This window comes from Sphingorhabdus profundilacus (genome assembly GCF_009769755.1).
Classification (GTDB): domain Bacteria; phylum Pseudomonadota; class Alphaproteobacteria; order Sphingomonadales; family Sphingomonadaceae; genus Sphingorhabdus_B; species Sphingorhabdus_B profundilacus.
Window position 1 is genome coordinate 114,830 of the sequence record NZ_SDWJ01000001.1, and the last position, 461,373, is coordinate 576,202.

Below are 461,373 nucleotides of genomic sequence, written 5' to 3' on the forward strand. Positions count from 1 at the left end.
TGCGGGCTTCCCAAACGATATAGGCCCCCATCGCAGCGGTGACGACATCGCCCAATACCGGGACCAGACCGATTACCATATCAAGGCCAAAAGGAATTTTTGTGCCGGGGATATGAAAAGACCGCTCAAGTATTTTTTCCATCGCTTCCACCCGGGCGCGCACTGAATGCGGGTCACTACCCATGCCCGGTAAATCCTTGGCTATTTGACTAAACTGTTCCTGCGAAAGTGGCATCAAGCGCGCTCCTTTCCTGTTATGTCGGGTCGCGTCCCAGATATTGCAACAGGTGCCAACCCCGCCCGTTGGTAACATGGCCCAACAATCCAGGCCGGGCGACCGACCAGCGTAAGGGATTGGCGATGGGTATGAAGTTTCGCGTATTTTGCAATTCGGCCTCTGCCTGAGCCAATGATTGTGCTCGGGCTTCTATACTGCCTGCCATGCGGGCCTCGTATACCAGTCGGTCTGCATCCCTGCTGCAGATGGTGCTGACGGTGCAGGACATTTGGTCCATATACCAAGCTGGGCTGGATTGATCGGCTGTCCGGTCAATCAACCGTAGGTCGTGCGGTCGGTCGATTGTGACCCGTTCAACATCAAGCCCGATAGATGCCATATCGGCCCGTAACCGCGCAAAGAATATGCGCCCGCCATAGCCACGCGGCAACGCAACCCGCAATGGGCGCACCTGACCATTGCTGCTTTTCCATCGACCGATGATTGCCTTTGCCATTGCCTTGCGAACATCAATCTGCTGCGAAGCCCAGCCGGGACGAGGTGCAGGCAATCGGTTGGGCAAGCTTTCGGGTACCAGCGTTAATGTTTCGCGCCACGCGACAATGTCAAATGCAGTCAGCAGTTTGGGCCGATCAATGGCCATGGCAATGGCATCGCGATTTTCGCGGGATGATAAGAAAGGACCACCTTCTACAAACAACAAACCAAATAGCCCGGGCACGGGGTCGAATTGGATTTCACTCGCATTGATCTTTGCGGCGACCAACAAGGGATAATCTTCAAAACGCCCGCCTTCGACAAGGTCGCTCTGTTCTTCGATATAACGGGCAAGAGCAAGCGATGCAGGACTGTTTCTGACAGTAACCGTTTCGGGCTCAAGTATGTTTTCGCCCTTGTCATTGATGCTGCGTAACCGCAACTGCATGGCATTACCGAGCTTTTCGGCCTGCATCGGCCCTGATCCGAACCCCCTGCGCGCCAGCCCAAATTCTGGTTGTGCCATCATTTCCAAAAGATAGGGCATGGGTGCCTTCAGCCTGATTTCGACGACTTTGCCCGTCATAGAAACGACGCGTTCGATAACTGCTAGCTCGGAATTGAACCGGCCTTTTCGCATTTCGCGGATGCGCGCTGACAACAGGCTTGCTACTTCCGCTGACGTTACCTCGCGACCGTCATTCCACCTTGTTTTGTTAAGGCGGAAAATATAGCTCAGGCCGTCATCGGTCACAATCCAACGGTTGGCAAGGCCAGGTGCAACCCGGCCCTTATTGTCAAAAGTAACCAGGCCCTGAGCTGTAGCGGCGCGCAAATAGGCAGATGCAGGTGGTAAGGGAATTGCCGCGATATTGAATGCGCGAGGACGTGCTTCGATGATGTCGACACGAACACGGCTATTGTCGACCCCCTGGGAACAACCCGCCACAAACAGGGCCGTCATAAAAAAGAATATCAACCGGATCATGCACGCACCATAGCCGGAACCGCGACTGGTACAATCCATCTGTTATCTGTCAGAACAGGCAAACACCAGAATTTCATTGGGTGCTGACGGCAATATCTCGCGCACTGCTTTGTTCATATTGTCGATTTTTCCGGTAGTTTCAGCGTCGGTTCGACACTGCGCCACATCGTACCGCCTGCGCGCTTCGCGTGCTTTTTCCATAGCGTCCAGTCCCAGTAAATAGCGTTCGATGCGATAGACATTGCTTTCGGGTTCATAACTGACAAGCGAGACCTGCGCGTCGCTATTGGGCACAAAGCTGCGGGACCATAGGCCTGCATTATCCGCATATTGCGTGCGGTCATTAATGCACCCTTGTTTTGACCATGTGAAGACTACGTCTGATGTGTCGGAAACCGTAACACGGCTGCGCTCTGGCTGAAAAACGCAGCGCCGTTCGGTGGAGTTTCCAGATATTCTGGTAGTGGATCCGGTCGCGATTTTTTCGGTCATTGCCGCCCTAACGCGCTCGTCCACTTCATCAAATGACGGACGAGCGATGAACACCAGAAATGCTGAAACAAACGCAACTCCGCCGATGCTGGCGGCAATTTTGAAACGGTCGACCTGTTCCCTTTCGCTAAACTGCCAGGCCGCTCCGCCCGCAACTGCACTGATGATCAATAATAAAGTGGCAAAGGCAATATGATTTTCGCGTTCCCCGATCACGGCATGCTCGGCATCACTGCGAACCTTGCCTTCCTGGCTGCGTTTCAATTCGCTCGCAATTCGGGTCTCTGCTTCGATCTTTCCGCGCGTCACCGCTTCGCGTTCAGCCTCCGCGCGGCTAAGTTCTGCGACAGAGCGGCATTCATTGATGACCATGTTCAAATCGATATTCAGATCTTGCAAGAAAGTTGCAACCTCACGGACCGAAATCGCAAAGTAAAATTCCGCGCCACCCCCATCTGCCGTCGAACCAAAGCTGTTGATACCAATGACCCGCCCGCATGCATCCACAAGAGGTCCGCCGCTGTTACCCGGTGCGATTGGTGCGGTGTGCAAAAGCGACTCAACCGATTTGGATGAGCGCCCGGACGAGATGTTACCGCGGGTTTTAACCGGAACAGAGGGGCGCAATACATCGTCTTCATTTTGTTCAAGCGCTATATCAACATTTGCGGGGTAGCCGATTGCGAAAACGTCGATACCATCGCCGATAACGCCAGAGAAGAAACTGGCGGGAATTAGTCGGCCGGTCTGGGTCAACTGCAGCGCCGCCAAATCCTTGCCCGGCGAAACGGCAATTAACCGCGCGCTGTAGGTTGCATTCCCTTCGGACGGGATGACGGTAAAGGTGACGCTTTCGTCAAGCCGTGCAGGATCGGCAACATGGGCGTTGGTGATAACTTTATCGGCGGACACCGCAACGCCAGACCCATGTCCGATTAGCGTGCGTTGTCCATCCGCCGAACTGAACACAGCAATGCGGACAACGCTACGGGTGGCTGCGGCGATATCGCTGGGTTCGCCGCGCGACTGCGAGAGAGCAAAAGGAGAAAATAAGAGCAGAAGCGCAAGAAGATATCGCATAGGGCAATCGACCATAAAAGCGTGCCCCAATCAACAGGGCATCATCGCCTTTGTTCATTTTCCGGTTGTCCGGGCTGTATATTGACGCCTTCGCGACCCACTTTGATGTCCAGAGGTACGCCACCTACTTCTGTATTTACGGTAACACCTTCCTTTTCATCAAAACGCACATCACTTTTTTCGAGATCAATGGGCAGTTCGGGCAGATCCAGCGGCGCAATTGGTCCTTCCGGATCGGGCTTTACGATCGGCTTTGGTTTTGATTTCGGGGCAGCGCCTCTTATCGCCTGACTCATGAAGTCGCGCCAGATACGGGCTGGTAATCCGCCGCCGTTTACACCGCGCAGCGGACTGTTGTCGTCATTGCCAATCCACACACCAACCACAAGATCACCGGCGAAGCCGACAAAAAGGGCGTCACGATTATCCTGACTGGTTCCGGTTTTTCCGAAGGCGGGAATGGATAAACGAGCGGCGCGTCCGGTGCCTTCGGTTACCGTGGCGCCCAGTAAATCCAGCAGCATCTGGTGCGTGCGCCCGGTAAAACTGCGCGGACCAGAAAACAGCCATTCGATCCAGCCCTGTTCTTCCTGTTTAAAAGCGTGCGGTTCCACAGGCCAGGCATTTCCTGCGACACCGGCATAGGCCGAAGTCAATTCGATCAGCGTTATGCCCGAACTACCAAGCGCAAGGCTTGGATCAAGATTAAGCTTGCTCATCACGCCCAAGTCTTCAGCCGCTTTGGCGACGGATTCCCCGCCCACTTGTTGGTATAGCCGTACCGAGGCGACATTGCTTGACCGGGCGAACGCTTCTTTCAAGCTGATATCGCCGCGATAATTGTCGCCCGAATTTTTTGGTCGATACAGGCCTTCATTGATCGGCGTATCCGCGATCAGTGAATTCGGTGTCATTCCGGCCCGTAATGCGGCCAGATAAACGAATAGCTTAAATGTTGATCCGGGTTGGCGTTTGGCCTGAGTTACCCGATTGAACGGGGAATCTTTATAACTTCGTCCTCCTACCATCGCCACAACTTCGCCATTGGGCCGCATCGCAACAAGCGCAACTTGCGCTTTGCCAAGCCCTACATTTCCAGTCACGCGACGTGCGATATTTTGCAACCGAGCATCCAATGTCGTGGTAATGCGGACATCGGCATAGCCGCTTTCGGTCAGAAGCCGGGCTTGGGGAACCGCCCAATCGGCAAAATAGGTGCCGGTAGGAAGGCTGTCGCGCACGCGAACATCAAGCCGTGCCACGGGTGTGCTGTCGGCCTTCGCCTGAGTAATCGCGCCATTGGCAACCATTGCGCGCAACACCAGTTTGGAACGTTTGGCCGCCCGGTCTGGATTTTTTGTAGGGGCCAGTCGCGACGGTGCCTGTACCAACCCGGCCAACATTGAAGCCTGCGAAAGGGTCAACCGTTCGGGCTGGCGGTAAAAATAGTGCAGCGACGCCGCCCGCAATCCGTAAACATTGTCGCCAAAATAGACGTTTGACAGGTAGCGCTCAAGAATTTCGTCTTTGGTCAGTCGTCCTTCCAGCCAGAATGCAATCAGCATTTCGCGCGCTTTTCGGGTCAGGCTGCGTTCCGGCGTCAAAAAGGTGAATTTGGCGAGCTGCTGCGTGATGGTGCTACCCCCTTGGGTAATGCCGCTGCCGAATGCATTTGACCATGCGGCGCGCGCCAAGCCGCGCGGGTCGATACCCCAATGCGAATAGAAACGGCGATCCTCAATCGACAAAAAGGCCTGCACAACATGGGGGGGCAGGGTGCTAACATCGACCGGTTTGTCGACAATGGCGCCATTTCGGGCGATGGGTGTGCCGTCCGATGCGAGCAATGTGATACGGGGCGGGGCAATGGGCTGAAGCGACTTTGAAAGCGGCGCGGTAATTGCCAGCCATAATATGAGTAGCATGAACAGGAAAAGAAATCCCGCAAAAATGCGTGAGAACCACCACCATCGCGTTTTACCCAAAAACGGTTTTTTGGGCGGAGATGACGGCGATTCGCCTTCCCATGGCTTGGGGTTTTCTGGAAATAATCCCGCATAGGCTTGATCGAACGCCGCAAGACGACTGTCAATATCGGGTGCCGCAGGGGGTGGATTGTCGCGTTTGAAGAACATCAATTGGCTGTATTATCTACCTAAGACGCTAAAGGCGAGGACAAAAACCGCATTACAAAAAGCTGTAGGGGTCTACATCGACACCCACGCGGACGCCACGGGGAAATTGCAATCCGCCAAGCCATTCGCGGATAATCGCCTGCATTTCCACAGACCGCTGCGCGTGGACCAAAAGCCTTTGCCGGTAACGGCCCCGCAGCATGGCAAGCGGTGCCGGTGCGGGGCCATAAACATACATGCCATCCGCCTGAGGGGCCGCCCCGCCGATGGCCCGCGCCGCTTCGATTGCTTCGCGTTCGTCTTCGGAAGAAATGATGATAGCCGCAAATCGTCCAAAGGGCGGTGCACCTGCCGACTTACGCTGCTCCGTTTCGGCATCGTAAAACGCGTCCCGGTCGCCCGCAACCAGCGCGGCGATAACAGGGTGGTTCGGATTGCGAGTCTGAATATAGACTTCGCCCGGTTTTTCACCGCGACCGGCGCGCCCCGCGGCTTGCGCGATCTGCTGAAAGGTCCGTTCGGCTGCTCGCAGATCACCGCCTTCCAGTCCCAGATCGGCGTCAATGACCCCCACAAGCGTCAGTTCGGGAAAGTGATAGCCTTTCGTCACCAATTGCGTTCCGATAATGATATCAACGGCTTTGCTCTCCACGCGGGCAACGAATTCCGCTGCTTTTTCGGGGGACCAGAGCGTGTCCGATGTCGCGATAATAGTTCGCGCATCTGGCAACAGGCGGTTCACTTCGTCCGATATCCGCTCGACGCCGGGGCCACAGGCAACCAATGAATCCGCCTCGCCGCATTCCGGGCATTCTTCGGGTGGGGGCATCACATGGCCGCAATGGTGGCAAGCCAAACGGCGCACCAGCCGGTGTTCGACCATCCAGCTTGTGCAATTGGGGCATTGGAAACGATGTCCGCAGGTCCGGCACAAGGTCAGAGGTGCAAAGCCACGACGGTTGAGAAACAGCAGGCTTTGCTCTCCGCGTTCGAGCCGTTCTTCCAGCGCTTTTAACAAGGTCGGCGCGATCCAATGCTGACGTTCGGGGGCGTCGAGCGTTAGGTCAATAGCCTTGATCTCCGGCATTTTGGCTGCGCCGAACCGTGAAGGAATTTCCAGACCTTTATACCGGCCAATGGCGACCATATGGCGCGACTCGAGCGCAGGCGTGGCCGATGCGAGAACGACTGGGAAGCCTTCAAACCGCCCGCGCATGACCGCCACATCTCGGGCATGATACCGAACGCCATCTTCCTGCTTGAAACTGGTTTCGTGCGCCTCATCAACGATGATCAGGCCGGGATTTGCAAAGGGCAAGAAAAGGGCCGAACGCGCACCGACCAATACTTTGGCACTTCCGTCGGAAATGGCGCGCCACACGCGCCGTCTTTGTGTCGAGCGCATATTGGAATGCCATGTCGCAGGTTCGACTCCGAAGCGTTCCTCAAAGCGTTTCAAAAATGGCTGGGTTAGCGCGATTTCCGGGAGCAGGACCAATATCTGTTTTTCCTGCCGCAACGCTTCGGCGACAGCCTCAAAATAGGTTTCGGTCTTGCCCGATCCGGTTACGCCATCAAGGACAAAGGTTTCGAATCCGCTATTTCGAACAGCAGATGTCATGACGTCTGCCGCAGCCTGTTGTGCTTCGTTCAATTCAGGAATCGCGAAATCGGGTATCGGTTCGAGAAACGGGGTGTCGACACTGATTGTAACAGGTTCAAACGCACCAGCCTTGATCAATCCTCGGATGATATTGTCGCTTACCCCTGCTTCAGCGGCAAGCTCTCGCACCAGACCCTGCGCGCCTTCCAACGCATCCAATGCCGCAGCCCGTTGTGGCGTTAGCCGCGCCGGTTCCAACCCTGTGCGACGATATTCGGTAATCGTACCTGAAGTGCTGAATGCCGCAGATGATGCCAGCACCATGCGTAACACCGCAGCATGCTGCGTCAGATAATAATCTGCCACCCAGTCTACCAGCCGGCGCAATCCTTTTCCAATGGGTGGGCACTCGACCAGTTCGAGCACATTGCGTAATTTTTTGGCATCTACGGGCGCGTCGCCAAATATGTCGCCATCCCAAATGACACCGGGCAGTTTTCGCGGTCCAAGCGGCACTATTACAACGCATCCCGGACCCGCTTTCATACCGTCGGGAAGACGATAGTCGAGGGGGCCGATCGCCTGCGTCAGCAGGACTACTCGAACACGATTAGGGGGAAGACTCATGATAGCGATATAGGCACGCAAATCCGAAGCGTCACCATTTTGCACAATGCGTTCATGGAATTGGCAGGTAATTGCTGGTACCGCAGTTGTGGAGGAGACCAACATATGACCGTTCACACCAGCCGTCGCCATATTCTGCTTTCGGGAGCAGCCCTCGCCACTATCATGTTGCCAGGTTGCCAAAGCATGCCGGCATTCAGCCTTACCGAAGCGATTCGACGGTTGCTGACATTGGCGTCGCAAAATGCATTCGCTCTTTTGCTGCAACCTGGCGGTTTTTATGAAAATTCGGTCGCGCGTATTGCCTTGCCGGACCGGCTCGGTGGAGAACGGGGCACAGGAATATTGTCCGCTGTTCTGCAAAGCCGCCAGTTTCGCGACCGTTTGCAACGCCAGTTGAACAGGGCTGCTGAAATAGGCGCCGAACGGGCAGCGCCGATGGTAGCCGAGGCAGTGCGGAACATCAGTATTGAAGATGCCACGTCGCTGGTGCGGGGCGGCCCGCAAGCGGCTACGGCTTTTTTGCGTGGAAAAATGGGTCCCGCGCTGCTCGAATCGATGTTACCCGGCATTTCCGAAGGGCTAAGGCTTTTTGACGATCAGATAATCAGTGAGGCTGTTCGTTCGGTAACAGGTTTCGATATTGCCGCCTTGGCGCAGGACATCACCCGCAAGGCGGATGACAGCATCTGGGCCGCGATCGGGTTGGAGGAGTCCGCAATTCGCGCTGATCCGCAAAAGACTAATGATCCACTGTTGATCGGGGTGTTCGGTCTGGCCCGGTAATTTGACCGTGAACGGACTTGGATTCCCACTGCTTTGTTACTAGGCAAAGAAAACGATTCCAAACTGATTGAAAGCAACCCTGATTATGAAATTCTTTGCCGACACAGCCGAAATTGCCGAAATCAAGGAACTGGCGGCTACAGGTTTGCTGGATGGGGTGACGACCAACCCGTCTTTGATCGCCAAGTCGGGCCGCGACTTTATCGAGGTAACACGCGAGATCTGCGCGCTGACCGATGGGCCTGTGTCGGCCGAGGTTGTGGCGCTGGACCATGCCACGATGATGAAAGAGGCTGAAATATTACGCAAGATTGCGGACAATGTCTGCATCAAAGTGCCGTTGACGATAGACGGGCTCAAGACGTGCAAGACTCTGACAGGTGACGGGACGATGGTCAATGTGACCTTGTGTTTTTCGGCCAATCAGGCGCTTCTGGCTGCCAAGGCAGGCGCGACTTTTGTCTCGCCTTTCGTCGGGCGCCATGACGATAACGGTTTTGACGGGATGCAGTTGATTGGCGACATTCGATTGATTTACGACAATTATGATTTTGGGACCGAGATATTGGTGGCAAGTGTTCGCCATGGCATCCATGTGCTGGACGCGGCAAAAATCGGCGCTGATGTCATGACTGCGCCGCCAGCGGTCATAAAGGGACTGTTCAAGCACATCCTTACAGACAAGGGCATTGAAGGCTTTCTTGCGGATTGGGCGAAGACGGGTCAGGCGATTGGGTAATAAATTGTCGAGGGAGAACGGAACGGGTCGCAAATATTCCGTTCTCCCCCAACGCCCCCGTAAAACGAGGAACTGTAGAACGACTCAAAATTAGCATCTCTTGCAGGACATCGCTTGTACGTTTCCGACATCAATGATGATTCTTCTTAACGCGCGGACAAATAGCTATGGGCTATTGTCTGTATAGGATTGAAAGGCGGGCAGGAATATCATCAGGCCATCGCGAACGGTCGGTTTGCGGGAGCCTGAATATGAACAAGCCCGAAATGGTGTTTCCCATCGCACATATACATTATAATGACGAAATTGACGATAATGGTAAGGTTATCGTTCCCGAAGATGTGCAGGACGCGATCCGCACGTTGATCCGCTGGTCCGGCGATGATCCCAGCCGTGAAGGCCTGCTGGATACGCCCGCGCGCGTCGGACGCGCCTGGCGGGAATATTGCGGCGGTTACGCAGAGGACCCGGCAGCGCATCTGTCGCGTACATTTCAGGAAGTCGGCGGTTATCACGAACTGGTGTTGCTGAAGGATATCCCCTTCCAGTCCCATTGCGAACACCATATGGCTCCGATCATAGGCAAGGCGTCGATTGCCTATATGCCTACTGACCGGGTGGTCGGCATATCCAAACTTGCACGCGTGCTGCATGGCTTTGCACAACGGTTGCAGGTGCAGGAACGGCTGACCGCTGAAGTGGCCAATTGCATCTGGGATAATCTGAAACCCCATGGCGTGGCGGTGGTAATCGAGGCGCAACATGGTTGTATGACGGGCCGGGGGGTTAAAGTGCACGGCGTTGGTATGGTGACGTCCAAACTTATTGGCTGTTTCCTTGATGACCAATCCAGCCGCAAGGAAGTCATGAGCCTGATGGGATATTGAATCCCGACATATCTGTGCTGCAAATGTCCAATCGACTTTACATTTAGCTTTCGACGGCGCACCCTCCTCTTCACAGGAGAGCGATATGTTGAAACAAGCTTTGATGGCACTGGGCTGCGGAGGGGCGGTAGTGAGTGGGCCGGCAGCATTTGCAGCTATGCCGGCATCGGTATCGACCGTGGCGGCACAGAAAGAGGCCGCCAATCACCTGCCGGCCGAAGATGGTCGGGACGCCGATTTTTCCGGCAGGGGCTTTATCGCCACTCTGGCCGATCCAGTGATCAAGACCAAGGATGGCAAGCCAGTGTGGGATGTTGATGCCTATGCCTGGATGAACGGCGCTTCGCCTGACACAGTCAACCCCAGCCTGTGGCGGCATATGGGTTTGTTGCGAAAGCATGGCCTGTTCGCGCTTTCCGAGGGAATGTGGCAAGTGCGCGGTCTTGACGTTTCGAATATGACGGTCATCAAAGGTCAGACAGGCTGGATATTGATCGACCCACTGACCACGCGCGATACAGCGGCGGCGGCTCTTCGTCTGGTGAACGAAACGCTCGGTCCACGACCGGTTCGCGCGGTCATTTATAGCCACAGCCATGCGGATCATTTTGGCGGAGTGCGCGGCGTTGTCGACGAAAACGACGTAAAGGCAGGCATGGTCCAGATCATCGCTCCTGCACATTTCATGGATGAAACGGCGTCGGAAAATGTCATGGCCGGTTTGGCTATGGGGCGGCGGGCAAATTACCAATTCGGGGGCAGCCTGACCCCTGGCCCCCAGGGGCAGATGGGCAGCGGCATTGGTAAGGGGGTTGCCGGCGGCGATATCACCCTGATCGCGCCGACAATAGACATTAGTAAAACCGGAGAAACCCGTGTTGTCGACGGCATTACCCTCGAATTCCAGATGGTTCCTGACACCGAGGCACCGGCCGAAATGAATATCTATGTTCCTGCAGCCAGAACCTTTTTGGCAGCAGAGATTGCGACCTGTTCGTTGCACAATATACTGACACCACGCGGGGCGAAGGTGCGTGACGCGCACGCATGGGCGGGGTATCTTAATGAAGCCGTCAACCTTTTTGGTGATCGCAGTGATACCATTGCTTCAAGCCACTGCTGGCCAAGGTTCGGTAGGGAGGAGGTCAAAGGCTGGCTGTCGGGTCAGCGCGACAATTACCGCTATTTGCATGATCAGACCGTAAGATTGATGAATAAGGGCATGACTCAGGTCGAGATCGCAGAAAAGCTGAGGCCGCCCCCCGCCATTGCCAACCAGTGGTTCAACAAAGGTTATTATGGGACATATAGTCACAATAGCAAAGCCATCTACCAATATTATCTCGGATGGTATGATGCGGTTCCGGCCAATCTTAACCCTCATCCGCCGGAAATTCGGGCCACAAAATTGGTGGCAGCTATAGGTGGTGCATCCAAAGTGCTTGCTAAAGCGAAAAAGGCGATGGCGGCGGGGGACTATCGCTGGTCGTCCGATTTGTTGAATAGTCTTGTTTTTGCAGATCCAAAAAATTCTAAAGGACGCGCCTTACTGGCTGATAGCTATGAACAGCAGGGCTATCAGGCCGAGTCGGCCATTTGGCGCAATATGTTTCTTTCCGCCGCCCGTGACCTTCGCGAGGGCGTGAAAGCCAGCATTACGACCCAGAGCATAGATTTGATATCGGCCGTGCCAACCGAGCTATTGCTGGATTCAGTGGCGACCCGGCTCGACCCGCTGGCGCTCGGTGACCGGTCTCTGGAACTGAACTTCAACTTCACCGACCGGAACGAACAAGCGAAAATCAGCGTTGGCAACGCCGTGATGTTTAGTGAAATGGGTAAGGCACATACCGCACCCGGAGCGACGGTCAGCGGGCCTCGACAACTATTCCTCGCCCTTATGTTCCTGAAAATACCGCTCACTCAGTTGGAAGCGGCGGGATTGAGGGTGGAGGGCGATCGCAGCCAAGTCGAGATATTGCAAGCCGCGCTCGATCCGATGCCGGGTCCGTTCAATATCGCGGAACCATGACTAGGCCGTGCACCCATAAATCTAGACGTCTCGAAAGGATTTGACCCATTTTGCCCATGGCTGCGTCAGAAAGCCTTGAGATATATCTGTATCCCGGCAGTTTCCTTCCTTGCCCAGTGCAAAATGGCCTCAAACCTCGCAAGTGTATTTAATAGGTACCCATGCTAGTCACAAAGTCCGCCTACATTTCTCCGCGCTGACGCCTGATCGCGTACCATTTTTCTACATTGGCATTATGTTCTTGCAGAGTATCAGCAAACACATGGCCACCTTTGCCATCGGCCACAAAAAAAAGTGACTTTGTTTCCTGCGGATTCAATACAGCCTCAATAGCGGCGCGGGACGGATTGGCTATTGGCCCCTTCGGCAACCCGACCATCGCATAAGTATTATAGTCGTTTACATCGGCAATTTCCGATTGCCGGATACGGCGACCCAGCGGCTTTCCCTTAGTTATCGGGTAAATGATGGTCGGGTCAGCTTGCAACATCATACCTTGCCGGATACGGTTGGAATAAACGCCCGCGACCATCCGCAATTCAGACTTCAGCGCGGTTTCCTTTTCGACAATAGATGCCAAAGTGACGGCTTCTTCAGGTGATTTAACGACCGTAGTGGTGCTTCGATTTGGCCATAATTCGTCAATGGTTTTCGACATGGCGTCCTGCATCCGCTTAAGGACGGCGGCGCGGCTCTCGTTTCTTTCGAAGGCATAGCTGTCGGGCAGCACTGACCCTTCGTCCGGGACGGTAACTTCGCCGGACAATTGTTCGTTGGCCATAAGCCGTTCGTACACCATGATCGATGGCCAACCTTCTGGAATTGTCACCATGCGCTGCACAGTTTTCCCGCCAGTCAGGATATCTAAAATCGCGGCATTGGATGCGCGGGCCGGAATAATGAATTCCCCTGCTTTGATCGTACTGGTTACCCCGAAAATCTTGGCGCGATTGACAAAAGCGTCTGCGGATTTGACGACGCCTTCCTTTTCCAGCAATTCGGCAGCCGAGGTGATACTGGATCCGGATTTGATAACAATCGAGGTTTCACGTTCCAATGGACCCGGCGCTGTCCAGCCATAAACGAAATTACCCGCGATAATCACGAGCAGCAACATCGCTGCTATAATCACCCATCTCGCGGCACGTCGCACCGGTTAAACGGCTTTCATAATCAGGCTGGCATTTGTTCCGCCAAAACCAAAGCTGTTGTTAAGTACAGCCTTTACCGACCGCTTTTTGGCAAAATGGGGAACAAGATCGACCCCCTCGGTTCCTTCATCCGGATTATCCAGGTTTAATGTTGGGGGAACAATTTGATCCCGCAACGCCAGAATGCAGAAGATGCTCTCCACTGCACCGGCGCCGCCCAGCAAATGTCCGATTGCCGATTTGGTCGAACTCATCGATACGGTTGATATGGCGTCGCCAAACAGCCGTTTAACAGCACCCAGTTCGATCGTATCCGCCATGGTCGAGGTACCATGGGCATTGATGTAATCGATATCGGAAGGCGTCATACCTGCTTTTTTCAGCGCCATCTGCATGGACCGATAGGCACCGTCGCCCTCTGGATGTGGTGCGGTTACATGATAGGCATCACCCGACAAACCATAGCCTACGACTTCGGCATAGATTTTCGCCCCGCGTGCCTTGGCATGTTCATATTCTTCCAGAACAACGATGCCCGCGCCTTCGCCCATGACAAACCCGTCGCGGTCCTTGTCATAAGGGCGGCTGGCTTGTTCGGGGCGATCATTATAGGTCATGTTCAATGCCCGCGCCTGAGCAAAACCGGCAATGCCCAAAGGATTGATCGTGCCTTCCGCACCGCCAGCCAACATGATGTCAGCATCATCGTCGCGGATCATACGCGCGGCGTCACCAATAGAATGCGCGCCGGTTGAACACGCCGTGACCACCGCGTGATTTGGGCCTTTCAGGCCATATTTGATGCTGACTTGTCCAGAAATCAAGTTGATGAGACGTCCGTGCACAAAATGCGGACTCACACGGCCGGGACCTTTTTCGGCCAAGAGCAATGCTTCGCTTTCAATGCCGGGGAGTCCGCCGATACCTGATCCGATCGAGCACCCTGCACGCAGTTTTTGTTCTTCAGTCAGATCGGTAAGTCCGGCATCTTCCAATGCCTGACCCGCAGCGTCGATGCCGTAAATAATGAAAGGGTCGACTTGCCGCTGCACTTTGTGATCAACGCGTTTGTCAGGATCAAAGCCCCATGGGTGATCCTTGGGCTTTACTTCACATGCAATATGACATTTCTGGTCACTGGTATCGAAGCGAGTGATAACACCTGCACCCGATTTACCCGCGATCAGATTGGCCCAAGCGGTTTCAACATCCGCGCCCAAAGGCGTAACCAGCCCCAGTCCGGTAACCACAACACGACGCATGTTCTATCTCCTGGTGGGTAATTCCGTTGCCCAATAAAAACAAGTGGAACCAAAATGCAAACGGCTTTCCGGTAATTACCGGAAAGCCGCGCTATCCTTAAGATGTGCAACGCAAAAGCGCTACTTCACCCAATCAACCGTTGGCGTTGATAAAGTCGATTGCGTCCTTGACGGTTGCAATCTTTTCAGCCGCATCGTCGGGGATTTCTACATTGAACTCTTCTTCAAAAGCCATGACCAGTTCGACAATGTCAAGACTGTCGGCCCCTAAATCGTCAATAAAGCTGGCTGCTTCCGTTACCTTATCGGCTTCAACACCCAGATGTTCGACAACGATTTTTTTGACCCGGTCCGCGGTATCACTCATTTTTTTGCCCCTTATAGTTTGGGAGGATTAATATCAGGACTCGCCCTAATGTCCAGAATGGCTGCTGGCAAGTGGCAAGCGTCAAAGCATCGCCATCCCGCCGTTAACATGTAGTGTCTGGCCTGTGATATATCCAGCCTCCTTTGAAGCAAGATAGGCAATCGCGGCGCCAATATCGGTGCCTTCGCCCATGCGCCCCATTGGAATTCGAGTATTTAAAGCTTCCTTTTGGGCATCGGGCAGCACGTCGGTCATCGGCGTCGCGATAAAGCCGGGCGCGACGCAGTTTACCGTAATTCCGCGGCTGGCAAGCTCTTGCGCTATGGATTTCGACATTCCCACGAGTCCCGCCTTTGATGCGGCATAATTGGCCTGGCCGGGGTTGCCAGTTGCGCCCACGACACTTGTAACCGAGATCATGCGTCCAAAACGCGCTTTCATCATGGGGCGGCTGGCTGCGCGCATCAGGCGAAACGCGCTTTCCAGATTGATCTGGATCACTTCGGCCCATTCTTCGTCTTTCATCCGCATAGTAAGGTTGTCGCGGGTCACGCCTGCGTTGTTCACCAGAATGTCGATCTGGCCCAATTTCTCGAGCGCTGCCGGAACAAGCGCCTCAACGCTTTCCGCGTCACCCAGATTGCACGGTATCGCGTCATGATCGCCGCCCAGAGAGGCGCGAAACGCCTCCAATTTGTCGACATTGGACCCGGAAACTGCCAGACGCGCTCCTTGGGCAGCCAGAGCATGGCAAATCGCGCTCCCAATCCCGCCCGATGCTCCTGTTACAAGGGCGGTCATGCCGGTAAGATCAAACATCAATTCATTCCTTTTGATTGGTTCACGTTGATTGGTTCACGCGGAGGCGCGGAGACGCGGAGGGTTTGTAGTCGTTTACCACGCGCTTAAAGCCATCAATAAGTTTAACGCCGCCAAAATTTATCAGGAGACCAACAGACTGCTTAGTAAGCCTCAGATATGTATGAAGTTGTTTGTGATGGGCAGCATTTAAGGCGTCAACCGATTTGATTTCTATAATAAGCCAGCCGTCGACGAGCATATCGATGCGAAACGCTTCTTTGAAACACTGATCTTCAAATATGATATCTATTGGCTTTTGCCTTTCCACACGATATCCCATGTCCGCTAGCTTTCCCGCCAGTACAATCTCGTAGACACGCTCCATTAAGCCGGGGCCAAGCTCACGGTGCAATCGAATTGCAGTATCCAGCACGTCGCCCGTTACTTTCTCGCTATCGCGCGTCTCATTCTCTCCGCGCCTCCGCGTCTCCGCGTGAACCATCTCACTCTCCTGTAAACTTCGGCGTGCGTTTTTCCATAAACGCGTTGATGGCTTCGTCATTGTCGGCGGTGGAGTGGGCAAGGGCTTGCATCGCAGCTGACATTTCGAGGATATTTTTCAACTCTGCGGTTTGCCCTTCGCGCAAGAGACGCTTGGTCATACGGACAGCGTGGGATGGGTTGGCGGCGATTTTGTCCGCGATCCGGCGCGCGGCGCCCATCAAATCTTCTGGTGCAACTACTTCGGAAACAAGGCCGATACGCAACGCCTCCGCCGCATCAATCATTTCACCGGTGAGCGCCAGTTCAGTTGCTTTGGAAAATCCGACAATGCGCGGAAGCAGCCAAGCGCCGCCATCACCCGGTATGATGCCGAGCTTGACGAAGCTCTCCGCAAATTTGGCGTTGTCGGATGCAACACGGATATCGCACATGCACGCAAGGTCGCAGCCCGCGCCGATGGCATGACCGTTGACAGCGGCCACGACCGGAACTTCCAGTGCCTGGAATAAAAGGGGCAGGCGTTGAATGCCATATTTGTAATTCCGGCGCGTCTGGACAGACTTTGCTGAGCGGAGGCTACCGACGTCGGGCGCCATTTGCTTCAAATCTCCGCCCGAAGAAAAGGCGCTGCCTGCACCCGTCAAGATAACGCAGCCGATGGTGATGTCCTTATCCGCAGCCTCCATCGCGGCGCATAGGGCATCCACCACATCATTGTCGGAGATGGGATTGCGCTTTTCGGGCAGGTTCAATGTTACGGTAAGGACAGCGCCATCGCGTTCTTGCAGGAGCATGGTTTTAAAGTTCCTTCAAAAGAGCTTCGATGTCGTCCATCGAAATGATGTTGGCTGTGGAGACATCTTCGCCAGCGCTGCGCTTCACCATGGGGCTCAGGACTTTGCCGCCAAACTCGACGAAATGGGTGACGCCTGCTCCTGCCATTGCGATTGCAGACTCTCGCCAACGCACTCGGCCGGTCACCTGTTGGACCAACTGCGCGCGGATGGTATCGGGGTCGACAACCGCATCTGCCGTTACATTGGCGTAGAGAGGCACGATCGGTGTTTGCAGTTCGGTTTTGCTTAGGGCTTCGGCCATGGCGTCGGCGGCTGGCTGCATCAATGGGCAATGAAAGGGTGCCGATACCGGCAGGAGAATGCCGCGTTTAATGCCGTGCTCTCTCACCAGTTCCACTGCACGATCAATCGCGCTTTTGTGGCCCGATATGACAACCTGCGAAGGATCATTGTCGTTCGCCACGGTACAGGTTTCGCCCTCGGCAGCGGCCTTTGCCAAGGCCTCAGCTTTTTCGATGTCCGCCCCCAGCAAAGCTGCCATCGCGCCGATTCCGACAGGAACTGCCGCCTGCATGGCGCGGCCGCGCAATTTGAGGAGCCGTGCGGTCGTCGCGAGATCGAACGTCCCTGCCGCGCATAATGCCGAATATTCACCCAGTGAATGGCCAGCGACAAAGCTGCACTTGCTCCCGAGGGAGACGCCACCTTCAACCTCCAGCACCCGCAAGGTTGCAATGGCGTTGGCCATGATGGCGGGCTGCGCATTCTCGGTCAGCGTCAGGTCACTTTCGGGGCCTTCGCACATCAATTTGAACAGGTGCTGGCCCAAGGCGTCATCGACTTCCTGAAACACGGCCTTCGCGGTGGGGCTGGCCGCCGCAAGGGCCTGACCCATGCCAACGGCCTGACTGCCTTGGCCCGGAAAGATGAATGCGCGCATGAATGCTCCCTTTCAGATATGTTTGCAGCCGCCTAGAAAGTGGCGCTGGATGTTGCAAGCCCGAACGGCACGATCTTGTTATCCGCGTCGTGGCCAATATCAGCGGCGCCCAGGAAGGTGATGCCGCTGTTTCGGCACCAGCGCTTGGCAATTTCGATTGCGCCTTCGCCAAAGGGGCGGTCATTGTCGGGCACATCGCTGACCCGGCCGAGCCGCAAACCGGAAAGCCCAGCGTCTTTCAAATGGCTGCTCACATGAAAGAAAGCGCGGTCAAAGGCATAGAGATATTCGCTAACTTCTTCGATCATGAGAACATGGCCCTTAAGGTCCGGCATCAACGGCGTCCCGACCATCATGGCCAACGTCATCAGATTGAAGGCCGCATAGCGTTCGCCTGCCTGTATATGCGGCTCCAGCGATTGCGGGTTGCGGTCGGCGATCCAGTCGAGCGCGCGGATGACGGCTGCCTCGCCACCTGTCCGCCGGATATCTGCCGGCATCGGGCCGTGGGCAAGGTGCAGAAAACCGTGGCGCTTAAGGCAGCCGAGCAGATTGCCCTGATCGCTATAGCCCATGTAGAGTTTGCGGCGCGCCACGTCCTTCAAGCTGGCAACCGCGCTTTCGGCGATCCGGCATGCGCCATATCCGCCCCGCACAAACCATATGGCGTCAACGCCGGGGTCGTTGGCGAGATCGACGAAAGCGGACAGACGCTCCAAATCCGTCCCTGCAAAATGGCCATTCTCGGTGAAGCATTGCGGGTCGAACAATAACTCCGCATCGGGATGATGCGTGGCCGCCAACGCAGTCACGCGATTGGCGTCTTCGCGGGTAAAGACGGTTGAGGGGGCGCAAATCCCGATCTTCATGTCTGCCGTTCCTTCCGCCCGTCAATGTTCAACCACGCTTTAACATCGTGCATGTTGCCAAAGCCAGCGCCACGCAATAGCGGGGATGGATGAGCAATACCAAATCCTATTTCTTCTGTGGCATTGGCGGTTCAGGTATGCTGCCGCTCGCCACTATATTGGCGGAGCAGGGCGCAGAAGTCGCCGGGTCCGACCGTGCGCTGGACCAAGGGCGTCTGGGGGCAAAGTTCGAATATCTGCAAGCGCGGGGCATGGACCTGTTCGCGCAGGATGGAAGCGGCCTGACATGCGGGGGGCAGATTTTGGTAGCTTCCGCTGCGGTCGAAGACAGCGTGCCCGATGTCGCCAAGGCCAAGGCGCTGGGTTGCGCGCGCATGACGCGGGCCCAGTTGCTTGCAGAATTGTTCAACGCATCCCCGCGGTCGGTTGCCGTGGGCGGAACGAGCGGCAAATCGACGGTAACGGGTATGATCGGCTGGATCGCCAGCGAACTGTCCTGCGACCCTACGATAATGAACGGCGCCGTCATGCGTAACTTTGCAGATGCCGACGCACCCTTTGCCAGCAGCCGGGTGGGCAAGGGCGGACTGTTCATCAGCGAAGTGGATGAAAGCGATGGTTCTATCGCGCTGTTCCAGCCGGAAATTGCGGTGCTGAACAACATCACACTTGACCACAAAAGCCTTGCTGAATTGCGGCAGTTGTTCGGCGATTTTGCTGCGCGGGCGAAGTGCACGGTTTGGAACGCCGATGATCCCGAAAGTGTCGCGCTCATGGCGGGAAAATCCAAGGCGGTTTCCTTTGGCTTTGCGGAGAAGGCCGAATATCGGGCTGTCGATCTGGTGGAGGCCCCCCTGTCGGTCGAATTTCGGCTGCTGGTGAAAGGGGCGGAATATGCGGTAAAGCTGGCGGTGCCGGGACGACATAATGCGGCCAATGCGCTGGCGGCGCTTGCCGCAAGCGGGGCGCTGGGACTTGATCTGGAAAAGGCCGTTGCGGCCATCGGCCGGTATAAAGGGCTGGCGCGCCGTTTCGAGATTATCGGCACCACGCGCGGCATTACCGTCATCGACGACTTCGGCCACAACCCGGACAAGATATCGGCGACTCTCGATACGTTGAAAGCGTTCCCGGGCCGGGTCATTGCCTTTTTTCAACCGCATGGTTTTGGACCCTTGCGGGTGATGGGAAAGGAACTTGCCGAGGTGTTCGCGGCAAAGCTGGTTAGCAGCGATCTCCTCTATCTTTGTGATCCTGTCTATTTTGGCGGCACCGTGGACAAAACTATCGGTGCGGACAACATCGTTGCACTTGTTAATAGTGCAGGGACGGTGCGCGCCGAACATATTGTTGATAGGGTCGATTGTGCAAAGCAGATAACCGCCGTTGCACGACCGGGCGACCGGATTGTAATCATGGGCGCGCGGGATGACACGCTGAGCGCTTTTGCCGCAGAAATGTTGGACAATATTCGCGGCTAAGTGCCCGCAAAAAAATATGGTAAAGAAAATACGTGGGCGTCCGTTTCTTGGCTCATGAACAATTTATCTCTCGATATGGGTGGCAGCACCGACGCTGCCGGTGGCCTCTTAAAGTGGCTTTGGGGACGTAAACCCGAGGTCCGCAATCCGAATGTCCGCGAAGAATTATCGCGTGATGACCGGTTTATGATGCGACATGGTGCCATGGTCGAAGATATCTGTGAATTTCTGGCGCGCGCCGGACTGGACCCGATCCCCGACCATTATGAGTTAGCTTGGCTCTATTTGGCCGGGGCTTCGAGTACCCAGAGGCACATGATTGAAGCCCATATGCTGGAACATGGCGGCATTGCCCCTGTTCACGCTACCGGCCTGCTTGATGTCATGCGGAATGCCATTAGCGAGCGTGAATTGGCCCAAATGGTCGAGAAGGCCAAAAGTGATATCAATGAAGCGCAATTGACGGCGGATCGATCAGGTCAGGAAGTTGCGAACTTCGGGGTGGCGCTGGGAATTTCAGCCGACTCTCTGGCCGATCCCGATGCGGCGCGTGAGGCCGTCATTAAGCTACAAAATCTGACCAAGAATATGATGGAACGGGCCGCCAAGGCCGAAGCGGAATTGAAAGAACGCTCCAAAGCCATGTCTCAGTTGAAAAGCCGGTTGGTGCAAAGCCAGAAGCAGGCGCTCAGCGATGCGCTAACTGGACTTCCCAATCGCAGGGCGTTCGATCTTCAGTTAGACGAGGCTATCGAAAACGCACATGAAACCAAGCAACCCTTGTCAGTGGCTTTTTGTGACATTGACCATTTCAAAAGGGTCAATGATACCCACGGCCACGCCGTTGGCGACCGGGTCATCAAACATGTCGCACAGGTGCTGAAAAGCTGCGCCGGGGCAAAAGCCCATGTCGCGCGGCACGGTGGTGAAGAATATGCCCTGTTGTTCGAAAATATGAACGCATCGTTCGCATGCGATCTCCTCAACAGCGCTCGCGCCCGACTGGATGCCAAAAGGCTTGTAGCCAAGGACACCAATTCAACGATCGGCGAAGTCACCATTTCCTGCGGTGTTGCCACCTTACAGATAGGCGAAACCGGCGCATCCATGCTCACCCGCGCCGATCAGGCGTTATATGAAGCCAAAAACACCGGCCGCAACCGTATCTGCATCGCGCCTTGACTTGCCTCGACTTGGTGATCTGAACTTATCTCAGGAACCATTGTGGAGCGAAGCCTTTTTGACCGAAGTAAAATGCACCCGTGCAGATATGGCCGAATCGCTTGCATTCCCTGAAAAAGCCACCTAAGCGCCCCACTTCGCTCAGGCCCGCCTGACCGAAACGAAGAAAGCCGGAGGGGCGTTCGCATGGTGCGGCGTCAGCGATCGGTAGGAACAAGGAAACGCCCATGCCGCTGTACGAGCATGTATTTTTGGCGCGTCAGGACCTGTCACAGGCTCAAGTCGACGCGCTGGCTGAAAATGCCACCAAGATTGTGGAAGACAATGAAGGTAAAGTCATCAAGACCGAAACCTGGGGTCTTCGCACATTGACCTATAAAATCCAGAAAAACCGCAAGGCACATTTTGTCATGCTGGACATCGAAGCTTCCGGCGCAACCATTGCCGAGCTTGAACGCCAGACCCGCATGAACGAAGACGTGATCCGTTACATGACCGTCCGCGTTGACGAACATGAAAAGGGACCGTCGGTCATGATGCGTAAGAGCGACCGTCCAGAGCGCAGCGAACGCGGCGGCTTTGGTGGTGATCGCGATCGCGGTGACCGTGGCGACCGTGGCGCCCCGCGTGGTGACCGTCCCGACCGCGCACCCCGTGCAGAGCAGGAGGCTTAAATCATGGCACGTCCGTTTTTCCGTCGTCGCAAGTCCTGCCCGTTTCAGGGTAAAGATGCGCCAAAGATTGATTACAAAGATGTACGCCTGCTTCAGGGCTACATTTCCGAGCGCGGCAAGATTGTCCCGTCGCGCATCACCGCCGTTTCGGCAAAGAAGCAGCGTGAGCTGGGCCAGGCTATCAAGCGCGCCCGTCACATCGGCCTTCTGCCGTACATTGTGAAGTAAGGAGCCGGAATATGGATATCATACTTCTCGAACGCGTTGAAAAGCTGGGTGCTATTGGTGATGTTGTCACTGTGAAGGATGGCTATGCCCGTAACTTCCTGTTGCCGAACAAGAAAGCCCTGCGCGCAAATGATGCAAATCGCAAGGTTTTCGAAGCCAACCGCGCCCGCATCGAAAGCGATAACGCGACTCGCCGCGACGAAGCGCAAGCAGCTTCGGGCAATGTCGAAGGCAAGCAGATCGTTCTGATCCGCGCTGCATCGCAAACCGGCCAGCTTTATGGTTCGGTTTCGGTTAAAGACATCGTCGATGGCCTGAACGCACAGGACGCCAAGGTCGCCAAGTCAATGATCGTGCTCGAACGCCCGATCAAAACACTTGGCCTGTTCGACGTGCGCGTTGTTTTGCACCCCGAAGTTTCGGTGATGGTCAAGGTCAACGTTGCCCGTTCGGATGACGAAGCCGAACTGCAAAAAGACGGTGTCAATGTTCTCGACCAGATGTTCGAAGCCGAACAAGCCGAGATCGCTGCCGAAGCCATTGAAGCCCAGGTCGAAGCTGAAGTGGCTGCCGATGCTGCTGATGCAGCCGAAGCTGCCGCAAATGCAAAGCGCCGCGAAGAACAGGCAGCCGCCAAGGCTGCTGCTGAAGCTGAAGGCGGTTTGTCGGCGGATGCCGGCGACGCATAAGTTTTTCGTCACGAAGCAAATGAGCCGCTCGATCAACAGGTCGGGCGGCTTTTTTGTGTCTGCTTTTCCTGTTGTCTCGTCATCCTGAACTTGTTTCAGGATCTTAATTTTATGTCGCCCGGAAAGTGAGATGCTGAAACAAGTTCAGCATGACGAATGGTTGGTGTTGGCCGTGCGCGCCAATGTGCTAAGTCTGCGCGATGACCGCGCCGATCATTATCACTGCCGAAATGGGCAAAGCGGATCAGGCATGGTCCAACGCATTGCGCCGGGCGCACTTCCCGGCGGAGCGCAACTTTCTGGACGCGCATATAACCCTGTTTCACCATTTGCCGCCCAGTCATTTGGCGGAAATTAAATCCCGACTGTCGGCACTGGCGAAAGAATGCCCTGCGCCAGTCGCGACACTGTCCGATGTGATGATGTTGGGACGCGGCGTCGCCTATCGGGTGGAAAGCCCCGAATTGCTTGCGCTTCGTGATGAGTTGGCGGCGGAGTTCCAGGGGCTTCTCATTCCGCAGGATCAATCGCGCCCACGCTTGCACATCACGGTCCAGAACAAGGTCGAACCCGCCATTGCCAAGGCCCTGCATGCCGCGCTGGTGCAAGATTTCAGGCCGCGTCCGCTTGCGATTGCGGGACTTGGTGCCCATTATTACAGGGGCGGTCCTTGGGACCTAATTGGTCGTTGGTCATTTCGCGGCTGACAGCCCTTGACCCGCCCGAACCCCCCGCTTATAGCGCCGCGTGCTTCCCCGCCGATGCAGGGATTCACGCTTGGTATGGCGAAGTAGCTCAGCTGGTTAGAGCGGTGGAATCATAATCCATAGGTCGGGGGTTCAAGTCCCTCCTTCGCTACCATTCACCTTTACGCAGGTGCCGGACAATATTGCTTCAAATAGGCGTCGTGCGTCGGCATTTGCTGGACGAGGTAGCGGATGGATTGCTCCATTTCGTTGATTTCCTTGACCGTCTCCGGTTTGCCGATCACATTGGCCATCGGGTTATGGCCAGTCATTGCGATACCCTGACCCATCATCACCGCCGCCCAACTGGTCTCGGTGAACAACTCGTCCTCTTCGCGGAAGATCTGCCCATTCATCTGGAACAATTCGGTCTTTTCCGTCAAGCTGTCGGGCACCGCCATGTTGCGGCAATAGTTCCAGAATTCGGAGTCATCGCGGCTGGTTGCGTTATAATGCAGAATCAAAAAGTCACGGATGCGGATATATTCTTTGGTGGTCAGCCGGTTGAATGCATCTTCCTGAGTCTGGGTAATGCCGTCCAGCGACAAGAGGGCGATCAGCTTATTGATGCCGGTGTTCACAAGGTGGATTGAGGTTGATTCCAACGGTTCCATGAAGCCGGCCGCCAATCCCAAAGCCACCACATTCTTGTTCCAGAATTTCTTGCGCCGGCCTGTGGTAAAGCGCAGGAAATTGGGTTCGGCACCCGGCTTGCCGGCGATGTTGCCCACTAATATCGAATGCGCCTCGTCATCGGACATATATTCGCTGCAATAGACATGACCATTGCCGTTGCGGTGTTGCAGGGGGACTTGCCATTGCCAGCCTGCCTTGTGTGCGGTTGCGCGGGTGTAGGGCAGGGGGCCGCTGCCATCTTCGCGAACGCAGGGCAGGGCCACGGCCCGGTTACAGGGCAGATAGTTGGACCAGTCTTCATATCCGGTCTTCAACGCCTGTTCGATCAACAGTCCGCGAAAACCGGAGCAGTCGATAAACAAATCGCCTTTAACAGTGTCACCATTGTCCATGGTCAGCGAGGTGACATACCCGGTTTCACTATCTAATATGACATCAGCAACCTTGCCTTCGCGCCGCACGACACCTCTTGTTTCGGCGTAGTTCCGCAAAAAGCGCGCATAGCGGCCCGCATCAAGATGATAGGCATAATTGACAGGCGGCAAATCTTCGCGCTGGAAATCCGCTGTGCGGGCAAAGCGGCCGAAATAGGCGGCCATGGTTTCCACGTTAAACGCTTGTATGGGGCGCTTATCGCCTAATTGGCGCATTTTGTGCCAGACCTGATGAAATGAAACGCCTTCAATCTGATATCCATACGCACCGAATGGATGGATGTAGCTGTCGCCCAATTTACCCCAATTGACGAACTGGATGCCCAGTTTGAAACTGCCTTGTGCAGCGGCAAGCATTTCCTGTTCGCTGACGCCCAGCAACTGATTGAATTCGACAAAGGGCGGTATCGTCGCCTCGCCCACCCCTACTGTGCCGATTTCTTCCGATTCAATCAGGGTGATTTCCACCTGTTTTCCGGTGCAAAGGCGCGACAGGGCGGCGCCCGCCATCCAGCCAGCCGTTCCCCCACCTACGATTATGATATGTTCAATGGCCATATTCTCTTGCCCTTCATGAAACGCATCGACCTTGAGCGCAAGTATCGAAATTGTGAACGTTCATATTGCCTCTTGTGAACGCTCTCAATTGCCGTTACAACAGCTATTAACATGTGGGAACTATACCCGCAGAGCAAGCATCAGGGAGGATCAATTGGCTCAAACATCTAAAATTATCGCGTGGCGTTCGCAGCGTTTTGCAGCGCTTACCACGGCATCCACCCTCGCGCTGTGTGCGTTTTCGGTACAACCTGCATTTGCCCAAGCGACCGAAACACCGGAAGAAGTCGTGGAAACGGCGGACACCGAAGATGCAATTGTTGTTACCGGCTTCAAAAAATCACTCGAAAGCGCGCAAAATGTAAAGCGTGATGCAGATACTTTCGTCGACGCCATTACGGCAGAAGACATCGGCGCATTGCCCGACCGTTCAGTCGCCGAAGCGCTGCAACGCGTACCTGGGGTCAATATCGGACGCTTCGAAAAGACCACCGACCCTGATCGCTTCTCGGTTGAAGGTACCGGCGTCATTATCCGCGGCCTTCCTTATGTTCGCTCAGAATTGAACGGACGCGAGATTTTCTCGGCAACCGGTGGACGCGAACTCAGTTTTAACGACATTTCGCCCGAACTGCTTGGTCGGGTTGAAGTCTTCAAAAACGTAACTGCGGATTTGGTTGAAGGTGCGATTGCCGGAACAGTCAATCTGGTCACGCGCAAGCCGCTCGATTCGAAGGGTTTGAAAATCGGCGCGACCATCGGCGCAAATTACGGCGATTTGCGTAAAGAATGGTCTCCCGAATTTTCCGGTCTGATTTCCAACCGTTGGGATACAGAAGCAGGGTCGTTCGGCCTCCAATTCGGCTATGCCTATTCCGAATTGAAAAGCCGCACGGACGCGTCTCAAGTGGCTGACCCTTGTTACCGCGCGCCTACCTTTGACGGACCGTGTCTGCGTGCCGTATCGGTTGGTTCAGGCGGATTTGTCGGTGATCCCAATTTTAACGCATCCAACTTCCCGCCACCCGGCGCGCTGGTTGTGCCAAAGGGCGCGGGTGTTCGTACAACCGATCTTGACCGGACGCGCGAAGCATTTTCCGCTGTTGGTCAATATGAAAGCTCGGATGGCCGGTTCATGGCTACGGTCGAATGGCTCCGGTCAGAAACAAGCTTTGATACTGAAGAATTTGCGCTGATTTCCCGGGTTGACGACGAAGGTTTGTTCCCCGTTCCTGCTGCTGGTAGCACTTGGACATTTGACGAAAACGGGGTTTTTCAAAGCGGCATTTTAACCCAACGCCCCGGCGATGCCTATGCCACGCCATTTGGCCGGGGCGGCATTCCGATCGACTCGCTGCGCTTCTTGCGCGGCACCGAAGGCGTGACCGAGGACATATCGCTCGACTTGAAATTTGAAGCCACCGACCGTTTGCGGTTCAGTCTTGAGGCGCAAAAAATCAACTCAACGCTCAGCCGGGACTCGGTCTTCGGCGCGCTCAGTACATTTGCGAATGTGGCACTCGACCTGTCGGGCAAGACACCGCAAGTCGAATTCCTGGCGCCTCCCGGTGCGCCTGCCGACTATTTTAGCGCGGGCCTGAATACTTATTACTGGTTTGGCCTTGATAGCCGCGAGAAGAATGAAGGTGACCTGAAAACGTTAAGCTTCGATGCCGAATATGACATCAGCGATGAGGGCTTTTTCAAACGTGCTCGTTTTGGCGCGCGTTGGGGCGATCGCGACCGCACTACGCGTAATACGAACTTCAGCACATGGGGCAATCTGTCTGCGCCTTGGGCCGGTCGTGCAGGCTGCGCCCCTTGGAACGACGGGCCCGGATGTGCTGCGACAGGCGGGTTCGTTCCAGGTCGTTGGTTTACCGGACTTCAAGGTCAGGAATTCGCCATTGCTGGGGGCGCGTTTACCGACGATTTTCCAAATTATTCGCAATATCGCGCTCCGTTTGCCAACGGATTCCAACGCGGCAGCGCGCCCGTTCCAATCCAAAATGGCTCCGGCTGGTTTTTTGGCGGAGACGACTTCCTCGGTGAATATCTGAGCGGCCTTACCGATCAGCAATTCGAAGAAATCCAGACATTCGGTCAATCGCCACAACGATTCAGTTACGGCGTGAACGGACGTACCCGTACCGATCCATTGACACTCTTGGCCGTCCCTTGCGATATCGAAGGCGTATATTGCCCCGACGAAGTATCGACGGTCGCAGAAGAAACCAAAGCGGCTTATGCCCGTGTTGATTTCGGACGTGAATTTGACGGTGGAATAAAGCTTTCGGGCAACTTTGGCCTGCGTTATGTTGAAACCACGGTTACCAGCGGCGGCCGGGTCGGCTTGCCTTCTCCAGTCCGGTTCGACGCAGTCGCCAATGGTTTTGGCAATGGTGACGGTGTCGTCCAACTTTCAGAAATAGCGGCCAGTTGTGCCGGGCCCGTGATTCCAGGAATCCCGCGTGGATATTGTAGTCTTTCGGCTGCCCGCCAGGCGGAATTTGCAGCTGCCCATACCGGCGAGATTATTATCGATGACCGGAAAATTAGGTTCGAAAACTGGCTGCCCAGTTTTAATGCCAAACTTGATGTGGGTGATGGATTGCTGTTCCGTGCGGCGGTGTCGAAAGGCATTTCACGACCTGACTTGCAGCTTTTCCGCGCCGGTGGCGGCATTGGAGATAACACCAACGCGCTCTTGATTGCCCAAACGCTTGAGACTGGGCCGTTGTTTGCCTTGCAAACCGGTAACCGTAATTTGCGGCCGGTTACTTCATGGAACTATGATCTGTCGGCTGAATGGTATTTCAATACGGTCGGTTCGCTGACATTATCGTTATTCTTGAAAGACATACAGGGTATCGTGAATGATGGTTTTGAAATCGTCAATTACACCAGCGGCAGCGGTGTTTCGACCGATGTGCAGGTTAGCGGCCCCATCAACGACCAGAAAGGCAAGCTCAAGGGTTTCGAACTTGCTTATCAACAAACCTATGACTTCCTGCCAGGACTTCTGAGTGGTTTGGGTTCGCAACTAACGTACACTTATGTCGATGGAACTGACTTTTCCAACCCCAACCTCGCCGGCGCCGGTCAGTCATCGGTTACGTCAGCTGTAAACCGGTTGAATTCGGGTGCATTTACCGGGCTTCAACCGCTTGCGGGCTTGTCGAAGCATACAGTAAACGCAACTGTGTTTTACGAAAAGGGGCCCATCGCATTGCGGGCTGCTTATAACTGGCGCTCTGCCTTCCTTATAACCGTTCGCGATGACATTTTCCCCTTCTCGCCAATTTGGCAGGAATCAACCGGACAGCTGGACGCGTCGATATTCTATTCGATTACCGACCAGATCAAAGTGGGTATCCAAGGTGTCAACCTGCTTGACGAAGTTACAAGGACTTCGCAGGTAGTCGATTTTGACGGTACGCGGGTGACCCGTTCTGCATTCCGGAATGACCGTCGCTATACATTCCTGGCTCGTTTCCAGTTTTAGGACCTTTCTAGGTGTCGCAATGGACGGGCTCTGGTCATATGACCGGGGCCCGTTCTGTTTTTGGATAGTGGGCGTGGCATATCCCACTCGTTAAGGAGCGTTGAAATGCAACCGAGAATATTGGGCATGATATTGCTCGCAGCATTGACGCAGAGTGCCTGCGCGAAAGCTGACGCACCTGCCAAATCTGGCGGATGGGAGATGGTCTGGTCCGACGAGTTTGAGGGGACGGAACTGGATCGTACAAAATGGAAACCGGAAATATCCTGCTGGGGCGGTGGCAATGATGAACGGCAATGCTACACGGACCGTCCGAAAAACATAAAGGTCGCAGACGGTCTGTTGCACCTGATGGCCCATAAGGAACGCTTCACCGGCCCCGAACGGCCGCCCGAAATTGCCGAAAAACCGAACCCAAAAAAAACGCAGGGTTTTACATCGGGTAAGGTCCGCACATTGGGCCTTGCAAGCTGGAAATATGGAAAAATCGAATTTCGTGCCAAGCCGCCCAAAGGGCAGGGAACATGGCCTGCGATTTGGATGATGCCGAGCGGAAACACATATGGTGGTTGGCCCCGTTCGGGCGAAATCGACATATTGGAAGGCGTCAACCTTGGTGCAGCCTGCCCGACCTGTGATGGAAATGTCGGCGAAAACCGGATGATCAGCGCGCTGCATTTTGGCGATTTTGCCCCCGCCAATAAATTTGTAGACACCCGCGTGGCGTTGCCGTCCAAAATGCTTCCTTCCGATGATTTTCACATCTGGACTTTGGAATGGGGCGAAGGGGTTATGCGTTTCTATCTCGATGGCCGCTTTTATTGGGAGGTGACGGCAGATAAATGGGATAGCGCGTCGCCGCTGGCCAAATCAAATGACGTTGCACCTTTTGATCAACCCTTTTACATCATGGCCAATCTGGCCATTGGGGGTAGGCTTTCGGAAAACAATAATGATAAAGGCGTGGCAGCAACGGTTACTCCGACGGAGTTTTTGATCGATTGGGTCCGGATTTACCAATGTTCGGAAGACCCGCAAAAGGGATTAGCCTGTATGCAAAAGGCCAAGAGGGACGAATAATATATGGCAAGACGCCGTCAGGCCGTCACCATCAAACATGTAGCTGCCGATGCAGGGGTGTCCCTGCAAACGGTCAGTCGCGTCATCAATAATGAACCTAATGTCCGACCGGTGATGAAAGACCGGGTGCAGGCATCCATCGACAAGCTTGGCTATGTGCCCTCCATCGCGGCGCAACGCATGAGTGGCTCGCGATCTTATCTGATCCTTGCTATAAATGATCGAGAACGCACAATCGCCGACTGGCAAACAAGACAGGGCACCGACTGGGTCGACCAGATGTTGTTCGGCGGCATGCTGAAATGCGCCGAACATGGCTATCGGATGATATTTGAACTGGTCGATACCCATAATGACCATGTCGAACGCGAATTGGGCGCGACGATCGCGGCGCTTCAGCCCGATGGAGTCATTTTGACACCACCGCACTCTGAAAATCCGTTGATAACCGGTTTTCTGGCGAAACGGAAAATTCCTTTCGCGCGCATCGGATCGATTACCGCCGGACCGGGTATCGCAATGACGATGGATGACGAAGGTTCCGCGCGCCGTGCCACCGATTATCTGATCGCCACGGGGCATCGTCATATCGGCTTCATTGCCGGTTCGAACGAATATGACCTTTCAAACTGGCGTATCGATGGATGGCGCAAAGCGATGGCGGCGGCCGGACTGGCCACTGATGACCTGTGTGTTCGCGGGGACTTTAGCTATGATAGCGGGGTTGCGGCGACCCATGCCTTGCTCGACCTTCAAACACCGCCGACGGCGATCATTGCCAGCAATGACCAAATGACGCTTGCGGCGCTTGATACACTGGGAAAGCGTGGCTTGAATGTTCCCGACGATGTCTCGCTTATCAGTTTCGACAATACCCCTGTCGTGCGATTTACCGACCCGCAACTCACTGCCGTCGATCAACCCATTGCCGCGACTTTTTCAAAAGCGGTCGAACTGTTGATTACCAACGGAAGCGCACATGAACTGCAACAACCCGTTGTAATTGTCGGAAGTCTGGTGGAACGTGGCAGCACTGCCCCGCCGCGTTGCGATGCCGCCAACTGAGCTGCATAACGCGCAAAGGCAATCGACGACCTTCATGTATCTATACGCGCTCGCAGTGTCGGGCGGCGCAGTGGCCTATATGCCATTTCTGACCATCTTGCTGCCCCTTCGGGTTACGGTCTTGGCGCCGGATACGATCTTGGCGACTTTGGCTGTGGCGGCATTTGCCGGTGCATTTTCGGCCAGCATATCCAACATTGCATTTGGTTGGGCCAGTGATGTCACGCGCCAGCGGCGCGGCTGGATATTGGCAGGATTGATCTTCTCGACCGCGTTACTGCTGGTCATGCCCTATGTGGCAGGCAGTTCCCTGTTGATTGTGATGATTGTTCTTTGGCAATTCGCGTTGAACATGATGCTTGCCCCACTTGCGGCATGGGCAGGCGATTGCATACCGGACGCGCAAAAGGGAATGCTGGGCGGCTTACTGGCCCTTGCCCCGGCGCTCGGCGCTCTGGCGGGGGCCATAGTTACGCTGGATTTTTTCGCGGTATTTCCGCAGCGAGAATTGCTGGTGGCATGTCTGGTCATCCTCATGGTCGGTCCGGTCCTGCTTTTTGGTCGCCCGCTGCCGATGCCCTGTTTGATGGAACGAAAGGGTAATGAGGCCGGCACATCAGAAACAGTCGAGCCTCAAGCGCATCCGGTTGCCAGAATGTGGCTGGCCCGTTTGCTGGTTCAGATCGCGGAGGCGTCGCTTTTCGCATTTCTCCTGCTCTGGTTCCGAAGTCTCGATCCGCAATTTGGCGAAAATGATGCAGCCGGTATTTTTGCTTTGGTGCTTGGAATGGCTGTTTTCCTGTCGCTGGCGGTTGGCTATTGGTCAGACCGTGAAAATCGTCCGATCCTCCCGCTGATATGGAGCGCGGGTGCCGCCGCGGTGGGATTATTGATGATGGCCCTGGCAGATGGCTTGTTGTTCGCCATTCTGGGGTATGTCGCCTTTGGCATTGCCAGCAGCATATTCCTCGCGCTGCATTCCAGCCAGACGTTGCGGGTCCTGCCCCGTCCACAACGGCGGGGCAGGGACCTTGGTATTTTCAACCTGACAAACACCGTGCCGTCGCTGATCATGCCTTGGCTGACTTTATTATTGGTACCAAAATACGGCTTTGACGCGCTGTTCCTTTTGCTCGCTGCATTGGCGATCATTGCTTGCCTTCTGTTGCTGACGATGCCGCGCGGGCGTCAGGCGGGTCTGCGGGCGTAAATACCGAAAGCGGCAATCACGGCATAACAGGCCATCGGTAAAATGAAGGCGAGCGCCAGGCTGGAGGTCAAATCGGCGATGATGCCCGTCAGCAAGGGAATGACCGCACCGCCAACGATGGCGACGTTGATGATCCCCGATCCGTCGGCTGCGCGCGAACCTAGCTTTTCACAGGCCAGCGTAAAAATGGTCGGAAACATAATAGCATTGGTCAATCCGACGGCCAGCAGGGCATAGCCCGAAATATGGCCATTGGTCTGGGTCGACAGGGTAATCAGCAGGATAGCGCCGAACGCCACGGTGGCCAAAAGCTTGCCGGGGCTAACCATACGCAATAGGGCAGAGCCGATGAAGCGGCCGACCATAGCGCCCCCCCAATAGAACGCGATCAGCTTACCTGCTGCCTGTTCCTGCAACCCCATGACATGGTCCTGCATCAGATAGTTGACGATCAGCGACCCGATGGAAACTTCGGCACCAACATAAAGGAAGATGCACAATGCACCGAAACCGAAACGGGGGCGCTTAAGCAAATCCAGCCCTGCAAGCCCCTCGCTCGCCTCATGCTTTTCGCCTTTCAGCGCGTTGCGGAACATCCATACGACGCCGGCAACCAGCGCGAGGGCAACGGCAATCCCCAAATAGCCATTAACAATTGCCTGGCTCTCGGCCGTCCGATAAGCGTCCAATTCAACCCCCGACAATTGATCGGCAGTCACGGTCGCCAAGCCGCCCAATATCAGGATTGAGCCGAAAAAGGGGAACACAGTCGTGCCGAGCGAATTAAATGCTTGGGCAAATGTCAGGCGGCTATGCGCGGTGGCAGGCTTGCCGAGTAGCGAGATGAGTGGGTTTGAAACCACCTGCACAATGACCACGCCGCTTGCGAGGACGAACAAAGCAAGCAGAAACACGCCATAGGTTGCGGTCTGGCTGGCTGGAATGAACAGCAGGCATCCAGCCATCATCGTCAGCAGTCCGGCAACGGCACCGCGCATATAGCCAATTTTTTTGACCAGCCGGGCGCCCGGAATGCCAATCACGGCGTAGGCCGTAAAGAAACAGAATTGCACAAGCATCGCTTGCGTATAATTGAGTGTGAACAATTCTTTCAATTTGGGGATAATGACATCGTTCAGGCTGGTGATTCCGCCGAAAATGAAAAAAAGGCCCATGACGAACAGTTGAAGCTGTGGGGCGTCAATGTGGGAATCGGTCGATTCCGGGGACGCGACCGCGCCAGGTTGCAAGGCCATATTTTCTCTCCCTATTTAGCGCGCCTTGCCGGGGCAGGTAACGCTTTCTTTTGTTTCTTCAATATGAACGGTGCGAATGGTGGCAACAAGCCCTTTTGGCGCCTGCATACGTATGGGGGAGCCAACAGAAGCGAATTTCGCACCTGCATCCGCAAAACAGCGAAGCGGGATGCGCGTCTGGATACGTGTTCCTGGGGTAGAGGCGGTAATTATGCCCTGAAGATTGAGTGAACCTCCGCTAACGCTCAATATGACGGGGCCTTTCACCTGTGTATCTATGCGCCAGTCTATCGCGAGCACCCAACCCTTGGCGAGTTGTGAAGAAAGATTGATCGCAGGGCCATTGATTGCAAATTCGCTCTTGGCATTCCAAGTGAACTGTCGCGCATCCTCCTGCGCGGTCAAGTCGACGGCGCGGGTGCTGACCGAACCGTTAATGTCGAGATGCCAAGGCGCGGGAATCTTGCCGCGCAGGATATAATTCGTTGTCTGGCTCATCATTGACAGGTCGACGCGTGGGTCTTCATTGGCAGGCACGAATTTCGCAGTGCTGCTGTAATCCAGCCCATAACCGACCGGGAAAAGCGGCTTTTCGAGCGAAGCACGTGCATCATCTGGCCACGCAAAAGGCAAACGTCCGGTAAAGTCGCGCGGCGATTTTCCGTTCGGTCCCGCAATCAGGACATCGGCAATGCCGCGGCCTTGGGTTCCGGGCAACCAAGCGGCCACAAATGCGTCAGCTTGATTGAGCAATTTTCCTGTAAACATCGGGCGACCAGACAGGAAAAGAACCACAACCGGAATATTCTGGGATTTCAGGCGAGCAATCAGCGCCTGTTCGTTAGCGGAAGTCCGATACGCCAGATCGGGCACGTCGCCCTCAAATTCTGCATAGGGCTTTTCGCCCAGAACAATTACGGCGACATCGGGTTTGGTGTCAAATACACCCGGCGCAGAAATGGTCGCTGATCCGCCACCGCTGGCAATTGCCTCGGACAATGCACGGCCAATGGTTTGGCCATTGGTGAAATCCGCTGCCTTTGTGTCAGTGCCTTGCCAGCTGATGGTCCAGCCACCCGCTTGCATGGCCATATTGTCCGCGCCGGATCCCGCGATCAAGACGCGTGAACCGTTGCGGACAGGCAATATGGCATTGTCATTTTTCAGGAGGACAAGCGATTTGGATACCGCCTCGCGTGCCAGTTCCAGATGCGCTGCCGATCCTATCATCGAGGTATCGCCGCGCTTGGTCAATGTGTCGCCCATAAGGCCGAGTTTAAATTTCACCCGTAAAATGCGACGGACGGCGTCGTCGATCCTCGACATCGGAATACGACCGTCACGCGCTGCTTTTAGCGTATTTTTGTATAGGCCGCGCCAACTGTCGGGGGCCATGAACAGATCAAGTCCGGCATTGATGGCATCTGGACAATCGGTTGGTGAACATCCCGCAACCTGGCCATGGCCGTTCCAGTCACCGACGACCAACCCTGAAAAACCCATCCGTTCCTTCAGCACATCGGTTAAAAGTGAACGATTGCCGTGGTGCTTAATCCCGTTCCAACTGGAAAAGCTGGCCATCACGGTCAGCGCGCCCGCGTCAATGGCGGCGGGATAACCTTGTGCGTGCTTCGCGATCAGTTCCGCTTCGCCAATTTGTGCATCCCCTTGATCGCGTCCGTCGGCGGTACCGCCATCAGCCAGAAAATGCTTGGCCGTTGCTGCAACATTTTGTGCAGCAAGCGGCTGTCCGGCGACCAGAGTACCTTGCAACCCGATTGTCATCGCCTTTGCATATTGCGCGACGAGCGCCGGGTCAGATGAATATCCTTCATAAGTGCGGCCCCAACGCAGATCCTGAGGCACAGCCAATGTCGGGGCAAAGGTCCATTCAATGCCGCTACCTGAAATTTCTGCGGCTGTTGCCGTGCCAATCCGTTGCAACAAATCTACGTCGCGTGCTGCACCAAGACCGATATTGTGCGGAAAAATTGTGGCATTGGGTAAATTTGAGTGGCCGTGTACGGCATCCACACCAAATAAAATAGGAATGGCCGCACCTGTTTTACGCGAAGCATTTCGAAATTGTGCAACCAGCTTGGCCCATTTCGCCGCACTCGCCCGTTCATTGCCATAAGGCCCGGAATTTCCGCCTGCCAACACCGAACCGAGTGGATAACGGGAAAAGTCGGATGGCTTGACCGCACTGATATCGGCTTGAATCAACTGGCCGACCTTTTGGGCATCAGTCATACGCGCAATAAGTGCATCAATTTCGGCTTCGACTTTTGCATCACGCATCTGCGCTGGGCTGGCTGCCGATGGCCAAGCGGCAGGATTCGCCGTCGATTCCGCTGCCATCAGGGCAGGCGCTGAAATCAGTGACAAAAGGGCAAAAGCGGCCATTGATTTCGGTCGGGGCATTGGTTGGATTTCCATCATTCTTGTGAACGTTATCATTATGCATCTGACTACATCAACCTGAATGGAAATCAAGGGCCAACGCACGGCCGTCCCATAATTGCGGGTTGTGTCAGTTTATTTGGCAGGAGGAATATGGAAAAAGGAAAAAGAAAGTCACCCAATACTTTACCGTCGCGGGCCTTATTTCATCATTCGTTTTGCATGGAAACTTCTCTACATCGGGTTTCGATCTGTCCGAACAGCCATCTTCGGGAGGCGTTATCCGCAAAGCTGTGGGATGCGCTGTCATACTGTTTCAGGCAAATATCTGACCTCGCCTTTGCCAAGGTAAACAGGGTGCTTTGCCATACACCCATAAACGCCATTGCTGTCCTATCTTTCCGCGCAATAAATATGCTTGCCGGGACCTCGGACCGTGCCAAAGCCTTCGCCAAATCTGCGGCCAATTTGGAAGGCTGCTGCTTTTGTGCGGCCGATGCCAAGCCACTGGCCAGTTTACGCAAATCAATTTTTCCAGTCAGCAAATCCATCATGCTGCGTGGATTTTTTAGTCTTGCCCAGTAACGGGCGCGAATGGCGTCCGCATTAGGGGAGGGTGGTTGTTCGGTGTCGCCGGACGGAGCATCAATAGTCCATGGGTTTGCAAGAATCAGGGCATCAATTGGAAATTTATGGTGGAATAGAACCAAAGCGCTCGCCGCATCACAATTGCCAAAAGCAATGATCCGCTCGATCTGGGGTGCGGCTGTGCGGAACGCAGCGACGGCCGCCGCAATGTCATCGGCGCTGTTTTCAAAACCGGTGTTCACGCCCTCGCTTTCGCCTATACCGCGTCGGTCAAAGCGAAAGACTGGATATCCCAGTGCAGCAAAATGTGCCGCCATTGCCGCTTGCCCGCCAAAGGTACCGCTGCGAATTTCATTACCGCCGCTGATGATGATGATGCCGGTTTGCAGGTCGCCCTGGTCGAGCGTGCCGACGAGCAAGTCGTCGCCGCATGCGAATGAAGTCATTTGGCGCATGTGGCACTCCACACATCCAGTCTGTGCGCCAATGCCAGGGACATTCGCGCGTCATCTTGCGGTTCAGTCCGCAACCACAAGGGCGACCCATCGATTTCGGCGTGCATAATCTGCTGAAACCGGCAGTGTTCGGACGGGATGGCGTCTTGCAAAGATTGCACCATCTCAAGGCTGAGATTATATCCCGAAAGCTCCAGAAAACCTGATTTTGCAGATGCCATCAAACTGTCGATTGTTGCGGTGATGCCAGCTTCCTTTTCGGCTACCAATCGGCTCCGCAGCATCGTTTTTAACAAGCTCGCGCCTTTGACAGGGGCAAGCCGCAATATCGGTATGTCTGCGACATCATCGATCAAGGTGCCGCCGCGGACAGATGCGATGTGGGTTGGCTTTAACTGGGTAGTGGCGTCGTTAACGGCAAGTCGCCAATCGCTGATGCATTGTTTCGAAATATCGGCCAAGCTTTCATTGCATCCCGGCAGATCGGGCAGCAGTGACCCTATGCCTAGGTCCGCCAATGCCCGCATTGTTTCAACCAACATCCGGCGCGTGCGATTCATCTCGTCAAATAGCGGCGGTATGATGATGATCGTCCGGGCAGCGTCACGTGTACCAAAGCGCAGGCAATGTTCGTGCTGTCCGTTAACGTCATAAGTCAGATATTCAGTCCGGGTCACTCTTCGACCTTGGACGATGCGAATGCGATAAGGCTACCCAAAGTTGCAAAGATATCGCCATCGACGTCGCCATCATCGATCATGATATCCAGCCGGTCTTCCATTTCGGTCAATAGACCGGCAACAGCCATGGAATCCAGCTCCGGCAACGCGCCAAATAACTCGGTGTCGTCATCCATCGCTGCAACCTGCCGCGCTGATAGGCCGAGTACATCAGTTAAAATTGCACGGACGGTCTCTTGCGTGTTTATGGACATTCCATTCTCCATTTATGCGGCATTGCGGCGCATTTGGCGCAAATGCAGGCGGGCAATCAATGGCCAGTTGGCAAGTGATCTGGGCCAGTACATGTCCAGCCTGTATCGCGGACGAACCGCATCCATCCAGTCCTGTTTATAGGCGTCGCTGCCAGTGCCAAAATCAATTTCATCCACTTTGTCGCGCTCAATCACATGCCGGAACAAGGCGGCCGAAAGCAAGGTTCCCGGCGAGGCGTCCAGATGTCTTTCGTCATGGGCAAGTTTATGGATCAACGCGATGCCATTTTCGACCGTCCAGAACTGGGCAGCAACGGGCTGGCCATCAATATATGCAAGTCCCAGCCGTAGAGTCCCCGATCCACTTTCATGCTGCGCCAATTGCTTTAGAAATTCGGGGCTGCCTTCCTGCGGCTTCCAGCTGCGGACGTAGACTTTTTCATAATCCTGCCAGCCTGTTTCAGAAAATTCGGTTTCGATCCGGATCGAAACGGTATTTTTCTTGGCCTTTCGCTTTACGGTGTTTTTCAATTGCCCGGGTCGGCTATCCCAATATTGTGCGAATGTCCGGCCATGAAGACGTAAATAGTGGTTCTCGTCGCATGCGGTCACATCCACGACCCAGCCTGCGTCTTTGAATGCCGCTGCAATCTTGCTGGCGGATCCATCTTCGTCCGGGACCGGGGCCAAGGTCAGGCGGCGGGTGCGCTGGCGTGCGGTATCGGCCAGTTGTCGCAACAATGACTGGCGTTGTTCTTCGCTATGAATGCTGCTGTAAATCGGGCGCCATGTAAAATTATACCAATTGGCGAGCGCTACATGATGGCCGCTTGCCTGACGCATCAACGGCAGCCATGCGTCGGCATCGCCAATCTGCGCCCTTAACAAAAGGGGCGGCTTATCGTGCAGCGCGATACGGTGCAACGGGCCGATCCAGGCCAGCCGGTCGAACAGGCAAGCCTGCCGTTCCCGGTCCATCCCTCCGCGTGCCGCCGCCTGCACGGTCAGGAAATTATCGTGATATTCACCTTTTACCGGCAAATATGTTACCCCTGACATGCTCCATAAACTCCAATCGAATATGACCCCATGATAACCGACCTGCCAGCGTTCCCGCTCGACCACTTGCCCTTATTTGGCCAAGCAGATGCGCCTGCGCTCGTCATCCGTGACAGGGTGTATAGTTATAAGGAGTTAAATCTCCGTATCGGTCGGCTGGCGGCCTGGTTAATGAGGGCAGGGCTAGCACCGGGTGATCGGGTGGCAAGTTGGCTCGGTAAAAACGAGATTGCCTGTCTGATGCCCCTTGCGTCGGTGCGCGCGTCGCTGGTTCATGTGCCGGTGAATCCACTTTTGAAAGCGGCACAGGTTTCTCATATCCTGACCGACAGCGGCGCGCAGCTATTGGTCACTAACGCAGGGCGGGGCGCGACATTAGAACCGCTGGCGCAAAACAAGTCGGGCTTAATTGGCTTTACAGACGAAAAAGAGGTTCAGGCCATCATCGATGACCCGAACGCCCCAGTTTTGCAGCCGCTGCCGGCCGAAACGGATCTCGATAGCCTGGCAGCTATCTTGTATACCAGCGGCTCGACCGGCCACCCCAAAGGCGTGATGCTTTCACACGCAAACCTTGCATTGGGTGCCGTCAGTGTGGCGCAGTATCTCAAGCTCTTACCTGATGACAAAACCCTCGCGGTTTTGCCTCTAAGTTTCGATTATGGCCAGAACCAGTTGTTGTCGACATGGCGCGCGGGGGGGTGTGTCGTACCTCTGGACTATTTGACCGCGCGTGACGTCATAAAGGCGTGCGCGAAACATCGCGTCACCACCCTTGCAGCAGTACCGCCGCTTTGGGTGCAATTGATCGAACAGAATTGGCCGGAGGACGCCGTCCGGAATATGCGCCGCGTCACAAATTCCGGCGGCGCTCTGACACCCAGCCTTGTAAAAATGCTGCGCAGCATTTTTCGCGGCGGGACAGATATTATTGCGATGTATGGCCTGACCGAGGCGTTTCGCTCCACCTATCTTGACCCTGAACTGATCGATGAAAATCCGACAAGCATGGGCAAAGCCATTCCGTTTGCTGAGATCATGGTGGTGACCGCAGAGGGATTGGACGCCGCGCCGGGGGAAGCCGGTGAGTTGGTCCATGCGGGTCCGTTGGTTGCCAGGGGATATTGGCAGGACAGTGCCCGGACCGCCGAACGATTCAAAGCTGCACCGGCCTTTTCCGATTATGGCGGCTTGGCGGTCTGGTCAGGTGATACTGTCACGCGGGACACGGATGGGCTGCTTTATTTTGTCGGGCGTGACGATGCGATGATTAAAACAAACGGCAACCGCGTGTCGCCCACCGAGATTGAGGAAGCGGCGGTCGAGAGCGGACTGGTCGCCGAAGCCTGCGCTCTTGGCCGCAAGGATGACTGGCTCGGTGCAGCGATTATCTTGTTTGTGCGCGGCAGCGGTGACGATGCCGGGCTAAAAGCGTATTTGAAGACGAAGCTCCCCAACTTCATGCAACCGGCTGAAGTGGTGTGGCTGGAGTCATTTCCGAAAAATGCCAATGGCAAACTGGACCGGACGACTTTGGCCCAAAATTTTTAGCGCGCGGTATGCACCGCATCCTAGCGCGGCATTTATCGAAACTTTACGCCTGATATTTATATCCGACAACGATGAAAGCGACGGGACCCATTCCAGCGGGCTATGACAGCATCGATGGTGAACTTGCGATTGGCGGGGTGCCTGCGTCTGCCCTGGCTTCTAAAGTGGGCGACACGCCGTTATTTGTTTATTCGTCGGACCATATTCAGGCGCGGATTACGGAGTTGCGCGCCGCGATGCCGAAGCGTTTGGCGTTGCATTATGCCATGAAGGGAAACCCCTATCCGCCCATACTTGCCCTAATGAATGGGCTTGTCGACGGGTTCGATGTTGCTTCAGGCGGGGAGCTTGAACTGGCTGTTGCGGCAGGTGTCGATCCGGCGCGGATTAGTTTTGCCGGCCCTGGCAAGCGCGACCGGGAGCTTGAACGCGCGATTTTGCTGGGCATCACACTTAATTGCGAAAGTGAAGGCGAAGTGACGCGTGCGCTCACAATCGGCGCAAGGCTCGCAAAAACACCGCAGCTTGCCGTTCGTGTAAACCCCAGCTTCGACCTCAAAGGTTCGGGCATGAAAATGGGGGGTGGGGCAAAGCAGTTTGGCGTCGATGCAGAGCGCGTACCTGCTCTTGTCAAACGCATCATCGCCGCTGGTGCAAAATGGCAGGGTTTTCACATCTACGCAGGCAGTCAGGCTCTTTCAGCCGATGCCATCATCGCCATGCAGGCGCAGACGCTGGCTCTTGTAGCCGAGCTTACTGAAGCTATCGGTACGTCACCGCCTAAGGTCAATTTGGGCGGCGGCTTTGGTATTCCCTATTTTCCCGGTGATGCGCCCCTCGACATTCATGCTGTTGGATTGGCACTCAACGCAAGCTTAAATGCCTTGCCCGACGCTCTTGCCGGATCAGATTTCTGCATAGAGCTAGGTCGCTTTCTGGTAGGCGAAGCAGGCGTGTATCTGACTCGCATCATTGATCGAAAAATCAGCCATGGCGAAACTTTCCTCGTCACCGATGGCGGGTTACACCACCAGTTGGCAGCGAGCGGCAATTTCGGCACGGTCATCCGGCGCAATTATCCGGTGGCCATTGCAACCCGCTATGGTGCCGAACCGACGGAGGTTGCGACCATCGTTGGATGCCTTTGCACCCCGCTGGATAAACTATCCGACAGCGCCCATCTGCCGCGCGCCGAAGTCGGCGATCTGGTCGCTATTTTTTGCGCGGGAGCCTATGGGGCGAGCGCGAGCCCGGCAAATTTCCTGGGCCAAGGGCCAGCGACGGAATTACTGGTTTAGACCGTTATCCGCCGGTCCGCCGATCAGGACATAATGTCGGTCGCAATAGCCGCAATCGACATAGCCTTTGTCGTCGATTTGTAACCAGACACGGGGATGGCCGAGTGCGGCTGGAATATCGCCGCTGCCATCGCATGCTATGCGGGTTTCACGGACGCGGATGGTTTCGGGCTGAAAATTGCTCATTCGCGGCGCTTAGCAAAAGCGCGCTACGGCTGCAACGGCTCAGAAATAGTTGAGTGTAATTGACCAGTTGCCGGTATATTTGCCCGGTGCCTGATTAGCACCCACTTCCAATGTCGCGCCGATCGGGAAGGTGAAGATGCCATTTGCTGCGGCGATCCGGAATCGAAGCGGTGCAGTTGTCAGGACGGCGGTCGGTGTGCTGCCGATCACAAAAGTCCGTACCCGCATCGGCGCGCCGGGACCCGTAATCAGGATGCTATTGGCACCCAGAGATATGTCGACGCGCTGGTTAAAATTACCCTGTCCGGAAAAAGTGGCTGTGCTTTGGCCGCCACCGACTAGCACGATGCCATTGTTGGCGGTCCGCGTTCCGGTAGGTGCCATGACGACCGTGCCCGCTAATGTGCCGGGAATGAGGGAGCCAAAATCCAGATTATCATCGATGACAAAAGATAACGGGCGGACAACGGTAATTTCCGCATTGGCCGGTTCTGTTTCGGCCAATGCGGGGCTAGCGCCCGAAATCGCACAGACGGCAGCGACCGCCATGCCCAGTTTGGCCGGATATTTATAAGATGCCCCACACATGTTGCTCGGCATAAGGCAACAACAGTAAAGATATTCTAAAAAATCAGGTCTTGATCCACGGCTTTTTCAGAGGAAATTGACCGTAACGGTAAAATTGCCTTGATACGCCCCGCCTATGGCCAAAAACCGGCCGAAACAATCGATCCACCCCTTCGATATAATCCGCCGCTATACTGATTTGGTATGCAAAATGGGTGAATGGACCCTTATCCATGTTTCGCACGATTGCACCCGTGTCACGGCTTCGCTATCGCTGGTGCATGTCTGATAAAGCAATAACCATTCAAAACCTCTCCAAAAAATATGCAGGCGGCAAGCAGGCGCTGGAAGATGTCAGTTTTGACGTAGCTCAGGGGTCCATTTTCGGGCTGCTCGGGCCGAACGGTGCGGGCAAATCGACGCTGATCAATATCTTGGCTGGTCTTGTGATGAAGACATCCGGATCGGCATCGATCTGGGGATTCGATATTGACGTTAACCCCCGTAACGCAAAAGCCTCGATCGGGATCGTACCACAGGAGATCATGTTCGATCCCTTCTTCACGCCCAAAGAGGCGCTGGAATTGCAGGCAGGGCTTTATGGCGTGCCAAAGGCAAAGCGCAAGACCATGGAATTGCTGCGCGCTGTCCGGCTAGAGGATAAGGCAGATGCCTACGCCCGCACGCTTTCGGGCGGCATGAAGCGGCGGTTGTTGGTAGCCAAGGCAATGGTGCATGCCCCGCCCGTGATCGTACTGGATGAGCCCACCGCCGGCGTCGACATCGAATTGCGGCAGCAACTATGGGATTATGTGGTCAAGTTGAACCGCGAAGGCGTGACGGTTGTTCTGACCACCCACTATCTGGAAGAAGCCGAACAGCTGTGCGACCGGATTGCGATCATCAACCATGGCAAGCTGATTGCCAACAAACCGACCAGGGAACTGGTCGGGATGGCGCGGGAAAAAGCGGTTGTCCTGACCCTTGACCGGGATGTGACCGAGGCGCCAAAGCATGCGGCCTTCGAAAAATCGGAACTGGTTGCCGACCGGACCGTGGAAATCACCTATAACAAGGATCGCATGAACGCAGGCGAGGTCCTGGCCGCCATGCAGGGGCTTGGCCTTGGCATTGTGGATGTGACCACGAAGGAAGCAGATCTGGAAGATGTGTTCCTGCGGTTGACCAGTAGCACGTGATGGAAGCCGATGTCCTCATCATTGGGTCCGGCGCGGCGGGTTTGACCGCGGCGTTGCAGCTGGCGCAGAAATACAAGGTTGTGGTGCTGGCTAAAGGCGCGCTGTCCGACGGCGCGACGGCCTGGGCGCAGGGCGGCATTGCGGCGGTGCTGGAACCCGGCGATACGTTCGAAAGTCATATCGAAGATACGATGATTGCAGGCGGAGGCTTGAATAATCGGGCCACCGTCGAATTTGTCGTCGAAAATGCACCCGAGGCCATCGAACGGCTGGCGAAACTGGGTGTGCCCTTCAACCTTGATGGCAATGACTGGCATTTGACGCGGGAGGGCGGGCACAGCCACCGGCGCATCGTCCATGTCGATGATGCCACCGGATGGGCCGTGCAGCAGGCATTGGAGGCGGCGGCAAAGGCGAACCCAAGTATCAAGTTGGTCCCCGATATGGTCGCCATCGACCTGATCATGGGCCGGCATCAGGAACGCTTTTCAACTTCCGGACGTATTCACGGCGTTTATGCGCTGAACCGCAAGACTGGCAAGGTCGAAACCTTTACCGCGCGCGCGACCATATTGGCGTGCGGCGGTGCGGGGCGGACCTATCTTTATTCCACCGCCCCGCGCGGTGCGACCGGCGACGGGATTGCCATGGCGTGGCGGGCGGGATGCCGTATTTCCAACATGGAATTCATGCAATTCCACCCCACATGCCTCTATAATCTGGAGGTCAAGAATTTCCTGATTACCGAAGCTGTGCGCGGCGAGGGCGGGATATTGAAAAACCCGAAGACCGGGCATCGCTATATGCCCGACTATGACGAGCGCGCCGAACTGGCCCCGCGCGATATCGTCGCCCGTGCCAATGACGCCGAGATCAAGCGCGATGGTCTGGACTTTGTGCATCTGGATATCAGCCATAAGCCTGCGGAATTTGTGAAAGAGCATTTTCCGAACATTTATGAAAAGCTGATCGGTCTTGGCATCGATATCACCAAGGAACCCATTCCGGTTGTCCCGGCGCAGCATTATACCTGTGGCGGCGTCTTGGTCGATCTCGACGGCCGGACCGATGCCCCGGGACTTTATGCGGCGGGTGAAGTGACTCAGTCGGGGCTGCACGGCGCAAACCGGTTGGCATCCAATTCGCTGCTGGAATGTTTCGTATTCGGAGATGCCTGCGCGCGGCATATCGACGCCCATTGGGATCGGTTGCCATTGCCACCGTCAATTCGGCCATGGGACGAAAGCCGGGTCACCGACAGTGATGAAGAGGTTGTGATTGCCCAGTGCTGGCGTGAAATTCGCCAGTTCATGTGGAACTTCGTGGGAATCGTCCGCACGACAAAACGGCTGGAGCGCGCGCAGCATCGCATCGATCTGCTGCGCCGTGAAATCGAGGATTATTACAGCCATTTCCGTGTTACACCGGACCTGATCGAACTGCGTAATCTGGTCGAGGTCGCCGACCTCATCATCCGGTCTGCTTTGTCCCGTCATGAAAGCCGCGGGTTGCATTTCACCCTTGATTATCCGGCTTTGTCGAAACAGGCTATCGATACGATATTGGTACCTTGAGCCGATGAAAAGCATTTCTGGAGACCCCATAATCGGGCATGAACAGCTCTCGATTTCAGGAGATATCCCATGGCAGGTCGGAACAGCGTGATGACTTTGAACTTACGGCGGATTGTGACCGTTTCAGCTCTCGCATTGATCGCAGCCGCTGTCCCGGCAAGCGCTGCAACTCCTGAAGAGACGGCGCGCGAGGTGCTTTCCAAAACGCCCGTGATTGACGGGCATAATGACACGCCGCACCAGATTGCCGAGCTGTTTGATCGCGACTTTTCGAAATTCGACCTGAAGGGCCTGTCACCCGACATATTGGCCAAGACGCACACGGATATCCCTACCTTACGCGCTGGTTTTCTGGGCGGGCAGTTTTGGTCCGTCTATGTCGACGCAGCATTGCCGAAGCATGAGGCGGTGACCCGCACCGTCGAACAGATCGACGTCGTGCGCCAGATGATCGCCCGCTACCCCGATGTCTTCGTCTATGCCGACACGGCGGCGACCGCAGAGGCGGCCATGAAGAAAGGAAAGATTGCTTCGCTCATCGGGATGGAAGGCGGGCACTCCATTGGCAGTTCGCTGGAGATTTTGCGCCAGATGCATGCCCTTGGCGCGCGTTATATGACGATTACCCACAGCCTGACGACCGATTGGGCGGACAGCGCCACGGACGCGCCTAAACATGACGGCCTGTCGCCTTTTGGCTTTGAAGTGATCGCCGAGATGAACCGTCTGGGGATGATTGTCGACCTCAGCCATGTGTCCGAGGCTACGATGCATGACGTGCTCGACAAAACACGTGCGCCTGTTCTGTTCACGCATAGCAATGCGCGTGCCGTAACACCGCATCCGCGCAATGTGCCGGATTCGGTGCTGAAGCGTCTGCCGCAAAATGGCGGCGTGGTGATGGTGACCTTCGTCCCCGGCTTTACGTCGCCCGAACGCCGCCAATGGGAATATGACCGCTCGGCAGTCGCAGGCCGGGCCAAACTGGAGTTTACGGGAAATCCGGAAGGTGAAAAAGCCGCCGTCGCCACGTGGATTGCCGCACATCCCCAACCCAAGGCGACACTGGCGCAGGTCGCCGACCATATCGACCATATCCGCAAAGTGGCTGGTATCGACCATATCGGAATCGGTGGCGATTTTGGCGGTGTGGACGAGCTACCCGTTGGTTTGGAAAATGTATCGACCTACCCGGCGCTTTTCGCCGAGTTGGTGCGGCGTGGATATTCCAAAACCGATCTGGCGAAAATTGCCCAGGGCAATGCGTTGCGGGTAATGCGCGGTGTCGAGGCGGCGGCTGAAAAATAATCTCACACGAAGACACTAAGGCACAAAGAAGAGATTAAGTCAGTTTTGACAGGTCGCCATTGGCGATCCGTCGCACTCCTTCTTTAAACGGTGCTCCACCGAAATTCATCTGAAGCCCAAGCGGCAAATCGAGCAATCTTAGATAGGTTAATACTTGTCGGCCATGAACGGGTGCTAATCGTTCACAAGACTTTAGTTCGATGAGCAGCTTTCCTTGGACCAGTATGTCCGCTCGAAATCCTTCGTCGAATACACGTCCATTGAAATGGATCGAAATGGGTTTTTGCCTTTCCACAGACAGCCCTCGCTCGGCGAGGCTGTCTGCCAAAACCACTTCGTAAACGCTCTCTAATAATCCTGGCCCGAGGGCGTTATGAATTTTAAAACCGCAGTCAACAGCGACGGTTGCCAGTCTCTCTAACTCTTTCAAATTTGTATCTTCTTTGTGCCTTTGTGTCTTTGTGTGAGACCAGAATTACTCAAACCCATCCGTCAAAAACCGCTCCGCGATCGCTGCATGTAACGCCGCGCCGCGGGCCATGACGCTGTCATCGAGGACCATGCGGTTTGAATGGAGGCCGCAGCAGGAACGCCAGTCGTCGCCTTCGTGGCTGGCACCCAGGAAGAACATCGCGCCGGGGACTTTTTCGAGGACATAGGCGAAATCTTCGGCGCCCATGATCGGCGTGTCGAGTGTGATCCAGCTTTCTTCGCCGAACATATCTTCAACGACCGATTTTCCGAACTGGACCGCGCGCGCATCGCATAAGGTAACGGGAAATCCTGGCTCGATATGCACGTCGGCAGTGCAGCCATGGGCGGCCGCGATGTTCGGGGCGAGCCGGTGCAGATGTTCGGCCACCAGTGCCCGCTGACGGGGTGACAGAGTCCGGATCGTGCCCAGCATATGCGCGGTTTCGGGAATGATATTGTTGGTCGTCCCCGCCGTGATCTTGGCAATGGTCACGACGGCTGGGTCGAACACAGACACGGTGCGGGTCACCATCGCCTGGATTGCGGACACTATTTCGCAGGCCACCGGGATTGGGTCGGTCGCATCATGCGGCATCGATGCATGGCCGCCTGCACCCTTGACCGTGATACTCAGCACGTCGGAGGAGGCCAGCAAAGCACCCGCTCTGCCCGTGAAAACACCGCGCGGTGCGTTCGGCATGATGTGCAGGGCAAAGGCCGCGTCGGGCAGCGGATCGATCAGGCCGTCGTCCAGCATGAAGCGCGCGCCATGATGGCCTTCCTCGCCGGGCTGGAACATGAACTGTACGGTGCCCGCCAGTTCGTCACGTCGCGCACATAGCATCTTGGCGGCTCCCACCAGCATGGCGACATGGGTATCATGCCCGCAGGCGTGCATCGCCCCGTCGGTTGTCGAGCTATAATCCAGCCCGGTATCTTCATGAAGCGGAAGGGCGTCCATATCGCCCCGCAATAGAACCGTGCGGCCATTGGCTGGACCCTTCAACGTGGCGATCAAGCCCGTTGTTGACGGACCCTCGCGCAGTTCCAGCGGCAGACCCGCAAGCGCGGCCTTTATTTTTGCAAGGGTTTTAGGGTTTTGCAGGCCAAGTTCAGGCTCTGCATGAATAGCCCGTCGCAGTTCGACAAGATCGGGCAGTATGGCTTGGGCATCATCGTGCCAGCAGGTGTCGGTCAGGTTCATGGAAGCTGACTAACACCCGCTGGCGCTGATGAACAAGAGAGGATTATTCCTCGATACGGACCGTTGCATATTGCGTGGTTCCGCCGCGTCGTTTGACACCCAGCAGGATCGCGCTACGACCCGCTGTCTTTGCAGTACGGATGGCGGCGGCGAGTGCGGCAGGAGATGTTACTGGCTGATAGGTTGCTGACACGATGACGTCACCGCGACGCAAACCTGCCTGAGCACCATTCCCTTGACCGGCAATGTCGATCACAACGCCTTTGGTATCACTACCCATGCCCAACTGCCGTGCAATTTCAGCATCCAGCGGGATGACGCTCAGGCCAATGGAATCTCGGATGACCTTGGCGTCCGGGCCGTCGGTATCCTTGTCAAAATCCTTATTTTCTTCAGGATTGAAATTGCTTTGCGCCAGCTTTTCTTCAGGCGGGCGGGTGCCGACCATGGCGTTAAGGCGCATGGGTTTGCCTTCACGCAAGATGTCAAGCGGGATGCGGGTGCCCGGTTTGATGTTGGCGACAATGTAAGACAGCGTTGCTTCGGGCGATACTTCACGGCCGTCGACTTTCAGGACGATGTCGCCTTCTTTCAAGCCAGCTTTCTCTCCGCCTTCGCCTGCAACAACGCGTGCTACGAATTCGCCGCGGTTCTTTTCCAGGCCAAGCGCATCGGCAAGATCTTCGCCCACGGGCGTAATACTGATGCCCAGATAGCCGCGTTCAGGCCGGACGCCCTTTTTCAGGGATTCAATGACCGGCGTGGCTTCTTCGGCTGGAATAGCAAAGCCGACCCCGATATTCGCACCAATAGGGGAAATCAGACGGTTGTTGATCCCGACGACTTCACCCTTCAGATTGAAAAGCGGTCCGCCAGAGTTGCCGGGGTTGATTGCCGTATCGGTCTGGATAAACCGATCATAAGCCCCGCCTGCGCCAATGTTACGCTGCAATGCAGAGATGATTCCGGCGGTGACGGTACTGCTAAGGCCGAGCGGGTTACCAATCGCAATTACCCAATCACCCACACGACTCTTTTTCGAATCGCCCATCGCCACAAATGGCAAATTACTGGCCTTGATCTTGAGCAACGCGATGTCCGATTGTGGATCGCGGCCTACGATGTCGGCGGTATATTCTTTTCCGTCAAATAAAGTGACAGTTACTTTGTCAACGGCATCGCCCGCAGGGCCCCCTGCGACGACATGGTTGTTCGTCACGATATACCCGTCGGCGGAGATCAAAAAGCCCGAGCCACCGCTCGCCTGTTCCTGGGTTACAGGACGCCGTTCGCCAGTAAAGGGGTTAAAGCTGGTTGCGACCTGCACCTTTTGCTTGGTCGAAATATTGACCACCGCGGGCTGAAGCTGAGCGACTAAGTCCGCGAAACTGGCGGGCGCCCCTGCAGGCGCAAGATTGGCCTGGGCTGAAACTGGCAGGGCGGTTTGCGCCGTGACGGGCGATCCATTGACCAGCGCAAAAGCACTGCCGGTGAGCAAAAGAGCGGTGGTAGCTGCATAAGCGTAACGCACGAATTTCATTCCTCTCGTCTATCTAACTAAGGCAATATGCCCGAAATCATGTTTCCGATGGCGTCACGAAGCTGAACGCCAATTGAATAGCCACCGGCCCAACCGGCAAATGTCCTTTGCCGTTCGACTAACGACCATTGCGGAACTTTTCCAGATAGGCATTTTGCGGAGACAATATAACATTGGTTGAACCTTCGCCATTCTGGAAAGTCTGCCGGTAACTTTGCATCGCGCGATAGAAATCGTAAAATTCAGGGTCCTTGCCATAGCTGATGGCATAGATGCGGGCGGCTTCTGCCTCTGCTTCGGCGCGGATGATCTGCGCTTCTTTCTGGCCTTCGGCATCGATGGCAATGGCTTCCTGGTTTCGGGCGGACCGCATCCTGTTATAGGCCGATTGCAATGTGGCAGCCGGTAAATCGGCGCGTTTGATTCGGACGTCGATAACTTCTGCGCCATATTTGCTCGCTTCGCGATTGAGCGCGGTCTGGATATTTTCCATGACTTCGCCGCGCTCTGCACTCAGCAATGTCGCGAATGTGCGCTTGCCAAGTTCGTTCCGTAACGATGAACCCAATATGGTACGCAACTGGTCACGTAACCTGTCTTCGGTGCGTATGGTGCGATACATCCGGTCCGGTTTGGTAACCCGGAAACGGGCAAAGGCATCGACTTGCAGCCGGAGCTGGTCGGTGGACAGTACTTCCTGTTGCTCCATTTCAACGCTTAACACGCGCTTGTCGATCAATTGTATCTGTTCAACTAACGGTATCCGGAAAGTCAGCCCTGCCCGTGTTTCGCCAAATACCTCGCCTTTACGATAAGGGTTCACAACCCGGTCAACCTTACCATAGCTGCTGATGATGGCTTGCTGGGTTTCGGGCACGATTGTGATCGACATGCTGAGCAGGATCAGCGCGGCCAGTGCGGCCAGACCCATATATAGCGGATTACGCATTATTTCTTCCCCGTCACTGTAACGGTTTCATTTTTGGCGGCTGCCTTTTTCTGGAATTCGGGCAACGGCAAATAAGGGGTTACCCCGCCGGTTTCGACAATTGTCTTGTCGACCTTGCCCAAAATCTGTTCCATCGTTTCATAATAAAGCCGCCTTTTGGTGACTTCGGGCGCTTCGCGATATTGAACATAGATTTTATCGAATTCGGTGGTTTCACCAATGGCCAGTTCGGTCACGCGGCTGGCATAAGCGCGGGCGTCATTCATATAGCTTTCACGCCGTTGCTGGGCCGCATTGACTTCGCGGAAGGCATCATTGACCTCCGCGGGCGGGTCGGATTGCCGGATCGAAATGCTCTGCACCAATACGCCAGAGCGATATTCGTCGAGCACCTGTTGCATGCGCCTGCGAACCTCCAATTCTATCGCGCCACGACCGGGGCCGATCGCCTGCGTCAGATCATAATTGGCGACGGCGGCGCGCATCGCGCTTTCGGCCACTTCCTTGACGGTCGAATCCGCATTTTCAAGCTGGTACAGGTAAAGTTCGGGATCCTTGATCGACCAGCGGACATCATAAGCCATGTCGATGATGCTCTGGTCTTTTGTCAGAACAAGATTTTCGCTGCTCGCCTTGGGGGAACCGACGGCAGTTGTCTGAATTTGTTTGGTGTCCACTTTCTCGATATTCTCTATCGGTGCAGGAAGGGTGAACTGGATGCCTGGCTGCACCGTGCGCGAATATTTGCCGAGGAATGTCACGACGCCCTCTTGCTCGGGCCCGATACGGTGGAAACTGGTCCATACCAGCCACAATGCGATAAAGCCGATGGCAAAAATCGGCCACCAGCTTTTCCCGTCGCCGCGTGAAGGCAGGCCACTAAAGCCGCCGCCTTTGCCTCCGCTTGCGCGGCGCAGCAAATCTTCGAGAGAAGGGCCGCGCTGGCGACCCGTTTGTCCGCCGCGAATGGGCACCGGATCCCAAGGATTGGATGGCTCAGATTTTGAGCCGCCATCACTGGAACCATCGGACTTGCCGCCCTTTGCGGTATCACCCGAAGCTGGAGAATCCCAAGGACCCTTGCCATCTACTGCCAATATAATGCTGCCCTGCTGGTCGATTTTTTTGCTCATATTGTCTTTATAGGAACGGTTTTTCAGAAAAACAGTGTCAATCCCGCAATTCTGATTCTATTCGGCTTTGGATGACCGATTTCGAAAGTTTTTCACGCCTTGTTTTCGCCATCGCCGGGCCGCGTGCAGCCGGGTTGAAAGTGGATGCAGGCGCCGTGTCTTTGATGCTTGATGTGTCTGAAATGACCACGGACGAGCGTGAACAGATTGAATCCAGGCTGCGCGATGAATGCGAACAGGCCGGCGCGCAAAGCGTTCGAATCATGTTGACGGCAGAACGTGTCGCGCCGCGCCTCATCGCTGTGGCCAGTGGCAAGGGTGGGGTTGGAAAATCCACGCTTTCGACCAATTTGGCGGTTGCCATGGCGATGGCCGGACGTTCCGTCGGACTGGTCGATGCCGATATTTATGGCCCTTCGCAGCCGCGCCTGATGGGGGCAGAAGACAGCAAACCAGAAGCGGACGGGAAAAAGCTGATCCCGGTAAAGGGTGCTGGCGGGGTCCCATTTTTATCGATGGGCCAATTGGCAAAGCCGGGACAGGCTATTGCATGGCGTGGACCAATGGCGGGCAATGCATTGTCGCAATTGGTCGACGCTCACTGGGGCAAAGTGCGTGATATCATCGTCGATATGCCGCCGGGTACGGGCGATATCCAATTGTCCATGATTCAAAAACATAAACCGATAGGCGCGGTCATCATTTCCACACCGCAGGACCTCGCCTTGATGGACGCGACCCGGGCGATTGCATTTTTCGATACGGCCAAGGTTCCGATTATCGGATTGGTCGAAAATATGGCCGGATATCTATGTCCGCATTGTGGAGAGATGAGCGACCCTTTTGGTTCCGGTGGCGCCGAAGCTGCGGCGGCCGAACTGGGCATATCATTTCTGGGTCGTATCCCGCTGGATATCGATATCAGATTGGCGAGTGATGCCGGCACGCCTCCGGCGCTGGGGGACAGTCCGATTGCACGTGCCTATGCCGAAATCGCACGGCAAGTGGGCCATTGGATCGACAATCCCAAGGCCCCTGCCGCATGACCATGCGCGCTGATGGCGAAAGCGGTTTGACCCGTCGAAAGCTTTTGGTCGGCGGCGGCATTGGCGTTGGATTATTGTTGGCATGGGGTGTTTGGCCCCGCCGTTACCAACCAAATTTAAGGCCCGCGCAGGGGGAACATTTATTTGGCCCCTGGTTGAAAATTGCCGAGGATGGAAAGGTTATCATCGGCGTTCCACAAAGCGAATCCGGACAGGGGGTCTATACCGCACTGGCCCAGATTGTTGCAGGCGAACTGGGCGCTGACTGGCGTTCTGTCGCGGTGCAGCCTGTGCCGCCCAATCCGGTTTTTGCAAATTCCGTGCTTGCCCGCGAATGGGCCACTGCATTTTTGCCTGAAAAACTTGGGCTGGATGCACAACAGGGCCCGGTCGCCAGCATTGTGAACGAGGTCGCGCAGCGCGAAATGTTCGTAATCACCGGCGGATCCTCCTCAATCCGCCAATTTGAAAAGCCATGTCGCGAAGCGGGCGCAACGGCTCGCTCTCTGCTGTGTCAGGCCGCCGCTGCGCGTTGGGACATTGATTGGGAACAATGTCAGGTCGACAAAGGCTTCGTCACATTCGGGAAAAAGCGTATCGCCTTTGCCGATCTGGTGGTGGATGCCGCCGGGCTGACACCGCCATCGCCGATTCCCCTAAATCCGTCACCACGCAATCGCCTTTCAGGACGCGATGCCCCGCGTCTTGACCTGTCGTCAAAAGTTGACGGCAGTGTCAGTTTTGCAGGCGATATCCGTCTGCCTGACATGCTCTATGCCGCAGTTAAAGGTGGTCCTGTTGGCCAGACGATTTTGAAATCGGTAAACAGCAAGGCAGCAACCAAAGTTCGGGGCGTGGTGAATCTGGTCAGAACCGACCACTGGGTTGCCGTGGTCGCAACCAACTGGTGGGCGGCCAACAAGGCGCTTGACGTCAGTGCCCCGGTTTTTTCGATCAAGGGCCGCGTCGCCGATAGCGGGAATATGGGCGACAACCTGTCTTCTGCCATCGCCAATGGTCCAGGTACGCGGATGGTGCGCTTGGGCGATGTTGATGCGGCTTTGGCAAAGGAAGCGGAAACCCGCATATTTAATGCAGACTATACTATTTCTGCCGCGGTACATGCGCCGATCGAAACGCGCGCAGCCACAGCGGAGTATCGCAATGGGCGGCTGCAATTATGGCTTGCAAGTCAGGCCCCGCAGTCGGCGCGGCTGGCAGCGGCAAATGCCATCGGGATCGACGCCGATGATGTAACGCTTTATCCGGTTATTGCAGGCGGCAGCTTTGACCGGAATTTCGACAATTTGATTGCCGCGCAGATTGCGGTGATCGCCAAAGAGGTTGGCCGCCCGGTCCAGCTGACCTGGTCACGCGCAGAAGACATAGTGCGCGACCATGTCCGCACACCAGCACTCGGACGATTGACAGCAGCTCTAGATAGGGACGGACGGGTGGCCGGGCTGTCCGTGCGCGTTGCAGCGGCATCGACGATGCGCGAACTTGCCAACCGGATCGACGGCCAAAGCCCTGTCAAAGCGCGCAAGTCCGCCGTCGGCGAATTTGATGCCTTGGCGCTTGACGGCGCAGTTCCGCCCTATGCCATCACCAACATGACGGTTGATCATTTCCCAGTCGATCTGCCGATTATCACCGGACCGTGGCGTTCATTGGCGCATAGTTATACCTGTTTCTTCATCGAATCCTTTATCGATGAACTCGCGCAAAAGGCGGGGATCGAGCCTTTGTCTTTCCGTATGCAAATGCTTGTTGACCAGACGCGGCTGGCCCGATGTCTCACCGGAGTTGCCTCAATGGCAGGGTGGGATGGCGGTTCGTCAGGCAGCAGTAAAGGCCTTGCCTGCCATTCCATGCGCGGTAGCCATATTGCAATTGTCGCCAATGCGCGGACCAGCGAAACAGGTGTCAGGGTCGAACGCATTTCGGCCATGGTCGATTGCGGTCGTTTGATAAACCCCGATCTGGCCCGGCAGCAGATTGAAGGCGGAATTATTTTCGGGCTGGCACAAGCGGTTGGCGCATCCACCGATTTTGCGAATGGATGGCCCACGGTTCGGCGTTTGCGCGAAATCGATTTGCCTGTTCTTGCCGATATCCCTGAAATCATTGTCGAATTTATTCGCAGCGATGAAGAGCCTGGTGGTGTATCGGAATTGGGTGTGCCTGCCGTAGCGCCCGCGATTGCCAATGCATTATTTTCTGCCGCCGGGGTCCGCTTGCGTGAACTGCCCTTATTGTCGAGAGGGTTATAATGGATAAACCTGCCGATCATCCCGATATCCCTCAGCCTAAAGTGGGCATTTTAGTGGTCAATCTTGGTACCCCGGATGCGCCGACCACGCAGGCGGTTAAACGATATCTGAAGCAATTTTTGTCCGACCGCCGGGTGGTGGAAATTCCACCGCTCATCTGGCAGCCGATTTTGCGCGGGATTATCTTGAACACGCGTCCGCAAAAATCGGCCAAAGCCTATGCCAAGGTGTGGACCGGTGACGGATCGCCTTTGGCATCTTTCACGATCGCGCAAAGCAAGTCACTGGGGCGCCGGATGCAGGCTGTGGCCGATGTCCGCCATGCGATGCGTTATGGCAATCCGTCGGTTCCCGATCAGTTGGCTGCCATGAAAGCCGCCGGGTGCAACAAAATCCTGATAGCGCCGCTCTATCCGCAATATTCGGGGGCGACGACAGGTACGGTTCTGGACGAGGCATATGCTGCGCTGACCAGGATGCGCTGGCACCCTGCGATCCGCACGCTACCCCCCTATCATGACGATCCCGCCTATATTACCGCACTTAAAATGTCGGTCGAAGCGTCACTGGCGCAGTTAGATTTTACGCCTGATGCGCTGGTCATCAGTTTTCACGGCATGCCCGAACGCACCTTGCATCTGGGTGACCCCTATCATTGCCACTGCCAGAAAACGGCGCGGCTTTTGTCTGAAGCCATGGGGCGCGAACTGGTGGTCAGTTTTCAATCGCGTTTTGGCCGTGCCAAATGGCTGGAACCTGCGACCGATGCTACGCTGATGCAACTGGCCCGCGACGGCCGGAAAAAAGTGGCCATATTCGCGCCCGGATTTTCGGTCGATTGCCTTGAAACGCTCGAAGAGCTGGCCATTCAGGGACATGAACAATTTGAAGAGGCAGGTGGTACGCACTTTGCCTATCTGCCCTGTCTGAACGACAGCGACATTGGCATGGACATGTTGGAAACCCTCATCCGCCGGGAAGTTTCGGGCTGGGTCTGAATAGCTATACACTAACGCTAGCGTCAACTTGCACTTGTTTGCCGTCTGGCTATTCTTTTGTCGAAAAAGGGAAAAACAGGAGAGAGATATATGTCACGTATTGCGGTCGTCACGGGGGGAACTCGCGGCATTGGAGAGGCTATAAGCCTGAAATTAAAAGAGAAAGGTCGTATAGTTGTGGCCAATTATGGTGGCAATGATGCGGCTGCCAAAGCATTTTCCGACCACACCGGGATAGCGGTCCGCAAATGGGATGTTGGCAATCATGATGCGTGCATCGAATCTTGCGCTGCAATCGAGGCGGAATTTGGTCCCATTGAAATCATGGTCAACAATGCCGGCATCACCCGCGATGCAACAATGGTGAAAATGACATTCGAACAATGGGATGAGGTAATCCGCGTCGACCTGACCGGATGCTTCAACATGGCCAAGGCGGTTTTTGCCGGTATGCGAGAGCGCAAATGGGGGCGCATCGTCAACATCGGGTCTGTCAATGGGCAGGGCGGCCAGATCGGGCAGGTCAATTATGCTGCCGCAAAGTCGGGAATCCACGGCTTTACCAAATCATTGGCGATGGAAGGCGCGCGCTACGGAGTAACTGCCAATGCTATTGCGCCCGGCTATATCGGCACTGAAATGCTGGCGACGATTCCTGAAAATGTGATGGAAAAGATCGTCGCGCAAATTCCGGTCGGGCGGTTGGGCAATGCCGACGAAATCGCGCGCGGTGTCGAATTTCTGACCAGCGAAAATGCAGGCTTCATTACCGGATCAACATTATCGATCAATGGCGGGCAGCATATGTATTGACCGCATCCGGTTTTGGTGGCGGGTGATCGGAGTATTTGTGACACATAATTCAATCTATCACCCGCCGGTCAAGCGCAGCATGACGATTGCCGGGCACCAAACTTCCATCAGTCTGGAGCCGCTATTCTGGGACGCGCTCAAATCGGCAGCAGACAGCAAAAAATTGCCCGTCAACGCCCTTGTGGCGCAGATTGATGTAGAACGGCTGGAATCCCAAACCCCCTGTGGCTTGGCCAGCGCCATTCGTTTATGGTTGGTGGCACGGCAAAAAAGTACCGCCGATAGCTAGGCTATGGCGGTACAATTGCGACCCGGGTATTGCGTGCAATTTCCGGATGATGCGTTTGGTAAAAGGTTACAGGCGGACGGCAAATGTCTGAGATCATCAGCAGCGGAGGGTTGCTGCATTCTGACCACAACGCCCTCCATGTCTAAGGAGGGATAAGACCGGGCGTGGATTAGACCAAATTGCCGTTCACCTGTTATAAAGCGTTTTGCGCCGCCAGCGTAGAAAACAAAATACCGGATTTGGCCTATACAGGTGAACGTCTGTAAAAGCCGACGTCGCGACCCTAAAGCCCTGCTTCTACCGCGATGCGGACGGCATCGGCGGCGTTCGATGTCGATAATTTTTTAAACATCAACATGCGGTGCATCTGCACCGTTTTTTCGCTTAACGACAGGCGGAATGCGATTTGCTTGGTGCGAAAACCCTGGGCCATTTGCTGCAAAATCTCGCGCTGACGCGGGGACAGACGGTCAACGATTTCGGCGGCCTGCTGTTGCCTGACCACGGCGATACTCTCTTCTTCGGGCAAGACTTCGATCTGTGACCCGACGAATAGTTCAAGCACGCCTTCGTCGCTGAACAGCGGTGCGATCATGACCGCGTTGCGAAAGGGTGTTCCATCCTTGCGATAATTGATGAGTTCCGCCAGCGCGGGCCGCCGCGCATGAATGGATTCGCGCAACTTTTCCGTCTGCGAATTTTCGGTGTCGGGGCCACGCAAAAAACGGCAATTGCGACCGATTGATTCTTCCTCGGTATAGCCCGTCATTGTACAAAAAGCGGCGTTCACGGCGATCAGGGGGTTGTCGGCCTGCAATGGGTCGCTGACGACGGTCGCAATCGGGCTGTGGCGTATTGATTCCAGAACCGGATGGCGCATTCGCTTTGGCAAAGGGGTCTGGATGGTCATAGGGTCATATCTCGACGTGAAAATGACGCAAAAATCTCGCTTTGGCAAGGGGCGTGATGTGTCCGGTCAATCTGACCCGACCCGTTCCACATCTGCCCCGACAAGCTGTAACTTCTCTTCCAGCCGTTCATAGCCCCGATCAAGATGGTATAGTCGGCTGACATGTGTTTCACCCTCGGCAACCAGTCCTGCGATCACCAGGCTCATGGAAGCGCGAAGGTCTGTTGCCATAACGGGCGCACCCGTCAGGCCTTTGACGCCATGGACAATCGCAGTCCGGCCCTTGGTTTCAATATGCGCGCCCATGCGATTCAGCTCAGGCACATGCATATAACGGTTTTCAAAGATTGTTTCGGTCAATACGCTGGCGCCGTCGGCCATGCACAACATCGCCATGAATTGCGCCTGCATATCGGTGGCAAATCCGGGGTAGGGGGCGGTTGATATGGTCAGCGGTTTCAACTTGCCGTCCGATGTAACCCTGATACCGGTTTTGGTTTCTTCAACGGTGACACCGGCCTGACGCAAGGCGTTGACGGTTGCATCCATCTCGTCGGCTTTGGCACCGATCAGTTCGACATCTCCGCCGGTAATCGCTGCTGCACAGGCATAGCTGCCCGCTTCGATCCGGTCACTCATCACCCGATAGGTTGCGCCGTGCAGCCGGTCCTTGCCGTGGATGACTAGGTCTGACGTGCCAATACCTTCAATCTCAGCGCCCATATCGACCAGCAAATTGCATAAATCGACAATTTCAGGTTCACGCGCCGCATTGTGCAAAACACAGGTTCCCTTGGCGAGGCTGGCCGCCATTAACGCGTTTTCCGTCGCACCCACCGACACCACTGGAAATGTATAGGTGCCACCCGGAATACCGTCAGGTGCCATGGCCTTCACATAGCCTGCGGCCAGTTCAATTTCGACGCCAAATGCCTCAAGAGCTTTCAGGTGCAGATCGATCGGCCGGTTACCGATAGCGCATCCACCTGGCAGTGAAACTGTCGCTTCGCCCGCACGTGCCACCATTGGCCCCAATACGAGAATAGACGCGCGCATCTTTCGGACCAATTCATAGGGCGCCACGGTCGTTGTCAGGCGTGTCGCTTGCAACGTCATGACTCGGCCGAAATCTTCCGGGCGCGAACCTGCGATGGCGGTCGATATGCCAAACTGGTTCAGCAAATGCTGGAACCCGTCAATGTCGGCGAGTCTCGGCAAATTCCGCAATGTGAGCGGTTCATCAGTCAACAAGGCACAGGGCAGCAGCGTCAGCGCGCTATTCTTGGCCCCTGAAATCGGAATTTTCCCCTTAAGCGCGTTGCCGCCGCGTACTATTATCTTGTCCATCGCCGGTATTTAGCGTGAAACGGTTTTCAGGCAAGCAGGTTCCTTTATGCCTTTTCCAATGTGCATTGCAGTGGGTGCTGGTTTTTTGCGGCGAAATCCATCACTTGGGTGACTTTGGTTTCAGCAACTTCGTAGGTAAAGATGCCACACACTCCGACACCTTTCTGGTGGACATGCAACATCACGCGGGTGGCCTGATCGGTATCCATCGAAAAAAAGGCCTTCAGAACATGGACGACGAATTCCATCGGGGTGTAATCATCGTTCAGCAACAGCACCTTATACTGGCTGGGTTTCTGGGTCTTGGGCCGCGTGCGTGTGGCGAGGCCTACTCCGGGGCGTCCAGAGCCGCCCTTGTCGTCGCCATCTTCATCTTCGATCATGTGTATCTGCATTGCCCTAAAATAGGATAGGGCAGGGGCAGAGCGCAAGGGGCGAATTTGCATTTCGTCGCCTGTCCCATGGTGACAGGCAAAAAGAAACCGCCCTGTCCGCATGGGACAGGGCGGTTTTCTATTTCATTGCGCCGGTTCGCCTTTGGCTTTCCCACCGCCATTGGGAGGAGGAGAGAGGGCAGCAGGTGCACGTTAGCGCACCGGCACAATATTCAAGCGGTGCTTACGCAGCCTTCTTGAAAAACTCGGTCGTTGCCGCAATGCGGTTCGAAATTGGCTGGAACATGTCGCTTACCAATTTAACCATGGCTTCGGTGTTCTTCGAACCCTGTGCAACCGCAGTGTCAAAGCCCTTGCGAGCCAACTCGCCTTGCAGCTTGACGAAATCGGTTGGCGACTTGACTGCGGTCATTTCCTTGACAGCAACCTGAACTTCTTCGAAATTCTTCTTGGCATAGTCCATGTTGGTCTTGCCCATGTCTTGCGCGCCCTTGGCAACGATCTTGCCGGCTTCGATCATGGCTTCAACATTTGCCTTGTTGAATTCAACAGCATCAGCAGCCATCTTCTTGCCTTTTTCAGCAGCTTCGGTTGCCTTGACGCGGATGTCTGCGAAAAATTCAGTGGCCTTTTCGGTGGTGGCTTTAACGGTATCGGTCATTTTTGTTACTCCTTGAGCAATCGGGGTTGTTTCAACAGAGACGATTTTTGTAACCAAAGTTTCAGACTGCGCTGCGGCAACAGGCGCAGGCTTTTCAGCTTGAACCTTTTCAGCAACCGGAGCCGCCTTGGCAGGCGCAGCTTTCGGCGCTGCGGGTTTCGCAGGTTTGGAAGTTACGGTTGTAGTTGCCTTGCTTGCCATATCGAGCACCATTTCTGTTGTGTTGCACTGCACAATAATGAGTCGTGCAAGCTATGTCAATAAAAAATGTTGCACTGCACAATAATTGGGAATGGGGGCCTACGATATGTTCCTCCCCATCGACTTGCGATGGGGAGGTGGCGCGCTGGAGCGTAGCGGAAGCGTGACGGAGGGGACTTCAACGTTGCATGCCCCTCCGTCAGTCAAAGCAGCCGCTTTGCCTGCCACCTCCCCATCGCAAGTCGATGGGGAGGAGATACAGTGCGTCAAGCTAATTCACTCCGCCAAGGTCAACTTTTCAAACCGGTCAAAATGATGATCGGCTGAACCGAACTGGCCTTCAATCATCGTCGCGCGTTTGAAATAATGGCCGATGGCCAGTTCCTGCGTGATGCCGATACCGCCATGGGTCTGGATCGCGTTCTGGCCAACAAATTTGGCGGCCCGCGATACCTTTGCCTTGCACGCCGATACGGCCGCCATGCGTTCTGCGGCAGGTAGGTCGAGCTTCAATGTCGCCATGGTCGTCATGGATTTGCTCTGTTCAACTTCCATGAACATATCGACCATGCGGTGCTGCAGCACCTGGAAGCGCGAAATAGGCTGGCCGAACTGATTACGCTGCCGCGCATATTCCAATGTGCCCTGATGCAGCTTGAATGTAACGCCGCAGGCTTCGGCGCACACGGCCACAGTGGCTTCGTCGACAATCTGTTCGATCAGCGGCAGGCCAGCGCCTTCGCCACCGAGCAACGCATCACCGGGGATGGCGACATTTTCGAAATAGATTTCGGATGCCTGAAACCCGTCCACCGTCGGATAATCGCGGCGCACGATACCGGGCAGATTGGCGTCGATCAGGAACAGCGAAACGCCAGCGGCTTCGCTGCCCGATCCGCCGGTGCGGGCGGTCACGAGCAGGTGGCTTGCCCAAGGTGCAGCATAAACCACGCCCTTATGGCCGTTCAGCACATATCCTGCGCCATCCTTCTTGGCGGTGGTCCGCAAATTGGCGAGATTATAACGGCCCTGCGGTTCGGCATAGGCAAAGGCAATCACGACATTGCCGCCGATGATTTCAGGAATAACTGCATCCGCAATGGCACCGCCAACAGCCTTCAGGGCGCCGCCGCCCAGAACCACGGTCTGCAAATAGGGCTCGATTGCGATGACCTTGCCCAGTTCTTCCATGATCAATGCGTTTTCGAGATGTCCGCCACCAAGACCGCCATGTTCTTCGCTAAAAGACGCGCCCAGCATGCCCAGATCCTGCGCCAGTGCTTTCCAGATACCGGCATCGCGTCCGGTGGCGCTGGCAATCATCTTGCCGCGGCTGTCGAAATCATAGGTGTCGGCGAGAAACCGGCTGAGTGTCTCGCGGATCATGTCCTGCGTTTCGGTGTAGCTGAAATCCATGTGGCTGTTCTCTCTTCGTTGTCGTTGTTCGGCGGCTTTGCTCCCCTCCCGCTTGCGGGAGGGGCTGGGGGAGGGTCGGTTGAAGCAATAATCGCTTTCACCCTACCCTAACCCCTCCCGCATGCGGGAGGGGGACCGTCGGATCGCTTAAATCCCCAGCACCATCTTGGCGATGATGTTCCGCTGGATCTCGTTCGATCCACCGTAAATCGTCGTCTTGCGGGTGTTGAAATAGGTCGGCGCTGCGCGGTGGGCGTAATCGGGACCAATGGGATGTTCATTGTCGCCTTCGCCGAAGCCGCGGAAATAAGGCGCGCCATAATGGCCCACCGCTTCCAGCGCGAGTTCGGTGATGCGCTGCTGGATTTCAGATCCCTTGATCTTCAACAGGCTCGATTCAGGACCCGGGCCTTTGCCCGCTGCTTCACCGGCGAGGCTACGCAGTTCGGTGAATTCCAGCGCGGTCAGGTCGATTTCCAGCTCCGAAATCTTGCGCTTGAAAAAGGCATTGGCGAGCAAAGGCTTGTCGCCGTCCATTTCGGTGCGGGCGATCTGCTTGATCTTTTCCACGCCGCGCTTCGAACGGGCAACCGCTGCAATGCCGGTGCGTTCGTGGGCGAGCAGGAATTTGGCGCAGGTCCAACCCTTGTTTTCTTCGTAAATGCGCTGATCGACCGGAACGCGGACCTCTTCGAGCCAGACTTCGTTGACTTCATGTTCGCCACCCAAAGTGATGATCGGGCGGACCGTGACGCCCGGCGATTTCATGTCGATCAATAGAAAGCTGATGCCTTCCTGCTGCTTGGCATCCGGATCGGTGCGAACAAGGAAAAAGCCCCAGTCGGCATGTTGCGCCATCGTCGTCCATGTTTTCTGGCCGTTGACAATATAATCGTCACCATCGCGAACAGCTTTGGTACGCAGCGAAGCAAGGTCGGAACCGGAACCGGGTTCGGAATAACCCTGACACCACCAGTCATCGCCCGACAGGATGCCGGGAAGGAAGCGAGCCTTTTGCTCCGGCGTGCCAAAGGTATAAATAACCGGACCGACCATCGACAGGCCGAAGGGCATGGTGCCGACGCAATCCGCCGCGGCAAGTTCTTCCGACCAGATGAAACGCTGCGTCGCGGTCCAGCCGGTGCCGCCATATTCGACCGGCCATGCAGGGGCGATCCAGCCTTTTTTCGCGAGAATGCGGTGCCAGGACAGGAAATCTTCTTTCGAAAGATCATGGCCTTCATCCTGCACAGAGCGCAGGTTTTCGGGGTAATTTTCGGCGATGAAGCTACGTACTTCCTGCTGGAAGGCGATTTCTTCGGGACTGAATTCCAATTGCATGGCGACTCTCCTCTGAAGCGTTTGGACAGTGTTACCGAACGTTTACGTAAACGTCAACTCGCGCTTGTCGACATTTCGGCTTTTTTGAATGATTTCGTGCTTTGCGCTTGGCAATCGGGAAAACAGAGGGATATAAAAGTCGCAACGGGTCGCACCATAACATCTGTTTTAGGCAAACCAAGGTTTTGTCATCACCGGAGGGACTGCGATGCGACGGATTATTTCCACATTATTGGCAGGTGCGTTACTAAGTGCCGGGGCACCTGCCTTTGCGAAGGAAGACAAGTCTTCTGCCAAGAAAGCGCAAGACAAGAATATGACCGAAATCCCGGTCTGCACCCGTAAATTGGGCACCGTGGCGATTACCGAGCCCGAAACCCAATGGTGGAGTGAACTCGGGCTTTCCAACCCCGAAGCGGTCATCAAATTTTTCGTGCAGAAATCGGGCTGCTTCTCGCTTGTCGATCGCGGCGGCGGCCTTGCTGCACGTGCGGTTGAGCGTGCTCTCGGCGATTCCGGCGAGTTGCAACGCGGGTCGAACATCGGCAAACGGCAGGTGAAGGCCGCCGACTATGTGATCGTGCCCGACATCATCAGCCGCAACAGCAATTCGGGCGGAAGCGGGATCGCGGGCGGCTTGGCAGGCGCGTTGGGCGGCCGGTTTATCGGCGGGCTGGTCGGCGGACTGAAGGTTTCCAAAAAGGAAGCCAGCGTATCGCTGTCGGTCGTCAATGTGAGAACCACCGAAATTGAAGCGCTGTCAGAAGGCTATTACCGCAAGTCCGATCTCAGCTGGGGTGCAGGCGGCGGTGCATGGTGGGGTGGCGGTCTCGCCGGAGCCGGGGGTGGCAGCTATCAGAATAGCGACATCGGCCAGGTTATCGTGCTCGCTTACCTTGATGCGTACAAGAAAATGGTCACTGAACTGGGTGGCCTGCCGGAAAATGCAAGCGCGGCAGCGCCAAAGGCGGAGTAGTTTTGTGGGGGTAATTTGAAGGCCTTACTCCTCTCCTGAAAGCGGGAGAGGACAGGGCTATTTTTTCTCTCACTCCGTCACCCTGAACTCTCTCACTCCGTCACCCTGAACTTGGTTCAGGGTCCATCGTGCAACTGAGGCCAAAAGGTATAAAAACGAACAACCGTGCGTCATGGCGTGGCTTGTCACGGAAACGGCGTGACAGGCTGATGAATGGACCCTGAAACGAGTTCAGGGTGACGGTACAGGGTAATTTGACGATTTTTACACACGCTGTCCCCGAAAGCGGGAGAAGGGGTCGCCTCAATTAACTCATCGCGCTTTCACATAGCTGCCCGGCGCAGATTCCAGCGCCTTTAGCTTGCCTTCACCGGGTATGCGCGCACCTTTTACGGCAACCATTTTGTCGCTTTGGTGCGTGATCCAGCTCAGCCAGTCGGGCCACCAACTGCCTTTCGTCTCGGTTGCGCCGGCGATAAATTCCTCCAGCGACGCCACCTTGCCATTGTTGGTCCAATATTGATATTTTTCCAGCACAGGCGGATTGACAACCCCTGCAATATGCCCGCTTCCGGCGAGCAGGAATTTGATCGGTCCGGTAAAATGATCCTGCAATTTCCAGACACTTTCCACCGGTGCAATATGGTCATCGCGGCCAGCCTGAATATAGGTTGGCGTTTTGACTTTGGTCAGGTCGATCGGCGTACCCAGTGCGGATAGCGCACCGGGAATGACCAACTTGTTGTCGCGGTATAGGTCGCACAAATAGTCGCGGTGCCATTGGGCAGGCAGGTTCGTGACATCGCCGTTCCAGTGCAGCAGGTCGAACGCCGGATATTCCTCACCCAGCAGATAGTTTTTGACCACGGTTGACCAGATCAGATCCTTGCCCCGCAACAGATTGAAACTGAGCGCCAGATAGCGGCCATCCAGATAACCCTGCGGTGCGGCGAGGGCCTCGATCATCTTGAGCTGATGTTCATCAATGAAATTGAGCAATTCGCCGCTTTGGCTGAAATCCACCTGCGCGGTGAAGAAAGTCGCGCTTTTTACCTTTTCGGCTTCACCCTTGGCCGACAAAATGGCCAGAGTGGCCGCCAAAGTGGTGCCTGCAACGCAATAGCCGATGGCATGGACGTCATCGACCTTCAACCCGGCACGAACCGTGTCGATGGCATCAATTTGGGCTGCGATATAATCGTCCCAAACAACGTCCTTCATCGAACTGTCGGCGGATTTCCAGGACACGACGAATACCGTAATGCCTTGGTCAACGCACCATTTGATAAAGCTTTTCTCCGCCGTCAGGTCGAGGATGTAGAAGCGGTTGATCCACGGTGGAAATATGATGAGCGGCGTTTCCAAGACCTTTTCGGTCGTTGGTTCATATTGCAGCAATTGGTATAACGGGGTCTGATGTACGACTTTGCCCGGCGTTGCCGCAATATTTTCACCGAGTCGGAACGCATTGGGATCGGTATGGGTCAGTTGGCCGCGTTGCATATCGTTCAGCAAATGCTGCATTCCCGACATCAGGCTAGCGCCTTTTGTCTCAACGGCCTTTTCAAGCGCAACGGGGTTGGTGAACGGCGAATTGGCCGGGCTCATCGCCTCGACCACCGTGCGGATCGCAAAGCCGATTTTTGCTTTTTCCGCTTCGGGAATGTTATCAAGCTGTTCGGCGGCGCCCAGCATATAGTCGGACATCACCTGGTAGCCCTGGCGAACCAAGTCAAATACCGGATGTTCCCATTGCGCCGAGGAAAAGCGCCGGTCTTTGGGATCAACCTTGTCCCGGCCTGCCTTGGCGAGCGGGGCAAGAACCTGACCCCATGCATCGAGCGCTTTCTGATATGCGGTCAACGGATCGGTCGAAACCGCACCGGTGCCGTCGATCATCTTGGCAAATTGTTCAGGGTCCATGAAGGGCGGAAAATTTTGTGAATCGGCCATGTGACTTGCATAACCCAAGCAACGCATTTGTCTAAGCATCGTTTTATTGTGCGGCGCAGCATGGACATTGCAACAAAAAGAGCGCATTGGGCGCGATATATGACATTTGAAAATATCCCCCCGCTTCTCGACGAAGCGCTTACCGCGCGTGGCTATACCGCGCTGACCCCTGTGCAAACCGCTGTAATCGCGGCTGAAGCTGAAGGGCGCGACCTTGTTGTTTCGGCGCAGACCGGATCGGGCAAGACAGTTGCCTTTGGTCTGGCGATGGCCCCGCAGATCCTGGACGGCGGCATCGTCAGCCTCGCCCGTGAGCCTGCAGCTCTTATTATTGCGCCTACGCGCGAGCTTGCATTGCAGGTTAGCCGCGAATTGATGTGGCTCTTTGGCAAGGCCGGGGTGCGGATCGCAACCTGCGTCGGTGGCATGGATGCCTCCAAGGAACGGCGCAACCTGTCGCAAGGCGCACAAATCGTGGTCGGAACGCCGGGCCGTCTGCGCGACCATCTCGAGCGCGGCGCGCTCGACCTGTCCGCGCTTAAGGTCGCGGTTCTGGATGAGGCCGACGAAATGCTCGACATGGGATTCCGTGAAGAGCTTGAAGAAATATTGAACGCCACGCCGGAAGGCCGCCGGACGCTGCTGTTTTCGGCGACGATGCCAAAGCCGATCGTATCGCTGGCCAAGCGGTATCAGCGCGATGCCCTGCGTATTTCGACGGTCGGCGAAGATCGCGGGCATGGCGATATCAGTTATCAGGTTGTTACGGTCGCCCCGCCGGACATTGAAAATGCCGTGGTCAATTTGCTCCGCCTGCACGAAGCGGAAACGGCGATTCTGTTTTGCGCGACGCGCGAAAATGTGCGGCATCTGCACGCCAATCTGACCGAGCGTGGCTTCAATGTGGTCGCGCTTTCTGGTGAGCATAGCCAGAGCGAACGGAACCAGGCGCTTCAGGCGCTGCGTGACCGTCGTGCGCGGGTGTGTGTTGCAACCGATGTGGCTGCACGCGGGATCGATCTGCCTAACCTGTCGTTGGTGGTTCATGTCGAACTGCCCCGCGATGCCGAAGGATTGCAGCATCGTTCAGGCCGTACGGGACGTGCCGGACGCAAAGGTACAGCGGTTCTTATCGTGCCCTATCAACGTCGCAAGCGGGTCGAATCGATGCTGCGCGGCGCGAAGATCGAGGCAGACTGGATCAAGGTTCCGACCGCCGCCGATATCCGCGCAAAGGATCATGACCGTCTGCTGGAAACGCTTCTGACCCCGGTCGAGGTCGAGGACGAAGACCGCACGCTGGGTGCCCGGTTGCTGGAAACCATGTCGGCGGAAGATATTGCCGCCGCTTTGGTCCGCGTGCACCGTGCCCGTATGCCGCAAGCCGCCGATATGCTTGATGACGGCAGCCGCGAACAGCCGCGCGACAACCAGCGCGCCGGTTTTGATGACTCGGTCTGGTTCACCCTCAACATCGGTCGCCGCAACAATGCCGATCCCAAATGGATTTTGCCTTTGCTGTGCCGCCGTGGCGGCGTGACCAAAAACGACATTGGCGCAATTCGCATCGCTGCCAATGAAACGCATGTCGGAATTGCCGCCGCTGCCGTTGCAAAATTCGCCAAGGCAATCGCGCAACCGGGTCATGATGAAGACAATGATGTCGAAATCATGCAGGCCAGCGGCCCACCCCGCGAGGCTGCGCGCGAAAACAAGCGCCGTGGCCGTGACGGTGACCGTCCGCAACGCGCCCAGTTGGGCGTCAACCCGCGCGGTGACAAGCCCCGCGGCGACCGTCCCTTTGGCGATAAACCGCGTGGCGATCGTCCGCGCGGCGATGGCCCGCGTGGTGGTCCGGCCCCGCGTGATGGTGCCCGTCCGTTTCGCAAGGACGGTCCTGCGCCTTCGAAACATGGGGTAAAGCACAAGGCAAAGGGCAACCGTCCGCGATAACCGGCATAGTTTTTCTGGAAATGGGGGAAAAGTTCGACCATGAAGGTCGGACTTGAAACCTCAAACCGGAAACGGGAGCCAATGTCCGAAGAATTCTACCGCATCAAGCGTTTGCCGCCTTATGTCATCGCCGAAGTCAATGCGATGCGCGCGACCGCCCGTGCGGCGGGTGAGGATATTATCGACCTTGGCATGGGCAATCCCGATCTGCCGCCGCCACCCCATGTGATCGAGAAACTGTGCGAAGTGGCGCAGAAGCCCGATGCCCACGGCTACTCCGCGTCCAAAGGCATACCGGGCCTCAGAAAAGCGCAGGCCAATTATTATGGCCGCCGCTTTGGCGTGGATGTCGATCCGGAACATGAAGTCGTCGTGACTATGGGTTCAAAAGAAGGTCTGGCGAGCCTTGCCACCGCCATCACCGCCCCGGGAGACGTCGTGCTCGCCCCGAACCCTAGCTATCCCATTCACACCTTCGGCTTCATTATTGCAGGCGCCACGATCCGCTCTGTGCCGACGACGCCGGATGAGAATTACTTCCGTTCCCTGGAGCGGGCCATGGCCTTTACCGTGCCGCGCCCGTCTATTCTTGTCGTGAACTATCCGTCCAACCCGACGGCCGAGACCGTTGATCTGGCCTTTTACGAGCGACTGGTCGCATGGGCGAAAGAGAATAAGGTCTGGATCCTGTCCGACCTTGCCTATTCGGAACTTTATTTTGACGGCAACCCCACACCCTCCATCTTGCAGGTGAAGGGTGGCAAGGATGTCGCGGTGGAATTTACATCGCTGTCCAAAACCTATTCCATGGCCGGATGGCGGGTGGGTTTTGCCGTGGGTAACCGGCAGTTGATTGCCGCGATGACGCGGGTCAAAAGCTATCTGGATTATGGTGCCTTTACCCCGATACAGGCCGCTGCCTGCGCGGCGCTCAACGGACCACAGGACATTGTCGAGCAGAATCGGCAGCTTTACCTCAAGCGCCGCGACATCTTGGTCGAGGCATTTGGACGCGCAGGCTGGGACATTCCGCCGCCACGTGCATCTATGTTTGCATGGGCCCCATTGCCGCCCGCGCTCGCGCATCTCGGCAGTCTCGAATTTTCGAAGCAGATGCTGACCCATGCCAAGGTCGCGGTCGCGCCCGGCGTTGGCTATGGTGAGGATGGCGAAGGCTATGTGCGGATCGCCATGGTTGAAAATGAACATCGGCTGCGTCAAGCGGCGCGCAATGTGAAGCGGTATCTGCAATCCATGGGCGTCAACACCCCCGGCCAAGCCAAGGCGATCTGACAATGGCCCGCGCTGAATTCGCCTTTCGCCACCGGTTTCGCGTGCGATGGTCAGAAACAGATGCCCAAGGTGTCGTGTTTAACGCCCGCTATCTGGACTATGCCGATGTCGCGATTACCGAATATTGGCGCGAAACAAAATTACGCGAACGTGCCGATGGGGCGCCTTTGGAATTTCATGTGAAGAAAGCCACAGTGACGTGGTTTGCGCCGATATTGCCCGATGAAATGATTGACGTCATGGCGCGGACGATTGCGACTGGGCGGACGAGCATGACGCAAACCGTCGAAATTCACGGCGCGCGGGATGACGGGTCAGAAGATTTGCGCGCAACGGTTGATCTGGTCAGCGTCCATGTCGATCTTGAAACCCACCGGCCAATATCTTTGCCCGATTGGATAGCACCTGCTTTTGCTGAATTTGATGCAAAGGCAAAATTATTGGCACCGTTATGAGCTTGGGTCGTGGGCATATAATTGCTGCCATGCTCATTTTGGGCAGCAGTGGATTGGCATCTTGCAACCAATCATTGCCTTCAAATGATCGAACAGAATCATCCGCTGGATTCCCGAGTCCATATCGCCCCGTTTCTGAAGCTGGAGATACCCAGTTTTCCAACGAAGCCGCGCGTGACGAGGCGGGCGAAGCGCAGTTTGTGATGGACTGGGCTGGCATAAAGCTCGGTACCACAGTCGCCGATATTGGGGCGGGCGAGGGCTATTATACCATTCGTCTGGCCGAGCGTGTCGGACCAAAAGGCCGGGTGTTGGCGCAAGACATCAATCGGGGTGCGCTAGACCGCTTGGGCGAACGTGTGACGCGTGAGCAACTGGATAATGTGGCGATCAAGGAAGGCGCTGTTGACGACCCCCGCCTGCCCGAAAACAGTTTTGACCGTATCTTCATGGTGCACATGTATCATGAAGTAGATGAGCCATATGCATTTCTCTGGCGCATGCGGCCCGCGATCGCAAAAAGTGGCGAGGTGATCGTGGTCGACAGGGACCGACCAACCGACCAGCATGGCATTCCGCCGAAATTATTGTTCTGCGAATTCGCAGCTGTCGGATACCGTTTGACCGGATTTAGCGAAGAGCTGAAATTGGGGGGCTATATTGCCCGTTTCACGCCGACAGGGCGTCGACCCGACCCTAAAGAAATCAAAACCTGCGGCACGCCGCCTCTGCGCTGAACTCAAAAAATGACCCCCAACCCCTTTCGGGGTAGAGGGTCAGAAGGGGATTGCCTGTTCGGGGTTTCGGGGGGATGGCAATCCGAAAGGCTCACTCTCAAACTGAACGATGGGGAGAGGCTAGGGGTCATTCGTTCGATTTTCGAGTTGAAACAAAGTAACACTTTCGTTTGACAATTTTGCGTCAGAAGGAAGAAGAAAAGAAGGTATCAGGGGCGGGGCTACCTCCACCTTTCGTTTGAGATAACCGCGACCCCAGTTGTCATTCCGATCTGCGCGGGAACGACAAAGGGAGGACGGGAATGACAATGATGAGTTGAGGTTGGCAAAGACGAGCGAGTGAAACCGTTACGAATGCGCCGCCTAAATGCGAGGGGCCGTCAATCGCCTTCGAAATCTATCAGGCAGTCAACCTTGATACCCTTTGCGCGGAGTTTTGCGGCGCCGCCCAGGTCGGGCAGGTCGACGATGAACAATGCCTGTTCGACAATACCTCCACCCCTTGTGATCAGATCGACTCCGGCCAAAGCGGTGCCGCCGGTGGCGATCAAATCATCGACCAGCAACACTTTTTGTCCGTCACGCACATGGCCGACATGCATTTCTATCCGGTCGGTGCCATATTCAAGGGCATAGTCCGTGCCGATCTTCTCACCGGGCAACTTGCCGGGTTTGCGAAGCATCAATTTACCCAGCCCCAGCGCGTAAGAAAGACCAGCCGCAACGACAAAACCGCGCGCTTCAATTCCGGCGATCAATGTCGTGTCCGGGGCGACCATCGCCGCCATCCGGTCGATTGTTGCGCGAAATCCGGGACCGTCGAGCAACAATGTCGAAACATCCCGAAATAATATCCCCGGTTTGGGATAATCGGGGATCGTGCGAATCAGCGCGGCAAGGTCGGCATTGTCAGTCATGAAGATTGAGTGCCTTGTCGTCCCGGAAGTTTCAAAGGAAAAGCGTAGCAAAGCCCATGTTTATCGAAAAACAATAATGTTCTTGACGTTATTCGAATCATGACATATTGATAATCAATAATACCAATATTGGAGATCGATATGACTGAAATTACCGACAACCGTATTTTAAGGGTAACCAGATGGCTGGTGTATCTCATTATGGGCCTTGTCGCTGCGGTAGGAGTTTTTCTCGCGGTGATGAGCGTCATATTGCCATTCCACTGGACCGACGCGATGGCACAGCTCGCCAAATCCTATCCCAATCTCGACCCGTCGACATTGTTACCGCATCTGCTTTCGATTTTTGCTTTGGGCATCATGGTGCTTGGAATGTTGTGGACGATCATGCGGAAACTTCTGGCGATAATCGCCAGTGTTGAGCTGGGCGATCCCTTTGTGCGGGCCAACGCCGTCCGGTTGAAAGCGATCGGCTGGCTGATGGTCGGCTTGCAGATCGTCGGAATGCCACTGGCCTTTGCGGCTGGCGAGCTGGCGGACTTATTCGGGGAATCCGATACCGGTCTGGACCTTTCGCTGAACGGTATCTTGTCCATCCTGCTGGTGTTCATCCTTGCCGGAATTTTCGAACGCGGCGCAGAAATGCGTGAAGAGCTGGAAGGAACCGTCTGATGCCCGTGACTGTCAAACTGGACGATCTGCTTTATGCCAAGCGGATGACTCTGACCGAATTGGCCGAACGGGTGGACATCACGCTGGCTAATCTGTCGATCTTGAAAACCGGCAAGGCCAAGGCGATCCGTTTTTCCACATTGGAAGCGATCTGCAAGGTTCTGGAATGCCAACCCGGTGATTTGCTGGGATTTGAAGAGGGAAACAACTGATGCACATCGCATTCAAAATTTCGGTACCGCCGCGTCTGCTGATGATGCTGGCTCTGGTTTCCGCAGCTGCTCTCATTCTCGGCTAAGCCTGAAACACCCCTCCGCCAAAATGAAAAAGGGCGGCCTATCGCTAGGCCGCCCCTTTTTTGTCCCGTTAAGGAAAACCGAATTACTTCAGTTCGACGGTACCACCAGCAGCAGTGATCTTCGCCTTGATTTCTTCGGCTTCGGCCTTGTTCACGCCTTCCTTGATCGCCTTTGGCGCGGACTCGACAAGAGCCTTTGCTTCGGTCAGACCAAGTGCAGTGATCGCACGGACTTCCTTGATGACAGCAATCTTGTTGCCGCCGTCGCCGGTCAGGATTACGTCAAATTCTGTCTGCTCTTCAGCAGCAGGTGCAGCAGCGGCAGCAGGGCCGGCAACAGCAACAGCAGCAGCGGCGCTAACGCCCCATTTTTCTTCCAGAGCCTTTGCAAGGTCAGCCGCTTCAAGAACGGTCAACGACGAGAGCTGCTCAACGAGCTTTTCAATATCAGCCATAAAAATAACACTCCGATTTTCTTAAATATCTGTAGGGCTCGCCCATAAGGACGCAGCCGGTTAATCCAAAAATATTACGCCGCCTTCTGGTCGGCATAGGCACCAAATACCCGCGCCAATTTCGCAGCCGGTGCAGTTGTGAGCTGGGCGATCTTCGTTGCCGGTGCTTGTACAAGACCGATAATCGTAGCGCGCAGTTCGTCGAGCGATGGCAGCGAAGCCAGCGCCTTCACACCGTTTACATCGAGGAATGTGTCACCCATCGCACCGCCGACAATTTCAAGTTTGTCATTGGTCTTGGCGAACTCGACCGCAATCTTTGCAGCGGCGACCGGGTCCGACGATGTGGCGAGCGCTGTAGGTCCAGTGAGCAATTCTGCTACCGCACCATATTGCGTTCCCTCAAGGGCGATTTTGGCAAGACGGTTCTTGGCAACCTTGTAGCTTGCGCCCGCATCGCGCATCTTCAAACGAAGGTCGGTCGATTGTGCAACCGTCAACCCGAGGTTCCGGGTAACGACAACAACCGCCGCTTCGTTAAAAGTGGCGTTCAGCGATGCAACTGTTTCGGTCTTTTCAGAACGGTTCATGCATTACTCCTTTTTCGGGTTTTTCCGGCGAACCGGACAAACCCAACACGACATTCGAACCACGCAAATGCGTGACCCGTAACTTAGTCCGTGGGGAAGTTTCATGCCGAACTCGCGACAATGAACGTCGGGAGTGGTTGGCGAAGGCAGGCGCAAGGGCCAGACCTGAAATCTCTATCCCCGTCTAGGCTGGACATTAAGATGGGCAAATTCCCATCACCAACTGTCTCGGACGGTTGTCCGGAAAGGCCGTCGCCTCACCGAACGTCGCCGCCACTAGCAGGGTTGGGGGGAGAGTCAAGGCCGTTGCGGATTTCCGCGCTCTGCGAGGCAGTGGAAATCCCGAAATCTTGTGCAGCTTTGGACAATTTATCTTACTGGACAAGCTTTGTCGCGCTGACCTAATCCGGTCACGTTGAATAGCCAAGGCAAGATAGGAGTAAATATGCCGGATGTCCGTGAAACCACTATGGCCCTGATCGAACATTATTATGCCGCGTTCAACGCCATGGACATTGAAGGCATTTTGGCCTGCCTTACCGATGATGTTGCTCATGACATCAATCAGGGCGATCGCGAAAGCGGCAAGGATGCATTCCGCGCCTTTCTGGGCCGGATGGACCATGCCTATAGCGAGCAGTTAAAGGACATCATCATCATGACCAGCCCGGATGGCGCGCGCGCGGCGGCCGAATTCATGGTACATGGCATCTACAAGGTTGCCGACGAAGGTTTCCCGGCGGCGCACGGCCAAAGCTATACCTTGCCTGCTGGCGGCTTCTTCGAAATTCGCGACGGAAAGATTGCGCGTGTTTCGGTCTATTATAATCTTGCCGACTGGATCGCCCAGGTTTCATGACCGTCGACGTCCGCACGTTGACGGATGCAGAGGAACGGCATGCCGCCATTCCGGCGTTGTCCGATCTGCGTATCCGTATTTTTCGGGGCTGGCCCTATCTCTATGACGGGACGGCGGATTATGAGGCGGAATATCTCGCCGAATTCATCCGCGAACCTGGTTCGGCGTTGGTCGTGGCGCAGGATGGCGACGCGATTGTCGGTGCGGCAACAGCATCCCCGATGGCGGGACAAAAGCCGGAGTTTCAGGAACCGTTGCGGCGACATGGACTGGATGTGGCGCGCATTTTCTATTTCGGGGAATCGGTCTTGCTCCCCGCCTATCAAGGGCAAGGTATCGGCCACCGCTTTTTCGACGCGCGCGAAGCTGCAGCCCGCGCGGCTGGGGCGGTCCAGACGGCTTTCTGCGCTGTGATCCGCCCTGACGATCATCCGATGCGGCCCGCTAGCCCCCGCGATCTGCATCCATTCTGGCGGGCGAGGGGCTATGTGCCGGTCGACGGCCTGACCGGCATTTTGCACTGGCAGGATGTGGGTGATGCGTCCGAAATCGCGCACCAGATGCAATTTTGGATGCGCGACCTGTGACCGCTTTGGTCCGCATTGCCGCCGCCCAATATCCCGTCGGGCAACCCGACAGCTTTGTCGTCTGGCAGGCCAAATTGGCGCAATGGGTGGCCGACGCGGTGAGGCAGGGCGCGCAGCTTTTGGTATTTCCGGAATATGCAGCGATGGAACTGGCCGCGATCGACAGCGCGACCGCAGGCGACCTGCACGCGTCGTTGCGCGCGGTCGTGGCGCTGGGGCCACAGATCGACGCGCATTATACCGATCTTGCTCGGCGCTTTGGCGTCACACTGCTCGGCGGGACGCGGCCGCATGGGGTGGACGACGGGCGGATCGTCAACCGGGCGACGCTCTATCTTCCCGACGGGCAAAGCGGGCATCAGGACAAGATCATGATGACGCGCTTCGAACGGGAATCATGGGACATCAAGGGCGGTACCCGTCTGCGTGTTTTCCGCACGCCTCTGGGGATGCTGGGCATTTCGACCTGCTATGATGTCGAATTCCCGATGATAGCGCGCACGCAAGCCACAGCAGGCGCGCAGGTCATCCTTTGTCCATCCTGCACCGACAGTTTGCAGGGCTATTACCGCGTCCGGATCGGGGCGCAGGCGCGGGCGCTGGAGAACCAGATTTTCGTGGTGCAGGCACCGACGGTCGGCATGGCGCCCTGGTCGCCTGCGCTTGATGAAAATTACGGTGCGGCAGGTGTTTTCGTTCCGCCTGACGGCGATAGCCCCGACGATGGTGTGGTGGCGATCGGCACCGAAGGGCAAGGGGCGTGGGTTTTTGCCGATGCCGACCTTGGGCGGGTCGAGCGGTGGCGGACCCAAGGCGCGGTCCGTCCCTTCGCGCATTGGCCCGAACAATATTGCGAGGCGCAGACCGACGATCTGCCGGTGGAGATTGTGTCGCTGGATTAAGCGACCATGAAAAAGGGCCGGAAGTTTCCCTCCAGCCCCCTATTCTAATCTATATGTGCAGGCTTATGCGCCGGCAACGTCGGCCAGATCGACCTTCAGGCCGGGGCCCATGGACGAGCTGATGGCGACCTTGCGGACATATTTGCCCTTGGAACCGCTTGGCTTGCTCTTGATAACCGCATCGACCAGCGCATCGAAATTCTTGCGAAGATCAGCGTCGGAGAAGCTCTTCTTGCCGATGCCGCTGTGGATGATGCCCTGCTTTTCAACGCGGAACTCAACCTGGCCAGCCTTGGCAGCCTTGACGGCTTCGGCAACGTCCATGGTAACAGTGCCCAGCTTCGGGTTTGGCATCAGGCCCTTGGGACCCAGCGTCTTGCCGAGACGGCCAACGATACCCATCATGTCCGGCGTTGCGATAACGCGGTCATAATCAAGGTTACCGGCCAGCATGTCTTCCATCAGGTCTTCGGCACCCACCTTGTCGGCACCAGCAGCGGTCGCGGCTGCGGCCTTGTCGGCGCGTGCGAACACGGCAACCTTCATATCCTTGCCGGTTCCTGCAGGAAGCGAAACCATGCCACGGACCATCTGGTCAGCATGACGCGGGTCGACGCCCAGATTCAGCGCAACTTCGATGGTTTCGTCAAACTTGGCGGTCGCCAGTTCCTTGATGGTTTTCAGCGCTTCATCAACGCCATACAGCTTGTCGGCATCAAGATGCGCGAGCGATTTTGCTTTTTTGGTCAGCTTTGCCATCAGTTCAGCCCTCCACAATTTCGAGGCCCATGGCGGTCGCCGAGCCTGCGATGATTTTTACAGCCGCGTCCATGTCGTTCGCGTTGAGGTCAGCCATTTTCTGGGTGGCGACTTCTTCGAGCTGCTTGCGGGTGATCTTTCCTGCCGAAACCTTGCCGGGTTCTTTCGAACCGGATTTCAGGCCTAGAACCTTCTTGATCAGGTAGGTTGCTGGCGGCGACTTCATCACGAAGGTGAAGCTCTTGTCCGCAAAGACGGTGATCTTGGTTGGAATCGGCGTGCCCTTTTCCATGTCGCCGGTGGCGGCATTGAACTGCTTGCAGAATTCCATAATGTTCACGCCGCGCTGACCCAATGCAGGGCCGATCGGCGGAGAGGGGGTGGCAGAACCTGCAGGAACCTGCAGGCCGATATAGCCGTCAATCTTCTTGGCCATGAGTGGCCTCCTTTCATTCTTTCTCCGCCGTTGCGCGCGCGCATTGACGGATCAAATTAAGCGGTCAAACGGCAATCCGAAGAGAGCCTCCCGCACGGTTTTTCCCTGATTCTTATCGGGGAAGGGGCGCGCATAGTCTAACACGACGCTTAAATCAACAAACTCGTCACCCTGAACTTGTTTCAGGGTCTATCGTGCCAAACAGATCGAAGAGCAGAGAGGAGAAATGGACCCTGAAACAAGTTCAGGGTGACGGTTCCCCGCGCCCGTCACTTCATCAGTTCAACTTCTTCGAAGTCCAGTTCGACCGGTGTGGCGCGGCCGAAGATCGATACCGAAACCTTGACGCGGTTCTTGTCGAAATCGAGTTCCTCGACCAAGCCGTTGAAGCTGGCGAACGGTCCGCCCAATACCTTGACCTGATCGCCGATTTCATAGTCGACCGAAACACGCTTTTTCGGTGCGGATTCGAGTTCCTGCTTGGTGTTCAGAATGCGGGCGGCTTCGGCTTCGCTGATCGGCTGCGGCTTGTTGCCCGCGCCCAAAAATCCGGTGACCTTGGGTGTGTTTTTGACAAGGTGATAGACATCGTCATTCATGTTCAGCTTGGCGAGAACATAGCCCGGGAAGAATTTGCGTTCCGCCTTGATCTTCTTGCCACGGCGCACTTCGGTGACCTGTTCGGTCGGAACCTCGACGGCTTCGACCAGTTGCGAGAGGCCAATGCGCTCTGCTTCGGCGAGTATCTGGTCACGGACCTTGTTTTCAAAACCCGAATAAGCGTGAATGATGTACCAGCGTGCCATATCTTCTATTCTTTTCTCTTGCCGCGCTTAGCCTTGGGCCAGCGACAGCAGCCCCTTCACAATCGCGGCAAAGACCGCGTCGACACCCAGGAAGAAGAAGGCAAGTATGATCGTCATGATCAGCACCATGATCGCGGTCTGCACAGTTTCCTGCCTTGTGGGCCATACTACCTTGCCGATTTCGGTCCGCACCTGACGGATGAATTCACCGGGGCTTGTCTTTGCCATATTCTGTCTTCCTGTTTCACTTCCGAGGGTAGCCGCCAGCGCTCCGACCGGCGGGGTCGAGAGCGATATAGGTTCCGATTTCGGAAAGACTAGGCCTTTAGCCACAGATTCGCGTCGAGGCAAGGGGATTTGGTTTTCGGAACAGCCTTGAACTATCGGTGCGTTTGGCTATCTCCGGCTGCGTACATCCCAACAGGAATTTCTTGCCCATGCCCTCCGGTCTTGCTGCCTTACTCGATGATATTGCCACCATTACCAAAGTTGCCGCGGCCTCTGTGGACGATGTCGCCGCCGCCGCTGGCAAGGCGAGCAGCAAGGCGGCCGGCGTGGTGATCGACGATACCGCCGTTACCCCTCAATATGTGACAGGCTTTACCCCGGACCGAGAATTGCCCATCATCTGGCGCATTGCGAAGGGGTCGCTGTTTAACAAATTGGTGATTATCCTGCCGGTGGCATTGCTGCTCAGCCTCTTTCTGCCGTGGGCGATTACGCCGTTGCTGATGCTGGGCGGGGCCTATCTATGTTTTGAAGGGGCGGAAAAGGTTCTGGAGAAGCTGAGTCCACATGAAGAGGAAAGCCTGGCCGAAGAAGTGGCCGAGCTGACCAGTGCGGAGCATGAGCAAATCATGGTCAAAGGCGCGGTGCGTACCGACTTCATTCTTTCCGCCGAAATCATGGCCATCGCCCTTAACGAAGTGAAGCAATTGGCCGAAACCTCGGTCTGGCTGGAGGCGGCGACCCTGGCGGTGGTGGCTGTGGCGATTACGATCGCGGTTTATGGCGTCGTCGGCCTGATCGTAAAAATGGATGATATCGGCCTTAATATGGCAAAACGCAGACTTGGCGTGACCCGCGCAATCGGCCGCGCGCTGGTCCGCGGTATGCCCAAATTGCTGGCGGTGCTTTCCACCGTGGGTACGGCGGCGATGTTGTGGGTCGGCGGGCAGATTGTTATCCACGGCTTTGGCGTCCACCCGGCCGAATATGCCGGACTGCACAAAGGCGCGCTGGCTTGGTTCGTCGATGCAGCGTTATGCGGTGTGTTCGGCCTTGCGCTGGGTGCCATTATCGTATGGGTGCACCACAAGGTTTCGGGTGCGAAAGGGAATTGAGACCCGACCATTATCCATGAGAGGAAATGGCAGGAGTTGGGGGACTCGAACCCACGACCCTCGGTTTTGGAGACCGATGCTCTACCAACTGAGCTAAACTCCTGCACTTCACCCATTGACTGAACAATGCCGCGAAGAGATGCGCCCTTAACGCTGTTGGCGTGGCGGGGCAAGTATCAATGTGCCGCTTGCGACCTATGTGTTGGGGACAGTCCCTAAGGGACAGCCCCCAACCCCTAATCAGAATTTGATCGACGCTTCCAAGCCGTAGATCCGCGGTTCGTTGACGAAACCGGTCAGGTTGTTGAAGTCGATACCGCCGACGGCTGATGTGTCGTTGGTGATGTTGCGGACAAAGCCTGCGACATCGAAACGGTCGGTGCGATAGCCGACACGCAGGCCGCCTTCCAACATGCTGTCATCATTAAATTCTTCCGAGGTGTAGAGGAAGAAATTGACTTTGGAGCGATAGGCCCAGTCCGTGAAGGCATAAATTTCGCCATTTCCGACAGGAACACCATAGCCAGCGGTCCAGTTGATCGACCATTTGGGCGCCTGCGGCAACTGGTTGCCGTCGATCGAGAAAATGCCGGGGCTCGCCGGACGGGCCGGATCGGTTACGGTGCATCCGCCACCGCATCCCGTAATGAACGCATTCGTGTCGTCGATTTCGGCGCTGTTATAGCTGATACCTGCGGTCAGGCTGAGATTATCGATGGGGCGTGCTTCCAGTTCCGCTTCAAATCCGTAACCGGCAACATTGTCCACATTGATCAGGCGCGCCGCGTTGCTTGCCCCGCCAACTGCGGTCAATTGGGCATTGTTCAGATCATATTTGAACGCCGACAGGTTGAAGCGGACGCGGTTGGAAAACTGCGTCTTGATTCCGGCTTCGTAAGACATGATGGTTTCGGAATCAGCGGTGCTGATCGCGTCCTGAACCGTGGTGAACACGAACAGCGCACGGCCCTGGATCGACGGTGCGCGATAGCCCTTGGCCACGCGGGCATAAAGGTTCACCGCATCCGACGCTTCATAGGTGGCGCTGATATCCCAGGTCAGGTTGTTGTCCTGCACCTTGGCAAGGCCAGTGCCGATGGCGCCGAAGAAACCGCCCCGACCAACGTCAAGACGACGCTTGTCGTCATTATACCGCAGACCGGCCGTCAGCGAGAGCTGCTCGGTCAGTGGATAGGTCAACGAACCAAATATGCCCCAGGCCTTTGAATCCTGCTGCTGCAATGCAGTTACGCTTGGGCTTGTGCCGGTGGGTGTGCTGAAGTTGAACGAAGCGATGGCGAGGCTTTCGTCAAAGTAGAACACCCCGGCTTGATATTTCAGGCCTTCGTCATTGTTCGACGAGATGCGTACTTCTTGTGTTAGCTGGTCAAGATCAGGAACATCATCCTGCGAGTTTGCCGAAAAGGGAATAAATCCGGGACCAGCAGGGACGCCACCGTCGATATCGCCACGGCTGGAATATTTACCGCTCCACCAGGATGTCACCGATGTCAGTGTCGCAGGGCCGAAATCATATTCAAACGTGCTGGCGATGCTGTACAATTTCAGCTTCTGGAAATTCAGGCCATCGGCGCGAACTTGATCACGACGGAACGGGGTGTTCACGCCGCCCAATCCGACCAGATTGTTGGTACCTGGGGCAAACACATTGGCACGGAATACGCGGGCTGTACCATCAAAGTCCCGATATTGGCCAGTTACGCGCAGTTTAATGGCGTCGGTCGGCGCATATTGAAGCTGCAAGCGCAGTGCGAGGTCTTCATAGCCTTCGAGATTATTTTCACCGGGGGCATCGATATTGTCGACCCAGTCGCTGCGCCGCTGATAGGTGCCTGAAAGACGGGCCGAAAATGCATCCGACAATTTCCCGCCTGCTGCGCCTTCGAGCGACAGCGAGTTGAACCGGCCATAGCTTGCTTTGGCATAGCCGCCATCCTTGTCGGGACGCACGCTATCGAACTTCACGATACCAGCCGGTGTGTTGCGACCGAATAATGTGCCCTGAGGACCGCGCAAGACTTCGACCCGTTCTATATCGAAAACGGGAAAGCCTTTCAGGATCGGGTTTTCAAGAACGACATCGTCATACACCAGACTGACTGGTTGCGAGGCGTTCAGGTCAAAATCGGTATTGCCAAGGCCGCGAATATAAAAACGCGGGAAAGTACGTCCGAACGAGCTTTCGATATTCAGGCTAGGGACGCGACCTGCAAAGGCGCGAATGTCGCCGCCACCTGCGTTTATCGCGTCAAGCTTCTCACCTGAAACCACATCGACCGACAAGGGCACATCCTGCAAATTTTCTTCACGGCGCTGCGCGGTGACGACGATTTCGCTGAGTCCGCCTTCTTCGGCGGCTTCATTCTGGCCATAAGCCGGCGCGATAAGAAAACTGGTCGAGGCAATTGCAATGGCAACGCCAGATGTAAGGGTTGAACGGAAAGTACGCATGGAAACTCCCTGAATGTCAGTGGGTCGATAGAGAATCGGGGCACTTTTGGTCCCGTTATCGCCGCCATCATTCTTCCCGGCAAAAGGGTCAACTCTGCATTGCAAATCTGTGACGTTTTTGCGTCGCCTGTGGCAGTTTTGCACCGAAACAAGTTCAGGATGGCGGTTATTCATGAGACGGACTTGATCTCCCCCTCCCGCCTGCGGGAGGGGCTAGGGGAGGGGGCGCGCCGCGGGCGCGCCTTGCAACCTCTCCGACTCACCCTCCCCCAACCCCTCCCGCCTGCGGGAGGGGAGTAGGGTGACGGGGAGGAGAGCGGAGTTTCCTAAAAGCTCATCTCGTCATAAATCCGGCGGATATCGCCGCCCCATTCGCCGTGGTAGCGGTCTAGCAGCTGCTCTGACATGGTTTTGCCCGATGCCACAATTTCGCGCAGGGGATCGAGAAAACCGGTTTCATTGTCGCCGCTGCTGTTCAGGCAATTGCGCGCGGCGAGCCCTGCGGAAGAAATGTCGAGAATACGCCCGGCCAGGTCGAGCAATTTGCCTCCGCCGGGAAGCGCGGCATTCAGGCCCTGTGCGGGAACGGCAGAGCGCAAGGCTTCGCGTTCATCCATCGACCAGTGCTTGACCTCATCCCACGCCGCGTCGAGCGCACCTTGATCGTACAACAGGCCAACCCAGAAGGCGGGCAGCGCGCAGATGCGGTTCCATGGGCCACCGTCGGCCCCGCGCATTTCGAGAAAGCTTTTCAACCGGACCTCGGGGAAAGCGGTCGACATATGGTCTTCCCAATCGCTGACGGTCGGTTTTTCACCCGGTAGAACGGCCAATTCGCCTTTCAGGAAATCTTTGAAATCGAGGCCCGATGCATCGATATATTTGCCGTCACGATAGACGAAATACATCGGTACATTCAGCATATAATCGACATAGCGTTCATAGCCGAAACTGTCGTCAAATACGAACGGTAACATGCCGGTGCGATGCGGGTCGGTGTCGGACCAGATATGGCTGCGATAGGAAAGGAAACCGTTGGGCTTTCCTTCCAGAAAAGGGGAATTTGCAAACAATGCGGTCGCCAGTGGTTGCAGCGCCAAAGAGGTGCGGAATTTATGCGCCATGTCAGCCTCGCTCGAAAAGTCGAGATTGACCTGAATGGTGCAGGTTCGCAGCATCATATCAAGACCCATGCTGCCGACACGCGGCATATGGCGCAGCATGATTTCATAACGGCCCTTGGGCATGATGGGTAACTCGGCCCGCGTCTTGTCTGGCCAAAGGCCCATGCCCAAAAAGCCTTTGCCGGTTTTCTCGCCAATGGCCTTGACCTGTTTGAGATGCCGTCCGGTTTCCGCGCAGGTCTGGTGCAGATTTTCAAGCGGCGCCCCGGACAGTTCCAATTGTCCTGCAGGTTCAAGGCTGACGGCTCCATCCGGGCCGGTCAGGGCAATGACATTTCCGCCCTCCATCACCGGGGTCCAGCCATATTCGGTCAACGCCATCAACAAGTCACGAATGCCGCCGGGTTCGTCATAGGTAGGGGCGTTGAAATTTTTGCGGCAATAAACGAATTTCTCATGCTCGGTCCCGATGCGCCAGCGGTCCTTGGGTTTTTCCCCCTTGGCGATCGCTGCAACGAGTTGATCGCGGCTCTCGATGACGGGTTCGTTGCGATTCGAAACTGTTTTTGTGCTCATGACGCGGGTTTAGAAATGTCGCGGCTGTATTGCCAGTAATTTCATCGCGTCAGTTGACGGTGACAAGAAAGGCCAGAGCAAAGCTGGCGGCGTTCGCCATTGTCGGAGCCGAAAGCGAAAGTACGGATCCGGAGACCGAGGCACCCATCGGGTCGGATTCGTCGGCACCCACGGCGTCATCATCTTCTGCAGTTAACGTACTGGCGCAGTCGGTACCCGAGCGTAATGAATTCGGTACATAGCTTGTGTTGGGCGGGATGATGTCGGTCCCTGAGATCGTCGTTGCCAGACCCGGGCCATCGTTGGAAATAGTGATGCAATAACGGACGCGCGCGCCTGGAACGGATTTCGGGTTCGTGGCACTTACAAAGTCAAATTGCGCCACACTAATTTTTGTGACGCTGAGCGTAGCGCGCAACGGAATGATCGATAAAGTGGATTGGAAGAATGTCCCGGTGTTTGCGGCCACATTATCGCAAATACTCAATGTCCAATTGCCGTTCGCATTTTCGCCATTAAACGTGTTCAAGCTTTGGACAGGCGAAAAGCTGCGTTGAAACGGAGGCGCTACCGTCCCTGCCGCCGCCGTATCGTTCGCGGCGGAATGCGTGTTCACCGAAGTCGGAATTGCACTGTCGAAAAGTACATTGAGATTACTGCGTGTCCCACCGGTATTGCGAAACAAGGTTACACTGGTTCCGGCAGGCGACGTCAGCGTTATGATCAAATTGTTCCGCCGCGCATGCCCGATCAATACCCCGATATTGATGTCGGCAATTGTATAGATTTCGGGTACATTGATTATGCGGTTTAGCGGGTTCGCACATGGGGTCAAAGTTTCGGAAATATTACCGTCTACGCTATTGGTATAACTGATCACAGTCTGTGCAAAGCCGGGGCTGGACCAACCCGCCCACAAGGCCATGGCAAAAAAAACCGTGCGAAGCCATCGCCAGATTATCCTGTCGCCATATATAACCATAGTTATATATTAGCAGACATTTGACTGGTTTTTCCACGACTTTTTTTAACGGCGTTAGGAAGGAAGAATGGCTAAATCTTTCAAGGCCATGGAGCCCGCCATTGCCATGCAGGCGCTCTCCTTCTTCTTCCTTTTTCCCTTTTTACTTTCGACGAAAACAAGGACACGGCCATTCAACGCGAACGGAAGTATTTGGCGCAACTTAATTGACCGTCGCGTTGAACACCATCGCAAAACTTGCCGCAGGCCCAAGCGATGCGGCCCGGCCGGTCACGACATTCCCGGCAAAATCCATACCGAACGGGTCGGTTTCATCCCCGCCGCTATTATTGTCATCCTCTGCCGTCGCTGCTGCCGCGCAGGATGTGCCAGAGAGCAAGCTGCCGGGAACGAACGTCAGGTTGGCCGGAATGCTGTCGGTGGCCACGACGTTGCTGCTGGTGGCACTGCCCGAATTGGAAACGAGCACGCAATAGCGAACAATGGCACCGGGAACGGACTTGGGATTGCTGCCGCTGACACCGTCGCCCACCACGTTGCTGAGCTTCGTGACACTTAGCGCGGTCTGCGGGTTGCAAAAGGTGAAATCGTTGATGGCGATGGCTTGCCCGTCGGGATCGGCTGGGGCCGTCGTGTGGTTGCCATAGACAATGGTGATCGTATCGACCGGCGATGAAAATGTCGCCACGACCGTGCCCTGATTGGTCGTGTCTGACGCCGTCACATCGCCGATGGCGACATTACCGAAGACGTAGTTGGTTATGCCATTTGTTAGCGTTGGAGTAACCGACGCGCCGTTGTAACTGCCGGTAATCGTCATCTTGTCGGCAAAGTCATTGGGTGCGTAGTCGACGTCAAAGATCGTAAACTGTGTACCGGGGACAGCGGTCGGCAGAGTGACCACCGTTGTCGTCGTTTGCGTCCGGCTTGTATATTCAACATTCTGGTACAGCGAATTCTGGCCTGTCGTCCCGCCCGTGATCGTCGCGTTGAGTTGCAAGGGGATGGTGAACGTACCTTGCGTGGTGACATTAAATCCGATGGTGCCGATATTGGCCACATTGGCGGTTCCGGTCGGACTGCCGCTGGTCCAGCTTTGCGCGTTCCAGTCAAGCAATGTCGTGCCATTGGGACAGAATAGTGTAGGCGGCGTTCCGGCGGTTCGCGTTCCGGTCGTGGTAAAACTGACCTCCGCGTCGTCATCTTCATTTGTGGAGTTGTTTCCCGGTATGGAATCGAGATCGGTGATCGACGACGCGCTGATCTCCGCGTCATTCTGGATGGTGGTGCCGAGACCGGCGGTGATCGTAACGTTGATGGTCAGCGTTCGGGTGGTGCCGACCGGAATGCTGCCGACTGTCCAGATACCGGTTGAGCTGTTGTAACTACCAAATCCAGTCGCACTTACAAAAGTAACACCGAAAGGTAAAACGTCCCGAACGGTTACGCCTGACGCCGCAGAAGGCGAACTGGCTGAATTGGTTGCGGATAATGTGTAAGAAATGGCATTGCCACTGGCAGGCGTTGCATTGCTGACTGTTTTTGCGAGCGATAAATCTGCATAATTGGCCGGAGCTTGTGTGAGATACAGGTCCGCGCGCATGAACGTGCCGATATCGGCTGCGATCGAATCGCATATTACCATCGTCCAGTTGCCAAGCGCATTCTGTCCATCAAATGCGTTCAATATCGACGTCGGGCGGAAAGTCCGTTGATAGGGCGGGACCGCCCCTGTGGTATCGTTGCTCGTATGGCTGCTGATCGCAGCCGCTGCTTCATCGTCATATAGAACATTAAGGTTGTCCGCAGCAGCACCTGTATTGGTCATAATCTGGACGGTCGTTCCGGCAGGTGACGTCAATGTTATGCGAAGGTCGGACCGATATGTGTGGCTGAGCAACACGCCCAAATCGACATCGGATAATGTGAAACTGGTGCCAACACTGAACGTCCGCGTGACTGTGGTCGAACAATTGGTGGAATCGACGATATTGCCGGTAATGGTGTTGCTGTACTGGGTAACCGTCTGGGCAAGTGCCAATGTCGGCAACAAAAATACCGCAAAGATCACCGCCGCAAAAGGTGCGATAATCCGCAGCAAAGCTGCCTTTACAAATGAAAGCGACCCCATTTTCAATTTCGCTTTGGTCCCAAAGTCATCGGGAAGGGGTAATGGAAAGAATTTAATTAATGATAAATAGCAGCGGAATTGCGCGCTTCTAATTTGTAAAATTCTATAAATTTTGGGTGGCGGTTAACATTATTACCGATCGTTAACCTCATCGCGGTAAAAATGGTCGCACGCGTTACGACCAGGACCGCAATTGCATAAAGCTACAATCAACCGGCTTCGGCTTTTATTGGCGATGATGTTCGCCGCGTTTATCGGGTTGGGATCTACGTCCGCCCAGGCGCAGAGCTGTGCGCCTGCGACGTCGCAAGGCACCGCGCCGCAGGGTTGGGAAACCTACTGCTGGCTGGATTTTTCGACCTATAATGATGCAACGGCGCGTTCGGCAGCGGGGCAGAATTTTTCCTTCAACCTGAACGATGGCTCGACGCTTTCTTTCAACTTGAAGGTAACACCAACAACCGCCACGGCGTTCGGCTCGATCGCCGCGCCATCATGGACAGGGGCCGCCGTCGGTAACACGGCCTTTCTGGGCATACCGGGGCGGCCCGTGCTCTATACTTCTTCGGCAGGAAACAAGTCGATCACCTTTTCGGGGATCACGATTACCCCGCCGCCCGGAGCGCCTGCGGTTACCGCCTATTCCTTTGTGGCAGCCGATGCGGAATCCACCAATGATGGCGAGAATTTGCAGTTCATAACCAATGGCTCGGGGTGGCAGATACTGGATCAGGTCAACCCGATCAGCGGCAGCACCTATCCGCTTATCTCGGGTACCGGCACGTCAACCTTTACCGAAACAGGTGTGTCCGGAACGGTCGGGGGATATATTGTCGGATCAAACAGCCCGACCACGGTCACCACCAACATGGCGGCTGGCGGTCTGCAAGGCGCGATGTTTGCGGTCCGTTTTGCCTCTATCCGCCTACGCAAAACCATTACCGGCGCGCGCGTCAACGCGGCGGACCAGTTCACCTTTCGCGTGTCGGCAACATCGTCGGGCACCACATTGGCAACCGGCACCACGACCGGGACCGGAAACGGCCCCTTCTCCGCGACGCCCCTCTCGCTGGCGTCGGGCATTCCGTTGACCCTGTCCGAGGCAATGGCACCGGGCAGTGTCAGCACATTGGCGAAATATGCAAGTCTGCTGACCTGCACAAATACGACGACAAGTTCGACAACACCGCTGCCCAATAATCTGCTGACCACCAGTTATAATTTCGGCGCGTTGCAGTTCGGCGATGCCGTGATTTGCGTGTTCAATAACGCTGCCTTTCCGCATATCCAGATCAGCAAGGCGCTCGGGACCGGTGGGCGGCGGTTCAGCACCGACCAGTTTACCGTTCGCATCAACCAGGCATCGACCGTTGTGGCTTCCGCAACGACTACGGGCACAGGTACGACGGTGACTGGCGGGAATACCGGCTTGGTTCAGGTCACGCCGGGGACAACCTATACATTGGATGAAATCATGTCGGGACCGGGCAGCCTGACACAATATACGTCCACACTTGCGTGTACAAACGCGACGAACGGAGTGACGACAACTTTCCCGACGACCGTTCCTGCCAATATCACGCCGGTCTTGGGTGACATCATCAGTTGCGTTGTAACCAACACGCGACTGTCAGGAAACGCCACATTGATCGTGTCGAAAACATCGACGATCGTGTCTGACGGTGTCAGCACCGCGAACCCCAAATCAGTTCCGGGCGCAATTGTGCGCTACACCATCACCGTCCAGAATACCGGCAATTTGTCGGTGGACGCGAACAGCATTGTCATTGTTGATGCCTTTCCGCCGAATTTCACGCTCGATGCATCGACGCCCTTTACCTTCACCGAAGGCACGCGCGTCAGCAACCTCAATGCGTTTAACCAGAGCACTATGGTGAGCTATTCCAATACGGGAAGCGCGCCCTTTACGGCGTCATTGGGCAGCGGCTATAACGCCGCCGTCCGCGCATTCCGCTTCGCGCCCGTCGGGTCGATGCAAGGTGCCGGAACGACCGGCCCGTCAAGCTTCTCAATCTCATTCGTCGGGCGCCTGAACTAACCCCAATCGCCCTGCGCCGCCATCCAGACCGATAGCGCCGCCACCGCCGCCGTATCGGCGCGCAAAATCCGCGGGCCAAGCGACACGGCGACTGCCGCCGGATGCCCGCGAATGGCGCTATTCTCCGCGTCGGTAAAGCCACCCTCCGGCCCGATCAGCAGCGCGGCTGGCCCGGCCTTGATGGCTGATCCGAACGGCACGCCCCCGCGCTCGTCACAGAAATAGAGCGCGCGTTCCGCCGACCAGCCGCGCAGCAGGGCATCGAGTTTTGCCAGCGGCGCAATCTCAGGCAGGGCCGTCCGCTCGCACTGTTCGGCCGCCTCGATCATATGCGCGCGCAGGCGGTCTTCCTTGACCTTGTCCACGACGCATCGCGCCGTCAGCAAGGGCACAAAGCGCGCCGCGCCCAGCTCGCAGGCTTTCTCCGCGATCCAGTCAAACCGGTCCTTTTTGACCAGCGCCTGGCACAGCCAGATATCGGGCACCGCCTCGCGCAGGCGCAAGCGTTGCGCCACGTGCAGGGTCAGGTCGCGCTTCCCCGCGCTCGCTACATGGGCGAGATATTCGCCAGTTTGATCATCGAACAGGACGACAGGCGCGTCCACTTTCAACCGCATCACCCCGATCAGATAATGCGCCGCGCCGCCGGACACGGCGACATCCTGCCCTTCGGCAAGCGGCTGTTCGACAAACAGGCGCGGGGTGGATTTCGGGGGCCAGGCGGGGGTTGCGGGCATGACGGTTCCCTAACCCCAAATAGACCGCGCGTCATCCTGCTTTTGGAACAAGTTCGGCGTGACGACGGGCGGATTTTTGTGCAGAGCGGTGCCATGGCGATTCAAACGGTTCCGGACAGTGAATATAGCGGCTTCATGGGCCTGTTGCCTCCATGGCTTCGCGCCTTTGCCTTGCTGGCCCGTTTTGACCGGCCGATTGGCTGGTGGCTGCTGTTCTGGCCTTGCGTTTATGGACTGGCGCTATCGGGCGGATTGATTGCCCAGTGGGATTTGGCCCTATGGATGCTGCTCGGCGCTATTGCGATGCGTGGCGCCGGGTGCGTGTATAACGACATTGTCGACCGCGACCTCGACGCGCAGGTCGCGCGCACCGCGCTGCGGCCTTTGCCGAGCGGCGCGGTCAGCGTGAAGGCGGCATGGGCGTGGTTGCTCACCCTGTGCCTTGTCGGTCTCGCCGTGCTCATGCAGATCCGGTGGGAGGCGCAACTTGTTGCCCTGGCCAGTCTCGCGCTTGTCGCGGCCTATCCTTTCATGAAGCGGATAACATGGTGGCCGCAACTTTGGCTCGGACTGGTGTTCAGTTGGGGCGCGCCGGTCGGCTGGGTTGCGATCACCGGGCAGGCCGACGCTGCGATGGGCTGGCTGTATGCCGGAACGATCTGCTGGGTCATCGGCTACGACACCGTCTATGCCATACAGGATCGTGAAGATGACGCGCTGGTCGGCATCAAGTCGAGCGCCTTGCGTCTGGGCGGATATATCCGCAGCGGCGTCGCGTTCTTCTACACGCTGGCGCTCACCGGTTGGGGCTTGGCGATCTGGAGCATCCGTCCGGAAAAACAGGCGCTGGTTGCTTTAGCACCTGTTGCTATTCACTTGATGCTGCAAGTTTTTTCACTCAAGAATGATGGCAGCAATGCGCTCGACCATTTTAGGTCGAACCGGATGGCCGGGCTGTTCGCGGCTTTGGCCTTTCTGGTCGTAGGGGCCGCAGGGACTTTTTAGGAGAGTAATATGGAACATCGTCGTTTGGGAAAAAGCGCCGTTGTTGTTTCCGACATCTGCATGGGAACAATGACCTTCGGATCGCAAACCGAAGAGGCAGAGGCGCACCGCATATTGGACAAATGCCTCGATGCCGGAATCAACTTTTTTGACACCGCAGAGGGCTATCCTGTTCCACCCGACATCAAATGGGTCGGCCGAACCGAGGAAATTGTCGGGCGCTGGATGAAGGGCAAGAATCGCGACGCGATCATCATGGCGACCAAGGTGTCCGGCCCCAGCCATGTGTGGTTCAAATCCCCCAAGCGCGGCGGCATGACGGCGCTGGACCGGCATAACATCACCGTCGCTGTCGAAGACAGTCTGCGCCGGTTGCAGACCGACTATATCGACCTCTACCAAACCCATTGGCCCGACCATGACACCGCCTATGACGAAACCATGGAAACGCTCGACGAGTTGGTCCGCGCCGGAAAAGTGCGCGTGCTGGGGTGCTCGAATGAAACCAGCTATGGCCTGATGAAGTCGCTGGCGACGTCGGAACGGCTGGGCACGGCGCGGTACCACACGATCCAGAATAATTATTCGATCAACAACCGCCGTTTCGAAGATGAACTGAAGCAGGTCTGCCGTCAGGAAGGCGTGTCGTTGCTGCCCTATTCCCCCTTGGGTGGCGGTGTTTTGTCAGGAAAATATCTCGACAACCAGCGTCCTGAAGGCGCGCGTTTTTCCCGCTATCTGGAAATGCAAGGGGAACGCCAGTTTGAAATGGCGCAACGGTTTGCAGGGCCAAGGGCGCTGGAATCTACGGCGCGGATCGTCGCCATCGCGAAAGAAGCGGGCATGTCGCCCATCACCTTGGCGACGGCTTGGTCAAAGCAGAATGACTTTGTTGCCTCGACCATCGTGGGGGTCAGCCGCGAGGATCAACTCGACGAGATTTTCGCAGCGATTGACCTGAAGTTGAGCAAGGAAGTGATGTCGGCGGTGCACAAGGTTACGAAGGAAATTTTGTACCCAATGGGGTAGTGGTTGGGAGCGTCCCGATCGGGACGCTTACCAAGCGGATACTCCCTTTACCTTACGCGCTTCGTCACCCTGAACTTGTTTCAGGGTCTATTCCTCAGCCTGTTCCTACGCCCTCGGTGACAAGCCAGACGGCAACGCACGGTTGCGTTCTCTTTCACAGAAGGTTTGCCGCTTAAAGATGGACCCTGAAACAAGTTCAGGGTGACGGTGTGTATTATTTCGATGGCAACGACGGCTTCTCATTCAGTGGTATCAGCCCGATCAGCCCGTCACAATCTCCGAACGACCATAGCCCAAGGCTTCGGCCAATGCCTGCAACCGGCGCTGGACCGAGTTGGAGCGCAGCCGTGTTGCCTGACCGCTCAGCCGCAGGCGTAATATGGCGTCGTCGCCTTCGATCCGACTGTCCGACAAGGCGCGTCCGGTACCACCGTCGAGCCGCTGCGCCAGACGGATCGCCAAGCCCCAGATCACCGCCTGCGCCAGCGCGCCGGGCTTGGCGAGATTGGCCAGCATTTCCGGCAGCGTCCGCTTGCCTGCATGGACCGTCCAGAGGGCGGCGGCGATGATGGCACGGTCGCTGGCGACGACACCCGGCCAATTTCCGTCGAGCGCCAGATCAAGCGCGTGGTCGGCGCGATATTCGGGGTTCACATTCCACACGCTGTCCGACAGCAGGCAGGCGGCACGGCACAGCCGGGCGTCGCCATCGCTCTGTCCGGCGAACACGGGGGCAATCCAGTCGGCCAGCGCATCGCCATGAAAGGGGAAGCGGGCGAGGCGTTCGCCTTCAAAGCGGGTCGCGGCAATCAGCGGGTCCTCCCGCCGCTCGGCATCGGAAAGCTGGTCGAACAGCAATCCCTCACGCAAGCCGTAAATACTGGTGACCAACTCGCTTGGTTCCAACAGGCGGACAACGCCAGACAAAAGCGCCGTCGCCCCCGGTAATGCAGCGATACGCGCCGAAGCAACGACTTTGGTCTGGGCCAACGCCGTCGCATCATTAACCAGCGGCATTAACCGCATCGGCGCGTCGGATGGCATTTGGTAATTGGACAGGATGGTCAGCGGATATCCGACATCGTGCATGTGCAGGCGTGCAAATGAACGCCATGATCCTCCGATCATGTAAAAGGGCAAACCGCTCTCGATTGGAAAGCCGTCTTCGCCTTTTATCGCCGCGATATCGTCGCGCAGCATCTGGGTTATCTGCTTGGTGGTTTTGCCTTTCAGCACCGCATGGCGCAACGTACCCAGCGGCAATGATATGCGATCACCCAATTTGCCATCCGCCACGCGGATCAGTTCAAGGCTGCCCCCGCCCAGATCTCCGACATAGCCGTTGGCATGCGGATTATCGCTGACCACACCAAGGCCGGCAGCCGTTGCCTCGGTTTCGCCGTCGAGCACCTCGACCCGGATGCCCAGTGCCGCCGCGCTTTCGACCAGTTGCGCTCCGTTCTTTGCTTCGCGTGTTGCTGCGGTCGCCACCACGCGCAACGTGTCGACTTTCATGGACCGTGCGAGTGTTTCAAACCGCGCCAAGGCGGCCAGCGCCTTTTTCATTGTTGCTGCGTTTATGATCCCGTCGCCAGCAAGGCATGCACCCAGAGCGACACGGCTTTTTTCGTTATAGATCGGCATCGGCGCACGCGGCAGACCGGCATAGACGACAAGGCGAACTGTATTGGAGCCGATATCGATCACGGCCTGACGGACCGATTTCATCTCCGCCGGACAAGGTTTAACGTCGGCACCTTTTTGTCATCGGCCAAAGCGCCGCCGCGACCCGACAGCGATGCGTTGGTCATGAAATAATGGTGCAGATTGAACGGCATATCGCCTGCCTTGACCCTTTCGTACCGGCCATCCGACCGCAGCATCCAGCTTTGCTGATTGTCGAGCAGGTTTGCAACCATAACCTGATCTAAAATCTGGTCATGGACTGTCGGGTTTTCAATCGGCAGCATATATTCGACGCGCCGGTCAAAGTTGCGCGACATCCAGTCAGCGGACGAAATAAAGACCTTTGCCTTGGGATTGGGCAAGTCGGCACCATTGCCCATCGCCCAGATACGGCTATGTTCCAAAAAGCGTCCGACCACGGATTTTACACGGATGCGCGACGACATGCCTTTGACGCCAGGGCGAAGGCAGCAAATGCCGCGCACGACCAGATCGATTTCCACTCCGGCTTCGCTGGCTTCGTACAATTTGTCTATGACCGCCTTGTCGACCAGTGAATTCAGTTTTGCCCACACTGCGCCGGGTTTCCCCGCCTGCACATTGGCAATTTCCTGATCGATCAACGCCATTACCTTTTCGCGCAAACCCAGCGGGCTCATGGTCAGTAATTTCAGGTCGCTCGGCGGAATATAGCCGGTGATATAGTTGAAGATCTGGCCCGCATCATGGCCGACACGAGGGTCGGCGGTGAAGAAACTGATGTCGGTATAAATCTTGGCGGTGATCGGGTGGTAATTGCCCGTGCCCAAATGGCAATAGGTGCGAAAACCATCGGCTTCACGGCGAACAACCAGCGAGATTTTGGCATGCGTTTTCATGTCGACAAAGCCATAGACGACCTGAACCCCGCTATTTTCCAGTTGCGAGGCCCAGTGGAGATTCTGCTCCTCGTCAAAGCGTGCTTTCAGCTCGACAATGGCCGTCACTGACTTGCCGGCTTCCGCAGCTTCGCACAAAGCGCGAATGACGGCTGATTGCTTGCCTGCGCGGTACAGCGTCTGTTTGATGGCGACCACATCGGGGTCGAGCGCCGCCTGCTGTAAAAAGGCCAGAACGACGTCGAAGCTCTCATAAGGGTGGTGGATGACGATATCTTTTTGACGGATCGCGGCAAAGCAATCGCCATCATGTTCCAATATGCGTTCGGGAAAGCGCGGCGAATAGGGCGGGAATTTGAGCGAGGGGCGGTCTTCGTCCACCAGTTGGGCAAGGTCCCCGATGCCAAGGAAGCCAACGGTTTCAGCGACCAGTGATGACCCTGCACCCAATTCGTTGCGAATCAACGTCGACAGTTCCAGCGGCAAGCCTTTTTCCAGTTTCAGCCGGATAATCTTTCCCCGACGCCGCCTTTTGATCGCGCTGCGGAAATAGCGGACGAGATCTTCGGCCTCTTCCTCCACCTCTATATCGCTGTCGCGGATCACGCGGAATGCACCTGCCGCGATCAACAGATAGTCGGGGAACATCTGCCCTACAAAATGGCGGATCAAATCTTCGATCGTAACAAAGCGGGTTCCGGCACCCGGCAGACGGACGAAGCGGCGCAGCGATGATGGTATCATCACCAGTTGCCGGACAACTTCGCCATCATCCTTGCGGCGCATGTCGAAAATCAGGCTGATGCCCTGATTGGGAATGAAGGGAAAGGGATGGGCCGGGTCCAGCGCCTGCGGCGTTAGCACCGGCAATATCTGTTCGCGGAAATAGCGTTCGACTTCGGCCTGATGGGTTTTACCGATGGCGGCGGGTTCGACGACCTTTATGCCTTCGGCCGACAATTCCTTGATCAGTTTCTTCCACAATTTCTGTTGCTGGGCCATCAACGCATCGGCAGCGGCAACGGTTTCGGAAAGCTGTTCCGACGGGGTGCGGCCATCGATGGAGAGTTCCTCGATCCGCCGTTGCTGCTGCCCCCGCAAACCGGCCACACGGACCATGAAAAATTCATCGAGGTTGGTGCCGGAAATCGAAAGGAAACGCAGCCTCTCCAAAAGCGGGTGGGCGGGATTGGCGGCTTCTTCAAGGACGCGCTCGTTAAATTTCAGCCAGGAAAGCTCACGATTGAAATAGCGGCTGGAGGCCAGGTTTTTCTGTTGCTCGATCATGCTTAAACCTGGGGCGGGATTCACAAAATTTGTCCTTCCAAATACTTTGCTGCGCGGTGCCACGGAAACATTACGTTTTTACGGCGTTTATGCACCAAAATTGTAATTTTAGTGGCATTTAATTGTCATTGAAGCCACGCAAGCATGTCACACACCTTGCCTAATGCACCCTTGAGAAACATGATTTTACCAGGGGCTATCCAATGCAAAAGCGTTCAAATACATCAACAAATTTGTTCAAATTGTCCATGCTTAGCGGGGCCGCCTTGCTGACGATTTTACCGTCGGCTGTTATGGCGCAGGCCGCCCCTGCGGACGATGATCAGTCGCGAGACGGTGAAATTTCGACCTCGAACGAAATTGTGGTCCAAGGTCAGATTACCTATCGCAACCGCAGCGAAGCCGTCGAACCCGTTCTGGTGTATGACGCCGACTATTTCCAACGCTTTGAACCTTTGACAGCCGGTGATGCACTCAAACGCGTTCCCTCGGTAACCTTTCTGTCCGATGTGATCGAAAGCGACGGCGCACGGTTGCGCGGGCTGGAGCCGGGCTATACCCAGATACTCATCAACGGCGAAAAAGTCCCCGGTTCAAATGCAGACCGCAGCTTTTTCCTCGACCGCATTCCGGCCGAACTCATCAAACAGGTAGAAATCATCCGTTCGTCGTCGGCACGTCGCACGGGCGATGCTGTTGCAGGCACGTTGAACATCGTTCTGCGCGATGGTTATCAACTTGAAGGCGGCTATGTCCGCATGGGCGTGCTGCGCTTTGACGATGGCGAAGTGAAACCAAGCCTTGGTCTGGTTTACGGCGGTGCGCTTGGACCGGGCCGTATTCTCATCGGCGGGAATATTCAGGGGCGGTATAACCCGAAGCTGAAAAAGAGCCTGCGTTTCGGCGATTCGCCAGAAAATAATCCGAATTTTGAAACCGATGATTTTGACAATCGCGAAGACCAGACCGATACCCGCGATGGCACCGATTACGCGTTCAACGCCACCTATGACATTGACGGCGAAACCACCGATTTTGAACTGAGCGGCTATTATGTCCGCACTGACCGTATCGAGGATGAACGCTCGTTTGAATATGACGACCCGACGGCGCTCACTGGTCCTGTGCGGACCACGCCGGTCGCCGGAAATCTGCTGACCGACAATGCCAACTTCAACAGCATCAAGCAGGAAAGCTACAGCATTGCCAGCAAGCTGGAGCAGGAATGGTCGGCAGGCGTTACCAAGTTGAAAGTCGGCTATTCACGCTTTTCCGACAAGCAGGACGAAACCGAATTCGAAATTGACTTTGACCGGTCAACACCGCGCTTTACCGGCGATTTGACTGATCTTGATATTGTCGACAAGGAATTGTCGGTCGGCCTGGAACATGTGTTCAAACTGGGCGCGGATATTGAACTTGCCATCGGCGGATTTGCCCAGAACAAGGATCGCGACACCAGCATCCTGTCCATCCGTGACCGCTTCAACCTGACAGCGGCTGATCGCGCATATGACCAGTTTGGCCGCAACCCCGAAGAATTCGCCCGTCCCTTTGGTGTGCCGCTATTCACGCCCGGCAGCCTGAATACAATCGAAGAAGACCGGCGTGACCTGTTCGCGGAAGTCGAAGGAAAATCGGGTAGCCTGAGCTGGGTCGCCGGTGTGCGCTATGAAACCACCGACTTTGCTATCAATGACCTCACAGTTCCGGCCGCTTCTGCGGTTCAGGAAAATGACTATTCGTTCCTGTTGCCGTCGGCTTCGGTAAAGATCGAGGTTGGCAGCGGTGGCCGCATCACGGCTTCGGCGGCACGTACCAATCGTCGCCCGCGCCTTGATTTCCTATCGCCTGCACTGCTTGAGGCGGAATTGGGAGACAATGATTTGCTCGGTAATCCCGCGCTTCGTCCCGAAACATCATGGGGCGGCGATCTTGGTTATGAACAGCGTCTTGGCCGCACCGGTGTGATCGGCGTCAACCTGTTCTATCGCAAGATCAAAGACCTGATCGAGGTCGCAAATACCGGTGTGGAGGGGTCGGAAGGGCCAGGTACTTTTGTGCTACAGCCACGAAACACCGGCGATGGCGAGGTGTACGGGATTGAATTTGACCTGTCGACCGACCTCGGCTTTCTGGGCTTGCCCGACACGGGCGTGTTCGGCAACCTGTCGTTCCTTGACAGCGACATCACCGATTTTGGCGGAACCCGCCGTTTCAACGGCCAATCCAAATATGTTTACAATGCTGGCTTCATTCAGGACATTCCATCGGCTGGCGTCGCATTCGGCGCAACCTATCGCAAACAGGGTGGCGCGTTTGACCGGATTGTCGGCGAAGAAATCACCACAACCTATGGTGCCGATCTGGAAATCTTCATTGAAAAGCGTTTCGGCAACAGGCTGACTATTCGCGCGGTGGGGTCAAACCTGCTCAACGGGTCAAAGGATGAGGTGTTTAACAAGTTCAACACGATTGATGAACAGCTAGACCGCGATTTCGATGAATTTGAACTGGAAACCGAAGAAGCAGGCCCGGTCTTCCAGATCATGGCGCGGTACGCATTCTGATGCGTCAGGTCATTTGGGCATTGCCATTGCTCGTCGCCGGTTGCGCCACCCCGCAACCGGTTATGAGCCCGCTCACAACCGCGACCGTTTCGGCCAAGGTTGAAACCCAGCCGGTTGCGTCGATGGACGATGCCGCCGATGATCCGGCGATCTGGCGCAATGCGGCCAATCCGGCGGAAAGCCTGATCGTCGCCACCGACAAGCGGGCGGCGATCCATGTCTATGACCTGAAAGGGTCAAAGCTTCACTCCGCGCCGTCACCCCGGCTGAACAACGTCGATCTACGTGATCTGGGCGGGGCCAGTGGTGTATTGGTCGCGGCCAGTGACCGGCAGGATATCGCCAATGCCAAAATGGCGCTGTTCCGGCTGGATACGGTTGCAAAACAACTGGTGCCGCTGGGCAGCATAGCGGTCGGACCGGGCGAAGCCTATGGCATGTGCCTGTGGCGACGTGCATCGGACAAGGCACTGTTCGGTTTTGTCGTGATGAAAGATGGCCGCATCGACCAGGTCGCGATGGATCTGACCGGCCCGGTCCCCGCCGGTAAAGTCGTTCGCAGCATGAAATTGGGGACCCAGTCCGAAGGATGCGTCGCCGATGACCGCACCGGCGTTTTGTATGTCGCCGAAGAAGATGTCGGCCTGTGGAAATTTGATGCATCGCCCGACGGGCCAGTCACCGCGACGGCTTTGGCCAAGGCGGATGGCAAGGAAATTGTCATGGATGCCGAAGGCGTGGCGCTGTCGCCTGCTGGAGTAGACGGCGGCTATGTCATCGTGTCCAGTCAGGGTGACAATGCTTATGCGGTCTATAAATTGCCGCAAGCCAGCTATGTCGGTCGCTTTCGCATCACCGACGGGGCCATTGACGGCGTTCAGGAAACCGATGGCATCGAATTGATGCTGGGCGATTTCGGACCTGATTTTCCGGGCGGGCTTTTTGTGGTGCAAGATGGCGACAATCTGCCGCAGACCCAGAATTTCAAGCTGGTCAACTGGGCCGATGTGGTTGCCGCATTGGGCTTGTGAAAAGACCGGGTTGCAATAGCGGGCCTGCGGGTTAATTGCAGCGAATGACAAAAATCTGGTTCAATGATACGCTCGACCTGAAATCCCTCACCGCAAATGGTGATAAATCTATGCCGGGCTATCTCGGCATCGAATTTATCGACTTTGGCGATGACTGGATCAAGGCGCGGATGCCGGTCGATGAACGCACCAAGCAGCCTTATGGACGGTTGCACGGCGGGGCGTCGGTCGTTCTGGCCGAAACCATCGGCTCGGTCGGCGCGGCAATGACCATTGACCAAAGCAAATTTGCCGTGGTCGGCATGGAGATAAATGCCAACCATATCCGTCCGGTCAAGGACGGCTATGTGTATGCGGTCGCACGGGCGGAATCGATGGGGCGGACAACGCAGATCTGGTCGATCCGTATCGAGGATGAAGCAGGAAAACTGGTCTGCATTTCGCGCATCACGATGGCGGTGATTTCGACCGACCGGGCGTGATTGAAAAGCCGACCTGAGGCAATTGCCGTTGCGGCGGCAGGCTGCTATCACCAAGATGACACCGCTGGACAATATTGGGAAAATAGACAGATGACGATGAGATATGTCCGTGAATTCAAAGGATTTGCCGGCATCCGCCTCGAATCGGACGATATCGGCACTGCGGATGATCCTTCGATTATTTTATTGCACGGTTTCGGCCAGACCCGCAAAATCTGGGAAGATGTCGCAGTCGGGCTGGAACAAGCCGGACGCCATGTCATTAACGTCGATTTGCGCGGACATGGCGGCAGCGACTGGCCTTCTGACGCCCGCTATGATTTCGACGCCTATGTCGAAGATTTGCGGGCGGTGTTGGGCCAGATGCGAACACGGCCGGTGGTGGTGGCGGCGATGCACAGCGGTTGGATTGCGACCGCTGCGCTGGCCGAAGATGCCGCAACGCTGGCGTCAGGGCTGATTCTGGTCGATCCGCAATCGGAGTCCGGCGCCCAATCGGTCCGCGCATGTGCCGAAGAGCTGTCGGCATCGGTTGGACAGGGCCTTGCAAAGCCCGACTATGACGAACGTCTGCTGGACATTTTCGACGTTGACGGGTCGGGGGCACGCCTTTTGGATAGCGCCCCGCACATCAATATTCCCGTGCTGGTTGTGCGCGGTGCATTGGGGTCGGGCCATAGGGCGGAAAATAGCACCGGCTATGCCGATGCCTTCCCCAATGCCGAAGCGATCAATGTCGACGGCGGTGGATTGCTGGTCAATGCCGAACGGACCGAGGCATTTAACGGCTTGCTGATCGATTTTCTCGAACGCAAACAGCCGCGCTTCATCCCCGAATATCGGTCAGGTTCCGATGCCCGCACGTTGCGCGACGCCATGGGGTGCTTTGCCACCGGCATCACGATCATCACGGCGCATGACGCCGATGGGAAACCGATCGGCCTTACCGCCAACAGCTTCACCAGCGTATCGCTCGACCCGCCATTGTTGCTGGTATGCATCGCCAATAATGCGGGGAGTGCGGAAACATTACGATCGGCACAAAGTTTTGCGGTCAATGTCCTGCAAATCGGCCAGCAACCGGTGTCGAACCTGTTCGCAGGCAAGGGCGAGGATCGCTTTGCCGGCACACGCTGGGAAGTTGGCGAATATGGCGCGCCGATATTGCCCAGTTCGCTAGGAATCTTCGAATGCACCCGCAATGCCTTGCACGAGGCGGGCGACCATTTCCTGCTGGTCGGCAAGGTGGAAAAGGCGAGCTTTGAACCAAGGCGCGATCCATTGCTCTATTTCCGGGGAAAATACCGGCGGTTGCATTTCACCTAAAATCTACCAATCGGGCTGAAATATTTCAGCTAGCCTATTCTTGCCTGTACTATGAGTTTGGCCCAAAGGCGGAGAATATATTCTGTCAGGAGAGTCGAGATGCGGCAAATAGATCATTTCATCAATGGTGGCGCTGGTTCGCCCGGGTCGCGCTTCGCCGACATCATGGACCCCAATAATGGTGGGGTTCAGGCCCGGGTTGTATTGGGTGACCGCAATGTTCTGGATGCTGCCGTTGCCGCTGCCCAGGCCGCGCAACCGGCATGGGCCGCCATGAACCCGCAGCGCCGCGCCCGCGTGATGTTTGATTTCAAGGCGCTGATCGAAAAGCATATGGACGAACTGGCGCATATGCTGAGCGCCGAACATGGCAAGGTGATCGCCGACAGCAAGGGCGATATCCAGCGCGGGCTTGAGGTTGTGGAATTCTGCTGCGGCCTGCCGCATGTGATGAAGGGCGAATATACACAAGGCGCTGGCCCCGGCATCGATGTCTGGTCAATGCGTCAGCCTTTGGGCATTGGCGCAGGGATTACGCCGTTCAACTTTCCCGCGATGATCCCGCTGTGGATGGGCGCGGTGGCGACCAGCGTCGGCAATGCCTTCATCCTGAAGCCTTCGGAACGTGACCCGAGCGTGCCGAACCGTCTGGCGGAACTCTTTTTGGAAGCAGGCATGCCTGCGGGCATTTTTCAGGTCGTGCATGGCGACAAGGAAATGGTCGACGCGATCCTCGACCATCCGGCCATTAGCGCGGTCAGCTTTGTCGGCTCTTCGGACATCGCCCATTATGTCTACAATCGCGGTGTTGCGGCTGGCAAGCGCATACAGGCCATGGGCGGCGCGAAGAACCACGGCATCGTCATGCCCGACGCCGATCTCGATCAGGTGGTCAACGACCTGACGGGCGCTGCCTTTGGTTCGGCTGGCGAACGCTGCATGGCGTTGCCTGTGGTCGTACCGGTGGGCGACGATACAGCCGAGCGGCTGAAGGCCAAGCTGATCCCCGCGATTGCCGCGTTGCGCGTGGGAATCTCGACCGATGCCGACGCGCATTATGGCCCGGTTGTCACCGCGCAGCACAAGGCCAAGGTTGAAGGCTGGATCCAGACCGCCATTGATGAAGGTTCGGAACTCGTGGTCGATGGCCGGGGCTTCAAGCTGCAAGGCCATGAGGAAGGCTATTTCATCGGACCTACCTTGCTCGATCATGTCACCACCGACATGGAAAGCTATAAAGAAGAAATCTTCGGCCCCGTCCTCCAGATGGTGCGCGCCGCGAATTTTGAAGAAGCTCTCGCGCTGCCCAGCAAGCATCAATATGGCAATGGCGTTGCGATCTTTACCCGTAACGGCCACGCGGCGCGCGAATTTGCGGCGCGGGTGAATGTCGGCATGGTCGGCATCAACGTGCCGATCCCCGTGCCCGTGGCCTATCACAGCTTCGGCGGGTGGAAACGCTCGGGCTTTGGCGACACCGACCAATATGGCATGGAGGGCATCAAATTCTGGACCAAGGTCAAGAAGATCACCGCCCGCTGGCCTGACGGTTCGCCGGACGGCACCAACGCCTTCATCATTCCGACAATGGGCTAGGTCGCATGAAAATAGCCTTTATCGGACTGGGCAATATGGGCGGTGGCATGGCCGCAAACCTTGTGAAAGCAGGGCATGAGGTCAGCGCGTTCGACCTGTCGCCCGAGGCGCTTGCCCGGGCGAAGGAAAATGGCTGTGCTGCTTTTGATAATGTGCAGGATGCGGTTTCCGGCGTCGATGCCGTGGTGTCGATGTTGCCCAATGGGGCGATTGTCGATGTTGTCTATCGCACGGATGTCATCGGCCACGCGCCGCAAGGGGCGCTGTTCCTCGATTGCTCCACCATCGATGTGGACACCGCACGCACGGTAACGGCGGCGGCGGTAGGCGCTGGCTATGCGATGGTCGATGCCCCTGTGTCCGGCGGCATCGCGGCGGCCAATGGCGGCACGTTGACCTTCATGGTCGGCGGCACCGATGACGCCTTTGCCCGCGCTGAACCAATCCTGTCGGCGATGGGCAAGGCGGTCATCCACGCGGGAACCAGCGGCGCGGGGCAGGCGGCCAAAATCTGCAACAACATGCTGCTGGGCGCATCGATGATTGCGACTTGCGAGACATTCAGACTGGCGGAAAAACTCGGCCTTGACCTGCAAACTTTTTACGACATTTCGTCGAAGGCATCGGGCCAGAACTGGTCGATGACCAGCTATTGCCCCGTCCCCGGCGTCGGCCCGCAAAGCCCGGCCGATAATGACTATCAGGGCGGCTTTGCCACGGCGCTGATGCTGAAGGACCTGAAACTGGCGATGGCGGCGGCACAGTCTGTTGATGCCGATGTCCCCATGGGCGAAAAAGCCGCTGCGCTTTATGAAGCCTATGCCGACAGCGGTGCAGGCGGCCTGGATTTTTCGGCGATTATCAAGACGCTGTAAATTTGGAACCGCACAACTTATTCACGGCGAAGAAACATGTTCGTCTTGATACCGCGTTGGTTGCGCCACCGTTGAATTGTAGGATTTGTTCTGCCAATTCCGGCACGTCCTTTCCTTTTGGGGAAGCGGCTATTCTTTGAAATTGGGAATATAGGGAAATTTGTAGGATATTTTCTCACGCAGCGGCGTGAAGATATCAGCGTTTTCGGGGCTTTTGGTGTATGGGCCAGGTTGGAAAAGGGTCGTTTTCCACTTTTGATAAAACGCCCCCCAAGCTTCAGCCGAATTAACAAACGCCAAATCGCCACGGCTAATGCGTGGGTTATCGGACCCGACGGGAATTGGGGGCGATTGGAAAGTTTGAAGTCAAGAAAGGAGAAATGGTAGACGCTGAGGGGTTCGAACCCACGACCCGCTGATTAAGAGTCAGCTGCTCTACCAACTGAGCTAAGCGTCCCCATTTCGATGCGGCCAAATTGCCGGGCATCGTTTGGAGCGCCGCCTTTGATGGGATTCGGTGGCTTTGTCAAGCTTCGGCTTGTTGAGTCAGGTAAATTGACCACGCTTTGCACCCGGGTGACGTTCGATCGACATGATGATGCCGACGCAGATCATCATGGTCAGCATCGATGACCCACCATGGCTGACAAAGGGCAGGGGAATGCCCGCGACCGGCGCGAGACCGACGACCATCAGCAGGTTGATCATGATATAAAAGAAAATAGTGCAGGTCAGGCCCGCCGCAACGAGTTGGCCATAACGGGTCTTGCTTTGCATCGCGACGCGCAAGCCCCAGCGCATCAGGAGGACATATAATCCCAAAATGAAAAAGCCCCCGACAATGCCCCATTCTTCGGCCATGGTGGCAAAGACGAAATCGGTATGGCCTTCGGGCAAGTAATCGAGGTGGCTTTGGGTGCCATTGCCGAATCCTTTGCCAAAAATGCCGCCTGAACCAATGGCGATTTTCGATTGGGTGATGTGATATCCGGCACCCAATGGGTCATTTTCAGGATTAAGGAAAATCAGAACGCGGTCCTGTTGATAGGGCTTCATTCCGAAAAAATAGATGAGGGGCGCGATGACGGCCAATGCGCCGCCGGCACTTATGAAATAAATCAAAGGCAGGCCGGCCAGAAATGCGACAACACCCAACCCAAAGGCATATGCAATCGCTGCATCAAAATCCGGTTGAATGACAACTAGCGCGCTGGGCAGGACGAGCAAGGCAATAATGGGCCAGATTGCATCGATACCGTTAATGCGATTGGGAGGTAATCTGTCAAAAAACCACGCTGCGGCCAATACCATTACCGGCTTCATAAGTTCCGACGGCTGCAGCGTGATGATGCCAAGATTGATCCATCTCTGACTTCCGCCGCCGACAAAGCCCATGAGTTCGACGACAACGAGTAATATAAGAAGTATGAGATATAAGGGGAATGTAATCGATTTCCAGAATTCCATCTTGAGCCGGGACATGACAATGGCCATCGCCAGCAATACCAGAAACCGGGCGACATGCTTTCCGGCCCAAGGCTCCAAATGGCCACCTGCAGCGGAATATAACACTGTCGCGCCAAAGCCGACCAAGGCCATCAATATAAAAATGACGCGCCAAGGCAGGCTTGCAATGGGGGCCGGTACAATACCAGTCATGCGGTCGGGTCCAATGGCGGCGGTTCGGCAGGCTGCCCCTGGAATGCGGCATATTTTGCGGCCAGGCGCTGCTCGATATTTCCGCCCCAGCCCGCTTCAAGCGCCTCGAGCGATTTCATGGCCAATTCGCGATCATAGATGAAAGTCAAAACATCTTTCGCAATTGGCGCGGCGGCGCGCGCACCGCCCATGCCGTGTTCTATGACGACCGCTGCGCCATAACGCGGGTTGTCGACGGGTGCGAAGCATATGAAAAGACCATGGTCCCGATATTTCCATGCACCGGATTGACCGCGTTGCGCCCCGGCAATCCGCCGGACCTGCGCGGTTCCGGTTTTGCCGGCCATCATGATGTTTTCTAGCGGAAGCCGGCTGCGAACCGCGGTGCCGGCCCCATTGACGACCAGGTTCATACCATTGCGGACGATATCCAGATGCTCAGTCGGGAAAGAAAGGAGTGAAGGCGCGGCACGATTGCTCTTAAGGATTTGTGGATGAATATTTAGCCCTGACGCGATGCGAGCCGCCATCAGGCCCAATTGGAACGGACTTGCGATAATATAGCCTTGACCAATAACCGCGTTCAATGTGTCGGATTCAGTCCACGCTTGGCCCAATTTGCGTTGTTTCCATTCGCTGTCGGGAACCGTTCCATAGCGTTGCGAAGGGAAAGGAAGCGGAAATTCCTGACCCAGACCAAGTTCGCGGGCAATGGGTGCGATCTTGTCATAACCGATGCGCCTGCCCATCGAATAGAAATAGGTGTTGCAGCTTTTCATGATTGCGCTGGTCATATTCATCGTGCCATGTCGGCCCAGGCATTTGAAAACGCGATTGCCCAGCCGGTACCCGCCAGCACAGAAAACAGTTTCGTCCGGGTCGACTCCATTTTTCAATAAGGCGAGCGCTGCCATCGGCTTCAACGTAGAACCCGGCGGATAAAGACCTTGAAGCGCTTTGTTGAGCATCGGAATATGATCGTCCGAATTCAGCATCTTCCATTCAATGCGGCCAATACCATCGGAAAAGCTGTTCGGGTCATAACAGGGCATCGACGCCATCGTCAGTATGTCCCCGGTCAGACAGTCGAACACGACAACCGATCCGGATTCAAGTCCAAGGCGGCGCGCTGCGAAATTGTGCAAGTCGATGTCGATGGTAAGCTGGACCGACTTTCCGGGCGTGTCGGGCCGCGTGGTCAATTCCCTGATAATCTTGCCGCGCGCCGTCACTTCGCTCCTTTTGGCACCAGGTTCGCCTTGAAGCTTTGCTTCGAGCGTTTTTTCCAGACCATCTTTTCCAACTTTAAAGCCGGGGGTAATGAGCAGGGGGTTTTTGTTCTTTTGATATTCTTCGGCCGAAACCGTACCGACATAGCCAACGAGATGGCCAACCGCGGCACCGCTGGGATAAAATCGCGAATATCCTTGGCGCGGGCTGACCCCGGGGAGGTCGGGTAAACGAACACTGACGGCGGCGAAGCGTTCATAATCGAGTCCGTCAGCCACCTGTACTGGCTGGAACCCTTGGGCAAGCTGGAGTTCCCGGTGAATACGGTCCACATCGTCACTCGACAAGGCAAGCAAATTGGCCAGCGTCGCAATCGTCTCGTCCTTGCGGACGAGGCGATCCGGTATGATATCGACGCGAAAATCGGCTCGATTTGTGGCAATCGGCTTGCCATTGCGATCAATGAACCAGCCCCTGCGCGGCGGAATGATTGTCAGGTTGACCCGGTTGCTTTCAGCCAGAAGTTTGTACTTTTCATTATCGGCAACCGCAATATATGACATTCGCGCAGCGACCGTCGCGCCGATTGCAGCTTGGACACCGCCGACGAAAATAGCACGTCGGGAAAATGTGAAATCCAGTTGTCCCGATGTTACCTGCTTTTCGATTTTCATGTTGCCAATCGCCAGCTATCCAGTCGCGCACAAATTCGCACGACCAGCGGATATAACAATATCGACAGAATGATCTGGGGCAATAATATAGACGGGTGGCTTGCGGCATGCGCCATAGCAGTGATCCACAGACCGCCCAAGAGCGTGGCGATCGTCAACAATGCTGCGATCAGCCAATCTTGAATATGGTCGCGCCAGATCGCCCTGGAATCGATGATCTCAATAGTTAGCATGGCCAATGACCATAGAAGGCCTGCACTTCCAAAGGGTTGTCCACTGAAAATATCATCTGTTAAACCAAAGGGTACGCCTGACCAAACCGGTAAAAGCCCAGGTCGCATAAGCCGCCATGCCAGAAACATCAAAAACCCGAATGGTGGAAGGATGGGCAGCGGCGCATAAATTGGCAAAGTAGTAATCATTGAAGCCATGACCACCGATGCTATCGGTATTGCCAGCATTTTGAGCGTCGATTGTTCGCGGTCGAACCGGCTTTCATATTCGCGACCGGGTCGCAATGGCAAACGGATCGCGGTAACTGGGTTTTTCACTCGGTCACCTCTTTGACCATGCCATCTGGTGCGACCGCCTGTTGCGCTTTACGCGCCTCGGCCTGATAAGCGCGCATCACTACGGCATAAGGTGAATTTGAAGGATCGGCCAAAGGGCGGGCAAGAGCGCCATCATTCGTCTTTCGAATGACGCGGGCAAATGGAATATTGGGCTGATAGAGACCGCCATTGCCGGACGTTACGATGATGTCACCAACCTTGAACGGACTCTCACCAAGATTGAGGGGTTTAATCACGACCAGTCCATTGCCAAGCCCGGCTGAAAATGCAGGGAGTCCGTCTTTTACCCGCATGACCGGGACGAAGTTTTCTGCATCGGTGATTAGTAATATTCGGGCTGTGGTTGGTCCGGTCTCGATTACGCGCCCGATTAGTCCGGCGGGCCCGCGAACAGGTTGCGCTCGTTCAACGCCATAATTTGTCCCGATGGAAAGCGTAGCGACGCGCCGGGTGCTTGATGCGGTTGAGCTGATGATTCGGCCAACAGCAATCTGCTCCGACATTTCCTCTTTCAATTTCAAGATGCCTCGCAGACGTGCATTTTCGACTTTCAACGCCCGGGCTTCGATCAACTTTGTCCGGCTTGCCGCTACTTCTTTGGTGAGGGCCGCATTTTTGGACGCCGCATCCAGATAAGCCGACATATTGCTGCCAATTTCGTTGCTGCTCCGGCGAATATTATTGAAAAACCGTGCAATCGGGGCAGTGATTTCTGCACCGACAGTTCGCAATGCTGCGAACCCCGTCGGATCAGCCACCGATATAATTAGCAACAAAGCAGCCACCACCGTTCCTGCAATCGCGATTACATAAGTCGCGAACAGGCCATATTGCGCCTTCCGGGAAAATCCGGGGCGCCGATGGGGTGGCGGCGCCATGCTGAAATCCTAAATCAGGCTGTCAGCAGGACGCCGCGGAAGATCGGATCTTCCATTGCTCTGCCTGTCCCGATTGCCACACAGGTGAGCGGATCTTCGGCGACCGTAACCGGCAGGCCGGTTTCATCACGCAGATATTCATCCAGGCCCTGCATCAACGCCCCGCCGCCTGTGAGGACAATGCCCTGGTCGACGATATCAGCGGCCAGTTCGGGGGCGGTGTTTTCCAACGCGATACGCACGCCTTCCAAAATTGTGCCGATAGGTTCGGAAAGCGCCTCTGCAATCTGGCCTTGGTTGATGGAGATTTCCTTTGGCACACCATTCACCAGATCGCGGCCCTTGATGTGCAAAGTGTGGCCAATGCCGTCTGCGGGCGGACGGGCGGTCCCGAAGTCTTTCTTGATCCGTTCCGCCGTTGCTTCGCCAATCAACAGATTATGGTGTCGTCGCACATAGGAGACAATTGATTCGTCCATCTTGTCACCCCCTGTGCGAACCGAAGTGGTGTAAGCAAGGCCACGAAGCGACAGCACCGCAACTTCGGTTGTACCGCCTCCAATATCGACGACCATTGAACCGATGGGTTCAGTCACGGGCATATCAGCGCCTATTGCGGCCGCCATCGGTTCTTCGATCAGGAACACTTCCGATGCGCCGGCATTTGACGCTGCATCGCGTATGGCGCGGCGCTCCACAGAGGTCGAACCTGAAGGAACGCAAATAACGATTTCGGGGTAGCTGAACATCCGGCGTTTGCCGTGCACTTTATGGATGAAGTGCTTGATCATCTGTTCTGCAACATCGATGTCCGCAATCACACCATCGCGCAACGGGCGGATCGCTTCAATGCTGTCGGGCGTTTTGCCCATCATCAACTTGGCATCATCACCCACCGCTTTGACACGTTTGATACCATTTATTGTTTCGATGGCAACCACCGAAGGTTCATTCAAAACAATACCCTGACCACGCACATAAACAACGGTATTCGCTGTGCCGAGGTCGATTGCCATATCCTGTGATGCGAAACGGAAAAACTTGCCAAAAACCATTTAATGTCCACCCAATCCAAGTCTGGTCAGAATCCTTTTGAGCGCGCCCAAAACAATCGCGCGGTCCTAGCGGAATTTGCTGTTTTTAAAAACAGGTATTTGGCTGGAATGCGAACGATTAAGGAGTCGCCTGCACGGGCCGCTTGGGCTAGGAATGTCGACATGTCAATAAGAAGACTTCCGGAAAATCTGGTCAATCGCATTGCTGCCGGTGAAGTGGTAGAAAGACCGGCCAGTGCGTTGAAGGAACTGGTTGAAAATGCCATCGATTCCGGTGCGCGAAATATCGCCGTCCGCCTCGCTTCGGGTGGCATTGATCTGATCGAGGTTGCCGACGATGGTTGCGGTATGTCGCCGGATGATATGGCATTGGCGTTGGAACGTCACGCCACGTCTAAATTACCGGGCGAGGATATTGATCTGGTTGCTACACTGGGCTTTCGCGGCGAAGCATTGCCTTCGATTGCGAGTGTGTCGACCTTGGCTATGGACAGCAGAGTAAGCGGCCGGGAAGGATGGCGGCGCGTTGTCGACCACGGCGTGTTGACGCACGAAGGTCCTACCGCATTGCCACCCGGAACCCGGGTGCGGGTCGAAAATCTATTTGGCAAAGTACCCGCTCGACGCAAATTCCTGCGTAGTCCGCGTGCAGAATATGCGGCTGCACTTGACACCATAAAACGGCTGGCAATGGCGCGTCCCGATATCGGGTTCACGGTCGAGCATGATGGTCGCCGCGTTCTTGCGGTCCAGCCGGATATGCAGCGTCCCGAAAGGGTGGCAGCGTTGACCAACGCGGAGTTGATCGACAATAGCGTGGGCCTCGACTTCGAACGCGAAGGAGTGCGTTTGGGCGGTATTGCCAGCCTGCCGACTTACAATCGCGGCATATCCGACCATCAATTTCTGTTTGTGAACGGGCGACCTGTTAAGGACAAGCTGTTGATCGGGGCGGTACGCGGCGCTTATGCCGAAATGCTGGCGAGAGACCGTCATGCCGTCGTGGCGCTGTTTCTCGACCTTCCGTTCACCGAGGTTGATGTGAACGTCCATCCTGCCAAAACCGAAGTTCGCTTTCGGGAACCTGCGCTCATTCGTGGCATGATCGTTTCCGGTCTGCGCCACGCACTGGACCAGTCGGGATTTCGCGCCGTGCAACGCCCCGCTGCCGATGCGCTTTCTGCCTGGCAACAAGAACCGGTGCGGACGGCGCAGGGTGATATTTTTGCCGCACCACGCACATTTTATCAGGGCAACTACGCCCCCTCTTTTTCGTCGCTGGCCGAAAAGCGGACCAGTTTTGGGGATATGCGCGGTATCGTCGGCGAGGATCTTGCACCGCTGATGGGCCGCGCTGCCGAAGCAACCGACCCTGTCCCGGAAAGCCGCAGCCATCCGCTCGGCGTCGCACGCGGGCAGGTGGCGAACACTTACATCGTGGCCGAAGCCGAAGATGGCCTGGTCATTGTGGATCAACACGCCGCGCATGAAAGGCTCGTGCTTGAACGGATGCGCGGGGCAATGGCGCAGGCAGGCGGTGCCGTCCCATCGCAGGCGTTGTTGCTTCCGCAAGTTGTTGAGCTGGACGAATCCGCCTGCGACCGGCTAGAGGCGCGTTTGGAAGAGCTGTCTGCCTTTGGCCTCGAACTTGAACGCTTTGGTCCGGGCGCAATACTGGTCCGCGCAACGCCCGCAATGCTCCGCGGCGGTGATGCCAAAGGATTGATCGAGGATCTGGCCGACGACCTTGCGGCCTATGATCAGGCCCTGTCGCTGAAAGAACGCATCGACCATGTCGCAGCCACCATGGCGTGCCACGGGTCAGTGCGGGCGGGGCGCGTGCTGTCAGTCCCCGAGATGAACGCGCTGCTCCGCGAAATGGAAGTGACGCCGCGTTCGGGGCAGTGCAATCATGGGCGTCCGACTTGGGTGAAGCTGGCGCTCGGCGATGTTGAAAAGCTGTTCGGCCGAAAATAATTTTCTCGCAATCGACGAAAGGGCAATGACGATGCAACATAACTTCTGGTGGTTACGCGCTTCCCAGCATCCATCCTATGACTAGCCCGATAGCCGTACCCATTATCGTAAGCGTAACTCCGAAAATGGCATTCATCCTCACAAGTGGCGATGTGTGTGTCCACAAAAATTTAGGTTGATTTAACATCTGATTTACAGGCTCGATAGAAATTCGATTGGTTGCCGGTAATCTAGGTACTCCAAGCCTGCGCCTATCTTCATATTGCAGTGCTATCTGCCCCTTAGTTAAGCAGTCTTTGCCCGTAGAAGCGCGAACGATTCGAATGATGGAATTGGAAATCCCCTCTCCAGAATGGCATGATATCCTTACCAAAGCATCGCGTCCGCCAAGTTGCTTTAATGTGTCACCAGTTACCCTGATAACTCCCACATCTAAATCCTGATTTTGTGTATGAATGCTCGTAAAAGAGCGTATTTCAAACATACCTGAAATGGGCTTATTCGACATAGATGTTGTTCCGAGTTTGCGAAAAAAATCACGACTACGTATATTTCTATGTTTTAGATATCTGATTCACAAAGAAAATCTGGTCCGAAATGATGTTAACTTAATAGATTTTCAAATCCCCACCGCTGAACTTGTTTCGGTTGCTCAGTCTTTTGAAGTTTGAATCTCAGACCATGAAACAAGTTCCTGCCGAAGGAGGAGAAACAACTTAAGGGAGGGGCAAATGGCCAATTTCGGCTAACGCAGTAAGAACACAAAGCCTTTACGTTCATTGCGGCGCCGAAAGGTTCAAGCGAAGGAACATATTTCGCTTGGAAAAAATAGGAAGATCTCAATTAACTGAGCTAAGGCATTGATACCTGAGACAACAAAAAACTCTAGCTTCAATGACCTATGGATAATTTTGCGAACAGAGTGAAACCCAACGGGCTTTTGCCATATGCTGCATCCAGCGCATTGGGCTTGGCGAAGGCCGACGCCGAGCCGCCCAGCGCCAGGTTTAGCGGGCCGGTTAAAGGCAGGCGATAGGCGTAGCCCGCCTGAAATTTGCTCACACGAAATGGCACTTCGTGTAGAGGGCTGAGGTCGTCCGGAAACAGCTCGTCATTCTTCACATTTTCGAAGCGGCCAAAGACGCTGTGATGATCATCAATATCCCAATTGGCCTCTAACAGATAGGCCGTCAGCGTCGGACCCGGATCACGGTTCTTGGCCGAGAAAGCGGCGGTCGCTGTCAGACCATTGCCGTTTGCATAATGCGCGCTGGCGGTGGTGCGATGTTCATTCTCGTCGGGGTGGATGGTGAATTCCGGCTGCTTCAGAAATCCGTGGCTGACCTGAATGGCCCAATCTGGCGATGGGGTGAAGGCTGCACGGAGCGACCAACTGTCGAACCTCGGTTTTTCAATGTTCCAGCGGTCTTCATCTGGTTCGCGACCTGTGAACAGTGATGCTTCTACTTGGAATTTCTCGGACGAAAAACCAAGCGTGGCAACGCCATAAGTGATGTGGCTGCTGTCGAACCAGTGGTGGGTGATCGGCGCTTCGGGGTTCAGTTTGGCCGATCCGCGGTGCATGAACGCCGATGGTCCGAGTGCAGGTTCGCCTACCGGTCCACCATAAAGGTACAGGCTGCTGCCTGAGGCAACATCGATATCGATCCGGGCGGCGAGTTCCATGAACAGGTCATGGGGATGTTGGCGATCGACCAAAGGTTCGCCTCCCGCTGTTTCGCCGATGGCAAATAAACTGGGATAACCGCGATTGGACATTAGCGGTTCAAGGCTGAACATTGATTTGAACTGGAACCGACCGCCCTCAAAGGACCGTTCTGCAGTCAACATCGCCATCGATTGCACATAAGTCTTGTCGTCACCGCGCGGGCCGGACTGGTCAGTGTAAACACCCCATACATAACCATGTGTCATAACCATCCAGTCATGGGCAATTTCGAGATGCAGCCCATGCATGCCACCTTCATTCCCGGGCAGCCGCGAAGTGCCGGAGCCTTCTGCAGAAACTGAAATCCGGCGGTCTGCAATTACGACCTCACCTTCCGGTTCAGTTACGGCATGCCCCATTTGCGAATGGTCCATCTGGCCATGATCCTGAGCCGCTGCGGGTACCGACAGGCAGCCCAAAGACGGGGCGAACAATGCCCAAAAGACTGTTCTGCCCCGATCTGAAAACGCCATTACTTTGCCTTAGACATTGAAACGGAACAACATGATATCACCGTCTTTGACGAGATATTCCTTGCCTTCTGAACGCCATTTACCAGCTTCTTTCGCACCTGCTTCGCCATTATACTGGACATAATCTTCAAAGGCCATGGTTTCGGCGCGGATGAAGCCTTTTTCGAAATCGCTGTGGATTGCCCCGGCGGCATTAGGGGCAGTCGCCCCTTTCGTCACGGTCCATGCCCGAGCCTCTTTGGGGCCGACTGTGAAGAAAGTGATTAGGTGCAAAAGTTCATAGCCCGATCGGATAACCCGCGCCAGACCCGTTTCAGTCAGCCCGAGATCCTCCAGAAAAACCTCTCGATCTTCGGCGGGCATGGTTGAAATCTCCGCTTCGATAGCGGCAGATACGACAACCGCTTCAGCGCCTTCCGCCGTCGCCTTATCAAAAACCTTTGCCGATAAAGCGTTACCGTTCGCCGCGCTCGCCTCTTCGACGTTACAGACATAGAGCACCGGTTTGGCCGTCAGCAATTGGGCCATCTGGAAATGGCGCTCTTCTTCGGCATCGTCGCGTTTGGTCAGTCGCGCCGGCTTGCCATCCCGCAACAGGTCGAGTGTGCGACTTAACACTGTGGCGCTGATTTTAGCTTCCTTGTCGCCTTGCGTGCCTTTTTTGACCAGGTTTGGAACCCGCTTTTCCAGCGATTCCAGATCTGACAGCATCAATTCGGTTTCCACCGTTTCGGCATCCGAGATTGGGTCTATCTTGTTGTCGACATGCTGAATATCGTCATTTTCAAAGCAACGCAAAACATGGACGATGGCATCCACTTCACGGATGTTGCCCAGAAACTGATTTCCCAGGCCTTCGCCTTTAGAGGCACCACGCACCAGGCCTGCAATGTCAACAAAGCCAAGTTGCGTTTCGATAATCTTCTGGCTGCCACCAATTTTGGCAATGCTTTCCAAACGCGGGTCGGGCACGGCCACATTACCGATATTTGGTTCAATCGTGCAAAACGGATAGTTGGCAGCTTGCGCGGCGGCAGTTTGCGTCAGTGCGTTGAACAGGGTGGACTTGCCCACATTGGGGAGCCCCACAATACCGCATTTGAAACCCATGATAACCTACTCTTGACTTGGACTGGAGGAGCGCCTTTAGCGCCTGAATTCGAAAAAGGGGAGCAAAATGGAACAGCTTTGGTCAGGCCTTGGAATCTTTCTGGATTTTGCGACAATCATCGCATCGGCTTTGGCGGCATGGTTCTGGTATCTGGCCAGTATCCAGACCGTGCACAGGGTCCACGCATCCGAAACTTTCGACTATCATGACCTGAACCGGATTATCGTAGTCATCAATCGCAATTCCATGCGAAGCCGCAGGGGCGCATTGGCGAGTGCGGTAGCGGCGGCACTTTTGGCAATTGACCTGGGTTTTTATCATCTGATGGCGCTGTGATGGCATCAGCCCTGAGAAAATCGCCTGCGGTCTTCGAGCGTTCTTCGTTTTAGATCGAGCCCAACCAGAGTTGCAGATCTAGCGGACTGCGGAGGCGGATGACCTTTGCATCATGGCCCCGCAACCGCGCTTCGGTGCGTAAGCGAGGCCCGCTGTTCCAGCGAATCAGATAGATAAGAAAACCGATATCAAGACGCTCAGGGCATCCCTCGGTCATGTCGGGGCGGCTTCGTCCGCGATATGTCCAAATGCGTTTGAGCAATCGTGTGACGCACAGGGCAATCGGATAGTCCAGATAGATGACGGTGTCTGCCCGCGATAAGCGCGCTGCCAATGTACCGCCATAAGTGCCATCTATCAGCCAGCGCTCGGTTGCAACAATGACGGCCAGCTTGTCGTGCAATTCTTCCTTGCTACTTTCCACCCAGCCGGGTTTCCAATTCAACTGGTCCATATGATAAACAGGCAAGCCCAGCTTTGTCGCCAATGTGGTAGATAGCGTCGATTTCCCCGCACCGCAGGGACCAATAACGAGCACACGTTCCACTGGTCTATTCCTGCAACCGAAGCGCCACGTCATTCATGAAGCGCACATCATCGCCCTTGGCGAGCCAGTCAGCTTCGGCTGCCAAGGCGCCCAGCAGGTCAGCCAGGTCGTCGATTTCGCTTTTATGGAAGTTTCCAAGCACATAACCCGTGACGCGGTCCTTGTGGCCGGGATGACCGATGCCCAGGCGCACCCGGCGAAAATCTGCACCGATATGGTCAATTGCTGACCGGATACCGTTATGCCCGGCTGCCCCGCCGCCAGACTTCACCTTCACCTTGAACGGCGCGAGATCGAGTTCGTCGTAGAATATGGTAACTTGCGCCGGCTCCAGCTTATAAAAATCCATGGCGGCACGTATGCTGCGGCCGCTTTCATTCATGAAAGTGGCGGGTTTCAGCAATATGATTTTTTCGGAACCAAGCCGTAATTCCTGCACCCAGCCCTGAAATTTCTTGGCGGGCAATGGCAGGTCGTGGATTTCGGCAAGGGCATCAATCGCCATGTAGCCTATATTATGCCGGTGCATAGCATAGGTGGGTCCGGGATTACCAAGGCCTACCCATAGCTGCATCGCGGTGTTTCCTCGCGGGAATATCCGGGGCGGACCGAAGTCCGCCCACAGGAAAAAACATTAAGCTTCAGCGCCACCGTCAACGGTGGTGTCACCATCACTCGATTTGAGTGCGGAAGGAGCAACGATCGTCGCAATCGTGAAGTCACGATCGGTGATCTTGCTTTCCGAACCAGCGGGAAGCTTCACATGGCTGATGTGGATCGAATCACCCACGTCGAATCCGGTGACGTCGATCTGGATGTCGTCAGGAATCTTGTCATTTTCGCACACGAGCTCCAGCTCATGACGAACAATGTTCAAAACGCCACCACGCTTCAGGCCGGGCGATGCATCTTCGTTGACGAAAACAACTGGTACTTCGACTTCTACCTTTGCACCTTTGACGATACGAAGAAAGTCAACATGGGTCGGACGATCTGAAACCGGATGGAACGCAACATCCTTCGGGATGGTGATCTGTTTCTTTCCACCAAGGTCGATCTCGACCACGCTGTTCGAAAAGTGGCCGGTCATCAACAATTTGACGAGTGCCTTTTCCTCAACATGGATGAGTTCGGGGTCTTGTTTGTTGCCGTAAATTACAGCGGGTATCCGGTTTTGACGACGCAAATCGCGGGAGGCTCCCTTGCCAGCCCGTTCGCGCGTCTCGGCCGACAAAGTCAGCTGATCGCTCATGATAAATCTCCAATAAAGTTTCGCTTGCCGTCACGCCTCCAGGGATGACCACGAACGGCAAGCGCGCGCCTATATGCCGGCTTTACGCCAAATGCAAGCTTTGTCCTCGGTTCAGGACAGCGCCTTGTACAGGCTGAACATACTCGTGGCGATCAGAACAATGCTGACAGCGAAAAGAAGCCTGCGGGGTTGAATTCGCTTGGCCACCAACGCGCCCAGCGGCGCAGCCAACAATCCACCGATCAGCAATCCGCCGGTCACAACCGTAAAGGCCTGAAGTCCTATCGTCATGATAAATGTGATAGAAATAGAGAGAGTCAGACAGAATTCTGCGGTGTTGACGGTGCCAATGGTTTTGCGGGGGTCGCTACCCTGAATGAGCAGGTTGGACGTCACAACAGGCCCCCAACCGCCACCACCCGATGCGTCTAAAAAGCCACCGACCAGTCCTAAAGGAATTGTCACCTTAGGATCGCGGGTTTTGTGGTCGTGCGAAAATGTAATGGCTTTGTATAACAGGTAAAAGCCGATCAATGTCAGGTACAGCATCACAAGCGGTCGGGCGGCTTCGGTATGAACGCTGGCTAGAAGATAAGCGCCGGCACAGCCGCCAATGATGCCAGGAATTGCAATGCGGCTGAACAATCGCCAGTCTACATTTTTGTGGAGAATATGACTGATGCCTGATGCGCCTGTCGTGAACATCTCCACAAAATGTACACCAGCTGACGCCCGCGACGGGGCGACGCCCATGACGCTAACCAATAATGTGCTGCAAATTACGCCGAATGCCATACCCAGCGCACCGTCGATTAGCTGGGCCAGAAAACCAACTGCTATATAGGGTGCGATTGCTCCCCAATCCAAATTCACCACGAAATCGAGCATTTAGTCATCCCTTGCCTTGCGGGTCTATTGGCGGGTTATCACTCCGGCCGCATAATCATTGCCAAATCGATTTGCTACCGCATTAACCCTAATAGTCTCACTTTTACCATATTTGCCTACCGCGTCAGAACCGGTAGGTTTAAGGTCTTTCAATAATATTGCAGTCGGCTCCCCCCGACACGCTGTCCTTAATCTCAACTAATTTAATAGACAATAAGATTCGGACGTTTTCCTTGAATTAAGCGCTTAACGGTTCTCTTTGTACGGTATTGGGACGAAAGGAGTTATTCAGCCGCCTGCAAAAAGGCATCTGCCTCCACACTGTCGGACAGGTTGATTGAATCGAGCAAATTGGCGGTTTTGTCCCGCACTTGCAGCATCAAGGCGCGGGTTCGGCAATTTTCTTCTTCGACGCAATTTCGGCACCGCTCATGCGCGTACCTGCTGGCGCAAGGCACGAGAGCGAGCGAACCACGCATGATCCGTATCAAGTCACCGTAGCTGATATCGATCGGTGGAACACCTAACCAGTAACCGCCATCCTTGCCACGTTGGGAAGCCACCAGACCGGACCGGGTCAATTCGGAAAGGATGACAGTCAGAAATTTAGGAGGAATCTTCTGCGCTTCTGCAATGTCGGCCAACTGCACGGGACCTTTGCCATGAAAATCAGCCAGATGCTGCATGGCGCGGATGGCATAGCGTGTTTTTTGCGACAGCATGGGATATCTCTGCGCCTTGTGCGTCGGTTTTTCAACCCCGTTAGTAGACAAATAGTGAATGGGTTTTGAAAGCTACTTGCAAGGTGCAACGCGGTTGCATTTCGGAAAACCCCGGAATAGCGTTCCATATGATTTGCAAACTTAAGACGGCCGGAGAATGACATGAATACGAACCGGCGAGAGATACTGGCGGGGTTGGCGGCGATATTGTCTGCTGCCCCGACCTTGGCAATGCAGGGCGGGCCTCGGCCTGGTTCAATTCATCGAAAACCTGCGCGGTTGCGGGCGGGCGATACGGTCGGCCTTATTGAACCTGCGTCGGCCAGTGATGAACCATTCCAGATAGAATTGGTCGAAGAAGCAATCGTGGCAATGGGGCTTAAGCCCAAACGTGCCGCGCACATTCTTGACCGTTACGGCTATCTGGCCGGTCGGGACAAGGACCGGGCAGCGGATGTTAATGCCATGTTTGCCGATAAGGACGTCAAAGCAATTTTCGCCGTGCGTGGTGGATGGGGAAGCGCGAGATTATTGCCCTTTTTGGATTGGGACGTCATTCGCGCCAACCCGAAATTGCTAACGGGATTTAGCGATATCACTGCGCTACATATGGCGATTGCGGCCAAGGCGGGTTTTACTACATTGCACGGCCCCAACGCAGGAAGCGCATGGGGCAAAGCGTCTTGGGACGCATTTTACCCCATCGCCTTTGATGCCGCGACGCCCATTTTGGCGAATCCCGAAGGTGGCGAGGACCGGCTGGTGCAGCGCCGTTGGCGGACGCAGACCATAACATCTGGCAAAGCAAAAGGCCGATTGCTCGGTGGTAATTTAACCGTGCTGACAGCTCTTGTGGGCAGTGGTTATCTCCCGGATTTCAACGGCGCGATCCTGTTTCTCGAAGATGTTGAAGAGGCCGAATATCGTATCGACCGGATGCTGACACAGCTTGGACTTGCAGGTATCTTGAAAAATCTGGCGGCTGTGGTCTTTGGACAATGTACGAGTTGCACCGGCAGCAGCAGTGGCGTCTATGGCGGATTTACCTTGAATGATGTGCTGCGCCAGCATTTGGGCGGGTTGGGCATTCCGGTCTATTCCGGTGCATGGTTCGGCCATATCACTGACCAGTTTACGCTGGCACAAGGCGTAATGACCGAAATTGATGCCGATGCAGGAACTTTGCGGATGTTGGAACCTGCGGTTTCCTAAACCACGGCTTGTGTCAGAAGAAGCGCGGCTGTGTTGTTGAGAATATGCAGCAGGATGTTGGTACGCAGCGACCCTGTGCGGTGGTACAGATATCCAAAGGCTATGCTAAGCGACATCAGGCCCGGAATGGCATAGGGCTGTAAATGCACCAGTGCGAAAGCGAATGACGAAAGCAGGATAGCCGCCCAGACCGGCACAAAGCGGGTCAGCGCATTTTGCAAAAACCCGCGAAACAGCAATTCTTCCACCAACGGCGCTGCAATGGCGAAGGCAAAGAAACCCGCGATGATGTTGACCGGCGTGCGTGGAATGCTCGCCAGCATCTTGGCCATTTCTTCCTGCATACCAATGCCGGGAATGACATAATGGGCATATAAAAAATTGAACAGCATCGCGCCAACAACCAAAATGAACGCCAGTCCGAAGGTTCTTGCGAGCGGCATCGTGCCGAAGCTGTCGAGGCCAATTTTTTTGAAGCGGTTGTCTTTTCGAAGGTACAAAAACATCAGGGACAGCTGAATGATGGCGGAAGCCACAATGCCCCATAACACCGCCAGTCCTTTATGTGCGCCTGCATCGGCAATCTGTGTTCCTCCACTGACCGCATCGACCGCTATAAAGATGGCGGTACAAATTAGTTGCAGAACGAAATACAAGACGATCCAGCCAATTGTCGGAAAAATACCGGGAAAAATGCTTGGCTTTTGGGCAAGCGAAGGATCGGAAATTTCCTGCATTTTAACCTGCGATCTGGTTTCGGGCACTATCACCATCCCTCAAAATAAATAAGGGCCCGCATCATGCGAGCCCTTATCCCGTGGCAGATTAGCGCTTAATATGCCACTCTTTCCGCGGTCAATCCATAGGCGGGGAGCAGGGACTGAACGCTTGTAGGACCGGCCAGATGTCCGGTGCCGACCGCCATGAAAATAACGCCGGGTTTGTCCATTTCGGCCTTGATCCATTTGGCCCAATTGGCATTTCTTTTGGTAAGCAGCGCATCATAAATCAGGCGGCTGCTTAGGCCTTCATTCATCAATTGACCCAGGCCGTCAGGGTCCGGCGCGCCCCATAATTCTACCATTTTGCCCATCATCTGTTCGGCATCACCAATGGCTTTGGCCGAAGTCATAAGAAAACGGATCTGCTCTTCTTCCGGCATATTGTCGAAAATGCCGAGTTGATATTCCATGGTTTCAACGCCGCTGATAGGCTTTTTAACCGCATTTGCCGCAATGCTTAGCTGCTTTTCAACGCCGCTATTGATGTCGAAGCCCAGCTTTTGAATCGCAAGAACGGACATGGTCACCGCCGCCGCCCAAGGATCGAACGGGTCGAGCGCCTGCGTCGGCAATCCGATCTTCGTCAGCGCCGCTTCATAGACGGCACGGTCGGCGTCATTCATTTTGGACCGCAGCGTTTTTCCGGTCTGGTCGATGGCCAGCTTGCCAAAAAGTGCCTGTGTTTCAGCCGCAGGCGGTTCCACCATTTCAAGGACTAACCTGTCGGATTTATCAAAGGCGGCTTTGACCCCATCGTCAAACCAGTTGAGGCCGGGCTTCAAGATGTGAACAGTGCCGAACAGATAGATCGTAGTGTCTTCGTCTTTGACAACCCACAGCGCCGGGTCGACGTCCTTTGGTGTCGGTGGAACGGCTTTGACGGGGTCCAGCGCTTCGACGGCCGCAGGCGCTTCGGTTTGCGCTATGGCTGATGGTGCAAACAAAATCGCCGTTGAAATTAAAAGGGTCTTTATAATTGATGACATGACTTTCTCCTGTGAAACGCACTTTGAGGAAATGAACGATAATTTTCGGAATGTCAGTGGTATTTCTTCCAATACCAAACAGCGGACCATAAAAGCGCAAATATCATGAAAATAGCGGGTCCATTGGGTTCGGGCGCGATTCCGCCACGCCATAACATCCACCAGGTCGGTGCTCCGATAAGATAAGTGTACGCGGCATAATAGCCACCGTCACGATAGGCGCTGGCTTCTTGTTCATCGATGGCTCGCTTGTGCCAGAACCATGCAACGACGGGCATGATGACCGCCCAGAAGAACGCCAGCAGGATTGCGATAGCGGGCGCAATCGGGCTGTCCGAAAAAACTGCCAATGCGGAAGGTTCTGAGCCCACGATGTTGATGTCGTAAAAGGCCAGCAACAAACCGATGACACCACCGCTAAAGCAGCAGCCCAAAATAATGTTTCGATTGAGCTTTTCCCGGTTGGTGAGCATGTCACCGCTTGCCCGGAACTTTTTGCTGTTGATCCAGACAAAATAGGAAAGGCCGGCAATAATCGCCGAGAAAACGGACATTGCGACAATGCCGGACATACCCAAAGGTCCGCCACCTTGGGCGTTATGCTGTGCCATATACCCTGCGATCGCACCCGCAGTCATGACGATGCCGAGTGCGGACAGGATTATCCACATAAGGGGGCGGCCGTTGGATTCGGCCATGTCATCACTATCGGTCATCTTTGCCTCCGCTGAATTCATCATCGAAAATCTCCTCAATGGGTCGCCCGAACAGACGCGCTATTTTGAATGCCAGCGGCAAGGACGGGTCATATTTGCCTGTTTCAATTGCGTTCACTGCCTGACGGGATACGTCGAGACGTTCACCTAGGTCCGCCTGACTCCAGTCACGCATTGCCCGCAAAACTTTCAATTGGTTTTTCATGTCAGGTTAGGCTGTCGTTCTGTCATGTTTACCTTACTAAACTGATTCGCGGATAATGTCAACAAGACCTTACATAATGCTATGCGAGGCTGACAAAATGCCGTCACGCCGTCCAGAACCTTGATTTAGCGCCTTATCTCGGCCAAGGGGCTGGCCATGTCTGAGGTGGCACCATTAAGTTTTCAGGACCTGATCCTGACTCTCCATGATTATTGGGGTAAGCAGGGCTGCATCATTTTGCAGCCTTATGACATGCGCGTCGGGGCAGGGACTTTCCATCCCGCAACGACCTTGCGGGCGCTCGGCCCCGACAGTTGGAACGCCGCCTATGTGCAGCCTAGCCGCCGCCCCACCGACGGGCGTTATGGCGAGAACCCCAACCGGTTGCAGCATTATTACCAATATCAGGTCATCATGAAGCCCAGCCCCGCCAATTTGCAGGAGCTGTATCTGGGTTCGCTCGACGCCATCGGCATTGACCCGTTGAAGCATGATATCCGTTTTGTCGAGGACGACTGGGAAAGCCCGACTTTGGGGGCATGGGGTCTGGGCTGGGAAGTGTGGTGCGACGGTATGGAGGTGACGCAGTTCACCTATTTCCAGCAAATGGGCGGCTTTGATTGCAAGCCTGTCGCGGGCGAGCTCACCTACGGTCTTGAGCGTCTCGCCATGTATATCCAGGGTGTCGACAGCGTCTATGACCTGAAATTCAACGATCATGGCGTCACCTACGGCGATGTCTTCCACAAGAATGAAGTCGAGTTTTCGACCTATAATTTCGAAGTCGCCGACACCGCCGCGCTGTTCGACGGCTTTGCCAAGGCCGAGGCGGAATGTCAGCGGTGCATTGCGGCGAGTATCCCGCTCGCGGCCTATGACCAGGCGATTGAGGCCAGCCATTTGTTCAACCTGCTGCAGGCCCGGGGCGTTATTTCCGTGCAGGAACGTGCATCTTATATGGGCCGTGTCCGCGATCTCGCCAAAGGCAGTTGTCAGGCGTGGATGGAAAAGAATGGATGGACGGAATAATGGCCGACTTCCTTCTCGAACTTCTTTCCGAAGAAATCCCTGCGCGGATGCAGGTCAAGGCCAAGGAAGACCTTGCGCGGCTTTTTAACGAGGCGCTGGCCAAGGCTGGTCTTGCCGCGCAGTCGGTCGAAACCTTTGCCACGCCGCGCCGTCTGGCGCTGATTGCCAAAGGTTTGCCGTTGGCAACCGAGGCGGTGTCCGAAGAAACCAAGGGTCCGAAGGTCGGCGCGCCTCCACAGGCGATGGAAGGCTTTTTGCGAAAAACCGGTCTGACACAGGACCAGTTGGTGGAGCGCGATGGCATCTATTTCGCTGTCGTCGAAAAGCCCGGGCGCAACACGGCCGACGTGCTCGGTGACGCGATACCCGCAATCATCCGCGCATTCCCTTGGCCCAAGTCGCAACGCTGGGGCGCGGCGTCGATTTCGACCGAAAGCCTGCGTTGGGTTCGCCCGTTACAGGGCATTATTGCTCTGCTCGGCAATGATATCGTGCCCTGCGCCATTGATGGCATCGAAAGCGGACGCCACAGCATGGGGCACCGGTTCCATTCGCGCGGCCCCATCGAAATCGCCAATGCCGACGCCTATGTCGAGGCGTTGCGCGCGGCGCATGTGATCGTCCACTTCTCCGAACGCTGCACGCTGATCCGTGATGGGGCAAAGGCCGCGGCTGAGGCTGCCGGTCTGGTGCTGGTGGATGATGAAGGCCTCGTTGCCGAAAATGCCGGACTGACAGAATGGCCGGTGCCGATGCTCGGCCGGTTCGATCCTGCCTTTCTGGAGGTTCCGCAAGAGGTCATCCAGCTAACTGCCCGGGTGAACCAGAAATATTTCGTCTGCCAAACTCCCCACCCGCTTGCGGGAGGGGCCGGGGACGGATCAAGTTCGGAAGCGGCGTTACCCTCCCCTAACCCCTCCCGTAAACGGGAGGGGGATCTTGCCAATGCCTTTGTCTGCACCGCGAACATCGTCGCGAACGATGGCGGGGCCGCGATTGTTGCGGGTAACGAAAAGGTATTGGCCGCACGGTTGAGCGATGCGAAATTCTTCTGGGAACAGGATCTGAAGGTTCCGCTCGATGAACAGGCCAAAAAATTGGCGCAGATTACCTTCCATGAAAAGCTGGGGACGGTTGCCGACAAGGTAGAGCGCGTCGCCAAACTGGCGCGCTGGTTGGTTGAAGAGGGTGTCGTCAAAGGAGCGAATGCCGACGAAGCCGAGCGCGCAGCGCGGCTTTGCAAAGCCGACCTCGTCACCGGAATGGTTGGCGAATTCCCCGAACTGCAGGGCATCATGGGCGGCTATTATGCCCGCGCACAGGGTGAAAGCAACGCCGTCGCCGATGCTGTACGCGATCATTACAAACCGGTCGGGCAGGGCGACGATGTGCCGACCGCGCCGGTCACGGTGGCGGTGAGTTTGGCGGATAAGCTGGATACGTTGCTTTCGTTCTTTGATATTAAAGAATTTCCAACAGGTTCGAAAGATCCATTTGCTTTACGGCGCGCTTCAATCGCTATTATAAGATTGATAATTAATAATAATCTTAAATTACACACAGACGCACCAATAGAGTTTTGGTTAGGTCAATCTGATCCGAAAGCCCAACTAAGCGACCATGATATGGAACGCAGGGGGTTGTTGACCATAGTTCAAGATTTTCTCGCAGACAGATTGGCGGTGCAGCAACGTGAAGCGGGGATTCGTCACGATTTCGTTTCTGCGTCTAGCGATTGGCTCGGGCGAGGTGATGGGCGATTAGATAGAATCGTGATTCGTGCCGAGGCGCTGCGAGGCTTCGTGACAACCGACGAAGGCGCAAATCTTCTGGCCGGTTACAAACGTGCGGCGAATATCCTGAAGCAATCGGGTGATGACAAAAACAACCGTCACCCTGAACTTGTTTCAGGGTCTTATTCTGCAGACGGCGAAAATACTAAGATGCTGAAACAAGTTCAGCATGACGGTTTGAGTGATGTTGAAATTGTGCTTAAATCAGCCCTCGACACCGCTGAACCCAAGGCTGCGGCTGCCGTTGATACCGAGGATTTTGAAGGTGCAATGGCCGTTTTGGCTAGTTTACGTGCTCCCATCGATGCGTTCTTCGACGCCGTGATGATAAATGACCCTGACCCCTCAATCCGCGCCTTCCGGCTGGGCTTACTCGCGCGGTTCCGCGATGCGGTGCACAGGGTTGCGGATTTTTCGAAAATAGAGGGATAATTTGCAAATATCCTTTTGATGCCAAATCGAACCTTTATTGCCTTTGCCAATTCCGGAGCGTTTTGGCACGGGCAACATAGAAGACAAGTTTTTGGAGGCAGTATGACCCAATATGTGTTTCGGTTCGGCGGGGACGTATCTGACGGCGACGAAACCGTTCGTGGCAACAAAAACCTGTTGGGGGGAAAGGGCGCGAACCTCGACGGCATGGCATCGATTGGCCTGCCAGTCCCTCCCGGTTTCACCATCACCACCGAAATGTGCACGGCTTATTATGTCAATGGCCAAACCTTTCCCGACAGCGTCCGCGCGGAAGTCGCCAACGGTCTCGCGCATATCGAGAACGTAACCGGCAAGACCTTTGGCGATCCGGCAAATCCGCTGCTCGTATCAGTCCGTTCCGGCGCGCGGGTTTCTATGCCGGGCATGATGGACACGGTGCTCAATCTGGGATTGAACGACGCCACGGTGGAAGGACTTGCCGCGTCGTCGGGCGATGCGCGCTTTGCGTGGGACAGCTATCGCCGCTTCATCCAAATGTACGCCGATGTCGTTCTCGAACTCGACCATGGTGCCTTTGAAGAGGCTCTGGAGGTCGCGAAGGAAGATCAGGGCTATTATCTCGATACCGAATTAACCTCCGATGATCTGAAGGCATTGGTTGCCGCATATAAGAAGCTGGTTGAGGCCGAATGGGGCAAGCCATTTCCACAAGACGTGCATGACCAGCTTTGGGGTGCGGTCGGCGCCGTCTTTGGTTCGTGGGAATCGGACCGTGCGAAGGTCTATCGCCGCCTGAACAACATCCCCGGCGACTGGGGCACTGCGGTCAATGTGCAGGCCATGGTCTTTGGCAATATGGGTGACACATCGGCCACCGGTGTTGCCTTTACCCGCGATCCGGCCACGGGCGAAAATGCCTATTATGGCGAATATTTGATCAACGCGCAGGGTGAGGATGTCGTTGCCGGGATCCGCACGCCGCAATATCTGACCAGGGCCGCACGCGAACGTGCCGGCGCCAAGCCACTCTCGATGGAAGAAGCGATGCCCGGCGTTTATGCGGAGTTAGCGCGCGTCTTTGAAATCCTCGAAACCTATTATCGTGATATGCAGGACATCGAGTTCACCGTTGAGCGCGAAAAATTGTGGATGCTGCAAACCCGGTCGGGCAAGCGCACGGCAAAGGCCGCGCTCAAAATCGCGGTGGACATGGCCGAAGCCGGTTTGATTAGCACGGACGAGGCGGTGTTGCGGGTCGATCCGATGGCGCTCGACCAATTGCTGCACCCCACACTTGACCCCAATGCGCCGCGTGATGTGCTGACGTCCGGCTTGCCTGCGTCCCCGGGTGCGGCATCGGGCAAGATCGTGTTCGACGCCGACACGGCGGAACGCTTCAACGATATGGGCGAGGCGGTCATATTGGTCCGCATCGAAACCAGCCCCGAAGATATTCACGGCATGCATGCCGCCAAGGGCATACTGACTGCACGCGGCGGGATGACCAGCCATGCGGCGGTCGTGGCGCGCGGCATGGGACGCCCGTGCGTTTCCGGCGCGGGAAGCTTGCAGATCGATGCCGCGGCGCGCGTCCTGCGTATTGCTGGCCGCACCCTGACCGAAGGTGACATATTGACGCTCGACGGCTCGACCGGCGAAGTGATGGCTGGCGAGGTTCCGACCTTGCAGCCGGAACTGGTCGGCGACTTTGGCACTTTGATGGTGTGGGCCGATGCGGGCCGCCGGATGAAAGTGCGCGCCAACGCCGAAACGCCGCTCGACGCGCAGACAGCGCGGGATTTTGGCGCGGAAGGCATTGGCCTGTGCCGGACCGAGCATATGTTCTTCGACGCCAGCCGCATTACCGCTGTGCGCCAGATGATTTTGGCGGAGGATGAAAAAGGCCGCCGTGCCGCGCTCGACAAATTGCTGCCCGAGCAGCGCAAGGACTTTACCGCTATTTTCGAGGTTATGGCCGGGCTTCCCGTCACCATTCGCTTGCTCGATCCCCCCTTGCACGAATTCCTGCCGCATCAGGAAAGCGAATTTGCCGAAGTCGCCGAGGCTGCGGGTGTGGGCATTGAAGTGCTCAAACAGCGCGCCGCCGAACTGCACGAATTCAACCCCATGCTGGGCCATCGCGGTTGCCGGTTGGGCGTCACTTATCCCGAAATCTACGAAATGCAGGCGCGTGCGATTTTCGAGGCGGCCTGTTCGCTTGATGTCGCGCCCGTGCCTGAAATCATGATCCCGCTGGTTGGCACCAAACGCGAACTGGAATTGATGAAGGACGTCGTGGACAAGGCTGCGGAAGAGGTTTTTGCCGAACAGGGCAAACGCATCGAATATCTGGTCGGCACGATGATCGAACTGCCGCGCGCCGCGCTGATGGCCGATGAAATCGCCGAAGTCGGCAGCTTCTTCAGCTTCGGTACCAATGACCTGACCCAGACAACGCTGGGCGTCAGCCGCGACGATGCGGCCCGCTTCCTGACGCATTATGTCGACAAAGGCATCTATGCCCGCGATCCGTTCGTCAGCCTCGATGTCGAGGGTGTGGGGCAGTTGATCGAAATCGCTGTGACCAAGGGCAAGGCCACCCGTCCCGACATCAAGCTCGGTATCTGTGGGGAACATGGCGGCGATCCGGCGTCCATTGCCTTCTGCGAAAAGGTTGGCCTCGATTATGTCAGCGCCTCGCCTTATCGCGTGCCCATCGCGCGGTTGGCGGCGGCACAGGCGGCTTTGGCAAAAGGTTAGAAAAGGGGTTGCGCCCGCTGTAATCCCCTTCTAATAGCGGCGCTCCAGTGCACCCGTAGCTCAGCTGGATAGAGCATCAGACTACGAATCTGAGGGCCGGGCGTTCGAATCGCTCCGGGTGCACCACTTTCCTCTCACTGCCAAAAACCGTTCGTCTCGAGCGCAGTCGAGAGGCCAACAGTTTATGTACGCCTAAACGGTGTCTCGACTTCGCTCGACACGAACGGCTATGGGAAAGTATGAACTCCAAAAGTAAATCTGCAATCGTCCTTTTGTCCGGTGGTCTCGACTCAATGGTCGTCGCCGGTCTGGCGAAAGAGGCTGGATACGCGCTGGTCGCGTTGACCATTGATTATAATCAGCGTCACCGTATCGAATTGGAATCGGCCGCGAAAATTGCGGCGCATCTGAATGCGATTGAGCATATCATCCTGCCGCTCGATCTCACACGCTTTGGCGGATCGGCGCTGACCGCAGATATTGATGTGCCCAAGGACGGTGTGGAGGAAAATGCCATTCCGGTCACCTATGTCCCGGCGCGCAACACCATTTTTCTCTCGCTTTGTCTTGGCCTCGCCGAAGCGCGCGGTGCGAGGGATTTGTGGATTGGCGTGAATGCGCTGGATTATTCCGGCTATCCGGATTGCCGACCTGAATTTATCCGGTCGTTCGAGGCGATGGCAAATCTTGCGACCAAAGCCGGGGTAGAAGGCGATGCATTTACGGTTCACACGCCCTTGTTGCACATGAGCAAGGCCGACATCGCCACTCAAGCGGCGCGGCTCGGGCTGGACGCGGGGATGAGCTGGTCCTGCTACGACCCGACATCTGATAACAAAGCGTGCGGAAAATGCGACAGCTGTCGCCTTCGCGCAAAGGGTTTTGCCGATGCAGGGCTGGTCGACCCGACCGAATACGTATGAGCTATGCAGTCAAAGAGATTTTCCTGACGTTGCAGGGAGAGGGCGTCCATGCGGGGCGTCGTGCGGTGTTCCTGCGCTTTACCGGGTGCAATTTGTGGACCGGGCGCGAGGAAGATCGTGCCACCGCTATCTGCCAGTTTTGCGACACGGATTTTGTCGGAATGGACGGCGAAAATGGTGGTCGATATTTGGCGCAAGATCTGGCGGCGAAGGTGGAATCTCTGTGGGGTGAAGGGAAGTCGGCCCGCTATGTCGTGCTGACAGGTGGCGAACCGATGTTGCAAGTCGATGACGCACTTGTCGATGCCTTGCACGCGCATGGGTTTACCATTGCCATTGAGAGCAACGGCACAATTGCCACACATCCCCGAATTGACTGGGTCTGCATCAGCCCCAAAGCGGGGTCCGATGTTGTGCAGCGCCGGGGAGATGAATTGAAACTTGTCTGGCCGCAACAGGGTAGTGAGCCTGATTTGATGGAACAATGGGACTTTGCCAATTTTTTGATTCAACCAATGGACTGCGGTGCTGAATCTGAGAATCGGGCAAATGTTGTTGGCGCGACGGATTTTGTGATGCGCCATCCGAAATGGCGTTTGTCTTTGCAAAATCACAAGATTTTGGGGCTGCCCTGACATATGGTAAATCTGCTTGTAACGCAGGGAATATAGTGACAATCTTCCCCAAGGAGAAAAAAGGGGAGAGTGATCATGGCAAGAGCTGAACATGCACATATGCGTGCACATAAAAGCTATTCCAAGCGCATGTCGGATCATGTTGCATTTGCATTGGTGGTTTATACATTGATGCTGATCTTTCTCGTTACCCCGGCAATGGAGAATGAGGGGACGTCGATTTTCCCTTATTTCATGCTCGTAATATTCGTCGCTCTGGTCATTCCGCCGTGCAGAGGTCTGGAACGTCGCTGGCAAACCATTCAGGCTAATGATTCAGGTGATGGTGGTTTTGATACCCAATTCAAAATGGATCGGGTCAAATTGTGGATTGGCGCCATCGGTATACCTGCGGGTATTGCCGTTCTTTTTCGTGGGATTACGTCGGTCGCCTGATTGACGCTCTTGCGCCCCGCGCCTAAGCGGGGACTATGCTAAAGCCACATGAAGCGCTCGACCGCGCAGAGAATCTTGTTTCCCAAGCTATAAAAGCAGGCGCCGATGCCGCCGATGCCGTTTATGTCTGCGATGCGTCCACAGAGGTGCAGGTGCGCCTCGGCGCTCTCGAAGATGTGGCGCGTTCGGAAGGGGAGGAAATCGGCCTGCGGGTCTTTGTCGGGCAGCGTTCGGCAACCATCTCTTCGTCCAGCCTTAATCCCTCGATCCTGGCAAATCTGGTGTCCCGCGCCATCGACATGGCAAAGGAAGCGCCCGAGGACCAATATGCAGGGCTGGCCCCGCAAGATCGTTTGCTCAAGGGCGATGTTCCCGATCTGGATGTCGATGACGGGCAAGACCCCGACCCGGCTCTGCTTCGTGTCGCGGCGCTGGAATGCGAAGATGCGGCGCGCGCCGTTGCAGGTGTCACCAACAGCGAAGGCGCAGGCGCGAGCGCCGCACGCTCCATCTTCGCCTTGGCCACGAGCCATGGTTTCGCCGGTGTAAAATCCTCGACCGGCTATGGCCTGTCCGCAAGCGTGCTTGCGGGTGAGGGGGACGCCAAGGAACGCGATTATGACTGGCGCTCGGCACGCCATCTGGCCGACCTCGACAGCGCGGCAGCGATCGGACGAAGGGCTGGCGAACGCGCGGTCAAGCGGGTAAATCCCGGATCGGTAAAGAGCGGCGCGATGCCTGTGGTATTTGATCCGCGTGTCGGCAGCTCGCTGGTGGGCCATTTGCTGGGTGCGATTTCGGGCTCTTCCATTGCACGCAAGACGAGCTTCCTGCTCGATGCGAATGGCACAGCCCTGTTTGACAGCAGCCTATCGGTCATCGACGATCCATTACGCCCACGTGGCTTGTCCAGCCGTGGTTTTGATGGCGAAGGGCTGCCGACCGCACGGCGCGCCATCATCGAAAAAGGGGTGCTGACCGGATGGCTCATGGAAAGTGCCTCGGCACGGCAGTTGGGTCTGCAACCGACAGGCCATGCAAGCCGCGGCGTTAGTGGTGCACCAGGGGTCAGCACGTCCAATCTGCATTTGGAAGGCGGGTCGGGCAGCGTTGCCGACCTGATACGCGACATCAAATATGGCGTCTATGTGCACGAACTGGTGGGACAAGGCGTCAACCTGGTCACGGGCGACTACAGCCGTGGCGCCGCTGGCTTCCTGATCCTTGATGGCGAGATCGCGGGTCCCGTCAGCGAGTTTACGATCGCGGGTAACCTGAAAGATATGTTCACCGCCATGGTCGCCGCCGTCGATCTGGAGTTCATCCGCAGCAGCAATGTGCCGACATTGCGTATCGACGGAATGATGATCGCGAGTGCCTGAGCGGCTGGTCGACCGTGCTGCGGTGATTGCCGCTGTTGAGGCAGCCGCTGCATTGGCAATGACCAGTTGGCGCGACGGCGCAGCGCCCGACACGCGGGTCTGGTCAAAAAGCAACGACAGCCCGGTCAGCGATATCGATATGGAAGTAGACGTTCTGCTGAAAGAGCGCCTCACCCGCATCCTGCCCGAAGCCGCATGGCTGTCGGAAGAAACCGCGGACGACGCGGCGCGCCTGGATTCCCGTTTACTGTGGCTTGTCGACCCAATCGACGGCACGCGCGATTATGTCCGGGGACGTAATGGCTGGTGCGTTTCGGTCGCACTTGTCGCCGATGGCCAGCCATACTTCGCTATCATGGCCGCGCCTGCACAGCAGAAATTATGGGTCGCAGCGCATGGGGAAGGGGTGACCTGCAATGGAGATCGCCTCACCGGAAGTGTGCGGCAGGAGTTTGCAGGCGCGCGTGTTCCTGCCGATGAGTTGCCGAAAATCGACCATGATCTTGTAAGGGTCGCCAAGCCCAACAGCATTGCGATGCGGATGACCATGGTCGCGTGCGACCGCGCCGATCTGGTCGCGACGCTGCGCTGGGGCCATGAATGGGACGTCGCAGCGGCGCATCTGGTGGCGCAAGAGGCGGGCGCGGTGGTATCCGATGCGCTGGGACAGCCACTGACATATAACAAGCGTGATCCAAGAGATTTTGGCCTGATCTGCTGTGCGCCGGGAATTCATGAGGCGGCGGTTCAGCGGCTTGAGGACCGGGCGCGCAAATATATGGCGCCCTAAACCCTCGGCCGCGTCCAGAGGCCGCTTCGGTCCATGGGACGGGGGTTATTGGCGACAGCATCGGCGAATGCCGTTTTGACCCAACGGAATTTCTCGGGACGGCTGGTATATATACGCTGATCCCACGCATGTTCGCCTGCGCTGCGGACTTGCCGGGCGATATCGCCATAAATGCCGGCTGCGGACAGTACCGCCCAGCGCGCGCGAAAGGGGAGTTCGACCGCCCCAATACGCGCCGAAGCTTCATATTGCTCTGCCTCATCAGCAAGCCAGCGGCCCATCAGTGCGAGCTTTTTCCGGTTATGTGGCCGCATATGCTCGCCGGGGCCGATATCCAGTGTCGCCAGCCAGTCGTCCGGCAGGTAACACCGCCCCGCAGCATCATCCTCGGCAATATCACGCGCAATATTGGCCAATTGGAAGGCAAGGCCGAGGTCGCATGCACGGTCGAGTGTTGCTTCCTCGTCCGGGGATACGCCCATCACCACCGCCATCATGACGCCGACTGCGCCTGCAACATGGTAGCAATAGCGGTAAAGATCATTTTCCCGCCGGGGGTGCCAGTCGGCGGCATCCAGCGCGAAGCCTTCGATCACATCTTCGGCCATTTTTGCGGTTAATCCGCACTCGCGCGCAACAATAGCCAAGCAATCAAATGCAGGCTCGCCAGTCGGTGTGCCTTCCAATGCCTTGGCTGTCAGATCGCGGATGATGGCAAGCCGCTCCAGCGGGTCATCGACAACCGCCATCGCCCCGCCATGGTCCTGTCCGTCGGCCATGTCATCGCATTTGCGGCACCAGGCATAGAGCAACCACACCCGTTCACGCGTCGTGCGGTCGAACAGGCGGCTGGCAAAACGGAAGGATTTGGAACCGCGCGCAATGCTTTCCTGCGCGAAAGCGACGAGCGCGGCGCGGTCTCTCACAAATCGTCCGCTTTCATCTGGAAGATCGTCTTGTGCGGGACATAGGCCGCCATTTTGCCGAGCAAACCGTCCAGCGTTTCATCGACGATCATGATCCCCGCATGTTGGGGCCGGATGAAACCGACATTGATCATCTTCGCGTTGAACGCAATCAACTCATCGTAAAAGCCCGCCACATTCAAAACACCCACGGGTTTTTGATGATAGCCCAATTGTGACCAGCTTATCGCCTCCCACAATTCATCCATTGTGCCGACGCCGCCCGGAATAGTGATGAACCCATCGGACAAATCGGTAAAGCGCGCCTTGCGTTCATGCATTCCCGATACGACGTACAATTGCGTGCAGCCCTTATGTGCGACTTCGGCACCAACCAACGCTTCCGGAATGATGCCGATCACTTCGCCGCCCGCCGCCAAGGCCGAATCCGCGACCGCACCCATCAACCCCAACCGGCCACCGCCATAGACGACACCAATTCCGCGTTCGGCGAGCAAGCGCCCGACAGTGCGGGCTGTCTCGATATAGATAGTGTCCTCAGGTGTTGCCGAACCGCAATAAACCGCAAGTCGCTTCACTATTTCAAATCCTCCAAAATCAGAGCCGCCGTTGCCTTTGCGCTGCCAACGACACCGGGTATTCCTGCACCAGGATGCGTACCAGCGCCAACAAAATACAGGTTGGGAATGGCATCGTCGCGGTTGTGCGCTCGCATATAGGCCGACTGCCATAATACCGGTTCAAGGCTAAATGCGCTGCCCAGATGCGCGGACAGGTCGCGGCCGAAATCTGCCGGTGTATAATGGAATTGGGTCATAATCCGCGAACGGATGTCGGGGATCAGGCGACGTTCCAGTTCATCCAATATCCGTTCTTTCAAGGCGTCGGCCACATCACCATCCCAATCGAGCGGTGCCTTGCCCATATGGGCAACGGGCGCGAGCACGTAGAAGGTCGAGCAACCTTCAGGCGCAAGGCTTGGGTCGGTGACGGTGGGATGATGCAGATAAAGCGAGAAATCCTTGGGCAGCACGCCATTTTTGTAAATGTCGTCGAGCAAGCCTTTATACCGCGGGCCGAACAGGATCATGTGATGGGGAATGCCCGGCCAGGTGCCTTTGATACCCAGATGCAAAACGAACAGCGACGGCGACCAGCTTTTCCGGTTCAGCGACTTTGCCGCGCGCTCGCCGCGCTTATTGCTGGTGAGCAGATCCCGATATGTATGCATCAAATCGCCGTTGGATGCAGCAACATCGCAATCCATGCGCCAACCCGATTTGGTGCGAACGCCGATGACTTTGTCGCCGCGCGTTTCGATTTCTTCCACCGGGTCACCCAGCCTTAGTGTACCGCCAAGCCGTTCAAAATGCGTAACCATCGCAGCGACCAGCCTGTTGGTACCGCCCTTGGCAAACCAGACTCCGCCTTCTTTTTCAATCGTGTGGATCAGGGCGTAAATCGCGCTGGTCGACATAGGGTTTCCGCCCACCAAAAGCGTATGGAAAGACAGGGCTTCGCGCAGCTTTTCGTCTTTGACGTAAGAGGATACGATCGAATAGACCGAGCGCCACGCCTGATATTTCATCAAGGCAGGCGCTGCCTTTATCATCGAAGCGAAGTCCAGAAACGCGACCGAACCCAGCTTTTGATAGCCTTCCTTGAATACACCCTTTGAGTATTCAAGGAATTTGCGATAGCCTTCGACATCGTCCGGGTTTAGTTTTTCTATTTCCGCCTTCAACCCCGGCGCATCATTGGAATAATCGAAATTGGTGCCGTCGGACCAGTTCAGCCGGTAAAAGGGGAAGACCGGCATCAGTTCGATGTCGTCGGCCATTTTGTGACCCGATACGCTCCATAACTCCTCAAGGCAGGGCGGGTCGGTGATGACGGTTGGTCCGCCGTCGAAGGTAAAGCCGTCCTTTTCCCAATAATAGCCGCGCCCGCCGGGCTTGTCCCGTGCTTCGATTATGGTCGTGGCGACGCCTGCGGATTGCAAACGCATGGCAAGTGCCAGTCCGCCAAATCCGGCGCCTATGATTGCTGCGGTTTTCATTTCTTTTTGCTCCGGATCGCGGTGATGGCTCTTCCGATAGGAATGGGCGGCTTGCCAGACAATATGCGCGCCTTGTCACCGCCGCTCGTCTTTCCCGCATAGAAGCGTTCGATCAATCCGGGCTTTAACCTGTAGAAGCGCTCGAGGATTTTGTAGCGTTCCGAAGCTTCTGCGCCGCGGAACAGCATCCGGTTCAACATTCGGTAGAATTTCCCGCTCTGCCAATGTTCCTGCACGCGTTGCCGCATGATCATGTTCAATTTATCGCCATCGAGATCGGGCTGTTCGGCAATGAAAATGGCGTTGCGAACCGCATCGGGAAGCGAATAGCTGGTAACGTGCTGGAAAAAAGCGCCGCGTGCACCGGCCTTGGCTGTCCGGCCGCTGCCGCTTGCCCAATAACTCTCCAGGTCGCCCCCCATGACGACGGGCAAAACGCCGTTTTCTTCGCGCAACACACGCTCTACTTTCCAACCCTTACCGTCGGCATATTCGGCCAACCGCTGTCGCAATCGGCGGGGATCGTGGTTGGGCGTATCGCTATAATATGTGTCTTCGACAAAGATCTTGTCCATGCCAAAGGGCAGCACATAGACGAACCGGTACCCGTCATATTGCTCCACGGTCGCATCCATGACGATGGGTTTGGTGAGATTATGTGGTTCGGACAATTGCATGAGCTGCCCGGTAAATTTCTGCCACCCGCAGTCCAGATGATTAAGATCACCTGCGCCGCGCACGTCGATTACACCGCCTGCATTGATTCGCTGCGCCCCGTCAAGCACGACCAGACGCGGGGACACCGCTTTTACTTCGCGGCCAAGCATCATGGCCGATGCAGGCAGATTATGCCGTAAAACCCAGTCGAGCCTCTCCGATTCTATCGTGTAATAGATATTTTCGAGCGACCGGCTATGCGCGGGAAAGCGTACTTCATATCCGGACCAGCCATAGGTCACCAATGGCGCAGTTAACCACCGATGTTCGGGCAATATGTCGCTCGCAAAATAGCTCCATATATGGTTGCCGCCAAAGCTGTCGCCCTGTTCGATGAGCACGATTTTCAATTCCGGCCGCATTTTGGCGAGCGCCAGCGCAATCAGCCCGCCAGCAAGCCCGCCGCCGACTATCGCAAAATCAACTTTTATATTATCCCGGTTCACCCTCCGGCTCTAGCGCAGGCATTTTACAAGGGAAAGCCTTGTGCCAACGAAATACACAGCTTTCTGGGTGGTTGACAATTGGAGCGGGAATGGGGACGAAAGCGATATGGTTCATACAGCTAAAGTGATCGCCATCTACAGCCTGAAAGGCGGTGTCGGTAAAACAACATTGACCGTTAACCTGGCGGCAGAGGCGGCATTGCGGCGCGAAAAGAAAACGTTGCTATGGGATCTTGATCCGCAATCGGCTTCCAGTTTCATTCTTGGCTATGACCCTGAAAAAAAATCGAAAGCACGTTCGGTTTTTGAAAGAGATGTCGAGCCGGGAAAGCTGATCGTTCCAACGGGGATTTCGGGATTGGACTTGCTTCCCGCCGATATATCACTGCGCGGGCTAGATGGATTTTTCAATTCGTTGGGCAAAAAGAAACGCTTGGCGAAGCTGGTCGAAACGATCAGTGGAAAATATGACCGGATTTTTCTGGATTGTCCGCCAGGCCTGACCGAAACCAGCGAACAGATGATGCGGGCCGCCGATATCATCATTGTGCCCGTCATCCCGTCGCCTCTATCGCAGCGTGCGTTGGAAGATGTCGTGTCGCATCTCAAAGACCATCACAAAGGGCACGCACCCTTGCTGCCGGTATTTTCGATGGTTGATCGCAGACGCAATCTGCATGTGGCGGCCCTGTCGGCCAACCCCGATTGGCCCCGCATCCCGATGGCCAGCGCCGTCGAAATGATGGCGGTGCATCGATCTCCGGTGGGTGTTTTTGCTCATCGCTCGCCTTCGGGTGAAGCTTTCCACATGCTAGCGGGAGCTATCGAACGTAAGCTTGCCAAGTTGAAAGACTAAAGGAGGGGGTATGCGGAAAAAATGGCTTTGGACGCTGCTTGGGGTAGTAGCGTTGGTGGGTGCGGTCGGCTATGTGAAGCGCGACGCCATCGCCATGAACCTTCTCAATCGCGGTGCCGATGCCGCCATGGCGCGCAATGCGCTGACAGATTTGCCCAAGGACCAACTGCACGTCGCTTTCTGCGGGACAGGCTCTCCACTTCCGAGCCGCGACCGCGCGGCGGCCTGTACAGCTGTGATCGCGGATGGACGGATTTTCATATTCGATATGGGCGAAGGATCAGGCGAAACCTTGTCGCTGATGGGCATGCCGTTAGGCAAGATCGAGGGCGTCTGGCTGACCCATTTGCACAGCGACCATTTCGAAGGCTTAGGCCCCTTCACCCTGCAACGCTGGGCAGGAAGCAGCGCCGCGACGCCGCTTGCGGTATACGGGCCTGAAGGTGTTCTGGAGATTACCGCGGGCTATAACGCAGTCTACCGCATCGATTCCACCTATCGCATTGCCCATCACGGCGCTGATGTGGTGAAGCCTTCGGGCTATGGAATGGCGGGCAAAGCCATCGCGCCGGGACCTGTTTATGATGACGGCGGCATCCGGATCACCGCCTTTGCCGTAGACCATGGCCCGATCAAGCCCGCCCTTGGTTACCGCGTTGACTGGAAAGGCCGTAGCGTGACGATCAGCGGCGATACCGCGTTCACCCCGGGACTTGCCAAAGCTGCCAAAAGGTCAGACCTGTATGTCAGCGAACTTCTGTCGCCGCGCATGGTCCAGATACTGGAAAACAGCGCGCGCAAGGCGGGCAACGCCAATAGGGCGAAAATCTTCAGCGATATCCAGAACTATCATATCAGCCCCGAACAAGCCGCCGATGTCGCAAAAAGCGCAGGTGTCGGTATGCTCGCCTTCACGCATATCGTGCCATCGGTGCCCAAGCCGCTGGAATTTGCGCTGACCGGCACGGCATCGGAGCATTTCGCAGGCCCCATAAAGGTCATGCATGATGGCGATGTCATCAGCATTTCGGGCAAGAATGAATTTAAAACTCAGAATTTGCTAAGTCGCTAAGTGCCGGAGTATGGGGGGCTATGGAATATGCTCTCACTGTGCTGTTATCCGCTTTGGCGATGACCCTGATCGTGGGTGTCCGCTATCTTGTGGTCAGCGGAGCTTTTGCGTGGGCAACGCGGGTGAAGTATCCAAAACTCTACGCGGGGCTCGAACCGCAAATGCGCCGCGAAATCGGCTGGAGTCTAGCGAGCGCCGCCATTTACGGAATTCCGGCCGGCATTGTCGCCTGGGGCTGGGACAGTCAGGGCTGGACGTTGATTTACCGGAACTGGTCGGAACATCCGCTCTGGTATGTTCCTTTGTCCATTGTTTTGTACCTGATCGCGCACGATAGCTGGTTTTATTGGACCCACCGGCTGATGCACCGCCCATGGTGGTTTAAAAAGGCGCATGCCGTCCATCACGAAAGCCGCCCGCCGACCGCGTGGGCCGCGATGTCGTTCCACCCGTGGGAGGCTCTGACCGGCGCGCTTATCATCCCTATTCTTACGTTCATTATTCCTATTCATGTTGGCGCAATTGGCGTTGTGCTCACTGTGATGACGGTTATGGGTGTAACCAATCATATGGGGTGGGAGCTGTTTCCCAGATTCATGGTTAACGGCAAATTAGGAAAATGGCTGATAACAGCAACGCACCACCAGAAACATCATGAAGCATATCGGGGGAATTATGGGCTTTATTTCAGATTTTGGGACAAGATTTGCGGCACGGACCTTGGTCTTGGCGATTGGGGTAACGGCGCTGGTACCCGGAACAGCACTTGACGCAACGTCGACTACATCGACCCTGGATTTGAGCATTTATGGTTTGCGGAGCATGAAAGGCAATGTCCTTGTCTGCGTTACCGCAAATCCCAAATTTTTTCCAGATTGTAGCAAAGACCCCAAAAGCCATCGCGCCAAGGTCGCAGCATCCAATGCGGCCAATATCAGCTTTGACGGTTTGGAGCAGGGAACTTATGCTGTTGCGCTGATCCATGATGAAAATGCGAATAGCAAAATGGATATGGCGATTTTCCTGCCTAAGGAAGGCTTTGGTTTCTCCCGTAACCCGGTCATCGTGGCGGGGCCACCCCGGTTCAAAGCAGCTGCATTTGCGATTGACGCCGCCGAAGTTAGCCAACGCGTGAAAATGAAATACATGCTTTGATAAATCGTCTATGCAATCCGCATGGAACGAATTGTCAATTTGGCTTGTTTGTGGATAAGTCGCAAACAGGAGCATGCCATGAGTTTCGCTTTCACCCTTGCCAAGATATCGGTACTTACGCTCGTCTTCTCGTCCGTGTCCTTAAATGCTCAGGCACCGGAAACTGAAAGTTCGAAGGCCGATGCCCCTGATCGGGGCGTCTTTGCCGGAGACTGGCTCACAATTGGAATCGGCGGTGGCTATGGTCCCAGCTATGAAGGCTCAGACGATTACACCCTGTTCCCCGCGCCATTAGCGCAAGGAAGCGTTAGCGGTTTTGATTTTGGCGCGCGTGGCCCGGGCCTCTACGTCGATCTGGTTCGCGACACGAACGCCAATGGAAATGTGAAATTCCTGGCCGGGCCGCTAGTCCGTGTTCGTACCGATCGCAATAACAACATCAAGGACAGCGTTGTGCGATCACTCGGCAAAAAAGATGTGGCTATCGAAATCGGCGCGACGGCAGGCGTGTCCTTTTCCAAAGTGCTCAATCGCTTTGACAGCCTAACTCTATCCACCGATATCCAGTGGGACGTAGCCGAGGCGCATCGCGGTCGCCTCATCAGCCCGAACATCAGCTATTCCACACCGCTATCCACCGCTGTTTTTACAAGCCTCAGCCTGTCGGCGACCCATGTCGATGGCAATTATGCCGATACCTATTTCAGCATTGACGCAGCGGGCAGCGCGGCAAGCGGCCTGCCGACATTTGATGCCAAGGGCGGCTGGAAAAGCTACGGCGCATCGCTGCTTGGCGGTGTCGATCTGTCGGGTGATGCGCGCGATGGCGGCTGGGGTGTGTTCGGCCTCGTCAGCTATTCAAAGCTGATTGGTGACGCGAAACGATCCCCCGTAACATCCATCCGCGGAGATGCGGACCAGTGGTTTCTAGCCGGTGGCATCAGCTATACTTTTTAGGAAAGACCGGCTTTAACCAGTTGGAAATGTTGATTGGGCTATGCAGTCTTTATAAAAAAGGGCGCGCATATGAAACATTCTTCAAGTGAAAAATCTCCGGAAGCCAGCCCGTCGGTTGGATATAGCCGTGAAAGCAGGGCAAGCTGGATCGGTTCCAAGCTTGCACAATCAACCGGTATCGGTGTGGACCAACTTGATGCGGTACATAATTATATGTGGCTGCGTATCTTACAAAGCAATGCGGCAACGCCGACTGCGGAAAATGAGGCCGACCATCTCGCGATGCACATCGTGAAACTGTCCTTGCTGGCAGAGAACGCCGCCGCCCAAGGCGGCCCGAAAGCCGCCATGGCCGCCGTAATGCAAGCGCGCGGGGACGAAGTCGACCCGTTGCTGGCCCAGAATTTCCTGAAGCTCGCCAGCTCCTCCATCTTCTGGATGGCACTGGATTCAGCGGGGGAAGCGCGGGCGTAATTTTGCCACTGGTTTAGGGTGATCGTCCCCAACCGCAATGTGCTGCATGAGCCCGCATTGCCTCAATAAAGGCGCGCGCTGACGGCAGGTTGCTTCGGCTAGCCTCGAACAGGAGGCTGACCGGAAGCCACTCAGGCTGATCGGGCTTCAAGACCTCAATCAACCGTCCCGCATCGATAGCGTCCTCAACCTGGTAATCGAGAAAATTTGCAAGGCCCACGCCTGCTTCGGCAGCAAAAACCGCAGCAGCCACAGTGTTGAGAACGATGCGTGGCTTGGCCGGTACAGTCTTTCGACCATCGAAGCGCCATTCGGTAGCAGCCCTTGGCCCCGAAGAAGCGATCAGTCGGTGAGATTGCAGAGCGCTCGCACTGGCCGGAACGCCGTGACGCGCGAGATAGGCAGGGCTAGCGACAATCATGGGTCGCACCGTCCCGATTCTGATCGTCCGCAGAGATGAATTAGCAAGCGAACCGATCCGCACCGCGACGTCGATTCCTTCTTCGATCACGCGAATGTTGCGGTCGACGAGCATCATTCGAACATCAAGTGCCGGATAACGGTCGATCAGGTCGGCGATCACGGGCAGCACGTGCATTTGCCCAAAGATAACAGAGGCAGTGATCTGAAATGTTCCCTGTGGTTCGGACAGGGTGCCCGATAGCGAGCGTTCGGCATCGGCAAGGTCCGCCAAGATCCTCTTGGCTCGGTCCACAAAGCCTGCACCTTCGTCGGTCAGTGATACCGCGCGTGTCGAACGGTGAAACAATACTGCCCCCAATCGCGCCTCGAGTTCCGAAATGCCACGCGTCACCACTGGGGGTGAAATTTGCAATGCTCGCGCAGCGCCAGCAAAGCTGCCCCGATCTGCCACCGCCAGAAACATTTCGATCGTATGCAAGCGGTCCATCGATTATTCCTGAATCAGAAATAGTGTTTCACGTAAAATGTAGATTATCATGATTTTATCAATGTTGTAGCTGTGGTCAACCAAATGTTGGAGTTCGCAAGATGGCAAGAAACTACGTCCACACATTATTCACTGACGTCGCCCGCGCGATGCAGGAAGTAGACGGGTCGCGTTCGACCTATGCACGGATGGAGGAGGGGGCCGACGGCACACCCGATCTAATGACAGATAAGGAAGCCGGATTTATCGCCGCGCGCGACAGCTTCTATATTGCCAGCGTGACGCCCGAGGGTTGGCCCTATGTCCAGCATCGCGGGGGGGCGGCGGGGTTTCTCCGCGCTTTATCTGGCAACCGGCTGGGTTTTGCTGACTATCAAGGCAACCGGCAGCATGTGAGCAATTCGAACCTTGTCACCGAACCGCGTGTTTCGCTATTCCTGATGGATTATCCAAACCGCCGCCGCCTGAAAATTTTGGGCCAGGCGCAGGTCGTAAGCGCAGCGCAAGATGCGGCGCTGATCACCTCGTTGATGCCCGATGGGTATAAGGCAATGCCGGAGCGCGCCTATATAATCGACGTTGTTGGCTTCGACTGGAATTGCCCCCAGCATATCACGCCTCGCTTTACCGAATCTGAAATTTCGGCTGTTATTCAACCGCTTAATACCGAACTCAACCATCTGCGCGCTGAAGTCGAGGCTTTGCGTGCCATATCCAAAGGAGAATGAACATGAGCAAAGCCCTTACCAACGGAGCGCATCATATTGGGCTCACCGTGCCTGACCTTGATGCGGCCACCGACTTTTTCTGTGCTGCTCTTGGTTTTAGCGAAGTTGGCGGAAATCCGGACTATCCCTCCAAGTTCGTCAGCGACGGCGGCACGTTGTTGACTTTGTGGCAGGCGGCCGAGCCAGCCAGTGCGACGCCGTTCGATCGCAAAGCGAACATCGGCCTCCACCATCTCGCCTTGGGAGTAGCTGACGATGCTGCGCTTGGGGTTATACATTCGCGGGTCAGGGCGCATCCGGGTACGACAATCGAGTTCGCGCCCGAGCCAATCCGCGAAGGGTCGGCGACGCGGCATTTTATCTGCGCGATGCCCGGTGGCATCCGCATCGAATTTGCAACGCCTTTCGCCTGACCTTAGATGGAAAAGCGCCCTCCCGTACCGCCGTTTACCCGCGAATCCGCCGCGCACAAAGTCCGTGCAGCTGAGGACGCTTGGAACGGGCGTGATCCTGCCAAGGTCGCGCTCGCCTACACGCCCGACAGCCAGTGGCGAAACCGCGATCAGTTCATTCGCAGCCGCCTCGAGATCGAGGCGTTTCTCTCGCATAAATGGGCGCGCGAGCACGAATATCGTCTCATCAAGGAGTTGTGGGCGCACGATGCCAACCGCATCGCGGTCCGCTTCGCTTATGAATGGCACGACGGAAGCGGCCAATGGTGGCGCAGCTACGGTAATGAAAATTGGGGATTCGACGAACATGGTTTTATGGCAACGCGTCATGCGAGCATTAATGATCTGGCCATCGACAAAACCGAAAGGTTGTTGCGATGGGATAGAGGGCGCGACGGAGGCCGCCGCCCGGACGATCATGCCGGGCTATCCGAATTGGGGCTTTGATTAGTTCGCTACCACCGCTATCATCTGCCCATCCCCGGGGAGTCGTGTGACTGAGAGGCAGGTGTAACGCCCTGCGACCCGCTGAACCTGATCCCGTTGACGCGGGCGTAGGGAGGGAGCGGCACCCGAAACCCGCGCTCTCCTTATCGATATTATGGAGAGTAGATATGGCAGACGTAGATTCAAAGATAGATCTGGCTTCTGATGGAAGCCAGCGGCCCGCACGCACTGAAATCGGCGTCACCACCGGCCCCATTCGCGGCAGCAAGAAAATCTACGTCGGCCCCACCCCGATTCATGGCTGCCGCGTTGCCATGCGCGAAATCTACCTCGACCCGAGCTGCGACGATGCGCCGGTGCGCGTCTATGACCCCAGCGGACCTTACACTGACTCTGACGCGCATATCGACATCAGCATGGGCCTGCCGGAAATCCGCAAGGACTGGATCCGCGAACGCGGCGACGTTGAAGAAGTTACCCAGCGCGAAGTCCGCCCGGAAGATAATGGCCAGCTCGGCCCCGACCGCAGCGGCGGCGTCGCACCGTTCCCCAATGTCCGCAAACAGGTGCTGCGCGCCAAGCCGGGCATGAATGTCAGCCAGATGCACTATGCCCGTGGCGGCATCATCACGCCCGAGATGGAATATGTGGCGGAACGTGAAAATCTGGGCCGTGCGCGCCTTGCCGAATACAAGCGCGACGGTGAGAGCTTTGGCGCGGAAATACCCGATTATGTCACCCCCGAATTCGTCCGCGACGAAATCGCGCGGGGCCGGGCGATCATCCCCAACAATATCAACCACCCCGAAAGCGAGCCGATGGCCATCGGCCGCAACTTTCTGGTCAAGATCAACGCCAATATCGGCAACAGCGCCGTCGCCTCCGACGTTGCGACCGAGGTGGACAAGATGGTCTGGTCGATCCGCTGGGGCGCGGACACCGTCATGGACCTGTCCACGGGCCGCAACATCCATGACACCCGCGAATGGATCATCCGCAACTCGCCCGTCCCCATCGGCACCGTGCCCATTTATCAGGCGCTGGAAAAGGTCGGCGGCGTCGCCGAAGACCTGACATGGGAAATCTTCCGCGACACGTTGATCGAACAGGCCGAACAGGGCGTCGATTATTTCACCATCCACGCAGGGGTGCGCCTGCCTTATGTGCCGCTCGCCGCCAAGCGCATGACCGGCATCGTGTCGCGCGGGGGCAGCATCATGGCGAAATGGTGCCTTGCCCATCACAAGGAAAGCTTCCTCTACGAACATTTCGACGACATCACCGAGATCATGAAGGCCTATGACATCGCCTACAGCCTGGGCGACGGCCTGCGTCCCGGCAGCATCGCCGACGCCAATGACGAGGCGCAATTTGCCGAGCTCTACACGCTGGGCGAACTCACCCACCGCGCGTGGAAATCCGACGTGCAGGTCATGATCGAAGGGCCGGGCCATGTGCCCATGCACAAGATCAAGGAGAATATGACCAAGCAATTGGAAGTCTGCGGCGAGGCACCCTTCTACACGCTCGGACCGCTCACCACCGATATCGCACCGGGATATGACCATATCACCAGCGGCATCGGCGCGGCGATGATCGGCTGGTACGGCACGGCCATGCTCTGCTACGTCACGCCCAAGGAGCATCTGGGCCTGCCCGACCGCGACGATGTGAAGGTCGGCGTCGTCACCTACAAGCTCGCCGCCCATGCCGCCGACCTCGCCAAGGGCCACCCCGCCGCGCAGGTCCGCGACGATGCGCTCAGCAAGGCCCGCTTCGAGTTCCGCTGGCGTGACCAGTTCAACCTCAGCCTCGACCCCGACACCGCGGAGCAATATCACGACCAGACGTTACCCGCAGAGGGTGCGAAAACCGCGCATTTCTGTTCGATGTGCGGGCCCAAATTCTGCTCGATGAAGATCAGCCAGGAGGTGCGCGAATTCGCACGGTTGCAGAACCAGGACAGCGCCGGGTTCATCGCGACGGAGGAAGCAGAGGCGGGCATGGCGGAAATGAGCAAGGTCTATGACGAGACCGGGCGGGAGTTGTATATGGGGCAGGGTGATCGGGAGCATGATTGAACACATGCTTGACATTTGCCCTGTAACCTCATATTTGTAACTACAAATAAGTAGTAACATGCTCTTTGAGTGGGACCCGTTCAAAGCGGAGGCGAACTTGAAGAAGCATAAAGTTGCTTTTGACGATGCCGTTCGCGTGTTCGCCGATCCGTCGCATATTTCGGATATCGAGCGGATCGAAGGCGGCGAGCATCGCTGGCAAACCATCGGCACGGTGGATGGCATCCGCCTTCTGTTGGTGGTGCATAATTGGCGCGATGAGGATGGAATTGATATCATCCGCATCATTTCCGCCCGAAAGGCAGAACGGCATGAAAGACGACGATACGAAAGCTAAGCTTGTCCGGTACGAATTTGACCCGACAAATCCGCCGCCGTTGACCGATGAGCAGCGCGAGCGACTGCGCGCGCTCGATGCCATGAAGGATGAAGACATCGACTTTTCCGACATCCCGCCTTTGACCGAGGATTTCTGGAAGAATGCCGTGCGCGGCAAATTCTACCGCCCGGTGAAGAAACAGGTGACCGTGCGGCTGGACGCCGATGTGTTGGAATATTTCAAGACCAAGCAAGACGGCAAGCGGGGGTACCAGACCGCGATCAACGCCGCGCTACGAAAAGTGTTTGAAGAGGAGATGCGGAAGGCGGGGTGAGTTTGTTGTATTTAGTAAACTGGCACCGTAATTCCCCAGCCGAAGGCTGAAGAAGGCATGGCCGAGATGAGCAAGGTCTATGACGAGACCGGGCGGGAGTTGTATATGGGGGCGGGGGACCGGGAGCATGATTGAGGCGTAAGTGACGTCACGGCGATCAACGTTTTTCCGTGACATAATGTTGCACAGGTTTACACTCCCGCCACTGCTTGCCTCCGACTCGCTTACTTTGTTGGGCAGAATGCGACAGGGTTAAGTGTTCCCGACTGGTTGTATGCACCGGCGTTTGGCCGTGCGCCCCGGACATCGGCCTGCAACAGGAGAGAGACATGAACAAGCTAATCAAGTTTTGTATCTTTGCGACAGCCATCACCGGCGCAAATGTCGCGCACGCCCAAAGCTATGTATTTCAGACGATACAAAAGACCAGCGAGGTCGTTGGTGGCGCAAGGCCCGATGGCACGGCTTTCGGCGGGCAGATGACGACCGGGACTGCCGAAAACACATGGCAGGATGGCAAAAAGACAACTTCGACCCACACATGCATCGGCGTCAGCATGCCACCAAATGATTCCACCTATAACTTCCGCATCGTATGCGACAGCACCGGTGCAGAAGGCTCCAGTTCGACGATCTGGGGATGCACGGAACCTGCAAAGGGCAGCGGCACCGTCCTGTGCACCGGGTGGGCATTTGGCAAGACCGGAATGTATGCCGGTAAACGCGGAACGATGACGTTCGTCGGCATCGACGGAAAAGGCAGCGGCACCGGCAACTGGGCGATGTAGCCGCAACCCGCCATAAGGTAAGGGTCGCCGCGTCCATTATGTCGCGGCGACCTTTTTATGTCGGGGGCAGGCGGCAGGGCTTTGCGAGCATATTGCCGCGATAAAGAACGAAGATATCGGCGATTCCGACATCCCGCCGCTTGGCGAAGATCGGGTAACCCGCCCAAGACGCCCGCCCGCACCTATCTTTGATAGGGGAGGCGGAAGATTATGATGCAGGGGGAATGATTAAGATTTTGGGTGGTTGGGGGTGGCTTTGGGTGGCGTGTAATAGATTTCGCCGCATCGACTGCCTAAGGTGAATCGCTTAGTCCGTCCCAGTCTAGTCGATCAGATTCTCGATATTCTCGTGCTGAAATGCTATCGTAGGTAACGATCTTGAACTCGGCGGCAGGGTAGTCATCGTGTTGTGCTTTAGTTTCGAGCGTTTTGGCTGCTTCTTCCCAATGCGCCAACTCTTCAGGCTCGGGTATATCATTTACGATTGCCAAAAATGTTAATTCAGTCGGCGTCTCCCAGTTGTCACAATGGGCACGCACTTCGTGTAGGGCCCTAACAAAATTTCCGTGCGGACTTTGTTTGCTCCGCTTGGACTCGATCCACTTACGAATGGGGGCGATTAAATCATTGAAATCGTCAGGGAACGCGAATCGTTGCCGATGACGTGCAAGACCTTTTGCTAACTTGCGAGTCTCGCCATCCGAGTTACAGCCAGACGTTCTTTGCCAGGTTGCAACTACTGTTTTGTGGACCGTTGCCGTTAAGTCAAGATCAATCAATAAACTTTTGCCGTCGAGGCTTTCGAGGTAAATTCGACTAGGAGTTTCTTGCCTTATGGCTCTCGCGACCTCTGCATCTGTAGCAGGAACTAATCCCGCAACCTGTACGTATGGCCTCACTTCAAGGTCACGGATGATGTCACACGACTGACTTATCATCGCGACGCCGTGAGGTGCTTCAATCGCTGTCCAGAAAACACCGTCATCATCGATCATCATTACTGACAACTCAAGAGGCTGCAGTGCCAAGTCCCCTTGGCGCCAAGCATCGAGAAGTGGACCGTCCTCGCTTGCCACTTGCGATTTAGCCGCGCCTTAAATTGATTTTGCCAGGCCGAGATTTAAGATGATGCGCAAAGGGCGTATTGTCGCCGACAAGTATAGGGGATTCATCGGCTACAATTGACGTTGTTTTGGTTTGATCCACAGACAATCTCAGAAGGTGGTCTCGTACCTTAAAAGGAGGTTGGTCATCAAACTCGCGAACACGCTGAAGCAGTTGCGTTACTAGTCCGGCATGCGCGACACGCACTGCAGCACCATTCGCCCACGAATGGACTGTTCGACGACTGACCTGAAAAATTTCAGCCATTTGTCCCCAAGTAAGTCCAGACCGGCGTTTGATTTCGTCAAGCGCATCTGAAGTTGATGAATTAACATCTCGTGCAACGGTACCGCCGTTTGTGCCGGCACATGTGCAATCTACACGAACAGGAGCGACAACCGCTGCTTGCGCAGAGGTAGAGCTACATGCAATTAGCGCGCTAGCGAAAATTGCTTTAAGAGGAAACATTCCACTTTCATTGGGGATTGCAACAATTACGCGGTAATTATCTGCGTTGCGAGAAGCCATTGCCAAAGTCATTTTATTTAATTGTCCTTTACCTGCATCGCCCAAAGATAAATAGCGTGCAGACGTTTTACTTGTGCCAAGATACTAGCATTGATCTTCACAGCGTCAAATTCATCCGAATCAGAATTTGTAATGTCGATATCAAGATACCAAGTCGGGTTGTCCCTAGGCATAAAAACGCTCGGATCGTAGCTAGCGCCCGAAGGCATGACACCGCTCCTGAGTAGCATGTGACCCTCATCGACAGAAAAACGCCATAGAAGATCAGCCAACTCTAAGTCCGGGTTGCCCGTGATACTTACTAGTTCCTTGGCGCATTCAAGCCTGGGATCAGCGCCGTCATTCACTACAGCCGCATTTATGTATCGGACGCCTACATATTGACGATGGCTGGGTGCGAAATGCGTTCCTACTGCATCAACAAGTGAAGATATCCGTTGCGCGAAATCGGGCCAATCCTTGTAAGTATCTCCGGTTGTTTCTAGTGCGATGCTTCGAGGTGTCAAAGAAACACGCCATGCCTGTTTGATATCAGACAGTCGCCAAACTGGCTGTGCCTCTTGTTGCGCTCCAACGCTGCCGTCAGGCTTCATCTCAATCCGCATAACCGCTTCACGCTCGAGTTCAGCCAGTGGATATTCACTTCGAATAGACTCTTGGAACTCAGCAATGCCATTTCCTGATTCTTCAGCAATCTTGAGCACTGGTGTAAACCGCACGACCACCATCGCTCGCTCGAGTAATCGTCGACCGGTGAATGGTACAGATATTGGTTCGCCTCTAAGAGGTAATTTCATCATGTAATCCCTGATAGAATCAGAGTGTGAAGTTTGTGTGAAGTTACTATCAACAATCTGCTAGCGACTTGTTTCGCTTCGCGCAACTCATTTGCGTTGAAACTCGAATGCAATGCGTAAGTCATTTCAGGTCAACAGAACGCTTCCTTGAGTCAGCAATAGAATGAGTTTTTGTTCGGTCGATCCATGCGCCAAAAACCCAATCACCATTTGCATCCGCCCCCATTCTCTCGCATAACGTCTGCGGCGTCGTCACGCGCGGCGCTGGGGTGTAGTTACCTCTCCATAAGCGGTTGATGCTGACCGTAACAGCGTCACACTCTCTTGATCTTTATGGTCGGGGAGCCTGTGGCGTATGTCCAAGGCTTGCCTAAAGGCCATAGGACCGACTTATGGCGGTAACTAACTCCCCGATCACCAGTGAGGATCAAGGGAGACACGGAAAGCGGGGGCGGACCGCTTTCTTTCTCCTTGGGACGGGAGAGTTTTCATGCCGCTTGGCACAGAACATCAGATCAGCGGCAGGGTTGAACGCGGGCCTTGGGGCTATATCCTGTGCGTGCGTGGCGGTGGGGTGTGGGAGCTGGACGGCGGCCTGTCCATCCGCCTCCGCCTCCGCGCTGCCCGCGCCCGACGGGCGGAGGTGCGGGTGGAGGGGGAGCGGGTTGGGTTCAATGCGCTGTGGGTGCGGCGGGTGGTGGTTTTGGATTGAGGTGGTGGCGCGCGCACTCCCCCTCTCCACTTCGTCTAACGGCTGAAGCCGTAAGACTGTGTACCTCTCCCCTTCAGGGGAGAGGATATGGAGCCTTGGCCGACAGGCCTAGGCGGAGTTGGTGAGGGGGGAGTTCAGGGTGATGGGGGGAGTTCGGGGTGACTGGGGTAAGGTGAAGACTGTCCCCTTGGGGACTGTCCCCAACACCGCCGCTAAACTCCAGTCCATTTTGGTTTCATCTCCGCTTGCCAACTACATCTATGCCTATAGTTTCACCTCAGCCACTACGTCTGGGGGAAGGTCGGTAGATGGAAAATCGCATTGTCGAGATTGCGCGCAAAAAAGCGCAGAAAAATACGGGCAAAAGTCGGCAGGCTGACTGGAAAGGCCGAGATACCAATCCCGCTTTCTTCGTCCGCACCGATGCCATTCGTCCCCCCACCTTTCCACCTGATATCAAGCTTGAACGACGCAATCTCATTATCGATTCCGGAAATGCCCTTATCATCCCGTTGCCGCTGCGCGCGGTGACACCGGCTGCACTGGCGCTGAAACCTGCAAAGCCTGCATCGAAACCCAAAAAGGCGCGCACGGCCGCCAAATCCAAATCCACTACCGCAAAGCCCAGGGTCGCAAAACCTGCGGACCAAAAAAAGACAGCCAGAAAGGCTGCTCCTCGGAAACCCCGCGCGAAGAAAATCGATGATGTTCGCGCGGGGGCCGGATCGTTGGCGACGGCCATCGCGCCGCCCGCCACCGTTATGGCGGCACCTGCTGTCGCTGAAATGGCGATGCCGGATGACCGGACCCCGCTGCCCCGCGCACGGGCGGTTGCGGTCTACAGGAAAAACAATGTGCTGGATATTGTCGGCTATTGGATGCGGACGCGGATGGCGGACCTTGCCAAGCTGTTCGCGCCGCGCCCCGAAACGCCCAAGCATGTGCCCAAAATGGCGGATCTGATCGCGGAGAACACCGCCCTGCGTCAGGAAATCGCCCGGCTGCGCGCGCTGCAATAAAGGCGTCAGCTTGCGCGTACGGCTTTCCCGATGGGGAAAAGCTATCCGTCCTCGATCTGCCCGCCCGCAACCGGCGGCATATGCCGCCCCATGACGTGCCAGCCAAAAAGGCTCAGCCCCAGCATGAACGCATTGGACACAAAATCCAGCGCGAGCCAGCGGTTGAAAATGGGCACCTCGAACACGAACCAGTAATTGAATGCAAAAAAGGGCAGCAGCGCGGCCGCATAGACCGCAAAGGTCCGTCGTTCCCAGCGGCTGAACCATATGAATATGCCGCCCAGCACCGCCTGCGCCCCGAAACAGCCGATCAACAGCGCGCTGGTGGCGCTCAGATGCTGAAACGCAGGTGTGATTGTCAGCCGCTCCACTTGATGCGGCGCAAACAGGCACCAAGCGCCCAGAATGAGATAGGGCAGAGCTATAAGGCGCTGTATGACCAATGCCCGGGCGGTTTGTGTCGTCATCATGATATCTTAGCGATGGTGGGAAGCGATGCAAGCCGCGCCATATTCATGGCCAAATGCTGGAATGACGATAAGAGTTCTTGACCAGAAATTGCCGGACGGGGGCGGTGTGACTTTTCACCTATCTGAAAAAATTATCCAAATTTTGCCGATAAGATATAGTTCAGTGCCTGGTTGCTGCTCAGATGAAGTCCTTTCATCGGTGAAAAGGCGATACCGCGCATATCCACCACTTCCAGACCAGCATCGTGCAGCAGTGCGGTCAATTCTTCGGGCGTCAGGAACTGGTCCCAATCATGCGTGCCGCGGGGGACTTGCCCCAGACGTTCGGCTGCCTCGACCAGAAACAGGCGCGACGCCGCCGTGCGGTTGGGGGTCGATAGCAGGAGCAAGCCATCGGGTTTCAGATGGCGTGCCAGTTCGGCGATGAAGGCCGCGGGGTCGGTGACATGTTCGATCACCTCCATCGAGGAGACGACATCAAATGCGCCCAAGCCTTGCGCGGCAATTTCACCGGCCCGATAGGCGATGCTAAGGCCCGATTGCGCCGCATGGGCCTTGGCGGCCTCGACATTTTCTGGTGCCGCGTCGACGCCGGTGACGGCCGCGCCCATGCGGGCAAGGGGTTCGCACAGCAAGCCTGCGCCACAGCCGACGTCCAGCGCGCTCTTGCCCGCCAGCGGTGTCCGTGTCTTGCCATCGCCGCCGAAATGGGCGTCGATGGCATTGCGGATAAAGCCCAGCCGCACCGGGTTCAGCTTGTGCAGCATCGCCGAACTGCCCTTCGGGTCCCACCAGTCCGCGGCCAGTGCGCCAAAATGTGCGGCTTCGGCGGCGTTTATTGTCGTTGCGGTGCTTGCCTTTGTCATATCCTGTCCCTATCAGGGCGCCCGATTGTAATATAGCGACTTTGTAAGGTTTTCATGGCGCGCATTGTAATGAAATTTGGCGGCACGTCTATGGCCGGAACCGAACGTATCCGCCGTGTTGCCCAGCTCGTCAAGCGGCAAGCCGAGCGCGGGGACGAGGTGGCTGTGGTCGTCTCGGCCATGGCGGGCGATACCGATCGCCTCGTAAACTTCTGCCGCGAAGCCAATGCGCTATACGATCCGGCCGAATATGATGTGGTGGTTGCGGCGGGCGAGCAGATTACGTCTGGCCTGCTGGCGATTACGTTGCAGGCCCTGGGCTGTAATGCGCGCAGCTGGCTGGGGTGGCAGATGCCGATCCACACCGACGACGCCCATGCCAAGGCGCGGATCGGCTCGATCGACACCGATGAATTGCTGGCGTCGATGGGCACCGGCTGCATCGCCGTCATCCCCGGCTTTCAGGGGCTGACCGACGACAATCGCGTGACCACCTTGGGGCGCGGCGGGTCGGATACGTCAGCGGTTGCGGTCGCCGCGGCGGTCAAGGCGGACCGGTGCGATATCTATACCGATGTCGACGGCGTCTACACCACCGACCCCCGTATCGTCGCCCGCGCGCGCAAGCTGAAGGCGGTGACCTATGAAGAAATGCTCGAACTGGCCTCGGTCGGGTCGAAGGTTTTGCAAACCCGTTCGGTCGGGCTCGCGATGAAAGAAGGGGTGCGCGTGCAGGTGCTGTCCTCCTTCATCGATGAAAACGCCCCCGACGCAGACAGCATCCCCGGCACGATGATCGTGACCGACGAAGAATTGGAGAATGCCCAAGTGGAACGCCAGCTGATCACCGGCATCGCCGCCGACAAGAATGAGGCGAAAATCACCCTGACCCGCGTCCCCGACCGTCCCGGCGCGGTGGCGCATATCTTCGCGCCGCTGGCCGACGCGAATATCAACGTGGACATGATCATCCAGAATGTCGGCCGCGACAAGGGCGAGACCGACGTGACCTTCACGTGTCCGCAAGCGGATCTTGCGCGCTGCACCGACATCTTGGAAAACCAGCGCGACGCCATCGGCTATAACCGCCTGATCCCCGACACCAAAGTCGCCAAGATCTCCGTGGTCGGCGTCGGTATGAAGAGCCACGCTGGCGTCGCCTCCACAATGTTCAGTTCCTTAGCCGACCGCAAGATCAACATCCAGGCGATCTCGACTTCGGAAATCAAGGTCTCCGTGCTGATCGACGAGGATGAGACCGAACTCGCCGTGCGTGTGTTGCACACGGCTTATGGGTTGGATGCCGATCGGTGAAGCGGCGAGGCAAAAAACACGCGATCAATAGAAATCCCAGGCTAAAGCAACCAGCGTTGATCGATTTGACTTAAGTCGGTATATCCGGTATATACAAAATATGAATGCCTCCACTAAAATTTGCGCTTTCAAAAGCGGGAACAGTGTTGCTGTGCGCTTACCCAAGGCTTTTGGTGTGAAGCCCGGCGATGAATTCGAATTGATCCAGCGGGGAGGTAAGCTTGAATTGCGACCGATCCTCGATCCTGAATATGAAAAAGCGCAAGTTACGGAACTGGTTCGGCGCTTACGTGCTTTAGGTCCGGTGAAAAATCCGGAGCCTCGTGAACCTATCGAGTTTCCTGATCGTCCCGGACTTTATTGAAAATTGGCTTTTTTGCTCGACACGAATATCGTCGTGCATATGCGCGAGCGAAACGAGAACATCTTGACCCGTTTCAGCGAGCTGAGCGTGCAGCCCCATATTTCTGTGTTGACGCGGGTCGAGTTGGAAAGTGGCGTATATAGCCACCCAGAATGGACAGACTCTCGCCGCGAAGCAGTGGATGAGCTCCTGGCAATGTTACCGACATTAAATTTCATGTCCTCAATGGCCGATGCATATGGCGAGATTCTGAGGCAAACCGGATTTTCCCGACGCAAAATAATCGACCGCATGATCGCAGCCACCGCTTTGGTCGCTGACCTTACTCTCATCACTAATAATGGCGATGATTTCGAAGACATTGACGGACTGAAATTGGAAATTTGGAAACCATGACCAAACTCAACCATCTCATGCTTCGCGGCACCGAATTCCTTGGCTGCCAGACCGCTATCATGTGCGGGGCGATGTCTTGGGTTTCGGAACGAAATTTGGTCTCGGCCATTTCCAATGCCGGTGGCTTCGGGGTGATTGCCTGCGGGGCGATGACGCCGGAATTGCTGGATGCCGAGATCGCCGCGACCAAGGCGCTGACGTCCAGGCCCTTTGGCGTGAACCTGATCACCATGCACCCGCAGATCATGGAGTTGATCGCGATCTGTGCCAAGCATGGGGTGACGCATGTGGTCCTCGCCGGTGGCCTGCCGCCCAAGGGCAGTATCGAGGCGATCAAGGAATTCGGCGCCAAGGTCATGTGCTTTGCCCCTGCGCTGACGCTCGCCAAGAAATTCGCGCGGTCCGGCGTCGATGCGCTGATAATCGAGGGCAGCGAGGCGGGTGGCCATATCGGTCCGGTCGCAACGTCGGTGCTGGCGCAGGAAATCCTGCCCGAATTGGGCGAGCAACTTCCGATCTTTGTCGCGGGCGGCATTGCGCGCGGCGGCTTGATCGCGAGCTATCTCGAAATGGGTGCGGCGGGCGTGCAGTTGGGCACGCGCTTTGTCTGCGCGCATGAAAGCATCGCCCATCCCAATTTCAAGGCCGCCTTCCTGCGCGCCAATGCCCGCGATGCGGTGGCGAGTGTCCAGATTGACCCGCGCCTGCCGGTCATTCCGGTCCGCGCCCTGAAAAACAAGGGCACCGAAGAATTCACGCGCAAACAGGTCGAGGTCGCCGCCAAGCTCGACGCAGGTGAAATCGATATGGAGGCAGCTCAGCTCGAGATTGAGCGCTATTGGGCTGGAGCACTCCGCCGGGCGGTGATTGACGGCGATGTCGAATATGGTTCAGTAATGGCCGGGCAGTCGGTGGGTATGGTCCATGTCGAACGGCCGGTGGTCGACATCATCGCCAAACTCGTGACGGAGGCGGAAGAAGCACTGGCGAGATAGAGCCCACTCTGCCGTCTTTGGCATCGGCGTTAAACCGTCTTGCCAACACAACACAGTCTGGCATAGCTGCGGCATGAACCACGACTCCCCGCCGGAACTCACAGCTCTCAACCCAGCCTATGTCATAACGACGCGGATTGCATCGGCCCTGGGCTATCTACCGTTCCTGATCGGCGCAGGCGCTCTGGAAGTCGCCCAGCTGTTGCCACCGGGCAGTTTTTTTGTTCCGGTTTTTCTGCTCTATCTGTTCATGGCCTTTGTCGTTCCGAAACGAAAATATGGCCATTGGGGCTATGACATGGGCAGCGACCGGCTGCGGATCGTGCACGGTTACATGTTTTACCACGATACCGTCGTGCCGTTCGGACGTATCCAGCATATTGATGTCGAGCAGGGACCGATCGACCGTCGCTATGACCTTGCGACCCTGACCGTGCACACAGCGGGCAATCACAACAGCACGGTTGCGTTGCCGGGATTACTCCATGCCGATGCACTGGCCATGCGCGAAGCCATTCGCGCGGCAATACGGGCAGACACGATTTGACCGATTTCGACTCCCAAGACACGAACGGCGAGAAGACGGGGGACGATGGAACAAAGCTGCATATTCTCGGCCTGTTCGTGGGCTTTGTTACAGGATTGCCGCAGCTCATTTTCCCGATCTTTGCCGCTTTCTTTGGTACAAGGGGAAGTGACAATCCGCTGATCTCCATCGTTGCCGTCAGCGCGGTTCTCCTGTTCAGCCTCTTTTTCCGCTGGTTGTCCTGGATGCGGTTCCAATATCATATTGGCGAGTATGATATTCGCATCGAAAGCGGTATTGTTAGCCGCAAGGCGCGCTCCATTCCGTTCGAGCGCATCCAGGATGTCAGCATTGAACAAAAGCCATTGGCGCGCCTCTTCGCGCTGGGGGAAGTTAAGTTTGAAACGGGCGGTGGTGACGGGGATGATGCGAAGCTGAGTTTCGTCAGCATCGAAGAAGCAAACCGCCTGCGCGAATTGGTGAAGGCCCACAAGAGCGGACGGGCGAGGGTCAGCCATAGCGGGCCACTTGTCCCGGACGCCGATCCAGCACCCATTTTTGCGATGGACGAAAAGCGCGTCTTTGTCTTTGGACTTTATTCTTTCTCGCTCGTCATTTTCGCGGTTCTTGGTGGCCTGGCGCAGCAATTTGATTTTCTGCTGCCATTCGAAATCTGGGATTTCCGCCACTGGATCGGCGCAGCGGAGGAGCGCGGGGTTACCGTTGATAATCTGAACGGGATAGGCTGGGCGGCCCAGATCTTCTTGGCCTTGGTGGCGCTTGGGGGTCTTGTTTTTATTGGCTTTGCCACCGGTATCATCCGCACGGTGTTGCGCGAACATGGGTTCCGACTGGAACGCACGGCCAAGGGTTTCCGGCGTCGGCGAGGACTTCTGACTTTAACCGACGCAGTCATGCCCGCGCATCGGGTGCAGGCGGCGGTTATACAGACCGGCCCGATCCGCAAGCGCCGGGGCTGGCATGGCCTGAAATTTGTCAGCCTCGCGCAGGACAGCAAGGACGAAACCAATTTCGTTGCCGCGCCTTTTGCGACGCTCTCGGAAATCTGGCCAATTGTTCATGCAGCGATGATAGATGCGCCAGACGCCCAAACCCGCTTTCAACGGGGTGCCATAAATTATTGGACAATTCAGATTTGGCTTGTTGTGCCGGTGTTATTGGGTGCGATGGTCGCCCTCATGATATGGGCTGACGCCACGGTGTTGCGGGCGATGTCATTACTGCTGATTTTGGCCGTTTTCATGCCCTATCTCTGGATAGATTGGCGCACATATAGCTATGCTTTGGACGGTAACCAAATCTATGTGAAAAGAGGATGGTGGAACGAAAAGCTGTCCATTGCATCGCAAATCAAGGTGCAGACTGTGGAAATATATCAGGGTCCGATTACCCGACGGCAGGGTTTGGCATCGGTCAACTTCGGAATTTCGGGGGGCACTTTGGAATTGATCGCCATCCCGCTGGAAACGGCCCAGACCATATGTGAGAGGGTGATGGATCAGGTGGCGGCGGTGGACTATGCACGGGTTACAGCAAGCGGTTCTCGATCACTGTAAGATTCAGGCGCAAACCGCGTTCCATGTCGGCGGCAAGGGTTGATAGCCCCTTCATCCCAATTTGATTGCGATGTTTTTTCGGGCATTTTTCATTTTTGCTATGGCGCGATTTTGCCATGAATCAAAAGCTGTTTTAACCCTTTTTCATCCGTGAAAAGCTGTGCATCGATACCATAAACAGCGGCAAGATTGGCCGACGTAATAACCGAAGACATGTCACCTTGGGCAAATATTGTGCCACGATGCAGCAGGACCACATGATTGGCATAGCGCACGGCGTGGTGCAAATCATGGAGCACAGCGACCACGCCTTTCCCTGAATCGGCCTGTTTCCTCAGGAGTGTGAGCATGTCGATCTGATATCCGGGGTCCAGATTGGCGAGCGGTTCGTCCGCCAATATCCATTGCGGTTCACCCGCCAGTACCCGAGCCATCAACACCCGTGCCCGCTCGCCGCCCGACAATTCGGTCACGGTTCGCATTGCGTATGATGATGTGCCGGTGGCATTTAGCGCATCGGTAATGGCGGAGCGATCTTGTTTGGACAGACCAAGTCCTGTGCGATGTGGATAGCGACCAAGCGCGACCAGCGCCTGTACAGAAATGGCCCAGTGCGTTTCTGCGCCTTGCGGAAGCAGGCCGATCATTTTTGCGCGATCTGCCACCGGCAGGCTGCTGACGTCCCGTCCGTCCAGACGTGCCGAGCCAGAATCAGGCTTTAGCAGGCCGGCAAGGCAAGCCAGCAATGTTGATTTACCCGCGCCATTTGGCCCTAAAATGACGCTGAACTGGCCCTGTTCGAAACAGGCGTTCACGCTGTGTAGAGCAGGTCGTTCACCATGGGCAAAATCCACATTGTCGCATTGTAATGTCATGCGGCCTGCTTTCGTTTTTTCGAAAGCAGGAACAGGAAAAAGGGTGCGCCAAGTACCGCCATAGCGATGCCCAAACGAATTTCACTAGGCCCCGGGGTTAACCGGACAAGGCTGTCCGCCGTCAACGTCAGCAGGGCACCGCCTAGCGCGGAGGGCAACAAGATCACTGAAGGCTGCTCGCCATAAAGACCCCGGATCACATGCGGGATGATCAGGCCGACAAAACCCACAACACCTGAAACCGCGACCGACGCGCCGATCGACAGGCCGACTCCGAATATAATGATCCATCGCAATCGCGCCATATCAACGCCGATGCTGCGCGCGCCATCCTCACCAATTGTCAGTGCGTCGAGCGCCTTACCGGTGGTCAGCAACAGCGCAGCGCCAATCGCCATCAAGGGCAGCGCCTTGACGGCATCTTCCATCAAACGGTCAGTGAGCGCCCCCATCAGCCAGTTGACTATCTCACTAGTGGCAAATGGATTGGGGGAGATGCTGATGAGAAAGGCTGTGAACGAAGCCGCTAGCGTTGATAGCACCATCCCGCCCAGAATGAATCCGAGCGGCCCGCCGCCTCGCGCGAGTGTTAGCAGTAAAAGGATGCTGATCCCGGCGCCCAGCATCGCACTTCCAAATAGCCCGAGCGGAATCGTGTTGAGACCAAGAAATATTGCTGTCACTCCACCCAGCGCGGCGCTGGACGACACGCCCAACACCGTCGGATCGGCAAGAGGGTTACGCAAATAGCCTTGAAGTACCGCACCCGAAAGGCCCAAAATCGCCCCGATGGCGAGGCCAAGTAATGCGCGGGGCAGGCGAAGTTCCAGGAAAATCCAGCCATTTGCATCATCTGCAAGCCAAGCAGTTGGCCATATCCAAACTTTGCCTGCCATTAACGAAAGCATGAATGCACCCGCCGTCAATAGTATAAGAGCAGGCGTAATCCAGCGCGCTGTCATTGCAACGACCTTCGTGCATTTTGGAAGATATTGGAAATTTTGATGATATTCGGTCCCCCGCAGTATAGCAGCCGGTCGTGAAATGGGACAATAAGCGTCTGGTTTCCTAGATGCTTCAACAATCGCAGGCGCGATGTCAGCTCCCGGGCTTCATTGCCCTTTGCATTGACGGGTGTGAAGATAATCCGGGGCGGATTGCGTATAAGCATTTCCAATGGCAGGACGCCCCACGCTTTCAGGCCAAAGTCAACACTCGCGTTACGAAATCCGTGGCGACGAAGCAGGTCGTCCTGAAGGGTGTCTTTGCCTGCCACAAAGCCACCATTTTGCCAGATGATGGCCGATGGTGCGTCATCGGTAACGGTGGATTGGTCGGCATCGGGTAGAGCGGCTAACATTCGTGCTACCAACGCTTCACCCGCCTTTACCCTGCCAATTGCCTTTGCAATCTGACGAACTTGAGTTACGTCTTCGTCGATGCTGGCGGCAACACCAATTGCCACAATCGGGATGCCGGCTTTGGCAAGGGCTGCATTGGTTCCCGATGAAGCCAGATTGCCCGTTAATACCAGTCGAGGCTTGGCGGCCATAACATCTTCGGCCCCTGTCCCCAAAGCAGGAAACTGCCGCGCCCATGCCAAAGGCGCGGAAGCGCTGTCTGCATCATGCGAATAGACACTGACTGCCGAGATTTGGTTGGGGGCCGCGATTTCTGCGAGGACGGAATCGATACAGGGATTATTAGATACAATCCCCCCCGGCGCAACAGCGGGCTGGCCGCTGCAACTGCCTAAAAGCAGCAGAAGCGGCCAGCACCGGACCATTAAAACTGGGCCCGGACGCCAAAATGGGCATTGCGGCCATAGGTGCTGAACCCGGCAACTTGCACATATTGGGTATCGAACAGGTTTTCGACACGTCCGAAAAGTTCGAACTGATCGCCGACCGGATAGGCCGCACGCAGATGGGCCACGCTGTATCCGTCAAGTCGCACGCTATTTGATGCGTTGTCGAAGCTGTCTCCACTAAGCAGTAAACTTGCCCCGAGTTTCAAGCGCCAAGGCGTCTGCCAATCCACGGTCAAGCTGCCTGCATGTTGCGGACGCAGCGCAAGCCGATTGCCGAAATTGGCACCCGCCGAACGGTTTATCGCATTGGTCAGGGTATAATTGGCCTGAATCGTTAGCCTATCTGTGGGTTGCAGCGCGAATCCTAATTCAAGACCGTCGGTCTTTACCTGATCAATATTTTCGGATTGAAAAGTCGCGAACGAAAACGCGATTAAATCGCTGCTTTTGCGATTGAAATAGGTCGCAAAAATACGTGCTCTACCGTCAAGTAACTGGTGTTCGACGCCAAGATCGAAATTCCGCGCCGTTTCCGGTTTCAGGCTGGGGTTGCCAAAGGGCGGCTGCCCTTCTGTCAATGTGGGCGCGCGAAAGCCTTCACCATAGGTTGCGCGCAACACGGTGTCGCCATTGTCGGGTGTATAGGCAATATTTCCCCCAAGGGTCGTCTGGCCGCCATAATCGCTATAGTCATCATGGCGAACGCCCCCGGTCAACGTCAGGCCCGTAACGGGGCGCACGATAATTTGACCAAATCCGCTGGTGACGCGATTGCGGGCAAGATCTGCCGGGGCACCTTCGAAGGATGTGCTGGCAAAAGTCCGTTCATGTTCCAGTCCGAAAACTAGTGTCACAGCGTCGACGATATCAAAAGCACCATGATATTCGAAGCGGTCGATCGTCGCCTTCACGTCAAAATTATTGAAACTGAACGCCACAGGATCGGTACCGACGCGGGATATATCGGTTCGCGCATAGGACAGGCGATTGTGAAAGCGGTCCTGCGCCAAATCGAAATTCGCACCCACATATCCGACAAACTGACGATTGCGCGCTACCGGCAACCCATTCGCGCCGACCCCGAACGGCGAGTCAAATTCGATCGTACCTCGGTTATAATAGCCACGAAGGTCGAGATAAAAATTGTCAGCCAGATTGGCTTTCAAACGGCCATTGGCGGATAGATTTTCAAAACCGTCCTTTTCCGTGCCACCCGAAAGTGCCGATATTCCATCCGTGCGATAAAAGGCACCGCCGACGCTTCCTTCAAACAGGCCGCTGGTCCCCGAAAGATTCGCATTGGTGCGGATTGTATCGGCATAGCCATATTCAGCACTGGCATTCACAGCCAGGGATTGTGTCGGGGCAAGGCTCTGGACGTTGACTACGCCGCCAATGGCCTGACTGCCCCATATGATGGAATTGGGGCCGCGTAGAACCTCTACGCGTCCGATGTTGCCAGTCAGCAATGCGCCAAAGTCAAAGGCAGCGTTGGGACTTGACGGATCATTGATCCGCACCCCGTCGATCAGCACGAGGGTCTGCGAGCTATTGCCACCACGCAGGAAAACGCTGCTCTGGCTGCCCACTGGACCGCGCGTTGCGACTGCAACGCCAGGTAGGGTCCTTAGCGCGTCGATAATGCTGGTTGCCTGCAATTCTTCAAGTCGTGTTGCGTCGATGACAGAAATAGCCTGCCCGGTTTCAGAGCGCGGTTGTTCAAAACCGCTTGCGGTTACAACAATGTCTTCACTGGCATCCTGCGCGAAAACGCAGACAGGGTACAGCGCAAGCGCTGCCGCCGAATATTTCAAAAATATCATAATCATATATCCTTCACATGACGTCCAAACAAATGTCGTCACGCGGAGGAAAACCCCGATTGCGCCAGTGTCCCGCAAGCACAAAGGACAGACCGCAAACAGGCAGGTCTCCTGGCTCCCGGGTCAAAATCCAAACCCCGCCTTCCCAGTTTCCCAGTGGCATAAGGGGCAAAACTCGCCGGTTACAGTTGCGGGAACAGCGCCGGATTTCCGCCGGCTTCCCTATTATCCACGCTCTCGCGCAGACCTGGTGCGTGTGCGGGTCGTTAGTCGGGAATAGGTTGAAGGGCAAGCATTGTGTTTCCGTGAACGTGGCAAGGGCACTTTTTCAATGCCTTGTCTTACCCGGCCTTTGCATACCCCAGAATTGCGGTCCTTCAGGGACCTGCCACATATGCTTCACCTGAAAACCAAAGCTCTGGTAAAGCGCGACATTATGTTCGTCGGCGGTTTCAAGATAAGCTGGCAGGCCGTCTTCGTCGGCGCGTTCAAGCCCTGCCCGGATTGCCGCTCCGCCAAAGCCCTTGCCCTGATGCACCGGGTCACAGCCGGCATAATGCAGATACCAGACCGGTTCTTTGGGTAGGTGCTTTTCAATGAGGTCTGCAACCTCCAGCCCGCGAAAAATCGAAAAACGCAGACGCTGGATGAAAGGAATGATCAGGCGGGCGCGATCCCACATGCTGTCATGGGCCTGACCCGGGCCACGCCACAAGGTAACCGCCTCAATCCCGTCCGTGCCGAATACTGCGCCCTTGCGATGCTCATCCTGCAAGAACAGGTGGAATGCACCGGCAAGCCGTTCGGCGCGCAGCTTCGGGTCGGGGATGACATAGCTCCAGCCCGTTTCCGTCTGGAACGCGCGTGCCAAAGTCTCAGCGATTTCCAGATTGTCGGTCGGGGCAAGAAGCCTTGCTCTGCTGTTGCTCAAGCCTTTGCCTGCGTCAATATGGGCAGATTACGGACGCGTTTTCCGGTTGCCGCAAACAGTGCGTTGGCAAGCGCCGGAGCCGCAGGTGGCACGCCTGGTTCGCCGATGCCGCCCATATACGCCCCGCTGTCGATGAAATGGATATCATGCACCAACGGCGCATCGGCAAGCTTCAGCAAGGGGTAATCGGAAAAATTGCTTTGCTGCACCGCGCCTTTTTCCAACGTGACGGCTTCACCTATCGCTGATGAAAGGCCCATGATGGTTCCGCCTTCGATCTGCGCCTTGGCGGCGTCCGGATTGACGATGCTGCCAGCGTCGACGACGGTCGTGATCTTGTGCACCTTGGGCATACCGTCTTCTTTGACCGATGCTTCGATCACATGGGCGACAATGGTCTTGAAGCTTTCGACAATCGCCACCCCGCGACCAACGCCCTCAGGCAGGGGCGCTTTCCAATTTGCAAGACGCGCGCATTCGTCAAGAACCCGCAAATGACGGGAGTCCGCCTTCAAATGGTTCCGGCGAAACTCGACGGGGTCCACACCTGCGGCATGGGCCAGTTCATCCATGAAGCTTTCATTGTAAAAGCCCTGCTGGGTCGAGTTTACCGAACGCCATGCACCGGTGATCTGGTTGGATTTATGTTCATAATTCCGGCGCGCGACCGCGGGAAGATTGTAGATGAATGTCGTTTCCGATTCCGCACTTTCGGTTTGGGCATAGTCATTGGAATAGGCTGCGATCCGCTTGTTGGCGGCGACATTCGCCTTCAAAACCGCCGCGCTTTGCGGGCGATAGGCCCCTTGCGCGATTTCTTCTTCACGGCTCCAGATCAACTTCACCGGATAGGGCAATTGCATAGCCAATTTCGTAACCTGGCTGACGATTTCCATATACATGGGCAGACGGCGGCCAAAGCTGCCGCCGATCAGCATCGGGTGGAATGTCACCTTGTCGCTGTCCAGACCGGAAACATCGACGGCCATCATTTTGGTCGCCAGCGGGTCTTGCATGCCGCCCCATATGTCCAGCTTTCCATCCTTAAAATGGGCGGTCAGGGCAAAGGGTTCCATCATGGCATGGTGCAGGAACGGGACTTGATATTTTGCTTCGACGGGTTTGGGTCCCATGGCGGCTTTGACGTCGCCTTCGCCAGCCTCACCGGCCGGTTCGCCCTTGGCAATCAGATCGTCATAGGCTTTGAAAATGGATGCTGTAGAAATTGCACCATTACCGCCATCGGTAAATTGCGGCGTCATGGCGCGCAATCCGCTAATGGCGGCCCAATAGCCTTTGGCCACGACCGCGACGGCATCGTCCAGCTTGATGACCTTTTCGACACCCTTGACGGCAAGGGCAGGGGCCTCGTCCACCGATGTCAATTTGCCCCCACGGGCAGGGGCCGCCATGATGGTTGCAACGCGCATATCAGGGACCGAGAAATCCATGCCATATTGCGCGGTTCCATCGACCTTGGCCGGGATGTCCAGCCGGGGCAACGACTGGCGCATCAGGCGATAGTTTTTGGGGTCCTTGAGCTCGGGTTCGTTATTCAGCGAAAGTGTGGCCGCCTCTGCCGCCAATTTGCCATAGGGCAGCGAACGGCTGGATTTGGCGTGAATGACGTGGCTGTCCTGTGTCGTTAGTTCCCCCGCAGGAACGCCCAGCCTTTTCGCCGCTGTTTCAATCAACGCAAGGCGGGTCGCCGCGCCGACCTTCTGGAATGTGACTTGTCCAGTGTAGCGGAGCGCAGAGGAGCCACCGGTAATTTGCAAGTTCATTTGGCGCGCAATGAAGGACAAGAATGACTGGGGAATCCCGTTTACAATTCCCGGCTGACCCGTCATTTCCCCCATAAATCCACGGCCCAGACCAACATTGGCAAAGGCTGATTCAGCGGGCGCGGACACCAGTTTGACCTGATCCCACGCCGCATCCAGTTCTTCTGCAAGCATCTGGGCAAGGCCGGTGTTCGACCCTTGCCCGATATCGGTGTGCGGGGAATAAATGGTGATCACATTGTCTTCGGCGATTTTCAGCCAAGTGGCAAAGCTATGTTCGCCTTTACCGGCAGTCAGCTTTGCTGCTGTTTTGACGGCGTTGCTGTCGAGAATCGAAATGCCGAACAGACCAGCGCCTACAACCGCGACACCGCCAATCAGGAACGCGCGGCGTTTCACGCCCTTGCGCTTTACAGGGGTGGGCTGTTCCATTTCCAATGTGGGATTATCGGCCATCATGCAGCTCCTTCGATTGCGGTGGCCGCTTGGCCAGTGGCGGCGTGGATGGCCTTGCGGATTCGGGGGTAGGTGCCGCAGCGGCAGATATTGGTCATCGCCTCGTCAATCTGTTCGTCCGATGGCTTACCTGTCTTTTCGATCAACGCGACAGCGGCCATGATTTGACCCGACTGGCAATAGCCGCATTGGGGCACCTGTGCGGATATCCATGCCTGCTGTACGGCGTGCAGTTTACCTTCCGCGCCTTTCAAACCCTCGATTGTCGTGATGGACTTTCCGGCGATGTCGCTGACAGGAACGCTGCATGACCGGGTAATTTCGCCATCGACATGCACAGAGCAGGCACCACATGCAGCAATACCGCATCCGAATTTGGTGCCGGTAAGCCCCAATTCTTCGCGAATGACCCAAAGCAGAGGGGTATCCGGTTCGGCCGTCAGGGCCACCGCCTTGCCGTTGATGGTTGTGTTAATCGCCATGATATCTACTCCGCTCTCAATTACGTTTCATATAGCAACCCGTTATTCACTTTGCTAGGCCGTTCCGCATGAAAGCAGGCGCTGCCGATCATCACCGGATTTTAACCCAGGTGCAAGCTTGGCGAGGCGCGCCTATGGCTCTGGCGACGGTCGTCGAAACCTGGAAATCAGCGCCTTGCCCTGTTGGCACCCACATGCTGGTTCACGCCGACGGGCGCTTTACCGGTTCCGTATCGGGCGGCTGTGTTGAAGGCGATGTCCTCGAAATTGCGCGTCAGGTGATGGCCGATAACAGCTTTGCCATTCGCCGCTATGGTGTCGCTGATGGGGCGGCGTGGGAAGTTGGCTTGCCATGCGGCGGAGACATTGTTGTTCTGGTGCAAAATGTGTCGGCTGACTATTTCCCCGGTACGCTGTTTGGTGCAATAATCGACGCGCAAGCATCGGGCAGGACGTTGCGGATCGGGACTGATCTGGCCACTGGGCATAGTGCGATCGTGGATGCTGACATTGAAGGGAAATTCATCAATGATTATCTGCCACCGCGCAGGTTGATCATAGTCGGCGCTGTGGAAATTGCTGCGACTTTGTCCAAAATCGCCCGTGCTATGGGGATTGGGGTGACGCTGGTCGATCCGCGCGCCCGATTCCTGACTGCGGATCGGTTTCCTGATGTCCTGCGTGATGACAGATGGCCCGATGAAGCGATCCGGGCGCTATTGCCTGACGCACGCACGGCAATTGTGATGTTGAGCCATGATCCCAAAATAGATGACGCTGCGTTATGTGCCGCGCTGGAATCTCCTGCGGCCTATATTGCCGCACTTGGTTCAAAATCCTCGCATCTAAAACGTAAGGAAAGGCTGACATTGTTGGGGGTCAGCAAAGCGCAACTGGACAGGATCGAAGGTCCCGCAGGCGTGGCAATCAATGCAATCAGCGCGGCTGAAATAGCACTTTCCATTGCAGCAGGCGTGGTACGGGCGTTCAATGACGGCCTTCGCTGATATCGCGATCGTCGTTCTTGCTGCGGGAATGAGCACGCGCTTTGGTTCGGATAAGCTGATGGTCCAATTGGAAGGCATCCCATTGGGTCTGCATATCGGTAAAACCATATCGCCCATGGGATTTGGTTGGCGCTATGTCATATGTGGGGCCGATTCCGCATTGTCAGCTCATTATGCTGCGCTGGGTTTTACGATAATTCCAAATGATCGGGCAGAGGCTGGACAGGCGCATTCATTGCATCTGGCGGTGCAGGCTGTGTCGGCAACACCGGCCAGCGCGTTGATGGTAACATTGGCCGACATGCCCTTTGTACCGGCAACCCATATTGACCGCGTCGCGCGAACGGGCGTTTTGGCCTGCTCTTACAACGGGAATGCCGTCATGCCGCCTGCATTGTTCCCACGCGATTCATGGCCGGATCTGCGAACCACATCGGGTGATCGGGGGGCCGCAGCCCTGCTTAAATCAGCGCTGAAAATTGAGACTGCTTCCAATATGTTGCGTGACATTGACACGCCGGCTGATTTGCCCGCTTCAAAATAGCGTGACCATCGCGTAGCATCATCGCATGACCTTCAATACTGCTCAGCAATCGATCGAATCTGCCCTTCGCAACCCCGAACTTATGACGGCGGCGCTGGCGCTGTATGAAAATCGCCTGCACGATGCCGAACCGATATTGAAGGCCAGGCTGAAGCGAAACCCGTTCGATGTCGCCACGATCAGGATGCTTGCCGAACTTGCCGGACGTATCGGCCGCTTTGCCGATGCTGAAAATCTGTTGCGCCGTGCAGTTGAACTGGCACCGGCGTTCGTTCCGGCAAGGTCCAATCTGGCATTGGTGCTGTATAGGCAAGGGCGACCTGAAGAAGCAATAGCCGAGCTGGACCTGCTGCTCGAAAACGACCCGGAAGATATCGGTGCCGCCAATTTGAAAGCGGCGGCTGCCGGGCGCATAGGTGAATATGCAGATGCGGTTTCGCTCTATGAACAGGTTTTGAAATCACGGCCGGAGCAGGAAAAAATCTGGCTGTCTTATGGCCATGTTTTGAAAACGGTTGGCAGGCGGGATGACAGCGTTGCCGCCTACCGCAAATCGGTCATGCTGAAGCCTGAATATGGCGAAGCATATTGGAGCCTTGCCAATTTGAAGACGGTTCGGATTTCGGATGAAGAATTGACATTGATGCGCGCGCAATTGGCGCGTGACGATATTGGCGATGAAGATCGGTTCCACCTCGATTTCGCAATGGGCAAGGCGCTGGAAGACCGGAAATCATGGGATGAATCCTTTGCCCATTATGACGACGCCAACCGCCTGCGTCGTTCGGCCCTTGATTATGACGCCCAAGAAAATCGCGCGATGATCGCCCGCCGGATCGAACTAATGACCGCAGAATTTTTCGCATCACACAGCGGCGGCCATGTGGCTGCAGACCCGATATTCATTCTGGGGATGCCGCGCGCCGGATCGACATTGATTGAGCAGATATTGTCGAGCCATTCGTGCGTCGAAGGAACCCAGGAACTGCCCGACATTGGCATGATTTCACAACGTGTCGCAGGGCAGGCGAAAGAAGCGCATGGGGGCGATTATTGTCAGGGCCTTGCCAATTTGAGTGCGACCGACCGTGAACGCATTGGTGCCGAATACATCTCGCGCACCCGCATTCACCGCAAAAGTGACAAGCCCTATTTTATCGATAAAATGCCGAATAACTGGCAAAATGTTGCATTGATCCATCTCATCCTGCCCAATGCCAAAATTATCGATGCGCGGCGTAACCCGATGGATTGTTGCTTTTCTAATTTCAAACAGCATTTTGCCCGTGGCCAGAGTTTTTCCTACAGCCTGGAAGATGTCGGCCAATTTTATGCTGACTATGTCGAATATATGCGTCAGGTCGACACCGTTTTGCCGGGCCGTGTCCATCGCGTGATCCACGAATCGCTGATTGAAAATCCGGAACGAGAAATCGGCGCGTTGCTGGAATATCTGGGGCTGCCCTTCGAAGATGCCTGTCTGCAATTCTGGCAAAATGAGCGCGCCGTTCAAACGCCCAGCGCCGAACAGGTTCGCCGCCCGATAAATCGCGACGGAATGGATCAATGGAAACCCTATGAACGGCATTTAGGGCCACTCAAATCTGCGCTTGGTGGCATTTTGGATAGCTACCCCGACGTTCGCTAGCCCAAGTCCAAAATAGAAGGGCAGGAAACAATAGTTGCATCCTTGCAACAGCGCGCAGGCTAAATGATGCCATTTTTCGACATTAACCGAAAATATATTGCGCTGCGGTAGGGAATAGGAGTCTACTTGTTTCAGGGAAACTAGGGAGGTCGCTTTATGCGCCAAATTTATAAACATTCGAATGTCCGCGCTGCAGCATCGATGCTGCTTGCTTCTACGGCATTGGGTTTTGCCATGCCCGCCATCGCGCAGGAAACTCCTGCGGATGAAGAGGCGTTGCCCGGCGAAATCGTGGTAACCGCGACCAAGCGCGAAGAAAGTCTGCAAAAGGTGCCGTTAAGCATTCAGGCGCTCGGCGAAGAAACGCTGGACCAGCAGCAAGTTGCAAGCATCGATGATTTTTCGAAGCTTTTGCCAAGCGTGAGTTTCCAGTCGTTCGGCCCCGGACAGTCGCAGATATATTTCCGTGGCGTATCGAGTGGCGGTGATGGTCTGCATATTGGACCAGCACCTGCAACCGGTCTCTATCTCGACGAAATTCCGGTGACAACCATTGCCGGTTCGGTCGACCTTCATGTCTATGACATTGCCCGTATCGAGGCGCTATCAGGTCCGCAGGGAACCTTGTTCGGCGCGAGTTCGCTATCCGGTACGTTGCGCCTGATCACCAACAAACCGTCAACGGCCGGCTTTGAAGGTGGCGCCGACGTCCAGATCAACAAATATGGCAAAGGCGAATTCGGCGGCAGTCTGGAAGGATTTCTGAACTTCCCGCTGTCCGACAATGCCGCGTTGCGTGTCGTCGGGTTTTACCGGCGCGATGGTGGCTATATCGACAATATTGCCGGCAGCCGGACTTTTACTCTGGATGATAGCGACCCTGCGACCAATCTGACTGTCAATAACGCGGCCTTGGTTGAAGATGATTTCAACGATGCCGAAACCTTTGGTGGTCGTGCCGCGCTGAAGATTGATCTTGATGACAATTGGACGGTGACGCCAACGATCATCTACCAGAATCAGGAGACTTCCGGGCCATTTCTGTTCGATCCCCGCAAAGGGGATTTGAAAGTCACCGACTTTCAGGAAACCCGTTACAAGGATCGCTGGTTCCAGGCCGCGTTGACGGTTGAAGGCAAGATCGGCAATTGGGATATGGTCTATTCCGGCGGCTATTTCGAACGCAAGGTCAATAGCGCCGCAGATTATTCCTATTATTCGGTCGCTTATGACACTTATGGTTCATACTACACAAACTTTCCCACCGGGACGGGCGGGTTTCTTGATCCGTCGCAATTTGTGTTTACCGCAGATAAGTACACAAAGCAGACACATGAGTTGCGGTTTGTTTCGCCCTCGGAAAACCGGTTTCGTGTAACTGCGGGACTGTTTTTCCAGCGTCAAACCGATGCGATTGCGGCCAATTATGACATTGCTGGGTTGAGCGGTATTCCAACGCCGCCTAACAGCAATTTGATACCCGTTGGCGCTGCATTCGGTGATACCGTGTTCCTGACCCGGATTGACCGCAAAGATCGCGACCTTGCCGCCTTTGCCGAAGCGACTTATGATATCACGGAAGAGGTCAAACTCACTGCCGGTATCCGCGGGTTTGAAGCGAAAAGTTCGCTGTTCGGTTTCTCGGGCTTTAACCGCAACGCGTTACAGGCCATCTGTTTACCGACGACTGCGACCAACCGTCCGTGCGACAATGTCGACAAAAAATATAAGGAAAGTGGCGAAACGCACAAGGTTAACTTGAGCTGGCAAGTGACGCCGGAAAAGATGATCTATGCGACTTATTCAACCGGCTTTCGCCCCGGCGGTAACAACCGTCGTCCGGGCATTTTACCTTTCAAATCCGATACCCTATCCAATTATGAAATCGGGTGGAAAACAAGCTGGCTGGATCGGAAACTGCGTCTGAACGGTGCGGTCTTTTATGAAGAGTGGAAAGATTTGCAGTTTGGCCTTGTCCCTGTTGGCAACAATGGCGTGACCAATACCTATAATGCCGGTGATGCCCGCATCTATGGCATTGAAGGCGATTTTGCTTTGTCGCTTGGCAGCTTTACCTTGTCGGGTTCGGGCACTTATATTGACGCGCAGTTGACAACCGATTTCTGTCAGGTCGATACCACGGGTAATATTGTTTGTGTAACCGGCGTTGCCCCCGCCGCGCCAAAGGGTACGCGTCTGCCGGTGCAGCCAAAATTCAAGGGCAGTTTGACCGCCCGTTATGAATTCCCGCTGGGCAGCAATGATGCGTTCCTTCAAGGCTCCATAAACCATCAAGGGGGAACCCGCTCGTTCCTGACCGACGATGATTTCGCCGCTGTAGGCCCCACGAGAGCATTTACGACTTTCGATTTTTCCGCAGGTACGAGTTTTGGAGATTGGAGCGTTGAAGCCTTTATCCAGAACGCGTTCGACAAGCGGGGTCAGTTGAGCCTCAACACCGCCTGTTCCACGACCATTTGCGGCGCATTTTCCAGGGTCTATCCAGTGAAACCGCAGCTATTCGGACTGAAGCTAGGTACAAAATTCTAATGAGTTAGTCACGACTGCGGTTGAAAACCGTGGGTGACAGGGGGAGGAGCCGGGTCTTGATCGACCCGGCTTTTTCATTGGTGGTTAGGGTCCGTCTGCCAAGACTCGCCTCTCTCCCGGAGGCGGGAGAGGGAAATCTCCCGCAAAGACGCCGATGCATAAAGAAGAATGCAAGCAAGGGCGGGCCTTCGCCCAGATACCGTCACCCTGAACTTGTTTCAGGGTCCATTTCCCAGCCCATTTCCGCCCTGTCGCGACACGCGAAACTGGACGGCACGGTTGCGCTTTCTTCACTCTAACAGGGATTTCCGCACGATAGACCCTGAAACAAGTTCAGGGTGACGATGCGGTTAAACGAAAACTACAGAATAGCCGCCAGCATGCACGTCACACGCGGCGTCTTCTTCCTTTTTGTCTTATTGCTTCTAGCGAATCCAAAACCGCACCGTCCAAGCACCGTCCACTGCTAATAGGTCCTGACCCTAGCCGAACAAACGACCCAGAAAGCTGCGGTCCGCCAATATTTCGGCGGCGCAATTATGACCCGGTGCGCCGGTCACGCCGCCGCCCGGATGCGCGCCAGCGCCGCACATATACAGCCCCTTCAATGGCCCGCGATACGCGCCATGGCCAAGGACAGGCCGTGCGCTCCACAATTGGTCGAGGCTCATATTGCCGTGCATGATGTCGCCGCCAGCAAGGCCAAATTTGCGTTCGAGTCCCTTGGGCGACAATATTTGCCGTCCCAGCACCGATGCGCGGAAACCGGGGGCATATTCCTCCACGGTGTCGATAATCAAATCGGCGGCCTTGCCTTCCTCGGCATCCCAATCCCGTCCATCGGGCAGCTCGGGTGCAAATTGCTGGCAGAATAGCGATGCAACATGCTGACCTGCCGGGGCAAGGCTGTCGTCGATCGTTGACGGGATCAGCATTTCCACGATCGGCTTTTGCGACCAACCATCGCGCTTTGCGTCGAGGAAGGCGCGATCCATATAGTCCAATGTCGGGGCAATGATGATGCCCGACTGGTGATGCTCGCCGGGTTCGGGCAAGCAGGTGAATTTCGGCAGTTCCGACAAGGCGACGTTCATGCGGAACGTGCCGCTGCCTGCCTTAAAACCTTTGATACGGCGCTTGAACTCCGGTTTCAGATCGGCGTCATCAAACATATGTTCGTACAAGATCTTCGGTCCGACGTTGGAAATGACCCGGTCGGCCACGACTTCTTCGCCGCTTTCAAGCCGCACGCCCGCAACTTTTTCGCCGTCGACCAGAACGCGCGCAACCGGTGCTTCCAGGCTGATCTCGACGCCGAGTTCGCGGCACACCTTGGCCATGATCTGCGTGATATTGCCCATCCCGCCGACGCTGTGGCCCCATGCGCCCTTGTTTCCGTTTACCTCGCCAAAGACGTGATGCAGCAGGACATAGGCGCTTCCTGGTGTATCGGGGCTGGCATAGTTGCCCACCACAGCGTCGAAGCCGAACGCGGCCTTTACGGCTTCGCTTTCGAACCAGCTGTCTAGGAAGCTACGCGCCGATTTCGTAAATAGGTCGAGCACATCGCGCTGCTGGCTGAGCGACAATTTCATCAGGCCGCGTCCCTGGCGGGCGGCGTCGATAAATGTCTTCAGGCCATCGCCAACATTGGGCGGGGATTTAAGGGCCAGATCGCGCAGGACGTCGGCGACATTTTCCAACATCTCGTAATAATCGGGAAGAACTTGCGCGTCATGTTTGGAAAAACGGGCGAATTCCGCCTGTGTGCGGTCCAGTCCGCCCCCAAGCTTCAGATAGCCGCCATCTTCTTGTGGCAGAAAATTGCTGATCGGCCGTTCGATGACGCGATAGCCATGATCGGCCAACCGCATGTCGGATATGACCTTGGGCTGAAGTAAGCTGACGGTATAGCTCGCCACTGAGTTACGGAAGCCGGGGTGGAATTCCTCGGTTACGGCTGCACCGCCAACGACGTCACGGCGTTCAACAATGCGGACTTTCAGGCCGGCACGGGCAAGGTAGAATGCACAAACAAGGCCGTTGTGGCCAGCACCGATAATCAGGGCATCATATTTTTTGGTCATGTGTGGCTCCAGCCCGGCGCGGGGCGATGTTCGAGGCAGGCTTCAGGAATAAGATGGCGCACGCGGCGGCAGAAGCTTTTCAGGCAGACTTCCTTGTCCGACAAAGGGCCCATTGAAAAGCTGCGGCTTTCCATACCCTGTTGGACGCGGGTAATCAGCTCGGTGTCTTCGGCATTGACCTGCCGGTTGATACGCCAGTTCAGGTACCGCGCCGCGCGCATTTCACGGCGGTCGTCGTCTAGCACATAGCTGATCTCGCGGATAAGGCAGCTATCAGGGCCGGTCGGTAGCCATTGCATGAAATCGACCTGATCAGGATAAATGTCGAAGGCGACCGATGGCCAAAGCTTGAAATAGAGCCAGCGCTTCTGATTGGCTTCGGGCAGATAAGGGGCGGGCGGCAATAGGTTTTGATAGGCCCGTTCTGACCAGTTGGATGATGTCCGATCCACCAGATCGCCCCACATGCGGTCCACATGGGGCTCGGCTTCGACGCCATAGCTTTTGCCGAAAAGACGGGTCAGGCCGGGATGCGCGACCGGGATGTGGAGGCCATCGGAATAATTGTCGCCGACATTTTTCCAGTTCACCGCGCGCGGACGCAAGGTAACGCGACCCAAGGCCTTCAATTCTTCGAATTTATACGGCGAGACCTGATCTTCATATGGGGCCATCATCTCGGCCACCGATGGTCCGCCACTTTCCAACCGGACAAAAATGAAGCCGCGCCAGATTTCCATATCCACCGAAACCAGCCCGGCCTTGTCTTTATTTAGAGTGGGATAGGATGCGCTGTCCGGAACACCCGTCAGTCGGCCATCAAGATCATAGGTCCACGCATGATAGGGGCATACGAGCTTCTTTGCACAGCCGCTCGATCCATCGACGAGCCGGGAACCACGGTGACGGCAGACATTGGTAAAGGCGCGCAATATTTGATCCGCGCCCCGCACGACGATAATGCTCTCGCCAACATAGTCGAGGCTGTGCCAGTCGCCCGCATTGGGAACGTCGCTGCCATGGCAAACAACCTGCCATGCGGGGCGAAAGATGCGCTCAACCTCAAGTTTTGCAAATTCGGGATCGTTGTACGTCCATGCCGGAAGACTCCAGCCTTCCAGTGCGTGCGCGTGATTTTGAGTGGTTTGAACGGACATGTTGATTCCCTTGTTATACGAGTGTATAACAACAGCATGAGCGCGCGACAAGTCTTTACCCGCGAGAGCGCCGATATCCGCAAGGAAGCGTTGATTGCGGCCTGTGCCCATTGTCTTGCTACCCAGGGAGCTCAGGGCACATCGGTACGCTCCATTTCTGTCGAGGCAGGGGTGTCGTCCGGTCTTTTGCGTCATTATTTTGATGGCATCGATGCACTTGTGGCGGCGACCTACCGGGCAACGGGCGCGCGGGTTGCCAAAGCCCTGCATGATGCGGTGGAGGGGGTGCCAGCCGATGATCCGCGTGGCCGGTTACTGGCATTTGTGACTGCGAGTTTTCGGGAGCCGATTGCCGATCCTGAATTGCTCGCGACATGGATTGCCTTTTGGAGCCTGTCGCGAACAGACTCCGTGATCGGTCAAATCCATGGCGAAATATATGCGGATAACCGGCGCGACATGGAGCAGTTGATCGCTGCCTGCCCCGGGGCGCCGGATGACGCGCGCCTGATGGCGGTGGCCTTAACGGCTTTGGTCGATGGACTCTGGTTGGAACTCAGTCTCGGCAATGCGCCTTTCAGCGTCGATGAGGCGGAGGTACTTGCGGAAAAGTGGTTGGATAGTTTGCTGGCATAGTTTCAAATGCAACGTTAATGTTGCGGCATGAGCGATGCCCCCATGACCTATGCGCGCTATCTTGCGCTCGACGAATTGCTATCCTGCCAGCATCCCCAGTCGGAACTGGATGATGAGATGCTGTTCATCATCATCCACCAGACCAAGGAACTCTGGTTAAAGCAGATGATCCGCGAACTGCAACTCGCGCAGTCGCAAATTCGTAGCGATGCGCTTATTCCAGCTTACAAGGCATTGGCAAGAGTGAGCCGTATTCAAGCAGTTATGACGCTGAGTTGGGACGTTTTGTCGACTATGACGCCGTCCGACTATACCCGCTTCCGGCATGTTTTGGGGCCAAGCTCCGGTTTCCAGTCTGACCAGTTTCGTACCGTCGAATTCATGCTGGGCCTGAAAGACAGCGCGCATTTGAAGTTTCAGGAGGATCGCCCCGAAGCGCGCGCGGCGATGATGACGGCGCTGACCGAACCGAGTATCTGGGATGACACCATCATCGCGTTGGCGCGTGCCGGGATCGATGTTCCCTTGGGGCAATTGTCGCGTGACTGGGCGCAGCCCCATGTGTTTTCGCCCGAAGTCGAAGCCGGATTTCTTCAAGTTTATCGCGATACCGAACGCTATTGGGAATTGTATCAACTGGCAGAGAAGCTGGTTGATCTGGACGATGCCATGGCGACGTGGCGGCACAAGCATGTGATTACGGTGGAACGTATCATCGGCGGCAAACGCGGCACGGGGGGAACGGCGGGTGTCAGCTATTTGAGCAGCACCCTGAGCAAGCGGGCCTTTCCCGAATTGTGGTCGTTGCGGACCCAGTTGTGAGTTTCAAGCATCTCTTCAGCCGGGCACTGTCCGCCGCGCCCGATCGCCTGCACTTTGCCGCACATAGCCATCATTTGTGGCCGGATGCGAGTCATGATGGACAGATGGCGGCATGGGCGGATGCGGCCCATCTGGCGGATCATAAATGGAGCGTCATCATGGGCAGTCTCTGGTCGGAGGCACAGGGCCATGTTGCTTCGGAACTGGCCTTGCCTGATCCATCGACGATCAGTTTTTCACCAAATACCCATGACTTCCTTGTGCGTATCGTCTCCGCGATGGACCGGCCCACGCTGCGCGTTCTTTCGACCGATGGCGAATTTCACAGCTTCCGACGGCAAATGGCGCGCTGGGTGGAAAGCGGGAAAATCATCTGGAACCAGGTGCCGCCGGATGCCTTGACCACCGAAGCCGGTAGGAACGAATATGACCTGATTTTCGCAAGCCATGTGCTTTTCAATTCTGGCCGGATTGTCGATATCGCGCCGTTGGCGGCGCTGGCAAAGCCCGAGGGGCCGTGGGTCGTCATCGACGGCTATCACGGCTTCATGGCGATTCCTACAGATCTGGCCGATGTTGCCGACCGGATATTCTATCTGTCGGGTGGGTATAAATATGCCATGGCGGGCGAGGGGGTTTGCTTCCTGCACGCCCCGCCCGGCTTTGCACCACGGCCTGAGATTACCGGCTGGTACGCCGAATTTGACGACCTGGCCTTGCCATCAGGCAGCGTCGGATACGCCCCCGATGGACGGCGTTTTTTAGGGAGTACTTTCGATCCGTCGGGCCTTTACCGGTTCTGCGCCGTTCGCACCATGTTGGATATAGAGGGGCTGACGACGGAAGTTATTTCCGCTTATGTAACATGTCTGCAACAGCAATTTCTTAGCAATTTGAATGTGTCGCAAATGCAGATTCTGAATCCGTTCAAAGATCAGCCCCATGCCCGCTTTGTCGCCATGCGTGGCGCACGCGCTGTGGAAATACATGCCCATCTGGCGCAGCATCAAGTCGTAACAGATGTGAGGGGTGACGTGCTCCGATTCGGTTTTGGCATCTATCAGGATGAAAAAGATATTGACCGGTTGCGCGCGATATTGAAGATAATAGCTTGAAAAAGAAGGAAACAGGGATGTCATTCATCATAAATCGCCGCGCGTTATTGGCAACAGCCGGTTTTGGAATTGGCGGACTGATGCTTCCGGGCGGTGCGGCGATGGCGCAGGCTCTGTTGGGATTGACCGGCTTCACGCATAATGTGGCCAGTGGTGAACCTGGGCCGGATTCGGTTCTGTTGTGGACGCGCTATGTCAATCCGACGGGCGGGCCATCCAAGGTGCGGGTCGAAATTTCCGAAAGCCGTGATTTTGCGAAAATTGCCGGTGGCGGGCAGATGGTGACGGGCCCGTGGCGTGACCATACGGTAAAGATTACCGTCGACAATCTGGCACCGGGTAAATGGCACTGGTTCCGCTTCATTGCGCCCGATGGCAGCATTTCGCCGGTCGGTCGCACCAAGACGCTGCCGGTCGGGAAGGCCAGTAACTTCAATATCGCGATATTTTCCTGCTCCAACCTCGGCTTTGGCGAATTCAACGCCTATGGTCATGCCGCAGCGCGCGAGGATATCGATCTGGTCCTGCACATGGGCGATTATATTTATGAATATGCGCGTGGCGGCTATGATGGCGGCGCTAAATTTTCGGCGCGGATATTCCCGGCAGATGAAATTCTGAACTTGGCGGATTATCGCCTGCGCTATGCAAGCTATCGGTCCGACCCGCAATTACAGGCCTTGCACGCCAATTTCCCTATGATTGCCAATACCGACGATCATGAAGGCGCCAATGACAGTTGGGAAGGTGGCGCGCAAAATCATACACCGGATGAGGGCGACTGGAGCGCGCGTCGGAACGCCGCGATGCAGGTGTGGCGGGAATGGTTGCCGGTGGGCGAACAGCCTTGGAAAGAATATCCCATTGGCGATCTTGCGACCTATTATCGTACAGACACCCGCATGGTTGCACGGTCCAAACCCTATTCGCATGGAGATTTGGCGCGGGCGGCCGATCCGGAAAAGGCGTTTGCGGAATTTCGTGATGGCGCATGGCGCGACCCGGCGATGACGATGTTCGGGACCGAACAGGAAAGCTGGCTCTTCAGCGCTATTGCGCGAAACAAGGGCACCTGGGCGGTGCTCGGAACCGGCACGAATATGGGGTATAATTTCACGCCGGAAGAGGCGATGAACTGGTTCCCCAAGGACGCGCCTGACCGCACCAAGAATTTCGTCCGCCAGGGAATAGCAGCGGCGAAGGCCGGACTTCCCTATAATCTCGACAATTGGGGTGGCTATCCCGTCGCCCGGTCCCGCGTTCTTGCCGCCGCACAGCGGGCTGATGCGAACTTGGTCGTTGTTACCGGCGACAGCCACAATGGCTGGGCTTTTGATCTTCCAGAGGGCGGCAAACCGGCTGGCGTCGAATTTGGCGGCCATAGTGTTAGTTCGCCCGGCTTTGAAAGCGCAACGGCAGGGGTCGATCCCGCGGTCATCGCCCGCAATCTGCAAGAGGCGAGCAAGCAGGAACTGCGTTGGGTCGACACATCCAACCGTGGTTATATGCATTTAGCACTGACACCGCAGGCCGCGACAAACGAGTGGGTGTTCATGCAAACCGTCAAGGATGTGTCCTTGGCAACCAAGCCAAGCCACCGCATGAAAGTGCGCCCCGGCCGCAAGGTTCTGGAATCGGCTTAGGCGCAAGCCTCACGGCACCCCATCCAAATCAAGCGCGTTTAATCGCCCGATTAAACGCGCTTGATTTCTTGCCCGGCATCGCGTCAAAGAGAATCAAACAAAAGACGGGAGAGTGCGATGCAGATGGCTGGGCTTGGATATAGCGAAGAGCAAATTGAGCTGCTGGACGTGGCGACGACATTTTGCCGCGACAAGTCCCCGATCGACAAAGTTCGCAAACTCATCGAAAGCGACCTTGGTTATGATGCCGACATCTGGGCGGAAATGGCTGCACTGGGATGGTCTGCCATCGCAATCCCGGAACCACATGGCGGGGTTGGCCTCACCTTGGCGGAGGTTGTTCCAGTTGTAGAGCAAATGGGCCGCCATCTGATGGCATCGCCGTTCGTGGCGTCCACGCTCGCCGCACAGGCTTTGATTGCGGGCGGGACGGAGTCGCAGAAGGCGGAATGGCTCCCCAAAATCGCAGAGGGCTCCATCGGCACGTTGGCGCTGTATGAAGCGCATGGTGATTGGGATCTCGGCAATATCACCGCCACTGCGCGATCCGATGGAGGCAAACTGCACCTGTCGGGGGAAAAGCTCTTTGCGCTATGGGCGGAATCGGCCGACGGCATCATAGTTTCCGTCATGCTCGACGGCAAGCCAGCGCTCCTGCTTCTGACGAGTGCACAAATCACAGGCCGTTTACGCCGCGAAGCGATCATCGACGAAACCAAGCGCAGCTTTGCGCTGTCGCTCGACGGTCTCGAAGTCGAGACGTCGGCGCTGCTGGACGTAGGCAATGCCGCGCAAACACTGGCGCATATCGAACAGGCGGCAACTTTGTTGCAGAGCGCAGAAATGTGCGGCGGGTCGCAAAGCGTGATCGACTATACGATCAGCTATCTGCAAACGCGCAAGCAGTTCGGCAAAATCATTGGCGAATATCAGGCGCTGAAACACCCGACGGTCGATGCCTATGTCGATTATGAAAAGGCGCGCTCGCATCTCTACAGCGCCGCCAGCAGCTTCAGCGATCAGGGCTTGGGCGAAATCGCGGTCCGTATGGCTAAGGCGGCGGCGGATGGTGTCTACAGTTTTGCCGCCGATCGTGCAATCCAGTTCCATGGCGGCTTCGGGTTCACGCATGATTGCGATGCGGGCCTGCATCGCCGTGCCGCCATTTTCCAGGCATCGCAATTTGGCGACGCCGCATGGCAGCGCGCCAAACTGAGTCATCTATTGCTCGGATAAGGGCGGGATAATTTCTGCCTTTACGACCGGATGAGATAATCAAAGGCGGACAGGGCCGCTTTCGTGCCTTCGCCCATGGCGACGATAATCTGCTTATAGGGCACGGTGGTCACATCGCCTGCGGCAAATACTCCGGGCAGATTTGTCGCGCCATGCGAGTCTATTTCGATTTCTCCACGCCCGGACAGGGAGAGGGGGCCTTGCAACCATTCGGTGTTGGGAACCAAACCGATCTGCACGAAAATGCCTTCCAGATCGACCCGATGCAGTTCTTCGGTTGCCCGGTCCTTATACTGCAGACCCTTCACCTTCTCTCCATCGCCAAGCACTTCGGTGGTGAGGGCGGAGGTAATGATGGTAACGTTGGGAAGGCTACGCAGCTTGGCCTGCAGCACAGCGTCGGCGCGCAACTGGGCATCATATTCAATCAAGGTGACATGCGCGACGATACCGGCAAGATCGATGGCGGCCTCCACGCCCGAGTTGCCACCGCCGATGACGGCTGTGCGCTTACCTTTGTACAGTGGACCATCGCAGTGCGGGCAATAGGCAACGCCTTTGTTGCGATACATATCTTCGCCGGGCGCACCCATTTGCCGCCAGCGGGCACCAGTGGACAAAATGATTGTTTTGGCTTTCAGGCTGGCGCCGCTTGCAAGCTTCACCTCATGCAATCCGCCCGCTTCGCCCGGTATCAAGGCGCTGGCGGTTTGCAGGTTCATGATATCGACCTCATAGTCGCGAACATGCTGTTCCAATTGCGCTGCGAGTTTCGGGCCTTCGGTGTGCGAAACGGAAATGAAGTTTTCGATGCCCATGGTATCCAGCACCTGACCACCAAAGCGTTCGGCAACGACACCGGTCCGAATTCCCTTGCGCGCGGCATAGATAGCCGCCGCGGCACCGGCTGGGCCGCCACCGATAACCAGAACATCGAAGGGGTCTTTGGCAGCAATCTTCTCGGCAGCACGCGCGACTGTGCCGCTGTCCAGTTTTGCCATGATCTGAGCAAGGTCCATCCGCCCTTGGCCAAATGGTTCGCCATTCAGATAGACAGCGGGAACAGCCATTACCTTGCGTGTTTCGACCTCTTCGCGGAACAAGGCACCATCAATTGCGACATGGCGGACATTGGGGTTAAGCGCGGCCATGATGTTGATGGCCTGCACGACATCCGGACAATTCTGGCAGGTCAGCGAATAGAAGGTCTCGAAGTGAAATTCCCCCTCCAGCGCCCGGACCGAATCCAGCAATTCGGCTTCTTCCTTGGGCGGATGACCACCCATATGGAGCAGTGCCAAAACCAGCGACGTGAATTCATGGCCGAGAGGTAATCCGGCAAACCGGGTTTCAGCCGTACCGTCGGCACGGCGGATGGCAAAAGACGGCACGCGATCTGCTTGCCCGTCAAAGCGTGCGGTCACAAGATCGGATTGCGCCGCCACGTCTTCGACCAACGAACGCATTTCTGCCGCCTTCGGGCTATCGTCCAGCGTCGCCACCAATTCGACCGGCGTGCGCAGGTTGCCAAGATAGGTTTTCAACTGGGCTGTTGTTGCAGCATCAAGCATGGCTGTGTCTCTTCAATGCAAGCGGGATCGGTCCGCGAAAACTGCGGTGCGACAAGGATGGATTTTTGGGGGTAGCGCCGCGCCACCCGAAAGCAGCGCGGCGTCTGGCAGATGTTGGTTAGATCTTGCCAACCAGGTCGATGGAAGGCGCAAGTGTTTCGCCACCTTCTTCCCACTTGGCGGGGCAAACCTGACCGGGATGTTCGCGCACGTAAATCGCAGCCTTGATCTTGCGGACCAATTCCACGGCATTACGGCCTACGCCTTCGCAGGTGATTTCAGTAACCTGGATAACGCCGTCCGGATCGACAACAAATGTCGCACGGTCGGCAAGGCCCTGACCTTCACGCAGCACGCCGAAATTGTTGCTGATCACATGATTCTGGTCGCCCAGCATGTGATAGTTGATCTTGCCAATGGCCGGCGAGCTGTCGTGCCACGCCTTGTGGCTGAAATGTGTGTCGGTAGACACAGCATAGACTTCAACGCCCATGGCTTGCAGATCGGCATATTGGTCGGCCAAATCTTCAAGTTCGGTGGGGCAGACGAAGGTAAAGTCGGCGGGATAGAAAAAGAATACGGCCCATTTTCCGGTTACATCCGTATCGGAAACTTCAACGAACTTACCTGCTTTGTAAGATTGCGTGGTGAACGGCTTAATGGTTGAACCTATGATACCCATATTCTGACCTTTCGAGAGTGAATTGATTTCGATGACAGTCCCAAAGCGGATTACGCTGTAATCGTCCAGCAACTGTTTTTGCAAAGAGTAATCGATCTGATCGATTAAAACCGATTTTCACGACATATTTTTAAATATGTACGTTCGAAGTCAATTCAAGCTCAGGCGCAGAAATTTCGGGAAAATGGTGCACCCAAGAGGATTCGAACCTCTGGCCTCTGCCTTCGGAGGGCAGCGCTCTATCCAGCTGAGCTATGGGTGCTTTACTTGTGCCGCGCGATTAGCAGGGTGCGTGGCTTTTCGCCAAGCCCTTTTTTGGTCAGCGTCATTTAGCAGCCGCCCTTTCTGCCATCGCGGGCCCTATCACTATGTAAACTAGGCTTGCTATTGGCTGGATATGTTGAATTTGCAATGCTACGGGGGCGCCATGCACAACCAATTTGACCTGACTGAAGATCAAGTGGCCATTCAGGATATGGCGCGCAAATTCACGGCAGATGCCATTACGCCCTTTGCGGCGGAATGGGACGAGAAAAGCCATTATCCGGTCGACGTCTGGAAGGCAGCCGGTCAGCTTGGCTTTGGGGCCATTTATGTCTCCGAAGAATCGGGTGGTACAGGACTTGGCCGGCTTGAAGCCGCGCTCATCATGGAAGCGATGGCCTATGGCTGTCCTTCGACGAGTGCCTTTATTTCGATCCACAATATGGCCGCCTGGATGATCGACTGTTTTGGCAGTGCCGAGCTGAAGGCCCGTTTCCTGCCCGACCTGATTGGTATGGACAAGATTGCATCCTATTGCCTGACCGAACCGGGCAGTGGATCGGATGCGGCGGCATTGAAAACGACCGCGCGGCTCGATGGCGATCATTATGTGCTGAACGGCACGAAACAGTTCATCAGCGGCGCGGGCTATAATGATGTCTATGTCGTGATGGTCCGTACCGGCGACAATGGCGCAAAAGGGATTAGCTGCCTTGTCGTTGAAAAGGACACACCGGGCCTGAGCTTTGGTGCGCCCGAGAAAAAACTGGGTTGGAATGCTTCGCCGACCGCTCAGGTGATCTTTGAAGATTGCCGTGTCCCTGTTGCGAACCGTGTCGGGGCAGAAGGCGACGGCTTTCGTTTCGCCATGATGGGTCTGGACGGCGGACGGCTTAATATCGGCGCCTGTTCGCTTGGTGGCGCGCAGCGCTGCCTTGACGAAGCGATCAGATATACCAAGGAACGCCAGCAGTTCGGGCAACCTGTTGCTGATTTCCAGAATACGCAGTTCATGCTGGCCGACATGGCGACCGACCTCGAAGCAGCGCGTGCGTTGCTATATATGGCGGCTGCGAAGGTCAGCGCTAACGCCCCCGACAAGTCGCGCTTTTCGGCGATGGCCAAGCGGCTCGCGACAGATAGCGGCAGCGAAATCGTCAACAAGGCGCTGCAGCTTTTCGGCGGCTATGGATATCTCCGCGATTACCCGATTGAGCGTTTCTGGCGCGACTTGCGGGTGCATTCGATCCTGGAAGGCACCAATCAGGTCATGCGGATGATCATCGGCCGGGACCTGTTACGCCAATGACGCAAGACATATTGACACGCATTGAGGGGCATGCCGGGATAATCAGTCTCAACCGGCCTTCGGCATTACACGCCCTTACACTGGATATGGTGCATGCCATGACGGATGTTCTTGTCAAATGGCAGACGTCGAAAAAGGTGAAATGCATCATCATCGACCATGCCGAAGGTCGCGGGTTTTGTGCAGGAGGCGATATCGCCTTTCTCCGCAACTCAGCCCTGAACGATGCGGGACAATCGGGTCGACAGTTCTTCCACGACGAATATCAACTCAACCATTTGCTCTTTACCTATCCCAAGCCTGTGGTCGCCTTCATGGACGGTATTACCATGGGCGGCGGCGTGGGCATCAGTCAGCCTGCCCGTTTTCGTGTGGCGACTGAAAATACCCGTTTTGCGATGCCGGAAACCGGTATCGGCCTGTTTCCAGATGTCGGCGGCGGCTGGTATCTGTCGCGGCTTGAGGGCAGGGTCGGCCAGTTCCTCGCATTAACCGGCGCACGGATTGCGGGACCGGGCTGCCTCGCGCTCGGTTTGGCCTCGCACTATATCCCGAGTGAAGCGTTGGCCGACGCCAAGGCACGCATTGCGGTTGAAGATGTTGACCGGATCGACGGTATATTGGGAACATTGGCGGTGACCCCGCCGCCGTCCAAAATCGTGGAAACACTTTTCCAGATAAACCGCCATTTTGCATCGGACAGGTTTGAAGATATCCTCGCCAGCCTTGATGGGGACGATAGCGACTGGGCGATGCGGGAAGCGGCGACGTTGCGGTCAAAAAGTCCGCAAACCTGCAAGGTAGCGTTGCGCCAATTGGCCAAAAGCATGAAGCTGGACGACTTTGCGGACAATATGGCGATGGAGTATCGCATCGCCAGCCGCGTCCTGACCCGGCCCGATTTTGCCGAGGGCGTGCGCGCAGTGATCGTTGACAAGGATAATGCGCCCAAATGGGATCCAGCCCAACCGGAGGATGTCACCGACGCGCTGCTCGACACCATATTTGCGGCACTGCCGGCTGATGAAGAATGGAAACCCCTATGACCTATGAGACCTTGCTCGTTGAACAACGTGGTGCAGTCACACTCATCACGCTGAACCGGCCACAGGCACTGAATGCACTGAACAGCCAGTTGCTCGCGGATCTTATAACGGCTTTCGCTGCGTTTGACGCCGATGACAGCCAGCGCTGCGCCGTGCTCACCGGCAGTGAAAAGGCTTTTGCGGCGGGCGCGGATATCAAGGAAATGGCGTCCCAGTCCTTCGCCGATATGTATGGCAGCAACTTCTTCGCCGGATATGATCGCGTGACTGCTACGCGCAAACCTTGGATCGCCGCCGTCAACGGGTTTGCACTGGGGGGTGGTTGCGAACTGGCGATGATGGCGGACTTCATCGTTGCGGGCGACAATGCCAAATTTGGTCAGCCCGAAATCAAGCTGGCGGTGACCCCCGGTATGGGCGGATCGCAACGTCTGACACGGGCAATCGGCAAGGCCAAGGCGATGGAAATGTGCCTGACCGGCCGGATGATGGACGCGGCAGAAGCCGAACGGTCCGGCTTGGCCGCTAAGGTCGTTCCCGCCGCCGATCTGGTTGACGAAGCTATGAAGACGGCGGAAGCCATTGCCGCAATGGCGCCACTTGCTGCGCTTGCCACCAAAGAAATGGTCAACGCAGCCTTTGAAACGACATTACAGCAGGGTGTCGTGTTCGAACGTCGCCTGTTTCACGGCTTGTTCGGTTCGGCAGACCAGAAGGAGGGCATGGCCGCCTTTGTTGAAAAGCGGCCCGGCAACTGGACGGGCAAATAAGCAGGTTCCTTAAGGCGCGGCGCTGATTTTCTCGACAGGCTGGAACTTTCCAAGCCCGCAACCCGCGCCTTCGGTTAGGCGGCCACCATAATCATGGAGCACGCGCACGATATCTACATTGCACAGCTGGTTTAGTGAGGTGCGGTAGGAAAAGCGGTCCTCAAACTTCAAGCCCGGGCAACTGCTGGGCAAGGAGTTCCGGTAGGTTTTTCCACCTGCCATTTTGAAATCAATGGTGCTGTTGTCGATAACCTTTGTCGACCGTATCTGGTTGAGGGACACGCAGTTTACCGCCTTGCCAACGGCGCGTACCGGAGCAGGCTCTTTCTTCGCGGACAGGCCCGCCGTTGCGCCGCCTGACAGGAGCGCAAGGGCTGTTACTCCCATGATTGATGCTCTCATCTCGATTCTCCCGAGTTTGTCTGGGCCGCAAATTTCTAGTAGCTCAATCCACCTGAATAGGGGCTGACTTGTTTTTGGGTGCTGCGGTCTTGGGTTTGAACCGGCACAAATCGGCAACCGGACAGCGCCAGCATTCCGGCGTGCGCGCTTTGCAAATATACCGACCGTGAAGGATCAACCAATGGTGCGCGCCGATCCGAAAGGGATGGGGAGTGCGCTTGTCGAGCGCTTTTTCAACCGCGAGCACGGTTTTCCCGGGTGCCAGACCCGTCCGGTTCCCGACGCGGAATATGTGCGTATCGACGGCAAAGGTTTCAGCGCCAAAGGCGGTGTTCATGACGACATTTGCCGTTTTACGCCCGACACCGGGCAATGCCTCCAACGCATCCCGATCGGCAGGAACCTCTCCGCCATGGTCGCGCACCAATATTTCTGACAATGCGATGACGTTTTTGGCCTTGCCGTTGAACAGGCCAATGGTCTTGATATGCTCCTTGAGACCCGCCTCGCCCAATTGCACCATTTGTGCGGGCGTTTTTACCTCGGCAAATAGCTGCCGTGTAGCCTTGTTGACCCCGACATCAGTCGACTGTGCCGAGCAGACGACTGCAACCAGCAATTGATAGACATTCCCATAAGCCAGCTCGGTCTCGGGCGACGGGTTGGCATCCGCGAGGCGGCGGTAAAATTCAAAGATATCGGCCTTTTTCATGTGTCGCCTTGCGGTGTTAAGGAATGCAGCGACCCATAGCCGATTTCAGGGAAATCAAAACGCCCCTATGTCCATCGCGTCGAGCCATCCGTCGCTATATTTCTCATTCCGGGTCGAGGTTTGCTGAAGCGCCGCTTCATTCAGTTCGCCATGGACAGCCATATGCTTCGCAAAAAATGCCCAGTGGCGGTAGCCGAGAAAGAAGGAGCCGATGCCAAGGGTCGCAATAATGATCAGGGCATCGACAAGAAACAGCATGAACCATTCCCCGCCTTCCGCTTCGAATGAGAAATGGAGGTCACCCCATGACAGTTGTGCAATCGCGTTGCGGAAAAAAGCCGCGTAGTAGATGACGAAGATCAACGAGATCAGCGTGTAGATCAGAAAGGTGATCAACAGGAAAAAGGCGATCCGGATAGCAGGCGGTGCGTCGATAAAAATATAGACACCCTGAACCGTCGTACCTTGCACCAGTACATAAGTGACGGTGACGATCATCAGCAGGATTGGCGTCAGATAAAGGCAAATAAAGGGCACCAGCACCGGACGCACCTTTGCCGTCGACCGGAAAGGGATATTCCCGAAACTCATCTGGTTCCACTTGTCATTCCACAATGTCGTCATGGACCATGCAACGGCGGCGCCCAGACTGAGATAATTTACCACCCATTTCCAAAGATTGGAAAATCCATAGGCCCAGCCGGGTTCGTCAGATCCGCCCCTTATCCCCTTCCAGTATGTCCGGTTAAGGCGGTAGCGCAAGGCCCGAAAACGCGCGACGCCCACCACAAAGTTAAAGAAGAGAAGCGTTATCACGCTGACGCCGATGGCGGCTGTTTCATAGCTTCGAAAAACAAGGGCTTGAATGCCGAACTGCAAAATCAGCAATGGCCCGCCGAGCAAGATCGCAGCAAAGATGAACCCGATGAGCAGCTCCTTTGCTGTGCCGGTCCATTCCAGCCATTCGTCCAAAAACCATGTGTGGCTCCAGAGATATTCGCGTTCCCGCCGGATCGCCCAGAAGCGGTAGATTCCCAAAGTGACCAATGTCAGCAATGCATTTGATAAGGCGATTGGAGCGAATTCGCGCCAGTTTCCGCTAAAGCCAAAGCGCTGCTTTGGTTCGATTTCCAAATCCACAAGACATCCCCTGAAGCCCGTAGCCATGGGTAATGTCTGAAAAACAAATGTCTATAAGCAATTGGCGTCGCTGGATTAAATCGATCAGACACCTAAAACCTCGGGCATATCATAACGCCCCGCTTTCTGCTGCACGAGCCACAGGGCCGCCTTTACTGCACCCTTGGCAAAAATGGCCCGGTTTTCGGCGCGATGGATCAGCTCAATACGTTCATTGTCCGAAGCAAAGATCACGCTGTGGTCGCCGGCAACACTTCCGCCCCGTAAGCTCGCAAAGCCTATATCCCCGGGTTTTCGTGCCCCCGTAATGCCGTCGCGACCTCTCTCGCTATGCGACTTAAGGTCGATGGCCCGACCTTTCGCAGCAGCTTGCCCTAGCAGCATCGCAGTGCCGGATGGTGCATCCACCTTGTGTCGGTGGTGCATTTCAACAATTTCAATATCCCAATCGTCACCCAATTGTGCCGCTGCTTGCCGTACCAAAGCGGCGAGCATGGTGACACCCAGCGATGTATTGCCGGTTTGTAAGACTGCGATGTCGCGCGCGGCATCATCAATCAGAAAATGATGGCGTTCGTCGAGGCCCGTTGTGCCGATCAATATGGGTTTTGCCGCCGCCACACAGGCATCCAGATTGGCTTCGAGAGCATGGGGGCTGGAAAAGTCAACGAGCACATCGGACGTGGCAACCAGTGCGGCCAGATCATCGCCCTTATCAATGCCACCCGCATAATCGTGCCCGGCCTCGGCAATCGCTGCCACCAATGCCTGTCCCATGCGTCCCGCACTGCCGATTATGCCAATTTTCATATCTCTTTTTCCCGAACCTGTTTCACCGCTGGTGATTTCACTCCAAGGTCTTACTAGATTAGTATGTTGAAACAAGTTCAGCATAAAAATGGATCATCGGGTGACAGACATTCGCAACATCGTAATCCTGACCGGCGCAGGTGTCAGCGCCGAAAGCGGTATTGATACGTTTCGCAGCGCAGGTGGATTATGGGAGCAGCATCGCGTCGAGGACGTTGCCACGCCTGAGGCGTTCGCACGCGATCCGGAACTTGTACTGCGGTTCTACGATATGCGGCGTGCCCGAATACAAGAAGTTGAGCCCAATGCCGCACATCAGGCGTTGGCGCGACTGGATAGGGAGTGGAAGGGGGGCCTTCTCATCGTCACGCAGAATGTCGATGATTTGCACGAACGAGCTGGTGCTGGACGTTTGCTGCATATGCATGGCGAACATCTGAATGCGTGGTGTCTTGCCTGCGACGGGCGACATCGCTGGTACGGGACGCTATTGGATCGACCTTCCTGTCCAACTTGCGGTACGCCCGGGCAGATGCGTCCCGACATCGTTTGGTTTGGCGAGATGCCGTACAGGATGAACGAAATCTATGCCGCATTGAACCGGGCCGACCTGTTTGTCAGTATCGGCACGTCAGGGGCAGTCTATCCCGCCGCCGGTTTTGTTCGGGAAGCACGCGAGCAGGGCGCTCGCACGCTCGAGCTCAATCTTGAGCCAAGCCAAGGAAGCCACTGGTTCGACGAAGCACGTCATGGCCCTGCAACGGAAGTAGTTCCTGAGTGGGTCGACGAGTTATTACGCCAGCAATCCGTTTAGGACGATAACGAACCGCAGCTGCTGCACGCCGGATCTTTGGGCAATTTAATGCTCCGCATCGACGGCGTCATGCCGTCAAAGATGTGCAGCTTGCCGATTTGGCTATCGCCAAAGCCTGTGAGGACACGGATAGCTTCCATCGCGGCGAAGCTACCCATCAGGCCGCACATCGCCCCCAATACACCTTGTGTGGCGCAATCGTCGCAATCGCCGGGATCATGCGCGTCGCCGACGAAACAGCGGTAACAGGGGGCATCTTCCTGCCATCCGGTAAAGGTGCCAATCTGGCCATGAAATTGCCCGATGGCGGCGCTGACGAGCGGAACGTGCGCCGACAGGCAGAGATCGTTGACGGTCAGGCGAGTGGCAAAGTTGTCACTGCCATCGATGACGACATCGACGCCGTCCAGAAAGTCCGATGTGGTGGCACGGTCAATGCGACGTTGGATCGCGTGAAAGATCACGTCCGGGTTCAGCCGTTTCACGGCAGCGGCCGCAGCCTCCACCTTGGCTTCGCCAATTTGAGTCTCGCTATACAGCACTTGCCGTTGCAGATTGGAAAGCGATATCGCGTCATCATCAACAACGCTAATGGTGCCGACACCGGCTGCGGCGAGATATTGGATCGCGGGGCTACCAATGCCGCCCGCGCCAATCAGCAGGACATGGCTATCCACTATTCTGGATTGTCCGGCACCGCCAATATCGCGCAAGACAATATGCCGGGCATAGCGGTCCAGTTGATGATCGGAAAGTTCAGCCATTATGCGGGGCTAGATATTCCCGTCGAACCGAATCCTCCGGCACCGCGAGTGGTATCGTCCAATTCCTCAACTTCCACCATCGCGGCGTGGGTGACAGGCGCGACCACGATTTGCGCGATACGGTCACCCTTTGAAATGGGGAAATCATCTTCGCCCAAATTGGCCAGAATGACTTTCACTTCCCCGCGATAATCGCTGTCGATCGTTCCGGGTGTGTTGAGGCAGGTAATGCCATGTTTAAGAGCAAGGCCAGAACGCGGGCGAACCTGAACCTCATACCCTTCGGGAATAGCGAAAGCGAAGCCGGTCGCAACGGCTTGGCGTTTGCCCACGCGCAGCGTCAGGCTTTCAGCGGCGCAAATGTCCATGCCCGCGGCACCAGCCGTGGCATAATCGGGCATCGCCAAACCGGCACCATGATTCAACCGCTTAACCTGAACTTCAACCTTGGGCGAGCGCATGGGCAACCCTTTCCATCAATTTGCGGGCGATGACGTCCTTGGGGCTATCAGGCCAGCTTTCAACTCCGTCCTTGGTTACGATATGAAAGGCGTTGTTTGCGCCCCCCATGACATCGCCGGATACGTCGTTTGCCACAATCCAGTCGCACCCTTTTTTTGCCAGTTTGGCTTGGGCATGTTCAACAATCTTTTCGGTTTCCGCAGCAAAGCCTATAAGCAGTCCTGGCCTGTTTTTATGCTGTACAAGACTTGCGAGGATGTCAGGGTTTTCGGTTAATGTCAGCGGCGGAATGCTTTTGCCATCTTTCTTTATCTTCTGGTCCGGCGCGTCCGTGGCGCGCCAGTCAGCGACGGCGGCAACCATGATGGCGACATCGCTGGGAAGGGCCTTTTCGACTTCCGACTGCATCTCTAGCGCCGTTTCGACATCAATGCGAATGACACCGGGCGGGGTGACCAAATGGACCGGACCGGCGATAAGGGTAGCCTCCGCGCCCATTTCCGCCGCCGCCGCCGCTATCGCAAAGCCTTGTCGTCCAGATGAGCGGTTGGCAATGTAACGGACGGGATCAATGGCTTCATGCGTTGGACCGGCCGTCACCAAAACGCGCTTTCCAAACAGCGGCCGGTGCGTGATGTCCGCGAAATCGGGCTGTGCTTCCAATGTTGTAGGTGCGCGTCCGGCCGTGAGGGCTGAATCGAAACTATGCCCAAGCATTGCACAAATCCGTTCGGCGATTGCGGGCGGTTCCGGCAAGCGCCCTGGTCCGAATTCACCGCACGCCATTGCGCCTGAATCCGGTTCCATGATGGTCACGCCGTCGGCGCGCAGCTGTGCGAGATTGCGCTGGGTCGCGGCGTGCTGCCACATTCGGACGTTCATCGCGGGAACGGCTAACACCGGTTTATCCGTGGCAAGCAATATCGTCGTAGCGAGATCGTCCGCGATCCCTGCTGCCATCTTGGCAAGGATATTCGCTGTCGCTGGGCAAATGACGATAAGGTCGGCCTGACGGCTGAGCTGGATATGCCCGATCTCGCGTTCTTCTTTCAGGTCGAACATGTGGCCGTAGACCTGATCTTCGGTCATCACGCCCATAGAAAGTGGCGTGACAAATTCGGTGGCGCTTTGTGTCATAACCGCGCGGACCGCAATGCCCTGCCGCTTGAGCAATCTGACCAGCTCCAGCGTCTTATAGGCCGCAATGCCGCCAGAGACGATCAGCAAGATGCGCTTGGTTTCCATCAAAATCCGCTGACCAACATATCCAGTGCGTCAATGATCCGACTATGTTGATTAGCCAGTGATGCCACAGGAGGTCCTAATTCTCGAACAGCTATTGAGGCAGAAAATTGAGGATATAAAACGTAATTTTGGCCTTCGATCAAAAATACAGGATTCAGTCTTTCGGCAATCTTTGGCTCGAGATCAGGCGGTAGGAGAGGGATTACGAAGCGTGTCTGTAAATACTCCAGGAATTCGGATTGACAGTCGACCACCAAGGCGTCGGACTTTGTTTTGATAACATCAAAACGTGCCATTAAAACATCCGGTATCGTGCAAGCGGAATGCCATGTTTTTCGACATATGCATTGGACCAATCCAAGGCATCCTTGTTTTCGCGGAGCCATTTCTCAGCCTTTGCTGAACGTACTTTTTCCGAAAGACCGGTTTCGCAGGCTTGAGAAATATTTATTCCCAGCTGCCGGGCCTCTGCAACAAGCTCGAAGTCCAGTGAGACATTAGTCGGCTTTTTAGTTTTTTCGTGGCGCACCGGAAAGTTCATAGCATTGCCCTTCTAATACGCATATTATATGTGCATATCTGATGATGTTCAACCCCAATTGCTCATTAAGGCCGCCCCGATTCCGGCCGCAACTACTGCCACTAAAACATAGCGCCACCAACGCCCGCCGTCACCGGCACGCCGTTCCCAAATCAATTCCACATGGGGCAAAGGCGGTGCCTCCGGCGCGCCACCTTTGCGCGGCAACTGTTCATCAAGTCGGCGGATGATGTCGGGGATCATCTTCAACGTATCCGCCTGTTTCTTGATGCCGTCGGCGAGCATTGCTTCGGGTCCCAGTTCGCCGCGTATCCAGTCGCGGACAAAAGGCGCAGCGACATCCCACATATTGATGCCCGGGTTCAATGACGTCGCAATGCCTTCGACCATCACCATCGTTTTTTGCAATAGTAACAAATGTGGCTGGGTTTGCATGTCGAAGTCGCGGGTTATGGCAAACAGACTATCGAGCATCTGCCCGACGGACAATTCACTGACCGGTTTCCCGCGCGTCGGTTCGCCGACCGCGCGCAACGCCGTCGCGAATTCGTCCACATTATGGTAGCTTGGCACATATTGTGCCTCAAAATGAATCTCTGCGACCCTTTTGTAATTGCCGGTGGTCAGGCCATAAAGAATTTCGGCAAGCCAGAACCGGGCTTGCCGGTTGATACGGCCCATGATCCCAAAGTCGATGGCAACAATCGTTCCATCGGCCCGGACAAATAAATTGCCCTGATGCATATCTGCGTGGAAATAGCCCTCAGAAATGGCTTGGCGCAGGAAAGTGAGCACCAGCTTTTCCGCTAGTTTCTTGAGGTCATGGCCCGCAGCTTTCAACGCATCAATATCGGCAATCTTGACGCCATCGACCCACTCCAGAGTCAAAACGCGCCCCGATGTACGGTCCCAGTCAATGGCCGGAATCGTATAGCCTTCGACGGCCACCATAGCATCCTTGAGTTCGGACGCGCTCGCCGCCTCACGACGAAGATCAAGCTCTCGCAAGGTCCAGCGCTTGAGATTGGCGATGACCAATTGCGGACGAAGTCGGGCCGCTTCCCCGCCCAATGCCTCCAGATGCGCTGCAGCCCATTCGTAAGTTTCAATGTCGCGGGCAAATTGTTCGCGAATACCTGGACGCAATATTTTGACTGCAACATCCCGTCCGTCTGTCGTTCGGGCGCGATGGACTTGTGCGATGGACGCTGCCCCAACGGCAACGGGATCGATATATTCGAATAGTTCCGCCGCCGGTTTGTTCAAACTGGTATCGATTTCGGCGAAAACAGATTCAAATGGCGCCGGCGGTAGTTGGTCCTGCAGGGTCAGTAAGTTATGCGCGGCTTCGACCCCGATAATGTCAGGTCTGGTGGCCAATGTCTGCCCCAGCTTGATCGCAGCTGGTCCGATAGCGCGAAACGCGCCCGCATAATCCGGTACCTTTGGCTGAATTGAGCCGAACCTTGCAATCCGGCACAGCCGCTTGACTTGCGGCGGGGTGTTCCTGTCGGCTTCGATGGCGCGCAACGCTCCATGTCTTGCAAGGATACGCCCCCATTTCAGAAGGCGCAATATGTGGGTCGCTGGACGGGTCATGTTCGTCGGAACCCTCCGGCACAGGGGAGGGGGGTTTTCGCAAAACGCATTCTTATACCTTCCATCCGCTATGGATGGCCACCAATCCGCCCATAATCGGTTCGACTTTGGTTTGTGCAAAGCCTGCTTCGCCAATCATGCGTTTGAAACTTTGCATATCGGGAAACCGGCGAATCGATTCGACAAGATAGCGGTAACTATCCTCATCACCGGCGATCGCTTTACCCAGCTTTGGAACCAGCCTTTCGGAATAGACATCATAGACTTGCGCCAGGCCCGGCCATTCCACCGTCGAAAATTCAAGGCAGTAAAACCGACCGCCATAGCGTAATACGCGGTGGGCTTCTTTAAGAGCAGCCGGAATATCAGTGACATTCCGAATTCCAAAAGCAATCGTATAAGCGTCGAAATGACGGTCGGGGAATGTCAGTGTCTCGGCATTTTGTGGTGACCAGATCAGCGTGTCGATGCCACGCTTCATGGCCCTGTCCATTCCGACGCCCAACATATCTTCATTGATATCGGATACCGTGACCTGGGCGCCCGACTTTTCCATGCGAAACGCGATATCGCCCGTGCCACCTGCCATATCGAGAATATCTTCATCTGGCTGCGGTTTGACCCGTCGGACAAATGTATCTTTCCACAGACGGTGCAAACCGCCCGACATCGCATCGTTCATGATGTCATATTTGCGGGCAACATTGGAAAACACGCCGCCGACACGGGCGGTTTTCTCTTCTGGGCTAACCTGTTCATAGCCAAAGGATACGGTATCTGTCATCGCTTCAGCCTCTAGCCAAGTGCTGCCCGCGTCGCTAGCGGATTCGCATGCCAGAACTACCTGAAGTTGAAACCACGGTTGCCGGACTACGCAAGGTACTTGAAGGAGACGTCATCGCAAGGGCGCAGGCCTTTCGCGCCGACCTTCGATGGCCGATGCCCGTCGATCTTCGGCAACGGTTGACCGGCGCGCGGGTCACCGGTCTTGGCCGTCGCGCCAAATACGGGCTGATCTATACAGACCGCGACGATGTGTTGATATTTCATCTGGGCATGTCTGGACGGTGGCGGGTGGATCCATCGAAAATGGAAAAGCACGACCATTTTGTTATTGAAACGCAAAGCGGGCGCTTGGCTGCCCTGAACGATCCGCGCCGTTTCGGGTCTCTCGATATCACATCATTGATTGAACTGGATAATTTTAAGGCGTTTAAAGGGATGGGACCGGAACCTCTTTCCGACGACTTCGACGCATCGGTGTTAATGGCAGCATTGCATGGCCGGACCGCACCGATCAAGGCCATGCTGTTGAACCAGAATGTCGTGGCGGGGCTGGGAAATATTTATGTGTGCGAGGCCCTGCATATGGCGGGAATTTCGCCAGCGACCGCCGCCAGGAAAATAAACAAGTCGCGGCTTGAACGGCTGGTCGCGGCAATAAAGGAGGTACTGACGGCGGCCATCGCCGTCGGTGGTTCGACATTGCGCGATTTTGCGGCCCCGGATGGTGAGTTGGGATATTTCGCAAAGGATTGGCGGGTTTATGGTCGTGAAGGACAGGCCTGTATATGTGGTGCGCCAGTTTTGCGGCAGATCGATTCGGGCCGATCCACCTTTTATTGCGGGAAATGCCAGCGATAGCTTGGCATATTTGCGGCTTTTGCAGGTTGACGAATCTGAAACCCACCGCTAAGGGCGCTCCTTCAACGGGCTGGCACTGCAAAATGTGTTCCGTCATTTAACGAAATTTGAGGACTAAAATGGCCAATACGCCGCAAGCTAAAAAGCGTATCCGTCGCAATGCGCGTCGCACCGAAGTCAATGGCGCTCGCGTCAGCCGCATTCGCACTTTTGTAAAGAAGGTAGAAGCGGCTATCGAAGCAGGCGACAAAGCAGCGGCGACCGAAGCATTGGCCGCAGCGCAGCCCGAACTGGCGCGCGGTGTTTCGAAAGGCGTTCTGCATAAGAACACGGCTTCGCGCAAATATGGTCGTTTGACAAAGGCTGTCGGGTCTATCGCCTGATTATTATCGCCTCGACCGGTTAGCCCCGGTACTGACGTTAAAACCCGCCCTGCTTGTGGCGGGTTTTTCTATTTTCATTGCACCATTGACTTAATGCATGGTTTTCCTGCGATTCGGAGGAATCGAATTCCTAATTCCATGAAAAAAACATGTAAAACAAAGCGTTAAAAATTAATTTACGCTTTTGCTTGGCTTGCACAGAGTCAACAGCATTTATTTCACTTTTTTTGCAGACCGCCCCTTGCTCGACTCGTTTGTGCGCGTCTAAGAACTTGTTTCCAGCATCGCGTGACGATAGTCGAGCAGTGCCTCACATTGAGAATTGGACACAGACAGGGCTTCATTTGGCAACGAATGGGCGATCCGGATCTGTGGCTTGATGTTTAGGCAAATAGTTCGCGGTTTCGCCATGATGGAAAGGGGTGGACAAGAGGGGTTTTCAAAAAGGTGACCGGTAACAATTTTGTATCGCTAGGCAGTTCCGGTCAAACCGAAGATCGTGGTACTGACGGTGCGTTGACGGCTCGTTTTGATGCCGATTGGCAGATTATTTCATCCGGCTTGCGACGTGATTTGGGGGCGCAAATCTATGGTCAGTGGATTCGTTCGATTGCATTGGGCGATTTTTGCGACCTGACAGGAACGCTTGAACTGCTTCTGCCTTCCGATTTTTCGGCGAGTTGGGTGTCCGATCATTATGCTGATCGCCTGCGACTTGCTTGGACGTCGACCAACAAAAATGTCAAACAACTGAAAATCCGAACCCGCCCGGGTGCGGCGCGTGTGGAAATGTTGCGCGCATCTGGCGTGACTGAACGTCCTGCGGCGCAGCATATGGCCGAAATATTGCCCGTGCGTTCGGCCCTTGACCCACGGATGACATTTGCAAATTTTGTCAAAGGCCAAACGAATGTTCTGGCGCATAGCGCGGCGGAACGTGTTGCAGCCAAAGACAAGCCTTTGTTCAATCCACTCTATCTGCAGGCAGCAACAGGGCAGGGCAAAACTCACCTGATGCATGCGATTGGTCACGCTTACGCCGAAATAAACCCCGACGCGCAGATCATCTATATGTCGGCGGAAAAGTTCATGATGGAATTTGTGACCGCGATGCGGCGCAAAGAAGTTATGGAATTCAAGGCACGGTTGCGCGCTGTTGATGTTCTGTTGATTGATGACATTCAGTTTATCATTGGCAAAGTGTCAACACAGGAAGAGTTTCTCCATACCATTGACGCCATCATAGGCGCTGGAAAGCGACTCGTCGTTGCTGCGGACCGTGCGCCGCAAGCATTGGATGGTGTAGACCAGCGGATTCTTTCGCGTCTTTCCATGGGTCTGGTTGCCGACATTCAGCCTGCCGATCTTGAACTGCGTCGACTGATATTGCAGCAGCGTCTTGCACAAATGCCTGAAGCACAGGTGGGTGAAGATGTGGTGGAGTTTCTTGCGCGCACCATAAGCCGGAACGTCCGTGAACTGGAAGGCGGCTTGAACAAACTGCTGGCTTACGCCCAATTGACGGGCAAGCCTGTGACGCGGACATTGGCCGAAGAGCAGCTGAAAGATATCCTCAGTGCCTGCCGTCGTCGTATTACAATTGATGAAATCCAGCGCGCCGTTTGCGAATATTACCGTATCGACCGCAGCGAGATGTCATCAAAGCGCCGCGCGCGCGCAGTGGTCCGTCCGCGTCAGGTGGCGATGTATCTGGCCAAGGTAATGACGCCGCGCAGCTACCCTGAAATCGGACGAAAATTTGGTGGGCGGGATCATTCGACCGTGATCCACGCGGTGCGGCTGGTTGAGGATTTGCGGAAGCAGGACAGCGACATGGATAATGACGTTCGGGCTCTGTTGCGTCAGTTGGAAGCATAGGCTCTGAACCTCGACCGGGTTTCCACCTGTTAAACATCGCTTTTCAACGGGCGCTCCACAGCTTATCCACAAACCTGTCCGGATTCGGGAGGCAGGCTTGGTAAAATTTTGCAATAATTGCGGTACAGCCAACCCTCAAGACGCCTTGTTTTGCGCCAAATGCGGGTCAGCAATAGGTTTGGTGCCTATTTCGCTGGAGCCGGATAAAGCGCTTGTGCAAAACCCACCACGGACAGACACCGGGCCGGACGATATTCTGAACCGCGATGCGATTGAAAAGGGCGAGAACATTAAAAAAACCGATGCACCCAAACGCAACTGGCTGGTTCTCGTGGCTGCATTGGGCAGCATCTTCGTCATTGGCGCCTTGTATTTCTGGCTGTTCATTATGGATGATCTGCGTGAGTCATCGGTGGATGAGGTGTCGGGCAACACTGAAGCGGGCGTCACGTTGGAAGCCAAGCAGATGTTCGCCATGACCGAAGCAAATATACGCGACCGGGCGACGACCTCCGGCAGTCAGATTTTAGGAAAACTGCCCCGAGGCAGCGCGGTAACCGGGGTGGTAAAGCTCGGGATGGATGGCACCAGCGAATGGCTGGAACTTTCCGATGGCAAAGGCTTTATTGCCGTTGTCAACCTCGCTGATACCCAGCCTCCGGAAATTGCGAAATCTTTGAACGGCAAAATCTGGGTTGCTGATAGCGCACTGGATATTTGGGCGCAGCCCGACACCGGCGCCTCGCTTCTCGACAGGGTGAGCGCTGGAACGAAACTTACGCTTTCAGGGCTAACCCTGAATGACTATATCGAAGTCCGGCTTGGCAATGGCGGATTTGGCTATCTGGCCAACGGTGCAACGATTTTGTCGCGGTTGGGAGGACGCCCAATTACAATCATTTTTAATCCGCAAAGCTGCAGTTTCGGTGGGGAATTGGGCACCGAGTTTGCCAAAATTGGTACGCGTCTGAAATCGCAATGGACCGAATTGGAAAATCGGGAGTTTGCCGATGAGGAAGCCCGTGACAAAGCCTATGCCGCGGCGGAGAGTAAAAGTAGCTATGTAAAATTACAGCGGTCTTTCGAAGGCTTGTCTTTAACCGCGATCGCGCAACATTTTGAATCCCAGTCGCTGTACTTCTCGGATCCACCCGAAAAAGTTATCGACGTATTTCGCAAGAAAGGTTTCCGCATTGGCAGTGACGGTGCATTCCCCTCGACGGAGCTTTACGCTGGGATCAGCGCAACGCGCGGCGAGGGGGCTGCTTACGGCAAAACCGAACTTGGCTGCGGTGTATAGCCCTGGCTGGGGCTTAACGCTTTTCTTCAGGTGCCACTGATATCCGCACGGTTTCGCCGCTATTTCCCGGGAATCCGGTAAACATAGCTTCGACCAGATTGGGTACAAGATAAGGCAATTTGTTGGACCGCGATTTTGCTTCTGCCTTGCCTTCGAACAAGCGTTTTCCGTCCTGGGCCCGGTCGATTTTCATGTCGATATTGGCTGTATAGACCGTAAAACTGTCAACATCATAGGGCCGGTTAAAGCCACTGAATAGGAACGGGTCATAATAGCCCACGACATAACGATGTCCAAGCCGCGTGCGAACGACATAAGGGCGATAGGATCTGCCAAAGCCCCAATAAGGGTCGTAAAAAGGGTCTTGCCGAACGATTGTCCGTTCCTTGCCCTCATCCACGCCATATCCGAGCGTGACAGTCATATCTGCGGTGGTTCCGGGCGCAGCAGGCGTATAACCTATTTCCTGTAATTCAGCTGCGACCAGCGACGCATATTGGCCAAATTCTATCCCGCCTGCGAAGGCGGGGTCAGATGCCTGAACTGAGAATGACTGCCCTTTAGGCGCGGGAAGCTCCTGGAATCGGGATACATCGGCCTTAAAGGGCGTAGCGCAAGCGCTCAACGTCATCATTGCGGCTGAAACGAATAGCAGCGACACGATCTTCTTCATTTTCATCTCCTCGACTTTAGCCCCAGTCGTTGTGGACGCATAATGTCGCTATGTCGATGAACTGTTGTTTAACAGCGGCCAACTAAAATATTATCGCAAAAGACCAAGCGCTCCATAGGCTGCCTGTAATGTCGGTGCGGCCAATTCGCGCGCCTTTGCGGCCCCTTTTGCAAGCGCGGCATCGATTTGTTCGTGGTCGTGCCGTAATTCGCTGAATCGGTTCGTTATAGGGCGGAAACTTTCAATGACCAATTCGGCCAAAGCCGGTTTGAACGATCCGAAGCCCTGGCCTGCAAAGCGGCTCAAAGTGGCGTCAACGCTTTCTTCGGCAAAAGCTGCATAAATGCCGACGAGATTGCTGGCTTCCGCCCGGCCTTCCAGTCCCGCAACTTCGGACGGAAGTGGCTCCGCATCGGTTTTTGCTTTCTTGATCTTGTTTAGGATCGTATCTGCATCGTCAACCAGATTGATCCGGCTCATATCGCTTGGATCGGATTTCGACATTTTCGCAGTGCCGTCCCGCAGCGACATGATGCGCGCGGTTGCTTTTGGAATGATCGGGTCCGGCAATGTAAAAATCTCTGTCCCATTTCCATAGTCATTGTTGAATTTTTGAGCGATGTCACGCGCAAGTTCGAGATGCTGTTTCTGGTCTTCACCCACCGGCACATGGGTGGCCTGATATAGCAGGACGTCGGCCGCTTGCAGGACGGGATAGGTGAACAGGGCAATGCTAGCGCCTTCGCGGTTCTTGCCCGACTTGTCCTTGAACTGGGTCATGCGGTTCAGCCAACCCATGCGCGCCGTCCCGTTCAACAACCATTGCAGTTCGGCATGGGCTGGCACTTGTGCTTGATTAAACAATGTCGCCTTGTTGATATCCAGCCCGCATGCCAATAATGCGGCAGCCATTTCTCGGGTATTTGCGGTCAGTTCTGCTGGATTGTGGGGCATCGACAAGGCGTGCAAATCGGCAAGAAAATACAGGCATTCCATTTCGTCCTGCATTTTTACCCAGTTGCGGATCGCTCCCAGATAATTACCCAGGTGCAAATTACCGGTCGGTTGAATGCCCGATACGACGCGCATGGCTCAATTCTCTCCCGTTGCTGGACCGTTGCGGCGCAGCAGGCGATTCACCCGATCCTTGTCTAGTGCGCCGACCAGATAGCCGATAAAGAAGTAGGCTGCCATTCCGCCGCCCACCAACACCACCAGAGAACTGATACGCGTTAAAATGTCGCTTGAAAAATTAGGCAGTAACAGGCCCATCATCCACCAGAGCAGTGCCGACATCGCAGCCGTGGCGACAAGTTGGCGCGCAATACGATTGCCCAATTGTCCTGTAAAATGAAACCAACCCCGTTTGTGCAAAACGGCATAAAGCAACAGGCAGTTTAATGTGGCCGAACAGGCAGTCGCACCTGCCAATCCGACAATACCATAGGGGCGCACTACAAACACGTTCAGGATGATATTGAATATCAAAGAAATCAACGCCGTATATACCGGAGTTTTTGTATCCGAGCGGGCAAAAAAGCCAGGATTGAGAATTTTGACAATCACATAGGCCGGCAGTCCTGCAACGAGGGCCATCGTGATGTAGGACATTATAATCCCATCCTCAGGCTTGAATTTGCCCCCGACGAAGAATGCATTTACGAACGCAGGCGCACATATTGCCAAAGCAGCAGCAGCGGGCAAGGTAAGCAATGTTGCCATTTCAAAAGCATCGGATTGCAAGCGCTGGGCCTTGATCTTATCATCGCTTTGAATATGGCGCGACAACATGGGCAGGATGGCCGTGCCAAGCGCAATTCCAACGATTCCCAAAGGCATCTGGTTTAGCCGATCTGCCATTTTCAGCAGCGTAAGCGACCCTTGTGGTAAGGAGGTCGCAAAAAAAGTGTCGACAAATTGGCTGATCTGGTAAATGCCCGCGCCGAAGGTCGCGGGCAGTATAACCATACCCAATTGCCTGACCTCAGGCGTTAACTTCGGTTTTCTAATATGCAGTTTTAACCCTGCGCGCCGAACTGCCCACCACAAATAAAGAAACTGGACAAACCCTGAAAGCGACACTGCAGCACTGAGCGCATAGACAACAAAGCGGTCATCGCCGCTGTCGCCACGCCAATAATTTCCGGTAATGATGCCGCTAATCAACACCAGATTGAACAGGACAGGCGCAATTGCCCCCGGCGCAAATCGTGACCGCGCATTCAGTAGCCCTGACAGCATCGCCACAAGGCTGATGAAAAACAGATAGGGAAATGTAACGCGGCTGAGGAAGACCGAAAGTTCGAATTTACCCGGCACCGATTGATATTCACTGGCCAGCCCGAATACGATGATAGGCATGGCAATCATCGCGAGGGCTGAAAAGCCAAGCAGCACCCAAATGAAGATGGACAGCACATCATCCGCAAAGCGCGCTGCGCCCTCTTCGCCCTCTTCGCCAGCCAGTTTTCGGGAATACATCGGGACAAATGCGACAGAAAACGCACCTTCGGCAAAAAGCCGTCGAAATGTATTGGGCAAAGTAAACGCCAATTGATAGGCGTCCCCGGCAAGCCCTGCACCAAGCACGCGCGCTAACAGGACGTCACGTACAAAGCCGAAAACACGGCTCAGCAGGGTGAATCCTGCAATTGTTGATGTGTGCTTGAGCAGGCTCAATTTACCGCTCCTACTGAATCAGCAATCAGGCTTCACCCGCAGGCGGGTTTTCCACCATTTGCTGTGCCTGAGCGATTTGCTGCATATATAGCGCATTAAAATCAATCGGTTCCAATACCAGTGGAGGATAACCCGCATCCCTAACGGCGTCGGCCACAACGCGGCGCGCAAAGGGGAACATCAAACGCGGTGCTTCACCAAAAAGGAAAGGATGGGCTTGATCATCGGGTACATTACGTAATCCGAACAGCGTACCATATTCCAGTTCGACCGAAAAATGCACGCCATTGTCGCTTTCCGCCTTCACCGAGAGTTTTAGCCCGACTTCGTGAACTTCCTCATTTATTGAAGCCACCTGAATGTTAACCTGCACATCGATTTGCGGCTGTGCATCCCATTGCAAGCTATGCGGTGCCTGCGGATTTTCAACCGACAGGTCTTTGATATATTGGTTCAACATACCCACGGCAGGGGCAGTATCTTCGCCATTGGCTTTTACATTTTCAGAAACGATAGTGCCTTCTTCTTCGGCCATGAGATGTCGTGCTTTCCTAATTGTAGAGCTAAATCCAATTTGCGAGGCGATTTTCACGCCAGCAATTGCGTGCAGCGCCTAGCAGGGGCATAAAAAAAGGGCAATCGCTGTGTTGCATTGCGGCGGATCGGAAGTTTCTTTAGGTAAAGCCCTTTGAAACTATCTCGTATAGTGCTTATATGCCGAATAGGGCGGAGCTGAAATCAAATATTATGATATCAGCGCTAATCATTCGTCCATGTTTTTCGCGCACGGAGGCGTTGTGACTTTCACCATCGTATTGCTTGCTCTTGTTGCTGCTTTTCTGGGGCTGCGTCTTTATTCTGTGCTGGGAAAACGCACAGGGCACGAACAGGAACCCGTCGCGCGTCAGCCGATTGACAACACGCCACCCATAATCCGTCAGCCTCTGGTTGCTGGTGATTCGGCTTCTGCGTTGCCAAAGGGGGACAGTGAAGCCATCGAAGTGGCCGCGCAGAGCGGCGTCCGCGCTATCGCAAATGCCGATCGCAGTTTCGACCTTGGCCTTTTCATGGAAGGTTCTAAATCAGCATATAAAATGGTGCTTGAAGCCTATTGGAAAGGTGAAAAGGAAGCACTTCGTTTTCTGTGCGATGACGACGTTTATGCAAGTTTTGCAGATGCAATCGACGGCCGGATCGCACGGGGGGAGACATTGGAAAACCGCTTGGTGCGTATCGAAGAAGTGCGCGTTGTGGATGCCAGTTTCGACCATCCAATGGCGCGGATAACAATCCGGTTCGATGCCGATATAGCCTCTCTGGTGAAGGATTCGGATGGCAATGTCATCGGCGGTTCGATGACAGATGCGGTGGAAACCCACGATATCTGGACATTTATGCGTGATGTAAAATCGGGTGACCGTAATTGGAAGCTTGACGAAACCGACTCGGTCTGATTCACCGGCGCGATGAAACGCGCTGCTTTTTTTCTCGCATTGTCTTTGACAACGCTTTCTGCATGTTCGGGAAGCATCATCCCCAATGGCGGAATGGCTCCATCGACCCCGCCGGAGCGCCCTGTAAATGAAAGGCCCGCGAAGCCGGTTCCATCCACCGCTGAGCCAACATTGCCTTCGGCGGCTGTTGCTGGCGATGGGACCATTGCGGCAACATTGGGTGTGGTGCGTGGCCCCGAAATCGGTGCGCTGGTCGTTGATCGGCGCAAAGCGAAATTGGCAATGGACAGTTTTCGCACAAGCTGTCCCGGGCTTGTGCGCCGCACAGATACGAGCGGATTAACGCAAGGCAACGACTGGGTCGCAGCCTGCGATGCGGTAAAAACATGGACGGGAGATGCGATTTCTTTTTTTGCCGCTTATATGGACGCCGTGCAGGTGGGCGATGGCAAGGCCTTTGCGACCGGCTATTATGAGCCTGAAATTGAGGGGTGCCGAACCAAACAGGCAGGGTGCGACGTTCCTGTTTATAAGCGCCCGCCGGATTTGATCGATGTGGATTTAGGGGCATTTTCCGATGACCTGAAGGGGAAAAACATCCGCGGGAAAGTTATCGGAACCAAGCTGGTACAATATGATGACCGTGCCTTGATCGAAGGCGGTTCGCTCGCTGGCCGTGGCCTCGAAATCGCCTATGCCAAGGATGTCGTCGATTTCTTCTTTTTGCAAATACAAGGGTCGGGGCGCCTGAAACTACCCGATGGTGGCGTCATGCGGATTGGGTATGAGACCCAAAATGGCCGCGGATATACCGGTATTGGACGATTGATGAAGGACCGGGGCCTGATAACCGATGGTTCGATGCAGGGCATTGTTGCCTATTTGCGCGCCAACCCGGAAGAAGGGCGCAAGATCATGCAGGAAAATAAAAGCTTTGTTTTCTTTCGCGAGCTGACCGGTGCGGGGCCCTTGGGTGCGATGGGCTACCCAGTGGTCGGAGAAGCCAGTGTGGCGGTTGATATCAAGTTCATCCCGCTGGGTGCGCCGATATGGCTTTCAATGGATCGAGCCGAGCCCAACGGCATCTGGATTGCCCAAGACACTGGCGGCGCAATTAAAGGGGCTAACCGGATTGACACTTTCTGGGGCGCGGGGGATCGTGCAAAGGCAGTCGCTGGCGGCATGGCCGCGCGCGGTGCGGCGTTAATCTTCTTGCCAAAATCTTCTTTGGCGCGGCTTGGGCTTTAGGCTGCGCTATGGCGCGGCGGCTGGACAGCAATGAAAAAATGCTTTGGGGCAGGGTGATTGAAACGGTCAGGCCGCTGCATATCATCACGCCGAATGTTGGCGCCAAAACTGTTACGCCGCCGGCAAAGCCAACTGCTAAATCACCGCAACGTCCGTCATCTACCGAGACTGTTGCCAAAATCGGGACCCCCAACATAGGAAGTGCGCCAAAAGCGCCGCCGGCCCACCACAATCTGGACGGCCATTGGGACCGCCGGATCAATCGAGGTGGCATTGTCCCTGACATCAGCATTGATTTGCATGATGCCAATCTATCGCGTGCTTATTCCCGATTGGACGGTGCGCTGGAGCAGGCAATATTACAGAAATTCAAGGTCATCCTTCTTGTCACCGGTAAACCACGCGCACATGATCGTGCTTCGGGTGAAGGGCGCGGTGCCATTGCTTCGGTGGTGCGTGACTGGCTGGCGGCATCTCGACACGCCCGCCATATCTCCGCTGTCCGCAACGCACATCCCCGGCATGGCGGAACTGGAGCGCTCTATATTGTCTTGAAGACTTAAGTGGTCCCCATCCTAGATCCTGACACTAAGCCTGCGAGCCAATTGGTCGCCCTGCCAATATTTTGAGAGCTACCCTTTTATAAATCTCGGTCAATATGTCGAGGTCGGCGATGGCAACTGCTTCATCCAGTTTGTGCATGGTCGCATTGCAAAGACCAAATTCCACAACCGGGCAAATTTTTGTTAGGAACCGGGCGTCGGATGTCCCCCCTGTCGTGGACGGTTCAGGCACAATGCCGGTAACAGCCTCAACCGCTTCGGAAATGGCCGCTGATAACTCCCCTGGCGGGGTCAAAAATGCCTCGCCGGAAATCATCGCGGTCAGGGTACCGCCGCCTGACTCGACCAGTGCACCCATATGCGCGACCAGTGACTCACCTTGCTGCAAATCGTTGAAACGGATCGACAGCCGTGCCCCGGCTTTGGCAGGGATGACATTGGTCGCCTTGTTGCCAACGCTTATGTCGGTGATTTCGATATTGCTCGGCTGGAACCAGTCCGTGCCGTCATCGAGGTGAATGGCCTCGATCTGCGCCAATATCGCCACCAGTTTCGGGATCGGATTGCTCGCAAGGTGCGGGTAGGCGACATGGCCCTGCGTCCCGGAAACCTCGATCCACATATTAACCGATCCGCGCCGCCCGATTTTCATCATATCACCTAGCCTGTGGACGCTGGTGGGCTCACCAATAAGACAGGCGTCTGGAATGACCCGGTGCGCGCGCATATGGTCAATTAGCGCGCGGGTGCCATAAATGGCCGGACCTTCTTCATCGCCGGTGATAATCAGACTGATGGTGCCGACTTCGGCCGGAATGTCATGCAGCGCGGCGACAAAGGCTGCAATACTGCCCTTCATATCGACGGCGCCACGACCGTAGAGCAAATCCCCCCTTATCTCGGGAACGAATGGGTTGCTATGCCAACCCTCACCGGGCGGGACGACATCCAGATGTCCGGCAAAAGCAAAATGGCGCCCGGGGCCTTTGCGGATAGCGAAAAGATTTTCGACAGGCGCGCCATGGGCGGGATTTTCGTCGCCTTCACCTGCGATAAATCGATGCACAGTGAAGCCAAGGGGAATTAACATTTGCTCCAGCGCATCAAATGCCGTGCCAGTGGCCGGGGTGATGCTTTCGCATGAGATCAGTTTTTTTGCATATTGCAGGGCGAGGCTGTCAGTCATTGGTCCGCAGCGTTACGAACTTATCGCACGCGAGACAAGTCAGACAGACGTTTTACGTAATGCCTTTTCGGTCAATGCTACGTCGGCCTCTACCGCTCCTATGATTGCGACCGAACCATCGGCATCGCGTCTAGCAACAAGCAGGACGAATTCCTCACCTGTCCCAGCGAATTCGCTCAGATCCCGGGTTTTTGCGGTTCGCAAGCGCAAACGAGGGTCGACGGGATCGGCGGCGACATGCTGACCGGCGGCCACTTTTTTAGCGCGGCGCTCGGCTGCGATAATGCCTTTCAGGCCACCTTCATATTGCCAAAGTATTTCCGCAAGTCCGCCCATCGGTACGGCATTGCGATCCGCAAATTGTAGAGCGGTCGCAAATTCGGTGAGGCGGGTTTTATCATAGCCTGCGCCAAAAACCAGTTTCACAATTGGCGTAAACGGTGCGCGAACCTGTGTGACAAGCCCGGCATCTGAGAGCAAATCTGCGTAATCAGAAGGGTATTTTGCTGCTATCAAGGCGAAGTCATGGGCGCGGCCGATTGCTTGGTACAAGGCTTCACGGGTACGCAGATCGGAATCGCGTGCGTTATCAGCACTTTGCCGAGCTGCATCCAGCCAATCCGCGAGCGATGAGTTCTCGTCGGGTTGCGTTTCGATAAATTCAAACTCTTCGCCCAATTCCAATGCGTCGGATTCCGGGTCTTCATCAAGATGTCCGGTAGTCGGGCCATCAGCCCAAACCGGAACATGTTCCTTTCTTGGAAGAGCTGTGGCCATCGCCTGTTCCACTTCCAGCTGAAGTGGCGCGGCGACGTCGGCGGCAACGGCTTCTTTCCAATTGATGACGCCATAGATAAAATCAATGGTGTCGTCGTCTGACGAATAGGGAAGTAAGATGCCACGGTACATGATGTTGACGCCGCGATCATTCACGAATTCCGCTTCAAATCCGATGGGTGCACGGTTGGCGATAATTTGTAGATAATGGTCTGTGATGCGCGATAGCAATGAACGGCTAGGTACTTCATCAAGATAGGTGACTTCATCGCCTAGCCCGCATTCAGATCGCAATTTTTCGCCCAAAAACTCGATTGAGGGGTTTTCGATCCCGGACGTGAAATCGAGTAATACGCTGTAATCCCGAAAATCTTCGACTGCCGATGGATCCAGCTCTTCAATCGCCGGGTAGTTTTTGTCGTGCAGTTGTGCGGTCCAGAAATTATAGGCGCGGACTTGCATGCGGCGTTCATCGTTGGAAATGACTGGCGGCGCTTCGATGGCGGCATCTTCTTCTTGTTCGAAGATGTCATAGCCGGGCAAGTCGGCATTATAGTCCGATCCAAATGGCTCAAATCCGCGCAAATTATCCATCTTTGGGTCCTGTCGATGTACGTCGCGACTTCTCAGTCCGATCTATACTGCTCCAAGGATGGTTAAGATGGCGTAAACTTTTGCTGCAACTCCTACCGTGACCGCTGGCGAACCATAGCTTTGTTTACGAAGGCGGAGCCAAGACGCGCGACAGTGCATCTCCCCAGCCTGTCAACCTTGTTTGCCGATCGGTATCGGGCATTGCCGGCTGGAACCGCGTTACACCCCCGCGCATAGCTGTTGCGGCCTCCAGCGACAGGTAAAGACCCGCCCCCACCGCAGCGAGCATCGCCGCGCCTAATGCCGTTGTTTCGATGAACGCCGGACGTTCGACATCTATATCAAGAATATCGGCCAGATCCTGCGCCATCCAGTCATTCGCAACCATGCCGCCATCGATACGCAATGCGGCCCAGTCGGCCCCGTCGGCGGCAAAGGCGGTTTTCAAATCATGGATCTGGTGCGCCATCGCCTCCAACGCCGCACGTGCAATATGCGCCTTTTTGGCGGAAAAACTAAGGCCTGCGATCATGCCACGGGCATTGGGTTGCCAATGTGGAGCGCCCAAACCAGACAATGCGGGAACCAGATAGACCCCGCCATTGTCCGGAACGCTGCGTGCCAAAGGTTCGGTCTCCGCCGCGCTACCGATTAGTCCTAAATCATCGCGCAACCATTGTACCAGACTGCCTGCGACAAAGACCGATCCTTCAAGCGCATAATGCCGTTCGCCCTTGATCTGGTATAAAACAGTCGAAAGCAGACGATGTTTCGACTGCCGCAACGTGGTGCCGGTTTGCGTCAATACAAATGCACCGGTGCCAAAAGTCGCTTTAGTTTGGCCAATGTCGAAACATCCCTGCCCAATGGTTGCGGCTTGTTGGTCTCCGGCCATTCCTGTGATCGGGATGGGACTTCCGAAAAGTTCCGCTGCCGTATTGCCTAGTTCGCCCGAACAGTCGGTGATTTCTGGCAAGATTTCGCGAGGGACCCCAAACAGGTCGGTAAGGCCATCATCCCAGCCGCCGCTGCCGATTGCCATCAATGCGGTTCGTGAAGCGTTGCTGGCATCGCTGATATGCACGCCACCCGTCAGGCGAAAGACAAGATAGCTCTCAATTGTGCCAACGCGCAAATGTGCACCGGCCTCGGCCAGTTGCGGCCAGTTGGCGAGCGCCCAACCAATTTTCGAGCCCGAAAAATAGGGGTCGAGCAACAAACCGGTTTTTGCCTGAACGACCGGTTCTTCGCCGCGCTCGCGCAGGGCCAGACACCGGTCCGCCGTGCGTCGGTCTTGCCAGACGATTGCAGGGGCAAGCGGCTTTCCGGTGCGCGCATCCCAGAACACAACGGTCTCACGCTGGTTGGTAATGCCAATGCCTGCGATCTGGTCTGCTCCACCGGCCTTTGCGACCATTTCGCGCGCACATTCTAGTGTGAGGTTCCAGATCTCCTCTGCGTCATGTTCGACGAGCCCCGGGGCGGGATAATGTTGCGTCAGCGGACGTTGGCAACTGCCGAGTGCCTCGCCACTGGCCGCGAACAGCACTGCGCGGGTTGAAGTAGTCCCCTCATCAATGACCAATATGTTTTCGCTCATGCCTCAAGCGCCGAAAGACGGCGTCCCTCCTTGCTCCAGATAAAAACAGCCCTGTTCCCGAACAGGAACCGGTTGACGGCCAGAGCCATCAAAACACATGAAACCAAAACAATGGCCATGACATCAATATAATGCAGCCAGCCAATGCCGATATGCTGATAGAATGTCTCCCCAGCATAAAGCGTGTCGGGAACATAGAGAATGAAATTGTGGAACGCATAAAGCGCTACGCCCCATATCAAACCTGCGATTGCAGCGCGGGCATCCATATTGCGAAACAAAAGTCCGGCGATGAAAGCTGACAAGATAGGCATAGAGGAAAGTCCATTGAGTTGCTGCAACAGGTTGATGATGCTCTTTGCATTTTCAAAAACGGGTACAAGCAAGATGGATGTGACCGTCAAAACCACCGAAACTATCGCTGCCAAACGCCAGTGATTGGCAACCGGACGAATGTATTTGTCGTGGAAGTCGACTGAATAAAGCGCCACAGAACTGTTCAAAATCGCGCTGGTATGGGCAATTACTGCCGCCATCATCATTGCGGCAAAGGCACCCGACATCCACCCCGGAAGGACGTGGGCAACCAGCTTGCCATAAGCCGCATCGCCCAGGCTGCCGAACAATTTATAAGCCACGACGCCTGGAATAACGACAATAGCGGGTATGATAAGAATGCGAACAATTGCCGCCGCCAATACACCTTTCTGCGCCTCTTTCACCGTGGGGGCGGTCATCGCTTTCTGGGTGATATTCTGGTTTGTCGACCAATAGAAAATCTGGATGAAGATCATGCCGGTGAACAATGTGTGAAAAGGTATCGGCGACGTTATGCTGCCGATCATCGAAGTGCGTTCGGCAGGCACCGTTGACAGATCAAAACCCACCGCTGCCAACGCGAGTATGACCACCAGAAACGCAATTGCGAGCACACCTATTCCCGAATATGTGTCCATCACTGCCACCGCCCTCAGACCACCGGTGATGGTATAAATCGCGGCAATGATAGCCATTGGCGCGGCGAACCACAGCAGCGACCAATCCACACCAAACATCGACTTGAGAAAAAGACTTCCAGAATAGAGTGCAGCAGGAAGGTAAATAAGGATATTACCGAGCAGGAATAATGCGGAAATGACGGTGCGGATACTGCCACCTTTATAGCGCCGCTCAAGCAATTCGGTGACCGTAGTACACTTGTTGCGATAATAGATTGGTACAAAAACATAGGCTAGGATCATCAGGCCAACAAAACCCGAAATTTCCCACCATGCGAGCAACAGCATCTGGTTGCCGTTCATCCCGACCAATTGTTCGGTAGACAGGTTGGTCAACGTGATTGACCCCGCGACAAAAAGCCAAGTCAGCCCGCCGCCCGCAAGGAACACTTCCTTCGTTGAACCAGAATCCTCGGTGCGGCTGGCACCTTTGCCATGCACCTTCCAATATGTCAGGATCGCGATTAGCACGGTGAGTGCGACAAATATGGCAATCTGGCCCGCACTATTCGTGGTTTCAAACATTTCCGCTCCCGTCTGACTTTTTACGCAAGTTCGGACTTGCGCTTTTTTGTAGTTTGCGAAACTAGACAAGCAGACCGAAAAGACAATCCAACAATTCAAAAATTGCTACAAACGCCCATAGAAATGCAGGAGAGTCGCTTGCAATATCTTCGCCTTGATTCCGAAGACAGCATGGTTCTGTTTTCCTGTGAAATTGGAAAGCCACCGTCGCTTCTCTATTGGGGCTCTGCGCTTTGCAAAGATGCGCCGGGCGACGAGCTTGATCGGCTTGCTTTGCGTCAGGGGATGCACGGAGTCGCAGATGTTGCGCTGCCCATATCGTTGGCGATGGAGGCGGGGCTTGGTCATCCAATGGTACAGGGCTTGGCCGCGCACCGCGGCGGCAATGACTGGGGCAGCCTGTTCCGGGTCGCCAAAGTAGAGACGCTGCCGCACGGCGCGACAATTATTTGCCGTGATGAGCAGACGCGATTGGGGCTTGAATATCGCATCGGATTTGAACCCGAAACAGGCGTTTTTCTTATCGCGTCCACACTGACGAATTATGGACCGACAACGCTCGACGTTAACGAGATGGCCACGGCTTGCCTCGAACTGCCGCAACACATGACCGATATCATCGGCTTTACGGGACGATGGACGCAGGAATTTGGCCGCGAACGGATCGCCCGGATGTCCGGTAGTTATGTGCGTGAGAACCGCAGCGGGCGGACCTCGCATTTCAGCTACCCCGCCTTGTTGCTCGCTACAGCGGACACCAACGAAAGCGCCGGGGAAGTTTTTGGCCTGCACTTGGCATGGAGCGGAAATCACCGGCTGCGTGTCGATACGCTGACCGATGGGCGCGTAATTGCGAGCTTGGGCGGGTTGCTGTTTCCCGGCGAAATCCGCTTGGCTCCGGGCGAAAGCTACGCCAGCCCCGAAATCGTCGGCGCCTATAGCGCGCAAGGTTTCAGCGCGCTTAGCCGGAAGTTCCACAACCACGTCCGCACCAAATTGCTGCGAACCGAGATGCGCGCCAAGCCAAGGCCTGTGCATTACAATACCTGGGAAGCCGTCTATTTCGATCATGATACCGACAGGCTGAAAGAGCTTGCAACCAAGGCGGCCGCATTGGGGGTCGAGCGCTTTGTACTGGATGACGGATGGTTTGGCGCACGGCGTAATGATCTTGCAGGGTTGGGTGATTGGGTTGTTTCGCATGACGTTTATCCAGACGGGCTCAGGCCGCTTGTCGACCATGTCACCGGTCTGGGCATGGAAATGGGCATCTGGTTCGAACCTGAAATGGTCAATCCGGACAGCAATCTCTTCCGAGCGCATCCGGACTGGGTTCTCGGCGCTGAGGCTGTCGATCAGGTCCCGTTCCGCACCCAATTTGTGCTCGACATTAGCAGGCCCGAAGTGGCGGATTATCTGTTCGAACGGATCGACGCGGTTTTGCGGGACCATGACATCCGCTACATCAAATGGGACATGAACCGCGATCTCAGCCACCCCGGCGGCGTGGATGGCAAGGTGCGGGCGGTGGCGCAGGTGCATGCGCTTTATGCATTGCTGGACAGGGTTCGCGCCGCCCATCCGCAGGTTGAAATCGAAAGCTGTTCGTCGGGCGGGGCGCGGGCAGATATGGGCGTGCTGGCGCATAGCGACCGTGTTTGGACTTCCGACAGCAATGACGCATTGGACCGCCAAAATATCCAGCGCGGCGCGAGCTTCTTTTTGCCGCCCGAGATTTTGGGTTGCCATGTCGGTCCGGCCCATTGCCATGTGACGGGACGTCGCATTTCGATGGCGATGCGTGCAGCGACGGCGCTGACCGGCCATATGGGGTTGGAATTGAACCTGCTGACCGAGCGGGAGGCGGATCTTGTCCAGCTCAAAGCCGCCATTGCCATGCACAAGCAGCACCGCAGTTTGATGCATGATGGCGATATCTACCGCCTCGACACGGCTCCGCAGCATCTGGCCAGCGGGGTTGTGGCGCGGGATAAATCGGAAGCTCTCTTTTCGTTCAGTTATATGACCGGTGACCGGCATGTTTTACCGGGAAGGCTGCGATTTGTGGGACTCGATCCGGCGCGCAGCTATCATCTCACTCTCATCTGGCCTGAGGGATGGCAGGCGGTGAAGGCTCCGTCCCTCATTGAGAAACTTGATCTTTCCGGTGCAGGTTCGGTGTTCAATGGCGCAGCTTTGATGCAAGCGGGGATGCAATTGCCACATGCCCAGCCGGAGACATGCCTGCTGTTCCACTTGAAGGCAGTGTAGGGCCACGTCATCATCGGTACAAACGCCTCTGCGCGCTCTCCAAGTCAGCCACAAACTGCAGCCGTTCCCGTTCTGCCGCCTTGGCATCGGGAAGGCGCAGCAGATAGCTGGGGTGGATGGTAACGAGGACCGGCACACCTTCGAGGCTTTCAAAGACCTGACCGCGGCTGGCGGTGATGGGTAAAGACCGCCCGGTCAGACTGAGTGCTGCTGTCGCGCCCAGCGCAACGATCAGTTCCGGTTTCACCAATTCGATCTCGCGTTTCAACCACCACCGGCAGTGGTTGATTTCACTGACATTTGGCCGCTCATGGATGCGCTTTTTGCCTTCGGGCCGGAATTTGAAATGTTTGACCGCGTTGGTCACATAGCTTTGGGTACGATCCACGCCGGCCTGCGCCAGCGCTGCGTCAAATATCTGCCCCGCAGGGCCAACGAAAGGACGTCCGGCGCGATCTTCCTGATCACCGGGCTGTTCGCCGACAAACATCAGCCGGGCATCGGCTGGGCCTTCGCCAAAAACCAATTGGGTGGCAGGGCCATAGAGCGGGCAGCGGCGGCAGCGGTCGGCTTCGGCGCGCAGGGTGGCGAGTGTATCGGCAACCATGGGCACAATATCCTTTTCGATCATCGCCACCTCCCGGTTGCGCGCCGACTGGATTAGCTCGGTCACCAGCGCCGTTTCCGGCATGTTGTGCCAATATTTTTTGGGCATCTCCTTCAGCATGGCGTTTACTTTGAGCCGGGCTGGATTGAAGATGGAGCTGTAATAGGTCTTCCATTGGTCCTCGACACTATCTTCGGTCGGGGCGTCGGTTTTTAACTTGGCTGAAGCTTCGAGCAGTGTTTGGCGGTCCCAGTGGATCGTCAGGCTGGGGGTCAGGATCGACCATTTCATTCCGGCAAAGCGGCGGACGAAGAAGGCGGCGTTGGTGCGGACGATGTGGTGTTCGGGTTCGAACCAGGCCACGAAATGCTCCTCGCCCCCTGTCTCCCCGCCTTCCTCCTCGACCCGGCGGAAGCGCAGAAAAGCGCGCATTTTGTGGATATCGCGTCGGACATTCTTCGCCATCATCTCCAGCTTGCGGAGCAGGGGATCGGCCTCGTCCCCCATATGTCGCTGCCGCGCCTTCAGGTCGATGAGCAACTGGTAGAGCAGGCCAAAACGTTCCGGGTCCGAATGGCAGATGACCGACCGCGCCAGCTCGGCAAAGCCCTTGGGTACGCCAATGGGTGCCGCTTCCAGACTGGCCTCTGCGCTGGCAAACAGGTCGGTGCGCTGCTCGCCCACCTGCCACACCACATCCGCCGGCCGCGCGCCCAGCCGCATCAGCCCGCGGCACTGGTTGCGCCAACCGTCAAAATCATCCTCCGCCGCAATCCGCGCGGTAATCATGCGAAAAGCTCCAACTGCTCCGTCTTGGGCGCAACGCTGGCGCGCAAATGTTCAAGATCGGTGAGCGCCCCCGGCGTCCAGCCATCGGCAATCAGGAAAGGCCGGATTTTCGCGATCGACACCGTCAACCGCCCCACATCCTCCAGCCGCAACCTGCGCCAGCGGCGCGCATTGAGGATAGCTCTCACCGCCTTGATCCCGAGCCCCGGCACCCGCCATAGCATTTCCTTGGGTGCACGGTTGACGTCGACCGGGAACTGCCCGCGATGCTTCAGCGCCCAGGCAAGCTTCGGGTCGATATCGAGCGGCAACATGCCATCGGCTTGCGCCGCATCGACCACCTCTTGCGGGGCAAAACCGTAAAAACGCATCAGCCAGTCGGATTGATACAGCCGGTGCTCGCGCATCAGGGGCGGGCGTTGCAGCGGCAGGACCGCACTCGCGTCCGGGATCGGGCTGAACGCCGAATAATAGACGCGGCGCAGGCCGAAGCGGTCGTACAACCCGTTGGCGCGGCGGACGATATCGCTGTCGGTCGCGGCGTCCGCGCCGACGATCATCTGCGTCGATTGGCCTGCGGGCGCAAAGTTCGGCGCGCTGCGGTATTTCTTCTTGGCATCACGGCCGTCAAGGATCGACGTCTTCAACCCGCCCATCGCGCTTTCGATGCGCTCCTCGGACTTTTCGGGGGCAAGGCGGTTCAGCCCTTCGCGCGTCGGCAATTCCACATTGATCGACAGACGGTCCGCATGCCGCCCCGCCGCCTCCAGCAGCTCGGGGTCGGCATCGGGAATGGTCTTCAAATGGATATAGCCGCGAAAGTCATGATCCTCCCGCAGGCTGCGCGCGACTTCGACAATTTGCTCCATCGTATAGTTGGAGCTTTTGATGATCCCCGACGAGAGAAACAGCCCCTCGATATAATTGCGCTTGTAGAAGTTGAGGGTGAGGTCGACGACTTCCTTGGGCGTAAAGCGCGCGCGGCGGACGTTGGAACTTTTGCGGTTGATGCAATAATGGCAGTCAAAGATACAGCTGTTGGTCAGCAAGATCTTCAGCAGCGATATGCACCGCCCGTCGGGCGCATAGGCATGGCAGATGCCCATCCCCTCGGTCGATCCGATCCCGCCCGATTTGGAGCTGGACCGTTTTACGGTTCCGGAAGAGGCGCAGGACGCGTCATATTTGGCGGCATCCGCCAGGATGGCGAGCTTCTCGGTCACTTGTAATTGGGTCATTTGTTCTGTATATGTTCACAATGCCGGTGCGTCTATACCGGATAATGGCCACCGCAAGATTCTCACAATCCCCCTCCCGCTTGCGGGAGGGGTTAGGGGAGGGGGCGGGCCGTAGGTCCGCCTTGCGACGTTGCCAACTCACCCTCCCCCAGCCCCTCCCGCAGGCGGGAGGGGAGTAAGGCGCACTAACTCCCACTCCCGTCACCCTGAACTTGTTTCACCTCCGGTGACTTCGTTCCAGGGTCTTAGTACTGCGACGTTGAAAACTAAGACCCTGAAACAAGTTCAGGGTGACGGATAAGTAGGATTCGACGGGGGAGTGGGATTCAAGGTGGGGGGAACTGAGGTTCCGGATGAAGTCTACTTTCTCCCCGAACTGCGCTAACTCTGCGCGAACCAATCCCCCTCCCGCTTGCGGGAGGGGTTAGGGGAGGGGGCGGGCCGTAGGTCCGCCTTGCGACGTTGCCGAGTCACCCTCCCCCAGCCCCTCCCGCAAGCGGGAGGGGAGTGAGGCGCGCTAACTCCCCCTCCCGCAAGCGGGAGGGGAGCAAGAAGGCCGAAATCTCGCTCCCGTCACCCTGAAACAAGTTCAGGGTGACGGTTGGGAAATAGGGTGACGGGGTGTGTCTGTTCAGGAGTCACAGCAAATATTTGCCGGCAACCTGATAAACGCTCTCAAAGAAACGCCTTCACATCCGCCATGAACCGATCAAACTGGTCATGATGCAGCCAATGGCCGGCATTTTCATATTCGATCACCTTCGCGGTGGGGAAATGGACGATTCGCCCGTCTTTTTCCGGGTTGGAGGCCCAGCTTTTTTCGCCATACAGCATGAGGATGGGGCAGGTGATGGACTGCCAGATGCTCAGCAATTCCTCGCGCGGCATATCGAATATGGCCCAGATGTTGAGGTAATTGTCGAACTTCCAGCTCCAGGTGCCGTCCTCGTTCCGGCTGATGCCGTGGACGGTCAGGTGGCGGGCCTGTTCATCGGTCAGATAGCTGTTCTCCGCCTTCATTCGGTCATAGGCGGCTTCGATGGTGGGGTAGCGTTTGGGGGTCCGTCCCGCCGCGTTGCGCTTATCCTCGATCCATTGGCGGAAACGCTTCTGGATGCCGATGGCGTCGCGTTCGGCCTGCATCTTGGGTGACAGGCCCAATCCTTCGATATTGACGAGCTTGCGGACATTTTCGGGGAAGATACCGGCATAGCGCGTGGCGATATTGCCGCCCATCGAATGGGCAATGATGGTCACCGGAGCCAAGCCCAACTGATGGATCAACTGGGCCAGATCATAGACAAAGGCCGACATTTCATAATTGCCGTCGAGCGACCAGCTGCTGTCGCCATGGCCGCGCAGATCGGGCGCGATGATGTGCCAGTCGTGACGCAATTCTTCGGCGACCCAGTCCCAGCTGCGCGCATGGTCGCGTCCACCGTGCACAAGCAACAAAGGCGGTGCGTCGGGATTGCCCCAGTCGACATAATTGAGTCGCAGGCGCTGGGAAATGAAGCTGTTTGTGATGGGGCCGTGTAAAGTCATTCCGCGGCCAGTAATTGCTCCGCCCCGCCAAGGTCAACCGAAACAAGCCGGCTGATGCCCTGTTCGACCATCGTCACCCCGAACAGGCGGTGCATACGGCTCATCGTCACGGCATTGTGCGTCACGATCAGATAGCGGGTGTCGGTTTCCCGCGTCATGGCGTCGAGCAGGTCGCAAAAGCGTTCGATATTGGCGTCATCAAGCGGCGCATCAACTTCGTCGAGGACGCAGATGGGGGCCGGGTTGGTCAGGAAGAGGCCGAATATCAGGGCCACGGCCGTCAACGCCTGTTCCCCACCCGATAGCAGGGTCAGAGATTGCAGCTTTTTGCCCGGCGGCTGGGCGAAGATTTCGAGGCCGGCTTCCAGCGGATCGTCGCTGTCGATCAGCGCGAGATGCGCTTGCCCGCCGTTGAACAGGGTCGAGAACAGACGCCGGAAATGGCCGTCGACCGCTTCGAATGCGTTGAGCAGACGGGCGCGGCCTTCGCGGTTCAGGCTGCCGATTGAGCCGCGCAACTGGTGGATGGCCTGCGTCAGCTCTTCGCTTTCTTTCAGGCTGGTGCCTTGCTGTTCCTCCAGCTCGGCCAATTCGTCTGCGGCGATCAGATTGACAGGGCCGATCCGTTCGCGTTCGCTTTGCAGCCGCTCCAGCCGTGTCGATTGCGTCGCGGCATCGCCGAGTTCGGTTTCGTCAAATTCCAGCTTTTCGGGCAAAACCGGCGGCGGGCATTCGAAGCGCTCGCCCGAAATGCGGCCCATCTCGATGCGGCGCTGGTCCTGATTTTCGGCGCGCGCTTCGGCGCCTGCTCGGGCTTCGCGGGCGACTGAAAGCGCTTCTGCGGCGGCGGCAAGGTCGCGTTCGAGGGCCTTGAGCGATGCTTCGCTGTTGCTTTCGGCAACCTGCAACTGCGCGAGTTTGTCGGTGATATTGTCCCGATCACCTTCCAGTGCGGCGATGTCGCGCGCCAATATTTCGGGGCGTCCGGCGTGGCTTTCCAGCTCTTGAGCGATCTCGGTCGACCGCTTGTTCATTTCCGCGATGCGGCGCTCGGCTTCGCCTGCGCGGTCCTGCCAGCCGCGAATTTCCGCCATGGCGACGGCGCGGCGTTCGCGCGTTTGCGCCAGCCGCTGGTCATGCGCCGACAGGTCGGCCTGGCTGCGGACGAGCAGTTGGCGGAGCGCTTCATTCTCGGCCGTCAGCGTGGCGACCAGTTCGCTATGGTGGTCACCCGCCGGAAGGGCGGCCCGTGCCTCTTGGGCTTCATCCCGTTCGGCCTGCGCGGTGGCAATATCCTGCCGTGCGGTGGCGATGCGTTCTTGCAGGGCGCTGCGCGCCTGCTGAAGCCGGTTCAGGGCGTCTTCGGCCTGGTCGGCCGCGCGCAGGGCGTGGCGCAGGTCGGTATCGGTCTGTTGCTGCTGTCCGGCAAGTGCGCGGTGTTTTTCCTGCGCTTGAGCGATCTGCGTGGCGATCCGCTCGGCGGTTTCGGATTGTTGGTGCAACGCGGCTTGGGCGAAAGGAATCTGTTGCTCCAATTCGTTCAGCCGGTTCCGGCGGATCAGTTGTTCGGCGGTGGTTGCGCCGTCATCGTCGGCGGCAAATCCGTCCCAGCGGCGCAGCTGGCCGTCTTTGGTGACCAGCCGCTCGCCGGGCAGCAGGGCGGCGCCGTCGTCTGTGTCGACGACGCGGATCATCGACAGACGCGCGTGCAGTTCCTGCGGGGCCTCGACATGGTCGATCAGCCGCGTTCCGGAGATTGTCGGCAGTTCGGCGCTACGCCCGAGCCAGCGTCGACCCGCTGCACCGCCAATCATCGCGTTGACATCCTCGCCCAGCGCCGCGGCGAGGGCGCGTTCATAGCCGGGCGCGGCCTTGATGCGGTCGAGCGCACGGTCGCCGTTATTTTGGCTTAACGCTCTGGACAGGGCATTTTGTTCGGACAGCAAGGCGGCCAGTTCGGCCTTGGCGGCGGCAAAGGCGCTTTGGATGATGTCGCGTTCGCCGGTCAATGTGGCCCGCTCGGCTTCTGTAGCGGCGATAGAGGCGAGACCTTCTTCGGCCTGTTGCTGGAGATGCAGAACCGACTCCGCCGCCTCTTGCTTGGCCGCAGCGAATTCGGTTTCGTCGCCCAGTCGGTCCTGTTCCCCGGCCAGCCGCGCGGCATCGCGTTCGGCCCGCTCGACCCGCGCCTCAGCGGTGGCAAGTGCGGCGTCAGCAACGCGCAGTTCGGCGTCCGCCCGCGCCTGCTCGGCCAGCGCCTTGGCCAGCGTCACCTCGCTCTCGCGTACCTGCCGCTCGGCATTTTCGGCGAGGCGGACGAGCGCCGGGCGGGCTTCATCCTGCGTCTTGATCGCCTTGTTCAACTCTCCACTTTCGCCCTGCAACCGGGCGAGGGCATCGGCGGCGTCGTGGGTCAGCCGGTCTTCGCGCGCGCCGTCATCGGCCATGCGCGCCGCTTGTGCCGTAAGGTCCGCCTGCCGTTGGATGATGCGGTCACGGTCGCTTTTCAGCTGGACGAGCCTGTTCGACAGATCACTCGCCGCATCGCGCGCAGCCATGGCGACGGCGCGTGCTTCGGCGAGTTCGCCCACCGCCTTTTGCTGCGCCGCGCTCAGGTCGCGTTGCTGCGCGCTGGCTTTATCAACCTCTGCCGTCGCCGCATTGGCTTCGGCGCGGGCGGCGTCGGCGGCGGCTTTCGCCTCTTGCCAGCGCACGTAGATCAACTGCGCCTCGGCCTGTAAAATCTCGCGGCTCAGCTTGCGGTAGCGTTCCGCCTGTTTCGCCTGCCGCCGCAATTGCCCGGCGCGCGCGTCCATATCGGCGAGGATCGTCGCCAGCCGCGACAGGTTGGTCTCGGCCGCGCGCAGCTTCTGTTCCGCATCCTTGCGGCGTACGTGCAGACCGGAAATGCCCGCCGCTTCTTCGAGCATTTGCCGCCGCTCCTGCGGCTTTGCGGAAATGATCGCGCCGATCCGGCCCTGGCTGACAAGGGCAGGGGAGTGCGCGCCCGTTGCCGCGTCGGCGAAGATCAGCGCCACATCCTTGGCCCGCACATCGCGGCCGTTGGAGCGATAGGCGGAGCCTGCGCCGCGCTCGATCCGGCGGGTGACCTCCAGCTCATGGTCTTCGTCGTTCGCTGCATCGTCAAAGCCGCGCTCTGCCGAGATGGTTACTTCGGCAAAGTCGCGGGGCGGGCGGGATGCGGTGCCGGCGAAGATGACATCTTCCATCCCTGCGCCGCGCATGGATTTCGGGCTGCTTTCGCCCATGACCCAGCGGATCGCTTCCAACAGGTTGGACTTGCCGCATCCATTGGGACCCACAATGCCGGTGAGGCCCGTTTCAATTTTCAGTTCTGCAGGCTCGACAAAGCTTTTAAAGCCAACAAGTTTCAGCCTGTTTATCCGCAACTGCTGTCTCTTGAGTAGCAAAAACCCATTCTATATCCTTGTTTTTCCTACCGCGCGCCTGCTTCGACAAGCTTGCCCTTCACCTGTACCCAGCCATTGACGTCCAGCTTGGCCCCGTTCAGCAAGAAAAACGGCGTTCCACCAACGCCGTCGTCGCGTGTCGCTTTTTCAGTGGATGCGATAAGGGCATCGATGGCCGCCTTGTCCGTCAGACAAGCCTTGGCCTGATCTTCACTGATCCCGCGGGATTTGACGAATTCGATCAGCCCCATTTTCGTGCCCAGCAGCGAGGAAATTTCAGCCGGAGTCATTTTTTGCATCGCCTGCTGGTCAGCTGGCGTCACGGTGCTTAACTTGCTCAACCAGCTTTGCTGTTCGGCGTAAAGCTGCTCGATGAGGGGGAAAAAGGCATCGGGGCCGCTGCAAGTGGCCAGTAGGAAGCCGGGAATATCCTGCACGCCATGGACGAGATAGGGCCTGTATTCCATTGCAATCACGCCGGTATTGATCAGCTTGTTCAAGTCTTCTGTCGACTGGACGGAAAACTGGGCACAGCCGGGGCAAGAGATTGCGCCATATTCCAGAAGCTGCAATTTCGCATCCGGGTTACCCATTTTATAACCACCGGCTTCGGTCTTGGTAACGACATCGGTCCATGCCTTTCCGGCGGGCGCGGCGACTTTTGCAATCGGTTCCCCCTTTGGTGCGCCGGCGGAATCTCCGCCGCTGCACGATGCCAGTGCGATCGCTGCGGTAACCGCAAATAATATCGATTTAATACGCATATAATGTCCTTCAATCTTTCGATTTAGCGTCACTTCAACTTTGATTTCAAATCATCCACGCTGTGGATATGGTCCTGTAATTCCCCGTTGACGAAAAATGTCGGCGTGCCGTTCACACCCGCCGCCGCGCCGCTTTCGGTCATCGCAAGAATGACTTTCAGCGCGTCTTTATCGGCAAGACATTTCTTCGCCTGCACCGGCGTGATTCCGCGTTGCTGCATAATTGGGGCGAGCCCGATTTCGTCGTAAACGCCGGTCATAAATCCTGCGAAATTCTGGTTTTTCAACTGGGTCTGGGTATTTTCGGAGATGTTTTTGGTCTGGCCAAGCCAGGTCGACTGGGTGGCAAAAAGATGCTTTTGATTGCCAAAAAACTTTGCTTTGCCGCCGCACCTGGCCAGCATCGCTGCGGTCAAATCGATCGGATTGAGCAGCATGTTCCGGATTTCAAGGCTGGCCTTGCCGGTCGCGACAAATTGCGCCTTGAACAACGGCGATTCCTTCAGCTCGAAATTGGCGCAATGGCTGCACGTATAGCTCAGATATTCCACAACCTTGTTGGGTGCGGACGGGTTACCGATGATATGGGCGCCCTTGTCCGTGACCGTAATGGTTGACAGCCAGCCACCTTTGGCCGGTGCAGCCATCGAACTGGCCGCCAGCGCCCCGATGCTGATCAACAGGATGGCGAGAGGTTTCATAAGGTGTGGCATCATTTTGCTTTGTCCGTAAAGATTATCCCGAACATCTGGAATTACTGGCCGTCTTTGGCAAGACTTTTTGCGAGGCTTTCGAGCACAGCAAATAATTCGGGATCGCCAATCTCCCTTAAAGAATCGCCCAGTTCGAACGGAACCGGTTTTAGCAACACCGGCGGCGCGGCCTTGGTGGCGGCAGGTTTGGCGACGCGGCCCTGCCGGACCTTCACCCGTGCGACCGCAGCATATCCGAAAAAGCGGTTTACCCGTTCGATAATTTCAGGAAGGACGTGCTGGATCATGGTCGCATGTGCGCCCTCGACCGTCAGCTCCAGCGTTCCTTCAGATTTTTTGCCAATGGGAAAGCGGATCGATTCGGGTGCCGATACGGCCGCATAACGCGCGCCGACAATTTCATCCCAGCGCGTGACCACCGAACTTTGGACAAATCCGAACCTGCGGAAGGCGGCGCGTCCGATTTCCGGCATCAACGCAGACACAGCCTTTGCTTCCCCGCCCCGGGGACGTTGATAGGGCTTGGGGGTGATTGTTTTTTTGGACCCGCCGTCGGATGTCTTGCCTTTGGTCATCGTCTGATCCATGCCATTTCCAATGACCGTCGTCCAACATTCCGTCCAGAAAACTGGGGATATCGCGGCGCTCCTGCTTGACCGTTATGACCGGCATGCGCGTGATTTGCCCTGGCGCAAACGTCCGGGGCATGGCGCGCCTGACCCATATCATGTGTGGCTGTCGGAGATTATGTTGCAACAAACCACAGTTGCCGCCGTCATACCCTATTTCCACATATTCACACAGCGTTGGCCCGACTTTACCGCATTGGCAGCCTGTGATGATGCCGATGTGATGGCTGCGTGGGCAGGGCTTGGCTATTATGCAAGGGCGCGCAATCTGCTGCGTTGTGCACGGGCTGTTGTACAGGACCATGGCGGCATGTTGCCCGATCAGGAAAAGGCATTGCTTTCTTTGCCCGGCATCGGCCCTTATACAGCGGCGGCGATTGCGGCGATTGCGTTTGACCGGCGGGCGGTTGTTGTCGATGCCAATATTGAACGCGTCGCATCGCGCCTGTTCGCCATCGCAACCCCCCTGCCACGCGCCAAGCCAGATATTTATCAGCGCGTCGACACGATCACGCCCGCTCAAAGACCCGGGGACTTTGCCCAGGCGATGATGGATCTTGGTGCAGGCATTTGTTCGGTGAAAGCGCCTTCTTGCCCGATATGTCCGCTGCAACACCATTGCATGGCATGGCAAGCGGGAAATCCCGAAGCTTATCCGGTTAAACCGGCAAAAAAGGCTAAGCCTGTCCGCACCGGCACCATATATTGGGTGCGAAAAGGGGGCAGGGTCTGGCTGGTCCGCCGTCCCGACACAGGGATGTTGGGGGCGATGCGCGCTTTACCGGATGACGGCTGGAATGCCCGTGAAAATGGCCACGGATTGCCGCCTTTTGACGCCAGTTGGACGTTCTTGCCAAAATCGGTTTCACATATCTTTACCCATTTTGCCCTGGAAATCACCATTGCCGTTACGGCATGGGGCGAGAAGGCGGATCCACCGCTTGAGGGCGAATGGTGGGACGTAAATTCTCTCGACAAGGCTGGTCTGCCAACTCTATTCAGCAAGGCAGCAAAAGAGGCATTCGCTTTAGGAGAGACGTAATGGAACATCAGGCATTGGCCCGGACGGGATTTGATCGGCGTGGCTTTTTAAGCTGGGGCGGCGGATTGACCCTGGCAGGTGCAGCGACTGCGTTCCTGCCGTCAAGGGCTTGGGCGCTTGCGGCCGAAAAATATCCGACGATCAAGGCGCAGTTTGACAGCTATGTCGCTTCAGGCAAACTGCCGGGCGTATTGGCCGCGATCGGCAAGGGTTCGATTGCGACCGATGTCATTTCGGTCGGCACCATCGCACAGGGTGACAAGACTGCGGTCGATATCGACACTTTGTGGCGCGTTTATTCCATGACCAAGCCGATTACCGGCATTGCCGCAATGATGTTGGTGGGTGACGGCAAAATGAAGCTGGATCAGCCAATCGCCGATTTCTTGCCGGAATTTTCAAAAATGTCCGTGTTGACCGATCCTGACAACAGCCTTGAATCGGTGCCTGCGAAAAACCAGATTACCGTCCGGCATTTGCTGACGCATACAGCGGGCCTTGGGTATAATATCATTACCAAGGGACCGTTGTTGAAAGTGTATAATCAACAGGGCATCAACCCTGCGATCATGAGCCGCTTTCCCCTTCCCGGATTTGAAACCCCTGCACCTACACCCGATTTGAAGACCTTTGCCGAACGGGTGGCCGCACTGCCATTGATTGCCGAGCCCGGCACGAAATGGAGCTACTCAATCGCACTCGACCTGCTCGGTCGCGTTATCGAAGTGGCCAGCGGTATGGATTTTGAGGCCTTTTTGAAAACGCGGCTATTCGAACCGTTGAAAATGACGAGCAGCTATTTCCAGGTGCCCGCCGCCGAAACAAAGCGCTTTGTTACCAATTATGCGCCCATAAACGGTGTATTGATTCCAATCGATCCTGCACCGACCAGCATTTATCTCGACAAGCCAGCATTCGCCTTTGGCGGGGCAGGGCTGGTGTGTTCGGCGCGTGATTATGACCGGTTTCTGCATATGCTGCAAAATGGCGGGGAACTGGACGGGGTTCGGGTGATGGCGTCCGAAACCGCGGCATTGGCGATGTCCGACCTGTTACCCGCAGGCATCAAAACCGAAGGTACATTCATCGCCGGCGCCGGAAATGGTGCCGGTGGCCGCGTGGGCAAAGGTGCATTTGAAGGCACTTTTGGCTGGGGTGGTGCCGCAGGGACGGTTGCTTTTGTCGATACGCGCCGCAAAGTCCGCGCGGTATGCATGGCCCAATATGTGCCCAGCAATGTCTATCCGTTCCATGAGGAATTTGCCAAATGGGTATTGGCCGATTTGGGCATTCAGGCCTGATTTGGTGATGAGCCCCGGCTTCACCGGCTCACCGCTTGATCGTGCCGACCGGGTCCGCAATGATGCCGAGGCCTATGGGGCGCTGTTGGGGGATTGGCGCGCCAGGATTCTGGGACTTGACGGACTTGATCCTGTCCTTGCCGCTGAAGGTGGGTTGGTGTGGCATTCCGCGGCCGAATTGTCGGGTTCGGAAGAACTTATCCTGCTTGGCCTGTCTGATGGCAAGCCGCATTTTGTTGCCTTGGCAGAGGCAGAAGGCGATGTTTTCCGTTCCCCTGCGATATGGCGCGCGCTTTCGATGTTACCGGCTGAAGATGCGGCGATATACGGCACCGCGCGCAGCCTGATCGAATGGCATAACGGCCATCGGTTCTGCGGCAAATGTGGGCATCTGACCACATTGTTCCGGGCAGGCTGGGGCCGCAAATGTGGCAATTGCGGCAAGGAGCATTTTCCGCGCACCGACCCTGTCGTCATCATGCTGGCCGAATATGACGGTAAGGCGCTCGTTGGACGCCAGTCGCGATTTCCACCCGGAAACTATTCGGCGCTGGCCGGGTTCCTTGAACCGGGCGAAAGCATTGAAGAGGCTGTTCGCCGTGAAATTCATGAAGAGGCTGGAATCACCTGCGGCAAAGTACGCTATGTGACCAGCCAGCCCTGGCCCTTTGGCGGCGCGCAACTGATGATCGCATGTATCGTTGATGCGGTTGACGACGCCATAACGCTCGACACCGACGAGCTTGAGGATGCCAAATGGATCAGCAAGGAAGAGGCCCAAGCCGCGCTTGAAAATGCCGAATCGCGCACGTTCAATGCACCACCACCCTTTGCCATCGCGCACAGTTTGCTGAAACATTGGGCGACCACATGACCCGGCACTCACCTCGTCACCCTTAACTTGTTTCAGGGTCCATCGCACCGCATACCCTTTGCAAGAAAGCGCACCCAACAGCGCGTCACCACTTGGGGTGCCCCGACAGGGCAGGACTGACCTGACAAATAGACCCTGAAACAAGTTCAGGGTGACGGTCATATTTAAAGCGGGGTTGAAATCCCCCGCCCGCGTGCGGGAGGGGAGTAAGGTACGCTATACCAACCCCATCTTCATCAAATCGCCCAGCATTTTGGGTGGCATATCGTCGCGGGCGTCGGCTTCGCCATCGCCCAGGTCTGGCGGGGCGTCTTTTTCTTCCAGATAGCGCCAGCCTTGATGCGCGCGTTTGGGGATGCCGCGGACAGGAATGAGGCGGGGTTCGATCCGTATCCAATGGCGGCCTGTGCCATTTTCCATGAAACCGAGTATCGGGCTGCGGCCAATCATGCTGTGGGCATGTATCCAGTAAAGCGACCCACCGGCCATTTCCGACACTCTTTTGGGCAGATAGCGGGTGGTCAGCCGTACCTCTCCCGCCTCTGCATAATGGGCAAGCCGGTCCCGCAGATCTGCGGCGCTTGCCGCACCAAAGGCAATTTTGGTCATGTTGAGGGGCATGGACGGTATTTGGGAACGGTTACGCTAGCCTGCAAGCCCGCTGAATACTGCGAGCCCGAGGAAAATGAGGAAGCCCATCGAATCGGTAATCATCGTGACGAAAATCGAGCTTGATACCGCCGGATCCTGATCAAGCCGGTCGAGCAGAACCGGTATCGCCACCCCGGAAAGCCCCGCCAATGCGATGTTGCATAAAATTGCCGTCGCGATGACACCGGCCAACAGCCAATTGCTGAAAATAAATCCTGCACCAAGCCCCGCGATAATCGCAATGGTCGCACCGATCAACAATGCGACGCGGATTTCGCGCACGATGGATCGCATGGTATTGGACTGCGTCAACTGGTTGGTGGCGAGCGCGCGCACGGTAACCGCCAATGTCTGTGTACCGGCATTGCCGCCGATGGAGGCGACTATGGGCATCAATATTGCCAGCGCCACCATCGTTTCAATAGCGGCGCCAAATTGGGCGATGATGAAACTGGCGACCATCGCGGTGCCCAGATTGGCGATCAACCAGCGTACACGCGCCTTGTAGCTGTCGGCAATCGGTTCGTTAATGTCGCCTTCGCCTGCGCCTGATAGCTGAAGGAAATCCTCATCCGCTTCTTCTTGAATGATGTGGACGATGTCATCGGCCGTGATGACCCCGACCAGACGGCCGCCATCATCCACCACTGCCGCCGAAATCAAGGCATATTTCTGGAAACGGAGCGCGACTTCTTCCTGGTCCATATCAACGGGAATAAGCGTCTGTTCATGCGCCATGATGTCGCTGACCGGCACTGTGCGCTGGCTCCGCATGATCCAGCTCAATTTGCACGTGCCGACCGGCCGGTGTTGCGGATCGACCACGAACACTTCCCAAAACTCCGTGGTCAAATCCTGATGATCGCGCAGATAGTCAATCAATTGGCCAACGGTCATATGTTCGGGCACCGCGACCAGCTCGCGCTGCATGATACGACCGGCGGATTCGTCGGGATAAGACAGCGCGTCTTCGATGACGGCGCGGTCCTCGGGGTCGAGTTCGGCAAGGACGGCCTGCTGGTCCTCCTCCTCCATATCCTCGATAATGGCGACGGCATCATCGGTATCGAGCTGCCCTGCCAGATCGGCGACCTGTGCCGCAGGTAGCGCTTCGATGATGTCATCGCGTACCCAGTCATTGATTTCGGCAAGCACCTCGGCGCTCATCAAATCGCCCATGGCCACAGCGAGCGGTCCGCGCCGTTCCGACGATGTCTGTTCCAGAAGATCGGCAATATCGGCTTCGTGTAGCGGCTCGACGAGGCGTTTGACCTCATCAACATTGCCGTCTTGCACCGCGTCGAGAACGCGGGCGACAAAGTCGCGGGTCAGGATATTGTCTTCGTCCAATGTTTCCATGACGTCGTCGTCGATGGTGACAGGATCGGCTGGTTCGCTGGTCATATGCGGCCTCCCCTTGGGACGTTGGATGCAGGTTGGCATCCTCCTAAGCGTCCAAGTTCAAAATGCAATGATTTTGGCTTGGCCACAGCGATTGCTTGCCCTAGGGCATGCGGCATTCATTCCAGAAGGAGCACGCTATGTCAGATGAAACCCTTACCCTAAACCTTGATGACGGCGATGTTGTTATCAAATTGCGTGCCGATCTGGCACCTAATCATGTCGCACGGATCAAGGAACTTGTCGGTGAAGGATTCTACGATGGCGTGAAATTCCACCGCGTCATCCCCGGTTTCATGGCGCAGGGCGGTTGCCCCAATGGCACCGGCATGGGCGGTTCGTCCAAGCCCAATCTGGCACAGGAATTCAACGCCGAACCGCATGTGCGCGGTATATGTTCGATGGCGCGGACCAATGATCCGAATACCGCCAACAGCCAGTTTTTCATCTGCTTTGACGACGCCACTTTCCTTGACCGGCAATATACCGTCTGGGGTCAGGTCATCAGCGGCATGGAACATGTCGATGCGTTGCCCAAGGGTGAGCCACCCGCAAATCCTGGCGTTATCCGCAAGGCGACCATTGGCTAAACGGTTGGGGACTGTCCCTGAAGGACTGTCCCCAACAACTATCCTTACTCAGCGTCACCCTTTGGCGGCTCTGGCGGGCGCATGGCTTCCATGGCGGTTTTAAGTTCGGCGACGGAGATTTTGCCATCCTTGTCGGAATCGATGAAATCGAAATGCTGTACCATCGGGCCTTGTGCTTCGTTTTTAGCGATAAATCCGTCTTTATCAGCGTCCAAAAAAGCGAAAATCTGTTCAGGTCCTGGCATACCGCCGGCCGGTGGCGCAGGAGGTTGCTGCGCGAATGTGGCCGTGGCGCAGAACAAAGATGCGCCGATAGCGATTGATTTCAGCATATATTTTCCTTTTTCCTAGTAAGAATTACGTCCTGTTCAACCCAAGCTGAATGTGCCCTTTACGACGGTTACGCACTTGCCGGAAAGCCAGGCCTTGTCCCCATCCAGACGGCATTTCAGATAGCCACCACGCGCCGACGCCTGATGCGCCGTGAATTCGTTGCGGCCCAGCTCGGTTGCCCAATAGGGTGTCAGGACGGCGTGCGCGCTGCCGGTGACGCTGTCTTCATCGACGCCTGCGCCGGGTACGAAAACACGGCTGACCACATCAGTATCGGTCCCGGGGGCTGTGGCGGTGAAGCTGTCATCGCCAAAGGCGGCCAACGCTTTCATATCAGGTTTCAGCGCAAGGATTTCGGCGGCGCTTTCATAGCGGAACAGATTATAATGATCGGGATTACGCCGCATCGCCAGAGGCTTGCCGCCCATAGCTGCGATCATTTCCGGAACATCGACAGCGTCGGTCGGGATCGCGGGCAGGGCGACAGCGTAGCCATCCCCTTCACGGCGAACCTCGAGGATTCCAGCCTTGCGCGTGCGGAAGGTGATGCGGTCCTTGTCCGGAAATTGCTGTAGCAAAATATGCCCGCTGGCGAGCGTCGCATGTCCGCACAGGCGGATTTCCACCGCTGGCGTAAACCAACGCAGTTCAAAGTCCGCCTCGCCGGTCGCATCGGGGATTGTGAAGGCGGTTTCAGCAAAATTATTCTCTTCGCCAATGGCCTGCAGCACTGCATCGTCCAGCCATGCGTCCAGCGGCATCACCGCCGCCTGATTTCCGGTAAAGGGCCGTTCGGCAAAGGCATCAACGTGGAAATAGGGCAAGTCAGTCATGGTCGTGATCCTGATGTTCAACTGTTTCGGACGGGACATAACCCAATTCGTCCTTATGGCCTTCGGGGTCAGGGTGGATGAGCACCTCGACACCGGGAAATTCCTGCATCAGCGCCTCTTCAACCTCATCCATGATGCGGTGCGCCTGCAATATCGTCATGTCGGGGTCGACCCAGACGTGGAACTGACAGAAATCATGAACACCGCTGGACCGGGTTCGCATATCGTGAATACCGCGCAGTTGCGGATGGCGCATCGCGACTTCGATAAACTGGGTGCGCCTTGCCTCTGGCCATTCGCGGTCAAGCAATTGGTCCAGTGCCATTTGGGCGGCACGGAACGCCCCCCATAACAACCAGAGCGCGATGACCAAACCAAATACAGGGTCGGCCCCGCGCAGATGTAAAAAGGTTTCAAGCGCAATACCGATGATAACAGCGATATTGAGCAGCAGGTCCGACTGGTAATGGACATGGTCGGCATGAATGGCGACCGAGCCTGTCTTGCGGACAATCTGCCGCTGATACGCTAGTAACGCGAGCGTTGCGACAATCGCTATCACCGAAACCCCGATACCATATTCGGGGTGCGCCGTTGTTTCTTGCGACCCCAGCCTTTCGATTGCACGCCACCCGATCAGGATCGCCGATACGATCACCAGGACGACCTGGATCAGCGCCGAAAGCGCCTCTGCCTTGCCATGTCCGAAGCGATGATTGTCATCCGCCGGACGGGCGGCATAGCGCACGCTGAACAGCGTCAGCAATGATGCAAGCACATCGAAACCGGTGTCGGCCAGCGACCCGAGCAATGCCACCGATCCTGTCTCGGCGGCGGCGAACAGCTTCAATGCCAATAGGAACAATGCCATCGACACACTGGCAATCGCCGCGCGGGTGGTCAGCGAACCATGCATTTCATGATGGTGGTTGTGGGCAAGGCTCACGGATAGAGCATTCCGCTGGTCCAGCCGTCGGTCGTGCGTTCATAGAGCCAGCGTTCGTGCAGACGGAATTCGCGATCTTGCCAGAATTCGATCCGCTTCGGGCTGACCATCCAGCCGGACCAATGCGGCGGGCGCGGTACGTTCTGACCCTCAAACCGGCTTTCAACCTCGGCAAAGCGCGCCTCGAACGTCGCGCGGTCGGCCAGCGGGCGTGATTGGTCGGACGCCCATGCACCCAGTTGCGAATTGCGCGAGCGGGTGGCGAAATAGGCGTCTGCGACGGTATTTTCGACCGGAGTAGCGGCCCCTTCGATCCGGATTTGGCGGCGCAGCGATTTCCAGTGAAACAATAGGGCAACGTTCGGATTTTCGAGCAATTGTCCCGCCTTGCGGCTTTCAAAATTGGTGTAGAAAACAAATCCGCCGTGCGAACCCAAATCTGCGCCATGCCCTTTCAGCAGCACCATACGCACCGACGGTTGTCCGTCCACCCCCGCCGTCGCCAGTGCCATTGCGTTGGAGTCGTTGATTTCGCTGGCGCGTGCTTCGGTATACCAGTCGTCGAATAGCTTGAAGGGATCGGGTCTTTCCATATCGCGGCGATAGGCTAGACTGGCATCAGTTGAAAGAGGGAAGACGAGATTATGCCTTGGGAAAACATCTTTACGTGGACAAATAGTTGGGCCTTGCTCTGCTGGCTGGTCCTCGCCTTTGCCCCGCAGCGGGACCGGGTGTTGCCTTACTTGCTCTTTTTGGGTTGCGGACTTCTGGCACTGACTTATGCGTCGCTTATCATCCCTTTGTTGGCTGGCTGGATTGATGATGGCGGGCCAGCGGGTCGACCGCCTGCTGATTTCACACAGCTTTCGGGCGTTATGTCCCTATTTGCCAGCCCCGGGGGCGCGACAATCGGATGGATTCACTATCTGGCGTTTGACTTGTTTGTCGGCATCTGGGTTGCACGCAATGCGGACCGGCACGGCTATCCCCGTATCGTCCAGATACCTGTCTTGTTTTTCGTGTTCATGCTGGGTCCGATTGGCCTGCTTTTATATCTCATTTTGCGCGCGACTCATAAGGGAAGGCCCGAAAATTCAACGGTGCCGAGTTGACTTATCGCCAACAATCCCGATTTAGAGTGGTAGAGTGCTAACACAGGGACAAGAATGGCCGATCCATATTCGATTTTGGGCGTTTCAAAAGGCGCGGACGAAAAGGCGATAAAGACCGCCTATCGTAAGCTCGCCAAGGAACTGCATCCGGACAAAAATGCCGATAATCCCAAGGCTGCCGACCGGTTCAGCGAGGTAACGCGCGCCTATGATCTTTTGTCCGACGCCAAAAAGCGGGCGCAATTTGACCGGGGCGAGATTGACGAAAATGGTCAGGCGCGTGCGCCCTTTGGTTATGGCGGCGGCGGTAACGGATTCGGAGGACCAGGACAAAATCCGGGAAGCGCGAGTTTTGACTTTGCCGGTAGCGGCATTGATCTTGGCGATATTTTCGATGGAATATTTGGCGGCGGTGGCGGGGGCGGCACAAGGCCTAATCCAGGATCTCGCCCGCAACCGCAACCTTTGGCAAAAGGTGCCAATATCGCCTATGAACATCTGGTATCGTTCACCGATGCGGCCATTTTAGCGCCGCAGCGGATAACATTGCGCGATGGAAAAACAGTCGAATTCAAACTGCCCAAGGGCGTTGTTTCAGGACAGCAAATCCGTATTCCGGGCAAAGGACAGCCCGGTCCGGCCGGGCATGGGGATGCCATGGTGACCCTGAAAATTGGCAAGCATCCCCATCTGGTCCGCGACGGCGATAACATCCGTATCGATTTGCCGATATCGCTGAAAGAGGCGGTGGCTGGTGGCAAGGTAAAGGTGCCGACCGTTGACGGGCCCATATTGCTGACCGTCCCGCCACGCACGAATTCGGGGGCGACATTACGGATCAAAGGCCGGGGTTTTACCGACAAGGCAGGTGAACGCGGCGATCAGTTAGTGAGTTTGATGATCCATTTGCCCAATGACCCGGCGGAACTGGCGAAATTGACCGAATGCCTGTCCGATCAACCTGTGCGGGTCGATATGGGTGTCTGAACATTCTCCTCTCTCTCCAGAGGCCCGGGCGCACAGCGCTTCGTTGCATGGCGAGAGTGAAGCCCGCTGGTTCTCGCATCTCGATACGCCGCAACAATTGTGGGAGGTGATGAAGCGCGTCTTCGTCGGCGTATACAGCGAAGGCTTTGTCCATGCGGGTAATTTTGCCTATCTTTCACTGGTCGTCCTGTTTTCATTTTGCATTGTGGCGGCCGCCATTGCCGGTGCATTTGGCCAGACGCAATCGGGCATCGCGCTTATCAATGCCTTTTTTCAGACGGTACCGCCCGGCGTCGCCGACGCCCTGCGCGGACCGGTCGAAAGCGCGATGGCAGCCAGATCCGGCCCACTTTTATGGTTTGGCGGCGCGGTTAGTTTATGGACGACAGCCAGCCTGATCGAAACCATCAGGGATGTGATGCACCGATCCTATGGCACACAGCCGCATCTGCATTTCTGGCAATATCGGTTAAGTTCGCTTGGAACCGTCGTGTTTTCGGTATTGCTGGCGATGGCGGCGTTCAGCGCGCAAGTTCTGGTGACCGCCGCTGAAGATCTTGTTTACCGCTTCATCCCCTCGGCGCAAAATGTCGCCGGATATTTCGCACTTGGCCGCTTTGTGCCTTTCCTTATATTATTTGCCGCTATCTATCTGATATTCAGGGGTCTGACCCCGTTTAAATATCGCGCGCGCATTTATCCCAAATGGCCAGGTGCGGCGCTGGTCAGCCTGTGGTGGCTTGGCTGTACCGCCGTGCTGCCTTGGTTTCTGTCGACCATCACCAATTATGATGTGACATATGGCAGCCTTGCCGGTGTGATGGTCGCGCTTATCTTTTTCTATCTGGTTGGCCTGGGCATGGTGACCGGCGCGCAATTGAACGCGGCACTGGCCAACGCGCATGAAAATGGATTAAGGGACAGATAACCCGAACTTTTCAAGATATGAGGATGATATGAGCGGATTGATGGCTGGTAAACGCGGGCTGATAATGGGCCTTGCCAACGACAAGTCGCTGGCCTGGGGCATTGCCCAACGATTGAAAGCCGAAGGAGCCGAACTTGCATTCAGCTATCAGGGCGAGGTTATGGAAAAGCGCGTCCGTCCGCTGGCGGAACAGTTGGGCTGCGACTTTCTGATCGACTGTGATGTTGCGGACATGGCCAATCTCGACCGTGCCTTTGCGACGCTGGCCGACACATGGCCCACGATCGATTTCGTCGTCCACGCCATCGGCTTCACCAACAAGGAAGCGCTGCGCGGCAAATATTTCGATGTCGGCCTTGATGATTTCCTGATGACCATGAACATCAGCGTCTACAGCTTCACCGCGGTCGCCAAGCGCGCCGCCGCCATGATGAAGCCACTTGATCCGGAAACGGGCGAAGGCGGCGGTTCCATGCTGACGCTCAGCTATTATGGCGCCGAAAAGGTCGTCCCGCATTATAACGTCATGGGCGTTGCAAAGGCGGCCTTGGAAACTTCGGTCAAATATCTGGCCAATGATGTGGGTCCTGACGGTATCCGCGTGAATGCGATTTCGGCTGGTCCCATCAAGACATTGGCTGCATCGGGTATCGGCGACTTCCGCTATATCCTCAAATGGAACGAGTATAACTCGCCCCTGCGCCGCAATGTGACCATCGACGATGTAGGCGCCTCCGCGCTCTATTTCCTGTCTGACCTGTCCAAGGGCGTGACCGGCGAGACGCATCATGTGGATGCAGGTTATCACACCGTCGGCATGAAGCAGGAGGATGCCCCTGATATTTCGTTGAGTTAGGTTGATTTTGAATGCCTGTCGTCTTTCGCCAAAGTGGTTGGCGCTTTCATTTTTTTGCATATGAAGGGAGCCCGCGTGAGCCCATTCACGTCCATGTTGCAAAACCTGATGCCGACGCGAAGGTTTGGCTTTATCCCGAGCCGCGTGTCGCATATAATCATGGCATAAATGCTCGTGATATGCGTATGATATTGGAAATCGTGACGCTTCACACGCAAGAAATTGAGGAGGCTTGGCATGGTTTCTTTGCCGGAACCGACTAAAATTTCATTCGATCAGGATTCCATGTGGGTTACATTGGATGATGGTCGTGTTATAGGCGTTCCATTGGCTTGGTTCCCCCGCCTTTTGAACGGATCAGAGCAAGATCGGCAGGATTTTTTCCTGTCGCCAAGTGGTATGCATTGGGAAGCGCTAGATGAAGATATCTCTGTTCGGCTGATATTGTCGGGACGGATCGAACTGCCGCCCGAGAAGCGCTATGCGGCATAATGCCAGTTTTACTCCGATATCAGAGTTTTCGTTTCTTTTTCTATTCTAGCGAAGGTGACCCGCGTGAACCGCCGCATATCCATGTTCGCAAGGATGGAGCCGAAGCGAAGTTCTGGTTAACGCCGGCAGTGCGCTGCGCTTGGACCCGGCGGTTTGACGAGCGTACTTTGAAAATGCTGGAAACAATGGTAATTGAACATAAAGTCGAGTTTGAGGAGCAGTGGCATGTATTTGTTGCCTGAGCCGGTAAGTGTCAGTTTTACCAGCGAATTGATGAGCGCGACGCTTGAGGATGGCAGGATAATTACTGTTCCCATCTCGTGGTATCCCAGGCTCCACAAGGCGACACCGGCACAACGTCAGGCATATGAACTAAGCCCGGGCGGCATCCATTGGGACGAAATCGACGAGGATGTATCGATTGAGGGTATGTTGATCGGACGGGGTCAAGGCAACGCTCCGCGTCAGGCGGCCTGAAATTTTGTTCGAGGGTCATAGTAACGAGTTAGTCCTCCTCCTCGTCGGCTGCGCGTTGCTGGTCGGCTTGCACGGATATTGGCACGCACGGCATTATTGGGAGGGTTTGCCGCCCATACTTGACGGCTTTGTGTCGATGGCCGGGTTCGGCGCGCTGATCGGCGCGTTCGTCTGGGGCGGCCGGATCGGCACCGCTTTTGGATATCCTCACGCGGCGCGCATTTTGGCCCTTGCCGTGACCTTGATTATCTACCGCGCGGTGCGGACCTGGATTGGCAAGGAACAGGTCAAGTATCGCAAGGCAAAACGGCCGGCGAATGACGATATAGTGACATAATGATCGATTTCGAAATTGACCATGTTCAGATCGCTATTCCCGAGGGCGGCGAGGCCCAAGGCCGCGTTTTTTTCGGTACATTATTGGGACTCGCAGAAATCCCGAAACCGCCTGGAAATCGGAAAAGAGGCGGTTGCTGGTTTGCTGCGGGATCGCTGCAACTGCACCTTGGCGTTGATCCCGAATTCCGGGCTGCTCAAAAAGCGCATATTGCTTTTAAGACAAATGCACTGGACGAAGCGCGCAGTCTGTTGGAACATGCGGGGTATGATATTGTGAGTGATATTGATGTTGAGGGACGTCGGCGGTTTTTCACGAATGACCCATTTGGTAATCGTATCGAATTTATGGACAGGACGACCCGCTTATGAGCTTTAACACCTTCGGCCGCGTCTTTCGCTTTACCACTTGGGGGGAAAGCCATGGGCCTGCCTTGGGCGCGGTGGTGGACGGTTGCCCTCCCGGATTGGCGCTCAGTGAAGCCGATATCCAGCCCTTTCTGGACAAGCGCCGCCCCGGCACGTCGCGCTTCACGACGCAGCGGCAGGAACCTGATGCCGTGCGTATCCTGTCAGGCGTTTTCGAAGGTCGGACGACCGGAACGCCGATTTCGCTGATGATCGAAAATGTCGACCAGCGGTCGAAAGACTATTCCGACGTCGCCAAGGCCTATCGCCCCGGCCATGCGGACTACAGCTATGACGCCAAATATGGTTTCCGCGACTATCGCGGTGGTGGCCGGTCAAGTGCGCGCGAGACAGCCGCGCGGGTTGCCGCAGGCGCAGTGGCACGGGCAGTTATTCCTGATGTCGAGATTATCGCCTATGTCGCCGAAATCGGCGGCGATGCGATCAACCGCGACAATTTCGAGATTGCACAGATCGGCAAGAACCCTTTCTTCTGCCCCGACGAGGCCGCCGCCGGCCGTTGGGAAAAGCTGGTGGACGAGGCGCGCAAGGCCGGTTCCTCGCTGGGCGCGGTGATCGAATGCGTGGCAACGGGTGTTCCCGCAGGTTGGGGCGCGCCGCTTTATGCGAAGCTCGACAGCGAACTGGCCGCCGCGATGATGAGCATAAACGCCGTCAAGGGCGTCGAAATCGGCGCGGGCTTTGAAGCCGCCCGATTGCGCGGTGAGGAAAATGCCGACCGGATGCGGCCCTCAACGGCCGGGTCCAACCAGCCTGAATTTCTCGCCAATAATGCCGGCGGCATTGCGGGCGGTATTTCTACCGGACAGCCGGTCATCGTCCGGGTGGCGTTCAAGCCGACCTCATCCATCCTCACCCCGGTCGAGACGGTGACGCGCGAAGGCGAGGCCACCGATATCGTCACCAAGGGCCGCCATGACCCTTGCGTCGGCATTCGCGGCGCGCCGGTGGTGGAGGCGATGATGGCGCTGGTGCTGGCCGACCAGAAACTGCTGCACCGGGCGCAATGCGGATAGGAGAAAGACAATGCCCAAACTGGATATCGAGAGCATCCCGCAAACCAATGCCACAGGCTATCCTGCTGTTTATGCAACTGAAGTTGAGGGCAGATTCTATCGTCGCCTTGCTCCGCCTTCAGGCCTCACCGAATTTGGCGCAAGTCATGTTGTCCTGAAACCCGGTGCATGGTCATCCCAAAGGCACTGGCATGAAGATGAGGACGAAATGGTCATCATGCTCTCCGGTGAAGCTGTATTGGTTGAAAATGACGGCCGCCACATCATGCGTTCCGGCGATGTCGCCGTGTTTCCCAAAGGTGCCGCCAATGGCCATGTACTGATCAATGAAAGCGACAGCGACTGTGTGTTTGTCGCTATCGGCCGACCATCAGCGTCCGATTGCCATTATCCGGATATCGACATGCACCTGTTCAACGGGACCGGCTTTCGCAAAAAAGACGGCAGCGAGTTTTAGCGGGCAGCATCCTCGATCCGCTGGATCGTCCAAGGTTCTTGCGCTGCCGCCGCATACCATTCTTCCATCCACGGGTGTGCCATCATGGCGTCGACATAGCTTTGGGCAAAGCCGGGCAGGGTAAAACCATAGGTCACAAAGCGGGTAACCACAGGTGCAAACATGATGTCCGCCGCGCTAAAGGTCCCGAACAGATAGGGTCCCTGCTGCCCAAAGCGGGAGCGGGCCTCGGCCCAGTTTTGCAAAATACGGACGGCATCGGTGCGGGTATCGGCGGAGACAGTGACGTCGTGAAAGCTTTTGCGAATATTCATCGGACACTCGCGGCGAAGCGCCACATAGCCGCTGTGCATTTCGGCGGAAAGCGACCGCGCCATGCCGCGCGCGACCCTGTCCTTGGGCCAATACCGGTCGCGGCCGACCTTGTCCGCCAGATAGTCGATAATCGCCAGGCTGTCCCAGACGACCGCATCGTCATCCCATAAAATGGGAACCTTGCCCGCCGACGGTGCCAAATCGTCTTCTCGCTTCCGCTGCTCCCAATTGTCATCATAGAGCGGAACGACCTGCTCATCAAAATGCAACCCTGATTGCTTTACCGCCAGCCAACCGCGCAGCGACCAGCTTGAATAGGCTTTATTCCCGATGATGATTTTCAGCGTCATGATGCCACTGCTTCTAACACCGCACCGCGCAAGTCTTCAATCCCGCCCTTTTTTTCTGCCGATGTCACGGATAATTCGGGATAAGCGGCGACATGTTTGCGAAGCTTTGTCATTGTGTCGGCTTCGACGGCTTCACGCTCGGTCGCTTTGATCTTGTCGGTTTTGGTCAGAACGATGCGGTAACTGATCGCCGCATTATCGAGCATCTTCATGATCTCATGGTCGACTTCCTTGATGCCGTGGCGGCTGTCGATAAGCACGAAGACGCGCTTGAGCACCGCACGACCGCGCAGATAATCGTTAATCAGATAGCGCCATTGCTGGACCGTTTTGACAGGTGCCTTCGCATAGCCATAGCCCGGCATATCCACGATGCGGAACAGCGCAGGGTCGCCGACATCAAAAAAGTTCAATTCCTGCGTGCGGCCCGGCGTGTTCGACGCACGGGCGAGGTTGTTGCGGTTGACCAGCGCGTTGATCAGGCTCGACTTGCCCACATTGGACCGTCCCGCAAAGGCGATTTCCGGCACCGTGGGGTCGGGCAAAAATTCCAGTTTCGGGGCCGATTTCAAAAAGGTGACCGGGCCTGAGAAAATTTTGGACGTCATGTCGTTCATATCAAAAGCCGCCACCCGGAACCAACAGACGGTCACCCTGAACCAATAGAGTGTCACCCTGAACTTGTTTCAGGGTCTTACATAAGCGGCCGAAAGTAAGATGCTGAAACAAGTTCAGCATGACAGTCTTTTTGACGCCTAAGATTCTCACGTCGCCGCCTTCGCCTTTTCCCGCGCTTTTTCTTCGGCTTCCTTCGCCATCTGTTCCTTGAGGATGGGATGGCGAGAGTAGAGCCACTTCTGCTGAGCGATCGACACAAGGTTCGACATTACCCAATAGAGCTGAAGCCCGGCTGCGAACGGTGCCATGATGAACATCAGGAACCAGGGCATGATCGAAAAGACCTGCTTCTGAACCTCATCCATCGGCTGCGGATTGAGCTTTTGCATCAGCCACATTGTCACGCCGAGCAGGATCGGCAGAACGCCGATGGCCAGAAATGTCGGTGGATCGAAAGGCAGCAGACCGAACAGGTTGACCGGGGTCAATGGATCGGGTGCCGACAGATCCTTGAGCCACAGGACAAAGGGCTGGTGCCGCATCTCGATCGACAGCAGCAAGATCTTGTATAGCGCGAAGAAGATCGGGATCTGCAGCAGTACCGGCAGACATCCGGCAAGCGGATTGACCTTCTCGTCCTTGTACAACTTCATCATTTCCTGCTGCAGGCGTGGCTTGTCGTCTTTCCACCGTTCCTGCAATATCTTCATTTTGGGTTGGACCGAACGCATTTGCGCCATCGATGCAAATTGTTTCTGCGCCACAGGGAACATGAAACCACGCACGATGATTGTCAGGCCAATGATTGCAAGGCCGAAATTGCCAAACAGGCCGAACAGCCAGTGCAAAATCCAAAAGAAGGGAATCGCGATGAACCAGAACCATCCCCAATCGATGGCATAATCGAGGTAGGGAATGCCCAGTTTCTTGGAATAGCCATTCAGCACCGCCATTTCCTTGGCGCCTGCAAACAGGCGTGCGGTGCTGTCGGTTGATGCCCCGGGCGCGACATTTGTATAGCGGGTTGGAATAAACTGGGCTTGATAGATGTTGCCACTCGCCCGGAATTTGGTCGCAACCGGTACTTTTTGATCAGGAATCAGAGCGCCGAGCCAATATTTGTCGGTAAAGCCTAACCACCCACCGGTCGTATTGAATTTGACTTCACCTCCGGCATTGTCGGCGACATTGACATAACCCCAATCATAATTGGGTTTGCTGTCGAACACGCCCATAGGGCCGATGTGGATATGGGTAAAAATTGACCCGCCAGTCGTTGCATCGGCAGGTTTGCCCGTGCGGCTGAGCAAGGCGAAGCTGGCGATTTCTACCGGTGCGGTTGCCGTATTGGTGAAACGCTGCTTGGCACTGATCATGTAATTTTCATCGATACTCAGCGCGATTTCGAAAATATGGCCTTGAGAATTGGTCCAGCGCAGGGTGACCGGTGTCGCCGGTGTCAATGCGCTTGCACTGGGTGTCCAGACACTTTTGTCGTCCGGTACTGTCACCCCGGTTCCGACCCAGCCGAAACGTGCGAAATACGCATTTTTGGTACCTGAAGGTGAAAATAACCGCTCTGGTGGCGAGTTTTTCGCCAATGCAGTCCGGTGTGTTAGCAAAAGCAGATCGTCAATCTTTGCCCCTTCAAGGTTGAGAGACCCACCCAATTTGGGCGTTTCGATCCGCACCCGGCCGGATGCTTTCAGGGCGTCGGTCAGCGAAATCGTTTTTTCCGCTGCCGCAGGTGATCCCAGCGCGGCGTCGGCGGTGGTCGCCCCATCTGATGAAGCCGGGGCCTTGGCCGGAGCCGTGACAGCAGCAGGGGTTGGGAAGAATGTGCTGGCGATATAGGGCCAGCCGAACAGGATGAGGCCTGTCAGCAAAACTGCAATTATCAGGTTACGCTTATCGTCCACGTTTAACTTTCCCCGTTATTCAAGCTGTTGGGTGGTTCATGGTACGGGATCGTGCCCGTGACCGCCCCAAGGTTGGCAGCGCAATAGCCGTTTGATGGCCAGCCAGCCACCCTTAATTGCGCCATATTTTTGAAGCGCGTTTATCGCATAGGCCGAACAGCTCGGGCTGTAGCGGCAGGTTGGCGGCAGGATGCGCGATGGGCCCAATTGCCAGCCGCGCGCCACCAGTATGAGAAGCCGCGCGATCATTGGCAGAGCTTTTCCAACGCCTTTGCCATATCGGCGCGCAAGGTGCCGAAGTCGCGTTCAATGCCGCCATCGCGTCCGATCAGGATATGGTCCGCACCCTGCTTGCCCTTTTCGGCCAGCATTTCCTGCGCCAGCGCGCGAAAGCGACGGCGCATCCGGTTGCGGACAACGGCATTGCCCACCTTTTTGGTGATGGTGATGCCAAGCCGAATGTCGGGTTGCTCGTCTTGCCGGTCCTTTACCAGCAAAACAAAACCGGGAGTTGCGTAACGCTTCCCCCGGTTGGCGGCCAGAAAATCCGACCGTTTTTTGATGACGCTGTAACCGCGCATATCGCGGCCTGCCGTTGTCTGGATCAGGCCGACAGCTTCTTGCGGCCACGCGCGCGGCGTGCGTTCAGGATGTTGCGGCCAGCGGCGGTCGACATACGCAGGCGGAAACCGTGGCGACGGGCACGCACGAGATTGCTCGGCTGGAAAGTGCGCTTCATGACTGTAATCCTTAGTTTTTAGTCGGTATGAAATGAAAAGGGCCGCCGAATCTGTCCAGCGACCGCCTTTGTTGACGTGGCCATTATGCGTGAGGCGAGTAAAAGTCAACACGCTCAGGGCAGTTTCATGCCAATATCATCGCGCCGGCAAAGGTGCATGATGTCGCGTTTGATGTCTGGAAAAGGCGGCCTGTGCCGCACTTTGTTCCGCCGCAAAGCCCAATCGGCCCAGCGGCCATATTCGGGATGACGTTTCGATAGCCGAGAATAGCGCTTTTTGGCCCAAAGCGAATGTTTGAGGATGACGCCCAAACCGATGATAAATAGCGCAAGTCCGCCGGGGCCGGGCAGCCAGCTTACCAACGGGACAGCGCAAACCAATATCCAGCCCAGAATGACCATCGCCCAACGATAGACAGGAGAATCGGTCCAACGGACTATTTTGGCTTCTTTCATTTTCATCATGTGGGTGCAGCATGTTGGTGTTGCAAGTTCATGTCTCGTGCAGCCGAAAAACCTGAAAAGCCTGCGTAAATTTACAACATCGTAAAAAATTCATGGTAGATAACCGAAAATCGCGCCGCTTGGCTCTTTTAACATCACACAAAAACCGCCATATAGGATGGTACATGACAACTGCTCTCCCCCATCTGCACCATATCGGTGTTTTGCCCGCTGATATTGATTTCATGGGGCATGTGAATAATGCCCGCTATCTGAACTGGGTTCAGGATGCGGTTTTGGCCCATTGGAACAAGCTTGCGCCGCCGGAAACCGCCGCAAAATATCTGTGGGTCGCGTTGAAGCATGAAATTACTTACCGTAAGCCGGCGTTTCTGGACGATGACGTCATCGCCACCGTCGTTCTGGAGAAAGTGCAGGGCGCCCGTTCCTTTTACGACACAGTGATCAAGCGCGGTGAGGAAGTGTTGGCCGAGGTAAAGTCGAGCTGGTGTTGCATCGACGCCGAAACCCTGCGTCCTGCGCGGATCGCAGCGGAAATTCAGGAATATTTCTTTCGCAAGGATTAAGGTGGGGTTGCCCCTCACCAACTCCGCCTAGGCCTGGCGGCCAATGTTTTTTTTGGACAACGTCACCCTGAACTTGGTTCAGGGTCCATCGCGCAGTTGCACCCATTGTATGAAGGAAAAACCAGCCGAGCGGAACGGTATGGCGTGTCACGACCGGGCGGGAATGGACTGACAAATAGACCCTGAAACAAGTTCAGGGTGACAGTGTGGGAGACGAGTGAAGAGTTGGAGTGCCTCCAGACTGGGCACCCCGCAACCACCCATCAGAAAATCGGATCGTTCGCCCCGCCATCATCCAGCGTCGACACGTCGCTGTGAATGCCGCATTCGACCTTGTCCCAGCCTTTCCAGCGACCCGACCGCGGGTCTTCGCCCGGTGCGACCTTGGTGGTGCAGGGCGAGCAGCCGATGGAGGGATAGCCTTGTTCGACCAGCGGGTGCGGCGGAAGAACATGGTCGGCCATATAGGCATCCAGACGGGCCTTGTCCCAATCTGCCAGCGGATTGACCTTCAGACGGCCTTCTTCAATCTCGAAGCGCGGCAGTGCCTTGCGGGTGGATGCCTGAAACGCCTTGCGGCCGGTAAACTGGGCATCGAAGCCTGCCAGCGCGGTCTTTAACGGCAATACCTTGCGGATTTCGCAGCAGCCATCCGGATCATAAGACCAGCGCAGGCCCGTGCCATCTTTCTCCGCGAGCAACGCAGGGTCTGGGGTCAGGTTACGCAGATCCCTAAAGCCGATCCGTTCCTGCAATTCTTCCCGATAGCTGATGGTTTCCGGAAAATGCTTGCCGGTATCAAGGAACAGGACCGGCACAGTCGGGTCAATGCTGGCGATGAGGTGCAGCAGCACGGCGCTTTCCGCGCCGAAACTCGACACGATCGCCGCATCGCCCAACATGTTTTCTTTCAGTAGAACGGTCAGCATCTCCACCGTATCGCGGCCCCGGAACATATTGTTGAGGCGAACGGCATCCGCCTCTGTGTAACGGGGGCTTGTGTCGATACGGTCGATCGCTCTGTTCCCCTCCCGCGTGCGGGAGGGGTTAGGGGGGGGTGCGTGCGACCGCGAGGGAAGTGACCCTCCCCCGACCCCTCCCGCAAGCGGGAGGGGGGTGAGATTGGGCTCATCCATGGCGCAGTTTCCAAACCGGCACGGCGGCATCGGCCGCTTTCTGGTAAAATTGGTCATAGGTCGAAAGTGCGCGTTTCACCGCTTCCGGGTTCAGCGAACCTTCCGGTGCAAAGCTGTCAAAGCCGCAGCGGCGCATGAACGCGATCTGGTCGACCAGAACGTCGCCTTGCGCGCGCAATTCGCCGGTATAGCCTGCCTCGCGCAATATGCGGGCCGAGCTGTATCCGCGTCCGTCGCGGAATTTCGGGAAGGCAACTTCGATAAGCGTTAGCCGGTCCAGAAAGGGGATCAGCTTTCGTGCATCGTCATCGGGTTCCAGCCGGACCGCGGTGGCGTTCGACTGGTCCAGAAAGGCATCAAGTGTAACCGAAGGCTGTTCGGTGACTTCATCGTCACGATAGCGGAACTCAACCATAGATCGCCTCCTTGAACGGGTCCATGCCAACGCGGCGGTAGGTATCGACAAAGCGCTCGTCGCCTTCGCGCAATTCGCGGTATTTCTCGACGGCCTTTTCGACCGCATCGACAATGCCGTCCTCGTCAAAGCCAGGGCCGGTGATCTTGCCGATCGATACATCTTCGGCGCCTGATCCGCCCAGCGTGAGCTGGTAGTTTTCAACGCCTTTCTTGTCGACGCCCAAAATGCCGATATGGCCGGCATGGTGATGGCCGCAGGCGTTGATGCAGCCCGAGATTTTGAGCTTCAACTCGCCCACGTCGCGCTGCCGTTCGGCATCGGCGAAACGGGTGGCGATTTTCTGGGCGATGGGGATCGAGCGCGCGTTGGCGAGGCTGCAATAATCAAGGCCGGGGCAGGCGATGATATCGCTGATCAGGTCGAGATTGGCATTGGCGAGATCGGCTTCGCGCAGCGCCTGCCATACCGTGTAAAGGTCGCGCTTGGCGACATGGGGCAGCACGATGTTCTGGGCATGGGTGACGCGCAGCTCGTCAAAACTGTACTTCTCCGCCAGGTCCGCCATCACATCGATCTGTGCTGAGGACGCATCGCCGGGGATGCCGCCAATAGGCTTCAGGCTGATATTGACGATGGCGTAACCAGCCTGCTTGTGCGGCTTCACATTCTGGTCGAGCCAGACAGCGAAATCGGGGTCGCTGCGGTCAGGCTCCACATCCGCCGCATCGAAGGCGGGGGCAGCGAAAAAGGCGCTGATCCGTTCCAGTTCGGCCAAAGGCGGGTCGATGCCCAGCGTTTTGACATGGGCAAATTCCTCGGCAACCTGACGGCGATATTCGTCGGCACCGATTTCGTGCACGAGGATCTTGATCCGCGCCTTATAGATATTATCGCGACGGCCATAGCGGTTATAGACGCGCAGGCAGGCCTCGATATAGCTCAGCAGGTCGTCCGCCTTGACGAAGGGATTGATCTCCGGCGCAATCATCGGCGTCCGGCCCATCCCGCCACCGACGAACACGCGGGCACCCAGTTCGCCATCCTGCTTCACCAGTTCCAGCCCGATGTCGTGCAGACGCATCGCGGCGCGGTCTTCGGGCGATGCAATCACCGCGATTTTGAACTTGCGGGGCAGATAGCTGAACTCGGGGTGGAAGGTCGACCATTGGCGCAGCAATTCGGCCCAAGGACGCGGATCGGCGACTTCGTCAGCGGCGGCGCCTGCATATTGGTCCGAACTGATGTTGCGGATGCAATTGCCGCTGGTCTGGATCGCGTGCATTTCGACGCTTGCCAATTCTTCCAGCAGGTCGGCGCATTCTTCCAGTTTGATCCAGTTATACTGGATGTTCTGGCGGGTGGTAAAATGGCCGTAATCCCGGTCATATTTGCGCGCGATATGCGCCAGCATCCGCATCTGGCGGCTGTCGAGCGTGCCATAGGGAATGGCGACGCGCAGCATATAGGCGTGCAGTTGCAGGTAGAGACCGTTCATCAGCCGCAAGGGCTTGAACTGATCTTCGGTGATTTCACCTGCCATCCGGCGGTTCACCTGATCGCGAAACTCCGCCACGCGGGCGTCAACGATGGCTTGGTCGTAATTGTCATATTTATACATATCAAATGATCCAATCGCCCGCAGCCGGGTCGGCGGGTTTGAGGGTGAGGTCGGGGCGGACCGTGGGGCCGAGAGCGCGGACGCGGTCCTTGATGTGCGCGGGGCGTGGGCCTTCGGGCGTGGGTATCGCGTCTATGATATAGGGTGCGTTCACCCGCCGCGCGCCCTCTTCGGCGTGCAGGATGGATTCGCCGCCTTCTCCGACGTCGACGGCATCCTCGACATGGATTGACCAGCCGCTGCCGGTCCACCAGGTGACGGCACCTGATCCCAATTCATTTCCGGTCAGTAATTTCACGCCAGTGCCTCCGCCTGTTGAGCAATATGGATAAGCCGGTCTTCGGCATCGGATTTCAGGACGACATCGCCCACCACGATGATCGCCGGTGAAGCGACCTTTTCGCGCGCAATCATGTCGCCCAGATCGGTCAGGATGGTCCGCACCGCCCGCGAATTGGGCCGCGTGACCCGTTCGAGCACGGCGACGGGCGTGTCGGGGGACAGGCCGTCCGAAATCAGCTTTTCGGTAATGTCCGCGGCGGTCGCGATGCCCATATAGATGACGAGCGTGCGGCCCTTGCCAGCAAGTCCCGCCCAATTCTGGTCGGTCAGGCCCTTGCACTGTCCAGCGACAAAGGTGACCGCGCTTGATGCGTCGCGGTGGGTGAGGGGCATCATTGATGCAGCGGCACCGCCCATGGCGGCAGAGATGCCGGGGACCACGTCCACGTCAATTCCGGCCTCGCGGCAGGCTTCGGCCTCTTCGCCGCCCCGCCCGAAGATGAACGGATCACCGCCCTTCAGCCGGACGACCATATGCCCCGCCTGTGCCTCGCGCACCAATATGGCGTTGATGCCGTCCTGCGGCACCGTGTGCTTCGACCGGCTTTTTGCGACCGAAATCAGCCGCGCGGCCGGGTTGATCATCGCCATGATGGCATCGTCGACAAGGCCATCGTGCACGACGACATCCGCCGTCGAAATCAGGCGCGCCGCCTTCAGTGTCAGCAATTCGGGGTCACCGGGGCCCGCACCGACCAGATAGACATGAGCTTTTTCCATGCCTGCAACATGGCGCGCAGGCCGAGGAGCATCAAATCAGGATATATTGGCTTTGCCCTAGAAGAACTTTAGCGCTCTCAACCGCAGGCTAGATAGAGCAAGCAAAATTTCTTCACGCCGTCACCCTGAACTCGTTCCAGGGTCCATTTGTCAGTTCATTCCCGAACAATTGGTGCCAAGCAACACAGTGACGCACGGTTGCTTTTTCTTTTGCCCTTCGGTCGCGGCTGCATGATGGACCCTGAAGCAAGTTCAGGGTGACGGTCTTAAAAGAGAGAGTCAGCGCGGCACGCGACTTTTTTGGGAAAAATTGCCCTTTATTCCGCAACAGGCGCTGTTTCTTCGTCTTTCATTCCGATGCCGATCATCGCCTTGGGCACTTCATTTTCCGAGGATACGACGGGGTAGGCGCAATAGTCTGCGGCATAATAGGCGCTCGGGCGATGGTTGCCTGACAGGCCGATACCGCCAAAAGGGGCGGCCGATGACGCGCCGTTGGTGGGGGCGTTCCAGTTGACGATGCCGGCGCGGCTATTGGCCCAGAATTCGTCATATTGCTGCGCGGTACCGCCAATGAGTGAGGCGGAAAGTCCAAAGCGGGTGTTGTTGGCTTCAGCGATCGCAGCCCCAAAATCGGCCACCCGGATGATCTGCAACAAGGGGCCGAAAAGCTCGATATCCGGGCGATCCTGCATATCGGTGACGTCTATTATGCCGGGGGTCAAAAATGGACGGCCCTGTATGGGCACCTGCATATGTTTGATCGGCCGTCCCCCGCGGCTCATCAATGCCAGAAAGCTCTCGATCAAATTGTCGCACACATCATTATCGATGACCGGCCCCATAAAGGGTGGCGGTTCGCCATATGGTTCGCCGATGATGAGCCGATCCGCGATTTTCTTCACCTCGCTGACCAAAAGGTCGTAAATATCGTCTTTGACGATCAGGCGGCGTGCTGCGGTACATCTTTGACCGGCGCTTAAAAAGGCGGATTGCACGACCAAAACGGCTGCACTGTGAATATCACGGGTGTCCCACACGATAATCGGATTATTTCCGCCCATTTCGAGCGCGAGTATCTTGTCGGGGCGATGCGCGAACTGGCGATTGAGCGCAATACCCGTCTGCGCCGATCCTGTGAACAATAAACCATCGATATCGGGGTGGGCCGACAAAGCCTTGCCCGTATCAGGACCGCCGTGCACGACACGCACCACATTTTCGGGAATACCGGCCTTGTGGTAATAATCGACCAGCATCTGGCCCGACGCCGGGGTTTTTTCCGATGGCTTGAAAACAATGGCGTTACCCGCAATCAAGGCCGGGATGATATGCCCATTGGGTAAATGCGCCGGAAAATTATATGGCCCCAAAACCGCAAGCACCCCATGGGGTTTATGGCGCAATGCGCTTCGGGTTCCTGCCTTGCCATCCAGCCGCCGTTGCGCGGTCCGGTCGGCATAGGCCCTGATGGAAATATCGACCTTGTTGACCACCGATTCAACCTCGGTCCGCGCCTCCCACAGCGGTTTGCCGGTTTCACGTGCGATGACATCGGCAAATTTCTCAAGGTCTGCGCGCACCCGATTGGCAAAGCCGCGCACGCGCTCAATCCGTTCGGACAGGGATGCGGCGGCCCAATTGGGCCAGGCGGATCGGGCCTTGGCCACTTCGGCATCGACATCGCTCGTCCGCCCGCGCCACAGTTCGGCGCCGGTTGCGGGTTCGAAGGATATCAGTTCGGACACATCACGCCTTTTGTTTTCATGGTTAATTTCAATTCACTATAATCTGGACGCAATCTTTTTATATCAGGTAAATCAATTCTGTAAAATTCAACGCTGTGACAGCGTCTGTCCCATGATCCGTATCGATTCTACTTTTTGGTGCAACGGTTGCCAATCATCGCGTTCGGCAATCGCGGTCCAGATCTGTTCGACTTCTTCAATCAACATGGAACAAGGGGACGATTCCGACCAATGGGCGGCCGCCTTGTTGTCCTGTGGCGGATATTCGCCGAGCAATGCTTCAAAATCCGCGCCATGCTCATGGGTCTGGGCCGACATTCCGGTACGCCCGCCGCGAAAGGCGTGGAAAAACATATCGATCGGAATCTTTCCACGCACCATGTGCCGCTCGCCGGCTTCGACCAGTTCTCGGTCGCGCTCGACCCCCTGCGACTGCACGCCCAACCGCCACAAAAATCGCGTGATTATGGCCGCCTGAAAAAGCGCCGGAAAGCGTTCAAGCGCCTCAATCAGCGGCGGCGCTTCGCATATCAGCCGTAACGATACCGCTAGCTGGCCCAGATTCCAGTGCATCGCCTCGGCCTGTCGTCCAAAGGCGTAAAGGCCGTTTTCATCAAAATAGGCGGCGGTGAAACGCGGGTCCCAGTATTCGGTGAACCGCCATGGACCATAGTCAAAGCTTTCCCCGGTAATATTGATGTTGTCAGTGTTCAAAACGCCATGCACGAACCCGGCGACCATATAAGACGCCGCCAGATCAGCGATGCGTTCCACAGCGAGGTGGAGCAGTTGCGCCGCCGGAGTATCGCCGGGGGTTTCATTGTATAAAACCGTCAAACAATAATGCACAAGCTGCGCCATCATATCGGCGTCACCTTCGGCGGCTATCCGTTGAAAAGTTCCGATACGGATATGGCTGTGGCTCAACCGCACCAGCACGGCGGAGCGTGTGGGTGAAGGTTCGTCACCGCGCATCAGTTCTTCGCCGGTTTCGATGAGCGAAAAACTTTTGGAGGTGTTGACGCCCAAAGATTCCAGCATTTCGGTTGCCAAAATTTCGCGCACGCCGCCTTTCAGGGTAAGGCGGCCATCACCGCGACGGCTATAGGGCGTTGTGCCGGATCCTTTCGTGCCCAAATCCAGCAGCCGGCCATGGCCATCGCGCATCTGGGCAAAAAGGAAACCGCGTCCATCGCCGATTTCCGGGTTGTACACGCGGAATTGATGGCCGTGATAACGCAGCGCCAACGGTTCGGGCATATTGTCAGGCAGCGGTTCAAACCGCCCGAAATGCCGCGCCCAGTCTGCGTCGCTAAGGCTATCCAGACCAATGGTTGCGGCCCATCGGTCATTTCGAAAGCGAAGGATAGTTTCAGGGAAGTCGGCAGATTTGACCGCATCGCCAATTTTTGCACCAAGGCTGGCGATTTTCGGATCAGGGCGATAGGGGGATGGCAGAGCTTCAATATGCATCGCACCTGTTTGGGCGGAGCGCAATCGAAAGGCAAGTATGGCAGCGGTTCTTATCCTGCATTTGCACAGCAGTTTCAATCTGGGCGGCCAGGAATCGCGCACGGTCCGCCTGATCAACCATTTTGGCGATCAGGCCGAACACACCATATTATCTGCGGTCCCCGATGCTTTTGGCGCGGCGGACGCAATTGACAGGCGGATTAAATTTAACCTGCCGAAGGACTCTGCGCCATCGCTGGCCGGAATGCCCGGCATGGGGCGATATCGGAAGCTGGCCGCTTATATGAAGCGGTTCCATCTGGTGCTCAGCTATAATTGGGGGGCGATGGATGGTGTGATGGCGCGCACATTGCTCGGACAGGCCATGGGTTTACCGCCGCTGATCCACCATGAAGACGGATTCAACCATGACGAAATCGACCGCCTGAAACTGCGCCGCAACTGGTTTCGCACGATTGCATTGCAACGCGCCCATTCGCTTGTAGTACCATCGAAAACGCTTGAGAAAATTGCGCGCACCGTCTGGCATCAGCCATTGGACAAGATTTGCCGTTTTCCCAACGGGATCGACACCGACCATTATAACCGCCGTCCACAACGTGGTTCTTTTCCCGGCTTTCAAAAACGCGACGGCGAAATTGTGGTTGGAACCATTGCAGGACTTCGGGCGGTCAAAAACCTGCCGCGCCTTGTCCGCGCTGTGGCGGCGGCCGGTCCCAATATCAAACTGGCCATTGCAGGCGAAGGGCCGGAACGTGAGGCCATTTTGGCCGAGGCGGAACGGTTGGGGGTCGCGAACCGTGTCATGATGCCGGGTTTCTTGAAAGACCCGGCCCGTTATATCCGCCTGTTCGATATATTCGCGCTGAGTTCGGACAGCGAACAATATCCGATCTCGCTGGTCGAGGCGATGACCAGTGCAATTCCGGCGGTTTCGACCGATGTGGGTGATGTACGCAATATGGTGGCCAAGGAAAATCGGCCCTATATTGTTCCGCGTGATGATGAAGCCGCGCTGGCGCAGGCCATTGCCGTTTTGGCGCAAGACACTATATTGAGACATAGCGTGGGCGAAGCGAACCGCTTTATCGCCTGTTCGCAATATGACGAGGCAACGATGTTTGCCCGTTATCGACAGCTTTACGGGTCTGCGATGAAGCGCGCCGATTTTGCGCGACAAGCGTGATTGTTTGGGATAGCGGCGAAATATAGGAGCAAGGGGAAGGTGCTTTCGGGCACCAATGACAATACATAGGGGTCGTGTTTGTGTTCAAGGGTCTGAAACCCATAAGCTATGGCGGTCGTGAAGTTTGGCCGCTTGTCGAAGGCGGCAAAGGCGTCGCTGCTACAAATCATGCAAGTTCTGGGGCTTGGGCTGCGGCTGGCGGTATCGGTACGGTGTCCGCTGTGAACGCGGACAGCTATGACGAAAATGGCCAGATGATACCGCAGGTATTCCACGGCAAAACCCGTGCCGAGCGCCACGAAGAATTGGTGGCTTATGGTATCAAGGGCGGCATCGCGCAGGTCAGGCTGGCGCATGAAATCGCTGGCGGCAAAGGCGCGATCAATATCAATGTGTTGTGGGAAATGGGCGGTGCCCAGCGCATCCTGCACGGTATCCTGGAAGAAACACGCGGCATGGTAACAGGGGTGACCTGCGGCGCGGGTATGCCCTACAAGCTGTCGGAAATTGCCGCACAATATGGTGTCTATTATCTTCCTATCGTCAGTTCCGCGCGTGCTTTTCGTGCGTTGTGGAAACGGGCCTATCACAAGGTGCCTGAATGGTTGGGCGCTGTGGTGTATGAAGATCCGTGGTTGGCAGGGGGCCACAACGGCCTGTCCAATGCCGAAGATCCGCGCAGCCCCGAAGACCCCTATCCCCGCGTAAAGGCCCTGCGTGACGTTATGCGCGCAGAGGGCATTTCGGACGACGTGCCCATCGTGATGGCAGGCGGCGTCTGGTATTTGCGCGACTGGGACAATTGGATCGACAATGCTGAATTGGGCCAGATTGCGTTCCAGTTTGGCACCCGGCCATTGCTGACACAAGAAAGCCCCATTCCGCAGGGATGGAAAGATGCGTTGACCAAAATCCCCGAAGATGGGGTTTTGTTGCATCAATTTTCACCAACCGGATTTTACTCAAGTGCGGTAATCAACCCGTTCCTTCTGGAATTGCAGGCGCGTTCCGACCGTCAGATATCTTATACCCAAGCTGCGGATATGGACCATACGCTGCAACTCGACGTCGGCGTCAAAGGCAAGAATTTCTGGGTCACCCCGGCTGATTTGATGAAGGCGCGCGAATGGGATGCACGCGGATACACTGTCGCCCTGAAAACGCCGGACGATAGCCTTGTGTTCGTCACGCCATCATCTGGCGAGGTGATCCGCAAGGACCAGAAAGACTGCATGGGCTGTCTGTCGCATTGCGGTTTTTCGTCTTGGAAAGACCATGACAATAACAGCACCGGCCGCCTTGCCGACCCACGCAGTTTTTGCATTCAAAAGGCGCTACAGAACATCGCGCATGGCGCGCCGATTGACGAAAATCTGATGTTTGCAGGGCATAGCGCCTATCTTTTCGGCAAGGATCCATTTTATTCCAATGGCTTCGTTCCGACGGTGAAACAGCTTGTCGATCGCATCCTGACCGGGGACTAATTGCCGCCGTCATTTACCGATTATTGACCTTATCCCGTTATTTTTTCGGGACAGGGGATGCTGATGGGTTATATGACGTCGCAATATCGGAGAGTTGAACCAGCGCGGCTTGAACAGCGCGCGGCGCATCGGCATCCTGTACTGCTCGGCCGGGCAAGCGTCCGCGACAGTGGTAAAGAGATGTTGGAAGCCAGCCTTGTCGACCTGTCCGCATATGGCTGCCGCGTATTGTTAGACGGCGGCATAAAAGTTGGGGATCGCATCTGGTTGCGATTGGCCGGAAGCAACCCGATCAGCGCCACCGCCGTGTGGGCCGAGGGCAACCGGTTAGGGTGCAAATTTGACGAAATGCTCGACCGGGCGCTGTTTCGGGAATTGACGCTTCAGGGCTGTTGACCCCGCCGATGCGCTCGTCCATGATTTAATCAAGCAATTAAATCATGGGATGTCAGCAGCATGGATTTCAGTCTCACCGAAGAGCAGCAGTTTCTCAAGGAATCCTCACGCCGATTTGCTCAAGCCGAACTGGCGCCTTTGGCCGCGAAACTTGAATCCGAAAATAGCGCGTTGCCGCACCAAATGGTCAAACGCATGGCGGAAATGGGATTTTTGGGGATCAATATTCCAGAAGAACTGGGCGGGATGGGCCTATCCAATCTCGACGCGCTCATTGTCTTGGAAGAATTGGCCAAGGTGTCGAGCGCGGTCGCATTTCCTGCTTTTGAGGCCAATGTCGGACCAGTCCACGCGATCCGCCATTTTGCACCGGAGGCGCTGAAGCAACGCATTGTCCCTGCCGTATGTCGCGGTGACATGATCGTTGCGGTATCGATGTCCGAACCCAATGCAGGAACCGCGCTGACGGATTTGACAACGCGCGGCGTGGTCGATGGCAGGTTTGTGACGCTGAACGGGTCAAAACGCTGGTGCTCGGGCGGCGGTCATAGCGACGCCTATCTCGTTTATACCCGCCTGTCGGACGCGCCGGGGGCCAAGGGCATCGGTGCGGTTCTGGTCGAAAAAGACACGCCGGGACTGAGCTTTGGCGAGGCGGAGACATTGATGGGATTTCGCGGCGTGCCGTCTGCGGATATCTATCTCGATAATGTGCGGGTGCCGGTGGACAATATCGTCGTTCCATCCGGCGGCTTTGCCAAGTTGATGGAGGCGTTCGACCTTGAACGGTGCGGCAATGCAACCATGGCACTGGCCCAGGCATCGGGCGCATTGGAAGATGTGCTGGCCTATGTTCAGGAACGCCGCCAATTCGGAAAACCGCTCGCCGATTTTCAGGCCGTCCAGTTGAAACTGGCCGAAATGCAGATGGAAGTGGAGGCCGCCCGTCTGCTGATATACCGCGCCGCAGCCAATGCGGACAAGGGCTTGCCCTCCATTCTCGACAGCAGCACCGCCAAATGTTTCGCAAACCAGATTGCGCGTAATGTCACCGGCAATGCGGTCCAGTTGATGGGCGGCTATGGCTATTCCACGGCCTATCCGATGGAACGCCGGATGCGCGACGCATGGGGCTGGGGCATCGCAGGCGGGGCGATTGATATCCAGAAAATCAATATCGCAAGCGCAATGGTCGGGCGGCGCTTTGACCAGCGCCGGTGAAATGTGCAGGTTCGCGCGAACCTAATCCAGATCCCACGCCCGTTCGCCATGGCTGGCGATATCTAGCCCGTCGCGTTCCTGATCTTCGCCCACCCGCATCGGCAGGACCATCGAGACCATATAGCCGATAATCAATGTCACCACGGCGGAATAAACCGCGACAATGGCGACGCCTTTTAGCTGGATCCACAATTGCGACGCCATGCCAGCGCCCTCGGCATAGCCGACGCCGCCAAAGCTTTCGCTGGCAAATATCGCGAGCAGCAATGAACCGAGCATTCCGCCGACGCCATGTACCGCAAATACATCAAGCGAGTCGTCGATTTTCAACGTGCCCTTGATCAGGCCCACGCACCAGAAACACACCATCCCTGCCAAAAGGCCGATGATGATCGCCCCGCCCGGCCCGACGGTTCCGGCGGCGGGGGTGATGGTCGCCAGTCCAGCAACGGCACCGGTGGCAAAACCTACCGCCGTCGATTTTCCGACCTTGAACCGTTCGATCAGCATCCAGATCAAGGCTGCAACCGATGCGGCGACATGGGTGTTGATGATCGCGCTCGCGGCCGCATCATTCGCCGCAAGCGCGGAGCCACCGTTGAAGCCGAACCAGCCGACCCATAACAGGCCTGCTCCGGCAACGGTCAACGCAGGGCTGTGTGGCAACATCAATGTTTTGGGAAAACCGATCCGCTTGCCCAGCATCAGGGCGACGACAAGTGCGGAAATTCCTGCGGTGGTGTGCACCACGATGCCGCCGGCAAAATCGATAACACCCTGTTCGGCCAGAAACCCGCCGCCCCATACCCAGCGCGTGACCGGGATATAGACGAGCAGAGACCACAGCGCGCTAAAGGCGACGACCCAGCCGAAACGTGCGCGTTCCACCCATGCGCCAACGATCAGGGCGGGCGTGATGATGGCAAAGGTCATCTGGAAAAGGGCAAAGGCCAGTTCGCCGATGGATTGGTCTTCACGCACCGAATCCAGCAATCCGCCAAACATGAAGTTTTCAGGTGATCCGATATAACTGTTGCCGTTAACCGAAAAGGCAAGGCTATAGCCAATGGCGATCCAGATCACCGAGGCTACGGCCGCAATCGCGCCGCATTGCACGAGCACCGACAGGAAATTCTTGGCGCGAACAAGGCCGCCGTAAAACAAGGCCAGTCCGGGGATCGTCATCATCAGCACGAGGGCGGACGCCGTCAAAATCCATGCGCTGTCACCGCTATTCGCCTCTGGCACAATGATTGCGGCGTCCTGAGCAAAGGCAGGTGTCGCCGCCAAGGCGCCAAATACAAGCAATGAATACAGGATTTTCGTGACCATGTCCGCTCCTTCGCCTCTTATTTTCTGAAGCGCGTCCTAAGACACAGAAAGCGGATGCTCAATGCTTTTAATAGGTCCTGACCCTAAGACCAGCCGTCCAGCACCTGATCCGAAGGGCGGTGACCGTCGGCCCACATCCGGATATTGGCGATAACCCTTTCGCCCGATGCGCCACGTCCTTCAAAAGTCGCACTGCCCAAATGCGGAAGCAGGACGACATTGGGGAGGGTGAGCAGCCGGGCGTCGACCGCAGGTTCGTGTGTGTAAACATCAAGCCCTGCGCCTGCGATCCGGCCCTCTTCCAAGGCGTCCATCAAAGCCTCTTCATCGATCAGTTCGCCGCGCGAGCTGTTGATGATATAGGCATCCGGCTTCATCAGGGCGATCCGCTGTGCGTTGATGATCCGGTCCGTCTCGCCAGTCAGCGGACAGTGCAGCGAAATAATGTCAGCGCGCGCGACCAGACGGTCAAGATCGGGTTCGAAGCCGACGCCCAATTCCTCCTCGACACTTGCGGGTAAACGGTGGCGTTTATTATAGATGATGTTCAGGCCGAAAGCCTTGGCACGGATGGCCACGGCCTCTCCGATCCGTCCGAAACCGATGATGCCCAATGTCTTTCCGCCGATCCGGTGTCCGAGCATGGCCGTCGGGCTCCATCCTTGCCAAGCCCCGCTTCGCATCATCCGGTGCCCTTCGCCCAAGCGACGCGGAACATTGAGGATAAGGGCCATGGTCAGGTCGGCCGTGTCATCGGTAAATACGCCGGGTGTGTTGGTCACCATGATGCCCTTGGCCTTGGCCGCCGCCAGATCGATATGGTTCACTCCTGCGCCATAATTGGCGATCAGTTTCAGGCGGGGCGGTGCCGCAGCGATCAGGTCGGCATCAATGCGGTCAGTCACGGTGGGTACCAAAACGTCGCAATCCGCCATCGCTTCGGCAAGTTGCTGACGCGTCATGGGGGTATCATCGCCGTTGAACGCCGCGTCAAAAAGCTCCGCCATTCTGTGTTCGACCGCTGGCAACAGCTTGCGGGTTACACGGATCTGGGGGCGTTCGATGCGGCTGAGTTCTGGCATTGACCGAGTAAAGCGCATTTCGGTCCGGCGTCAAGACAGCATGGTTGCACTGTCGGTAAAGCTTACAGTATAGAGTCTGCGTTTGGGATAAGATCATGGCAATTCAGTCGAAAAATATTTGGCAAGGCGCGGCCATTTTAAGCGCGCTATGTTGGTCCGCCACCGGACATGGTCAGGCACAGCAAAAGACACCCTATTGGGCCTCCATTGATGAGCAGGAGGCCAGAATGCGGACGGGTCCGAGTACCGAATTTCCGGTGAAATGGATCTATAAACGTCAGAATTTGCCTGTAAAAGTAGTCGCGATTCATAGTGTCTGGCGCAAGGTGGAAGATCCTGATGGTGATCAGGGCTGGGTGCATGTGCGCTTGCTGAGCCCGAAACGCACTGCCATTGTGACCGGCACCGGCAATGGCACCTTGCGCGACAGCCCGCATGAAAATGCCCGGGTTGCATGGCGTGTGGAACCCGGCGTGGTCGGCTATATTGACGATTGCGAAAAAGGCTGGTGCCGCTTTGAAAATGCCGGACGGTTCGGCTTTATCGAAGCCAACCGGCTTTGGGGAGATGAGCTGCCTTAGCGCGAAAAAGCGGGCACCGTATCTACGACGCTCTTGTCACTGCGCCCCACCACTTCGGCAAATTTCGCATGATATTTGGCATTTTCGGTGCCCATCCATTTATCCCACCATGTAAAATACAATCCATAATTGGTGTTAAACCCGCCATGATGATGCAGGTCGTGGTGCACGGTCGTGTTGATCCAGCTGGTCAGCGGGGTGGAGAGCCACCAGCGCGGGAAAAATTCAAAGCCTGCATGGCCCATCGCGTTGCGGATGATCTGGAAATTCAGCCATACAAACATCACCCAGCCCGGCGTCGGAACAAAAAACTGCCAGATGGGAACGAATAGGAACATGACCACCGCTTCAGGAATGGCGAAACTATAGGCGGCCCAAGGGGTGGGTGTAATCGACCGGTGGTGGGCATGGTGAAATGTCTTGAACAGCCGTGGATGGTGCATGAAACGATGGGCCCAATAAAAATAGGCGTCATGCGCTATGACAATGCCGGTGAGGATGAGGAGGTCGGTCGCAAGTCCGAAACTGCCGTCAAATCTTTTGAATATGCCGTACTGGCTGCCCCAAATCAGAAAGCCTGCACCGAATGTATACACCAGCGCGGACTGCACTGATTGCAAAAATTCTCGCCGCATATCGGCGCCACTTGCCTCTCGCGATTGAATTTTGCGCGCCTTGATGGCGGACCTTCGCAAGAGCCAGACAATCGCAAATGTGACCGATGCAGCGATCAGATATCGCCCGAAATCGAACGCGAAAATAAACGGTCCTTTGTCGATCAATATGTCTAGGGGAGGAATTCCGGTTGTCATTTAATCATTCCTTGGCTGTTGGTAAAAGCCGCCTGCCGGTTTCTAACCTGCACTACTCAACAAATTCCAAATCTGGCTAGCCGATTTCGAAATCAACCAGCATGTCGCAATCTATAGGCGCTGGGCGTCATGCCCTCTGCTTCCCGAAAAGCACGGTTGAAGGGGCCAAGTGAGCCAAAGCCTGCATCCAGCGCAATGGTGATGATCGGCACATCTTTTTGCGCCGGATCGGCCAAGGCGGATTTCACCTCTGCCAATCGATAGCCGTTCAAAAATGCCGCAAAGTTGCGATAGCCAAGCTGACCATTGATAGCACGGCGCAGGCGATATTCCTGCTCCCCCAGTTTCGACGCAAGCTTTGCAATAGATAAGGTTTCGTCGCGATGCGCCAATTCTGTTTCCATAAAAGCCAGCAACTTTCCGACCATCGGATCATCGCCGGTGGTTTTGGGTGCCGTCAATTTGACTTCATTGGTCAAGGTGCCAAACAGATCGGCCTGACGCATGCCAAACATCGCCGCGCAAAACAGGAATGTAATGAAGACGATACTGCTGTTTACAGTATTTACCAGCCAGCGTCCCATGCCCAGATTGTAAACGGCAATTTCGCTGATCGCGATTAGCACGACATAGGTTCCGACGGTGGCGACCAGCCTTGGTCGCAAGCGTCGCCTGCTTTCGATCAGATCACCGTCACGGCCACGCCATGCTTCCCATAATCCCGCAGCGGCAAAGGCCAGCATGCCGACTCTGAAAAACGTGCCGGTTACGATATTGACTAACGGATAGTCGAAAAAAGTCAGCTGCATGATCAAGATGTTTACCGCGGCTAACGTCACCAAAATCAAATCTCGCCGCCTGATATGGTGTTCATCGTTAAACCACGACCTTGCGAAAATCCAGAATATGCCGGGCGTCGAGCTACCAACCAAGGCGAGGATGAGTCCCAAAACGGACGGTCGATAAAACCAACCCGATGTGATCAACAGATAACATGCAATGGCGCCGTTCATCACCACGGCAACCCTTGCGGAAAACTGTCCGCGATGGTCACGGATCAACAGCCAGCTCCACAAGGCGAGCAACGCAAGCGCCCCGCCTCGCGCCATCAGATCAAATTGGCTGAAAATCGACATGGACGCTGGCTGCCAGACGAACCGGAGCGCGGCAAGAGCTTTTAATACGTCCTGGCCCTAAGCATTTTGCCATAGGCTTGCCAACTTGCCAATGCTATCGATCGCGGCATGTCCGAACAAAAACATCTCTACCTGGTTGATGGCTCTGCCTATATCTTCCGCGCCTATCACCGCCTGCCGCCACTGACCAATATTCATGGGGAACCGGTGGGGGCGGTTTACGGCTACACAACCATGCTGTGGAAGCTCGCTGACGATTTGCATCAGGCCGATGGCCCGACCCATATGGCGGTGGTTCTGGACAAAAGTTCGCAGTCGTTCCGCAACGAGATCTATGACCTGTACAAGGCCAACCGGCCCGAGCCGCCCGAAGATCTGCGCCCGCAATTCCCGATGATCCGCGACGCCACGCGCGCCTTTTCGCTGCCGATGATTGAAGAAGACAATGTCGAGGCGGACGATATGATTGCAAGCTATGCCAAGGCGGCGTGTGCAGCGGGATGGCATGTGACCATTGTGTCGTCCGACAAGGACTTGATGCAGTTGGTCGAACCGTGCGTCGACATGTTCGATACCATGAAAAATGAGCGCATCCGCGCCGAAGAGGTGATCGAGAAGTTCGGAGTCGGACCTGAAAAGGTCGGTGATGTGCTGGCGCTGATGGGCGACAGCGTGGACAATGTCCCGGGCGTTCCGGGCGTGGGCCCGAAGACCGCGACGAAATTGATACAGGAATTTGGCGACCTTGAAAGCGTGCTTGTCGCCGCGCCCGATATGAAGCCATCAAAGATGCGCGACAATCTGATCGAACATGCCGACAAGGCGCGGCTATCAAAGGTGCTGGTGACGCTGAAAGAAGATTGCCCGCTGCCGATCCCGATCGAGGACATGCAGCTGGGTGCTATTCCGCAAGAGCCCTTGGCCGCGTTCCTGCAACATCATGGCTTTAACTCGCTTCTGAAGCGCATCGGCCAGGTGGCCAATACCGCGGCGGCGAACAAAGCGATTGCAGGTAACCCCAAGGCAACGAGCAAAGGGGATGGTGCCGCAAGCGCGCCGGTTGCTGGGAAAGCCGCACTGCCGCCTGCAATGCCGCCGATTGATGTAAATGCCTATGAATGTGTGACGACGCTCGACCGGCTTGACCACTGGATTTCGCGCGCGACGGAAACGGGACTGGTGGCCTTCGACACCGAAACCGACAGTCTCGAGGCGGTGACGGCGCGGCTAGTCGGGTTCAGCCTTGCCGTGGCACCGGGGGAAGCATGCTATGTGCCGCTTGGCCATGGAGGCACCGACCTGCTTGCCGAAAATCCGGAGCAGATTCCCTTTGCCGAAGCGCTGGCGCGGTTGAAGCCGTTGCTGGTCGAACCGAGCGTTTTGAAAATTGGCCAGAACCTTAAATATGACATCAGCGTCTTGGCGCAGCATGGCCTGACTATTTCACCGTTCGACGACACGATGGTGATGAGCTTTGCACTGGATGCCGGCGATCACGGCCATGGCATGGACGAACTGGCGCGTTTGCATCTGGGGCATGAATGCATCAGCTATAAAAGCGTGACCGGCACCGGTAAAAGCCAGATAGGTTTTGCCGAAGTGCCGTTGGTCGATGCGACAAAATATGCGGCGGAGGACGCCGATGTTACGTTGCGTCTTTGGCACCATCTGAAATTGCGGCTCAGCCCGGACAGGGTCACGACGGTCTATGAACTGGTCGACCGTCCGTTGGTACCTGTCCTGTCGAAAATGGAATGCACCGGCATCAAGGTTGACCGGGCCGTGCTCGCCCGACTGTCGGGCGAATTTGCCGCGCAGATGGAAAGCCTTGAAAAGGAAATCCACGAACTGGCAGGGCAGCCGTTCACCATCGGCAGCCCGCAGCAATTGGGCAATATCCTGTTTGAAAAAATGGGACATAAGGGCGGGAAAAAGGGCAAGTCCGGTCAATATTCGACCGACGTGACCGTGCTGGAGGATCTGGCCGGACAGGGCGTGGAAATCGCGCGCAAGGTGCTCGACTGGCGGCAATTGGCGAAGCTCAAATCAACCTATACCGACAGTTTGCAGGAACAGATCAACCCTAAAACGGGTCGCGTCCACACCAGCTATTCACTGGTGGGCGCGCAGACCGGGCGGCTGTCCTCGACCGATCCCAATTTGCAGAATATTCCGATCCGCACCGAAATGGGCCGCCAGATACGCGATGCCTTTGTCGCCGAACCGGGCAATGTCATTCTGTCGGCCGACTATAGCCAGATCGAGCTGCGCCTTGCCGCGCATTTTGCCGATGTCGCGCCCTTGCGCGATGCCTTTGAAAAGGGTGAGGATATTCACGCGCGCACCGCGCAGGAAATGTTTGGCGAGGTCAATCGCGACACCCGCGGCCGCGCCAAGACCATCAACTTTTCGATCCTTTACGGCATTTCGCGCTGGGGTCTTGCCAAACGCCTGGAATCGACGCCGGATGAGGCGCAGGCCCTGATCGACGCCTATTTCAAACGCTTTCCGGGTATCTCCAACTATATTCAGGAAACGCTGGCTACGGTGCGGGAATGCGGCCATTCCACAACCTTGTTCGGTCGCAAGACATGGTTCCCGCGCATCAAGTCCGCCAATCAGGCAGAACGGCAGGGAAGCGAGCGCGCCGCGATCAACGCGCCCATTCAGGGAACCAGCGCGGACATTATCAAACGCGCCATGGTCCGGATGGGTCCGGCGCTTGCTGATGCGGGGCTGTCACATGTTAAAATGCTGTTGCAGGTGCACGACGAATTGGTTTTCGAGCTGCCCGAAGGTGACGTCGCCAAGGCGAGTGATATCATCCGGTCGGTAATGGCAGACGCATCAGAACCTTTAGTCCATCTTTCTGTCCCCCTGGGTGTTGAAATCGGCACCGGCTCCAGCTGGGGTGCGGCGCACTGACGGGAGCAGTTTTTTCTACCCTAGATTCGTTACTTCCCGGCGCGCGGGAATGGCCCTTTTGAAACTGTCCCCAAACTGTAACGCGGGTGACGTGAGTACGTAACCTAGTGCAGCTATCCGACAGTTCCAGTTGTAGCAACATCTGGAAAATCCATGACAAAAGTCGCCAAAAAAAGTGAAATCGGGGGTATTTTCGACCCCAAAATGCCGGATTGGTTCCATGAAAAGGAACCCCGCAGTTTCCAACCCAAAAAGAAATACAGGACTGTATGGATATCGGATATCCATTTGGGAACATCGGGCTGCAACGCTGAATTGCTGCTGGATTTCCTGCAAAGTATCAAATGTGAAACGCTTTATCTCGTCGGCGATATTGTCGATGGGTGGCGGCTACGCAAAGGCTGGTATTGGCCGTCGAGCCACAATGAAGTCCTGCGCCGCATTTTGAAAATGGCGCACAAGGGCACACGGGTTGTCTATGTACCGGGCAATCATGACGAAATGTTCCGCGACTATGTGGGGCTTGGCTTTGGCGGCGTCGAGCTGGCGCATGAAGCCATCCACGAAACCGCCGATGGCCGGTTGCTGCTGGTCACGCATGGCGACATGTTCGACAGTGTCGTGCTCTATGCCAAATGGTTGGCGTTCCTGGGCGACACGGCTTACACATTTTTGCTGAAGGCCAATGTGTGGCTGAACGCCGTGCGCCGTCGCCTGCATTTGCCTTATTGGTCGCTGTCATCCTATCTGAAAATGCGGGTTAAAAACGCCGTCGCGTTTATCGGCGAATATGAAGAAGCCGTCGCCCGCGCTGCAATTGAGCGCGGCGTTGATGGTGTCGTTTGTGGACATATCCACCATGCGGAAATTCGCGATTTTGATGGCGTCACTTATTATAATGATGGCGACTGGGTGGAAAGTTGCACCGCATTGGTCGAGGACAAGCATGGTAATATGTCCATTCTCGACTGGGCCGAAGAAAATCGCCAGCGCAAATATGCTGCCAAGATGGCAACCGTTTCCGCATGAGAATTGCAATCGCCACGGACGCTTGGCGGCCGCAAATCAACGGTGTTGTCCGCACCCTTGAAATGACCGTTAAATTGCTCCGCGAACGGGGGCATGAAGTGTGCGTCATCAGCCCGGACCAGTTCCGCACGGTTCCTTGTCCGGGCTATGGCGAAATAAGGCTGGCGCTTGCCCCACGATTTGGCTTGCGTAAAAAACTGGCGGAATTTGCGCCTGATATCGTCCACATCTCGACCGAAGGGCCGATAGGTTGGAGCACCCGTCGTTGGTGCATGGTCAATTCCATTCCCTTTACCACCGCCTTTCACACCCGTTTCCCGGATTATGCGTCGGTGCGTACCGGGCTTTCACCAGATTTTTTCTGGCCGGTGATGCGTATTTTCCACAAATCCTCGCGCGCGGTGTTATCGGCGACGCCTCGCTTAAGCGAGGAGCTTGCAAGCCGCGGCATTTCGCATACCCGCCCTTGGACACGCGGCATCGACACCGGCATATTCAAACCGGGTTTGGCACCGCATCCTGCATTGGCCAATTTGCCCCGCCCAATTTTGCTATCGGTCGGCCGTGTCGCCATCGAGAAAAATCTTGAGAGTTTTCTTGATGCGGACGTCCCCGGTACGAAAGTCGTGGTGGGGGATGGTCCTGCGCTGGAGGAACTGAAAGCGCGTTATCCAGACGCCATATTCACCGGCAGCCTGAGCGGTGCCGAACTGGCGCAGGCCTATTGCGCGGCGGATGTGTTTGTATTTCCCAGCAAGACCGATACATTTGGTCTTGTGATGATCGAAGCATTGGCTTGCGGTGTTCCGGTTGCAGGATATCCTGTACCCGGTCCATTGGATATCATCGGCGGACAGGGGCGAGGTCCCTATGACGACCTGTCCAAACCCGTCGGATATGTGTCGGAATCCTTACCGATTGCGATTAAAAATGCCCTGCTGTGTGACCGGCGGGACGCGGCGGCTTATGGAGCGCTGTTTACGTGGGACAATGCGCTCGATCAGTTTCTGGCGGCGCTGCATTCGGCCCGTCACCATATGTTGGAGACAGCCTAACCGCGAGACCGGGCCTGACGATATGTGCCCAAAAGCCGGACCGAGTTGCAATGGAAGCGAAGCTCCTCCAGAGCCCGGTCAACCGCAATATCGCCCGGTGCGCCTTCGATGTCGGCGAAAAATTCTGTGGCCGCAAAGCTGGCGCCGTTTTGATAGCTTTCAAGCTTTGTCATATTGACGCCATTGGTGGCAAACCCGCCCATCGCCTTGTACAGTGCGGCGGGAATATTTTTTACCTCAAAGATAAATGTCGTCATCAACGTGCCGTCCATTGCGGTGCGGTCGGCAGGTTCGCGTGACAATAGTACAAAGCGGGTCATGTTGCTCGCATCATCCTGCACGCCGTCATTGATGGCAACCAGCCCGTAAATCTCGGCGGCGATCGGTGGCGCGATGGCGCCCGCGCTGGGGTCATCACTGGCCGCGACAAAAGCAGCAGCGGCAGCGGTGTCGGCATAGGCCACCGGGATAATCCCATGCTCCCGCAAATAATGGCGGCATTGACCCAAAGCCTGCGGATGGCTCATGGCGGTAGTCAGCTTGGCATCGGCCGCTTTGGCCATCAGGCAATGGCGGATGGTCATGAAATGCTCAGCGATGATGCTCAAGCCTGATTCGGGAAGAAGAAAATGAATGTCGGCCACCCTGCCGTGCAGGGAATTTTCAATGGGAATGATGGCGCGCGCGGCCTTTCCGTCTTTGACGGCATCAATGGCATCTTCGAAGGAAAAGCAGGGCAGAGGATGGCAATTGGCGTCAAATTCAAGTGCTGCCAAATGCGAATTTGCGCCCGGCGCACCCTGAAATGCAACGGCGCGTGCAGGGTCGGCGATTGCAACGGCGGTCATCTGTTTGACCTTGGCGAGGGCGGGGGCGGGATAGCTGTCCATGTTGGTGCCGCGTTACGGGACTGAAACATATCGGGCAAGACCGGATTTCCGCTCTTGCACGGCTTCCTTTGGGCTATTAGAGGGGCGAGGGAATCCGGCGGCCGTTAAAGCCGCATGCAATGAACAGCATAACAGGGCAGACAATCAATGGATGATCGCAGTAATACAATCGCAGGTTGGGTTTTGGCCGGTGGCATCGCCGCTTTGGGACTGAGCATTGCTTCGGGAATGTATTTCCACCGCGGCGAAGTTGAAAAACCGGGCTATGCGATCGAGGCTGCGGCAGCTGATGGCGAAGCCGGTCCGGTCATTCCCCTTGCAACCTTGCTTGCCGCAGCCGATCCAGCAAAGGGTGAGGCGGTTTTCAAAAAATGCATGGCTTGTCATACCATCGCATCTGGGGGCGCAAATGGCATTGGGCCTAATTTATGGGCCGCTTTGGGGAAACCCCATGGCCATGTTGCCGGCTTTGCTTATTCAGATGCTCTAAAATCGGTGCCGGGAAATTGGGACTGGGAAGGCATGGATAAGTGGCTTGCCAACCCCAAAAAATATGCGCCCGGTACCAAGATGACCTTTGCGGGCCTTGGTAATCCGGTGGATCGCGCCAATTTGATTGTCTATTTGAACAGCCAAGGCTCAAATCTCCCGCTTCCAGCGCCTGTTGCAGCCCCTGCACCGACAGACGAAGCCGCTAAGGCCGGTGAACCCGCCACGGCCGGTGAAGCACCAAAGGCAGAAGAAGCAGTCGCAAAGTAAAAGCGTCCAGCGTCAAATCAACCGTCGCGCGCCACTTCGATCAGGCGACGAGCTGCACAGTCTCGCGCTTCTCCCTTGTGCGGACGGTGACCGGAGGCCCGCGACGAAGGTGCGTTCGCACTCTATCCCGTGCAAAAAGTGCGGGGTAGAGCGAAAGGGACATCTTCGCTCCCTAACGCACCACATCGCGGAAAAACGCCGCAAGCTGCCGTGCATTTTCATCCCATGAAAAGGCGCTGACATTGGCGGCGACCGCGTCGCGGGCGGGGGGATTGGCGAGGATGTCGCGCGCGGCATCGGCCACGGCCTGCGGCGTGCGGTCGACGATACGACCGGCGGCGGGTGTTTTTACCAATTCTCTGATACCGCCCACGTCGCTCGCGATGATCGGCGTTCCGCAGGCGAGCGCCTCGACCCATGCATTGGCCAGTCCCTCGCTGGCGGACACAAGCGCCATGATATCGGCCGCCGCGAACAGGGCAGGCAGGTCGTCATGCGGTACATTGCCCAGAAAGGCCACGCGATCGGCAACGCCCAACTCTAATGCCAGTGCGCGAAAATCACGTTCGCTCTCGCCCGCGCCCGCCAGCAGCAACTTGGCATCGGGCAGCAACGGCAGCGCCGCGATCAAAAGGTCCTGACCCTTGCGGGGAATGAGCGCCCCGACGCACAGGATCAAAGGGCCGTTGATATCCAGCTTTGCCTTTTCAACCGCACGGTCACGGGGCAGGAACCGGCTTTGATCGAGCCCGGTATAATGCACGCGGATCTTGCCTGCATCCATCCCCATTGCCACCATATCCGCCTTCAGCGCGGCGGATACGGCCAGCAATCCCGCGGCACCGTCCGCCGCCGACACTATTTGTGCGGTACATCCTGGTTGTGCGCCCCAATGATGGATATCGCCGCCCCGTGCCTTGATCGTAAAAGGAATGCCAAGTGCCTGCGACAGCCGCATGGCAGCGGGACCGTCGGGATAGAAAAACTCGGCATCGATCAGGTCGAATTTGACATCGGAATGCAGCTTTCGGGCCAGTGGTAAAATGGCCGACACGATCATTGCCGGATTCACCCTGCCACCGATCTTTGGAATGGCAGTAAAATGCGGGCGATAAACGTCCAGTTCGCCCCATTGTTCAAAGCGGGGCAGTTGACGCAGCTTAGCCTGTTCGCCCATCTGTGACAGTGGCCAGGGAGCGACGCCGACGGGGTTGATAACCGTCACGGCAACATCGCCAATGGCGGTCAATGCCGCAGTTTGCCGCTCAACAAAAATCCCGAAATTCGGGCGGATGGACGCCGGGAATAGCGTCGAGAGCGTTAATATACGCACATCGGCGCCTATAATGCCCGTACCAGCCGAACCGCTTTGGCAATCCAGGCGGGGTCAGTTACCACTTGCTGCCGGGCACCTGCTTCCAGAGGCAGGATATGCAATTTGCCGTCCTCACGGCCCAAAAGCCGCCCGAATATGAAGCGGCCACCGGGGCGGGGAACAAGCACATCAAGATTGAGCGCCGTCGCGAACGCTTCGGGTTGGAGCTGTTCCATCCACAATTCATCGCCGCGCCGATATTCGCCCGACGTTGCCGCCACCCGCATCCCGATCATCGAATCGCCAATATTGGGGACCATGATGCGTTCCTGCTTGGTGGGTGCATGGGTACCATCATCATCCAGCACCGCCGCAACCGGCAGATAGTGCTGATCGGGAAGGGCGACCAGATCGCTGGAATCCACGCCCAGCGCATCGGCGATCCGGTTGATCCAGATAAGCGACAAGACGCGCATTCCAGTTTCGAGTCGCCCGATCGTCTGCGCCGTCGTGGCGGGTTTGCACCGTGCTGCGACATCGGCCAAAGTCAGTCCCTTTGCCTTACGCACATCACGAATACGGCTTTGCATAGCAATTCCTCCGATTACCAAATAGGTTTTTTCTTTCCTACATTATTTACCACATGGCAAGATTGATTCGTACTTAACGGAGAAGTTCATGCCTAGAAGTCCAAGCGTCGCCTCGAAACATTATGATCCGCGTCCATTAACCGAACAGGCTCATCCTGACAGCATGAAGGTGGGAAAACGGGAAAATTCTCGCCGGACAGTGAAGGTCAATTTGGCTGAATCGCCGCTGTCATGGCTCTTTGCGCGCGGGTTCCTGACGGAGCGGCAGCTTTTGGCGGGTGAACAATTAAGGGCGGATTATGAATCGGCGGCCTTGTCCCCGCAAATAACGATGCGATGGGACCCCGTGCCGCGTGGTGCGCGCAAGCAAGGTCCGCCGCCCGGCCTGAACACCACCGAGCGGATGATCGCCGCCAAGGTGCGCTTTGATGCGGCGATTGCGGTGGTGGGGCCGGACCTTGCCGATATTGCATGGCGCGTGGTCTGTGCAGGCGAGGCGATGACGGTCGCCGAGCGGGCTTTGGCGTGGCCGGTGCGCTCAGGCAGGCTGGTGCTGAAAATCGCGCTCGACCGGTTGGCGGATTTCTACCGCTTGCCGCATTAGGAGGCGCTTAGCCTGCCATTTCCTCCACCAGCATCGCGAGTTCCAGCCACCGTTCCTCGGCCGCTTCTTTTTCGGCGCGCAATGCGTCGCACTTTGCCGTCAGTGCGGAAAAGCGCGCTGGATTGCGGGTGTAGAGCGCGGGGTCGGCCATCTCGGCCTCTGCCGCCACAATCTCCCCGTCTATCGCCTCGATCCGCCCCGGCAACAGGTCATAGTCGCGCTGGTCCTTATAGGATAATTTGGCGGGGCGGGCAGTGGGCTTGGGCGCGGATTGCTCCACCGGAGCCGCGGCCTTGTCGGCTTTCTTGCGGGCATCGTTGGTGTCACGCCGGTCGCGCTTGGCTTCCCAGTCGGCATAGCCGCCGGCGATGATATCAACCTTCCCCGATCCATCGAGGCCCAGCGTCAGGTTCACCGTGCGATCCAGAAAATCGCGGTCGTGACTGACGATCAGGACGGTGCCGTCATAATCGGCGATCACCTCCTGCAACAGGTCGAGCGTTTCCAGATCGAGATCGTTGGTCGGCTCGTCCAGCACCAGCAAATTCGCCTCCCGCGCAAATTCGCGGGCGAGCAATATGCGCGACTGTTCGCCGCCCGACAGCGTGCCGATGCGCGCCTCGATCAGTTCGGGGTCGAACAGAAATTCCTTGAGATAGCCCTGCACATGCTTTCGCACCCCGCGCACGTCGATCCAGTCGCTACCGTCGGCGAGCACATCGCGCACGCGCTTTTCGGGCGAAAGGAGCTTGCGTTGTTGGTCGATGACGATGCCGGTCAGTGTCGGCGAAAGCGTGATGCTGCCGGTATCAGGTTGCGTCTCGCCGGTCAGGATACGGATCAGCGTGGTCTTGCCCGTCCCGTTGGCGCCGACAATCCCGATCCGGTCCCCGCGCTGGATACGCAAGGTGAAATCCTTGATGATCGTGCGGTTGCCAAAGCTTTTGCCGACCGCTTCCGCATTAATGACGGTCTTGGTCTTGCTGTCGTCGCTCGCGGCCGCGAGCTTGGCGGTGCCCTGCGGCCCCATCATCGCCGCCCGCGCCGCGCGCATTTCATAAAGCTTGGCGAGGCGGCCCTGATTCCGCTTGCGCCGCGCCGTCACGCCGCGTTCCAGCCAGTGCGCCTCGATCTTCAGCTTCGCGTCCAGCCGGTCGGCATTGCGCGCATCTTCGGCATAGACCCGCTCGGTCCATGCATCATAGCCGCCAAAGCCGATCTCGTTACGCCGCAGCAAGCCACGATCAAGCCAGAATGTCTGCCGCGTCAACCGCGTCAAAAAGGTACGGTCATGGCTGATGACCATGAAGGCACCGCGATAGCGGGTCAGCCAGTCTTCCAGCCATTCGATCGCGGCCAGATCGAGATGGTTCGTAGGCTCGTCCAGCAGCAACAGATCAGGCTCGCTCGCCAGCGCCCGGCAAATCGCGGCGCGCCGCTTTTCCCCGCCGCTTGCGGTCTTGGCTTCCCGGTCGAGGTCGATACCCAACTGGTCGGCAATCGCACGCACCGCATATTCGGGCGGACCTTTGTCGCCATGCACCGCAAAATCCACCAGCCGGTCAAAAGAGGCGACATCGGGGTCCTGATCCAGCATCACAATGTTCGTGCCCGGCACCACCACGCGCTTGCCCTTGTCGGCCTCAACCGATCCGGCGACCAGTTTCATCAAAGTCGTCTTGCCCGCGCCATTGCGTCCGATCAGCGCCAGCCGGTCGCGCGCGCCGATGAACAGGTTGATATCTTCAAACAACCAACCGCCGCCCTGCTGCAGCGCGAGATTTTCAAAGGCAAAGATCGGGGGTTGGGACATGCCAGCGCGGATAGGGGGAGGGCGGTTGCAATGCAAGCCCGTCGCTGTGGGTTCCGCCCCTTTGCGCTGAGCCATCCAGCCGTCACCCTCGTTCAACCCCATCCCGTCACCCTGAAGAACAAAGCCCGTCACCCTGAACCCCACGCTCGTCACCCTGAACCCCACCCTCGTCACCCTGAATTTGTTTCAGGGTCCATCTGTCAGTTCATTCCCGCCTTGTCGTGAAACGCCAAACTGTTACGCGGGGTTCGGTTTTATCTCTTACCCAGGGCAACGCTGCACGATGGACCCTGAAACAAGTTCAGGGTGACGGGTGGGTAGTTCTGGGTGACGCGTGTATTGTTCAGGGTAAGGCATGGCATCTTTCCCAACTCACACATTCACCCGCCTTGTTTCTCGCTCATCCCCGCTTTAGGACCCAAGCCATCGAAAGGGCCAGCACATGCGTACCATCTACCTCAACGGCAGCTACATCCCCGAAACCGAAGGTCAGGTGTCGGTGTTCGACCGCGGCTTTCTCTTTTCGGATTCGGTGTATGAGGTCGTCTCGGTTCTGGGTGGCAAACTCGTCGATTTCGACGGCCATGTGCAGCGCCTTGCCCGTTCTTTAAGCGAACTTGGCATAGAAGGTGCCCCCGATGCCGACGCGTGGCTTTCCATCTGCCGCGACCTAGTCGCGCGCAACGCGGTGGAGGAGGGCATGATCTATTGGCAGGTCACACGCGGCGCGCCATCGGACCGGGATTTTGTCTTTCCTGCACCTGGCACCGCGCCAACGGTGCTGGCCTTTTCACAAAGCCGTATCCTTGCCGACAACCCGTCCGCCGTACGCGGCATCCACGTGGTGACCTTGCCCGATTTGCGCTGGGGCAGGGCGGATATCAAGACGACGCAATTGCTTTATGCATCGCTGATGAAGAATGAGGCGATTGCCTGCGGTGCCGACGATGCATGGATGGTGCGCGACGGGTTCATCACCGAGGGCACGGCGCAGAACGCGCATATCATCACGCAATCGGGCACATTGGTAACGCACCCGCTCAACCGCGAGATATTGCACGGCATTACCCGCGCGGCGGTTCTCCCTTTGGCGGGGCATCCCATTGAAGAGCGGCCTTTTTCTGTCACCGAGGCGGAACAAGCTGCCGAAGCGTTTGTTTCCTCTGCCTCTGGCTTTGTAATGCCGGTTGTGCGGATAAATGATCAGATAATCGGTGATGGAAAACCCGGTTCGGCAACCGTTCAGCTTCGCAAAGCCTATATCGATTGGGCACGTCGCACCGCCACATGATCGGTCCGTGCACTGTAGGAGTAAGAATATGCGTAAGTACATTTTGGCAGCGCTTTTGGCAGCGGGCAGCATGACAGCGGGGGAAGCGATGGCAACGCAGGTAAATATCACGGCAACAAATCCGGTCATTGACCTGACGATTAGCGACACCGTCGAAGCCAAGCCCGACATCGCGACATTTTCTACAGGCGTACAGACCCTGGCCCCGACCGCGAGTGAAGCGGTGCGCCAGAATAATGTGCAAATGGCCTCGGTCGTCGCACGCCTCAAGAAATTGGGCATTGCCGACAAGGACATCCAGACCACGCAAATCAGCCTGAACCAGCAGTTCGACTATCGCGATGGCCAGCAGGTATTCAAAGGCTATCAGGCATCGAATATTGTCAACGCCAAGCTGCGCGACCTGAAAAAGCTAGGCGCATTTCTGGACGCGTTGGCCGTGGATGGCGCGACCAATTTCAACGGTCCGACCTTCGGCATTGATGATGACAGCAAATATCGCGAAATGGCCCGCGACAAGGTGTGGGCAACCGCAATGGCCCGCGCAAAATCGATGGCGCAAAAGGCAGGCTACACCAATGTGCGCGTGCTGCGTGTCGAAGAAACCGAGGGCCAGGGCGGCGGTTATCAACCCATGCCCATGATGGCCCGCACGATGGACGCATCGGAAAAGTCGACGCCGATTGCGCCGGGTGAGTTGAGCGTCGGGGCAACGGTTTCGTTTACGTTTGAAATGGTAAAGTGAATTAGGATCAAAACCGCTAAGGGTCAGGATCTTTTAAATGCGCTTGCGAGGCGTCAAAATGGCGAAGTTATCAAATCCAAATGCACCTCGCCGATAATTATGTCACCGGCAATCGCATTTGGTTAAAGATGAAAGTCATTTTGACGTATTATGACCATATCGGCGATTTCGACCTGACACTAAACTTCGTAAAAGTCGCAGATGGCTTTCCACGCTTCGTCGGCGGTTTCGACGAAGCGAAACAGGTCGAGATCTGGCGGGCTGATCACGCCTTCGAGCATCAGTTCTTCAAAATTGACGACGCGGTTCCAGAATTCCTTGCCGAACAGCAGGATGGGCATTTTCTTCACTTTTCCGGTCTGTACCAGCGTCAGCAATTCGAAAAATTCATCAAAAGTCCCAAAGCCGCCGGGGAAAACCGCAACGGCACGGGCGCGCAACAGGAAGTGCATCTTTCGCAGGGCGAAATAATGGAACTGGAAACTCAACCGGGGTGTGACATATAAATTGGGTGCCTGCTCATGTGGCAAGACGATGTTGAGGCCGACAGATTCGGCGCCGACATCATGGGCACCGCGATTGGCCGCCTCCATGATGGACGGTCCGCCGCCCGAGCAGACGACGAAGTGCCGTCGACCCTCTTCATCGGTGATATGGGCCTGACTAGCCAATTGGGCGAGATGCCGCGCCTCTTCATAGAAACGCGATTTTTCCTGCATACGTTCGGCAATGGTGCGCGAACGGTCATCGGTTGCAGCGGCCAGCAGGGCGTCGGCTTTTTCCGGTTCGGGAATTCGCGCCGAACCATAAATAACCAACATCGACCCGATATTCGCCTCATCCAGAAGCATTTCGGTTTTCAGCAATTCCAGCTGGAACCGGACCGGACGCAAATCTTCGCGCAAAAGAAATTCCGCGTCCTGAAATGCCAGTCGATAGGATTTGCTGCGTGTTTGTGGGGTGGAAAGCTGTTGCTCTGCGAAATCCGCTTCCTGTTGGGCTTTATAGAAGCGGCGATCAGTAATTTTTGTGTCGTTCATTAGGACGGGTTTAGTCGCACCGACCGTCTTTTGCCACCCCTTATCGGCAATAAGCCGAACCATCTTTCGTTGATTTTGACATATCGAAATGGAAATGATTGGCGTGCTGGGCGTTGTATTCGGGGCCTAGGACGGTACCGAAGCGTTTGCAGGCCGATTGATGCAGCCGTTTCAAAAACTCGCGTTCTTCCGATTTTCCGTTCCAGCCGCTCAGAACCGAGATGCGGCGACCATCGCGCAGTACAAAGGCGGATATATCGATCGCATTGGCAAATGCGTGCTCAGACAATTTGCCCGATCGACCGCCATTTACGTTTCGGCAGCTATAGGTGCCGAAAGTTTCAATCCGCACGACGTCTGACCCCAGAAACTGCCGTGCCGCAGGCCTGACCGCAAATTTGGCCCATGCCGCAAATTTGCTTGCAAGAGGGCAGGTCATGGGTCCTAAATTGGTCGCTTCGGTTCCCAAATCCATCACCTTGATTGTATCAATTGTCCGGCAACCACCCCCCAGATTCTTGTTGGGGAGGACAGTGAACCGAACCGATTGGGCTTTCAGTTCAGACAGGCATTTGCGGGATTCAGCGGTGTTGAAACTATCATTTACCGGACGGGAAATATCACGTCCGTCGCGGCCGCCACAACCTGCCAAAGCCACTATGACAATCAGGCCAGAAGGGAAATAGATTTTGCGCCCTAACATGATGCCTGTTTTAGCGTGACATGACGCGCTGTCGAACATCAATTTGCGTTTTGACTCAACGGTCAGCGTGCATAGCGAACCTTTGGCCGCAACCTCCATGGCCAAGATTGCTTCAATTTCAGCATTGCAAGCCCAATCGACAGTCCTTATCGCCGCAACATGTTGCGAATCATTCTTAATAAGAAGCTTGTGTTTTGGCTATTCCTCTCTATTCCGGCGCTGTTGATGATGGTGCGTTTCAATTCGGGTGATGTGCTGGCCATGGATATGCTGCATCCCACAGGGGAGTGGTCGGCGCGACTGATGATCGTTGCGATGATCCTTAGCCCGCTTGTTTCGATTTTGGGACCGAAGCGCTGGTTAAACTGGCTGGTGCAGCGCCGACGCGCTTTGGGGGTTGCGTCTTTCGCTTATGCCGTGCTGCATCTGATTTTCTATCTGATCGATATGGGGAATTTAGACGATATACTTGCCGAGTTTTGGGCGCTTGGCATCTGGACAGGCTGGGCAGCGATGCTGCTATTTTTGCCTATTGCGATGACCAGCAACGATGCTTGGCAGCGTCGGTTGAAGGCGGGGTGGAAGCGGTTGCAGCGCCTTGTTTATCCTGCGGCAATTCTGGTGCTTGTCCATTGGATATTCATCCATAATAATTTAGGCCCTGCTTTGGTGCACTTCATTCCGCTGGCGCTGCTTGTCGCCGCCCGATTTTTTCTTTCCTCCAAAATTCTGCATAAAGGAATATGACAATGCGTATGATTTCTACCCTCGCACTCGCAGCGGCATCTGCGATTGCCCTGGCGTCTGTACCCGCTTCGGCAACCGGCGTCATCAAATGCAAGGCTGGCCCTGTATCCGGCTGGAAAACGCAGGACGAACTGACCAAGAAGTTGACCAAAGAAGGCTGGACCGTCCGCAAATCCAAAGTCGACGGCGGTTGCTATGAAGTCTATGGCACCACCCCTGAAGGCGACCGGGTCGAGGCCTATTTCCACCCCGTCACGCTGGAAAAACTCTATGTCGGCCGCCGTGGTGAAGTGCTGTTTCGCAAGCAGGGTTATTGAGCGCCTGCGTCGATAGTCGTTGACAAAACCGGGGCCGCGCTTAAACGCGGCTTCGGGCCACGCGGTCCCAACGCCGCGCTGCTCTCTGCAAGGAGACGCTTATATGACTATCAGTAAACCCCCCATCGAGGGTGCGCTTGCGCAGCCGACCAAACCAGCAACCAAGCCGGCGCGTCCGTACTTTTCTTCCGGTCCCTGCGCGAAGCCGCCGGGTTGGGAAGCTTCCAAATTAGCAACCGAATCACTGGGCCGCTCGCACCGCGCCAAGATCGGCAAGTCGCGTCTGCAACTTGCCATCGACCTGATGCGCGAAGTGCTGCAGGTGCCCGATACGCACCGGATCGGCATTGTGCCCGGTTCGGACACCGGCGCTATCGAAATGGCGATGTGGACTATGCTCGGCGCACGGCCGGTCACAATGCTTGCGTGGGAAAGCTTCGGTGAAGGTTGGGTGACCGATGTCAACAAACAGCTCAAGCTGAACGCCACCGTCCTGAATGCGCCCTATGGCGAAATTCCGGATCTGTCGGCGGTCGATTTCAGCAATGATGTCGTCTTCACCTGGAACGGCACCACCTCGGGTGCACGTGTTTCCAATGGCGACTGGATCGCAGATGACCGCGAAGGCCTGACCTTCAATGATGCGACCTCCGCCGTGTTTGCCTATGACATGCCTTGGGACAAGCTCGATGTAACGACCTTTTCCTGGCAGAAGGTTTTGGGCGGTGAAGGCGCGCATGGCGTGCTGATCCTCGGCCCGCGCGCCGTGGAGCGGCTCGAAACCTACACTCCAGCATGGCCTTTGCCCAAGATATTCCGCCTGATGTCGAAAGGCGCGCTGGCTGAAGGCGTGTTCAAGGGCGAAACCATCAACACCCCCTCGATGCTCGCGGTCGAAGACGTCATTTTCGCGCTGGATTGGGCGAAAAGCGTGGGCGGATTGCAAGGTCTGATGGGCCGTTCGGATGCCAATGCCGCCGCGCTTGGCAAGATTGTTGCCGACCGGACATGGCTTGGCCATCTTGCCGCCGACGAAGCAACGCGGTCGAAAACCTCGGTCTGCCTGACTGTCGAAGGCGCGGATGAGGCGTTCATCAAGAAGTTCGCCGCACTGCTCGAAGCCGAAGGTGCTGCCTATGACATTGCGGGCTACCGCGATGCACCGCCGGGTCTGCGGATCTGGTGTGGTGCGACTGTCGACACCGCCGATATCGAGGCGCTCGGACCATGGATCGACTGGGCCTATTCTCAGCTCACCTCTTAATTCCAAGCCGTCACCCTGAACTTGGTTCACCTTCGGTGACTGCGTTCCAGGGCCTTACTTTCGCCGGTAAAATAAGATGCTGAAACGAGTTCAGCATGACGGCATTTCAGAACGGAACAAAAAATGACAAAACCTCGCGTACTTATCTCCGACAAAATGGACCCCAACGCCGCCAAGATCTTCATCGAGCGCGGCTGTGACGTAGATGTAATCACCGACAAGACCCCCGAAGAACTCGCCGCCATGATCGGCGACTATGACGGTCTTGCCATCCGCAGCTCAACCAAGGTGACCAAGGCCATTTTGGATGCCGCGACAAATCTGAAGGTCATTGGCCGCGCGGGAATCGGCGTCGACAATGTCGATATCCCCGCCGCCTCGGCCAAGGGCGTGGTCGTGATGAACACGCCGTTCGGCAACTCGATCACCACCGCCGAACACGCCATCGCCCTGATGTTCGCCCTCGCGCGCCAATTGCCCGAGGCGAACGCGCAGACGCAGGCGGGCCTGTGGCCGAAAAACGGCTTCATGGGGGTTGAAGTCACGGGCAAGACGCTGGGCCTGATCGGTGCCGGCAATATCGGCAGCATCGTCGCCAGCCGCGCGCTTGGCCTGAAGATGAAGGTTGTCGCATTCGACCCGTTCCTGACCGCAGAGCGCGCCGTCGAAATGGGCGTCGAGAAAGCGGACCTCGACACATTGCTGGCAAAGGCCGATTTTATCACGCTGCACACGCCGCTGACCGACCAGACCCGCAACATCTTGTCGAAGGACAATCTCGCCAAGACAAAGAAGGGCGTCCGCATCATCAATTGTGCGCGCGGTGGATTGGTTGACGAAGCGGCGCTGAAAGAGGCGCTGGATAGTGGGCAGGTCGCAGGCGCAGCGCTTGACGTGTTCGCAACCGAACCCGCCAAGGAATCACCTTTGTTCGGCACGCCCAACTTTATCTGCACCCCGCATCTGGGCGCATCGACCAATGAAGCGCAGGTCAATGTGGCACTTCAGGTGGCTGAACAGATGGCCGATTATCTGGTCACAGGCGGCGTCACGAACGCGCTCAACATGCCCAGCCTGTCTGCCGAAGAGGCGCCGAAGCTGAAGCCTTATATGACCTTGGCGCAAAAACTGGGGTCGCTCGTCGGCCAACTCGCGCATGATGATCTCGACAATATCGCGATCGAAGTCGAAGGCGCGGCGGCGGAGTTGAATATGAAGCCGATCACAGCGGCAGTGCTTTCCGGTTTCATGCGTCGTTTTTCTGATGCCGTGAACATGGTCAACGCGCCCTATCTTGCCAAGGAGCGCGGCTTCGATATCCGCGAAGTACGCCACGACAAGACCGGCGCTTATCACACGCTAATTCGGGTGACCGTCAACACCAGCCAGGGTCCGCGCTCGGTCGCCGGAACGCTTTTCGCCAACAGTGAAGCGCGGCTGGTTGAAATCTTCGGCATCAGCCTCGAGGCGGAGCTGGAAGGCAACATGCTCTACATCGTCAATGAAGACGCGCCCGGCTTCATCGGTCGCGTCGGCACGACGTTGGGCGAGGCTGGCCTGAACATCGGCACCTTCCACCTCGGCCGCCGCAGTGCCGGTGGCGAGGCGGTATTGCTATTGTCGATGGACTCCAAGATCGAAGAGCCGGTGTTGTGGCAGTTGTGCAAGCTGCCCGGCGTAAAAACGGTAAAGGCGCTTAAATTCTGATCGGGGCTTTCCCAAAAAGCGTTTTCGCGTAAAGAGCCTGCATGACCAGCATATCGCCCGATCTTTTGCCCGAAGGTTTCCGCGACCGCCTGCCTGTGCAGGCGGAGGCCGCGGTTCGGGTGGCGCGCGCTATGCTCGACGTCATGGCGTCACACGGCTATGGCCGGGTCAGCCCGGCCATAGCCGAATTCGAAGCCAGCCTTTCGGCCCGCAGTGGCGGCGCAACGCGCAGCAGCCTGTTGCGCTTCACCGATCCTGTATCGGGACATACGCTGGCCTTGCGCGGGGATATCACCGTGCAGGTTGGCCGCATCGCCACAACCCGGATGGCCGATGCACCGCGGCCGCTACGCCTGTGCTATCACGGCCAGATTCTGCGCCTGCGCGCTCGCCAGTTGCGGCCTGAACGGGAAATCACCCAATTGGGCGCCGAACTGATCGGCAATGACGGCGTCGCTGCGGCATCGGAAATCGTGACCGTTGCGGTCGAAGCACTGGAGGCGGCGGGGGTAAAGGATATCACTGTCGATTTCACCTTGCCCGATCTGGTCGAAACGCTGGCCGCCAAGGCCCTGCCGCTGTCGCCTGACAAGATCGATGCGGTGCGGTCCGAGTTGGATATGAAAGATGCAGGCGGATTGAGCGCTTTGGGGGCGGATGCCTATCTGCCCCTGCTCGCGGCAACCGGGCCTTTTGCCGAAGCGGTGAAGAAGCTGCGCGCCATTGATGCAGGCGGGGCGTTGGCCTCGCGAATTGGCGCGCTGGAAGCTATTGCAGAATCGCTCGGCGACCGCGCCACCATCACCCTCGACCCTACCGAGCGGCATGGCTTTGAATATCAAAGCTGGTTCGGCTTCACGCTCTTTGCCAAAGGCTACACCGCTGCACTCGGGCGCGGAGGCACCTATGCCATCGCGCGAACGGACGGCGGTGTCGAAGTCGCCACCGGCTTTTCGCTCTATCCCGATCCGTTGATCGACATCATCGCCGAAAAGGATGAAAACCGCCGCCTGTTCCTGCCATTAGGAACGCTGGCGTCCAAAGCGGCGCAGATGCGGAGCGAAGGCTGGATCACGGTCGCGGCGCTGGATGAGGCGGACAATGCTGAGGCCTTGGACTGTGCTTTTATGCTGAAGAGCGGCCGGGCTGAACCGGTCTAGCGTCGAACCCACCTCCGCTGAAAAAGTGAGCGTAACTGGCTTGTCCTTTCTCTCATTCCGTCACCCTGAACTTGTTTCACCTTCGGTGACTTCGTTGCAGGGTCCATTTTTCAGTCCATTCCTGCCTTGTCGTGACAAGCCACACAGTGAAGCACGGTTGCGTGATCTTTACTTCGGCGGGAATTGTTGCCCGATGGACCCTGAAACCAGTTCAGGGTGACGGTGCTTTTGGGCGGAGAGGTGCGAAAATCCGTCCCTTAATTCCCAAACACCTCTTTCAACCAAGCATCCACGACCGCCGTGGCGGGATAATCTTCGTCCCCCAGCTTGCGGTTGATCTCCATATGACCGCGCAAGCCTTTGCCCTCATATGCTTGCAGTTTCACGGACGTGCCATATTTTCGCAGGGCGGCAGCGAGGGCGGTGGATTGGTGGGCGCCGTCTTTGCGGTCGACGTGCAAGATCAGGAAGGCGGGTGCATTGGGGGATGGGGCGTGCCAATAGGGCGAAAGCGCTCTTTGCCGCACGGGGTCGAGGCCGAAAGCCCGTTCATAAGTTTCGGCCATAAATGCCCCGCCGTCCCGCATTTGTGTGGGCACGTCATAGGCCGCGCCATCCAGCGGGATGACGCCTTTCAGCGCTGATAGACGCAAGCCCTCATTTTGCAGATACACAGGGTCAGTGCCGACCAGGGCCGACAGATGCGCGCCTGCGCTATGACCCATCAGCACGATCCGGTCAGGGTCGATGCCAAGCCGCCGTGCATTGCTGCGCAAATAGGCGATGGCAGCGGCGACGTCGCTCGCCTGTTGTTCGACGGTCGCATCGGGAACAAGCCGATAGTTGATGCTGGCAAAGGCATAGCCTTGGGCGCGATAATGCGGGGCCTTGCTTTGGCCGGTGGCGTTATTCTTGTCGCCCCGTTTCCAGCCGCCACCGTGGACGAATATGACGAGCGGAGCCTTTTCCTGCGGCCCACGCCAGAAATCGAGCTTTTGCAAGTCATGGCTTCCATAGGCCATTTCTTTGCCTCCTGTTGCGGCACGCAAGGCGATTGCGGTGCCTTCGTCGCGCTGCCCCCGTTGGGCCACGGCGCAGGTACCGACCATCGCCAATGCCACGCCACCTAAAATCCATTTACGCATCTTTTGCCTCCATCGACGCTTTTGAGTGGACGTTTTGCGTCCATAGTCATAACGGGGCGCACGGCGAATCCCTTCGCAGAAAAATCCTTCTGTGCAGAAAAAGGCCCTTCAGTCAGGGAATTTTGAATGGCGAACGTAACCGTGATCGGCGCCCAATGGGGCGACGAAGGTAAAGGCAAGATTGTTGATTGGCTGGCCGAGCGGGCCGATGCCGTGGTCCGCTTCCAAGGCGGCCATAATGCCGGACACACATTGGTAGTCGGCGAAAATGTCTATAAACTGTCGCTTCTGCCGTCGGGCATAGTCACCGGCACATTGTCGATCATCGGCAATGGCGTGGTGCTCGACCCATGGGCTTTGCGCGATGAAATGGCGAAGCTGCGGGGGCAGGGCGTGTCGATCACGACCGAGAATTTCGCGCTGGCGGATAATTGCGCGCTGATATTGCCGATCCACCGCGATCTCGACGGTTTGCGGGAGGCGGCGGCGGGATCAGGCAAGATCGGTACGACCGGACGCGGCATTGGCCCTGCTTATGAAGATAAGGTCGGCCGCCGCGCGATCCGCGTGTGTGATCTCGCGCATCTCGATGCTCTGGAATCGCAACTGGACCGGCTTTGCGCGCACCATGACGCGCTGCGCGCCGGATTTGGCGAGCCGCCTGTGGACCGGGCGCGGTTGATTGCGGACCTCAAGGAAATTGCGCCCTTCGTTCTCGAATATGCCCAGCCAGTTTGGAAACGGCTGAACAAGGTCCGCAAGGCAGGTGCACGTATCCTGTTCGAAGGCGCGCAGGGCGTCTTGCTCGACGTCGATCACGGCACCTATCCCTTTGTCACCAGTTCCAACACCGTGTCCGGTACTGCGGCGGCGGGATCGGGTCTGGGGCCGAGTGCCGCCGGATTCGTGCTGGGTATTGTAAAGGCGTATACCACCCGTGTCGGTTCGGGGCCTTTCCCGACCGAGCTGGAAGACGAAACCGGCCAGCGTCTGGGCGAACGTGGCCATGAATTTGGCACGGTTACCGGACGCAAGCGCCGCTGTGGCTGGTTTGATGCCGTTATCGTCCGGCAAAGCTGCGCCGTTTCGGGCGTGACCGGCATCGCGCTGACCAAGTTGGACGTGCTCGACGGCTTTGAAACCATCAAGATCTGCACCGGCTATCGCCTCAACGGCAAAGTCTATGACTATCTTCCCGCCCATGCGGCAGATCAGGCCTCGGTCGAGCCGATCTATGAAGAAATGCCCGGCTGGCAGGAAACCACCGCCGGTGCGCGCAGCTGGGCCGACCTTCCCGCGCAGGCGATCAAATATATCAGTCGCGTGCAGGAATTGATCGAAACGCCCGTGGCGCTGGTCAGCACCTCGCCCGAACGCGAAGACACGATTTTGGTGCGGGATCCGTTCGCGGATTAACGGTTGATCAACTCAGTGAGTTGCAGCGTTTAGAAGCTGCTTTTTGGGATCGTCACCCTGAACCAAGTTCAGGGTGACGAAGGCGCAAGGGAAGCGACCGGGCTCGGATTAACCGCTCTTCAACTCCGCTTTCAGACGCAGGCTTGCGCGCCAGAAGAAGAAGGCGGGGATGATGCCCAGCCATGCAGCGCCGAACAGCACCCAGCGGACGCTGTCCTGACCGGCTATCGGCAACAGCGCGTCTGACAAGATGCCGAACAGCAACGGGCCCATGCCCAGACCGATCAGATTCTGTCCGAACACGACCATAGATGCGGCCATGGCGCGGGCTTCGGGGCGGACGAGGCCCTGCACACAGGCATAAGCCGGGCCGTAATAAGCGGAATTGAGGATAGTTGGCACGATCAGCAACGCCACCGCCACGCGCCAGTCATCCACCCAATATCCCGCGAACAGGATGGGCGCGGCGATGGCCATGCCGACGGCGGGGAAGGTCAGCAGGTGGCGCTTGTTGTCCTTGCCGAATTTGTCGGCCATTTTGCCGCCGAGCAAGGTGCCGATGACCCCTGCGATGCCGAGCGCGACCGCCATCGACAAACCTGCCTCCGTCGTCGAAAGACCGTGGCTGCGGATGAAAAAGCTGATCGTCCACAGGCCTTTGCCATAGCTTAAAAAGGCGGTGAACGAGGCGGCGATAAAAATGAAGAGAAAGGCGCGGGAGGAGAATAGTTCCCGGAATGCTTCGCCGACACGCAGTTCGACTTTCTTCGGCCCGTTCTGCGCCGCATCGCGGACCGGGCCATCCGTGCGGCGGGGCTCACGGATGATCAGCGGCAGGATCAGCGCCAGTAGCAATCCCGGTGCGCCTACCAGAAAGAGCGCGACACGCCAGCCATAAAGATCATTGACGATGCCGCCGATTACTAGCCCGAGCAGGCTGCCTACCGGAACGCCTAGCCCGAAAAAGGCGATGGCCGAGGACCGCTTTTCTGGCGGCACGCTATCGGTAATGAGCGAGTGCGCCGCCGGTGTGCATCCTGCTTCGCCGACGCCGACACCGATTCGGGCTAGCAGCAACTGGAAAAAATTCTGGGCGACACCGCAAAGCGCGGTCATTGCGGACCATAAGGCGAGCGACACCGATATCAGCGTCACGCGGTTGGTCGAGGTGCGGTCGGCATAGCGGGCAATGGGAATACCCAGCACCGCGTAGAAAACCGCAAAAGCAGGACCTGCCAGCAATCCGAGTGCGGTGTCGCTCAGCGCTAAGTCCCGCTTGATCGGTTCAGCCAGGATGTTGAGTATCTGCCGGTCGAGAAAGTTCAATGTGTAAACGATCAGCAGCATCCACAGCATCAAGCGCGGGGTGGTTGCCATTTTGCCACGCAGCGAGGCCGTTTGGTCCATTAAAGTCTCCTACTCTCCTGTGCCGGTTATCGAGCAAATTTTGCCTTTGTCAAAGCGTGCACGCCAAAATAGTTGATGTTCGGCCGGCTTTCTCTCGACAAACCGCCTCGAACCGTTCTTTAATCGCGTTGGGGCGGAAATAGGATGTTGCCCGAACGGGCGGCGGGGCGCATGGGCGAGGAACATGACAACGCGCGAAACTACGGCATTGCTGCCGCTTGATGACATTGGGCTTGACCTCTCTTTGGGTGACCGTGCCATGGTGACCGCATATGGCGCTATTCAATGGCCATGGCTGTTACGCAGCCTGCATGGCGGGCGAAAGGCAGACAAGGCAGCTCTGCTTGAATATCTGGACCTGTCGCCTGATGCGTTGCCCAATTTGGGAAGCTGGAAAGCCGATACGCATTTCCTGTGGCACATCACCCGCGCGATCGAAGAAATGCGTCCGGCGCAGGTTGTGGAACTGGGGTGCGGGGCATCCACTTTCATCATTGCCCGTGCGTTGCAGAAATTCGGGGGTGGATCGTTGGTCAGTTATGACCAGCATGGCGAATTTGCCTCGATCACGCAGCAATGGGTGCGCGAAAACGGTCTGCCGGCGGAGATCCGGCACGCGCCCCTTGGGCCATCGCCAGCGGGTTGGCCCGGGCATTGGTATCAGTTGAGCGATGTTCCTGCGGATATTGATTTGCTGATCGTCGACGGCCCGCCTTGGGCCATCCACCCTTATGTGCGCGGCGCGGCGGCGAGTCTGTTTCCGCGCATCCGGCCCGGCGGGCGGGTGCTACTCGACGATGCCGCGCGCCCCGGCGAGCGCGTTGTTGCGCGGCGCTGGCGGCGGGAACATCACACGATGCGCTTCACGCTTGACAGCAAGGGCGCAAAAGGCACCTTGGTCGGACACAAACTTCCCGCCTAAACTCAGCTTTTGGTGCTGCGCGTATCGCTGACCATATCTTCGGCGAGGTCCAGCCCGCGCTTGCCTGCGGCAGCGGTGTGGGCAGGGGCGTGCGGCGGTTCGACAAATTCCGGCTCTTCGACCTCCAGCATGCCTTCCCATTTGGTGATGACCGAGGTCGCGACCGCGTTGCCGACGACATTGGTCGCGGTGCGGCCCATGTCGAGGAACTGGTCGATCGCAAGGATCAGGGCGACGCCCTCGACCGGCAATCCGAACATCGCCAGCGTGCCGGTAATCACGACCAGCGAGGCGCGGGGAACCGCCGCCACGCCCTTGGAGGAGATCATCAGCGTCAGCAAAATCAGGATTTGCGTCATGATCGGCAGGTCTATGCCATACGCCTGCGCGATGAAGATCGTGGCGAAGCTCATATACATCATCGAGCCGTCAAGGTTGAAGCTATAGCCCAGCGGCAGCATGAAGCCCGAGATGCGGCGCGGCACGCCAAAGCGGTCGAGCTGTTCGAACAGCTTGGGCAAGGCAGCCTCGGACGAGGCGGTCGAAAAGGCGATCAGCAGCGGTTCGCGGATATAGCGGATGAGCGTCCAGATCCGGTTGCGCAGGAATATCCAGCCGATGGAGAGCAACAGCACCCACAGGATGATAAGCGACATATAGAATTCGGCGAGCAGTTCGACATAGCTGCCCAGAATCGCGAGGCCGCTGGTGGCCACAACCTTGGCCAGCGCCCCGAACACCGCGACCGGTGCGTAGCGCATTACATAATGCGTAATCTGCAGCATCATTTCAGCCAGCGCATCGGCGGCACGGACAAGCGGTGCACCCTTTTCACCCAGCGCCGAAAGGGCAACGCCAGCAAAAAGGGAGAAGACCAGTATCTGCAAAATATTGTTCGTGGCCATCGCCTCAAAGGCGTTTTTGGGGAAGATCGACAAGATGAACTCGAACACGTCGAGTTTTTTAACCTCACCGACCGTCGCCGCTGCATCGGCCGCAGCGCCCAAGGGAACGCCAATGCCTGGTTGGAAGATGTTGACCATCAACAAGCCTAACCCGATGGAAATGAAGCTGGCGAGGATGAACCATGTGATCGCGCGGAAGCCGATGCGGCCCAGCGCGCTGCTGTCGCCCATATGCGCGATGCCGACGACAATTGTCGACAGGATCAGCGGCGCGACCAGAAGCTTGATGAGATTGAGGAAAATGTCCGACAGCAATTTGAAGGTTTTGATCAGATTTTCAAAAATACTGCTGTCTGGCGCAACGCCAATATGGACGGCATATCCGACGATGATCCCGGCGATCATCCCGATCAATATCCATAATGTCAGACGCTTATCCATAGACTTCCCTCCGGCCCCTTTGGCTGGGCTGACGCTACACAGGCAAAATGCTCCTCGCAACCAGTTACGGACGTAACTTGAATAGCCAAGCGAACGAAGGCATAAGCATTGAAATAAAATTACAATAGATTGCGTCGTATTCAGAACGACGAATCCCCAATGTCGTGGGCTTAGGAGAAACTTTCATGGCTGCTGCCAAATTGTCAAAACCATCTTCGAATATTGAAAACAGCCTGTTGAAAGCAATGGCCACCGCGTTCGCCGACAGCGCATTGCCGGGGGAAAATGAGGGGTTTGACACAAAGGCATGTGAAGAGGCGGCGCGTTTTACCCTGCAATTGGCGTATGATCGCAAGGCAGGATCAGCGGGCGTAGCACTAGACAGTTTTACTGACCCGCAAGGCCGTATGGCGATGCGGATCGCCATGAACAATGATGACATGCCGTTTCTGGTCGATTCGATTTCAGCCGCCGTGGCCGCCAAAGGCATTGGCGTCCGGCGTCTGATCCATCCGGTATTGAGCACCACCCGCGACGAATCTGGCCTGTTGAAATCGGTAAGCCGCAAACGCGACGCATCGATTACGCGCGAATCCTTCATCTACCTTGAAACCGACAGAGTCGATGCAAAGGAACGGCGCGCATTGGAAGATGATTTGCTGGCCGTATTGCGCGACGTGCGCGGTGCAGTCACGGATTGGCGCAAGATGCTGGGCGCGATGTCTGAGGATGGGGATAGCTTGCCCGATGGCGAGGGCGCGGCGCTGGTGCGCTGGTTCCTTGATAATAATATGACCATATTGGGCCATGAAAATTTATCGCGCGATGGCAAAAGCTCCAAACGCCTTGGCCTGTCGCGGGTCAGTAACGCGCCGCTTCTGTCGGAACTAAGTGTCGGGCTTGCGATCAAATGGTTTGAAGAAGGCGGCCGCGCGCCGCTGATACTCAAGGCCAATCGGGTGTCGAGTGTGCACCGCCATGTCCAGCTTGACCTTGTTGTCGTGCCGGTGCGCGACGGCAGTGCGATTACGGGTCTGTCGGTTTCTGCCGGTCTGTGGACCAGCGCGGCACTGGCCACCGCGCCGGATCGGATCCCGGTGTTACGGACCCATCTGGCAACTTTGATGGAACGGTTCGGCTTTGATCCGTCGGGACATGCCGGCAAGGCAATGACTCATGTTCTGACATCTTTGCCGCATGACCTGCTGGTTTCGTTGAAGTTGGCGGAGCTTGAGCGCGTGACGCTGACCGCCATGTCGCTGACCGACCGTCCAAGGCCCAAATTATTGGCGATACGATCTCCACTGGGTCGCCATCTGTATATTTTTGTCTGGTTGCCGCGTGACGATGTGTCGACCGGAATGCGAAAGCAGATTGAGGATATGCTGGTCGCTGCAACCGGCGGTGCGATGCTCGGCTGGACAATCAGTCTGGAAGATGGCGGCATTGCCTTGCTGCGCTACACGCTTGATTTGCCTGACCGCAATCAACAGGTTGACGAAGGGCAATTGGACGAACGGCTGGAATTGATGGTTCGTGGATGGGAACCCGCGGTGGAGGTCGCACTTGCCCGCATGACCGATGAAAAGCGCGCGGCCGCGATGCTGGTGCGGTATGGCGCATTGTTCCCCGGCAATTACCGCACCCGTTATTCTTCGGAAGAAGCCGCGCGCGATATGCTTGGTCTGTTGCAAATGGAAAGGGACCATAGCAAGATCACCCGACTATCCAGTAATGGAGAGGTGCTTCGGCTAAAGGTGTTTAGCGAGGGCGGTGCAATGCCGTTGAGCGACATGGTTCCGGCGTTGGAAAATTTCGGTTTCGACGTGTTGGAGGAATCGCCAACCGCCCTGAATGACGGCAATTATATCCATGACTTCAAACTGGGATTGCGCGGCAGCGATGCAGCCAGCGTCATGGAACGGGCACCGATATTGGAAAGCGCGCTCAGTCAGGTTTTGGACGGCGATGCAGAAAATGATGTGTTCAACCAGCTTGTCACGGTCGCGGCGCTGCAACCGCAATCGGTCATCCTGTTGCGGGCATGGTACCGCTATTTGCGCCAGACGGGCGTAACCTATGGTATGCCCACGGCCGTTGCGGCACTTGCCAAGCATGCAGTCGTCACCCGCGCGATTATCGCTCTATTCAATGCCATGCATGACCCTGCGGCAACGGGCGACAGGGATAAGGAATCTGCCAAATATAGTAAGGCGATAGATGCCGGTCTTTCCGCCGTTTCTGCGATTGATGAAGACCGGATATTGCGCCGTTATCTGGGCGTGGTGCGGGCGACTTTGCGGACCAATGCGTTTGCGCCTGCCGCTGCCGATGCGCTCGCGTTCAAGCTGGATAGCGCAAAGGTTCCCGGGCTTCCTGCGCCTTTACCCTGGCGCGAGGTTTTTGTGTATTCGCCCCGCGTCGAAGGCATCCATTTACGCGCAGGCCCCGTGGCGCGCGGCGGTTTGCGCTGGTCTGATCGCCGGGACGATTTCCGCACCGAAGTGCTTGGCCTCATGAAAGCGCAGCGCGTCAAAAACGCGGTGATCGTGCCGACAGGGGCAAAAGGCGGATTCTATCCCAAGCGCCTGCCCGATATGCGGATTGATCGCGATGCATGGTTTGCCGAAGGCACCGAAAGCTATCGTTTGTTCATCCGCACATTGTTGTCGATTACCGATAACATCATCAACGACAAGGTTGTACACCCTGAATCGGTCGTGATCCATGATGGGGAAGATCCCTATTTCGTGGTTGCGGCAGACAAGGGAACCGCCACATTTTCCGACACCGCAAATGCCATTGCGCTTGAACGCAATTTCTGGCTGGGCGATGCGTTTGCCAGCGGTGGGTCGGTTGGATACGACCATAAGGCCATGGGCATCACGGCCAAAGGCGGCTGGCTTTCGGTGCAACGCCACCTTGCCGAAATGGGGATCAATGTTCAAAAAGAACCCGTCACGGTGGCCGGTGTCGGCGACATGTCGGGTGACGTATTTGGCAATGGCATGTTATTGTCAAAAACCTTGAAAGTGGTTGCGGCATTTGACCACCGCCACATCTTTTTCGACCCCAGCCCCGATCCTGCCATCAGTTGGAAAGAACGGCAGCGATTGTTCAACCTGCCGCGATCCAGCTGGCTGGACTATGACTCCAAATTGATTTCCAAAGGTGGCGGCGTCTTTGCACGTAGTGAAAAGAGCATCAAAACGACCCCTGAAATCAGGGCTTTGCTGGGCATAGATGCCAAAGAAATTGAACCATCCGAACTGATGACCGCGATATTGAAAGCGCCGGTTCAGCTTTTGTGGTTTGGCGGTATCGGGACGTATATCAAGGACAAGAGCGAGAGCCATCTGGATGTGGGTGACCCGGGCAATGACGCGATCCGCGTGAATGGCGCGGATGTCAGGGCGCAGGTCATTGGCGAAGGCGCAAATCTTGGCGTAACGCAAGCAGGGCGTATCGGTTTTGCGCTGCGTGGCGGCCGCATCAATACCGACTTTATCGACAATAGCGCAGGCGTGGATTGTTCGGATAATGAGGTGAATATCAAAATTGCCCTGAATGCAGAAATGCGCGCGGGTAAGTTGAAAGAACCGGTGCGTAACAAATTGCTGGTCGAAATGACCGATGCCGTCGCGCATCTGGTATTGGAAGATAATCGCTTGCAAACATTGGCGCTATCCATCGCCGAAACGGGCGGACCGGGCGATTTACCAGCTTATGTTCGGCTGATCGAAACCTTTGAAAGCAACGGACGGCTTGACCGCGTGGTCGAAGGCATTGCCCCTAATGAGGAACTTTTCCGCCGAGCCAGCGAAGGCAAAGGGCTGACCCGTCCTGAACTGGCAGTCCTGTTGTCAACGGCAAAGCTGGCTGTGCAAGACGGCGTCGAACACGCTCCACTTGCCAAAGATGAATCTATGGAAGGCGAATTGCTGGCCGCTTTTCCGCAGGCCATGGTCAAAAAACACAAGTCCGCGATATTGGCGCACCGTCTGCGTAAGGAAATCATCGCGACCAAGCTTGCCAACCGGATGATAAACCGATTGGGCCTATTACATCCATTCGAACTGGCTGAAGAAGAAGGCTGCGGTCTGGGCGACGTTGCCGCCGCCTTTGCCATTGCCGAGCGGATCTATGATTTGCCATCCTTGTGGCAGGCCATCGACACCGCAGAGATGCCAGAGTCGACGCGGTTGTTGCTGTTTAATCAAACTTCTGTCGAAGTGCGGGCGCAAATGGCAGACATTATCCGAAACGCGACCGAAGGTCGCGACGTCGGCGCGACAACAGCTGTTTATAGTCCTGTGGTGCAAAAACTGTCGGAATCGCTGGGCGATCTTCTGCCCGCAGATGTCCGGCATCAGACTGAAAGCTTTGGCACCCGTCTTGTTGACAGCGGCGCGCCGCGTAAGATTGCCGACCGGCTGGTCAAAATGGCGCAGCTTGACGGTGCCATCGGCCTGGCGGCCCTGTCCGCAACGCAAAAGGCGGATGTGACCGCATTGACACAGGCATTTACCGCAATCGGTGATGCTCTGGGGATCGGTTGGGCACAAGGAACCGCGATGCAGATGGACCCGCATGATCCTTGGGAACGCCTGTTGGTTGCGGGACTGGCACGTGATTTCCAGGCAATGCGCCTCGATTTCCTCCGACGTCGCGGGGCCAAAAAATCACTGGCGGACGCCCTGACATGGCTATCGGAAAATGACGCGCGTGTTCGTGCGTTCAAGGCGATGGTCGACCGTGCGCGCATGGCCGGAATGCCAACCCCCGCCATGCTGGCGCAAATTGCCGGGCAGGCGAGGGTGTTGCTGGGACGTTAAGACGCTAGGACTTGGATGCCATCAATCCGGCGACGCTACCCTTTGTCGACGGATTGGAGGCGTTCGGTTTTTTGGGCTTTTCGGCCTTTGGTTTGCGCGCTTCGCGGTTCGTTTTCTTCTGGCTTTTTGCCATCTCTTCTCTCCTTGGTTTACGCAGCAAGTGCTGGCGTGGGGGCAAGCGGGCCGGCATTCGCAATATTGCGAAATTGGCTGGCCGCAGGCGTCAGAAGATGTGCTTCCAATAATGTAAATATATCGGCATCTTCGCTTTCGTCGAACTTGCGGGCGAAAAAGTCGGGACTTAGCGTCAGGCGCATAGCGTCAGACTTCACAAAAGTGCGCGGACGCAATTTTATGTCGCCATCCGGGACCCAGTCAATGGTACGCAGATCGTCGTTGATAATTTCACCATGCTTTCCGCTGTTCATAATCAGGGTCTGGAAAAAGGCTTCGTCCGCGATCAAACTGCGGCGATAAAAGGTGCGGAACGGCTTGACCCGTGCATCGTTGCAGGCAAATTCGCAGAAGGAACGGGTAACAACCTTCCACTGCGTTCCGATATAAGGCGTGACGCCGGTCATCGGTTCATGCTTGATTCCCGTCCGGAAAATGCGGCCAAGGGCTTCGATAAAATAATGGCTGATCCGGTTAACGGTATCGGGCCGCACCAGATGCTGGTCCACATTGCGGATATATTGCTTGCCCCGGTTCAACCGCAGATAGTCCCTTATGTAATTTTGTGACTTCAGCGGGAAATCCTGTCCGCTTAAATTGATATAATGGGTCCAGCTTTTGCTCATTTTCAAAAGCTTCGCCATGCCGCGCAGTTCGGCGTCGACCAGGCTATATCCACCCCACAACATGGGGCGCGATTCCAGGATGGCGGTGCCCTGATAGGGTTTCAGAAAGGCGGTGATGTCGGCCTGTATTTCCGGACCTGAAGTGCGGTCGATGTGGATGAGATATTGGTTGCCGGGCACATAGATGGCGCGGAACATGCGTTTGAACTGTTCGGGAAAGCGGTGGACGAGAATGAAATAGGCGATCAAAAGGCGCACTCCATGTGCGCGTACCGTACCTGCAGGGACGACACGCGGCGGGTATCACCCGTCTCGGGACGCCAAGCGAATGAAAGTTCGACCGGAAAGAGACACTGGTCAGCACGGGCGGGGCGGCTGTCAGTCCCGTCTATATAGGGATGAGGTCGCCTTTATATAAGGCCCCACCGCCGATTATTCGGCGGCTTCGGTTTCCATTGCCCGCTTGTAGATGCTGTTCAGTGGATATTTGAACAGCTTCATCACCATGGGTTCGAAAAATTCGAGCGGCAGTGTGTCATATTCGGGGTCGAAGGCCGGGCAGTCATATTTGTCGATAAATTCTTCGGTATCGGCAAACCATTCATGCCCCCGGAACTGTTCGCGCATGTCGCGGTCAAGACCGAGATGGTGGAAGAAATTATGCCCCTGGAAAATTCCATGATGCTGCACAATCCAGAGCAGCTTCTCCGATACAAAAGGTTTCAGGATCGCCGCCGCAATATCCGGATGGTTTGCCGCGCCGAGCGTGTCGCCGATATCGTGCAGCAGGGCCATGACAACATAGTCCTCATCCCGCCCGTCGCGATAGGCGCGGGTTGCGGTCTGCAACGAATGGGTCAGCCGGTCCACCGCAAAGCCGCCAAAGTCGCCGTCGAGCAGCTTCAAATGGTCCAATATCCGTTGCCCGCCATTTTGCGCGAATGGAATATTGTGTCGCATGATGATCTGCCAATCTTCCTGCGTGCTCAGCGACATGTCGTGAAAACTGGCGTGATCGTCCTGATTGTCCATATGACTCTTCCTCTCGATAGCCATGCTATCATGGCTTTTGTGTGAAACAAGGGCTTCATGCGCGCGCAAAATGCGGCTAGACCCAAAATATGGCGGTTCTAGAGCTTACTGATAAACCCTTTTTCGCGGACAAGAACCGGGCTTTCTGGAACCTGCATTCCGCCGGTTGGGCAGGGGCCGTCATTTTGCGCGCCGCGTCCGGCATCGCGCAGGGGCAGCCCGTCAGCTTTCTGGTCCCCATCCTGATCTCCGCCGTTACCGGCTATTCCATCACGCTCGTTCTGTCGGTGGTTTACCGTTTCCTCATTGACCAGCGGCCCTTCATAACGTGGAGCGTCACCTTTCTGGCGATGTCGATCGCGACCATTGGCTATGCCTATATCGATGTGTGGGTGTTGCAGACGATCCGCGATGGCGTGGACGAAACGCCCTTCGCGCAGCTTTGGCTGGCGGCCATATATATCAATTCGGTGCTGTTGGCGGCTTGGTCGGCACTCTATTACGCCATCAATTATTTTGTCCGCGCCGAAGAGCAGGCGGACCAGATGATGCGGCTGGAGGCGCAGGCGACCAGCGCGCAGCTCACCATGCTGCGCTACCAGTTAAACCCGCACTTCCTGTTCAACACGCTGAACAGTATTTCGACGCTGGTTCTGTTGAAACAGACCGAGCAGGCGAACGCCATGCTGTCGCGCCTTTCGTCCTTTTTGCGCTTCACCCTGATCAACGAGGCGGCGGCAAAGGTGCCGCTGACGCAGGAAATCGAGACGCTGAAACTCTATCTCGACATTGAAAAGATGCGCTTTGAAGAAAGGCTGCGGACCTGTTTCACGATTGATCCAGCCGTCGAAAACGCGCTGGTGCCATCGCTTCTGCTGCAACCGCTTGTCGAAAATGCCATTAAATATGCCGTGACACCGAAAGAGGAGGGGGCTGATATCACCGTCACGGCTCAACTCGTCGGCCAAAGGGTTCGCATTACCGTGTCCGACACAGGCCCGGGGTTGCAGCCCGGCCAACAAGACCACAGCCTGTCAACGGGGGTAGGCATGGCCAATACCCGCGAACGGCTGTCCCAGGCCTATGGCGAGGACCAGCGGTTTGAATTCTATGTAAAGGCGAGTGGCGGTTTTGAAGTCTTGTTGGAACTGCCGTATCAAACGCGCATTATACCAGTCGAAGAGAATCAAGCGGGGGCAAAATTACAAGGAATGATAACCGCATGAGCATTCGTACAATATTGGTCGACGATGAAAAACTCGCCATCCAGGGTTTGGAATTAAGACTTCAGGCTTTTGAAGATATTGAGATTGTCGCCACCTGCCACAATGGCCGTGAAGCGATCCGCAAAATCAAAACCCTGAAACCCGACCTTGTGTTTCTGGATATCCAGATGCCAGGTTTTGACGGCTTTTCGGTGGTGCAGGGCGTTATGGATATCGATCCGCCGCTGTTTGTCTTTGTCACTGCCTATTCCGAACATGCGATCAAGGCGTTTGAAGCGCAGGCGATTGATTATCTGATGAAACCTGTCGAGCCGGACCGGCTGGCCGATACGATGGAGCGGGTGCGGACACGCCTTGCCACCAAACGCACCACCGACGAGCTCGAACGGCTTCGCAGCGTCATCAACGAAGTCGCCCCCAATGCCGCCGATAACCTGCCTTCGATGGACGACGACCTGACATCGACGCGCTTTGAAAAGCTGATCAACGTCAAGGATCGTGGCCAGATTTTCCGCGTTGATGTGGAAAGTATCGAACGGATCGATGCGGCGGGTGACTATATGTGTATCTACACAGCAGAAACCTCCCTGATCCTGCGCGAAACCATGAAGGATCTGGAAAAGCGGCTCGACCCGCGCACGTTCCAGCGGGTGCACCGCAGCACCATCGTCAATCTGGATCAGGTGCGCCAAGTCAAGCCGCACACGAACGGCGAATGCTTCCTTGTGCTCGAATCGGGCGCGCAGGTTAAGGTAAGCCGGTCCTATCGCGACGTTGTCGCGCGTTTCGTCCATTGAACCAAGGAGAATAGGGATGGCCGAATCCGACGCCGCACCCCGTATGAAAGCCAGCGACTTTCACCCCTATATTCTCGAAATATTCGACGGCTATGTGCACGGCAAGCTGACCAAGCGCGAATTTATCAAGGAAGCCGGCAAATTCGCGGCCGCCGGTGTCACCGGATTGATGATCCTGAACCAGCTCGCGCCCGATTATGCTCTGGCGCAGCAGGTGAAGGCGGATGACCCGTCGATCATCACGAAAAAGGTGGTCGTGCCCAGCCCCGAGGGCCATGGCACCATCAACGGCTTGCTCGCACGTCCGGCCAACGCCAAGGGCAAGCTGCCTGCGGTTTTGGTGATCCACGAAAATCGTGGCTTGAACCCCTATATCGAAGATGTCGCCCGCCGTTTGGCCAAGGCCGGGTATTTGGCACTGGCCCCGGACGGGCTGACATCGGCGGGCGGATATCCCGGCAATGACGACATGGGCCGTGAATTTCAGGCAAAGCTTGATCCGGCGATGCTGTTGGAAGATTTCTTCGCCAGCTTTGAATATCTGCGCGATCATGGCGACAGCACCGGTAAAGTCGGCGCGGTCGGCTTTTGCTACGGCGGCGGCGTATGCAACGCGCTTGCCGTGGCCTATCCCGACCTTGGTGCATCGGTACCCTATTATGGCCGTCAACCCAGGGCAGAGGAAGTGGCGGCGATCAAGGCGCCGTTGCTGATCCATTATGCCGAAGCGGACGAGCGGATCAACGCAGGGTGGCTCCCCTATCAGGCGGCGTTGCTATCCGGCCAGAAACGCTATGAAGTGCATTTCTACCCGGGCACGCAGCACGGCTTCCACAATGACAGCACCCCGCGTTATGACAGGGCGGCAGCGGAGTTGAGCTGGTCACGGACCTTGGCCTTTTTCAAGGCGAATTTGACAGGCTGAGGTGGGTGCTGTCTTTTTTCGTCAGAAGGAAGAAGGGAATAAGGAGGAAGAGGGTGCTTCAATTTCGCCCTCCCCATTTAGGGAAGAGGCGGATTATGTCTGCAATTCTGAAATCTAAGTCGAAACCGGACTGTCCGGACACGACAACTTAGCTGACAGTCGTTGACACCCATTCATGGGGCAGCTGATGCCAAGGAGTACCCGGAAACCGACGGGAATATTCCTCTTTAACCTTGCGCTCGCGCCAAACGGGTCCGCCGACGTGCCATGCGGCTTCTTCTTTGCCAAAGTCGGCAGTAAGCCTCGCTGGGATGTGATACTCGGCATCCCAACTCGCAATAACTTCCATATTTTGAATTGCTGGGTTTTCAACTCTGGTATCGTATTCATGCGTGCCATCCGAGACACCAACAGTTAGCGTTCCAACTGGCCAATGAACCATCGGCCATGGTCTCTGCAGGTCGTCAACCAATTCAAATCTGCCAAGTTTGAACCATGCCCCAGAGCGCAACGCCCTCGTGATTGAGGGATATTCCACGCTCACAACTCCCATTAATGGGCGAGTGAGGATTTCGGATGGATCGGCTAGCTCATGGTCCCGGCGGTGAAAGAAACCAATCCGTTTGTCGGGCAGCACTTGTCCATAATAGATCCAATGCGCTTCGCCAGAAACGGCATAAAGTGTGCCAGACTTGAGATCCGCACGAGAAGTTGCGCTGGCTTGAAACATGCATTCTAGTGCGGCACACAAGGGCCCATTGTCAATGTCAGCTCTCCACAACACAGCCGCCAAATCGGACTGTCGGCAAACGACAACATTGTGGACATTGGTCTATTCAAGCATACCAGCCAAATGAAACTCTCTATCGCAGAACAAGCAACCGCCTGGATTGAATGCGCTCGTTTCTCGAACCCGAACGAAGTGCCCGATGACCTATGGGAACGAGGATGGAACTTAAATGAGTGCGCGTTCGATGATCCAACTTTCGCATGGGAAACAATCAAGGAAATCGTCGGCCGATATAATGATGAGGCGCTTTTCACAGACTCTACAACGGAGGCCAAACACATTCTCGGAAATCTCGGGGCCGGTCCTCTTGAAGATCTTTTGGCGCAGCACGGTGACGTGCTAATCAGCACCATGCGCGTGAAAAACATTCTTTGCGATATCAAGACCAATGGTAGTAAGTTGTGACACGGACGCCTCCTTCAGATGTTGTTCAACACCTCCATCATGGCACATAAATGCCGCCGGGGGGCGTCCACCCCATCACAACATTCCTGACATTCCGACAACTATTTTCCGACGTTGTAACTTGCCGTTCGTTAATTAGCTGAACGAAGGGCAGCTTACCTGCAATCTGCGATCAATGCGGATTGAGACGCACAGACACCGCCCAGTTCTCATGATATGGCTAGATGTTGCCACAATCATTCGGCGTAACTTCGCCCGCAACCGCTTGTCGATCCAGTCCAGCGTTTGGGTTGCACTATCGGCGGCGCTGGTGGGGTGGCCTGTGCTGTTAGCGGGTCTGCAATGAACGGCGTTCAAAAACCTCTTTTCTACAAATAACCATATCGGTTATACACTACCACATGACGAACCAATCCACCACCCCCGCCGCCGTTTCTGTCCCATCCACCCTTGCCGCCGATTCCGACATCGAAATCCTCCCCGCCTTGCCCGCAGGGAAGGAGTGGCTGGGGGTGCCGGAGGATATTACTTTGCCCAAACAGCTCGAATTTGAACCTGTCCTGCTGCGCGGGGGGCGGGGGCAGGTTACGGCTATGAAGCAGCGGGCGTTTATTCGCGTGCTCGCCGAAACCGGGCGGGTTTCGCTGGCGGCGAAGGCGACGGGGAATACGCTCGCGGCCTTTTACTATCTGCGGAACCAGCCGCAGGGGAAAAGCTTTGCCAGGGCGTGGGCGCGGGCGCTGGATTTTGGGGTGGGGCGGGTGCTCGACATTTTGGTCGACCATGCGATGAACGGTACGCCCGAATATATTTACCAGAACGGCGAACTGGTGGGCGAACGGCGGCGGTTTGACCATCGGTTGATGATGTGGCTGGTCGCGCATAACCAGCCCGAAAAATATGCCGTTTCGGGCGGCTTGATGCACGCGGTGAATGAAGGTGCGGCGGGCGCGGCGCGGATGAAGCGTTTGAAAAAAGAGTGGGAGCTGGAATATCAGGCGAAGCGTTCCAAATGGCATAAACCTGTGGATGTCGAGGCGGTGAAGGCGGAAATCATCCGCAAAGCAGAGCTTATGCAAAGGCCCGAGATGATCCAAATTGCGAACGATCCCAAAAAGCGTGCGGCGTGGGAATTGCTCAACGGGCCGCGCGACTGGAGCGAATTTGAGCGATATCAACACCGGTGAGGCGCAAATATTACGGGCAATCTGCCATGCTTGATGGGGCAGGGTTGCCCTGCTAGAGGCGCTGGCATGACTGAACTCTCCCGCATCCGTAACTTTTCTATCATTGCCCATATCGACCATGGCAAATCGACGTTGGCCGACCGGCTGATCCAGCAGACAGGCGGGCTTTCCGACCGCGAGATGTCGGGGCAGGGGCAGGTGCTCGACAATATGGAGATCGAGAAAGAGCGCGGCATCACCATCAAGGCGCAGACGGTAAGGCTCGCCTATACCGCCGCCGACGGCCTCGAATATGAGCTTAACCTGATGGACACGCCGGGCCATGTCGACTTCGCCTATGAAGTATCGCGCAGCCTTGCCGCGTGCGAAGGCGCGTTGCTGGTCGTCGACGCGGCGCAAGGGGTGGAGGCGCAGACGCTCGCCAATGTGTACCAGTCAATCGAGCATGACCATGAAATCGTGCCGGTCATCAACAAGATCGACCTGCCCGCGGCAGAGGTCGACAAGGTCAAGGCAGAGATTGAGGAAATCATCGGGCTTCCCGCCGACAACGCCGTGCTGACTTCGGCCAAATCCGGCATCGGCATTGCCGAAGTGCTGGAGGCCATCGTCACCCGCATTCCGCCGCCCAAGGGCGACCGCAGCGCGCCGTTGAAGGCGATGCTGGTCGATTCATGGTACGACCCCTATCTCGGCGTCGTCATCCTGATCCGCGTCATCGACGGCGTGATCAAAAAGGGCCAGGAAATCCAGTTCATGGCGGCGGGCACCAAGCATCTGGTCGACCGCGTCGGCTGTATGCGGCCAAAGCTCGAGATCCTGACCGAAATCGCCGCGGGCGAAGTCGGCATCATCACCGCGCAGATCAAGGAAGTCGCGCAGACCCGCGTCGGCGACACCATCACCGATGCCAAGCGCCCCGCCGCGCAGCCGCTGCCCGGGTTCAAGGAAGTGCAGCCGGTCGTCTTCTGCGGCCTGTTCCCCACCGACGCGGCGGACTTTGAAAAGCTGCGCGAAAGCATCAGCAAGCTGCGCCTTAACGACGCGTCGTTCAGTTTCGAGACCGAGAGCAGCGCCGCGCTTGGCTTCGGCTTCCGCTGCGGCTTTCTGGGGCTGCTCCATCTGGAGATCATTCAGGAACGCCTGACCCGCGAATTCGACCTCGACCTGATCACCACCGCGCCGTCGGTGGTCTACAAGCTGCAGCTATCGCGGTCTAAAACCGAGGATGCGCGCAGCATGGAGCTGCACAACCCCGCCGACATGCCCGACATCAACCGCATTGACGAGATCCAGGAGCCGTGGATCGAGGCGACCATCTATTGCCCCGACGAATATCTCGGCTCCATCCTGAAACTCTGTCAGGACCGGCGCGGGGTGCAGAAACAGCTCACCTATGTCGGCGGCCGGGCGCAGCTGGTCTATGAACTGCCGCTCAACGAAGTGGTGTTCGATTTCTACGACCGGTTAAAGAGCATTTCGCGGGGCTATGCCTCGTTCGATTACCACCAGATCGGGCACCGCGAAGGCGATCTTGTAAAGATGAGCATCCTCGTCAACGGCGACGCGGTCGACGCGCTCAGCATGATCGTCCACCGCGGCACCGCCGAAGCCCGCGGCCGCGGCATGTGCGAACGCCTAAAAGACCTGATCCCCCGTCACCTGTTCAAAATCCCCATCCAGGCAGCGATCGGCGGCAAAGTCATCGCCCGCGAAACCATCGCCGCGATGCGTAAGGACGTGACGGCCAAGTGCTACGGCGGCGATATTTCGCGCAAGAAGAAGCTGCTGGAGAAGCAGAAGAAGGGCAAGGCGCGGATGCGGGAGTATGGGAATGTGAGCATCCCGCAGGAGGCGTTTATTGCGGCGTTGAGGATGGGGGAGGAGTAGCCCCCGGCGGCGGGTGCGACATGACAGATTGTATGCAACAGGCCGTGTTTCGAAAAGCGCCCTCCACGTCAATGGAAATATACGCAACCCATAACTCGTAGGATAGGAAAAATCCTATCTATATCTTTTATTTATCAGATTCTTAGGGGAATCCTTGCTTGGCAGTCGCGTAAACATATTGACACTATGTATATCGTAAAGCTATCGCCTTCAATGCGACCTGAATACTGAAAGGTTATTAAAATGATACCCGTGAATAAGATTGAAGAATTGAACTTTGCAGAAATCGAACAAGTCGACGGTGCATTAAGCTTGCAAAATGTTGCAGTTATCGCCCAGCAAATGACGAGCAATATTACCGAATCCATAGTTTCGCCAGCAACAGGTATTCCAAAATTGATACATAATATCAACTATCTGATTAACTTCTATTCATAAAGCAACGCTTTGTTATGTATAGAATTTTGGCTTGGTGATGTGAGCTAATTTAGGTAATCATCAACCACCAAAGTCTCCATGTGAGATGGGCGGTCACTTAAATGTGGCCGCCCAATAGCTGTTATGCATGACATCTTGCGCCAAGCTATATGTTCCGTCCTGAAGCCCTGTCCTATCGCGCTGACCGTCTTTCGGGCGACGTTGCGCTTGCGGTGCCGTTGGCGTGGCAAAGCATTGGTTATCTGATCTTTGCCGGGGTGGTGGCGGCGGTCATATTTCTTTCCTTTGCCGGTTACGCCCGCGTCGAAGTGGCAACCGGCTCTATCGTTCCGGACAAGGGCGTTTCTGCCATACAGCCCACGCGCAACGGCGTCGTCGCTGCGCTTTGGGTGAAAGACGGGCAGAATGTGCCTGCCGGGGCTGAATTGGCGACGATCCGGTCTGAAGAAGAGGGCGCGGCCAACATGTCCCCCGCTGCCCAGATCGAAGCCGCCGTTGGTCATCAGGATGCCAGCCTTGTCAGCCAAATAGCCGCTTCTTCGGCTTCTGCCAATGCCCAATTGCGGCAATTGGCGGCGCAACGGATCGGGCTGATCGGCGAAATCGGTCAATTGCAGTCGCAAATCGCGCTGCAACGCAGTCTGATCGTGTCGGCGCAGAAAGATTATGACCGCGTCCGCGTCGTTGCCGAGCGCGGTTTTATCAGCCTGCGCGATTTGCAGGCGCGTGAAGAGACCTTGCTCGGCCGCCAGCAAGGCCTGTCGCAGCTCACCCAATCGCTAGCGGTCAAGCAGGCGGCTTTGACCGAAGCAGATCGTTCGGGCGCCCAGATTATCGCCCAGGCACAGGCCCAAAATGCAGGCCTATCCGCCGCGCGGGCCGAAGTGGCGCAGCAGGCCGCCAATGCGGCAGGATCGCGCGCTTATGTCTTGCGTGCGCCTGTGGCGGGGCGGGTAACGGCGTTGACCGCACGGGTAGGACAATCGGTCAATCCGCAATCACCCGTCATGACGATCGTGCCCGCGGGGTCGGTTTTGCAGGCCGAGCTCGCCATTCCCGGGACGGCCATCGGCTTTATCCGGCCTGGGCAGGTGGTCCGGTTGGCCATTGACGCCTTTCCCTTTCAGCGATTTGGTACGATAAAAGGCCGTATAAGGACCGTGGCGTCCAGCGCAGTAAGCGCAAGGACAGGTGATGGCGGAACCATCGCGGTATATCCGGTCATCATAACGCTGGACCAAAGCTATCTTATGGCGTTTGGGCGTCGGCAACCGCTGGTTCCGGGAATGTCCTTGACGGCGCGCATTGTGACCGAAAAACAGTCGTTGCTGACATGGTTGTTTGAACCCTTATTTGCCGTGCGAAACCGGTAAATGGCGATGTTGGATATCGGGTTTTTCAGCCGTTCGAAAATCAGGCTCGTTCGGCAGACCGAGGTCGCCGAATGCGGCCTTGCTTCGCTCACCATGGTTGCCAATTTCCACGGGCTTGATGTCGACCTTGGCACCATGCGTCGCCGCTTTGCCCCCAGTTTGCGTGGGGCCGCGCTTCGTTCGTTGATCGGGCTGGCAGACCGGATCGGGCTGACGCCGCGTGCGGTTAAATTGCCGCTTACCGAGCTTGCCAATCTTCACGTTCCGGCGGTGCTGCATTGGGACATGAACCATTATGTCGTGCTGGAACGGGTGAAGGGCGACAAGGCGCTGATCCACAATCCGGACGGGCGTTCGATATGGCTGCCCTTGGCCGAGGTTTCGAACCATTTCACTGGCGTTGCGCTTGAATTGCGGCCCAGCAACAATTTCGAAACCGGGAAACAGCGCGAACGACTTCGGCTGTCGCAGCTTTGGCACCGGATGACCGGAATGAAGCGGGCACTGGTGCAGATATTGGTGCTCAGCCTGGTGCTGCAGGCCTTTGTTCTTGCCTCACCTTATTATATGCAGATCGCGGTTGATAACGCACTGCCTGCGCTTGACCATGATCTGCTGACCGTGCTGGCTATCGGCTTTGGGCTGTTCACCCTCATCAATGCAGGCGCGTCGCTATTGCGGTCTTTTGTACTGATGGTGGCCGGAACATCGCTTGGCTTTGGCCTTGCGTCCAATGTGGCCCGCCGGCTTTTCCGCTTGCCGATTGACTGGTTTGAAAAGCGGCACACCGGCGACATATTGTCCCGTTTCCAATCGATAACGCCGATACAGAATATGCTTACCCAAGGGGCGGTGGCGGCGTTGGTCGATGGGGTCATGGCGCTTTTAACATTGGCATTGATGTTCTGGTACAGCCCGATGCTGGCGCTCGTCGCGGTGGTGGCGTTCCTATTGTACGGCGCGTCGCGGCTTATCTCCTTCTCCTTCGAACGCGAGGCGCAGGAGGCGGCGATTGTAACGGGCGGCAAGGAACAGTCGACCATGATCGAAACCTTGCGTGGCATGACGACATTAAGGTTATTTGGCCGCGAAACATTACGCCACGCCTTTTGGCAGACGCGCTTGACCGACGCGGTAAACGCAGATGTGCGGGTGGCGCGGATCGGCATTTGGCAATCGACCGCCAATTCTGTGATTTTTGGCATCGAAAACATCGTTACGGTCTGGCTCGCGGTCGGGTTTGTAATGGACGGCGCGGGGTTCAGCGTCGGTATGGTCTTTGCTTACACCGCGTATAAAGCGCAATTCATTCAGAAGTCGGCGGCGTTGATCGATCAGGCCATTGCGTTCAAAATGCTTGGCCTGCATCTGGAACGACTGTCTGACATTGCCCTGTCGCCCGAAGATAAAAGCTTTGGTGCAGGTGCCGATATCGAAACCGAACTTAAAGGCAAGATCGAGCTGCGCGACATATATTACCGCTATTCGCCGACCGACCCGCTCGTTCTTGACGGCGTGAACATGACGGTGGAGCCAGGTGAGCATGTCGCCATTACCGGGCCGTCGGGTGGCGGGAAATCCACCATGGTCAAATTGCTGCTCGGCTTGGTCGAACCCGAAAGCGGTCAGGTGCTGGTCGATGGTCTGCCGATGGATCGATTTGGCTATAAAAGCTTCCATGAACAAGTCGCCGCGGTGCTGCAGTCCGACAGCCTGTTTGCCGGTTCCCTGGCCGAAAATATCGCGCTGTTTGACGAAAGCGTCGATATGGAACGCGTGGTCGCCTCCGCCACGGCCGCATCGATCCACGACGATATCAAAGCTATGCCGATGCAATATGAAACTTTGGTCGGCGACATGGGGTCCACCCTATCCGGCGGGCAGAAACAGCGCGTGTTGCTCGCCCGTGCCTTGTACCGGCAGCCCAAGATCCTCATCATGGACGAAGGCACCGCCCATCTGGACGCCGCCCACGAACGCGCGGTGAATGCCGCCATCGGCGCCATGGGCATCACCCGCATCATCATCGCCCACCGCCGCGAAACCATCGAGGCGGCGGAACGGATAATGGTAATGGCAGGCGGGAAACTGATGGCGGTTGACCGGCAGGGGTCAGGTTTACCCAGCGCACCCCATAATCCTGCATGACACGCGCCGCGCGCTCTGCTAGGCGCGCGCCATCATGCTCAATTTGAACGGTATCACCGTGCGCCTTGGCGGACGCACTATCCTTGACCGCGCCACGGCAGCCTTGCCTCCTTATGGGCGCGTGGGCCTGATCGGGCGCAATGGCGCGGGGAAGTCTACCTTGATGAAGGTGATGATCGGTTCGCTGGAGGCCGATGATGGTTCGCTCGAAATGCCCAAGGGCACGCGTATCGGCTATATCGCGCAGGAGGCTCCGGCCGGGGATTCGACGCCGTTCGACACCGTGCTTGCCGCCGATACCGAACGTGCGGCGCTGATGATCGAAAGCGAGCAGGAGGGTTTGGAGCCCGACCGCATGGCCGAGGTGCATGAACGGCTGATCGCTATCGACGCCTATACCGCCCCTGCGCGCGCATCGCGCATATTGGTGGGGCTTGGCTTTGATGAAGAGATGCAGGGCCGTCCGCTCGACAGTTTTTCGGGCGGGTGGAAAATGCGCGTGGCGCTGGCGTCTCTGCTGTTTTCGCAGCCGGACCTGCTGCTGCTCGACGAACCGTCGAACCATTTGGACTTGGAAGCGACGCTGTGGCTGGAAAACTTCCTGAAGGGTTATCCCGCGATGATGGTCGTGATCAGCCATGAACGCGACCTGCTCAACAATGTGGTCGACCATATCCTGCACCTCGAAAACGGGGAGGTGACCCTCTACGCCGGGGGCTATGACAGTTTCGAACGGCAACGCGCCGAACGTGCGGCGCAGCTGGCGGCGGCAAAGGCGGCGCAGGATGCTCAGCGCGCCAAGTTGCAGGATTATATCGCGCGCAATTCCGCCCGGGCCTCTACCGCGAAACAGGCGCAGTCCAGAGCCAAGGCGCTGGCGCGGATGCAGCCGGTGCAGGCGATGGTCGATGACCCGACACTCAGCTTTGATTTTCCGAGCCCGGATGAGCTGAAGCCGCCTCTGGTCACGCTTGATCTGGCCAGTGTGGGCTACAGCGCGGGCAATCCGGTGCTGGAGCGGCTGAATTTGCGGATCGACCCCGATGACCGGATCGCGCTTCTGGGGCGGAACGGCAACGGCAAGACGACTTTGGCGCGCCTGTTGGCGGCGCAGCTGACGCCGATGGACGGTGCGATGCAGTCGTCGGGCAAGATGCGCGTCGGCTATTTCACCCAATATCAGGTGGAGGAGCTGGACGGCGACGACACCCCGCTGGAGCATATGACCCGCCAGATGAAGGGGGCGACCCCCGGCGCGGTGCGCGCGCAACTGGGGCGCTTCGGCTTTTCGGGTGCAAAGGCGACGACGAAAGTCGGCAAGCTGTCGGGCGGCGAACGCGCGCGGCTGGCGCTGGCGCTGATCACCCGCGATGCGCCGCATATGCTGATCCTCGACGAACCGACGAACCACTTGGACGTCGACGCACGCGAAGCGTTGGTGCAGGCGCTGAACGAATATGAAGGCACCGTCGTGCTGGTCAGCCATGACCGCCACATGCTGGAACTGACCGCCGACCGGCTGGTGCTGGTCGATGGCGGGACGGCGTCCGAATTTTCCGGCACGATCGAGGATTATACCGACTTCATCCTGGGCAAGGGTCCGGCGAAGGAGAAGGTGTCGAAGGCCGACCGCAAGGAAGACAAGAAAGCTGCCGCTGCGGCGCGTGAGGCGCAGGCCAAGCTGAAACGCGAGGTCAGCGACGCCGAGGCGGATCTCGCCAAGCTGGAGGTCGTCCTGTCCGCCATCGACCGCGCAATGTTCGACCCCGCATCGGCGGCGAATGAATATAAGAACCTGACCATGGGCGAACTGTCCCAGCGCCGCGGCAAGATCGTCGCCGCGCAGGAAGCCGCCGAGGCCCGCTGGGTTGCGGCGAGCGAGGCTTTGGAGAAGGCTTGAGCGGGTGCGTCATGCGACCGGAAAGCCTGCTTTGATCTGAGATCAGGGCCCCTCTGATGCCCGGTGGAGTTTCGACCAAACTTACCGATGGTGGTGCCAGAAATGCTTGGGATATACGCATAACCTTGCCGCTTTCTTTCGTGCTGTCCGCAAAATGGCTTTGAACCCCGGCATGGATGTTCATGCGTTTTGGGACCAGTCGTTTTCCCGACACTTCGCTTGCCGCGAAAAAATATCTGGGATAGTCGGGGTTAAACCCGAGCAACCGAAAGTCCCCCATGTCCGACGATAATCCGCTTCCTACCGGCTACCAGCTTTCGGCTTTGGACCCCACCTATCGCGAAACGCCGTGGGTGCCGCTCGACCGGTTACGCGCGGCGGATCCTGTGCATCATGACCAGCAATTGGGCCGCTATTTCCTGACGCGCGGCGCGGAAGTGTCCGAGCTGATCAAGAATCGCGAACTGAATGCCGACCCGCGCAAGGCCAATGACGGCAGTTTTTCCAAGACGTTGTACGGGAATAACAGCAAAGAGCTTTCGATCCTGATGCTCGATGACCCTGAGCATAAGCGGCAGCGGACGTTGGTTCTGCAGGCGTTCAACAAGCGGTCGGTCGATGCGCTGCTGCCCCGGATCGAACAGATTGCGCGTGACCTGCTTGACGACATCGCCGCAGCGGATGGCGAGTTTGATTATGTTCAGCTTTTCGGATCGCCCCTGCCGACCACGGTGATGGCGGAATTGCTGGGGATCAACCCTGCTGACCGCAAGGATTTCCGCCGCTGGTCGCTGGGTTGTATGCAGGCGCTTAATCCCTTCCGCACGCCGGAGCAGACGGCGTTGTATGAAGAGTCGACAACGGTGCTTGCCGATTATCTGGCGCGCGAGGTCGATCTGCGGCGGACCAACCCCAGCGATGACCTCATCACCCGATTGGCACAGGCCGAGGAGGCGGGCGATATGCTAACTACGCAGGATATTGTGCTGTTGATCCGCCTGCTGTTGATCGCGGGCAATTCGACCACGACCGACATGTTGGGGGCAGGGGTGGTGCAGTTGCTGAAAAACCCCGAACAGCTCGCCAAATTCCGCGCGCGCCCCGACCTGCATGACAATGCTATGGACGAAATCCTGCGTGTCGAACCGCCGGTCACGCAAGTGCTCCGCAGCGCGCATCAGGATATGCAGGTTGCCGACAAGCAGGTGAAGCAGGGCGACACCATCCACATGTCGCTCTTCGGCGTGCATTTCGACCCGGACGTCAATCCCGACCCGCTGAAATTCGACATCGAGCGGCCCAATATCCAGCATTTCGCCTTTGGCGGCGGGGCGCATTATTGTCTTGGCGCAGGGCTGGGCAAGGCGCAGGCGAAGATTGCGCTGCCGATGCTGTTTGAACGCTTCCCCGATCTCGCTTTTGCACCCGGGCGCGAGGTAAAGCACAAGATCGCGCCCGCCTTTAACGGCTATGGCGAGATTTGGCTGGTGAAGTAACCGCTACCCCTTTTTCGGGGGCAGCGGGAAGAAGCCGGATGTGCGGGCCACATATTCCGCATAGCCCGGCCGTGTTTTCTTCATGCCATATTCCAGCAACGGCTTGCCAGACCATTTGGTGAGGGTGAAGGTCAGGAATAAGGGGCCGATGATGCTGATCCAACCGGGCAGTCCGGTTTCGGCGGCAATAAGCCATATGCCCCACCAGGTGCAGGCATCGCCGAAATAATTGGGGTGGCGGGTATAGCGCCACAGGCCCGTGTCGAGCACCTTGCCCTTGTTCGCAGGGTCCTTGCGAAAGGCGTTGAGCTGCGCGTCGCCGATGGTTTCAAAGGCGATGCCGATCAGCGCGATAGCCGCGCCAACGGCGCCCAGCGGGCCGATAACGGTGCGGCCACCTTCGCTCGCCCAGATGCCGAGCTGCGCCGGAAGGCAGGTAATGAACAGCAGCGGCGCTTGTGTCAGAAACACCGCGATCAGCGACGTCTTCGCCCAGCTCCAGCCCTTTTTCTCCATCCGGCTGGCCATGATCTTGGTGTAGCGCGGGTCTTCGCCATGCGCGCGCCAGCGCAACCACAGATGGATCGTCAGCCGCATCCCCCATAGCGTCGTCAGCCCCAGAATAAGGTGCGAGCGCGCGCCGGGATTGGCCGACTGCGCCCATGTTGCCCACGCCAGCACGACCATGCCAAATGCCCAGAAAGCGTCGATAAAGGACACGTCGCGGATCCGCACCGAATAGGCCCAGAGCAGCAGGATCGCGGCCAGCAACGCCGCTGCGTTCAGGATAAGTATCGATATAATTTCCATCACTCTTCCTCTTTTGCGAATATCGCCGTCATTCCCTTCGCGGGGTGCCGGGGCGTAACTGTTGCATAAATTTCGGCGACCTTTGCCATATCCGCTCTATAATCACCCGTGGGCCAGATCGCCGGGCCAAGACCGCCGGACTTTGACGAATAGTCCATCATGCCGACGACCAACGGCACGCCTGCACCCATTGCAATATGGTAAAAGCCCGTTTTCCATGCTTTGACATTACCCCTTGTGCCTTCGGGGGCGATGGTCAGCATGAATTCCTCCCGCCGTTCAAATTCATCCACCATTTGCTGGACATAATTTTTGCTCGACGACCGGTCGACCGGCACGCCGCCCATGTCGAGCATGAAGTTTTTCCACGGCCATCGGAACAGCGATTTTTTGCCCATGAAGTGGGGCATGATGCCAAGTTCTTCGGTCAGGCCAAGAAAATAGACAAAATCCCAGTTGGACGTATGCGGTGCAGCGATCAGGACAAATTTGCGGGGTTCGGGCACTACGCCATGTGCGCGCCACCCCTGTTGCCGGTAGATTCCGACCAGTGCCCGCCGGAAAAGTCGAGAAAACCAGCTTGGCTTGCGTACCTCAAATGCCATCATGATCCTCCCCGCAACCTGTTTAACAATCTTGCCGCCACGTGCAAACGGCTTGTTTCAAAGATACGCAGGCGCTAGGCATCCGGACGCATTCAATCGATCAACGCGGGAAAATTAATGTCGCAAAGCGCACAAACTGCAATACCGGTCATATCCTCAACCGGCCTTTACACACCGGCGGACACGATCAGCAATGAAGAGCTGGTTGAAAGTTTTAATGCCTATGCGGACCGCTATAATGCCGCCAACCCTGACGCTGAACCACTGACCCACAGCTCGGTCGAATTTGTCGAAAAGGCGAGCGGCATCAAATCACGGCACGTCATCGACAAAAGCGCCATTCTCGACCCCGACATCATGGAGCCGCGGTACCGCGAACGGCCCAATGACGAAATTTCGCTCATGGCGGAAATCGGTGTGGCCGCATGTCGCGATGCTCTGGCCAAAGCCGGTCGGGATATCGCCGATGTCGACGCGGTCCTGTGCGCCGCATCCAATATGCAGCGCGGCTATCCGGCGATGGCGGTTGAAATCCAGCATGAACTGGGGATGCAACGCGGTTTCGGGTTTGACATGAATGTCGCCTGCTCGTCCGCTACCTTTGGCATCCAGACAGCGGCGGATTATATCCGCAGCGGGAATGCAAAGTCGGTATTGGTGGTCAATCCGGAAATCACCTCCGGCCATTTGAACTGGCGCGACCGGGATAGCCATTTTATCTTTGGCGATGTCGCCACCGCCATTTTGGTCGAGGCCAAGGATATTGCGCCAGCCGGCCATTGGGAAATCCTTGGCACGCGGCTGAAAACCCAGTTTTCCAATAATATCCGCAACAATTTCGGCTTCCTGAACCGCGCCCATGGCGATGGCCCTGTGGACCAGAGCGGGCCACGCAATGACAAGCTGTTCGTGCAGGAAGGGCGCAAGGTTTTCAAAGAGGTCGTGCCGATGGTCGGTCAGATGATCATGGAACATGCCGACAGTCTTGGCCTGTCCGGATCGGATTTGCGCCGCTTGTGGTTGCATCAGGCCAATGCCGGTATGAACCGGCTGATCGCGCACAAGGTGCTGGGGCATGAGGCGAGCGAGGATGAAAGTCCCACGGTGCTCGACACCTTTGCCAATACATCGAGCGCGGGGTCAATTATCGCCTTTCACAAGCATAATGAGGATTTGATGCCCGGTGACATCGGCCTGATCTGTTCATTTGGCGCTGGCTATTCAGCAGGATGTGTCTTTGTGCGGAAGGTGGCGTAACTGGGTCCTGACCCTAAAATAGGCCAAGTCCGTCAGTATTTCCCGTGCTTATGCTTTTCTTAGCATCGGATAGGTTCTTATCACATGTTCGAATACGGCTTGGTATAAGGGGCGCTTGAATTCACATCCGTAAAAATCCTCTGAGTGCCAGGCGATCCTAGCTTCCAGCGGTTCCAACCCCTGCATGGTCAGAAAAACCGTGCGATCCTGTGGGATCAGGAACATGCAGTGCATTTTGAAACCCGATTGTGACAGGTCGATCACCGCAACTTTCTGTTTGCCACCTCCGCGTTCCCGGATTTCTCCGGGAATGGTGACTTCACCGCGCGGATATTGGCGCGAGTTGAAAAGATGCCGATGCTCGGCCAATTGGCGACTCCTGAAGGACCTTGTTATATTTTCTTTTTATACGGCAACAGGCAAGGAAATTTATTAAGACAGTGACCTTAGTCCAAAATCATTGCCAATAATATGTAAATCAGGATCGGTGAACCAAAGCCAATCAAGGTGGCGACGGCAAAGATCAGGCGAACAATCATCGGATCAATTCCGGACCAGTTGGCCAACCCGGCACATACGCCGAGGATTTTCTTGTTGGGCTTATCAAGTGCCAAACGTGCCATTTTCAAAACTCCCTAAACTTCAAGATGGTCTATGTGGTGATGGGGTTCAGGCAACAATGCCGGAAACAGGAACAATTGCAGGGGCAACGCTCATGCCGATGGTGATGAAGGCGCAAAATACAGCTGCAAAAACCGAAGCGATCTGGGTGCGTGAAGATTGTGTCATGTTAATTTTCCTTTCAAAATGCCGGACCATTCCGGCGATGCAGACCATATTGCACGGGGTGTGCCAGTTTTTGAATATATAATAATATCAATATTATAGATGGATTATGAACCAATCGTCATCGTTGTAACATTTCATATATTGGCAAAATATGCTAATATTTAGGATAGGATATTGATGAAAAATCCATTGGACCATTGGCGATCATGATATAGCAGAAGCCACCAATGACCCTGTCGCTGCTTACCTTGACCAATTTTCGCAACCATGCCCGATTGACGGTGCAGCCTCAGGCGCAGTTCATCGCTCTGCATGGCCCAAATGGTGCGGGGAAGACCAATATATTGGAAGCTGTCTCGCTGCTTGTTCCCGGTCGCGGATTGCGCCGCGCGGCATTATCTGAAATGGCAAATAGCACCCATGCGGATGGCTTTACCATTTCTGCCGAACTTGACGGCATAATTATCGGCACAGGAATAGAGGCCGCAGCGCCCGAACGGCGCAAGGTTCGCATCAACGGTGCGAATGCGTCCATCAACGCGCTTGCCGAATGGCTTTCCGCAATCTGGCTCACGCCTTCTATGGATCGCCTTTTCGTCGATGGTGCGGGTTCCCGACGCCGGTTTCTTGATCGGTTGGTGCTGGCGCTGGAACCCGGTCACGCTCGCCATGCGAGCCGCTATGAAAAGGCGGTACAGCAACGCAACCGGATATTGGCAACGAACAGCGCGCCCGACGCGATTTGGCTGGACGCGACTGAGGCGCAAATGGCGGAAAGTGGAGCTTTCATTATAGACGCCCGCGCCCGGATGTTGGCGGCGCTGGATTCGCGATTGGCTGTTCTTCCCAAACAGCCATTTCCCGTTCCAGCCATCAGGTTGGCAATGGTAGGGCCGACAAAGGCCCCTGATTTGAAGGAAATCTGGCGGGCATCGCGGCGCAAGGATGCAGGAGCAGGGCGGACATTGGTTGGCCCGCATCGCGCTGATCTGGAAGTATATAACTTAGCAAATGGGCAATCGGCTGACCGGTGTTCGACCGGCGAACAAAAGGCATTGCTGTTATCACTGATATTGGCCCATGCCGCTTTGGTCACCGACCAACGCGGCGCGCCACCCATTTTGCTGCTGGACGAAGTCGCTGCCCATCTCGACCCGCTACGAAGGGCGGCATTATTCGAACGATTGACAGCAACCGGCGCGCAAGTGTGGATGACTGGCACCGAAGCCGTTTTGTTCGATGCCATTGGCCCGGCTGCCCATTTATTCGCGGTGCCGCCATTGTAAAACTGTGCTGATGTAAAGCCGGATCGATAAGATTAGCCGAAGGTGGTGTACCGAACGCAGTCACTGGTGGTCAACCAAATGCAGGACGACAGGAAATAGAAGGCGGCAAGCGCGCCATCGCTGCTTTCGGCGCTCTTACTTTGCAACCACTCCAAACAAGTCATGCTCATCGGCATCCTCGATCGCGACCGAAACGATATCGCCTTCCTTAACCGTCGCTGCGACATCGCGCAGATAGACATGGCCGTCGATTTCGGGCGCGTCTGCCTGACTGCGGCCGGTTGCGCCGATGCTGCCGTCTTCGTCGGGCTCGCCAATTTCGTCGATGATGACCGGCAAATCCCGTCCCACTTTTGCGGCCAGTTTCGCCGCGCTGATGGCGGCGGTTTTGGCCATGATTCGCTGGAAACGCTCTTCCTTCACCTCTTCAGGCACCGGATTGGGCAGCGCATTGGCCTGCGCGCCTTCGACCGGTTCAAAACGGAACGCACCGACGCGGTCCAACTGCGCTTCGTCCAGCCATTCGAGCAAATATTCAAAATCCGCCTCGGTTTCGCCGGGGAAGCCGATGACGAAGCTGGATCGGATGGCGATGTCGGGTGCGATGCTGCGCCAGTTACGGATGCGTTCGAGCACCTTGGCTTCGTTTGCGGGCCGCTTCATCGCCTTCAGCACATTGGGCGCGGCATGCTGGAACGGAATGTCGAGATAAGGTGTCAGCAAACCTTCCGCCATCAACGGGATTACATCATCGACATGCGGATAGGGATAAACATAATGCAGCCGCACCCACGGGGCGACTCCTTCGCTTGTCCGCAACCCGCCCAGCTCCCGGGCCAGATCGGTCATGTGCGCGCGCACATCGCGGCCTTTCCATTCGCGGCTTTCGTGGCGCGTATCGACGCCATAGGCTGATGTATCCTGGCTTATGACCAGCAATTCCTTGGTCCCGGCGGACACCAGCTTTTCCGCCTCCCGCAGTACGGCATCAATCCGGCGGCTGGCGAGTTTGCCGCGCAGCGACGGGATGATGCAAAAGGCGCAACTGTGGTTGCACCCTTCGGAAATCTTCAAATAGCTATAATGGCGGGGTGTCAGTTTCAGGCCACCTTCAGGCACCAGATCGACAAAGGCCCCGCGCGCAGGAGGCGCGGCAGCGTGAACGGCCGACACCACATCTTCATATTGATGCGCGCCGGTTATGGCCAAAACACCGGGAAAACGGGCGCGAATGACGTCGGCTTCATTGCCCATGCATCCGGTGACGATCACACGGCCATTTTCGGCAATCGCCTCACCAATGGCTTCCAGACTTTCCTCCTTGGCAGAATCGAGAAAGCCGCAAGTGTTCACCAGCACAACATCTGCACCCGCATAATCGGGCGACAGACCATAGCCGTCGGCACGCAGCTTCGTCAGGATGCGTTCGCTGTCGACCAGTGCCTTGGGACAGCCGAGGGAGACCATGCCCACCTTGGGCGCTGCTTTGATTTGAGTTGCCATGATGGCGGCGCGCATAGCGGGTTTATGCACGCTTGTCACGGCGCACAAACAGGCGCATGTTCGCGCGCTGTTGATTTTGAGGGAGGATCAATCATGGCGAATGCAAATTTACTGGCGATTCTGGTCGCCGCCGCAGCCGGATTTCTGGTTGGCGGGCTTTGGTACGGGCCCTTGTTTGGCAAAATCTGGATGGCCGAAAATGGCTTTACCGAAGAAGAGCTGAAAAAGGCCAATATGCTGAAGATTTACGGGCTGACCTTTGCCTTTTCAGTGCTGTCGGCGGTGTTTTTGGGGCATTTGCTGGCGTTTTTCGACACCAATATGCGGGCAACGCTGATGATTTCGGCCGGAATAGCGCTCGGCTATATCGTCCCGGCCATCGGCACCAACTATCTGTTCGCGCGCAAATCAGGCAAGCTGTTCGCGATTGATGCGGGCTATTGGGTGGTGTTCTACGCGGCGATGGGGCTGGTATTTGTTCTTTTGGGGACGTGATGCAAGCTTCGCCATAGAGGCCGCACCCCACACCCTTTTTCGTTGCGAAACCTCCGGCGCGTCGGCATAGCCTGCCGCCATGCACGACTTGAAATATATACGCGAAAATCCCGAGGCTTTTGACGCGGCGCTGAAACGGCGCGGGGCGGCTGCTGTGTCGGCGTCCTTGCTGGCGCTTGATGAAAAACGGCGGGCGGTACAGACCGAAATGCAGGCCGGGCAGGCCCGCCGGAATGAAGCATCAAAAGCCATTGGTGCGGCCATGGGTAAGGGCGATACCGCCACGGCTGAGGCGCTGAAGGCCGAAGTCGCTTCGCTGAAAGACAGCATGCCCCAGATGGAAGAGCAGGAACGCGCCCTGGCGTCCGAACTGGACGGGCTGCTCGCCGCTCTGCCAAATTTGCCGGCTGACGATACGCCGGACGGTGCCGACGAAAACGACAATATTGAAGTTTCGCGTTGGGGCGCTGTGCCCAAATTCGACTTTGAGCCCAAGGATCACGCCGATCTTGGCCCACCCCTTGGCCTTGATTTTGAGACCGGCGTCGCAATTTCAGGCACCAGATTTACGTTCATGCGGGGGCAGATGGCGCGATTGAACCGGGCAATCGGACAATTCATGCTCGATCACCACACGCAGGTGAACGGTTATAGCGAATGCAATACACCGGTTCTCGTCAATGATGCTGCCATGTACGGCACGGACAAGCTGCCCAAATTTGCCGATGATTCGTTCCGCACAACGGACGGACGCTGGCTGATTCCGACAGCCGAAGTCTCGCTGACCAGCAGCGTGGCAGGCGGGATTTTGGACGAAAACGCACTGCCCATCCGCTTGACGGCGCATACATTATGTTTCCGGTCAGAGGCCGGTGCAGCAGGCAAGGATACCAAGGGCCTCATCCGTCAGCATCAGTTCGAAAAGGTTGAACTGGTTTCGGTTGTTCGCCCGCAAGACAGTGAGGCAGAGCATGAGCGCATGACCGCCGCTGCAGAATCAATCTTGCAGGCATTGGCGCTTCCCTACCGCAAAATATTGCTGTGCACCGGTGATATGGGTTTTGGCGCCCGCAAGACCTATGATCTCGAGGTCTGGTTGCCGGGGCAGGGGCTCTATCGCGAGATTAGCAGTTGTTCCAATTGTGGCGATTTTCAAGCGCGGCGGATGAACACCCGCTATCGTCCTGCCGAAGGCAAGGGCAACTTGTTCGTCCACACGTTGAATGGCTCGGGGCTTGCGGTTGGTCGCACGCTGGTGGCGGTTCTCGAAAATTATCAACAAGCCGATGGGAGTGTCTTAATTCCTTCGGCTTTGCTGCCCTATATGGGCGGAATTTCCCGATTGGAGCCGATGGCCTGATGCGTATTTTGCTGACAAATGACGACGGCGTGAATGCGCCGGGGCTAAGGGTGCTCGAACAGATAGCCCGCAGCATCAGTGACGATGTCTGGATTGTCGCCCCGGCCGAGGAAAATTCGGGTGCGGGCCACTCGCTGACGCTGACCCGTCCGGTTCGCATCCGGCAACATGGGGACAAGCATTATTCGGTTTCGGGAACACCGACGGATTCGGTGATGCTCGGTCTGGGCGTCATCATGAAAGACGCGAAGCCGGACCTGATCCTGTCTGGCGTCAATCGCGGCGCGAATCTGGGCGATGACATTACCTATTCAGGCACCGTGTCCGCCGCCATGGAAGGCGCGCTTGCCGGCGTGCGGTCAATTGCAATGAGCCAGGTCTACAGCAAGGAAGGCATGGCCGACAGCGTGCCTTTTTCCGCGGCAGAGATATGGGGTGAACGGGTTCTTCGGCCATTACTCGATATGCCGGTCACACCGCGCACGCTGATCAACATCAACTTCCCCGCGCTGTTGCCGCAGGATGTCAGAGGCATCAAGGTCGCACGGCAGGGTTTCCATGATTATAGCCGCGGCTCGATCGTCAAGGGCACCGACCCGCGTGGTTATGATTATTACTGGTTTGGCTTGCACGGCATGGTGCACACATCAGGACATGACACCGACCTCGAAGTGGTCGAGGACGGCTATATCGCGGTTACGCCATTGCAACTCGACCTGACGCACCGCGAGTCGCTTGCGGCCTTGCATCAGGCTTATGGAAGTTAGCGGATTCGGGGTATCGCCACGCTGTTATAACGACAGTGCTTTTAACGCCGCATAAAAACGCGCATTTCCTTCGCCGCGGATCAGGGCATAGCGCACGCCGCGCCGGTCGAGTTCCGCCTTGCACAGGTCGAAAAAGCGCTGGCGCTGATCGGGGCTGGCGTAGACGCGCAGGCCGTCGTCGACAAAGGGCAGGTCGATATCAAGCAACAGATAGAGATCCGCATAGCTTGAAAAGCTGTCAAACCACGGGTCGCGCTGCCCGAACATCATCTCGGCCCATACGGCGGTAATCAACGGATCGGTGTCGAACAGCACCTGTCCGATGTCCAGCTCTGCTGCCCGTGAGGCGGCGGCGCGGTTCATGACATCCTGCTGCTGCGCGATATGGACCAGTTCGGCCATGCCGATGTCGGTGCCATGCGCCTCGCAATAGGCGCGGCCATATTCGGGCACGACCTCGCACCCCAGATGTGCCGCCAGCCGCGTGCCGAGCGTGGACTTTCCGGTGCTTTCAGGTCCGTGGAGACAGATACGCAGCGTCGTCATCAGTCCGCGACCTCCGCCTTGCGCCACGCGACCAGCCCGCCAATGGCCAACACCAGAAACACGCCATAAAGCCCGGCGGTCAGATGCAGGTTCTTGGCGATATAAAGCGGGATGGAGATCAAATTGACGACAATCCACCAGTGCCAATTTTCGACAAAGCGGCGCGCCATCAAAATCTGGCCTGCAACCGAGAGCATCGCGATCGAGGCATCCCAATAGGGATAGCTGGTCTGCGTATAGCTGCCCATGAAGCTGCCCCACGCCCAGATGGCGGCGACGGAACCGGCGATCCACAAGGCATAGCCGGTGGCGGGCAGGCGGCGCACCTCGACTGCACCATCTTTGCCCTTGCTGCGGAGCCAGTGCCACCAGCCGTAGAGATTGACGATGACGAAAAAGACTTGAAGCCCCGCATCGCTAAAGAGCCGCGCCTCGCGGAAGATGAAGAAATAGAGGCTCACCATGGCGACGGCGACCGGGAAATTCCATACCGACCGCCTGATGATCAGCACGATGTTGGCAAGGCCGAGCAGGACGGCGGCAAGTTCGATCAACGACATGGGCAGGGGTGATGGCAGCATGGCCCGGCAAAATCCAGCCCGGCTGTGTTGACAAGATGGGGACGGCAATTTATTCGATGATTCGATAAATATGGAAATATAGATTCTTCATGGATAGCAACACCACCATTCGTGCTCTCGCCGCCCTCGCGCAGGAGCATCGCCTCGCGGTGTTTCGCTTGCTGGTGCAGGCGGGCGAAGCGGGGCTCCCTGCAGGTGCCATCGCCGAAGCGGTCGGCGTGCCCGCCTCCTCCATGAGCTTCCATCTCGCGCAACTCAGCCATGCCGGTCTCATCCGGCAACGGCGGCAGAGCCGGTCGCTCATCTACAGCGCGGACTATGCCGCGATGGGCGGGCTCATGGCCTATCTCACCGAAAATTGCTGCGGCGGGCAAAGCTGCGCCCCCAAGGTCGAGGCGGCACCTCTGGGGTGTTGTTAAGCTATGGCGGACCGGGTTTATAATGTGTTGTTCCTGTGCACCGGCAATTCGGCGCGCTCGATCCTTGCGGAATCCTTGCTGAACCATGACGGGGCTGGCCGCTTCCGGGCCTTCAGCGCGGGCAGCTTTCCCAAGGGGCAGGTGCACCCGATGGCGCTGGATGTATTGAAAAGCCTCGGTTTTCCGCATGAAGGTTTCCGGTCGAAAAGCTGGGGTGAGTTTTCCGACACCGACGCACCAGTCATCGATTTCATCTTCACGGTGTGCGACAATGCGGCAGGGGAGACCTGTCCCATCTGGCCGGGGCATCCGATGACCGCGCATTGGGGGATTGAAGATCCCGCAGCGGTCGAAGGTGAAGGACAAAGGGAAGCCTTTGTGCAGGCGCTGCGATATTTGCGGCTTCGGATCGAATTGTTTCTGGCTTTGCCGCTGGCCTCTATTGATAATCTTGCCCTTAAGGCGAAGCTTGCCCGGATCGGCCGTGAAGATGGCGCGACAGCGGAGGTGACCGAGTGACTGCGGCACTGCGGCGACCGTTAGCGGCGGAGGCATTGGGGGCGTTCTTCCTGTTCGCCACAGTGGTCGGTTCAGGCATCATGGCGGAGCGGCTGTCGGGTGGCAATGTGGCGGTGGCGCTTCTGGGCAACAGCGTGGCGACCGGCGCGATGCTCTATGTGCTGATCACGATGCTCGGGCCGATATCGGGCGCGCATTTCAATCCGGCGGTGACCTTGGTCATGTGGCAACGCAACGATCTGACGGCCAAGGCGGCGTTGGCCTATATGGTGGTGCAAGTGGCAGGCGGCATAATGGGTGTGTGGATGACGCACCTGATGTTCGATGAAGCCATCTTGCAACTATCGGACAAGACGCGCACCGGGCTCGGCCAATGGACCGGCGAATGTATCGCGACTTTCGGGCTGGTCCTGACGATATTGGGTACGCTGCGGACTCGTCCGCAGGCAGTGCCCGTCAGCGTGGCTTTGTACATCGTCGCGGCCTATTGGTTCACTTCCTCCACCAGCTTTGCCAACCCCGCAATTACCATAGCACGCAGCCTGAGCGACAGTTTCGCAGGCATTTCGCCTGCCGATGTCGCGCCGTTTATCGCCGCGCAACTGCTGGGGGCAATGTCCGCACTTCTGCTGGCAAAGCAGATGCTGGAGCCTTCCGATCTGGAACAGTGATCATTTTACGCTTTCACCTCAATTGACGTCGGCCAAAGTCCGTGCAATCTCTCGTCCGGGAAGAGGAGAGAAATATGGCTGCAAAAGCGGACAAGGGCGCCGATAAAAAGTCGGGCGCGAAAAAGCCAAAGAAAGGCGCACCTTTTAGCGGCATGGCCGGGGCCTTTGATGCCGCCAATGATGCGACCATGGCGCTCGGGCCTTTGGCCGGGCTGGCGCGGGAAGATTTTATGGGTGCGATCGGCCTGATGCTGCGTCAGACCGCGACCAACCCTGACAAGGCATTCAAGGCGGTCGGCAATTTCAGCGAAGATGTGGTCAAGATAATGACCGGCAAATCAGACCTTGCACCCGACGCCAAGGATAAGCGTTTCATGGACCCGGCATGGGCGTTCAACCCCTTTTTCAAGGCGGGCGCGCAATATTATCTGGCGGTGCAGAAAGGCGTCAAAAGCTATATCGAGGATCTGGAGATGGACGCGCTGGAGCGTGACCGGGCGAACTTCATTTCGCAGATCATCATCGACGCGCTGTCGCCGACCAACAGCCTGATCGGCAACCCGACCGCGCAAAAGCGGCTGGTGGATTCAGGCGGCCTCAGCCTCGTGAAGGGTTTGAAAAACGCCTATAATGATATGGTTCACAACGACATGATGGTGAGCCAGGTCAACAAAAAGCCCTTCAAACTGGGCGAGAATGTTGCGACCGCCAAGGGTTCCGTGGTCTACCGCGACGAACGGTTCGAACTGGTCCAATATGCGCCGACCACAGACAAGGTCTATGCGATTCCGCAACTGACCATCCCGCCGCAGATCAACAAAATGTATATCAACGACCTCAGCCCTGAAAAGTCGGTGATCAAGTGGCAAACCGACCACGGTATCCAGCCCTTCATGATCTCTTGGCGCAACCCGACCGATGACATGGGCGTATGGGGGATGGCCGAATATATCGAAAGCTGCATCAAGGCGTTGGACGTCGTGTGCGACATCACCGGCAGCGACAAGGTCAATGTCTCTGGCGGCTGTTCCGGCGGGCAAACCATGTCGGTCCTGCTGTCGAAGCTCGCATCAATGGGTGACACCCGCGCCAATGCCATTACAATGATGGTCTGTGTGCTCGAACCCAAGCCCGGCGATACCGAAGCGTCGTCGATGGTCTCGCACAACGGCATCGCGCTCGCGCGGCAGCGGGCGCAGAAAAAGGGTGTGATCGAAGGATCAAGCCTGGCGCGCGGCTTTGCGTGGCTGCGGCCCAATGACCTGATCTGGAACTATGTCATCAACAATTATCTGTTGGGCGAAGATCCACCCGCGTTCGACATATTGTTCTGGAATGCCGATGCGACCAACCTGTCATCAGCGTTGATGGGCGATTTCCTCGAACTGTTCGAAGCCAATGCCTATGCCGCGCCTGGAACATTCGAAATTGCCGATCATACGCTCGACCTGACCAAGGTGACCGGCGACATGTTCATATTGGGCGGTACAACCGACCATATTACGCCATGGCGCGCCTGTTACCGTTCGACCCAGTTGTTCGGCGCGAAAAATGTCGAGTTCATTCTGAGCCAGGCCGGTCATATGCAGGCCATCCTGAACCCGCCGGGCAACCCCAAGGCGAAATATTGGAAGCATAGCAAGGGCAAGACCCCGGCCGATGTGAACGAATGGATGAAGGGGACCGAAGAAGTCGCCGGAAGCTGGTGGCCATACTGGATGGAATGGCTCCATGCGCGATCGGGCAAGGAAGTTGCGGCGCCAGCGGCGGTGGGGAGCAAGGTTTATCCGGCAATGGAGGCTGCGCCGGGGTTGTATGTATTGGAGTGAGGGGCTGTTACGCGGCGCGCCAGCTGCGAAGGCGGCTTAAGCATTACACGCACTATGACGTCAGCGTTGATTCACTATGTGGAAAATATGGGATTAAATTAAGGTGCGGCATTTGTGTCGCACCCACCAGACCCGTGTTCAAGCCAACATCTGCAATCCGTGTTTCTCGACAATTGACAGCAGCTTCAGGGCCATGCCGCTGGGTCGCTTAGCGCCGCTTTCCCACTTTTCGACCGTCGACTCGCTGGTGCCCAGATAGCGGGCAAAGACCGGCTGGCTGACTTTGTTGGCCTTGCGTAACCGCCGGATATCCTTGGGGGCGAGTTTAGGGACAGCAGAGAGGCAGGCTTCGTCAAATTCCCGCATGGTGATCGCATCGATTGCGCCAGATTCGTAAAGCCCTGCCATTGATTCATGGACGGATTCGTAGAGGTCATTTTTGAATTTACTGTTGCCCATTTTCATTTCCTTGTATCCGGATCGGTAATATCAAGTTCAAGCAGTTTTCCATTTGCAACTTGTTGATTGATCTGGACGTCAGACAAGTTGGCATATTGCTTCGAAGCCGCTCGCAAAATGTTCAATTCACTTTCATCTATATTGGCGCGATCTTGTTTCGCGAAAAGATATTGATACACCCAAAAATCACCACCACGCGCCAAGATGATCTAGCGATACTGGTTGTTCGACAGCCGCTTTTTATAAACGCCGCCGCCGAGATCATCAGCCTGTCCCGCCATCACTTGCACTATGGCTTTACATAAAACCGCATCCGAAATCTTCGCCTTACGCGCCGCTTTTGTAAACCATGCCGTTTTGAAAGCGCGCGGAAGGGTCGGCTCGAACATAAGTTTAGATAGCACCCAGTGCTACCTAACGCAAGATACGAAATTGACTTGCGCCATCTAACCGTTCGGTTAAACCAAAGCCAAGCGACCCGTATATAAGGGCAGGGGAACGAACATGACCAAGGGCCGTGCGCCGACTTTCAGTATGGAGACCGTTGACGGCCGCACGTTGCGCGTTGCTGTCTGGCGTTCCAGCAAGGCAAGCCCCAAGCTTCCCATATTGTTCTTCAACGGCATTGGCGCGAATATCGAGGCGATGGCGCCGATGGCCGAATTGCTGGTTGATCGCGATTTTATAACATTTGATATGCCCGGCATCGGCGGTTCGCCTGATCCTGTGGTGCCTTATAATGCGATCCTGATGTCGCGTATCGCCGCGTTGTTGCTAGACCGTTTCGAAATGCCGCTGGTTGATGTCATGGGCGTTAGCTGGGGCGGGGCGATGGCGCAGCAATTTGCCATCCAGAACAGCGCGCGCACCAACAAGCTTATCCTTGTTGCGACCAGTGCGGGCATGTTGATGGTGCCCGGCAACCCCGCCGCACTCGTCAAGATGGCCGACCCGCGCCGCTATATAGATCCTGAATTCATGTCGAAGCATTTCAAGACGCTCTATGGCGGCATGGTGGGCAACAAGGCAGAGCATATCAACCGTCTGAAACCACCGTCGAAAACCGGATATTTCTATCAGTTAATGGCGATGATGGGCTGGACCAGCGCGCCGTTCCTGCCCTTCTTGAAAACCGAAACGCTCATCATGATGGGCGGCGATGACCAGATTGTACCGCTGGCCAATGGAAAATTCCTGAACTTCCTGATCCCCAATAGCGAACTATTTGTGGTCGAAGATGGCGGGCATCTTTTCCTGTTAAGCCATGTCGAACAAAGCATCGCTGCAATCCGCGATTTCCTGGATAAAAGGGAAGAAGTGAAGCAAGCAGCATAATGCACTCTTCCCTTTCGCTGGTTCGTCGTTAGCGTGTCGAATCAAGGGTAAGGAGAGAGCCCATGCGGCATATCGCGATTATCGGTTCAGGTCCGGCGGGCTATTATTCCGCAGAGGCGGCGCAAAAGAAATTCGGGTCTGATGTCCGTATCGATATCATCGACCGGCTGCCCGTCCCCTTTGGCCTGATCCGATTTGGCGTCGCACCCGATCATCAGTCCATCAAGGCGGTTTCGGGCCGTTATGAAAAGGTCGCACTGTCCGATAATGTCCGCTTTGTCGGTAATGTCACCGTGGGCAAGGATGTCAGCGTCGACGAACTTCAGACGATCTATGATGCGGTTATTTTGGCCACCGGCGCGCCCAATGACCGCAAACTGGACATAGCGGGCGGCGATTTGCCCGGAGTATTTGGCAGCGCGGCCTTTGTCGGCTGGTATAATGGCCACCCTGATTTCGCCGATATCGAACCGCCGCTGGGTGGCCGGCATGTGGTCATCATTGGCAATGGTAACGTCGCCCTTGATGTGGCGCGCATCCTGTCCAAAACCCGGGCCGAATTTGGCGGGTCCGACATTGTCAGCCACGCGCTCGATATGCTCGATCATAGCAAATTGGAGGATATCACCATATTGGGTCGCCGTGGCCCGCACCAGATTGCGATGACTCCCAAGGAACTGGGCGAATTGGGGCATTTGCAACGGGCCACCCCCCGCGTTGAGCCGGACGATCTGCCCGATCTGGGCGATGACGCCCTGCTGGAACCGGGTATGCGAAAATCTGTCACCCATTTGCGCGAATTCGCCGCCATTCCAGAGGCCTATCGCGCCGATAAGGATATCAACATCAATTTTGATTTCTACGCCGCCCCGGTCCGCATTGAAGGCAATGGCGCTGTCGAGCGGATCATTGTCGAACGCACCCGTCTGGATGACCAGTATCGCAGTATCGGGACCGGTGAAATCTATACCATCGACTGCGCCATGGTTATCAGTTGCATCGGGTACCAGACACCGTCGATTGAAGGTGTGCCATATGAACATGGGCGCGGGCGGTTTGCCAATGTCGAAGGGCGTATTCTACCGGGCCTATATTGCGTCGGATGGGCAAGGCGCGGACCATCGGGAACCATTGGCACCAACCGACCCGACGGCTATTCCATCATCGACATCGTGGCCGATGATATTGGCGATGGTGCGGGCAAAGCCGGTCGGCCGGGGCTGGATACCCTGCTGGAAAAGCGCGGCGTTCAGGTCGTGAAGTTTAGCGACTGGAAAAAGATCGAAGAAGCCGAAACCGCCCGCGCCCGCGACGGTGCCCCGCGCGAAAAATTCGTGCGGATCGAAGATATGATTGCGGCTGGCGGATAAATTTTCCGTTGTCATCATAATCGCATAAATACTGCGTTAAGTCATTGCTTTAGGTGGCAGAAAGGCAGTCAGCATGATCGAGCGGATAGGCATCATTACCGGCGTGGACGCCGAAGCAGCGGCGTTGTTTTCAGGGCAAGGCGCGCATGGCGAACCTTTGCACGGATTCCTCGTGCGCCAAGTGCGCTTTGCCGGCAAGGACATCGCGATCACCTGCAGCGGTATAGGCAAGGTCAACGCGGCGATGGCGGCGATGATGCTGGTCGATCATTATGATGTGCAAATGCTGCTGGTTGTCGGGACGGCAGGCAAATTGACCGATATCGACACCGACTGTTTCCAGATTGTCGAGGCAGTGCAAGGCGATTATGGCGCGTCGCGGCACGACCATTTCGCCCATTATAGCGCAGGCGCATGGCCGATTGGTGAGGAACATATCGAGGCGTTCCGGGCCAAGGTCACGCCGGACATCGGCCTGCCAAAAGTGCGGATCATCACAAGCGATGCGTTTATCGAAAATCCCGATCTTGGCAGGCGGCTGCACGATGCCTTGGGGGGCGACATCATCGACATGGAAACCGCCGCCGTCGCGCAAGCAGCCGCACGCATGGATCTGCCCTGGGCAGCCATCAAAGCCACCAGCGACAATGCCGACGGTGCCAGCAGCGGCGATTTTCAAAGCAATCTGAAACGCGCCGCAAAACGCGCCGCAGATGCAACAGAAAAGATGATTGCGGCTTTGTAGGCGGGTTTTCGTGGCTTTGGACCAGTAAATTCGCTCCGTTCCTCAAGCTTCGTCACCCCGAAATCCCAACCCCGTCATCCTGAACTTGTTTCAGGGTCTTACTACTGCGACGTTGAAAACTAAGACCCTGAAACAAGTTCAGGGTGACGGGGAATTTGGCTCGGCGTGACGGGGAATTTGGCTCGGCGTGACGGAGATTTTGGCTCAGGGTGACGGGGAAGTTCGTGCAATGTGAAAGAGGTTTTAGTTCAATACGGTCGGTGAGGGGATGGCTCAGTTTAGACCGTCAACAAAGCGCCCTAAATCAACAACCCCACGGCATGAATGACAATACCCGCCATGCCGCCCACCAAGGTTCCGTTGATACGGATGAACTGGAGGTCGCTGCCCACCGCATTTTCGACACGGTCGGTGATGGTGGATGCGTCCCAGCCCTTGATGGTGTCGGATACGAGGGCGACGATATTGTCGCCGTAATTTTCGGTGGTGCCGACAATGGCGCGGCGCGCGAAACGGTTGATCTGGTGCTTCAGCCGGGCGTCCTCTTGCAAGGTACCGCCCAATTTGATCAGTGCATCGCCAAAGCTGCCTGCCAGGGCTGCATCCGGATTGCGCGCTGCCTTTAACAAGCCGCTGCGCCCCTGATCCCACAGGCTGTTGATCCATTTGCTCATCGCCGGATTTTCGAGCAATTGCCCTTTCCAATGGTTGACCTTCGCCTGCAACTCCTTGTCATGGCGCAGGTCGTGGGCAAGGCTGGCCAAGCCCTCTTCGCCCTTTTCGCGTAAGGGATGGTCGGGGTCTTGCGCCATATCGTGCAGCAACTTGTTCAGGCCATTGACGATGGCATTGGCCAGCCGGTCATCAAGCCCGGTCCAGCGCATGATGGTATTCGCCCGTTCCTCCACCATTTCGCGGATGAGATGTTCGTTGGCCTCAAGCGTCTTTGACGCCCATTTTATGATGCTATCGAGAACGGGAATATGCCGCCGCTCGCGGATCATCGCGGTCAGCAACTGGCCTAGCAGGGGGGCGATGTCGAGCTTGTCGAGCTGTTTGCGGATGGCACCCTTGGCGACGCCGCCAAGCCGTTCATCATCCAGCGCGGCGATGATATCGCCCATCAGTCGCGATGCGCCCATCCGCATCCGGCCTTCGCCACCCGATGGCGCGCTCAGGAATCTGCCCATCGCACCCGCGACATCCATACGCTGCACCCGGCGGGCGACGACTTTGGTCGTCAGAAAGTTAGAGCGAAGGAAGCTGGCAAGGGTGCGGCCAAGCCGTTCCTTGTTGTTCGGGATGATCGCGGTGTGGGGGATGGGAATACCGAGCGGATGCCGGAACAGCGCCGTGACGGCAAACCAGTCGGCAAGCCCGCCGACCATGCCCGCCTCGGCAAAGGCGCGCAGGAAACCCCAATGACCCTGATAACGGGTTTCCAGGTAACTGCCGCCGATGAACAATAACAGCATGAAAAACAGCAGGGCAGTGGCGATGATCCGCATCTGCCGCAACTCGGCATCGCGCTCTGCATAGCGGGTCTTTTCGGACTGCCCCAGTTGATTGGCCGACTTCACGTCAATGCCTTAGCCAAGGCGTGCCGCGCTGCCAAGGGTGGCAATTACTCGGCCGGCTGCAAACCGCCAAGGTCACCTCTGTCTTTCGGTGGCTTTTTGCCTGCGACGGCGATGTTGGGCTTACCCTCGCCATGTTTGTCGGGGTCATATGTCAACAAACGGGTCCGTAACCATGGCCCGACCCGCTTTTCAAAGCCGTCGGCGAGGCTGAAGCCGGCCGGAACGATCAGCAAGGTCAGCAGTGTGGAAACGATCAGCCCGCCGATCACGACCGTACCCATCGGCGCGCGCCACTGGCCGTCCCCGCCCAGCGACAATGCGGTCGGCACCATCCCTGCGGTCATCGCAACGGTGGTCATGACGATAGGCTGGGCGCGCTTGTGGCCCGCTTCCATAATCGCCTGAAATTTGGGAACGCCGCGTGCCATTTCCTCAATCGCAAAATCGATCAACAGGATGGAGTTTTTCGCGACGATGCCGAACAGCATCAGCACGCCGATGAACACCGGCATCGAAATCGGTTGCTGCACAATGGCGAGCGCCAGCATCCCGCCCAATGGGGCGAGCAGCAACGATCCCATGTTGACCAGCGGCGACATGAAGCGGTGATACAGCAAGACCAGCACCGCAAACACCAGCAAGGTCCCGGAAATCAGCGCCGTCAGGAAGTCACGCTGCATTTCGGCTTCCCATTCCTGACTACCGAATGGCGCGCGCGAAACCCCTGTCGGCAGGTTTTTCATCACCGGCAGATTGTTGATTTTGGCATCCGCATCCGAAGAAACAATTCCCGGCGCAAAATCAGCGCCGATGAAAATCCGGAAATTCTGGTTTCGCCGTTGAATCGAGGTGGGCCCTGCGCCGAAACTGATATCGGCCACACGCGACAGCGGGACCGACCCGCCAGTGGCAAGCGGAACCGGCAGGTTGCGGATCACATCAAGGCTTTCGCGCGATTCCTTGGCCAGCATGACACGGATCGGTATCTGGCGGTCGGACAACGAAAACTTGGCGCTGTTCTGGTCAATATCACCCAGCGTTGCGATGCGGATAGTCTGGCTGAGTGCAACAGTTGTCACGCCCAGTTGCGCGGCAAGATCGGTTCGCGGCGTAATCAGCAATTCGGGACGTTGCAGATCGGCCGAAATACGCGGTGCGCGCAATTCGGGCAACGTCTTCATCTGTTCAACCAGCGTTGCCGCCGTTGCATCAAGTGTCATAGGATCGGAACCGGACAGCATGACCGACACGTCACGCCCCGATCCGCCACCACCCGGGCCATTGGCCTGGAACGTAACGCGGGCGTCGGCGATTTTGGTCAGCTTGGGGGTCAGGTCTTCTTCAAATTGCTGGCTGGTGCGCGCCCGTTCCTTGTTGAGGGTGATGAACATATTGGCGCTGCCCTCGCGCACGCTTTGTAAAGCGGTCTTTACCTCGGGTTGCGCTTCAATGATGGCGGCGGCTTCGTTCGCCACTTCGCGCGTCCTTTCAAGCGTGGTTCCGGGTACCATTTCGATGCGGACTCGGCTGAAATCCACATCGCCATCGGGGAAGAACTGCTTGGGAAGCACGACCATAAGGGCGATGGTAGCCGCAAGGGACAGCACGCCAATGCCCATCATCCAGCGCCTGTGGCCAAGCGACCAGCGCAGGATTTTCATATATTTGTCCATCCATGCGCTTTCGCCATGTTCGGCAATGCCGCCAGACTTTAGGAAATAGGCCGCAATCATCGGCGTAATCATGCGGGCGACGGCAAGGCTCATCAGAACGGAGGCGACGACGGTGAGGCCGAAATTCTTGAAAAACTGGCCAGCGACGCCGGGCATCAGGCCGACGGGCAGGAACACCGCGACAATCGAGAATGTCGTGGCCACAACCGCAAGGCCGATTTCGTCGGCGGCATCAATCGATGCCTGATAGGCGGATTTACCCATCCGCATATGGCGCACAATATTCTCGATCTCCACAATCGCGTCATCGACCAGCACGCCGGCGACAAGGCCGAGTGCCAACAACGACATGGTGTTGAGCGTAAAGCCCAGAAGGTCGAGAAACCAGAAGGTCGGGATGGCCGACAAGGGGATGGCAATGGCTGAAATGACCGTAGCGCGCCAGTCGCGCAGGAACAGGAACACAACGACGATGGCCAGCAACGCGCCTTCGATCATGGCCGCCATCGAGCTTTTATACTGGGCTTTGGTATAATCGACACTGTTGAAAAGCGTTGTGAATTTTACACCGGGATTTTCTTTTTCAATCTCGGTTATTTTCTTCATCGCCTCATCAAACACGGTCACGTCGGATGCCCCTTTGGCACGTGACATGCCGAAAGTGACAACCTGTTTGCCGCCTTCAAAAGCCATTGACCGCTGCTCGCTGAACCCGTCAGTGACTTGGGCAACGTCCGATAATTTAATGTTGCGGCCATTGCCAAGGTTGATCTGCGCCTGGCCCAGCGCATAGGCATCTGCGGCATTTCCAAGAACGCGCACCGACTGGCGTGAACCGGCGATTTGCGACTGGCCGCCCGACGCATTGACATTTTGTTGCCGCAAAACATTGTTGATCTGGCTGGCGGTGACGCCGAATGACTGCATTTTTGCAGGGTCGAGTACGACACGAATTTCGCGGTTTACGCCGCCATTACGGCTTACCGATGCCATGCCTTCGACCGCGAGCAAGCGCCGCGCGACGGTGTCGTCGACAAACCAGCTCAGTTGTTCCAGCGTCATGTCGCTGGCCTCAACGGCGAAATAAGCAATCGGGTCGCTGGAGGTCGCGACCTTGAAAATCTGCGGTTCCAAGATGCCGTCGGGCAAATCGCTGCGGATCTGGTCGACGGCGTTTTTCACTTCGCTGACGGCGGCATTGATGTCGTCGCCAATTTCAAATTCCGCGCTGACCGTGGTGTTGCCTTCGCTTGCGGACGCATCGATATTTCGCACGCCTTGAACGCTGCGGATCGCGGATTCCACCTTTTGCGTGATTTGTGTGGTGATTTCAGACGGAGCAGCGCCTGGTTGCGAAATCGAAACAACAACAACCGGAAATTCAATGTCAGGATCATTCTGCACGTCCATATTCCGGAACGACATGATCCCCGCCAGCGTCAACGCAATGAAAAGTACGATCGGAACCACCGGGTTGCGGATCGACCATGCGGAAATATTACTGAAGTTCATGGGCTGCTGTTCCGATTATGGTTCGTGTTACTTCTTTTTCAGAAGTTTGGGGTTGATGGTTTCATCGGGGTTGAGGAAGCCACCGGCATACAGAACAACGCGTTCTGTGCCATCAAGTCCGCTGGCGATAATCAATCCGGCCGCCGTCGTATCACCGACCTTGACCGGGCGTTGCTTTACCTTGTTGTCCTTGCCGACAATGTAGACAAAGCTACCTTCGCGGCCGGTTTGAACGGCAGATTCGGGCAGGACCGGCGCGGTCATAGACCCGGCTTTGATCTCGACCGAGGCGAAGCCACCGGGCCGAAGCGCCCTGTCATAGGGCAGCGCGATGCGGGCAATGCCCTGACGGCTTTGCTCGCTTATCATCGGGGCAACTTGCCAGATTGTTCCGGTAAATTGACGATCGGTTCCAACCGGCGTCACGCTGGCCGGCACACCTTCGGACACCAGAACGAGATCATTTTCACTTAATTGCGCCTGCAATTCCATCTGGCCATCTTGCGCGATACGGAACAGGATCCCGCTGCCGGCGGAGACGGTTTGACCTGTTTCAACATTCCGTTCGAGAACAAAGCCCGATACGGGCGCACGAATATCAAGCCGGGCATTGCGGGCGCGGGTTTCGTTCAATTGCGCGTTGGCGACGTTTACCCGGGCGCGGGCGGCATCACGGGTCGCGGTTTTGCGATCTACATCCGCCTTTGAAATGAACCCGCGGCCAACCAGTTGCATGCCACGGTCCAGTTCATTCTGGGCCAGTTGCAGGTCGGCGCGGGCAACGCCAATCTGCGCCTCGAGCGCGGCGGCCTGTTGCACCTGTACGGAACGATCGACACTGACAAGAACCTGACCTTGTCGGACCCAGTCCCCGGCGTCGACATAGACACGGTTGACCTGACCACCTTCACCGACAACCCCTACGGGAACTTCCCGCCGTGCGGCCAGTGTGCCGGTTGCGTTGATAGCGCGCACCACAGTTTCGCGGCCAGGTGCAACGACCGTGACGGTCTGCGCCTGTGCGTTCTTTTCTTCAGCACTCTCGGCCGGGGCTGCGCTGCCGCCCATAAAGTAATAGGCAGCGCCAATGACCGCCAAAATAGCCACAACGACCAGCGCGATAATCAAGCGCCGACGGTTCGTACTTTGCCGCTCGTCAAGCATTCCGCTATCCATGGTACCGCTCATTGTAGTTTCGTAATTCATATCGGCTTTCCAAAATCAATTCTGGCCAAATGCGTATCTGGCCAACGCTCATCTGCTTGTATCCGCGATCTCGCCGGACAACGCAACAACTGTGTTATCTTAATAAGTCACTGCCCGCAAGGCGCAGAATTAGACATCGTGCATGACGCTATTATGTTTACGTTACTGGAAAAGGCCAGGAACAACAATACAGACCGGCGTCTTCACTATTCGACAAACGACGTCATTATGCAGGAAAGACGCGCCGTCGCGCCTTTCCTGTGTTCCTCAATCCCATTTACCGGTTTCAGCGCACGCGGCCGCGCTGCACCAGATTCAAGATACCGAGCAAGACAACGGCGCCGACAAAAGCAACGATCAATCCGGTCAGGGAAAAATCCTGAACCGTGCCCGCGATGCCAAAGCGGTTGGCAATGAAATTGCCCACCACAGACCCGACGCATCCGGTAACAACATTCCAGAAAATGCCCATCGACCTGTCGCGATTCATGACTTTACTGGCAAGCCAACCGGCAATGCCGCCCACGATTATTGCCACAATCCAATCCATGATTTGCCTCCTCTAAGGCGTCCAGATCACATCTGGACGGCCAAGGATGATAGCCGGATTGCGTCGGAATGCCACCGGCAAACCGGACATGGATGTAAATTAGACCGATTCAGGTCACTTTTGGAAAATTCAATATTTCTGCTGACGCTCATACAGGTCGCGATAATGCTGGATGCGGGTGACCCGCAAACCCGGCATTCCCGACCGGTCGACCGCCCGCTGCCAAGACGCAAATTCTTCAAGCGTCAGGCCATAACGTTCGCACGCATCATTGATGGATAGCAGGCCGCCATTGACCGCCGCCACCACTTCGGCCTTGCGGCGGACGACCCAGCGTGTCGTTCCTGCAGGGGGCAGACTTGATAGCGTCAGTGGTTCACCCAATGGTCCGATGACTTGTGCCGGGCGAATTTTCTGGTTCTCAATCATAACGTCCTCGATACTCTATGCCCCGCATGGGTTGGTTCGACCCCGGTTGCTTCGTCTTTTAATTGACTGTCTTTGATATAGCCTGAATCGGCTTGGTAAACGGCGTCTTCACCTATTTGCCCGGGCGTGTTCTGTCGCCAGAAAGCCCCGCAAACCGGTACATTTTGCGCCTTTTTCGATGCGAAATAATCAATGCGTTGTGCGGTGGCGTCGCCTTTTGCTGTGGCGTCGCCTGCAGTCCGGCGCACGGCGCGCACGGTCCGGCTATTTGCCTGACGCGCTGCTGCTGCTGCGAGCATGGCGATATGGTCGGTTCGGCCATCGACCGAATTTTGACTCGGTACCGCAGGGGGGAATGTCATTTCCATGACACCCCTTTTAGGCCCGACCCTATAACAGGCGGTAAAGGCACCATTCAGACGATGTTAGCCGAAGTTAACAACTATTATCCTTTTGTGGCACTTGCTGTTTCAAATCGAGAACAGCCAACGGAAAACTGGCATTTTCGTGAAGTTGCCCCTATGTGGCCTGTCAAATGATTGACACTATTTATCCGAATGATTTTCAACTTGGCCCTGATTTGGCAGGCAAAAGGATCGTTGTAGCCATGTCCGGCGGCGTTGATTCGTCCGTCGTCGCGGCATTGGCGGCGCGATCAGGCGCTGAAACTGTCGGGATTACGTTGCAATTATACGATCATGGCAGCGCGGTGAAGCGGGCAGGGGCCTGTTGCGCCGGGCAGGATATCCGCGATGCCCGGGCGGTCGCCGATAAATTGGGTATCGCCCATTATGTTTTCGACCATGAAAGCCGCTTTCGCGAATCGGTCATAGACCATTTTGCCGATGAATATATCGCAGGGCGAACGCCAATCCCCTGTGTCCGCTGCAATATGGGGGTGAAGTTTACCGACCTGTTCCGGTTGGCGCGGGAATTGGGGGCCGATTGCCTTGCCACCGGCCATTATGTCCGCCGCGTCGAAGGCGCACATGGGGCAGAATTGCACCGCGCTGCCGATCCAGCCCGTGACCAGAGCTATTTCCTGTTTGCCACGACGCAGGAACAGCTCGAATATTTGCGCTTTCCATTAGGCGGAATGCCCAAGCCGCATGTGCGCGCGATCGCGCAGGAACTGGGCCTCATTGTTGCTCTGAAACCGGACAGTCAGGATATCTGCTTTGTACCCGATGGCGATTATGCCAGCGTCGTCCGCAAAATCCGCCCCGAAGCCGAAACAGGCGGCGATATCGTCCATCTCGACGGGCGGGTGCTGGGGCAACATAAGGGAATGATCCACTACACCGTCGGCCAACGCAAAGGTCTGGAAGTCGGCGGCCAGCCGGTGCCGCTCTATGTCATCAGGTTAGACCCAGCGACCCAGCGCGTCATCGTCGGCCCGCGACAGGCTTTGGCCGTGGATGCAGCACGGATTACCGATGCCAATTGGCTGGCTGATGTGCAGGGCCGCAAAATCATGGCCAAGGTCCGGTCGATGGCAAAGCCTATTGCCGCGCAGATGGACGGCGACTGGCTGCGCTTCGACGCGCCTGAATATGGCGTTGCCCCCGGACAGGCGGCGGTGTTTTACGACGGCGACCATGTGCTGGGTGGCGGCTGGATCGAAGAAACCATGGCGTCTATGGATATGTGCGCTGCTTAAAGTGCATCAATCTCTGCCTGATTAAGCTGGACGCAGCCAAAATTGCCGCGTCGTTCGGCCACCGCTTCGGCCAAAAAAGGTACCGATGCATAAACGCGCTTGTTTTCCGGGTCGTCCGACAGGTTGACCATTTCCATCCCGGCTTCTTTATCGGTTTCGCAGCTCGCCATATCGCGGCCTTCGATATAGCGGCAGGAACAGGTGATATGTGCGCCATAGGCCGCGCCCAGCTTTGCCTGTCCTTTCAGGCTGGTCCAGTTCCACGCCAGCCAGCTTGCCAAAACGACGAACAATAGCAAGGCGATAAGGCGAACGACTTTTCCTGCGCCGATTGCGCCTTTGTCTTTCTGTGCCGAAGTTGCGGTTGCCATATGCCCTCCATCTGGTGCATCTACTTGCCCCATGCCTAGGAACAAAATGACCGCCGCCGCAACCGCTTTTTGTGCAATCGCTGCATTCACGCTTGGATCATGTGGTAAAGCGCCTGCTTTAAAAGCCACCCGGCCCGGAACGACAGTGATTGTCGATGACGCGGTGGTGGGCAAGGATAAGCTTGCAGCCGCTATAGCGCCCTTTTTTGAAGACCCTGCACTTTCGGAAACACGTGCGCTGGTGATTATGCAGGGTGGTCGCGTTATCGCGGAACGCTATTCCCCGGGCTATGGACCGGATACCCGCCTGATAAGCTGGTCGATGGCCAAAAGTGTGACTGGAACATTGATTGGCATGATGGTCGCCGACGGCCGCCTGGCGCTTGATGAGCCAGCACCTGTTGCCGAATGGCAGACCCCGCGCGATGGCCGGGCCGCCATCACATTGCGCCATTTGCTGCATATGTCATCGGGACTGGACCATACCGAATTGGCCGAAGGCGAAGTCGAAATATTTGATGCCGACACCCCCCGTATGCTGTTTCTCGACGGTCGCGAGAATGTTGCCCGCTATGCCGAAACCCGTCCGCTGGAGGCAACACCGGGCGAAAAATTTGAATATAGCAGCGCCACAAGCAATATCTTGGCCGACATCATGACCCGCTCTTTGACCGAAAGTAAGGACCCTGAAGTGCGGCGCGACGCGATGCTTGAATATGCGCGGGGCCGCTTGTTCGAACCATTAGGCATGACCAGCGCGATTCCGCAATTTGACCGGCATGGCACGATGCTGGGTGGCAGCATGATTCACGCCACCGCTCGGGATTGGGCAAAATTTGGCGAATTTTTGAGGAATAACGGGTCCGTCCGTGCAGCCCAATTGCTGCCGACCAGCTGGACGCGCTTCATGAAAACGCCGAGCAAGACCGACAATAGCTATGGCGCACATATCTGGTTGAACCGACCAAATAACGCCAACCGCAATCAAGTGCTTTTCCCCGGAAGGGCACCGTCAGATGTTTTTGCGGCGTTGGGGCATTTGGGGCAATTTATCATCGTGTCCCCGCAACACCGGCTGACCATTGTCCGGCTCGGCAATACGCCCGATGACCGGCTCGACCCGCTGGATGACCAGTTTGTGAAACTGATTTCGATATTCCCGAAAAGTTAAGCTGTCGCCACTGGCGCGTCGTCGCCCAAATCTTCGAACCAGGCTTCGACCGGGCCGCTCAGCTTGAGCAATAACGGGTTGCCCTTGCGGTCGCGTGCCTTTCCGGCTTGCACTTTGATCCAGCCTTCGGAAATACAATATTCCTCAACTGTGGTGCGTTGTTCACCCTTGAAGCGAATGCCCACTCCGCGCGACAGCTTGTCCGCGTCAAAATAGGGGCTGGCGGGGTTGATCGACAGATGGTCGGGCGGAGTGTCTGCAGTTTCAGTCATAAGCCGCGCCTTTGCCGGAAAGCTTCGCGCTTGGCAATATCGTGTGAGCAGTGCAGAGGCGTTGCATGGTAAAATCAGACCAATATGACGCAATAATCCTTGGCGCAGGCGGCGCAGGCCTGATGTGTGCGCTAACCGCTGGACAAGGCGGCAAACGGGTGCTGGTGATTGACCACGCCAGCGGGCCCGGGAAAAAAATTCTGATTTCGGGCGGCGGGCGGTGCAATTTCACCAACGTCAACGCCACCAGCGCAAATGCACAGGAACGCTATCTGTCCGCTAATCCGCACTTCGCCAAATCGGCACTGGGGCGCTACACCCCTAGCAATTTTATTGATCTGGTTGCGGATTATGGCATCGCGTTCCATGAAAAGACGTTGGGGCAGTTATTCTGCGACGGCAGTGCACGCCAAATTGTCGAAATGCTCATGGCGGAATGCGACAAATCCATTGCGTCGGGCGGCGACGTTGATTTTGCATTTCACGCGCCGATTTCGGATGTCCGCCATACCGATGGGCGGTTCATTGTGACATACAACGGATTGACGGCGTCGGCACCTGCATTGGTCGTCGCGACCGGTGGCCCCAGCATTCCCAAAATGGGGGCGACGGGCTTTGCCTATGATCTGGCGCGGCAATTTGGATTGAAGGTTGTTGAACCCCGCCCGGCGCTGGTGCCATTCACCTTGGGCGGTGACGACATCCTTTTTCGCGAATTATCCGGCGTATCTGCCGATGTCGTGGCGCGTTGCGGCAAAATTCGGTTTCGCGAAGCGGCGTTGCTAACGCACAAAGGGCTGTCTGGCCCCGCGATTCTCCAGATTTCATCCTATTGGCGGCATGGCGAGCCGGTGGGCATCAATTTTCTGCCGGACCAACCCCAAGGCTGGCTGCGTCAATGCAAAAGGGACAAGCCCCGCAGCACGATCAAGTCCGTTCTGGCGTCGTCATTATCCGGGCGTCTGGCCGATATACTAGCCGACCGGATCGGTGAACAATCCAACCTTGCCGATTTACAGGATCGCCGATTGGAAGAGGCGGAACATCTATTGTCCGACTGGCCATTTTTGCCGAATGGGACCGAGGGCTATGCCAAGGCCGAAGTGACTTTAGGTGGTATCAGCACCGATGGCCTGTCGCAGAAATCGATGGAAGCCAAAACAGTTCCCGGCCTCTTCTGCATCGGCGAAGCTGTCGATGTCACCGGTTGGCTTGGCGGCTATAACTTCCAATGGGCCTGGGCGAGCGGCGTTGCGGCGGGGTCGGAATTGTAGCGTTGGCGCGGACGGAACAGCAATGGACAGTCCCTCGAATGACGAGGAGACTGTCACCGGATGGCGAAATTATGCTGCTTCTTTCTTTCGCGATGCCTTTTTGCGTTCGTTGGGGTCAAGGATTGCCTTACGAATACGGATATTCTTTGGCGTGACCTCGACCATTTCGTCATCGTCGATATAGGCAATAGCCTGTTCAAGCGTCATGACTTTAGGCGGGGTCAGGCGGATGGCGTCATCCTTGCCGGTCGAACGAAAGTTTGTCAGCTGCTTTGACTTCATCGGGTTGACTTCAAGGTCATCCGGTTTGGCATTTTCGCCAATAATCATGCCTTCATAAAGCGCCTCACCGGGGGAGACGAACAATATGCCGCGCTCTTCCAACGGGCCGAGCGCATAGGCGACGGCTTCACCATTTCCGTTGGAAATCAGCACGCCATTTTTGCGACCTTCAATCGGGCCGCGATAGGGGCCATATTTTTCGAACAGGCGGTTCATGATTCCGGTGCCGCGGGTGTCCGATAGAAATTCGCCATGATAGCCGATCAGGCCGCGCGAAGGCGCGCTAAAGGTGATGCGGGTCTTTGCCCCGCCCGACGGACGCATATCGGTCATCTCGCCCTTACGAATGGCCATTTTTTCGACCACTGTGCCCGAATGTTCGTCATCAACATCGATAACGACGCTTTCATAAGGTTCAGTGCGGTTGCCCGCTTCGTCTTCACGGAAAAGCACCTTGGGGCGCGAAATACCCAATTCGAAACCTTCACGGCGCATGGTTTCGATCAAAACGCCCAATTGAAGTTCTCCGCGGCCGGCCACTTCAAAACTGTCACGGTCAGCAGACTCGGTTACGCGAATGGCGACATTGCTCTCCGCTTCACGGAACAGGCGGTCGCGGATCATGCGGCTTGTGACTTTTGTACCTTCACGGCCCGCCATCGGCGAATCATTCACGGAAAAGCGCATCGACAAGGTCGGCGGATCGATTGGTTGCGCGTGCAACGGTTCGGTCACGCTGGGTTCGGCAATGGTGTCAGCAACCGTCGCGGTGGTCAGTCCCGCGATGGAAATAATATCGCCAGCCTGCGCCTGATCTACAGGAATACGTTCAAGCCCGCGGAACGACATGATTTTCGACGCGCGGCCCGCCTCGACAATTTTGCCATCGGGGTTGAGTGCGTGGATCTGCTGATTCACTTTGACGGTACCGGACAGGACCAAGCCGGTCAGGATACGGCCCAGGAAATTGTCACGGTCCAGCAGGGTAACGAGCATTTTGAACTCGCCATCGACATCGGCCTTTGGTTCTGGAACGTGCGAAACGATGGTTTCGAACATTGGCGTCAACGTGCCTTCGCGTGCGCTCGGGTCAATGGACGCATAGCCGTTACGGCCCGACGCATAGAGAACGGGGAAGTCAAGCTGTTCATCGGAAGCATCGAGCGACACGAACAGGTCAAATACTTCGTCAAGCACTTCTTGGATACGTTCGTCGGGGCGGTCCACCTTGTTGACCACAACGATCGGGCGCAAGCCGAGTGCCAGCGCCTTGCCGGTGACGAATTTCGTTTGCGGCATGGCGCCTTCGGAGGAGTCGACCAACAGAATAACGCCGTCGACCATGCTCAAAATACGTTCTACTTCACCGCCAAAGTCGGCGTGGCCGGGGGTGTCGACGATGTTGATGCGGGTGTCGTTCCATTCAACGCTGGTGCATTTGGCAAGAATCGTAATGCCACGTTCTTTTTCCAGATCATTGGAATCCATCGCCCGTTCTTCGACGCGTTGATTGTCACGGAAGGTTCCAGACTGGCGGAAAAGCTGGTCGACTAGGGTGGTTTTGCCGTGGTCGACGTGCGCGATGATGGCGATGTTACGCTGGGACATTTGAAAAGAGCCTTTTGGGAGGTCAGTTAGGCAGCAACATGCCACCGGATTCTGGCGCGCCCTTAACGCAATATGTGTTGCGGCGCAACATTCGAACCGACGTGGAGGCCGCATAACTTGCTTTGCCCGCCAAAGTGCGAGAGATTTGCCTATGATGTTTTTGTCACAAGCCGGGTTTGGGTACCTGTTTCCATGCCGCGCGAAATTTTTTCCGGGTATATAATGAGTGACGTTCCCCCGCACGAAGGCGCGGGACGAGATTTGCGGTAAACTGTTCATGCCAAAGGGTCAGTGCGGGGTTGAACAAATCGGCATTTTGCGCCTCTGCAATATCTTGTAACTGCCTTGAACTGTCCAGCAACGCCGACCGTTCGGCCTTGAACCGAGGGGCGGAATAGCGTTCATCGATCAGACCAAGCTGATGACGCGCTGCACGCACCAAAATCAGTGCGGTCGCATTTTCACCCGATCTGTGCATGGCCAATGCGCCACCAATCGCGGCATCCACAAGTTGCAACTGGTCATCTAGGCGGCGGTCAATGATTTGCGCGCCGTCACATTTGCGGATGGCACGGACATAGGTTGCAAGCGCCGACAGGGTCGACTGGTTGGGTTCCTTCCCGGAAAATTCCTCGACAATCAATGTTCTGATAAAGCGTTCAAGGATCTGATCATCTGCCGCCCTTGATATTTTGCCCGGATTGGCCAAGTCCGGGATGACCACAGGATCTTTCACAGCATTGCCGCGCAAGATACTGAAAAAAGAGCTGGTCACATCGGCGGTTCCGGGCGTCGACGAAAGGCCTTCGACATAAAAATGGCGATTGTCACGACCATTGTCGTGGCAACTATTGCAATTCAACCCGGCTTTGGCTGCCTGTCCGCCCAGCAGGCTAGGCGTATTGAAAAGGGCCATTCCGGCCTTTACACGGTCTGCATCTTGCGGATCGAAAGCAAGGCATGTGGATGCCTTGGTGGTGGCTGCATCGGTTTCTGCGCCATCGGCGGTCCACCATATTGATTGCAGCAATGGGGCAGGTGAGGCCGCTATGGCAGCCCCACCCGCTATCCCGATCAAGATCGTGAAAATCAGCTTGCCGATGTTGCAGCTTCCTTGATCCAGCGGCGAAGTTCGTCTGCTTCGTGGCAACCATAACCGCAAATCGTTTCCAACTGTGCCAGATGCGCCTTGGCACCGACGACGTTGCCGCGCTCAAGCTTGAGTTCGCCATAATATTCAATTGCGCCACGATGCTTTGGCGCAATCGACAATGCGGCCTGATAATAGCCCTCGGCTTCTTCATAATTGTGCAGCTTACGATTGGCAAAACCCAGATAAGTCAGGATATCGGGGTGCGGACCTGCCGCCCACAATGCCTTGTCCAGTTCGGCAATCGCCTCGACATACCGCTTTTCATTAATCAACGCGACGGCCTGAACATAGGTTGCGTCCGCGGCAATCGCCTGTGCCAGAACGATGTCGGGTTGAACCGGACCCATTGCAGTCTTTCCGGCAACCAGTGCAGCCTCAAGCTTGGCAATCGCTTCCTTCAGCTGCTTCTGGTCACGGCAGCCCGAACCGCAATTTGCCTCAAGGCTTTTCAGGGCGTCCAATTGTTCATTCGCCTTGGCCGCTGCACCCAGCTTGGCATGGATGATGCCCAGATCGCGATGCGCGTCGATCATCTTGTCATCATGCTTAACGGCCAAAGTCATAGGGCCCTTGGCCTTTTTGAAATCAGACAACGCCATATAGCTTGCGCCGAGCAGATATTGTGCCTGTGCATTACGGGGCATCGCGCCAACGACTCGCTTGAACGATTTAATCGCGTCGGCATATTGCCCAGCGCGGAATGCCGTTGCGCCCTTTTGATAATCGACCGCCGGGTCATAAGCAGGTGCCGACTGGCTAGGCGTTCCGCCGCCACCGCCGCCACCGCCGCCCATAGCAAAAGCAGGTGCCATAATCGCGGCCGCAAGAGCGGTCGTCGAAATTACCAATAATTTTCCGTTCCACAATTTCATTGGACTGTTCCTTTTTGAAATACGTCCCGTTTACATAGCATGACTTTGCCGTTCGGGTAAAGTGCGCGCTTGCCGCGCCGATCAAATTGCGCCATCACATTTTAACTTCACGATTTTTGGTCCATTGTGCTCCGCAAATTCATTCCCGACCAGTTTGTTCTGCTGCTTTTTGGTACGCTTGTCGTCGCCTGGTTGTTACCGGTGCCGCATGACGCTGTACCTGTTGCACAGGGTATATCATTTGCGGGCATATTTTTCCTGTTTTTCTTGCACGGGCTACGTTTACCCCGCCGCGAAGTCGCCCGGGCTGTCATGGGCTGGCAATTGCAAGCGATGATGCTGGCATTCACCTTTGTCCTTATGCCCATATTGGGGCTCGGCATTGCATCGGTTGCGGGACACTTTCTGCCGGTCGCGCTGGCCAGCGGATTGCTGTACGCCGCAATTCTGCCGTCGACGGTTCAATCCGCCGTCAGTTACGCATCGCTCGGCCGGGGAAACATTGCGGCATCGGTCATCGGTTCGGCTTTGTCCAACCTGTCGGGAATTTTCGCAACGCCTCTCCTCTTTGCGTTGCTGTTGGGGAGTGCGTCGGGTGTGGTGATCGGCGGTGATATCGTCATCAAGATCATCACCATGCTACTGCTGCCTTTTATATTGGGGCAGGCGGTGCAGCACTGGCTTGGCGGATGGGCACTGCGTCAGAAAAAATTGCTGACCTTGTGTGACCGCGCCGTCATTTTGCTGGCGGTATATGTGGCCTTTGGCGCTGCGGTCACAAGCGGTTCGCTTGAGGTTATCAGCCTTGCCTCACTGATGCTGCTCATTTTGTTTGCGGCATTGTTTCTGGGTATTGCCTTTGCTTTTGCATGGGCAACCGGTCGCATATTCGACCTGCCGCGCGCCGACCGGATCAGCCTGTTATTTACAGGCGCGCATAAAAGCATCGCCATTGGCGCGCCGATGGCGGCATTACTATTTTCGCCCAAGATAGCAGGGCTGATGATCTTACCGACGATCCTTTATCACCAGTTGCAATTGATTGCGTCCGCACCACTGGCCAAACGATTGGCAGCGTCCGGGGAAGACGTCATCTAGGTCCTGACCCTAAGGTTACCGACCCTAAAGACTTCGCAACGCCTGTGCCGGACGCGCGGCGAGTATGGGGAGCGAGCCAGCAATCCCCAGAATGAAGGTCAACCCCACGCCGCCCAACAGGGTCAGCCCTAATATCGCAGGATCCGGCGCAAAGCTGAAATCGAAGATCTGCACCACAACATACCACGCCGCCGCCATGCCGAGTGCCAATGACAACAGGCCGAGTATGATTGCCAGAATGCCATATTCCAAAGCCTGCGCGCCAAGGATCTGGCCGCGTGAAGAACCAAGCATTTTCATGATGACACTGTCATAAATGCGTGACTGCCGGGCGGCCGCAATGGCACCGACCAGAACGGCAATTCCAGCGAGTATGGCAATCGATGCGGCCGCAGCTATGGCTTGCGCCATTTGTGTCAACAAAGTGGTGATTTGCGCCGTGACTTCGCCCACTTCGATCAGCGAAGCCGAAGGAAAGGCGGGCGGGATTGCCTTGGCCAATATGCGTTCCGCCTTTTTCGATACGGTCAAGGTCGCGACCATATTATGCGGCGCGGCATCAAGGCTGCCGGGCGAAAAAACCATCACATAGTTCAGCCCGAAATTGTCCCATTTGACCGTTCGCAGGGATGCAATTTTGGCGGGTACTTCTACCCCGAGCAGGCTGACCGTCATGCTATCACCGACTTTCAAGCCCAAGGTCGCCGCGACTTCGGCTTCCAGGCTTATCAATGGCGGTCCTTTATAATTGGCAGGCCACCATTTTCCGGCAACCAGCTCGCTGCCTTTTGGCAATGTGGCACTATAGGTCAGGCCACGATCACCGTTCAATACCCATGCGCCTTCAGGCAATTCGTCAAGCTGATCGACCCGTTGCCCGCCATATTCGATAATTGTCCCGCGCAGCGCCGGAATCATGTTTACCGTGGCGTCGGGGTCGGCAGATTTTACCATTTGCGTAAAGCGCGCCGTGCCATCGCGGGGGATATCCAGAATGAAAAAGCTGGGCGCCCGGTCAGGGATGCTGTTTTTGATCTCATTATTGATGCTGGTCTGGATCGCGGCGAGCGTCACAAATAGCGTTAGCCCAAGACCGAGCGCCACCACGAGCGCCTGCGTCTGAGCACCGGGACGATGCAGGTTCGCCAGTGCCAGTCGCAGCAAGGGCGCCTTCGGGCGCGGTAATCGTACCGCTATTGCGCGCAGCAACCAGGCAATTCCCGTCAGCAACACCAGCAATCCGAGCGCCGCCCCGACAAATGCAAGCGAAAACAAAGGTTCGCGCGCAGACATGACCGCAATGGCCACGATCGTTGCAATTGAAGCGATCACCCAGATCAGGCTCCGCCGGTCGATGCGCGCGTCGCCTTCGACAATTGCTCTGAACAGGCCGGCGGCCGGTACGGTGCGGGCGCGCGCCAGCGGCGGCAATGCAAAAGCAATAGCAATCAGCAGGCCGTATAGAGCGCTAATCGCGAGCGGAACAGGATGCAGGCGATATCCGGGCGCTAACGGTAATATGTCGCCTGCAACTGCACCGATGGCCAGCGGCATGACACTGCCTACGGCCAGACCGACAAGAATGGCGACGATGGCAACGGCAAGAATTTGGAGCATATAGATGCGGAATATCGTGCCGCTGTCCGCCCCGTTCACCTTTAACGTCGCGATGCTGGCACGTTTACCGGCAAGATAACTGCCCACACCATTGCCGACACCGATCCCTGCAATTACCAGAGCGGCCAACCCGACCAGTGTCAGAAATTGCCCCATGCGCTCGATAAAACGGCGCGTGCCGGGCGCGCCATTGGAACGGTCGGTAATCTCCCAGCCTGCAGAAGGAAACTGCGCCTCAAGCGATTTTGCAATTGCTGCGACATCCTGTTGCGGGCGTAATTTGATGCGATATTTTGCCTCATACATGCTGCCCGGCTGGATCAGCTTGGTATCGGGCAAAGACTCCATGTTGATGATGGCCACCGGCCCCAGCGTGAATCCTTCACCAAGCCTGTCGGGCTCTTCGGAAATAATACCTGCAACCCTGAACGTCGCCTCGCCAAAACGGACCGCAGCGCCCTGTTGCAGGTCGAGCCGGTCCGAAAGCGTCGGGCCAATATAGATTTCCCCTTTCGCAGGCGTTCTGGCGGTGCCGCTGCCCGCAAGTTGCAGGCTGCCATAATGGGGGTAAGCTGTATCGATCGCCTTCAATTCGGCCAGCAAGCTATCTTCGCCTATGGCCATGGCTCGCAACCGCACGGTTTGCGAAACTGCCCCTACCTTCTGCATGGCGGCCAGTTCGGCGGGGGTGGCCTGTCGCTGCGCGATGCCGATTTCGATATCGCCGCCCAATATGGTCTGGCCGCGCCGCGATAATTCTTCGCTGATTCCAGATGTCAGGCTGCCAATTGCCGCCAATGTGGCGACGCCGAGAAACAGGCAGATCGCCAGCAACCTTAGCCCGCGAATCCGCGCAGTCAGATCGCGTCGGGAGATACGCCAGTTGGCGGCAAGCGATAGGCTCACACCGCGCTTTCCACAATTTGCCCGTCATGCATGGTGATTACCCGGTCGCATTTGCGCGCCAGTTCAGGGTCGTGCGTGATAATCAACAATGCCGCACCCAACGCCGCCCGACGTTCGAATAACAGGTCGATGATTGCCGCGCCGGTTGACCCGTCAAGATTGCCCGTTGGTTCATCGGCGAAAATGATCTTTGGCGAAGCCGCCATGGCACGCGCTATAGCAACCCGTTGCTGTTCACCGCCGGAAAGCTGGGATGGATAATGCGTTGTTCGGTGACCAAGGCCGACCGCCTGCAATTCGGACGCCGCCCGGTCAAATGCGTCCTTCATGCCCGCCAGTTCCATCGGAATCGCCACATTTTCAAGCGCCGTCATGGTTGGTAACAGATGAAATGCCTGCAATACGATACCAATTCGTCCGCGCCGTGCCCGTGCCAATGCGTCTTCGTCCAGATGTGCAAAATCAAGTCCGTCGACCATGACCATACCACCGCTGGCCTGTTCCAACCCCGCCAATACTGCCATTAACGAGGATTTGCCGGAACCCGATGGACCCAAAAGGGCAACGCTGCTGTCATAAGCTATTTCGAGATCGACGCCGCGTAAAATCGACACTTGGGCGTCATTACTGCCAAGGCTGAGGGTGACATTTGATGCACGGATTGCCATATCGGATATTGTGTTACGTGGAGCGTGCAAAGGGATGTCCTTATGAACAGAAGTTTTTGGGTATATGGTGCACTATTGGTCGCAATCCAAGGGTTGGGTGCATGTGGGAATAATCCTGTAGAGGAACCTGCCGATATTGCGGTCACAGCCGAAACGGGCGCGAGCGACAAGTTGGTCGTCGCCTTTGGTGACAGCCTGTATGCAGGATATCAGCTCGCCCCAAATGAGGGTCTTGCGCCGCAGTTGCAGGCCGCTCTGATCGCCGATGGTATCAAAGCGCGCGTGCACAATGCAGGGGCTTCGGGCGATACGACCGCAGCTGGCAAAAACCGCCTCGCGTTCGTGCTCGATAATCTGGACCGTAAACCTGACCTTGTGGTTCTGGGTCTTGGCGGGAATGATATGTTGCGCGGGATCAAGCCGGAACAGACCCGTGCAAATCTTGAGGCGATGCTGGCCGAATTGAAAAGGCGCCAAATTCCCGTTGTTCTGACCGGAATGTTGTCTGCACCCAATCTGGGCGCCGATTATGCCCGCGCATTCAACCCCTTATATCCTGAACTTGCGGCCCGTTATGGCGCAAAGCTCTACCCGTTTTTCCTGGAAGGTGTGGTGATGGACAGGTCATTGATGCTGAATGATAATATTCATCCGAATGCCAAGGGCGTGACCCGCATAGTCGAAGGATTATCACCTCTTGTCGAAGGTGCATTGAAGGAGCAGTGAAGAGCTGTATTAGAAAAATAATACAGCTGGGGACGTAAGTGCTTGAAAAGGTCGGGCAGTCGTTCCATCTGTTGTGTATCTGAAAGACAGAGGAAAGAGACTATGTCGACCGAAAGCGTGACCCAGACCGTGAGCGACCTGAAACTGACACCGCCTGATCCTGTGCCCACGGTTGCCCCGCAACAGGCCATGGGTCTGGTTCCGGTGACCGATGAACAAAAAACGAAGCTTGAGGAACGGGTCGAGGCCTATGTCGCCGATCTGATCGCGCAGGATGTGAACAGCCCGGAATTTGGCAAACGCGTCGACCAGTTGACCAACATGGGCCGTAAGGAGATCATGGAAGCTTCAGCCCAGTCAAACCGCTTCCTCGACAAGCCGATCCGGCGCATGGACGAAGGATCGGGCGTTGGTGCCGATCTTGCCGAGCTGCGCCGCGTGGTTGAAGATCTGGACCCTTCGAAAAAGGGCAATCTGATGACCAAGGAAAAGCTCTTTGGCATCATTCCTTGGGGCAGCAAGTTACGCAATTATTTCGACAGTTATCAAAGTTCGCAAACCCATATCAGTTCGATCCTCGGACGGTTGGGCAATGGCAAGGACGAGTTGCTGATGGACAATGCCGCCATTGATGTGGAGCGGCAGAATCTCTGGGTTGCCATGGGCAAGCTCGAACAGATGATCGTCATGTCCAAACAGCTGGATGCCAAGCTGGAGGAAAAGGCGGCGGAACTGGAATTGTCCGATCCGGCAAAATCGCGCGCGATCAAGGAAAGCGCGCTATTCTACGTGCGCCAGCGCACGCAGGATTTGCTGACCCAGATGGCAGTGACGGTGCAAGGCTATCTGGCGCTTGATCTCGTCAAAAAGAACAATGTCGAACTGGTGAAGGGCGTGGACCGCGCCTCGACCACCACAGTCGGTGCTTTGCGGACGGCGGTGACGGTGGCGCAGGCCATGACCAACCAGAAACTCGTTCTCGACCAGATTACCGCGTTGAACACGACGACGGCGAACATCATCGATTCCACCGGCCAGTTGCTGCGCGACAATACGGCGCGCATCCATGAGCAGGCGGCAGGCGCAACCATCCCGCTCGAAACATTAAGCCGTGCGTTCCAGAATATCTATGACACCATGGATGCCATCGACACGTTCAAGCTGAAGGCGCTCGACAGCATGAAGCAGACGTCGGAGGCACTGGAGCAGGAAGTGCAGAAGTCGAAGGGCTATATTGCGCGCGCCGAAGGGCAGGCGCAGGCCCTGCAATCGACGCAGGAAAGCGGCCTGCTCGCTTCGTTGGAAAACTGAAACTTTAGGATTTGAATGACCAGCCCCGCTTCGCAATCCGACGAGATCCTTGAAAGCAGCCGCCGTGCGCTTCGCAATGTGCGTATGCCGCCCATCGGCACGAAATCGATGGCGCTCCGCCGCGCGCATTTCTGGGGCAAGGTCAGCAAGGCCGCGCTTGCTGTAGGTGCTGTTCTCGTCGGGGCTGGCATTGTCGGCGCCATCATCGACGGCATTGGATTTTGGGGCGTGATGATTACCGGGTTGGTCGGGGCGGCGGCGGCTTATGTGCTCTTGCGCTACCCCCAAATGCCGATGCCTACCACGGAAAGTCTGCGCCAAACCGATTTGGGCACATTGGCCGGGAAGACCGAGATATGGCTGGAATCGCAACGTCCGGCCCTGCCGGCACCGGCAGTTACGGTGATGCAGGATATCGGCATCCGGCTAGATCAACTGGCGCCGCAATTGCAAACTTTGGACGACAATGACCCGGCCGCACGCGAGGTCCGCAAGCTCGTGGGTGAACATTTGCCGGAGCTTATCAACGGGTACAAACGGATACCTGACAGCCTGAAGCGCAAGGAACATGGCGGCAAAACGCCTGAGCAGCAGCTTCTTGACGGGTTGAAGTTGATCGATCGCGAAATCGAAACCATGACCGGCCAGATTTCAAGGGGCGAGCTCGACAAGCTGGCAGTGCGTGGACGGTATCTCGAACTAAAATACGACACCGACGCCGCGCAATGATAACGCGGCGTCGGGGTTAGAATTACCCGATCACTTTTGTGTTATCGGTAATCAACTTTGTTGCTTCAGCAATCGCCTTGTCCTGCTTCATCTTGCCAGAGACAATGTCGTCCGCCATTTCGAGCAGCCTCGCGCTGATGATCGTGCCGGTTTCGGCCTCCTCTTGGATGCCGATACCGCCCTTGGTCGTGGCGATTTTGTCCCAAGTTGAGCGAACTGCCGCCCAATAGGCTTTGGTTGCAGCCCAGTAATCATCGGCGGCTTTGACATTATATCCGTCGAATTTGGTGTAACTGTTCAGCACATATTCCTGCACGACAGGCGATAATTTACCGTCCTTTGGCCCCATTTTCAAATTGTCCTGCCAATGGATCCAACCGTCGGGCGATGTCTGGTGCCGGTTGATCGCCAGATATCGGTCATAGACGGGGTTGCGGACGGCATCGCGGCGGGCAAGCGGACGCCACGTCCAGTTGGATCGCCAGCGCCGCACGCCACCTTGCTCTTCAAATTGGCCCCAGCCACCGTAGCGCGGGCTGTCGTCGACCTGCCATACCGTTTGTGACCAACGGCCGCGCCGCATTCTTTCCGGCACATCCTCCCATTTCCATTGGTGGCGGTCGGCATAGACCAGTACTTTTGCGGGCTCATATTCCCAATCCTGCCGCCAATGTTTGATAATCATATCTTTGCCGTCCGCGTTGATGACGAGCATATGTTGCAGCACGATTTTCCGGCCGCTGTCCTCGATAACGCGAACAACTTCGTTTCCGCCGGAAATTTTCTTGTCGATGGGCGTGTAGCTTGCATCCCAACGCGTTGATTCCTGCATATCGAAGCGAACTTTGAAATTGCCCGCCATTGCCAGAATGTCCGCACGGTCTGCTTCAAAAGCAGCTTTTTCATCGGCGACGGCCCGTTCGGCGATGGGCGGGTGCGCCAGCGCGGGGCTGGTTGCATAAGCCAAAGCAAAAAGCCCGGCATAGAATTTTGATGTACGTATTTTCATCAGCTTATCCCTCTGTATGTACTTAGAATCGGAAAGTAGCCGAAACGCTGCCGTTGCGGCCGGGGCGGGTGAAGGCGTCAGTCGCGGTTGATGTGGCCGCAAGACCGCGCACGTCGGACCAGACGGCATATTTGCTATCCAAAATGTTGAAGATGCCGGCGCGCAATGTGAGTGCATCCGTCAACCGGACATGACCGGTGAAGTCGAGCACGGTAGCTGCATCGGGGCGAAAATCGGTTGGTGCTAGCGACCGTTCTTTTTGAGCAAAATGGGTCAGCGCCAATTGCCCACCGAACCGGTTGTCACGGGCGCGATAGCCAATCGCGGCGGTCATCGTCAGCGGATCAATCGTCGATAGCGGCGCATCGGGCATTCCGGTGCGAGATGCCGTTCCGCGTGCATAAGCTGCGGCCAGTCTCGCGTTTAATCCTGACGGCAGATTAAGTTCGAACTTGCCTTCGATGCCATCAACCTTGACCGCGCCGATGTTGATGAATTGAAACAATATTGGATTGGCGATTGAACCTGCGCCGCCCACCTGTTCTTGGCTGATAAATTTGTCATAACTCGCCTTGAACGCGGTGATGCTGCCGCTGACATGACTGGCGGAAATGCGGATACCGCCCTCGAACGACTCGCTTGTTTCGGGTGCCAGATCGGGGTTGGGTAATGTTCGGTAGGCGAAAAATGGTGAGGTCGGATTTTCGAAAAACTGGTTCACCTGACTGGGGGCAGGGGCTTTGAAACCTTGGGTGTAATTTCCAAAAATACGGACAATGTCGCTCAGCCGCAGAACCGCGCCAAATTTTGGTGACAGCCTTGATCCGCTTTGTCCGGTGGTCACAAACGCAGCGGGGAGTATGGCGTCATTCGTCGGCTCCAGCGAAAATCGATCCCACCGCAAGGCCGGATATAATTTCAACAGCCCGTCCGCGATATCGATTTCATCGCCTATAAATACCCCGCCTAAAGTGAAATCAGTCACGGGAAAAGCACGGGTGGGAAAAGTTTCACCAGCCGGGGGAATAGTGCCGTCGCGCAAGCCTTTTTGCCGTGTCATACTGACATCTGCGCCAAAAACTAGGCGATGGATCAACGGTCCGGTAGCGAATGTCGCCCGTCCATCGGCGGATGCACCATAGACACGATTTTCGAATGTGTTGATCCGCGTCCGGTCGGCTGAAGGGGTCCGCAATTCTTCGGTAAACTGACGGTCAAAGGCATCCTGCCAATACAGCGCGACCCGCGCGTCTTCAAATGCTCCATCGCCGGACCAACTCCAGTCGCCGGTAACCCGTTTACGAGCGCCAGTGTCACGCGCGGTCAAACTGTCGACCACGCTTCCAAAGCCGTTGCTACCCCGGCCAGACAAAATATCCGCAGTCAATAATGTGTCGACATATTCACCGGTCAAACGAAACCTATGCCCATTCGCAGGTTCAAAGACCAAACGGCCGATCACGGCATTGGATCGACCGTCTTGCGGGTTAGGTAATGTGCGGGTTGGACCAAAGCCGAAGTTTGTGCCGATATTACCCCGATTTTCTAGCTCGTTAAAATCACGCCGGGTAAAGGCAATCATGCCGGATAACGCACCATCGCGTCCGGCGACAATCGCAGTTTCTGCAAATTCATTGTCGTCCGAGCTATAGCTGGTACGGATCAGTCCGCCGATATCGCCATCGCCGCGAATGATGTCGGATGGGTCGCTTGTAATGAAGCTGACTGCGCCTGACAGGCCGTCGCTGCCATATAGTGCCGATGCCGGGCCGCGTAAAATCTCAACCGATTTTACGAGACCGATGTCGACATAGTCACCACGCCCTGCATCTTGTGCGCCAAAAGAAAATCCGTCGGGAACGCGAACGCCATCGACCTGAATCAGAACCCGGTTGCCGCCAATTCCACGTATCGTAAATCCTTCATTCCCGCCTCGGCCCGTAGTCGCAAAAGCGGCGCTGAATCGCGCAGGTTGTCGGGTTACCGAAACGCCAGGTTCGAACCGGACCAAATCCTTGATATCCGTTGCGAGTTCGTCGGCAATATCTTCATCCGATTTTACCGTAACGGTCGCCGGCACTTCTGAAACGAGTGTCGGAGCACGGGTCGCGCTTACGGTTATCTGGTTTTTGCGCGCCAGCCAGTATTCGCCGTCATTATCCTGCGCGTTGGCAATGGATGGATAGGTCATTCCGACGAGTGCAATCGTCAACGCTAATGAACCTGTACAAAAGGAAAAACGGGCGAGGCCCGAGCGAAACTGCATAGAAAAACCTTTGTTGCTAATGAGAGTGATTCTTAATAGCAAAATCCCATGCTCATCAATGCGAGATACGTCAAGCGACTTTGCATTGCGTTGATATGAATGCTTACAAATTCACAATTGCTCATATTTACTATTAGAATATGAGATTTATATGCCCCAGCCCAGCAATCCCGTTGATGCCGGATGAGGTATTCTGACATAGCAAATCGATAAAAGGTGGGGTGGATTGCATGAAAACAACAGCACGGGCAGTGGTTATTGGCGGCGGCGTCGTGGGCGTCAGCACATTATACCATCTGGCCAAAATGGGGTGGAGCGATGTTGTCCTGCTGGAACGCAAGGAACTGACATCCGGGTCGACCTGGCACGCAGCGGGTCTGCTGCCGCTGTTCAACCTCAGCTATTCGGTCGGAAAGCTTCACCAATATTCGGTCGGGCTTTACCCCAGCCTTGAAGCAGAGACCGGCCTACATGCAGGGTTTTCGCAGGTCACCAACATCCGTCTGGCGACTACGCGCGATCGCATGGACGAATATCATTATTATGCCGGTGTTGCGCGCACCATTGGCGTGGACGTCAATTTCCTTACCCCCGATCAGGTCAAGGACATCTGGCCACTTGCCGATATGGATGGCGTGATCGGGGCGATCCAGCATCCCGACGATGGCTATATCCAGCCCGCCGACCTGACACAGGCCTTGGCCAAAGGCGCGCGGCAGCGTGGTGCGACCATTTACCGCAACACGACCGTGACCGCGATTACGGAGCAGCCCAATGGCGAGTGGCTGGTGTCGACCGATCAAGGCGACATAACATGCGAACATGTTGTTTCCTGCTCCGGCAATTTTGCGCGGGCGACAGGGGCGATGGTCGGGCTGGATATCCCGGTCATCCCGGTCGAACACCAGTATATCGTGACCGAGCAGCATCCCGATATCATGGCTCGCAAAAAGGCCGGATTGCCAGAGATGGGCGTGCTGCGTGAATCCGATGCCAGCTATTATATGCGGGAGGAAGCAGGCGGCTTGCTTCTTGGCCCCTATGAAGTCGGCGCACCGGCATGCTATGTCGACGGCCCGGCGGCGAACAGCGAATATGAACTGTTTCCCGACGCTCTCGAACGGCTTGAGCCATATATATTGGCCGCGATGAAACGTGTTCCGGCCTTTGGCGAAGTCGGAATCAAGAAAGTCTATAATGGCGCGATTGCCTATACGCCCGACGGGTCGCCCATCGTCGGTCCGGCATGGGGCCTCAAAAACTTCTGGCTCAACGAAGGCCATAGTTTTGGGGTCACCGCCGCAGGCGGCGCGGGTTGGCAACTTGCCCACTGGATTGTCGATGGTGAACCGACCATCGACATGATGGGCGTCGATCCGCGCCGCTTTGGCGACTATGCAGGTCGGGGCTTCCTGATCGAAAAGAACGAAGAAGCCTATGCCAAAGTCTTTACCGTCCACTATCCCGACGAAGAGCGGGAGGCGGGACGCGCCTTGCGTCGCACGCCTTGCTATGACCGGATGAAGGCTCTGGGCGCGGTCTTTGGCAGCGTTTTTGGCTGGGAGCGACCCAATTGGTTCGCGCCCGAGAGCTATGCCCTGACCGAGGCCGATCTGGACAAACCGGATGTGCTGTTGAACGATAATCACCCCGTTGTTGCGGGCGAAGCTGTCCGGGAGAAATGGTCCTTCCGCCGGTCCAACTATTTCACACATGTTGGCAATGAATGCCGCCATGTACATGAAAATGTTGGCATTCAGGATATGAGTGCCTTTGCCAAATGCGAAATTTCAGGGCCTGGGGCGGAGGCTTGGCTCGACCAGTTGCTGACCAACGCCGTGCCCAAAAAGGTAGGCCGGGTTACGCTATCCTATTTGCTGACCGATAAGGGCGGGGTGCGCTGCGAATTCACCGTCTACAAGATGGCGCCGCAGCGTTATTATCTGGTGTCGGCAGGCGCTTATGAACGGCACGACCATGACTATCTGAAAAAGGCGATGCCCAAGGACGGTTCGGTAAGCTTTGAACGGCTCACCACGTCGATGGGTGTGCTGGTGTTGGCGGGTCCTAAGTCGCGCGCACTTTTGCAGAAACTGACCGACGCAAATCTGTCGAACGAAGCCTTTCCCTGGCTGACCGGACAGAAGATCAGCATCGGCCTTGCACAGGTCGAGGTGCTGCGGGTCAACTTCATTGGCGAATTGGGGTGGGAAATCCACCACCCCATCGAAATGCAGAACTATATCTTTGACGAACTGATGGCTGCCGGGGCTGAATTCAACATCAAGCCGTTCGGTATCCGGGCGATGACGTCGATGGCGCTCGAAAAAAGCTACAAGCTGATCCCGCGCGAATTGTCGGTCGAATATGCCGCCTTTGAAAGCGGACTGGACCGCTTTGTCAGCCTGAAAAAGCCGGGCTTTCACGGGAAAGACGCGCTGCTTGCGTGGCAGGCCAAAGGGTTTACCAATGCGCTTGTTACGATGGAAGTGCACGGCGTGACGGATGCCGATGCACGCGGCTCCGAGGCGATCTATCAGGGTGATGAGATCGTTGGTCGTGCGACCTCCGGTGGCTATGGCTGGCGGGTCGGCAAATCGCTGGCGTTGGCGATGGTGCGGCCGGATCTGGCGGTGGCGGGAACCGAAATGGAAATCGCCATATTGGGCACGCGATACCGGGCGACTATCATCGCCGATTCCCCGTTCGACCCCGATAATGCGGCGCTCAGGAGCTAGGCCAATGGCGCGTTTTGAATCTATACAGGCACTTTTGCAGCAAGACCGGAAGGGGCATACCCTGCCGCGTGAGTTATATGTCGGCGAAGACGCTTTCCAGTTCGACACGCAGGTCATGCTGAAATCGGTCTGGCTTTACGCCTGCACTGCGGCGCACGTCAAAAATCCAGGTGACTTTTTTGTCTTCGAGGTCGGGCATAACGCGATCATCATTGTCCGGGGCCGCGACAATGAAATCCGCGCTTTCTGGAACAGTTGCCGCCACCGTGGTTCGAAAATTTGTGTGGAGCAGCGCGGACGGGTACCAAGGCTCATGTGTCCCTACCATCAATGGACCTATGGCCTTGATGGAAAGCTGCTCGCTGCGCGGAGCATGGCGGAGGATTTCGACAAGCAGGACCACGGGTTAAATCCGGTTGCGCTGGAAAATGTCGGTGGGCTAATCTTCATTTGCATGGATGATAATCCACCGTCGATTGAACGTGTTAAGGCCGATATCGAAGATCAAATCGCGATATATGACATCGAGCGGCTGAAGGTCGTCGTTCAGGACAATTATATCGAGGATGCCAACTGGAAGCTGGTGATGGAAAACAACCGCGAATGCTATCATTGCGACGCGGGGCATCCAGAACTGATCAGCGTGCTCGGCACCTATGGCTTTGGCAAAGGCCTGCCTGAAGATGGCGAGGCAGATGTTGTCGACGATGCCGCCTTTGACGCGATGGTGGAGGCCAAGCGGGCGCATTGGCAGGATCTGGGAATCTTCCGCGAGCTGATCGAATTTCCCGACGGCTGGTGGCACCGGATGGCGCGGCTCCCCTTGGCCAATGGTGCGGTGACCCAATCCATCGACGGAAAGCTGGCCTGCAAGAAGCTGATCGGACCTTTTACCGAGCCTGAAAGCTCAAGCCTGTCGGTTTGGACGCAGCCGAACAGTTGGCATCATTTCTGTTGCGACCATGTCGTCACATTCTCGCTCACGCCGGTTGCGGCCGGCAAGACGTTGTTGCGTACAAGCTGGCTGGTGCATGAAGATGCGGTTGAAGGCGTGGATTATGACCCCGATCATCTCGCCGCCCTTTGGCGCACAACCAACACACAGGATGGCCATTTTTCGATGCTGAACCATCAGGGGATAAGCTCCGACGGTTACCAGCAGGGGCCGTATGCGGTTGAGGAAAAGCTGGTTGAGGATTTCAAGGATTTTTATGTGTCACGGTCAAAAGCCGCGCTGGAGCAGGTGAAGGCATGACCCGTTTCAGTGCCTTCAGCCTGTTTGCCAAAGCTCTGGGCGCGCACAAGGATTGGCCCGAGCAATGGCCCGATGCCGCGCCTAATGCAGCCTATGATGCAATCATCGTTGGCGGCGGCGGACATGGCCTTGGCGCGGCTTATTATCTCGCCAAGAAATATGGCATCACCAATGTGGCGGTGCTGGAAAAAGGATGGATTGGCGGCGGCAATACCGGCCGCAACACGACGATCATCCGGTCCAATTATCTCTATGACGAAAGCGCGCATCTCTACGACCATGCAGTAAAGCTGTGGGACGGGCTTAGCCAGGAACTGAATTACAACACCATGTATTCCAAGCGCGGCGTGATGATGCTGGCGCATAACGTCCATGATATCCAGAGCTTCAAACGGCATATCCATGCGAACCGGCTGAACGGGGTCGATAATGAATGGCTGACGCCTGAAGAAGCCAAAGCCTATTGTCCGCCGCTCAATATCGCGGCCGATGCCCGCTATCCGGTTTTGGGCGCCGCGTTGCAGCGTCGGGGCGGAACGGCGCGGCATGATACGGTGGCGTGGGGATATGCACGGGCAGCGGCTGCGCTTGGGGTGGATATCATCCAGAACTGCGCTGTTACCGGTATCCGCCGCGGCGTCGATGGCGCGATCGAGGGCGTGGAAACGACGCGCGGTTATATCGCATCGAAGCGGGTTGGCGTGTCTGCGGCAGGCAATACGTCTGTCGTCATGCAAATGGCAGGCCTCGATTTCCCGCTCGAAAGCTATCCTCTGCAAGCGTTGGTATCCGAACCGATCAAGCCGACATTTCCCTGTGTGGTTATGTCAAACACGGTTCATGCCTATATGAGCCAGTCGGACAAGGGCGAGCTGGTAATCGGTGCTGGAACCGACCAATATGTCAGCTATTCGCAACGCGGCGCGCTGCATATTGTCGAGCATACCCTGGCTGCGATCTGCGAGATTTTTCCGATTTACCGGCGGGTGCGGATGTTGCGGACATGGGGCGGCATCGTCGATGTGACGCCCGACCGGTCACCCATATTGGGCAAGACGCCGGTCAAGGGTCTCTATGTCAATTGCGGATGGGGAACCGGCGGGTTCAAGGCGACGCCTGGGGCGGGGGACTTGCTGGCCTATACAATGGCCAAGGACGAACCGCACCGGATCAACGCGCCGTTCAATCTCGACCGGTTCCGCAACGGGCGGTTGATTGACGAAGCTGCGGCAGCAGCGGTGGCACACTGATGATCCTGATCCATTGCCCCTATTGCGACGAACAGCGTCCCGAAATCGAATTTGCCTATGCCGGCCAAGCGCATATCGCGCGCCCCGTCGATCCCGATACCTATAGCGATGAAGAATGGGAGCGTTTCCTGTTCATTCGCGCCAATCCGCGCGGACGGCATCATGAGCGCTGGCGGCATAGCCATGGCTGCGGCCGCTTTTTCAACGCGGTGCGGGATACCGTTACAGACAAGTTCGAAACAACCTACAAGGCAGGGGAGCCCCGCAAATGAGCGGCTATCGTTTACCTGCCGGTGGTCGTATCGACCGCAGCAAGCCGGTCGCGTTCCAGTTCGACGGAAAGCGCTATCAGGGTTTTGCCGGTGATACATTGGCGTCGGCCTTGCTGGCAAATGGCGTGTCGCTTTTTGGCCGGTCGTTCAAATATCACCGGCCCCGCGGGCTTTTGGCAGCGGGCAGCGAGGAGCCTAATGCGCTGGTTTCGGTCCATCGCGGGCCGGGGCGTTTTACCCCCAATTTGCGCGCGACCAATGTGGAAATTCATGACGGGCTGAATGCGAGCAGCCAGAACCGCTGGCCTTCTCTGAAGACCGATTTTGGCGCGATCAACGACCGGCTGGGGATGTTCTTTCCCGCCGGTTTCTACAATAAGACCTTCATGTGGCCGCGCTCATTCTGGGACCGGCTGTACGAGCCTGCGATCCGTAAAATGGCGGGCTTGGGCGATGCTCCAACTGAAGTTGATCCTGACAATTATGCCGCGACCTACGCACATTGCGATCTGCTGATTGTGGGAGCAGGGCCTGCGGGTCTGGACGCCGCGCTGGAGGCTTCGGGTACTGGAAAGCGCCTCATCCTGATCGACGAACAGGATGAGGCTGGCGGCGGGGCCTTGGCCGACCCGGCTTTATGGCCTTGGCTGGAACGCAGCATGAAGGCATTGAGTTCGGCGGCCAATGTGACCATCCTGACGCGGACGACGGCCTTTGGCTATTATCACGATAATTTTGTCGGGGCTGTCCAGAGGCTGACAGACCATCTGCCTGCAAATTCGGAAGCCCCGCGCGAAAAATTGTGGCGCATCCGGGCGGGTGAAGTGCTGTTGGCGCAAGGGGCGATTGAACGTCCGCTGGTGTTCGATGGCAATGATACGCCCGGCGTCATGCTGTCATCGGCGGCCAAGATATTCGCCAACCGCTATGGTGTCGCCGTCGGCAAATCGCTTGCCCTTATGGCCGTGCACGATAGCGGCTGGCATGATGTTTTCGCCCTGAAAAAGGCCGGTGTGGGCATTGCGGCGATTATCGATGCGCGCGATGTGGTGGATGAAAGCTTGCTGGCTGAGGCAGCCGCGCTGGGAGTCGCCGTCCATCTCAACCACAGTGTGATCGGTGTCAAAGGCCGGCATCAGGTAGCTTCCATCGAGATTTGCGCCAACGGCAACGATGTCCGCCGCAGCATCCCCTGTGACGCATTGTTGATGGCAGGGGGTTGGACGCCGAGCGTCCATCTGTGGTCGCACAGCAAGGGCAGCCTGAAATGGCGCGATGATCTGGGCGCTTATGTACCGGATCAGCCCAACGAAAATTGCCGCAGCATTGGGGCCTGCTCGGGTGATTGGGATTTTGGCACAGGCGCTGTGTATGACGTTCTGCCGACACCCAAGGATCAGGCGCGGATCAAGGCCTTTGTCGATTTCCAGAATGATGTGACGGCAAAAGACATCAACCTCGCGGTGCGCGAAGGCTTCCGGTCGATCGAGCATATCAAACGCTATACGACGAACGGTATGGCAACCGATCAGGGCAAGACGTCGAACCTGAACGGCCTGCAAATCGCCTCGACCGCTTTGGCAAAGGCTGTGCCCGACATAGGCCTTACGACGTTTCGTCCGCCTTACACGCCGCAGACCTTTGGGGCGTTGGCGGGCCATGCGAAAGGCGCGTTGTTTCAGGCGACGCGTACCACCAATATCGACGGTTGGGCCGAAGAAAATGGTGCGATTTTCGAACTGGTCGCGCAATGGCGCCGGGCGCGTTACTTCCCGAAATTCGGGGAAGACATGCACGCGGCGGTTAATCGCGAATGTGTGGCCGTGCGTAACAGCGTCGGCATATTCGACGCATCGACCCTGGGCAAAATCGAGGTGGTCGGCCCGGACGCGGCCGAGTTTTTGAACCGCATGTATACCAACCCGTGGAAGGCGCTTGAACCGGGGCGTTGCCGCTATGGTCTGCTGCTCAAGGAAGATGGCTTCATCACCGATGATGGCGTTTCCGCACGGCTGGCACCGGACCGGTTCCACCTGACCACGACAACGGGCGGTGCGGCGCGGGTGTTGAATATGATGGAGGATTATCTCCAGACCGAATGGCCTGACCTCAACGTCTGGCTGACGAGCACGACCGAGCAATATGCAGTTATCGCGCTGCAGGGCCCCAACGCCCGCAAGCTGCTGGAGCCGCTGGTGGAGGGCATCGACCTGTCGGCAGAAGCATTCCCGCATATGGCAATCCGCGAGGGCCTGATCTGCGGCATTCCCACGCGCCTGTTCCGCGTCAGCTTCACCGGCGAACTGGGTTTCGAGATCAACGTCCCCACCGCCTATGGCCGCGCCCTTTGGGAACGGTTGATGGCCGAAGGTGCGGACTATGGAATTACACCTTATGGCACCGAAACGATGCACGTCTTACGCGCCGAGAAAGGCTTCATCATTGTCGGGCAGGATACGGACGGCACGGTTACGCCTTATGATGCTGGTCTCGACTGGGCTGTCGGCAAGAAAAAGCCGGATTTTGTCGGGCGGCGTTCGCTGGCACGGCCTGATATTATAGCCGTTGGCCGCAGGCAGTTGGTCGGTTTGCTGACCGAAGACCCCAAGATGGTGCTGGAAGAAGGCGCGCAGATTGTGGCAGACCCCAACCAGCCTGTTCCCATGACCATGATCGGTCATGTCACCTCCTCTTACTGGAGCGAAACGCTCGGGCGTTCGATCGCCATGGCGCTGGTTGCAAATGGTCATGCGATGTTGGGCGAGACAATTTATGTTCCGATGCCAGACGGCACACACAAGGCGGCTATAAGTTCTATGGTCTTTTACGATCCGCAAGGAGCGCGTTTGCATGTCTGACACCCTCACACGCACCGAACCCGTGTCCTCCGCACCTTTTGTCGGGGAAGGCATATCCATTAGTCTTGCGGTACCCATGATGCGCTATTCACTGCGCGCGCGTCAGCCGCAGGCGCTTGAAACCCTGCTCGGGGTCAAGGTGCCCACGAAGATAGGCGCAATGGAAGAGGGAATTGCGTGCCTTGGACCCGATGAATGGTTGCTGCGCGAGCCAATAGGTTCCAAGCTAGTCAGTGGCGCAGGGTTGCCTGTGTCGATCGTCGATATCAGCGAACGGGCGATCTGTCTTGTGGTGGAGGGACCACGCAGTGCGGAAATATTGAACGCGGGCTGCCCGCTTGATCTGGATAGGTTCGCGGTCGGACGGGCGACACGGACGATATTCGAAACCGTCGAAATCGTTCTGCTGCGGTTGGCCGAGGACCGGTTCCATGTCGAAGTCTGGCGCAGTTTTGCACCATGGATGTGGACCGCACTGACAACAGCGGCGCGTCACTAACATCAAGTCGATACCAAGGGGGGGAACATATTGGCGGATTGGGATAAAGCGATTGATCTGGGGGATTACGGCAAGTCGAACCGTAACTGGCTGGGTATGCACATCAACCCCGCAGTTTTCCTGCCCACAGCCTTTATCTCGCTCGCCGTTATCCTATTCAGCCTTGTCGCCCCGCAAACATCGGCGGATCTGTTCTCCGCCTTGCGGAGCGGGGCGGTGGACCATTTCGATTGGTTCTTCATGTCTGCAGGAAATGTGCTTTTGCTGTTCTGCGTGATCGTGGCGCTCTCCCCGCTCGGCAATATAAGGCTGGGGGGCAAGGGAGCAAAGCCTGACTATTCCCGGCTGTCCTGGTTCGCGATGCTCTTTGGCGCCGGGATGGGCATTGGCCTCGTCTTCTATGGCGTGGGTGAGCCGGTGACCCACTTCACGACTTCGATGGCCGGAGGATCAGGCGCACCTTTGGGCGGCGCGACGGGAGACGCCGCGGCTGCGCGGGGGCTAGCAATGGCCGCCACGATATTCGACTGGGGGCTCCATCCTTGGGCGATCTTCACGGTCACGGGCCTTGCGCTGGCGGTGTTCAGTTTTGACTATAGAATGCCGCTATCTATGCGGTCCGCATTCTATCCCCTGTTTGGCAAAGCTGTATGGGGCAGGGCCGGGGATGTGATCGAGATATTGGCAGTGCTGGCCACCATATTCGGTCTCGCCACTTCCTTGGGTCTGGGCGCGCAACAGGCGATGGCGGGGATCAGCTATCTCTATGGTGTGTCGAGTTCCTCGACGACGATATTGATACTGATCGCCGTAATGGCTGCGGTCACTTTCCTGTCGGTTCGGGGCGGCATTGACCGGGGCATTCGCATCTTGAGCGAGGTCAATATGTGGGTCGCTTTTGCGTTGCTGGTCTTCGTCCTGTCGACGGGATCCACGCTGCAATTGGTCGGCGATCTTGGGCGCAATATTTTCACCTATCTCAGTCTTCTGCCTGCACTTTCCAACCCGGTCGGCCGGACCGATACGGGTTTCTATAATGACTGGTCGGTCTATTATTGGGCATGGTGGATCAGCTGGGCGCCCTTTGTCGGTATGTTCATGGCCCGCATTTCACTTGGCCGCACGGTCCGTGAATTCATTGCAGGCGCAATGATTGCGCCGACATTGCTCGGCATCATCTGGCTGACCATTTTCGGCGACGCCAGCATCGCGCATATTGTGGCAGGGAATGGTGCGGAATTGACGAAGGCATCACTGGATACGCAGCTGTTCGTCCTGCTCGCATCGTTGCCCTGGGCGCAATTCACGTCTGTCGTCGCGATTGCGCTGATCCTGATCTTCTTTGTCACCGGATGGGATTCAGGCACCCTTGTGATCGACACAATGACGTCGGGCGGGCGTACCGACACACCGCTGCGTCAGAAGACAATCTGGCTTTTTGCCGTTGGTGGCATTGGAATCGTCCTGCTGCTCAGCGGTGGCCTGACGTCGTTACAGGCGGGTGCCATTGCGACGGGCTTGCCGCTTGCGGGCGTGCTACTTTTGATGTGTGCCGGGACGTTGAAGGGTCTGCTCGCCTTGCACCGCCAACCTTCACATGGGAAAGTCATGGATATTATCGATGGCTGAGCGTTACGATTTCATCATTGTGGGGGCAGGATCGGCGGGATGCGTGCTGGCCGATCGGCTAAGCGCCGATGGCGAGAACCGGGTGCTGGTGCTGGAATATGGCGGGTCGGACAGGTCTGTCTTTATCCAGATGCCGAGCGCGCTTTCGATCCCGATGAACACGCGCAAATATAATTGGCGGTATGAAAGCGAGCCGGAACCCCATTTGAACGGACGCCGGATGCACGCGCCGCGTGGCAAAGGGCTTGGCGGGTCGTCGTCGATAAACGGACTCGTCTACGTCCGCGGCAATCCTCTCGATTTCGAACTTTGGCAGGACCAAGGCGCGCAGGGTTGGGGCTATGCCAATGTTCTCCCCTATTTCAAACGGGCCGAGCGACGCGATGAAGGCGGCGATAGCTACAGGGGCGGGGATGGTCCGCTCGACACACGCTATGGGCCGATGCGAAACCCGCTATATCAGGCGTGGATCGATGCCGCAGCGCAGGCCGGCTATCCCATCACATCCGACATAAATGGCGAGCAGCAGGAAGGCTTTGGCCGGATGGATATGACTGTGCGCGACGGTGCGCGGTGCAGCGCGGCCAAAGCCTATTTGCGGCCGGCGATGAAGCGCGCCAATCTGACCGTCGCCACGCACGCCATGGCCGAACAGATCGTAATGGAAGGGCGCAAGGCCGTCGGCATCCGCTATCAGCGGGCAGGGCAGACGCATGTCGCCTACGCCAGTCGCGAAGTCATTCTGTCGGGCGGTCCGATAAACTCCCCCCAATTGCTTATGCTGTCGGGAATAGGGCCATCTGCAGAATTGCGCCGTCACGGCATTGAAATCGTCGCCGACCGTCCCGGTGTCGGGGCAAATTTGCAGGATCATCTGGAATTTTATTTTCAGATCGCCTGTAAAAAGCCGGTGTCGCTTTACCCTTATATGAACTGGTTTGCCAAAGGGCTGATCGGGGCCCAATGGCTTTTGACCCGCAAGGGGCTGGGGGCAACCAACCATTTTGAAAGCTGCGGATTTATCCGGAGCCGGGCGGGTATCAAATATCCCGATATCCAATATCACTTCTTCCCGCTTGCGGTTCGCTATGATGGCAAGTCCATGGTCGAAGGGCATGGATTTCAGGCGCATGTCAGCCCCATGCGTTCCAAAAGCCGGGGCAGCATCACATTGCGTTCGGGGGATGCGAAGGACAAACCGATTATCCGCTTCAACTATATGAGCCACCCCGATGACTGGGCCGAAATGCGGGCAGGTGTCCGTTTGACGCGCGAGATTTTTGCCCAGCCCGCGTTCGACCCCTTTCGCGGTGAAGAAATCGCACCCGGCGCAGATGTTGTGTCGGATGATGATATAGATGCCTTCATTCGGGAGAAAATCGAAAGCGGCTATCACCCTTGCGGGACATGCAAGATCGGGGACGCCGCCGATCCGATGGCGGTTGTGGATAACGAATTGAGGGTCATCGGTGTTGATGGGCTGCGGGTTGTCGACAGTTCGGTTATGCCATCGATCACCACGGGAAATCTGAATGCTCCGACCATCATGATCGGCGAAAAAGGTGCAGATCACATTTTGGGCAAGCCGTTGCTGGCGCCGTCGAACGCACCCTATTATGTTGCCGACAATTGGGAAACAGCCCAGCGATGACGTCGGTCATTCATGAGCCTGCGCGCCAGGTTGACGTTATACGCGAAACGGACGTGCTGGTCGTCGGCTCAGGTCCCGGCGGACTTGCCGCGGCTTTGGCGTCGGCGCGGGCGGGTGTCGAAACGATCCTGCTTGAACGCTATGGATGTTTTGGCGGCAACATAACGCAGGTCGGTGTCGAAGGCTTCGCCTGGTACCGTCATCCGCAAACGATCGACAGCGAAGGCATCGGCCGCGAATTTGAAGAGCGCGCCAAGCAAATGGGTGCAGCGATGCCCGAACCGCAATCGATCAGCCATAGTCTGGACGCCGAAAGCTTCAAATATGTGGCTGACACGCTGGTCGAAGAAGCTGGCGTTATCCCCATGCTGCACCGCCTGTTTGTCGCCCCCATCATGGAAGGCGATACGATCAAAGGTGTGATCGTCGAGAGCAAAGCGGGGCGTGAGGCGATACTTGCCAAGCGGGTTGTGGACGCCACGGGCGATGCCGACATTGCCTATCGCGCCGGTGCCCTGACGCACAAGCATCCGGTGGACGAGATGATGTCGGTGTCCGTCATGTTTTCGATGTGCGGCGTAAACAAGACGCGCTTCATTGATGCGGTCAAATCAGATCCGCAGACCTATAGCGACTGGGCGGTAGGTGGCGAGTGGGAGGTGACGACATCGGGAAAAGAAGACGAGATGTTCTCCCCGTTCTTGCGAAAGCCCTTTCAAAAAGCGTTGGAGGCAGGACTTATTCCCGACAGCGTGAAGACCATGGCGGGGACGTGGGGGACCGTGTCGGATCAGGGGGATCTGACCTATTTGAATATGTGCCATCTCTATCTGGACGGAACCGATCCTGATGCGCTGACCCGCGGGGAAATGGAGGGGCGAAAACAGGCGATGCACGCCGTAAATGCGCTGAAGGCTTTCATGCCAGGGTGCGAGGATGCCAAGCTCCGCAACTTCGGGATGACTCTTGGTATCCGCGACACGCGCAAGATTGATGCCGCTTATAATATGAAGGCGGATGATGTGCAGGGTGAGGCGCGGTTCAGCGATAGCATCGGGATTTTTCCGGAATTTATCGATGGCTATGGATATTTGATTCTGCCGACAACGGGTCGATATTTCCACCTTCCCTATCGCGCGATGCTGCCCAAGAGGGTCAGGAATTTGATCGTAACGGGCCGTACAATCGGCGGCGACAAGATTAGTCATGCGGCGGTGCGGAACATGATGTGTTGCGCCGTTGCCGGACAAGGCGCGGGCATCGCGGCGGCCATAAGCATAATGTCGGGTGTTGAATTTGCAGAAGTCGACATCGCAATGCTGCAAAAGGAATTGCGGCGCCAAGGCGCGCGAATAGATTAGGAAACGGCCAATGCCAGATAAACACATCAAATGGATTATGTTGGCGCTGGCCGCGTTTACGATCATGGGCAGTTATTATACTTATGATTCAATCGCACCGGTGGCGGGACTTCTGCGGGATGAACGGGGATTCAGCCAATCCCAGATCGGTATGCTTAACGCAGTGTTCAATTTGCCTAATATCGCACTGGCGCTCATCGGCGGGATACTGATTGATCGAATCGGCGCGGCAAAGGCAATACTGATTGCGACCATTATTTGTACAATAGGTGCAAGTTTGACGGCCGTGGGGGAGCCGTTCGGGCTGATGCTTTTTGGGCGTCTTTTGTTCGGCTTGGGCAATGAAACGCTTTACATCGCGCTGCTTGTCGGAATCGCGCAATGGTTTCATCTGGGCGGCGGCGCTCTTGCCATTGCTTTATTTTTCTCAATGGCGCGGGTAGGTTCTTACAGTGCGGATAAGTCGACAAGCTGGTTTGCCGATGTCTATGCCGCCGGGTGGCAAGCCCCGCTTTGGCTTGCGGCCGCGCTGACGGCGACAGGCGTGTTTACGGCGCTTATCTACTATCTCGTCGACAGGAAATTGCCGCACCTTCGCGCAGTAGGTCAAAAGCCAGAACGTTTCATGCTGAAACAGCTAACCGGATTTAGCCGTTCTTTCTGGTATATATTGTGGCTTAACGTGCTTTTCGCGAGCGTCTTTTTCCCGTTCCGTTCAACCTTTTCTATCCAGTATTTTATGGATGTGAAAGATATGAATCTGGCCGATGCCGGAACTGCAAATTCCTATGTCTTTGCTGCGGCAATTTTTGCCACACCGGTTTTCGGATTGATCGCTGATCGTATCGGACGTCGGGCCAGCCTGCTCGGATTTGCAGCCGCACTCATGCCGCTTACCTTTTTCATTCTGGCAACGACCGACTATGGATTATGGGTCACAACCTTGCTGATGGGTATCAGTTTTTCCGTAATTCCTGCCGTTATCTGGCCTTCCACAGCGATGCTGGTCGAAAAACACCGGGTTGGGACCGCATTTGGCCTGATCAATATGATCCAGTCGCTCGGTCTGGCCGCTGCCAATTTTTGCGCGGGCTATTTAAATGATGTAAATCAGGCCGGACCGGAAAACCCCCAAGGCTATGACGCAATGCTGTTGATGTTTGCTGGCATGAGCCTGATTGCCTTCCTTTCCACGCTGCTGTTGATCATCCGCGAACGTCGGCAGCCCGGGAGAGGTATCGAAGCACGATTTATCGGCCAAAGTGATGCCGCGATGCAACGCCACTAAAGGAATATGTCCTTATAACGAAAATGCATGGCACTATTACTTGTTGCGTGGAATAGCCATTAGCCAAGGTAATGCTGGCCCTTCGGCCCGCACGCGCGCTTGGGAGGGCTGCTGCTTGAAACTGCCGCAGGAATTTGATTTACACGCGCTGGAAGTGTTCGTGATGACCGTCGAACTTGGCGGAATGTCCCAATGCGCGACCCATTTGCAGGTCACGCAATCCGCCGTATCCCAAACTATCGCAAAATTGGAAACGGGCATTGGCGCGCCCCTTTTCGACCGTACCATGCGGCCATTAGGTCTGACCGCCAGTGGCAAGTCCCTTTTCGCGCGCGGCCAGAAATTGATCGCGCACGCTAGGCTCGCTTATGACGAAGTTCGGGAAGGCGCGAACCTTCCGATATCAAGTGTGACTGTTGCTTTATCATTTAGCCTGGCAAACCAACTGACTGCGCCGATATTGGGAACATTGGGCAATCGGGCCGACCGGTGGAATATCCGCTCTGGGATTTCGATGGAACATCAGGGCGAGTTTCTGGCGCGCGATATTGATATGTTGGTGACTGGCAGCTTCAATCTGGAACATCGCGACACGGTTGAATTGCATCCGGTGTTTGAAGAGAGCTTCATTTTCGTGTTCCCGAGAGATTATTGTGAGCCATTGGATGTTGTAGGATTGCCATCGACCCTTCCATTCATAAGGTTTTCCCGGCTAACAGGAACAGGCCAGCAGATCGAACGGCAGATTGTGCGGATGAAGCTGAAACTGCCCCAGTCTGTCGAGGTGGAATCGTCGCACCAGCAACTCTCTCTGGTAGCTGCGGGACTTGGCTGGACAATTACAACACCGGGTTGCTTTGCTGCTGTGAAGGAGCTGTTTCCGAAATTGCGTGCCGAACCGATGAAGCGGGGGCGTTTTTCCCGTTCGGTTCAAGTCGTCGCACGTACTAATGAATTGGGGGATATACCCCGGCTGACAGCGATGCTTTGCCAGCAGGTTTTGCAGGAACAGATATTTCCGCCCGTTATCGAAGAATATCCTTGGATGGCGCAACAATTGATGTGGCCCAAAGTCGGGCTGGAGAATGAAGAATTGATGGCATGAAAAAATGGGTGGCTGCATGGATGCTTCTATTTGCCATTTTGCCACTGCATGCGCGTGTGCCGAGTGCACCAGGCGTCGACGCACCCGAACTTGCCGCTTTGGGGAAAAGCGCCGTCGGGTTCCGCACGTTTTCATTTATACAGCGCAATCAGCCCGACGTGGAGAATGCCGATCCTGAAAAGGATGTCCTGTTTCGCAAAGACCGGCATTTGCGTGTCGATATCTGGTATCCGGCGACTGTCAGCAAGGATGCAAAGCGCGTTCGTTATACAGGAAGCCTTTGGGGCGAACCACCTTTGCCTCCTGTGTCTTTTACCCAGAATGGGCTGGCCGTGGCGGATGCCAAACCTGTCGGCACCCGGCACCCGCTGATTATCGTCAGCCATGGCTATAGCAATAATCCGGCAGTGATGACGTGGCTGACTGAAAATCTTGCATCCAAGGGATATGTGGTTGCGGCCATTCATCATCGCGACCCCAATCCCTATGTGGTCTCGGCGACCAATCGTGCCGCGCCGAATTTTTATCGTCCAAAGGATATAGCGTTCATCAGTGAGCGGTTACGCGACACCTTGGGTAATCTGATCGATCCTGACACAATTGGATTGATCGGATATTCACAAGGTGGATATGGTGTGTTGACCGCAGGTGGTGCGACGCTTGATCCTGATGGCCCGAACATGAAATTGGTCGCCGGTGGGGCTTTGAAAAGCATTGCGCGAGGGGCTACCGACGAAAACCTTATAAAGGTTCGCGGTGTAAAAGCCATTATTGCGCTTGCTCCGGCCGGTGGTTTGCCAAAAAGTGCGTGGGGTGCCGAAGGGTTGGCGGCAATCAAGGCCCCGCTGCTATTGATTCAGGGCGATCAAGATCCTGTGGTCGATTATAAAAGTGGCGCGCTTGCAGTATTTGGTGGCGCGACACACGCCGAACGCTATTTACTGACATATCGTCAGGCGGGGCACTCCATCGCCCTCAATCCCGCACCGACCGAAATGCAGCGCAGTGTTTGGGATATGGATTGGTTTGAAGACCCAATTTGGCGGCAGGACCGGATAATCGGCATCAACCTGCATTTCATCACGGCATTTCTTGCCGTGCAATTGCGGAACGACAAAGCGACGCGGGCATATCTTGATGTGCCGATTGCAGATTCGGACCTGGGCGAGTGGAATGCGCCTGCCGGAACGCCTTGGGGGGCGTATAGCCCCGGCGCTCCGGATGCGACCTTGTGGAAGGGTTTCCAGCGACGCCATGCGCGGGGCATGGAATTGCGCCATGCGGAGCCTGCAAAATAGCGGGTTAATCTAAAGCCTTCGCCGCCTCTTGCCAGAAGTGGAGGATTCCTTGGGCATAGCTGAGCGGTACATAGGCAAGGCAAGCGTCTTCGCTGAGGACAAGCAGCCGGATGTTGACATGGTCTATGATGGTTGCGGCGCTGGAACCAACAGCAAACGCCGGGCTTTCAGCATCAAACACGCCGCCTTCCATCAATAAGCGCCGCCAGCCCCTGCCGGACATCAACACCCGCGTGACGCCGCCGCCTATGGCTGTCAGCGCACCGTCATTGTCCAGGATGGACGGCAATGCGGAGGCATCACCTTCCACCAGCCAGACGGTTGGCTCATAGCGGATCAGGCGCAGCGCATCGCTACCGCCGGACGTCCCCATTTCCGGCAAAGCAAAACCCGCCGCCGCCGCAAATCGCGTGGCGACTGCATCCGGATTGTTCCAAATCTCGAATGCCCAAAGGGGCGCGGAGGGGAGGGTGGAAACGGTTACATCAGTCACGATAGCGTTCCCCTGCGCTGTCATAGAAATGGGGTGCAACAACGCGCACGCGCGCCTTTTGTCCACGGGTTGGCGAGGTGGCGATGAGTTCTTCGCCATGGCGCAGGAAGCCATCTGCCAATTGTCCCAAGGCGAGTGATCCGCCATCCATTATGCGGAACGCCGATGCGGTAACATGGCCTTCAGGTGACTTTCCGTCCGCCGTGACCAGCATGGACCCTTCGGGAATGGAACCTTCAACAGCTTCAAGCCCCACAAGCTGCCGGCGTCCTGCTTCGGACAGCGCGGGGCGGGTTAGGCCTGCTGCGCCGATGAAGCCACCTCCCGTGTTCAGCATTTTGTCGAGTGCGAGATCAAGTGGCGTCATGCGTCCGTCAATTTCGCCGCCCACTACCAGATGGCCTTTTTCGATGCGTAGAAACTCCATGGCTTCGAGGCCATAGAGGCATCCACCAGTCCCGACGACGGCTGTTTCGCATTCCGCCCAAACCGGTTCTGCGTTGCGCGCATCGACATAAATTTCGAAAGCCCGCTCCCCACTGTAGCTCGCCGCGAGCACGAGGACTGCGACGCCCGCAATTTTTGCGCCGACCGTCGACATATGGCGGGGCGGTTCTTCGCCAGTCAGTGTTGCAAGGACCGATTTGGCCTTCGGACCGGCTATGGCGATTCCCGCAAGATGTTCCTGCACATTCACGACAGAAACGCGCAATTCCGGATGAAGATAATTACGCACATAGGACAGATGCGTTGCCATCCGGTCCGCTCCGCCGGTGGAACTGGTCAACAGATAGCGGTTTTCATCAATCCGCCAGACGGTGCCGTCATCAAAGACAAAGCCGTCTTCGCGTAGCATGAAGGTGTAGCGTCCACGCCCGACCGCAAGTTTTCCAACGCTCGTGGCGCAAACGGTTTCGAGCAGGGCCACCGCGTCGGGTCCGCTGATTTCAAATTTTGCCAGCGTCGATACATCGGTCATGCCCACCGCAGTCCGCACCGACCGTGCCTCCCGCATCGCAGCCTCAGCAAGGCTCTCGCCCGCCATGGGATAGGCCCGTGGTCGGAACCAATAGCCAAGCGGCTGCCAGATCGGGTTCTTGGCCGCGTGCACATCAAAAAGGGCCAAGCGGCGCTTATGTGCCCCCGCATCCTTCGCCGCTGTGCCTGCGAACAGACCCATGGTAACGGGCGTATAGGGTGGTCGGAATGTGGTCAGACCCGCCTCGGGAATTGCAACGCCTTGCTTTTCGGCGAGCCGAGCAAGCGCACCCATATTGCTGGTTTTACCCTGATCGGTTGCCATGCCCAGCGTCGTATAGCGTTTGAGATGTTCGACCGACCGGTAACCTTCGGCCCAGGCCAGATCGACATCGGCCAAGGTCACGTCATTCTGGAAATCGACAAAACTCTTTTTCGCCGGAACGACAGGCGCTGCTGAGAAGACCGGGGCGGGGCTCGCGGCACCGCCGATGGTTTTCACATTCTGGCGTGATTGCCCCGGGACAAAGGCTTGCGCCGCATCATTCCATTCCAGCGTTCCACCGGCCTGGCAATGCAAATGGACGACAGGCGTAAACCCGCCGGAGACAGCCAGCAGATCGGCATCCCAGCTTTTGGGTATGCCATCCACGATGCCCGACACACTTTTGAGGCAGTGGCGCGAACCTTTGGTTGCCAAGGGATGAGCGTTGTTGAATGTTGTAAAACCATGCTCCTGACCGGCCGGAGCAGGACGTGCGTCGAGAATGGCGACAATTTGCGCCCCGGCCTCTTTCAAGGCATGCGCGGTCAAATAGGCGTCATCATTATTCGTGGCTATCACGACACGCTGACCGGGGCATACCCCAAAGCGCCGAACATAGGTTCGCACGGCTTGTGACAGCATGACGCCGGGCCGGTCATTATGGGGAAACGCCATGGGCCGTTCGATTGACCCTGTCGCCAAGATTACCTGGCCTGCACGGACATGCCACAACCGTTGTGCAACGCCATTGGCGGGCACTTGTCCGGGCTCAGCAAGCCTTTGGGTCAGGGTGACCAGATCATGTTCCCAATAACCGGACGCCGTTGTGCGCGTAAGAATATGGCCGCCTGATGCACGAATGCGGTCCGCACTTTCTTTGGCCCATGCACTATCCAACTCTTGCGGATCGCGGATAAGCGAGGCGCCGAGGATATCATCCTGCTCGACCAAGATGACGCGCTTTCCGGCATCGGCAGCTTCCCTTGCGGCGGCGATTCCGGCAGGGCCAGCGCCTACGACCAAGACATCGCAAAAGGCCGCGCGCTGGCTGAAACGATCAGGGTCGGCATCGCGTGGTGCATTTCCCAAACCGGCAGCTTTGCGGATAAAATGTTCATAGAACATCCATCGTTTGGCCGAACCGAAGAAGGTTTTGTAATAGAACCCCGCCGAAAAAACCGGTGCTGCAAGTCCGAGGATAGCGCCGAAGTCCAGCGACAGGTTGGGCCAGCGATTTTGGCTTTGGGCCGCCAAACCGTCATAGACAAAGACGTCGGTGGCGCGCGTGTTCGGTTCGGCCCGCCCGCCTTCGCCCACCGTCACCAAGGCGTTGGGTTCTTCGACACCGGCGGTCATGATCCCGCGGGGGCGGTGGTATTTGAAACTGCGCCCGACAAGGCCGATGCCATTGGCCAACAGCGCCGCCGCTAGCGTATCGCCAGCGCGTGCCGAATAGCGCGTTCCGTCGAAGGTGAAGCTGATGTCCTGCCCGGAATTGGGGCGCGAAGGGCCGGTCATGGTAAAGCCTCCGGTCCGACCGCGCGGACCTGCGAAATCTCGTTCGTGACGCGGTGGCGGGTGACCACCATCCACGCACGACAGCCGAAGGTATGACGCCAAATCTCGTCGTCTACACCGCGCGGATTGCTTCGGGTGAAGAGTATCTGCATGGCCTCGTCATTGCTTGCACCTGCCGGTGCAACAGAATCGACCGTGCGCTCATAGACAAATTCGCTCTGCGCGCGCGGGCCGCAATGGGGGCAGTTGATCAACATCATTAGCGGCTGTTCGGCATCGGGCCGGTCCCTGTTTCGTCAATGGTCGCGCCGCGCATGAAGCGTTCGAGCGCAAATGGGGCGTTAAGAGCATGGGGTGAGCCAGTGGCAAGTGTGTGGGCATAGGTCCACCCCGACGCCGGTGTGGCTTTGAAACCACCATAGCACCAACCACCGTTGAGATAGAGATTACGGACCGGTGTTTCCCCGATGATGGGCGCTCCGTCAAAACTCATATCGGTGACGCCTGACCATGTGCGTACCATGCGTAATCGGGAGAGGGCAGGGACGAGGGCAAGCCCTTGTGCGATGGCACCTTCCATCACCATCGGGTGGCCGCGTTGCGCGTAGCTCGGCCAATTGTCAGGGTCGCCGCCAAAGACAATGCCGCCCTTGTCCGACTGGCTGATATAGCAATGCAGGGATTGCGACATGATGACGCTGTTAATCATCGGTTTGACGCCCTCGGTCACCATGGCTTGCAAGGTTTGCGATTCCACCGGCAGTTTCAGACCCGCGAGCCCTGCGACATGGCCGCTATGTCCTGCGACACAGATGCCAACCCGGCCAGCACCGATCCGGCCGCGTGTGGTTTCGACGCCAACGACCGCATCGCCGTCGCGGACAAATCCGGTAACCTCGCATTTCTGGATGATGTCGACGCCGAAGGAATCTGCCCCGCGTGCGTAACCCCACGCCACGGCGTCATGCCGGGCGGTTCCGCCGCGCCGCTGGATCAAACCGCCTTCGATGGGAAAGCGGGCGCTGCGCGACATGTCGAGCAATGGTTCGAGTTTTGCGACCTCGTCGCGGGTCATCAGGTCGGCATCAATTCCATCGCAACGCATGGCATCGCCACGCTCGGCCAGCTTGACCATATCGGCATCGCTGTGGCCCAAAAACATCGCGCCACGCGGGCTGAACATCACGTTATAATTCAGCTCGTCGCTCAGATTATGCCATAATTTCAGGCCAAATTCGAACAGGTCATGCAACGGCTTTTGCCGATAGTTGGACCGCACGATGGTCGTATTTCGGCCGGTATTGCCGCCCCCGATCCAGCCCTTTTCCAACACCGCAATGTTTTTGAGGCCGTGCACCTTTGCAAGATAATAAGCGGTCGCAAGGCCATGCCCGCCGCCACCGATAATGACGATATCATAATGCGCCTTCGGCTCCGGATCGCGCCACGCAGGCTGCCAATGCTTCTGCCCGTTCAGGGCCCCCCGCAACAATCCGAAAGCCGAGTAGCGATTCATGAAATCGGCATCCACCCGCGCTTTTCGCGCCAATCGGATTCCAGATTATCAAAGCGCGATAGCTTCAATATGTCGATATTCGCAAAGGAACAGGCACCATCGATGACGAGATCGCGGATGGCGTGACCCGATGCGGGCGATAGCCCGAACCCGACACCCGACATGGATGCAACGACGACATTGTCAGGGCTGGTCAGGCGATCAATGATCGGGCGACCATCGGGGGAGTTTTCAATAACCCCCGCCCAGCTGCGGATGATGTTCAGATGGGCCGCCTTGGGCAATAGTTCAGCCAAACGGCTGGCGAGGTTCCGCATCAGCGGCGTTGACGGCCGGTCCTTGGGGCCTGTCGCATCAACATCGATCCACTCATGCGGCCCGCCGCCATAAGCGAGATTGCCGCGCATTGTCTGGCGTCCATAGAGCTTATGCCCATCCACGCCGCCAATGGGCATCATGGGCGCTGGCTCGGTAATGATCATTTCTGCGCGGGCAGGGGCAAGCGGAATATCTATGCCGAACTGTGCCATCAATTGCGGTATCTGCGGTCCGGCCGCAACCACCACGGCATCGCAGCCATAGGTCGCCGTCGCCGTTTTGACCGCAGTGACTTTACCGCCAGCGGTTTCAAAGCTGGTGACAGGGCTATGCTGGATAATCTGTCCGCCCAGATCCTGTAGGGCCCAGGCATAGGCCTGAACGCTGCGTTGCGGGTTCGCGTGACCGCCGAATTTGTAATGGACGCCGCCGAAGCAATTGTCGCCAGCCAAAGGCACAGCCTCTTGTACTTGCTTGACATCCAGCACCTCGACCGGATGCCCCAGACGGTGATGGCGTTCGGCAACGAAGCGATATTGCTCCCACTGCCGTTCGGTCATCGCGATGATCACGCGCTCTTTCTGATGCTCAGTCGGATAGCCGAGCAATTCATCCATCTGCGGCCACATACGCTGTTCTTCATCAAACAGCGGGCTTTGATAGTGGGACGCCCCGCCGCCATTGCGGCCCGACGCTTCCCAGCCGACAATGAACTTGTCTAGCACGGTTACCTTGACGCCTGACCGCGCCAGCCACCAGCCTGCGCTCAGTCCGGTGACGCCGCCACCGACGATGACAACTTCCGACCCGCTCATTCGTACATCCCCGTATAGAGCATCTGGCGATGGTCCTCTTCATATTGCGTACCGAGATCTTCAAGCGGAACCCACTGCGTCGGGATACCGAACCAGACGTCCCAGGCCGCCGTCATGGCCTCGGGCTCATTCCAGTCCGCCATGATTTTCAAGGGCAGCGGACGAACCGGGGCGCGATGCGACGCCAAGGGAATGGTACCGAAAGGCTTCCCGGACTCGAGAGCAAGCAGCATCGCCACTTGATCGCGGCAACGGCGGCCCTGGCACACACCCATGCCTGCGCGGGTCAGACGTTTTATTTGGTCGGGATTGGCGGGGCCATCCTGCAATAATGTCTCCAGCGACCGGGCACACATCGGCGCAGGGCGCGACAGATAATTGGGCGGCTGCACGCCGATCAGGTCCGCCCGCGTCACTTCTTCACACTGGCAAATGATCGTGTCATCGGTGCTGATGGCGGTGAGGGCCTGCATCCACTCCATGCGGTACGCGACATGGTCGAAACCTGTTTCAGCTAACCCGGCGCAATCGCCGACGGCCGAAACCGTTGCTTCGCCAACGGGGACATATCCGCCGCGTGTCGCGTTCAGCGTGCGTCCACCGTGCATGGCATCGACCAGTTCAATCGACGGAACCAAGCCGATTGCGATACAGATCGTATCGCACGCAATTTCCTCGCCATTGGAAAGTACGGCGGCTTCGACGCCATCGATGCCGCCCTTGGCCGATGTGATGGTGGTACCGCAATGGATAGCGATGCCCGTTGCTTCCAGTTTTGCTTGCAAGTCGGCTGAGCCCTGCGGTTCGCCGCGCACTTCGACGAGGCCAGCGACGTCAAGGCCGCGTGTGTGCGCTACAAGCGCCGTTTCGATGGCGAGATCGTGCGATCCGAGGATCAAAATGCGGTGTCCGGCAAAGGCGTCATAACGCGCCAGCAACATCTGCAACGCCGCCGCACCCATAACGCCAGGCTGGTTCCAGCCAGGAAAGGCCATGGCAAGATCACGCGCACCGGTGGCGAGCGTGATATGATCGAAGCCGATCAGCCATGACCGTTCTGCATCGGCAAGGCCAACGACCTGCTCGGGTAGGCTGGCGACGCCGGGGCCATTCCGGTAAACACCCCAGGCAGTGGTCCCCAACAACAGTTCGACCCCGGCCTCCATGGCTATTTCCAGTTCCGGCATGCTCATGAAAATTGCTTCGAGCATTCGCTCGCTATTCTGTGTCGCTGCGGTCATCCGGCCACCGAAGTAAAGCGGCACGTCGTTACCCATCAGCGCGCCGGAGACGGGGTTTTCGTCGACGAGCAAAACCTTGCTGCCTGCCTTTGCCGCGTCGATGGCGGCGGCAACGCCGCTAGGCCCGGCGCCCACGACGACAAGCTCATAATGCGCCTCGGGCGCGCTGCGCGTGCCATTGACCGCGCAAATATCTGTTCCGGTAAATTTCAGTTCCATCACACCGCCTCCAGTGCCTGCGCCAAATCGGCGATCAGATCATCCACATGTTCAAGACCCACCGACAGACGCATCGTCCCATCGGTGATTCCGCCAGCCAATCGTTGTGCGGGCGCCACAGCATAATGCGTCGTGCTCGCCGAATGGCAGATCAACGTTTCCGAACCACCAAGGCTGACCGCTACTTTCAGCAGTTGCAGATTGTCCAGCATGCGAAATGCTTCCGCTTCGCTGCCGTGCAGATGGAAAGAGAAAGTGGACCCGGCGGCCTTGCACTGGCGGTCGTAAACGGCGCGCGGACGGCTGCCTTCTGAAAGAAAGCCCAGATAGGTGACGCCTGCCACTTTTGGGTGTTGGCGCAGAAATTCTGCGACACCTAATGCGTTGGACATAGCCCGCTCGGTGCGGACCGCAACAGATTCCAACGACCGTAACACTAACCATGATGTATAGGGGTCGAGATGATTGCCCCAGGTTGTGCGCTGCGATCTCAACTGTTCAATAAGCTCTTTGCGCCCGGTCACGCCACCTGCCAGCAAGTCGCTATGACCGCCGCAATATTTTGTGAGCGAGGTCATGCACAGATCGACGCCATGCTCGATCGGACGTTGTGCGAAGGGACCCAACAAAGTGTTGTCGACAACGACCAGCGGACGATGCCCCTGAAGCGCACCCACTTCGTCCGCCATCCGGACCATCAGATCCAGATCGACCATTGCTGCGGTCGGATTGGCAGGCGTTTCCGCTATGATCAGTTTCAGTGTGCCTTTTGCCATTGCTGCCTGCGCCGCTGCGCGCACATCGGCTTCGTCCGTGCCGTCCAGATAAGCGGCGGCGTGCGATCCGAATTGGGGCATGATGCTGTTATAGAGCATATCGACGCCGCCATAGATCGGACGGCCGTGCAAAACGCTATCGCCGGCGCGCACATGCGCGAGCGCGATACTGGAATGGGCGGCCATGCCGCTGCAATAGGCGACTGCTTCTTCGGCACCGTCAATCGCGGCGAGGCGCTTTTCCAGAAAGTCCAAACCGGGATGGCCAAGGCGCGAATAGATGTGGTTGGTTTGCCCGACTAATGGCCCGGTGCCATCGAAATAAGCTTCGTGCACATCCTTGGCATGTTGTGCCGAAGGATACACAAAGGTCGAGGTCATGAAGATAGGCGGCTTTACCGAACCCATCCCCATCTGGGCGTCATATCCATAAGCAACAGCAAGCGTTTCGGGGCGCATCCCCTTTGGTTTATCCATTGGCATGGGCCGCAATATAAGCGCGTCCCTTATCGCAATACCAGTCGGTAAAACGCTGCGCGAGCATTTCGGCTTCCTGCGAATAGGGGCCTGGAGTATAACCGGGGCTATGCACGCCGACCTGGTTATTCTCGGCCAGTTGCTTGTCTTCCGAATTCGTCGTGGTCCACAGGGAAATCAGCTTTTCAATGTCATAATCGACGCCTTCGACCGCGTCCTTGTGCACATACCATTTGCCGGTGACATGGGTTTCTTCCGGACCAACGGGCATTGCGCTGAACATGAAGGCATGATCGGCTGTGCAATGGACAAAACAGTGCGGATCGACTGCCCAGCGCATGGAGCCGATGTCGCCGCCATTGGCTTCGCACATCAGCTTCCTCGACAGATGCTGGCCGTCACTGGAAATCGAGACACATCCTTCGTTCAATGCAAAGCGTGCCACTTGCCACCAGTGGCCTTCGACCGGTGTTTGAGGGAGGTTGTGCGCCTCCATCGCGGCTTCAAAGGCGAGGACCCGTGCATCATGACCGCTGTCGAAATGTTTGGACATGCCGACGGGGAAGGTTTTGGAAAGTTCCGGATGCCCCGTGCTGCAATGGTAACATTCGCGGCCATTTTCCATTACCAATTTCCAGTTGGCATTTTCGACTAGCACGCTTTGGAAGGCGAGCTTTGCATCTTTCAGATGATGCGGCGCGGCATAAAGCTCAAGCTTTTCGCGGAAATCGTCAATCGGCGGCGGAATGTCGGCCAAGCAGATGAATATTGTGCCGGAAATGCACTCAAGCGCCACGGGTTTCAGGCCATGTTCGCTCTTTTCAAAATCATCGGGCATGCGACCCGCCGCAAAAAGGGAGCCGTCAAGATCATAGGTCCATCGGTGATAAGGGCAGACCAGCTTGGGCGTGGTGCCGCTGCCCGGCGCGCAGATCATCGATCCGCGATGGCGGCAACTGTTGTGGAAAGCGCGTATTTCACCTTGCCGGTCGCGGGTTATAAGCACCGGCCATTTCCCGACCATCATCGAAACATAGCTGCCCGCTTTGGGTAACTCGCATTCCAGACCTGCCATCAACCAACTCTGGCCATAGATTGCGGTCATGTCGAAATCGAAACTATTCTGTTCCGTGTACAAACCCTGCGGCAAGGTATGCCCCTCGCGACGCTGCCCCAACAGCGTGTCAATCCGCTTCAAATCCATGATTAGGCCTTTGTGTAATTCTCTCCAACGCTGGAATGGTCCAGATAGCATGGCTAATAAAATCGCATTTTCGCATAGCCCTATGTCAAAATGTCGGGCAAAGTCATTGGCGACGAAACGAGCACAGTCGAAAGGCCCCGATCATTTCAAACCGCAGCACTATCAACCGTCGCTGGTTGCCCCTGAATGCGCTTCGTGCGTTTGAAGCGGTGGGCCAGCATCTCAGCTTTACTGGCGGTGCATCCGCATTATCCGTTTCACAAAGTGCGATGAGCAGGCACGTCGGCGGACTTGAGGATTTGTTGGGCAAGCAATTGTTTGTTCGCGATGCATCGCGATTGTCGCTGACTCCTGCGGGTGAAGAATTGCTGCCGGTTATAAGCAAATGTCTCGACCGGCTTGAGCAGACGATGAACTCGATCCGCGATGATGAAGTAACCGGCCGGTCGTTCAGACTCCATGTCCCGCCTTCCTTGCTGCAACAATTATTCCTGCCCATGCTTCGCGATTTTCGGGCTGAGCACCCGGATATCCGGCTGGACGTATCAAGCGCGCATGTCACCGGCTTGCCGCCAACCGATTTCGATATGGCGATTGCCTATGACCGTCCAAATGTGGATGACCGGGTGACCGATCTGTTGTGGATGGTCCGCGTCGCACCATTATGCTCTGCTGAAACGGCCAAGGCCAGCATTGGTAAAAGTCTTGAACAATTTCTTTGCAGTCAGGAATTTCTGCATTTGAAGCTGGATGGAGAACCACGCGAGCTATTATGGACCGCTTATCTGCGGCAAAGTGGATTGACGATGACGACGAATGGCGGGTTGGCTTTTGACACAACCATTGCCGCCGCCCAATATGCGATGACGGCAAATGGCGTATTTCTGGGCGATGTGGACATGTTTGCGCAGGAAATTGCTGACGGGCGGCTCGTCATGCCTTATGATGCGGTCATTGAGGATGGCTATGGCTATTATCTGAAACTGCACGCCGACGATTTAGCCGATCCTGCCATTTCGATGTTCCGGAGTTGGCTGATCAATCGGTTCGGGGCATTGCGACCAGAGCGGCGTCCGGACGCGCAAGGCTAACAAGCCGTAATCCGAGCTTTTCTGCGGTTCGTATCGCAAGATCAGTTGCCGCCGAAATTGTCACCAACATCGGACATTGGGCGAGTATTGTCTTTTGCACCAATTCCAGACTGCACCGCGCGGTCACAAGGATAAAGCCCGACGAAGGTGCAATCTGGGCCGCAGCGAGCGCACCAATCAGCTTGTCGAGCGCATTGTGCCTTCCGACATCTTCGCGCGTCATTTGTATAGACCCGTCCGGCGTGCAAAAAGCCGCTGCGTGCGCTGACCCTGTCGCTGCATTCAACCGTTGGTGCTCGCGCAACGAAGTCAGGGCCGTGAATATGGCGCTGTCAGGCACATCAAGAGAAGTTTTTATAGGGGGCAGGGCGCGCATAACCTCTTGCAGATTATCCATGCCGCACAGCCCGCAACTGCTTTCCGAAACACGTTGCCTTGCGCGCTCGATTACTTTCTCGGCGTTGGCATTGGGTAGCTGTATCCGGACAATCCAGCCCAAATCGCTTTGGTGTATATCAATCGCCGGAATCTGGTCAGCGCTGCCGATCAGCCCTTCGGAAAGACTAAATCCTATTGCATAATCATGAAGGTCGAAAGGCGTTGCCATCATGACGGCATAGCCAATGCCGTTATACTCGATCGCAATCGCCGCTTCGATTATGGTGTGTCGAACCACCCGTCCATTCGCGCCGCCGTCCGATTTTATGACAGCAAAGTGCAGCGGTATCGCGCCATTTTCACGCTGAGGCATGTGCTTGCGCTAAACGTTGCACCGCAGCCGCCGCTTCAGGCGAAAGCCCTTCGCCATCGCTTTCGAGGATCATCTGTTTCATTCGCGGATCCCAGAACAGCTGGATATGTTCAGCCGTTGCGGTCACGGGGTCCGGGTCCGTCGCCAGATTGGTAGCGATCTGGTTGAGCATGTATACAAGGCGTTCAAGGCTTGTCACTCGGCTGGCACCTCGGTCGCAATCCGCCGTGCGCGTTCGGAAAGCGCCTCATATTCTTCTTGCCAATCGGTGGGTCCATTGGACGGGCTGATCTGCACCGCAGTCACCTTATATTCCGGGCAATTGGTGGCCCAGTCGCTATAGTCTGTCGTGACTACATTCGCTTGTGTCACGGCGTGGTGGAAGGTGGTGTAGACGACGCCGGGTGCGACACGGTCGGTGACCGTCGCGCGCAATGTCGTTTCGCCTGCACGGCTGGCCAGTTTGACCCAATCGCCTGATTTTATTCCGCGATCCTCGGCATCTACCGGATGTATCTCAAGCAGATCTTCGGGGTGCCATGCCACATTCTCGGTCCGCCGTGTCTGGGCACCTACATTATAGTGCGACAATATACGGCCGGTGGTCAGCAACAGCGGGAAACGTGGTCCGGTCTTTTCATCGGTGGGGACATAGTCGGTCACCACAAATTTGCCTCTACCCCGCACAAATCCATCGACATGCATAATCGGCGATCCGTCCGGTGCAGCATCGTTCACCGGCCATTGCAGCGAACCTTCTTCGTCCAGACGGGCAAAGGAAACGCCCGCAAATGTAGGGGTCAGCCGCGCAATCTCGTCCATGATTTCGGACGGATGCGTGTAATTCCAGTCCAGTCCCATGGCTTGGGCAAGGCGCTGTGTAACCTCCCAATCTTCAAGGCCATTGAGCGGTGTCATGACCTTCCGCACGGGTTGAATACGGCGTTCGGCATTTGTAAATGTGCCGTTCTTTTCAAGGAAGGTTGATCCCGGCAGAAAGATATGCGCGTAATTGGCGGTCTCGTTCAGGAAAAGATCGTGCACGATGACGCATTCCATGGCCGCAAGACCGGCGGACACATGCTTGGTGTTTGGATCGGAATGCAGAATGTCTTCACCCTGCACGTAAAGGGCCTTGAACACACCATCGACCGCCGCGTCGAGCATATTGGGGATGCGTAAACCGGGCTCAGGGTCAAGCGAAACGCCCCAGTCATTTTCAAACAACCTTCGCGCATCACCATCGCTGATATGGCGATATCCGGACAGTTCATGCGGGAAGCTGCCCATGTCGCACGCGCCCTGGACGTTATTCTGCCCGCGCAAAGGGTTCACGCCCACGCCGCGCCGTCCGATGTTACCGGTTGCCATGGCAAGGTTGGCAATGGCCATAACGGTCGAACTGCCTTGCGAATGTTCGGTGACGCCCAAACCATAATAGATGGCACCATTGCCGCCGGTTGCGTAAAGCCGCGCCGCCGCCCGCAATTCTTCGGCCTCTACCAGAGTAGCCGGTTGCAGGCTTTCGGGGCTGTTGCGGGGCTGCTTAACAAATTCCGCCCAATGGCAATATTCATCCCAGTCGCATCGTTCCTTGATAAAGGCCTCATTGGTGAGCCCCTCGCTGACAATGACATGCGCCATCGCTGTCAGCACGGCGACATTTGTACCGGGGCGAAGGGGCAGGTGATGCTCCGCTTCGATATGCGGGGACCGCACAATGTCCGTGCGGCGCGGGTCGATCACGATCAGCTTTGCGGGCGGACGTCCGTCCTGTCCCCGCAACCGCCGTTTCATCCGGCTGGCAAACACAGGATGTCCGTCTGTCGGGTTCGCGCCGATGATCAGGATGACATCGCATTCCTCAACGCTGTCGAAATCCTGTGTGCCTGCACTGGTGCCAAAGGTCGTTTTCAACCCGTATCCGGTTGGCGAATGGCAGACGCGGGCACAGGTATCGACATTGTTGTTTCCGAAACCGGCGCGGACAAGCTTCTGCACCAAGAAGGTTTCTTCATTGGTGCAGCGACTGGATGTTATCCCGCCCAAGGCATGACGGCCATAGCTTTCGCTAATCCGCCTCAGTTCGGACGCGGTGTAAGCAAATGCCTCGTCCCACTCGACCTCGCGCCACGGATCGTTGATCGATTTGCGGATCATCGGTTTCAATATGCGTTCTTGATGCTGGGCATATCCCCAAGCAAAACGCCCTTTGACGCAGCTATGTCCCCGGTTGGCTTTGCCATCCTTGTACGGCACCATACGGATCAGTTGTTCACCGCGCATCTCCGCGCGGAAGGTGCAGCCGACGCCGCAATAGGCGCATGTGGTGACCACACTGCGTTCGGGAGTGCCAATTTCGACGACTTTTTTCTCGACCAGCGTGGCGGTCGGGCAGGCTTGAACACAGGCGCCGCAGGAAACGCATTCGGACCCTAGAAAATCATCGCTCGCCAAACCGGCGGAGATTTTGGAATCCCACCCACGACCCTCCATGGTCAGGGCGAGTGTCCCCTGCACTTCATCGCAGGCGCGAATGCAGCGCGAGCAGGCGATGCACTTGCTGGGGTCAAAATCAAAATAGGGGTTTGAATGGTCCTTTTCCTGACCCAAATGGGTGCTTTGCACCTCATAGCGCACGTCGCGCAGGCCGACGGCTCCAGCCTGATCCTGCAGTTCGCAATCACCGTTTGCGGCGCAGGTCAGGCAATCGAGCGGGTGGTCGGAAATATAGAGTTCCATCACGCCTTTGCGTAGTTTTTGCAAATGCGGCGTTTGGGTGTGGACGACCATGCCGGGTTCGACAGGCGTGGTGCAACTGGCAGGAGTCCCCTTGCGGCCATCGATTTCGACAAGACACAGGCGGCATGAACCAAAGCTTTTCATATTGTCAGTGGCGCAAAGCTTGGGAATCGCGGTGCCCTGTTCCGCCGCCGCGCGCATCACGCTTGTACCCGCCGGAACGGTGACATGCCGCCCATCAATTGTGCACGTTACAAGATCACTTGATCCGCTGGCGGGTGTGCCGAAGTCTTTTTGCGGCTGATACGTCATATGGATACCTTACACAAAATAGGGTTGCGGGTCATGAATGCTTGGCCAATTTGTCAGCAGCATATATCAGATCGGACGGGCGGTTGATGTTAAAATATGTTGTTTGCGATGGCAAAGGCCGAGCGCCAATAGTTTCAATCCAGTGCCGCATCGAATAATTGGTTTGTTGTTCCAGATGCCAGTCCAACTCCGGTGCCAGTGACGCTGGCCACAAGCCGAACAGAAAATGGTCCTCAACAAAACAGGCCATGTTTGGGTCAGTCATTTTAGGCATTTGCGGAATAGGCAAGACATCGCAGCCAACGGAAAACACATAATCGAAGCCGCCATCGCGAGCAAAATGGAGGGCGGCGTTCAACCCGCCTAAAGGGCCCTTGTCGCCAACTGGCCGATCTGTAATGCACCTCATATTTGGCCATTCGCGACCGCACACGATCAACTCGTCAACCTGATTACGCAAAGCATTCGCAACATTTTCGATCAACGGCAAATTGTTCAATACCGCAGCGGCTTTGTCACTACCGAAACGCGTGGATTTGCCGCCCGCCAGGATCGCACCCAATATCTTCATCTGAAATCTTCAGGGAAATGCGTAATCGCCGACATCACTGGATAGGGAGTGAAACCGCCCAGCGCACATAGTGAACCAAACTTCATCGTTTCGGACAGATCGGCCAAAAGCGCCAAATTCGCCTCGACATTTTTGCCTGCAATTATCTGGTCCAGCGTTTCGACGCCCCGCGTACTGCCCAAGCGGCACGGAGTGCACTTGCCACAGCTTTCGACCGCGCAGAACTCCATCGCAAAGCGCGCCATTTGCGCCATATCGACGGTATCGTCAAAAACCGTAATTCCGGCATGGCCGATCAAGGCATCGGCGGCGGCAAAGGCTTCATAGTCGAAAGGCAGGTCGAAACGGGAAGGGGGAATATAGGCCCCCAAAGGCCCGCCGACCTGAACGCAACGCACCGCCCGCCCGCTGTCGGTGCCGCCCCCAATATCGTTGACCAGTTCGCCCAATGTGATGCCGAAGCCGACCTCGAACAGGCCGCCATATTTGATGTTACCCGCCAATTGGACAGGCATTGTTCCTTTGGAACGTCCCATGCCATAGGCCGCATAGGCTTCGCCGCCATGCGTCAATATCCACGGAATTGCGGCAAGCGTCAGGACATTGTTGACGACGGTCGGCTTACCGAAAAGCCCTTCAAGCGCCGGAAGGGGAGGTTTGGCCCGGACCTCGCCGCGCTTGCCTTCAAGGCTGTTCAGGAGTGAAGTTTCTTCGCCGCACACATAGGCACCGGCCCCGACGCGGACTTCAACCACAAAGGGTGCCACCAGATGCGCGGATGCGGCGATGGCGGTTTCCATTTTGGCGATGGCGTGCGGATATTCGGACCGGATATACACATATCCCTTTTGCGCCCCTACCGCCAATGCGGCGATAGCCATGCCTTCAATCAGCATGAAGGGGTCGCCCTCCATAACCATTCGGTCTGCAAATGTGGCACTGTCGCCTTCGTCGGCATTGCAGACGATATATTTAGTGTCCGCCTGAGCCGATGCGACGGTTTTCCATTTTATGCCCGCTGGAAAGCCCGCACCTCCGCGACCGCGTAGGCCCGATGCCAGCACTGTTTCAATCGTCGCTTCCGCGCCCATGGTCCGCGCTGTCGCAAGGCCGCGCCAGCCATCGCTTGAGTAATAATCGTCGAGCGATGTTGACCGGGTCTTTCCAGCCCGCGCGAAAGTCAGGCGCGATTGACGGGTGAGGAAAGGGTGTTCGGCAATCGGACCAATTGACTCAGCTTCACCTGCCAAAATCGTTTCAACCTGATCGGCTGTTACAATTGCGTAGCCGACGCCTTCGACATCAACCAGCGGTTCGAGCCAATGCATGCCCCAACTCGACACGCGCTCGACTTCGGCACCGGCGCGCATGAACGCCTGTGCGACGGTGTCGGCACCGCAAGCTATCGCAAGAGCGTCGTCAGAAATACGGATTTTCATAGACTGGCCAACAATGTTGTAAGGCGCGTGCTATCCAAACGGGCGTGTACGGTGTCACCGACCAATGCGGCGGGACCCACGGAGCATAGCCCAAGGCAATATATGGGTTCTACTTTTACGCGGCTTTGGCCCTCCGCGACTTGGACTAGCGCCTCGACACCACGCGCCTTGCACGCTTCCGCGCGGCAGAGTTTCAGCACAGGTCGCGCTTCGGCTTCTGTCCGAAAATCGTGGTAGAAACTGACCACGCCATAGACTTCCGCGCGGGTCAAATTCAGGGTTTGGGCAATTTCCCGCATTGCATCTTCGCTGACATGGCCGAACATCTTTTGCACATCATGCAAAATCGGTAGTAAGGGGCCTTCTCGCCCCGCATGTTCAGCCAAAATGCCGGCGAGCGATGACATTAAAAAACCACAACGCTTCGGATGCTCTCGCCAGCATGCATGAGGTCGAAGCCTTTGTTGATTTCGTCAAGCGTCAAGACATGGGTAATCATGGGATCAATCTGGATCGTACCGTCCATGTAAAGATCGACGATCTTGGGCACGTCGGTGCGACCCTTGGCCCCACCAAACGCCGTTCCGCGCCAATTGCGGCCAGTCACGAGCTGGAATGGGCGCGTGCTGATTTCCTTGCCAGCCTCGGCAACACCGATGATGATGCTAGTGCCCCAGCCGCGATGGCAAGCTTCGAGTGCTTGGCGCATCACGGTCGTGTTTCCTGTGCAGTCGAACGTATACTCCGCTCCGCCGTCGGTCAGCGCCACCAGATGCTGGACAATATCGCCATCGACATCCTTGGGATTGACGAAGTGAGTCATGCCGAATTTCTTGCCCCATTCTTCGCGGGCCGGATTGATGTCGACACCGACAATCATGTTCGCGCCAGCCATCTTCGCACCCTGAAGCACATTGAGACCTATGCCGCCCAAGCCGAAGACGATGACATTGTCGCCCGGTTGTACCTTGGCAGTGTTTGTTACCGCACCCACGCCCGTCGTAACACCGCAGCCGATGTAGCAGCTGGTCTGGAAGGGCGCATCGTCACGGATCTTCGCGACGGCGATCTCCGGCAAAACGGTGAAGTTCGAAAAAGTCGAGCAGCCCATATAATGGAAGATCGGCTGGCCTTTATAACTGAACCGTGTCGTGCCGTCAGGCATCAGACCCTTGCCTTGCGTCGCACGGATCGCGGTGCACAGGTTTGATTTCCCGGACAGACAGGTTTTGCACTTACCGCATTCGGGGGTGTAAAGCGGGATAACGTGATCGCCGGGCTTCACGCTGGTGACGCCTGCACCGACCTCACGCACAATTCCGGCGCCTTCATGGCCCAGAACGCTGGGGAACAGACCTTCGCTGTCCAGTCCATCAAGGGTGTAGGCATCGGTATGGCAAATGCCCGTCGCCATGATTTCAACCAGAACTTCACCCGCCTTCGGGCCTTCGAGATCGAGCTCGACGATCTCAAGTGGCTTTTTGGCCTCAAAGGCAACGGCGGCGCGGGTTTTCATCGGCTATTCTCCTGGTCTAAATATATATTCTAATATTACAGAAATTTGCATTTGTTACTTAAACACAATTGTGCGATTTCCGTTGAGCATAACCCTATGCTCCAAATGCAGTTTAACCGCGCGGGCCAAAACGCGGCTTTCGGTATCTTGGCCTTGGGCGATCAGATCTTCGACTGTATCGGCATGGTCAACGATCGAAACATCCTGCGTTATAATCGGACCTTCATCAAGGTCTGGTGTCACATAATGGGCCGTCGCACCGACCATTTTGACGCCCCGCTCATAGGCCCGATGATAGGGCTTCGCTCCCTTGAAACCGGGAAGGAAGCTATGATGGATGTTAATTACGCGACCGTCGAGTTTCCGGCAAAGCTGGTCAGACAGCACCTGCATATAACGGGCAAGAATGATCAAGTCGACCTGCTGTTCTTCCACCATTGCCAGCAACTTCGCCTCCTGTTCCAATTTGTTTTCGGGCGTGATTGGCAAATGGTGGAACGCGATTCCTTCATGTTCGGCGCGTCGTTGCCAGTTCAGGTGGTTCGAAACGATGCTGGTTACGTCCATGGGCAACCTGTTGGTTGATGTGCGGTACAGAAGGTCATTAAGGCAGTGACCACCTTGACTGACCATAATCATCGCGCGCAGTTTCTTGCGAAGATCGTTGATTTGCCACTCCAGTTGAAAGGCGGTGGCCACCGGCATGAAGGCAGATGAAAAACTCTCAGACGTCATTTCTAGCGGACAGGAAATTGCGACCCGCATAAAAAACCGCCCGGTATTTGCATCCCCATATTGCGAGCTTTCGACAATGTTGCAGTTTTGGCTAGCTATTGAATTGGCAACCGCCGCAACAATACCCTTGCGGTCTTCACACGCGATCAACAGAACAAATTCGGCACCCGGTTGCATATTTAAACCATCCTCTAAAAACTGATACGTGGCCTAGCGTTGCAATACTGCACTATCCATCATGCCAAACATATATTAGGTCTTCTAATCGCAACATGTAGATGATGTGATTGATTGAGGAATTTAATTTACCAATCAAGAAAATTTGGTCAGTTGCGTGGGGGGGACTCCGGTTTCAGTCTGCCTTTGGAGATTTACAACCCTTGCATTGGCGAGGGATGGTTGAGGGGAAGAAAATTGAAAACCTATTTGAAAATTTCGACCGCGGCATTTGTATTGGCATCACTGGGTGCCGGTGTAGGAGCCGCTCCTGCATTTGCACAACAAACGGCAGAAGAGGATGATCGCGGCATTGCCGATATCGTTGTTACGGCAACCAGGCGTGAAGAGTCGGCAAACAGGGTGCCGCTTGCTATTACGGCGCTGGGTGGCGACACCTTGGGTGATCTCAATATCACCAAGTTCGACAAGCTGATCGAATATCTGCCAAACGTTCGGTCTGCATCGCGTGGTCCTGGTGCTTCGTCCATCTTCATTCGTGGCCTGTCCACCGATTCCCCCGGCCTGCAGATTGCAGGTACTGCGGGTGCCCAGCCAACCGTGGCGCTGTATGTAAATGATGCGCCCGCTTCGCTTGTTGGACGTAATCTCGATCTTTATGCCGTCGATTTGCAGCGCGTCGAGGTTCTGGCCGGGCCACAAGGCACCTTGTTTGGCGCAAGTGCCATGGGTGGCGCTGTCCGTTATATTACCAACAAGCCAGACACGAGCGAATTCCACGCCGGGTTTAACGCCAGCTATGCCTTTACGAAAAGCGGTGAGGAAAGCGTTGCCGGCGATGCCTTCATCAATATCCCGATTATTAAGGACAAGCTCGCTATCCGTGCGGTATTCTACACGGATCGTCAGGGTGGTTATATCGACAATGTCGCCGGAACCTTTCAGATGCCGTTCAACGGAAATGTAGGCATTGCCGGTAAATTACCAACAGGCAATCCTTTGCTGGTAATGCGCGCAATACAGTCCTGTCAGGCGACGGCGACAACGGTCGTTCCAAATTGCAATGGCAGCCAGTATACGCCGCCAACACGTCAATCCATCAACAATGACGCGTTTATCGAAAAGGACTACAACGACGCGACATACAGGGGTGGGCGTATTGCCCTGACCTGGAATATCAGCGACGACTGGTCCATTGATTTGATGCATGTCCGTCAGGAACTTGACACAGATGGCGTGTTCGATTTTGAACCTGATGTGGGTGATCTTAAGGTCACAAAGTTTAACGACAATTCTTTGCGTGACCGCGTCAATCTCTCGACGTGGGCAGTTAATGGCCGCCTTGGTGAACTCGACCTGATTTACACAGGTTCGTTCATGAAGCATCGTGCGACGCAAATTGCCGATTATGCCGGTTATTCAAATATCGGCCTATACCTGCCTTATTATGAATGCGATCGCGGCGTTTATTACACAGCGGCGTATAACGGCAATATCGGCAACACTTGCTATGCACCTAACAAAAGCTATCAGGTTCGTAACCGGACAAAGCGCCTGACACAGGAGTTTCGCGTTACGACGCCTGCGGACAAGCGTATCCGTGGTACGTTCGGGTTGTTTTATGATAACAATAAATTGTTCGACAATACCGATTGGTCCTATTTGCAAGAAGCAGCTGGGTTCATAAATCGTCGTGCACCAAACCCTTCGGTTAACGCAAACGATACCAGCATCCGCCCAGTGAAAGTCGGATTTTTCAACGATATTCAGCGGAAAGACAAGCAATTCGCCGCTTATGGTGAAGCGTCGTTTGATATCGTGCCAGAAAAGCTGATCTTGACCGGTGGGTTGCGTTATTACAACGAGAAGGCGTCGATCAACGGGTCGTCTAACGGAAGCTTCGGCGGTGCACGTGGTGTTTACAACCCCGCAACCGGAACATATTCGCCGTCGGCAACTCCGCCTGCATTCTACAATGTTAGTGCGAACCTTAACGTCCTTTACGCTGACGCCTCGCCAGCAAAATACACAGGTGTGCTTTACAAGGCCAACCTGACCTATCGGATCGGCGAAGGTTCGCTTATTTATGCGACTTACTCCGATGGCTTCCGTCCAGGCGGCTTCAACCGTCGTCCATGCCGCGTACCTAGCGCGATCTGTCCGACAAACGCTGATTTCGTCCGGTTGGGAACTTATGTACCTGATAAGGTCCAGAACTATGAAATCGGAGGTAAGTTTGCATTGCTTGATCGGCAGTTGCAGCTCAACTTAGCCGCATATCGGATTGATTGGAGCAATGTCCAGATTACCGTGTTTGACCAAAACATCTCGAACCAGACATTTACGACAAATCTGCTTGATGCACAGATCCGCGGTATTGAAGGTGATCTGACATGGCGGGCTACGCAAGAGCTGACACTTAACAGTGCCTTCTCGTACAATGATTCAGAGCTTAGCAAGTATCGGAAAAATACGACGGTGCTTCGCCCTCTGGGTGGCCCACTCGCGTTGAGCCCCAAGTTCCAGTTTAATGCCCGCTTGTTCTGGGAAAAAGAACTGGCATCTGGATTGGCTCCCTTCGCTCAGGTTGGTTTCCATTATGTCGGCAAGAGCATTTCAGATGTCATCGACAATGTCGACATTCGGTACCAGGCGTCTAACCCTACTTTGGGTTACGCGCCGTCAATTCCCGTGACGTACAATGGTGTGCTTGTTCGTCCGGGCGATGTAATCGTACCCATTCCAGCGGCCCAGAAGCTCGATTCCTATGCGACTTTTTCGGCATCGTTCGGCGTTTCGAAAGACGAATGGCGTCTCGAATTGTTCGGGGACAATCTGACGGATGAGCGCCCTGAATTGTACAAGAGCGGAAATGATGGGGAACTTCGTACAACCACATCTCGCCCGCGCACCATCGGTTTGCGGTTCTCATACAAGATTTAACTTTTAGGGAAGGGGCACCAGCAATTATGCGCGGTGCCCCTTCGCCATTCTATTTCGGCATTGCGTCCGAGGCACGAAGTGCGGCAATGTTCGCGCAACTGTTCGTCACAACACAGGAGTTCGTGTGACATTGCTGGCGCAAATCTCGCCTGAAACCATCGACGCCTTATTGCGAGAGGCGAGAACGCATCTGCAAAATGCCCGACTGGTCGACGCTGCCGCCGTCTGCGCGCAGTTACTCGACGCGGCGCCTGACAATATTGATGCCCTTTATACCTTGGCCGTTACACGGCGAATGCAAAGGCGGATTCCTGACGCGCTCGATACCCTTGATACTCTCATTGCGCTGGATCCCAGCTATGGACGTGGCTGGCAGGAGCGCGGCCATTGTTTGCGCGACAGTGGTCGCACCGAAGAAGCCATTGCGGCCTATCAGCGCGCGGTTACCCATAATGGCGCACTGGTTGCAAGCTGGCGCTTGCTGAGCGAATTACATGGCGCCGCCGAACGGACGGCTCCGGCCGATTTTGCCCACGCACAGTTCACCCATTTGTCACAATTACCCCCCGAATTGCTCAGCGTCGCGAGCTTTGTTCAGGAAGGCCGGATTTACAAGGCAGAGCAGCTTTGCCGCGCTTTCCTCCAGAAAAATGGCCATCATATTGAGGCGATGCGACTGCTTGCGGAAATCGGGATGAAGTTCAACGCTTATGATGAAGCGGAGTTCTTGCTGGAATCCTGCAAAGTTTTGGAACCTGACAATGTCAGTGCCCATTTTGACTATGTCAAAGTCCTGCGAAAGCGCCAGAAATTCGAACAGTCGCTGATGGAAGCATCAGAGTTGCGGGATAAGGAACCGGGCAATCCCGAATTTGAAATGCTCTATGCCAACGAAAATTTGGCGGTTGGCAATTTCGATCAAGCCATGTTGGTCTATGAAGCATTATTGGGTTCAATGCCGAATAATCCCGGCATCAACCTGACTTATGGTCACGCATTGAAAACTGTAGGGCGTCAAGACGATGCCATTACGGCCTACCGCCGTGCCTATCAGGCAAAGCCCGACTGCGGAGACGCCTATTGGAGCCTCGCAAATCTCAAAACCTACCGGTTTGATGACAATGAAATCCGTCAAATGCGCGAGCGTGAAGCGTCGCCGATGACGGCGTTGGATGATCGGTACCATCTTTGCTTCGCTTTGGGAAAGGCATTGGAGGATCGCGGCGAATATCAGGATTCTTTCGCATATTATGAACGGGGCAATCGCCTGAAGCGCGAGGAGCTTAGATATGACCCCAAGCGCTTGTCGAATGAAATGCGGTTGCAGCGTACTGAAGTGACATCGGACTTGTTGCACCAATTTGAAGGCGCGGGTTGCCCAGATGCTGCCCCGATATTTATCGTTGGGCTACCCCGTGCAGGCTCCACATTGCTGGAACAGATACTTGCCTCGCACAGTCAAGTAGAAGGAACGATGGAACTTCCCAATGTTTTTGCACTTGCCTATCGGCTCGATCGTAGCCGCAGCGTGGGTGACGAACCTGAATATCCCGGAAATTTGGGGAGTTTGGCGCCTGAGGATGTGCTTCGCTTTGGTGAAGAATTTATCCGTGATACGCAGGTCTATCGCAAAAAGGGGACGCCTTATTTTATCGATAAAATGCCCAATAATTTCCGTCACATTGGCCTCATCCATATGATCCTGCCCAATGCGAAAATCATTGATGCGCGCCGTGGGGCAATGGGATGCTGCTTTTCCGGGTTCAAACAGTTGTTTGCCGAAGGGCAGGAATTCACTTATGGTCTTGAAGAAATAGGTGAATATTACAAGGACTATGTCGCATTGATGGATCATTGGGATGCGGTGATGCCGGGCAAGATATTGCGGGTACGATATGAAGACGTAGTGGCCGATTTGGAGACACAGGTTCGCCGCTTGCTCGATTATTGCGAACTGCCCTTTGAAGATGCGTGTATTAATTTCCACCAGACCGAGCGCGCCGTTAGAACGGCCAGTTCGGAACAGGTGCGACAACCGATTTTCAAAAGTGGCGTCGATCAATGGGAGCATTTCAGCGCTTATCTTGATCCGCTACGCGTAAATTTAGGGCCGGAACTGGCTGCAACCTGAGGGGGAATGAATATGGCGAGTAATGCACCGACCGCGCCGGTCAATGCCGATCAGGTTTCCACATTGGGGCAGCGTTGGTATGTTCTGATTATCATGATGTTGGTTTATACGATCAGCATTGCCGACCGCTATGTTCTTTCTACCCTGCTCGGTCCGATCAGTAAGGAATTGAAGTTAAGCGACACGGAAACAGCCTGGCTTGGTCTGCCTCTGGCCCTCTTTTATGTCGGGATGGGTATTCCGCTTTCTTGGCTTTGTGACCGCACCAACCGCCGCAATCTGTTGGCGGCATCGATTGCCGTTTGGTCATTCATGACTGCGATAACAGGCTATACACGGGGTTACTTCGATTTGTTGTTGGCACGTGTGGGTGTTGGAATAGGCGAAGCCGGCGGCACACCTGCTTGCAATTCCATCATTGCCGATTATTTCCCCGCCGACCGTCGTTCCATGGCCATGACCGTGTTCGCGCTGGGTGCACCCATCGGGGCATGGCTGGGTTCCGATATTGCGGGTTTTGTATCGACGCTTCACGGCTGGCGCGCAGCTTTCTTGGTATTGGGTGTTCCCGGTATCATTTTAGCTTTGATTATCATGATAACTATCAAGGAACCCAAGCGTGGCCGCCTTGACGCGGTTAAAGAAGATCAAGCACCGACCGTTATCGAAACCCTCAAATTTCTATGGTCGCAAAAATCGGCGGTACACGCAATGACCGGCAGCGGACTGTCTGCATTCTGGGGATGGGGGCTGATGTGGTTCACCCCTTTATTCCTGCAAAGAACTTATGGAATGGATGAAGGTCAGGCCGGCGGTATGCTCGGCTGGATCTACCTGATCGCCGGCATTGGCGCGTCATTGTTGACGGCGTGGGTGGTGGCTCGTCCTTCCTTTACTGATCCGCGCAAGATCGCTCGGCTTCTTGCAGTTGTAACGGCGCTGGCCACGGTCCCTTCCTTTGTAGCTTATTATACGCGCGACCTGTGGCTTGCACAGATTATGTGGTGGCTATTCATTCCTGCAATTTACTTTTACATCGGTCCGGCATTCGCACTTTGCCAGAATTTGGCAGCGCCAAAAATGCGGGCGATGGCTGTTGCAATATCTTTGTTGATCGCCAATGTGCTCAACTTGATTGTAGCGCCTTCTATCGTTGGCGGATTGAGCGACTTTTTTGACGCTACCGGTGGCGGCAATGCAGATTCGTTGCGCCTCGCCCAGCTTATCCTTGCACCCACCGGTTTATGGGCGGCCTGGCATTATTGGCGTGCTGAAAAGTACATTATCGAAGATCAGAAAAGAGCAATTGGATATGTCTAAGGCCCCGCTTAAATCCTATATCAATGGCGAATGGGTACTTCCCGCCACATCGACTGAAACAGTCACTGCGATCAATCCGGCGACAGAGGAAATCTGTGCCATCGTGGCGGTTTGTGGCCATGATGATGTCGATAAGGCGGTGCAGGCAGCGCGGGCGGCATTTGATGGTTATGCAGCCATGCCACTCGACGACCGCATTGCGCTGGTTGAAAAGCTGATTGCGATTTTTGAACGGCGTTATGACGAAATGGTCACAGCCATTTCGACCGAGATGGGTGCGCCTTATGACCTGTCGTTCAATTCGCAGGCGGAGTGCGGGCCGGGGCATTTACGTGCGACGGTAACTGCCGCGCGCGACATGGAATGGGAGCGTAAAGTCGGCGCAGACGGACTGATCGTGCACGAACCAATTGGCGTTTGCGTTTTGATTACACCCTGGAATTGGCCAGTAAACCAACTGGCGACTAAAATCGGCCCCGCATTGGTCGCCGGTTGCACCATGATATTGAAGCCAAGCGAAATCGCACCGCTCTCCGCACAGCTTTTTGCCGAGTTTATCGATGAGGCCGGTTTTCCCAAAGGTGTATTCAATATGGTGCATGGCACAGGTCCTGCGATCGGAAATGCGCTGACCAGCCATCCGGAAGTCGACATGATATCCTTTACCGGTTCAACCCGCGCCGGGATTCAGATCGCCAAATCTGCAGCGGATACGGTCAAGCGCGTCTCTCAGGAACTGGGCGGAAAATCTGCGAATATTGTATTTGCGGATGCGGATTTGGAGGCAGCGGTTCGCCGCGGCGTGCTCCATTGTTTCGAAAATGCGGGGCAGTCATGTAATGCGCCCACACGGATGTTGGTTGAAGAAACGGTTTATGACGAGGCAGTGGCGATCGCTACAAAAGTTGCGGCCGCTGCGAAACTTGGCGATCCGATGGAAAAGGGCCCCCATTTCGGCCCCGTCGTCAGCAAAGCCCATTTTGAAAAAATTCAAGGCCTGATCCAGATTGGTATCGATGAAGGCGCACAGTTGATCGCGGGTGGCACTGGTCGCGCTGATGGTTTTAACCGGGGCTATTATGTGAAGCCGACGGTCTTTGCCGGTGTGCACAATAAAATGGCGATTGCCCAAGAAGAAGTGTTTGGTCCGGTGCTGGTCATGATTCCATTCAAAGATGAAGCTGACGCCGTCGCGATTGCGAACGACTCCCCTTATGGGTTGGCAGCCTATGTCCAGACCGGCGACTTACAACGCGCACGCCGCGTTGCACGTCTGATGCGGGCTGGCGGGGTGAGCGTCAATGGTGCGGGGCAAGATTATATGGCGCCCTTCGGTGGCTATAAACAGTCGGGCAATGGCCGCGAATATGGCGAATTTGGCTTGCGTGATTTTCTTGAAGTCAAAGTCATCAACGGTTTTTACGCGAAATGAAACTAGCTGATATTGAAACCTTTGTGGTCGGCAATCCACCACCACATTTTGGTGGGCGCTATTTTGTGTTCGTCAAACTGACAACCGACAGCGGCGTTTCGGGTGTGGGCGAAGCCTATTGCGTACCGTTTGAACCGCATCTGGTGGCCCGGATGATAGAGGATGTATTCGCGCGCTACGTCGCGGGGAACGATCCCCACGATATCGAAAACATGTGGCGACGGGTTTATTCCAGCGGCTTTACCCAGCATCCGGACCTCACGCTCATGGGTGTATTGTCCGCGCTGGAAATGGCGTGTTGGGACATAATCGGCAAGGAAGCTGGCAAGCCTGTTTACAAATTGTTGGGCGGACAGGTCCACGAACGGTTGCGCGCCTATACCTATATCTATCCGCGCCCCGGTGACAAAAGCGACGTCTATCATGACCCCGATCTTGCAGCGACGCGGGCGGCGGAATATCTGGACCTAGGCTTCACCGCCCTTAAATTTGACCCAGCCGGACCCTATTCAGCCTTTGATGGCCGCCAACTGTCGCTCGAGGCACTCGATTTGTGCGAACGCTTTGCGCGCAAGTTGCGTGACGCAGTGGGTATGAAGGCTGACCTGCTCTTTGGCACGCATGGACAAATGACCGCTGCTGGCGCGATCCGTCTAGCCAAAAGGCTGGAGCCATCAGACCCGCTCTGGTTGGAAGAGCCTGTTCCGCCAGATGCACCCGAAGAAATGGCGAAAGTGGCGCGGGCGACGTCTATACCAATTGCAACTGGCGAACGGTTGACGACAAAATATGACTTTGCACGCCTTCTTCGCGCCGGGGCCGCCTCCATTCTGCAAATGAATCTAGGACGAGTTGGCGGCATATTGGAGGCGAAGAAAATTGCCTCAATGGCCGAGATCGACCATGTACAGATCGCACCGCATCTATATTGCGGCCCGATTGTAGGTGCGGCGAATATCCAGATTGCGACTTGCTCACCCAATTTCCTGATACTTGAAAGCATCGAAACCTGGGGCGGATTTCACAGCGCAATATTGAAATCCCCGATCCGATTTGAGGAAGGTCATGTCATTCCCTCGTCAGAACCGGGGCTTGGAGTTGAGTTGAACGAAGAAGTTGCGCGGGCACACCCCTATAGCGGGAATATGCTGCACCTCGAAATGACGCAGCATCCCGTCCCGTGACTGAAGAATTCGACTTCATCATCGTCGGCGCTGGCACGGCTGGTTGTGTGTTGGCGAACCGCCTGACCGAAAACGGCAAGTACAGCGTGCTTCTGCTCGAAGCAGGAGGCAGTGACCTGTCAATCTGGATACAGATGCCGATTGGCTATGGCCGCACATTTTTTGATCGCCGGATCAACTGGATGTATGACACCGAACCAGTCGAATCTCTGGGCGGGCGGCGCAGCTATTGGCCACGCGGTAAAGTCATTGGCGGTTCCGGTTCGATCAACGCAATGGTGTATGTACGTGGGCAACCCAGGGATTTCGATGACTGGAAAGCGCTCGGCAATGTTGGATGGGGCTGGGACGATGTTCTGCCATTTTTCAAAAAGTCCGAGGATTTTGACTGGCATAGCGCGCATCATGGGCGTGGTGGACCGCAACATGTAACTGACATTTCGTCCCATGTTCATCCGGTTTGCCACAGCTTTGTTGAAACCGCACAGGCACTGGGCTTTCCCGCGAGCAGCGATTTTAACGGTGCCAGACCTGAAGGCGTTGGCTATTATCAGATAAACACTAGGGGCGGTTGGCGCGCATCAACGGCCAATGCGTTTTTGCACCCGGCCCGGAAACGCAAGTCATTGGCGTTGCGGACCCATGCCCATGCCCAACGCATTTTGTTCGAAGGAAAACGCGCCGTTGGCGTCGCCTATTCGCACAAGGGTGCCGACCGTATCGCAAAAGCGCGGCGCGAAGTTATCTTGTCGGGCGGTGCAATAAATTCTCCGCAATTGCTTATGCTTTCAGGGGTCGGGGATGCAGGCCAATTGCAAAAATCTGGCATCGACCCAGTGGTCGACGCCAAAGGGGTAGGGCGCAATTTGCAGGACCATATTGCGGTGTCTTACTTCTACAAGGTTCGGACCGCGACCCTGAATGACGTGTTGCATCCCATGCTTGGCAAAATAAGGGCGGGCCTTAGATATATGGCGGATCGTGCCGGGCCATTGTCCCTTAGCGTCAATCAAAGTGGAGGATTTGTTCGAAGTGATGCAACCAAGTTGCATCCAAATCTGCAACTCTATTTCAGCCCGGTCAGCTATACCAAAACCCCTTTGTCGGAACGCAAACTGCTCAACCCCGATCCATTTTCTGCCTTTTTGTTATCACACAATCCTTGTCGCCCGACCAGCCGAGGGCATATCGAACTGGCATGTGCGGATCCGAAGGCATATCCGGTCATCCACCCCAATTATCTTGCGACACAGGCTGATATCGATGATGTTCTGGCGGGCAATCGCTTGCTTCGGCAGCTTGTCCGAACACGTCCGCTGGCTGACATTATCACGGAAGAACTGATCCCCGGGCCGACGATAGAAGGTGACGAAGCGTTGCTCGCCGATTTTCGCGCGCGCGCCGACACCGTGTATCACCCAACCAGCACGTGCATGATGGGCAGTGACCCGGCAGCATCGGTTGTCGATGCCCGTCTCAAGGTCCATCGCGTCGAAGGATTGCGTGTAATTGATGCTTCGGTATTTCCCACCATTACGTCAGGTAACACCAATGCGCCTACTGTCATGGTGGCAGAAAAGGGCGCTGCCATGGTTTTGGAAGACGCAAAATGATGCGTTAAATTTATTTACCAGTCCTTTCCCGCCATGCTATCGATAGAGCCGAGCGCGAATCCGGGGAGGGAACGACGTTGCACCCAAAGATTGATCTTCGACAATTGCCGCCGTTGAAGGCCCTTAAAGGTTTCGAAGCTGCGACCCGCCATCAAAGCATTCGCGACGCTGCCGATGAACTGTGCCTTACCCATCCAGCGGTTAGCCATCAGGTGCAATTGATTGAAGATGCCTTGGGTGTCAGCTTATTTGCTCAGGAAGGCCGTCATATCGTTTCGACCGAAGAGGGGCGGGTTCTGTATCCTTATGTCCGTGCTGCGTTCGAATCCTTGCTTGAAGGCGTCGAAGAAGTTCATCGCAATGCTCTGGGTAAACCTTTGCGTGTTCAAACCTATGTGACGGCATCTATACGCTGGTTGGCAAAGCGTGTTCCCCAATTTTTGGCAGATCACCCTGAAATCAAACTCACGCTGAATACTTGCGCGGTTGAGTGGGAATTTGATGATGTGCATGCCGATGTCGGTCTTGTCTATTGCGCGAGCGAGCCTGATTCCGCCAAATATCATTGGGTGCCGCTTTATGAATATGCCTTGTTCCCGGTGTGCAGTCCTACGGTTGCGGCAACGCTGGGAGTTCATCCAACGGCGCACGACCTAATGACCAAGCCCCTTGTGGCGATTTACACCGAGGTACAGAATTGGGAGACGTGGTTTGTTTCGGCGGGAGTGAATTTTGAACCTTCTGTGCCCTATTTAATGGTTGATACGCTCGCGGTCGCACTTGAAATGGCGTTGAATGGTGAGGGCATTGCTCTGGTCAACGGACCGTTTGTAGAACAGGATATTGTCGCAGGGCGATTGGTCCAACCGGTTTCGCATAAGGCCGTTTGTCCGGGTGCTTGGGGGCTAATCTGTCGCGCAGATATGAAGGAGAATCTTCGGATACGTACCTTTATGGATTGGGTGACAAAGAATGTCGAGGAAGGCCGGTCTTAGGGCCAGGTCTAGGCCCTAACGCTTTGGAACCACTTCATAGCCCGGTTCTTCGGGTTCGTCGTCGACCATATCGGCGGGAAATCCTGTCCCTAGAACCTTGATACCCAAGGGCTCTTCATATCGGCGGATGATATTGGGTGAAAATTCCCGCGAACCATAAGCGGCTTCACCTTCCTTGAAGATTTTCACGATTAACGGCGATAACTCAACCGGTACTTTCGCATCATGAGCGATCTTATCGAATAGCCCGACATCCTTGCTCACCAAATCCATCGTAAAATTGATGTCGCGGCTACCGTTCAATATAACCTGGCTTTCGGTTTCGTGGACGAAGCTGTTGCCTGACGAAATGCGGATGGCCTCATAAGTTGTGTTCATGTCGAGCCCAATCGCTTTGCACGTTGTCAACGCCTCGGCCAATGCAACCAGATGGACGGTGCATAAATAATTGGTCATCACTTTCAATTGCGATGCCGTTCCCAAATCGCCGGTATGCAAAATGCGCCTTCCCATCGTGGTCAAAACAGGCAGGACAAATTCGAAGGCGGCACGGGGTCCGCCGGCGAAAATGGCTATGTTGCCAGTGTCGGCGCGATGGCATCCACCGGAAACCGGGCATTCCATAAACATGGCACCGCGCGCTTCGACAAGAGCGCCCAAACGAATAATCTCGCTATGGTCCGTTGTGCTCATTTCAAGCCACACTTGCCCCGGCCGCATGATTTGCAGGAAACCATCCAGACCTTCGGCAACTGCTGCACTTGCTGCGGGCGACGGCAGGCATGTGATAATCAGGTCGACAGCTTCACCCAACGCTTTTGGCGATGCCGCCGACTTTGCACCGCGACTAACATATTCCGCGACCAAAGTGTCATCGAGATCGCGAACCGTCACATCATGTCCGTTGCGTATCAGGCTGCCCGCAAGTTTTCCGCCAACATTGCCAAGACCGATAAAACCGATTTTCATGATTACGCCCTGTTAAACCTTCGCCATCAAAATATGTGAAAGTTAGAGCGCCGCACCCGCGCCGCTACAATTGAAAAATTTGGCTTATTGGATGAATTATTTTGCGAGTGACCATCGACAACGTTCGACGTGCGATTAAGCTCTCATCAGGAAACGGTATAGCCCAATGTTCCCGATAAAGCGGCTGCCATCCGGGACCGCGCAAGGGCGCAAACCACCTTGCGATCGGCGAGTTCACCAGGGTTAAAGGTTTCGAGGAAATGGACCCCGACCTCATAACTGCCCGGGCGGGTAAAGGCACGCCAGGCGCTTTCCCACCCCGTTTCTTCACCTAACCATGCAATATCTGCGGCTGCGCTGCCAAAATCTATTATCACTGGCTGGATCATCATCGGTTTGGGGGGCGGTGCCAAGGTTGCAAACAAGGATTGTTTGAAAGGCAATAATTGCCTGCCATCGGAAGTTGTGCCTTCAGGGAACAGCGTAACTGACCAGTTTTCGGCAATGGCTTCGCGTAACTCTGCAACCTGCTCCGCCACATTTTGCTTGTCGGTGCGGCTAACAAAAATTGTGCGGTTTAGGCGGGCCAGCCAGCCGATGATAGGCCAATCGCGCACACCATCCTGCGCGACGAATGCTGTTCCGGTTATGCCTGCCAAAATAGGAATATCATGCCATGACAAATGGTTGGCAACAAAAAACACATCTTTACGAAGCGGTTTTCCATAAACCGTCACCCTTGCACCCAAAGCGCGCGCAGCAATCCGAAGAAACAACATTGCCCAAGGTGAAGGTATCTTCAATGTGTGCCACACCAGATGTAAAGGCAACAAAACCAACAATGGAAGCGCAATCCACAAGACCCGCACTGCGCAAAGAAGATAAGCCTGCGGCTCGGCCTTGGGTATCGAAATCGAAATAGATGTCATCGAGATTCGCTTTAGCATGGGGACGGAGCTTTAACAAATCTGATCATGACCACCATCTGTGACTCTGCTGTGACGATATCCTATGCATGCGCTCATCACCTAGGATAAGGCCATATAATAAAAGACAAAAAATCGTCTAGTTTGTTACGCAGTCACCTTGATTCCAACCGAAGCGTTTCCCAGCTTGCGTCCGCGATCCACCCCCCGTCCACGGGCAGGGTTACACCGTTGATAAAACTGTCTTCCTGCGCGAGGAACGCGATAGCCTTGGCTACATCTTCTGGTTTGGCAAAGCGTGCCATTGGGACCCTGTTCACAATATCATCGTCGGAATATGCGCCTGAGCCCTGGTCAGCCGCGTCCATCTCGGTTTTGATCCAGCCTGGACAAACAGCGTTAACCCGCACGCCGCGACCACCCCATTCTGCGGCAAGTGTCCGGGTTAGTCCGATCAATCCATGTTTTGATGCATTATATGCTGAGCGGTCGATTATGCCATGCAAGCCAGCTATTGAAGCCACATTAACAATGTTTCCGCGCCCGCGCGCCAACATTTGCCTGCCCATTTCGCGGCACAGCAAAAAGGGACCGGTCAAGTTAATGCCCATTACCCTTTGCCATTGTTCGATCGTAGTATCTTCGGCACTTTGGATTAAACTGATACCAGCATTGTTGACCAAAATGTCCGCAGCCTCATGTTCCGCAGCAATTTTTCGGGCCAATTCAATAACAAAGGATTCGGATGAAATGTCACCTGAAAGTGCGGAAACTTTCCCGCCCGATGCTATCAAAGAGTTTGCCTGCACCTCAATATCTTGCAAGTCGGTCATTACGACGTGGTGGCCCGTTTCCGCAAGCAATTTGGCAGTTGCAAAACCCACGCCTTGCGCGGCGCCAGTCACCAGGGCAACTTTCATATCCTGCAATCCCCATCCTATTATCACGCGGTATTTCCTTACAGGTGCGTGAAAAATTGATCCAAAAATTTTTTTAACCGATCCCGTCATATTCCCCATTTGTGCCTGACCTTAAACAGGGCCTAGAGTTCGGGTCGATTAAAGCCTTAAGGATATGGTCTCTCATGCAAACATCGGCCCGGGTTGTCATCATCGGCGGCGGCATAATGGGGGCGTCATTGCTCTATCATCTTGCAGAACTTGGTTGGACAGATTGTTTGCTAATCGAAAAAGACGAACTGACTTCAGGTTCGACATGGCACGCCGCCGGGCAATGCCCTAGCATTACCGGCAGCTTCAATCTCGCCAAGATACATGCATACAGTAATGATCTCTATCCGCGTCTTGAGGGAATCACCGGCCAATATGTCAGCTGGCACAAGTCCGGCGGCATTCGTCTTGCGACCAATGAGCGCGAGCTCGCGTGGTTCAAATATATCCATGGCTTTTCCAAAATCGTCGGGTTCGACATGGAGATTATTGATCCCGAGGAAATCCGCCGGATAAATCCTTTTCTGACAACCGACGGTGTCATCGCAGGCGCGCGTACAACCAGCGATGGCCATGCCGACCCGTCGGGTATTTGCAATGCCTTGGCCATTGGTGCCAAAAATATGGGCGCGAAAATTGTTCGTAAGAACCGCGTTACCGGATTGACCCAATTGCCATCGGGTGAGTGGGATGTGTCGACTGAAAAAGGCGTTGTGCGTGCCGAGATCGTAGTCAACGCGGCGGGATGCTATGCCCGCCAAGTGGCGCAAATGGCTGGAATCGACATTCCCGTCACCAATATGGAACATCACTATATTGTCACCGATCCCATTCCGGCCTTTCTGGAACGGGACGAGGAAATTCCGGTTATGCGCTGCCCCTATGTTTCGGGCTATTTCCGGCAGGAGCAGAAGAGCGGCTTGATTGGCGTTTACGAAAATATTGGACTTGCCGAAGCGTGGGCGCCCAAGGGGCAACCGGAATGGGAATCGACCAGCGAATTGTTCATTGACGATCTGGACCGCATCTCCAAATGGTTGGAGCGCGCCATCGAACGGATGCCCGTTTTTGGAGAGGTTGGAATCCGGCGGATCGTCAATGGCGCGATTCCACATACGCCCGATGGCGGCCCGTTGCTCGGACCTGCCGCCGGGTTGAAGAATTTTTGGCAATGCTGCGGCACTTCATTTGGCATCGCGCAGGGTGGCGGGTCCGGCAAATATCTGGCGCAGTGGATGGTCTATGGTGATGCCGACATAAACATGACCGAATTTGATCCGCGGCGTTACGGCGCGTTTGCGGATGAGGATTATAGCCGCGACAAGGTCTTTCTTGACTATCGGATGACCTTTACGACCCGCTTGCCGGGCGAAGAAGAGCCGGATGGCCGTCCGTGCAAAACAAGTCCACTGTACGAACCGCTAAAGGCCGCGGGCGCTGTATATGGCGAAACCTACGGGTGGGAACGGCCGAAATATTTTGCACTCGACGGTGCCCCGGAACAGGGCGGATATGAGCGCACCAATAGTTTTGAAATGGTCGCGGGCGAGGTAAAGGCCGTCATGGAACGGGTTGGTGTGCTCGACCTGTCGGGCTTTGCCAAATATGATGTGACCGGACCGGATGCCGAAGCATTTCTGAACCGCATTTGCGCCAACCGCATGCCGAAGAAGCAGGGCGGCATAGGGCTTGTCCACCCCTTGTCACGTCAGGGCCGTATCTATGGCGAAATGACGGTGACGCGCTTTGCCGATGATCATTTTTATTGCCTGTCTGCGGCCGCAGCCGAGCAGCGGGACTGGGATTTTCTGACTCAGAGCAAATTGCCGGATGAGGATGTGACCGTTCGCAACTTGACCATGGACTTCGGCGTGTTGGTTCTGAACGGCCCGCATTCTAGGGATGTGCTGGCAAAGCTAACGGATGCAGACCTGAGCAATGAGGGTTTCCGCTGGCTGAGCGGGCAGGATTTAACCATCGCGGGCATGAAGATGCGCGCGCTGCGGGTATCTTATGCGGGCGAGCTCGGTTGGGAATTACATCCCGCGATGAATAATCTCGCTGCACTGTACGATGCAGTGTGGGCGGCGGGGCAAGAGTTCGGGATCGTCAACTACGGCCTTTACGCCGCCAATACGATGCGGATGGAAAAGGGCTACAAGGCTTGGGGCAGCGAACTGACCAATGAGCTTACAATGATCGAGGCCGACATGCCCAGGTTCATCAACTTCAAAAAGGATGATTTTGTTGGTAAGCAAGCGACGTTGGATGCGCCTGACAGGTTCCGTATCGTCTATGGCGCGGTTGATGCCAGCAACGTGGATGTGCGCGGTGCCGAACCCTGTTTGATTGGCGACGACTGCATAGGATTAACGACGTCAGGGGGCTATGGCCACCGCGTCGGAAAGAGCCTGTTCTTCGCCTGTGTTCCTTTGGAGCATGCAACGCCAGGCTCGACGTTCGACATCTATCTGCAGGGCGAGCGCCGCTCGGCGACGGTGCTGGAGCATCCCGCCTACGACCCCGACAATGCGAAAATGAAGGTTTAAGGCGTGGCTGAACTTCCCAAAAACGCGCGGGTCGTCATTATCGGTGGCGGCGTCATCGGCTGTTCGATTGCCTATCACTTGACCAAAATCGGCTGGGACGATGTAGTCCTGCTCGAACGCAAGCAATTGACCAGCGGAACGACATGGCATGCTGCGGGACTTGTCGGACAGCTCAGGCCGTCGATCAATATGACGAAGCTCGCAAAATATACCGGCGAACTCTATCGTGGCTTGGAAGCGGAAACCGGGCAGGCGACCGGCTATCGCCAGTGCGGTTCAATCTCCATGGCGACAAATGCAGAGCGCTTTGAGGAATTGAAGCGAAGCGCCTCCATGGCGAAGGTGTTCGACTTGCCGGTTCATGTGGTCACACCGCAAGAAATCAAAGACCTCGCCCATATCGTAAATGTCGACGATGTCGTCGGCGGCATCCATATTCCCAGCGATGGCTATGCCAATGCGGTCGATATAACACAGGCCTTGGCCAAGGGTGCACGCACAGGCGGTGCACGCATTTTCGAAAACACCAAGGTCACGAAAATCCGGCACAATTGCGAGCGGGTGACGGGAGTCGATACGGACGATGGATCAATTGATGCAGACTTTGTTGTCATTTGCGGTGGCATGTGGACCCGCGATCTGGCCGCCAGCGTCGGGGTGGCCGCACCGCTGCATGCGTGCGAGCATTATTATGTGCTGTTCGAAGGGGTCGAAGGGATAGACTCCACACTGCCCGTTTTGCGCGACTATGATTATTGCGGCTATTATAAATATGACGCGGGAAAGCTTCTGGTCGGGGCCTTTGAACCCAATGCCCGGCCTTGGGGAATGGACGGCATTTCCGAAGACTTCTGCTTCGACGAAATCGCAGGCAGCTTTGAACATTTTGAACCGCTGTTGATGGACGCGATGCGCCGCGTGCCTGCGTTGGAAAAAGCCGGGATCCAGAAATTCTTCTGTGGTCCTGAGAGCTTCACCCCCGATGTCCGGTACCATCTGGGCGAAAGCGCGGAGTTGAGGGGCTGCTTTGTTGCGGCGGGTCTGAATTCGATCGGCCTGCAATCCGCCGGCGGTGTCGGCAAGGTGATGGCGGACTGGATCCGCGACGGCATCCCTCCTGCGGACCTATGGACCGTGGATATCCGCCGGAACATGCCTTTCCAGATCAACCGCAAATATCTGCGCGAACGGGTCACTGAAAGTCTCGGGCTACTCTACGCAACACATTATCCCTTCAAGCAATATGAAACCGCGCGGGGCGTACGCCGGTCTGCAATCCATGACCGGCTTGTAGCTGCCGGCGCTTGCCATGGTGAGGCCTTTGGCTGGGAAAGGCCCAACTGGTATGGCGAACCGGGCGGCAGCCCCAGTTATGAGTATAGCTATGGCCGCCAAAACTGGTTCGACGCCAACGCCGCCGAATGCAAAGCGGTGCGTGAAGCAGTCGGGCTGTTCGACCAGAGCTCTTTCGCGAAATTCCGCCTTGAAGGCCGTGACGCGATGTCCGTACTGAACCGGGTCTGCGCCAATGATGTTGACGTCGCACCGGGACGCCTGGTCTATACCCAGTGGCTGAACGAAAAGGGCGGCATCGAAGCAGATTTGACGGTTACGCGCCTGTCAGACACCGCCTATTTGATCGTCACGGGCGCCGAAACAGAGGTGAAGGATTTCAACTGGCTGAAACGGCATATTCCCGACGACGCCCATGCCGTGCTGACCAATATTTCCTCGGCCATGGGGGTTATTTCCATCATGGGCCCCAATGCGCGCGCCTTGCTCCAGTCGGTTTGCCCCAATGATCTGGGCCACGAAGCATTTCCTTTTGCGACATCGCAGGAAATCGAACTTGGTTATGCAATCGTGCGGGCTTCGCGGATCACCTATGTCGGCGAACTCGGTTGGGAGTTGTATATTCCGACTGAATTCATGACCGGAGTGTATGATGAAATCGTCGCGGCAGGCGAAGCCTTCGGATTGAAGCATTGCGGTTACCACGCGCTCAATGCGCTGCGTATGGAAAAGGCGTATCGCCATTGGGGGCATGATATCACCGATGAAGACACGCCGCTTGAAGCAGGGCTGGGCTTTGCCGTCAAAATGGACAAGGCGGGTGGTTTTATCGGACGCGATGCCTTGCTTCGCCAGAAGGAAGAAGGCCTGAAACAACGGCTCGTCCAATTCCTGCTGAAATCGCCGGAGCCGATGCTTTATCACAATGAACCGATCTGGCAGGGCGACCGGATCGCCGGTTACATCCGGTCCGGCATGTATGCCCATGGTTTGGGCGGCGCTTGCGGACTTGGGTACATTACCGCCGCAGATGACGGCGTGGTCGGTCCAATTGGCGCCGACGATTTTGAAATCGAGATTGCCGGTGTGCGTTACCCCGCCCTGGCCTCGCTCAAACCTCTTTATGACCCCAGCAACGCACGGATAAAAATCTGATGACCGAAACGCAAAACCAACTGATGCACCGGCTCGCCGCAAATACCCGGGTGGGATATAGTTTCGATCAGGAATTCTATGCCAGCGATGCGGTGTTCAAGGCCGACATGGATGCTATTATCAGCCAGAAATGGTTGCTGGCCGGACATGTCTCGCGCATACCGAACAAGGGCGATTATTTCCTGTTCCGTGTGGGCACCGAACAGATCATCGTCATCCGTGAAAATGCCGATAGCGTCCGCGCTTTTTTCAACGTCTGTCGTCACCGGGGCTCGACGATTTGCCAAGCTGAAAGCGGCAATGCGCCGCGTCTGGTTTGCCCCTATCACGCATGGACGTTCGGCCTCGATGGTAGGCTCATTTCTGCGCGGCTGATGCCAGAAGACTTCGACAAGGCGGAAAACAGCCTGTTTGCTTGCCATATCCGCGTTTTTCATGGGCTGATCTTTATCAACATGAGCGAAGACGAGCCCGTCGATTTTGACGCAACCTTTGGCGATATGGGCCCGATCCTCGACTATCACGGCTTTGATAATGCCCGGATCGCGCACGCTGGAAGCTACCCGACCACTGCCAACTGGAAGCTGGTCGTCGAGAATTTTTTCGAATGCTATCATTGCGTTCCATCCCACCCCGAATTTTGTTCGATGCACGCGGCGGAATCGATCGTGGCGGTTGGGGCAGGGCCAAGCTCCGGTCCTGCCGATGCAATTGCCAGCTTCGCCCCCAAATTGCAGGTGTGGGAAGAACAGGCATCTGCGGCAGGTCGCCCCATCGGCAACATCGACGATGCCCCCGACAGCAGCCACCTCCGCCTGTTGATGCAACGGATGAACAAGGAAGGTTGGTCATCCGAAACGCAGGACGGGTCGCCGCCTGCGCCGTTGATGGGCAAACGCGACAAGCCTGATGGCGGCCGGATGCATCTCAGCTTCAGCCCCTTCAGCCAAATAGTCGCAGACGATCATTTCGCGATCCTTTTCCAGTTTACGCCGCGTGGTGCGTTGGAAACCGATGTTGAAATGATCTGGATCGTGGATGGCAATGCCACTGAAGACGAGGTGGACATCGAAAAGATGATCTGGGGCTATCACGCCACCACGACGCAGGATAAGGTCATCACCGAAAACAATCAGGCAGGCATAATGTCCACCCGTTACCGGCCCGGACGCTATTCCGATCAGGAGGGCAGCGTCATCAAATTCCAGAAATGGTATCTGCACCAGTTTGGTCTTGAGCGCGCGGAGTGACGATACCTGCAGTCATGGGCGCGGTTTTGCTCACCGGCTATGGTGGCTATGACAAGCTTGAATGGCGAACCGATGTGCCCGTGCCGCATCCTGGCCCGGAGGATGTCCTAATCCGCATTGGCGCAGCGGCCGTGAACAATACCGACATAAACACCCGGATCGGCTGGTATTCAAAGGCAGTTGCAGAGGCAACCGATGCGGGTGCCGAAACCGGCATCGACGGCGCTGGCGACGATGGCTGGTCGGGCGCTGCATTCACTTTTCCTCGTATTCAGGGCGCGGATGCCTGCGGCCATATTGTCGCCGTCGGCAAAGGCGTTGATCCGGCCCGCATCGGCCAGCGGGTGCTGGTCGAACCGGTCTTTCGCGGCAGCAGCCGTTTCGACATCCGCTATTTCGGTTCCGAAGTAGACGGCGGCTTTGCCGAATATGCCAGTGTTCCCTCCGTTCACGCCCACCGCATCGAATCCGCTTGCTCTGATGTGGAGCTTGCAAGCTTTCCCTGCGCCTATGCCACCGCGGAAAATATCCTGACCCGCATCGGGGTGCAGGCGGGCGAACGCGTGCTGGTTACGGGGGCATCCGGTGGCGTCGGTTCCGCCGCAGTCCAGCTTGCAAAGCGCCGCGGTGCCGACGTGACGGCCATGGCCGCCGACGCAAAGGCGGAGACGGTGCGCGCCCTTGGTGCCAGCCAGGTCGTCCCGCGCGATGCCGATCTGGAATCGCTGTTCGGCCCCGAATATTTTGACGCTGCCGTCGATATCGTCGGCGGCGGACAGTTCGGGCCTATATTGAACAGCCTAAAACGCGGCGGGCGTTATGGCGTGTCAGGCGCGATCTCCGGTCCGGTGGTCGATCTTGACTTGCGGACGCTGTATCTGAAAGACCTCCGTCTCTTTGGCTGCACGGTGCTGGAACCCGAGGTGTTTCCCAATCTGATCGGCTACATCGAACGCGGTGAAATCAAACCGCTGGTCGCCGCCACCTATCCCATCACCGACATCGCCGCAGCGCAGGAGGCGTTTTTGACGAAGCGCCATGTGGGAAAGATTGTTTTGGTCTTTTAGGTCCCCATTCTCGGCCTTGAAAGCTGTGGCCGCATTCCAGTTGCGTTTGAAAAGAAGGGCAGTCTTGATCAGGGGATGATCTGGACTTTGTTAATTCGGCTGAAGCTTGCACACGCCTTTTCAAAAAGCGGAAAACAGTATGTTTTCCGCCCGACCTGCATTCTGAAAGCCGCATGAAAGCATCGATTTTCGTGCTTCTTTGCAAGAATATATCCTACAGAATTTTGCTATTCCCAATGTCAAAGAGCGCCGCCTTTTCCATAGAGAAAAAGGGCAGGTCAAAATTGGCAGAAGCAATCCAACATTTCAATGCCGCACGACCGTGAAGGTAACAAAGCTAGGCTCAACACATCTATGGTTTCTTCAAGAACGTGGACGGGGACCGCCTCTCCTGTCCATTTGCCGCCGCGCGAGCGACATGGTCCAGACCACGCCCCCGACAAACAGCAGGCTTTCAAGCGCACCCGAGGCCATCGCGCTGACCGGGCCGAAACCATTCTCGCCGACTAGCGCGCCAATCTCGTCAGGACGAAATTGCGATTGCGGAAACATCTGTGCCACCGCGATAAGACTACCGCCCATCAACTTGCCGCCAAGCGCCGGGATTGCTACCCCGATCATCAAGCCGATCAGCGCCGCTGGCCACAGCCGCACGGGTCCAGTGTCGCGCGCAAACCAAAGGCCCAAGCCGACCGCCGCGCCGATGACGACACCTTCCATTCCGCCGGTCATGGTTTCAGGCGCACTTCCATACAGCAGGCTGAATGCATCCAGCCCGAGCAGCTTGACAGATCCGCCGATGACCATGCCGCCAACGGATCCACCGGCCATATAGCCGGCCCAACCAGCGCGTCGTTGCGCGACTGCGGCAAGGCCGAGACATATGCCCGCCGATCCGATTATTGAAAACAGGACAGTCAGCGCCGCCATAACGATCACCACGGAACTTCCGGCCTGCGAACTTTGTCTGGCGGCGACAAATCCGTAGAAGAGTCCGCCGACCACTCCGGCCAGAGCACCGCCAACGACGCCCGCCCCAGCCAGCAGCCAATAGCGCGCCCAGTCGAATGGGTACAAAGGCGGCGCTTCAAGAAGTGCAGACCCGGACCCGGCCATGGGCGCCATAACGGGCGCGGCCACCTCCGGCCCGACCACCGATACGTCGGCGATGAAGCGATATCCATATTTGGGCACAGTCTCGATGAACCGGGGCCGCGCGGCATCGTCCCCCAATGTCCGCCGCAGCGCCCTGATACATTGGGTCAGCGCCTCATCGGTCACCGGCACGCCATGCCAAACTTCTTCCAAAAAGCGCTCTTTGGACACCAGCTTCCCCGGCGCGCTGACCAGCAGGGCCAAAGCGTCGAGATACCGACCGCTCAGATCCATCGGTGCCCCGTCACGCGTCAGTAGCCGATTTTCCGGATCCAGCCGGAAATCATCGAAATATAGGCTTGCCCCGTCCATTTTTCACCAAATGCTCATGGCCCCATCATGCCGCTTTCCCCCTAGTCTGCCAAGGCTTTGCGGACAATCACCGAATGGTGCAAAAATTTTCAACAAATGGGGCAAAAATTTGATGAACAATATTGGATTTGGCGGATCCGGTCCGCGGCGCATACCTGTCTGGCGGATATTGGGCTGGGGCAGCGCGGTCATGTTGCTGCTGACGCCGCTGGTGGCGATGCAGTTTAATCACGAAGTGCATTGGACCGAACCCGATTTCATCATTGCCTTCACCATCATAGGGATCACCGGCGCCTTGGTGGAACTGACCATCCTTCTCACCTACAACCCGTTTTCCCGCGCGGGGGGGTTTGTTGCTATCCTCGCGGGGTCGCTGGTGTTTTGGTCAAGCCTCGTCATCGGCATGATCGGCGATGAAGGCAATAGCGTTAACCTGCTGTTCGGCCTTGTCCTATTGATCGCGATTTTCGGCGCTTGGTTCTCCAGCCTCCACCGCAATGTCCTCCCCGCCGCGATGCTCACCGCCGGAACCATACAATGCGCCATCGGGCTGCTTGCCGGAATTTGGGGCAGCGATGTCCGGGGCGGGGTGTTTACGATCTTGCTTTCGACATTGTGGTGGCTCTCCAGCCTGTTGTTCGCCATCGCGGCCAAGCATCGGGGGCGGGCAGGTTAGGGGGCCACTCCCCCTCTTCACCAACACAAGCCCGTCACCCTGAACTTGGTTCAGGGTCTATTTGTTAGTTTGATACTGCTGCGTCGGTGACAAGCCAAGCCGGGACGCACGGTTGCATTTTGTCATGCCCTATGGTTGCGGTTGCGCGATGGACCCTGAACCAAGTTCAGGGTGACGGGGCGTGAGAGGGAATTGCTACTTTTATCTGTCCCGATCTCGGCGCATTCTGCGTGCCCGCCCTCTTAAAAATCTTCATAGTCTTCGTGTGAAACTTTCCCCTTTTCTCTAACACAAACCCGTCACCCTGAACTTGTTTCAGGGTCAATTTACCAGTGCGATACTGCTGCGTCGGTGACAAGCCAAGCGGGGACGCATGGTTGCGTTTTCCTATACCCTGTGGTTGCGGTTGCGCGATGGACCCTGAACCAAGTTCAGGGTGACGGGGCGTGAGAGGGGATTGCTGCTTTTATCTGTCCGGATCTCGGCGCACTCTGCGTGCCCGCCATCTTAAAAATCTTCATAGTCTTCGTGTGAAACTTTCCCCTTTTCTCTAACACAAACCCGTCACCCTGAACTTGTTTCAGGGTCAATTTACCAGTGCGATACTGCTGCGTCGGTGACAAGCCAAGCCGGGACGCACGGTTGCATTTTGTCATGCCCTATGGTTGCAGTTGCACGATGGACCCTGAACCGAGTTCAGGGTGACGGGGCGTGAGAGGGAATTGCTACTTTTATCTGTCCCGATCAGTGGAGAGAGTGACGGTAGCTTTTATACCCGCGCTAAAGCCTAATCCACGGTCTCCACCAACTCCGCGATCCGGCCGACAATTTCGTCGATATGCGGCTTTTCCAAGATGAGTGGGGGCGACAGGGCGATGATGTCTCCGGTTGCGCGTACCAGCAGGCCGTTGTCGAAGCATTTGTGGAATAGCTGCATCCCACGCTTGCCGACGCCGCCGGAATGCGGTGCCAATTCTATCGCGGCGACGATACCCATGTTGCGGATGTCGATGATATGGCGCTTGCCTTTCAGGCTGTGCACAGCCTCCTGCCAATAGCCATGCAGGGACGTCGCATGTTCGAAAATGCCTTCGGATTTATACAAATCCAGTGTTGCCAATCCGGCTGCGGCGGCAAGGGGGTGGCCGGAATAGGTGTAGCCGTGGAACAGCTCAATGCCATCGGGACCGCCTTCGACCACGCCGTCATGGATATGGCGGCTGACGGCGACGGCACCCATCGGGACCGCCGCGTTGGTCAGGCCCTTGGCCATGGTGATGATATCCGGCGTCACACCTAAAGTTCCCGAAGCGGTCGCCCCGCCGACGCGGCCAAAGGCGGTGATGACTTCATCGAAGATCAGGACAATGCCATGCTTGCGGGTGATTTCGCGCAGCTTTTCGAGATAACCGATCGGCGGAACGAGGACGCCGGTCGATCCCGCCATCGGTTCGACAATGACAGCCGCGATGGTTTCTGCCCCATGCAGCGCGACAATGGCTTCCAGATTATCGGCCAGATGCCCGCCCCATTCGGGACGCCCCTTGGTAAAGGCATTATGCTCCAGATTGTGGGTGTGCGGCAGATGGTCGACGCCGGTCAGCAGCGTTCCGAACTGCCGCCGGTTGTTGACGATGCCGCCGACCGAAATGCCACCAAAGCCGACGCCATTATAGCCACGCTCCCGGCCAATCAGGCGGGTGCGAGTGCCCTGGCCAATGGCGCGTTGATAGGCGAGGGCGATTTTCAGCGCGGTGTCGACCGATTCCGATCCGCTATTGGTGAAGAATATCCGGTCCAGCCCTTCGGGCATGAGTGTCGCCAGCCGCGAGGCCAGTTCAAACGCCAGCGGATGGCCCAGTTGGAAGGGCGGGGCATAGTCGAGCTCGGATGCGGTCTTCTGGATCGCTTCCACAATCGGCGCACGGCAGTGACCTGCATTTACGGCCCAAAGTCCAGCGGTGCCGTCGAGGATCTGCCGGCCATCGTCGCTGGTATAATGCATATCCTTAGCAGACTTTAGCTGCCGCGGGGTTGCCTTGAACGCCCGGTTCGCCGTGAAGGGCATCCAGAATGCGGCTAAGGGATCATTTTCCAACTTCATCTCTTCACTCCCGGCTCCGGTTCGCTGCGCTTATGCCTTGTAAGCGCTGTGCTTCTCGATTGAAAAGATTGTTGCGACCGGAAAATTTTACTCTGCTTTCAGGCATTAGGGGTGCCGGATTTTAACCGGCTCTTGATCCAATATGCCGCCAGAAATGCGGCGCTGACAAGGACGCTCGTCCACAGCTCAATCGAATGCGTTGCCGACAGGCCCATCAGGGCCAATACGCCCAGCATACCTGCGATGGCCCCCCATGTGCCAAAGGGATGGAACCACATTTTGATTTTCAGACGTTCGGGCGCCTCCGCCTCATATTTCGCGCGCAGGCGTAACTGCGCCCATGCAATCAGCAGGTAGATGAACAGCATGATTGCACCCGATGCATTGACCAGAAAGTTGAACACCCGGTCCGGCGACAGCACGGATGCCGCCAGGGCGAAATAGCTGAACAGGCTGGCGATCAATATGGCGCGGGCAGGGACACGGGCCTTGCTCAGCTGCACACAGGATTGCGGTGCATCGCCATTTTTGGCGAGGCCGAACATCGCGCGCGAGGTGATGTAGATGCCCGAATTCAGGCAGGACAATACCGCCACCAGCACGATGCTGTTCATGATCAGGTCCGCTGCGGGATAGCCCATGACGCGCAGGGCCTGGGCAAAGGGCGACACGCCGACTTCGATTTCGTCCCATGGCACGATGGACACGATCATCAGGATCGACAGCACGAAGAATATAAGGATGCGGACGGAAACCGATATGGTCATGCGGGCAATCGTGCTCGATCCCTCTTCGGATTCGGCAGCGGCGAGTGTCGCGATTTCGGCCCCGCACAGGGAGAAGATGGTGGTCGATACGCCGACGAAGATGACGGCGATGCCCGCTGGGGCAAATCCGCCATGTTCGGTCAAATTCCCGAAAGTCGGGCCGTCGGGAGAAGTCACGCCCGTGGCATAGGCTGCGGCGGCCAGAATGAAGGCGATGATCGCCACCACCTTGGTCGAGGCGAACCAGAATTCAAACTCGCCATAGGATTTGGCGGACATCAGGTTCACTGCGGTCAATATCGCCATCAGGACGACGCCAATCTCCCAGACTTCCAGCATGGGGAACCAGCTGTTGATTATCTTCGCGCCTGCGATGGCTTCAATGGCAATCACGACGACCCAGAAATACCAATAGAGCCAACCCACCAGAAATCCGGCCCAATTGCCGACGCCGGCCCGGGCGAAGTCGGGGAAGGTTTGGGTCCCCGGCATGGCCATCGCCATTTCCGAAATCATCCGCATCACGAGAAGCACGAGAAACCCGGCCAAGGCATAGCTGATCACCGCTGCCGGTCCGATCGTGCTGATTGCGGTGGATGACCCTACGAACAGCCCCGCGCCGATAATGCCGCCAAATGTGATCATCGACACATGGCGCGATTTGAGTGACCGGCTTAGCTCATTCGGCGCCGCAATGCTTGATTCCATCAAAATATCCCCCTCGTTCAACGGGGTTGTAGCGTCGGTACGGCGGTCTTGTAAATGACGGGTCGCAAGGCAAAGCTGGTGGTAACATTCGCAACGCCGTTGACCTTTGTCAGACGCCGTCGGAGGAAGTCCTCAAACTGGGTGAGCGAGCTTACCAATATGCGGAGCTGATAGTCGGCTTCGCCCGTCATCAGATAGCAATCCATCACCTCGGGAAAGCCCGCTACCGCCGTTTCGAACTCCTGCAAATGACGGTCATCCTGTTGATCAAGGCGAACGCGGACGAAGGCGGTGACGGACAGGCCAACCTTGTCCGGGTCGACCAATGCCACATAGCGCGCGATGGTGCCGTTCGCTTCCAACTGGCGGACGCGGCGCAGGCAGGGGCTGGGGGACAGGCCGACGCGGTCGGACAGCTCCTGATTGGACATACGGCCATCGGCCTGAAGCAAATCGATGATTTTGCGGTCTATCGCGTCCAACGGATTTTCTGGCATGTTATGTCTCTATTTTTAGCAATGCTGGGATAATCTGCCAAAAATATGCCGCATAACCCTGCTATACGCAAGGACATGCTCACGCCCGCTGGCTAAACTCCGCACCATCAGGATTCCGGGACAACTTATAATGGCGACCAAATTTGCGGATGCGCGCGAAGAAAAGATAGCGGCCATCGAGGCGCTGGACACGCGGCTGCGCTGGCTGTCGTCCTGGACGGTGCATAACGCCAACCACATCCGCAAAAAGCGTGATGGCCTGAAGGTGGGCGGCCATCAGGCAAGCTGTGCCTCCATGACCGCCATCATGGCGGCACTCTATTTCCATGCCCTGCGGCCCAATGACAAGGTGTCCGTGAAACCGCATGCAGGACCGGTGCTGCAGGCGATCCACTATATGCTCGGCAACCAGACGTTGGAGCAGTTGCAGCAGTTCCGCGCATTGGGCGGCGCACAAAGCTATCCATCGCGCACCAAGGATAAAATCCCGGTCGATTTTTCCACCGGGTCCGTGGGTCTAGGCGTGGCGATCACTGCATTTTCGAGCCTGGTGCAAGATTATCTGATCGCACGCGGGGCGATGGCGGAGGCTGATGCTGGCCGCATGATCTCGCTAATGGGCGATGCCGAACTTGATGAAGGCAATATCTATGAATGCCTGATCGAGGGCTATAAGCATGACATCCGCAACTGCTGGTGGGTGGTCGATTATAACCGCCAGTCGTTGGACAGCACGACCGCGGACCGGATGTTCCGACGCTTTGACGACATATTTGAAACATGTGGATGGCGCGTCGTAACTTTAAAACACGGAAAGCTGCAACATGCGGCATTTGCCCGGCCCGGCGGAAAATCGCTGGAAGACTGGATTGAAAATTGCCCGAATGCGGATTTTGCGGTGCTCACCTATCAGGGCGGCGCGGCCTGGCGAGAGCGATTGCTTTCGGACATTGGTGGCAAACCTCATGTCAGAAAGCTGATTGAAAGCTTCGATGACGACGGTCTTGCCGCGTTGATGACCAATTTGGGCGGGCATTGCATCGCCTCGTTGATGGAGGCATTTGACAGCGCCGACGATGACCGGCCAACGCTGTTTATCGCCTATACGGTCAAAGGCTATGGCCTTCCGCTTGCCGGGCACAAGGACAATCATTCCGGTATGATGAACCCTGCCCAGATTGAGCAGCTTCGCGCGACGATGGGCATAGAAGCAGGACAGGAATGGGAGCCATTTGCAGGCTTGGGCGGTAATATGGCTGCGCGCCTTAAAAGCTTTATGTCTGAAAGCGCACTAGCAAAAAAGCCGATGGAAGCAGACCCTGCGGCCGTTCTGGTACCGGCGCATTTTGCCGTTCCGTCGGGCGACACGCAATCGACGCAGGCGGCTTTTGGCCATGTCTTGCTTGATCTTGCCAAATCGTCCGAAGAATTGGCGGACCGGATCGTTACGACGGCCCCTGATGTAACCCAGACCACAAATTTGGGCGGTTTTGTCAATCAACGCGGCCTTTTTCGCCGGTCGCAAGTTGCCGATATCTTTCGCGAGGCCAAAATTCCCTCGGCGCAAAAATGGGCGGCGCATGCGGCGGGACAGCATATTGAATTGGGCATTGCCGAAAACAACTTTTTCCTTTTGCTCACATCGCTTGGCCTTGCTGCACCGCATTTCGGGACCCGTCTGATTCCGGTCGGGACGGTTTATGATCCGTTCATTTCTCGTGGATTGGATGCGCTGAACTATGGCTGCTATTCCGACGCCCGCTTTCTTTTGGTTGGCACGCCATCCGGCCTGACTTTGGGTCCGGAAGGCGGGGCACACCAGTCTATCAACACACCCTTAATCGGCATGGGTCAGCCCGGACTTGCCTATTTCGAACCAGCCTATGCCGATGAAGTCGCCCTGTTCATGCGCTGGGCCTTTGAACATTTGCAAAGGCCGGATGGCAGCTCGGTTTATTTAAGGCTCAGCACCCGCCAGATTCCGCAAGTCACCCGCGAAAGCTCTGCTTGGCAAGACGATGCCTTGAAAGGCGCATATTGGCTGCGTCCCCCAGCAGCTGGGGCAGAAGCCGCTATTGCGTTCACCGGTGCAATTGCGCCTGAAATATTGGACGCTTGGGAAGAGTTGCTGGATGATATTCCTGGCCTAGGGGTTTTGAACGTGACATCCCCCGACCTGCTCCATCGCGACTGGTCTGCCCGCAAGGCCGCAAGGTGGACGGGCGGGCAAGCTGCGCCTTGCCATGCAGATATGTTACTATCGGCTTTGTCCCCCAATGCGTCGCTGGTCACAGTAATCGACGGGTCGCCTGCGGCCTTGTCCTGGCTTGGCGGCGTACGGGCGATGCGGGTCAGTCCGCTGGGTACGGACCGCTTTGGTCAAACCGGCGACTTGCCCGACCTCTACCGGTCATATCGTCTCGATAAACATGCAATCATCGACGCGATGGCGGAATTATTTCTCAGGCCTTGACTGTATCAGCAGTCAATTTGACCGCCGGTTTGGCGACCAATGCTTCGAAGCAGCTCCAGATAAGTGCTTTGACAGCGGGAAGGTCGCGGGCGGCGATGGCGGGGGCCAGTTGATCGTTCAAAAATGACCGGTGCGAAAACAGGCCGACACCTTGTGGGACATCAAGATAGACCGCAGTTTCGCTCTCGACAAATCCGGCCAGCATCCCGGCGAATTTATCGGTGCGTAAAATATCTGGCGAACCGGTCAAGATCAAAGTTACCCCGAAAAGATAGCCGGGCGGTGGCGGTGTATCGGTTGGAATCATCATGATACCGCTCATATCAGGCCGCCACGTCTCATCCATTTCGGGTAAACTGCGCCACAGGCAATAATAGTCGCGGCAAACATTTGGCCGCGTTGTGTAGATAACGCAACCTTGGCCTAAGCTGCAATGACTGCATGTCACACCGGGAAGCTTGTGCATCCCGTCATCAAGGATCGCCAATTCCTTGCAGCAAGCCGTACAGCTTCCGCATTCCCGTCCGGGGACGATATAGTGTTCGTTTTCCAGCTTGCTTCACCTTCCGAAGGCTCAGAATTAAACGCCGAATTTCTCAAATTTATGACGACGGGCTGCTGGGCAGCATCAACCCCAGCACTTTTGCGACTGCTATAATCGTAAGTCGCTCGGCAGGACCAACTTTGTTCCAGTCCGCTTCGCGTTTGGAAATTCTTATCGGTCCCTTGTCAAAGCGGTCGGGGTTGCCGTTGAGCGAGTGATAATTGTCTTTTGACTTGACCGAAGTCGCGTCAATCCATGCAGGGGCGGGCTTGGTTGGCAGCGACAATGCCGCAAGCGCGTTGCCTAATGTGCGCTCGGGGCGCGCGCATAATTCTCCATAATCTACCCGCGCAACCGGCGTGGCCTTCCCCAGTCGTTTGACGAGATACTCGACTTTCCACCAATCGGTCGCAGCGGCGGCGACCGACATGCGTTTCATTTCTTGCCCCATGCCGGGGTCAAATTTGGCAGATCGCCAGGAGAGGATCACGTCGGCCGGATCGCGATAAAGGTGGATAATCCGGACCTTGGGATGGCAGGCCATGAGCCATGCGCGCGGACCGGCCTTGGAACTATCGACAAGGACCGAACTGCCCGATGCACCGGCAACGGCTTCAAAAATTCGGAACTGGATATCGAGAAAGTGTTGGACATCCCGATTTTCACGAAGGGATTTAATATCAAAGCGATGGCTGGCGATAAAAGAAGTGCGACAAACCCGGTCTTCGAGTTCCCTCAATTCGGCCAGTACCGATGCGTCAATTGCCGCTGTTTTTAAGACGGGTTGCCAAAAACTATCTGATATGAATGGCGCCGCGCATGAACATGTAATATCCGTTTCAGGTAAACGCCATAAGCAATGAAACTCTCCTAACGCCGAAACGCAATCGGAAGAATGAATAATTCTTTCCAAAAGCGTGGAGCCGCTTCTGCCGGAGCCTGATATATAAATAATACTTTGCAAATTTGTCATGATATATTCTATTTTTATTGGATTTATGGAAATTATAATTAAAATGTAATATTACATTATTATTACTATGAGATAAATAGTTGCGCGCCTTCACTTTGTTTTGCTAGCTGCGCCTTAAAATGTCTAGCCTCGAATCTTCCAGACTTGCTTTTGTCGATACGCTGCGGCTGTTCGCGGCAGCACTTGTCGTGTTCCAGCATCTGGCGGAGCGATATCCCGCCACGGCGACCCAGCCACTGGTTGAACTTGGGCCGGGCGTTATGGGAGTCGTGCTGTTTTTTCTGATCAGCGGCTATGTGATACCTTTTTCCGTCCGGAATGGCCTTGACCCAATGGCATTTTTGATACGACGGTTGTGCCGTATCTATCCGCTGTTTTTGGCGGCAATTTGTGGTGTTGCGATTGGTGGCTGGACCGGCTTGCTCGACCAATGGGCATATTTGTCCGGCATCAGTTACTGGCGTTGGGCAGCCAATCTATTGCTGGTTCAGGACTTTGTCGGTGTTCCGGCTATTTTGGGCGTTAGCTGGACCTTGATAATTGAACTGATCTGGTATGCTCTTTTTGCGGTGGCCATTTCGATTTACAAAGAACGCGCTGCGTTGCTGCTTGCGATTATGATGCCGACAATTTTGGTCGTCCTTGGCCTTGCGTCGCTTTGGATGGAAACGCGCATTCCGCTGGGGCGGCCGGCCATGATCTATGCGGCCATATTGGGATATCAGGCATATCAATTCCATTCCGGAAAGCTTTCACGCAAACAGTTGGCGTTCGCTTTGGGAATTTTCCTGGCCGTGAGCTGGTTTACCAATATCATTGCATTTGGCATTTTTACGCATCCAAGCATAACATTGGCGCAAGCGCTCGGGCCTTGGACGATTGCACCCTTATTGTTCTTCGTCGTCTTGCTGGTCGATCGCATCAGAACCTCGCCGCTTATCAACAGCGGATTCCTGCCCTTGGCTGGAACGATCAGCTATTCGATCTATTTACTGCATCCCATAGCAAATGCCGCCGCCGACCAATATTTTGTACCATCGGCAAAAATACCGGCGGCTTTGGCGTTGACGGTCATTTTGTCGGTCCTTGGCTATCGGCTGGTCGAACGTCCCGGGATCGATCTTGGTCGTTATCTGGTCAACCTCAAACGCTCCGGATTGGTCACGGCATGAACCGGATCAAATGGCTTGATTCCGCGCGCGGGCTGGGAATAATCCTGGTCGTCATCGGCCACGCATTGGGTGGCTTGATCGATTCCAAACTGGGTGCCAATCAGGACATTTTCCGCCAGCTATTTTTTTCGATCTACACATTCCATATGCCGCTTTTTTTCCTGCTGTCGGGCCTGATGGTCACGAAACGCCTGGAAAAAGGGCAGGAGGTTTTTCTCAGGGGCCTGATACCTTCCATCGTTTGGCCCTATTTTTTGTGGTCGATAATCCAGTTCACGATCATTTACGGGCTAGGCACGCTGGTGAACCGTCCGGCAGAGAGTTATTGGCCGGTTATAGTGTCACTCCCGTGGAATACGGTGTCGCAATTCTGGTTTCTATATGCCCTGTTCTGGATGCATATATTGTCTGTGCTGCTCGTTCCTCGCTTGGGACGCGAGGGCTTCGTCCTTTTGGCGTTGGCGTTAAAATCTCTGGCGCTTATCCTGATTTTGCCGGTGCCGGTGAAGCTGGTTTGCAACCATTTGTTTTTTTATGCGGTCGGCGTTTGGCTGGCCACAGGTGGGCTTGAAACCCTTATCATAAAGCGCGGGCCGTGGTTAAAGTCTGTGGGCGTACCGCTCATTGCTGTGGCGACAATAGGGGCAACATTGTTGGCAGTCCCGCGTTATGGCGCCGATATACCGTTGCTTTTGGCTGGATCACCCGAAATTGCAAATCTGGCATGGCGCTTCCCGGCTATGGCTGCTGCGATCATGGGTGTGGCCGCCGTCGTGGCGATTGCAAGCCTGCCGCGCATTGCCGGTTCCCGGATCCTTTTGTGGCTTGGCCGCATGACGATGCCGATCTTTGTTCTGCACGTCATGTTTCTGGCAGGCACCCGCATTGTTCTGATGCGGTTGGATTTGGTTTCTAATCCGGCGCTTTTATTGGCAATCAGCGTTGCCGCTGGCCTGATCGGGCCGCTGATCGTCGAAAGAGTAACGCGCGCGCTAGGTCTTAATCGCTGGATAGGATTTCAATGAAGACGGCCAACATCCTGCTCAACGGCAAATTTCTGTCGGCGGCACCTACCGGCGTGCATCGCGTGGCGCAGGAACTGGGCAATGCGCTGGCGGATCTTGTTGCCGAAGGACATGAGTCGGTGCGCGGGCTGAACTTTGATGTGGGCTTGCCTTATGATGGACTGCAACGATCCGGTGCCATGCGTTTGCCGACCCGTGTGATAAAGCCATTCAGGGGCATACCGTGGGAACAGATCAGCCTGCCGTTGAAGTCTGGTGACGCGACCTTGCTTAATCTGTGCAACATCGGTCCTGTCATTGCCCGCAATGCGGTGACAATGATCCACGATGTGCAAGTCCATCTTTCGCCTGAATCCTATTCGAAGGGATTCAGGCTCTGGTACCATGCGGTGCAACCTTTGATGGCCAAGCGACACCGGCATATCCTGACAGTGTCGGAATTTTCGCGTCAGGAAATTGCAAAGGCGCAGTTGTGCAGCCTTGACCATATCTCGGTCGTGCACAACGGCGTTGACCATGTTTTGAACATGGCGTCCGATAACTCCATTATTACGAAGTGTGATCTGAACACTTCGCCTTATGTGTTGGCCCTATCGACCGTGCAGGCGCATAAAAACATCAGCCTGTTGATGAAGGCGTTCGCCGATAGCAGGCTGTCGGGCTTGAAACTCGTCCTGTTTGGCGGAACAGCGAAGGCATCGTTTGAGGCAATGGGAATTACGGTTCCTGATAATGTGGTTTTTGCAGGCCGGGTGAGCGACGGGGAGTTGCGCGCGCTCATCGAACACGCGCTCTGTCTGGCGTTTCCATCCACGACCGAAGGGTTCGGATTGCCGCCATTGGAGGCGATGCTGCTCGGTTGCCCGGCGATAGTTGCGCCTTGCGGGGCACTGCCAGAGGTGTGCGGCGACGCTGCGATCCATTGCGCGCCGGATAAGGCACAAGAATGGGTTGAAGCGATCACAAGATTGTCGGATGACCCGGAATATCGTTCACAAGTTGCAAAAGCGGGCGCACATCATGCGAGCCGGTTCACCTGGCGCGCGGCCGCGATAAAGCTGGCCGGAATTCTTACACAAATTTGATGGTTAAAATTTAGTTAGTCACAGAACTGAAACGCTGACGCCTTCGAATCTACATGAACCCCGCGCAGAGGGTGTCCGACCCGAGTTCTACATTCTCAATAAACCGTCAGGGATTCTGCTGCTTCTATGCTGTGTCGATCTGCGATATTTGCACATGTGTCGCGCGCGACCATTGGACTGTCCATGGTGGCTGTGCCAGCGATGGCCTATGCACAGGCGCAGGGCGGCGAAAACACGCAAGTCGTCGCACCTCCCGAAAGCTTCATGATCAATGCGATTGATGTTGTTGGTGTGACACGTTTGTCGCAGGGCGACATCGAACGCACTATTTATCCCTTCCTTGGGCCTGGCAAGACGCCTGCCGATGTTGAATTGGCCCGTAAGGCAATTCAAGACGCCTATGCCAAGCTTGGATATGAAGCCATTGTGGTTGAAGTACCGCCACAGCCGCAGGAAGATTTTGCCCGCGGTCTGGTGCAGATCCGCGTTGGCGAGGCACCTGTTGCGAATGTTAAGGTATCGGGGTCAAAGCATCATTCTGCGCTGGTCCTGTTGGGTCAGTTGCCATCAGTCCGTTCTGGACAACCCCTTAATTTCAAGGACTTGCAGCGCGAACTTGCTGCGGCAAATCGCTTTCCTGACCGTGAAGTCACCCCGTCATTCGATGCCGGCGAAGTTCCCGGTACGATCGACGTTGATTTGAAAGTACGCGGTGATTTCCCGCTGCACGCATCATTCGATCTCAACAATGACAATAGCCCTAACACGGCTCCGTTGCGGTTGACCGGAATAGCGCGCTATACAAATTTATGGCAACAAGGGCATACGATCACTGCCGGATTTGCCATCGCTCCGGAACGCCTGTCCGATAACGCTGCTATTTTTGGTTCTTATTCAGCGCCCCTGATAGGTACGCCATGGACACTTATTTTAAGTGGCTATAAATCCAATAGTAATATCGCATCGCTCGGCGGCACCAATGTTCTGGGTAATGGATATCAGGTCGGAATGCAGGCCATCTATAGATTGCCTTTTGATCGGGACTACCATGCTTTTCGGGTCGGCGTGGATTATAAGGATTTCAAACAGGATATCGGTCTGCGCGGCACCACCATCAGCAATTCACCGATTAGCTATGTCCCCTTAACACTCGGTTATAACAGTTCGATCAGTCGAGAGAAGGCGGCGCTGGACCTGAGTATAAGTTCTACGCTTGGCCTGCGCGTCGTCAAAAGGGTAACCTGCTTTGACCCGACAGCGGCTATTTGCCTTCCAGAAAACCAATTTACTAATCGCGAAGTAGATAGCACTGAAAACTTCGCGCATGTGAATGTCGATCTTACTTATACCGCCAGCTTTTCCGGGGATTGGGTAACCGAAGCGAAATTTTCCGGGCAATATGCCGACAGCCACCTTGTTTCGAACGAACAGTTCTCGATTGGCGGGCTGTCGACGGTTCGTGGCTATTACCAATCGGAAGCAGTGGGTGATCGCGGAATTGCGGGTTCGGTCGAGTTTCGCGCACCGTCCCTGGCTACCTATCTTGGTACATTTGTCGATGAACTTCGCTTTTTCAGCTTCATGGAAAGCGGGATTGTCTCGGTGATAGACCCGTTACCCGATGCCCGGTCGGTGTTCCGAATCGGGTCCTTTGGCGGCGGGTTACGCATAAAGATACTGGGTCGCTTTACCGGCGAAGTGATGGTGGGCGTGCCGGTTGCAAGTACCGATGAAACTCAAAAAGGCGATCCACGCTATACTTTCGCGGTCAAGGGTGAATTCTAAAAAATGTCTTCGGTTCAGGAAAACTAACATGATACGGCAACTCTTAGTACTTATTTTCTCTTTAATCGTTTTTACTTCACCGGCACATGCCTGGTGGAACAAGGATTGGGAGTATCGTAAGGCTGTCACGGTCGACACCACCGCTTCGGGCGTGAATGTCAGTGGACCGATGGGGCGGACACTCGTCCTCATTCGCCTGCATAGCGGCAATTTTACCTTTACCGAAGCATTGGAAAATGGGGCCGATATCCGCATTGTGGATACAGACGACAAGTCGCCATTGCCTTATCATATAGAAGGTTTTGATGCCAAAACCGGTATTGCAACGATCTGGGTTTCGGTTCCGACCCTGAACGGAGGCGAAAAAAAGCAGCTATGGCTCTATTTTGGCAATGCGAATGCCAAGGTAGGTGAAGATGTCGCCGGCAGTTTCGATGCCGATTACATGGCAGCATATCATTTTAGCGAAGGTCCAGGTGTTGCACCTGCAGACAAAACCGCAAATGCGAATGCCGCACAGACAGCCCCTCCTGGTGTGAATGACAGCGGAATTATCGGACGCAGCGCGCGGTTTCCGGGGCAGGGAGCAATCACCATTGCGGCGTCGCCGTCACTTGCAATGGCTGCTGGTGCGCCATTTACGTTCAGCGCTTGGGTAAAGCCTGATCAGCTTGCTGGAAATCAGGCCATCTTCGCGCGAGGACCGATGGTAATCGGCATAAATGGAGGCGCGCCCTATGTCGCATTGGGCGGGGCATCAACGCAGGCGAGTTCCGCGGTAAAGCAAGCGGACTGGAGCCATATTTCTGTTGTTGCGGACGGCACGACGATCAAGATTTATGTCAATGGAATAGAGGCCGGGGCGGCGACAGCTGCGCTTCCTGCGATTGATGGCCCGATTCTGATCGGTGGAGCGGATGGAGCGCCTTTTGGTGGTGAAATCGACGAAGTCCGCTTGTCCAAGGTGGCGCGTCCTGCGGCTATGATATTGGCGATGGCAAGTGCAGAGGGACCATCAGGCAAGCTTGTCAACGTATCGGAATCGAACGAAAAGCAGGGCAGCGGTGGCGGTGTGCTTGGCTTCATTCTTGGCAAGATCCACGCTCTTGACGCATTCATCATTGGCCTTTGCATGCTGCTATTGGGGGCTGCGATATGGCTGATGTTCACCAAGATCCGCGACCTTAACAAAGCAGATCGCACAAATTCGGTGTTCAAAAAGCGCTTCATGGAAATGCATGAAGAATTGGTGCCGGTTGCCGACATCAAGGGCATCGACCCGGCCGAAGTGGCCTATATCAAGGCATCCCCGCTCGGACGCTTGTATGAAACTGGTATCGACGAGTTACTGCTTCGTCAGAAAAACCGGGGGGTCAGACCACTGTCCGGTGAAGCCGTGGAAGCGATGCGTGCGGCGGTGGACGCCATTGTCGTCGATGAAAACCAGAAGATGGACAAATGGATGGTCATTTTGACTATCGCCATTTCCGGTGGCCCATTCATCGGGCTGCTTGGCACGGTGATCGGGGTGATGAGCACATTTGGCGGCGTGGCGATGGCAGGCGATGTCAACGTCAACGCAATCGCGCCCGGCATTGCAGCTGCGCTGTTGGCGACTATTGCCGGTATGGCATGTGCTATTCCGTCCCTGTTCGGGTACAATTACATCAACAGCCGGATTTCGGCGGCTGCGGATGAAATGCGGGTATTTGTCGACCGCTTGATTACCCGGCTCGCAGAAATGCAGGCCGACGCCGCGGAAACTCCGCCCCCTTACCAAATCGCTGCTGAATAAAGGGAGATCGGACCATGCAAGTCGGTGGCGGCCGCAAGGCCTATGACGAGATCAACATCACGCCAATGTTGGATTTGGCTTATGTGTTGCTCGTTATTTTCATTCTAATGGCAACAGCATCTGTGCAAGGCATCAAGGTGGATTTGCCAAAGGCAAGTTCTGCAAAAAGCCTGGTGCAGCCCAAAACAATTGCGCTGACGGTCAGTAATGACGGCCAGATTTATATGGACGCATTTCCGGTTACAATTCCGGATCTGGAAACTCGGTTGCGGAACGCAAAAGCGACCGATCCGGAAGTGCCTATCGTTCTGAAAGGTGACCAAACCGCGCAATATGGCAAGATTATGGAAGTCTTGGACCTGTGCCGCCGACTTGACCTGAACAAAGTCGGACTTGTCACTGGCAAGCAAGCTGCGTCTTAGTCGGTCGACATCAACCATGGCACAGGCCCCCACTTTTCAAGAACCCAGTTCCAAAGGCCCTAAAACCTATCTGGCGATGGCGTTGGGCCTTTGTGCGCTATTGGGCTTGATTTGGTTTATATATACGTCGTGGAATTCGGTGCCGGGTGTTGCAGTAGAACAAACGCCACCGACAGCAATCGATATGCTGCCGCCTCCGCCGCCACCGCCTCCCCCTCCTCCAGAGCCTCAGGAAAAGCCGCCTGAACCTTCAGACAAGCCGACCCCGACGCCGGAACCGACACCAGCGCCCACGCCAGATAAGCCCGCGCCTGCGCCAATGCAGATTGATGGTCCGGCTCAAGCAGGGTCTGATTCGTTCGGCCTTACGTCCGGCAGCGGTGGTGGCATGGGGGCGCCGTCTAGCAAGGGGACCTGTATCGGTGCGAACTGCGGGGCGCCAGCAAAAACAGCTTTAGGCGCAGACCGATTTTGGGGGCGTAATATCGCCAACGCGCTCGAAAATCATGTTGAGAACAGCAAGAAAGTAAATGTCGATTCATTTGTAAGTGAATTCGATGTCTGGGTCAGTGCATCCGGCGTTCTGACGCGCGCGAAACTCGCGCGATCAAGTGGTAACGCGAAGCTGGACCAAACTGTACTTGGGTTGCTGCAGACTGCGCGTGGTTTGAAGCCCCCACCTGAAACATTGCGAATGCCGCAACGCGTTAAAGTGGGGCGCAAGCGGTTCTGAAATTCATCGGTTCAAAGCCGAATGCTAAATCAAAAAGGACAGTAAAATGGGATTGAACACAAACATTTCGACCTTGGGTCGGCATTTGCGAAAGGCTGTACTTGCGTCGCTGTTGTTGATGCCGCTTCCGGCGATGGCGCAAGCTGAAGCGCCGTCGGAAAGTGCGATGGTCAATCTCGTTCGCGCTCTCGTCAAGCAAGGCGCTTTAGACGCCGATGTAGGAACCGCACTGATCCAACAAGCCGAAGCCGAGGCCGCACAGGCGCGCGCCGCCAACCAGCGGAACGTCTCCAGCGAATTGCCACCTGCGCCAAACGGTGCGATCCGCGTGCCCTATATCCCTGAAACAGTAAGGGCCCAAATCAAGGATGAGCTTCGCAACGAGGTCATGAAAGAAGCGCGGGTCGAGCGTTGGGCCTCCCCAGATGAAGCAGCGCCTGATTGGACACGGCGGATTACGTTACACGGCGATGTTCGGGTGCGTTCACAGTCCGAGCTTTATGCACGGACGAATTCCAACGAAATCATCGATTTTGCGACAATCAACGCACTCAGCCCATATGGGATTGATGATCCGCGTTTGTTGTTGCCTATTTTGAACGCCCGAAATGACCGGTGGAATAATCTACGTTTGCGTGCTCGCCTGGGTATTGAAGCGAAGATAACCCAGGGTGTGACCGCAGGTATCACAATTGCGACGGGTCAAAATGAAGGTCCCATTTCAACAAACACCTCTTTGGGCGGCGGATTTTTCAAACGCGATCTATGGTTAGATAAAGCCTGGCTTAAAGTTGCGCCGGCGAAATGGGCCGATATCACCTTCGGACGGTTCGACAATCCGTTCAGTTCAAGTGACATATTATATGATAAGGATCTCAATCTCGACGGCATTGCCGCCAGCCTGAATTCCGGAACTTTGCTGGGTGAAGATTTTGCGATCACCGCACGAGGCGGAGCGTTCCCTCTGGATTTTGGTGCTTCAAGTGCGCCATTGTTCGAATTTGACAAGATCGACACACCACAAAAATATCTCTTTGCAGGCGAAATCGAGGCATCCGCAAAGTTTTCAGCTGTGTCGGTTAAGCTCGGAGCGGGCTATCATGTTTTCAAAAATTTGCAGGGCCAGCTGTCGACACCTTGCCGTGTTGAAACCGACAGCTTTTGTTCGACCGACTTTTTGCAGCCCCTTTTCCTGACAAAGGGAAACACCTTGTCACCGTTACGGCAGATCGTGACGATCAATCCTAACGCTGATTTACCTCAACTGCTTGGATATACGTTCAAATATAATGTTCTGGACATCAATGCCGCGGTAAATGTCCCAGTAACGGACAGGATCGAAGTAGCTCTGTCAGGAAGTTATGTAAAAAATCTCGGCTTCAATGAAGCTGACATCTGTCGCAACGGTTTGCTGGGACGCCCTTATAACAATAATGCTGCTGGTGGCCGGACATTCTGCGCTGCGGTCGATCCGGCCGAGTTTGTCGGTGGTGATACAGGTTATCGGTTCGAGGCTGTTCTGGGTCGTAAAGACATTGAAAAAGCAGGGGAATGGAATGTACTTGCTGGCTATCGCTATCTTGAAAGTGATGCGGTATTAGATGCTCTATCCGATAGTGAATTCCATCTTGGAGGAACAAATTCCAAAGGATATTTCGTCGGGGTAAACTACGGTTTATATGATGGCGTCTTCGTTGGGACCCGCTGGATGAGCGCCAATGAAATATCCGGCCCGCCGCTTGCAATCGATGTCTTGCAAGTGGATTTGGTTGCTAAGTTTTAGCGCGCAACAAAACGGTCAAAAGAAAGAAATAAATCTAACCTAGCTGTGCAAGTTAACCGATTCGTAACTGTTTTCGAAACGGCTTTTTCTAAAAAATGGGTAAATTTGACATGGTTGATTTGAATGTCCGCTTCACGCGGCTAAGGTTTGGTACGCGTTCTATTTTGATGCGTACTGCAAGCGTAGCTGTCCTTGCGGCTCTAATCGATCCGACAGCAGCGCACGCGCAGCTCGCGGCACGTCGTGGTGCCACGGCCTCCGCCCCCGTCGTTGCACCGCGAGCGGTACCAGGACAAGTCCGGCCGCGCGCTGCAACAGAGGCGCTGGACCGTGCGGTCGCTACACAAGCGCGCGTGGATGATATTCAACGCTACGTCAAACAGGCGCGCGCTGCCGCCGGTGGAACCGTTGTACCCGAAGGATTGCAAGGCTTGGTCATTGCGCGTGGCGTGACACGTGAAGCGCTGGCCGCCGGAGCATTGCGGGCCGCACAGGATTCGACCGGTCGTGTCACATGGCAAGGCGCAGGCTTGCCAACCGAAACAGTGACCGGCGGCACCAATCTGGTGACCATTGTCCAAAATGAATCGCGTGCAATTCTGTCGTGGGATCGTTTTGATGTGGGCCGCAATACGACGCTGCAATTCGATCAAGGCAAAAATAAGGATTGGGTCGCTCTGAACCGTGTGGTTGATGCGGCAGCATCGCCGTCTCAGATATTGGGGTCGATCAAGGCTGACGGAACGGTAATCGTCCTAAATCGCAACGGCGTCATGTTCGGTGCCGGGTCGCAGGTGAGTGCCAATTCACTGCTCGCCAGTAGTCTTGAAATCGGAAATTTTGTAAAAACAGGTCGTGTTATCGCCCCCAGCGGTACAATCGAAAATGGATTTGTCGGGCTTACCCTGAATGAACGCAACATTAGTTTCTTGCAAAATGGACTGCTTCAAGGTGCCGTGGGGCAGGGTGATCTGCAATTGTCGCCAACGATTGTTTCCGCCGAAGTATCTGGCTTTTATTCGTCTTCGACCATAAGTTCTGCGTTCAATGGCAATGAAAGTGGCAGCATCACAGTTGAACGTGGTGCCAACATTTCGGCTGGATCGGGTGGCTTTGTTATTTTGGCCGGACCAAGGGTTTCCAATGATGGATATCTGACTGCGTCCGAAGGCCAAGTTAGTCTTCAGGCGGGCCGAGCTATTTCTGCAACGGCATCGACAGGTGCTGCTGACTCTGTTGACCCTCTGATCCGTGGTCTCATTTTACGGACATCATTTGGCGCGGTGACCGATGTTGTCACCAATAGCGGCCTTATAGAAACCCAACGCGGTTATGCGTCGCTCGGCACAGGGTTGACGGGTACTGTTATCAATGCAGGCCTGATCGCCGCAACAACCAGCGTTTCGAGAAATGGTAATATTTCGCTATTAGGCGGTACAGTGACCCTGGCGGGTGCGGATATACAGGGCGAAGCAAGTGGCTTGGTCATAACACCTGACAAAAATGGCGAAACAGTTCCCCAAGGTACGTCGGCAGAGCCGGCCAATTTTAAAACCTCAAAAATTCAGATAGGCGGCGTGTATCTTGATCCATTTGCAGGCTCCACATCGCCCTTGGGCGAATTTGGTCCCGCATCGATCAGTTTCGGCAAAAACTCTTTAATCTATGCGCCCAGCGCCAATGTCGATGTCGGTGGTAAAGCCGGTCAAACATTTGTTCCCAGCCGTTTTCAAAACGGAGACATTCCAGACGCCATTTCGACTTTGAATGCGAGCCGGATTGATATTGCCGACGGTGTCTTGATCGACGTCGGCGGTGTTAAGGACGTATTGCTTGATTCTTCACGCAACAGTTTGCTGATCGACCCCGTTAAGCGCAACGAACTGCGAGACACGCCGAACTATCGGGAAACGAACACAAATGGTGATTTTACCCTCAACGGGTCTGCCATTTACGTCGATCCGCGGATTGTCGGGGTGCGTGACGATGGAGTCGCCTATATCGGTTCACCCCTGATCGAAGCCGGAAGCGCCGCAAGCCAGATTGGGGTTACCGCCGCCGAGTTTATGACCAAGGGTGGTAATCTAAGCCTAAATGTAGGTGTATTGGAAACGGCAACATCCTTGTCGGCAACACCTAAGATTACGATAAGTCGGGGTGCAGCACTCGACTTCGAGGGCGGATGGGTTCGCTATGCCGATGGTATCGTCAGAACTAGCCGACTTTTGACATCGGACGGTCGCATTGTGGATATTGGGCAGGCCAATCCCAATGATATATTTGTGGCTGTCGGCGACGGCTTTACCGAAGTGCAATCCAAATTCGGAATATCACGCACTTATGGCAATTCGATCTTGCAAGGTGGGCGCTTCGAATATGGGTATGATGAAGGTCGCGACGCCGGATCACTGATCATCAGCGCCTCGACGGCGACTATCGACGGGACTTTGCGCGGCAGTGCGTATGCAGGCGCAAGACAGATTCAACTGGGACGGCGACCCAATGCGATTTCATCAATTGTCGGTGACTTAAGGCTGTTACAAGGCAATGCCGGTATGTTGCCATCTGGCGGCTATGTGCGGATAGGGGCATTTGATCGGTCGAATACAAATGAACTTAGCGGTGATATCATCATCGGGCGCGGCAATTCCCTGGCGCCTGCAGGCTCAATTCTTCTCAGCGATACCGCACTGTCGGCATCCGGACTTTCGGCCCTTTCGTTAAGAACAAGCGGCAGTTTCCTGCTGGAATCGAACAGCAATCTCACACTGGCAAATGGTGGCAATTTTAGTGTCGAGGCAGGCCGTTCTATTCGCTTTGACGGGAATGTCGTGGCGGCTTCCGGCATTGTCAGCGCACGAACCACGGATTTTGGAGCAGGCGGCGGCATCACCGTGGGTAGCGAAGGTTCGCCATTTCGCGCCGATGACAATTTAAGCGCGTTCTTTACTGCCGATCCTGGATTGAACCCGTTTGATATCATTGTCGGCGGTAAAATCTCGACGGCTGGTCTTTGGGTAAATGATTTTGTTGTTCCAGATAGTCCCACCGGAAATGCATGGGGCGATGGTGGTTCGATCACATTGACCGTTGCCCCTGGTGTCTTTGCGGGAATTGGAAATTCTTCGGCCAATTTGACCGGTGCAGTAGATTTGTCGGGCAGCATCAGGATAACAGCTGGCGCGTTGCTCGATGTATCTTCAGGCGGATATGTTGCGTCCGACGGTATATTGGACCTGACGGCAAAAGGCGGGAACATTGCGCTGATTAACCGGACCAGATACGCTTCGGCTGTTCTGACGGATACAGATACGAGCAATACAGGGAATGCCGATCTGCCGCTTGGCGGAACAAACCAGACGGTTACATTTACACCCTACACCATTGGCGATACCAGCGTCACACCTTCGCTTGTTCCAGAACGTCCCGTTTCCGAGGTTAGTTTTGAAGCTGGTTCGTTGAAAGGTTTTGGCTTTGGCGGCGGCGGTACTTTTCAACTGGTAGCACCAGATATTGCGATGGGTTCAAACGCGTCAGGCAAAGGTCCGCATATCGGTTTGGACTTTCTGCAGAAAACTGGCTTTGGCACTCTCGATCTGTCGGCATTCAAGTCACGCATTATTTCCGGCCTTTTTAACAATGGTAATTCCGGCAATTCGGCATTCCTCGAAACCGAAATTTTTAGGATAGGTGCTGGCGAGACCCTGGATTTAACCCAGTCGGTTTTGCCATCCTTGCTCGATACAGCAACGGTCACGCTGTTGACGTCGTTGGCGACCGGGGCCGATATTGGTACGATTCTCGCACCTGCAATTCCAACGGATGTGTGGGACCGAAAGGCGGCAAATCTGCGTCTGGGCGGCCTTACTGAACTTGACGTGGAAGCAGGCGGGACGATAACCGGTGCGGCAGGTGCATCACTATCGCTGCCAAGGCTGTACAATGCCGGAACGATACGGATCGCGGGCGGGTCGATCGTCCAAAATGACACGCTCGATGAAATTTTAAGCATCGCTTCTCGCGCTTCGCGCGTCGTTGGCGCGCGCGATGTGGCGCTTGGTGGCGGCGGATTGGCTGAAATATTCGGGGGCGCCGTTGCCGGGCAGGCAAACGGGTTTGATGAAAATGCGCTATCCCTTATAGACGCTTATCCCAACAGCCTTGGTGTCCAGCAAGTTAGCAATGGGCAGCTGTTCAATCTCATCAATCCGGCAACCGCTGGTAATGATGACATCAATCTGATTTTTACAGGTCGTGTAGCGCTTAATGAAGGCATCCACCTGACTGCAAGCAGCGTTACTGATTTGTCGGGCACAGCGATTTATAATCCGCGCGCACAGTTTTTGGCAAATGGCACCCAGCAACGGGCTGGGCGGTTGGTTAACGGAGGACTGATTTCCACATCGCGCTTGGGCGGCGTGCTAAGTGATTCAGGCAACAGCTCTCCCATAGACCCTAGCAACAAGCTTTTTGCAGCGGCAGGCGCGGTCATAAATCTGAACGGCGGCAGTGGCCAGTTTGACGAACGAATTTCTCAGACCAGCTTTGGCGCCGTCGCGCAATGGAGTGACGCAGGGCGCTTGATCATCGGCAATGGCGCTTTGCTGTCGGGTGCTCAGATAACGGCCTTCGGCGGGGATGATGGCGATGTCGATACCTCTAAAACGCGGGCAAATGGTGGCTTTCTAGACTGGGTCGCTCCTACCATTCGTCAGAATGACGATGGTTCTGCAAATGCCGGGGAATCGCTTTTTGCCCAACAGATCATGGATGCCGGCTTTCAAACACTTGTGGCCCGGGGTGGTTTTTCTACCAGGGGTGAAGTAACGCTCAATCTGGGCAAGGCATTCATCGCCACCACTGATTTTGTTAATGGCGGCCGTTCCATTGCGAATTTGGTCGTCAATGCATTAGCAGGGTCAAATGCCTTCATAAATGCGCCCTATGTCCGCTTTTTGAGCAGTAACCAAGTCATTGGCGGACAAGGTATTTCGACAGGCGCTGGGCAAATCCATTTCGGTGCCAAAGCGATCGATATCGTGGGTGCGGTTGAATTCAATGTTTCCTCGCGGAACGATGGAGCAAACCGGGGAAGTGTGAGCTTCGATGCAAGCGGTGACATTCGCCTAATTGGTACAACTTTGCCTGCAAATAGTGAGGGACAAATATTACCCGGTCTTTCGGGCCAGCTTGTTTCAAACGGCGACCTGTTGTTCAAGGCAGCGCAGGTTTACGCAACAACGGGCACAGGCAACCTGCAGCAGCTTATCGAAAACCGCCGGGCAGGCCGGCCAGATAATGCAACACCGTTTACCATTGCCTCCAGCAACGTGAATGGGCTGGTTAAAATCGAAGGCGCGGGCGCTGTAATTCCCGATACGCCATATTCAGCGGGCAGTTATCTCAGGATATTAGGCGCGAATATCGAACAAAATGGTGTCTTGCGGGCACCGCTGGGTTTGCTGGAAATTGGGGCAAACCAATCATTCGCAGTCAGCAATACAGTCAACGCTCCAGCGACGGCATCGCTCAGATTCGGCAAAGACAGTCTGACATCTGTGTCTGCGCGAACCAATCTAAACTCAACCGACGCTCTCAATATTCCATATGGTACGACGACGGATACAATCGAATACTTCTTCTCGCCGGGAACAAATGCCGTAATTACTTCTACGCCAGTTGGCGAATTGCGATTGGCTGGTCGGGATATATTCATTGACAGCAATGCTGCTGGCGAAGTCCGTGTAGATGCCCGCGGTGGCGGCGATGTATTTGCGTTCGAATTTATTCCAGGAACAGGCGGATCGCGTGACGTACTCGATCGGTTTAACCCTGATATATTCAGCGGTAATGATGGCTTCCAGTTCGCTGATGGCCGACAAGTCTATGCCTTGTTACCGAAAAACAGCGCAACAATTGCCTTGTTTGACCCCCTATATTCGGCGGACTATGGAACTGCCGCTGGCGGCGATATTTACGGTGCCAATGCCGGACGAAGCGTAACATTGGATGCGGCGCCGGGGATCGCCGCTGGTGAATATATCTTGCTGCCCGCCCGCTACGCTCTTTTACCCGGCGCGCTGCGGATCGTGGAAAATGTAGGGGCGGACGTGCCTTTGATTGGGACAACGACCACCTTATTAGATGGCAGCGTTCTTGTTGGAGGAGTCTATTCGACCGCAGGCGCTGATTTTGCAGAGTCTCAAAGACGGTCGTTCACGATCCAGCCAAAAGAAGTATTCAGCAAATATTCGCGCATTGAAATAACATCCGGAACTTCTTCTGCCACAAAGCTGGCCGAACGTAGTAACAATGTCGCGCCACTTCTTCCGCGCGATGCTGCACGTGTAGTTCTTGCGCCACTGACATCATTGAAGGTGGCCGGTGCGTTCGCGACAACCCCGGCAGCGGACGGTTTGGGCGCCCAGGTTGATCTTGGCGGAACGAAGATCCGTATCGCCGCAGCAGGTGCGGTGGCAAAGGCCGCTACGCAAGATTATGTATTGCTGACAACCGATACACTTGCCAATTTCAATGCAGAAAGCCTTTCAATCGGCGCAATTCGCAATAATAATGCGGATGGCACGACCCGATTGGACGTTGTTACCAATATCTTGTTGGTCGACAATGACGTTAATCTGACTGCCCCGGAATTGTTGTTATCAGTTGGCGGACCAGGTTCGCTGCTGTCGATCGAAGATGCGCCCGTTGGCAAAACCGGCGCAGTGCTGACGGCATCGGGTGTTTTGAATGACAAACGTACCGGCGACTTTATCATCAATGCAAATGGATTAGTCGGTTCGTCCTCTGGAAGCATCGATCCGACAGGTTCGGGTGCATTTATCAGGTTAGCCAATGGAGCCGAGCGCCTTGTAACCCGGCAAGGCGATTTCATCGCGCGTAACACGTTGCTGCCCGCACGGCTTGATATCGGGGCGGGAGCTACATTGGGCGCTGCTGCTATTACCCTTGATACCAGCCGGACTTTTGCGATCGACCGAAGTGCAAAAATCGGTGCAGCAACCAGCGGAGGTGATTTCACGCTTGCGCTGTCTGCTGATGCATTACGTATTGGCAGCTTGACATTCCGTCCTGAAATTGAGGCGCAATTTGGTTTGGCAAGCCGTTTAACATTGCGGTCACCAGACATCATCAATTTCAACGCCGGAACATATCGTTACAAAGACTTGACCATTGATGCAGCAGGCATCGGCTTGTCGCAGCCCATTCCGCTGAACGCGGTTACCGGCGATGTACAGATATTTGCCGATAATGTCGTACTACGCAATTCATCGAGGGATATTGGGGCATGCAAAGATGCAGGCGCCCGCCTTTGTGGGGCGTTAAGCGCGTTGACGATCGACGCAACTGATATCACCTTTGGCAGCGGGCAATTCAGGACCTATGGTTTTGACTCCGGAATATCCGGAACAGGCGTTACGCTAGCCGCGCGTGAAGGCATGTATATAACCGGCGCTGGCGGATTTAGTTCGGTCAACTTTGATGAAAATCTCGATACGCCGATTAACTTGCTCACTCCCTTCATTGTTGACCGTTCAAATGTTGCAGACCCGCGTCAGAATTATATTCGGCCCGACTATGCATTTTCAACGGTAGGCGCGATAAATGTCATCAAGCAGGCCGGCACAGGTGCCATTTCCAGTGGACCTGAAGCTCCCGGCGCACGCATAGCCTTTTATGCGGGGAATGCGTTTAACGCCATTGCTTCGGATATTTCCATAGATGGAACTTTTATTCGTGCATCGGCTGGTACGGTCGATGTCAAAGCCGAAGGTTCCATCTTCTTGAAAGGCGATGCGTCGATACAGACGCCGGGTTATGTTCGCACATTTGATGACGGTATCGACAAGACGGTTGTTTCGGCCAATGGCGGCACAATCAACCTGATCTCCACAGGTGTCGGGACTGTTATCGATACATCTGCAGGCAGCTCGCTGATCGTCGACAACGGCGTTGGTAAAGCAGGTACGCTGAATATCTCTGCGGCAGAGGGTGGTGTTACCTTATTGTCCAGTCTTAACTCCGGTATCGCCGCTGGTATCAATCGCAGTGCATCGATATTCCTGGACACCGGGCAATCCGAATTCGGACTCAGTACTTTTGTCACAAAATACGGAACCCGTTTTCAAGGCGATATTGCGATCAGGTCCGGCGCAGGCAATCTTAACTTGCTGGCCGGACAATCAATTGTAGCCGATAGTGTTAGTCTGACCGCTGACGGCGGCATTGTTGCAATCGCAGGCTTGATCGATACTTCAGGTGACAATGTAAGCAGCATAGCGTTGACTGATCCTCGCTATAAGGATGCCCGTGTCGATGGCGGTAATATATCGATATTCGGTCGTAACGGCGTCGCGCTTGCCGCGACAGCATCGCTTCAGTCGACGACAACTGGCTATAACGACCGCGATGCGCGTCAGGCAAGCGGCGGTAACATCACCATTGGTATTGGCATTCCTGAAATAGCAGGTGCCAATGCATTGCTATCGATTGCCGACGGTGCCAGGATAAATGTCGGTGCGGCGCGCACAGGTGACCGAGTGGTTGGTGAATTTATAACGAACCAGCTTACCCGGATTGAATCGACAATTTACCGACTGGCGCAAGGTGATCAGGGTGGGCTGGTTTCGTTCCGTGCACCATTGCTCTCGGATAACAGCATCAATTTCATAAATAATGGACAGATTTCAGGTGCGCGTGAAATGTCGATAGAGGCATTTCGAAGCTTCAACCTGGACGCCATTTTTAGCGGCGGGCTTTTTTCAGGGGTCGGGCTAAGACCCTCCTTCCCGGCTGATGTCGTTACACTCGATGCGCGTGAAGTGATACTGGGTAAGGCCAATTTCCTATCCGATTTCGCCCCAGGTACCATTCCTGAATTCATTAGAAATTTTTCTGTTTCAGGACCCAATGGCGAAATATTAGATGACTATCGCCTGCGTCCCGGCGTTGAATTGAATTCCGTCAATGATGTCCGTCTGTTAAGCAACTGGAATCTCGGGGCCGGACAAATTGTAAATGCCGACGGAACACCGGGTTATCGCGACGCCGTTGCCGCTAGCTTGATCGTTGAATCTCCTCTTGGAAACTACACGTCCGGGCCTTTGGCAGGACAACCGCGTTATGAAATAGTCTTTGGGAAAGAAGCGGAACTGTTCGAGCGCTTTGTCGGAATGACATATCGTGTGAACGGCAATGTCCGTGGCGAGGCACCTGTCATTACCCTCCGGTCAGAGGGTAATCTGGATATCAGGAATAGCGTGAGCGACGGGTTCTTTGCTTTCCACGATGCTACCAACCCTGATTATATCAACTATCAACTGGGTGGCGGCACCCGAACTTTCAGTCCGTCGCTCAATTTGGTGTGCGGTACAGGCGAAGCTGCTGCTTGCGCCGACTCTGAACTATTCAGCAATCTTACCCCCGGCCTGATCGCTGGACCGCCTGCAACGCGGGTAACTATTCAAATCGGTATCGCTCAACAAGGATCTGAAACAAGCCTGCCATTCGTGAATGCGCCTTATAACCCGCTTGCAAATCAGGTCGCAGCGGGCGGAACAGGAGATCCTTTTGGTATCGCCGAATTGTTCCCACTCTTTTCCGACAGGGCATCCGCGCACTCTTCCAGCATCAACTTTGTTTCGGGCGCAACCGCCAGTTCGTCCAATCCATTGCAAGTCAGCTTATCTCGCACCGGTTCGGTGACCATATCAGGTGAAACAAGTTATAAAATTGAGGGCACGCGCGGGACTGGGAGCTTGGCGGGGCCACTTCAACTTGGGTTTAACGGGCCTGAGGTTGGAAATGTTGATCGCGCGCTTTACTCGCTTGGTCAATTGCTTGATCTGATTGATAGCGGGACGGACCCCGAATTTAATGCCGACTTTTACACCGTACTTAACTGGGGTGCAGGGACGACCGGCGCAGCGGCAGAAGCCCGAAGCCGAGCCCGGAATTACGCGGCATTTTTGGGCGGAAATCAGTTTTTAGGCCCACGCACCAATCCGACAGGCGTTCAGGCGCGGTTGCGTGATGTGGTCGCATTTTTAAGAGATTCCGGATTTGCTGAAGCTTATAGCAATGGCGTAGAAAAGAAATTACCAGGTTTTGCCTCGGCTGCCAATATCCTTACTCCGACTGTTTCTTTGCGATCCGAGACCGCATATGTGGGCACGAAAGTGCGGACCGGCGATGGGACAATCAACATTGCGGCGGCCAATAATATTGACCTGCGGAAAAGCGTTGGCGCAGTTCTGCGCGCCGAAGCACAAGGCGCTGTGGCTGCCCAAGTGGGTGGAACCGCTGTCTATACTGCCGGCGTTCGTGCATCGGTAAATGACCTGAATGGAGCTATTCTACCTGAGCCGCAGCCATTAGCGACCAATTATGTTCCGGCTCCGTTTAGCGGGCTTCGTATCACGCCGATATTCTCAAAAGATGGCGGAAGTATCTCGCTTAATGCCGGAAATGATGTCTTGGGTCGACGCGATGTCTGGAACGAAATCAACGGTGAGAACGGATCATTGTTATCACCTTCCTTGCGCGATGTTTCTGTAGGAGGAAACATAACGACAACTTTCGGGTCTAATTCGCCCAGCCAACGCTGGCGCTATGGTTTTGCGACAAACAGCGACACAATAGCTGCCATTGCACCCAATTTCTTCACGTCAGGTGTGGGCGCGCTTGGTGGCGGAGACGTCTCAATTCACGCTGGCCGCGATGTTTCGGACCTGACTGTTGCGTTGAATAACAGTCTTGTAACCGGCGCGATCGATGGAATTCAAACCCTTGTTACGCTTGGCGGTGGTGATCTAGCGATCGTAACAGGTCGCAACATAAACGGCGGCCAATTCGACATTGCATCAGGTGCTGCACATGCCCGGGTAGGAGGTAATGTTGACGCGGCGGGTACTACTTCAAGCCTAGGATCGTTCCAGCTGGATGATCGCAATCTGCTCCGCATTCGAATTGCTGACGCGACATTTGATCTTTCAGCCAATGGATCGGTTGCGATAGGCGGCATCGGTGCATTGGGTGTTTCAGGTACACAATTGACCACCGCACAATTGTCAAATGTAGGCTTTTTCTCGTCGATCGCCGGCGCGCGAATCACCGGTTCTGGTGATGTTGCCATTGTCGGCAACCGGTCTGACCAGATATTGACCGTCGCTAATGGCGTCTTTGGCTTTGTCCTTCCGCCGTCCCTTGCTTTGAACTCGATCAATGGGGATATCGTGTTCGGAAATATTGCAGGTCGAAACCTTTTTACTTCGAATGTCATGTATGCGAGCGAATTTGGACAGCTTTCTTTATTCGCCGGTGGAGATATTTCTAATCTAGTTCTTGCGATGAGTGATGCTGCGCCATCACATTTCTTCGGTGGCGACAGCAATTTGACCACGGGCTTTCCAACCTTCCGCAGCACAAGCAGCGACAATGAACTGAGAATTTTGCACAACCGCCGGATTACCCATTTATCTGATCCTGAACCAGTCCGCATCTTCGCAGCGGGTTCCATAAGTCTGGCAGATATTTCCTTGCCTAAACAGGCGCGGATTTCTGCGGGCGGCGACATCGTTGACCTCTATTTCCAAGGGCAGAATGTCCGCGATAATGACGTCACGCGTATCATCGCAGGCAGGGACATTACAGGCTCCACTCTCGTAGGGACCAATCCAACTACCAATGGCAGAAGCATCGTACAGGGCAATTCCATCATTGTTGGAGGATCAGGCGCGCTTTTTGTAGAGGCCGGGCGCGACCTAGGGCCGTTTTTAACATCCACCGGAATTGAAGCGGGCGGGATCCGTACTATCGGAAATGAAGCCAATCCTTGGCTTGATCCGCAAGGTGCCGATATCTATGCCTTTTTCGGAGTGGGCAAGGGCATTCAATATGGCTCTTTGCAAAGCACATATCTCGACCCTGCCAATCTTGCACAACTCGACGGCGACTTGTTCGAACAAATAGAAGATGAGTTGGGCAATAAATCGGCGGATCGCAGCCGTTTTACCTATGCACCTATTTTGGCGTCCTGGTTGCGAGCCAATAAGCCTGACCTTTTTGCTTCCATTTTTGGAAGTGGTAATCCTACAGGTGCTGATGTCTATGGTCGCTATGCAGATGTTTATGCAGCATTTTCTTCACTGGACCAAATTACACGCAATCAGTTTCTGATCGATAAGCTGTATTTTGGCGAGCTCGCAGCAGCATCGGATCCCAACAGCGCGTCGTTCAATCAGTTCATTCGGGGTTACCGCGCGGTTGAAACTTTATTCCCTTCGCGATTGGGGTATACGGATAATCTGTCGACTTATGAGACCGATCCTTCGACAATCAACGCGGATCATCCGTCCGGTGTGCCAACCAAGATTTTGGTCAATGGTCAGCCATCGGTAGCGACTAAAGTGGAAACCGGGAATGTGGATTTGCGTCTTGCAACAATCCAGACGGCCCGCGGCGGCGACATTACATTGATTGGCCCGGGCGGTAACTTTATTGCAGGCTCGGTTGTACGTACTGAATCTCAATTGACCCGGCGCGGCGCGGTAGCGCGCGGAACTGGCATCATCAATCGCGTAGAGTTATTGACTGCTGCCCGCAGAATTGCGTCTATACCGCTTGGTGCCGAGGGAATATTGACATTGCGTGGCGGTGAAGTTCGCGGATTTACCGATGGAAGCTTCGTCCTCAATCAAAGCCGTCTATTCACACAGCGCGGCGGTGACATTACCCTGTGGTCATCGAACGGAGACTTGAATGCCGGTCAGGGGCCAAAAAGCTCTTCGAACTTCCCCCCGGTTGCGCTGAGGTTCAATCCCAACGGATTTTCCGAAGTCGACAGCGCTGGTAGCGTTTCAGGTGCCGGTATAGCTGCATTCCGGCCCACGCTTGATATCGAACCGTCGTCGGTCCGGTTGATCGCTCCTGTCGGAACGGTGGATGCGGGCGATGCAGGTGTGCGGGCGTCTGGCGACGTCTTTGTGGCCGCGGCGCGCGTAACCAATGCGGACAATTTCAAGGCGGGTGGTTCAGTTTCCGGCGTACCGAGTATCGGCGCAACTGCAGCACCTCCGGTTCCCGCTAGCGCCGCATCGGCAATTGCCGCCAATGCCTTCCGCGCGACCGACGCAACAAGCCAAAGTGCAGATCGACAATCACGGATCTTTGTTGATGTTCTCGGTTATTTTGGCGGCGGAGAATATTGCCCCGAGGGGAAAGAGCCGGATGCCAACGGACAGTGCCCGCCAGAATAAACATTGGATGGCAAACGCTGCGTTAACGATAACGCATAACCTGCCTTTGGTGATTGCCGCGTTAATCATGCTTCCCTGAAATGGGGGTATGTTATGAGTTTCTGGATGCTTGCGGGCGGGCAGTTGGGCAAATGGGCTTTGCTTGTGCTTCCCGCGCTATCTGCGGTGAATGTTAAACCCGCAGTTAAACCGTCGGTTGCCAGTGGTGCCATCGCTGTTCGAAATGCAGGCTTTGTCGACATTACACCGCGCGCAGTCCTGGACTCAGGCGAAATTAACCGCGCGCCCGATGGTCTCTTTTACATCAATGCCCAAGTAAACGGTACACCGGTTCGTTTTCTGGTTGATACGGGTGCATCGACTATTGTCCTCACCAAAAGCGACGCTGCACGGGCGGGCGTGCTGCCCGATAATGATGCGTTCGATCAAAGTGCCGATACAGCGGGCGGGGCAACCACCATGGCGCGTACCAAGCTGGCTCATTTTACAGCCGCTGCAACTGAACGGCGCGATGTCGATGCAGTGATTGCGAGCGAGGGGCTTGGCGTTTCGTTGCTTGGCCAAAGTTGGTTGTCGCAACTTGAATCGTTGCAAATCAAAGGTGACCGCATGGTTATGCGGTAAAAAAATACGGCCCCGGATTGCTCCGGGGCCGAAAGTCTACTTTCGGGGGTCGAAAGTTATGCGCCGAGTGCTGGATCGCAAACTGGGTTGTTGTTCGAGTCAGCAGCCTGATCGATGTTATCGACGTCGGTTGCTGTTGTTGGATAGGTGTCCTGGATCCACAGATTCAGAGCGCCTACTGCAGTCGGACCCTTTTTGAGGAAGGTGTCAGTGATTGCATTCTGCCATCCAGCAGAAGGAACCGCGGTGTTCGACTGCGACAGGATGCCAAGCGACGTCGCGCCTGTGCCCTTGAACGTATTGGCGCCTACTGCCCCATTGATGCTGTTCTTGGTGATTTTACCAAAGGTAGTTGCCATGAACTGAACGATGCCAAAACGGTTGGCATTGTTACCAGGTACCAGCGGGTTGGCACCCTTGAAGCAGGTGTATGTCAGCATGAATGCTGCACCTGTTACAGGATAGCCCTTGGCAGGCGAAGCCAATGTCGACGTGATTGGCACGTTCGGGTTGTACAGAACGGCTGCCCAGTGAAGCGGATTTGCACGGCTTACTGGGGTAGCTGGGTTCGTTACTGGATCGATGATCAGATATGGGTCAACCGAACCAAGTGTACGCGGATCAAGCGTGCTGTAGGCACCCGAAGCCGCGGTTGATTCTGGTGGCAGAACCGTTCCGAATGCTGCGGCTGCGTTCAATGCGCTTGGCATGACATAAGACGCGGAAGTACCTGATTGTACGGCGGCTGCAAACAGATTGCGTCCGGCAACAGGTTTCACGAAGTCAGCACCGACATAACCCAACTTACCGTTAAGCTTGATGCCTGCGGTTGTTGAATTGATCAGTGTGTTGTTGACGGTCGTTTCGATCGCTTCGGCAACGCCCGACGAACCGTCAGCAACTGTAAACAGGCCGGCAGTTGGTGCGTTCGTGAATACGCCACCAGGTGCAAGTGTCGCGTCGCAACGTGCGGTTGTGGCGTTAACTTCGCTCCAGAGGCAGATATTGTCGGTTACGCGGTCATATACGAGGCCACCCAGCGACTGAACTGTACCCGAGAAATTGGTGGTAGCTGAAGCCGGGAAGTAGCGTGTGTCAGGACGCAAGCGACGAATGTCGATTGCGCTGGTGTTGTCAAATGGCAACAATTCAGCAGCTCTGTCAAACTTGTTGGTTGCAACAAAGGTGTCGCATTGTGCAGCCATCGCGCGTGTGAACACATCGCTGCCGCCCGAACGGTCAGCACGACCGATAAGACGGATTGGAGCGCCTTCTGCAGTCCAGCGAGCAAGTGTATCATTGACGGTATCATGCAATGATTGGTTGCTGTTCAATGTCTTCAAAGCGGCATCATTCCAGTTGGTGATTTCGCCGTTGAAGATTTTGCAATACGCAGAACGGTTCAAACGCAGACCGCCTGATACTACACCATTGATCGATGCAGGAACCTTGACATTGAATTTCATGTCGACGGTGGCCGCACCTGTGCTGTTCTGACCATAAACTGGGTTATAAGCAAATGCGATTGGAATGACATAAAACGGTACCTGGATCGCAGGGCCAGCTTTATTTGTCGCGTTGTTTGCAGTTGCATTATAGGCGCTCAGGTCGCTCACGGAAACAGGTGCTTCCGAAAATGCGAATTGAGTGTTGGTCCATGTACCGAACGGATTGACGTTACCAGCAGCTCCGGTCAATGGCGGGTTGGTTGCGAACGTGCGCCAAATCTGACGACCAGCACCTGAACCGGTGCCGATATACTTTCCTTCAAACGCAGGCTGAATTTCTTCGGCAGCGCAATCATGGACAGGGTTGGACACTGTTGGTGCAGTTGGCGCGTACAGGCCAGGTGCAATTGTCAGCAACTGGTTCGAGTTGGTGCCATATGGGTTCAGACCTGCGCCTGGATTGCCGATGCAGTTCAGTGTACGAACAGCAACGTCACCAACGGTGGTCGCGCCGGCACCGCGCAGTTCGACGGGAGGGATTGCAACCTGTGCATGCGCTGCACTGGCAACAAAGCTTGAAGCGGCGCATGCCACTAAAAGTTGAATGCGAGAAATTTTCATGGAAAAATGATCCTTCGAGTGGTTGAAATTCAGTATATATTTCAAAAAGGAGACTTTAATCTTAAATCGAAACACTAATGTTCAAGTGTAATGATCTAAAGAAAAAGTATATTATCAAAGTGCATGATAACATTTAAGTACTGTTGATTTTTATAATGCCAATATTCACAAATATGCAATATTATTGCAACAATTAGAAGTGCTACAATATAATTGTAAATTCGTAATTCTGAAATAATAAAATGTTGCACTAATATTTCAGAAGAGACTCGAGCAATTGATTATGCTTTTGTCGAAGCTGTTGCTATCTATATTTAATGACAGAATTGTGAAGTTCAACGAGCTAACAAATGGACTAAAATCCGTAGAAAACAGACCTAAAATATTAAATTATATGATTAAAATTCTATATCGTTTTCAATTCCCGGAAAAATTTAGAGCAAATTTTTTTCGGGCTATCGTCCCTTCAAATTGCATCTTCAGAAACATTGTCGAAGGGCGTTGCAAACAAACTGTAGCATTCGAAGTCTATCAATCAGACTGAAAGGTGCCCGAGAATATAATGTCTGGAATTGCGACACTATCGGCCACGTCATCCGGGTTGGTGACGGCGGCGGATCCGTCACATATAACGATAGAATCTGTAATTGAGAATGCCGGCCTGCTGAGTGAAGAGGCGTCGGCACGACTACGATTGGCTGTCCAGGAAAGCGGCGAGCGTTTCGACGTCGTTATGACTCGTCTTGGCCTCATTTCCGAAGCAGCCATGCAGCAAAAATTGGCGGAACATACGGGCCTTGACGTCGCTCATCCGGCAGATTTTCCGCACCAGGCCATTGGTGCAGACATATTGTCGCCGGCGTTTTTGCGGGACAACAGGGTTCTTCCCCTCAAGGTCAGCGAAACCTCAATACTGGTCGCACTTGTTGACCCGTTCGATAGCTTCGTTCAACAATCGCTTGGGTTTGTCTTTGCAAAGTCCGTTGAAGTCATGCTCGCAAGGGCGAGCGATATCGATGCCGCCATTGACAGGCTATATGGCTCGGTCGTGGCGAATGATGAAATAGACTCCTTTGCCGATGATGATGATATCGAACGTCTCAAAGACCTGGTCAGCGATGCGCCGGTTATCAGGGCAGTCAACCGCTTGATTGCGGCGGCATCGGATGCGCGTGCATCAGATATTCATATCGAGCCGACCGAAGACAGGCTGGCCATCCGTTTCCGCATCGACGGCGTACTGCAAGATCGGGAGCCGTTGTCGGCGGCCATGCGCGGACCTTTTGTTTCCCGTATTAAAGTCATGGCCGGTCTCAATATTGCAGAGCGCCGATTACCGCAGGATGGCCGGTTGAGAATAGCGGTGCGCGGCCATGACATTGACCTTCGCGTCGCGACCGCCCCTGCCATTCATGGCGAGAGTGTCGTGATGCGGATTTTGGACCGTTCAAAGCTTGCGTTGGATTTTATATCATTAGGTTTCGATGCCGAACTTACCGCGCAGCTTCGGGCAGCGGTAAATCGGCCATATGGTATCGTGCTGGTTACAGGTCCAACAGGTAGTGGAAAAACGACGACATTATATGCTGCATTAGCCGAATTGAATACCAGTTCGCGCAAATTGCTAACGGTTGAAGATCCTATCGAATATCGTTTGCCGGGTGTCATTCAAACGCAGGTCAACCCACAAATCGGGTTTACATTCGGATCTGCGCTGCGCTCTTTTCTAAGGCTCGATCCCGATATCATGATGGTCGGTGAAATTCGCGACACCGAAACTGCCCAAATTGCTGTGCAGGCGGCGCTAACAGGACATATGATCCTTTCGACGCTTCATACAAATAGCGCAGCAGGGGCGGTGACTCGTCTTATCGATATGGAGGTAGAGCCATTCCTTTTAAGTTCGGTATTGAGCGGTATTCTGGCCCAGCGACTGGTTCGCAAGCTTTGCCCGCATTGTCGTGAATCTTATTCTGCACCGCCTGAATTGCTTTTAGATCTCGGGCTTCCGCACGACGAACATGTTGTTTTCTACCGTGCAAAAGGGTGCGAATCCTGTGACGGTTCAGGCTATTCAGGACGGACAACACTGCTGGAATTTCTGACGATAGATGACCGGATTTCCAAACTCATCTTGAAAAGAGCGGACACACGGGAAATTGCAGATGCTGCTATGGCGGCGAATATGCGGACGTTACGCAGCGATGGATTGGCAAAGGCCAGATCTGGAATAATCGCGATAGAAGAGGCCGTGCGCGTCACGGTTGGTGATTGATCGTGGCGACAACATTTAGTTATCGGGCAATAATGACGAATGGCTCGGTTGGCACCGGCTTTGTGGACGCTGCGGATCATGAAAGTGCAATCCAGACACTTCGCCGCGGCGGCGCACGTCCCATATTGGTAACGGCCGTTGACAATAAGACCGCAAAAACACCCAAAGCAAAAGTAAACCGGAAGATAAGGCTGGCATCCATCAGTTTGACAGGCGAACTTGCTGTATTGCTCAACGCAGGGTTGCCCCTTGACCGGTCACTTTCTCTCGCGATTGCAAATGTAGAAGACGCAGAAGCCGCGACCCAATTTTCTGCATTGCTTGACGAAGTACGGACGGGTGTCCCGTTATCGCAGGCAATGCAACGCAGACAGGATATTTTTTCGCCGGCCGCCGCTGCCATGACAGAGGCGGGAGAGGCCAATGGGTCACTGGGGCCTGCTTTAACGCGACTTGCGGAAATGTTGGAGCGTGCGGAAGCATTACGTCGATTGATCGCAACTTCGATGATCTATCCGATCTCTCTTACCATTATCGCCGTTGGGGTGATTTTGCTCATGCTGCTTTTCGTCGTGCCGCAATTTGAAAGCCTGTTCGGACAAGCGAAGGATCGACTGCCACCAGCTTCTATTTTTGTGATGGGTGCCAGCCGATTTGTGCGCGATTGGGGGTGGTGGATGCTTGCTGCAACTGTTGCACTTGTGTTTGTCATCCGGCAATTTTTGGCACGGCCTGCGATGCGATCTGTCACAGATCGTGTCATTTTGCGGATACCGCAGCTTGGCATGCTTGTCCGTTACATTGAAACCGCCCGCTTTGCCCGAACACTTGGCGTGCTTATTGACGGTAATGTTCCGCTCCCACACGCCCTGATGCTGGCCCGCAGAACTGTTGCCAATTCCCATATCGGCAATGCAGTCGCGCAAGTTGCCGACGGCGTGCGCGAAGGCGGAGGCTTGGCGGCACCGCTGGCGACGGCAAATGTCTTTCCCAAACTGGCGATCGGTTTTCTGCGAACGGGCGAAGAAACATCGCAACTGGGCCCGATGCTCGGGCGGTTGGCGGATGTCCTTGATCGTGATGTCGGCATTCGAATTCAACGACTTATCGGAATACTTACCCCAATCATCACCATCATATTGGGGGCGAGCGTCGCGGCAATAATTGCTTCCATCATGTCCGCAATCATGGGCTTTAATGAACTGGCTATTTCAACATGAAAAAGAATAACAACAGAAACGGTTTTACACTTTTGGAGTTGCTGGTTGTGCTGGCAATTCTCGGGTTGCTCGCGGCAATTGTTGGCCCGCAAGTGATCCGTTACTTGGGTAGCTCGAAAACACAAACCGCCCAGGTTCAGGTTAAAAACATAGCTGCTTCCCTTCAGCTGTTTCGGCTTGACGCAGGGCGTTACCCCACAACGGCGGAAGGATTGAACGCGCTCGTCAAAGCGCCTGCTTCGGTTCCGTTATGGAATGGTCCCTATTTGCCAGACTCGTCAGCGATAACTGATCCGTGGGGCAAGCCATATTTGCTGCGCGTGCCCGGCCAGCATGGGGAAATTGACGTATATTCCTTTGGGTCGGACGGTGTGGCAGGCGGAAGCGGAGAGGCGCAAGATGTTGGCAACTGGAAAAGTTGATCACTCCGGCTTCACGTTGATCGAAATGCTTGTCGTTTTGGCCATAATGGGACTGTTGTCCGGTATCGCGTTTCCAGCATTGGAGCGCAATCTGGCGCTGCAACGATTTAACGCTGCGGTCGGTTCGGTCGAAACCGCGTTGACGGTCGCGAGGGCGAATGCCGTCGGCAAGAATGAGGAAACGCTATTTGTTTCTCCGCCGGTGGCCGACGATGTCACCTTGACAACGTCGCGCAATGGCATCCGCTTTTATCAAGATGGCAGCGCAAATGGCGGCAGCGTTCAAGTCGAAATGGGGCCACGCATTGCCCGCTTTAAGGTCGATTCTGTGACGGGCGTTATCGGGACGGGCAAATGATGCAGTTTACCTTGCCGAAAAAAAGAAATGGTTTCGCATTAGTTGATGCGATGGTTGCGCTCGCCATTTTTGCAGTGATGTCCGCCTTGCTTTTCCAGACTGTAAGTTCAACGGCGATGGCCAAAAGGCATCTTGTTGATAGCAGGCACGCTATCATGGTTGCCCAGTCCAGGCTTGCGGAGTTGCAGAATGAAGATGGGCGTTACGCATTGCAAACCGGCGGCCGTAGCGGTCAGTTTAACTGGCGTTCAAACGTCGAACGATTTGCGGATTCCGCAAAGGATAACAGCAAGGGATTAGAGACTATAAGTGTTGCTGTAACCGATTCCGGCACCGGCCGGGTCATTGTTACACTCAAAAGCTTGCGGCTCGCCCGCTGATGCCATGCTGAAATTTTCCATTCAGATTGCTCGGGTAGTGCCTTCAGCGCAATTATATCCGGTCCGCAAAAACGGCTTTACGCTGATCGAACTTCTCGTTGCGCTCGCCGTTTTGGGCATGGCCGCCGCTATGATGGTGGCAACATTGAACAGCGCATGGTTGGCATTGCCCCAACATAGAAACGCAAATGAAGACGAAAGCGTTGTGGCCGCTCAACAGATTTTGCGAGGCCGGCTTGAGCGATTATCAGCAGCTATAAGACTGGATTCATCAGAACCCATTATCGATACGCAGGGGGATTCACGCATCCTCAGCTTTGCCGCGCCACCGTTGCCGCGTTTTGGCCCCGGTGCCTTGCAACGATATCGTTTAATCGTGACGCCTGCTGGCGATCTCATGCTCTACACCGCCAGCAGTCTTGACGATCGTATCGACCTGCGTGACCGTGCACTGATTGGGTGGCAACCTAACCGGCTACTTCGCGGTGTACAGGATGTTGAAATTTCCTATTTCGGTCCGGATCGTTTCAGTGATTCCGGACGTTGGCAGAAATTCTGGATAGATCGGCCGCAGCCGCCTGCTTTGATCCGAATCCGTCTCACTTTTCCGCAAGGCGACAGAAGAGACTGGCCGGAATTGGTTGTCCGCCCGCGGGCGACGGTAAATACCGCATGCCGGATACAACGATCATCTGGCCGGTGCGACGCGATCTGATGGCAACGAACTCGATTCTTGATGCCGATATGTCAACCGTGACCGGTTGGGTGCGGTCTGGCTTTGCCTGGTGGCTCGACGAATTGCGGTCAATGATGCCTTTCCTTTTCACCAGGAGAGACCGCCTGATTGCTAACTATATTTATTGCAAGGGCGACGGATCATTGACCTTGCAGGGGCCAGCCAAGCCCGAAGCGGTGTTAGTTGATCCGGCGATGTGTCTGGTGCGCCAAATCGAACTTCCCGTGCTTGGCGACCAAGATCTTGCGCGCGTGGTGGCGCTCGATGCAGATCGGATCATGCCGATTCCAGCCCATCAGCTGATCGTGGCTGCAAATGCTGATCCAAATGATCGGACGCGTGTGACTGTTGCGGCGCTACGTGTCGAAACTTTGGCTACATTGCTTCAAAAAGTTAAAGCCGATGGCTTCGCTGTGCCTGAACGTATCGGGATGTTTGACCCGGTAATGCCGGGACGCCTTGCAATCGATTTTTCACAAGGCTGTGCTGCAGCAGGTTTAACCGCTCCCATCCGGCCAGTCGCCCTGGGCTGGTGGGCTATTGTCGGGTTTCTTTTTGCGCTGAATGTAAGCGCGATGGTATGGCGTGATGTTGAAAGCGTGCGAAAAATGGAGGCGCTTGTTGCAGCTCAGGCGCCTGCGGTTAATACCGCGCGAACGATTTCAAAGAAAATTTCCAACACGCAAAAATCCGCCCAATTGCTCGCTGACCGCCGTGCAAGGCAGAATGTCATGGGCGCTCTTGCGGCGGTCACGCAATCTCTGCCGGAACGAGCGTGGGTGCAGAGATTTTCATGGGATGGCAGCAGTCTAAGGTTATCCGGCTATAAGCGCGAGGGCACGGATGTCATCGGTGCGCTTCGTAAATCGCCTTATCTTAAAGATGTGCGCGCGGCGAACACAGAGGCAATGGCCGAGGTACCTACAGGTCAGCCCTTCGATATCAGTGCGACATTTCAGGCAGGTGCAACATGAAGCCGTTAACTGCGCGGGAACGCAAATTGGTTGCTGTCGGATTGCTCGTTGTCGCATTTGCTCTGTTCTGGCTTGTATTGGTCCAACCGCTATATGGTATTTTTTCCGGCAATGCCGAAAGGCGCATCGAGTTGCAGCAAAACTTCCGGCAGAATGAACGATTGATCGCGCGCATATCGACATTGCGGCGTGCCGCGGAAGAGCAGCAAAAGACCCAGTGGCAATATGCTATCAAGGCACAAAATGCGGAGCAGGCAAGCGAAGTTTTGAAAGCACGGCTGGAGTCCAGTCTCGCAAAGGTTGGCGGTGAGCTGCGATCGACGGAAAATGTCGATACTTCGGCTGGATGGGCACAAGCCAGTGCGACCGCTCTTGTTTCCAATGAACAACTGACAAACTGGATTTACCTCCTGAACAAGCAGCAACCTTATCTCGTGGTGGAATCTCTAAACATAGTTGCCGACCGGGCTCTCAACTCTGGTCGGCTTGATTTGATGGATGTGAAAATTGAAGTTTCGATTGCCATTAACCAGACCAACGCGCGCTAACGGCGGCTTGTTCCCTGCACTTTGTGCAGGCGGACTGGTGCTTTGCCTTGCGTTGCAATTGGCGCTTACAGGCGGCGTGGAAATGCCGGAAGAGGTTGAATCTGCGGGGCAGGCGCGGGCCGCTTTGCCTTCAATTAGCGGGCAGTTTGTACCGTCGATATTGCTCGAAAATTCGATTTTCTCCCCTGGGCGAACTGCCAATGGAGCCGCTGGAGATAACGCGCAGGCCCCTTTGGGCGGCGCCGTCGTTGCAGGAGCGGTTTCGGTTAGAGGTCGGAGCTATGTCATAATGCAGGCTCCAGACGGTCGCGTTGTGCGGTTGGCAATCGGCTCTGTCTATAAAGGCTGGCGGCTTCGTGCCTTGACGGGAGACGGTGCAGTTTTTGACCAGGGGTCCCAGAAATTGAACCTGAATTTCGGTGCCGGAGCGATTCAAGGTCCGCCACAATCAGCAGAATATGAGGAAGAACAAAAATGAAAATGCCCGTCTGCAAGCCGGTTTTGACGCTGCCCGTGATTTTGATGTTGCTATATGGGTGCTCGATGCAGGGCGGGCGCCCGCCAGTTGCGCTGCCGCCTGCCGCTGCGGCCGAGAATTTTATCGGCGATACTGGCCAAACGGAACAAGCAGGCGTGACGATCATTGGCGGGGAAGAACCTGTGCCTACGGCAACCGTAGTGACACAAGACACAACAAAGCCCGGTGATATCAGGTTAAATTTCCCATCTGCCGATGTGAACGTCGTGGCCAAGGCTATCTTGGGTGATGTGTTGAGAATCCCCTATACGGTCGCGCCGGGGGTTACGGGTCAGATATCGGTTGTCACACCAAGGCCCATTGCCCGCAGTTCGGTATTTGCGGTTTTTGAAAAGGCTCTGACCACGGCAAATCTAGCGTTGGTACCGCAAAATGGTGGGTTCACGATCATGACGGTGCAGTCGGCGCAAGCTTCGGGTGTGACCGGTCCGACCAATCTAGGGTATAGCACAGAAGTCATTCGTCTGGAGTTCATCAACGCGGCAGAATTGAAAAAACTGCTCGATTCCGTGATCCCCAACGTGGTGACGGCGGTCGATGCCAGCGGAAATACAATGACAATCGCAGGCACGGCGGGGCAACGGACAAGCGCGCGTGAATTGATCAAGCAGTTTGACGTCAACTGGCTGCGGAACATGGCATTCGCCTATTTCACACCTCAGCGCATAGACGCACGTTTGATCGTTCCCGAACTGGAAAAATTGATTAACGCGCCCGATGCGCCGACGCGGAATCTGGTCCGTTTAATTGCAATGGAGCGTTTGAACGGGATAATCGCTGTCAGCGCGCAACGGCAATATCTGGAGGATGTCAGCCGTTGGGTCGAAGTTCTTGACCGCGAAGGTGCCAATAACGAAGCGCGCATTTTCGTTTACAAAGTTCAGAATGGCCGTTCGCGAGATCTGGCCAAAACCATCAATTCAGCATTCGGCAATGGTGGACAGGATGGCGGCGCGACGTCGAACGACAATGCCACAACCACAGGCCAATCCAGCGCCACCACCCGCAGCAACGGAGGATCGGCGCGGCCAACCGTGGCGCAAAATGATGGCGACCCTTCTTTGGCGGAAGGTTATGAACAGCAGGGCAACAATGCCCGTCGGGGCCCACCGGTTACGATTACCAGTGATGAAACCAATAATGCTGTCATTATTTTTGGTAGCCCGCGCGACTATGCCGTTGTTGAAGAAGCGCTTCGGAAGCTTGATGTTCCCCCATATCAGGTCCTGATTGAAGCCGCGATAACCGAGGTCACCCTCACCGATGATTTGCGATATGGTGTTCAATGGAATTTCCAGACCGGCGACAGTAATTTCGCCCTCTCACAGGGAACAGGTGCAAATCCCACACGGATTCTTCCCGGATTCTCTTATTTCTTCTCCGGCAGCGATATCAGCGCAACTTTGAACGCGCTTGAGGAGCGAACCAATGTCAAGGTTGTTTCCGCCCCGAAACTTGTGGTTCTGAACAACCAGACGGCGTCGCTTCAGGTTGGCGATCAGGTCCCGATTCAGACGCAGTCGGCGCAAAGCGTCGAAAATCCCGACGCGCCAATAGTCAATGCCATCGAATACCGCGATACAGGTGTCATTCTTAAAGTTACGCCTCGTGTAAACGCCAATGGACTGGTGTTATTGGATATAGCGCAAGAAGTGAGTGATCTTTCGAGCCGTTCTATTCAAGGTATCAGTTCACCAATTATTTCAACCAGAAGGGTTTCGACATCGATCGCGGTTCAGGACGGGCAGGTGGTTACATTGGGCGGACTGTTCAGGGATGCAAATAGTTTTGGCAAAAACGGGCTTCCAATTCTTTCACGGATTCCGATTTTGGGCGGGCTGCTTTTCGGCAACCAGAAAAATGTCCAAAATCGCACCGAACTCATCATTCTTATCAAGCCGCATGTTTTGCGGACAGCAGATGATGCGCGTGCCGTGACGGAAGAATTACGGTCTAAAATTCGCACTTTGGAGCCGTTCAAAACCGAAGGTAGAATTCCATGATACCTCCGAAAAGCGAACAGGGCTATGCCATGGTCGCTGCCGTAGCGGGAATAGCGGTGTTTGCCATGATGGCTTTGGCGTTGGTCCAATCTAGCCAAAATGAAATTGTCCAGGTCAGTGCAGAGGTAGGGCAAGCCAAAGCAGCGGCTGCGGCAGAAGCAGGTATGGCAATCGCGCTCAATGGGTTGCTCACCAAAGACCGGGCCAACCGCTGGTCTATCGACGGCCGGCTTCGCAAAGCCGGTTTTGAAGACGCCAGTTTGCAGATCCGGATAGAAGATGAACGCGGCAAGGTTCCAATCAACCTGCTTGATGATGAACTGGCGGCCAGATTGATGGAGGCAATCGGGCTGGGCTTTGGCGGAAATGCAAGAATTGCAGCCGACTCATTGGTTGATTGGATAGACGATGATGAGGAACCACGACCTGACGGAGCTGAGGCAGATTATTACCGGCCGCGTGGAATCCGTCCGCGTAATGGTCCGCTCCAGTCAGTGGACGAGCTGACACAGATACGCGGATTTAACCGCAAAATGGTTGAACAGATGAAGCCATTTGTGACGGTCAACTTCGGAAGCGGAGGCTTTGATGCACGTTATGCCCATCCGCGTGCTATCGGTGTAATGCTTGATGGAGGGGTCGATAGCCCGGCCGCGATAAATCGGCAGCGGGAATTGGACGGGCAGCGTACTGCTATTGAATTGGGCGATGCGATTGATTTGGTCGGCCGACCGTTAATGATTTCGGTTGAAGCAAAGCGGCCTGACGGGACCCGCTCTAAACGGCAAATGATTGTGGAGCTTACAGGATCGGAAACCCGTCCTTACATCATTCGCGCATTTGAATAGACATTGTCTGAACGCATTTCCCATTTACAGACCATCTAGGGCCGGGCGGATAAACCCCAAGGCGCAAAAGTTTCTTGTTTCTCAATTGATTGCGGGATTTGTACGCGCTTGACAATGGTATTCTGCGTCAATGGATCAGGTGCAGTCGCCCAGTTTCCGAGGCCAGTTATCATAGGTTCGTTACCGCCAGCATAGCGGGCAGGCTGGTCGGCACTGCCCGGTGCCCGATAGAAGATATGGGCACCAATCTTGCCGACCCGGATCAGGCTTGGCGCCCAATAAGGTGAGACATAATCGGCATGATAATGTGTAGCACCGCCAACATGCGGCGTGAAATTCGCAGCCAGGACCCGATTGGCAATATTTCGGGAGTTTAGTAAGATATTCGCAGGCAATGCGCGTTTCATGGCGCCGTCACATGTAAAGGTGAACTGGCAGCCGGTTTTCCTTGAAGAGCCCTGAAACACGACTCCGCAAACACTTTTGGGATAGGCTGGATGCCGTGTTCGATTAAGAATGACTTCGGCGACGGCTTGTTGACCTTCGACCGGTTCAAAACCCGCTTCATAAGCGATGGCAAGGGACAAGCAACGAGTTGCACGTTCCAGATCGTCAGGTGAATCCGTAAATGCTGCACCACTTTCATTACCCGCAGCTTGCGCCAAGACGGGCGAGGCGCAAAGTAGTGCACTCACAAAAAATGCGATTTTGAACCGATTGAGAAACACGCAAAACCTCATTTGCCCTAAAGCAGCAATGGCATGCCATAATGACATTTTTCGGACATTTCGGCTTTTGTGATGAATTCAAAATTCTGTGCCCATCTTGAAATTGCGGCACGAATTCGACGTTTGTCAGACAAATGACACATAGCTGTCATAGTGTTTCCAACAGTCTGTTTTAAGCAATTGCGAGAATTACCGATGACCCGATTTTTTATAGCCCTGCTTTTGATTTTGACCGGTGCGTGTACGCCGGTTGCGATGATGGAAGGGCCTAGTGTTGCCAATTATGTATATCGTATCGGTTCGGGTGACCGACTGAAAATTCAGACTTTTGGTGAATCTACCTTGTCCGGCGAGTTCGCGGTTAATGCAGAAGGTTCTATCGCCTTTCCATTGGTAGGCGATGTTATGGCGGGCGGCAAAACAGTCACCGAATTCAAGGAAGATTTGACGAATAAGCTGGGGTCGCAATATCTTCGCAATCCCCGTATTTCTGTCGAAATGGTCAATTTCAGACCTGTATATATATTAGGCGAAGTCGCGAAACCCGGCGAATTCAACTATTCGGAGCGGATGAGTGTTTTTGCGCTAGTCGCAAAGGCTGGCGGCTTTACATATCGCGCAAACCAGTCTTACGCTTATATTCGGCGCGAAGATGAAACCGAAGAAAAGGCAATCAAGTTGACCAGTGCGACGGCTGTGCAGCCGGGAGACACGGTTCGGATACCAGACCGCGTATTTTAGCAGGTTCCGACAAACGAACACTCCCAAAGCATCTATGGTCGCATTGCGCTATGAGTTTACGGCCTAAAAGCATTTCCGGCCATAAAAGTTCTGGCCCGATAGAATTTTGACCTCAAATACTGTTTCATTTTGATCCTAGGATTATTATAATTTTTTCTATTAAACTTAATAAGTTAAATAGAATAGGTATTAAATTATCAACTTTGATTGTTAAATTTCACTTTGTAAAAATACCGCAACACTCCCCAGTTAATAGATTCTTAATGGCAGCGAACGTGCTGGACCTTGGAAGCATGTCTTTTGTTTTTCCAAAGCACGACTGAATATCAAAATTGGCCAAAGATCAAAATGGGGATGTGAGTTTAATGTTGACGACTGACCAACTCAATCACAGGTTGTTGCTTGAAACAGATGTGGACTATTGCCGCAGCTTGATTGCTATGACGCCTTCCGCGCAAGGCGGTTTTGCCGACGCCCAGCTTCCTGAAGCGGGTGGCGAGCCTATTGTCGACCAACTCGGAAAGCACGAGCGGTATTTGAAGCGCACTTTCGACATTACATTTGCTCTTGTTTTTTTGCTGGTATCGCTTCCGGTTCTTATCCTTCTTTCAATCGCATTGCAGATTGATAGTCCAGGGCGCTTATTCTTTGTACAGCAAAGGGTTGGCCGGCATGGGCGGATGTTTAACTGCTTCAAATTCCGCACGATGCATGAAGATGCCGAACGGCTACTGGAAGATTTGCTGGCGACTTCACCCGAAGCGCGACGCGAATGGGATTTGGATCATAAGCTAAGAAATGATCCCCGCGTTTCCAGACTAGGGGGCGTGGTCCGTAAACTCAGTCTTGATGAATTGCCACAATTGCTCAATATCCTGTCCGGGGAAATGAGTGTTGTCGGGCCCCGTCCAATTGTACGCGCCGAGATTCTGAAATATGGAAGCTTTTTTTCAGATTATTGCGCGGTGAAGCCTGGGCTAACCGGTCTTTGGCAAGTGAGTGGACGCAACGATGTCAGTTATGATGAGCGGGTTCAGCTAGACTGCGAATATCGGCGCAAGGCATCTTTCTTGTTTGACATGAACATCGTTCTCAAAACGGTACCCGCTGTGTTGGGTACGAAGGGATCTTACTAGATACCTGCCATTTTCATCTGTTTAACACCCGGGTCAAATCAGATAAAAAATCGTCACCCAGATGGCTGCGCCCAGAACGAATGCCAAGCTCCATCCAAGAAATGACACCGGGCGTTGCGTCGCATTGAGCGATGATATGTCGGAAATGGCGTACATGTTCCGTTCCTCTCCAGCAATTTTTGAACCTTTTACAGGTTCTTGAGATAAGTCCCGCCTAACATTGGCGTTTACCTCTGTCCTGTTTTTATTATCCATTTTGCTATACCATATAGGATTTTGCAGACAAATCCCACATGTTTTACGAACAGCGGGAATGCATGAGTATAGCGAAGAGGTGGTTAACGGAAAGAAAAAAAGCCTTAACTGAAGTAAGGCTTTGATTTACTACCTAAACGCGCGAGCTATCTGGTCCGATAGTGGCTTGAATAAAAATGCCAATAATGTGCGGTTACCCGTCTTGAAGAAAGCTTCGACGGGCATTCCCGGCCGCAGTTTAAGGGGTCCCAGTTTCGCGATCTGGCTTTTCGAAATTGCAACTTCAATAGGGTAATAGGCGATTCCCAGCTCTATATCGGTTGTACGATCGGCCCCTATTTTTGATACTTTGCCAGCAATTTGGGGCGTTGTTTGCATATCAAAAGCCGAGAATCGCAACATGACATCCTTGCCAGTTTGCAATTGATCGATATCCTTAGGGCGAACCCGCGCTGTTACTATGAGCATGTCGTTATCAGGAACAATTTCCATGATGGTCGCGCCAGCGGGTACAACTCCACCGATTGTACCGAACGCCAATTTGTCGATGACGCCATCATAAGGCGCTCGCACGAGGTTGCGGCTGTTGGTGTCTTGTGCAACGACATTTCTTTGGCGCAGTTCGATCAAGCGGGACTGTACTTCTGCAAGTTCTTCCCCTGCAGATCGACGTGAATTGTCCTCAAGAAGCAAGATCCGCTCTTGCAGTTCGGCAATTCGTGCCCGTGTTTGCGCTTCGTTGGTTTCGGCCGACGCGACATTGCCTCTCACGCCTTCCGCCGCCCGATGCAATTCATTGCGGCGTTGGAGGGTGGTATATCCTTTTTCCCACAATTTATCGTTGGCATTGCGTTCTTCAGCGATGAGCGCTTCTTGATTTCTGTAAACATCAGCCTGGACTTGAAACCCGCTAATGGAGTGTTCTGCCTGGTTTATCTGTTGCATGACCGTTTGCCGTTGGGACAATATCGCTTGCCGGTTTAACGCAAATGCCCGACGTTCTTCGTCGATGGCACGGGTAACTTCTTCTTCCGACATCCGTGATGTCAGGATTTCTGGAAATGAAATGTTTTTCAAGCCGTCACGCTCGGCCCGCAATCGCGCCTCTCTCGCCAGCAATTGGTCAATGCTCTCCAACGCCATGGCCGCGCCTGCAGACGAAACATTGGTGTCGAAGCGCAACAATATCTGGCCTTTTTTCACCCTGTCTCCATTGCTGACATGTATTGCCGCAACAACACCGCCGATTGGATGAGCGATCTTTTTAACACCTGAGGCAATCGCAACTTCTCCATTTGCGATAACGGCACCGGTTATTGGAACAAAAGTCAGCGCACCCCCAAATCCGATGCAAAGCAGGGCGATTGCAATTTTGGACTTACGCAAAATGGACGAGAGCTTTTTCTGCGGGTCTGTCCAATCGGATTGCGGGTCGTTGGCGAGCAAAATCCTGTTCATTACATTGTATCCATCACATGTTCGCAGCCGAAGAAATCTGTCCGGCTTTGGTTTGCGCTGGCCCCCCGGTTAACTTCGGCAGGATATCTTCTTTGTTGCCGAACGCTCTGGCAACGCCTTGATCAAGCCAAAGCAACTTGCAAATTTCCGATAGGGCGCTGGGTCGATGGGCAACAATAATGACAATGGCCCCGCGCTCACGTGCCGCGGCAATGGCATAGTTCAGCGCAAAATCACCCACCGCGTCCAGATTGGAATTTGGTTCATCAAGCACGACAAGAAAAGGTTTGCGAAATAGCGCGCGCGCCAATGCTATGCGTTGTCTTTGGCCTGCCGACAAATTACGGCCTTGGCTGCCCAATATCGTGTCGTAACCTTCTGGCAAGCCGGTGATGAGTTCATGCACGCCAGCGTCTTTTGCTGCTTCGATGATTTCTGGGCTGCTGGCCTCAGGATTGAATCTCGCAATATTTTGCGCCACACTTCCGTCAAATAATTCAATATCTTGTGGCAGATACCCTATATGGGCCCCGATGGTGTCGCTATCCCACTGCGAAAGGGTGGCACCGTCAAGGCGGACTGTGCCCCGCGCCGGAGGGATGATGCCGACCAAGGTCGATGCAAGCGTACTCTTCCCCGATCCGCTTGGCCCTACAATAGCCATCGCATCCCCTGCATTCAGTCGAAAGCTTATGTCGCGGAATACAACATATTGGGTGCCCGGGGCCACAGCGACAAGGCTTTCAACTCGTAACTCGCGGGATGGAATTGGCAGTTCGGTTTCCGTCACTGCATTGGGTGCATTACTTAAGCAATCAGCCAGCCTGTTCCATGCCTGCCGTGCCGAAATGAATCCCCGCCATTGTCCAATTGCGATTTCGATCGGTGCCAGCGCCCTTGATGAAAGGATAGTGCTCGCGATGATGACGCC

417 protein-coding genes, 5 tRNA genes, 2 pseudogenes and 2 riboswitches (2 of these 426 only partly in view) are annotated in these 461,373 nt (G+C 56.0%); of the genes and pseudogenes, 218 read left to right on the forward strand and 206 right to left on the reverse strand.

What is annotated here, in order from left to right; all coding sequences use genetic code 11:
• The 5 genes in view from EUU23_RS00550 to EUU23_RS00570 are tightly spaced (at most 52 nt apart) and all read right to left on the reverse strand, a layout consistent with a single transcriptional unit that may run on beyond the window.
• Positions 1–235, reverse strand: partial view of a DUF4112 domain-containing protein gene (locus EUU23_RS00550; RefSeq protein WP_160352204.1) — the 5' portion only. 188 nt of this gene lie to the left of the window's left edge; 235 of the gene's 423 nt are visible here — the first part of the coding sequence; the start codon lies at positions 233–235; its stop codon lies beyond the left edge, outside the window.
• Positions 236–254: 19 nt separating this feature from the next.
• On the reverse strand, positions 255–1,742 hold the full coding sequence (locus EUU23_RS00555) for an ABC transporter substrate-binding protein (RefSeq protein WP_160352205.1): 1,488 nt from the start codon (positions 1,740–1,742) through the stop codon (positions 255–257).
• A gap of 3 nt (positions 1,743–1,745) precedes the next feature.
• On the reverse strand, positions 1,746–3,275 hold the full coding sequence (locus EUU23_RS00560) for a S1C family serine protease (protein WP_160352206.1): 1,530 nt from the start codon (positions 3,273–3,275) through the stop codon (positions 1,746–1,748).
• A gap of 41 nt (positions 3,276–3,316) precedes the next feature.
• Entirely contained in the window at positions 3,317–5,410 is a 2,094-nt protein-coding gene (locus EUU23_RS00565; protein WP_160353460.1) for a transglycosylase domain-containing protein, read from the reverse strand.
• Between the two features lie 52 nt (positions 5,411–5,462).
• Complete coding sequence (locus EUU23_RS00570) at positions 5,463–7,640, reverse strand: primosomal protein N' (protein WP_160353461.1); 2,178 nt, start codon at positions 7,638–7,640, stop codon at positions 5,463–5,465.
• Between the two features lie 105 nt (positions 7,641–7,745).
• Here EUU23_RS00570 and EUU23_RS00575 point away from each other — a divergent pair, with 105 nt between their 5' ends.
• The 4 genes from EUU23_RS00575 to EUU23_RS00590 all read left to right on the forward strand — a co-directional run bounded on the left by EUU23_RS00575 (position 7,746) and on the right by EUU23_RS00590 (position 12,084).
• The gene (locus EUU23_RS00575; protein WP_160352207.1) at positions 7,746–8,426 is read left to right on the forward strand and encodes a DUF4197 domain-containing protein; all 681 of its coding nucleotides are present in this window, start codon (positions 7,746–7,748) and stop codon (positions 8,424–8,426) included.
• Positions 8,427–8,511: 85 nt separating this feature from the next.
• Positions 8,512–9,165, forward strand: coding sequence for a fructose-6-phosphate aldolase (gene fsa / locus EUU23_RS00580; RefSeq protein WP_160352208.1), 654 nt, complete (start codon positions 8,512–8,514; stop codon positions 9,163–9,165).
• Between the two features lie 266 nt (positions 9,166–9,431).
• The gene (folE, locus tag EUU23_RS00585; protein WP_160353462.1) at positions 9,432–10,052 is read left to right on the forward strand and encodes a GTP cyclohydrolase I FolE; all 621 of its coding nucleotides are present in this window, start codon (positions 9,432–9,434) and stop codon (positions 10,050–10,052) included.
• A gap of 85 nt (positions 10,053–10,137) precedes the next feature.
• Positions 10,138–12,084, forward strand: a complete 1,947-nt coding sequence (locus EUU23_RS00590; protein WP_160352209.1) for an alkyl/aryl-sulfatase — start codon at positions 10,138–10,140, stop codon at positions 12,082–12,084.
• A gap of 181 nt (positions 12,085–12,265) precedes the next feature.
• On the opposite strand, the gene mltG is transcribed toward EUU23_RS00590, so the two are convergent.
• The 8 genes from mltG to EUU23_RS00630 all read right to left on the reverse strand — a co-directional run bounded on the left by mltG (position 12,266) and on the right by EUU23_RS00630 (position 18,775).
• Complete coding sequence (gene mltG, locus EUU23_RS00595) at positions 12,266–13,237, reverse strand: endolytic transglycosylase MltG (protein ID WP_425505091.1); 972 nt, start codon at positions 13,235–13,237, stop codon at positions 12,266–12,268.
• Positions 13,238–13,240: 3 nt separating this feature from the next.
• Positions 13,241–14,497, reverse strand: coding sequence for a beta-ketoacyl-ACP synthase II (fabF, locus tag EUU23_RS00600; RefSeq protein ID WP_160352210.1), 1,257 nt, complete (start codon positions 14,495–14,497; stop codon positions 13,241–13,243).
• Positions 14,498–14,630: 133 nt separating this feature from the next.
• Positions 14,631–14,864, reverse strand: a complete 234-nt coding sequence (locus tag EUU23_RS00605; protein WP_143774736.1) for an acyl carrier protein — start codon at positions 14,862–14,864, stop codon at positions 14,631–14,633.
• An 81-nt stretch (positions 14,865–14,945) separates the two neighbouring features.
• Positions 14,946–15,683: a 3-oxoacyl-[acyl-carrier-protein] reductase gene (gene fabG / locus EUU23_RS00610; protein WP_160352211.1), complete on the reverse strand. Its 738-nt coding sequence runs from the start codon at positions 15,681–15,683 to the stop codon at positions 14,946–14,948.
• Between the two features lie 22 nt (positions 15,684–15,705).
• Entirely contained in the window at positions 15,706–16,227 is a 522-nt protein-coding gene (locus EUU23_RS00615) for a GxxExxY protein (protein WP_343032663.1), read from the reverse strand.
• Positions 16,169–16,963, reverse strand: a complete 795-nt coding sequence (locus EUU23_RS00620; protein WP_160352213.1) for a crotonase/enoyl-CoA hydratase family protein — start codon at positions 16,961–16,963, stop codon at positions 16,169–16,171. The genes EUU23_RS00615 and EUU23_RS00620 overlap by 59 nt, the downstream gene beginning before the upstream one ends.
• Positions 16,964–16,967: 4 nt before the next feature.
• Entirely contained in the window at positions 16,968–17,906 is a 939-nt protein-coding gene (gene fabD, locus EUU23_RS00625; protein ID WP_160352214.1) for an ACP S-malonyltransferase, read from the reverse strand.
• 32 nt (positions 17,907–17,938) lie between these two features.
• Positions 17,939–18,775 (reverse strand): LD-carboxypeptidase, encoded by an 837-nt coding sequence (locus EUU23_RS00630; protein ID WP_160352215.1) that lies wholly within the window; start codon positions 18,773–18,775, stop codon positions 17,939–17,941.
• Positions 18,776–18,864: 89 nt separating this feature from the next.
• Here EUU23_RS00630 and EUU23_RS00635 point away from each other — a divergent pair, with 89 nt between their 5' ends.
• From EUU23_RS00635 to EUU23_RS00665, 7 genes are all read left to right on the forward strand, one after another.
• On the forward strand, positions 18,865–20,256 hold the full coding sequence (locus EUU23_RS00635) for a glutamate ligase domain-containing protein (RefSeq protein WP_160352216.1): 1,392 nt from the start codon (positions 18,865–18,867) through the stop codon (positions 20,254–20,256).
• 54 nt (positions 20,257–20,310) lie between these two features.
• A complete protein-coding gene (locus tag EUU23_RS00640) occupies positions 20,311–21,438 on the forward strand; it encodes a diguanylate cyclase domain-containing protein (protein WP_160352217.1) in 1,128 nt (375 codons plus the stop codon).
• Positions 21,439–21,665: 227 nt separating this feature from the next.
• Complete coding sequence (gene rpsF / locus EUU23_RS00645) at positions 21,666–22,112, forward strand: 30S ribosomal protein S6 (RefSeq protein WP_160352218.1); 447 nt, start codon at positions 21,666–21,668, stop codon at positions 22,110–22,112.
• A gap of 3 nt (positions 22,113–22,115) precedes the next feature.
• A complete protein-coding gene (rpsR, locus tag EUU23_RS00650) occupies positions 22,116–22,340 on the forward strand; it encodes a 30S ribosomal protein S18 (protein WP_143774744.1) in 225 nt (74 codons plus the stop codon).
• Between the two features lie 11 nt (positions 22,341–22,351).
• Positions 22,352–23,029, forward strand: a complete 678-nt coding sequence (gene rplI, locus EUU23_RS00655; protein WP_160352219.1) for a 50S ribosomal protein L9 — start codon at positions 22,352–22,354, stop codon at positions 23,027–23,029.
• A 200-nt stretch (positions 23,030–23,229) separates the two neighbouring features.
• Positions 23,230–23,736: a 2'-5' RNA ligase family protein gene (locus tag EUU23_RS00660; RefSeq protein ID WP_160352220.1), complete on the forward strand. Its 507-nt coding sequence runs from the start codon at positions 23,230–23,232 to the stop codon at positions 23,734–23,736.
• Positions 23,737–23,813: 77 nt separating this feature from the next.
• A tRNA-Met gene (locus EUU23_RS00665) sits at positions 23,814–23,890 on the forward strand.
• Between the two features lie 7 nt (positions 23,891–23,897).
• Here the strand turns inward: EUU23_RS00665 and EUU23_RS00670 are convergent.
• Complete coding sequence (locus EUU23_RS00670) at positions 23,898–25,403, reverse strand: tryptophan halogenase family protein (RefSeq protein WP_160352221.1); 1,506 nt, start codon at positions 25,401–25,403, stop codon at positions 23,898–23,900.
• 154 nt (positions 25,404–25,557) lie between these two features.
• Here EUU23_RS00670 and EUU23_RS00675 point away from each other — a divergent pair, with 154 nt between their 5' ends.
• The 4 genes from EUU23_RS00675 (at position 25,558) to EUU23_RS00690 (ending at position 32,263) form a co-directional block, all read left to right on the forward strand.
• Positions 25,558–28,908: a TonB-dependent receptor gene (locus EUU23_RS00675; RefSeq protein WP_246155972.1), complete on the forward strand. Its 3,351-nt coding sequence runs from the start codon at positions 25,558–25,560 to the stop codon at positions 28,906–28,908.
• Positions 28,909–29,013: 105 nt separating this feature from the next.
• Positions 29,014–29,988: a glycoside hydrolase family 16 protein gene (locus tag EUU23_RS00680; protein WP_160352222.1), complete on the forward strand. Its 975-nt coding sequence runs from the start codon at positions 29,014–29,016 to the stop codon at positions 29,986–29,988.
• A 3-nt stretch (positions 29,989–29,991) separates the two neighbouring features.
• Positions 29,992–31,053 carry a LacI family DNA-binding transcriptional regulator gene (locus EUU23_RS00685; protein WP_160352223.1) on the forward strand — a complete coding sequence of 354 codons (1,062 nt, stop codon included), beginning with the start codon at positions 29,992–29,994 and terminating at the stop codon, positions 31,051–31,053.
• Positions 31,013–32,263 carry an MFS transporter gene (locus EUU23_RS00690; protein WP_343032664.1) on the forward strand — a complete coding sequence of 417 codons (1,251 nt, stop codon included), beginning with the start codon at positions 31,013–31,015 and terminating at the stop codon, positions 32,261–32,263. Before EUU23_RS00685 ends, EUU23_RS00690 begins: the two co-directional genes overlap by 41 nt.
• On the opposite strand, the gene EUU23_RS00695 is transcribed toward EUU23_RS00690, so the two are convergent.
• The 7 genes from EUU23_RS00695 to EUU23_RS00720 all read right to left on the reverse strand — a co-directional run bounded on the left by EUU23_RS00695 (position 32,242) and on the right by EUU23_RS00720 (position 38,958).
• Positions 32,242–33,519, reverse strand: a complete 1,278-nt coding sequence (locus EUU23_RS00695; RefSeq protein ID WP_160352224.1) for a sugar MFS transporter — start codon at positions 33,517–33,519, stop codon at positions 32,242–32,244. The genes EUU23_RS00690 and EUU23_RS00695 overlap by 22 nt on opposite strands.
• A gap of 15 nt (positions 33,520–33,534) precedes the next feature.
• Complete coding sequence (locus EUU23_RS00700) at positions 33,535–35,880, reverse strand: glycoside hydrolase family 3 protein (RefSeq protein WP_246155974.1); 2,346 nt, start codon at positions 35,878–35,880, stop codon at positions 33,535–33,537.
• The gene (locus EUU23_RS14080; protein ID WP_246155977.1) at positions 35,813–35,986 is read right to left on the reverse strand and encodes a hypothetical protein; all 174 of its coding nucleotides are present in this window, start codon (positions 35,984–35,986) and stop codon (positions 35,813–35,815) included. Before EUU23_RS14080 ends, EUU23_RS00700 begins: the two co-directional genes overlap by 68 nt.
• Before the next feature lie 145 nt (positions 35,987–36,131).
• Entirely contained in the window at positions 36,132–36,965 is an 834-nt protein-coding gene (locus tag EUU23_RS00705; RefSeq protein ID WP_160352226.1) for a hydrolase 1, exosortase A system-associated, read from the reverse strand.
• Positions 36,953–37,642, reverse strand: a complete 690-nt coding sequence (locus EUU23_RS00710) for an alpha/beta hydrolase family protein (protein ID WP_160352227.1) — start codon at positions 37,640–37,642, stop codon at positions 36,953–36,955. The genes EUU23_RS00705 and EUU23_RS00710 overlap by 13 nt, the downstream gene beginning before the upstream one ends.
• Positions 37,639–37,899: a phosphopantetheine-binding protein gene (locus EUU23_RS00715; protein ID WP_246155981.1), complete on the reverse strand. Its 261-nt coding sequence runs from the start codon at positions 37,897–37,899 to the stop codon at positions 37,639–37,641. The genes EUU23_RS00710 and EUU23_RS00715 overlap by 4 nt, the downstream gene beginning before the upstream one ends.
• Before the next feature lie 12 nt (positions 37,900–37,911).
• Positions 37,912–38,958: a GNAT family N-acetyltransferase gene (locus tag EUU23_RS00720; protein WP_160352229.1), complete on the reverse strand. Its 1,047-nt coding sequence runs from the start codon at positions 38,956–38,958 to the stop codon at positions 37,912–37,914.
• A gap of 30 nt (positions 38,959–38,988) precedes the next feature.
• Here EUU23_RS00720 and EUU23_RS00725 point away from each other — a divergent pair, with 30 nt between their 5' ends.
• A complete protein-coding gene (locus tag EUU23_RS00725; RefSeq protein ID WP_160352230.1) occupies positions 38,989–40,509 on the forward strand; it encodes an acyl-CoA ligase (AMP-forming), exosortase A system-associated in 1,521 nt (506 codons plus the stop codon).
• 71 nt (positions 40,510–40,580) lie between these two features.
• Positions 40,581–41,807, forward strand: coding sequence for a pyridoxal-dependent decarboxylase, exosortase A system-associated (locus EUU23_RS00730; protein ID WP_160352231.1), 1,227 nt, complete (start codon positions 40,581–40,583; stop codon positions 41,805–41,807).
• Here EUU23_RS00730 and EUU23_RS00735 read toward each other — a convergent pair.
• Positions 41,796–41,993 (reverse strand): zinc-finger domain-containing protein, encoded by a 198-nt coding sequence (locus tag EUU23_RS00735; protein WP_160352232.1) that lies wholly within the window; start codon positions 41,991–41,993, stop codon positions 41,796–41,798. The genes EUU23_RS00730 and EUU23_RS00735 overlap by 12 nt on opposite strands.
• Before the next feature lie 39 nt (positions 41,994–42,032).
• Positions 42,033–42,581 carry a DUF4402 domain-containing protein gene (locus EUU23_RS00740; protein ID WP_160352233.1) on the reverse strand — a complete coding sequence of 183 codons (549 nt, stop codon included), beginning with the start codon at positions 42,579–42,581 and terminating at the stop codon, positions 42,033–42,035.
• A 115-nt stretch (positions 42,582–42,696) separates the two neighbouring features.
• Between EUU23_RS00740 and EUU23_RS14010 the strand changes: the two genes are divergently transcribed.
• The 4 genes from EUU23_RS14010 to EUU23_RS00755 all read left to right on the forward strand — a co-directional run bounded on the left by EUU23_RS14010 (position 42,697) and on the right by EUU23_RS00755 (position 46,641).
• Positions 42,697–42,849 (forward strand): hypothetical protein, encoded by a 153-nt coding sequence (locus tag EUU23_RS14010; RefSeq protein WP_218939474.1) that lies wholly within the window; start codon positions 42,697–42,699, stop codon positions 42,847–42,849.
• On the forward strand, positions 42,842–43,759 hold the full coding sequence (locus EUU23_RS00745; protein WP_160352234.1) for an ABC transporter ATP-binding protein: 918 nt from the start codon (positions 42,842–42,844) through the stop codon (positions 43,757–43,759). Before EUU23_RS14010 ends, EUU23_RS00745 begins: the two co-directional genes overlap by 8 nt.
• Positions 43,759–45,333, forward strand: coding sequence for an L-aspartate oxidase (gene nadB, locus EUU23_RS00750; protein WP_160353466.1), 1,575 nt, complete (start codon positions 43,759–43,761; stop codon positions 45,331–45,333). Before EUU23_RS00745 ends, nadB begins: the two co-directional genes overlap by 1 nt.
• A gap of 69 nt (positions 45,334–45,402) precedes the next feature.
• A complete protein-coding gene (locus EUU23_RS00755; protein ID WP_246155982.1) occupies positions 45,403–46,641 on the forward strand; it encodes a dipeptidase in 1,239 nt (412 codons plus the stop codon).
• A gap of 34 nt (positions 46,642–46,675) precedes the next feature.
• Here EUU23_RS00755 and EUU23_RS00760 read toward each other — a convergent pair whose 3' ends face one another.
• From EUU23_RS00760 to hflK, 5 genes are all read right to left on the reverse strand, one after another.
• Positions 46,676–47,071 carry a GxxExxY protein gene (locus EUU23_RS00760; RefSeq protein ID WP_160352235.1) on the reverse strand — a complete coding sequence of 132 codons (396 nt, stop codon included), beginning with the start codon at positions 47,069–47,071 and terminating at the stop codon, positions 46,676–46,678.
• 45 nt (positions 47,072–47,116) lie between these two features.
• Positions 47,117–48,319 carry a M20 metallopeptidase family protein gene (locus tag EUU23_RS00765; RefSeq protein ID WP_160352236.1) on the reverse strand — a complete coding sequence of 401 codons (1,203 nt, stop codon included), beginning with the start codon at positions 48,317–48,319 and terminating at the stop codon, positions 47,117–47,119.
• 43 nt (positions 48,320–48,362) lie between these two features.
• A complete protein-coding gene (locus EUU23_RS00770; RefSeq protein WP_218939475.1) occupies positions 48,363–49,859 on the reverse strand; it encodes a trypsin-like peptidase domain-containing protein in 1,497 nt (498 codons plus the stop codon).
• Between the two features lie 118 nt (positions 49,860–49,977).
• Positions 49,978–50,808 carry a protease modulator HflC gene (gene hflC, locus EUU23_RS00775; protein ID WP_160352238.1) on the reverse strand — a complete coding sequence of 277 codons (831 nt, stop codon included), beginning with the start codon at positions 50,806–50,808 and terminating at the stop codon, positions 49,978–49,980.
• Positions 50,808–51,941 (reverse strand): FtsH protease activity modulator HflK, encoded by a 1,134-nt coding sequence (gene hflK, locus EUU23_RS00780; protein ID WP_160352239.1) that lies wholly within the window; start codon positions 51,939–51,941, stop codon positions 50,808–50,810. Before hflK ends, hflC begins: the two co-directional genes overlap by 1 nt.
• Positions 51,942–52,012: 71 nt before the next feature.
• Here hflK and EUU23_RS00785 point away from each other — a divergent pair, with 71 nt between their 5' ends.
• The 5 genes from EUU23_RS00785 (at position 52,013) to EUU23_RS00805 (ending at position 57,360) form a co-directional block, all read left to right on the forward strand.
• Positions 52,013–52,987, forward strand: a complete 975-nt coding sequence (locus EUU23_RS00785) for an Mrp/NBP35 family ATP-binding protein (RefSeq protein ID WP_160352240.1) — start codon at positions 52,013–52,015, stop codon at positions 52,985–52,987.
• Positions 52,984–55,260, forward strand: coding sequence for a xanthine dehydrogenase family protein molybdopterin-binding subunit (locus EUU23_RS00790; protein ID WP_246155984.1), 2,277 nt, complete (start codon positions 52,984–52,986; stop codon positions 55,258–55,260). The genes EUU23_RS00785 and EUU23_RS00790 overlap by 4 nt, the downstream gene beginning before the upstream one ends.
• A complete protein-coding gene (hemH, locus tag EUU23_RS00795; RefSeq protein WP_160352241.1) occupies positions 55,260–56,258 on the forward strand; it encodes a ferrochelatase in 999 nt (332 codons plus the stop codon). The genes EUU23_RS00790 and hemH overlap by 1 nt, the downstream gene beginning before the upstream one ends.
• Before the next feature lie 90 nt (positions 56,259–56,348).
• A complete protein-coding gene (gene phbB, locus EUU23_RS00800) occupies positions 56,349–57,071 on the forward strand; it encodes an acetoacetyl-CoA reductase (RefSeq protein ID WP_160352242.1) in 723 nt (240 codons plus the stop codon).
• Positions 57,072–57,108: 37 nt separating this feature from the next.
• Positions 57,109–57,360, forward strand: a complete 252-nt coding sequence (locus tag EUU23_RS00805; RefSeq protein WP_343032665.1) for a ribbon-helix-helix domain-containing protein — start codon at positions 57,109–57,111, stop codon at positions 57,358–57,360.
• A gap of 283 nt (positions 57,361–57,643) precedes the next feature.
• Here EUU23_RS00805 and EUU23_RS00810 read toward each other — a convergent pair whose 3' ends face one another.
• From EUU23_RS00810 to EUU23_RS00835, 6 genes are all read right to left on the reverse strand, one after another.
• Complete coding sequence (locus EUU23_RS00810; RefSeq protein ID WP_246155986.1) at positions 57,644–58,270, reverse strand: helix-turn-helix domain-containing protein; 627 nt, start codon at positions 58,268–58,270, stop codon at positions 57,644–57,646.
• A gap of 66 nt (positions 58,271–58,336) precedes the next feature.
• The gene (murA, locus tag EUU23_RS00815; RefSeq protein WP_160352244.1) at positions 58,337–59,617 is read right to left on the reverse strand and encodes a UDP-N-acetylglucosamine 1-carboxyvinyltransferase; all 1,281 of its coding nucleotides are present in this window, start codon (positions 59,615–59,617) and stop codon (positions 58,337–58,339) included.
• 44 nt (positions 59,618–59,661) lie between these two features.
• Positions 59,662–60,012: an ATP-dependent Clp protease adapter ClpS gene (gene clpS / locus EUU23_RS00820; protein WP_425505092.1), complete on the reverse strand. Its 351-nt coding sequence runs from the start codon at positions 60,010–60,012 to the stop codon at positions 59,662–59,664.
• A 223-nt stretch (positions 60,013–60,235) separates the two neighbouring features.
• On the reverse strand, positions 60,236–60,874 hold the full coding sequence (locus EUU23_RS00825; RefSeq protein ID WP_160352246.1) for a phasin family protein: 639 nt from the start codon (positions 60,872–60,874) through the stop codon (positions 60,236–60,238).
• Positions 60,875–61,150: 276 nt separating this feature from the next.
• Positions 61,151–62,290, reverse strand: coding sequence for an acyl-CoA dehydrogenase family protein (locus EUU23_RS00830; protein ID WP_160352247.1), 1,140 nt, complete (start codon positions 62,288–62,290; stop codon positions 61,151–61,153).
• A 147-nt stretch (positions 62,291–62,437) separates the two neighbouring features.
• A complete protein-coding gene (locus EUU23_RS00835; protein WP_160352248.1) occupies positions 62,438–63,631 on the reverse strand; it encodes an acyl-CoA dehydrogenase family protein in 1,194 nt (397 codons plus the stop codon).
• A gap of 208 nt (positions 63,632–63,839) precedes the next feature.
• Here EUU23_RS00835 and EUU23_RS00840 point away from each other — a divergent pair, with 208 nt between their 5' ends.
• Positions 63,840–64,607: a CsgG/HfaB family protein gene (locus EUU23_RS00840; RefSeq protein ID WP_160352249.1), complete on the forward strand. Its 768-nt coding sequence runs from the start codon at positions 63,840–63,842 to the stop codon at positions 64,605–64,607.
• A gap of 312 nt (positions 64,608–64,919) precedes the next feature.
• Here EUU23_RS00840 and EUU23_RS00845 read toward each other — a convergent pair whose 3' ends face one another.
• Complete coding sequence (locus tag EUU23_RS00845; protein ID WP_246155988.1) at positions 64,920–66,560, reverse strand: PHA/PHB synthase family protein; 1,641 nt, start codon at positions 66,558–66,560, stop codon at positions 64,920–64,922.
• A gap of 99 nt (positions 66,561–66,659) precedes the next feature.
• Here EUU23_RS00845 and EUU23_RS00850 point away from each other — a divergent pair, with 99 nt between their 5' ends.
• The 4 genes from EUU23_RS00850 to EUU23_RS00865 all read left to right on the forward strand — a co-directional run bounded on the left by EUU23_RS00850 (position 66,660) and on the right by EUU23_RS00865 (position 70,998).
• Positions 66,660–68,513, forward strand: coding sequence for a DEAD/DEAH box helicase (locus EUU23_RS00850; protein WP_160352251.1), 1,854 nt, complete (start codon positions 66,660–66,662; stop codon positions 68,511–68,513).
• A gap of 81 nt (positions 68,514–68,594) precedes the next feature.
• A complete protein-coding gene (locus EUU23_RS00855; protein WP_160352252.1) occupies positions 68,595–69,806 on the forward strand; it encodes an LL-diaminopimelate aminotransferase in 1,212 nt (403 codons plus the stop codon).
• A 2-nt stretch (positions 69,807–69,808) separates the two neighbouring features.
• On the forward strand, positions 69,809–70,261 hold the full coding sequence (locus EUU23_RS00860; RefSeq protein WP_160352253.1) for an acyl-CoA thioesterase: 453 nt from the start codon (positions 69,809–69,811) through the stop codon (positions 70,259–70,261).
• Positions 70,258–70,998: a class I SAM-dependent methyltransferase gene (locus EUU23_RS00865; protein ID WP_160352254.1), complete on the forward strand. Its 741-nt coding sequence runs from the start codon at positions 70,258–70,260 to the stop codon at positions 70,996–70,998. The genes EUU23_RS00860 and EUU23_RS00865 overlap by 4 nt, the downstream gene beginning before the upstream one ends.
• Positions 70,999–71,378: 380 nt before the next feature.
• On the opposite strand, the gene EUU23_RS00870 is transcribed toward EUU23_RS00865, so the two are convergent.
• Positions 71,379–71,915 (reverse strand): adenine phosphoribosyltransferase, encoded by a 537-nt coding sequence (locus EUU23_RS00870; RefSeq protein WP_160352255.1) that lies wholly within the window; start codon positions 71,913–71,915, stop codon positions 71,379–71,381.
• 141 nt (positions 71,916–72,056) lie between these two features.
• On the opposite strand from EUU23_RS00870, the gene EUU23_RS00875 reads away from it, so the two are divergent.
• Together EUU23_RS00875 and EUU23_RS00880 are read left to right on the forward strand one after the other, a co-directional pair.
• Positions 72,057–72,587: a DUF2975 domain-containing protein gene (locus EUU23_RS00875; RefSeq protein WP_160352256.1), complete on the forward strand. Its 531-nt coding sequence runs from the start codon at positions 72,057–72,059 to the stop codon at positions 72,585–72,587.
• Positions 72,587–72,799, forward strand: a complete 213-nt coding sequence (locus EUU23_RS00880; RefSeq protein WP_160352257.1) for a helix-turn-helix domain-containing protein — start codon at positions 72,587–72,589, stop codon at positions 72,797–72,799. The genes EUU23_RS00875 and EUU23_RS00880 overlap by 1 nt, the downstream gene beginning before the upstream one ends.
• 169 nt (positions 72,800–72,968) lie before the next feature.
• On the opposite strand, the gene rplL is transcribed toward EUU23_RS00880, so the two are convergent.
• Both rplL and rplJ read right to left on the reverse strand, forming a co-directional pair.
• Positions 72,969–73,340: a 50S ribosomal protein L7/L12 gene (rplL, locus tag EUU23_RS00885; protein ID WP_160352258.1), complete on the reverse strand. Its 372-nt coding sequence runs from the start codon at positions 73,338–73,340 to the stop codon at positions 72,969–72,971.
• 74 nt (positions 73,341–73,414) lie between these two features.
• Positions 73,415–73,930 carry a 50S ribosomal protein L10 gene (rplJ, locus tag EUU23_RS00890; protein WP_160352259.1) on the reverse strand — a complete coding sequence of 172 codons (516 nt, stop codon included), beginning with the start codon at positions 73,928–73,930 and terminating at the stop codon, positions 73,415–73,417.
• A gap of 445 nt (positions 73,931–74,375) precedes the next feature.
• On the opposite strand from rplJ, the gene EUU23_RS00895 reads away from it, so the two are divergent.
• From EUU23_RS00895 to EUU23_RS00905, 3 genes are read left to right on the forward strand one after another with little or no spacing between them, the layout of a single operon-like run.
• Positions 74,376–74,789 (forward strand): ketosteroid isomerase-related protein, encoded by a 414-nt coding sequence (locus tag EUU23_RS00895; protein WP_160352260.1) that lies wholly within the window; start codon positions 74,376–74,378, stop codon positions 74,787–74,789.
• Complete coding sequence (locus EUU23_RS00900) at positions 74,786–75,376, forward strand: GNAT family N-acetyltransferase (protein ID WP_160352261.1); 591 nt, start codon at positions 74,786–74,788, stop codon at positions 75,374–75,376. The genes EUU23_RS00895 and EUU23_RS00900 overlap by 4 nt, the downstream gene beginning before the upstream one ends.
• Positions 75,373–76,278, forward strand: coding sequence for a nitrilase-related carbon-nitrogen hydrolase (locus EUU23_RS00905; protein WP_160352262.1), 906 nt, complete (start codon positions 75,373–75,375; stop codon positions 76,276–76,278). The genes EUU23_RS00900 and EUU23_RS00905 overlap by 4 nt, the downstream gene beginning before the upstream one ends.
• A gap of 63 nt (positions 76,279–76,341) precedes the next feature.
• Here EUU23_RS00905 and rplA read toward each other — a convergent pair whose 3' ends face one another.
• From rplA to secE, 4 genes are all read right to left on the reverse strand, one after another.
• The gene (gene rplA / locus EUU23_RS00910) at positions 76,342–77,037 is read right to left on the reverse strand and encodes a 50S ribosomal protein L1 (RefSeq protein ID WP_160352263.1); all 696 of its coding nucleotides are present in this window, start codon (positions 77,035–77,037) and stop codon (positions 76,342–76,344) included.
• A gap of 4 nt (positions 77,038–77,041) precedes the next feature.
• Positions 77,042–77,473, reverse strand: coding sequence for a 50S ribosomal protein L11 (rplK, locus tag EUU23_RS00915; RefSeq protein ID WP_160352264.1), 432 nt, complete (start codon positions 77,471–77,473; stop codon positions 77,042–77,044).
• Positions 77,474–77,742: 269 nt separating this feature from the next.
• On the reverse strand, positions 77,743–78,279 hold the full coding sequence (nusG, locus tag EUU23_RS00920) for a transcription termination/antitermination protein NusG (protein ID WP_160352265.1): 537 nt from the start codon (positions 78,277–78,279) through the stop codon (positions 77,743–77,745).
• Between the two features lie 27 nt (positions 78,280–78,306).
• Positions 78,307–78,507 carry a preprotein translocase subunit SecE gene (gene secE / locus EUU23_RS00925; RefSeq protein WP_158900445.1) on the reverse strand — a complete coding sequence of 67 codons (201 nt, stop codon included), beginning with the start codon at positions 78,505–78,507 and terminating at the stop codon, positions 78,307–78,309.
• Between the two features lie 209 nt (positions 78,508–78,716).
• Between secE and EUU23_RS00930 the strand changes: the two genes are divergently transcribed.
• Positions 78,717–79,622, forward strand: a complete 906-nt coding sequence (locus tag EUU23_RS00930; RefSeq protein WP_160352266.1) for a DUF808 domain-containing protein — start codon at positions 78,717–78,719, stop codon at positions 79,620–79,622.
• A 27-nt stretch (positions 79,623–79,649) separates the two neighbouring features.
• Here the strand turns inward: EUU23_RS00930 and EUU23_RS00935 are convergent.
• From EUU23_RS00935 to EUU23_RS00955, 5 genes are all read right to left on the reverse strand, one after another.
• Positions 79,650–79,725, reverse strand: a tRNA-Trp gene (locus tag EUU23_RS00935).
• Positions 79,726–79,862: 137 nt separating this feature from the next.
• The gene (locus tag EUU23_RS00940; protein ID WP_160352267.1) at positions 79,863–82,094 is read right to left on the reverse strand and encodes a TonB-dependent receptor; all 2,232 of its coding nucleotides are present in this window, start codon (positions 82,092–82,094) and stop codon (positions 79,863–79,865) included.
• A 326-nt stretch (positions 82,095–82,420) separates the two neighbouring features.
• Entirely contained in the window at positions 82,421–83,794 is a 1,374-nt protein-coding gene (locus EUU23_RS00945) for a glutamate--cysteine ligase (RefSeq protein WP_160352268.1), read from the reverse strand.
• A gap of 49 nt (positions 83,795–83,843) precedes the next feature.
• Positions 83,844–84,776 carry a proprotein convertase P-domain-containing protein gene (locus EUU23_RS00950; protein ID WP_160352269.1) on the reverse strand — a complete coding sequence of 311 codons (933 nt, stop codon included), beginning with the start codon at positions 84,774–84,776 and terminating at the stop codon, positions 83,844–83,846.
• A gap of 202 nt (positions 84,777–84,978) precedes the next feature.
• Positions 84,979–86,907, reverse strand: coding sequence for a proprotein convertase P-domain-containing protein (locus tag EUU23_RS00955; RefSeq protein ID WP_160352270.1), 1,929 nt, complete (start codon positions 86,905–86,907; stop codon positions 84,979–84,981).
• Between the two features lie 193 nt (positions 86,908–87,100).
• Between EUU23_RS00955 and EUU23_RS00960 the strand changes: the two genes are divergently transcribed.
• A complete protein-coding gene (locus EUU23_RS00960; RefSeq protein ID WP_160352271.1) occupies positions 87,101–88,966 on the forward strand; it encodes a CshA/CshB family fibrillar adhesin-related protein in 1,866 nt (621 codons plus the stop codon).
• Here the strand turns inward: EUU23_RS00960 and EUU23_RS00965 are convergent.
• The gene (locus tag EUU23_RS00965; protein WP_160352272.1) at positions 88,963–89,703 is read right to left on the reverse strand and encodes a 16S rRNA (uracil(1498)-N(3))-methyltransferase; all 741 of its coding nucleotides are present in this window, start codon (positions 89,701–89,703) and stop codon (positions 88,963–88,965) included. The genes EUU23_RS00960 and EUU23_RS00965 overlap by 4 nt on opposite strands.
• Positions 89,704–89,796: 93 nt before the next feature.
• Between EUU23_RS00965 and ubiA the strand changes: the two genes are divergently transcribed.
• Both ubiA and EUU23_RS00975 read left to right on the forward strand, forming a co-directional pair.
• A complete protein-coding gene (gene ubiA / locus EUU23_RS00970; RefSeq protein ID WP_160352273.1) occupies positions 89,797–90,708 on the forward strand; it encodes a 4-hydroxybenzoate octaprenyltransferase in 912 nt (303 codons plus the stop codon).
• 9 nt (positions 90,709–90,717) lie between these two features.
• Positions 90,718–91,737 (forward strand): aldo/keto reductase, encoded by a 1,020-nt coding sequence (locus EUU23_RS00975; RefSeq protein ID WP_160352274.1) that lies wholly within the window; start codon positions 90,718–90,720, stop codon positions 91,735–91,737.
• A 261-nt stretch (positions 91,738–91,998) separates the two neighbouring features.
• Here EUU23_RS00975 and EUU23_RS00980 read toward each other — a convergent pair whose 3' ends face one another.
• Entirely contained in the window at positions 91,999–93,465 is a 1,467-nt protein-coding gene (locus EUU23_RS00980; protein WP_160352275.1) for a Ppx/GppA family phosphatase, read from the reverse strand.
• On the reverse strand, positions 93,462–95,588 hold the full coding sequence (locus tag EUU23_RS00985) for an RNA degradosome polyphosphate kinase (RefSeq protein WP_160352276.1): 2,127 nt from the start codon (positions 95,586–95,588) through the stop codon (positions 93,462–93,464). The genes EUU23_RS00980 and EUU23_RS00985 overlap by 4 nt, the downstream gene beginning before the upstream one ends.
• Before the next feature lie 203 nt (positions 95,589–95,791).
• Here EUU23_RS00985 and EUU23_RS00990 point away from each other — a divergent pair, with 203 nt between their 5' ends.
• The 6 genes from EUU23_RS00990 to mmsB all read left to right on the forward strand — a co-directional run bounded on the left by EUU23_RS00990 (position 95,792) and on the right by mmsB (position 103,468).
• Positions 95,792–98,158: a TonB-dependent receptor plug domain-containing protein gene (locus EUU23_RS00990; RefSeq protein ID WP_160352277.1), complete on the forward strand. Its 2,367-nt coding sequence runs from the start codon at positions 95,792–95,794 to the stop codon at positions 98,156–98,158.
• Positions 98,158–99,189 carry a phytase gene (locus tag EUU23_RS00995; RefSeq protein ID WP_160352278.1) on the forward strand — a complete coding sequence of 344 codons (1,032 nt, stop codon included), beginning with the start codon at positions 98,158–98,160 and terminating at the stop codon, positions 99,187–99,189. The genes EUU23_RS00990 and EUU23_RS00995 overlap by 1 nt, the downstream gene beginning before the upstream one ends.
• Positions 99,190–99,233: 44 nt before the next feature.
• Positions 99,234–99,671, forward strand: a complete 438-nt coding sequence (locus EUU23_RS01000) for a hotdog fold thioesterase (protein ID WP_160352279.1) — start codon at positions 99,234–99,236, stop codon at positions 99,669–99,671.
• A gap of 90 nt (positions 99,672–99,761) precedes the next feature.
• Entirely contained in the window at positions 99,762–100,997 is a 1,236-nt protein-coding gene (locus EUU23_RS01005; RefSeq protein ID WP_246155990.1) for an alpha/beta fold hydrolase, read from the forward strand.
• A gap of 99 nt (positions 100,998–101,096) precedes the next feature.
• Positions 101,097–102,593, forward strand: coding sequence for a CoA-acylating methylmalonate-semialdehyde dehydrogenase (locus EUU23_RS01010; RefSeq protein ID WP_160352280.1), 1,497 nt, complete (start codon positions 101,097–101,099; stop codon positions 102,591–102,593).
• A gap of 5 nt (positions 102,594–102,598) precedes the next feature.
• Positions 102,599–103,468, forward strand: coding sequence for a 3-hydroxyisobutyrate dehydrogenase (gene mmsB / locus EUU23_RS01015; protein ID WP_160352281.1), 870 nt, complete (start codon positions 102,599–102,601; stop codon positions 103,466–103,468).
• Between the two features lie 381 nt (positions 103,469–103,849).
• Here mmsB and EUU23_RS01020 read toward each other — a convergent pair.
• The 6 genes from EUU23_RS01020 to EUU23_RS01045 all read right to left on the reverse strand — a co-directional run bounded on the left by EUU23_RS01020 (position 103,850) and on the right by EUU23_RS01045 (position 109,536).
• Positions 103,850–103,925 (reverse strand) — tRNA-Lys (locus EUU23_RS01020).
• 89 nt (positions 103,926–104,014) lie between these two features.
• Positions 104,015–105,127 carry a rod shape-determining protein RodA gene (gene rodA, locus EUU23_RS01025; protein ID WP_160352282.1) on the reverse strand — a complete coding sequence of 371 codons (1,113 nt, stop codon included), beginning with the start codon at positions 105,125–105,127 and terminating at the stop codon, positions 104,015–104,017.
• A complete protein-coding gene (gene mrdA / locus EUU23_RS01030; protein ID WP_160352283.1) occupies positions 105,124–107,031 on the reverse strand; it encodes a penicillin-binding protein 2 in 1,908 nt (635 codons plus the stop codon). Before mrdA ends, rodA begins: the two co-directional genes overlap by 4 nt.
• A complete protein-coding gene (gene mreD / locus EUU23_RS01035) occupies positions 107,028–107,582 on the reverse strand; it encodes a rod shape-determining protein MreD (RefSeq protein WP_343032666.1) in 555 nt (184 codons plus the stop codon). Before mreD ends, mrdA begins: the two co-directional genes overlap by 4 nt.
• Positions 107,579–108,481 (reverse strand): rod shape-determining protein MreC, encoded by a 903-nt coding sequence (locus EUU23_RS01040; RefSeq protein WP_160352284.1) that lies wholly within the window; start codon positions 108,479–108,481, stop codon positions 107,579–107,581. The genes mreD and EUU23_RS01040 overlap by 4 nt, the downstream gene beginning before the upstream one ends.
• Positions 108,482–108,495: 14 nt before the next feature.
• Positions 108,496–109,536, reverse strand: coding sequence for a rod shape-determining protein (locus tag EUU23_RS01045; RefSeq protein WP_160352285.1), 1,041 nt, complete (start codon positions 109,534–109,536; stop codon positions 108,496–108,498).
• Between the two features lie 162 nt (positions 109,537–109,698).
• On the opposite strand from EUU23_RS01045, the gene mutL reads away from it, so the two are divergent.
• On the forward strand, positions 109,699–111,513 hold the full coding sequence (gene mutL, locus EUU23_RS01050) for a DNA mismatch repair endonuclease MutL (protein WP_160352286.1): 1,815 nt from the start codon (positions 109,699–109,701) through the stop codon (positions 111,511–111,513).
• A gap of 891 nt (positions 111,514–112,404) precedes the next feature.
• On the opposite strand, the gene EUU23_RS01055 is transcribed toward mutL, so the two are convergent.
• Positions 112,405–113,715 (reverse strand): hypothetical protein, encoded by a 1,311-nt coding sequence (locus EUU23_RS01055; protein WP_246155992.1) that lies wholly within the window; start codon positions 113,713–113,715, stop codon positions 112,405–112,407.
• 9 nt (positions 113,716–113,724) lie between these two features.
• Entirely contained in the window at positions 113,725–114,825 is a 1,101-nt protein-coding gene (ychF, locus tag EUU23_RS01060; RefSeq protein WP_160352287.1) for a redox-regulated ATPase YchF, read from the reverse strand.
• Between the two features lie 67 nt (positions 114,826–114,892).
• Between ychF and EUU23_RS01065 the strand changes: the two genes are divergently transcribed.
• The gene (locus EUU23_RS01065) at positions 114,893–115,162 is read left to right on the forward strand and encodes a hypothetical protein (protein WP_160352288.1); all 270 of its coding nucleotides are present in this window, start codon (positions 114,893–114,895) and stop codon (positions 115,160–115,162) included.
• 49 nt (positions 115,163–115,211) lie between these two features.
• Here EUU23_RS01065 and EUU23_RS01070 read toward each other — a convergent pair whose 3' ends face one another.
• The 5 genes from EUU23_RS01070 to EUU23_RS01090 all read right to left on the reverse strand — a co-directional run bounded on the left by EUU23_RS01070 (position 115,212) and on the right by EUU23_RS01090 (position 118,571).
• Positions 115,212–115,709, reverse strand: coding sequence for a P-loop NTPase family protein (locus EUU23_RS01070; RefSeq protein WP_160352289.1), 498 nt, complete (start codon positions 115,707–115,709; stop codon positions 115,212–115,214).
• Between the two features lie 4 nt (positions 115,710–115,713).
• A complete protein-coding gene (gene pth / locus EUU23_RS01075) occupies positions 115,714–116,283 on the reverse strand; it encodes an aminoacyl-tRNA hydrolase (RefSeq protein ID WP_160352290.1) in 570 nt (189 codons plus the stop codon).
• Between the two features lie 60 nt (positions 116,284–116,343).
• Positions 116,344–116,961: a 50S ribosomal protein L25/general stress protein Ctc gene (locus tag EUU23_RS01080; protein WP_160352291.1), complete on the reverse strand. Its 618-nt coding sequence runs from the start codon at positions 116,959–116,961 to the stop codon at positions 116,344–116,346.
• 111 nt (positions 116,962–117,072) lie between these two features.
• Positions 117,073–117,849: a sulfite exporter TauE/SafE family protein gene (locus tag EUU23_RS01085; RefSeq protein WP_160352292.1), complete on the reverse strand. Its 777-nt coding sequence runs from the start codon at positions 117,847–117,849 to the stop codon at positions 117,073–117,075.
• A 284-nt stretch (positions 117,850–118,133) separates the two neighbouring features.
• A complete protein-coding gene (locus tag EUU23_RS01090; protein ID WP_160352293.1) occupies positions 118,134–118,571 on the reverse strand; it encodes an RrF2 family transcriptional regulator in 438 nt (145 codons plus the stop codon).
• A gap of 162 nt (positions 118,572–118,733) precedes the next feature.
• Here EUU23_RS01090 and EUU23_RS01095 point away from each other — a divergent pair, with 162 nt between their 5' ends.
• On the forward strand, positions 118,734–119,783 hold the full coding sequence (locus EUU23_RS01095; RefSeq protein WP_160352294.1) for a S66 peptidase family protein: 1,050 nt from the start codon (positions 118,734–118,736) through the stop codon (positions 119,781–119,783).
• Here the strand turns inward: EUU23_RS01095 and EUU23_RS14320 are convergent.
• The 4 genes from EUU23_RS14320 to EUU23_RS01115 all read right to left on the reverse strand — a co-directional run bounded on the left by EUU23_RS14320 (position 119,780) and on the right by EUU23_RS01115 (position 122,472).
• Entirely contained in the window at positions 119,780–120,547 is a 768-nt protein-coding gene (locus tag EUU23_RS14320) for a CPBP family glutamic-type intramembrane protease (RefSeq protein WP_160352295.1), read from the reverse strand. The two genes, EUU23_RS01095 and EUU23_RS14320, sit on opposite strands and share 4 nt — an antisense overlap.
• A gap of 68 nt (positions 120,548–120,615) precedes the next feature.
• Positions 120,616–121,551: a TraB/GumN family protein gene (locus EUU23_RS01105; protein WP_160352296.1), complete on the reverse strand. Its 936-nt coding sequence runs from the start codon at positions 121,549–121,551 to the stop codon at positions 120,616–120,618.
• 53 nt (positions 121,552–121,604) lie between these two features.
• Positions 121,605–122,291 (reverse strand): hypothetical protein, encoded by a 687-nt coding sequence (locus EUU23_RS01110; RefSeq protein WP_160352297.1) that lies wholly within the window; start codon positions 122,289–122,291, stop codon positions 121,605–121,607.
• Positions 122,257–122,472: a helix-turn-helix transcriptional regulator gene (locus EUU23_RS01115; RefSeq protein ID WP_160352298.1), complete on the reverse strand. Its 216-nt coding sequence runs from the start codon at positions 122,470–122,472 to the stop codon at positions 122,257–122,259. The genes EUU23_RS01110 and EUU23_RS01115 overlap by 35 nt, the downstream gene beginning before the upstream one ends.
• Positions 122,473–122,628: 156 nt before the next feature.
• Here EUU23_RS01115 and EUU23_RS01120 point away from each other — a divergent pair, with 156 nt between their 5' ends.
• The 9 genes from EUU23_RS01120 (at position 122,629) to EUU23_RS01160 (ending at position 132,654) form a co-directional block, all read left to right on the forward strand.
• Entirely contained in the window at positions 122,629–123,501 is an 873-nt protein-coding gene (locus tag EUU23_RS01120; protein WP_160352299.1) for a glycine--tRNA ligase subunit alpha, read from the forward strand.
• Positions 123,501–125,726, forward strand: a complete 2,226-nt coding sequence (glyS, locus tag EUU23_RS01125; RefSeq protein WP_160352300.1) for a glycine--tRNA ligase subunit beta — start codon at positions 123,501–123,503, stop codon at positions 125,724–125,726. Before EUU23_RS01120 ends, glyS begins: the two co-directional genes overlap by 1 nt.
• 102 nt (positions 125,727–125,828) lie before the next feature.
• Complete coding sequence (gene ppdK / locus EUU23_RS01130) at positions 125,829–128,489, forward strand: pyruvate, phosphate dikinase (protein ID WP_160352301.1); 2,661 nt, start codon at positions 125,829–125,831, stop codon at positions 128,487–128,489.
• A 49-nt stretch (positions 128,490–128,538) separates the two neighbouring features.
• Positions 128,539–128,615 (forward strand) — tRNA-Arg (locus EUU23_RS01135).
• A gap of 113 nt (positions 128,616–128,728) precedes the next feature.
• Complete coding sequence (gene queC, locus EUU23_RS01140; protein ID WP_160352302.1) at positions 128,729–129,412, forward strand: 7-cyano-7-deazaguanine synthase QueC; 684 nt, start codon at positions 128,729–128,731, stop codon at positions 129,410–129,412.
• Positions 129,409–130,047, forward strand: a complete 639-nt coding sequence (queE, locus tag EUU23_RS01145) for a 7-carboxy-7-deazaguanine synthase (RefSeq protein ID WP_160352303.1) — start codon at positions 129,409–129,411, stop codon at positions 130,045–130,047. Before queC ends, queE begins: the two co-directional genes overlap by 4 nt.
• Positions 130,048–130,122: 75 nt before the next feature.
• Entirely contained in the window at positions 130,123–130,482 is a 360-nt protein-coding gene (locus EUU23_RS01150) for a hypothetical protein (protein ID WP_160352304.1), read from the forward strand.
• Between the two features lie 35 nt (positions 130,483–130,517).
• Positions 130,518–131,864, forward strand: a complete 1,347-nt coding sequence (locus EUU23_RS01155; protein ID WP_160352305.1) for a TldD/PmbA family protein — start codon at positions 130,518–130,520, stop codon at positions 131,862–131,864.
• Entirely contained in the window at positions 131,857–132,654 is a 798-nt protein-coding gene (locus EUU23_RS01160; protein WP_160352306.1) for an inositol monophosphatase family protein, read from the forward strand. Before EUU23_RS01155 ends, EUU23_RS01160 begins: the two co-directional genes overlap by 8 nt.
• Here the strand turns inward: EUU23_RS01160 and EUU23_RS01165 are convergent.
• The 4 genes from EUU23_RS01165 to crtY are packed head-to-tail and all read right to left on the reverse strand — an operon-like array spanning position 132,651 to position 136,802.
• Complete coding sequence (locus EUU23_RS01165; RefSeq protein WP_160352307.1) at positions 132,651–133,580, reverse strand: squalene/phytoene synthase family protein; 930 nt, start codon at positions 133,578–133,580, stop codon at positions 132,651–132,653. The genes EUU23_RS01160 and EUU23_RS01165 overlap by 4 nt on opposite strands.
• Positions 133,577–134,158 (reverse strand): TIGR00730 family Rossman fold protein, encoded by a 582-nt coding sequence (locus EUU23_RS01170; protein WP_160352308.1) that lies wholly within the window; start codon positions 134,156–134,158, stop codon positions 133,577–133,579. Before EUU23_RS01170 ends, EUU23_RS01165 begins: the two co-directional genes overlap by 4 nt.
• On the reverse strand, positions 134,158–135,639 hold the full coding sequence (locus EUU23_RS01175) for a phytoene desaturase (RefSeq protein WP_160352309.1): 1,482 nt from the start codon (positions 135,637–135,639) through the stop codon (positions 134,158–134,160). The genes EUU23_RS01170 and EUU23_RS01175 overlap by 1 nt, the downstream gene beginning before the upstream one ends.
• Positions 135,636–136,802, reverse strand: a complete 1,167-nt coding sequence (gene crtY, locus EUU23_RS01180; RefSeq protein ID WP_343032667.1) for a lycopene beta-cyclase CrtY — start codon at positions 136,800–136,802, stop codon at positions 135,636–135,638. Before crtY ends, EUU23_RS01175 begins: the two co-directional genes overlap by 4 nt.
• 106 nt (positions 136,803–136,908) lie before the next feature.
• Here crtY and EUU23_RS01185 point away from each other — a divergent pair, with 106 nt between their 5' ends.
• The 6 genes from EUU23_RS01185 to EUU23_RS01210 all read left to right on the forward strand — a co-directional run bounded on the left by EUU23_RS01185 (position 136,909) and on the right by EUU23_RS01210 (position 141,316).
• Positions 136,909–137,658: a ParA family protein gene (locus EUU23_RS01185; protein WP_160352310.1), complete on the forward strand. Its 750-nt coding sequence runs from the start codon at positions 136,909–136,911 to the stop codon at positions 137,656–137,658.
• A gap of 10 nt (positions 137,659–137,668) precedes the next feature.
• Entirely contained in the window at positions 137,669–138,730 is a 1,062-nt protein-coding gene (locus EUU23_RS01190; protein ID WP_160352311.1) for an MBL fold metallo-hydrolase, read from the forward strand.
• A gap of 20 nt (positions 138,731–138,750) precedes the next feature.
• Positions 138,751–139,500, forward strand: coding sequence for a sterol desaturase family protein (locus EUU23_RS01195; protein ID WP_160352312.1), 750 nt, complete (start codon positions 138,751–138,753; stop codon positions 139,498–139,500).
• The gene (locus tag EUU23_RS01200) at positions 139,457–139,885 is read left to right on the forward strand and encodes a DUF2141 domain-containing protein (RefSeq protein ID WP_246155993.1); all 429 of its coding nucleotides are present in this window, start codon (positions 139,457–139,459) and stop codon (positions 139,883–139,885) included. Before EUU23_RS01195 ends, EUU23_RS01200 begins: the two co-directional genes overlap by 44 nt.
• A gap of 78 nt (positions 139,886–139,963) precedes the next feature.
• Entirely contained in the window at positions 139,964–140,842 is an 879-nt protein-coding gene (locus tag EUU23_RS01205) for a MipA/OmpV family protein (RefSeq protein ID WP_160352314.1), read from the forward strand.
• 69 nt (positions 140,843–140,911) lie between these two features.
• Positions 140,912–141,316 carry a hypothetical protein gene (locus EUU23_RS01210; RefSeq protein WP_160352315.1) on the forward strand — a complete coding sequence of 135 codons (405 nt, stop codon included), beginning with the start codon at positions 140,912–140,914 and terminating at the stop codon, positions 141,314–141,316.
• Positions 141,317–141,329: 13 nt separating this feature from the next.
• On the opposite strand, the gene EUU23_RS01215 is transcribed toward EUU23_RS01210, so the two are convergent.
• The gene (locus tag EUU23_RS01215) at positions 141,330–142,226 is read right to left on the reverse strand and encodes a LysR substrate-binding domain-containing protein (RefSeq protein ID WP_160352316.1); all 897 of its coding nucleotides are present in this window, start codon (positions 142,224–142,226) and stop codon (positions 141,330–141,332) included.
• Positions 142,227–142,327: 101 nt separating this feature from the next.
• On the opposite strand from EUU23_RS01215, the gene EUU23_RS01220 reads away from it, so the two are divergent.
• The 7 genes from EUU23_RS01220 (at position 142,328) to EUU23_RS01250 (ending at position 147,375) form a co-directional block, all read left to right on the forward strand.
• Positions 142,328–142,954: a pyridoxamine 5'-phosphate oxidase family protein gene (locus EUU23_RS01220; RefSeq protein ID WP_160352317.1), complete on the forward strand. Its 627-nt coding sequence runs from the start codon at positions 142,328–142,330 to the stop codon at positions 142,952–142,954.
• 2 nt (positions 142,955–142,956) lie between these two features.
• Entirely contained in the window at positions 142,957–143,367 is a 411-nt protein-coding gene (locus EUU23_RS01225; protein ID WP_160352318.1) for a VOC family protein, read from the forward strand.
• A 6-nt stretch (positions 143,368–143,373) separates the two neighbouring features.
• A complete protein-coding gene (locus EUU23_RS01230) occupies positions 143,374–143,853 on the forward strand; it encodes a nuclear transport factor 2 family protein (RefSeq protein WP_160352319.1) in 480 nt (159 codons plus the stop codon).
• A gap of 25 nt (positions 143,854–143,878) precedes the next feature.
• Positions 143,879–143,984, forward strand: a riboswitch (TPP riboswitch).
• Between the two features lie 36 nt (positions 143,985–144,020).
• Positions 144,021–145,934, forward strand: a complete 1,914-nt coding sequence (thiC, locus tag EUU23_RS01235) for a phosphomethylpyrimidine synthase ThiC (RefSeq protein WP_160352320.1) — start codon at positions 144,021–144,023, stop codon at positions 145,932–145,934.
• 97 nt (positions 145,935–146,031) lie between these two features.
• The gene (locus EUU23_RS01240) at positions 146,032–146,271 is read left to right on the forward strand and encodes a BrnT family toxin (protein WP_425505093.1); all 240 of its coding nucleotides are present in this window, start codon (positions 146,032–146,034) and stop codon (positions 146,269–146,271) included.
• Positions 146,246–146,587, forward strand: a complete 342-nt coding sequence (locus EUU23_RS01245) for a BrnA antitoxin family protein (protein ID WP_160352322.1) — start codon at positions 146,246–146,248, stop codon at positions 146,585–146,587. Before EUU23_RS01240 ends, EUU23_RS01245 begins: the two co-directional genes overlap by 26 nt.
• A 329-nt stretch (positions 146,588–146,916) precedes the next feature.
• Positions 146,917–147,375 carry a hypothetical protein gene (locus EUU23_RS01250; RefSeq protein ID WP_160352323.1) on the forward strand — a complete coding sequence of 153 codons (459 nt, stop codon included), beginning with the start codon at positions 146,917–146,919 and terminating at the stop codon, positions 147,373–147,375.
• 293 nt (positions 147,376–147,668) lie between these two features.
• Here the strand turns inward: EUU23_RS01250 and EUU23_RS01255 are convergent, their stop codons facing one another.
• From EUU23_RS01255 to EUU23_RS01265, 3 genes are all read right to left on the reverse strand, one after another.
• Positions 147,669–148,373: a hypothetical protein gene (locus EUU23_RS01255; protein WP_160352324.1), complete on the reverse strand. Its 705-nt coding sequence runs from the start codon at positions 148,371–148,373 to the stop codon at positions 147,669–147,671.
• 85 nt (positions 148,374–148,458) lie between these two features.
• Positions 148,459–149,052 (reverse strand): hypothetical protein, encoded by a 594-nt coding sequence (locus EUU23_RS01260; protein WP_160352325.1) that lies wholly within the window; start codon positions 149,050–149,052, stop codon positions 148,459–148,461.
• The gene (locus tag EUU23_RS01265) at positions 149,025–149,807 is read right to left on the reverse strand and encodes a TIGR04255 family protein (protein WP_160352326.1); all 783 of its coding nucleotides are present in this window, start codon (positions 149,805–149,807) and stop codon (positions 149,025–149,027) included. Before EUU23_RS01265 ends, EUU23_RS01260 begins: the two co-directional genes overlap by 28 nt.
• A gap of 487 nt (positions 149,808–150,294) precedes the next feature.
• On the opposite strand from EUU23_RS01265, the gene EUU23_RS14375 reads away from it, so the two are divergent.
• Positions 150,295–150,516 carry a DUF5818 domain-containing protein gene (locus tag EUU23_RS14375; RefSeq protein WP_425505094.1) on the forward strand — a complete coding sequence of 74 codons (222 nt, stop codon included), beginning with the start codon at positions 150,295–150,297 and terminating at the stop codon, positions 150,514–150,516.
• A 308-nt stretch (positions 150,517–150,824) separates the two neighbouring features.
• The gene (locus EUU23_RS14230) at positions 150,825–151,535 is read left to right on the forward strand and encodes a hypothetical protein (RefSeq protein WP_160352327.1); all 711 of its coding nucleotides are present in this window, start codon (positions 150,825–150,827) and stop codon (positions 151,533–151,535) included.
• A 41-nt stretch (positions 151,536–151,576) separates the two neighbouring features.
• Here the strand turns inward: EUU23_RS14230 and EUU23_RS01275 are convergent, their stop codons facing one another.
• The gene (locus EUU23_RS01275; RefSeq protein WP_160352328.1) at positions 151,577–152,005 is read right to left on the reverse strand and encodes a hypothetical protein; all 429 of its coding nucleotides are present in this window, start codon (positions 152,003–152,005) and stop codon (positions 151,577–151,579) included.
• A gap of 131 nt (positions 152,006–152,136) precedes the next feature.
• The gene (ubiG, locus tag EUU23_RS01280) at positions 152,137–152,871 is read right to left on the reverse strand and encodes a bifunctional 2-polyprenyl-6-hydroxyphenol methylase/3-demethylubiquinol 3-O-methyltransferase UbiG (protein WP_160352329.1); all 735 of its coding nucleotides are present in this window, start codon (positions 152,869–152,871) and stop codon (positions 152,137–152,139) included.
• Positions 152,872–152,925: 54 nt separating this feature from the next.
• Between ubiG and EUU23_RS01285 the strand changes: the two genes are divergently transcribed.
• The 6 genes from EUU23_RS01285 to EUU23_RS01310 all read left to right on the forward strand — a co-directional run bounded on the left by EUU23_RS01285 (position 152,926) and on the right by EUU23_RS01310 (position 158,043).
• Positions 152,926–154,185, forward strand: coding sequence for an aspartate kinase (locus EUU23_RS01285; protein ID WP_160352330.1), 1,260 nt, complete (start codon positions 152,926–152,928; stop codon positions 154,183–154,185).
• Positions 154,186–154,285: 100 nt separating this feature from the next.
• The gene (locus EUU23_RS01290; RefSeq protein ID WP_160352331.1) at positions 154,286–154,549 is read left to right on the forward strand and encodes an AbrB/MazE/SpoVT family DNA-binding domain-containing protein; all 264 of its coding nucleotides are present in this window, start codon (positions 154,286–154,288) and stop codon (positions 154,547–154,549) included.
• Positions 154,550–154,561: 12 nt separating this feature from the next.
• The gene (locus EUU23_RS01295; RefSeq protein ID WP_281346876.1) at positions 154,562–154,945 is read left to right on the forward strand and encodes a PIN domain-containing protein; all 384 of its coding nucleotides are present in this window, start codon (positions 154,562–154,564) and stop codon (positions 154,943–154,945) included.
• The gene (locus tag EUU23_RS01300; protein WP_160352333.1) at positions 154,942–155,940 is read left to right on the forward strand and encodes an NAD(P)H-dependent flavin oxidoreductase; all 999 of its coding nucleotides are present in this window, start codon (positions 154,942–154,944) and stop codon (positions 155,938–155,940) included. Before EUU23_RS01295 ends, EUU23_RS01300 begins: the two co-directional genes overlap by 4 nt.
• A gap of 73 nt (positions 155,941–156,013) precedes the next feature.
• Positions 156,014–156,487 (forward strand): PH domain-containing protein, encoded by a 474-nt coding sequence (locus EUU23_RS01305; RefSeq protein WP_160352334.1) that lies wholly within the window; start codon positions 156,014–156,016, stop codon positions 156,485–156,487.
• Positions 156,484–158,043 carry a PH domain-containing protein gene (locus EUU23_RS01310; protein WP_160352335.1) on the forward strand — a complete coding sequence of 520 codons (1,560 nt, stop codon included), beginning with the start codon at positions 156,484–156,486 and terminating at the stop codon, positions 158,041–158,043. Before EUU23_RS01305 ends, EUU23_RS01310 begins: the two co-directional genes overlap by 4 nt.
• A 98-nt stretch (positions 158,044–158,141) precedes the next feature.
• Here EUU23_RS01310 and EUU23_RS01315 read toward each other — a convergent pair whose 3' ends face one another.
• From EUU23_RS01315 to EUU23_RS01345, 7 genes are all read right to left on the reverse strand, one after another.
• Complete coding sequence (locus EUU23_RS01315) at positions 158,142–158,918, reverse strand: ABC transporter ATP-binding protein (RefSeq protein WP_160352336.1); 777 nt, start codon at positions 158,916–158,918, stop codon at positions 158,142–158,144.
• Positions 158,915–159,880, reverse strand: a complete 966-nt coding sequence (locus tag EUU23_RS01320) for a FecCD family ABC transporter permease (protein ID WP_160352337.1) — start codon at positions 159,878–159,880, stop codon at positions 158,915–158,917. Before EUU23_RS01320 ends, EUU23_RS01315 begins: the two co-directional genes overlap by 4 nt.
• Positions 159,877–160,704 (reverse strand): ABC transporter substrate-binding protein, encoded by an 828-nt coding sequence (locus EUU23_RS01325; RefSeq protein WP_160352338.1) that lies wholly within the window; start codon positions 160,702–160,704, stop codon positions 159,877–159,879. The genes EUU23_RS01320 and EUU23_RS01325 overlap by 4 nt, the downstream gene beginning before the upstream one ends.
• Positions 160,704–162,551 carry a TonB-dependent receptor plug domain-containing protein gene (locus tag EUU23_RS01330; protein ID WP_160352339.1) on the reverse strand — a complete coding sequence of 616 codons (1,848 nt, stop codon included), beginning with the start codon at positions 162,549–162,551 and terminating at the stop codon, positions 160,704–160,706. The genes EUU23_RS01325 and EUU23_RS01330 overlap by 1 nt, the downstream gene beginning before the upstream one ends.
• An 84-nt stretch (positions 162,552–162,635) precedes the next feature.
• Positions 162,636–162,817, reverse strand: a riboswitch (cobalamin riboswitch).
• Positions 162,818–162,879: 62 nt separating this feature from the next.
• Positions 162,880–163,482, reverse strand: coding sequence for a GNAT family N-acetyltransferase (locus tag EUU23_RS01335; RefSeq protein WP_160352340.1), 603 nt, complete (start codon positions 163,480–163,482; stop codon positions 162,880–162,882).
• Positions 163,479–165,722 carry a xanthine dehydrogenase family protein molybdopterin-binding subunit gene (locus EUU23_RS01340; RefSeq protein ID WP_246155995.1) on the reverse strand — a complete coding sequence of 748 codons (2,244 nt, stop codon included), beginning with the start codon at positions 165,720–165,722 and terminating at the stop codon, positions 163,479–163,481. The genes EUU23_RS01335 and EUU23_RS01340 overlap by 4 nt, the downstream gene beginning before the upstream one ends.
• The gene (locus tag EUU23_RS01345; protein ID WP_160352342.1) at positions 165,722–166,204 is read right to left on the reverse strand and encodes a (2Fe-2S)-binding protein; all 483 of its coding nucleotides are present in this window, start codon (positions 166,202–166,204) and stop codon (positions 165,722–165,724) included. The genes EUU23_RS01340 and EUU23_RS01345 overlap by 1 nt, the downstream gene beginning before the upstream one ends.
• Before the next feature lie 68 nt (positions 166,205–166,272).
• Between EUU23_RS01345 and EUU23_RS01350 the strand changes: the two genes are divergently transcribed.
• From EUU23_RS01350 to EUU23_RS01365, 4 genes are all read left to right on the forward strand, one after another.
• Positions 166,273–167,211 (forward strand): XdhC family protein, encoded by a 939-nt coding sequence (locus tag EUU23_RS01350; protein WP_160352343.1) that lies wholly within the window; start codon positions 166,273–166,275, stop codon positions 167,209–167,211.
• On the forward strand, positions 167,195–167,755 hold the full coding sequence (locus tag EUU23_RS01355) for a nucleotidyltransferase family protein (protein ID WP_160352344.1): 561 nt from the start codon (positions 167,195–167,197) through the stop codon (positions 167,753–167,755). Before EUU23_RS01350 ends, EUU23_RS01355 begins: the two co-directional genes overlap by 17 nt.
• A 25-nt stretch (positions 167,756–167,780) precedes the next feature.
• On the forward strand, positions 167,781–169,403 hold the full coding sequence (locus tag EUU23_RS01360) for a tetratricopeptide repeat-containing sulfotransferase family protein (protein ID WP_246155997.1): 1,623 nt from the start codon (positions 167,781–167,783) through the stop codon (positions 169,401–169,403).
• Positions 169,404–169,559: 156 nt separating this feature from the next.
• Complete coding sequence (locus EUU23_RS01365; protein ID WP_246155999.1) at positions 169,560–171,953, forward strand: TonB-dependent receptor; 2,394 nt, start codon at positions 169,560–169,562, stop codon at positions 171,951–171,953.
• Positions 171,954–172,435: 482 nt separating this feature from the next.
• Here the strand turns inward: EUU23_RS01365 and EUU23_RS01370 are convergent, their stop codons facing one another.
• Together EUU23_RS01370 and EUU23_RS01375 are read right to left on the reverse strand one after the other, a co-directional pair.
• Entirely contained in the window at positions 172,436–174,040 is a 1,605-nt protein-coding gene (locus EUU23_RS01370; RefSeq protein WP_160352345.1) for a phytoene desaturase family protein, read from the reverse strand.
• The gene (locus EUU23_RS01375) at positions 174,037–175,197 is read right to left on the reverse strand and encodes an aromatic ring-hydroxylating oxygenase subunit alpha (protein WP_160352346.1); all 1,161 of its coding nucleotides are present in this window, start codon (positions 175,195–175,197) and stop codon (positions 174,037–174,039) included. Before EUU23_RS01375 ends, EUU23_RS01370 begins: the two co-directional genes overlap by 4 nt.
• Positions 175,198–175,233: 36 nt before the next feature.
• Here EUU23_RS01375 and EUU23_RS01380 point away from each other — a divergent pair, with 36 nt between their 5' ends.
• The 5 genes from EUU23_RS01380 to EUU23_RS01400 all read left to right on the forward strand — a co-directional run bounded on the left by EUU23_RS01380 (position 175,234) and on the right by EUU23_RS01400 (position 180,649).
• Positions 175,234–175,833: a TetR family transcriptional regulator C-terminal domain-containing protein gene (locus EUU23_RS01380; RefSeq protein WP_160352347.1), complete on the forward strand. Its 600-nt coding sequence runs from the start codon at positions 175,234–175,236 to the stop codon at positions 175,831–175,833.
• A gap of 27 nt (positions 175,834–175,860) precedes the next feature.
• A complete protein-coding gene (locus EUU23_RS01385) occupies positions 175,861–176,655 on the forward strand; it encodes a tryptophan 2,3-dioxygenase (protein WP_158897655.1) in 795 nt (264 codons plus the stop codon).
• Positions 176,652–177,770, forward strand: coding sequence for an aminotransferase class V-fold PLP-dependent enzyme (locus tag EUU23_RS01390; RefSeq protein ID WP_160352348.1), 1,119 nt, complete (start codon positions 176,652–176,654; stop codon positions 177,768–177,770). The genes EUU23_RS01385 and EUU23_RS01390 overlap by 4 nt, the downstream gene beginning before the upstream one ends.
• 17 nt (positions 177,771–177,787) lie before the next feature.
• Positions 177,788–179,413 carry an alkaline phosphatase D family protein gene (locus EUU23_RS01395; protein ID WP_160352349.1) on the forward strand — a complete coding sequence of 542 codons (1,626 nt, stop codon included), beginning with the start codon at positions 177,788–177,790 and terminating at the stop codon, positions 179,411–179,413.
• Between the two features lie 117 nt (positions 179,414–179,530).
• On the forward strand, positions 179,531–180,649 hold the full coding sequence (locus EUU23_RS01400) for an acyl-CoA dehydrogenase family protein (protein WP_160352350.1): 1,119 nt from the start codon (positions 179,531–179,533) through the stop codon (positions 180,647–180,649).
• A gap of 20 nt (positions 180,650–180,669) precedes the next feature.
• On the opposite strand, the gene ahpF is transcribed toward EUU23_RS01400, so the two are convergent.
• The 3 genes from ahpF to EUU23_RS01415 form a co-directional block, all read right to left on the reverse strand.
• Complete coding sequence (gene ahpF / locus EUU23_RS01405; RefSeq protein WP_160352351.1) at positions 180,670–182,220, reverse strand: alkyl hydroperoxide reductase subunit F; 1,551 nt, start codon at positions 182,218–182,220, stop codon at positions 180,670–180,672.
• 118 nt (positions 182,221–182,338) lie between these two features.
• On the reverse strand, positions 182,339–182,902 hold the full coding sequence (gene ahpC, locus EUU23_RS01410; RefSeq protein WP_160353476.1) for an alkyl hydroperoxide reductase subunit C: 564 nt from the start codon (positions 182,900–182,902) through the stop codon (positions 182,339–182,341).
• A gap of 185 nt (positions 182,903–183,087) precedes the next feature.
• A tRNA-Arg gene (locus tag EUU23_RS01415) sits at positions 183,088–183,164 on the reverse strand.
• Between the two features lie 165 nt (positions 183,165–183,329).
• Between EUU23_RS01415 and EUU23_RS01420 the strand changes: the two genes are divergently transcribed.
• The 3 genes from EUU23_RS01420 to EUU23_RS01430 are packed head-to-tail and all read left to right on the forward strand — an operon-like array spanning position 183,330 to position 186,291.
• Positions 183,330–184,475: an acyl-CoA dehydrogenase family protein gene (locus EUU23_RS01420; RefSeq protein ID WP_160352352.1), complete on the forward strand. Its 1,146-nt coding sequence runs from the start codon at positions 183,330–183,332 to the stop codon at positions 184,473–184,475.
• Positions 184,472–185,521: an enoyl-CoA hydratase/isomerase family protein gene (locus EUU23_RS01425; RefSeq protein WP_160352353.1), complete on the forward strand. Its 1,050-nt coding sequence runs from the start codon at positions 184,472–184,474 to the stop codon at positions 185,519–185,521. Before EUU23_RS01420 ends, EUU23_RS01425 begins: the two co-directional genes overlap by 4 nt.
• Complete coding sequence (locus tag EUU23_RS01430; RefSeq protein ID WP_160352354.1) at positions 185,518–186,291, forward strand: enoyl-CoA hydratase-related protein; 774 nt, start codon at positions 185,518–185,520, stop codon at positions 186,289–186,291. The genes EUU23_RS01425 and EUU23_RS01430 overlap by 4 nt, the downstream gene beginning before the upstream one ends.
• A gap of 9 nt (positions 186,292–186,300) precedes the next feature.
• Here the strand turns inward: EUU23_RS01430 and EUU23_RS01435 are convergent, their stop codons facing one another.
• From EUU23_RS01435 to dapB, 4 genes are all read right to left on the reverse strand, one after another.
• A complete protein-coding gene (locus EUU23_RS01435) occupies positions 186,301–186,693 on the reverse strand; it encodes a hypothetical protein (protein ID WP_160352355.1) in 393 nt (130 codons plus the stop codon).
• A gap of 43 nt (positions 186,694–186,736) precedes the next feature.
• On the reverse strand, positions 186,737–187,405 hold the full coding sequence (gene nth, locus EUU23_RS01440) for an endonuclease III (RefSeq protein ID WP_160352356.1): 669 nt from the start codon (positions 187,403–187,405) through the stop codon (positions 186,737–186,739).
• A gap of 54 nt (positions 187,406–187,459) precedes the next feature.
• Positions 187,460–188,545, reverse strand: a complete 1,086-nt coding sequence (locus EUU23_RS01445) for a YjgN family protein (protein WP_343032668.1) — start codon at positions 188,543–188,545, stop codon at positions 187,460–187,462.
• An 84-nt stretch (positions 188,546–188,629) separates the two neighbouring features.
• Entirely contained in the window at positions 188,630–189,355 is a 726-nt protein-coding gene (gene dapB, locus EUU23_RS01450; RefSeq protein WP_160352358.1) for a 4-hydroxy-tetrahydrodipicolinate reductase, read from the reverse strand.
• A gap of 100 nt (positions 189,356–189,455) precedes the next feature.
• On the opposite strand from dapB, the gene EUU23_RS01455 reads away from it, so the two are divergent.
• The gene (locus EUU23_RS01455; RefSeq protein ID WP_160352359.1) at positions 189,456–190,169 is read left to right on the forward strand and encodes a Sir2 family NAD-dependent protein deacetylase; all 714 of its coding nucleotides are present in this window, start codon (positions 189,456–189,458) and stop codon (positions 190,167–190,169) included.
• Here the strand turns inward: EUU23_RS01455 and EUU23_RS01460 are convergent.
• The 7 genes from EUU23_RS01460 to EUU23_RS01490 are packed head-to-tail and all read right to left on the reverse strand — an operon-like array spanning position 190,166 to position 195,564.
• Positions 190,166–190,933, reverse strand: a complete 768-nt coding sequence (locus EUU23_RS01460; RefSeq protein ID WP_160352360.1) for a HesA/MoeB/ThiF family protein — start codon at positions 190,931–190,933, stop codon at positions 190,166–190,168. The two genes, EUU23_RS01455 and EUU23_RS01460, sit on opposite strands and share 4 nt — an antisense overlap.
• Positions 190,933–191,394: a dUTP diphosphatase gene (dut, locus tag EUU23_RS01465; protein WP_160352361.1), complete on the reverse strand. Its 462-nt coding sequence runs from the start codon at positions 191,392–191,394 to the stop codon at positions 190,933–190,935. Before dut ends, EUU23_RS01460 begins: the two co-directional genes overlap by 1 nt.
• The gene (locus tag EUU23_RS01470) at positions 191,375–192,640 is read right to left on the reverse strand and encodes a bifunctional phosphopantothenoylcysteine decarboxylase/phosphopantothenate synthase (protein WP_160352362.1); all 1,266 of its coding nucleotides are present in this window, start codon (positions 192,638–192,640) and stop codon (positions 191,375–191,377) included. The genes dut and EUU23_RS01470 overlap by 20 nt, the downstream gene beginning before the upstream one ends.
• A complete protein-coding gene (locus tag EUU23_RS01475) occupies positions 192,640–192,936 on the reverse strand; it encodes a CcdB family protein (RefSeq protein WP_160352363.1) in 297 nt (98 codons plus the stop codon). Before EUU23_RS01475 ends, EUU23_RS01470 begins: the two co-directional genes overlap by 1 nt.
• Positions 192,936–193,181: a type II toxin-antitoxin system CcdA family antitoxin gene (locus tag EUU23_RS01480; protein WP_160352364.1), complete on the reverse strand. Its 246-nt coding sequence runs from the start codon at positions 193,179–193,181 to the stop codon at positions 192,936–192,938. The genes EUU23_RS01475 and EUU23_RS01480 overlap by 1 nt, the downstream gene beginning before the upstream one ends.
• 48 nt (positions 193,182–193,229) lie before the next feature.
• On the reverse strand, positions 193,230–194,780 hold the full coding sequence (gene ubiB, locus EUU23_RS01485) for a 2-polyprenylphenol 6-hydroxylase (RefSeq protein ID WP_160352365.1): 1,551 nt from the start codon (positions 194,778–194,780) through the stop codon (positions 193,230–193,232).
• 52 nt (positions 194,781–194,832) lie between these two features.
• Positions 194,833–195,564, reverse strand: a complete 732-nt coding sequence (locus EUU23_RS01490) for a class I SAM-dependent methyltransferase (protein ID WP_160352366.1) — start codon at positions 195,562–195,564, stop codon at positions 194,833–194,835.
• A gap of 47 nt (positions 195,565–195,611) precedes the next feature.
• Between EUU23_RS01490 and mutM the strand changes: the two genes are divergently transcribed.
• The 5 genes and pseudogenes from mutM (at position 195,612) to EUU23_RS01510 (ending at position 199,985) form a co-directional block, all read left to right on the forward strand.
• Entirely contained in the window at positions 195,612–196,424 is an 813-nt protein-coding gene (gene mutM, locus EUU23_RS01495; protein WP_160352367.1) for a bifunctional DNA-formamidopyrimidine glycosylase/DNA-(apurinic or apyrimidinic site) lyase, read from the forward strand.
• 119 nt (positions 196,425–196,543) lie between these two features.
• Positions 196,544–196,807 (forward strand): 30S ribosomal protein S20, encoded by a 264-nt coding sequence (gene rpsT, locus EUU23_RS01500; RefSeq protein WP_160352368.1) that lies wholly within the window; start codon positions 196,544–196,546, stop codon positions 196,805–196,807.
• 447 nt (positions 196,808–197,254) lie between these two features.
• Positions 197,255–198,685: a chromosomal replication initiator protein DnaA gene (gene dnaA, locus EUU23_RS01505; protein ID WP_160352369.1), complete on the forward strand. Its 1,431-nt coding sequence runs from the start codon at positions 197,255–197,257 to the stop codon at positions 198,683–198,685.
• Between the two features lie 97 nt (positions 198,686–198,782).
• Positions 198,783–198,851 (forward strand): annotated as a pseudogene (locus EUU23_RS14380) (zinc-ribbon domain-containing protein); the annotation flags it as partial.
• 15 nt (positions 198,852–198,866) lie between these two features.
• Complete coding sequence (locus tag EUU23_RS01510; RefSeq protein WP_246156001.1) at positions 198,867–199,985, forward strand: SH3 domain-containing protein; 1,119 nt, start codon at positions 198,867–198,869, stop codon at positions 199,983–199,985.
• 13 nt (positions 199,986–199,998) lie between these two features.
• Here the strand turns inward: EUU23_RS01510 and EUU23_RS01515 are convergent, their stop codons facing one another.
• From EUU23_RS01515 to secB, 4 genes are all read right to left on the reverse strand, one after another.
• Entirely contained in the window at positions 199,999–200,664 is a 666-nt protein-coding gene (locus EUU23_RS01515; RefSeq protein WP_425505095.1) for a DUF4136 domain-containing protein, read from the reverse strand.
• Between the two features lie 84 nt (positions 200,665–200,748).
• A complete protein-coding gene (gene trpS / locus EUU23_RS01520) occupies positions 200,749–201,747 on the reverse strand; it encodes a tryptophan--tRNA ligase (protein WP_160352371.1) in 999 nt (332 codons plus the stop codon).
• Between the two features lie 3 nt (positions 201,748–201,750).
• Positions 201,751–203,337: a murein biosynthesis integral membrane protein MurJ gene (murJ, locus tag EUU23_RS01525; RefSeq protein WP_160352372.1), complete on the reverse strand. Its 1,587-nt coding sequence runs from the start codon at positions 203,335–203,337 to the stop codon at positions 201,751–201,753.
• Positions 203,338–203,362: 25 nt separating this feature from the next.
• A complete protein-coding gene (secB, locus tag EUU23_RS01530; RefSeq protein WP_160352373.1) occupies positions 203,363–203,872 on the reverse strand; it encodes a protein-export chaperone SecB in 510 nt (169 codons plus the stop codon).
• Between the two features lie 262 nt (positions 203,873–204,134).
• Between secB and EUU23_RS01535 the strand changes: the two genes are divergently transcribed.
• Genes EUU23_RS01535 through EUU23_RS01545 form a run of 3 tightly spaced genes read left to right on the forward strand, consistent with a single transcriptional unit; the run spans position 204,135 to position 206,602 of the window.
• A complete protein-coding gene (locus EUU23_RS01535; protein ID WP_343032669.1) occupies positions 204,135–204,791 on the forward strand; it encodes a Tim44/TimA family putative adaptor protein in 657 nt (218 codons plus the stop codon).
• 12 nt (positions 204,792–204,803) lie between these two features.
• Positions 204,804–206,039 (forward strand): murein transglycosylase A, encoded by a 1,236-nt coding sequence (gene mltA, locus EUU23_RS01540; RefSeq protein ID WP_160352375.1) that lies wholly within the window; start codon positions 204,804–204,806, stop codon positions 206,037–206,039.
• 8 nt (positions 206,040–206,047) lie between these two features.
• Complete coding sequence (locus EUU23_RS01545; protein ID WP_160352376.1) at positions 206,048–206,602, forward strand: Smr/MutS family protein; 555 nt, start codon at positions 206,048–206,050, stop codon at positions 206,600–206,602.
• A gap of 25 nt (positions 206,603–206,627) precedes the next feature.
• Here EUU23_RS01545 and dapE read toward each other — a convergent pair whose 3' ends face one another.
• From dapE to EUU23_RS01565, 4 genes are all read right to left on the reverse strand, one after another.
• Positions 206,628–207,788, reverse strand: a complete 1,161-nt coding sequence (gene dapE, locus EUU23_RS01550) for a succinyl-diaminopimelate desuccinylase (RefSeq protein WP_160352377.1) — start codon at positions 207,786–207,788, stop codon at positions 206,628–206,630.
• A 39-nt stretch (positions 207,789–207,827) separates the two neighbouring features.
• On the reverse strand, positions 207,828–209,159 hold the full coding sequence (locus EUU23_RS01555; RefSeq protein ID WP_246156006.1) for a PAS domain-containing protein: 1,332 nt from the start codon (positions 209,157–209,159) through the stop codon (positions 207,828–207,830).
• 124 nt (positions 209,160–209,283) lie between these two features.
• The gene (locus EUU23_RS01560) at positions 209,284–210,759 is read right to left on the reverse strand and encodes an FGGY family carbohydrate kinase (RefSeq protein WP_160352378.1); all 1,476 of its coding nucleotides are present in this window, start codon (positions 210,757–210,759) and stop codon (positions 209,284–209,286) included.
• Positions 210,756–212,282: a sodium:solute symporter family transporter gene (locus EUU23_RS01565; RefSeq protein ID WP_160352379.1), complete on the reverse strand. Its 1,527-nt coding sequence runs from the start codon at positions 212,280–212,282 to the stop codon at positions 210,756–210,758. The genes EUU23_RS01560 and EUU23_RS01565 overlap by 4 nt, the downstream gene beginning before the upstream one ends.
• 123 nt (positions 212,283–212,405) lie before the next feature.
• Here EUU23_RS01565 and EUU23_RS01570 point away from each other — a divergent pair, with 123 nt between their 5' ends.
• The gene (locus EUU23_RS01570) at positions 212,406–214,553 is read left to right on the forward strand and encodes an alpha-galactosidase (RefSeq protein WP_160352380.1); all 2,148 of its coding nucleotides are present in this window, start codon (positions 212,406–212,408) and stop codon (positions 214,551–214,553) included.
• A gap of 10 nt (positions 214,554–214,563) precedes the next feature.
• Here the strand turns inward: EUU23_RS01570 and EUU23_RS01575 are convergent, their stop codons facing one another.
• The 7 genes from EUU23_RS01575 to EUU23_RS01605 form a co-directional block, all read right to left on the reverse strand.
• Positions 214,564–215,949 carry a UdgX family uracil-DNA binding protein gene (locus tag EUU23_RS01575; RefSeq protein WP_160352381.1) on the reverse strand — a complete coding sequence of 462 codons (1,386 nt, stop codon included), beginning with the start codon at positions 215,947–215,949 and terminating at the stop codon, positions 214,564–214,566.
• Positions 215,946–217,187, reverse strand: a complete 1,242-nt coding sequence (locus EUU23_RS01580) for a putative DNA modification/repair radical SAM protein (RefSeq protein ID WP_160352382.1) — start codon at positions 217,185–217,187, stop codon at positions 215,946–215,948. Before EUU23_RS01580 ends, EUU23_RS01575 begins: the two co-directional genes overlap by 4 nt.
• Positions 217,188–217,862: 675 nt before the next feature.
• A complete protein-coding gene (locus EUU23_RS01585; protein ID WP_160352383.1) occupies positions 217,863–218,732 on the reverse strand; it encodes an alpha/beta fold hydrolase in 870 nt (289 codons plus the stop codon).
• Positions 218,729–222,142 (reverse strand): AAA family ATPase, encoded by a 3,414-nt coding sequence (locus EUU23_RS01590; RefSeq protein WP_160353479.1) that lies wholly within the window; start codon positions 222,140–222,142, stop codon positions 218,729–218,731. The genes EUU23_RS01585 and EUU23_RS01590 overlap by 4 nt, the downstream gene beginning before the upstream one ends.
• A gap of 47 nt (positions 222,143–222,189) precedes the next feature.
• Complete coding sequence (locus tag EUU23_RS01595; protein WP_160352384.1) at positions 222,190–222,927, reverse strand: DsbA family protein; 738 nt, start codon at positions 222,925–222,927, stop codon at positions 222,190–222,192.
• 29 nt (positions 222,928–222,956) lie between these two features.
• Positions 222,957–223,643, reverse strand: a complete 687-nt coding sequence (locus EUU23_RS01600) for a thioredoxin domain-containing protein (protein ID WP_160352385.1) — start codon at positions 223,641–223,643, stop codon at positions 222,957–222,959.
• Positions 223,644–223,681: 38 nt separating this feature from the next.
• A complete protein-coding gene (locus EUU23_RS01605; protein ID WP_160353480.1) occupies positions 223,682–224,215 on the reverse strand; it encodes a DUF721 domain-containing protein in 534 nt (177 codons plus the stop codon).
• Between the two features lie 22 nt (positions 224,216–224,237).
• On the opposite strand from EUU23_RS01605, the gene EUU23_RS01610 reads away from it, so the two are divergent.
• The 3 genes from EUU23_RS01610 to nudC are packed head-to-tail and all read left to right on the forward strand — an operon-like array spanning position 224,238 to position 227,486.
• Positions 224,238–225,311, forward strand: a complete 1,074-nt coding sequence (locus EUU23_RS01610) for an A/G-specific adenine glycosylase (protein ID WP_160352386.1) — start codon at positions 224,238–224,240, stop codon at positions 225,309–225,311.
• Positions 225,311–226,612 (forward strand): serine hydrolase domain-containing protein, encoded by a 1,302-nt coding sequence (locus tag EUU23_RS01615; protein ID WP_160352387.1) that lies wholly within the window; start codon positions 225,311–225,313, stop codon positions 226,610–226,612. Before EUU23_RS01610 ends, EUU23_RS01615 begins: the two co-directional genes overlap by 1 nt.
• A 7-nt stretch (positions 226,613–226,619) precedes the next feature.
• Positions 226,620–227,486, forward strand: a complete 867-nt coding sequence (gene nudC, locus EUU23_RS01620; protein WP_160353481.1) for an NAD(+) diphosphatase — start codon at positions 226,620–226,622, stop codon at positions 227,484–227,486.
• A gap of 216 nt (positions 227,487–227,702) precedes the next feature.
• Here the strand turns inward: nudC and EUU23_RS01625 are convergent, their stop codons facing one another.
• Together EUU23_RS01625 and mgtE are read right to left on the reverse strand one after the other, a co-directional pair.
• Positions 227,703–228,107, reverse strand: a complete 405-nt coding sequence (locus tag EUU23_RS01625) for a DUF1489 family protein (protein WP_160352388.1) — start codon at positions 228,105–228,107, stop codon at positions 227,703–227,705.
• A gap of 24 nt (positions 228,108–228,131) precedes the next feature.
• Positions 228,132–229,541 (reverse strand): magnesium transporter, encoded by a 1,410-nt coding sequence (gene mgtE, locus EUU23_RS01630; protein WP_160352389.1) that lies wholly within the window; start codon positions 229,539–229,541, stop codon positions 228,132–228,134.
• Between the two features lie 137 nt (positions 229,542–229,678).
• Here mgtE and EUU23_RS01635 point away from each other — a divergent pair, with 137 nt between their 5' ends.
• Positions 229,679–230,128, forward strand: coding sequence for a peptidylprolyl isomerase (locus EUU23_RS01635; protein ID WP_160352390.1), 450 nt, complete (start codon positions 229,679–229,681; stop codon positions 230,126–230,128).
• Between the two features lie 44 nt (positions 230,129–230,172).
• Here EUU23_RS01635 and EUU23_RS01640 read toward each other — a convergent pair whose 3' ends face one another.
• The 4 genes from EUU23_RS01640 to pdxH are packed head-to-tail and all read right to left on the reverse strand — an operon-like array spanning position 230,173 to position 232,833.
• On the reverse strand, positions 230,173–230,460 hold the full coding sequence (locus EUU23_RS01640; RefSeq protein WP_160352391.1) for an EF-hand domain-containing protein: 288 nt from the start codon (positions 230,458–230,460) through the stop codon (positions 230,173–230,175).
• A gap of 36 nt (positions 230,461–230,496) precedes the next feature.
• Positions 230,497–231,294 (reverse strand): PhzF family phenazine biosynthesis protein, encoded by a 798-nt coding sequence (locus EUU23_RS01645; RefSeq protein ID WP_160352392.1) that lies wholly within the window; start codon positions 231,292–231,294, stop codon positions 230,497–230,499.
• Positions 231,287–232,210 carry a cation diffusion facilitator family transporter gene (locus EUU23_RS01650; protein ID WP_160352393.1) on the reverse strand — a complete coding sequence of 308 codons (924 nt, stop codon included), beginning with the start codon at positions 232,208–232,210 and terminating at the stop codon, positions 231,287–231,289. The genes EUU23_RS01645 and EUU23_RS01650 overlap by 8 nt, the downstream gene beginning before the upstream one ends.
• A 26-nt stretch (positions 232,211–232,236) precedes the next feature.
• A complete protein-coding gene (gene pdxH / locus EUU23_RS01655; RefSeq protein WP_160352394.1) occupies positions 232,237–232,833 on the reverse strand; it encodes a pyridoxamine 5'-phosphate oxidase in 597 nt (198 codons plus the stop codon).
• A gap of 51 nt (positions 232,834–232,884) precedes the next feature.
• Here pdxH and EUU23_RS01660 point away from each other — a divergent pair, with 51 nt between their 5' ends.
• The 12 genes from EUU23_RS01660 to EUU23_RS01715 are packed head-to-tail and all read left to right on the forward strand — an operon-like array spanning position 232,885 to position 239,330.
• Complete coding sequence (locus EUU23_RS01660) at positions 232,885–233,352, forward strand: ABA4-like family protein (protein WP_160352395.1); 468 nt, start codon at positions 232,885–232,887, stop codon at positions 233,350–233,352.
• Positions 233,353–233,406: 54 nt separating this feature from the next.
• Positions 233,407–234,339 carry a DnaJ C-terminal domain-containing protein gene (locus EUU23_RS01665; protein ID WP_160352396.1) on the forward strand — a complete coding sequence of 311 codons (933 nt, stop codon included), beginning with the start codon at positions 233,407–233,409 and terminating at the stop codon, positions 234,337–234,339.
• Positions 234,332–235,267 carry a YhjD/YihY/BrkB family envelope integrity protein gene (locus EUU23_RS01670; RefSeq protein WP_160352397.1) on the forward strand — a complete coding sequence of 312 codons (936 nt, stop codon included), beginning with the start codon at positions 234,332–234,334 and terminating at the stop codon, positions 235,265–235,267. The genes EUU23_RS01665 and EUU23_RS01670 overlap by 8 nt, the downstream gene beginning before the upstream one ends.
• A gap of 28 nt (positions 235,268–235,295) precedes the next feature.
• Positions 235,296–236,123: an enoyl-ACP reductase FabI gene (fabI, locus tag EUU23_RS01675; RefSeq protein WP_160352398.1), complete on the forward strand. Its 828-nt coding sequence runs from the start codon at positions 235,296–235,298 to the stop codon at positions 236,121–236,123.
• A gap of 11 nt (positions 236,124–236,134) precedes the next feature.
• Positions 236,135–236,386, forward strand: coding sequence for a DUF4160 domain-containing protein (locus EUU23_RS14385; protein WP_160352399.1), 252 nt, complete (start codon positions 236,135–236,137; stop codon positions 236,384–236,386).
• Positions 236,361–236,615 carry a DUF2442 domain-containing protein gene (locus EUU23_RS01685; protein WP_160352400.1) on the forward strand — a complete coding sequence of 85 codons (255 nt, stop codon included), beginning with the start codon at positions 236,361–236,363 and terminating at the stop codon, positions 236,613–236,615. Before EUU23_RS14385 ends, EUU23_RS01685 begins: the two co-directional genes overlap by 26 nt.
• The gene (locus EUU23_RS01690) at positions 236,615–236,857 is read left to right on the forward strand and encodes a DUF4160 domain-containing protein (RefSeq protein ID WP_160352401.1); all 243 of its coding nucleotides are present in this window, start codon (positions 236,615–236,617) and stop codon (positions 236,855–236,857) included. The genes EUU23_RS01685 and EUU23_RS01690 overlap by 1 nt, the downstream gene beginning before the upstream one ends.
• Complete coding sequence (locus EUU23_RS01695) at positions 236,841–237,092, forward strand: DUF2442 domain-containing protein (RefSeq protein ID WP_160352402.1); 252 nt, start codon at positions 236,841–236,843, stop codon at positions 237,090–237,092. The genes EUU23_RS01690 and EUU23_RS01695 overlap by 17 nt, the downstream gene beginning before the upstream one ends.
• 4 nt (positions 237,093–237,096) lie before the next feature.
• A complete protein-coding gene (locus tag EUU23_RS01700) occupies positions 237,097–237,429 on the forward strand; it encodes a hypothetical protein (RefSeq protein ID WP_160352403.1) in 333 nt (110 codons plus the stop codon).
• Positions 237,429–237,800 carry a VOC family protein gene (locus EUU23_RS01705; protein WP_160352404.1) on the forward strand — a complete coding sequence of 124 codons (372 nt, stop codon included), beginning with the start codon at positions 237,429–237,431 and terminating at the stop codon, positions 237,798–237,800. The genes EUU23_RS01700 and EUU23_RS01705 overlap by 1 nt, the downstream gene beginning before the upstream one ends.
• Complete coding sequence (gene aroC / locus EUU23_RS01710; RefSeq protein ID WP_160352405.1) at positions 237,797–238,873, forward strand: chorismate synthase; 1,077 nt, start codon at positions 237,797–237,799, stop codon at positions 238,871–238,873. The genes EUU23_RS01705 and aroC overlap by 4 nt, the downstream gene beginning before the upstream one ends.
• 10 nt (positions 238,874–238,883) lie before the next feature.
• Positions 238,884–239,330 carry a cupin domain-containing protein gene (locus EUU23_RS01715; protein WP_160352406.1) on the forward strand — a complete coding sequence of 149 codons (447 nt, stop codon included), beginning with the start codon at positions 238,884–238,886 and terminating at the stop codon, positions 239,328–239,330.
• Here the strand turns inward: EUU23_RS01715 and EUU23_RS01720 are convergent.
• The 7 genes from EUU23_RS01720 to EUU23_RS01750 form a co-directional block, all read right to left on the reverse strand.
• The gene (locus tag EUU23_RS01720; RefSeq protein ID WP_160353482.1) at positions 239,327–239,989 is read right to left on the reverse strand and encodes a glutathione S-transferase family protein; all 663 of its coding nucleotides are present in this window, start codon (positions 239,987–239,989) and stop codon (positions 239,327–239,329) included. The genes EUU23_RS01715 and EUU23_RS01720 overlap by 4 nt on opposite strands.
• 2 nt (positions 239,990–239,991) lie before the next feature.
• Complete coding sequence (yihA, locus tag EUU23_RS01725) at positions 239,992–240,603, reverse strand: ribosome biogenesis GTP-binding protein YihA/YsxC (RefSeq protein WP_179956497.1); 612 nt, start codon at positions 240,601–240,603, stop codon at positions 239,992–239,994.
• A gap of 156 nt (positions 240,604–240,759) precedes the next feature.
• On the reverse strand, positions 240,760–242,532 hold the full coding sequence (gene yidC, locus EUU23_RS01730; RefSeq protein WP_160352408.1) for a membrane protein insertase YidC: 1,773 nt from the start codon (positions 242,530–242,532) through the stop codon (positions 240,760–240,762).
• Positions 242,533–242,568: 36 nt separating this feature from the next.
• Complete coding sequence (yidD, locus tag EUU23_RS01735) at positions 242,569–242,781, reverse strand: membrane protein insertion efficiency factor YidD (protein ID WP_160352409.1); 213 nt, start codon at positions 242,779–242,781, stop codon at positions 242,569–242,571.
• Complete coding sequence (gene rnpA, locus EUU23_RS01740) at positions 242,778–243,113, reverse strand: ribonuclease P protein component (protein WP_160352410.1); 336 nt, start codon at positions 243,111–243,113, stop codon at positions 242,778–242,780. Before rnpA ends, yidD begins: the two co-directional genes overlap by 4 nt.
• 23 nt (positions 243,114–243,136) lie before the next feature.
• Positions 243,137–243,271 carry a 50S ribosomal protein L34 gene (rpmH, locus tag EUU23_RS01745; protein ID WP_125230634.1) on the reverse strand — a complete coding sequence of 45 codons (135 nt, stop codon included), beginning with the start codon at positions 243,269–243,271 and terminating at the stop codon, positions 243,137–243,139.
• A 114-nt stretch (positions 243,272–243,385) separates the two neighbouring features.
• Entirely contained in the window at positions 243,386–243,727 is a 342-nt protein-coding gene (locus EUU23_RS01750; protein ID WP_160352411.1) for a hypothetical protein, read from the reverse strand.
• Positions 243,728–243,900: 173 nt separating this feature from the next.
• On the opposite strand from EUU23_RS01750, the gene EUU23_RS01755 reads away from it, so the two are divergent.
• Positions 243,901–244,302 (forward strand): acyl-CoA thioesterase, encoded by a 402-nt coding sequence (locus EUU23_RS01755; protein WP_160352412.1) that lies wholly within the window; start codon positions 243,901–243,903, stop codon positions 244,300–244,302.
• 263 nt (positions 244,303–244,565) lie between these two features.
• On the opposite strand, the gene EUU23_RS01760 is transcribed toward EUU23_RS01755, so the two are convergent.
• The 7 genes from EUU23_RS01760 to EUU23_RS01790 all read right to left on the reverse strand — a co-directional run bounded on the left by EUU23_RS01760 (position 244,566) and on the right by EUU23_RS01790 (position 251,757).
• A complete protein-coding gene (locus EUU23_RS01760) occupies positions 244,566–245,318 on the reverse strand; it encodes a phosphoadenylyl-sulfate reductase (protein ID WP_343032689.1) in 753 nt (250 codons plus the stop codon).
• 112 nt (positions 245,319–245,430) lie between these two features.
• Entirely contained in the window at positions 245,431–245,853 is a 423-nt protein-coding gene (locus EUU23_RS01765) for a DUF934 domain-containing protein (RefSeq protein ID WP_160352414.1), read from the reverse strand.
• The gene (locus tag EUU23_RS01770) at positions 245,846–247,474 is read right to left on the reverse strand and encodes a nitrite/sulfite reductase (protein ID WP_160352415.1); all 1,629 of its coding nucleotides are present in this window, start codon (positions 247,472–247,474) and stop codon (positions 245,846–245,848) included. The genes EUU23_RS01765 and EUU23_RS01770 overlap by 8 nt, the downstream gene beginning before the upstream one ends.
• Before the next feature lies 1 nt (position 247,475).
• The gene (locus tag EUU23_RS01775) at positions 247,476–247,772 is read right to left on the reverse strand and encodes a DUF2849 domain-containing protein (protein ID WP_160352416.1); all 297 of its coding nucleotides are present in this window, start codon (positions 247,770–247,772) and stop codon (positions 247,476–247,478) included.
• Positions 247,769–248,536: a uroporphyrinogen-III C-methyltransferase gene (gene cobA, locus EUU23_RS01780; RefSeq protein ID WP_160352417.1), complete on the reverse strand. Its 768-nt coding sequence runs from the start codon at positions 248,534–248,536 to the stop codon at positions 247,769–247,771. Before cobA ends, EUU23_RS01775 begins: the two co-directional genes overlap by 4 nt.
• A gap of 317 nt (positions 248,537–248,853) precedes the next feature.
• A complete protein-coding gene (gene astD / locus EUU23_RS01785; protein WP_160352418.1) occupies positions 248,854–250,284 on the reverse strand; it encodes a succinylglutamate-semialdehyde dehydrogenase in 1,431 nt (476 codons plus the stop codon).
• Positions 250,285–250,371: 87 nt separating this feature from the next.
• Positions 250,372–251,757, reverse strand: a complete 1,386-nt coding sequence (locus EUU23_RS01790; protein WP_160352419.1) for a protein adenylyltransferase SelO family protein — start codon at positions 251,755–251,757, stop codon at positions 250,372–250,374.
• Positions 251,758–251,794: 37 nt separating this feature from the next.
• Between EUU23_RS01790 and EUU23_RS01795 the strand changes: the two genes are divergently transcribed.
• The 4 genes from EUU23_RS01795 (at position 251,795) to EUU23_RS01810 (ending at position 256,044) form a co-directional block, all read left to right on the forward strand.
• The gene (locus EUU23_RS01795; protein ID WP_160352420.1) at positions 251,795–252,943 is read left to right on the forward strand and encodes a glycosyltransferase family 4 protein; all 1,149 of its coding nucleotides are present in this window, start codon (positions 251,795–251,797) and stop codon (positions 252,941–252,943) included.
• An 80-nt stretch (positions 252,944–253,023) separates the two neighbouring features.
• The gene (locus tag EUU23_RS01800; protein WP_160352421.1) at positions 253,024–254,427 is read left to right on the forward strand and encodes a nitronate monooxygenase; all 1,404 of its coding nucleotides are present in this window, start codon (positions 253,024–253,026) and stop codon (positions 254,425–254,427) included.
• Between the two features lie 63 nt (positions 254,428–254,490).
• Positions 254,491–254,823 (forward strand): PilZ domain-containing protein, encoded by a 333-nt coding sequence (locus tag EUU23_RS01805; RefSeq protein ID WP_160352422.1) that lies wholly within the window; start codon positions 254,491–254,493, stop codon positions 254,821–254,823.
• 60 nt (positions 254,824–254,883) lie between these two features.
• Positions 254,884–256,044 (forward strand): acyl-CoA dehydrogenase family protein, encoded by a 1,161-nt coding sequence (locus tag EUU23_RS01810; protein WP_160352423.1) that lies wholly within the window; start codon positions 254,884–254,886, stop codon positions 256,042–256,044.
• 21 nt (positions 256,045–256,065) lie between these two features.
• Here EUU23_RS01810 and EUU23_RS01815 read toward each other — a convergent pair whose 3' ends face one another.
• Together EUU23_RS01815 and EUU23_RS01820 are read right to left on the reverse strand one after the other, a co-directional pair.
• Positions 256,066–257,376, reverse strand: coding sequence for an ammonium transporter (locus EUU23_RS01815; protein WP_160352424.1), 1,311 nt, complete (start codon positions 257,374–257,376; stop codon positions 256,066–256,068).
• Positions 257,377–257,459: 83 nt separating this feature from the next.
• Positions 257,460–258,458, reverse strand: coding sequence for a 2-hydroxyacid dehydrogenase (locus EUU23_RS01820; RefSeq protein WP_246156011.1), 999 nt, complete (start codon positions 258,456–258,458; stop codon positions 257,460–257,462).
• A gap of 95 nt (positions 258,459–258,553) precedes the next feature.
• On the opposite strand from EUU23_RS01820, the gene EUU23_RS01825 reads away from it, so the two are divergent.
• Positions 258,554–259,039 carry an SH3 domain-containing protein gene (locus EUU23_RS01825; protein WP_160352425.1) on the forward strand — a complete coding sequence of 162 codons (486 nt, stop codon included), beginning with the start codon at positions 258,554–258,556 and terminating at the stop codon, positions 259,037–259,039.
• On the opposite strand, the gene EUU23_RS01830 is transcribed toward EUU23_RS01825, so the two are convergent.
• Together EUU23_RS01830 and EUU23_RS01835 are read right to left on the reverse strand one after the other, a co-directional pair.
• A complete protein-coding gene (locus tag EUU23_RS01830) occupies positions 259,036–259,851 on the reverse strand; it encodes a sterol desaturase family protein (protein WP_160352426.1) in 816 nt (271 codons plus the stop codon). The genes EUU23_RS01825 and EUU23_RS01830 overlap by 4 nt on opposite strands.
• A gap of 92 nt (positions 259,852–259,943) precedes the next feature.
• Complete coding sequence (locus EUU23_RS01835) at positions 259,944–260,987, reverse strand: AraC family transcriptional regulator (protein WP_160352427.1); 1,044 nt, start codon at positions 260,985–260,987, stop codon at positions 259,944–259,946.
• A gap of 108 nt (positions 260,988–261,095) precedes the next feature.
• On the opposite strand from EUU23_RS01835, the gene polA reads away from it, so the two are divergent.
• The 3 genes from polA (at position 261,096) to EUU23_RS01850 (ending at position 265,996) form a co-directional block, all read left to right on the forward strand.
• Positions 261,096–263,912, forward strand: a complete 2,817-nt coding sequence (gene polA, locus EUU23_RS01840) for a DNA polymerase I (protein ID WP_160352428.1) — start codon at positions 261,096–261,098, stop codon at positions 263,910–263,912.
• Positions 263,913–264,116: 204 nt separating this feature from the next.
• Positions 264,117–264,941: a UDP-2,3-diacylglucosamine diphosphatase gene (locus EUU23_RS01845; RefSeq protein ID WP_160353484.1), complete on the forward strand. Its 825-nt coding sequence runs from the start codon at positions 264,117–264,119 to the stop codon at positions 264,939–264,941.
• The gene (locus tag EUU23_RS01850; RefSeq protein WP_160352429.1) at positions 264,938–265,996 is read left to right on the forward strand and encodes a glycosyltransferase family 4 protein; all 1,059 of its coding nucleotides are present in this window, start codon (positions 264,938–264,940) and stop codon (positions 265,994–265,996) included. The genes EUU23_RS01845 and EUU23_RS01850 overlap by 4 nt, the downstream gene beginning before the upstream one ends.
• On the opposite strand, the gene EUU23_RS01855 is transcribed toward EUU23_RS01850, so the two are convergent.
• Positions 265,993–266,886, reverse strand: coding sequence for a prephenate dehydratase (locus EUU23_RS01855; protein ID WP_160352430.1), 894 nt, complete (start codon positions 266,884–266,886; stop codon positions 265,993–265,995). The two genes, EUU23_RS01850 and EUU23_RS01855, sit on opposite strands and share 4 nt — an antisense overlap.
• Before the next feature lie 147 nt (positions 266,887–267,033).
• On the opposite strand from EUU23_RS01855, the gene EUU23_RS01860 reads away from it, so the two are divergent.
• Positions 267,034–267,645: a c-type cytochrome gene (locus EUU23_RS01860; protein WP_160352431.1), complete on the forward strand. Its 612-nt coding sequence runs from the start codon at positions 267,034–267,036 to the stop codon at positions 267,643–267,645.
• Positions 267,646–267,817: 172 nt separating this feature from the next.
• On the opposite strand, the gene EUU23_RS01865 is transcribed toward EUU23_RS01860, so the two are convergent.
• Together EUU23_RS01865 and EUU23_RS01870 are read right to left on the reverse strand one after the other, a co-directional pair.
• Positions 267,818–268,978, reverse strand: coding sequence for a glycosyltransferase (locus EUU23_RS01865; RefSeq protein WP_160352432.1), 1,161 nt, complete (start codon positions 268,976–268,978; stop codon positions 267,818–267,820).
• A gap of 8 nt (positions 268,979–268,986) precedes the next feature.
• Positions 268,987–269,550, reverse strand: a complete 564-nt coding sequence (locus tag EUU23_RS01870; protein ID WP_160352433.1) for a helix-turn-helix domain-containing protein — start codon at positions 269,548–269,550, stop codon at positions 268,987–268,989.
• Between the two features lie 163 nt (positions 269,551–269,713).
• Here EUU23_RS01870 and EUU23_RS01875 point away from each other — a divergent pair, with 163 nt between their 5' ends.
• The gene (locus EUU23_RS01875) at positions 269,714–270,154 is read left to right on the forward strand and encodes a DUF6456 domain-containing protein (RefSeq protein ID WP_160353485.1); all 441 of its coding nucleotides are present in this window, start codon (positions 269,714–269,716) and stop codon (positions 270,152–270,154) included.
• Between the two features lie 7 nt (positions 270,155–270,161).
• On the opposite strand, the gene EUU23_RS01880 is transcribed toward EUU23_RS01875, so the two are convergent.
• Complete coding sequence (locus EUU23_RS01880) at positions 270,162–271,967, reverse strand: ABC-F family ATP-binding cassette domain-containing protein (RefSeq protein ID WP_160352434.1); 1,806 nt, start codon at positions 271,965–271,967, stop codon at positions 270,162–270,164.
• Between the two features lie 442 nt (positions 271,968–272,409).
• On the opposite strand from EUU23_RS01880, the gene EUU23_RS01885 reads away from it, so the two are divergent.
• Positions 272,410–273,258, forward strand: coding sequence for a D-amino-acid transaminase (locus tag EUU23_RS01885; RefSeq protein ID WP_160352435.1), 849 nt, complete (start codon positions 272,410–272,412; stop codon positions 273,256–273,258).
• Between the two features lie 28 nt (positions 273,259–273,286).
• A complete protein-coding gene (locus EUU23_RS01890) occupies positions 273,287–274,003 on the forward strand; it encodes an SIMPL domain-containing protein (protein WP_160352436.1) in 717 nt (238 codons plus the stop codon).
• Between the two features lie 179 nt (positions 274,004–274,182).
• On the opposite strand, the gene EUU23_RS01895 is transcribed toward EUU23_RS01890, so the two are convergent.
• Entirely contained in the window at positions 274,183–275,043 is an 861-nt protein-coding gene (locus EUU23_RS01895; protein ID WP_160352437.1) for an LOG family protein, read from the reverse strand.
• A gap of 40 nt (positions 275,044–275,083) precedes the next feature.
• Complete coding sequence (locus EUU23_RS01900) at positions 275,084–275,746, reverse strand: extensin-like domain-containing protein (protein WP_246156013.1); 663 nt, start codon at positions 275,744–275,746, stop codon at positions 275,084–275,086.
• A 159-nt stretch (positions 275,747–275,905) separates the two neighbouring features.
• On the opposite strand from EUU23_RS01900, the gene EUU23_RS01905 reads away from it, so the two are divergent.
• The 5 genes from EUU23_RS01905 (at position 275,906) to EUU23_RS01925 (ending at position 280,941) form a co-directional block, all read left to right on the forward strand.
• Entirely contained in the window at positions 275,906–276,493 is a 588-nt protein-coding gene (locus EUU23_RS01905) for a protein-methionine-sulfoxide reductase heme-binding subunit MsrQ (protein WP_160352438.1), read from the forward strand.
• Between the two features lie 2 nt (positions 276,494–276,495).
• Positions 276,496–276,810, forward strand: a complete 315-nt coding sequence (locus EUU23_RS01910; RefSeq protein ID WP_246156015.1) for a PepSY domain-containing protein — start codon at positions 276,496–276,498, stop codon at positions 276,808–276,810.
• A gap of 103 nt (positions 276,811–276,913) precedes the next feature.
• Entirely contained in the window at positions 276,914–278,074 is a 1,161-nt protein-coding gene (locus EUU23_RS01915) for a phosphoserine transaminase (RefSeq protein ID WP_160352440.1), read from the forward strand.
• Positions 278,075–278,197: 123 nt separating this feature from the next.
• Positions 278,198–279,781: a phosphoglycerate dehydrogenase gene (gene serA, locus EUU23_RS01920; protein ID WP_160352441.1), complete on the forward strand. Its 1,584-nt coding sequence runs from the start codon at positions 278,198–278,200 to the stop codon at positions 279,779–279,781.
• 41 nt (positions 279,782–279,822) lie between these two features.
• Positions 279,823–280,941: an ATP phosphoribosyltransferase regulatory subunit gene (locus EUU23_RS01925; RefSeq protein WP_160352442.1), complete on the forward strand. Its 1,119-nt coding sequence runs from the start codon at positions 279,823–279,825 to the stop codon at positions 280,939–280,941.
• Between the two features lie 257 nt (positions 280,942–281,198).
• Here the strand turns inward: EUU23_RS01925 and EUU23_RS01930 are convergent, their stop codons facing one another.
• The gene (locus EUU23_RS01930) at positions 281,199–282,050 is read right to left on the reverse strand and encodes an alpha/beta hydrolase (protein ID WP_425505099.1); all 852 of its coding nucleotides are present in this window, start codon (positions 282,048–282,050) and stop codon (positions 281,199–281,201) included.
• A gap of 162 nt (positions 282,051–282,212) precedes the next feature.
• Between EUU23_RS01930 and EUU23_RS01935 the strand changes: the two genes are divergently transcribed.
• On the forward strand, positions 282,213–283,502 hold the full coding sequence (locus EUU23_RS01935) for an adenylosuccinate synthase (RefSeq protein ID WP_160352444.1): 1,290 nt from the start codon (positions 282,213–282,215) through the stop codon (positions 283,500–283,502).
• Positions 283,503–283,610: 108 nt separating this feature from the next.
• Here EUU23_RS01935 and EUU23_RS01940 read toward each other — a convergent pair whose 3' ends face one another.
• Positions 283,611–284,909 (reverse strand): spinster family MFS transporter, encoded by a 1,299-nt coding sequence (locus EUU23_RS01940; protein ID WP_246156016.1) that lies wholly within the window; start codon positions 284,907–284,909, stop codon positions 283,611–283,613.
• Positions 284,910–285,093: 184 nt separating this feature from the next.
• Between EUU23_RS01940 and EUU23_RS01945 the strand changes: the two genes are divergently transcribed.
• Positions 285,094–285,831 (forward strand): class I SAM-dependent methyltransferase, encoded by a 738-nt coding sequence (locus EUU23_RS01945; RefSeq protein ID WP_160352445.1) that lies wholly within the window; start codon positions 285,094–285,096, stop codon positions 285,829–285,831.
• A 2-nt stretch (positions 285,832–285,833) separates the two neighbouring features.
• Here EUU23_RS01945 and EUU23_RS01950 read toward each other — a convergent pair whose 3' ends face one another.
• A complete protein-coding gene (locus EUU23_RS01950) occupies positions 285,834–287,177 on the reverse strand; it encodes a dicarboxylate/amino acid:cation symporter (protein WP_160352446.1) in 1,344 nt (447 codons plus the stop codon).
• 185 nt (positions 287,178–287,362) lie between these two features.
• Between EUU23_RS01950 and EUU23_RS01955 the strand changes: the two genes are divergently transcribed.
• Positions 287,363–292,012 carry an NAD-glutamate dehydrogenase gene (locus EUU23_RS01955; protein ID WP_160352447.1) on the forward strand — a complete coding sequence of 1,550 codons (4,650 nt, stop codon included), beginning with the start codon at positions 287,363–287,365 and terminating at the stop codon, positions 292,010–292,012.
• A gap of 4 nt (positions 292,013–292,016) precedes the next feature.
• Here the strand turns inward: EUU23_RS01955 and EUU23_RS14235 are convergent, their stop codons facing one another.
• From EUU23_RS14235 to EUU23_RS01965, 3 genes are all read right to left on the reverse strand, one after another.
• On the reverse strand, positions 292,017–292,145 hold the full coding sequence (locus tag EUU23_RS14235) for a hypothetical protein (RefSeq protein WP_281346866.1): 129 nt from the start codon (positions 292,143–292,145) through the stop codon (positions 292,017–292,019).
• A 16-nt stretch (positions 292,146–292,161) separates the two neighbouring features.
• Positions 292,162–293,061, reverse strand: coding sequence for a beta-1,6-N-acetylglucosaminyltransferase (locus EUU23_RS01960; RefSeq protein ID WP_160352448.1), 900 nt, complete (start codon positions 293,059–293,061; stop codon positions 292,162–292,164).
• 183 nt (positions 293,062–293,244) lie between these two features.
• Positions 293,245–293,844: an HD domain-containing protein gene (locus tag EUU23_RS01965; protein WP_160352449.1), complete on the reverse strand. Its 600-nt coding sequence runs from the start codon at positions 293,842–293,844 to the stop codon at positions 293,245–293,247.
• Between the two features lie 89 nt (positions 293,845–293,933).
• Between EUU23_RS01965 and EUU23_RS01970 the strand changes: the two genes are divergently transcribed.
• The 3 genes from EUU23_RS01970 to yghX are packed head-to-tail and all read left to right on the forward strand — an operon-like array spanning position 293,934 to position 296,792.
• Positions 293,934–295,070, forward strand: coding sequence for a sensor histidine kinase (locus tag EUU23_RS01970; protein WP_160352450.1), 1,137 nt, complete (start codon positions 293,934–293,936; stop codon positions 295,068–295,070).
• Positions 295,067–295,867 (forward strand): LytR/AlgR family response regulator transcription factor, encoded by an 801-nt coding sequence (locus tag EUU23_RS01975; protein WP_160352451.1) that lies wholly within the window; start codon positions 295,067–295,069, stop codon positions 295,865–295,867. The genes EUU23_RS01970 and EUU23_RS01975 overlap by 4 nt, the downstream gene beginning before the upstream one ends.
• Positions 295,868–295,883: 16 nt before the next feature.
• A complete protein-coding gene (gene yghX, locus EUU23_RS01980; RefSeq protein ID WP_160352452.1) occupies positions 295,884–296,792 on the forward strand; it encodes a YghX family hydrolase in 909 nt (302 codons plus the stop codon).
• 148 nt (positions 296,793–296,940) lie between these two features.
• Here yghX and EUU23_RS01985 read toward each other — a convergent pair whose 3' ends face one another.
• Positions 296,941–297,522, reverse strand: coding sequence for a hypothetical protein (locus tag EUU23_RS01985; protein WP_160352453.1), 582 nt, complete (start codon positions 297,520–297,522; stop codon positions 296,941–296,943).
• Positions 297,523–297,645: 123 nt separating this feature from the next.
• Between EUU23_RS01985 and EUU23_RS01990 the strand changes: the two genes are divergently transcribed.
• The 9 genes from EUU23_RS01990 (at position 297,646) to EUU23_RS02025 (ending at position 308,419) form a co-directional block, all read left to right on the forward strand.
• Positions 297,646–297,987, forward strand: a complete 342-nt coding sequence (locus EUU23_RS01990; protein ID WP_160352454.1) for a hypothetical protein — start codon at positions 297,646–297,648, stop codon at positions 297,985–297,987.
• A gap of 211 nt (positions 297,988–298,198) precedes the next feature.
• Positions 298,199–298,333: a hypothetical protein gene (locus EUU23_RS14240; RefSeq protein WP_281346867.1), complete on the forward strand. Its 135-nt coding sequence runs from the start codon at positions 298,199–298,201 to the stop codon at positions 298,331–298,333.
• Positions 298,334–298,388: 55 nt separating this feature from the next.
• Positions 298,389–299,174: a hypothetical protein gene (locus EUU23_RS01995; protein ID WP_160352455.1), complete on the forward strand. Its 786-nt coding sequence runs from the start codon at positions 298,389–298,391 to the stop codon at positions 299,172–299,174.
• A gap of 66 nt (positions 299,175–299,240) precedes the next feature.
• A complete protein-coding gene (lepA, locus tag EUU23_RS02000) occupies positions 299,241–301,064 on the forward strand; it encodes a translation elongation factor 4 (protein ID WP_160352456.1) in 1,824 nt (607 codons plus the stop codon).
• Between the two features lie 252 nt (positions 301,065–301,316).
• Positions 301,317–301,502, forward strand: coding sequence for a hypothetical protein (locus EUU23_RS02005; RefSeq protein ID WP_160352457.1), 186 nt, complete (start codon positions 301,317–301,319; stop codon positions 301,500–301,502).
• 149 nt (positions 301,503–301,651) lie between these two features.
• A complete protein-coding gene (locus tag EUU23_RS02010; RefSeq protein WP_160352458.1) occupies positions 301,652–302,875 on the forward strand; it encodes a beta-barrel domain-containing protein in 1,224 nt (407 codons plus the stop codon).
• The gene (locus EUU23_RS02015) at positions 302,876–305,023 is read left to right on the forward strand and encodes a peptidase domain-containing ABC transporter (protein ID WP_246156018.1); all 2,148 of its coding nucleotides are present in this window, start codon (positions 302,876–302,878) and stop codon (positions 305,021–305,023) included.
• A 34-nt stretch (positions 305,024–305,057) separates the two neighbouring features.
• Positions 305,058–306,923, forward strand: coding sequence for an ABC-F family ATP-binding cassette domain-containing protein (locus EUU23_RS02020; protein WP_160352459.1), 1,866 nt, complete (start codon positions 305,058–305,060; stop codon positions 306,921–306,923).
• 278 nt (positions 306,924–307,201) lie between these two features.
• The gene (locus tag EUU23_RS02025; RefSeq protein ID WP_160352460.1) at positions 307,202–308,419 is read left to right on the forward strand and encodes a cytochrome P450; all 1,218 of its coding nucleotides are present in this window, start codon (positions 307,202–307,204) and stop codon (positions 308,417–308,419) included.
• Positions 308,420–308,422: 3 nt separating this feature from the next.
• Here the strand turns inward: EUU23_RS02025 and EUU23_RS02030 are convergent, their stop codons facing one another.
• Together EUU23_RS02030 and EUU23_RS02035 are read right to left on the reverse strand one after the other, a co-directional pair.
• Complete coding sequence (locus EUU23_RS02030; RefSeq protein ID WP_218939478.1) at positions 308,423–309,229, reverse strand: DUF1295 domain-containing protein; 807 nt, start codon at positions 309,227–309,229, stop codon at positions 308,423–308,425.
• Positions 309,229–309,837, reverse strand: coding sequence for a lysophospholipid acyltransferase family protein (locus EUU23_RS02035; RefSeq protein ID WP_218939479.1), 609 nt, complete (start codon positions 309,835–309,837; stop codon positions 309,229–309,231). The genes EUU23_RS02030 and EUU23_RS02035 overlap by 1 nt, the downstream gene beginning before the upstream one ends.
• Before the next feature lie 114 nt (positions 309,838–309,951).
• Here EUU23_RS02035 and EUU23_RS02040 point away from each other — a divergent pair, with 114 nt between their 5' ends.
• Positions 309,952–311,091: a beta-ketoacyl-ACP synthase III gene (locus tag EUU23_RS02040; RefSeq protein WP_160352462.1), complete on the forward strand. Its 1,140-nt coding sequence runs from the start codon at positions 309,952–309,954 to the stop codon at positions 311,089–311,091.
• A 48-nt stretch (positions 311,092–311,139) separates the two neighbouring features.
• Here the strand turns inward: EUU23_RS02040 and EUU23_RS02045 are convergent, their stop codons facing one another.
• Entirely contained in the window at positions 311,140–311,460 is a 321-nt protein-coding gene (locus EUU23_RS02045) for a PilZ domain-containing protein (RefSeq protein WP_160352463.1), read from the reverse strand.
• Positions 311,461–311,537: 77 nt separating this feature from the next.
• Entirely contained in the window at positions 311,538–311,714 is a 177-nt protein-coding gene (locus EUU23_RS02050; RefSeq protein WP_160352464.1) for a PspC domain-containing protein, read from the reverse strand.
• Positions 311,715–312,107: 393 nt separating this feature from the next.
• Between EUU23_RS02050 and recF the strand changes: the two genes are divergently transcribed.
• Positions 312,108–313,166 carry a DNA replication/repair protein RecF gene (gene recF, locus EUU23_RS02055; protein ID WP_160352465.1) on the forward strand — a complete coding sequence of 353 codons (1,059 nt, stop codon included), beginning with the start codon at positions 312,108–312,110 and terminating at the stop codon, positions 313,164–313,166.
• A 135-nt stretch (positions 313,167–313,301) separates the two neighbouring features.
• Here the strand turns inward: recF and rimO are convergent, their stop codons facing one another.
• The gene (gene rimO / locus EUU23_RS02060) at positions 313,302–314,684 is read right to left on the reverse strand and encodes a 30S ribosomal protein S12 methylthiotransferase RimO (RefSeq protein WP_160353490.1); all 1,383 of its coding nucleotides are present in this window, start codon (positions 314,682–314,684) and stop codon (positions 313,302–313,304) included.
• 78 nt (positions 314,685–314,762) lie between these two features.
• Between rimO and EUU23_RS02065 the strand changes: the two genes are divergently transcribed.
• From EUU23_RS02065 to surE, 3 genes are all read left to right on the forward strand, one after another.
• Positions 314,763–315,164 (forward strand): DUF1761 domain-containing protein, encoded by a 402-nt coding sequence (locus EUU23_RS02065; RefSeq protein WP_160352466.1) that lies wholly within the window; start codon positions 314,763–314,765, stop codon positions 315,162–315,164.
• A 79-nt stretch (positions 315,165–315,243) separates the two neighbouring features.
• Entirely contained in the window at positions 315,244–316,524 is a 1,281-nt protein-coding gene (gene serS, locus EUU23_RS02070) for a serine--tRNA ligase (RefSeq protein WP_160352467.1), read from the forward strand.
• The gene (surE, locus tag EUU23_RS02075) at positions 316,524–317,291 is read left to right on the forward strand and encodes a 5'/3'-nucleotidase SurE (protein WP_160352468.1); all 768 of its coding nucleotides are present in this window, start codon (positions 316,524–316,526) and stop codon (positions 317,289–317,291) included. The genes serS and surE overlap by 1 nt, the downstream gene beginning before the upstream one ends.
• Before the next feature lie 24 nt (positions 317,292–317,315).
• Here the strand turns inward: surE and EUU23_RS02080 are convergent, their stop codons facing one another.
• On the reverse strand, positions 317,316–317,837 hold the full coding sequence (locus tag EUU23_RS02080; protein WP_160352469.1) for an AAA family ATPase: 522 nt from the start codon (positions 317,835–317,837) through the stop codon (positions 317,316–317,318).
• The gene (gene pnuC / locus EUU23_RS02085) at positions 317,837–318,418 is read right to left on the reverse strand and encodes a nicotinamide riboside transporter PnuC (protein WP_246156021.1); all 582 of its coding nucleotides are present in this window, start codon (positions 318,416–318,418) and stop codon (positions 317,837–317,839) included. Before pnuC ends, EUU23_RS02080 begins: the two co-directional genes overlap by 1 nt.
• A gap of 89 nt (positions 318,419–318,507) precedes the next feature.
• Here pnuC and EUU23_RS02090 point away from each other — a divergent pair, with 89 nt between their 5' ends.
• From EUU23_RS02090 to EUU23_RS02105, 4 genes are all read left to right on the forward strand, one after another.
• Positions 318,508–318,837, forward strand: coding sequence for an ArsR/SmtB family transcription factor (locus EUU23_RS02090; RefSeq protein ID WP_160352470.1), 330 nt, complete (start codon positions 318,508–318,510; stop codon positions 318,835–318,837).
• A 3-nt stretch (positions 318,838–318,840) separates the two neighbouring features.
• Complete coding sequence (locus EUU23_RS02095; protein WP_160352471.1) at positions 318,841–319,356, forward strand: arsenate reductase ArsC; 516 nt, start codon at positions 318,841–318,843, stop codon at positions 319,354–319,356.
• On the forward strand, positions 319,353–320,027 hold the full coding sequence (locus tag EUU23_RS02100; RefSeq protein WP_343032670.1) for an aquaporin: 675 nt from the start codon (positions 319,353–319,355) through the stop codon (positions 320,025–320,027). Before EUU23_RS02095 ends, EUU23_RS02100 begins: the two co-directional genes overlap by 4 nt.
• A 74-nt stretch (positions 320,028–320,101) precedes the next feature.
• Positions 320,102–321,856: a PHA/PHB synthase family protein gene (locus tag EUU23_RS02105; protein ID WP_246156023.1), complete on the forward strand. Its 1,755-nt coding sequence runs from the start codon at positions 320,102–320,104 to the stop codon at positions 321,854–321,856.
• Between the two features lie 138 nt (positions 321,857–321,994).
• Here the strand turns inward: EUU23_RS02105 and EUU23_RS02110 are convergent, their stop codons facing one another.
• Both EUU23_RS02110 and EUU23_RS14095 read right to left on the reverse strand, forming a co-directional pair.
• Positions 321,995–322,315, reverse strand: a complete 321-nt coding sequence (locus EUU23_RS02110) for a helix-turn-helix domain-containing protein (RefSeq protein ID WP_218939480.1) — start codon at positions 322,313–322,315, stop codon at positions 321,995–321,997.
• A 2-nt stretch (positions 322,316–322,317) separates the two neighbouring features.
• Positions 322,318–322,704 (reverse strand): annotated as a pseudogene (locus EUU23_RS14095) (type II toxin-antitoxin system RelE/ParE family toxin).
• 115 nt (positions 322,705–322,819) lie between these two features.
• Here EUU23_RS14095 and EUU23_RS02120 point away from each other — a divergent pair.
• The 3 genes from EUU23_RS02120 to EUU23_RS02130 all read left to right on the forward strand — a co-directional run bounded on the left by EUU23_RS02120 (position 322,820) and on the right by EUU23_RS02130 (position 325,765).
• Positions 322,820–323,650, forward strand: coding sequence for an alpha/beta fold hydrolase (locus EUU23_RS02120; protein WP_246156025.1), 831 nt, complete (start codon positions 322,820–322,822; stop codon positions 323,648–323,650).
• A 62-nt stretch (positions 323,651–323,712) separates the two neighbouring features.
• Entirely contained in the window at positions 323,713–325,020 is a 1,308-nt protein-coding gene (locus EUU23_RS02125; protein ID WP_160352473.1) for an FAD-dependent oxidoreductase, read from the forward strand.
• Between the two features lie 73 nt (positions 325,021–325,093).
• Positions 325,094–325,765, forward strand: coding sequence for a 5'-methylthioadenosine/S-adenosylhomocysteine nucleosidase family protein (locus EUU23_RS02130; RefSeq protein ID WP_160352474.1), 672 nt, complete (start codon positions 325,094–325,096; stop codon positions 325,763–325,765).
• A 299-nt stretch (positions 325,766–326,064) separates the two neighbouring features.
• Here the strand turns inward: EUU23_RS02130 and EUU23_RS02135 are convergent, their stop codons facing one another.
• From EUU23_RS02135 to EUU23_RS02160, 6 genes are all read right to left on the reverse strand, one after another.
• On the reverse strand, positions 326,065–327,273 hold the full coding sequence (locus EUU23_RS02135) for a DUF445 domain-containing protein (RefSeq protein WP_160353495.1): 1,209 nt from the start codon (positions 327,271–327,273) through the stop codon (positions 326,065–326,067).
• A 116-nt stretch (positions 327,274–327,389) separates the two neighbouring features.
• Positions 327,390–330,530: an efflux RND transporter permease subunit gene (locus EUU23_RS02140; protein ID WP_160352475.1), complete on the reverse strand. Its 3,141-nt coding sequence runs from the start codon at positions 330,528–330,530 to the stop codon at positions 327,390–327,392.
• Between the two features lie 27 nt (positions 330,531–330,557).
• A complete protein-coding gene (locus EUU23_RS02145) occupies positions 330,558–331,718 on the reverse strand; it encodes an efflux RND transporter periplasmic adaptor subunit (RefSeq protein ID WP_246156027.1) in 1,161 nt (386 codons plus the stop codon).
• 304 nt (positions 331,719–332,022) lie between these two features.
• Entirely contained in the window at positions 332,023–332,286 is a 264-nt protein-coding gene (locus EUU23_RS02150) for a GlsB/YeaQ/YmgE family stress response membrane protein (RefSeq protein WP_160352477.1), read from the reverse strand.
• Positions 332,287–332,415: 129 nt separating this feature from the next.
• Positions 332,416–332,715 (reverse strand): CtrA inhibitor SciP, encoded by a 300-nt coding sequence (gene sciP, locus EUU23_RS02155; protein ID WP_143775973.1) that lies wholly within the window; start codon positions 332,713–332,715, stop codon positions 332,416–332,418.
• On the reverse strand, positions 332,712–333,077 hold the full coding sequence (locus EUU23_RS02160; RefSeq protein WP_160352478.1) for a hypothetical protein: 366 nt from the start codon (positions 333,075–333,077) through the stop codon (positions 332,712–332,714). Before EUU23_RS02160 ends, sciP begins: the two co-directional genes overlap by 4 nt.
• 173 nt (positions 333,078–333,250) lie before the next feature.
• Between EUU23_RS02160 and mnmA the strand changes: the two genes are divergently transcribed.
• Entirely contained in the window at positions 333,251–334,375 is a 1,125-nt protein-coding gene (gene mnmA, locus EUU23_RS02165; RefSeq protein ID WP_160352479.1) for a tRNA 2-thiouridine(34) synthase MnmA, read from the forward strand.
• Here the strand turns inward: mnmA and EUU23_RS02170 are convergent.
• A complete protein-coding gene (locus EUU23_RS02170) occupies positions 334,372–334,746 on the reverse strand; it encodes a hypothetical protein (protein WP_246156029.1) in 375 nt (124 codons plus the stop codon). The two genes, mnmA and EUU23_RS02170, sit on opposite strands and share 4 nt — an antisense overlap.
• A gap of 46 nt (positions 334,747–334,792) precedes the next feature.
• Here EUU23_RS02170 and EUU23_RS02175 point away from each other — a divergent pair, with 46 nt between their 5' ends.
• Positions 334,793–335,917, forward strand: a complete 1,125-nt coding sequence (locus EUU23_RS02175) for a serine hydrolase domain-containing protein (protein WP_246156031.1) — start codon at positions 334,793–334,795, stop codon at positions 335,915–335,917.
• Here the strand turns inward: EUU23_RS02175 and EUU23_RS02180 are convergent.
• Entirely contained in the window at positions 335,914–336,189 is a 276-nt protein-coding gene (locus EUU23_RS02180) for a DUF3297 family protein (protein ID WP_160352481.1), read from the reverse strand. The genes EUU23_RS02175 and EUU23_RS02180 overlap by 4 nt on opposite strands.
• A gap of 65 nt (positions 336,190–336,254) precedes the next feature.
• Here EUU23_RS02180 and EUU23_RS02185 point away from each other — a divergent pair, with 65 nt between their 5' ends.
• On the forward strand, positions 336,255–337,463 hold the full coding sequence (locus tag EUU23_RS02185) for a BaiN/RdsA family NAD(P)/FAD-dependent oxidoreductase (RefSeq protein WP_160352482.1): 1,209 nt from the start codon (positions 336,255–336,257) through the stop codon (positions 337,461–337,463).
• 69 nt (positions 337,464–337,532) lie between these two features.
• Here the strand turns inward: EUU23_RS02185 and typA are convergent, their stop codons facing one another.
• The 3 genes from typA to EUU23_RS02200 form a co-directional block, all read right to left on the reverse strand.
• On the reverse strand, positions 337,533–339,353 hold the full coding sequence (typA, locus tag EUU23_RS02190) for a translational GTPase TypA (RefSeq protein WP_160352483.1): 1,821 nt from the start codon (positions 339,351–339,353) through the stop codon (positions 337,533–337,535).
• Between the two features lie 163 nt (positions 339,354–339,516).
• Positions 339,517–340,503 (reverse strand): hypothetical protein, encoded by a 987-nt coding sequence (locus EUU23_RS02195; protein ID WP_160352484.1) that lies wholly within the window; start codon positions 340,501–340,503, stop codon positions 339,517–339,519.
• Positions 340,443–341,378, reverse strand: a complete 936-nt coding sequence (locus EUU23_RS02200) for a tetratricopeptide repeat protein (RefSeq protein ID WP_160352485.1) — start codon at positions 341,376–341,378, stop codon at positions 340,443–340,445. Before EUU23_RS02200 ends, EUU23_RS02195 begins: the two co-directional genes overlap by 61 nt.
• Positions 341,379–341,504: 126 nt before the next feature.
• Between EUU23_RS02200 and EUU23_RS02205 the strand changes: the two genes are divergently transcribed.
• On the forward strand, positions 341,505–342,476 hold the full coding sequence (locus tag EUU23_RS02205; RefSeq protein WP_160352486.1) for a bile acid:sodium symporter: 972 nt from the start codon (positions 341,505–341,507) through the stop codon (positions 342,474–342,476).
• A gap of 24 nt (positions 342,477–342,500) precedes the next feature.
• On the opposite strand, the gene EUU23_RS02210 is transcribed toward EUU23_RS02205, so the two are convergent.
• Complete coding sequence (locus tag EUU23_RS02210) at positions 342,501–344,999, reverse strand: FtsX-like permease family protein (protein ID WP_160352487.1); 2,499 nt, start codon at positions 344,997–344,999, stop codon at positions 342,501–342,503.
• Positions 344,996–345,667 (reverse strand): ABC transporter ATP-binding protein, encoded by a 672-nt coding sequence (locus EUU23_RS02215; RefSeq protein WP_179956498.1) that lies wholly within the window; start codon positions 345,665–345,667, stop codon positions 344,996–344,998. The genes EUU23_RS02210 and EUU23_RS02215 overlap by 4 nt, the downstream gene beginning before the upstream one ends.
• A gap of 42 nt (positions 345,668–345,709) precedes the next feature.
• Here EUU23_RS02215 and EUU23_RS02220 point away from each other — a divergent pair, with 42 nt between their 5' ends.
• The 3 genes from EUU23_RS02220 to EUU23_RS02230 all read left to right on the forward strand — a co-directional run bounded on the left by EUU23_RS02220 (position 345,710) and on the right by EUU23_RS02230 (position 348,433).
• Positions 345,710–346,393 (forward strand): arylesterase, encoded by a 684-nt coding sequence (locus EUU23_RS02220; RefSeq protein WP_160352489.1) that lies wholly within the window; start codon positions 345,710–345,712, stop codon positions 346,391–346,393.
• 102 nt (positions 346,394–346,495) lie between these two features.
• A complete protein-coding gene (locus EUU23_RS02225; protein ID WP_160352490.1) occupies positions 346,496–347,704 on the forward strand; it encodes a toxic anion resistance protein in 1,209 nt (402 codons plus the stop codon).
• Positions 347,705–347,719: 15 nt separating this feature from the next.
• On the forward strand, positions 347,720–348,433 hold the full coding sequence (locus EUU23_RS02230) for an inorganic phosphate transporter (RefSeq protein WP_160352491.1): 714 nt from the start codon (positions 347,720–347,722) through the stop codon (positions 348,431–348,433).
• Positions 348,434–348,455: 22 nt separating this feature from the next.
• On the opposite strand, the gene EUU23_RS02235 is transcribed toward EUU23_RS02230, so the two are convergent.
• Positions 348,456–349,442 (reverse strand): DUF6607 family protein, encoded by a 987-nt coding sequence (locus EUU23_RS02235; protein WP_160352492.1) that lies wholly within the window; start codon positions 349,440–349,442, stop codon positions 348,456–348,458.
• A 22-nt stretch (positions 349,443–349,464) separates the two neighbouring features.
• The gene (locus EUU23_RS02240; RefSeq protein ID WP_246156033.1) at positions 349,465–351,708 is read right to left on the reverse strand and encodes a TonB-dependent hemoglobin/transferrin/lactoferrin family receptor; all 2,244 of its coding nucleotides are present in this window, start codon (positions 351,706–351,708) and stop codon (positions 349,465–349,467) included.
• Positions 351,709–351,938: 230 nt separating this feature from the next.
• Here EUU23_RS02240 and EUU23_RS02245 point away from each other — a divergent pair, with 230 nt between their 5' ends.
• The 12 genes from EUU23_RS02245 (at position 351,939) to EUU23_RS02300 (ending at position 368,912) form a co-directional block, all read left to right on the forward strand.
• Positions 351,939–354,446, forward strand: coding sequence for a GcvT family protein (locus EUU23_RS02245; RefSeq protein WP_160352494.1), 2,508 nt, complete (start codon positions 351,939–351,941; stop codon positions 354,444–354,446).
• 4 nt (positions 354,447–354,450) lie between these two features.
• Entirely contained in the window at positions 354,451–355,701 is a 1,251-nt protein-coding gene (locus tag EUU23_RS02250) for an aromatic ring-hydroxylating oxygenase subunit alpha (RefSeq protein ID WP_160352495.1), read from the forward strand.
• Positions 355,698–356,951 carry a sarcosine oxidase subunit beta family protein gene (locus EUU23_RS02255; protein WP_160352496.1) on the forward strand — a complete coding sequence of 418 codons (1,254 nt, stop codon included), beginning with the start codon at positions 355,698–355,700 and terminating at the stop codon, positions 356,949–356,951. The genes EUU23_RS02250 and EUU23_RS02255 overlap by 4 nt, the downstream gene beginning before the upstream one ends.
• Positions 356,951–357,223, forward strand: a complete 273-nt coding sequence (locus tag EUU23_RS02260; protein WP_160352497.1) for a sarcosine oxidase subunit delta — start codon at positions 356,951–356,953, stop codon at positions 357,221–357,223. Before EUU23_RS02255 ends, EUU23_RS02260 begins: the two co-directional genes overlap by 1 nt.
• Positions 357,220–360,081: a 2Fe-2S iron-sulfur cluster-binding protein gene (locus tag EUU23_RS02265; protein WP_160352498.1), complete on the forward strand. Its 2,862-nt coding sequence runs from the start codon at positions 357,220–357,222 to the stop codon at positions 360,079–360,081. The genes EUU23_RS02260 and EUU23_RS02265 overlap by 4 nt, the downstream gene beginning before the upstream one ends.
• Entirely contained in the window at positions 360,074–360,580 is a 507-nt protein-coding gene (locus EUU23_RS02270) for a sarcosine oxidase subunit gamma (protein ID WP_160352499.1), read from the forward strand. The genes EUU23_RS02265 and EUU23_RS02270 overlap by 8 nt, the downstream gene beginning before the upstream one ends.
• A gap of 30 nt (positions 360,581–360,610) precedes the next feature.
• Positions 360,611–362,209, forward strand: a complete 1,599-nt coding sequence (locus tag EUU23_RS02275; protein ID WP_218939483.1) for a BCCT family transporter — start codon at positions 360,611–360,613, stop codon at positions 362,207–362,209.
• Positions 362,202–363,860 carry a choline dehydrogenase gene (gene betA, locus EUU23_RS02280; protein ID WP_160352500.1) on the forward strand — a complete coding sequence of 553 codons (1,659 nt, stop codon included), beginning with the start codon at positions 362,202–362,204 and terminating at the stop codon, positions 363,858–363,860. The genes EUU23_RS02275 and betA overlap by 8 nt, the downstream gene beginning before the upstream one ends.
• Entirely contained in the window at positions 363,857–365,221 is a 1,365-nt protein-coding gene (locus tag EUU23_RS02285; protein WP_160352501.1) for an FAD-dependent oxidoreductase, read from the forward strand. The genes betA and EUU23_RS02285 overlap by 4 nt, the downstream gene beginning before the upstream one ends.
• 10 nt (positions 365,222–365,231) lie before the next feature.
• Positions 365,232–366,509, forward strand: a complete 1,278-nt coding sequence (locus EUU23_RS02290; RefSeq protein ID WP_160352502.1) for an MFS transporter — start codon at positions 365,232–365,234, stop codon at positions 366,507–366,509.
• Positions 366,510–366,624: 115 nt separating this feature from the next.
• Positions 366,625–367,614: a LysR family transcriptional regulator gene (locus EUU23_RS02295; protein ID WP_246156036.1), complete on the forward strand. Its 990-nt coding sequence runs from the start codon at positions 366,625–366,627 to the stop codon at positions 367,612–367,614.
• Positions 367,611–368,912, forward strand: coding sequence for an alpha/beta hydrolase family protein (locus tag EUU23_RS02300; protein ID WP_160352504.1), 1,302 nt, complete (start codon positions 367,611–367,613; stop codon positions 368,910–368,912). The genes EUU23_RS02295 and EUU23_RS02300 overlap by 4 nt, the downstream gene beginning before the upstream one ends.
• A gap of 4 nt (positions 368,913–368,916) precedes the next feature.
• Here the strand turns inward: EUU23_RS02300 and EUU23_RS02305 are convergent, their stop codons facing one another.
• The 8 genes from EUU23_RS02305 to EUU23_RS02340 are packed head-to-tail and all read right to left on the reverse strand — an operon-like array spanning position 368,917 to position 378,732.
• Positions 368,917–369,405 (reverse strand): aminomethyltransferase family protein, encoded by a 489-nt coding sequence (locus EUU23_RS02305; protein WP_160352505.1) that lies wholly within the window; start codon positions 369,403–369,405, stop codon positions 368,917–368,919.
• Positions 369,398–372,166, reverse strand: coding sequence for a 2Fe-2S iron-sulfur cluster-binding protein (locus EUU23_RS02310; protein ID WP_160352506.1), 2,769 nt, complete (start codon positions 372,164–372,166; stop codon positions 369,398–369,400). Before EUU23_RS02310 ends, EUU23_RS02305 begins: the two co-directional genes overlap by 8 nt.
• Entirely contained in the window at positions 372,163–372,426 is a 264-nt protein-coding gene (locus EUU23_RS02315) for a sarcosine oxidase subunit delta (protein WP_160352507.1), read from the reverse strand. The genes EUU23_RS02310 and EUU23_RS02315 overlap by 4 nt, the downstream gene beginning before the upstream one ends.
• A complete protein-coding gene (locus EUU23_RS02320) occupies positions 372,426–373,682 on the reverse strand; it encodes a sarcosine oxidase subunit beta family protein (protein WP_160353498.1) in 1,257 nt (418 codons plus the stop codon). Before EUU23_RS02320 ends, EUU23_RS02315 begins: the two co-directional genes overlap by 1 nt.
• Positions 373,679–374,815, reverse strand: coding sequence for an NAD(P)/FAD-dependent oxidoreductase (locus EUU23_RS02325; RefSeq protein WP_160352508.1), 1,137 nt, complete (start codon positions 374,813–374,815; stop codon positions 373,679–373,681). Before EUU23_RS02325 ends, EUU23_RS02320 begins: the two co-directional genes overlap by 4 nt.
• Positions 374,812–376,275, reverse strand: coding sequence for an FAD-dependent oxidoreductase (locus tag EUU23_RS02330; RefSeq protein ID WP_160352509.1), 1,464 nt, complete (start codon positions 376,273–376,275; stop codon positions 374,812–374,814). The genes EUU23_RS02325 and EUU23_RS02330 overlap by 4 nt, the downstream gene beginning before the upstream one ends.
• Positions 376,275–377,528, reverse strand: a complete 1,254-nt coding sequence (locus EUU23_RS02335) for a cystathionine gamma-synthase family protein (RefSeq protein WP_179956499.1) — start codon at positions 377,526–377,528, stop codon at positions 376,275–376,277. The genes EUU23_RS02330 and EUU23_RS02335 overlap by 1 nt, the downstream gene beginning before the upstream one ends.
• Complete coding sequence (locus EUU23_RS02340; protein ID WP_160352511.1) at positions 377,521–378,732, reverse strand: aromatic ring-hydroxylating oxygenase subunit alpha; 1,212 nt, start codon at positions 378,730–378,732, stop codon at positions 377,521–377,523. Before EUU23_RS02340 ends, EUU23_RS02335 begins: the two co-directional genes overlap by 8 nt.
• Before the next feature lie 176 nt (positions 378,733–378,908).
• Between EUU23_RS02340 and EUU23_RS02345 the strand changes: the two genes are divergently transcribed.
• Positions 378,909–379,823, forward strand: a complete 915-nt coding sequence (locus EUU23_RS02345) for a LysR family transcriptional regulator (RefSeq protein ID WP_246156037.1) — start codon at positions 378,909–378,911, stop codon at positions 379,821–379,823.
• On the opposite strand, the gene fdhD is transcribed toward EUU23_RS02345, so the two are convergent.
• From fdhD to purU, 8 genes are read right to left on the reverse strand one after another with little or no spacing between them, the layout of a single operon-like run.
• Positions 379,771–380,574 (reverse strand): formate dehydrogenase accessory sulfurtransferase FdhD, encoded by an 804-nt coding sequence (gene fdhD / locus EUU23_RS02350; RefSeq protein ID WP_160352513.1) that lies wholly within the window; start codon positions 380,572–380,574, stop codon positions 379,771–379,773. The two genes, EUU23_RS02345 and fdhD, sit on opposite strands and share 53 nt — an antisense overlap.
• Positions 380,561–380,773: a formate dehydrogenase subunit delta gene (locus tag EUU23_RS02355; protein ID WP_343032671.1), complete on the reverse strand. Its 213-nt coding sequence runs from the start codon at positions 380,771–380,773 to the stop codon at positions 380,561–380,563. Before EUU23_RS02355 ends, fdhD begins: the two co-directional genes overlap by 14 nt.
• Positions 380,770–383,628: a formate dehydrogenase subunit alpha gene (gene fdhF / locus EUU23_RS02360; protein ID WP_160352514.1), complete on the reverse strand. Its 2,859-nt coding sequence runs from the start codon at positions 383,626–383,628 to the stop codon at positions 380,770–380,772. Before fdhF ends, EUU23_RS02355 begins: the two co-directional genes overlap by 4 nt.
• A gap of 31 nt (positions 383,629–383,659) precedes the next feature.
• Positions 383,660–384,199 (reverse strand): molybdenum cofactor guanylyltransferase, encoded by a 540-nt coding sequence (gene mobA / locus EUU23_RS02365; RefSeq protein ID WP_160352515.1) that lies wholly within the window; start codon positions 384,197–384,199, stop codon positions 383,660–383,662.
• Positions 384,196–385,638: an NADH-ubiquinone oxidoreductase-F iron-sulfur binding region domain-containing protein gene (locus tag EUU23_RS02370; protein WP_160352516.1), complete on the reverse strand. Its 1,443-nt coding sequence runs from the start codon at positions 385,636–385,638 to the stop codon at positions 384,196–384,198. Before EUU23_RS02370 ends, mobA begins: the two co-directional genes overlap by 4 nt.
• Complete coding sequence (locus EUU23_RS02375; protein WP_160352517.1) at positions 385,635–386,045, reverse strand: NAD(P)H-dependent oxidoreductase subunit E; 411 nt, start codon at positions 386,043–386,045, stop codon at positions 385,635–385,637. The genes EUU23_RS02370 and EUU23_RS02375 overlap by 4 nt, the downstream gene beginning before the upstream one ends.
• Positions 386,045–387,154, reverse strand: coding sequence for an S-(hydroxymethyl)glutathione dehydrogenase/class III alcohol dehydrogenase (locus EUU23_RS02380; RefSeq protein ID WP_160352518.1), 1,110 nt, complete (start codon positions 387,152–387,154; stop codon positions 386,045–386,047). The genes EUU23_RS02375 and EUU23_RS02380 overlap by 1 nt, the downstream gene beginning before the upstream one ends.
• Positions 387,155–387,208: 54 nt before the next feature.
• The gene (gene purU, locus EUU23_RS02385; RefSeq protein WP_160352519.1) at positions 387,209–388,066 is read right to left on the reverse strand and encodes a formyltetrahydrofolate deformylase; all 858 of its coding nucleotides are present in this window, start codon (positions 388,064–388,066) and stop codon (positions 387,209–387,211) included.
• A gap of 249 nt (positions 388,067–388,315) precedes the next feature.
• Between purU and EUU23_RS02390 the strand changes: the two genes are divergently transcribed.
• From EUU23_RS02390 to EUU23_RS02420, 7 genes are all read left to right on the forward strand, one after another.
• Positions 388,316–391,009, forward strand: a complete 2,694-nt coding sequence (locus EUU23_RS02390; RefSeq protein ID WP_218939484.1) for a TonB-dependent receptor — start codon at positions 388,316–388,318, stop codon at positions 391,007–391,009.
• Between the two features lie 124 nt (positions 391,010–391,133).
• Positions 391,134–393,140, forward strand: a complete 2,007-nt coding sequence (locus EUU23_RS02395; protein ID WP_160352521.1) for a sulfotransferase — start codon at positions 391,134–391,136, stop codon at positions 393,138–393,140.
• Between the two features lie 12 nt (positions 393,141–393,152).
• Positions 393,153–394,460: a spinster family MFS transporter gene (locus EUU23_RS02400; RefSeq protein ID WP_160352522.1), complete on the forward strand. Its 1,308-nt coding sequence runs from the start codon at positions 393,153–393,155 to the stop codon at positions 394,458–394,460.
• Positions 394,453–395,892 carry an aldehyde dehydrogenase family protein gene (locus EUU23_RS02405; RefSeq protein ID WP_160352523.1) on the forward strand — a complete coding sequence of 480 codons (1,440 nt, stop codon included), beginning with the start codon at positions 394,453–394,455 and terminating at the stop codon, positions 395,890–395,892. The genes EUU23_RS02400 and EUU23_RS02405 overlap by 8 nt, the downstream gene beginning before the upstream one ends.
• Positions 395,889–397,076, forward strand: a complete 1,188-nt coding sequence (locus tag EUU23_RS02410; RefSeq protein ID WP_160352524.1) for a mandelate racemase/muconate lactonizing enzyme family protein — start codon at positions 395,889–395,891, stop codon at positions 397,074–397,076. Before EUU23_RS02405 ends, EUU23_RS02410 begins: the two co-directional genes overlap by 4 nt.
• Positions 397,073–398,689, forward strand: a complete 1,617-nt coding sequence (locus EUU23_RS14325; protein WP_160352525.1) for a GMC family oxidoreductase N-terminal domain-containing protein — start codon at positions 397,073–397,075, stop codon at positions 398,687–398,689. The genes EUU23_RS02410 and EUU23_RS14325 overlap by 4 nt, the downstream gene beginning before the upstream one ends.
• Positions 398,690–398,802: 113 nt before the next feature.
• Positions 398,803–399,684: a LysR substrate-binding domain-containing protein gene (locus EUU23_RS02420; RefSeq protein ID WP_218939485.1), complete on the forward strand. Its 882-nt coding sequence runs from the start codon at positions 398,803–398,805 to the stop codon at positions 399,682–399,684.
• Between the two features lie 15 nt (positions 399,685–399,699).
• Here the strand turns inward: EUU23_RS02420 and EUU23_RS02425 are convergent, their stop codons facing one another.
• The 3 genes from EUU23_RS02425 to EUU23_RS02435 form a co-directional block, all read right to left on the reverse strand.
• The gene (locus EUU23_RS02425; RefSeq protein ID WP_160352527.1) at positions 399,700–400,653 is read right to left on the reverse strand and encodes an NAD(P)-dependent oxidoreductase; all 954 of its coding nucleotides are present in this window, start codon (positions 400,651–400,653) and stop codon (positions 399,700–399,702) included.
• A gap of 146 nt (positions 400,654–400,799) precedes the next feature.
• The gene (locus EUU23_RS02430) at positions 400,800–401,600 is read right to left on the reverse strand and encodes a lysophospholipid acyltransferase family protein (RefSeq protein WP_246156038.1); all 801 of its coding nucleotides are present in this window, start codon (positions 401,598–401,600) and stop codon (positions 400,800–400,802) included.
• Positions 401,601–401,734: 134 nt separating this feature from the next.
• Entirely contained in the window at positions 401,735–402,499 is a 765-nt protein-coding gene (locus EUU23_RS02435; RefSeq protein ID WP_160352528.1) for an SDR family NAD(P)-dependent oxidoreductase, read from the reverse strand.
• A 164-nt stretch (positions 402,500–402,663) separates the two neighbouring features.
• On the opposite strand from EUU23_RS02435, the gene EUU23_RS02440 reads away from it, so the two are divergent.
• Genes EUU23_RS02440 through EUU23_RS02455 form a run of 4 tightly spaced genes read left to right on the forward strand, consistent with a single transcriptional unit; the run spans position 402,664 to position 409,843 of the window.
• Positions 402,664–405,078, forward strand: a complete 2,415-nt coding sequence (locus EUU23_RS02440; RefSeq protein WP_160352529.1) for an FAD-dependent oxidoreductase — start codon at positions 402,664–402,666, stop codon at positions 405,076–405,078.
• A 3-nt stretch (positions 405,079–405,081) separates the two neighbouring features.
• Positions 405,082–407,526, forward strand: coding sequence for an FAD-dependent oxidoreductase (locus EUU23_RS02445; protein ID WP_160352530.1), 2,445 nt, complete (start codon positions 405,082–405,084; stop codon positions 407,524–407,526).
• Positions 407,526–408,776 carry an aromatic ring-hydroxylating oxygenase subunit alpha gene (locus EUU23_RS02450; protein WP_160352531.1) on the forward strand — a complete coding sequence of 417 codons (1,251 nt, stop codon included), beginning with the start codon at positions 407,526–407,528 and terminating at the stop codon, positions 408,774–408,776. The genes EUU23_RS02445 and EUU23_RS02450 overlap by 1 nt, the downstream gene beginning before the upstream one ends.
• Entirely contained in the window at positions 408,773–409,843 is a 1,071-nt protein-coding gene (locus tag EUU23_RS02455; protein ID WP_160352532.1) for a zinc-binding dehydrogenase, read from the forward strand. The genes EUU23_RS02450 and EUU23_RS02455 overlap by 4 nt, the downstream gene beginning before the upstream one ends.
• A gap of 363 nt (positions 409,844–410,206) precedes the next feature.
• Here EUU23_RS02455 and EUU23_RS02460 read toward each other — a convergent pair whose 3' ends face one another.
• Positions 410,207–411,310, reverse strand: a complete 1,104-nt coding sequence (locus EUU23_RS02460) for a winged helix-turn-helix domain-containing protein (protein ID WP_160352533.1) — start codon at positions 411,308–411,310, stop codon at positions 410,207–410,209.
• Between the two features lie 112 nt (positions 411,311–411,422).
• Here EUU23_RS02460 and EUU23_RS02465 point away from each other — a divergent pair, with 112 nt between their 5' ends.
• Positions 411,423–411,986, forward strand: a complete 564-nt coding sequence (locus tag EUU23_RS02465; protein WP_160352534.1) for a hypothetical protein — start codon at positions 411,423–411,425, stop codon at positions 411,984–411,986.
• 787 nt (positions 411,987–412,773) lie between these two features.
• Here the strand turns inward: EUU23_RS02465 and aptA are convergent.
• The 3 genes from aptA to EUU23_RS02480 all read right to left on the reverse strand — a co-directional run bounded on the left by aptA (position 412,774) and on the right by EUU23_RS02480 (position 416,062).
• Positions 412,774–414,090, reverse strand: a complete 1,317-nt coding sequence (aptA, locus tag EUU23_RS02470) for an omega-aminotransferase AptA (RefSeq protein ID WP_160352535.1) — start codon at positions 414,088–414,090, stop codon at positions 412,774–412,776.
• 98 nt (positions 414,091–414,188) lie between these two features.
• Positions 414,189–415,565: an amino acid permease gene (locus EUU23_RS02475; protein WP_160352536.1), complete on the reverse strand. Its 1,377-nt coding sequence runs from the start codon at positions 415,563–415,565 to the stop codon at positions 414,189–414,191.
• A gap of 17 nt (positions 415,566–415,582) precedes the next feature.
• Positions 415,583–416,062, reverse strand: a complete 480-nt coding sequence (locus tag EUU23_RS02480) for an Lrp/AsnC family transcriptional regulator (RefSeq protein WP_160352537.1) — start codon at positions 416,060–416,062, stop codon at positions 415,583–415,585.
• 130 nt (positions 416,063–416,192) lie between these two features.
• On the opposite strand from EUU23_RS02480, the gene EUU23_RS02485 reads away from it, so the two are divergent.
• Positions 416,193–418,535 carry a transketolase gene (locus tag EUU23_RS02485; protein ID WP_160352538.1) on the forward strand — a complete coding sequence of 781 codons (2,343 nt, stop codon included), beginning with the start codon at positions 416,193–416,195 and terminating at the stop codon, positions 418,533–418,535.
• Here EUU23_RS02485 and EUU23_RS02490 read toward each other — a convergent pair.
• The gene (locus EUU23_RS02490) at positions 418,525–419,022 is read right to left on the reverse strand and encodes a hypothetical protein (protein WP_160352539.1); all 498 of its coding nucleotides are present in this window, start codon (positions 419,020–419,022) and stop codon (positions 418,525–418,527) included. The two genes, EUU23_RS02485 and EUU23_RS02490, sit on opposite strands and share 11 nt — an antisense overlap.
• A gap of 115 nt (positions 419,023–419,137) precedes the next feature.
• Positions 419,138–420,052, reverse strand: a complete 915-nt coding sequence (locus tag EUU23_RS02495; protein WP_246156040.1) for a sulfotransferase — start codon at positions 420,050–420,052, stop codon at positions 419,138–419,140.
• Between the two features lie 119 nt (positions 420,053–420,171).
• On the opposite strand from EUU23_RS02495, the gene EUU23_RS02500 reads away from it, so the two are divergent.
• The 10 genes from EUU23_RS02500 (at position 420,172) to EUU23_RS02545 (ending at position 443,753) form a co-directional block, all read left to right on the forward strand.
• The gene (locus EUU23_RS02500; protein WP_160352541.1) at positions 420,172–421,224 is read left to right on the forward strand and encodes an acyltransferase family protein; all 1,053 of its coding nucleotides are present in this window, start codon (positions 420,172–420,174) and stop codon (positions 421,222–421,224) included.
• Positions 421,221–422,249, forward strand: a complete 1,029-nt coding sequence (locus EUU23_RS02505) for an acyltransferase family protein (protein WP_160352542.1) — start codon at positions 421,221–421,223, stop codon at positions 422,247–422,249. The genes EUU23_RS02500 and EUU23_RS02505 overlap by 4 nt, the downstream gene beginning before the upstream one ends.
• Positions 422,246–423,334, forward strand: a complete 1,089-nt coding sequence (locus EUU23_RS02510; RefSeq protein ID WP_160352543.1) for a glycosyltransferase family 4 protein — start codon at positions 422,246–422,248, stop codon at positions 423,332–423,334. The genes EUU23_RS02505 and EUU23_RS02510 overlap by 4 nt, the downstream gene beginning before the upstream one ends.
• Before the next feature lie 126 nt (positions 423,335–423,460).
• Entirely contained in the window at positions 423,461–425,119 is a 1,659-nt protein-coding gene (locus EUU23_RS02515) for a ShlB/FhaC/HecB family hemolysin secretion/activation protein (RefSeq protein ID WP_246156042.1), read from the forward strand.
• Positions 425,120–425,147: 28 nt separating this feature from the next.
• Complete coding sequence (locus EUU23_RS02520; RefSeq protein ID WP_160352544.1) at positions 425,148–426,914, forward strand: DUF2341 domain-containing protein; 1,767 nt, start codon at positions 425,148–425,150, stop codon at positions 426,912–426,914.
• Positions 426,915–426,928: 14 nt separating this feature from the next.
• Positions 426,929–427,336: an ExbD/TolR family protein gene (locus EUU23_RS02525; RefSeq protein ID WP_160352545.1), complete on the forward strand. Its 408-nt coding sequence runs from the start codon at positions 426,929–426,931 to the stop codon at positions 427,334–427,336.
• Between the two features lie 16 nt (positions 427,337–427,352).
• Positions 427,353–428,069 (forward strand): energy transducer TonB family protein, encoded by a 717-nt coding sequence (locus tag EUU23_RS02530; protein ID WP_160352546.1) that lies wholly within the window; start codon positions 427,353–427,355, stop codon positions 428,067–428,069.
• Between the two features lie 46 nt (positions 428,070–428,115).
• Positions 428,116–429,852, forward strand: a complete 1,737-nt coding sequence (locus EUU23_RS02535; RefSeq protein ID WP_160352547.1) for a putative porin — start codon at positions 428,116–428,118, stop codon at positions 429,850–429,852.
• Positions 429,853–429,947: 95 nt separating this feature from the next.
• On the forward strand, positions 429,948–443,129 hold the full coding sequence (locus EUU23_RS02540; RefSeq protein WP_160352548.1) for a filamentous haemagglutinin family protein: 13,182 nt from the start codon (positions 429,948–429,950) through the stop codon (positions 443,127–443,129).
• Positions 443,130–443,222: 93 nt separating this feature from the next.
• Positions 443,223–443,753, forward strand: a complete 531-nt coding sequence (locus tag EUU23_RS02545; RefSeq protein WP_160352549.1) for a retropepsin-like aspartic protease family protein — start codon at positions 443,223–443,225, stop codon at positions 443,751–443,753.
• A gap of 56 nt (positions 443,754–443,809) precedes the next feature.
• On the opposite strand, the gene EUU23_RS02550 is transcribed toward EUU23_RS02545, so the two are convergent.
• Positions 443,810–445,822, reverse strand: coding sequence for a substrate-binding domain-containing protein (locus EUU23_RS02550; protein ID WP_160352550.1), 2,013 nt, complete (start codon positions 445,820–445,822; stop codon positions 443,810–443,812).
• A 562-nt stretch (positions 445,823–446,384) separates the two neighbouring features.
• Here EUU23_RS02550 and EUU23_RS02555 point away from each other — a divergent pair.
• Genes EUU23_RS02555 through EUU23_RS02605 form a run of 11 tightly spaced genes read left to right on the forward strand, consistent with a single transcriptional unit; the run spans position 446,385 to position 456,124 of the window.
• Positions 446,385–448,097: a GspE/PulE family protein gene (locus EUU23_RS02555; protein ID WP_160352551.1), complete on the forward strand. Its 1,713-nt coding sequence runs from the start codon at positions 446,385–446,387 to the stop codon at positions 448,095–448,097.
• A 32-nt stretch (positions 448,098–448,129) separates the two neighbouring features.
• Entirely contained in the window at positions 448,130–449,317 is a 1,188-nt protein-coding gene (locus EUU23_RS02560; RefSeq protein ID WP_160352552.1) for a type II secretion system F family protein, read from the forward strand.
• Positions 449,314–449,739, forward strand: a complete 426-nt coding sequence (gene gspG, locus EUU23_RS02565) for a type II secretion system major pseudopilin GspG (protein ID WP_160352553.1) — start codon at positions 449,314–449,316, stop codon at positions 449,737–449,739. Before EUU23_RS02560 ends, gspG begins: the two co-directional genes overlap by 4 nt.
• Entirely contained in the window at positions 449,720–450,097 is a 378-nt protein-coding gene (locus EUU23_RS02570) for a prepilin-type N-terminal cleavage/methylation domain-containing protein (RefSeq protein WP_218939486.1), read from the forward strand. The genes gspG and EUU23_RS02570 overlap by 20 nt, the downstream gene beginning before the upstream one ends.
• Positions 450,094–450,477, forward strand: coding sequence for a hypothetical protein (locus tag EUU23_RS02575; RefSeq protein WP_160352555.1), 384 nt, complete (start codon positions 450,094–450,096; stop codon positions 450,475–450,477). Before EUU23_RS02570 ends, EUU23_RS02575 begins: the two co-directional genes overlap by 4 nt.
• A 4-nt stretch (positions 450,478–450,481) precedes the next feature.
• The gene (locus EUU23_RS02580; protein ID WP_160352556.1) at positions 450,482–451,192 is read left to right on the forward strand and encodes a prepilin-type N-terminal cleavage/methylation domain-containing protein; all 711 of its coding nucleotides are present in this window, start codon (positions 450,482–450,484) and stop codon (positions 451,190–451,192) included.
• A complete protein-coding gene (locus EUU23_RS02585) occupies positions 451,150–452,187 on the forward strand; it encodes a PilN domain-containing protein (RefSeq protein ID WP_160352557.1) in 1,038 nt (345 codons plus the stop codon). The genes EUU23_RS02580 and EUU23_RS02585 overlap by 43 nt, the downstream gene beginning before the upstream one ends.
• A complete protein-coding gene (gene gspM / locus EUU23_RS02590; protein WP_160352558.1) occupies positions 452,184–452,735 on the forward strand; it encodes a type II secretion system protein GspM in 552 nt (183 codons plus the stop codon). The genes EUU23_RS02585 and gspM overlap by 4 nt, the downstream gene beginning before the upstream one ends.
• A gap of 7 nt (positions 452,736–452,742) precedes the next feature.
• Positions 452,743–453,213: a hypothetical protein gene (locus EUU23_RS02595; protein WP_160352559.1), complete on the forward strand. Its 471-nt coding sequence runs from the start codon at positions 452,743–452,745 to the stop codon at positions 453,211–453,213.
• The gene (gene gspD, locus EUU23_RS02600; RefSeq protein ID WP_160352560.1) at positions 453,210–455,276 is read left to right on the forward strand and encodes a type II secretion system secretin GspD; all 2,067 of its coding nucleotides are present in this window, start codon (positions 453,210–453,212) and stop codon (positions 455,274–455,276) included. Before EUU23_RS02595 ends, gspD begins: the two co-directional genes overlap by 4 nt.
• Complete coding sequence (locus EUU23_RS02605) at positions 455,273–456,124, forward strand: type II secretion system minor pseudopilin (RefSeq protein ID WP_160352561.1); 852 nt, start codon at positions 455,273–455,275, stop codon at positions 456,122–456,124. The genes gspD and EUU23_RS02605 overlap by 4 nt, the downstream gene beginning before the upstream one ends.
• Before the next feature lie 35 nt (positions 456,125–456,159).
• Here the strand turns inward: EUU23_RS02605 and EUU23_RS02610 are convergent, their stop codons facing one another.
• Positions 456,160–456,819: a cell wall hydrolase gene (locus EUU23_RS02610; RefSeq protein WP_160352562.1), complete on the reverse strand. Its 660-nt coding sequence runs from the start codon at positions 456,817–456,819 to the stop codon at positions 456,160–456,162.
• Positions 456,820–457,047: 228 nt separating this feature from the next.
• On the opposite strand from EUU23_RS02610, the gene EUU23_RS02615 reads away from it, so the two are divergent.
• Both EUU23_RS02615 and EUU23_RS02620 read left to right on the forward strand, forming a co-directional pair.
• Positions 457,048–457,593: a polysaccharide biosynthesis/export family protein gene (locus tag EUU23_RS02615; RefSeq protein ID WP_246156044.1), complete on the forward strand. Its 546-nt coding sequence runs from the start codon at positions 457,048–457,050 to the stop codon at positions 457,591–457,593.
• 440 nt (positions 457,594–458,033) lie between these two features.
• Entirely contained in the window at positions 458,034–458,729 is a 696-nt protein-coding gene (locus tag EUU23_RS02620) for a sugar transferase (protein WP_160352563.1), read from the forward strand.
• A 33-nt stretch (positions 458,730–458,762) separates the two neighbouring features.
• On the opposite strand, the gene EUU23_RS02625 is transcribed toward EUU23_RS02620, so the two are convergent.
• The 3 genes from EUU23_RS02625 to EUU23_RS02635 form a co-directional block, all read right to left on the reverse strand.
• Positions 458,763–458,984 (reverse strand): hypothetical protein, encoded by a 222-nt coding sequence (locus EUU23_RS02625; protein WP_160352564.1) that lies wholly within the window; start codon positions 458,982–458,984, stop codon positions 458,763–458,765.
• Positions 458,985–459,113: 129 nt separating this feature from the next.
• The gene (locus EUU23_RS02630; RefSeq protein WP_160352565.1) at positions 459,114–460,442 is read right to left on the reverse strand and encodes an HlyD family type I secretion periplasmic adaptor subunit; all 1,329 of its coding nucleotides are present in this window, start codon (positions 460,440–460,442) and stop codon (positions 459,114–459,116) included.
• A 13-nt stretch (positions 460,443–460,455) separates the two neighbouring features.
• Positions 460,456–461,373, reverse strand: the 3' portion of a protein-coding gene (locus EUU23_RS02635; protein ID WP_218939487.1) for a type I secretion system permease/ATPase. Its footprint extends 735 nt past the window's final position; 918 of the gene's 1,653 nt are visible here — the last part of the coding sequence; the start codon falls outside the window, past its right edge; its stop codon occupies positions 460,456–460,458.

What these genes read in the sequence shown, in the direction of transcription:
- EUU23_RS00555 (WP_160352205.1), bottom strand. Translation starts at nt 1,742, where the DNA reads ATGGATTGTACCAGTCGCGGTTCCGGCTATGGTGCGTGCATGATCCGG.
- EUU23_RS00560 (WP_160352206.1), bottom strand. Translation starts at nt 3,275, where the DNA reads ATGCGATATCTTCTTGCGCTTCTGCTCTTATTTTCTCCTTTTGCTCTC.
- EUU23_RS00565 (WP_160353460.1), bottom strand. Translation starts at nt 5,410, where the DNA reads ATGTTCTTCAAACGCGACAATCCACCCCCTGCGGCACCCGATATTGAC.
- EUU23_RS00570 (WP_160353461.1), bottom strand. Translation starts at nt 7,640, where the DNA reads ATGAGTCTTCCCCCTAATCGTGTTCGAGTAGTCCTGCTGACGCAGGCG.
- EUU23_RS00575 (WP_160352207.1), top strand. Translation starts at nt 7,746, where the DNA reads ATGACCGTTCACACCAGCCGTCGCCATATTCTGCTTTCGGGAGCAGCC.
- fsa (WP_160352208.1), top strand. Translation starts at nt 8,512, where the DNA reads ATGAAATTCTTTGCCGACACAGCCGAAATTGCCGAAATCAAGGAACTG.
- folE (WP_160353462.1), top strand. Translation starts at nt 9,432, where the DNA reads ATGGTGTTTCCCATCGCACATATACATTATAATGACGAAATTGACGAT.
- EUU23_RS00590 (WP_160352209.1), top strand. Translation starts at nt 10,138, where the DNA reads ATGTTGAAACAAGCTTTGATGGCACTGGGCTGCGGAGGGGCGGTAGTG.
- fabF (WP_160352210.1), bottom strand. Translation starts at nt 14,497, where the DNA reads ATGCGTCGTGTTGTGGTTACCGGACTGGGGCTGGTTACGCCTTTGGGC.
- EUU23_RS00605 (WP_143774736.1), bottom strand. Translation starts at nt 14,864, where the DNA reads ATGAGTGATACCGCGGACCGGGTCAAAAAAATCGTTGTCGAACATCTG.
- fabG (WP_160352211.1), bottom strand. Translation starts at nt 15,683, where the DNA reads ATGTTTGATCTTACCGGCATGACCGCCCTTGTAACAGGAGCATCGGGC.
- EUU23_RS00615 (WP_343032663.1), bottom strand. Translation starts at nt 16,227, where the DNA reads ATGACGAAGCCATCAACGCGTTTATGGAAAAACGCACGCCGAAGTTTA.
- EUU23_RS00620 (WP_160352213.1), bottom strand. Translation starts at nt 16,963, where the DNA reads ATGCTCCTGCAAGAACGCGATGGCGCTGTCCTTACCGTAACATTGAAC.
- fabD (WP_160352214.1), bottom strand. Translation starts at nt 17,906, where the DNA reads ATGCGCGCATTCATCTTTCCGGGCCAAGGCAGTCAGGCCGTTGGCATG.
- EUU23_RS00630 (WP_160352215.1), bottom strand. Translation starts at nt 18,775, where the DNA reads ATGAAGATCGGGATTTGCGCCCCCTCAACCGTCTTTACCCGCGAAGAC.
- EUU23_RS00635 (WP_160352216.1), top strand. Translation starts at nt 18,865, where the DNA reads ATGAGCAATACCAAATCCTATTTCTTCTGTGGCATTGGCGGTTCAGGT.
- EUU23_RS00640 (WP_160352217.1), top strand. Translation starts at nt 20,311, where the DNA reads ATGAACAATTTATCTCTCGATATGGGTGGCAGCACCGACGCTGCCGGT.
- rpsF (WP_160352218.1), top strand. Translation starts at nt 21,666, where the DNA reads ATGCCGCTGTACGAGCATGTATTTTTGGCGCGTCAGGACCTGTCACAG.
- rpsR (WP_143774744.1), top strand. Translation starts at nt 22,116, where the DNA reads ATGGCACGTCCGTTTTTCCGTCGTCGCAAGTCCTGCCCGTTTCAGGGT.
- rplI (WP_160352219.1), top strand. Translation starts at nt 22,352, where the DNA reads ATGGATATCATACTTCTCGAACGCGTTGAAAAGCTGGGTGCTATTGGT.
- EUU23_RS00660 (WP_160352220.1), top strand. Translation starts at nt 23,230, where the DNA reads ATGACCGCGCCGATCATTATCACTGCCGAAATGGGCAAAGCGGATCAG.
- EUU23_RS00670 (WP_160352221.1), bottom strand. Translation starts at nt 25,403, where the DNA reads ATGGCCATTGAACATATCATAATCGTAGGTGGGGGAACGGCTGGCTGG.
- EUU23_RS00680 (WP_160352222.1), top strand. Translation starts at nt 29,014, where the DNA reads ATGCAACCGAGAATATTGGGCATGATATTGCTCGCAGCATTGACGCAG.
- EUU23_RS00685 (WP_160352223.1), top strand. Translation starts at nt 29,992, where the DNA reads ATGGCAAGACGCCGTCAGGCCGTCACCATCAAACATGTAGCTGCCGAT.
- EUU23_RS00695 (WP_160352224.1), bottom strand. Translation starts at nt 33,519, where the DNA reads ATGGCCTTGCAACCTGGCGCGGTCGCGTCCCCGGAATCGACCGATTCC.
- EUU23_RS00700 (WP_246155974.1), bottom strand. Translation starts at nt 35,880, where the DNA reads ATGGCAGCGGAATCGACGGCGAATCCTGCCGCTTGGCCATCGGCAGCC.
- EUU23_RS14080 (WP_246155977.1), bottom strand. Translation starts at nt 35,986, where the DNA reads ATGCATAATGATAACGTTCACAAGAATGATGGAAATCCAACCAATGCC.
- EUU23_RS00705 (WP_160352226.1), bottom strand. Translation starts at nt 36,965, where the DNA reads ATGCGCCAAATGACTTCATTCGCATGCGGCGACGACTTGCTCGTCGGC.
- EUU23_RS00715 (WP_246155981.1), bottom strand. Translation starts at nt 37,899, where the DNA reads ATGTCCATAAACACGCAAGAGACCGTCCGTGCAATTTTAACTGATGTA.
- EUU23_RS00720 (WP_160352229.1), bottom strand. Translation starts at nt 38,958, where the DNA reads ATGTCAGGGGTAACATATTTGCCGGTAAAAGGTGAATATCACGATAAT.
- EUU23_RS00725 (WP_160352230.1), top strand. Translation starts at nt 38,989, where the DNA reads ATGATAACCGACCTGCCAGCGTTCCCGCTCGACCACTTGCCCTTATTT.
- EUU23_RS00730 (WP_160352231.1), top strand. Translation starts at nt 40,581, where the DNA reads ATGAAAGCGACGGGACCCATTCCAGCGGGCTATGACAGCATCGATGGT.
- EUU23_RS00735 (WP_160352232.1), bottom strand. Translation starts at nt 41,993, where the DNA reads ATGAGCAATTTTCAGCCCGAAACCATCCGCGTCCGTGAAACCCGCATA.
- EUU23_RS00740 (WP_160352233.1), bottom strand. Translation starts at nt 42,581, where the DNA reads ATGTGTGGGGCATCTTATAAATATCCGGCCAAACTGGGCATGGCGGTC.
- EUU23_RS14010 (WP_218939474.1), top strand. Translation starts at nt 42,697, where the DNA reads ATGGCCAAAAACCGGCCGAAACAATCGATCCACCCCTTCGATATAATC.
- EUU23_RS00745 (WP_160352234.1), top strand. Translation starts at nt 42,842, where the DNA reads ATGTCTGATAAAGCAATAACCATTCAAAACCTCTCCAAAAAATATGCA.
- nadB (WP_160353466.1), top strand. Translation starts at nt 43,759, where the DNA reads ATGGAAGCCGATGTCCTCATCATTGGGTCCGGCGCGGCGGGTTTGACC.
- EUU23_RS00755 (WP_246155982.1), top strand. Translation starts at nt 45,403, where the DNA reads ATGGCAGGTCGGAACAGCGTGATGACTTTGAACTTACGGCGGATTGTG.
- EUU23_RS00765 (WP_160352236.1), bottom strand. Translation starts at nt 48,319, where the DNA reads ATGAACCTGACCGACACCTGCTGGCACGATGATGCCCAAGCCATACTG.
- EUU23_RS00770 (WP_218939475.1), bottom strand. Translation starts at nt 49,859, where the DNA reads ATGAAATTCGTGCGTTACGCTTATGCAGCTACCACCGCTCTTTTGCTC.
- hflC (WP_160352238.1), bottom strand. Translation starts at nt 50,808, where the DNA reads ATGCGTAATCCGCTATATATGGGTCTGGCCGCACTGGCCGCGCTGATC.
- hflK (WP_160352239.1), bottom strand. Translation starts at nt 51,941, where the DNA reads ATGAGCAAAAAAATCGACCAGCAGGGCAGCATTATATTGGCAGTAGAT.
- EUU23_RS00785 (WP_160352240.1), top strand. Translation starts at nt 52,013, where the DNA reads ATGACCGATTTCGAAAGTTTTTCACGCCTTGTTTTCGCCATCGCCGGG.
- EUU23_RS00790 (WP_246155984.1), top strand. Translation starts at nt 52,984, where the DNA reads ATGACCATGCGCGCTGATGGCGAAAGCGGTTTGACCCGTCGAAAGCTT.
- hemH (WP_160352241.1), top strand. Translation starts at nt 55,260, where the DNA reads ATGGATAAACCTGCCGATCATCCCGATATCCCTCAGCCTAAAGTGGGC.
- phbB (WP_160352242.1), top strand. Translation starts at nt 56,349, where the DNA reads ATGTCACGTATTGCGGTCGTCACGGGGGGAACTCGCGGCATTGGAGAG.
- EUU23_RS00810 (WP_246155986.1), bottom strand. Translation starts at nt 58,270, where the DNA reads ATGACCATCCAGACCCCTTTGCCAAAGCGAATGCGCCATCCGGTTCTG.
- murA (WP_160352244.1), bottom strand. Translation starts at nt 59,617, where the DNA reads ATGGACAAGATAATAGTACGCGGCGGCAACGCGCTTAAGGGGAAAATT.
- clpS (WP_425505092.1), bottom strand. Translation starts at nt 60,012, where the DNA reads ATGCAGATACACATGATCGAAGATGAAGATGGCGACGACAAGGGCGGC.
- EUU23_RS00825 (WP_160352246.1), bottom strand. Translation starts at nt 60,874, where the DNA reads ATGGCAAGCAAGGCAACTACAACCGTAACTTCCAAACCTGCGAAACCC.
- EUU23_RS00830 (WP_160352247.1), bottom strand. Translation starts at nt 62,290, where the DNA reads ATGGATTTCAGCTACACCGAAACGCAGGACATGATCCGCGAGACACTC.
- EUU23_RS00835 (WP_160352248.1), bottom strand. Translation starts at nt 63,631, where the DNA reads ATGCAATTGGAATTCAGTCCCGAAGAAATCGCCTTCCAGCAGGAAGTA.
- EUU23_RS00840 (WP_160352249.1), top strand. Translation starts at nt 63,840, where the DNA reads ATGCGACGGATTATTTCCACATTATTGGCAGGTGCGTTACTAAGTGCC.
- EUU23_RS00845 (WP_246155988.1), bottom strand. Translation starts at nt 66,560, where the DNA reads ATGGCCGATTCACAAAATTTTCCGCCCTTCATGGACCCTGAACAATTT.
- EUU23_RS00850 (WP_160352251.1), top strand. Translation starts at nt 66,660, where the DNA reads ATGACATTTGAAAATATCCCCCCGCTTCTCGACGAAGCGCTTACCGCG.
- EUU23_RS00855 (WP_160352252.1), top strand. Translation starts at nt 68,595, where the DNA reads ATGTCCGAAGAATTCTACCGCATCAAGCGTTTGCCGCCTTATGTCATC.
- EUU23_RS00860 (WP_160352253.1), top strand. Translation starts at nt 69,809, where the DNA reads ATGGCCCGCGCTGAATTCGCCTTTCGCCACCGGTTTCGCGTGCGATGG.
- EUU23_RS00865 (WP_160352254.1), top strand. Translation starts at nt 70,258, where the DNA reads ATGAGCTTGGGTCGTGGGCATATAATTGCTGCCATGCTCATTTTGGGC.
- EUU23_RS00870 (WP_160352255.1), bottom strand. Translation starts at nt 71,915, where the DNA reads ATGACTGACAATGCCGACCTTGCCGCGCTGATTCGCACGATCCCCGAT.
- EUU23_RS00875 (WP_160352256.1), top strand. Translation starts at nt 72,057, where the DNA reads ATGACTGAAATTACCGACAACCGTATTTTAAGGGTAACCAGATGGCTG.
- EUU23_RS00880 (WP_160352257.1), top strand. Translation starts at nt 72,587, where the DNA reads ATGCCCGTGACTGTCAAACTGGACGATCTGCTTTATGCCAAGCGGATG.
- rplL (WP_160352258.1), bottom strand. Translation starts at nt 73,340, where the DNA reads ATGGCTGATATTGAAAAGCTCGTTGAGCAGCTCTCGTCGTTGACCGTT.
- rplJ (WP_160352259.1), bottom strand. Translation starts at nt 73,930, where the DNA reads ATGAACCGTTCTGAAAAGACCGAAACAGTTGCATCGCTGAACGCCACT.
- EUU23_RS00895 (WP_160352260.1), top strand. Translation starts at nt 74,376, where the DNA reads ATGCCGGATGTCCGTGAAACCACTATGGCCCTGATCGAACATTATTAT.
- EUU23_RS00900 (WP_160352261.1), top strand. Translation starts at nt 74,786, where the DNA reads ATGACCGTCGACGTCCGCACGTTGACGGATGCAGAGGAACGGCATGCC.
- rplA (WP_160352263.1), bottom strand. Translation starts at nt 77,037, where the DNA reads ATGGCAAAGCTGACCAAAAAAGCAAAATCGCTCGCGCATCTTGATGCC.
- rplK (WP_160352264.1), bottom strand. Translation starts at nt 77,473, where the DNA reads ATGGCCAAGAAGATTGACGGCTATATCGGCCTGCAGGTTCCTGCAGGT.
- nusG (WP_160352265.1), bottom strand. Translation starts at nt 78,279, where the DNA reads ATGGCACGCTGGTACATCATTCACGCTTATTCGGGTTTTGAAAACAAG.
- secE (WP_158900445.1), bottom strand. Translation starts at nt 78,507, where the DNA reads ATGGCAAAGACAAGCCCCGGTGAATTCATCCGTCAGGTGCGGACCGAA.
- EUU23_RS00930 (WP_160352266.1), top strand. Translation starts at nt 78,717, where the DNA reads ATGCCCTCCGGTCTTGCTGCCTTACTCGATGATATTGCCACCATTACC.
- EUU23_RS00940 (WP_160352267.1), bottom strand. Translation starts at nt 82,094, where the DNA reads ATGCGTACTTTCCGTTCAACCCTTACATCTGGCGTTGCCATTGCAATT.
- EUU23_RS00945 (WP_160352268.1), bottom strand. Translation starts at nt 83,794, where the DNA reads ATGAGCACAAAAACAGTTTCGAATCGCAACGAACCCGTCATCGAGAGC.
- EUU23_RS00950 (WP_160352269.1), bottom strand. Translation starts at nt 84,776, where the DNA reads ATGGTTATATATGGCGACAGGATAATCTGGCGATGGCTTCGCACGGTT.
- EUU23_RS00955 (WP_160352270.1), bottom strand. Translation starts at nt 86,907, where the DNA reads ATGGGGTCGCTTTCATTTGTAAAGGCAGCTTTGCTGCGGATTATCGCA.
- EUU23_RS00965 (WP_160352272.1), bottom strand. Translation starts at nt 89,703, where the DNA reads ATGCCCGCAACCCCCGCCTGGCCCCCGAAATCCACCCCGCGCCTGTTT.
- ubiA (WP_160352273.1), top strand. Translation starts at nt 89,797, where the DNA reads ATGGCGATTCAAACGGTTCCGGACAGTGAATATAGCGGCTTCATGGGC.
- EUU23_RS00975 (WP_160352274.1), top strand. Translation starts at nt 90,718, where the DNA reads ATGGAACATCGTCGTTTGGGAAAAAGCGCCGTTGTTGTTTCCGACATC.
- EUU23_RS00980 (WP_160352275.1), bottom strand. Translation starts at nt 93,465, where the DNA reads ATGAAATCGGTCCGTCAGGCCGTGATCGATATCGGCTCCAATACAGTT.
- EUU23_RS00985 (WP_160352276.1), bottom strand. Translation starts at nt 95,588, where the DNA reads ATGATCGAGCAACAGAAAAACCTGGCCTCCAGCCGCTATTTCAATCGT.
- EUU23_RS00990 (WP_160352277.1), top strand. Translation starts at nt 95,792, where the DNA reads ATGCAAAAGCGTTCAAATACATCAACAAATTTGTTCAAATTGTCCATG.
- EUU23_RS00995 (WP_160352278.1), top strand. Translation starts at nt 98,158, where the DNA reads ATGCGTCAGGTCATTTGGGCATTGCCATTGCTCGTCGCCGGTTGCGCC.
- EUU23_RS01000 (WP_160352279.1), top strand. Translation starts at nt 99,234, where the DNA reads ATGACAAAAATCTGGTTCAATGATACGCTCGACCTGAAATCCCTCACC.
- EUU23_RS01005 (WP_246155990.1), top strand. Translation starts at nt 99,762, where the DNA reads ATGACGATGAGATATGTCCGTGAATTCAAAGGATTTGCCGGCATCCGC.
- EUU23_RS01010 (WP_160352280.1), top strand. Translation starts at nt 101,097, where the DNA reads ATGCGGCAAATAGATCATTTCATCAATGGTGGCGCTGGTTCGCCCGGG.
- mmsB (WP_160352281.1), top strand. Translation starts at nt 102,599, where the DNA reads ATGAAAATAGCCTTTATCGGACTGGGCAATATGGGCGGTGGCATGGCC.
- rodA (WP_160352282.1), bottom strand. Translation starts at nt 105,127, where the DNA reads ATGACTGGTATTGTACCGGCCCCCATTGCAAGCCTGCCTTGGCGCGTC.
- mrdA (WP_160352283.1), bottom strand. Translation starts at nt 107,031, where the DNA reads ATGAAAATCGAAAAGCAGGTAACATCGGGACAACTGGATTTCACATTT.
- EUU23_RS01040 (WP_160352284.1), bottom strand. Translation starts at nt 108,481, where the DNA reads ATGGCGCCGCCACCCCATCGGCGCCCCGGATTTTCCCGGAAGGCGCAA.
- EUU23_RS01045 (WP_160352285.1), bottom strand. Translation starts at nt 109,536, where the DNA reads ATGGTTTTTGGCAAGTTTTTCCGTTTCGCATCACAGGATATGGCAATC.
- mutL (WP_160352286.1), top strand. Translation starts at nt 109,699, where the DNA reads ATGTCAATAAGAAGACTTCCGGAAAATCTGGTCAATCGCATTGCTGCC.
- EUU23_RS01055 (WP_246155992.1), bottom strand. Translation starts at nt 113,715, where the DNA reads ATGGCGTTTTCAGATCGGGGCAGAACAGTCTTTTGGGCATTGTTCGCC.
- ychF (WP_160352287.1), bottom strand. Translation starts at nt 114,825, where the DNA reads ATGGGTTTCAAATGCGGTATTGTGGGGCTCCCCAATGTGGGCAAGTCC.
- EUU23_RS01065 (WP_160352288.1), top strand. Translation starts at nt 114,893, where the DNA reads ATGGAACAGCTTTGGTCAGGCCTTGGAATCTTTCTGGATTTTGCGACA.
- pth (WP_160352290.1), bottom strand. Translation starts at nt 116,283, where the DNA reads ATGCAGCTATGGGTAGGCCTTGGTAATCCCGGACCCACCTATGCTATG.
- EUU23_RS01080 (WP_160352291.1), bottom strand. Translation starts at nt 116,961, where the DNA reads ATGAGCGATCAGCTGACTTTGTCGGCCGAGACGCGCGAACGGGCTGGC.
- EUU23_RS01085 (WP_160352292.1), bottom strand. Translation starts at nt 117,849, where the DNA reads ATGCTCGATTTCGTGGTGAATTTGGATTGGGGAGCAATCGCACCCTAT.
- EUU23_RS01090 (WP_160352293.1), bottom strand. Translation starts at nt 118,571, where the DNA reads ATGCTGTCGCAAAAAACACGCTATGCCATCCGCGCCATGCAGCATCTG.
- EUU23_RS01095 (WP_160352294.1), top strand. Translation starts at nt 118,734, where the DNA reads ATGAATACGAACCGGCGAGAGATACTGGCGGGGTTGGCGGCGATATTG.
- EUU23_RS01105 (WP_160352296.1), bottom strand. Translation starts at nt 121,551, where the DNA reads ATGTCATCAATTATAAAGACCCTTTTAATTTCAACGGCGATTTTGTTT.
- EUU23_RS01110 (WP_160352297.1), bottom strand. Translation starts at nt 122,291, where the DNA reads ATGATGAATTCAGCGGAGGCAAAGATGACCGATAGTGATGACATGGCC.
- EUU23_RS01115 (WP_160352298.1), bottom strand. Translation starts at nt 122,472, where the DNA reads ATGAAAAACCAATTGAAAGTTTTGCGGGCAATGCGTGACTGGAGTCAG.
- EUU23_RS01120 (WP_160352299.1), top strand. Translation starts at nt 122,629, where the DNA reads ATGTCTGAGGTGGCACCATTAAGTTTTCAGGACCTGATCCTGACTCTC.
- glyS (WP_160352300.1), top strand. Translation starts at nt 123,501, where the DNA reads ATGGCCGACTTCCTTCTCGAACTTCTTTCCGAAGAAATCCCTGCGCGG.
- ppdK (WP_160352301.1), top strand. Translation starts at nt 125,829, where the DNA reads ATGACCCAATATGTGTTTCGGTTCGGCGGGGACGTATCTGACGGCGAC.
- queC (WP_160352302.1), top strand. Translation starts at nt 128,729, where the DNA reads ATGAACTCCAAAAGTAAATCTGCAATCGTCCTTTTGTCCGGTGGTCTC.
- queE (WP_160352303.1), top strand. Translation starts at nt 129,409, where the DNA reads ATGAGCTATGCAGTCAAAGAGATTTTCCTGACGTTGCAGGGAGAGGGC.
- EUU23_RS01150 (WP_160352304.1), top strand. Translation starts at nt 130,123, where the DNA reads ATGGCAAGAGCTGAACATGCACATATGCGTGCACATAAAAGCTATTCC.
- EUU23_RS01155 (WP_160352305.1), top strand. Translation starts at nt 130,518, where the DNA reads ATGCTAAAGCCACATGAAGCGCTCGACCGCGCAGAGAATCTTGTTTCC.
- EUU23_RS01175 (WP_160352309.1), bottom strand. Translation starts at nt 135,639, where the DNA reads ATGAAAACCGCAGCAATCATAGGCGCCGGATTTGGCGGACTGGCACTT.
- EUU23_RS01185 (WP_160352310.1), top strand. Translation starts at nt 136,909, where the DNA reads ATGGTTCATACAGCTAAAGTGATCGCCATCTACAGCCTGAAAGGCGGT.
- EUU23_RS01190 (WP_160352311.1), top strand. Translation starts at nt 137,669, where the DNA reads ATGCGGAAAAAATGGCTTTGGACGCTGCTTGGGGTAGTAGCGTTGGTG.
- EUU23_RS01195 (WP_160352312.1), top strand. Translation starts at nt 138,751, where the DNA reads ATGGAATATGCTCTCACTGTGCTGTTATCCGCTTTGGCGATGACCCTG.
- EUU23_RS01205 (WP_160352314.1), top strand. Translation starts at nt 139,964, where the DNA reads ATGAGTTTCGCTTTCACCCTTGCCAAGATATCGGTACTTACGCTCGTC.
- EUU23_RS01210 (WP_160352315.1), top strand. Translation starts at nt 140,912, where the DNA reads ATGAAACATTCTTCAAGTGAAAAATCTCCGGAAGCCAGCCCGTCGGTT.
- EUU23_RS01215 (WP_160352316.1), bottom strand. Translation starts at nt 142,226, where the DNA reads ATGGACCGCTTGCATACGATCGAAATGTTTCTGGCGGTGGCAGATCGG.
- EUU23_RS01220 (WP_160352317.1), top strand. Translation starts at nt 142,328, where the DNA reads ATGGCAAGAAACTACGTCCACACATTATTCACTGACGTCGCCCGCGCG.
- EUU23_RS01225 (WP_160352318.1), top strand. Translation starts at nt 142,957, where the DNA reads ATGAGCAAAGCCCTTACCAACGGAGCGCATCATATTGGGCTCACCGTG.
- EUU23_RS01230 (WP_160352319.1), top strand. Translation starts at nt 143,374, where the DNA reads ATGGAAAAGCGCCCTCCCGTACCGCCGTTTACCCGCGAATCCGCCGCG.
- thiC (WP_160352320.1), top strand. Translation starts at nt 144,021, where the DNA reads ATGGCAGACGTAGATTCAAAGATAGATCTGGCTTCTGATGGAAGCCAG.
- EUU23_RS01245 (WP_160352322.1), top strand. Translation starts at nt 146,246, where the DNA reads ATGAAAGACGACGATACGAAAGCTAAGCTTGTCCGGTACGAATTTGAC.
- EUU23_RS01250 (WP_160352323.1), top strand. Translation starts at nt 146,917, where the DNA reads ATGAACAAGCTAATCAAGTTTTGTATCTTTGCGACAGCCATCACCGGC.
- EUU23_RS01255 (WP_160352324.1), bottom strand. Translation starts at nt 148,373, where the DNA reads ATGATGATCGATGATGACGGTGTTTTCTGGACAGCGATTGAAGCACCT.
- EUU23_RS01265 (WP_160352326.1), bottom strand. Translation starts at nt 149,807, where the DNA reads ATGATGAAATTACCTCTTAGAGGCGAACCAATATCTGTACCATTCACC.
- EUU23_RS14375 (WP_425505094.1), top strand. Translation starts at nt 150,295, where the DNA reads ATGCCGCTTGGCACAGAACATCAGATCAGCGGCAGGGTTGAACGCGGG.
- EUU23_RS14230 (WP_160352327.1), top strand. Translation starts at nt 150,825, where the DNA reads ATGGAAAATCGCATTGTCGAGATTGCGCGCAAAAAAGCGCAGAAAAAT.
- EUU23_RS01275 (WP_160352328.1), bottom strand. Translation starts at nt 152,005, where the DNA reads ATGATGACGACACAAACCGCCCGGGCATTGGTCATACAGCGCCTTATA.
- ubiG (WP_160352329.1), bottom strand. Translation starts at nt 152,871, where the DNA reads ATGACAAAGGCAAGCACCGCAACGACAATAAACGCCGCCGAAGCCGCA.
- EUU23_RS01285 (WP_160352330.1), top strand. Translation starts at nt 152,926, where the DNA reads ATGGCGCGCATTGTAATGAAATTTGGCGGCACGTCTATGGCCGGAACC.
- EUU23_RS01290 (WP_160352331.1), top strand. Translation starts at nt 154,286, where the DNA reads ATGAATGCCTCCACTAAAATTTGCGCTTTCAAAAGCGGGAACAGTGTT.
- EUU23_RS01300 (WP_160352333.1), top strand. Translation starts at nt 154,942, where the DNA reads ATGACCAAACTCAACCATCTCATGCTTCGCGGCACCGAATTCCTTGGC.
- EUU23_RS01305 (WP_160352334.1), top strand. Translation starts at nt 156,014, where the DNA reads ATGAACCACGACTCCCCGCCGGAACTCACAGCTCTCAACCCAGCCTAT.
- EUU23_RS01315 (WP_160352336.1), bottom strand. Translation starts at nt 158,918, where the DNA reads ATGACATTACAATGCGACAATGTGGATTTTGCCCATGGTGAACGACCT.
- EUU23_RS01320 (WP_160352337.1), bottom strand. Translation starts at nt 159,880, where the DNA reads ATGACAGCGCGCTGGATTACGCCTGCTCTTATACTATTGACGGCGGGT.
- EUU23_RS01325 (WP_160352338.1), bottom strand. Translation starts at nt 160,704, where the DNA reads ATGGTCCGGTGCTGGCCGCTTCTGCTGCTTTTAGGCAGTTGCAGCGGC.
- EUU23_RS01330 (WP_160352339.1), bottom strand. Translation starts at nt 162,551, where the DNA reads ATGATATTTTTGAAATATTCGGCGGCAGCGCTTGCGCTGTACCCTGTC.
- EUU23_RS01340 (WP_246155995.1), bottom strand. Translation starts at nt 165,722, where the DNA reads ATGGCCGATAATCCCACATTGGAAATGGAACAGCCCACCCCTGTAAAG.
- EUU23_RS01345 (WP_160352342.1), bottom strand. Translation starts at nt 166,204, where the DNA reads ATGGCGATTAACACAACCATCAACGGCAAGGCGGTGGCCCTGACGGCC.
- EUU23_RS01350 (WP_160352343.1), top strand. Translation starts at nt 166,273, where the DNA reads ATGAAAGCAGGCGCTGCCGATCATCACCGGATTTTAACCCAGGTGCAA.
- EUU23_RS01355 (WP_160352344.1), top strand. Translation starts at nt 167,195, where the DNA reads ATGACGGCCTTCGCTGATATCGCGATCGTCGTTCTTGCTGCGGGAATG.
- EUU23_RS01360 (WP_246155997.1), top strand. Translation starts at nt 167,781, where the DNA reads ATGACCTTCAATACTGCTCAGCAATCGATCGAATCTGCCCTTCGCAAC.
- EUU23_RS01365 (WP_246155999.1), top strand. Translation starts at nt 169,560, where the DNA reads ATGCGCCAAATTTATAAACATTCGAATGTCCGCGCTGCAGCATCGATG.
- EUU23_RS01370 (WP_160352345.1), bottom strand. Translation starts at nt 174,040, where the DNA reads ATGACCAAAAAATATGATGCCCTGATTATCGGTGCTGGCCACAACGGC.
- EUU23_RS01375 (WP_160352346.1), bottom strand. Translation starts at nt 175,197, where the DNA reads ATGTCCGTTCAAACCACTCAAAATCACGCGCACGCACTGGAAGGCTGG.
- EUU23_RS01380 (WP_160352347.1), top strand. Translation starts at nt 175,234, where the DNA reads ATGAGCGCGCGACAAGTCTTTACCCGCGAGAGCGCCGATATCCGCAAG.
- EUU23_RS01385 (WP_158897655.1), top strand. Translation starts at nt 175,861, where the DNA reads ATGAGCGATGCCCCCATGACCTATGCGCGCTATCTTGCGCTCGACGAA.
- EUU23_RS01395 (WP_160352349.1), top strand. Translation starts at nt 177,788, where the DNA reads ATGTCATTCATCATAAATCGCCGCGCGTTATTGGCAACAGCCGGTTTT.
- EUU23_RS01400 (WP_160352350.1), top strand. Translation starts at nt 179,531, where the DNA reads ATGCAGATGGCTGGGCTTGGATATAGCGAAGAGCAAATTGAGCTGCTG.
- ahpF (WP_160352351.1), bottom strand. Translation starts at nt 182,220, where the DNA reads ATGCTTGATGCTGCAACAACAGCCCAGTTGAAAACCTATCTTGGCAAC.
- ahpC (WP_160353476.1), bottom strand. Translation starts at nt 182,902, where the DNA reads ATGGGTATCATAGGTTCAACCATTAAGCCGTTCACCACGCAATCTTAC.
- EUU23_RS01420 (WP_160352352.1), top strand. Translation starts at nt 183,330, where the DNA reads ATGCACAACCAATTTGACCTGACTGAAGATCAAGTGGCCATTCAGGAT.
- EUU23_RS01425 (WP_160352353.1), top strand. Translation starts at nt 184,472, where the DNA reads ATGACGCAAGACATATTGACACGCATTGAGGGGCATGCCGGGATAATC.
- EUU23_RS01430 (WP_160352354.1), top strand. Translation starts at nt 185,518, where the DNA reads ATGACCTATGAGACCTTGCTCGTTGAACAACGTGGTGCAGTCACACTC.
- EUU23_RS01435 (WP_160352355.1), bottom strand. Translation starts at nt 186,693, where the DNA reads ATGAGAGCATCAATCATGGGAGTAACAGCCCTTGCGCTCCTGTCAGGC.
- nth (WP_160352356.1), bottom strand. Translation starts at nt 187,405, where the DNA reads ATGAAAAAGGCCGATATCTTTGAATTTTACCGCCGCCTCGCGGATGCC.
- dapB (WP_160352358.1), bottom strand. Translation starts at nt 189,355, where the DNA reads ATGAAAATTGGCATAATCGGCAGTGCGGGACGCATGGGACAGGCATTG.
- EUU23_RS01460 (WP_160352360.1), bottom strand. Translation starts at nt 190,933, where the DNA reads ATGGCTGAACTTTCCGATCATCAACTGGACCGCTATGCCCGGCATATT.
- dut (WP_160352361.1), bottom strand. Translation starts at nt 191,394, where the DNA reads ATGCGCTCGCCCAAGGTTGAAGTTCAGGTTAAGCGGTTGAATCATGGT.
- EUU23_RS01470 (WP_160352362.1), bottom strand. Translation starts at nt 192,640, where the DNA reads ATGGAAACCAAGCGCATCTTGCTGATCGTCTCTGGCGGCATTGCGGCC.
- EUU23_RS01475 (WP_160352363.1), bottom strand. Translation starts at nt 192,936, where the DNA reads ATGGCACGTTTTGATGTTATCAAAACAAAGTCCGACGCCTTGGTGGTC.
- EUU23_RS01480 (WP_160352364.1), bottom strand. Translation starts at nt 193,181, where the DNA reads ATGAACTTTCCGGTGCGCCACGAAAAAACTAAAAAGCCGACTAATGTC.
- ubiB (WP_160352365.1), bottom strand. Translation starts at nt 194,780, where the DNA reads ATGACCCGTCCAGCGACCCACATATTGCGCCTTCTGAAATGGGGGCGT.
- EUU23_RS01490 (WP_160352366.1), bottom strand. Translation starts at nt 195,564, where the DNA reads ATGACAGATACCGTATCCTTTGGCTATGAACAGGTTAGCCCAGAAGAG.
- mutM (WP_160352367.1), top strand. Translation starts at nt 195,612, where the DNA reads ATGCCAGAACTACCTGAAGTTGAAACCACGGTTGCCGGACTACGCAAG.
- rpsT (WP_160352368.1), top strand. Translation starts at nt 196,544, where the DNA reads ATGGCCAATACGCCGCAAGCTAAAAAGCGTATCCGTCGCAATGCGCGT.
- EUU23_RS01515 (WP_425505095.1), bottom strand. Translation starts at nt 200,664, where the DNA reads ATGAAAATGAAGAAGATCGTGTCGCTGCTATTCGTTTCAGCCGCAATG.
- trpS (WP_160352371.1), bottom strand. Translation starts at nt 201,747, where the DNA reads ATGCGCGTCGTATCGGGCATTCAACCGACCGGTAATTTGCACCTGGGT.
- secB (WP_160352373.1), bottom strand. Translation starts at nt 203,872, where the DNA reads ATGGCCGAAGAAGAAGGCACTATCGTTTCTGAAAATGTAAAAGCCAAT.
- mltA (WP_160352375.1), top strand. Translation starts at nt 204,804, where the DNA reads ATGAAACGCGCTGCTTTTTTTCTCGCATTGTCTTTGACAACGCTTTCT.
- EUU23_RS01545 (WP_160352376.1), top strand. Translation starts at nt 206,048, where the DNA reads ATGGCGCGGCGGCTGGACAGCAATGAAAAAATGCTTTGGGGCAGGGTG.
- dapE (WP_160352377.1), bottom strand. Translation starts at nt 207,788, where the DNA reads ATGACTGACAGCCTCGCCCTGCAATATGCAAAAAAACTGATCTCATGC.
- EUU23_RS01555 (WP_246156006.1), bottom strand. Translation starts at nt 209,159, where the DNA reads ATGGATAATTTGCGCGGATTTGAGCCATTTGGATCGGACTATAATGCC.
- EUU23_RS01560 (WP_160352378.1), bottom strand. Translation starts at nt 210,759, where the DNA reads ATGAGCGAAAACATATTGGTCATTGATGAGGGGACTACTTCAACCCGC.
- EUU23_RS01565 (WP_160352379.1), bottom strand. Translation starts at nt 212,282, where the DNA reads ATGTTTGAAACCACGAATAGTGCGGGCCAGATTGCCATATTTGTCGCA.
- EUU23_RS01570 (WP_160352380.1), top strand. Translation starts at nt 212,406, where the DNA reads ATGCAGGAGAGTCGCTTGCAATATCTTCGCCTTGATTCCGAAGACAGC.
- EUU23_RS01575 (WP_160352381.1), bottom strand. Translation starts at nt 215,949, where the DNA reads ATGATTACCGCGCGGATTGCGGCGGAGGATGATTTTGACGGTTGGCGC.
- EUU23_RS01580 (WP_160352382.1), bottom strand. Translation starts at nt 217,187, where the DNA reads ATGACCCAATTACAAGTGACCGAGAAGCTCGCCATCCTGGCGGATGCC.
- EUU23_RS01585 (WP_160352383.1), bottom strand. Translation starts at nt 218,732, where the DNA reads ATGACTTTACACGGCCCCATCACAAACAGCTTCATTTCCCAGCGCCTG.
- EUU23_RS01595 (WP_160352384.1), bottom strand. Translation starts at nt 222,927, where the DNA reads ATGCGTATTAAATCGATATTATTTGCGGTTACCGCAGCGATCGCACTG.
- EUU23_RS01600 (WP_160352385.1), bottom strand. Translation starts at nt 223,643, where the DNA reads ATGATGCCACACCTTATGAAACCTCTCGCCATCCTGTTGATCAGCATC.
- EUU23_RS01605 (WP_160353480.1), bottom strand. Translation starts at nt 224,215, where the DNA reads ATGACCAAAGGCAAGACATCCGACGGCGGGTCCAAAAAAACAATCACC.
- EUU23_RS01610 (WP_160352386.1), top strand. Translation starts at nt 224,238, where the DNA reads ATGACCGTCGTCCAACATTCCGTCCAGAAAACTGGGGATATCGCGGCG.
- EUU23_RS01615 (WP_160352387.1), top strand. Translation starts at nt 225,311, where the DNA reads ATGGAACATCAGGCATTGGCCCGGACGGGATTTGATCGGCGTGGCTTT.
- nudC (WP_160353481.1), top strand. Translation starts at nt 226,620, where the DNA reads ATGAGCCCCGGCTTCACCGGCTCACCGCTTGATCGTGCCGACCGGGTC.
- EUU23_RS01625 (WP_160352388.1), bottom strand. Translation starts at nt 228,107, where the DNA reads ATGCCCCTCAACATGACCAAAATTGCCTTTGGTGCGGCAAGCGCCGCA.
- mgtE (WP_160352389.1), bottom strand. Translation starts at nt 229,541, where the DNA reads ATGACCAGCGAACCAGCCGATCCTGTCACCATCGACGACGACGTCATG.
- EUU23_RS01635 (WP_160352390.1), top strand. Translation starts at nt 229,679, where the DNA reads ATGTCAGATGAAACCCTTACCCTAAACCTTGATGACGGCGATGTTGTT.
- EUU23_RS01640 (WP_160352391.1), bottom strand. Translation starts at nt 230,460, where the DNA reads ATGCTGAAATCAATCGCTATCGGCGCATCTTTGTTCTGCGCCACGGCC.
- EUU23_RS01645 (WP_160352392.1), bottom strand. Translation starts at nt 231,294, where the DNA reads ATGACTGACTTGCCCTATTTCCACGTTGATGCCTTTGCCGAACGGCCC.
- EUU23_RS01650 (WP_160352393.1), bottom strand. Translation starts at nt 232,210, where the DNA reads ATGCATGGTTCGCTGACCACCCGCGCGGCGATTGCCAGTGTGTCGATG.
- pdxH (WP_160352394.1), bottom strand. Translation starts at nt 232,833, where the DNA reads ATGGAAAGACCCGATCCCTTCAAGCTATTCGACGACTGGTATACCGAA.
- EUU23_RS01660 (WP_160352395.1), top strand. Translation starts at nt 232,885, where the DNA reads ATGCCTTGGGAAAACATCTTTACGTGGACAAATAGTTGGGCCTTGCTC.
- EUU23_RS01665 (WP_160352396.1), top strand. Translation starts at nt 233,407, where the DNA reads ATGGCCGATCCATATTCGATTTTGGGCGTTTCAAAAGGCGCGGACGAA.
- fabI (WP_160352398.1), top strand. Translation starts at nt 235,296, where the DNA reads ATGAGCGGATTGATGGCTGGTAAACGCGGGCTGATAATGGGCCTTGCC.
- EUU23_RS14385 (WP_160352399.1), top strand. Translation starts at nt 236,135, where the DNA reads ATGCCTGTCGTCTTTCGCCAAAGTGGTTGGCGCTTTCATTTTTTTGCA.
- EUU23_RS01685 (WP_160352400.1), top strand. Translation starts at nt 236,361, where the DNA reads ATGGTTTCTTTGCCGGAACCGACTAAAATTTCATTCGATCAGGATTCC.
- EUU23_RS01690 (WP_160352401.1), top strand. Translation starts at nt 236,615, where the DNA reads ATGCCAGTTTTACTCCGATATCAGAGTTTTCGTTTCTTTTTCTATTCT.
- EUU23_RS01695 (WP_160352402.1), top strand. Translation starts at nt 236,841, where the DNA reads ATGTATTTGTTGCCTGAGCCGGTAAGTGTCAGTTTTACCAGCGAATTG.
- EUU23_RS01705 (WP_160352404.1), top strand. Translation starts at nt 237,429, where the DNA reads ATGATCGATTTCGAAATTGACCATGTTCAGATCGCTATTCCCGAGGGC.
- aroC (WP_160352405.1), top strand. Translation starts at nt 237,797, where the DNA reads ATGAGCTTTAACACCTTCGGCCGCGTCTTTCGCTTTACCACTTGGGGG.
- EUU23_RS01715 (WP_160352406.1), top strand. Translation starts at nt 238,884, where the DNA reads ATGCCCAAACTGGATATCGAGAGCATCCCGCAAACCAATGCCACAGGC.
- yihA (WP_179956497.1), bottom strand. Translation starts at nt 240,603, where the DNA reads ATGACGTCCAAAATTTTCTCAGGCCCGGTCACCTTTTTGAAATCGGCC.
- yidD (WP_160352409.1), bottom strand. Translation starts at nt 242,781, where the DNA reads ATGATCGCGCGGCTTCTCATACTGGTGGCGCGCGGCTGGCAATTGGGC.
- rnpA (WP_160352410.1), bottom strand. Translation starts at nt 243,113, where the DNA reads ATGCGCGGTTACAGCGTCATCAAAAAACGGTCGGATTTTCTGGCCGCC.
- rpmH (WP_125230634.1), bottom strand. Translation starts at nt 243,271, where the DNA reads ATGAAGCGCACTTTCCAGCCGAGCAATCTCGTGCGTGCCCGTCGCCAC.
- EUU23_RS01750 (WP_160352411.1), bottom strand. Translation starts at nt 243,727, where the DNA reads ATGAAAGAAGCCAAAATAGTCCGTTGGACCGATTCTCCTGTCTATCGT.
- EUU23_RS01755 (WP_160352412.1), top strand. Translation starts at nt 243,901, where the DNA reads ATGACAACTGCTCTCCCCCATCTGCACCATATCGGTGTTTTGCCCGCT.
- EUU23_RS01765 (WP_160352414.1), bottom strand. Translation starts at nt 245,853, where the DNA reads ATGGTTGAGTTCCGCTATCGTGACGATGAAGTCACCGAACAGCCTTCG.
- EUU23_RS01770 (WP_160352415.1), bottom strand. Translation starts at nt 247,474, where the DNA reads ATGTATAAATATGACAATTACGACCAAGCCATCGTTGACGCCCGCGTG.
- cobA (WP_160352417.1), bottom strand. Translation starts at nt 248,536, where the DNA reads ATGGAAAAAGCTCATGTCTATCTGGTCGGTGCGGGCCCCGGTGACCCC.
- EUU23_RS01790 (WP_160352419.1), bottom strand. Translation starts at nt 251,757, where the DNA reads ATGCATATTGAAGCTCTGCCATCCCCCTATCGCCCTGATCCGAAAATC.
- EUU23_RS01795 (WP_160352420.1), top strand. Translation starts at nt 251,795, where the DNA reads ATGGCAGCGGTTCTTATCCTGCATTTGCACAGCAGTTTCAATCTGGGC.
- EUU23_RS01805 (WP_160352422.1), top strand. Translation starts at nt 254,491, where the DNA reads ATGGGTTATATGACGTCGCAATATCGGAGAGTTGAACCAGCGCGGCTT.
- EUU23_RS01810 (WP_160352423.1), top strand. Translation starts at nt 254,884, where the DNA reads ATGGATTTCAGTCTCACCGAAGAGCAGCAGTTTCTCAAGGAATCCTCA.
- EUU23_RS01815 (WP_160352424.1), bottom strand. Translation starts at nt 257,376, where the DNA reads ATGGTCACGAAAATCCTGTATTCATTGCTTGTATTTGGCGCCTTGGCG.
- EUU23_RS01820 (WP_246156011.1), bottom strand. Translation starts at nt 258,458, where the DNA reads ATGCCAGAACTCAGCCGCATCGAACGCCCCCAGATCCGTGTAACCCGC.
- EUU23_RS01825 (WP_160352425.1), top strand. Translation starts at nt 258,554, where the DNA reads ATGGCAATTCAGTCGAAAAATATTTGGCAAGGCGCGGCCATTTTAAGC.
- EUU23_RS01830 (WP_160352426.1), bottom strand. Translation starts at nt 259,851, where the DNA reads ATGACAACCGGAATTCCTCCCCTAGACATATTGATCGACAAAGGACCG.
- EUU23_RS01835 (WP_160352427.1), bottom strand. Translation starts at nt 260,987, where the DNA reads ATGTCGATTTTCAGCCAATTTGATCTGATGGCGCGAGGCGGGGCGCTT.
- polA (WP_160352428.1), top strand. Translation starts at nt 261,096, where the DNA reads ATGTCCGAACAAAAACATCTCTACCTGGTTGATGGCTCTGCCTATATC.
- EUU23_RS01845 (WP_160353484.1), top strand. Translation starts at nt 264,117, where the DNA reads ATGCCGGATTGGTTCCATGAAAAGGAACCCCGCAGTTTCCAACCCAAA.
- EUU23_RS01850 (WP_160352429.1), top strand. Translation starts at nt 264,938, where the DNA reads ATGAGAATTGCAATCGCCACGGACGCTTGGCGGCCGCAAATCAACGGT.
- EUU23_RS01855 (WP_160352430.1), bottom strand. Translation starts at nt 266,886, where the DNA reads ATGGACAGCTATCCCGCCCCCGCCCTCGCCAAGGTCAAACAGATGACC.
- EUU23_RS01860 (WP_160352431.1), top strand. Translation starts at nt 267,034, where the DNA reads ATGGATGATCGCAGTAATACAATCGCAGGTTGGGTTTTGGCCGGTGGC.
- EUU23_RS01870 (WP_160352433.1), bottom strand. Translation starts at nt 269,550, where the DNA reads ATGCAAAGCCGTATTCGTGATGTGCGTAAGGCAAAGGGACTGACTTTG.
- EUU23_RS01875 (WP_160353485.1), top strand. Translation starts at nt 269,714, where the DNA reads ATGAAGGTGGGAAAACGGGAAAATTCTCGCCGGACAGTGAAGGTCAAT.
- EUU23_RS01880 (WP_160352434.1), bottom strand. Translation starts at nt 271,967, where the DNA reads ATGTCCCAACCCCCGATCTTTGCCTTTGAAAATCTCGCGCTGCAGCAG.
- EUU23_RS01885 (WP_160352435.1), top strand. Translation starts at nt 272,410, where the DNA reads ATGCGTACCATCTACCTCAACGGCAGCTACATCCCCGAAACCGAAGGT.
- EUU23_RS01890 (WP_160352436.1), top strand. Translation starts at nt 273,287, where the DNA reads ATGCGTAAGTACATTTTGGCAGCGCTTTTGGCAGCGGGCAGCATGACA.
- EUU23_RS01895 (WP_160352437.1), bottom strand. Translation starts at nt 275,043, where the DNA reads ATGAACGACACAAAAATTACTGATCGCCGCTTCTATAAAGCCCAACAG.
- EUU23_RS01900 (WP_246156013.1), bottom strand. Translation starts at nt 275,746, where the DNA reads ATGTTAGGGCGCAAAATCTATTTCCCTTCTGGCCTGATTGTCATAGTG.
- EUU23_RS01905 (WP_160352438.1), top strand. Translation starts at nt 275,906, where the DNA reads ATGTTGCGAATCATTCTTAATAAGAAGCTTGTGTTTTGGCTATTCCTC.
- EUU23_RS01910 (WP_246156015.1), top strand. Translation starts at nt 276,496, where the DNA reads ATGCGTATGATTTCTACCCTCGCACTCGCAGCGGCATCTGCGATTGCC.
- EUU23_RS01915 (WP_160352440.1), top strand. Translation starts at nt 276,914, where the DNA reads ATGACTATCAGTAAACCCCCCATCGAGGGTGCGCTTGCGCAGCCGACC.
- serA (WP_160352441.1), top strand. Translation starts at nt 278,198, where the DNA reads ATGACAAAACCTCGCGTACTTATCTCCGACAAAATGGACCCCAACGCC.
- EUU23_RS01925 (WP_160352442.1), top strand. Translation starts at nt 279,823, where the DNA reads ATGACCAGCATATCGCCCGATCTTTTGCCCGAAGGTTTCCGCGACCGC.
- EUU23_RS01930 (WP_425505099.1), bottom strand. Translation starts at nt 282,050, where the DNA reads ATGGTCGGTACCTGCGCCGTGGCCCAACGGGGGCAGCGCGACGAAGGC.
- EUU23_RS01935 (WP_160352444.1), top strand. Translation starts at nt 282,213, where the DNA reads ATGGCGAACGTAACCGTGATCGGCGCCCAATGGGGCGACGAAGGTAAA.
- EUU23_RS01940 (WP_246156016.1), bottom strand. Translation starts at nt 284,909, where the DNA reads ATGGACCAAACGGCCTCGCTGCGTGGCAAAATGGCAACCACCCCGCGC.
- EUU23_RS01945 (WP_160352445.1), top strand. Translation starts at nt 285,094, where the DNA reads ATGACAACGCGCGAAACTACGGCATTGCTGCCGCTTGATGACATTGGG.
- EUU23_RS01950 (WP_160352446.1), bottom strand. Translation starts at nt 287,177, where the DNA reads ATGGATAAGCGTCTGACATTATGGATATTGATCGGGATGATCGCCGGG.
- EUU23_RS01955 (WP_160352447.1), top strand. Translation starts at nt 287,363, where the DNA reads ATGGCTGCTGCCAAATTGTCAAAACCATCTTCGAATATTGAAAACAGC.
- EUU23_RS14235 (WP_281346866.1), bottom strand. Translation starts at nt 292,145, where the DNA reads ATGGCAAAAAGCCAGAAGAAAACGAACCGCGAAGCGCGCAAACCAAAG.
- EUU23_RS01965 (WP_160352449.1), bottom strand. Translation starts at nt 293,844, where the DNA reads ATGGACAATCAGGACGATCACGCCAGTTTTCACGACATGTCGCTGAGC.
- EUU23_RS01970 (WP_160352450.1), top strand. Translation starts at nt 293,934, where the DNA reads ATGGCGGTTCTAGAGCTTACTGATAAACCCTTTTTCGCGGACAAGAAC.
- EUU23_RS01975 (WP_160352451.1), top strand. Translation starts at nt 295,067, where the DNA reads ATGAGCATTCGTACAATATTGGTCGACGATGAAAAACTCGCCATCCAG.
- yghX (WP_160352452.1), top strand. Translation starts at nt 295,884, where the DNA reads ATGGCCGAATCCGACGCCGCACCCCGTATGAAAGCCAGCGACTTTCAC.
- EUU23_RS01985 (WP_160352453.1), bottom strand. Translation starts at nt 297,522, where the DNA reads ATGTTTCAAGCCAGCGCAACTTCTCGTGCGGATCTCAAGTCTGGCACA.
- EUU23_RS01990 (WP_160352454.1), top strand. Translation starts at nt 297,646, where the DNA reads ATGAAACTCTCTATCGCAGAACAAGCAACCGCCTGGATTGAATGCGCT.
- EUU23_RS14240 (WP_281346867.1), top strand. Translation starts at nt 298,199, where the DNA reads ATGATATGGCTAGATGTTGCCACAATCATTCGGCGTAACTTCGCCCGC.
- EUU23_RS01995 (WP_160352455.1), top strand. Translation starts at nt 298,389, where the DNA reads ATGACGAACCAATCCACCACCCCCGCCGCCGTTTCTGTCCCATCCACC.
- lepA (WP_160352456.1), top strand. Translation starts at nt 299,241, where the DNA reads ATGACTGAACTCTCCCGCATCCGTAACTTTTCTATCATTGCCCATATC.
- EUU23_RS02010 (WP_160352458.1), top strand. Translation starts at nt 301,652, where the DNA reads ATGTTCCGTCCTGAAGCCCTGTCCTATCGCGCTGACCGTCTTTCGGGC.
- EUU23_RS02015 (WP_246156018.1), top strand. Translation starts at nt 302,876, where the DNA reads ATGGCGATGTTGGATATCGGGTTTTTCAGCCGTTCGAAAATCAGGCTC.
- EUU23_RS02020 (WP_160352459.1), top strand. Translation starts at nt 305,058, where the DNA reads ATGCTCAATTTGAACGGTATCACCGTGCGCCTTGGCGGACGCACTATC.
- EUU23_RS02025 (WP_160352460.1), top strand. Translation starts at nt 307,202, where the DNA reads ATGTCCGACGATAATCCGCTTCCTACCGGCTACCAGCTTTCGGCTTTG.
- EUU23_RS02030 (WP_218939478.1), bottom strand. Translation starts at nt 309,229, where the DNA reads ATGGAAATTATATCGATACTTATCCTGAACGCAGCGGCGTTGCTGGCC.
- EUU23_RS02035 (WP_218939479.1), bottom strand. Translation starts at nt 309,837, where the DNA reads ATGATGGCATTTGAGGTACGCAAGCCAAGCTGGTTTTCTCGACTTTTC.
- EUU23_RS02040 (WP_160352462.1), top strand. Translation starts at nt 309,952, where the DNA reads ATGTCGCAAAGCGCACAAACTGCAATACCGGTCATATCCTCAACCGGC.
- EUU23_RS02050 (WP_160352464.1), bottom strand. Translation starts at nt 311,714, where the DNA reads ATGGCACGTTTGGCACTTGATAAGCCCAACAAGAAAATCCTCGGCGTA.
- recF (WP_160352465.1), top strand. Translation starts at nt 312,108, where the DNA reads ATGACCCTGTCGCTGCTTACCTTGACCAATTTTCGCAACCATGCCCGA.
- rimO (WP_160353490.1), bottom strand. Translation starts at nt 314,684, where the DNA reads ATGCGCGCCGCCATCATGGCAACTCAAATCAAAGCAGCGCCCAAGGTG.
- EUU23_RS02065 (WP_160352466.1), top strand. Translation starts at nt 314,763, where the DNA reads ATGGCGAATGCAAATTTACTGGCGATTCTGGTCGCCGCCGCAGCCGGA.
- serS (WP_160352467.1), top strand. Translation starts at nt 315,244, where the DNA reads ATGCACGACTTGAAATATATACGCGAAAATCCCGAGGCTTTTGACGCG.
- surE (WP_160352468.1), top strand. Translation starts at nt 316,524, where the DNA reads ATGCGTATTTTGCTGACAAATGACGACGGCGTGAATGCGCCGGGGCTA.
- EUU23_RS02080 (WP_160352469.1), bottom strand. Translation starts at nt 317,837, where the DNA reads ATGACGACGCTGCGTATCTGTCTCCACGGACCTGAAAGCACCGGAAAG.
- pnuC (WP_246156021.1), bottom strand. Translation starts at nt 318,418, where the DNA reads ATGCTGCCATCACCCCTGCCCATGTCGTTGATCGAACTTGCCGCCGTC.
- EUU23_RS02090 (WP_160352470.1), top strand. Translation starts at nt 318,508, where the DNA reads ATGGATAGCAACACCACCATTCGTGCTCTCGCCGCCCTCGCGCAGGAG.
- EUU23_RS02095 (WP_160352471.1), top strand. Translation starts at nt 318,841, where the DNA reads ATGGCGGACCGGGTTTATAATGTGTTGTTCCTGTGCACCGGCAATTCG.
- EUU23_RS02105 (WP_246156023.1), top strand. Translation starts at nt 320,102, where the DNA reads ATGGCTGCAAAAGCGGACAAGGGCGCCGATAAAAAGTCGGGCGCGAAA.
- EUU23_RS02110 (WP_218939480.1), bottom strand. Translation starts at nt 322,315, where the DNA reads ATGGGCAACAGTAAATTCAAAAATGACCTCTACGAATCCGTCCATGAA.
- EUU23_RS02120 (WP_246156025.1), top strand. Translation starts at nt 322,820, where the DNA reads ATGACCAAGGGCCGTGCGCCGACTTTCAGTATGGAGACCGTTGACGGC.
- EUU23_RS02125 (WP_160352473.1), top strand. Translation starts at nt 323,713, where the DNA reads ATGCGGCATATCGCGATTATCGGTTCAGGTCCGGCGGGCTATTATTCC.
- EUU23_RS02130 (WP_160352474.1), top strand. Translation starts at nt 325,094, where the DNA reads ATGATCGAGCGGATAGGCATCATTACCGGCGTGGACGCCGAAGCAGCG.
- EUU23_RS02135 (WP_160353495.1), bottom strand. Translation starts at nt 327,273, where the DNA reads ATGCGGATCATCGCCACTGCCCTGCTGTTTTTCATGCTGTTATTGTTC.
- EUU23_RS02140 (WP_160352475.1), bottom strand. Translation starts at nt 330,530, where the DNA reads ATGAACTTCAGTAATATTTCCGCATGGTCGATCCGCAACCCGGTGGTT.
- EUU23_RS02145 (WP_246156027.1), bottom strand. Translation starts at nt 331,718, where the DNA reads ATGAGCGGTACCATGGATAGCGGAATGCTTGACGAGCGGCAAAGTACG.
- EUU23_RS02150 (WP_160352477.1), bottom strand. Translation starts at nt 332,286, where the DNA reads ATGGATTGGATTGTGGCAATAATCGTGGGCGGCATTGCCGGTTGGCTT.
- sciP (WP_143775973.1), bottom strand. Translation starts at nt 332,715, where the DNA reads ATGATTGAGAACCAGAAAATTCGCCCGGCACAAGTCATCGGACCATTG.
- EUU23_RS02160 (WP_160352478.1), bottom strand. Translation starts at nt 333,077, where the DNA reads ATGACATTCCCCCCTGCGGTACCGAGTCAAAATTCGGTCGATGGCCGA.
- mnmA (WP_160352479.1), top strand. Translation starts at nt 333,251, where the DNA reads ATGATTGACACTATTTATCCGAATGATTTTCAACTTGGCCCTGATTTG.
- EUU23_RS02170 (WP_246156029.1), bottom strand. Translation starts at nt 334,746, where the DNA reads ATGGCAACCGCAACTTCGGCACAGAAAGACAAAGGCGCAATCGGCGCA.
- EUU23_RS02175 (WP_246156031.1), top strand. Translation starts at nt 334,793, where the DNA reads ATGACCGCCGCCGCAACCGCTTTTTGTGCAATCGCTGCATTCACGCTT.
- EUU23_RS02180 (WP_160352481.1), bottom strand. Translation starts at nt 336,189, where the DNA reads ATGACTGAAACTGCAGACACTCCGCCCGACCATCTGTCGATCAACCCC.
- EUU23_RS02185 (WP_160352482.1), top strand. Translation starts at nt 336,255, where the DNA reads ATGGTAAAATCAGACCAATATGACGCAATAATCCTTGGCGCAGGCGGC.
- typA (WP_160352483.1), bottom strand. Translation starts at nt 339,353, where the DNA reads ATGTCCCAGCGTAACATCGCCATCATCGCGCACGTCGACCACGGCAAA.
- EUU23_RS02200 (WP_160352485.1), bottom strand. Translation starts at nt 341,378, where the DNA reads ATGAAATTGTGGAACGGAAAATTATTGGTAATTTCGACGACCGCTCTT.
- EUU23_RS02215 (WP_179956498.1), bottom strand. Translation starts at nt 345,667, where the DNA reads ATGGCAATCCGTGCATCAAATGTCACCCTCAGCCTTGGCAGTAATGAC.
- EUU23_RS02220 (WP_160352489.1), top strand. Translation starts at nt 345,710, where the DNA reads ATGAACAGAAGTTTTTGGGTATATGGTGCACTATTGGTCGCAATCCAA.
- EUU23_RS02225 (WP_160352490.1), top strand. Translation starts at nt 346,496, where the DNA reads ATGTCGACCGAAAGCGTGACCCAGACCGTGAGCGACCTGAAACTGACA.
- EUU23_RS02230 (WP_160352491.1), top strand. Translation starts at nt 347,720, where the DNA reads ATGACCAGCCCCGCTTCGCAATCCGACGAGATCCTTGAAAGCAGCCGC.
- EUU23_RS02235 (WP_160352492.1), bottom strand. Translation starts at nt 349,442, where the DNA reads ATGAAAATACGTACATCAAAATTCTATGCCGGGCTTTTTGCTTTGGCT.
- EUU23_RS02240 (WP_246156033.1), bottom strand. Translation starts at nt 351,708, where the DNA reads ATGCAGTTTCGCTCGGGCCTCGCCCGTTTTTCCTTTTGTACAGGTTCA.
- EUU23_RS02245 (WP_160352494.1), top strand. Translation starts at nt 351,939, where the DNA reads ATGAAAACAACAGCACGGGCAGTGGTTATTGGCGGCGGCGTCGTGGGC.
- EUU23_RS02250 (WP_160352495.1), top strand. Translation starts at nt 354,451, where the DNA reads ATGGCGCGTTTTGAATCTATACAGGCACTTTTGCAGCAAGACCGGAAG.
- EUU23_RS02255 (WP_160352496.1), top strand. Translation starts at nt 355,698, where the DNA reads ATGACCCGTTTCAGTGCCTTCAGCCTGTTTGCCAAAGCTCTGGGCGCG.
- EUU23_RS02260 (WP_160352497.1), top strand. Translation starts at nt 356,951, where the DNA reads ATGATCCTGATCCATTGCCCCTATTGCGACGAACAGCGTCCCGAAATC.
- EUU23_RS02265 (WP_160352498.1), top strand. Translation starts at nt 357,220, where the DNA reads ATGAGCGGCTATCGTTTACCTGCCGGTGGTCGTATCGACCGCAGCAAG.
- EUU23_RS02270 (WP_160352499.1), top strand. Translation starts at nt 360,074, where the DNA reads ATGTCTGACACCCTCACACGCACCGAACCCGTGTCCTCCGCACCTTTT.
- betA (WP_160352500.1), top strand. Translation starts at nt 362,202, where the DNA reads ATGGCTGAGCGTTACGATTTCATCATTGTGGGGGCAGGATCGGCGGGA.
- EUU23_RS02285 (WP_160352501.1), top strand. Translation starts at nt 363,857, where the DNA reads ATGACGTCGGTCATTCATGAGCCTGCGCGCCAGGTTGACGTTATACGC.
- EUU23_RS02290 (WP_160352502.1), top strand. Translation starts at nt 365,232, where the DNA reads ATGCCAGATAAACACATCAAATGGATTATGTTGGCGCTGGCCGCGTTT.
- EUU23_RS02300 (WP_160352504.1), top strand. Translation starts at nt 367,611, where the DNA reads ATGAAAAAATGGGTGGCTGCATGGATGCTTCTATTTGCCATTTTGCCA.
- EUU23_RS02310 (WP_160352506.1), bottom strand. Translation starts at nt 372,166, where the DNA reads ATGACCGGCCCTTCGCGCCCCAATTCCGGGCAGGACATCAGCTTCACC.
- EUU23_RS02315 (WP_160352507.1), bottom strand. Translation starts at nt 372,426, where the DNA reads ATGATGTTGATCAACTGCCCCCATTGCGGCCCGCGCGCGCAGAGCGAA.
- EUU23_RS02320 (WP_160353498.1), bottom strand. Translation starts at nt 373,682, where the DNA reads ATGAATCGCTACTCGGCTTTCGGATTGTTGCGGGGGGCCCTGAACGGG.
- EUU23_RS02325 (WP_160352508.1), bottom strand. Translation starts at nt 374,815, where the DNA reads ATGAGCGGGTCGGAAGTTGTCATCGTCGGTGGCGGCGTCACCGGACTG.
- EUU23_RS02330 (WP_160352509.1), bottom strand. Translation starts at nt 376,275, where the DNA reads ATGGAACTGAAATTTACCGGAACAGATATTTGCGCGGTCAATGGCACG.
- EUU23_RS02335 (WP_179956499.1), bottom strand. Translation starts at nt 377,528, where the DNA reads ATGGATAAACCAAAGGGGATGCGCCCCGAAACGCTTGCTGTTGCTTAT.
- EUU23_RS02340 (WP_160352511.1), bottom strand. Translation starts at nt 378,732, where the DNA reads ATGGATTTGAAGCGGATTGACACGCTGTTGGGGCAGCGTCGCGAGGGG.
- fdhD (WP_160352513.1), bottom strand. Translation starts at nt 380,574, where the DNA reads ATGCCTCAGCGTGAAAATGGCGCGATACCGCTGCACTTTGCTGTCATA.
- fdhF (WP_160352514.1), bottom strand. Translation starts at nt 383,628, where the DNA reads ATGACGTATCAGCCGCAAAAAGACTTCGGCACACCCGCCAGCGGATCA.
- mobA (WP_160352515.1), bottom strand. Translation starts at nt 384,199, where the DNA reads ATGAAGATATTGGGTGCGATCCTGGCGGGCGGCAAATCCACGCGTTTC.
- EUU23_RS02370 (WP_160352516.1), bottom strand. Translation starts at nt 385,638, where the DNA reads ATGAAAATCCGTATTTCTGACGACGCTCTTGCGATAGCTTGCGGTGCC.
- EUU23_RS02375 (WP_160352517.1), bottom strand. Translation starts at nt 386,045, where the DNA reads ATGTCATCGCTCGCCGGCATTTTGGCTGAACATGCGGGGCGAGAAGGC.
- EUU23_RS02380 (WP_160352518.1), bottom strand. Translation starts at nt 387,154, where the DNA reads ATGAAAACCCGCGCCGCCGTTGCCTTTGAGGCCAAAAAGCCACTTGAG.
- purU (WP_160352519.1), bottom strand. Translation starts at nt 388,066, where the DNA reads ATGCAACCGGGTGCCGAATTTGTTCTGTTGATCGCGTGTGAAGACCGC.
- EUU23_RS02400 (WP_160352522.1), top strand. Translation starts at nt 393,153, where the DNA reads ATGGCGAGTAATGCACCGACCGCGCCGGTCAATGCCGATCAGGTTTCC.
- EUU23_RS02405 (WP_160352523.1), top strand. Translation starts at nt 394,453, where the DNA reads ATGTCTAAGGCCCCGCTTAAATCCTATATCAATGGCGAATGGGTACTT.
- EUU23_RS02410 (WP_160352524.1), top strand. Translation starts at nt 395,889, where the DNA reads ATGAAACTAGCTGATATTGAAACCTTTGTGGTCGGCAATCCACCACCA.
- EUU23_RS02425 (WP_160352527.1), bottom strand. Translation starts at nt 400,653, where the DNA reads ATGAAAATCGGTTTTATCGGTCTTGGCAATGTTGGCGGAAAACTTGCG.
- EUU23_RS02430 (WP_246156038.1), bottom strand. Translation starts at nt 401,600, where the DNA reads ATGCTAAAGCGAATCTCGATGACATCTATTTCGATTTCGATACCCAAG.
- EUU23_RS02435 (WP_160352528.1), bottom strand. Translation starts at nt 402,499, where the DNA reads ATGAAAGTTGCCCTGGTGACTGGCGCCGCGCAAGGCGTGGGTTTTGCA.
- EUU23_RS02440 (WP_160352529.1), top strand. Translation starts at nt 402,664, where the DNA reads ATGCAAACATCGGCCCGGGTTGTCATCATCGGCGGCGGCATAATGGGG.
- EUU23_RS02450 (WP_160352531.1), top strand. Translation starts at nt 407,526, where the DNA reads ATGACCGAAACGCAAAACCAACTGATGCACCGGCTCGCCGCAAATACC.
- EUU23_RS02460 (WP_160352533.1), bottom strand. Translation starts at nt 411,310, where the DNA reads ATGGACGGGGCAAGCCTATATTTCGATGATTTCCGGCTGGATCCGGAA.
- EUU23_RS02465 (WP_160352534.1), top strand. Translation starts at nt 411,423, where the DNA reads ATGAACAATATTGGATTTGGCGGATCCGGTCCGCGGCGCATACCTGTC.
- aptA (WP_160352535.1), bottom strand. Translation starts at nt 414,090, where the DNA reads ATGAAGTTGGAAAATGATCCCTTAGCCGCATTCTGGATGCCCTTCACG.
- EUU23_RS02475 (WP_160352536.1), bottom strand. Translation starts at nt 415,565, where the DNA reads ATGGAATCAAGCATTGCGGCGCCGAATGAGCTAAGCCGGTCACTCAAA.
- EUU23_RS02480 (WP_160352537.1), bottom strand. Translation starts at nt 416,062, where the DNA reads ATGCCAGAAAATCCGTTGGACGCGATAGACCGCAAAATCATCGATTTG.
- EUU23_RS02485 (WP_160352538.1), top strand. Translation starts at nt 416,193, where the DNA reads ATGGCGACCAAATTTGCGGATGCGCGCGAAGAAAAGATAGCGGCCATC.
- EUU23_RS02495 (WP_246156040.1), bottom strand. Translation starts at nt 420,052, where the DNA reads ATGACAAATTTGCAAAGTATTATTTATATATCAGGCTCCGGCAGAAGC.
- EUU23_RS02500 (WP_160352541.1), top strand. Translation starts at nt 420,172, where the DNA reads ATGTCTAGCCTCGAATCTTCCAGACTTGCTTTTGTCGATACGCTGCGG.
- EUU23_RS02505 (WP_160352542.1), top strand. Translation starts at nt 421,221, where the DNA reads ATGAACCGGATCAAATGGCTTGATTCCGCGCGCGGGCTGGGAATAATC.
- EUU23_RS02510 (WP_160352543.1), top strand. Translation starts at nt 422,246, where the DNA reads ATGAAGACGGCCAACATCCTGCTCAACGGCAAATTTCTGTCGGCGGCA.
- EUU23_RS02515 (WP_246156042.1), top strand. Translation starts at nt 423,461, where the DNA reads ATGCTGTGTCGATCTGCGATATTTGCACATGTGTCGCGCGCGACCATT.
- EUU23_RS02520 (WP_160352544.1), top strand. Translation starts at nt 425,148, where the DNA reads ATGATACGGCAACTCTTAGTACTTATTTTCTCTTTAATCGTTTTTACT.
- EUU23_RS02525 (WP_160352545.1), top strand. Translation starts at nt 426,929, where the DNA reads ATGCAAGTCGGTGGCGGCCGCAAGGCCTATGACGAGATCAACATCACG.
- EUU23_RS02530 (WP_160352546.1), top strand. Translation starts at nt 427,353, where the DNA reads ATGGCACAGGCCCCCACTTTTCAAGAACCCAGTTCCAAAGGCCCTAAA.
- EUU23_RS02535 (WP_160352547.1), top strand. Translation starts at nt 428,116, where the DNA reads ATGGGATTGAACACAAACATTTCGACCTTGGGTCGGCATTTGCGAAAG.
- EUU23_RS02540 (WP_160352548.1), top strand. Translation starts at nt 429,948, where the DNA reads ATGGGTAAATTTGACATGGTTGATTTGAATGTCCGCTTCACGCGGCTA.
- EUU23_RS02545 (WP_160352549.1), top strand. Translation starts at nt 443,223, where the DNA reads ATGAGTTTCTGGATGCTTGCGGGCGGGCAGTTGGGCAAATGGGCTTTG.
- EUU23_RS02550 (WP_160352550.1), bottom strand. Translation starts at nt 445,822, where the DNA reads ATGAAAATTTCTCGCATTCAACTTTTAGTGGCATGCGCCGCTTCAAGC.
- EUU23_RS02555 (WP_160352551.1), top strand. Translation starts at nt 446,385, where the DNA reads ATGTCTGGAATTGCGACACTATCGGCCACGTCATCCGGGTTGGTGACG.
- EUU23_RS02560 (WP_160352552.1), top strand. Translation starts at nt 448,130, where the DNA reads ATGACGAATGGCTCGGTTGGCACCGGCTTTGTGGACGCTGCGGATCAT.
- gspG (WP_160352553.1), top strand. Translation starts at nt 449,314, where the DNA reads ATGAAAAAGAATAACAACAGAAACGGTTTTACACTTTTGGAGTTGCTG.
- EUU23_RS02575 (WP_160352555.1), top strand. Translation starts at nt 450,094, where the DNA reads ATGATGCAGTTTACCTTGCCGAAAAAAAGAAATGGTTTCGCATTAGTT.
- EUU23_RS02580 (WP_160352556.1), top strand. Translation starts at nt 450,482, where the DNA reads ATGCTGAAATTTTCCATTCAGATTGCTCGGGTAGTGCCTTCAGCGCAA.
- EUU23_RS02585 (WP_160352557.1), top strand. Translation starts at nt 451,150, where the DNA reads ATGCCGGATACAACGATCATCTGGCCGGTGCGACGCGATCTGATGGCA.
- gspM (WP_160352558.1), top strand. Translation starts at nt 452,184, where the DNA reads ATGAAGCCGTTAACTGCGCGGGAACGCAAATTGGTTGCTGTCGGATTG.
- gspD (WP_160352560.1), top strand. Translation starts at nt 453,210, where the DNA reads ATGAAAATGCCCGTCTGCAAGCCGGTTTTGACGCTGCCCGTGATTTTG.
- EUU23_RS02605 (WP_160352561.1), top strand. Translation starts at nt 455,273, where the DNA reads ATGATACCTCCGAAAAGCGAACAGGGCTATGCCATGGTCGCTGCCGTA.
- EUU23_RS02615 (WP_246156044.1), top strand. Translation starts at nt 457,048, where the DNA reads ATGACCCGATTTTTTATAGCCCTGCTTTTGATTTTGACCGGTGCGTGT.
- EUU23_RS02620 (WP_160352563.1), top strand. Translation starts at nt 458,034, where the DNA reads ATGACGCCTTCCGCGCAAGGCGGTTTTGCCGACGCCCAGCTTCCTGAA.
- EUU23_RS02625 (WP_160352564.1), bottom strand. Translation starts at nt 458,984, where the DNA reads ATGGATAATAAAAACAGGACAGAGGTAAACGCCAATGTTAGGCGGGAC.
- EUU23_RS02630 (WP_160352565.1), bottom strand. Translation starts at nt 460,442, where the DNA reads ATGAACAGGATTTTGCTCGCCAACGACCCGCAATCCGATTGGACAGAC.